Source organism: Beduini sp., assembly GCF_047239305.1.
Lineage (GTDB): Bacteria > Bacillota_I > Bacilli_A > Erysipelotrichales > Coprobacillaceae > Beduini.
Genome location: NZ_JBKTEM010000001.1, coordinates 57,672 through 519,044 on the forward strand (window position 1 = coordinate 57,672; position 461,373 = coordinate 519,044).

The window sequence follows — 461,373 nt, forward strand, 5'->3', positions numbered from 1 at the left end:
CCATTAGGGGATTATATGAGTGGAACAAACCATGTTCTGCCAACAAGCGGTACGGCTAAATTCTATTCTGCTTTAGGGGTATATGATTTTGTTAAATATTCGTCATACAGCCAATATCCAAGAAATATCTTAGATACTTTTAAAGAGGATGTGGTTGAATTTGCTCAATTAGAAGGCTTAGACGCTCACGCTAATTCAATTAAAGTCCGTTTTGAGGAGGAAGATTAAGATGGAAATGATTAAGATCGCCAGAAAGACGAATGAAACGGATATTATTGTAGAACTGAAACTGAATGGAGATGGAAAAAGTTCGATTCATTCGGGTATTGGATTTTTAGATCATATGTTGACTCTCTTTGCTTTTCATTCCGGTATGGATCTTAATTTGACCTGCCGGGGGGATTTAGAGGTAGACACGCATCATTCGATTGAAGATATCGGTATTACTTTAGGACAGGCAATGGATAAAGCCTTGGGAGAACGCAATGGAATTCAGCGATATGGCAATGTCTTCTTGCCGATGGATGAGGCTTTGGCACAAGTCACCTTAGATTTATGTCGACGCAGTTATTTGGTTTACCATTGTGAATTGCCGGTTGAAAGAGTCGGGACTTTTGAATGCGAGATGCTGGAAGAATTTCTGCGTGCATTTGCCTTTAATACCCAGATGACGCTGCATGTCAATTTGCTTTATGGAAAGAATGCCCATCATATGATCGAAGCGATTTTTAAAGGGATGGGGCAAGCACTCAAACAGGCGATTCAATTCACTCAGGATCAGCGCCCAATGTCAACGAAAGGACAATTATAGGTGAAGCATATGGTCATTATCATTGATTATCATGTCGGTAATTTAAAAAGTGTGTTAAATGGCTGCCGCCGAGCTGGAATAGAAGCTCAAATCAGCAGTGATAAGGAAACGATTAAGAATGCCAAAGCATTGATTTTGCCGGGAGTAGGGACATTTAAAGCGGCAATGGAGCATTTAAAGGAAACTGATCTCATTGATACCATTCAAGAATGTAAAGAAAAAGGAACCCCTATTTTAGGAATCTGCCTAGGAATGCAGATTCTGTTTGAAGAAGGAAATGAAGTAACACCAACAAAAGGTCTGGGATTTTTATCGGGGAAAGTATCCCCCATCGAATGTACGCTTAAAATTCCTCATATGGGATGGAATGAATTATATTTTGAAAATGAGCATCCTTTGCTGAAATATTTATCTGAAAAAGAAGATGTTTATTTTGTTCATTCTTTTCAAGCCTACTGTCCTACTTGTGAGGTTATCGCTTACGCGCGCTATAAAGAGGCGTATATTCCGGCAATTGTAGCAAAAAACAATGTGATGGGGTGTCAGTTTCATCCGGAAAAAAGCGGAGAAACAGGAAAGAAGATCTTAAAGGCATTTAAGGAGATGATTGCATGTTAATATTGCCGGCTATTGATTTAAAAGATGGAAAAGTAGTGCGTTTATTTAAAGGGGATTATCAAAAAGAAACGATCTATGCCTTAGATGCAGTGGAAATTGCTTCTTATTATGAAAAAATAGGCGCTGATTTCTTACATTTAGTTGATCTAAACGGAGCCAAAGAGGGCTGCCGCATCAATCAAAAGACAATTGCTTCTATTCGTGAACATACCCAGCTACCCATTGAACTAGGTGGCGGCATTCGTGACAAAGAGACGATTGCATTTTATTTAGAGAAATTAAAAATAGATCGTATCATTTTAGGAACGGTGGCACTGAAAAACAAACCGTTGCTAAAAGAAGCGCTCCAGCTTTACGGAGCAGAAAGGATTGTAGTAGGCGTAGATATTAAAGACGGCTGTGTCGCTACTGAAGGGTGGCTGGATACCAGCAAAGTCGATTATCTTACTTTTCTAAAAGAGCTGGAAGGTCTGCGAGTTCGTTATGTGGTGGTCACTGATATCAGTAAAGACGGAACTTTAAGCGGACCAAATTTTGAACTGTATGAGAAAATTCGGCAGGAAACTCAGCTGAAAGTGATTGTGTCCGGAGGCATTAGCTGCAAGGAAGATGTTTATCAAGTAAAAGACAATTACGGCTGTATCATTGGGAAAGCCTTTTATGATGGGAAAATAGATTTAGAGGAGGTCATTGCATGCTTAAAAAAAGAATCATTCCCTGTTTAGATATAAAAGATGGGAAAGTGGTCAAAGGCATTCATTTTAACGGATTAAAAGAAGTCGGAGATCCGGTTGAACTGGCACGTCATTATGATGAGCAAGGAGCAGATGAAATCGTTTTTTTGGATATTACCGCAACGTATGAGAATCGCGATACTATGTATGCACTAGTAGAAGAAGCTGCCGGATCCTTATCGATTCCTTTGGCAATTGGCGGCGGTGTCCGTCATTTAGATGATTTTAGAAAAGTACTGCTATGCGGAGCTGATAAAATTTCGATTAACTCTGCAGCTATTCGTGAGCCTGAACTGATTAATCAGGCGGCACGAGAATTTGGCAGTCAGTGCGTAGTTGTGGCTATTGACGCAAAGAAGAATAAACAAACGAATCGTTTTGAAGTGTATATCAAAGGCGGACGAGAAAATACCGGTATTGATCTTGTTGCTTGGGCAAAAGAATGCCAGCAAAGAGGAGCCGGTGAAATCCTTTTGACATCGATGGATAAAGATGGCACCCAATCCGGTTATGATATTGAAATGCTGCAGGCAGTATGTGTAGCAACTAGTATTCCGGTTATTGCCAGCGGGGGCTGTGGGGAAGTTGACGATATCATAGAGGTATTTAAAAAGACGGATTGTGATGCGGCACTGGTGGCTTCTTTATTCCATTATGGAATCAGTACAATCAGTGAAGTAAAAGAACGATTGAAAGAAAATAATATTCCAGTGAGGTAGAAAGATGAAACCAGATTTTAATAAAATGCCGCTGATTCCGGCAATCATACAGGATTATAAAACGGGTGAGGTGCTAATGCTGGCCTACGTGAATGAAGAAGCTTATGAAAAAATGTTGGAAAAAAATCAGACTTATTTTTATTCCCGCAGCCGTCAGACATTATGGCATAAAGGAGAAACATCAGGACATTTTCAAAATATTAAATACATAGCGTTGGACTGTGATCAGGATACTTTATTGATCCAGGTGGAACAGATCGGAAATGCTTGTCACACAGGTGCTTACAGTTGTTTTTTCAATGACATCCAAGGAGAAGTGGGACCAAGCACAATATTCCAATCCGTCTATGATCTGATTAAAGATCGTCAAGTCAATCCGATAGAAAATTCTTATACGAACTATCTTTTTGATCAAGGAACTGATAAAATATGTAAAAAGATTGGAGAAGAAGCCAGTGAAACCATCATTGCGGCAAAAAATGAGGATCGTGATGAACTGATTGGTGAAATAGATGATCTTTTGTATCATGTTTTTGTCCTGATGGCTAAAAAGAACATCTCTTTGCAGGATATTCAAAACAAATTGAAAGAGCGCCATCAGATCACGGGCAATAAAAAAACATTCCATCAAAAAGGAGAGTATTAATGAGAAAAATAGATTATCATATGCACACTTGCTTTTCTGCTGATAGTGAGGCAAACCCACAGCAGCATATCGAGCAGGCTATTAAAATGGGATTAGATGAAATCTGCTTTACAGATCATCAGGATTTTCATTATCCGGGAACCTCATTTGACGTAGATGTTGATCATTATTTGGAAACGATGCAGGATTTGAAAAAGACCTATCAGGATCAGCTGAAGATCAAGGTTGGGATCGAAATCGGATTAGACTGTCTTTATCAAGATGAAATTCAAACATTTATTGAAACACATCCTTTTGATTATGTGATTGGTTCAATCCATGCCATAAGAAATACTGAATTCTTTTTACCGGGAAAATTCTTTGACGGTAAAACAAAAGAAGAAGCACATCGTGAATTTTTTGAAGAAACACTGCGTTGTGTACAACAATTTGATGATTTTAACTGCTTAGGACATCTAGATTATATCGTTCGTTATGGTCCTTACGAAGATAAGTCGGTCAACCATGCCAGCTATCAGGATATTATCGATGAAATCTTTAAAACATTAATTAAAAAAGGAAAAGGAATTGAAGTGAATACATCCGGGTTTAAAGATTTAAAAACTTGTGGTTTTCCAAATTTTGAACAGGTGCAGCGCTATTATGATTTAGGCGGTCGGATCATTACGATCGGGACCGATTCACATACCAGTGATAGAGTAGGGGAGAATGTTGACAGAGTCGTAAAGGAACTTGAAAAGATCGGTTTCAAGGATGTTTCAACTTTCACAAAACGTGTGAAAGATTCGATTTAATTGTGCTATAATAAATAAAATAGCACTTTTTGTTTGAAGGGGGATATTATGCAATTCTTAATAAAAAAATGTATCAAAGATTATGAACAGGTAGATCGGCGAGAAGTGAGAGAGCGCTATGGAACATTTGTCAGCATTATTTCTATTATATGCAATATTGTCTTGGCTACTTCTAAATTAATCGTTGGAATATTTTCTAAAAGTATCTCCATTCAGGCTGATGCCTTAAACAACTATTCAGATGTGGGGAGCAATCTTGCCACCTTATTTGGCTTTAAGCTTGCAAGCAAGCACCCCGATACGGATCATCCCTACGGACATGGACGCATTGAATATATTTCCGGATTAATTATCTCGTTTTTAATTTTATTGGTGGCGTTGCAGTCATTGAAAGAATCCGTGATGAAAATTATTCATCCGGAAGTGATTCAATTCAGTTATATCGGGATAGCAGTACTGATTTTTTCGATGCTGGTGAAATTTTTGATGGCAAAAATGAATAAGACAATCGGTGAACGTATTCATTCGACTTCTTTAAAAGCTGCCAGTCAGGACAGCTATAATGATATGATCACTACTTTTGCAGCCATGATCGGGATGCTGGTCAGTCATTTTGCGTCATGGAATATTGATGGGTGGATCGGATTATTTGTATCCTTCATTGTATTAAAAGCGGGATATGACGTTTTTAAAGATACGGTCGGGCCATTGCTGGGACAGGCACCGGATAAAGAGTTGGTAGAAGGAATTGCCAATCTGGTGATGTCTTATCAAGGAATTTTAGGCATTCATGATTTTATGCTCCATGATTACGGCCCCGGAAGATCGTTTGTTACACTGCATGCAGAGATTGACTGCCATGATGATCTTTTAGAAATTCATGATGTGATTGATTTAGTCGAAAGGGAAATTCTAAGCCGCTTTAATGTACACGCTACCATTCACATGGATCCGGTGGATAGTACGAATGAAATGATCAATGAATTAAAAGAAAAAGTAATTCAGATCATTGAAAAAATTAATCCTGTCTATACGATCCATGATTTTCGCTTAGTCAGCGGACCGACGCATACGAATATTCTTTTTGATGTTGTTTTGCCACCGGAAGATGAAACGAATGTGATTGAATTGAAAGCGGAAATTGATCGGGAAGTGAAGCGATTGGATAAGAATTTCTTTAGTGTTGTTGAAGTGGATCGCGCTTATTATTGATGCTTATGTCATATTCCATAAATATTTGTCTAATTCTTCGGTTTGTGCTATTATTTAAATAGATATATTAAATAACGGAGGGACTATATGAAAACAAAAATGGAAATTCAATATCATGACAAAAATGTCGTCACAGCAGATATTGAAAAAGCAGTAAAAGAGGAACTGAAAGTTAAGGGGATAAAAATGAATACAATCGACACTTTGGATATATTCTATCAGCCAGAAACCGGTGTGATTTACTATTTGGCTAATTTAGCGGATGGGACCAACGCAAAAGGGGAAGTAGTGGAGATTTAGCTGTGAATAGAGGCGCTGCCTCTTTTTTTTGTCGACTTTTGTAAGCGCAAACATTTTTAGTTAAAAGCATTGGATTATTCCTAAAAGTACGCTATAATAGAAGCATGAAAGGTCAATCAGTTAGGGAGGAATGGAATATGACTTTGAACTATAAATTTGTGGTGACTGATCCGTTAGGGATGCACGCAAAATCTTTAACCGCTTTAGTAAATGAAGCAAGCAAGTTTGACAGCAACATCAAATTAATCTATGATGGGAAAGAGGCGAGCTTGAAATCGATCATGGGTGTGATGGCATTGGGGATTCCTACAAAGGCACACTTGGAAATCGTAGCCGAAGGGCAGGATGAGCCGGAAGTGATCGATAAGTTAAAAGAAATCATCAAAGATTTGCATATTGCCGAATAAACAAGTGATTAAAGTAGAAAAATAGGGGTGGATAAAACGATATGGGTTATCAGGAAAAATACAATCAATGGTTAAGTTTTGAAGGATTAGATGAAAGTATGAAAGCTAATCTGAAAGAAATGGATGAAAAAGAAAAAGAAGATGCGTTTTATACTAATCTTGAATTTGGTACTGCCGGGATGCGCGGCATCTTGGGAGCAGGAACCAATCGTTTAAATATTTATACAATTCGTAAAGCAAACGTTGGGTTTGCTAAATATGTATTGACCTTGCCAAATGGTAAAGAACGTGGAGTAGCAATTGGATATGACAATCGACATATGTCATATCGTTTTGCAATCGAATCAGCAAAAGTATTAGCCACTTATGGAATCAAATCTTATCTTTTTGAAAGTTTGCGTCCGACACCGGAATTATCTTTTGCGGTTCGTCATTTAGGATGTGCCGGGGGAATCATGATTACTGCCAGCCATAATCCAAAAGAATATAATGGATATAAAGTATATGATGATACCGGATGCCAGCTGATCCCTGAATGGGCAGATCAAGTGGTAGATTATGTCAATCAGGTTGAAGATGAATTAAATGTTGAAGTATGCAGTGATGAAGAAGCTTATCCATACATCACTTATATTGGTGAAGAAGTGGATGAAGCTTACTATAAGGAAGTTATGGCGATTGAAATCAATCCGGGAATGGATAAAAAAGATTTCAAAATCGTTTTCTCTCCTCAGCATGGAACTTCAAATATCCCTGTCAGAACATGTTTGGAAAGATTGGGATATGATCTGATTCCGGTATTGGCACAATGTGCTCCGGATCCTGATTTCACAAATACAAAATCACCGAATCCAGAAGTAGAGGCTTCTTATGAATTAGCGATTAAAAAGGCTAAAGAAGTTGATGCGGATGTAGTCGTGATCTGTGATCCTGATGGTGACCGTTTAGGTGTAGTCGCTAAGCATGAAGGAGAATATGTACTGATGAGCGGTAATCAGTCTGCAGCCGTTTATTTGGAGTATATTTTAAGTCAATTAAAAGAAAAAGGAACATTGCCGAAGAATGCGGTCATGTATAATACGATCGTTACATCTGATTTAGGTGAATTAGTAGCAAGAAGCTATGGCGTTGACGTTGAAAAGACATTGACCGGATTTAAATTTATCGGAGATAAGATCAGAAAATATGAAAAGACTGGGGAAAAACAATTTGTCTTCGGATACGAGGAAAGTTATGGCTGTGTCATCAAGGACTTTGTTCGTGATAAAGATGCCATTCAAGCAGTTTTAACTGCGGCTGAAGCTGGAAATTATTATAAAAAGCAAGGAAAAGATTTAGTTGATGTACTAAATGCTCTCTATGCAAAACATGGAACGTTCAAGGAAACTCAGATTGCTTTATCAAAAGCAGGAGTGGAAGGGGCTCAGCAGATCAAAGATATCATGGCAGGTTTAAGAGCCAATGCGCCAGTTGAGATTGCCGGATATAAAGTAGTCAGCGTAGAAGATTATGAAACAAGTATCAAAACAGCAGACGGTCAGGAAACGATCATTGATTTGCCAAAATCAAATGTTTTGAAATACTATCTGGAAGATGGATCTTGGATTGCGGCTAGACCAAGCGGAACAGAACCGAAATGTAAATTTTACTTCTCAATTAAAGGAAACAACCAGCAGGATGCATTGGATAAGACAAATGTTTTCCACAAAGCAATGATGGAAATGATTGGTGAAACAGAATATTAAAATGCACAAAACGGGTCTTAAGACTCGTTTTTATTTATTTTGAAAACGCTATCATTTTAGAGTGAAATATGTTGAGTTATTTGTTATAATAGGACTATAGTTAAAGGGGGAAATTTTATGCTAGATGAATTTTTGATTCAGCTGTTCTATGAAGGACAGTGCTTGGAAGCATATAAAGTATTTGGCGCCCATCTTTGTAAAGAAGATGACGTCAAAGGAGTACGTTTTACTGTTTATGCACCTAACGCTAAAAATGTATTTGTCGTTGGTGAATTTAATGAATGGCAGCAGACGCATCCTTTAAAGAAAATGGGGGATGGAGGAATCTATTCAGGATTCGTTCCAAAGGCAAAAGCAGGACAGCTTTATAAATATTTGCTGATCGGTCCAAACGGACAGCATCTTTATAAGGCGGATCCATATGCGTGTTACAGTGAAGTGCGTCCGGGGAATGCTTCACGTATTTATGATTTGGATCGTTTTCGCTGGGGCGATAAGCGCTGGAGGGCAAAACAGGATAAGCATTTTGAAAAGAATCTGAATATCTATGAAATGCATATCGGCTCTTGGAAAATGAAGAAAGATTATACGGATGAAGAGGACGGAGAATTTTATAATTATGAAGAGATTGCCGAAAAACTGATTCCATACATAAAAGAAATGGGATATACACATATCGAATTAATGCCATTGTCCGAATATCCATTTGACGGATCATGGGGATATCAGGTAACAGGATATTTCAGTGCAACCAGTCGTTATGGAACACCTAAGCAGCTGATGAGCTTCATCAATCAGTGTCATAAAGAAGGGATCGGAGTCATCATGGATTTTGTCCCAGTTCATTTTGTCAAGGATGCTCATGGCTTAGCGATGTTTGATGGTGGGTGTGTCTATGAATATCCGGATTTAAATCGCCGCTATACAGAATGGGACAGCGTTTATTTTGATTTAGGACGCGATGAAGTCCGCAGTTTTATGATGTCTGCCATCAATTTTTGGATTGAATATTATCATATTGACGGAATTCGTTTTGATGCCGTCAGCCATCTGATTTTCTGGAAAGGCAGCAAAGAGATGGGAACCAATGACGGAGCCATCGATTTTATGAAACGTATGACGTATAAAATCAATGAACGTCATCCTAATATATTACTGATTGCCGAGGATTCGTCTGATTACCCGAAAGTGACGCGTTCCAGTGTGGAAGGCGGTCTTGGTTTTGACTATAAATGGGATTTAGGCTGGATGAATGATACTTTGAAATATATGGCATTGGATCCTTATTTCAGACAGCATGAACATCATTTAATTACATTTTCGATGGCTTATTTTTATAGTGAAAATTACATATTGCCATTTTCTCATGATGAAGTGGTTCATTCTAAAAAAACGATTATTGATAAAATCTATGGTACCTATGAAGAAAAATTGGCACAGCTTAAAACTTTATATATTTATATGATGAGCCACCCCGGTAAGAAACTCAATTTCATGGGGAATGAACTGGCAGAATATAAAGAGTGGGATGAAAAGAAATCACTGGGATGGAATATCTTATCTTATCCGGTGCATGATTCTTTCCATGAATTTATCAAAAAAATAAATGAAGTGGTAAATAACTATCCGGCGTTGTATCAAAATGATTACTATCAAGAGGGTTTCGAGTGGATGGTTGTCGATGATAATAAACAAAGCGTGTTTGCTTATGAAAGAAAAACACTGGAGGGACAGCATTTATTGATTGTGCTTAACTTTACGCCAAATGCTCATGCCTCTTATTGCATACCGGTGACAAAACCGGGAAAATATAAGGAAATATTAAATAGTGATAAAGATATTTATTCCGGAAGCAATCAGGTGAATTCACGACAGTTAAAAGCGAAAAAAGGCATCGTGTTAGGAAAGCCTTATTCAATTGATGTGAAAATAGCTCCTTATGCTGGAATAATCTTTGAATGGAAAGAATAGTGAGGAAATAAAGATGTTTAAAAATAAAGAAGAATTTAAAGCTGAGTTTACAAAAAGAATTATTGAAGGCTATGGTCGCCCTTTAAAAGAAGCCCATATCACAGAAAAGTTTATGGTTTTGGAAAAATTGATCCGTGATCAGGCTGCTATTAACTGGGCTTTGACGAAAGAAGAAGTACAAACCAGTCAGCAAAAACAGATGACTTATTTTTCAATGGAGTTTTTGATTGGCAGACTGCTGGTCAATAATATGATGAATTTAGGTGTTTATGATATCGTTAAAGAGGGATTGGCAGATTTGGATATTAATATTCATGAACTGGAGGAGCTGGAATCTGATCCTGGTTTAGGAAACGGTGGATTGGGTCGTTTAGCAGCTTGTTTCATGGACTCTCTGGCTTCTTTATCAATGCCGGGGCATGGAAATACCTTACGCTATCAATATGGCTTATTTAAGCAGAAAATCGTCGATGGCTATCAAACTGAAATTCCTGACCAATGGATGTCAATCGGGAATATGTGGGAAATCAGAAAGCCGAAGCATGCTGTGGATGTTCGCTTTTGGGGAAAAGTCATTTGGGATGACAGTACCGGACGCTTTAAACATGTCGATGCGGAATGTATTCGTGCCGTTCCTTATGATATGCCTATTATCGGGAATGAAACGACAGTAACCAATACTTTGCGCTTATGGGACGCTGAAGTCAGCACGAATATCCCGACCAACAAAGATTTTCGTCAGTATTCTCAGGAAGTTAACGAAATCTGTCAGAACCTTTACCCTGATGATTCTACCTTGGCAGGACGCACCTTGCGTTTGAAACAACAGTATTTCTTTGTCTCTGCGGGGCTGCAGGCATTGATTAAATCACATCTAAGAACGTATAAAACTTTAGATAATTTCCATGAAAAGAATGTTATTCAGTTAAATGATACTCACCCTGTACTGGCAATTCCGGAATTGATGCGTCTGCTTATTGATGAACATGATTATGACTGGGAAGATGCATGGGAGATCGTTTCTCATACAATGGCTTATACTAACCATACAATTCTATCAGAAGCATTGGAAAAATGGCCAATTGATACTATGCGTGCCTTATTGCCGCGTGTGTATATGATGATTGAAGAAATCAATCGCCGCTTCATCGGCTATGTAAAGGAACATGTGACAAATCCGGATGAAGTGTTTGACCATGTACTAATTATCAAAGATGGACAGGTTCATATGGCACATTTGGCGATTGTCGGAAGCTTTAGTGTGAATGGTGTGGCAGGGTTGCATACAGATATTTTAATTCATCAGGAAATGAAGGCTTTTGCTGAGCTTTATCCAAATAAGTTTAATAATAAAACGAATGGAATTACCCATCGTCGCTGGCTTGCTTATGCCAATCCGCAGTTAAAAGAACTGCTGCATGATACGATTGGCGATCATTGGATCAAGGAGCCGGATGAATTAGAAAAATTAATGGCTTATGTCGATGATCCGGAGATTCAAAAACGTTTCATGCAGGTGAAACGTGATCGTAAAAAGATTTTAGCACGCTATATTCAAAAGAATAATGGCATTCATGTCAATGTCGAATCCATCTTTGACATACAGGTAAAGCGTCTGCATGCTTATAAGCGTCAGCTGCTAAATGTTTTACATATCATTTATCTATATCAGGAAATGAAGCGCAATCCGGAATTTAGAATCTATCCGCGTACTTTCATTTTCGGGGCAAAAGCAGCACCGGCTTATTTCTTCGCTAAAAAAGTAATTAAACTCATTAACAGTGTTGCAGAAGTCGTAAACAGTGATTCGGAAACTTCAGATTACCTGAAAGTAGTCTTCTTAGAAAACTATGGGGTAACTTTAGCTGAAATGATTATGCCGGCAGCGGATGTTTCAGAACAGATTTCAACGGCTGGAAAAGAAGCGAGTGGTACCGGAAACATGAAGTTTATGATGAATGGGGCTTTAACTTTAGGAACATTAGATGGTGCAAATGTGGAAATTCATGAACGTGTTGGTGATGAATACTGTGAAATTTTCGGACTTACAGCTAAAGAAGTGGATGCATTACGTCAATCCGGTCAGTATAATGCCTGGGATTATTACAATAATAATATAAAATTAAAATTTGTGGTGGATTCATTGGTAGATGGAAGCTGGAGTGCATCACGTGAAGAATTTAGAATTATATTTGAAGAATTAATGAATTACAATGATGAATACTTCCTGCTTGCTGATTTTGATTCTTATATCAAAGCACAGCAAGATGTCGAAAAGAGATATTTAGATAAATCCGCATGGGCAAAAATGTGCTTAATCAATATCGCAAAATCAGGATTCTTCTCATCTGATCGAACCATCAAGCAGTATGCAGATGAAATCTGGCATATTATGCCAGTTGAAAAATAAAATTATAGAATGGAGGACTCCTCCATTCTAAGTTTTTAATAATAGGAGGCAGTATGGAAAAATCACTGATCTTTATGAGTGCCTATTTGGAACGCTTTAATGTGATTCATGTTCATGTCGCAAAACAATACTATGGAGGAATCATTGAGCAGTTCTACTTGAAGAATATGCTTACTCAGGAATTATCTTCTACACGAATTGTTTATGATTATGAAGAAAATGATTGGCATGTCTATCAGCTGATGGTAGATAATTTATATTTAGGAACACCCTTTACCATTTTAAACAATCATGGGCTAAGCTGTGCCTTAGAAACAAGAGGAATTGTCAACGATCCGATGTTTGATCATCTTTTTGCTTATGATGGAGATGATTTAGGACCGGCATATACAATAGAAGAAACAACTTTTAAAGTATGGTCACCGACTTCTCATGCAGTTAAGCTGCAGTATCAGTTAAACGGTCAGATGGAAACCGTAGACATGGAAAGACAGACACAGGGGGTTTATACAGTGACGCTCAAAAAAGATATGGAAGGAGCGCGCTATACGTATTGGACGTGCAATGGGGATCAGTGCTTAAAGACAACGGATCCTTATGCTTATGCAAGCACAGCCAACGGGGTAGAAAGTGTTGTGGTAAATCCGAAAAAATTCCATAAAATCTTAAAAATGTCTTTTCCTTTAAAACAAAAGACTGATGCTGTTATCTACGAGGTCAGCGTGCGTGATTTTACTAGTTCTAAAACGATTAAAAGCAAGTATCGCCGTCAGTTTTTAGGAGTGGTGGAAAAAGGCTTGGTGACTAAAAATAATCAGATTGCTGGATTTGACTATTTAATTGATTTGGGAGTGACTCATGTTCAACTCATGCCCATTTTTGATTTTGCAACCATAGAAGAGACAAAGCCGGATTTATTTTATAATTGGGGCTATGATCCAAGCCAAATCAATGTACCAGAAGGAAGCTACTGCACCGATTTAGGCGATCCTTACAGCCGAATTAATGAGTGCATTGATATGGTTAATCGTCTGCATCTTTCAGGACTGAGGGTAACGATGGATATGGTGGTCAACCATGTTTATGACGTCAACAGTTCAAGCTTAGAGCGATTAGTCCCGTATTATTATTTTAGAAATGATGATTTCGGTCATATTTCCAATGGTTCTTATTGTTCCAATGATATCAACAGTGAATGCTTCATGGTCCGTAAATATATTGTTGACATGTGCAGACGTTGGCAGAAAATATACGGCATGGACGGGTTCCGTTTCGATTTAATGGGTATTTTAGATATTGAAACCATGAATACAATTCAGCGTGTCCTTAGCAGCAAAGATCCTAACTGCTTGATTTATGGAGAAGGCTGGAACATGAATACGATGCTTCCGGATGATCACAAAGCCATGCTAGATAATCAGGCACAGATGCCAAAAATCAGTTTTTTTAACGACCAATACAGAGATATATTAAAAGGCTCTACGTTTACCAATGATCATGTACGGTTAGGATATTTAAGCGGGAATACCGATCTGTTTGATGAAGCACAGGCAGTCATCAGTAATCAGCATAAATTTACTTTGCCGGAACAATCGATCAATTATGTGGAATGTCATGATAATGCAACGATGTATGATTATTTAAAAGAAACACTGGATGAAAATGAAGAAATACGCTTAAAAAGACAGAAACTCTTGAATACAGCAGTGATTCTTTCCCAAGGCATTCCTTTCCTTCATTGCGGGCAGGAGTTTGCCAGAAGCAAGATGGGGGTGCATAATTCATTTAATTCACCCGATAATATTAATCAGGTAGATTGGGAAAGAAAAGACGAAATGATCGATCAGGTTTATTATGTGAAAAATCTGCTGAAATTAAGACGAAAAAATAGTGGCTTTCGCTATACCACCAAAGAAGAAATTGAAAAAAATGTGAAGATCAGTCATTTAAGTAATGGTGTGATGATCTATACCGTTTATCAGACTAAAGGTGAGTTTAAGCAAATTAAGGTTATCTTTAATCCAAAGACAGAATCGACATATTATAATTTAAGTGCTAAAGATGAAGTGATTATCACTACAGAGAATGCGATTAAACAAGAATATTCTAATCTTTTAATCGAACCGGTTTCAGTCTATATTATTGCACAACGATAAAACTGCTGTGAGAGCAGTTTTTCTTTTAATAAGCAAAATGGCTTTTTAGAAAAAAAGATTTTTGATGATGAGAAATTCTTTTTGAAAGAAGTCTGATAACGACAAGAAACTACAAATTCAGAACTAAACACACGATAGAATAAAAGATGTGTGTGTATCCTAAAATTAACTTTTGCCTAATGTTATTTTAGATTTTGTAAAATTATTTATCCTATATTTACAAATTAGAATAAATAATATTTTGTAAAAAAATAATTACAAAAAAAACATAAAAAGGGTGTAAAAAGATACGCATTTGTAGTATTCTATAAGTATAGAAAGCGTTTACAATTTAAGGGGGTAAAAATAATGAGTAGAGAAGTAGTAGCTATGATTTTAGCGGGAGGAAGAGGAACCAGACTAGAGGCCTTGACCGCTAAAGTGGCTAAACCGGCAGTATATTTTGGTGGTAAATATCGTATTATCGATTTCCCATTAAGCAACTGTGCAAATTCAGGGATCGACATCGTTGGGGTGTTGACTCAATATGAATCTGTATTATTAGGTTCTTATGTAGGTTCAGGGATTAAATGGGGACTTGACGGAACCAACTCATCAGCGGCTATTCTGCCGGCACGTGAACGTGGTGAAGTAGGAGCAACTTGGTATGAAGGGACAGCCGATGCCATCTATCAAAACATCAGCTTTTTAGATCAGTACGATCCGGAATATGTATTGATTTTATCGGGAGACCATATTTATAAAATGGATTATGCTTTAATGTTGGAAGCACATAAAGCAAGAGAAGCTGACTGTACAATCGCCGTATTAAATGTCACCTTGGAAGAAGCAAGCCGTTTTGGAATTATGAATGCTCATAAGGATGGGACAATTTATGAATTTGAAGAAAAACCGGCAAAACCTAAATCTACTTTAGCTTCAATGGGGATTTATATCTTTACATATCAGGAATTAAAGAAATACCTGATTGAAGATGCTAAAGATGAAAACAGTAAACATGACTTTGGTATGAATATTATTCCTAACATGCTGAAGGATCAAAAGAAATTATATGCTTATGAGTTTGATGGGTATTGGAAAGATGTTGGAACAGTAGACAGCTTGTGGCAGGCAAACATGGATTTACTTGCAGATAAAGAATTAGATCTATACAATTTCAAGAAAGATTGGAAGATTTATACGAGTGATACAACCAGCCATCCGCAAATCATTGGCTCTGAAGGAAAGGTAACCAATTCCATGGTTACTCAGGGATGCATCGTTGATGGAGAAGTATCTGGTTCAGTTTTATTTGACAGCGTGCATATCGGAGTCGGAGCTAAAGTTGTGGATTCAGTATTAATGCCTGGTGTATTAATCGAAGAAGGGGCAGAAGTCTATAAAGCAATTGTTGATGAAGGGGTTGTGGTGGAAGCCAACGCAGTCATCAATAAAGAAGCAAAAAAAGTCGAACTTGTTTCGGTGAATAAATAGGCATAGGGGGTAAAAGAAAATGGCAAAAGTTATAGGACTCGTAAATTTACATTCAGACATTGATTTTAAAGGATTAACAGAACGACGCCCGGTTGCATCTGTGAGCTTTTTAGGACGTTATGGTGTCATCGATTTTGTTTTATCAAATCTTTCAAATTCAAATATCGATAATGTCGGAGTATTGATTAAAGAAAAACCAAGATCATTATTTAAACATATGGGACTTGGTAATTCTTGGAATTTCAACTCTAAATCTGGGGGGATTTCATTATTGTATAATGAACGCTATGCAAATAATCCTCACTATAATCATGATATTAATAATATGATCGAAAATATTGCTTTCCTGCAAAAAAGCAAGGCTGATTATGTTGTGATTGCTCCTGAACATATCATCACTACAATGAATTATCAGGATGTGATTGAAGAACATGAAAAAACAGGGGCAGAAATCACTATGGTCTATCAGCATATTAATAATGCAGATCAGGCTTTCATCGGTGAACACTGCTTAGATATTAAATCAAAACGTGTTGTAGAAGTAAAAGAAAACAAAGGGAATCGAAAAGAAAGAAATATTTCATTAGATACGTATGTCATTAATTTAAAAACATTGATGAAGCTGCTGAATAAGGCACAAAATATTAGTGCGTTCTTCAATCTAAGTGATACGTTAGCTTATTTATGCGATGAACGTGAAATTATGGCTTATGAATATAAAGGATATGCTCGATGCTTAAACTCTATTGAAGCTTATCATAAATATTCTTTAGAATTCTTAGACTTGGATATCTTCAGTCAAGTATTTAAATCAAATTGGCCTATTTATACAAATACAAATGATACACCGCCATCAAAATACAAAAAGAATGCGCAGGTTAAAAAATCATTTATTGCCAACGGAACAATCGTTGATGGTACTGTAGAAGCAAGTATTATCGGACGTAACGTTGAGATCGGTAAGGGTGCAGTCGTGAAAAACTGTATCTTATTGTCTGGTTGTAAAGTATCTGCGGGATCACACTTAGAAAACGTTATTTTGGATAAAGAAGCACGTGTAGAAAAGCATAAAGAATTAATTGGAGATAAAGATTCACCACTTTATGTTAAAGAAGGGGATGTTGTTTAATGCATATCTTGTTTGCAGCAAGTGAATGTACACCATTCATAAAATCAGGCGGGTTAGCAGATGTTTTAGGATCTTTACCACAGTCTTTGCAGAAACTAGGTCATGACTGTACGGTTGTATTGCCTAAATATGCAGATATGAAAGGAACAGAAGAGCTAGAATATGTGACTCATTATGATATATATATCAGCTGGCGTAAAAAGTATTGCGGGGTTTTTAAATGTGTCAAGGATAATGTGACTTACTACTTCATCGATAATGAAGAATACTATGGTCGTCCGGGACTGTACAGCTATGATGATGATTATGAAAGATTTGCTTTCTTTGACTATGCAGTCTTGGAATTAATTTCTCATCTGCAGTTGGAGGTCGATATCCTGCATCTTCATGATTGGCAGACAGCCATGATTGCTCCGTTATATCGTGAACGCTATGCAATGCATCCTTATTATGATGATATTAAAATCGTCTTCACAATTCACAATATTGCTTATCAGGGAAAAGCAGATCCGAGAATTATTAACTCAATCTTTGGATTGCCGGATTATCTTTATGAAAATGGGAATTTACGCAATGCAGATTGCTTCAATATGATGAAATCCGCTATTCTTTATAGTGATATCATCACTACGGTTTCTCCAACTTATGCAAAAGAGATTCTGACAGATGAATTTGGAGAAGATCTTCAATATATTCTTCGTATTCGCATGAATGATCTTTATGGAATATTAAACGGTATCGATTATGTCGTTAACGATCCGAAAACAGATCCAAATTTGATTCAGTCATTTGATGTTGATACTATTGAATTAAAGGCTAAAAATAAAGTAGCTTTGCAAAAAGAATTAGGTCTTGTTGAAGATCCGGATATTCCGTTAATCGGTGTTGTCACACGTTTGACTTGGCAAAAAGGAATTGATCTTATCATCAATCGCTTAGATGAAATGATGAAACGAGATTTACAGTTGGTGATTTTAGGAGCCGGAGACTATCAGTATGAACAGGCTTTTGAAAGTGTTGCGAAGAAATATCCAGATAAATTATCTGTTAATCTAAAATATGATTTTGGTTTGTCTTGCCGTATATATGGATCTTGTGATATGTTCTTGATGCCATCTTTATTTGAGCCATGCGGATTGTCGCAGATGATGTCTATGCGCTATGGAACGATTCCTATCGTTAGGGAAACCGGTGGGCTGAAAGACAGTGTTCAGCCGTATAATGAATATTTGATGACCGGAACCGGGTTTAGCTTTGCTCATTACAATGCCCATGAAATGATGGAAATCATAGATTATGCACTACAGGTTTATCAGCAAAAAGACCAGTGGAAACAGTTAGTAGAAAATGCTATGAATGAGAAGCTGGACTGGGAAAAGAGTGCTAAAACATATGAAAGATTGTTTAATGATCTTTTAAATCGTTAATAAATGACTCCAAAGCTTATGCTTTGGAGCTTTTTAAAAGGGAGGAAATAAAATGAACGTTGTATTTATATCACCCCACTTTCCAACATATTTTTATAATTTCTGTGATCGTTTGAAAAAAAGAGGCGTTCATGTACTGGGAATTGGAGATGAAGTTTATGATCACTTATCATCACAAACAAAAGCATCATTGACTGAGTATTACCGTGTAGATCATTTAGATGATTATGAAGCCGTATATCGTGCCTGCGGCTATTTTATCAGTAAATATGGAAGATTAGATTGGATTGAATCTGAAAATGAATATTGGCTGGAATTAGAAGCGACACTGCGCAGTGACTTTAATGTGAATACCGGAACCAAGATTGAGCATATGGGAGAAATGAAATATAAATCCAAGATGAAAGATGTTTATCAGCAAGCTGGGATTCCGATTGCCCGCTTTCAGTTGCTTTATCACCATGATGATGCTTATGCCTTTACTGATCGAGTAGGATATCCGATTGTCGTAAAGCCAGATAACGGTGTAGGAGCGAGTAAGACTTATAAACTGGAAAACAGAGAGGAACTTGATTACTTTCTATCTACAAAAGATGATGTGCTGTATATTATGGAAGAATTTGTAAATGGACATGTTGAAACATTTGATGGTATTACAGATTCCAATAAAAATATTCTGATCTGTTCTAGTCATGTGATGCTTCATTCGATTATGGATACTGTTAATTTTGAGACAGATATGGCATTCTTCTCACAATCTGTGGAAGATAATGATATTCGCCGGATCGGTGAAAGGGTGGTCAAAGCATTTGATACACGAAGCCGTTTCTTTCACTTTGAATTCTTTCGTTTAGATGGAGATAAGGAAGGATTAGGTAAGAAGGGAGATCTTATAGGATTAGAGGTCAATATGCGTGCACCAGGCGCTTATATGCCGGATATGATTAACTATGCTTATGATGAAGATGTTTACTCAATATGGGCAGATATGCTGGTATTTGATCGCTGTTTCACTGTACCTCAAAGAAAATACTATGTTGGCTATGCATCACGCCGTCATGGCATCGATTATGCCTACAGTCACGATGAAATCATAGCGATGATGAAAGATCAGCTGCTTTTAGAAACTGAAATTGCGCCCGCACTAGCCGCCGCCATGGGGAATCATGCTTATTTATTTAGAACCGCCGATCATTATCATTTAGAAGAATGGGTTCGTACAATTCTGCGTCGTAAAGATGGAACAGAATGGTATTAAAAGAACTTATAAAAATGAATCTCAAAGTTTGGACAGCCAAATCAAAGAGATTCATTTTATTTTGGTCGAAACAACCTATTAGTATAATTAATGTATGACAAGAAATATTTAAATCGAGAATATCTTGCTAAGCAGAAGCTGCAGCAATTCAAATCGGATAATAAAAAGATTTAAACGTATATAAAAAGGATCAATCTCTGCAGCATACAGAAATTAATCCCATTTGATGTCTGAATTAAATAATCTTGTCATTCAATCTATAATTAGTTTAATTATAAAGGAATTTCAGTTAATCTTCTAAATCAGCTCCATTAGAAGCGATCACTTTTTTATACCAGAAGAATGAATCTTTACGAATTCTTCTCATATCTTTTAAATCAAACTCATCACGGTTAACATAAATGAAACCATAACGTTTTGTACATCCTTGATGTGTAGAGATCAAGTCAATGGCAGACCATGGAGAATATCCCATTAAGTCCACACCATCTGTGATGGCTTCCTGACAAGCTTTGATATGTTCTCTTAAATAATCGATACGGTAATCATCATGGATTTTGTCACCTTCTTCTAATTTATCAGGAACACCACAGCCATTTTCAGTGATTAATAATGGCAAATGATATCTTTCCCATAATTGTCTTAAAGTAACACGTAATCCAACCGGATCAATTCCCATTCCTAAAGAAGTTTGTTTTTGGTTAGGGTTTTGTACATTCTGAGCAATACCCGGTTCTGTCATTAGACCAACCATGAATTCAGCTTGACTTCCTTTAGCTTTTTCAATAGCTGCTTTTGCTTCTTCTTCAGAAATATATTTTACGGTTCCGCCACCATAGTAGTTGAAAGCGATAAAGTCAGGTTTTCCGTTTGCCAATGTTTCAGCGTCTCCTTCTTCAAAAGTAGGCGCCCATCCACGTTGAGTCAAATATTCCATGAACGCTTCAGGATATTTACCAAACACAGCGGTATCTAAGTACATACGATTTCTTAATTGATCATAATCCATTGCTGCCAATGTATCTTCTGGTGAAGAAGTAGCAGGATAAATGCAAGTAATATTTGGTGCAGGCGCAATTTTACCGTCTTTTACTAACTCATGACAAGCAATCATAGCTCTTGCCTGTGCCAGCAGCATATGATGGTTAGCTTGGTATTTATCTTTTTCACTTGGGTAAGGGAAGAAGATAACCATCATGTTTTGCTCATTGATAGTTAACCAGTGTTTTACACGGTCCCCATAGTTTTCAAAGCATACACGAGTATATCTTTCATAATCAGCGATACATTGTCTTGATGCCCATCCGCCATATTTTTCTTGTAGGGCTAATGGTAAATCGAAGTGATATAAAGTAACGACCGGTGTAATATTATATTTTAGTAATTCATCGATCAAGTTGTTGTAGAATTCGATTCCTTTTGGATTCACTTTTCCATCGCCATCAGGAATAATCCTAGGCCAAGCAATAGAAAAACGGTATTCTTTAAATCCCATTTCTGCCATCAAAGCGACATCTTCTTTATAATGGTGATAATGATCACTCGCTACTTTAAAATCAGTAGTTCCTTCTGGAATAGGAGCTGTCTCTTGTGTTGATAACCCTTTTCCATCTTCATCATAAGCTCCTTCTACTTGATAAGCAGAAGTACTTGCTCCCCAAAGAAAATCTTTAGGGAAAGGTTTTAATTTTAAATGTTCCATATCTTTCCTCCTATATAACAGTATAATTATACAATAAAATGTAAACGTTTGCACATCTTTTGTTGCATTGTCATTATTTCTTTCTAAGATTATTTAAAAGTACTTTTCAAATTTAACTTTTATGCTATAATTATTTTATAAAAGCGCTTACACTTTTCTAAAATCAGTGCAGTAGGGAGAGAATAAAGTGAAAAGAAAGTTATTAATTGTGGCTTGTCTCTTGATTATGGTCGTCATAATCAGTGGATAGGCTTCCTGATCCTATTTCGATATGAAATAGGATTTTTACTTTTTATAAAGGGATTGACATTAAAGTTAACTTTAATATTATAATAAAATTGTATAGAAAGATACTGTCATATAAAGGAGAATTAATAATGAAAAAATCAAAAGTTTATTTTACTCGTCAGATTACACCGGAAGCCATGATCATGATGTATGAAGCGATGGGCGTTAAACTGACCGGAAAAGTAGCAGTCAAAGTACATTCCGGTGAAGTAGGTAATCAGAACTTTATTCGCCCTCAATTTATGAAACCGATCATTGACCATGTACAGGGAACAATCGTGGAATGTAATACGGCTTATGAAGGAAAGCGAAACACAACAAAGGAACATTGGGAAACCATGAAGCTTCATGGCTGGACAGATATTGCAGAGGTGGATATCATGGACGAAGAAGGGGAAATGGAGTTGCCGATCAAAAACGGATTTCATCTGAATGTGAACTATGTCGGGGAACATATAAAAAATTATGATTCTATGCTGGTATTAAGCCATTTTAAAGGACATCCAATGGGTGGTTTTGGCGGAGCTTTAAAAAATATTTCTATCGGAATTGCCTCATCTCATGGAAAGGCGCACATTCATGGTGCCGGCGTAGCGGCAAACATTTGGAGTGCAGATCATAATGAATTTTTAGAATCCATGGCAGACGCATCAGAATCGATCGTACACTACTTTAAAGAAAACATTGTCTATATCAATGTCATGTGCAATATGTCAGTAGACTGTGACTGCTGTGCGGAAGCAGAAGATCCTGCTATTGCAGATATCGGGATCTTATGTTCAACAGATCCTGTAGCTTTAGATCAGGCATGCCTAGATAGGGTTTATGCAAGCCAAGATCCCGGAAAACCTCATTTATTGGAACGTATCGAATCAAGAAATGGGGTGCATACAGTAGAAGCAGCAGCGGCATTAAATATTGGGAGCCGTGACTATGAGCTAATCGATTTATCAGATAAATAGTTAAAATAAAAATCTGCGGAATTATTTCCACAGATTTCTTTTATTTATCTAAAATAATGTTTGTCAAGTCTACAGGCTCAACGATTTTTCCGTCTTTATAAACACGCATGTTACCAGATGCAATTTCATCAATTAAGATGACTTCATCATTGTTGTAACCAAATTCAAATTTGATGTCATAAAGATCAAGACCTTTTTTCTTAAGATCATCTGCTACTAATTTTGTGATTCTTAATGTTTGATCTTTCATGCTTGCAAATTGTTCTTCACTCATGATTCCAAGAGCAGCAAGTCCTTCGCTAGTAATCAATGGATCTCCTCTGTCATCATCTTTTAATGTCGCTTCTACGTAACCACCTTCTAAAGGTGTTCCGTCTTTAATATAATCCCCATAACGACGAATGAAACTTCCTGTTGCAACCAAACGGCAAATAACTTCAAGACCTTTACCAAATACTTTTGCAGGAAGAACTTCCATTGTTGCTTCATCAATGTTTGCTCCCACATAGTGAGTCTTGATTCCGGCGTCTTTTAAGATTTCAAAGAAATGGATAGAAGTTTCTAAGTTTGCTTTACCAATTCCATCGATTGTTAATCCAACTGAGTTTTCACCCGGATCAAAGACACCGTCTTTACCAGTACAATCATCTTTGAATTTCAACATAACATTTCCGTTATCTAATTCATAAACATCTTTAGTTTTACCTTCATAGACTTTTTTCATAATTTTCCTCCGTGTTATTTTATTGATTCTTGAACGTTGTTATTATATCATTTTTTTGATGAAATTCTACATTTTTATGCAAATTTATATGATAAAAGATAATTTAGTAGCGATCGCTTACGAAAATCACGGTTTTAGCAGGTAACCTTGCGTTAATAGCGGATCTGTGTTTAAATAAAAGTAGATAAAAGGGAGGCAATCTGCATGTTAATAGATGAGATATTAAGAGCGAAGGCGGGCTTTTCTCCTTTAGAGGTCACTCTCGCCGATTATTTGCTGGAACATTCGCAAGATATAAAAAAACAAAGTGCCTCGCTATATTGCTGAAAAGTTGTTTACAGCTCCTTCAACCATTGTCCGTCTCTGTCAAAAAATCGGTTTTCAAGGCTACAATCAATTTAGAGAAGCCTATCTTCAAGAACAGGTCTATTTATCTAAACATTTTGATCACCTTGATCCTAATAATCCTTTTGACTTTCAAGATAAAAGCATGGTGATTGCCAATAAGATGGGGGCTTTATATCATGAGATTATTGAAGATGTTTTGGCATTGCTTGATCATGATCACCTCCAATCAGCTATTCGCCTTTTAGAGGAAGCCGATTTTATTTATATATTTTCATTAGGAGTACAGTTAGATATTGCATAGACATTTAAAGATAAGATGCTTAAAATCGGCAAAAATATCATTACTGAAGAAAAAGCCGATGAAATGTTTTATCGCAGCAAATACTGTGATAAAAAGAGTGTTTTCATGTTAATCTCTTATTCCGGGGAAACAGAAACATTACTAAGAATTGCCAAACAATTAAAAAAACGTTATATTCCTTTACTGGCAATAACGACCTATGGTGAAAATTCACTTTTCAATACGCTGATTTTATATTATATGTGTCCAGCCGTGAAAAGCTGATTGACAATTTAGGCAGCTTCAGCATGAATTTGAGCGTTTTGTTCCTATTAGATATCTTATATGCTAATCTGTTTAATGAAAATCGTGAAAATCATTATAAAAAACGAGTGGATGCTTCTAAATCCTTTGAACAATACCGAACAACATATAACAGTTTATTAAAAGACAAAAAGGAATAGGGGGAACAGTTTTTCTTATCTTTGATACTAAATAAATGCAAGATACTGATTTCGGTTTTATTTAAAGCGTGCGTAGATAGAAGCAGACATTAGGAGCGTAAAACGATAGATTAGCTGAAAGAATATGAAGTAATCTAAAAAAGAAAAGGAGAAATAATATGGATGAACTATTAATAAAAGAGTTAGTAAAGAATTATCAGAAAGCGATTCATACACAAAACAAAGAAGATTTTTACAGCTTATGGAGTAAAGATGAAGAAAACACATTAATTTCTATTACAAATAAGTTTATTGGGCTAGATACGATCTATCAGGATTTTTTAATAAACGGGATTCAGCGCAATTATTTAACAATTGATCTGATTGCGGAAAAGATCGACATACATTTTGTAACAAAAGAAATAGCCATTGTTGTTTTTCAATATCATACAGAATGTATAAGAAGAGAAGATCGAAGTCCTTATGGCATTCAGGGATTAGAAACACAGGTCGTTATCAAAAAAGAGAATGAATGGAAGCTGACTCATATTCATTATTCTAAATAAAAAAACAGGCGTTTGAAACGAACCCTTTTATTAGAAAAGCTGATAAATTGGGTTTGCTTCATTGCCTGTTTTAGTTTATATAAGATGATAACGTTCTAATAGTTCTTCAATAATCGTGCCTTGGAGTTCTTTTAATGCTTTGCGTCCGACAAATTTATATTTGAAAGGCAGAGAAATCTGATCTAATTTTTTTCCGTCCATCATTTTTGAAGTGGCATCTAACAGATCCCTCACGTCATAGCAAGATCCCCATACTTCCGGAACCCCACGGTCGATGTCAAGTAATGTATAGACTGCTTCCATTCCGGTTCTGACAGAATATTCTGTAGTGAAGATGGTATCTCGGATTGTTTCGGCAAATTGACCGATGAAAGCAAAGTTAACACTGCCATTTGGAACAACATTTGGACGATCGCCTTTTTCACGTGGCATAAAGAAAGCAGTAATATAAGGCATCATACATGGAATAGTGCTTGCTGAATGAGTGGCTAAATCTAAGATTTGATCTTCGGGAACTCCCATATGATAGAGCCATTCTTCACATATTTCAATACCTGTACATTCACGCATTGGCTTTTTTATAAAGTTTCCGGGGACATCTGTATAAAGTCCATAGATCCAGCCAACCAGCTGATCCTTGGGTTGAGCTTTAAAATGTGGCTGGCGATTGAATGTATAGCTCATGAGCCAGTTAGAATCTTTCACTGTGACAATCCCACCGGTAACGACTTTTCCTGAGAATGGGTCACGTTTACATATCTTTTCTAAATATGGCGGGATTTTGTCATCTAAAGTAGTAACTGTTGCTGATTCCCAGTTTGTTGCTTTGATATTGCCGCAGAATTTATCCGGATGACCAAAGTCAGGATGTTGTGCGGCAATCTTTTTCCATAATTGCCAGCATCCGCCGTCTCCCTCTTTAGTATTGCGGATTGGTGCATGGGTGTTATCTCCTAAAGTAGAGTTTTCTGTACAGCTGCCATTCGTGATAAAGAGTAAGTCATCTTCTGTCAAATCGATAGATTCCTCAATTCCTTGATGCAAACAGATAATACGTTTTGCCAGCTTTTTCGAACCATTAAATTCAAATTCAACATTCGTCACCTGAGTGTTGTAATGGAATTGTACATGATGCGCTTCCAGATACTTAATCATAGGTAAAATCAAGGATTCATATTGATTATACTTTGTAAATTTTAAAGCGCTGAAATCAGGCAGACCACCAATATGATGAATAAAACGTTGAATATATAATTTCATTTCCAAAGCACTGTGCCATGTTTCGAATGCAAACATGGTTTGCCAGTACAGCCAAAAATTAGATTTGAAAAATTCAGGGTGTAAAACATCTGTGATCGTTTTATTATAAAGCTGATCATCAGGAGTCATAAATAATTCCATAATGCTCATAGCCGCTTTATCGGATAAGGCAAATTTACCATCAGTATGAGCATCCTGACCACGATTGATAGTCGCACGCATCAATGAATAGTTAGGATCTTTTTTATTTAACCAGTAATATTCGTCTAAAACAGAAACACCTTCTGTTTCAATGGACGGAATTGAATGAAATAAATCCCATAAGCATTCAAAGTGATTCTCCATTTCACGACCGCCGCGAATAATAAATCCTTTTTCAAAATTGTAAATGCCATCACAGGCACCACCAGGTAAATCCATTTCTTCTAAGATATGAATGTGTTCGCCTTTCATCTGTCCATCTCTGATTAAAAAGCAAGCTGCGGACAAAGAAGCCAATCCGGAACCAATCAGATAGGCTGATTTTTTGTCAACTCCTTCTGGTTTTAATGGTCGAGCAAAAGCTTCGTAATTTCCGTTACTGTAATACATATAACATTCCTCCTTGTTGATATGCTTACATTATAGTTAGCTTATGGAATAAAAACGATGGACAGATAAAAGCCAATGGCTAAATTTTGACCATTGGCTTTCTATTGTCTAAATTTTGGACAAATCCCCATATTTGTCTATCGTTCTTCAAAACGCAGCAGTGCTTTATGAAAATCCCCTTCAATTAAGGTGGTTAAATCCTGAATGATGTCATTAGGATCCAGCTTCATATTTCCTTCAATCCATTCTAAGGCGAGACCTACAAAAGCATGTTTATAGAAGTCAGCGATAAACTCTTTGTGTTTTTGATCGACTTTCATGCCTTGTGCCTGTTCATTGACAACGTCGATTAGGAATTGATAAGTTGTTTGATTGAGAAAACGCATGAGGTCTTTTCGGCTTAAAGAATGGTAAGTATTTAAAATAAATGTTTTATTGTCTAAGGCATACTGAAACAAAGCTTGTACGCCATCTGCCCATGTTTCATATGTTTTATTATCAGCGATGACTTTTTCCATCTCGGTTTCATAAATCCAATCGATAAGATCATAGATATCCTGAAAATGATAATAGAACGTATGACGATTTACTTCACAGTCCTCAGTGATATCGGTAATCGTAATTTTGGATAGCGGCTTATGAATTAACAGTTTTTTTAATGAAGCCGCAAGGGCTCTCTTAGTTGTTTGTGACATTAAACTCATCTCTTTTCTTTTACTCTCTATTTATCATTTTAGCATATTTTATTGGTGATGTAATAAAAAGAAGTACAGCTTTTGCCATACTTCTCTACTTTAAATAACTTTAAACTGTTTCCATTTTCCCTGATAATATCTTTTAGCGATAAATGCTGACTTAATCGCCCAATCTCCTACCATTGCCAAAGCAATGCCGATAACCCCTAAATTCATCCAAATACCAAAGATGATAGATAGAATGACACGACATACGACTGTTGAAAAAATCGATGTGTACATCGTATATTTAACATCTCCGCAGGCACGTAATCCGTTCGATAAAGAAGAAGCAATCGGACATAATAATGCATTGAATACATTATGAATCAAACATAATATAATAATCATATAAATAGTATCACTGGATAGACTGTAAAGCTGAAGAATAAGCGGTGTTACTATAAAGAAAGCAACATTCCAAATGATCCCGCCAAGATAAGTGATTCGCAATAGCTTCTTCATATAGTAGTCTGCCGCCTCGATATCTCCTGCCCCCATACATTGACCAATTACGGTGATAAAAGCAGGTCCCATTGCCAAACAAAAGAGTGCTGCCATAGACCAAAAGCTTTGGGCTACCCCATTTGCCGCAATCTGGCTGGTTCCAAACATCGACACAATACTGCTGAGGGCTACTTTTGATAACTGGAATAACCCATTTTCAATACCGTTAGGAATCGCAATTTTTAAGATGCGTCGGATCATCTCCTGACTCCATCTAAAGATATCTTTTATGCGTACATAAATGGTATTGTTTTTATTTAATGAAATCACCAGTAAAATAACTGCGGCAATGACTCTGGAAATTAGTGAGGGATAAGCAACCCCAGCCACACCAGCATGGAGAACAAAAATCCCGATAAAGTTTCCAATAACATTAATCACGTTCATAATAATGGATACATACATAATCGTCTTTGTTTTAGACATACTTCTGAATAATCCTGCGCAGCTGTTGTAGATGGCTAACGCCGGAAAAGAAAACGCAGAAATAATCAAATACGTTAAGCAGGCTTGCATAACCTCATTTTCAACACGTCCAAAGAGCAAAGTCAAAAGCTCTCTGCGAAAAACAATAGCAACAACCATTAACACAACAGAAATCAATGTGGTGATCATCACTAACTGACTGGAAGCCAAAACACCGTTCTTTTTATCTTTATTACCTACATATTGACTGGCAACAACGGCACCGCCGGAAGCTAATGCTGTAAATACAAGAATAAAGACTGTGTTTAACTGATTGACTAGTGAAACACCCGAAACTGCAGCTTCACCGGCATAGCTGACCATTAAAGTATCGGCAATCCCAACAAGTAAGATCAGCAATTGTTCAATAATCAACGGAACGATCAGGTCACGCAGATTTCGGTTTGAAAATAATTGTCTTTCTTTCTCTAACTGTATCTTTGGTTCAATTAATTTTAACATATCTACACCTCAATTCTTTTTCATTGTACTTGCTGGAGTATACTCCAAGTCAATACCTAAATTTAAAAATATGTAAAATAAAAAAATATCTTGACTTGAAGTGAACTCTAAGGTGTAAGATGAAGCTAAATCCAAGAAGGATAGAATGAAAATAAGAATGTTTTCATAAGGTAAGACATCATAAAGCTATTAAGATTCGTATTATCTATCAAAATAATAACGTCCCAACACATTGAAGTGTATGAAGAGTTATAGACATAACTGTGGAAAGGACAATCATGAATCGATTAAAAAGGAATAAAATCGTATGGTGATCATCTAGGAATAAACAGATTTGTTATCCTAGACTTTTTGTGTTGTATTAAAACGAAAGCTTCAGTATAAGGAGGATATATGAAAAAATATTTAGAAGATATTTCTGCCTATTGGGATACCCGAGCTAAAGGATATTCCTTGGATAATCAGGCAGAATTGAAAAGTGAAAAAGCAGAGGAATGGCTTCAACTCATCGGTCGTTATGTTTTAATTAAGAAAGAATGGCGTGTGTTGGATTTAGGCTGTGGACCGGGATTCTTTTCGATCCTATTATCTAGGTTAGGATGTCAGGTCGTGGCTATTGATTATAGTGAACAGATGTTGAAGGAGGCTAAAAGCAATGCTGAAAAATATGGAGTGAACATTCTTTTTAAGAAGATGGATGCTCATCAGCTGATGTTTGAAGATCAGAGCTTTGATTTGATTATAACTCGAAATGTAACGTGGAATTTAGAACGCCCAATCACTGCTTATAAGGAAATGCTGCGAGTATTAAAACCTAACGGACATTTATTGAACTATGACGGAAATTATTACTATCATTATACTGACAAGGATTATGATCGAAAATCACATAGGGAACATCAGCATATGGAAGGAATTGATGTATCGAAGATAAATGACATTGCTAAGCATTTAGAACTCTCACAATATTTGCGCCCTTACTGGGATAAAGAAGTATTAAAAAAGTTGGGAGCAGCTTCAATAGAATGGGATATTTTAAATGAAGAGACAAATGCTTTAGGGAAGTCCATCGTCCGTAGTTTCATGATACACGTTATTAAATGATGAAAAACTATATTATTAAAAGACTGCTTTCACTGATCTTTGTATTATTGGGAGTGACCTTCTTAACATTTTTGATTACGGACCTTGCTCCTAGTGACAGTGCAGAAATGTATTATCTATCAAGAGGAATTACACCATCGAGTGAAACATTAGAAAATACCCGTAAAGAGATGGGATTAGATAAACCTGTGATTGAACGCTATGTTCATTGGCTGGACGAAGCAATGCACGGGGATCTTGGGGAATCCTATCATTATGGAAACAGTGTAATTGAACAAATGGGGCGAAAATTGCCAAATACATTGAAACTGGCGTTTTTATCATTAAGTATCGTTGTAGCGGTATCGATTCCTTCAGGGGTTCTTACAGCGGTCTATCAAAATAAAGGAATAGATTACTTCATTCGCTTTTTAACCTTTTTTAGTATTTCTATACCTAATTTCTGGTTAGGTTTGCTGTTGATTTATCTTTTTTCAGTAAAGCTAGGAATTTTTAATGTCATCAGCGGTACGGATCTTAAAGGGATGATTCTACCAATGATTACGTTAGCACTTCCTTTAATAGGAGCTTATATCCGGCAGATTCGAACAGCTGCCTTAGAGGAACTAAATAAAGACTATGTCGTTGGGGCATTGTCCAGAGGACTGAGTCAGGGGGAGATCATTTTCAAACATGTCTTACCGAATACCTTTTCTTCCATCGTGACATTGTTAGGACTATCGATTGGGCATTTGCTGGGAGGTGCTGCCATTGTAGAAACAATTTTTTCTTATCAGGGAATCGGCAGCATGATTGTAGAGGCTATTCGCGTTCGAGATTATCCGATTATACAAGGATATGTCGTTTGGATGGCACTTATTTATGTTTTTGTGAATCTCATTGTTGACCTGCTTTGCTTTATGATGGATCCTAAAATGCGGCTGAGTAAAGGAGAACAATGATGAAAAAAATAAGTAACTGGACAACAATAAAAATTATTCTGTTATCCTGTTTGGCAGGAGTGTTATTGTTGACCGCTGTTTTTGGTAAATATCTAGCGCCTTATGATCCGCTAGAAGTCAATTATGCATTATCTTTGCAGCCGCCTAGCAGTATACATTGGTTTGGAACCGATAAGTTGGGACGTGATATCCTTTCAAGAATACTATGCGGTGCCTTTTCTTCTTTTTCACTAACCTTTGTAATGCTGATCATTATTGTTTTGGTTGGCGTGACATTAGGGTTAATCGCCGGGTATAAAAATGGGCTGATTGATCATGCGATAATGCGTTTGGCAGATGTTTTACTGGCATTTCCTGATACTATTTTTGCTATTGCGGTTGCTGGTATATTAGGGGCTGGATTATTTCACACCGTATTTGCTTTAGCTTTAATCTGGTGGACGAAATATGCAAGGCTTACAAGAACACTGGTTTCGTCTATCATGCATCAAGATTTTATTGTTGCCGCCAAGCTATCAGGGGCTAAACCGCATAAGATCATCTGGGCTTATATATTGCCCAATGTATTTCCGCAAATTTTAATTCATGCCATCTTAGATATTGGAGCTATGATGATTTCTTTAGCCGGACTTAGCTTTTTAGGTTTAGCAAGTCAGCCCCCTTTGCCGGAATGGGGATACATGCTTTTTGAAAGCAAACAATTTATGCAGACAGCACCTTGGATGATGGTATATCCGGGGTTAGTCATATTGATCAGTGTGATCATCTTTAATTTATTGGGAGATAGTTTACGTGATAAACTGGATCCTAAACAATCTTAGGAGGAAAGTATGAAAAAAATCAAACATTGTTTATTCTGTTTATTGCTTAGTTTATCGCTGCTTGGATGTCAGGCGGATTCAAAATCGAATAATCCGCCTAATCATTTAAATGTAGCCATGTTTTGGATCAGCACATCATTAGATCCCACAAATGATTATGACGGCTGGGTATTAAGCCGTATTGGAGTAGGGGAAACTTTATTTCGTTTAAATGAAAAATTTGAAGCGGAGCCATGGCTGGCAGACAGCTATCAGCAGGTAGATGATACCACTTGGCAATTCCATATCCGCGAGGGCGTACAATTTTCTAACGGCAACACAGTTGATGGTGAATGTGTGAAAGCCTGTATAGAAAGAGCCTTTAAAAGAAATTCCCGTGCCAAAGATTACTTCGATTTAAGTCGGGTAGAAGCAACAGGGCAAAATGTCACTTTATATTTAAACACGGCAAGCGGAGCAGTCATTAATAATTTATGTGAACCCTTGTTTACCATTTATGATGCTTCAGAGAGTGAAGACAAAATACAGTCGACTCCTAGCTGCACCGGAGCGTTTGTGATCGATCAGTTTGTTCCGGAAACAACGATCGACAGTTCAGCTAATAAAAGCTACTGGGATGGTCAGGTTGGAGTAGAGACGGTACATTTTACTCAGGTAGCTGATTCTGATTCTCGTGTTTTGGCATTACAGTCAGGAGAAGTAGATCTGGCAACCACTATCGACTATTCAAATCTTTCTTTATTCAGTGATTCAACGAAATATACGGTATCACAGGTATTAGGACCACGATGCAATGTGGTATATATGAATAATCAATCAAAGTATTTATCGGATCAGACCTTGCGTCAAGCACTGTCTTATGCGATTGATCGTCAAAATATTGTAAAGCTAACTGGTGGTGAAGAAGCAACGGGGCTCTATTCAAGTGCCTTGCCTTATGGGAATGGCATTATTAACGCCTATGATTACAATCCTGCAGAAGCTAAACGATTACTTGATCAAGTAGGCTATATTGACAGCAATAGGGATGGTATTCGTGAAATGAATGGTCAAAATATTGTAATTGAATATTACGAAAGTGCCGATCATGGTTCAAGTGATGCCAGTATCATTGCTCAGTCAATTCAAAATGAAGCAAAAGAAATCGGCATCTCAATCCACATCAACCAAGTAGAGAATCTTTCAGATATAAAGGCTGCCGGTACTTTTGATATGTGTTCAGCAAATGATTCTACAGCGCCAACCGGTGATCCTGAAGTATTTTTACAGCTGCATTATCAAAGCGGTGCAGAGGGAAACATTGCCCGCTACAGCAATCCTGCCATCGATCAGCTGATAGCGACGTTAGCCGGGACATTTAGTATTGAAGAACGTCAAGCACTTTCTAAAGAGATTTCTGAAATTTTATTAGAAGATGCTGCAAGCTTATATGTTTCTTATCTTCCATTAAATACTGTTTCTTCTTCTAAAGTAGAAGGCGCTGATCAGCATCCGGTCGATTACTATATGGTGACAAAGGATATTCGTATCCGCAATGACTAATCTAATTGAATATAGGCACATTGATTTATACTATCAAAATCAGCTCGTTTTAAAAGATATTTGTCTAAATATCCCTAAAAACAAAACAATCGCGATAGTAGGACAGAGTGGATCAGGAAAATCTACACTGCTTAAATTAACGATGCAGTTGTTAGGGAAGGATGCTACCATTTCAAATGGTCATATCCTTTTTGATGGACAAGAGCTTTTATCATTGAATCACCGTTCATGGCAGAGTGTTCGCGGTAGGCAGATTGGAATGATTTTTCAAAATGCTAATCAATACTTTGATCCAAGAAAAAAGATTAAAGATCAATATATTGAGATTTTATCTAAACATTTCAAGATAGATAAAGATCAGGCTTTAGTAGCAGCGCATAAACAACTGCGACAAGTTTCCTTGACTGATCCCAAATCTGTCTTAGAGAAATATCCCTTTGAATTATCGGGGGGAATGGCTCAGCGTGTGGCGATTGCGATGGCATTAAGTTTGAAACCAAAATTGTTGTTAGCTGATGAACCCACCAGCGCTTTAGATGCGGTGAGCCAAAAGCAGATTTTAGAAGAATTTCGTTTAATCAAGGAAAAAGAAGAAATGACAATGATGATTGTCACTCACAATATGGCTGTAGCCAATTATTTAGCGGATTATATTGCGGTCATGTATCATGGTGAGATCGTTGAATTTGGTACGCATGATCAAATTATTTATGCCCCGCAGCATCTCTATACTCAGTTACTTTTAGAAGTTACAAGGAAGGAGGAAAAGTATCATGGATGAATGTCTTCTCTCTTTGAAAGATGTTTCTCAGGTTTATATAAATAATGGACAAGCAAATGAGGCTTTGAAACATATTGATTTAACTATTTACCAAGGAGAATGCTTAGGCATTGTCGGACAAAGCGGCTGCGGCAAAAGTACATTGGGAAAAATTATCTCATTGATCGATCAGCCTTCTGGGGGAGACGTATATTACAAAGGTAATAAAATCGAATTTCGTGATCGCCATATTTATCCTATCCGAAAAGATATTCAATATATTTTTCAAGATCCTATCAGTGCTTTTTCACCACGTATGAAAATAAAAAAATTTTTACTTGAACCTTATATTCATTTTGAACTTTGCCCTAAAAAAGAAGCGTCAGCTCAGATTGAATATTATTTAAAGCAAGTAGGGTTAGATTTAAGCTGTTTAAATAAATATCCTCATCAATTAAGTGGGGGACAACTGCAAAGAATCGTCATTGCAAGAACGTTATCTTTATCTCCTAAGCTAATCGTCTGTGATGAAATGACCAGTGCTTTAGATGTGATCGTACAAGATGAGGTTCTAACGTTAATGAAGCAATTACAGGTAGAAAATCAGCTGACCTTAGTGTTTATTTCTCACGATCTTTCGCTTGTTCAACGATTTTGTGATCGCACAATGGTTTTATTGGAGGGAGAACAAGTAACCTGCTTAAATAGCCAAGATTTTAGCACTTCAACCCATCCTTATATACAATTATTAAAAGATTCTCTACTTTAAAAATACACTTAATAAAAGTGTGTTTTTTATTTGAATAAGGTATCAGGAGAAATTTGTAAGATATTGCGTAAAGGTTATAATAAAACAATGCTGTGGGGGGGCTTCAGATGCAGAATCATTTAATAAAGAGATTTCATAATAAATATTTAATATATTAAAAGCTAAAAAGGTTTTATATCAATTTTAATAAGAGAAAAATTAAATACTATTAAATGATCATTTTCATAAAGAATCGTACGAGTGTTTCTTTCGTATCTAAAATGAAATGATTCATCGTTTCTTTATTAAAAGATGAGATAGGGGATTAGGAGCAATAAATGTATAAATTGATTTTATGCTTTTTTTGATTCTTAATTTCATAATATTACGTTTCTTAAGTACAAAAAAACTGCACACATCATCGTAGAATTTATCTAAATAACGTGTACAGTTATATTCACTTATATAATTTTAATTCGTTTAAATGATTAAAAAATTATAATTATTTACAAGCTTCTTCAATAGCTACAGCTACAGCAACAGTTGCTCCAACCATTGGGTTGTTACCCATACCGATTAATCCCATCATTTCTACGTGAGCAGGAACTGATGAAGAACCAGCGAATTGAGCATCTGAATGCATACGTCCCATAGTATCCGTCATACCATAAGAAGCAGGTCCAGCTCCCATATTATCTGGGTGTAATGTACGTCCAGTACCACCACCAGAAGCTACTGAGAAATATTTTTTACCTTGTTCGATACATTCTTTTTTATATGTACCAGCAACAGGATGTTGGAAACGAGTAGGGTTTGTAGAGTTACCAGTGATTGATACATCTACACCTTCACGATGCATGATTGCTACCCCTTCACGAACATCATCAGCACCATAGCAGTTTACTTTTGCTCTTGGTCCATCTGAGTAAGCAGTAGTAGAAAGAACTTTTACTTCTCCTGTGAAATAATCAAATTGAGTTTCTACATAAGTAAATCCATTGATTCTTGAGATGATTTTAGCAGCATCTTTACCTAAACCGTTTAAGATAACTCTTAATGGTTTAGTTCTAACTTTGTTAGCTTTTTCAGCGATCTTGATAGCTCCTTCAGCAGCAGCGAAAGATTCATGTCCGGCTAAGAAAGCGAAACATTCTGTGTTTTCATCTAATAACATTGAACCTAAGTTACCATGTCCTAAACCAACTTTACGATCATCAGCTACAGATCCTGGAATACAGAATGATTGTAACCCGATACCGATTGTTTTAGCAGCATCTACAGCTTTAGTATCACCGTTTTTGATTGCCATTGCTGCCCCTACAGTGTAAGCCCAACAAGCATTTTCAAAACAGATTGGCTGAGTTGATTTTACGATATCGTAAACATTAATTCCTTTTTCATCGCAGATAGCTTTTGCTTCTTCGATAGATTTGATATCAAATTTTGCTAATGCAGCGTTAATTTGATCAATTCTTCTTTCATAACTTTCAAATAATGCCATTGTTTGTACCCCCTATTATTCCTTTCTTGGATCGATGTACTTAGCAGCTTCTTCAAATCTACCGTAAGTTCCAGTAGCTTCAGCCATTGCTTCATTAGCATCTTTTCCAGCTTTAATCATATCCATCATTCTACCTAAGTTGATGAATTCATAACCGATGATTTCCCCATTAGCATCTAAAGCGATTTTGTTAATGTAACCTTCAGTTAATTCTAAGTATCTAGGTCCTTTTAATTTAGTTGCATAAGATGTACCTGTCATACTTCTTAAACCTTTACCTAAATCTTCAAGTCCGGCACCGATAGGTAATCCACCTTCTGAGAAAGCAGATTGAGTACGTCCATAAACGATTTGTAAGAATAATTCTCTCATTGCAGTATTGATAGCATCACAAACTAAGTCAGTGTTTAAACCTTCTAATAAAGTTTTACCAACTAAAGCTTCAGAAGCCATTGCTGCAGAGTGAGTCATCCCTGAACATCCGATTGTTTCGATCAATGCTTCTTCAATGATTCCTTCTTTAACATTTAAAGTTAATTTACAAGCCCCTTGCTGAGGTGCACACCAACCGATACCATGTGTTAAACCGCTGATGTCTTTAATTTCTTTTGAATATACCCATTTTCCTTCTTCTGGAATTGGAGCACATCCGTGTGAAGCGCCAATTTTAACACTGCACATTTGTTCTACTTCATGTGAATAAATCATGTTTTAATAAACTCCTTTCATTTGATTATGATTTCAATTTCCGTATGAATACAATAACTATTCATGCATCTTTAAGGCAACCGTAATTACCTAGACTTAGTATAAAGTAAAGAGACTTTAAAGTCAATTGCACTTTCAGTCATTTTTAGGTCAAATAAGATAAAATTCCTTATAAAAAATGGAAATCTACAATTACTTTTTAAATATCTAAAAAAGAAATTTTTAATATTTCTTAAGATTCTCTTAAAACCCGTTTTTTGTGTTTTTTTCATGTTAGGATATGGGCGGAGGGAAGATTATGAAAAAACGATTATCAATCATTATGACCATGATCGTGGCTGCCGCAAGCACGTTCAGTCCGATCCATGGTCAATCATCATCCTCACTAACGCCTTATAGTGATGGATTAGATGCCAAGAGCACAAGCTCTGCAAAATATGTGAATATAAGTGACAATTTATCAGGCTACATGCTTGCGACAAGTGAAGGATTGACCATTATCGGAAACGATCAGTTCAAAGTTACAACGAGTTATCCGGTAAAAGACTATGAGATCGTAAGCGATGTGAACAAGGGGGGACAAAACGATATCCTTGTTTATATGGATAGTCCTAATGGACAGGATAATGTCGCTTTAATCAGCAGTGAAGACTCTAAGGTTTTATTTTCTAAGAATTATCATCATTTAAATACAGAACAGGGAAAAGGACAATTTGAGGAAAATTCAAAAATTCTTCAGCTTTTATATAAAGATGAGTTCATCTATATTTTATATGATTATCATATTGTCTGTTTAGATTTAGAAGGTAACCAAATCTTTGATTATGAAGAAAAAGATAATATTTGGAAAATGATACCAGTCGGGGATAATGGACTTGCTTTTACTTGTCAAACCGGAGCAGTCAAAATGTTAGATCGTCAAACTGGGAAAGTACAGTGGTCAACACAGTTGACAGGAAAACTCCAAGTTCCAACAATGGATTCGTCACGTAACAGTGCCGTTCAATTAAATGCCTGGGATATTTATTTAGAAGATGACTTTCTTTATGTCACAACAGAGGATGGCATTTTAAATCAATTAAATATAGAAGACGGCAACACAGTGAACAGCAGTGATCTGGCCTTGATTGGCAATGATCAATTAATTCGCTTTTTATCAGCCAATGCCGGATATGACAGTCAGTATCGTCCTACGGTGTTTCCAAGTGGAATTACAACGAGCGGTTTTATGGGATATACAGTAGAACCGTTGAAAGATCAACAGTTATTAATTAGTGCATTTCTAGGAAATGAAAAGGCACAAACCGCTAAATCAGATAATGGAATGGGAATGATGGGCGGACAGTCTACTATTATGCCAGTCTTAGCTGTTTATGATCAGAAATCACAGCAGGTTAAACAAACCTATACACTTGACCAGTATAATTTAAAATCTTCTAATGCGGTGTTATCGACGTATAAAGATGAAGAAGTCTTAGTCGTTCCCAGCTATAGTAAAAAAGGTGAATTACTCATTAATATTTATTCACTGGAAAGTGGACAAATGGTAACACAAGAAAGTGTCAAAGCACCTTCAATTAAGGAAAAAGATGAAAAGATTAAACTTATTAAAACGGCAGATTGTTATTTGATTCAAAGTGAAGGAAATGTAACATTCTTTATTTCTAACGACTTTAACTCTATTGAATATGTAGGCAATTTATCCATGGCTTCAAAGATTGTAGATACAGATCATGGAATGTTGGTGAGTTATAGTAGCAGTGGATTAATTACTAAAATCAAGAAATTAAATCATGGTAATAAAGATGATGTTTTATTTACTTTTGATTTACCAGAGGAATTCATTGGAAATTCCAATGGGTTAGAAGCCCTTCATTATGATGAACAATCTCATCATTTATTAATGCTTGTCAATAAACGCAATAATCAAAATGCATTAGAAGCAAGCTATATTTTAATTATTAATACAGATGATGGGTCATTGCTTGTCAATGATTCGGTGGTTTTGGATAAAGGGACTGATGAAAATGGGAAAGCCTATATTCATTATGTGACCGGTGAGAATATTCGTTATTTTAAAGATATGAATAATGATGGAGTGAATGAGATTTTAGTTGATAATTATATCATCGATGGAAAATCGCTTACCTTGAAATCGTTTTTTTCTCCAACAGCAGATGAATCAGGGTTAACAATTGAAGTTGGAGATGTTAACGGAGATGGAGTAACAGACATCGCTTTGTTTGGAGAAACTCAGGCGAATCTTTATTATTCAAAAATTTCTGGTTATGATGTCTCTTATGTCAAATCAGGAATTAAATTAGACTACGCCAAAGAATTGCAAAATCATATTCAGGCTGCGCAAATGAAAGATTTAGATCATGATGGAATTAACGATATTATTATTAATGCTCGAAATACCTCAGGGTATCAGGTCTATCGTGTGCTTGATGGAAAAACACTGCAGACTAAATATGACTTAATGAAAGACGGGGTTTATAATTGGGGAGAATCATTTGAATTTTCAGGGGTCGACTATAATCAAGATGGTGTTGATGATATTATTTATAATACGCCCATTGGAGAGGTAGAGATTATCGATGGAAGCAACGGTGAGACGCTGAATTCACATCATATGTATCCTAAATATGGCGATCATTCATGGCAAGCCCCGATGGCACAAGAAGAGATGATTCCAATGAAGATAGATTCTGACAGCCACAAGGTTGCATTAGTAGAGGATCTGAACGGAGATGGAAAGAAAGAGGTTGCCTATTTATCTTCCGATACCGATGAGAATTATCGTGAAAATACATCCCTTAAATTTTTGGATGGAGCTAGTTTTGATGAAATGAAATCTATTCAAATTATGAATGGTATCCCCGATGATTATTCATTAATTGGGGTTGTCGGGACAAATAAAGTGATGTACAGTTCTGAAGGATTAATGCAGATTTACGATTATGAAAAAGAAATGCCGGTTGCCGGTTTTGCAACCACTGTTCAATACGCTAAAAATATAACGGATACACATTTGCTTATTTCAAACAGTGAAGGAGATCTGTACATGCTAGATGATGCTGTTGACTTTAGTCTAAGCGAAACTCCAACCACGATTAAAGGTGGATATATGACGCTGAAATGGCAGAGTGATCAAAGCGGTAAAATGACGATCTCAGACGGAAGTGAGACGGTGATGACGACGGCTTCTAATGAAGCAACGTTCCGTTTACTAGAAGGAGAGCATAGTTTAACCTTATCCTATAATGACGGTTATGGTAAAACAACGCATCAGACGATTCATGTAAATGTAGAAAAAGGACATGCTTTAAGCTATTTCTTCAATTTTGGTTTAGTGCTGGTACTAGGATTGATTGCTGGACTGTTGTTCTATCCTAAATATCGTTTGAATAAAAAGGCAGGTGTTAAACGTGGATAAAATTATAGAAATCTCACATTTAAATAAGAAGTTTGGTGATTTTACCGCAATTGATGATTTGTCATTTTCTTTAGAGAGTGGAAAAATCTATGGTATTATCGGTCCAAACGGAGCAGGGAAGTCAACCACAATGTCTTTATTAATGGGCTTAATTTACCCTACGATGGGAACAGGGATGGTTAAAGGTTTTCCTTTAGGTTCACAAGAAGCGAAGCAAATCATGGGCTATTCTCCGGAATTCCCGTCATTTTACAGTGATATGAACTGCTTAGAATATTTAGTTTATATGGGTACCTTATCGGGATTAACCTATGATGAAGCGATCGATCGTACAAAAGAATTAATAAAAGAATTTGATTTAGAAGCACACTTATTTAAAAAGGTAAATAAATTCTCGACAGGGATGAAGAAAAAAGTAGGCTTGATTCAAGCTATGATTCATGACCCGGAAATTCTGTTGTTAGATGAACCTACAGCTAATTTAGATCCAACCAGTCGTATGGAGATTATCGACACTTTAAAAAAGTTGGTTACGCAAAAGAAAATGACGGTTTTGATCAGTTCGCATGTACTGACCGAGTTGGAAATGATTATTGATCATGTCATCATGATTAATAAAGGAAGAATTGTACTGGACCAGCCATTGTCAGAGGTACAGGAAGTGTTTAATAAAGAGATCCTGCAGGTTAGCTGTTCGGATAATCAGCAGATGATGGACTATCTTACTAAGCAAGGATATGAATGTTCGTTGCTGAAAGAAAAGATCAGGATCAAAGCGGCAGATAAACAAGCATGTAAACAGAGCATTGTTGAATTTGTCTATCAAAATCATTTCACTTTAAATTTACTTCAGGAAGAGGCTGTGACTTTGGAAAATCTGTATAAACAATTAGTGGAGGGAGAACAAGATGAAACACATATTTAATAAAACCTATTCTAAAATGTTTAACTATGTCACGATGCCGATTGTTGTGGCGGCCAGTCTTTTTGCAGGCTATCTGCTTGCCGGAGACTATCTGGATGTCATGACAAGAACGCCTACATTTGTCTATTTGTCACAACGTTTAGCCGTGATGTACTGCATGCTGACATTTGTTTTAATCGCCGGGCTTTGTATTTGGATGATCGTTGCCAATACTTCATCAGGACTGTTCGCCAATGAACTGCATGAAGGAACGCTGCGTTTGCTTTTATCTAAACCTGTGAGCCGTTATGAACTGGTTGTTGGAAAAATCGGCGGCATGCTTGCCGGAGCAATGACTTATCTTGGTATTTCTTTGCTGATCGTACTGGGGATCTTTACTTTAAGAGCTCAGCCGGATCAGGATATTCTGATTTATTTATTAAAATATACGTTTGTTTTCTTGCTGTATGGGGCGTTTGTCATCTTAATTGCCGGTGCAATCGGAAGCTTTCTTTCTACCTGTTTTAAGAAAAAAGTACCCGCATTATTAATTCTAGCATTGATTGGTTTCTTAATCTTTGGTATCATTCCTATAGCGAGAACGATTACACAATCACTAGGTGTTTATGATAAAATGCATTTATATCTCTTTGATCTTAACTATCAGTTCGGCTTAATTTTTAATACATTTACACAATTAATAGGACAGCTATCTAGCTCGTCTGGTCAAATAGAAGTATATAATGTCTTTACGAATTTGTTTAAAAATATTCCTACCGATGTTGATGTCACATTAACCTCAGGAAGTCTGATGGTACTTAATAAAACATTAAACAATGTGATCGTTGTTGGAGGCTATGGACTATTAACCGTAGTGTTATATACATTATCATTTAGAAGAATGAAATTAAAAGATATATCATAGTATTTATAAGATAGGAGGTAATGCAATGAGTAAGCGTGCAGTAAAAAGGTTGTTACTGGTGATCGTTGTTTTTGGAATTATAATCGGCGGGAGCGCTTATTTGTTGCAGTCCGGTATCTTTATGAAACAAAAGAAATCCTTTGGGTTAACCGATCCGTTAGCCATTCAGTTGAATGAACTGTACCCGGATAATGAAAAAGTTCAAGAGATTATTTACAATCTGAAGAACTATCCGCGGGCTTTGGTATCGGTTCTTCTTGTCTATGAAGAAGAAATTGATTATGTTTATAATTATCCGAATCGACAGCATTTCGATGATATTGTGTTAACGGAGCAGGATTTTAAGAGGGAAGTTCCTTTATTTATTCAATGGGATTCTCGCTGGGGTTATGATTATTATGCTGATGAAATGATGGGACTGAATGCCTGTGGTCCCACTTCATTAGCGATGGTGATTTCCGCCCTTACAGGTAATCGTGACATTAATCCACGATCCGTTGCACAATTTGCATACGATAACGGTTATTATGTACAGGATGTGGGAACGATGTGGACATTGATGTCTGAAGGAGCCAGTGCCTTTGGTGTGCAAGGAACACAGCTGCCGGGCAATGCCCAAAGTATATTAAATGCTTTAAATCAAGGGCATTTAGTTATTTTAAGTGTTGGTCCGGGAGATTTTACACCCTCTGGACACTTTATCGTATTAACCGGGATTGATGAAAAAGGGCAGATCATTTTAAATGATCCGAACAGTCCTAAAAGAAGTGATTTGCACTGGGATATTCAGCGTTTGGTGGATCAGACTGCGGGTGCATGGGAGTTTACAAAATTATAAAAACTGTCATGAAAATGGCAGTTTTTTTGTTGCTGCCTAAGAATTGTGGGTTGGAAAGGATGGTGTTATAAGTTATAATTAGAGAAACGAAGGAGGGGGATCGATTGAAAAATGTATTAAGGTATGTAAGGAATCATCTTAAAAAAATATATTATTTAAGGGATCGATTTGTTCGAGTTATGTGTTGTTCTATGATAACAGCAATATTATTTATCGGTTTTATTTGGTATAAATGGAATCAATTTGGAAGTATGGATATAATATTATTTTTTTTAATAGTGGGTGGAACAATCTGTATAGGGATCATCATTGCCATGCTGTATAATCGACTGAATAGCAATATATGTAAGTGGATAAAATGCGGAAAGTTATTTTTATATCAGTTATTATTTTTCTTTAGCATAATGGTATTCCTTAGATATCAATCAATGCCTCTTGATGACCTATTATTCCAGTCAGTATTAGTGTTTTTTGAGTTGCTAATTTTGTTTAATGGAATAGCCGTGTTTTTTAAAGCTGTTGTGTACGGTTTAAGTATCAATAAAAAAACTCTGTCTGTAAACACAAAAAGAAACTTATCTTCCCATAAAGGAATTAAACTAGCAATTCTTGGTATTATTCTTATAGGTCATATCCTTTATATAGAAAAGGCATTTACTAATGAAGCTTTCTATATCAGTTTTATAGCATTCTTATTTATTTTTTGGATAGCCTTAGTCAGCTCTTATTTTCCTTATGATATGAATGTTTTAACTAAAGCAATATCTATTGAATTTTTAAATCTTGAGATGAAAGAGATTTTGCATGATAAAGTATACTTAAATGAATCCTATAATGAATTTAATGCTTATCGTATAATAAAGATTGATCTGAATAAAATGTTTCCTGAAGGGGCTTTGAATCAAGAAATAAAAATTATAAATCAGCCTTTTGTAAATGGTGAAGCGAATGCTCATTCTTTCGATAAAAGACCCTACTGTTATTTAGCGATAAGTGATAATGGGGTTGAAAGATTAGCTAGACTGCAGATTTTATTAATGTACCAAGATGAAAAAAATAATAAATCAAAAAAATTACTATTAAACCTATATATTAAATATGTCAATATTAAAGGTGAAATCATAGTGACAGATAAATTTGTTGACGGTTATAAAAAGGTTCTGTCTTCTAAAGTAAATCAAGATTTCGAATATTGGAAAAAGGGGAAATTTGATTTTAAGAAAATATATCAAAAATGTTATCAATATCCAAAGGGACTTGATTTGTTTCAGAATCAGTTGCTTTTGAAAAAAATCACAGAGAACAGAAAATGGGTACATCACGAAGGAAATTATGGTGTCGGAAAAACCAGCTTGGATGTCTTAACCGTTTCAAATACGGGATTCAAACCTGTGGTTGTATCCCCATGGGCAGAGAATTATGACCAGGATATATTGAGTTTGGTTTTTAAAAATGTAGCAGAAAGTTCAAATACATTATTTTATTTTCCTGATCGATCAGTTATAATGTTTTATTTTTTAGAATTAGTAACATTAGTACCAATATTTTATCTCATTCTCACTTATCTTAAAATTAATTTTATTTCAATATTTTTTGCCGACATGATAAAAAATTTGGATCAATTTCGTATCTATATTCCTCTTTGTATTGGAGGAGCAAGTTTATTTTTAGGAATAGCGACAGCAAGCTTCTTTTTACCTCATCTTATTTTACTGAGAAAGAACTCGACAAAGCTCTATCAAACCTTTTATCTTAAAGAAATTCGAAAAATGGTGCAGAGAGAAAGAATAGTACTGATCGTTGAAGATGTTGATCGTTTAAATAAAACGGCTTTAGAAGACACTGTCAGAACACTCAGTACCCTTAATGATATGTGTTATCATATGAAAAGGATAATTGGCATTATTTCCTATAGTAAACGTAATATTGCGTCACTGGTCAATGAGGGTGCGCATAATGATATTTTAGAGGATATGGAAAATAAAATTATTTATGAAGATATATTTAAAGATTATTCTAATCAAGAAACGATGAGAACCTATTTAAGAGAATCGATATCTTTTCTTATCTATCAAAATTATAAAAATGATAAATATAAAGACTATCATATTTTAAATGAATCGATTAATAGCATGTCATTTAAAAAATATAATTTAAGAGATATACACAAGTGCTTAGATGATCTTGCAGAAGAGATAAAATTAAGTGAACAGCAAATTATTAAAGTATTAAAAAAACACTTTGAAAAAGATGAAAAAAGCTTATATGAAAAATTAAAAGACAAGTTCTCAAACAAAAGAATCGGAATTTAAATATGTACCATGTTTTTTTAGAAAATAATCTTTCAGTTCATTAAGAGCTTGATCATAGAGTGTATCAAAACATTTTTTGTTGATTTTAAGAAGTCTATAAATGTTATGTTTTGGAATTTGTTTAATTACATAGAAGTAGATGAGTTGTTTTTGCAGAAAATTCAATTGATGAAATGCCCAACGAACATCATAATATAATTGTTTTCTACAAATTATTCGGTGAGGTGAGTCAAAATAGTAAGTACATTGATTTTCAAACATACGTATATGTTGTTGATATCTGATTTGTTTACGAAAATGATTCATTGCTATGTACTTAGCGAAACTAAATGCCCACGTTGTAGTTTTTGATTCATGTCTAAAGGTTAAGTATTTTAAGTCGCATTTATATAACGTTTCATTTATAATCTCATCAATATCAAATGAATGAACTTGGTAATAACGGGATAAATATTTTGGCAGTTTTTGATATAAGTAGTCCTTTATTTCTTTTAGTTGTTGATTTGTCATTCACTATCCCTCTCTGTTGTATATTTCTAAAAATAATCATTAATTTAAATATAACATATAAATATAAACTTTGAAACTATCAGTTTCTATTTAATGGGATATCTGTGGTAAGAATCCTTAATAAAGGAAAAAAATATCTAATATATATTAAGGCAGGTTGTTTTTGATGTGAGTTCTAATAAAGTAAAATTGTGTAGATGAGTAATCCCAATCAGAATAAAGTAGTGTATAGGTGAAATATTTATTTTAGATCGTACGAGAGTACGATTTTTGTTTGGTTATTATGTTAAAAGCACTGGCAGAATGGTACTATTATTTATCAAAGGGCTTACATTACTAAATTTTTGATTTAAAAGAAATATTATTGTGAAATAGCCCTAAATATGGTATAAATTAGATGAATGTTGTATTATCTTGTATATTTTTGAATGCATGGGTCAAGAGTCTCTACCTACACCCCATAAGTGTAGACTACAAGATTAAAAAAAGCATTATCTTTTTAATGCGTTTTTTAAGTTTTTAAAGGGGGGACGGGTATTTCCCCTTATTTAATTTCAAGGAAAGGGTGTCATGAATGAAAACTGATGTTGAAATTGCTCAAGAAGCGACAATGCTACCGATTAAAGAAGTAGCAAGTAAGATTGGCTTAGAAGAAGATGATTTAGAGCTTTATGGGAAGTATAAAGCGAAAATTTCACTAGAAACTATCAAGCGTTTAGAAAATGAAAAAGATGGAAAATTGATCTTAGTAACAGCGATCAATCCTACACCGGCTGGTGAAGGGAAAACAACGACCATGATCGGTCTTGGTCAAGCGATGAATAAGATTGGAAAAAATGCAATCGTGGCGATGCGTGAACCATCTTTAGGACCTTGCTTTGGTGTTAAAGGCGGAGCAGCAGGCGGTGGCTATGCTCAAGTAGTTCCGATGGAAGATATTAATCTTCATTTTACTGGAGATATCCATGCGATTACGGCAGCAAACAACTTAATCTCAGCGATGCTGGATAATTCTTTACAGCAAGGGAATCCATTAAATATTGATACACGTAGTATCGTATGGAAACGTGTGGTTGATTTAAATGATCGTGCTTTAAGACATACGGTATGTGGTTTAGGCGGAAAAACAAACGGAGTTCCAAGAGAAGACGGATTTGATATTACAGTAGCTTCAGAGGTAATGGCAATCCTTTGCTTAGCGAGTGACTTAGAAGACTTAAAGCAGCGTGCTGCAAGAATGATTGTCGCTTATAACTATGACGGTAATCCGGTCACTGTAGATGACTTGAAAGCAACCGGAGCGGTAACAATCTTACTAAAAGATGCAATCAAGCCAAATATGGTGCAGACATTGGATCATACACCAGTATTTGTTCATGGCGGACCTTTTGCCAATATCGCTCATGGATGTAACTCTGTAATGGCAACAAAACTAGCAATGAAACTAGGCGATTATGCGATTACAGAAGCTGGTTTCGGAGCAGACTTAGGAGCAGAAAAATTCTTTGATATCAAGTGTGCACAAACCGGATTAAAACCGGATGCCTGCGTGATTGTAGCGACTGTTCGTGCATTGAAGATGCATGGCGGTGTAGATAAAAAAGAATTAGGAACCGAAAACTTAGAAGCTTTGGCTTCAGGTATTGAAAACTTAGAAAAACACATTGAAAATGTTCATAAATTTGGAGTGCCGGCAATTGTGGCAATCAATGCTTTCCCAACAGATACGGAAGCAGAATTAAAGCTGTTAAATGAAAAATGCGAGAAAATGGGAGCAGAGGTTTCAATTTCCAAGGTTTGGGAATTAGGAGCGGACGGCGGAATCGATTTAGCAAATAAACTGATTACTTTGCTGGAAACGAAAACCTCTTCATTTAAACCATTGTATGATAAAGAAGCTTCTATTAAAGATAAAATCATGACCATCGCTAAAGAAGTTTACGGTGCCCAAGGCGTTATCTTCGATAGAAAAGCAAACTTAACGATTAAACGCTTAGAAAGATTGGGTTTAGCTAATTTACCAATCTGTATGGCAAAAACACAGTATTCATTATCAGACCAACCTACGCTTTTAGGGCGACCTAAAGGATTTACCGTTAAAATCAACGAAATTATTGTTTCTGCAGGAGCAGGATTTATCGTGGCGATTTCAGGAGATATCATGAGAATGCCGGGCTTGCCTAAAGTACCCGCAGCGTGCAATATGGATATTGACGAAAACGGAAAAATTGTTGGATTATTTTAAGAAGGAGATAAATATGAGAGTAGCAATTGTTATGGGTTCTGCCAGCGACCTGCCAAAAATGACTGACGCAATCGACTTTTTGAAAAGCTTTGGTGTAGAGGTAAGCGTTCGTGCATTATCTGCTCATCGCGCCCATGGAGCATTAAGCGAATTTTTAAAAGAAACAGAAACAGATGGAACAGAAGTGATTATTGCAGCTGCTGGAAAAGCAGCGCATTTACCTGGCGTGATTGCTTCACAAACGATCAAACCTGTTATTGGCGTGCCTATTAAAGGTTCTGCGTTAGATGGAATGGATGCATTATTATCGATCGTGCAAATGCCAGCAGGAATTCCTGTTGCTACAGTAGCGATTGACGGAAGTAAAAATGCTGCGATTTTAGCTTTACAGATTATGGCAGTTAAACATGATGACATTAAAGCTAAATTAAACAAACATCGTGAAGAGATGACAGCAGAAGCATTAAGCGCAAACGCTAAAATCATTGAACAATATAAATAGTGGAGATCGAAGGAGAAGTAAAACAATGGCACAACCATTATATGAAGGAAAAGCAAAACAAGTATTTGCCACAGATAAATCAGATGAGTATATTATTCATTACAAAGATGATGCAACTGCTGGAAACGGTGCGAAACATGATCAATTTGCTGGGAAAGGCGTATTAAACAATACAATTTCTTGTATTATTTATGAAATGCTGGAGGCTTCTGGCATCAAAACACACATGATTGAAAAAGTGAATGAACGTGATGTTCGTGTAAAAAAAGTAACGATTTTACCGCTAGAAGTTATCGTTAGAAATATTACTGCGGGATCCTTTTGCAAACGATTAGGTGTGGATGAAGGTATCGTGTTAGATGAGCCGATCTTTGAAATGAGTTATAAGAATGATGATTATGGTGATCCTTTGATCAATGACGATCATGCGGTAGCTTTAAAGCTAGCGACACGTGACGAAATTAACTTCTTAAGAGAAGAAACATTAAAAATTAATGCGATATTGAAGGAATTCTTCTTAAAATTTAATTTGAAACTTGTAGATTTCAAAATAGAATTCGGTAAGAGTGATGAGGGTGATATTTTATTAGCCGATGAAATCTCACCGGATACATGCCGTTTATGGGATGTGGAAACCAATCAAAAATATGATAAAGATGTTTTCAGACAGGATATCGGGGATTTGATTGAAACTTATAAAGCTGTTCTGGAAAGAATGCAGACTAAATAAAAGGAGATTACAGATGGATTACAAAAAAGCTGGAGTAGATATTGAAGCAGGCTATAAATCAGTAGAATTAATGAAAAAGCATATCAAGCAGACAATGAGACCGGAAGTATTAGGTGGAATTGGCGGATTTGCCGGAGCATTTGATTTAAGTGCGATTAAGAATATGGAAGAACCTGTTCTATTATCAGGAACAGATGGTTGTGGAACAAAAGTAAAACTAGCATTCATTTTAGACAAGCATGATACAATCGGAATCGATGCGGTGGCAATGTGTGTCAATGATATTGTTTGTTCTGGTGGAGAGCCGTTATTCTTCCTTGATTATATTGCTTGCGGAAAAAACTATCCGGAAAAGATTGCGACGATTGTAAGTGGTGTTGCCCAGGGATGTGTTCAGTCTGAATGTGCGCTTGTTGGAGGAGAAACTGCAGAACATCCGGGGTTAATGCCGGAGGATGATTATGATCTTGCGGGATTTGCGGTAGGTGTTGTTGATAAAAAAGATATTATCGATGGTCAAAATATAAAACCGGGAGATGTTTTAGTTGGGATTGCCTCTAGCGGGGTTCACAGCAACGGATTTTCATTAGTGCGTCAAGTGTTTGAAATGAGCAAGGAATCATTGAATACATATTATGATGAATTAGGAAAAACGTTGGGAGAGGCATTAATTGCACCGACTAGAATTTATGTAAAAGCACTTAAAAATGTTGGAAATGCTGGCATTAAAATTAAAGGATGCTCACATATTACAGGTGGCGGATTTGATGAAAATGTACCAAGAATGCTGCCTGATGGAATAAGAGCGGTCATTAAAAAAGACAGCTATGAAGTCCCTGCAATCTTTAAATTAATTGCGAAAAATGGAAATATTACTGAAGAAATGATGTATAACACATTCAACATGGGGCTAGGAATGATCATTGCCTTAGATCCAAATGATGTGGATGCAGCAATGAATGCTATTAAAGAAGCCGGGGATGAGTGTTATATTGTAGGAACTATTGAAGCAGGAGATAAGGGAGTTACTCTATGCTGAAAATAGCTGTCTTTGTATCAGGAGGCGGAACAAATTTGCAATCTCTTATTGATGCTACCCAAAACGGTAGCATCAATGGAGAAATTGTTTTAGTTGTTTCTAACCGAAAAAACGCTTATGGGTTAGAAAGAGCTAGAAATGCTTCCATCAAGGCTGAAACAATTAAAGATCAAGATGTATTAATTCAACGATTACAAGAAGAAAACGTTGAATTAATTGTTTTAGCGGGCTATTTAGCGATCATTCCAGAAAAATTAGTTCAGTTATATCCGAATCGTATTTTAAATATTCATCCATCTTTAATCCCTGCTTTTTGCGGGCCCGGATTCTATGGTATCCATGTTCATGAAGCAGTATTAAAAAGAGGGGTTAAAGTAAGTGGGGCAACCGTTCATTTTGTAAACGAAGAAGTAGATGGCGGACCTATCGTCATTCAAGAAGCCGTTGATATTGCGGACTTGGAAACGGCAGAAGACATTCAGCAAAGAGTATTAAAAATAGAACATCGTATCTTGCCAAAAGCAGTTCAGCTGTTTTGTGATGGAAAGATAATGGTAGAAAAAGGAAGGGCAAAAATCTTATGAAAAAAAGAGCGTTAATTAGTGTAACGGATAAAACCGGAATCGTTGAATTTGCTAGAGGATTAATAGATTTAGGTTATGAAGTCGTTTCTACTGGGGGAACTATGAAGCAGCTGTGTGCTGCGGGATTAGACTGTATTGCAATTGATGATGTGACAGGATTCCCAGAGATATTAGATGGTCGTGTAAAAACTTTGCATCCGATGGTTCATGGCGGATTGCTGTTTAGAAGAGATGATCCTCATCATGTTGAAACAGTAGAAAAAATGAATATTCAGCCAATTGATATCGTGTGTGTGAATTTATATCAGTTTGAAAAAGCATTAAAAGAAGGAAAACCAATGGAAGATATGATAGAAAATATTGATATCGGCGGACCTTCTATGATTCGATCTGCAGCTAAGAACTTCAAAGATGTTTTAATTGTGACAGATCCAGCGGATTATAATGAAGTACTAGAAGCGTTAAAGGATCAAAAAGATGACTATAATTTCAGATTAAATCTCGCTTACAAAGCCTTTAGTTTGACCGGAAGCTATGATGCGATGATCTCACGTTATTTTGCCGGAGTAGTCGGAGATGATTTCCCAGATATCTTAAATATTTCTTTAAAGAAAACAGAACATCTGCGTTATGGAGAAAATTCACAGCAAAGAGCGAATGCTTATGAAGATCCTTTTGTACAACATACTTTATTGGATTATGAACAATTAAACGGAAAAGAAATTTCATTCAATAACGTTAATGATTTATATGGAGCGGTGGCTTTAGTAAGAGAGTTTAAAGATCAGACAGTAACCGCAGCTATTAAGCACTCTACTCCTTGTGGGGTGGCGATTGCCGATACCGGATACGATTCTTATATAAAAGCTTATGAAGCGGATCCACAATCTATCTTCGGGGGAATTGTAGCCGTCAACTATAAAATTGATAAAGAAACAGCTTTGGAAATGAAAAAGACATTCCTTGAAATTGTCGCTGCACCGGATTTTGATGAAGAGGCTTTGGAAGTCTTAAAGAAGAAAAAGAATTTGCGTATCTTAAAATTAAAGAATTTAAATGCTCGTGAAGCTAAATATGATATTAAGTATTTAGAAGGAAAAGTGCTGGTTCAGGACATTAACGATAAAATGATTGAGGAAATCAAAGTAGTCACTAAAGCACAGCCGACACCGGCGCAGTTAAGCGATATGGAATTTGGTATGAAGGTAGTTAAATTTGTTAAATCAAATGCGATTTGCATCGTAAAAAACGGAGTAACGCTGGCGATTGGTGGGGGTCAGACTTCACGTGTTTGGGCATTGGAAAATGCAATACATAATAATCAGGATAAAGATTTCAATGGTGCCGTTTTAGCAAGTGATGCGTATTTCCCATTTGGAGACAGTGTGGAAACTGCACATAAGGCAGGTATCAGTGCTGTTATCCAACCTGGTGGAAGTATCCGAGATCAAGAATCAATCGATTATTGTGATGCCAATGAGATGCCAATGGTATTCACTGGATTAAGACACTTTAGACACTAGGAGGATTGTCATGAAGGTATTAATTATCGGTGGGGGTGGTCGTGAACATGCGATTGCCTACGCCCTTTCTAAAAGTAAAAGAGTAAGTGAAATTCATGCAATCCCTGGGAATCCGGGAATTGCTCAGATTGGAACGTGCCATCCTGGCAGTGTCACTGATATTGAAGGAATCAAGCAGTTTGTGAAAGACAATCATATTGATTTTACTGTTGTCGGTCCGGAAGATCCGCTGTGCTTAGGAATGGCAGATGAACTGGAAGCCATCGGCTGTCCGGTTTTTGGACCACAAAAAAAAGCCGCTCAGTTAGAAGGAAGCAAAGCTTTTTCAAAAGAGTTTATGATGAAACATCATATTCCGACTGCAGCTTATAAAGAAGTAAACAGTTATGATGAAGCCGTTTTAGCGTTGGATAACTTCAGCTATCCAGTTGTAATAAAGGCGGATGGTTTGGCTGCGGGTAAAGGTGTTGTTATCTGTGAAAACCATGAAGAAGCGATTCAAGCATTAAAAGATATTATGGAGACGAAAACTTTGGGTGAAGCCGGAAGTAAAGTCGTTATTGAAGAATTCTTAAAAGGATTTGAATGCTCTTTATTATGTTTTACAGACGGCGAAACAATTGTACCCATGGTAAGTGCCAAAGATCATAAACAGGTTTTTGATGGAAATAAAGGACCGAATACAGGCGGAATGGGAACTTTTTCACCAAATCCTTTCTTGCCAAAAGAAATAGAAGATACATTCCAAGAAAAAATCTTAGATCCTTTCATGAAAGGATTAAAAGCGGATCAAATGGATTATCGAGGGGTTGTTTTCATTGGTTTAATGATTGATGGTCAGGATGTTAAGGTTCTTGAATTCAACGTTCGTTTCGGTGATCCGGAAACACAATCAATCCTGCTTCGTTTAGAAACGGATATCTTGGATATCTTTGAAGCTGTTTCTAAAAGAAAATTAAAAACTGTGAATATTCAATGGAAAAAAGAATCAGCTGGATGTTTGGTTTTGGCTTCCGGGGGATATCCTGGCAGCTATGAAAAAGGAAAGTTAATTCAACATTTAGATGAAGTGGCAGAAGATATCATTATCTTCCATGCCGGAACTGCTTTTGATGATCAGCACCAAGTGGTTACAAATGGTGGACGTGTATTGAATATCTGTGCATTGGGAGCTTCATTAGAGGAAATTCGTGAAAAAGTATATGCTGCGGCAAAAGTCATCGATTTTGATGGTAAATATTACCGAAATGATATCGGTCTAATTTAAGAGGGGTCACGTATGAGCAAAGTATATCGCGTATATGTAGAAAAAAGAAAAGAAAACGCAGTGGAAGCAGAAGCTGCAAAGAACCAGTTAATTGAAGAATTAGGAATGAATCAAATTGAAAGCTTAAGCATTGTTCATCGCTATGATGTTCAGGGAGTAAGTGACGAAGTATTAAAGGAAGCTATTCCGACGATTTTATCTGAACCGATGGTAGATGACGTTTATTTGGAAGAATATGCAAGCGGAGATGCTAAAGTATTTGCGATTGAATTTTTACCGGGACAATACGATCAAAGAGCGGATTCAACAGAACAGTGCTTTGAAATCTTAACAGGAAGTGCTACTGTAAAAGTAAAATGTGCAAAATTATTTGTACTTCATGGTCAGTTAACAGATGAAGATATTAATAAAATTCAGGATTTCTTAATCAACCCAGTGGATCAGCGTTTAGCTTCATTAGAAAAATATGAAGATTTATCAGATCAAATGCCAGAAATCAAACCTGTTCCTGTATTGACAGGATTCAATCAGTTAGATGAAAATGGATTAAGAGATTTTGTCCGTGATCAGGGATTGGCAATGAACTATGATGATTTAAAGGTGACACAGGATTACTTTAAGTCAATTGATCGTGAACCTACTGAAACAGAAATCAAAGTGTTGGATACATACTGGTCTGATCACTGCCGTCATACGACATTTGGTACAATCATTACAGATTTAGATATTGAAAACGGAGCTTTCAAAGAAATTTTAGAACAAGATATTGAATCTTATAAAGCAAGCCGTCATTTAGTATATGGTATTGAAACAACAAGACCGTTAACATTAATGGATCTTGCCACTATTTCAATGAAGGAATTAAGAAAAACTGGATATTTGAATGATATGGAAGTATCGGAAGAAATTAATGCCTGCTCAGTGGAAATCACTGTTAAAACAAATGCCGGAGATGAACAATGGCTGTTAATGTTTAAAAATGAAACCCACAACCATCCAACTGAAATCGAACCTTTTGGTGGGGCAGCGACTTGTTTAGGCGGTGCTATCCGTGATCCATTATCAGGAAGAGCTTATGTGTATCAGTCAATGCGTATTACCGGTGCCGGTGATCCACGTAAGTCTATTGAAGAAACATTAAAAGGAAAACTGCCTCAAAGCAAGATTTGTCGTGAAGCTGCTCATGGCTTCTCATCTTATGGAAATCAAATCGGATTAACGACAGGCTTTGTTCATGAGATTTATGATGAAGGCTATGTCGCTAAACGTATGGAATTAGGTGCCGTCGTAGCGGCTGCGCCAAAACATCAGGTGATCCGTGATATTCCTCAAGCCGGACAAATTGTCTTATTGATTGGCGGACGTACTGGTCGTGATGGTGTTGGTGGAGCAACCGGATCATCAAAATCACATGATATTAAATCTATTGAAACTGCCGGTGCAGAAGTACAAAAAGGAAATCCGGTAGAAGAAAGAAAAATTCAGCGTTTATTTAGAAACGAAGAAGTAAGTAAACGTATTGTTCGTTGTAATGACTTTGGAGCCGGTGGTGTTTGTGTCGCTGTCGGAGAATTAGCACCGGGGTTAGATATTGAACTAGATAATGTATTAAAGAAATATGATGGTTTAACAGGAACTGAATTAGCTGTTTCTGAATCTCAGGAAAGAATGGCGATTGTGGTTGAACCAAGTGATGTAGAGTTTATCAAACAAGCCTGTGCAGATGAAAACTTAGAAGTCGTTCAAGTGGCAACAGTAACCAAAGAACCACGTTTAGTCATGCATCATATGGGACAGGTAATTGTAGATATCGAACGTGATTTCTTAGATGCGGCCGGAGCAAAACGCTATCAGGATGTGAAGATCACTTTACCTGATTTCAATTGTACGCCATTCCACTTAGCTACAGCAAAAGATTTCAAAACAACTGTAAAAGATGTTTTAGGCGATTTAGCTGTATGTTCTCAAAAAGGATTGGTAGAGCGTTTTGATTCTTCAATCGGAAATGCAACGGTATTATCTCCTTATGGCGGAAAAACTTATCGTACTGAAACCGAAGGAATGTGTGCATTAATCCCTGTGTTAGGAAAAGAAACCACAACAGCGTCTTTAATGACTTATGGATATGATCCAAAAATTTCTACATGGTCACCTTATCATGGTGCTGTCTATGCAGTAGTCGAATCTATCGCTAAAATTGTGGCAATGGGTGGCGATTATCATAAAATTCGTTTTAGTTTCCAAGAATATTTTGAAAAATTATTAGATGATCCGGTACGTTGGGGAAAACCAATGGCAGCTTTACTCGGTGCTTTTAAAGTTCAAAAAGAATTAAAACTGCCTTCAATCGGTGGAAAAGATTCGATGTCAGGATCATTTGAAGATATCCATGTACCGCCTACCTTAGTGTCTTTTGCGATTGTCTCTCAGGAAGTTCACAATGTCATCTCTCCTGAATTAAAAGGAAGTGGACATACATTAGTTGAGTTCATGCTGAAAAAAGATGAGTATCATTTATTTGATTATGCCCAATTGCAGGCTCAGTATGATGCTGTATATTCCTTGGTAAAAGCGGGTAAAGTATTAAGTGCCTATACTATAAAAGCAGGTGGATTGATCGAAGCAGTCAGCAAGATGGCGTTCGGTAATGAAATCGGGGTTGAATTTGCAGATACATTAACCATGGATGACTTAGTAGCCAACCATTATGGTCATATTGTTCTTGAAATCGAAGATATCAAAGATGTTGACGGTTTAGAAAATGTTCGTGTGATCGCTTCTACAAACGATTCAAAAGACTTAGCTTATAAAGGGGAAAGCATTGCTTTAGATGAAGCTTATCAGGCAAACAGTGAAACCCTAGAAAAAATCTATCCAACGACTCAGACTGCTGAAAGTGATGAAGTCATTGTGAAAGACTGCAATGAAAGAAGTACACTAAAGGCTAAAGTGATTGTGGATACACCAAAAGTTGTGATTCCAGTGTTCCCGGGAACAAACTGTGAATATGATTCAAAACGTGCTTTCGAAAAAGCAGGAGCAGAAGTAGAATTAGTATTAATCCGAAATAAAACAGAAAAAGATATTGCGAATTCTATCGATGATTTAGAAAAGGCAATTCAATCAGCAAATATTGTTATGCTGCCAGGAGGATTCTCTGCAGGTGATGAACCGGAAGGATCAGGTAAATTTATCGCCACAGTATTACGTAATCCTCGTTTAAAAGCAGCAATTACAGATTTATTGGAAAACCGTGATGGGTTAATGATCGGTATTTGTAATGGATTCCAGGCTTTGGTTAAATTAGGACTATTACCTTATGGTAAAATCTCTGATCTGACTAAGAATGATCCGACATTAACATTCAATACAATCGGTCGTCATTTATCACAAATGGTGACAACACGTATTTCTAGTGTTAAATCTCCATGGTTAGCGAATGTAGAAGTAGGGGATCAGCATATTATCCCGATTTCTCATGGAGAGGGACGTTTTGTAGGACCTAAAGAAGTAATCGAAGAGTTATTCGCAAACGGACAAGTCTTTACACAATACGTAGGACTAGATGGTCAGCCAACAATGGAATCTCCATATAACCCTAATGGTTCAATGGCAGCTATTGAAGGAATTGTCTCTATTGACGGACGTGTGATCGGTAAAATGGGACACAGTGAACGTCAGGGAGAAAACCGTTTCAAAAACATTTATGGTGAAATGGATCAAAAATTATTTGAAGCAGGTGTAAATTATTTTAAAGGCGGAAAATAGAATGGAAAAACAAGAATTTGAAAGTTTTACTCTTTGTCCATTAGACGGACGTTATTCAAAAATAAAAGACGCCCTAGGCGAATACTTTTCTGAATATGCATTAGTCAAGTATAGAGTTTTCGTTGAAATCCAATGGTTAAAATTCTTGATTGAAAATGTAGAATGTGAAGTGTTAAGTCGATTTGATCTTCAGGATCTTCCTAAGATCGAATCGATTACTAAAGAATTTAATTATGATTCTTTTAAACGTATTAAAGAAATTGAAAGTGTTACACGTCATGACGTTAAAGCAGTAGAATATTTCATTGATGAAAAAGTAAAAGCTTTTGGCTTTGATTACTTAGTGAGCTTTGTTCATATTGGCTGTACTTCAGAAGATATCAATAATACTTCTTATGCCTGCATGATTAAATATGGATTAAAAGAAGTATGGCTGCCTAAAGCTAAAGAATTTGCTGGCATCATCAATCAGTGGGCAATCGACCATAAAGAAGATGCGATGTTGGCTCATACTCATGGACAGCCGGCAACACCAACTACCATTGGGAAAGAATTTAAAGTATATGCTTACCGCTTTATGTCAAGTATTGAAAACATTGAAAACATCCAGGTTAAGGCAAAATTCAATGGGGCTACTGGAAATTACAGTGCTATCTTAACTGCTTTTCCACATTTAGACTGGCAAGTGCTGGCAAAGAAATTTGTGGAAGAGTATTTAGGATTAACCTTTAACCCGCTGACTACTCAAATAGAAAGTCATGATTATACCTGTCATATTTTAGACGGTATTCGTCATTTCAATAATGTACTGGCTGATTTCGATGTGGATATGTGGCTGTACATTTCTATGGAATACTTTAAACAAATCCCGGTAAAAGGGGAAGTGGGAAGCAGTACAATGCCTCATAAAGTAAATCCGATCCGTTTTGAAAACAGTGAAGCGAATGTCGATATGTCAAACAACATCTGTATGGCTTTATCGAATAAATTACCAAAATCACGTATGCAAAGAGACTTATCAGATTCTTCAAGCCAGCGTAATTTGGGATTAGCTTTCGGTTATTCTTTACAAGCGATCAATGAGACAAAAGACGGTTTGGAAAAATGTGTAGTTAATAAAGAAAAGCTTGCTTCTGATTTGAATGAAAAATGGGAGGTGCTAGCTGAACCTATTCAGACCATGCTTAGAAAATATGGAATTCCGGATGCTTACGATACCTTAAAGGAATTAACCCGCGGAAAGAATATTTCGAAAGAGGATATCATGAAATTTTCTGAAAGTTTGGAAATGCTGTCAGATGTTGATCGTCAGACATTGATTGATATGACCCCTGCAGCTTATATTGGTTTAGCGAATCTTTTAGCGGATATTCATTTAAAATAAAGAATAAAAATGATATAACTCATGTGGGTTATATCATTTTTTTATGTTGTTAAAAATAATGGATAGTGGCTTCTTCTTTTTGAGCGGTGCGGTGATATTTGACATTAGGATATCCTAATACCAACGCAGTAATAACTTTACCATGTTTTAATTGAAGCTGTTTACGAAGCTTTGACGAATATTTTACTGCCATCGCAAAAAAACCACTGTATAAAACTCCTAAGTCATGGGATTCTGCCATTAGTACCATATTACTGGCAGCAAGTGCTCCGTTTATTTGACTTTTAGAGATTACAAGTATGACTGCGGGTGCTTTCTTAAAGAAAAAATCATCATCAATTGGAACTTCTCTGGCTGTCTTGTTTATTAATTTGATCACTGGAAGAAGACGTTTAAATAAACGAACGGCAATCCTCTCAAAATCTTTTAGATTATCTTTTAAAACAATATAAGAAACATCCTGTGCATTGCTGCCTGTTGGAGTCAGGCGCCCGGCTTCAATGATTTGTCTGATGATTTCATCTGAAATCGGCTGATCTTTAAACTGACGGATAGTACGTCGTGTTTTTAAAGCCTGCATGAGCTGTTGCGAATCCACTGTAGTTTTTTCTTTAAATTCAATAGGTGGTTCATTAAAACCGGTCATTGAGACTGCTTTTTTGGGACAAATCGCTGTACAATGCCCGCATTTAATACATTGCTGCTGCTTTGTATGCGCTTTTTTATTGATGAGCGCAATATTATTGGCAGGACAATCTTTGATGCACTGACCACAGCCAATACATAGGTTTTTATCAATTTGAATAAGATGTTCTTTCAACATAGATGCTTCCTTTCTTTAATGGTTAGTCTTTTTTTATATAATAATGATAGCGATCTTTTGACTTTGATTTATACTCAATCGCTTTTATTGGGCATCCGCCAATACAAGCCATGCAATGGGTGCAGTTACCTTTCCAGATTGGCTTACCATTTTTTAAATCAATGTTGTTAAGGGGACATCTCTCCACACATTTATTGCAGGATACACATTGCTTCGAAACTTTAAATCCTTTATCACGAACAAGCAAAGGGTAATAGAGGAAATTAATAGGACCGCTGGACAGCTTGCCTTTAAATGAGGGAGAAATATTGTTAAAGGGTTCTCCTTTTGCGATTTGCTGTGCTGTCTTTTGAATACTTGGTTTTGCTCTTTCTAATATATCCTGACATTCAGAAGCTGTAGGGGTAGGGAACATAGCCAAATAATTTTCCGGCATGATGATTTCTGATAGTCCCATAAAATGCCATTTCTTTTCTTTACATATTTTTTTGGCGTATCTAATTGCATTGCCGCTGCTTCCGGCACAGGTGAGAACAAAATAGGCGGTTGTTTGATTTTTAAAACACATATCCTGAATCCAACGCTCTACAACTCTTGGCATTCGCCATGCATAAGTCGGGGTGACAAAGACCCATGGTTTATCAGATTCAAAGCAACCTCTTTTATTCGCTTTAAGATATTGATTTATTGAGACTAATTCATCATTGGTTACATCTGCTATTTTTTGAGCCACTAACTGACTATTCCCGGTTCCGCTAAAATAAAAAATCATCAGTATCTCTCCTTTTCTAATATTTCATCTGTAATCCCTTTTACTATAATTCCAAGATAAGCTTTTGCTTCCTCTTTAGGACATTCTTTCTTATCCAAATATTTCCATTCTAATAAGGTAAGAACCGCATCACTGTATACCTTTGCTGCCATCTCTTGGGGAACTTTATAACGATTCTGATTAGGACAGTTTTTAAATGCTTCCACCATGCTTGTGGTTAAATAAAAACGGAATTGATTAATTAAATATTGGCTTGATGGATTGTGTTCCAAGATGTCTTGAAGAACTTTTTGATATTGGTCAAGAAAATCGAAGCAGTTTTCCATCAATGTACAGATGTAGTTATGGGTGGTGAAGTCTTCAGGTATAGTTTGATCGATTTGTTTTTGAAAGACCATAAAGCAGTAGTGCAGTAAGTCATTTTTATCATCAAAATAGTTATAAAAAGTTGCTCGCGGAAGCATAGCGCCGTCACAAAGTTCTTGAATTGTAATTTCCTCAAAGGATTTTTCAGAAAGAAGTGTCAGCATTGCTTTTTGTAAAGCAGTTAATGTACGTGTAGCACCGATCGTTAATTTTTGATAGGGGTTATATTTCATCGTTAATATCTCCTTTTATTTCAAAGCTATTATATACTATTGTTTTAATTTAGACAAGTGTATAAATATGACTTGTTGTTTATCATTGAAATAAAAAAACAAGACAGTATCTTGATGTCTTGTTTAAGCGTCAAAATGGATAGAGTTCAGATAACTGTTTAGCGACATAAGCCTGCAAAGAACCATGTGGCTGCAAGTAAAAGTCACGCAGATGAACAGGATCATGGATCACTACTTTTTGTTGATCTAAACGATCAAATAACTGCTTCAATTCTTCAACGGTAAGATCCGGCTGGAGTTCGAAATACTGGGTTGTTGTCTGAATATTCAAATTTAAACGAAAGCGTGTACCGGCTGCAATATCAAACACTAGCACTCTTGTTTTACGCACTTCACTCAGCACTTCAATCGTGACTGTTACGACCTGTCCATAAGTAAAACATAATACTTCTTCACTATTGTCTTTGGAGTAGATCTGAATGCGATCTTCACCTAAAACCAGAATGCCCCCGTGATCCGGTCTCATTTTATCATCAATGATGTAATCATCACTAAATAATATTTTCATTTACATTCCCCCTTTATTTCATCATAGCAAGAATCTGCTTTTGATAGTATACCTTTCCTAAAAAAGAAAAGAAAAGCTAAGGATTAATGTCCTTTATGCTTTTCCTTTCTTTTTTGTTTTCTCAGCTGATATAACTGATCTTTTTGTAATTCTTTCATCTGTTTAGATACCTGTTTTCTTAGCTGCTGTGTTTTTTCATACTCAGCTTTCAGGATCTGCTGTGCTTTTGTTGCTGGAGTGGGTTGATTCATGAGCTTGCTGACGAGCCGTTGTCTCCTCTTAGGGTTGATTTTGGCCGTCTGAGTGATATTGTTGGAAGCGTGCTCAATGAAATGAAACTGATGAAAAGATTTTAAAAGCATCTGATAAATCTGTGGGTCAGTGGGTTCTTTTCCAAAGCGAATCTTGCAGATTTGTTGTATTCCATCAAAACGGATTTCATAGATACCAATCCAAAAAGGATCATCAAAAAAGACAGTTAATTGCGATTGAACAGACATAATTGTTCCTCCTTAAAGTTTATAAATAAGAAGGGACAACCAAGGAGGCAGGTTACTGATAGCTTCGCTACGTCTGGACTACCAACCAGACTGTGTTTTTATCTTACATAGTAATTATAATAAATATGAAGATTTAATCAAAGTATTTTTGTTTTTTATTTTGGATATTTATTTTTCTAATTTTACACATACATTAACACTAATACTTTTTAATAAATGGTGAATTTTCCCGGTAATATACAACAAATTAAAACCGACTTTAACAGCCGGCTTAGTATGTAGTATTTATTTTTGACATTCCTTCCACATCTTGCACTGGCAAATTCTTTTTCCGCCATCTCCTTGCTTTTCATCATAAGCAAAGGCATTCAGCTGCTCACATGGGAAAGCTTCACATTCACCGCAATGTTCGTATCCCCTTTTTTCACAGCACGATTTAATGATACATTCTTCACCCCAAAATGGCTTTTTGATATGAATACATCCAAAACATCCTACTTCTTCTTTATAATGACATTCATTACATAAAATTCCACATCTTGATTCTATCATCCTCTTATCCTCCCTATATTTTATTATATTTAGAATTTATAAAATTCATTGTAAAAATCGGACAAGTTTTCGATATACTCAGTAGGGGTTGTCTCACATATTTCTTTGAAAACATGATTAAAATGTGCCTGATCAAAATAAGAATAATCAAAAGTAAGATCAAGAAGATTTTTATGATTCATATCCTTAATGAGATGGTTAATAGTCACAATCTTTGAAAATTTTTTGACACTTAGACCAATATATTTATTAAAACAACGGTTAAGCTGACGTTCGCTTTTTCCTAATGTATGAGCAATATCTGAGGTGCGTTGTATGATATGCTGTGAATATATATGTTCAATTTGATCTAAGATAGGAGATTCAATAGGATGTTTTTTTATTTCCTGACATAAGAGTTTATCCATTAAATCGACAAGTTCATCAAAAGTAGTTATCTTTGATAGCTGTGTATGAATTAAATCATAGAGATTGTAATTTAAATTTTTGAGTTCATATTCCTGATCTACCATTTCCCGAATGGATTTGCCAAAGACTTGATAGAGTCCGCCTGGCAGGAATTCGACAAAGAAACGGCAGGGATAGGTATTGAGATCATTGGCAACACCGACGACTTTTGTGGTAGGTCCCCATACTTTAATCCTCCCTCTAGCAAAGTCAAACACAAAACAACCGCTGACATCCGGAATCAATTGTAAAGTAGGTTCATCAGAGACCGGTAATTCATAGTTGGGAAAAGTAATCGTGTAATGTGCCACTGCTTTTTTAAGCGGAGCGGCGGGTTTAATATATAGATGATGCTTTGTTTTATTGATATATTCACGTGTATAGCTGTCAACATGAAACTGCATGAAAGTCACTCCTTCTTCTTTCTATTATACTTGATTTGAAAATAAAAACCACATCAGAGACTCTAATGCAGTTAAATAAAAAAGTAAGAAATAATACCGGAAAGAAGTGCAATGCCACCGATAATTCTAGCTATTGTTATTGATTTTTGAATACCGGAACGACGAATCGTTGAAGCTTTAGTAAAAGGAAAGACAATGAAATCCAGACCTAAGAGGATTAGACTAATCGCTGTTCGATAAGGATGATTCCATAATAAGGCAATTCCAATAGTGATGAGAGCCACAACTGCAAAAACAGGCATGCCTTTTCTTTGTTTTTGGTAGTATTGCTCAGCTTTTTGCTGACATTCTTGACTGCAATAATCCTTTTGTGTATCTTTACCGCAATAGAGACATTTCATTTGAATTCCTCCCTTTATTATAACTAATATCTTAATGGTCAAAAGAAATAAAGTCAAATAGAAAAAATGTCTGAAACATCTCAGACATTTATTGTTTATATAATATGATACAGCTGCATGAAGTTATATAGAGCTCCTAAAAGATTAGAATCGTTATTGAACTTACACGCTTTGATTACAGGTTTAGCGAATTGATGTTCATGCTGAGACAACAGGTCCACATATTTTTGAACACCGGTTAAAAAGCTTGGCTGTTCACTGATACCTCCACCTAGTAAAATAATATCCGGATCGTAGGTATACTGGAAATTATAGGCTTGCATTGCAATGCTGTAGTACATATCTTCAATTGCTTCGATGCATTGTTCATCCCCAGCGGCTGCCCATTCGTAAATTTTTTCGCCAGGACATTCCTTAAAGTCTTTACCTTTCATTTTGCCAACACGTAATGATAAAGCCACCGCAGAGGCTTTTAATGCCCATAAATTCATGAACAATGGTTTCCCATCCAATAGATCTTGGCGTGTATAATCAACAATTAAGTTTGAAATTTCCCCAGCTACTAAGCGATTTCCACGATGAATCTTACGATCTTTAATAATCGCACCACCGATTCCGCTGCCAAAGACCATTACAATGGCATCCTGAACATCTTTTGCGTGACCAAGCCACACCTCTGCCAGTCCTGCTGATTTTCCATCATTTTCAACAGCGACTTTTATCCCGTCACAACGTTTAGAAAGTTCCTCGATGACGCATACTTTATCTAGGCAGGGAACACCTCCGCCTTTATAAACAATCCCTTTTTCAACGTCAACCGCACCCGGAACAGATAAAGCAATACCAGATAATCCCTCTTCTTTGTTTTCCTTATAGATGTTTTCAAGAATATCTAAAAATTGATCCTTGTCCTGACGATGTACTGTAGGTGTTTTTCCCTTTTTATAGAATTTCCCATTTTCATCAATGATGGCGAACTTAATAAATGAGCCACCTACATCTAAAACTAAAAATTTCATTTGTCTATCTCCTAACATTCAATCATTATGCTACTATCATAGCACTTTTTGAATGGAAATGCTTTCATAATTTGAATAAAAATTTTAAGCAATTTTCTTGCAAATATAAAATAAGTAAGATAAGATATAACCACACCCCTACCAGGGAGGGGCAGAAAGGAGTTTTATGAAAGAAAAATATCGTATTACAGGGATGACATGCAGTGCTTGTTCGTCTTTTGTTGAAAATAGTGTGAAAAAGATTGATGGGGTAGAGCATGTTGAAGTAAATCTATTGAGTCAGTCAATGAATGTAGATTATGATGAAACGAAAGTGGATCAAAATAAAATTATCAGTGCGGTGACCAGCGGCGGTTACGGTGCCGAGCCGGAAGGGAAAAAAGATTTAGTTCAAAAGACAGAGGTCAAAGATGAGTTAAAAGAAATGAAGCATCGCGTGATTTATTCATTTGTTTTTATGATCTTATTGATGTATGTATCAATGTCAGTGATGTTTACTTATCCGATTCCATCTTTCTTTGTAGGTCATGAGAATGCCTTGATTTTAGTATTGACACAGTTTTTATTAGTGCTGCCGATTGTCTATTTAAATCGTCAATATTTTATCAGGGGGTTCCGTTCTTTATTTAAAGGACATCCCAATATGGATACCTTGATAGCCATTGGATCAGGAGCATCGCTTGTTTACAGTTTGTTTGTTTTTTATGAGATGGCATTCGCTTATGGTCGTATGGATATGAATGCGATGAACAATCATTTTGTTCATGATCTTTATTTTGAATCTGCCGGAATGATTTTAACACTGATTACATTTGGGAAGTATTTGGAAGCACGTTCTAAACGTAAAACAACGGATGCAATATCCAAGCTGATTGATCTTAGTCCAAAACAGGCATTAGTTATTAAGGATGGTCAAGAAGTGATGGTACCGGTTGAGGAATTAATGATCGGCGATATCGTTTTAGTTAAACCGGGACAGAGTATTCCTAGTGATGGGATTGTTGTTGAAGGGTATAGTTATGTCGACGAGTCGATGCTGACTGGCGAAAGCATGCCGGTAGAAAAGCATGTTGATGATAAAGTGATTGGAGCCACTATGAATAAGCAAGGGGCATTCAAGTTTAAAGTGACAACCACTAATGAAAACTCCACTTTATCAAAGATTATTTCATTAGTCGAGGAAGCAAGTAATTCCAAAGCGCCGATGGCGAGTCTGGCAGATAAAGTATCTTCCATCTTTGTTCCAACCGTAATGGTGATTGCAGCAGTTGCTTTTGTTGTTTGGCTGCTTGTTGGAAAAACATTTAGCTTCTCCTTATCTATTGGAATTGCCGTTCTCGTTATTTCTTGTCCATGTGCATTAGGTTTAGCAACACCGGTCGCTATTATGGTCGGAACTGGAAAAGCAGCTGAAAATGGAATTTTGATTCGCAATGCGACTGGATTAGAAAATGCTCATAAAGTAGATCATATCGTGCTAGATAAAACAGGAACAATCACCGAAGGAAAACCAAGAATAAGTGATATTGTATCCGATCGATTAACTAAAAAAGAATTGCTGGCAATTGTGGCTGCTTTAGAAAAAACTTCAGAACATCCATTAGCCTTAGCGTTTAAAGAAGAGGGAGAAAAACTCGGGGTTACTGTTTTACCGGTGATAGATTTTGAAGCTAAAACCGGCTTTGGCATCACAGGCAATATTGAAGGCACTGCCTATTCAATAGGGAATATTCGTTTAATGGAACAATTAGGGATTCATGAAAATGCATATACAAAAAGAGCGGAAGCATTGGCGAAATCCGGAAAAACAGTTATGTATGTTGCTAAAGATGGAGAAGTGATCGGAATCACAGCGGTGTTTGATCATATTAAAGAAAGCAGTTATCATGCGATCGATGAACTTCATCGCTTAGGCATCAAGATCACAATGCTGACCGGGGACAACCGTTTGAGTGCCAATGCATTAAAAGACCAGCTGCACTTAGATGAAATTATCGCAGAAGCTATGCCGGAAGATAAAGAAAAGAAGATCAGGCAGCTTCAGGCAGAACATCATTTTGTAGCAATGGTCGGTGATGGAATCAACGATGCGCCGGCATTAAGCAGTGCTGATGTAGGGATTGCGATCGGTGCCGGTAGTGACATTGCTATTGATTCTGCTGATGTTATCTTAATGAAAAGTGATTTGAATGATGTTGTAACGACGATTGCTTTATCTAATAAAGTTGTCCGCAATATTAAACAGAATTTATTTTGGGCATTCTTCTATAATTGTATTGGTATTCCATTAGCAGCAGGGCTGCTTTATCCGATGTTCCAATTAAAACTAAATCCGATGTTTGGAGCACTGGCAATGAGCTTGTCTTCTGTCTGTGTGGTAACGAATGCTTTACGTTTAAGATTTTTTAAAGCAACAACTATCGAAAATAAAGAAAGAAAAGAGGAAATAAAGATGAAAAAAACAGTTTATATTGAAGGAATGATGTGTGCGCATTGTCAGTCTCGTGTAAAGGAAGCTTTAAATAATATTCCCGGTGTCACAGCAGACGTGGATTTAGATAATAAATTAGCGCGTATTGAATTAAGCACTGATATTAGTGACGGAAAAATTAAAGAAGCAGTAGAAGATGCAGGATATAAAGTAACAGGTATTGAATAATGAAAGGCGATCAAAAGAAAACCTTGCAGTATTTAAAGACAGCTCGTGGGCAGTTAGATGGCGTTATCAAAATGATTGAAGAGGATCGCTATTGTATCGATATCTCCAATCAGCTTCTAGCTATTGAATCCCTCGTTCAAAAAGCCAATCAAGAAGTATTGAAAGGGCATCTTCATCATTGTGTTAAAGAAGCGTTTGAAAGCGGTAAAGAAAATGAAAAGATTGATGAGATTGTGCAATTAATCTCCAAAATGACAAAATAGCTAATTCTTTAGCTATTTTTTCTTAAACTTTAATTTAAAATATAGTATAATCAAGTAAATAAGCATTAGGGGGTAGAAGAATGAAAAAATATATGAAGACAATCAAGCAAATCGTGTTTGTTGTGATCGTAGCGGCTATCTCTTTAACAATTGGATCTTTTATCGGTGGAAAACAGTCAAAACCGGAAATTACGTCAGATCTGATTACTCAGCAATTACGCTCAGCAAGTGAGTTAACGACTTTAGAATATTTATATACCAATATTGGCAAGTTTGAAAATAATATTGATTTTAATGGCTGGAATATCCCGTTAACGACAAAAGAGTTTGTTTTGTCTTATGATGGCGTTATTAAAGCTGGGATTGATTTAGAAGCGTTGGAAGTAAAAGTAGAAGGACAAAAGATTGTGGTAACATTGCCGCAGGCAACAATTACCAGCCATGTCATCGATGAAAAAAGCATTCAGCTGTTTAATGAATCAAAAAATATTTTTAATCAGATCAGTGTTCAGGACTATGTCGATTTTACGAAAGTTCTAAAAGAAGAAAAAGAATTGGATCTGGAAACAAAAGGATTATTGGAACAGGCACAGGAGAAATCAAAAGAAGTGCTTACAACCTTGATCGATACCTTGACGGATCATGAATATACAATAGAGTTTACAGCATAAAAATAGTACATAGGGGAGGGATTAGATGGATGTTTTAGCGATTAGAAAAAAAGCAAATGATATGTTTTATGGCTATTATCGTCTATTAGTCCCTGCTTTTTATATGATTAACTGTGTGACCTTACTTGCACAGTTATCCAGCAGCGGCTTTTTATCGTTAACGATTGAGTTTTTATTGGTCACTTTATCACACGGTTTTATTCATATGGCGTTAATGCTGGATCATGGAGAAGTAAAAGAATTTTCATTCAGTGATATTTTTATCGGCATTAAGCAGTTTGCTAAATACTTTCCTTCTTATATTGTTAGAAAAGTTATTTTAGTAGGAGCGATGCTGCTGATTATGGTTCCCGCATTTAGTATTCTATATCATATGGCAGGCGAGCAGTTTTATCGTGTTTTTGATCATTTGATCTATTTACTCTTTTCAAATAGTTTTCGTATTGATATGATCAGTTTTTTCTTAACTGATTATTTCTCTTGGTGGGTGCTTTTGTTTATTGGATTAGGTGTGATCGTTTATTTTTATCTGTCTGCTGTCTTTATTCTAGTTCCCTGCATTGTCGAAGATTATGATTATGCTTGGAATGAAGCCTTGATCAAATCAGCTAAAATGATGAGCGGGCATATAAAAGATTTCATCCGCCTAGTGCTGAGTTTTACACCTAATTATTTAGCTTACTTTGCTTCATCATTGTTAGTGATGTCAGTTTGTGGTTTTTTACCCATTGCCGGCACTTCGACTTATTTGGTCATCTCCATGCTGTTGATGATCACTTCGTATCAGATTCGTTTCTATCAGGCGATTTCTATCTTCTATTTAGAATTGCGCGATCAGACACGCGAACCAAATTCACATGAACTTTTCAAGATTTAGGGGAGAAAATATGGAAAAGATCGAACGTATTATTATAAAGGTGGGCAGTTCCTCATTATGTAATCATAATGGGGTTCTTGATTTAGAAAAGGTATTGCTGCTGGTTCAGCAGATAGCCTTGCTGAAAAAGAAAAATAAACAGGTTCTGTTAGTGACTTCCGGTGCGATTGCAGCTGGAATGGGAGTTGTAAAATTATCTGAAAAGCCAGAAGAAGTTGCTAAGAAGCAAGCTTTGGCTGCTATTGGCCAAACTCATTTAATGCATCATTATGAAGTGATTTTTAATATGTTTAAACTTAACTGTGCACAGGTATTATTGAATCATGATGATTTTAAAGAGGGGGAACGCTTGGAACATCTACGTCAGACTTTGCATGTCCTTTTTGAAATGGAAGTGATTCCGATCATTAATGAAAATGATGCTTTAGCTGTGGAAGAAATCAAGGTGGGGGATAATGATACGTTAGCTTCTTTACTGGTTCCGATCATGTCTGCCGACCTTTTGATTTTAATCAGTGATATTGACGGTTTATATGATAAGAACCCTAATCTTCATGCAGATGCAAAGCTTGTCTCAAAGGTGGAACATATCGATGAGGCGATCTTGCAGATGATAGAGGATAAGCAAACGGCTTTAGGAACCGGCGGGATGGCAACAAAAATAAAAGCGGCTCGCTATGCAACACAGAATCACTGTCATATGGTGATTATGAATGGACAGGATATTCACCGTCTGCATGAATTAGCAAATGGCATGTGTGTGGGAACTTGGTTTAAGGGGGAATAATATGGAACTAAAAGATCAGTTAAGAGAAGTGAAAACAGCTTCTAAAGAGTTGGCACTTTTGACAGAAGAAAAAAGAAATCAGATGTTAAAGAACATTGCTTGTTTATTGATCGAGCGAAAAGAGGAAATTCTAACAGCCAATCAAAAGGATATTGCGAATGCAGAAGAATTAAGCAAGGCAATGATCGAACGTTTGACATTGACTTGTGAGAAAATTGAAGCAATGGCAAAACAGGTAGAAATTGTGGTAAAGCAAAAAGATCCCTTGCATCGAGAACTAGAAAGCATACAACGTCCTAATGGATTATTGATAAAGAAAATGAGTATCCCTCTTGGTGTGATGGCAATCATCTATGAATCACGTCCCAATGTTACAATTGATGTTGCCTGCTTATGCATAAAAAGCGGAAATGCCTGTGTATTAAAAGGGGGAAAAGAAGCTCATCATACTAATCAGGTGTTGGTGGCTTTGATCCATGACGCAATGCGTGGGATTATAGATGAGCATGCGGTGATGCTGATTGATTCTTCAAGCCTTGTATTAGAATTAATCCAAAGCAATGGGCTTGTTGATGTGGCAGTTCCGCGCGGAGGCAAAGGATTGATTGATTTTGTAGTTAAGAATGCCACTGTGCCTGTTATTGAAACAGGAGCAGGCATCTGTCATCAGTATGTAGATAAGAAAGCAGATCTTGATCAGGCGGTGAAAGTAGCAGTTAATGCCAAAGCATCAAGGCCCTCTGTATGCAATGCCATTGAAACGCTGCTTGTTCATAAAGAAGTGGCAGAACCCTTTTTAACCGCTTTGAAGCAAGCCATGGAAGAGGTACATGTTGTCTTAAAAGGGGATGAACGTATTGCTCGATTTATTGATGTTGAACCGATTTGCACAGAAGATTATGCAACTGAATATAATGATTATATTCTTAATTTAAAGATTGTGGATTCCTTGGAGGAAGCAGTCGCTCATATTCAGCATTATTCTACCGGACATTCAGAAACAATTATGACTCAAGATGAAAGCCGCGCTCAATACTTTATTGACCATATTGATTCTGCTTGTGTCTATATCAATGCCTCAACTCGTTTTAGCGATGGCGGAGAGTTTGGCTTTGGCTTGGAATTAGGAATCAGTACCCAAAAGCTGCATGCTCGCGGACCGTTAGGCTTACAGCAGATGACGACCTATCGCTACGTTATTTTTGGTGATGGACAAATACGATAATAAGATGGACAAACCGATTTTTGGTTTGTTTTTTTGTCACCTATTATGAGTCAGAGAATAAGATAGAAGATAAGCTGTCAAAAAGGATCAAGCTTATATAAAAAAACTGTCATAAATGGGATACCGGATTGAATGATCACAAATAATTAACACATCGGTAAGAAACTGTTGTTTAGACAACAGCATTTATGATGTTTGATGGTAGTATAGGTAACGATTGTTGATTATGCTATAAGTAAGGATTTAGTGTAAAGAAATATAAGGATGAACGTAATATTTAAGAAATGCTAATCCTAAATAATAAAGAGGAACATAGAAGATAAAAAGATTTAGATAATAATGGTTGACATTAGTTAGTATACTAACTATAATAAGAATACAATAGTTAGTACAGCTAACATTTAGTATGACTAACTATTTAGGAGGTGACAGAGTGGAAGAAAATGGTTATATCACGACTTTACAGCAATTTGGTATGATGACGCATCAGTTGTTTCATAGTTTGACACGTCAAATGGCAAATCTTCCAGTATCGGCAGAAGCGCCGATTTTACTGCATGTCATAGAAAAGCATGGACCACTGACACAAAAGGATATCGCTCGAAGAATGCGCATTAAGCCGGCAACATTGACTGTTCGTTTACAACGATTAGAGAAGATGGAATATGTAAAACGCGAAACTGATGTGAACGATAAAAGAATCCAAAAGGTCAGTATAACCGATGATGGTGTACGCATTATCAAAGAGTGTTATGAAGCATTCGGCTATGTCGCAAAGCATGCATTTGATGGTTTTAGTGAGGAAGAAGTGAAAACATTTATTTTTTCGATACAGCGAATGAATGAAAACATTGAAAAAATTGATATGAAAGGAAAGGAATAAGGATGATAAAGTTAAGAAGATATTTGAAACCATTTATCGTATCGATCTTAATCGTAATCGGATTGCTTTATGTTCAGGCACAAACTGAATTGGCATTGCCGGATTATATGTCAAAGATTATCACGAATGGGATTCAAGCCGGGGGCTTCGAAGACGCTGTCATGGATGTATGTTCAAAGGACACCTATGATCTGATGAAGGTATTTATGTCAGAAGAAGATCAGAAAACATTAGATGAACATTACACATTGGTGGAAAGTCAGAACATCGATGAAGCAACCCTGAAAAAATATCCAGACGCTAAAGATAAAGACATTTATGTTTTAAATGATAAAGCTGACCGTACGGCCTTAAATCATATCATGGTAAAACCATTATTATTAGCGACCGGAATACAAACTTCAGAGCAGGCAGAACAAATGCTCGCTCAGCTGCCAGAAGGGATTACCATTGCACAGGCAATCGAAATGATGCCAAAAGAACAGCTGGCAGAAATGACTGATGGTATTGATGAAAAGTTTGATACATTAGGAGAATCATCAATGACCATTGCCGCAAGTAATGGTGTAAAGATGGAATATAAAACATTAGGCAGAGATACAGATGCCGTTCAAAATAACTATATTTTGAAAATCGGGGGTATGATGTTAGGGATTGCTTTATTAGGCTCTGCTGCAGCAATTACGGTAGGGTATTTCTCATCACGTATCGGTGCCGGAGTTTCCAGAAAATTAAGACAGGATGTCTTTAATAAAGTACAGCATTTCTCAACAACAGAATTCAATAAATTCTCTACAGCATCCCTGATTACACGTACGACCAACGATATTCAGCAGATTCAAATGGTTGTCGTTATGTGCTTGAGAGTTATTGTTTATTCACCAATTATTGGTTTTGGTGCCTTAATCAAAGTATTAAACAGCGCCAATTCAATGGCATGGATCATTGGTGTCGTTTTAGTCATTTTATTTGGTGTTATAATTACAACATTTATGATTGTCCTGCCAAAATTTACGATTGTACAAAAATTAGTCGATAAATTAAACTTAGTTATGAGAGAAAACTTATCGGGAATGTTAGTCATTCGTGCATTCGGAAATGAAAAACATGCCGAAGAACGTTTTGATGAAGCGAACAAAAATACTTGGAAAGTCAATTTATTTGTCAATCGTGTCATGAACACGGTAATGCCAATTATGATGTTGGTAATGAACTGTGTTTCTTTAGCGATTGTTTGGTTTGGTGCAAAGCAAATTGATTTAGGAACGTTAGCGATTGGTGATATGATGGCATTCATGCAATATTCAATGCAGATCATTATGTCATTCGTTATGATTTCAATGATTATGATTATGATTCCAAGAGCTGCTGTGGCGGCTAAACGTGTAAACGAAGTGTTAGAAATGGAGCCTTCTATTGAAGATCCTAAAGAACCTAAACGTTTTGATGAAAATAAAAAGGGATACGTTGAATTTAAAAATGTCAGCTTCTCTTATCCGGATGCAGCCGAACATGTTTTAAGCAATATCAGTTTTACTGCCAAACCGGGGGAAACGACAGCCTTTATCGGAAGTACCGGATCAGGGAAATCGACTTTAATTCAGCTGGTACCGCGTTTCTATGATGCGACTGAAGGAGAAGTACTGATTGATGGTATTAACGTAAAGGATGTCACTCAGCATGATTTGCGTGAGAAAATTGGTTTAGTTCCTCAAACAGGTGTTTTATTCTCTGGTACTATTGGTTCAAATATTCGTTATGGAAATCCAACCGCGACAGATGAAGAGCTAGATGTTATCAGTGATATTGCGCAGGCTACTGAATTCATTTCTTCAAAAGAAGAAAAATACGAAACGCCTATTGCTCAAGGCGGAACTAATGTTTCCGGCGGACAAAAACAACGTCTGTCTATTGCCAGAGCGATTGCGAAAAATCCGGAAATCTATATATTTGATGACAGTTTCTCTGCACTGGATTTCAAGACAGATGCAGCATTAAGAAAGGCTTTGAATGAACTTTGCCAAAAGACTAAGAGTACTGTACTATTAGTTGGACAAAGAATCAGCTCTATTATGCAGGCAGATCAGATTATCGTTTTAGATGAAGGAAAGGTTGCCGGAATCGGAACACATGATGAATTGATGAAGAACTGTTCAGTTTACCAAGAAATCGCCTTATCACAATTGTCAAAGGAGGAACTAGGTAATGAGTAATCAGCAAAAAAGTGCACCTCGTCGACCAATGGCAATGGGACCGGGAGGTCATGGCCGCGGATCAGGTGAAAAAGCAAAAAACTTTAAAGGGACGATGAAAAAATTATTAAATTATCTAAAACCCTTCTATCTTAAAATATTTATCGTTATTGTCTTTGCAGTAGGATCAACAGTCTTTGCGATTATCGGACCAAAGATTCTAGGGCAGGCAACTACAAAATTATCTGAAGGAATCATGGCGAAAGTCATGGGAACCGGAGGCATTGATTTTGATGCTATTTGGAATATTATTCTTTTATTAATAGCATTATATGCAATCAGTGCGATCTTCTCATATATTCAAGGATTTATCATGACAGGAGTCTCTCAGAGTATTTCCTACAATATGCGTAAAGAATTGTCAGAAAAAATGGATCGCATGCCATTAAAATATTTTGATACTAAAACACATGGGGAAGTATTAAGCCGTGTTACTAATGATATTGATACGATTGCTCAATCTTTGAACCAGAGTATGTCGCAGATCATTACTTCCATTGCAACCGTAGTCGGAATCTTCATCATGATGCTCAGCATCAGCTGGGAAATGACGTTGCTTGCCGTGATGGTATTGCCTATTTCCGCAGTCTTAATGGTGCAGATTACAAAAAGATCACAAAAGTACTTTAAGCAGCAGCAAGCCTACTTAGGAGATGTTAACGGACATATCGAAGAAATGTATGGCGGACATGATGTCGTAAAAGCATTTAACGGTGAAGAAGCCTCTATTGAAGAGTTTGCTGTGCATAACGGAAACTTATATAAATCAGCTTGGAAATCTCAATTCTTATCAAGCATGATGCATCCAATTACGAACTTTGTTGGGAATTTAGGGTATGTAGGTGTCTGTTTATTAGGAGGCTGGCTGGCAACTCAAGGTACGATTGCGATTGGGGATATTCAGGCATTTATCCAATATGTACGTTCATTCAATCAGCCAATCGGGCAAGTTGCTCAGATCATGAATGTTTTACAGTCTACTGCAGCTGCCGCTGAACGTGTCTTTGAATTCTTAGCTGAAGAAGAAATGACACCGGATACACCAAATCCAGTAGCTATAGTCGATCAAAATGGAGAAAGTACTATCAAAGGATCTGTTACATTTGCGAATGTTCATTTCGGATACTTTGAAGATAAGATCATCATTAATGATTTTAATATGCATATTCATTCCGGACAAAAAGTCGCTATTGTGGGACCTACCGGAGCCGGAAAAACAACTATCGTTAAGCTATTGATGCGATTCTATGAATTAAATTCCGGATCTATTATGATCGATGGACATGATATCAAGGAATATACACGTAAAGATTTAAGAAGTTTATTTGGTATGGTACTCCAAGATGCTTGGCTGTTTAACGGTACTATTAAAGAAAACTTGAAGTATGGTAAACAAGATGCCACTGATGAACAAGTGATTGAAGCAGCTAAAGTAGCAAATGTTGATCATTTTATCAGAACTTTGGATCATGGGTATGATACGGTCATTAATGAAGAATCAAACAACGTTTCACAAGGTCAAAAGCAGCTGCTGACGATTGCCAGAGCGTTCTTAACCGATCCGAAAATCTTAATTTTAGATGAAGCAACAAGTTCGGTAGATACGCGTACAGAAGTACTGATTCAAGAGGGAATGGATCGCTTGATGGAAGGCAGAACAAGCTTCGTTATTGCCCATCGTTTATCAACGATCAGAGATGCCGATGTCATCTTAGTAATGCGCGACGGCGATATTGTTGAGGTTGGAAATCATGAAGACTTATTGGCAAAAGATGGTTTCTATGCTTCACTCTATAATTCACAATTTGAAAACTGTGAGTAGTAAGAATGTCTTACTGCTCCTTTTTTATTGAATAAAATCAGAAATTTATGTATAATCATAATTTGTAAAGGTAAGGTGAGTTTATGATCAAAACATTAATCGGTGGGATCGCTGTAGGCGTTGCGAATATTATTCCGGGTGTCAGCGGCGGAACCATGATGGTGGTTTTAGGTATTTTTAATAAAGTTATGGATAGTATTTCTGACTTGGTATCAAAGGATAATAAAAAAAGAATGGAAGCGATCATTTTCTTAGCTCAAGTTTTAGTTGGGGCAGTGATTGGGCTGGTAGGCTTCGCTAAAGTTATTGAATTCTTATTCAATCATTATCCAACACAAACCATGTACTGGTTTATCGGACTTATTGCGTTTAGTATTCCATTATTCTTAAAATCAGAGATGAAAGGAGAAAGACTAAGCCTGCTTCCTTTTGTCATTGGTATTGGTATTATCTTTGGATTAGAATTCTTAAATCCTGGTAAAGGGGATGTGGCAGTCAATCCGGTACTCCCAGCGATTTCAATCGGTTTATGTATAAAAATGATCTTGATCGGTGCCATTGCCGGAGGTACGATGCTAATGCCGGGAGTCAGCGGGTCAATGGTGTTGCTGATCTTAGGAGAATATTATTTGTTTAAATCATATTTAGCTAATATTACGAGCTTTTCAATGGAAATTCTGATTCCTTTAGCGTTCATGGGAGTAGGGATCATCTTAGGTATTCTCATCAGTGCTAAATTATGTGGTTATTTTTTAAAAAAATATCATCGTGGGACATTAAGTCTGATTTTAGGGTTAATTGTAGCCTCTTCATTGGTGCTGATTCCTTTTTCAGCCGCTTATAATGTTACTGTGATTATCACTTCAGTAATCGCTTTGCTTTTAGGTGGTATTATGGTGATTGGTTTAGGAAAAATATCTTAGTAGCAGGATTGCTACTTTTTTTGATAGGAGGATTTATGAAGGTTGAAATTATCAATGTTGGGACAGAATTATTATTAGGAGAGATCGTCAATACCAACGCTGCAGAAATTCAAAAGGCTTGCCGTGAATTAGGGTTTTCTATTTTTTATCAGACGGTTGTGGGAGATAATCCTAAACGTTTTAAAGAATGTTTGGAAACTGCCTTTTTACGTGGGGCAGATATGGTCATCACGACAGGGGGTTTAGGTCCCACGGCAGATGATCTGACCAAGGAGCTTTCTGCTGAATATTTGGGATTGGATATGGAATTTAGGGAAGAAGAGGCGAAGAAGGTTTTTGATAAGTGCAGCTTTTTAATGGGGAGTGATCAGATCCCGGAAACCAATTATAAGCAGGCTTATTATCCTAAAGGTGCTTATATCTTAGAGAATGATGTGGGAACTGCAAATGGCTGTGTGATGAGTTGTGATCAAAAACGCATTGTCAATTTGCCGGGACCGCCTAAAGAAATGCGTTATGTTTTAAACCATGCTTTGCTTCCTTATCTGGAACGTTATCGTGAAGATAAGATTTATACGTATAATATCAATACAATGATGATTGGTGAGAGTGATATGGCTCAAAAGCTAAACGATATTGTAGAGGATCAAAAAGAAGTATCGATCGCTTTATATGCTTCCGAGGATCATTGTCGTGTTCGTTTAGCAGTGAGAGCTAAGAGTCAGACAGAGGCGGATCACTGTGTTGCCGGAGTTAAACATATTATTGAAGAACGCTTAAAGGACTATATTGTGGAAGAGTCAAGCTTAAATGAAGCGCTGTTTGCAATCATGCCTCCTTACTACATCGAATATAAAGATGATTTTCGTTTATCGGAAACCTTCCGTTTAGGTAAAAGCTATTCTGAATCTAAAGAGGCTATGAAATTAGAGATTGGAAAGAGAAAGCATCTATTAGGAGAGATTATTACAGTGGTGATTCATTATGGGGATGAAACTGAAACATTTGAAGTGGCTGCTTTAAAAGAAGCAACGCTTTCTTATGCCCGTATTGAATCTCGGATTGTCGCTAATATTTATCGTTTCTTAAAGAAAAAGACAAGATCTAAGGACTAAGTAGTCAGTTGATCTTGTATTAATTCGATAAATTTTAAGCAGGCAGGACTGAGGGTGCGACGCTTTAAATAAGCATAGCCAATATGGCGGGCTTTGATCGGCGGTTGAATAGCTATAGGATAAACCTCATGATTGTCTATAGCCTGACTTACAAATTCCTGTGTGACACAGGCGATTCCAAGATTACTGGTGACAAAGTCAATTAAAAGATCATGTGCACCTAATTCAATATTAGGGGTTAACAGCACTCCTTCTTTGGCAAAAACGTTATCCACATAGCGTCTGGAATTCGCTGTTGTTTCCAGCATAATTAAAGGAAGCTGGGCAAGTTCTTTGTAGGTATAGGTCTTTTGATTTGGATAATGTGAAACAAAAATGTCATGAATCTGCAGACAAGGTTTGACTTCAATTGTTTCTTCATGAATCGGCATGTTAAGAAAGCCGAGATCAATCTGACCGCTTTTTAATAGATCGATGGTTTCCATACTGGTACGATTGACAACTTTAATATTTACTCCCGGATATAATTCGTGAAACTGAGTAATATAAGGTAAGACAAAGTGCTTGCTCAAGGTATCACCGGCACCAATTGTAAGTTCACCTTCATTTAGGGTTTGGTAGTTCACCAGTTGATTTTCAGCACTGGTAATGATTGATAAAGCTTCGTTAATGTTTCGATAAAGAAGCATACCTTCATTAGTTAAGGTGACTCCTTTAGGGTGGCGGATAAATAATTGTGTCTGCAATTCTTTTTCTAAAGCATTGATTGCCTGAGAAACAGCGGATTGAGTAATATAAAGATTTCTTGAAGCAATGGAAAAAGACTGAGTAGCAGCAGCTTCATTAAAAATCTTGTATTGTTCTAATTTGATATTCATATTAGTACTCCTTATATCAAAAATAGTATTTATTAATTTTACTTATAGTTATAAGTATAATATAATGAATTTGTATTTTGGTCAAGCAATGAACGAAAGGATGAGTTATATGGCTGGAGTTGTAGTAGTAGGAAGTCAGTGGGGAGATGAAGGTAAAGGGAAAATTACCGATTATTTATCTCAGCAGGCGGATTATGTAGTACGTTATCAGGGAGGCAATAATGCCGGACATACGATTGAGTTTAATGGTAAAAAATTTGCTTTGAGATTGATTCCCTCTGGAATTTTCAATGCAAAAACGGTTGTGCTGGGAAACGGAATGGTCATTAATCCGAAAGCTTTATTAGAAGAAATGAAATATTTAAATGAAGCAGGAATCAATACAGATCATATTTTGATATCTGATCGTGCCCATTTAACTTTGCCTTATCATATTGAGATCGATGGAATTCAAGAAGAACGACGTGGAGCAAATAGTATTGGAACGACTAAAAAAGGAATCGGACCTACTTATGTGGATAAATATGCTCGTATCGGAATTCGTATCGGTGAGTTTATAAATGAAGAATTGTTTTTAAAAAGATTACAAGAAGTATTGCCGTTAAAGAAGCAGGAATTTCCGGAATTGAATTTTACAGTTGAAGAAATTTTTGAAGAATATAAAGAATATGCGAAGATCATTAAACCAATGGTAACTGATACTGGATTAGTATTAGATGAAGCTTTTCGTGAAGATAAAAAAGTATTGTTTGAAGGGGCTCAGGGAACCATGCTGGATATTGACTATGGAACATATCCTTTTGTAACTTCTTCTCATCCGGGGGCAAATGGAGTCTGTGAAGGTGCTGGGATTGGTCCAACACATATTCAGACTGCTATCGGCATTATTAAAGCCTATACAACAAGAGTAGGAGCGGGAGCATTCCCAACCGAAATTGATGGTGAGTTGGCTCATTTTATCCGTGAAGCCGGGCATGAGTATGGAACAGTGACAAAACGCCCAAGAAGAATCGGCTGGTTTGACGCAGTAGTGGTCAATCAATCAAGACGTATGAGCGGTTTAACTGGTGTCTCATTAATGCTTTTAGATGTACTGACTGGTTTAGAGACATTGAAGATTTGTACCGCTTACTCATTAGATGGAAAGGTGATTCATGCCCTGCCTTCTACCATTTCTGAATTAGAAAGAGTACAGCCGATCTATGAAGAGATGTCGGGCTGGAAAGAAGACATTACGCAGGTAAGAAGCTTTGAAGAACTGCCGGCAGCTTGTCAGAATTATTTAAGACGTATCGAAGAATTGATTCATTGTCCGATTCAGATTTTCTCAGTTGGACCGGATCGTCTGCAAACAATCATAATGAAAGAAGTATTTTAAGGAGGGACACGAGTGAAAAGAGAATTAGTTATCGTCATCGACTTTGGTGGACAATATAATCAGCTGATCGCCCGCCGCGTGCGTGAAAGCAATGTGTATTGTGAAATCTATTCCTATAAAGTGGATATTGAAAAGATTAAGTCAATGCATCCAAAAGGGATTATTTTAACTGGTGGACCGAATAGCTGCTATGAAGAGGATTCACCGACCTATTCAAAGGAATTATTTGAATTAGGTATTCCGGTGCTGGGATTATGTTATGGAGCGCAGTTGATGCAGCATGTTTTAGGTGGTAAAGTGGAACGTGCAAGCGTAAGAGAATATGGAAAATCAGAATTAACGGTAGATAATAGTTCAGTGCTGTTTTCTGATGTATCTAAAAACAGTGTTTGCTGGATGAGCCATTTTGATTATATTTCAAAAGTAGCGCCGGGATTTAGAATTACCGCAACGACACCGGATTGTCCTGTCGCAGCTTGTGAAGATGCGAAGCGTGGATTATATGCTATTCAGTTCCATCCGGAAGTGTTGCATACTCAGGAAGGCACTAAAATGCTTTCTAATTTCGTGTTGAATGTATGTGGCTGTCATGGTGATTGGCGCATGGATTCTTTTGTTGAAGAGGCGCTCAAAGAGATTAGGGAAAAAGTTGGCGATGGTAAGGTATTATGTGCGTTGTCTGGTGGTGTGGATTCATCAGTCGCAGCGGTTTTACTGTCAAAGGCAATCGGAAATCAACTGACTTGTGTGTTTGTTGATCATGGATTGCTTCGTAAGAATGAAGGGGATGAAGTTGAAGCGGTATTTGGTCCTGATGGAAATTATGAATTGAACTTCATTCGTGTGAATGCGCAGGAAAGATATTATCATAAGCTGGAGGGAATAACGGAACCTGAAGAAAAAAGAAAGATCATCGGAGAAGAGTTTATTCGCGTTTTTGAAGAGGAAGCGAAGAAAATCGGAACTGTGGATTTCTTAGTGCAGGGGACAATTTATCCTGATGTGGTAGAAAGCGGGTTAGGTGGAGAATCTGCCGTGATTAAATCGCATCATAATGTTGGTGGATTACCTGATTATGTGGATTTTAAAGAGATTATTGAACCGCTTCGCGATTTGTTTAAGGATGAAGTGCGTAAAGTGGGATTGGAATTGGGAATTCCTGAATACTTAGTGTTTAGACAGCCTTTCCCTGGACCGGGTCTTGGTATTCGTATTATTGGTGAAGTGACGAAAGAGAAAGTGAAGATCGTGCAGGAGGCGGATGCGATTTATCGTGAAGAGATCGCGAATGCAGGATTGGATCGTTCGATAGGTCAGTATTTTGCTGCTTTAACGAATATGCGTTCGGTAGGAGTGATGGGGGATGAAAGAACCTATGACTACGCTGTGGTTTTAAGAGCGGTGAATACGATTGATTTCATGACGGCAGAGGCGGCGGAGATTCCATTCGAAGTGCTGAATAAGGTCATGAGTAGAATTATTAATGAGGTTCGCGGGGTTAATAGGGTGATGTATGATATTACGTCTAAACCACCGGGGACGATTGAATTTGAATAAAGCATAGTATCAAGTGGTTTATGGGTGTCCTTTAATGGGTGCCTTTTTTATTTTTTGTTAAATGAGTAAATTTATATATGTTCTTTGTAGAAAAATAAATGATTTTCTATGCAAAGTTTAGTATATTTAAATATATTTTAATTGTCTTGTTAAATAAATTGTTTTGAAATTACTGTTAAATATTGTAGAATAATATAAAAAGAGGGAGATAATAATATTATGAGTGATGAAGTAGTTATTGAAAGTTTATCTGACTATATTAATAAAATAAAAATGATAAACAGTGAGTTTGAAGACGATGATGTTATTGTATATAGAGGAGAAAATCAGGTGTATCCAACGCCTTGTGTACCTAATTTATTTAGGCAAAATCGTACTAAAGAAAATTATTTTTTTGAGAAAAATCTTCTGGATGAGATGGTGGCTAATAAATTAACAGATGGTGAAAGTTATCTAATAAAGGCAGTAGATGCTCAACACGGAGGATTTCCTAGTAGATTGTTAGATGTTACATATGATTGTTTGGTTGCTTTATATTTTGCTATAACTCCTTCTTATAAGGAAAAAGAAAATATTGATGATGATAAAAATGGAGTTGTTTATGTATTTGATTTTGAAAATATGTATTGTCCCATAGCTACAAATGTAAAAGAACTATACGATGGTATTTTAGAGAGAAAAGAAGAATGGCTTTTTAAGGATACTTTATTTCAATATAATCATAAATTTGTGGATCATGTTTTAGCAAATAATAGAATAATAGCGCAGAAAGGAGCGGTTATATTATTTCAGGGTGATGGATTTTCACCAATACCTAAATATGGTTTTGAGAAAATTATAATCCCTTCTCATTTGAAAAGTACATTAAGAGAAGATTTGAAAAAGTTGTTTGGAATATATACTGGGTTTATTTATCCAGAAGGAGATAATAAAGTTGATGAAATAGTTAATAAAAGTATAAAATTTAATCCTGCTCCTTTTTCACGAAAAACAGAAATAGAATTAATATCTCATCATATAAAAAAATATATTGGATATAATATAGAACAGATAACTTCCCAAAAAGAAATAGATTCTTTTCGATTACAATCACAAGTTATAGAAGTAGAAAAAGAATTAAAAGAAATAAAAGATAGAATATTGAAACTTAATCACATTAGTAGTGATGAGAAAGAAGTTGTAGATAAATTAAAAAGCAATTTTGATATTCAAATTGATGAATTTGAACAAGCTATGCAATGTATTGATAACAATTTAACTATTGACATAGATTTTTTAAAATTCTAAAAAGGAGATAAGTATGGCTAGAAAAATAAATAATAATAATTGTGTAGAGTTAATTAATCAATTTTTAGAGGAAAAAGATTTTTTTAAGGAATACGATAATGATGAAATTCAAAAGATTAAAAATAATGTTAAAATGACACTTTATAAACAAAATTTTATTACATTAAAAGAACTAAATATGGAAAATTCAGATGATTTTGTTAATTTTTTTTATGTAAAAAATGGTCAAGAAATAGAAAGTCTAATTAGTGAGATCAGAAATCAAAATAATATAAATGATAAAGACCAATTCAATTTTTACTATATTGTTATAATTGTAGAAAATTATAAAATGAAATTAGAAGTTGAAAAATGGAAACAAGAAATTAGAAGGTTAATAAAAAAAGAATTTGAATGTAAAAGTGTAACAAGAGTTATTTACCAAATTATTCAGGATGTTCAAAATGTAAGCAAAGAATTTGATGTACGAATAGATAGTAGATTGTCTTCTATTACTGTACCATTTGATAATAATGTTCAAAATCTTAATTCAAAAAGCATATCTTCAAAAGTAAGTTCATATGTTTTTACAGCGAATCTTTACGATATTGCAAATATGTATAATTATATTGGTGATGTCTTATTTGATCAAAACGTTCGATATAAATTAAAGGACTCTTTTGATGTTGAAAAAAACATATTAAGCACTTTATCAAATAGTCCGGAAGATTTTTGGTATCTTAACAATGGTGTAACTATGATAGTATCTAGTAAAGATAATATTGATTTATTTAATCCTAATAAAGTTGTACTATCATTTAATAAGTTTGGTAATATTTCAATTATTAACGGAGCACAAACAATCTCAACGGCTGCAAATTATTTTTTTGATAATTCCAAATTAAAAGACGAATTAGATTATGCTAAAAAAAATGCAAAAGTATTATTGAGAGTTATGTATGTTAATGATCCAAATACAGATTGTAAAAATGATTTGAATAAAATTAGTGTTTCTTTAAATAGACAAAAGCCAATTTCTGTAGAAGATATAGCTTATACAAATGAAAGAATTTTTGAAATTAATCAACTATACAAGGATAATAGAGATCAATATCATTTTTATATTTCAAAAAGAGGAGAGGAAACAATTAAGAAATATGCTTATAGTATACCAACTCTTTTAAGAAATTATGTTGCTTATTATCAGCAAAAACCTGGGGATGCAAGATCAAAATCATCTAAGAATATTATTGATAGTGTATTGAATGATGAATTAAAATATGAAATAGATGAGGTAGAATTTAATAAGCGTTTCAAACCTATTAATTTTGTGGTTGGATTAGGTAGTTTATATGATAAATTTTCCAATAGTCATCAATATAATATTGAAAACAAAAATACAATTTTGAAAAACGGAAAATATTATTTTCTTTCTTTAGTGATGTATGCTTTGATTTTGAAAGATACTATACCACTTGATGGAAATCATTATGATTTTAGTGATTTTAAATATACTAATGATTCGCATAGTGATAATATAGATGAAATTATAGAGGTATATGTCGATGTTATAAACGAGTATTGCCAAAATACTGGATTAGATTCAAATGATTTTAAAAATCAAAAGTTATATATTGACATTAAAAACTATGAAGAAAATAAACGTTTATTTGATAAAATCAATGAATTTTTCAGTTAATATAAAATTAATAAATTACATATTTTTCATCTGGAAAATTGATGATATTGTTTAAAAGTATAAAAAAACAAATTTTAAAATAAGTGATAAATCTTAATTTAAGTAGGTTAGTAAAAACATATGAATTCAAAGAGTTTGAATAAGAAAAAACTATTAGTAGCTATTGATGCAGATAATTTCAATGATTATCTGTATTTTCTTTTATGACAATAGGCTTGGTTAAAAGAGCTTTTTTTGTATTTAAGTAAGTGTTTATATCTTTTATTTACCCAACTTATTTGTAAAAGTTTTTGATTATATCTTTTTCACTCTATTTGAAAGTAGTATTTTCTTGATATAACACCATTAATACAGAAAACTATAATGATTAGTGTTTGCTTAGAAATAAGATGTATAACTTGATAAGTAAAAGCAAATATCTATAATCAAATTAAAGAAGTTTATATTAGTATTTACGAATGAGTTGTGGTTATTTGTAATTTTTATAGAGTGAAGTTTTTATACAAGGGAGTATTAAAAAATGGTATAATCAAATTGCTAATATGCAAATGAAAAGTAAAATAGTATATAACAATTTTGAATGCTATAGATTTATTAATTATATTAAACGGAGGAATTGAAATGTCAAGTGCGGCACAGAGAGCAGAATTACAATCACAAATTTGGAAAATAGCAAATGAGGTTAGAGGATCCGTTGATGGATGGGACTTTAAACAATATGTATTGGGAACTCTTTTTTATCGTTTTATTAGTGAGAACTTTTCAAATTATATTGAAGGAGGGGACGATAGTATTAACTATGCAGAATTAGATGATAGCATTATAACAAAAGAGATCAAAGAAGATGCAATCAAAACAAAGGGATATTTTATATATCCAAGCCAATTATTTTCTAATATTGCAAAGGAAGCAAACACAAATGATAGTTTAAATACAGATTTAGCTGAAATATTTTCAGCAATAGAAAGTTCTGCAAATGGATACCCGTCTGAATCAGATATCAAAGGATTATTTGCTGATTTTGATACAACGAGCAATAGATTAGGAAATACAGTTAAAGATAAAAATAGTCGCTTAGCAGCTGTAATTAAAGGCGTTGAGAGGCTTAATTTTGGTAAGTTTGAAGATAATCAAATAGATTTGTTTGGGGATGCTTATGAATTTTTGATATCGAATTATGCTGCTAATGCAGGAAAGTCTGGAGGCGAATTTTTCACACCACAATGTGTATCTGAACTTATAGCAAAACTTGCAATACATGGTCAATCAACAATAAATAAAATATATGATCCAGCAGCAGGTTCTGGTTCACTTCTATTACAAGCAAAAAAACAGTTTGATGAGCATATTATTGAAGATGGGTTCTTTGGGCAAGAAATTAATCATACGACCTATAACCTTGCTCGTATGAATATGTTTTTGCATAATATAAACTATGATAAATTTAATATAGCGCTAGGGAACACTCTATTAGATCCACAATTTGGAAATGATAAGCCATTCGATGCAATTGTGTCAAATCCTCCTTATTCTATACCATGGATTGGTAGTGGCGATCCAACTCTTATCAATGATGAACGTTTTGCACCAGCAGGTATACTTGCACCAAAATCTAAAGCTGATTTTGCGTTTGTTCTTCATGCTTTAAGCTATCTTTCTAGTAAAGGACGAGCAGCAATTGTATGTTTCCCCGGTATCTTCTATCGTGGTGGTGCTGAACAAAAAATTAGAAAATATTTAGTTGATAATAACTTTGTAGAAACTGTTATCTCTCTTGCTCCTAATCTATTTTATGGTACTTCAATTGCTGTTAATATTTTAGTACTTTCAAAACATAAAACGGATACTAAAACTCAATTCATAGATGCAAGTGGTGAAGATTATTTCAAAAAAGAAACAAACAACAATGTTTTAACATCAGACCATATAAATGCTATCTTAGAACTGTTTGTTAATAAAAAAGATATAGAGCATGTTGCGATATCTGTAGATAAAGATAGAATATCAGCTGAAAATTATAATCTTTCTGTAAGTTCTTATGTAAAGCCTAAGGATACAAGAGAAGTAATTAATATAGTTGAATTAAATGCTAAAATTAAAAAAACAGTGGCAAACATAGATAGACTTCGTGCTGAGATTGATGAAATAATTGCAGAAATTGAGGTAGGATAAATGAGTAAATTAGAGCAGCTTATAGAAGAACTTTGTCCTAATGGGGTAGCGTATGATAAATTAGATTCGGTGTTAGATTATGAACAACCCGCAAAATATATCGTAAAAGACACTAATTATGATAATAGCTTTAAAACACCTGTCTTAACCGCTGGACAATCATTTATATTGGGGTACACAAGTGAAGTAAATGGAATATATATTGCGACAAAAGAAAATCCAACTATTATTTTTGATGATTTTACAACATCTTTTCACTGGGTAGATTTTAGCTTTAAAATCAAATCTTCTGCTATGAAAATGCTAAGGGTTAAACCGAAAAAAATTAAAGATGTATCATTCAGATATGTGTATCATTTTATGAAAAGTATTAAGTATGAGCCAGTCGATCACTCAAGACAGTGGATAGCAAAATATTCTACTTTTTTATTGCCTGTCCCCCCTCTCTCTGTGCAAGAGGAAATTGTCCGTATTTTGGACAATTTCACAGAGCTTACAGCAGAGCTTACAGCAGAGCTTACAGCAAGAAAAAAACAGTTTGAGTATTATAGGGATAGTGTTTTTGAATCTAATATTTTAGCTAACACTACTTTTTCTCCGCTTTCTGCAATTGCTGATGTTAGAGATGGGACTCACGACAGTCCCAAACCAGCAACTGAAGGAAAATTTTTGATCACATCAAAAAATGTGAAAAATGGCACGATAAATTTTGAAAATGCTTATTTGATAAGTTTGCAAGATTTTAATTCTATAAATCAGCGTAGCAAGGTTGATTTGTGGGATTTACTCTTCACGATGATAGGAACAGTTGGAGAAATTGGGCTGATTGAAAATGAACCAGATTTTGCAATAAAAAATGTCGGATTGATAAAAACTGGTGATGAAATAATTTCTCGGTTTTTAAAATATTATTTAACGACAAGCAAGGTCAAAAAATATGTCGAAAATAACAGAAGTAAAGGAAGTCAAGTTTTTCTTGCACTTGGAAAACTACGAAACCTTCCGATTCCAGTATTAGAAAAAGCAACTATGGAACACATCGTAGATATACTCGATCGTTTTGACACACTTTGCAATGATATTTCTAAAGGACTTCCTGCTGAAATTGAAGCTAGACAAAAACAATACGAATATTATAGAGATAAACTTTTAACGTTCAAAAATATAGATGCTGAGGAATAAATATGGGGAAAACTTTAAAAGAAATTGCGCAGCAATTAAAAAATAATAATAAGAAAGTCCAGTTAATTTATGCATTTAACGGAAACGGAAAGACAAGACTATCAAGAGAATTTAAAACACTTGTTTCTCCTAAGGTTGACATGGATCAAGAAGAAACAGATTTGAAAAACAAGAAAATCCTTTATTACAATGCGTTTACAGAAGATTTGTTTTACTGGGATAATGATCTGAAAGATGATGCTAAACCAAAACTTAAAATACATCCGAATGTTTTTACAAAGTGGGTTTTTGAAGATCAAGGACAAGATCGAAATGTTGTTAAATATTTTCAGCATTACACAGATGATAAATTGAATCCAAGTTTTAATTCTAAGTATACTATTAAGGATAACGACGAAAGAGAGAGAACTGTAGATGCTTTTACAGAAGTAATATTTTCATATAATCGTGGGAATAATTCAATTGCAGAGAATATTAAAATTTCTAAAGGTGAGGAAAGTTGTTTTATTTGGAGTGTTTTTTATGCATTACTTGAACAAGTTGTTAACGTACTAAATGTTGCAGAAGAAAGCGATAGAGAAACAAATCAATTTGACAACATTAAATATGTTTTTATTGATGATCCAGTAACTTCATTAGATGAAAATCATTTAATAGAACTTGCAGTAAACCTAGCAAGACTAATTAAGTCTAGTGATTTTGAACTTAACAATGTAAAATTCATTATTACTACGCATAATATCAACTTTTATAATATAATGTATAACGAAACAAAGCAAAAAGCTGGCTATATCCTAAGTAGACTAGAAGATAATACATTTGAATTAAATAAGGTACAAGGGGATTCCAATAGATGTCTTTCTTATCATTTATATTTAAAAAGTGAGTTAGAGACTGCTGTTGCAAATAATCAAGTTAAAAGACAACATTTCACCTATTTGAGAAACTTATATGAAAAAACTGCTAGCTTTTTAGGTTATACCGATTGGGGTGATTTGTTGCCAGGTGATAGGGATGTTTATTATAAACGCATTACTAATTTTACTAGCCATTCCACGATAGCTGGTGAGGTTATAGCTGAGCCTACACCACAGGAAAAACAAACAGTTAAGTTATTACTTGAGCACTTAATTAACACTTATAGCTTTTGGAAGGAGGAATAAAAATGTATGAATACAATCCTATTGCAGAAACAAAGAATTTTATAGTTCTCGATAAGTATGAAAAGTATTCACTTATACGAGAAGCAGCTGCAGTTTATCAAACAGAAGCATCTCTTGAAAAAGAATTTATCCAAGATTTAGTGAATCAAGGATATGAATATTTACCAGAGTTAACAACTCCTGCAGCAATGTTTAAAAATGTGCGTGTGCAGCTAGAAAGGCTTAATGACGTGGTGTTTAGTGATGAAGAGTGGGTAAGGTTCTGTGAAGAATACTTAGATAAACCAAGTGATAATCATATAGAGAAAACTCGAAAAATCCATAATGACTATATATATGATTTTGTGTTTGACGATGGGCACATAAAAAATATTTATCTTGTAAATAAAGAGGATATAGCAAAAAATAAAATGCAGGTTATTTCTCAATTTGAAATAACAGGAACCCAAGCGAATCGTTATGATGTTACTATTTTGGTGAATGGTCTTCCTTTGGTACAGGTAGAGCTTAAGAAACGCGGGGTTGCTATTAGAGAAGCGTTTAATCAAGTAAATAGATATAGCAAAGAAAGTTTTAACAGTGATAACTCACTATACAAATATTTACAAATTTGTGTAATTTCTAATGGTACGGATACTCGATATTTTGCAAATACGACGAAACGTGAAAAAAATAGTTTTGATTTTACAATGAATTGGGCAAAATCAGATAATTCATTGATTAAGGACCTTAAAGATTTTACAGCAACGTTTTTTCAAAAGAATACGATATTAAGAATTTTGTTACATTATTCTGTTTTTGATTCAAGTAATAATTTATTGGTCATGAGACCTTATCAAATAGCTGCTACTGAACGAATTATATGGAAAATTAAAAGTGCGTATGAGCTTAAAAAATGGAGTACTACTGAAAGTGGTGGATACATTTGGCATACAACAGGATCAGGAAAAACTTTAACTAGCTTTAAGGCTGCTCGTCTTGCCACAGAACTCAATTTTATAGACAAGGTGTTTTTTGTGGTAGATAGAAAAGATTTAGATTATCAAACTATGAAAGAATACCAAAGGTTTTCGCCAGATAGTGTAAATGGTTCAGAGAGTACTGCTGGACTTAAACGAAATATTGAAAAAGATGATAATAAAATTATTGTTACCACAATTCAAAAGTTGAACAATCTTATAAAAAGTGATGAAGATTTAGCGATTTATAATAAACAAGTAGTTTTTATTTTTGATGAAGCTCACCGTTCTCAATTTGGTGAAGCTCAAAAAAACATAAAGAAGAAGTTTAAAAAGTATTATCAATTTGGATTCACTGGTACGCCGATATTTCCTGAAAATGCATTAGGTGCAGAAACTACTGCTTCTGTATTTGGGAGGGAACTGCATTCTTATGTTATTACAGATGCGATTAGAGATGAAAAAGTTCTTAAATTCAAAGTAGATTATAATGATGTTCGCCCTAAATTTAAAACCATTGAGAGGGAGCAAGATGAGAAAAAACTATTAGCTGCAGAAACAAAAGAAGCACTTCTTCATCCTGAGAGAATAAAGGAAGTATCTCAATATATTTTAAATAATTTCAGATTAAAAACGCATCGTTCGCATATTGGGGCGAAGGGGTTTAATGCTATGTTTGCTGTTAGTGGTGTTGAAGCGGCAAAACTATATTATGAATGTCTTAATAATTTACAGAAAGACAGTGATAAGCCCTTAAAAATAGCGACTATATTTTCTTTTGCTGCCAATGAAGAACAAAGTGCAATTGGAGAAATTGTCGATGAGACATTCGAACCAACAGCACTGGATAGTAGTGCAAAAGAGTTTTTAACTTTGGCAATTAGTAATTATAATAAGATGTTTAAAACAACCTTTAGTGTAGATAGTAAAGAATTTCAAAATTACTATCGCGATCTTGCGAATCGTGTGAAAAAACAGGAAATTGATTTATTAATTGTAGTAGGAATGTTTTTAACAGGGTTTGATGCACCAACTCTAAATACACTATTTGTCGATAAGAATCTCCGTTTCCATGGTTTAATACAGGCATTTTCAAGGACAAATCGTATTTATGATTCAACAAAGACTTTTGGTAACATTGTGACTTTTAGAGACTTAGAACAAGCGACGATAGATGCGATTACACTTTTTGGAGACAAAAACACTAAAAACGTAGTACTTGAAAAAAGTTATAAAGAGTATATGGAAGGATTTACTGATATAGCTACAGGTGAGGCTTGTCGTGGTTATGTAGAAGTAGTAAAAGAGTTAACTTCAAGATTCCCGGATATTGAGCAAATAGTTACTGAAAAAGATAAAAAAGAATTCGTTAAATTATTTGGTGAGTATCTGCGTGTTGAAAATGTATTGCAAAACTATGATGAATTTACTAACTTAAAGGCATTGCAGTCTATTGATATAAATAATCCAAAAGAGTTGGAAGAATTTAAAGCTACTCATTATATTACTGATGAAGAGATAAAAGCCATGCAAGACATTCAAATTCCAAAAGAGAGGACTATTCAAGATTATCGTTCGGTATACAATGATATTCGAGATTGGCTACGTCGCGAAAAAGCTGGAAAAGAGAATGAAAATTTAAATATTGATTGGGACGATGTTATCTTTGAAGTTGATTTATTAAAATCTCAAGAAATTAATCTCGATTATATTTTGGAACTTATTTTTGAAAAACATAAGGCAGTAAAGGATAAAGAAGTCTTAGTTGAAGAAGCACGTCGTATCATTCGTTCTAGTACTGGAAATCGTGCAAAAGAAAGTTTGATTGTAGATTTTATGAATAAAACTGATTTAAATGAGATTCAAGATAAGGCAAGTATTATTGATGCATTCTTCTTGTTTGCTCAAAAAGAGCAAGCAAGAGAAGCAGAGGAATTAATTAATGAAGAAAATCTTAATGTAGAAGCAGCAAAGAGATATATCCTAGTTTCATTGAAGAGGGAATATGCCAGTGAAAATGGTACAGAATTAAATGAAATACTACCTAAAATGAGTCCGCTTAATCCAAAGTATTTAACAAAAAAACAAGCCGTATTTCAGAAAATATCTGCTTTTGTAGAAAAGTTTAAAGGTGTTGGCGGTAAATTATAGTTTGGAAAAGCAAATAAGTGAAAGAAATTAAAATATAGTAATATGAGTGGTTTGAGGAGTTCATAATAACTGAATACATTTTGAGTGCAAAAATTTTGATAGTTATATGAAGTGTCATTTAGGTGACACTTTTTATGTTATATTATGCAGTTTATATATTGAAGTGGAGACAGATTGGTTTTAGAAAATTTTTGCAATGATACTTTTATCTATTTTTTGCTTTTTAAGTTTTCATATTTAAATTAAACATATTTTTATTTTAGACTGTAAATAGATACGGAATGTTGGTATAATTTTATTAACGGCAGGTGATATTGTGTTTAAAATTATATTGGGAGGAAATGATTTAACGAATCAAATTAAGGATTGGAGTATCTATAAAGCAAATAATAATCAATTGATGGCATCCATAACATATAAGTCTGATAAAAAGTATCATAGACCTCTAAATGAATGGAAAATAGAGCCTTGCAAAAGGCATACAGGTGACTTATTATTGTACAATAAAATTAACAAGAGAGTACAAAATATTAAAGAGGCATTTGAAATTGGAAATAAGTATTATATTGTTAAATTTATTGAAAGTAATGAATGGTATATAATGCTGAAGTCTAACAATATACTCTCACAATCAACAAATATAAAAGATGGGGATATTTATAAATATTTTTTACAAGTAGCAGAAGAAAGAATTAAAGTTACTAAAGGTAAGAGAAACGAAGAAATAGCAAAAAATGTTTTAAATCAGTTTGATAAATTACTTCCGTATAATCAAACCTGTTTAAATGCATACTTGACTAAGAATGTAAGAAAAACAATCAATAAAGAGCATTTAATATTTCCGTTTGGAATTAATGAAACTCAAATGGATGCAGTAACTAATGCTTTTAAATCACAGATCAGTATTATTGAGGGACCACCAGGAACTGGTAAAACACAAACAATTCTAAATATTTTAGCAAATATAATAATCAATGGCGAAACATGCGCAATAGTATCAAATAATAATTCAGCTGTTAAAAATGTTTATGAAAAGTTAGAAAAAGTAAACTTAGATTTTTTAATAGCGAAATTAGGTAACTGGGAAAATAAAGATGATTTCTTTAAAGATATTAAATATAAAAAACCTGCACTTAATAGTAGTCCAATTCAGATTGATGAAATAACTGAAATTAAAAAAAATATAGAAAATTTACTATCAGCTAAAAATGATTTGGCTAGGCTTAATAGCGAAATTGAGGAGATAAAAATTGAAAAAGAATATCTTTTAAAATGGCAGCAAGATCATCCGGAAATAAAAATGATTGATATAAATAAATATCATTTATCCACAACAGAGATGGTTAATTTATTGGTCTATGTAAGAAGACTGTCAGATAAATTCTTATCTTTTATCGATAAATTCAATTTATTAATGAATTATAGAATAATTAGAAGCAAATTTTTGAATGATTTAGAGACTAGACAAAATTTTGTTTTTTCACTTCAATTTACTTATTATGACAAATTATTATATGAAAAAGATGAAGATTTAAAAAGAATTAAAGAGGTGCTTGATAAAGAAGATTATGAGTATGATCTAAAATCTTTAAAAGAAAAATCTATGGCTTTCTTATACGATTATATTATTAAAAAATTTCCAAACGATTGTCCAACTTTTAATATTGGTAATTATTATAAAGACTTCTCTAAGTTTTTAAACTATTTTCCTATAATAGGCAGTAGTACACATTCTTTAATGAATTCTATTGCAAGAGGCTATATATTAGATTACGTTATTATAGATGAAGCTTCACAGCAGGACATTATTCCTGGTATTTTATGTTTTGGTTGCGCAAAAAATATTATTATTGTCGGGGATAGAAAGCAATTACCACACATCCCAATAAAAACGAATGTAAAATGTCCTAATAGTTTATACGATTGCGAAAACTTGAGCCTTTTAGATTCATTAGATGAAATATTTAAAGATGAAGTTCCTAGAACTTTGTTAAAAGAACATTACAGATGCCATCCCAAAATAATTCAATTTTGTAATAAAGAATTTTATAATAATCAACTTATTCCTATGAAAAATGATAGAGGAGAAGATGCTTTATCACTCATTGTGACATCTCCAGGAAATCACATGCGCAATTTGTCAAATCTAAGAGAAATAGAATCCTATCTTAAAGTAAATGATGAAATATTTTCTGTTAAAGGTGAAAAAGGATTTATTGCGCCTTACAATGCACAAGTAAATCTTGCATGCGAAAAAATGCCAAAAGAGACAATTTGCAGTACTATACATAAATTTCAGGGCAGAGAATGTAATGAGATAGTATTTTCAACAGTGTTAGATAAGAAAAAGAGTAGTCAGCAAAATATTGATTTTGTAGATAATCCATCACTTATTAATGTTGCTGTATCAAGAGCAATCAATAAATTTACTTTGGTAACAGGGAACAATGTATTCCTTAAGAATAATAAACACTTAGCGGCTTTAATTCGTTATATAAAGTATTATGCAAATGAAGATCAAACTTATGATAGTCCCGTTATTTCCGCTTTCGATTTACTTTATACAGAATATGATAAATCTCTAGAAAAACTAAATTCAAAATTGAGAATGAAAGATTCTAAATTCAAATCAGAACAAATCATTGCGGCAATATTGCGAGATGTATTAAAAATGGAAGATTTTAACTTTTTGATTTTTCATATGCAGATTTATTTAAAGCAGCTAGTGTCTGTAAGTCGTATTAAATTTACATCAAGAGAAATAGAGTATATTCATAATAATGCGAGTTGTGATTTTGTAATCTATTATAAAATAGGTAAATCTCCATTTACTGTTATTGAAGTGGATGGAGGGTATCATAATCAATCTCCTCAAATAGAACGAGATCAATTGAAAAATAGTATATTAGAGAAAGCAGGCATTTCATTATTAAGGTTGCCAACAATAAGCAGTGAAGTTAGAGAAAAAATAATTTTACATTTTCACAATTTATTAAATAAATAGCCTACATTTTTATGTGAATTTTGTGAACAAATTAGAATTATCAGCAGATGCCTAATAATAGCTCATTTTCTTTATATATCAAAGATTAAGTATTGATGTTTTATTATTTAGCTCTATATATTATGAAAGGAAATAAATTGTACTTAGTATAAATGTTTCTATAATTATTTTAAAAATTAATTGTTGCATTTTGTCAGAAATCATTGAATTATGTGAATTGTTATTATAAGATTAATTTACTATAGTAATGAGAGGGGAAATGAGTTTTGTATATTGTAGACTTTATAAAGGTTGTTTTAGAAAAAAGGAATATACCTACTTTAATCTATTTATTGGTCAATGTAGGAATAATTGCTTTATTATCTATCAATACGTTTAATACAGGGTGGATTCAGGCTTTTGCCATTGCTTTAATAATTTATTTTATTTCGTTAGTCATTGCATTGAGTCCATTTGGGGAATGGATATTGCGATTACAAACAGGGTGCAAGAAAATAAGAAGAGAGGATTATAAAAGATTTATTAATCCAATATTTGAAGAAGTGTACGCCAAAGCAAAAAGTATGGATAAAACAATTCCGAATAATGTTAAATTGTTTATGTTAGATGATGATGGAGCTAATGCGTTTGCAACGGGTAGAAGAACAATCTGTATCACAAGAGGAATGTTAAATGCTCCCGTTGAGGAAATTAAAGCAGTATTAGGACATGAGTTCGGTCATTTAGCACATAAAGATACAGATTTAATTTTAGTAGTTTGTATTGGTAACTTTTTAATTACAACAATTTTTGTTTTAATAAGAATGTTTGCTCGAATAGTATCATTGATTTTTCAATTAACTGGAATATTTGTTGGGGAATTAGCCGTAAATTTAGGTGCTTTTTTAAGTGGGATTATTGTAGATTTCATATTAATTAGTTTAATGAAAATATGGACAAAGGTCGGAATGCTGCTTGTCATGAAATCTTCTCGAAGTAATGAATATGCAGCGGATGAGTTTTCTGCCAACCTTGGTTATGGAAAAGAATTGTGCATGTTTTTAGATCGCTTTGACAGTGCTGGATTTGATGGACTGTTTGCGACCTTAGTAAGCAGTCATCCTGCTAGTGATGACCGAATTGCTAAATTGCAATCGAAGGGAGTAGATTATTATCTCCAGAGATTATAATAGAGAAAGTGCACAATTAGTTTTAGAAATCTTACGAGAAGAGTATGAGAAAGAAAAACAAACCACTCAATCGTTGGATAACAAAGCGGGAATATTTTTGTCTGCATTGGTTGTTATTGAAACGCTTTGGATTCAAATTGTTCCAATTAAAGATGTTGTTATGCTTTTTAAACAATGCGAATACAGTAAACTAATTGTCCTGGGTATTTTATTAATAGTGTATTTCTATTGTTTAGTCTTAATATCATTTTATTGGTTAAATGTTTAATGCTCAGAAATTTTAGTGCAGTAAATATGGACAGTATTATTACAGAGAGTCGAAAAAATGTGAATTATAAAAAATCTATGGATGCGGTTGTGGACCATTATAATGTAATATTGCATGATAATATTCCGTTGAATCAAGAAAAGTCTGAATATTTAAAGAAGTCTATAAAAGTTTTTGGAATTTATAGCGTTTTAACTATTATTATATTGGTTATAATTATTGCTATTGTCTAGGAGAAAATATGATTAGAAACAGTAAAAAGAAAACAAAACCTAAAATTGATAAACCAAGAAAAACAACTTATGCTGAACTTAGCAATTGTAAGGTATATAATGATGTTTGGAAAACAAAAGAAGATAAAAAGAGTGATAAATAAGTTATTTATTTGGCTTTTTAGGAGACGTCCTAATAGCCTTTTTTATTTTAATCTTCAATCAAATCCTCTATAATAACCCCATTCCCCATAAATTTTCATTATTTAAGGATTTTTTAATAATTAATTTAATTAAATTATATAGTAAGGCTTTAGAAGAAAATATCTATATAAAGGAAGAAGATCAGCTTCATGCAATGCATCAAATCGGAGAAAAAGCAGCGGAAATTGAAAATTATGTAGAAGAGATTATTCGTTCTTCAAGGGAAGATATTTTAGATGTTCAGGTTGAAGTAGGAGAATTCTATTTGATGGATCTAATGAATCGTGTTTTAGCGGTTTATCAGGAACAGTGTGATTTGAGACAACTTAAATTAACTGTTCAAAAGTTTGATAATCGCTTGTTAAAAGGGGATATTGAGTGCAGTCAGGAGGTCTTTGAGAATCTTTTTGAAAATGTTTTTAAATATGGGGATGGCAGGCATATTGATATTTCTTTTTATGAAGAGGACTATTGTCAGCTTGTTCGCATTTTTAACACAGGAGAACCAGTTTGTGATAATGAATTTAATCATATTTTTGAAAGCTTCTTTAGAGGAAGCAATAGCCAAGGATTAAAAGGAAATGGCTTAGGTCTCTATATATGCCGTGAATACATGCGAAAAATGGATGGCGATATATTTGCGGAAAAGACAAAGGAAGGCATAGCTTTTATTCTTGTTTTTCGATAACAAGTAAAATGGATAGAAGGAGAAATTTATGAAAGAACAATTTGCTAAACCCGCTGTTGCAGCGATCATTGAAAGAACGATAGAAAATGAAACCTATATTCTGATGCAGGAACGGCAAAAGGAAAATGACTTGAATACGAACGGTCTTATTGAGATTGCTGCAGGTAAAATCAGAGAATATGAAAGCGTCTTTGATGCTTTAAAACGTGAAGTATACGAAGAAACCGGATTAACTGTCACAAAGATTATAGATCAGGAGCAGGCAGAGTATGCGATCAACCCAACCGCAAGCATCATGGGATTCACCCCATTTTATATCACTCAAAATCTTGACGGAATCTATTCATTGATCGTGATGACCTTTATTTGTGAAGGAGAAGGAGAACCAGTGAAAAATACTAATGAAACGATCAATATTCATTGGGTAAAGTTAGAAGAAGCTGCGTTACTATTAGAAAGATCTCCTGAAAAAATATTTCCGATGCACTTGCTATCATTAAAGAAATATATTCAATATAAAATAAAATCTTAATATACGAAGTCTCCTATAAAGAGATTTCTTTTTATTTTAAACAAGAAACCATCCATAACTCTTATCAAAATAAAATGGTGTCATTGCTCCTAACTAAATATAGTAATTTCAAATAATGGGCTTCTATGATAAAATAATAAAAAGGGACATATAACGACTAAAAATGCGAATTAAGCTACAATTGGGGATTTAGCTTCTTCTTATGTTATTTGTCATTGTCTTATACAAAATAATATTTTGGGTTATACAACATGGAAGAGAGGCATGTAGGATGTTGAACGATCATAATAAAAAGTCCACACATAACATTATCATTTTTTCTGCTATATGGATTGTTGCGATTGGAATTTTGATGTTCTCGCTTTATCAAAACCTTGGATATGCAAAAGTGATAAATTATAGTGGAGTTGTGCGTGGGGCTACGCAGCGTTTAATCAAAAAAGAATTAACGAATCATCCTGATGATGATATGATCGTTTATCTGGATGATCTGTTAGAAAACTTACATACCGGACAAGGATCTTTCAATCTGATTAAAATAGATGATGAAAATTATCAAAATCAAATTCAATCTATGATGATAAAATGGGAAGAAATTAAAACAGAAATTAAAAATATTCGTGCTGGAGAATCTCCTGATCGGCTTTTTAGTTTAAGTGAAAATTATTTTGAGGATGCAGACCGGATGGTGCATACTGTTGAAAAATATTCAAATCTTCAATTGAAACAACTCATTATTTTTTTCTTATTCTACCTAGTGCTTTCCATTGGCGCTTTTATTATTTGGTATCGATTTAAACAGGATGAATTAAATAAGGTTTTATATATTGACAGTTTATCTGGGATACCTAATTTGACGGCATTTGAATTGAATGTGGTGGCATATTTAGAAAAGAAACAAGATAAAGAATTAGTAGTGTTATGTTTTGATATTGATGACTTTAAATTTCTTAATACTTCCTATGGTTATTCTTTGGGGGATTCTTTAATTAAGATTATTGCCAAAGTTGTAAAAAAAGTAGCAGTTCAGCGAGATTGCTGTGCAAGAAGCGGAGCCGATAATTTTTATCTTTTAGCTGAAAATTGTAAAGATCTTTATGTACATATTGGTACACAGTTAATTGAAGCTATTCAAAAAGAGTGTGAGTTTGATATAGCGAGTGATATTTCTTTTAGTTTTGGCGGTTTTAAAATTCAAGGTGATATAGAAATCAGAGAGATCATTGATCGTGTTCATTTAGCTCATAAAAATGCCAAAAGTATGAAAAGTGATGCTATTGTTTGGTATGATCATACGCTGACAGTTCAGCTGTTAGAAGATAATATGAAAATTAAGCAAATGCATCGTGATTTGAAGGAGGAAAAGTTTTTGCTTTATCTTCAGCCTAAATTTGATGTTGCTACTCAGGAAATCATTGGTGCAGAGGCACTAGTTCGCTGGCAATTTTCTAAAGATGTCTTTTTATATCCGGATAGCTTTATTCCGTTATTTGAATTGACAGGAAATATCTTTGAGCTTGATTTTTATATGTTGGAAAAAACATGTGCCTATATCAAAACGCATCACTTAGAACAAAATGATTTTAAGGTATCCATCAACTTTTCCAGGGTAACCCTTTATCGAAAAAATTTTAGAGAACAGCTTTTTATCATATTGGATAAATATGACGTGAGACCGACAAGTTTAGAAATAGAAATTACCGAAAATTCCATCAACGGTCTTTCGGATCCGATTATTTATCTGCTGCAGGATTTACGTCAACAGGGATTCTTAATCTCAATTGACGATTTTGGGACAGGCTATTCATCGCTGAGCTTATTAAGTTCACTGCCGGTAGATATATTAAAAATTGATAAGGCATTCTTGTTAGATAAGCATAATGAAAAGAATATTCAGGACATCTTAGGTCTAATTATCAGTGTCGCACATTCTTTAAATATTAAAGTTATTTGTGAGGGGGTGGAGACACAGGAACAAGCGAGCTTGTTGAAAGCTCTTTCCTGTGATTATGGTCAGGGTTACTTGATTTCAAAACCTATCGATGAAAATGATTTTGAAAGTAAGTATCTTGCAAGAAAGGGACGGGCAGTAAGATGAGCGGTTAAAAAAAATTAAGTACCGTTATTTTAGATGATAATCGTATCTGCATAATAGGCAGGATTCTTTTTAATCCGACAGTACAATGCGAATTGCTTCATTATCTAATCGATTTGGAAAAGAATTTACTTCTTTTCATTGGTTCAGTGTGGGAAGTAGTTCCTAAAACTATTGAGGAAATGATTCAATATTCGATTCTAAGCACTTGACCGATCATACGAAAGAGATGACGATCGGTAACGCTGAGCTAGTAAAAAGGGTTTGAAATCGCTGAGATATGCAAAGTATGTGGGATCTGTTTGAAAAATATCCGTAGCACTGCATTAAAGCGGGAATTATGCGGATTATGCCGGGAAGTATTTCCGGCTAGGACGATACAAAACAGATAACCAAGCCCTTTAAATATTTATTAAAATAGGTATTGAATATAAAGCTAACTTTAATAATAAAATGTAAATGTATAGATAAAAAGCACAGAATGATGAATTCGATCTTTGAAGATGAATGAATTATAGTTATTTCATTTATCTATTGTAGTAAGGACTATATCAAAAGATGTGCTTTTTAATATATGGAAAGTATAAATAAGTTTTCATTATCTATTATTTTTTATATAATAGAGATGATAAAAAATAAAAAAGCAGGTTAATATAGATGAAAAAAACAATTATAGGAATTTTAGCACATGTAGATGCCGGGAAAACTACATTAACAGAAAGTATGCTTTTTCTTTCGGGAAAGCTGCGCGCACTTGGCAGAGTCGACCATAAAGATGCGTTTCTCGATTATGATCAGCAGGAAAGAGAACGAGGAATTACAATCTTTTCTAAACAGGCTGTTTTCAAATGGAAAGACACTGAATTTACACTCGTTGATACTCCCGGTCACGCAGACTTTTCGACAGAGATGGAAAGAACACTGCAAATTTTAGATTATGCTATTGTGGTTATCAGCGGGACGGATGGAGTACAGCATCACAGTGAAACAATTTGGGAATTGCTGGATCATTACCAGATTCCTACTTTTATCTTTGTCAATAAAATGGATTTAAATCAAACCGATAAAGATTTATTGATGAAAGAATTACAGAGCAAATTAAGTACCAACTGCATAGATTTTTCAGAAATAAACGATCAAACGATGGAACAAATTGCTTTAAGCGATGATCATTTATTGGAAGATTACCTGAATGGAACAGCTATCTCTTTAGAAGCCATTCAAAATCAGATTGAGAATCGCCGTATATTTCCTTGCTTCTTTGGCGCTGCTTTAAAATCAGAGAATATTGATCATTTACTAAATGGATTGGATCGTTATATTAAGACTCGGCATTATCCAAAAGAATTTGGGGCAAAGGTTTATAAAATTACAAGGGATGAACAAGGAAATCGTTTAACACATATGAAGATTACCGGAGGAAGTCTTAAAGTAAAAGCACGATTGTCAGAAGATGAAAAGGTCGACCAGATTAGAAAATATTCTGGGAATAAATATGAGACTTATGAAGAAGTTGGTGCCGGTGAAATCTGTACAGTAAAAGGCTTGAAGCAAATAGCGGTAGGTCAGGGATTAGGTATTGAAACAGCAGTGCAGACACCGATGCTAGCATCTTTCATGGATTATCGTATTCTACTGCCTAAAGAGTGTGATCCTTTTAAAATGCAAAAACAGCTGCAGGAGTTGGCTGATGAAGATCCGCAGCTGCATCTTCGCTATCAGGAGGCGACACAGGAAATCCGGATTCAACTAATGGGAACTATTCAAATTGAGATATTAAAAAATAGAATTAAAGAACGGTTTGATATTGATGTTGAATTTGATCAGGGACAAGTCTTATACAAAGAAACAATCTTAGAACCGGTTATTGGAGTAGGACACTTTGAACCATTAAGACACTATGCTGAAGTTCATCTTTTATTAGAACCGGGAGAACGAGACAGTGGTTTAGTATTTAAAACAAAATGCAAAGAGGATATTTTAGGACGTAATTGGCAGCGATTAATCTTGACGCATTTAAAAGAGAAGGAACATCTTGGTGTCCTTACCGGATCTCCTATCACGGATATGATCGTGACATTAATCAATGGACGTGCACATTTGAAGCATACCGAAGGCGGAGATTTCAGACAAGCCACCTATCGTGCTGTTCGTCAGGGGTTAAAATCAGGGAAATCTCAGCTGTTGGAACCTTATTATCAATTTAAAATGGAAATTGCGAATGAATATTTAAGTCGAGCAATCTTTGATATTGAAAAGATGAACGGGCAGTTTACTATTTTAGATTCGCAATCAGATAAAGTCATCTTGACAGGTTCAGCACCAGTTGCTTTAATGCAGAATTACCAAAGTGAACTCATTTCCTATACCAAGGGAACAGGACGCTTAACCTATGGATTGGATGGTTATCGTCCATGTCATAATCAGCAGGAAGTCATTGAGGCTTTCGCCTATGACAGTGAATCCGATATCGATAATCCGACCGGTTCTGTTTTTTGCGCTCATGGAGCTGGGTTTAACGTGAAATGGGATGAAGTACCTGAATTTCAGCATCTGAAAGATAACTATTTTAAACAACCTAAAGTGGTTCAGCAGGAAGCACCTAAATATCCAATTTCTCAAAATGAAGATCAAGAATTGGAAAGAATATTTACTAAAACTTACGGAGAAAGGAAAATCCGTTTATCCAGTAAGGAAACGTATGATCGAAATCGCATAAAACAAGAAAAAATCTATAAGGTATTACCGGAATGTTTATTGGTAGATGGCTATAATATTATTCATGCTTGGCCGGAATTAAAAGATCTGGCAGAACATAATTTGGGGGCAGCCCGATCAAAGCTAATGGATATTTTATGTAACTATCAAGGTTATAAGCAGTGCATGTTGATTTTGGTTTTTGATGCGTATAAAGTGAAAGGCAACATTGGCATCAGTGAACAGTATCATAATATTCATGTTGTTTATACAAAAGAAGCTCAGACGGCAGACGCTTACATAGAACGTGCGACTCATCAGATGATCCATGAATATAATGTTATCGTGGCAACTTCAGATGCTTTAGAGCAGTTAATCGTGGCAGGACATGGGAGTCGTCGTATTTCAGCGCGCGAATTAAAACTAGAGATAGCGCAATTAAATAAAGAGAAGTTAGAGGAATTTGAAAGAAAGCAGCCAAAACACCATCATTTTCCCCTTGAAGACGTTAAAAATATGAAATAAAAATGGGGAGGATAAAAAATGAATAAAGCTTGCTTTGAATGTGATCGAGTGCAAATGCTGAAAATTAGTCAGTTTTTAAATTTAAATAAGCAGACTCAAGAGAAACTGCTAGCAATGGCGGATACCGTATTGAAACAATGCGATATGTCAAAAACCAATCCGGAGATTATGGCAGGGATTTGGGAAGAAGTAATTCAAATTTTGGGAAATAAAGATCCTTATGAAAAGATCAAACAGTATTATAATGAGTTCATGATGGCAATGAGTGAAACGATTCGTCAAGAAATTTTAAGTGTCGAAGATCCTTTCGAATCTGCATTAAAGATTGCAATTACTGGCAATTTGATTGATTTTGCCGCAAAGCATACCTTTGATGAAAGCACAATAAAAAAACTTTTGAAAGACGCTGAAAAAACTCAATTAACAGTTGATGATTCAAATGAATTAAAGAAACAATTAAATACTGCACATACATTGCTTTATTTAGGCGATAACTGTGGGGAAATCGTTTTAGATAAATTATTTATAGAATTATTAAAGATACAATATCCTGCTTTAAAGGTTTATTATGGAGTACGAGGAAAACCAATCGTCAATGATGTCACTCTTAAAGACGCTACCGAAGTTAATATGGCAGAAGTGGCTGTCGTCATTTCTAATGGTGATGGATCACTGGGAACTGTACTGGAAAGAACCAGTGTAGAATTTCAATCTGTCTTTAATCAGGCTGATCTTATTTTATCTAAAGGTCAGGGAAATTATGAAGGTTTATTGGGAAATTCAAAAGAAAACCTATTCTTTATGTTTATGGCGAAGTGTGAATTAGTCGCAAAGCCGTTAGGAGTTCCACGTTTGGGTATTGTCTGTTTGAAAAATAGAAAACAATTAAAATGGGGAGAACAATCACATTGATCTTTTCTTTTTTTATGCTGACAGTAAATATTTCTGCTATTCAAATAATGAAAACAGCTTATAATAGGGATGCTGGAAGATTATAAGCAGACATATTTAATCTTTTTGATTTAGATCAGCTGCTGTTTTCGGTAAATGCAATGAAACGAGCAAAGAAGATTGATGTTTATACTTCTGCGGGGAATCTTCATTTTGCTGAAAACTTCCAGTTTCAAATGCAGGAAATCGGAATATAGATCAATGTACCTAAAGAGGAGTATATTCAGCGTTTAACGGCTTCTTACAGTAATGAACAGCATTTAGCTATTATAATATCGTTTGGTGGGAGAGGCTTGCTGGTAGAAAGAATTATTCGCTGTTTAAAAGAGAATCACACTCCTATTTTACTGATTTCCTCTACAGAAGATTTTGAAATTAAAAAAATGGCTGATTATCATTTATATTTATGTTCAACCGAAAATCACTATCATAAACTCTCGTCTTTCTCTACTCGTTTATCGCTACTGTATATACTGGATGTCTTATTTCTCTGCTTTTTTTCAAAAGATTATGAAACTAATTTAAGAAATAAGCTCACTTATTATCAGAAAATTCGTCGTTATGATTATTAGATGCCTGCAAAAGACAGGCATTTTTATTTACCGTTATTGACAAATCATTCTTATTGATATAAAATAACATATGTTATATAACAAATGATATTGAAAGGAGAATAAGAATGCCGCCACGTCCAAAGGTAAGTAAAGAAGATATAATTGATAAGGCTTATATCATTATTAAAGAGGAGGGAATTGAGCAGTTAAATGCGCGATCTTTAGCCAGTCAGCTGGGATGTTCCACTCAGCCTATCTTTAAGAATTTTAAAAATATGGAAGAATTGAAACAGAGTACAAAGAAAAAAATTGATGAACAGTATGATGCTTTTATCTTGAAACATATCGATTCCAACGATGCATTGTTTACCGTTGCTTCTGCTTATATTCACTTTGCCAGTGAAGAGAAGCATTTGTTTGGAGCTTTATTTGTTCATCCATTAATAGAAAGCAGAAACGTGAGTGAGGTGTTAACTTCCTCATGGAACTTAGAAACCATTGCAAATTGTCAAAAACAATATGCATTATCAAGAAAACAGGCAGAAGATTTATATCGTGATGTTCGTTTCTACAGTCATGGGATTGCTGCGCAGATCTATGCAGGAACGATCATTTTAAGTAAAGGAGAGATAGAAGAATTGGTCAGAAATGCGATCGACCGATTTAAATAAATGAACAATTTATATATATTAAAGAAGTATTTTAAATTAGTAAAAGTAAAAAAGAGATATACGTTTTATTTGATTATCACATCACTATTGGCTGATGGGCCCTATATGTTTACCTCTTTGTTATTCAGCTATGCGATTAAATTTTTAACTATTCAAAAAATGGATACAGTGATTTTCATTTTCGTTCTGTATTTTGCTTTAAAGATCATATCTAAGATTGCTAGAATCGCGAATTATCAGGCAGCAAAGCTTTATTATAATGAAAGCTATATGCAGCTGCAGGGTCAGGTCTTAGATAAAGTGAACGAACTTGAATATGACTATTTTACGAATGAGAGAAAGAGTCATCTTATTAATACGATTAATATTGATATTAAGGAACTTGCTGATTTTGGCACATGGCTTTCAAGATCACTGTTTCTGATTATTTCATTTTTAGTTTCAATCATTATTCTTTGGCAAATCAGTTTTGCTTTGATGATCTTTGGGGTTGTGATCAATGGAATCGTGATTTATATCCTGAATCGCTATAATGACCATTATGAAAAGATCATGTTTAAAGCAAAACAACAGACAGATAAAGAAGTAGGGTTCTTTTCTCAAATTATGAACGGGATGTCAGAAATCAAAATTTTTGATTTATTAGCTCAATTTAAACAGATGTATCATCGCTGCAACGAAGATTATCTGACTGAGCATAACCATATGATCAATAATAATATTATTAAAAATATCATCAGTCCGGCAATAACGATGCTGGCAGAGATTTTGTTAATGATATATTCTGTCTATTATTGTTTTAAAGGAATATTTGGCATCGAAACAGTACTGATTATTCAATCCTATTTTGGAAATTTGTTTGGCTCTTTGAGTGAACTCGTCACTATTTTGGGGGAGCTTCGTTTAAAAAAGGTCTCCATTGACCGTTACGCTCAATTTTTAGAGGAAGAAGTCCCGCTTCAAAATAAGCAGGATTGGCAGCCGTTAAAGGTGAAAGGAGAAGTGACACTAGAAGATGTTACCTTTTCCTATCATAAGCAAGTGAACATATCTCATTTAAATCTTACTTTTAAACCAGGAAAAATTACAGGCTTGATAGGAAGCAGCGGCAGTGGTAAGAGTACAATCATGAAATTGATTCTAGGATTTATTTGTCCAAATTCCGGAAAAGTAATGATTGATGATCAGAATTTGTCTGGAATCAACCGTTCTGTGCTATCTCAAATGGTAACCATGGTGAATCAAGATCCATTCATTTTTAACCTATCCATCTACGATAACCTTGCTTTAATCAATCCTGACCGGAAAAAAATAGAGGAAGTATGCAAAAAAGTGCATCTTTATGATTACATCATGTCTTTGCCACAGCAGTTTGATACGATTTTAAATGAGAATGCAACGGATTTATCAGGGGGACAAAAACAACGCTTAGCGATTGCCAGAGCCTTATTAAAAAACACGAAGATCATCTTGTTTGATGAGATCACCAGTGCGTTGGATGAACATCTTTCAGAAGATATATTGGGATTTTTAAAAGAAATTAAGCAAGATCATACGATCATTATGATCACTCATCGTTCAAAAGAATATCAGCTTTGTGATGAAATTATTGATTTGAATACGTTAAGCATATAAAAAGGGGTAACTGAAGATATCCCTTTCAGCCTATAAACTGTGAAAATCGTTCCTTTTCTTTTTCAAATAAGTCATTGAAATTAGGATCCGGTATAAACCCTTCCTCCCACCAAATTTGATCAATTGCAAAATGAGAGGTTGAACGATCAGGATCAAAGCGTCCGACAAAATGATCTTTGTATAAAATAGGTAAAACATAGTAGCCAAACTGGCGGTCTTTCACAGGCTTATACACTTCCCAACGGTATTCAAAATTAAATAACTCGTGAATCAGCTGGCGATCCCAAATCAAATTATCCAGTGGAGCGATGAAACGAACGAACGGTGATAGTCGTATCGGTGTTTTCAGCTGTTTTAAATGTTCAGTCGCAACATAATAATGATATTTGGAATCGCTGATGCGAAATTCTGTTAATTTCCCTTTTTCACATAATGAGCGGATAGCCACTTTGCGTGTAGTGCTGTTGGAAAGGTGGAGCCCCTGCCAGCCCGGACCGGAGCGATCCCAATAAAAGCCGATACTATTGATTCTTCTCAAAGTATACCATTCAATAAAAGAAAGATCGTCTTCAAAAGGATCTTCACATAATAAATAGGAAGATGGAATTAATTTTTCGATACAGTCATAGATTTTCATGGCACCATTGCGAGAATGGATGCCGAGATGTTCATGGGCATACAAATAGTCTAAAGCAATACTGGCAATTCGGCTATTTCCCCAGTCACTCTTATTTAATGCATTAAATGAAAGATCTTTTCCTGAACAGGGCGCCTTTTCTTTGAATTCATCAAAGACATCATCAATATATGTATATACTTCCTCTTGATGACGATACCGAATAGCAAGTTCATTATAATGGGCAAAGTGCTGACGAACGCGTTTGAAATAGGGGTATTGAGACATCGGATAAATGCAGACTTCCTTATCATAGCCATCGACCAAAAGCCGATCTTTATAAAGCAGCTGATCTAAAGTAGTGCGGTCGACATGGGAAAAACGGCTGAATAGGACAATCTCAGGATTTCGCCCTACGATATTCAAGGGATCATATTGAATGGAACCAACCTTTTGCAAATAGCGAAGAATACCACGATTATTTTTTCCATGCGTATTTAATTTATCTAGGCCATGATAGCGAATTAAAAAACGTCTCGCCTGTGTTTTGGATAATGTAAGCATAAATTCACCCGCCTTTTAAGCTCATTATACAAGATTCTTTCTTTTTTAGCGATCATTTACTGATAGAGATAGACTGTATTTTTCTTTTTTAGATAAAACAATTTCTATTTTTCGCTAGTGAGTAGTGCTTTTTCATAGAAAAAGTGATAAAATATGTCCAGATAAAAATAAAGGGGGATAAAGATGAAAATTAGAATTGGAATCGTTGGTTATGGAAACCTTGGTCGTGGAGTGGAAAGTGCCGTTACAAATAGTGACGATATGGAATTGGTAGGCGTATTTACTCGTCGTGATCCAAGTACTGTTCATACACATACTTCACTGCCTGTTTATAAAATGGAAGAAGCCTTCAATATGAAAGATAAGATCGATGTCATGATCCTGTGTGGGGGAAGTGCAAATGACCTGCCTGTTCAAACACCGCAATTTGCAGAATGCTTTAATGTGGTTGATAGTTTTGATACTCACGCTAAAATACCAGAACATTTTAATCGTGTGAATGAAGCTTGTAAAATCGGGCAAACCATCGCTGTCATTTCAGCTGGCTGGGATCCTGGAATGTTTTCACTAAACCGTTTATACGGGCAGGCAATCCTGCCTCATGGAGCCGATTATACATTTTGGGGAAAAGGAGTCAGTCAAGGTCACTCTGATGCGATCCGTAGAATCGATGGAGTAAAGGATGCCCGTCAATATACAATTCCAGTAGAAGCAGCATTGGAAAGCGTTCGTGATGGACAGAACCCTACCCTAACAACAAGACAAAAACATACACGTGAATGTTTTGTGGTAGCTAAAGAAGGGGCAGATCTAGTAAAGATTGAAGAAACAATCAAGACAATGCCTAACTACTTTGCCGATTATGATACAACAGTGCATTTTATCAGTGAAGATGAACTGCAAAGAGATCATCAGGGAATTCCTCATGGCGGTGTTGTATTTAGAAGCGGAACTACCGGATTCGATCAGGAAAATAAGCATGTGATCGAATATCGTTTAAAATTAGATTCTAATCCTGAGTTTACTTCAAGTGTATTAGTAGCCTATGCCAGAGCGGCATATAGAATGCACCAAGAGGGGATGAATGGCTGCAAAACCGTATTGGATATTGCACCCGCTTATTTACACCCTGCTGATGGAGAAGAATTACGTAAAAATTTATTATAATAAATGAAGCATAGAAATCATGGCTGTTTCTGTGCTTTTTCTTTTGATGAAATCTGATTAAATAATTGTTATGAAATAAGCACTATAAGGATGGAGTAAATGGATTAGATATTTAAAATTAAATGTTTTGTTTAGAATAAATAAACTTAACAGTGATGTTGACAGGTTCGGTACGTTTCACTGTAAGATGATTTTATAAATGGAATTGATAGTCTTTTTAAAGATAAACGGACTATATTGATATTATTAAGGAGGAGAACAATGAGTGGAGAAACAATGTTAGAATTAGAATATTTACTGCGTGTTTTGATAGCTGCTGTCTGTGGTTGCTTGATTGGATATGAACGCAATAACCGCAATAAGGAAGCTGGAATCAGAACCCATATGATTGTTGCTTTTGGATCAGCTTTGATTATGGTTATTTCCAAATATGCTTTCTTTGATATGCCGGGACAAGCCGATGTTTCTCGTATTGCTGCACAGGTAGTAAGCGGAATTGGTTTTCTAGGTGCCGGAATTATTTTTGTTCGTAATGAAACGGTCAACGGTCTGACGACTGCGGCGGGCGTTTGGGCAACCGCAGGTATTGGGATGTGCATCGGAAGCGGAATGTACGTTTTAGGTATTGCTGCCACAATTGGCATGCTGTTGATTCAAATTATATCACATACACGTTTATTTTATCGTCATATGAATGAACATAGCTATTTGGAAGTAGACGTGGATCAAGTCGATTCTATCTCTAAATTAAATACTTTATTTGAAACAAACAAGATTCCAATTTATTCAATGAGTGTGGATAAGCAAAAGGATCAGTCAATTCATATAAAATTAGAGATTGAATATCCTAAAACAAGAGATAAAAAAGATTTGCTCACTTTACTTAGTCAGCAGTCTTTCATATTAAAATGTCAGTATTAACAGTACAATTAAATCCGGTAATATCGGATTTTTTTGTTAAAACAGAAGGAATAGAGGAAGAAAATTGACAATTTTCTACTTTATTTTTCAAGACTAATTTACATTGCGGGCAGGGTATATTATAATACGTCTGTATGTAATAATTTAAATTTAGAAGGGGCGTTATTATGGAAAGAAAAGTTGGAACCGTTTCAAGAGGGATTCGTTGCCCGATTATCAGAGAAGGAGACGATTTAGCTAAAGTCGTTGTTGACAGTGTATTGGATGCTGCTAAGAGCGAAGGCTTCGAACTAAGAGATCGTGATGTTATTTCAATCACAGAATCAATCGTCGCAAGATCACAGGGAAACTATGCTTCAGTAGAGGCTATTGCAAGTGATGTGAAAGCTAAATTAGGTGGAGAAACGATTGGAGTTATTCTTCCAATATTATCTCGTAACCGTTTTGCCATCTGTTTAAGAGGAATTGCAATGGGCGCAAAAAAAGTAGTATTGATGTTAAGCTATCCAAGTGATGAAGTTGGAAATCAGCTAGTAAGTTTGGATGCTTTAGATGAAGCGGGAGTCAATCCTTACAGCGATGTTTTAACTTTAGAAAAGTATCGTGAATTATTTGGTGAGAATGCACATGAATTTACAGGTGTTGATTATGTAGCTTATTATGCAGATTTAATTAAGGAAGCCGGAGCGGAAGTAGAAATCATTTTTGCTAACCAGGCTAAGACCATTTTAAATTATGCCGATCATATCCTAACTTGTGATATTCATACCAGAGCACGTACAAAACGCATTTTAAAAGCAGCCGGAGCAAAAGTGGTTTGCGGATTAGATGATATTCTGACAAACAGTGTGAACGGCAGCGGATATAACAGTAAGTATGGTTTATTAGGATCGAATAAATCAACAGAAGATACAATTAAATTATTCCCAAGAGAATGTCAGGATTTAGTTGAAGACATTCAGCAAATTATTTTAGATAAAACTGGAAAGCATATTGAAGTAATGGTGTATGGAGATGGGGCGTTCAAAGATCCTCAAGGGAAAATTTGGGAATTAGCTGATCCATGTGTTTCACCTGCCTTTACTAAAGGATTAGTTGGAACTCCAAATGAATTGAAATTAAAATATTTAGCAGATAATGATTTTAAAGACTTGACTGGTGAAGAATTACGTGACGCTATTGCGAGCAGTATTAAAGAAAAAGATGATAATTTAGTAGGAAATATGGCTTCACAAGGAACAACACCAAGACAATTAACAGACTTGATTGGTTCATTGTGCGACTTGACAAGTGGTTCTGGAGATAAAGGAACACCGGTTGTTTTAGTTCAAGGATATTTTGACAATTATGCAAATTAAGGAGAATAAGATGAAACAAGATATGATCGTAATATTAGACTTAGGAAGTCATCAAAATACTACTATAGCTCGTGAAATTCGTGCTTTAGGTGTATATAGCGAAATCAAACCTCATGATATTACTGTAGATGAGTTAAAAGCCTTAAGCAACGTTAAAGGAATTATCATCAGCGGTGGTGAAAATAATGTGATTGATGGAGAAAAAATCGATGTTGTCAGTGATTTATATACGGCTGGATATCCAATTATTGCTTTTGACCATGAACTAGCAAAAGTGGAAAATAAAGCATATCCAAAAGATGAAGCAGAATTAAGAGCTGTTTTAAAATCATTTGTGTTTGATGAATGTCATGCGGAAGCTAACTGGAATATGAAAAACTTCATCAATGATCAAATTGAATTAATCAAAAAACAAGTCGGAGATAAAAAAGTGCTGTTGGCTTTATCTGGTGGGGTAGATTCATCAGTTGTTGCAGCATTATTAATTAAAGCAATCGGTCAGCAGTTAGTTTGTGTTCATGTTAATCATGGATTGATGCGTAAAAATGAATCGGAAAGTGTTGTGGAAGTATTTAAAAATCAGCTGCATGCTAATCTTGTTTATGTAGATGCCAGTGAACGTTTCTTAACTAAATTGAAAGATGTAGATGATCCTGAACAAAAACGTAAAATTATTGGGGCTGAATTTATCCGTGTGTTTGAAGAGGAAGCAAGAAAATTAGATGGGATTGAGTTCTTGGCTCAAGGAACAATCTACCCAGATATTATCGAAAGTGGAACTAAGACTGCTAAGACAATTAAGTCACATCATAATGTTGGTGGATTGCCTGAAGACTTGCAGTTCTCTTTAGTTGAACCTCTATATCAATTATTTAAAGATGAAGTTCGTGCTTGCGGTGTGGAATTGGGATTACCATATGAAATGGTGTACAGACAGCCGTTCCCTGGTCCAGGGCTTGGAGTTCGTTGTTTAGGAGCGATTACTAAAGATCGTTTGGAAGCTGTCAGAGAATCTGATGCTATTTTGAGAGAGGAATTCGCTAAAGCAGGATTGGATAAAAAAGTATGGCAATATTTTACAGTCGTTCCTGATTTTAAATCTGTAGGAGTTAAAAACAATGAACGCTGTTTTGAATATCCGGTGATCATTCGTGCTGTGAATACAATTGACGCTATGACGGCAACGATTGAACAAATTGACTGGGCAATCTTAATGAAGATTACGGATCGTATATTGGCAGAGGTAAAGAATGTAAATCGTGTGTGCTATGATATGTCACCGAAGCCGTGTGCGACGATTGAGTGGGAATAAATAGGTAACTCAAAAATAGCCGATAAATAAAGGATATTTTGAATATTAAAAAGAAAATGACCTTAAATTGACCTTAAAAAGTCAAAGAATGAGTCATTTTTTTGCTTTTATGTAAAAAGAATCGCCTAATATGGCGATTCAAGGTGCACTCAGTATGTACCCAAAATAACTGATTACTATTTCATTAATTTGGACATTAGCTGTTCATTGTTTAATTTACAGAAATTAGGATTGTTTTTCAGTTTCTCTCTAACATTGTAATCTTTAGTGAATTTAATGATTTCCAAAGACGAATAACCAAGATTCCTAAGATGGTTTTTTAAGCGTAGATAAGGCCATTCAGTATATCTACCAATATTTATATAATGTGTTGCTTCCTTCCTACTATCAATATTCCAGAATTTGCTTAAAAGATCATATATTTCGTTTTCAGTTTTACCAATATCAGATAAAGTTATTACAACATTTATGACATCATTTTCTCTTTGTAAAGCTTCTGCATTTTTATGTTCTTCCTTAATATAGTTCTCTAATATTTCTAATCCTAATTTTCCAATTTGCATTCCTGCATTCTCTAACATATTAATGAGTTGTTCAATTGACATATACAATCTCCTTTTATTATAGTTACTTTTTATCTAGCTATTCTTTTCTTGGCAATGGATTTGCGAAGTGTTTAGAATATTCTGGATATTTTAACATCCAATCAATGAACTGTTCTTTTGTAATATCACCTTTTTGAAATGCTTCATATTCATCACACCAATCACTTAGACTTTTAGTAAGTGAATCTGTAGACAAGTTTTTATCAACTTCTAAATAAACTTTATCCTCAATTTTTACAGGATGTAGTCCGTATGTAAAATAATATTCAAATAAATTAAAAATCGCACCATAGTTAGTAGAAATATCTGGATTATCTAATGCATATTCATTTACATTTAAAATATTTGACAATCCTTCCACGATATCCTTTCGTGGTTTTTTAGTATCTGATTCATATTGTGACATTCTAATGTCTGCTTGTCTTTCTGGAATATGTAATTTGATTCCTACTTCTTTCATAGTCATTTTTCTATGGTTGCGAATTCGTTTTAATCGTTGTCCAAATGACATAACAAAACCTCCTTTTTATTATTATAGCATGGGAATAAGCAATGTAAAGAAAATGCTAAACTAAAAAGATTAAAAATTTACCTAAAAAAATTAAGAAAATATTGACTTAATCTACAAAGATTAGTATTATAGTATTGCACTAATCTAAAATGATTAAGTTGGAGGTGACGGATATGAGTAGTACAAGTTTATTTATTAAGGCAGCGGAGATAGCAGATGTGATGGGAAAATCTAAATCATATGGTTATAAAGTTGTCCGAGAATTAAACAAAGAGTTATCCGAAAAAGGATATATGATCGTAGAAGGTCAAACAAACCGACAATACTTCTATGAAAGATTTTATGGATTACTACAAGTGAAAGGAGATAGTGAAAATGCCAGTGTATCAAAATGAAAAGAATCAAACATGGTTTGTTAAATGTTATTACAAAGATTGGCAAGGAGTGAATAGGCCACATACAAAGCGTGGATTTAAAAAGAAATCTGATGCTCAAAACTATGAACGTGAATTTAAGTTAAAGAAAGCACATTCAACAGACATGAAATTTGATGAGTTTATTGAGATTTATGAAAGAGATTGTTTAGCTAGGCTTAAACTCAACACAAATCTTACTAAAAAGTATTTAATTGAAGATAAGATTCTTCCTTATTTCAAATTAAAGAAGTTAAATGAAATTAAACCAGCCGATGTAATCGAGTGGCAAAACACATTGTTAGCGTATAGAAATGCAGAGGGAGAAAGCTACAGTCCAACTTATTTAAAAACAATTCATAATCAATTAAGTGCAATCTTTAACTACGCGTGTAGATATTATAACTTACCAGATAATCCTGCAAGAAAAGCAGGGAATATGGGGAAGGAGAGAACGAAGGAGATGAAATTTTGGACAAAGGAAGAATATTTGAAATTTTCAGAAACTGTAATGGATAAGACAATAATTTATGTTGCTTTTGAAATCTTATATTGGTGTGGAATTCGATTAGGTGAGTTACTTGCATTAACTCCTGCTGATTTTGCTTTTGAAACCGATACTTTATCAATTACGAAATCATATCAAAGATTGCAAGGGAATGATTATATAACAGAACCCAAAACTAAAAAAAGTGTTCGTAAAATAAAAATGCCTCACTTTTTATCAGAAGAAGTTGAAAACTATATTCAAGCCCTTTACAAAATTGATAAGAATGAACGTATCTTTCAATTAACAAAATCAAAACTTCATCACGAAATGAGCAGAGGATGCAAGTTATCTGGAGTAAAACGCATTCGACTTCATGATTTAAGACATTCCCATGTATCTTTACTTATTGAATTAGGATTTACTCCACTTGCTATTGCAGAACGTGTAGGACATGAAAGTATTGATATTACTTACCGATATGCTCATTTGTTTCCAACTAAAGGAGCAGAAATTGCGAATAAATTAGATGCAGAAAAAGAGGAGGCAATGTCATATGTCAGCAAGAAATAATGATCGACAAGGAAGATTTCGTTGTAAAACAATAGGGTATCGTATTTCTCCTGAGGAATACGAAGTATTACAGAGAAAAATAAAATTGAGTGGAATGACAAAGCAAGATTATATGATTCATTGTATGGGAAATCAAAATATTACAATTTATGGCAGTCCATATGTATATCGTTCTTTGAAAATTGAATTAAACCATTTTATTGAACTGTTTCAAAATATGCAACAGTTGAATGAACTGCCATTAGATGAGCTAGAAATATTAGAATATATGTTGAATATTGTTATTCATATAAGAAATAAAAAAGAAGCACTCATTAAAGTAGAAATGGAGCCACGCCAATGAATCCAACTTTAAACTCTGCTTTAATGTATGCTCATCTTAATTTTAAAGTGTTTCCACTAAAAGTCAATTCTAAAAACGGACAAGTCTTGAAATCTTGGCTGAAAGAAGCGACTACAGATATAGAAAAGATACAAAACTGGTTTTCTAATACCGACTATAATGTCGGTGTTAGAACTGGTGATGGGTTAGTGGTAATAGATATTGACAATAAGAACGATAAAAATGGAATTAAAAGTATCAAACCATTTCTAAAAGATTTTCCAAAAACCAAAATAGTAAAGACAGCAAATAATGGTTGGCATATGTATTATAAAGTTGATAGGCAAATTCCAAACAAAACAAATTTATATGAGGGTATTGATGTTCGTGGTGAACGTGGATATGTTGTTGGGATTGGAAGTGTGATTGATGGTAATTCTTATTTTGTTTCATTAGATGATCCTATTGCTGATGCAAATAATGCAGTATATAAATTTTTGGAAGGGAATAAAATTTCAACTGCTAATAAATTGGAAATTGAAAATATTATTGAGCAAGGTAAAAGAAATGATATCTTATTTCGATTAGGGTGTTCTTTGCAAAGCAAAGGTGTTAGTGATGAAATGATTAAGAAGTGTCTAATAAATGAAAATATTAAACGATGTAAACCACCACTTTTGGATAAAGAAGTGAATACTATTATTCAGAGTGTTATAAATCGCTATGACAAGCCTAAATATGAAAAAGATAATGAATATCAAGTAACTTGGAAAAGTGCTTTACAAATGAGTCAATCGCCTAAGGTGGAATGTACAGATGTTATTGAATCTCTATTACCAATTGGAGTTACTTTATTAGCAGCACCATCGAAAATGGGGAAGACATTTCTATGTATGCAAATGGCGAACGCTATCGCAAAAGGAAGTGAGTTTCTTGACTTTAAATGCAAGAAAAGAAATGTATATTATATTGCTTTAGAGGATCCAGAAAACAATCAAATTGATCGATTGAAAAATACGATTAATGAAGTGGCAGAGGGTTATGATATTGAACTCACACAACCATATCAATTAGATTTTAATTTAGAACAGAAGATTATCAACTATAAACACTTTCATCCAAATCTTGGAGTAGTTATTATTGATACCTTTGAAAAAATACGAACAAATGCAGATAGAACTTATACAATTGAATATAAAGAGTAACTGAATATCACGAGCTTGGATTGAAATACAATGTTGCGATTGTCTTGGTCATGCATACTGTTAAAAATATTAATTACAATAATGTCTTTGGCAATATTAGTGGCTCGGCAGGTACACTTGCAGCAGCTGATGGGTTAATGGTCTTATTAAGAAATCAATTAAATCGAAATATAAAAACGCTTTATGTTGATGGCAAAGGTATTCCAGCAGATATTATTCAAACTAAGCAAGATAAAACAATGACTTATTTAGGAATTGAAAGTGATAATGACAACATCGATATTGATCCAGATTTATTAAGCATCATTCACTATGTAATTGAGAATGGAAAGTATATAGGTGCGTGTGAAAAGTTGGCAGTAGAATCAGGAGTAACAAATTGTAATGGAAAACATATTCGCACTTTACTAGATAATCATAAGCAACTATTAGAACAATATTATATTCGTTATAATGTACCACCAAGATCATCATATTCTCGCAAAGTAGAATTGATATTCTATGGAGAAGATACTCTTGAGAATGACGTAAATGACGAATGTGACGAAACGACGCAAAAATGGGTCTAGGGTATTATGACGTAAAGGGGGTAGTGCTAAAAATGTGTCATTGCGTCATTTGCGTCATATCTTTTAAATAAATATACGAGTATAAAAGGACTTAAAATAAGAGAGCATTGTATTAGCAAGCAACGTATTTAGGGGCCTAAATACAAAATTTAGGGATAACCCTAAGACCCAGTGAAAGGAGTGACGAAGTTATGAAGCGTACAAAAGAAATCAAAATTCGCTTTACGAATGACGAATTATCGTCATTGAATGCATATGTTTCTAAGGCAGGATATACCAGCCGAGAGAAATATATGAGAACAGTTTTATTAGATAAAGTTCCAAGAGAACAACCTAACATTGACTATCAAAAACTCATCAATGAGTTTAATGCAATAGGAAATAATTTAAATCAATTAGTTAAATTAGCATATTATCAACCACTAATCGAACAAGAAACTTTATCGTTATTAGCACAGTTAAAGACACTCATTACAACAACAGAAACGGCAGTAAGAGGTAAAAGTTAATGGCAACAACAGGTATGTGGGCAGTGAAAAGTCGATTGGATCATCTTGTTGGTTATGTATCTGATCCATTAAAAACAGTTATTCAATATACAACAGATAGTGGTAAAACATTAGACAGGGAGTATGTAAGTTGTCTTAATTGTTCGCAGATTGATCCCAAAAGTAGTATGGAAAATACTAAAAAATTGTTTAATGATGAAAGCAAAATCTTAGTATTTCATGGGTTCCAATCGTTTGAAGAAGATGAAATTGATGCAGACTTAGCTCATCAAATTGGAGTAGAATTTGCTGAAAAGATGTGGGGAGAACGTTTTGAAATTATCGTTACAACGCATTTAAATACTGATAATATTCATAATCATTTCTTACTTAATTCTACTTCATTTGTCGATGGAAAGCGATATTGTAATACTTATAAAGACCTATACAGAATGAGAAATATCTCTGATGAATTATGTAGAGAACATGGACTTTCTGTCATTGAACAAAGAAAAAATGTAAGTAAATCGCGAAGAAGTTACTTCAAGACAAAAACAATAAGAGAGTTAGTTAAAGAAGATGTTGACGAGGCATTGAACATCTGTTTTACAAAATCACAGTTTCTTAATGAATTGGAATTACTAGGATATAAAGTTGAAATTAAAGGAAATAATATCTCTGTACTTCATCCGTTAGCACAAAAACATGTACGTTTAAAGTCCTTAGGAAGTAATTATACGAATGAAAAGATCATTGAACGAATGCTTGATACTGAGCCAAAACGATATAGTGCCTTTCCGATGTATGATCAATTAGGATTTGATATTCGACCATATTATGAAAAATATAAGCAAAGAAAACTAACAGGCTTGCAACGATTATTTCTTCATTATCAGTATGTATTAAAGATTATTCCAAAAGACCATAGTACAAGACCAAATCAAAAATATTCAAAAGAGTATATTGAAGCAATAAAAGAGATAGATTCTTTTTCAAGACAAACGATTATAATTTGTAAAAACAATATAGAAACATTAGATGATTTATATCAGTTTGTGGATAAAACTAAAGATGAATTATCTCAGTTAGAAAAGTTAAGACAGAAATATCGCAATAAAATTCGTTATACAACAGATGAAAATGAAGTTAAAGAATTAAAAGAAAAAGCAAAATCATTATCACCAGAAATTGCGAAATTAAGAAAACAGTTAGTAGATTGTGAAACGATTGAAGAACGTTCAACACATATATCTAAGTTTATAGATGAGAAAGAAAATAGGAGGACAAGAGATTATGAAAGAAATTAAATATGTAGAAATTGATGGAGTATTATATCCAGATTTGAGATTGACACCACAAAAACAAGTTCATTTATCACGCTTTGGAAGAATGAAATTAAAACATCTAAAGGAACATAGACAAGTACAGTATACTAATTTATTTATGAGTGGAGAACTTAATAATTATCTTCAAGAGTTAGATGATGAAATGAAAGAATTATATAATCGTTTGATTGAACAATATAAGGTTGAGTGGAACATTACTGAAGAATTAAAAGAAAAGGATCAAATGAAATGGGTACAAGAGTTGAATAATATAAGAGTTACAGTTGAAGAATATTTGATCAATGAAATCATGAATATGTGAATCAAAATATTATGGAAAAAGACTTTAATTAAAAAAAAGAAGGAGAAATAATTATGACTTTATATGAAGAATTTAAAGAGAAATATCTAAGGGACGAACTTATTGATTTTTTTATTGAAAAAAGGAAGTTCATACTAGAGAATAAAAAGAAAGATTATTTAAATTATCTAATTAAGGAAGGTTTATTGGAAGAAGACATTATCAACGTAGCTAAAATGTCATTAGACTTTTTTGAGTTAATAGCACAAACAATACTGATTCATGATAGGGAAATTTTTAAAGTTTATTCAAATTTAGACAAAAAACAAAGATCAATGTTACTTAGTGAAATCAATAATAAGCTGTGTTGTATGGTGTTAAATCAAGTAACATATAATGTTGAGTTAAAGTATTAGTAAAGCTAGAGAAAAGTTTCATTAGTAAAATCGAATTTAATTACAATAAGAATATAGATAAAATTTTTACCCTAACTTAAATAGGGTTTAAATTTTATCTTCATTTCTAGTTAGATATTATTGGAAAAAATGATGAAACAATATATGTGTTTGTTGGTATAGTTTTTGATTTTATATAATGAAATTATTAATCAAAATTTGGAAATAGTTTTAAATGTTTTGCAATAAATTCAAATGATAGATAAATGTTTCGTATATTTAATTATTAAGGTATCTAACTAAATATGATATTTAGAAATGAGATAAAAATTGAAAAAAAGTTCATTAAATGTTAAAATGATAAAACTAGAACTAGTGGAGGATAATGCTGTCTATTTCATATAACAAGCCTTGGAAATTAAAGATAGATAAAAATATGAATAAGGCTAAACTGCATAAAGAAGTAGGGATATCTTCAAATGCAATGGCAAAACTAAATAAGAATAAGTCAGTACAGTTAGACATTTTTGCAAGAATATGCGAGAAACTTTACTGTGATATTGGAGATAGATATAGAGGAGTTTATTCCAGATGAAAAAAAGTAGAAAGAGTGAGTTAAAATTGAACGATGATATAAGAATTATTCAATATTTAGGAAGTAAACTTCAAATATTGGATGATATTTCAAAGGAAATAGATAATCTAATTTGTGGCGAAGGCATTGTATGTGACTTATTTGCGGGATCTGGAACTGTTTCATATAAGTTGTCCCAAAAATATACTGTTTATGCAAATGATATTCAAGAATATTCGAAAGTAATAACAAAGGTTTTATTGCATACTGAAGTTAGTGATATAAATGAAAAAATTGACATCAATTGTATATATGAATCAATTTACTATAAACAAAATAAGATTTTTCTTCAGGATTTGTTTAGTGATGCATTAAGATATGAACAAAAAATTTTGGATAGTACAGATTATGAAGGTTTAGCAGAGTTATGTGAATTAAACTTGTATTATGATGGATCAGAATTAGCAAGTAAACAAATACCAAGAGCAAAAGAAATTTTTGGGGACGCATATGATTGTTTTTCATCAGATTTCGTGCAACAGATGAAAAATAGATCTGACGTTTATGCATTATTTACTTTGTATTACTTAAATAGTTATTTTTCACTTTATCAATGCATAGAAATAGATTCTATTAAATTTGCAATAGATAAGTTGTTAGAAGATGGAGTTTTAAGTGAGTATATATCAAATTTATTTCTTGCATGCTTAATTCATGCAGTTTCCGAGATAGTTAGCAGTGTAGGTAAAAATTTTGCACAGCCAATAAAGGTTGTTAATAAAAATGGAGAGATTAAAACTTTTGCAATAAAAAGATGTATGAAGGACAGAAAGATGGATTTAAAACCTCACTTAGTAGATATCTTCTTAAGATTAAAGAAATTAGATTTTCATAAGAATTCTAATATGGTTTTTTGTGAGAATTCGTTAAATGCTTTGCTATTAGATGAAATGAAAAATGTTGATGTTTTTTATTTAGATCCTCCGTATACAATTGATCACTATTCAAGGTTTTATCATGTTTTAGAAACATTAGTTAAATATGATTATCCAGAATTAGAAAAGAAAAAACTTAATGGAAGATTAAGGATTATGAATGGTCGATATAGAGATGACAGATTCCAATCAAATTTCTGTATTTTATCTAAGAGCTATTCCGAATTTGAGTTGATGATAAAAAGAATACATTCGTTAGGGGCAAGTATAGTATTAAGTTATTCAGATGATGATTCAGAAAAAGATACTCGAAAACGGGTTGTATCTAAAAATGAACTTGTAGAAATCCTCAGTAAATATTATGAAATAGTTAACGTAAAAACACTTAATCATAGATATCGAAAGTTAAGTGCAAAAGACGATAACAGAAAGGAAATGAATAATAGCGAATTGCTAATTATTTGTAAATAAATTATGGATAAATATATTGGAAATAAAAAAGCTATTCTTGAGGGAATAGAAAAATTCTTGATAGCAAAAAACATTGAATCAGGTTTGTTTATTGATGTTTTTTCAGGTACTACAAATGTTGGACAATATTTCAAGCAACGAGGATATTCAATTATTAGCAATGATATAAATGATTTCTCATATGTTTTTGGAAAAGTATATATTCAGAATAATGAGTTCCCTAAGTATACCAACATTATAAAGGAAATTATGGAAAAAGGATTTATTATTGATGAAAATGAGATTGAAACATCAACGGAGTATATAAAAAATAAGTTAGATGGTGAGAAAATATTTAGTAATGGATATTTCGAAAAAGTTAAGTATGGAAGTAATGTCCGTCCGCTGTTGATTGTATTACAATACCTAAATTCGTTATCGATTGAAGATTTATCACCTGAAGAACTTCTATTTTATAATTATTATACAGTTTATGGAGTTAATTCAGCTTATAAAAGTTCTAGAGGAACTGAAGGAAAACGTAATTATTTTACTGCAGATAATGCAAAAAAAATTGGGCGGATTATTGAAACTATAAAGAGATGGTACTTATCGAGTTTGATATCAGAAATGGAATTTTATATTCTTCTTTGTGCATTAATTGAGGAAGTAACGCTTAATGCAAATGTAAATGGAACATTTCATGATTTTAACAGAAGTAAACTTTTTCCAAATGCGTTAACTCCTCTAAAATTGAAACCAATGATGTTAAATATTAGTGAAAATGCAATTGCGGATTATTGTATCTGTAAGGAAGATTCAAATAAATTATTCAAAGAAGAAAATTTCAATGCTTTGATAAATAAATATAAGGAATCCGTGTTATATATAGATCCACCATACAATTTTAGACAATATTCAGCTTATTATCATATGTTAAATTTTATAGCTATTTATCACACAATAGATAATCCTATAGAATATGCAAATGGCTTCAATTATGTTCGTGGTCAAAATATGAAAAATAATTTTAATTCGCAGTATTGTTATAAAGATAAGTTCATCGATGCTTTAGAGGATTTAATTACAAATATTAAATCAAAACACATTGTGATTAGTTATTATGATGAAAATAATCATTGGAATCATGGGAAAAAAGTTATTTCTATGGATGGGAGAAAAGAAATAGTTAATATGTTTTCTCGTATTGAAAATATTGCTACATATGATGAAGAGGCTTTTACAATTCCAAGAGTTAACTATCAAAGCAGAAGTGGTGAACATAAAAAACAGATAGATGAATTAATTTTTTATGCAAGGAGGTAATAAATATGTGGATAGATACTGATGATTTAAAATTATTAAATATAGTATTTGAGCCGGAAAATTTAATACCAAGGAATAGAAAGGGAAATTATAAACTCAGACATATTTCCTTCTTTTCTACAAATATGAAGGCGATTACTAATGTTTGTAAAAAATTAGAAGAAATAATAATGCATGGTACTCCAAATCATCAATTTACTGAAGTATTACGAAAGATGGGGTTAATCAATAATAAGTTGGAAATCACAAAATATGGAGTAATGTTACTTCAGATTATGTATTTTGATAATAATAGAATTATTAATGAGATACATAAAGCAACTGCTATCGATGATCTTCCAGAGGATATCCCTTTCATTGTCGAGTTCTTTCTGTTTTGTGTAGTACAAAAATGTTTGTCCAATAAGGAAGAATGTGAAAAAGCAGGGATTGTGTATGATGATTTAGCATCAGAAATAATTGATAACTTGAATTATTTTTTTTCAAATATAATTGATACTTTAAAAGAACCAACTAATAAGAATTCAAATGTGAATAACTTGTTTGATTTTTCCAATAATGATTTTTATTACACATTACAAGGATTTAATTTTTCTGGTTTTGAAATTAAAAGGTTATTCAGATTATCACCAGTTGACATGGAAAAGGCATGGAAGGCGTATTTTAAGGTCTTAAGTACATATGATAAACAGAATCGGTCATTGCTTAGTTCTGATGAACAAAGATATTATGATTATGCAAAGTATTATGATGCTGTAGTTCAAAAGGATGTACGAAATCGAGTAAAATTTTCAATTTTTAACTACATTTTATTAAGCTCTATAAAAGGTCAGAGAAAAAAAATTAAAATTGTTAAAAATGCAGATTATGATTGTATCATGCCATATACTTTTATTGAAGAAAAATACGAAGAATATAAGCTTCGAGATGTTTACAATCTAGTTTTTTATGAAAATGATAGTAAATATATTACAAAGATAATAAAGCCACTTAAAGTCGGTAGTAGTGCCATAACAAGTATTACTTCTACAGGAATATTTAATATACCTGAGGTGGTGTTGAGAAGTCAAAATATAAATATCTGGGATGAAATAATATTTACAGATGATAAATTTACAGATATTTATCTTCCCAATATATATAAAGTTTGTGATATAGAAAAAATGGGAGCAAACCTTAATGTTCGTGTTGAACTAAAAAACGTAATTAATATGAATAAATCTCAAGAAATATTAGATAAGTTGAAGGAGGAGTAGTATGGCAAACTTAGACAAAATTGAAGAATATAATAATGGAACTTTGTTTCCAGATAATTATGAGGATACTTATTTAGCTACTAAACATGTGCAAAATTATCCGTTAGAAATTATGGATGATATCGTCGGAAAATTAAAGCAAGAAGTTGCTAATGCAGAATTATATTTTGACGATGATGATATGCTTAAAGAAATCGCAACAGGATTGATTCGAGGTAATATCATATTACAAGGTCCTCCTGGAACAGGAAAAACTACATTAGCAGCAATTATTTGTAGAGTATTCAATGTAAAGCATGAGGTTATAACAGCTGTTTCAGATTGGACAACTTATGATACAATTGGAGGACTTCAACCATCAGTAGATGATGAAGGAAATGAAGTTATAACTGGAAAGAATGGAAGGATTGTAGAGAGTATTATTGAATGTTGTAATACGGTACTTGCGAAAGAAAAGTATACGGGGTTAGAGCAGGCTTCTTGGTTAGTAGTGGATGAATTAAACCGTAGTGAAATTGATAAGGTTTTTGGTGACTTGTTTACAGTCTTCGGTAGTGATGATATTGATAAGAGAAAAATGCCTCTATGGTTTGAAAATGACCCTAATAAAAAAACACTTTATGTGCCTAGACGCTATAGAATTATTGGATTAATGAATAATTTTGATAAAAATTATGTTTTTGATCTGTCACATGGATTAGCCAGAAGATTCACTATTATTAGTGTTTTACCTCCAAAGGAAGAAAAATTCGACCAAGAAATTCAAAGTTGTAAAGATATAATCGCAAAGCATTTACCTGAAAAAATTAATACAATTGGTACATTAAAATTAGATGAAACTCTTATTAAATTGTTATTTGCAGATGATGTATTTCAGTCAAGTGAAAAGATATTATTGGATTTCTTAAAATTGATAAGATATCAAACAAATGCTGGACTAGGATTGTTGTTTGGAACAGCACAGATTATAGATTTGTATGAAAATATCGTAATACAAATGATACTGGATAACTATCTTTCAATGGTATCAGATAAAAATAATAAGATGCATAGAATTATTGATGCAGCTGTAAATGATAGAATTGTACCTCAAATTGATGGTGTAGATTATCTTAAGCTTAAAAAGTTTAATGAAATTACTAATGGTGATTCGAAATATGAATGGTTTGTAAAAACAAAGTATGCTTTAGAGACTTTAGGATAAGGTAACAACAATGGAAAAGAATCAATTTACAGAATCACAATTGATTTTCCTTTATAATAATCCGAAGTTTATTGATTTTATTTCCAGCTATTTTTCAAGTTATGGAACGGCAAGTACATTATTATTTGCCGGAGTAAGTGCAGAAAATCAAGATATAAATTGGAAAATCTATATTCGAATTCTTTTAGCAAATATAAGTGTTATTACTGAAGCACTAGAGAGGATGGAAAAATCTATTTCTTTTTCTTATGAGGAAAGAAGGATAATTTCTGCAGGAGGAATTAAAGGAAGATTACTTGTTGATGAGTATGTAAAGAATAAAACAATGGTTAGGATGCCTAAAGAATATTCTTGTGTGGTTAAAGAAAAATCACATAAAACGCCTGAAAATGAGTATATTTGTTTTATACTAAATTCTATCATTGAGCGTTTGATAGACTTATTAAATCGTATGGATAGCTATTCCACGGGAATAGAATCAGAGGTCAAATTATTACAAAATTATTTAGATTATTTTATTTCATTACAGAATAAATTTCCATTTAATTCTTTTTCTACTGAGAAAAAATATCGAAGCACGTTTTCAAGGGATAAATTAAATTTAATATACACAAGATTAGTAAAGGGAAAAATTAAAAACGCCTATTCTTATGAACGTATTTTTGCATGGTATGATAAATTCATAACTAGTGGCTTTGTATGGATTGATAGAGAAAATATAAAGATGCTTATATACGATGAGCAGTTTTCTAATAAGCTTTTTGAGATATGGTGTTTGTATAAAATTATAGCAAAATTTCAATCGGACTTTGAAATGAGCATGGTTGATAAAAACGAACTAAAGGTAGGGCTTACTAATTATGTATGTAGACTAAAGTCAATAGATGGAAACTATGTAGAAATTTACTATCAAAAAGGAAGCGGACTATATTGGGACGAACAATATAATAATAACTGGCGCTATGTAAATTCTTCTAAATATTTAAATGGTATTCCTGATATTTCTGTTAAATATATAGGTGATGAGGAAAATTTGACTTTAATTGATTTAAAAAATAGAGTTCGAAAAGGTGGGGATAATTCTGAAGAAATATACAAGGTTATAGGATATTTTGCTAATTTTAACTCGTATTTGAATTCTAAGTATAATACAAAGCATAAAAATCAAGCTGTATTAATTTTTAGAAATGATAGACAGTCCTTTCATGAAGAATTAGAAAGCGAAACAAATGAATCTATTCTTGCATTATCTGTTGGTGTAAAAGAGAGTGAAGAACTCTGTGAAAATCAATTCAAAGAAATTTGTAGATATATATTGGATATGCAAGGAATATCGGGTACAAAGTCCGAAACTATATCTGATTGTAATAAAAATATAGATGATTATTATAATGATTTAAATACTGCACTTCAAAATAATGATGATACAGTGGACGATATTATGTATCAGATTGAAAGTTCAAACCATGCGATTATATCTAATATGTTTTCAACAGGTGAACTTAAAACAGTTCTTGAACAAAAAAAACGTCAGCTAAAGGAAGATCATTTCCCGCATATATGGGATTATATAAGTAATGATACAATCGAAACATTAGCTATGGCTGAATGCCTGTTTAAGGGACTGATGGAATGTGATGGTGCAGACTACGCACCAATCTGTTTAGAATATTGTCGAGCTTTAGAAATCCAATTAAATGAGTTGATATTCACTCCTTTTAAGAATACACATGATGTTACTAGGCTTGCACATAAAAATAGGAATTATAAAAAGTTAAATAATGATAGAGATCTGACTTTGGGTGAATGTATATATATTTTGCGTAAATGCAAAGCTAGTGCTTATGCAACAACAGAATTATATGATTTTGTTAAGAACAATGTAGCTTGTTATGATGATTTTCTTGATATTGGGCTCAACTTTTTGGAAGGTATAAACATCGATGTAAGAAGAAAAGCAGCTCATACTACATTGATGAGTTATAACGAGTTATTGAATGCACGCCAAAGAATAATGGGTATAGGCAATATCAATTTATTATATATTTTATTAGATAAGCGATAAAATATTTTATTTGTTCTTTATTAAAATTAAAAATATTGACCCTAAATTGACCTCATTATAATTAGAAATATAAGTTTTATAAGGAATTTATGCATTAAGAGAACTAGAACTTATATCTTAATTTAAAAAGGTTAGAGAATTTATATGAATTCGACGAGTGGGAATAAAGTATTTGTATAATATGGCAATTTATCTATATGATGGATTGTCATTTTTTAATTCACGGACAAAATAATGCTAAATCTTATTTATGCTGTATTTTACTAATGAAGAATTCTTGAATCTAATATCTCCCTTTTTTATAAAAGCATATCAAATAATAGTTTGTTGATACTAAAAAAAGAAAGCTTTATACTTGATTGTAATGGAGGATGATTATGAATATCTATGAACAGCAAGGAATTTTATTTGTATATCTCTGTGGTATAGAAAATAAAGAGACAAGTAGGATAGAAGTAAGAGAAGTTAATAGTATGAAATATGTTTTTCAAGAATTTGCAGAAGAAATATTAAATGTTAGATCAGAAATCAACGAAATAATAGATGATGAAACGGTATTAGAATTATTTTGTGTAGTGGGCAGTTATGATCACGTTGATCATGTAAATAAAATATTTTGTGAATCTATTACGCAATTTTTTGAAAAAATATTAATGGAAGAATTTAATCAGTTTGATAAATTACAAGAGATAGATGCAATAGAAAATGAAGAAATATTAAAAACATTTATATTCTTATATTTGAAACATTTGTTAAAAGAAGAAGGAATACGATATCCAGTGAACTTTTTTAATAAACATGAGGAAATGAAATCTTTTTGCTTTTATTCAAATAATACTCATGATGATAATCGGTCTTTATTAGCAGAGACTATTTACGATTTTTGGTTTAAAAATGCTAAACCAAGACTATTTGGCAAACAGATAATTACAGAAGGATTCATGTTAGATGATCTAAACGGACGCAGAATTATATCTCATTTATCAGATAACGAAACTGGAGAAACGTATTTATTATTAGAAGGAGGATTAAAACTCTATCTAAGATCTGAATATCCGTATTATAGAGAAAAATTAGGATATACCAATTTAGATATTTTATCAATAGGAGATATAGATACAATTATGAGCAATCCCATTTATGTCTTTAATAAATTATTTCAGCCATATGAGTTATATGAAGATTGGCAAAAAGTTTTAAATTATGTCATGGCTGTTTCTGCTATAGAATGGAAAGTTAGTGATATCAAAAAAGTACATGAAAAATTCATGCGATTTATGGAGAAGGAAATTTGTCAAACCGAATTTGTTAATACAAGTAAAACAATGATAAGTCAGAGCGATTATTATCATGTATATCAGCTAAATATACAACGAATACGCGATTATTTCTCAGGAAAGGAGGAAGTGGGGATTTCTAAAGATTATGTACAATTATTAACAACTAGATATGTTTTTTTACCTGCTATAATAGCATTGATTAAACAAACTTTTCCTAAGCTTATTTTATTTGAAAATCCTAGAAAATTTGATGTTTTAGAGTATAAACAATTACTTGAAAAACTGGACTGTGATAATGCTAATGATAAAGGTAAATCATTAGAAAATGTTGCAGAATATCTTGTTAATTGTTCAAGTAATATACAGGTGATGGGAAAGAGATTAAGAACTTCCCGCGAAGAAATAGATTTAAGTTGTTGTAACATTTCTTTAAAATATGAAGTTTGGAAATTAGGCGCCTTAATATTAATAGAATGTAAAAATTGGGGGAAAAAGGTTGGAGTAGAAGTGCTCAGAGAAATTGCTTATATTATGTCTTATAAAGGGAATGCAACTACTATTTTATTTGCTAGTAATGGAATAACAATTAATGCAAAAAATGAAATTTTAAATTACGCAATGTCTGGAAAATATATTTTATGCATTAATAAAAATGAATTAAAAGCGATAGATAGTAATCATAGCTTTGAAGAACTAATTAATAGAAAATATAATTTGTTGGCTTCTCAGATTGAAAATTCCATAGAATTATTAGCTGTCTAGTAATAAGAGAATTATGAATTAATAATTATGATATTAGCTATTGCAATAATAAATTTGAAAATGTTGATTTTTGTCTAGATAAGGTTTAGAAATGAGTATGTTTTGTAGAGTAAGAATAGCGAAAATTATAGGGAACAACTATATATGTGAGGTTAGATTAAATATTGAACTTGATGAGAGTATCTTTTAAAACGTTTAAAAGACCAATTAAATCAGTTATTTTTTTGTATGAGTGTGGAAATTGTCTGATAATGTTTTGAACAGACTCTTTCTATTAGATAATGATTAGGTACCTTTGTTATCTATTGATTTTTGTAAATGGTAACAAGAATAGTAAAAGTTATTAAATAAATGATCATATAAAAATATTTATCATATATTCTCTATTTGATTTAATTCTTTAATATTTGTCGGAGGTAAATGAAAATTATATACTTTGTACTTCTTTCTAAAAATGATGACTTTGATGTCTTAGGATTCTCTTAGGAATTCAACAATGAAACATTAATAAAATATTAAAATATAAATAGCTCCAGTTTTGTATGATATATGCGAACAGGAGCTTTTTTATTTTCCGAGTTTAGAGAGGAGAAGATATCATTATGAAATCTAATAACGAACCTAAGGTGGGAATCGATCTAGGCACGACAAGACTGACTGTCTTTGGCTGTGAACCCGCTGAAATTGAACTGTTTCAAAGATTATCTCCACACTTTAGAGTTACACCGGTGCTGATTGATTTAAACATAACGGAAGATACCGTAGTGCTGGCAAAAGGAAGCCAATGTATTAGCGTAGGACATAAAGCTGTGCTTTCGAGAAATACGATAGCGGCAATAAAAAAGGTTGGGGTAAAATGTATCATTACTCGAAGCGTTGGCTATAACCATATTGATTTAAACGCAGCTAAAGAGATGGATATTATCGTAGAAAACACATTATACTCACCGGGAAGTGTTGCTGATTATACGTTAATGCTGATCCTGATGGCTCTTAGAGGAGCAAAATCAACAATAGTCAATGTAGAAAAATCTGATTTTCGGTTAAGCACTCTGCGTGGTAAAGAATTGCGAGATTTAACTGTAGGTGTGATTGGTAATGGTCAAATCGGTAAAGCCGTTATTGAACGTCTGCGTGGTTTTGGGTGCAAAGTGCTCGCTTGTGACAAAGAAACAATGGATTCTTCCTTTGGCGAAATTCTAAAAAACAGTGATATTTTAACTCTCCATTTACCATTGGATGAAACGAACCATCATTTGATCGGTTATTCAGAGATCGAACAGATGAAAAAAGGTGCATTTCTAATCAATACAGCAAGAGGTGGACTGATTGATACTAAAGCTTTGATTGAAGCTTTACAAAAAGGAAAGTTAGCTGGAGCTGCGTTGGATGTTTTAGAAGGAGAAGAGGGCATCTTTTATACAGACTGCACCAATAAAGGATTTGAAAATTCTTACTTATCTCAACTTAAACAGATGCCTAATGTGATGATTACACCCCATACCGCATATTATACGGATCAGGCTTTATACGATATAGTTGAACACACATTAATGAGTTGTGAAAAATTTGAAAGGAAGTATATAAAATGAAAAAATTAAAAGTTGCTATTCTATTTGGAGGAATTTCAGAGGAACATGATATTTCAATAAAGTCTGCAATGGAAGTTGCGGCAAATATGAATAATGAAAAATATGAGCCAAAATATATAGGAATCACCCGATCAGGGGTATGGAAACTATGCGATAAAGTAACAAAAGATTGGGAAAAACACACGGACTGTCCGGTCATGATATCTTCAAATAAGGCGATCCGTGGGATGCTTGTTGTGCGCAACAACAAGTGCCAGATTCAACCGATTGATGTCATTATACCTGTCCTTCATGGCAAAATGGGGGAAGACGGATCTGTACAGGGACTTTTAGAATTATCCGGTATTCCTTATGTGGGGTGCGGTATTCAAGCATCTGCCGTCTGTCTGGATAAATCTTTGACTTATCTCGTCATGTGGAACAGTGGATTTAAAACACCTAAATTTAAAATCTTGAATAAAAATGAGACGTTAAGTGGTGAAGAACTAAACTATCCTGTTTTTGTAAAGCCGGCACGCTCAGGATCATCTTTTGGCATTACAAAAGTATGTCACAAAGAAGAGCTTCTTAATGCCATTAAAGAAGCAAGAAGATATGATGAAAAAGTTTTGATTGAGCAAGCGGTTATCGGTATGGAAGTAGGCTGTGCAGTATTAGGTAATGGAGCTGATCTAATAGTTGGGGAAGTTGATCAAATCAAACTCTCCCATGGATTCTTTCGTATTCATCAAGAAAAAACACCGGAAACCGGTTCTGAAAATTCAACGTTTATTGTTCCGGCAGAGGTTCCTAAAAAGAAACGAGAAGAAATCAAGCAAACAGCTAAAGCTATTTACCAAAGCTTAGGATGCAGCGGACTTGCACGAATTGATATGTTTTTACAGGAAGATGGACAGATTATACTCAATGAGGTCAACACCATGCCGGGACTCACTTCCTATAGTCGCTATCCCCGTATGATGCGTGCGGCAAACATAGAATTTGAGGAACTCATTGATCGCTGGATTATGCTGGCATTAGATAGGAGGAAATAATATGATAGAAGGTTTTGTATTTTTAGATGAAGTTTTGGAGGATGTCCGTTGGGATGCAAAATATGCTACATGGGATAATTTTACTGGGAAACCGGTAACCGGATATGAAATCAATAGAATTGTCGGAACAAAAGAATTAGCTGCAGCACTGCTTCAAGCAAAAAAGATTGCTGCACGTCTTGGCTATGGTTTACTGCTTTGGGATGGGTATCGTCCTCAGTGTGCGGTTGACAGCTTCTTAAAATGGGCAAAGCAGCCAGAAGACGGATATACAAAAAAGAAGCATTATCCCAAAATAGCACGAAACGAATTAATTACAAAAGGTTATGTTGCCACTCATTCTAGTCATAGTCGCGGAAGCGCAATCGATCTTACTTTGTTTGATCTGCATACGGGAGAACTTTTGCCGATGGGAAGTGATTTTGATTATATGGATACGCGTTCTCACTGGAATTCTTGTGATATTACCGAGGAGGAGATGGAAAATCGTAAGACTTTATGTGCCATTATGGAATCCTGTGGATTTAAGCGTTACGAATATGAATGGTGGCACTATGTTTTAAAAAATGAACCTTATCCAAACACTTACTTTGATTTTTCTTTGACAAACAGTCTCAAAGAAGTGGTATAAATAGTTATATTGTAAAGGAGTCTGCCACTATAAAAAAATGAATTTATTACATGGGAACATTTGCTTTGATGAAAATATTTATTACTGCATATGAAATGTTTTAGAAGATTTGGCAACTGATCTGATTGGATTGGCTGTCTTTTTTCAATGTCCTTCTTACATATAATAGTATTATCGGCATTTTCTTTGTTGTTGTTAGTAGTGTAATTCTTATCGGAATTAATAAGTGATAAAAATAAAAAAAGACTTACACAAGAAATTAAAAACTGTTATGATAAATGACGTTGAGAGGGTTTATTCGTGTAAAAGAAGAATTAATCTCAATAAATGCTATACAAAAGAAATTTTGTATAGTGTAAGTATGAACGAAACGCAGTGAGGATGGTACACGTTGGTGGAAATTGTAGCGAGTTTACAGTTTCCGCCTTTTTGCTGTCTAGGGCAAAGGAGGAAGAAAAATGCCAGAAAATAAGAGAGAAAGTTTGATTTATACAGTGATGATGTGTTTTGTGATGGTGCTATGGATGAGTTTCTATAATATCACAATGCATATGGGGACATTTAATATTGAAGCAATAAAAGCCGGGTGGATAGGTTTTCCCTTCGCATATATTGTGGCTATATGTTTGGATTGGTTTGTAGTATCTGATTTTGCTAAAAGAATTGCTTTCAACTATTTAATTAAACCGGATTATTCGCCATTAAAAAAGATAATAGCGATCTCTATTAGTATTGTGGTTCCTATGGTTATCACAATGTCTTTATTCGGTGGGATTGAAGCTTGCTTAAATACTGGGAATTGGCGATCACTTTTCATGATTTGGGTAATGAATATACCTAAAAACTTTATTATGGCACTGCCATTTCAATTAATTATTGCCGGACCGTTGGTTAGGAAAATATTCCGTTCTGTCTTTCCAAAAGGAACGATATTAGCTTGATGAAAGGATAGAGAATGTAGGAATATCTTTAAAACAATATTTTAACTGTATCAATAAGGAGAATTCCAGAATAAAAGGAACTCCTTTTTATTTTTCACTCTCTATATTACAAATCTGTAAGGTAGGATGAATCCCTTTAATTGTTTCATTAAACCCGATATAATAAAATGGAATAGAGAAAGGGAGGTGTCAGGATGGATAATATTTTGATTATGGTTGTTGAAGATGATGAAATATTAGCGAATGAAATAAAAGCTTTTCTGAGAAAATGGGGATATAAAGCTGAAAATGCAGTGGATTTCTCCAATATAATTGCGGATTATTCCCGGCTCCATCCTCATTTAATTCTTTTGGATATTAATTTGCCTTATTATGATGGGTTTTACTGGTGTACTAAAATAAGAGAAATGTCCGATATTCCTATTATTTATATCAGCAGCCGCAGCGATGACAGCGATAAAATCAGAGCGATTGTTCAAGGCGGGGATGATTACGTGGGAAAGCCGTTTAACCTGCATGTTTTAAAAGCAAAGATTGAAGCGATCATCAGAAGAACCTATCAGTATAAGGTCAAAGATAAGATTTATCTTGATCCGAATACTTGTTTTGATACACAGACGGCTGTTCTTTATTATCAGAATCAAGAAGTAGATTTGACGAAATCAGAAAAAAAGATACTCTCTAAAATGTTTAGCTGTAAAGGTGAGATTGTAAGCCGAGAAGAGCTTATGATGGAACTATGGAATACGGAGGAATATGTAACTGATGGCACCTTAACGACAATGATCAGCCGATTAAGAAGTAAGCTGAAATCTTATTGTCATAGTGAAATCATCAAGACAAAGAAAGGCTATGGGTATTATATTGAATGAAGTATATAGATAATCATAAACGTGAATTTATATTAAGTCTTATCCTGCTTTTATCTTTTAATCTCTACTTTATCTTTTTAGTTCCCAATACCAGCATAAACTATCTTCTTTATTTGGATTTTTTAATTGGCATCATCTATGGAAGCTTTATTGGGATAGATGCTTATCTATTTGTAAAAAGAGAAAAGAAAAAACAAGAATTACTTAAATCCAATGAGCTTGTTTGCTGGGAGTTTTCCGATCTAAACGATTCGGAACTTATCGAGCATGATATTCATGTCTTACAGGGACAGCTTCATGATCAGATTATATTAAATGATAATCTGCAGGACTATATTACAAAATGGTGTCATGAAGTGAAACTGCCGCTTTCAGCGAGTTTGCTGATGCTTGAAAAGATAGAAAATCCAGCAGTCAAGAAACCACTGAAGGACCAGCTTGAAAAAATCAATCAGCAATTAAACAGTGCCCTTGTAGGCTGTAAAGTTCAAAGCAACATCTATGATTTACAAGTGAAACCAAATAATCTTTCAGAATGTGTTAAAACCTCCATTAAAAATAATCAGTTCTTTCTCATTCAAAATCATTTTAACCTTGATATTGATGTTAAAGAAAGCCAAGTATATACAGATAAAGAGTGGATTGTTTTTGTAATAGATCAACTGATCAGTAATGCGATTAAATATGCGAAGGAACCTCCCATTTTGAAGATTTGGAGCGAAGAAAATGAGAACTCCATCTTTTTATATATTGAAGATCATGGTGAAGGAATCAGCAAAGAAGATATCCGCCGAATCTATGAAAAAGGATATACCGGCATTAATCGACATAATGGAAAATACAAGTCTACCGGAATGGGACTTTACATGACACATTTGATTATAGAAAAGTTAGGTCATCAGATTGAGGCTGCAAGCAAAGAAGGGGAATATACTCGTTTTAAAATCACATTTCAAGATAACCGTGATTATTTCAATCTTTAATGTTACAGAAAATGTAAGATTAGAGAGTGTTTGTAATGAAGATGTAAGGATTTCATTTCACTCCTTTTTTATAATGAAAGTGTTAGGAGGAAAGAAATATGAATGAGAAAAAAGTAGTAGAAATCAAGAACCTTGTTAAAAATTTTGGGGTTAGAGGATTTCAGACACGGGTATTGAAAGGAATCGATTTAACGATCTATCAAAATGACTTTATCGCAATTATGGGACCGAGTGGATCCGGAAAATCAACGTTGCTTAATATATTATCGACGATTGATAAAGCCACACAGGGATCTGTCTTCATAGATGGAAAAGATATTTCCAAAATTAACAATAAAGAGTTGTCGAAAATACGAAGAGACAAGATTGGTTTTGTTTTCCAAGATTATAACTTACTTGATACAATGACACTTCAGGACAATATAGTGCTGCCTCTATCGTTAAATGGGGTAGCTAGCAAAGTCTGTTTAGAAAAAAGTCAAAGATTGGCGAATATGTTTGGATTAAGTGCGCATCTAACTAAATATCCCTATCAATTGTCAGGTGGGCAAAAACAAAGAGGAGCAACCTGCCGTGCACTGATCACGGAACCGGAAATTATTTTTGCTGATGAGCCAACTGGGGCTTTGGATTCTAAATCGAGTCATGATCTGCTGGAATGTTTAAAACTTGTTAACGATCAGGGACAGGCAACGATTCTAATGGTAACCCATGATGCTTTCAGTGCGTCTTATGCAAAGGATGTTTACATTTTAAATGATGGAACGATCAAATGTAAATTAAGTAAAGGCGCAGATCGTAAAGAGTTTTATGACCGCATTATTGAAATGCAGGCTTCTATGGGAAGTGATTTCTCATGAGTATGTTGAAACTAGCTGTTCATAACTTTAAAACCAGCTTTAAAAGCTATCTATCTTTAATTGTATCTTTAGCCTTTGCCATATTAATCTTTTATAATTTTCAAAATATCTTATCTTCCGGAGTTCTGACATCCTTAGGAGAATCCAACACTCGCAATATTGAAATCATCATTCAAGTCATCACCTTTGTATTGAGCTGTTTTATCTTATTCTTTGTCTGGTATTCAACCAATGTCTTTTTAACCAAAAGAAAAAAGGAGATTGGGATCTATATTTTTATGGGGCTTTCCAATCAAAAGATCGGTAAGCTGTATATCATTGAAACAACGATGATTGGTCTCGTTGCTTTAGGTTTAGGAATTGGATTTGGAGTGCTGACCACTCAGCTTTTTCAGATGATCATGATGGCTATTTCAGATATTTCAGTGGAATTGGTATTTAGCTTTTCTCTGCAGGCTGTTTTATATGCAACGATAGTGTATGCTGTTATCTATTTCATCTTTATCTTAAAAGGGTATATTAATATCGTTCGAAGCAGTGTTTTAGATATGGTTTCTGCAAACAAACAGAATGAATATGTAAAAACGAAGTCTTGGATATTATTCTTGAAATCAATCTTAGGAGTTATCATTACAGGAATAGGCTATTATCTAGCAATTAAAGAGGGCGGAATAGAAGTCATGAGTAATGTGCTTTCCGCAGTGGTATTCGTTGTTGTAGGTGTATATCTGTTATTTGGTGGGCTGATACCTTTAATTTGTCAAAAACTAGCTGACCATAAGAATTTTCTTTATAGAAAAGAAAGAAATTTATGGTTAAACAATATAATCTTTAGAATTAAAAAGAATTATCGTACGTATGCGATGGTCAGTATCCTAATGTTATGTTCAGTGACAGCCTTAGCTACCGGCTTTGCCATGAAGAACCGTTATGAAGGCATCGTTCATTTTAGAAACACATATACATTTCAGATTTTGAGTTCTCAACCCGGATTAAAAGAAGAATACAAAGAAGTAATAGAAAAAGAAAGTGGTATTGCCTATAGTTCAGAAGTTGCTTTATTACAGTTAGACAGTGGTGTTGTTGAATCGTTGTATCAAAATCAGTATTATGGGATCTTATCTTATTCTCAAGTTCAGCAGCTAGCTAAAGACAGCGGATTGGAGTTTGCGTTTGAGGAGCTTAAAGAGGATGAATATATTAGTGTTTCACAGCTTCATTTGATGTCCTTTATCACAGACAACACGTTAGTCACAACAACAATCAACGGGAAAGAGTATAGGGAAGTTGAAGAAACATCCATTCCCTATTTAGGGTATTTTCAAGAAAAATTGGATTTATATATGGTCAGTGATTCACAGTATCAAGAACTCTTGCCGCTAGGAACTCTCATGCACTGCTATAACTATAAACTAAGTGACATGAATCATTTTGAAAGTACTCAAGATACATTGAAGAATTATGGCAATTACGATGGCTTAGTGACATTGGATCCAAACAGCAATGAAATCGAATGGATTAAAGTGCTGTATTCATTATGTGTATTTATGTTCATGGTCTTTGTTTTAGCCAGCGGCAGTATCTTATTCATGAAACTGTACAACGATGCCTATGATGAAAAAGAGCGCTATCAGATTCTTCATAAGATCGGAATTAGTAAGAAAACACTAAAAAAGGCTATTATTAATGAGCTGCGATTTGCTTATTTGGTTCCATTATTCGTCATGAGTATTTCTTCTTATTTTTCAGTGCATTCCCTTGCGAAGCTGATGCAGACAGAATTGTTGAGTGTCAATCTTACCAGTGTTCTGTTTATCTATCTTTTCATCTATATTTGTTATCGTTTATCTGTTTCTATTTACCAAAAAAATGTGGGTATTAAATAAAAACAAGTAATAAAAAATGAAGGTCACAAACACTGTGATTTACCTTCATTTTTACTTACTTAAACATTTTTTCTTTATTGAAGTACCAGTCAATGGCATCTAAGACACCGCCTTCATCATTAGAAGCAATCGTATAATCAGCAACTTCTTTGATTACCGGTTTTGCATTTCCCATAGCAAAGCTGTAGTTTGCCATTTTCAGCATCTCGTAATCATTGCCACTATCACCAAAAGCCATTACTTCTCCTTCTGGAGTATTCCAAGCCTCTAATAAAAACTGAATGCCATGGGCTTTATCGATTCCCGGAATAATGAGATCAATGCCAAAATGTCCGCAGTCCACAGGTGTCATAATATGCCCGATGCTTTCTTTTAACTCATTTAAAATTTGTTCAAAGTTATCTTCGTCACAGCTTAAAAACACTTTAAAAATTGTGTCATCAAAATGATCGAAATTCTTTACTCGCTGTAATCTTGGATAATAGAAATTCAAGCGGTTGAAGTAATCGTCTTCTACAGATTCATTGATATAAGCACTGTTTTTTCCGCAGATAATCTTTTTTATAGAAGGATACTGATTAATGGCTTCAATTACCTTTCTAACATCATTATCTTCTAACTTAGCGACAAATAGCTCCTGATCCTGATCGACAATAAAAGCTCCGTTTTCTGCGATAAAAGTTAATTCTTTTTGTATTTCCGGAAAGAAGGAACAAAGCTGATAATATTGATTGCCGCTTGCTACTACAAAACGAATGCCTTCTTCTTTCATCTTTGTATATTGTTTCATAAACCTTTCTTTATCGTACCGATTATCATGGGTTAAAAAGGTTCCATCCATATCCACTGCAATTATTTTAATACTCATTATTCGTTCTCCTTTTTTAATTTATAGCGTGATTTGTCTATACAGAGGTGATTTAACCCCATAAAAGTAAATTCGTCCATATTTTCAATAAATTCAAAATTAGGCTGATGAATCGGAGGAATATAATCATTAATTCTCTGCTTGAAATCGGATTCGCTGACACATGGGGTATATAAAACCATATGTGAGGGATTTATGATGCTGATAACGCTGGCAGCTTGTTTCACTAATAAAACCAAGGGATTTTCTTTTAATAATAATTCTTGTTCTTTTAGTGTCCCATTAGGCAAATAGCCAAGTTCACCGGCAAAGTGGGTAGCACCGTAAACAATTGCCCGATTTACATATAAACTGCAGCCGCTGTGATGATTATCCGGCTGATAAATAAAGGCAATCGATTCTTTATTTATAGAATGTAAGTAGATATAACCCAGCATTGCCGTGTTGACGTCATTCTCAATGGTGACTTGAAGGTTCATGGCTGATTCAATTTTGTCTTTAAGCTGACAATTCTCCAATTCTTCAATATCGCTTTTACTTACCTTACCCTGATCTGCGATCGCTGGTACAGATAGGCTGAGGTATGAAAAATCAAAATGTTTTTTCATTTCTTCAATAATCCATAAAAGCTTCTCAATAGGCAAAGAATCGAATTGATACTTTTTTTCATAAACAATGACATAATCTAAATCAACAATCCGAACACTAACATTTATTTGCTGATGGATATTTTGTAAAGACATAAGTCCAAACAACATATACTGTCCACAGATTTGATAACGTTTCGCTTTGCGTCCGCCTGTGGACTCTTCGTCTTCTATTCGTACAATATATGTTGATTCCAGTAATTCTTTTAAAATATTGGTTACAGTCGCTAAAGATAAACGGGTAGCATTGGCGATCTCTGTTTTAGTTGCCGTTTTATTTTCGATAAAATAATCCTTTACACATTGAATGCTGAGATTCTTTTCTCCTTTCGATTTGTACATAGTCATCTCCTTTCGTCAACAGTTAACGTATGTTTATGATTTTATTGTATCGTAAAAAATAAAAAAGGGAAAACTATTTCAAAATAAGAAAATTGTCGGCATTATTTAAAGTAAGATTGCAGTAGAACTCAAATCTATGTATAATGATAATGGCAACTATAGAAGGGGTTGATTCTGTCCGGCGCACTTGATATTGCATAATCGGTAATATAAGTGGAACGTGGAAAACACTAAAATAATCAAAAATGCATATAAAAAAGCCTGGTATTAGGTTTTATTTATTATGCTTAAGATGATTATTTAAGGGATTCCACAGACAGCATAAAAAGTAAGTAGCTGTGGGATTCCCACAGTTTTTTTAATGCAGATAGTTGCCAATAAAAGAAAGGACAGAATAGATAATGAAACAATTAAAACAATATGAAAAGAAACCAAAGCTTTATGAAAAAAGCACACAGAAATTTTGGGATGATCCTTATATTTCTAAAGGGATGCTTGAAGCCCATTTAAATCCGGATATGGAAGCGGCAACCCGCAAGGAGAAATTTGTAATCAATTCAGTAAATTGGATAGACGAGCGTGTTCCCTCAAAAAAATATCCGAAATTATTAGATTTAGGCTGTGGACCGGGAATCTATGCGGAATTATTCAGTAATAAAGGATATCAGGTCACTGGCTTTGATCTATCCAAGCGTTCTATTGATTACGCTAAAACTCGTGCTAAGGAAAAGAAACGAGATATTCTATACGTAGAAGGAAATTATATCAGTGATGATTTTGGCAGGGGTTATGATTTAATTACCATGATTTACTGTGATTTTGGAGTATTATCTTCGGATGACCGTAAAGCTTTACTGAAAAAGGTTTATGCCGGTCTTAACGATGGAGGATATTTTCTTTTTGATGTATTCACGATTGAAAAATATCGTGGGAAAAAGGAATACAAGGAGTGGAGCGTTGAAGAAGAGGGATTTTGGCGTGAGAAAACCAGCCTAATCTTAAAGTCATTTTATCGTTATGAAGAGGAAACTACCTTTTTAGAACAATATATTATCATCGATGAATCGGGAATAGAATGCTATAACATCTGGGAACATGTTTTCACTTTAGATGAGATTAAGCAGGATTTACAAGTTGCTGGGTTCCATGATATTAGTATTTATGGCGATGTAGCTGGGAAGCCCTATGATAAAAATGGACAGACCATCTGTCTAATAGCAAAAAAATAGTTTGAAAGGGATAAACAGAATGATGTTTATCTTTTTTTAATAACTAATTTCATTTATGAAAGAAGATACATAGAAAATAACAATAAAAGAAATTAGTAAGCAAAAGAATAATGATTATACTAGAAAAATTTTTCTATATATAGAAATCTGAGTAATGGACAGGGATGTTGTTAAAATGGATAATCAGAAAAAATAAAGATGGATTAATTAAAGCTAACTAGTTTGAAAAAAGATTGAAAATGACATATCAAAAACCTAATGTATAGAAGCCACTTAGATAAGGAGGGTGAGGAATGATGATAAAATAGCTTTCATATGCAGACGAATAAATGTATAAATAAGTCCAGTCCTTTTTGATTTAATGAATTATGCTATAATAAAGGTAAAGGTTGGGGGGACGAGAATGGAAAATATACTGACATATTTAAAATGGCGTGGGGATCTGTCGTTCAGCGAAAAAACATTGAATGAGGCAGATAGTCTGATCTTTGCGCTTTTAAGCTATATTGAGTGGGAAGATATTATAGGCGAGACTGCCGTTTCATTGCAAGAGGCATGCCGCGATTATTGTGAAAGATATGATCAGAAGCATTTTAATAAGACGTATAGCTTTTCACCGTCACTTTCAGAATTGATTCGTATTCTTCCTAATATCACCCGTTATCAAGATGTGAAATTGAGCCATTATCGGGTGTTTAATGATAAGCAAGAAGAAGTTCAGTTTGGTGCAATATGTATTGAACTTCCGCAAAATATGGTCTATGTTTCGTATCGTGGCACTGATATTTCCATCTTAGGCTGGAAAGAGGATTTTAATATGACTTATCAGGATGTCATACCGTCTCAAACTATGGCAGTAAGTTATTTAAAGGAAATTGGAAAGGCACTGTTTAAACAGAAGAAACGGTGGCAGTTTAAGAGAAAAACTCCTCCTTTACTATATATTGGCGGACATTCTAAAGGCGGAAATTTAGCCATCTATGCCGCCATCTGCTGTAATGAACTTTCTCCTTGGATAAAGGGTGTTTATAGTTTTGATGGTCCGGGCTTTCGCAAAACTTTTTATGAACAACATGATCCTTCTTTTATATTTGATCGCCTGCATCATTATATTCCTGAATCCTCTATCTTTGGGCGTTTGCTGGAACATCGAGAACCGGCAAGAATCATTAAAGCCTACGGTACCGGATTAATCCAGCATGACGCTTTCTATTGGAAAGTGGATACAGATCATTTTGTTTATGCAGATACACTTAGCAAAGAAAGTGATCAGATCAAACTGTATTTAGATCAGGTGCTGATGAATAAATCTGATGAAGAAAAGAAAACATTTATAATGCTTCTTTATAAAATGCTGGACGAAATGAAAGTCGAAAGTATTAACGATTTTACGGCAGTCGGATTTAGGCAATGGCTTCGCGGTATTAAAGAATTAAGCAATATGAGTAAAGAAGAATATAAAATGTTTTATGAACTATTAAAACTAGCATTTATGCAGTCAAGATCGCTTTTATATGATCGAATCAAACGCTAAAAGTCCTCAGTCGAGGACTTTTAGTTATTTAAGTAAAATGTTGATACGTATCTTTGATGTCCTTTTCATATTGCGTTTTATCCTCGACACAGTAATAGTAAAATTATCAAGAAAAGAAAATAATGAAATTTGTCTAAATATTGTTGAATTTCTGTAATTTACAGTGATTCTTGGTATAATGAAAAAAAGGGGAGGCGATTCCATGATTCAAGAAAGAGTATTTGCAAAAGGATATTGCTTCGCGAAGATTTTTATCTTCTTTTTAATCGGCTGTATAGTGGGGACTTATTATGAAGAATTATTGTTCTTTATAAAATTTGGTCAAACAACATCTCGACAAGGATTGATCTATGGTCCTTTTAGTCCTATTTATGGAGTGGGGGTGGCTGTTTTTGTTGTTTTCTTAGGAAAGCATAATGATAAAAGAAGCATCGTTAAAACATTGCTTTATGCCTCATTGATTGGTGGGACTACAGAATTTGTGACGAGCTGGATTGCCGAAGTATTCTTTGGGGTGGAGTTTTGGAACTATACCGGTTACTTTTTAAATATTGCCGGCAGAACTACTCTTCCTTTTATGCTGGGGTGGGGAATTGGCGGAACCGTATTGATGAAGCTGATTTATCCATTCGTATCAAAGTGGGTTGAAAAAATTCCTTATGCCTTAGCACGACCGATTTATTATACAGTGCTGATTTTTATTCTTTTAGATATTATAGTGACCTATACAGCTTTTGCCCGTATGGCATTAAGAGATCAGGGCAAGCCGCCATACAGTTTTATCGGAGAGTTCATGGATGACTGGTATGATGATACCTTTATGTATCAAAAATTTCCTGTCATGCGTCCGCAGTCTAATTTAGAATAAAATGATTCAGCTTTTGGCTAAATCTATCTAAATGGTAAATAATAGGTATATAACTTGCAAATAAAAATGAATAATGTATACTTATTGTTAATTTAAACTAACTTATTTTGGGAGGGATTTTATGGAAACAATCGTGGGGATTTTGATTCCCTTTTTAGGAACGACATTAGGAGCAGGCTGTGTCTTCTTTATGAAAGGCGCTATACATCCAAAAATACAAAAAATGCTGTTAGGGTTTGCTTCCGGGGTTATGGTGGCAGCTTCGATTTGGTCATTATTAATTCCGGCAATGGATATGTCAGATGGGATGGGAAAATTAGCTTTTATACCGGCAGCTGTGGGATTTCTTTTAGGGATCTTGTTTTTGCTTGTTTTAGATGCGACCATTCCCCATCTTCATTTAAATGATGACGAACCGGAAGGAAGAAAAAGCAACATTACTAAAACAATGATGCTGGTGTTAGCTGTAACACTTCATAATATACCAGAAGGAATGGCAGTCGGAGTTGTTTTTGCCGGCGTTGCGAGTGGTTCACAGAATATAACGATGGCGGGGGCGATCGCCTTAGCAATTGGAATCGCTATTCAGAACTTTCCTGAAGGAGCTATTATTTCGATGCCGTTAAAAAGTGAAGGATTGACAAAAGGGAAAGCATTCACCTATGGAACTTTATCAGGAATTGTAGAGCCGATTGCGGCTGTAATAACGATTTTATTATCTTCTTTCATTGTACCGATTTTACCTTACTTGTTGTCATTTGCGGCAGGAGCTATGATTTATGTAGTGGTAGAAGAATTAATTCCTGAATCTTCAGAAGGTGAACATTCTAATATTGGAACGATTGGTTTTGCTGTTGGCTTTGTGATTATGATGGTATTGGATGTTGCGTTAGGATAGGAGGGCATGGATGAAAAATCGTCTCAGGATGACATGGAAAGCTATGCAGATGGAGCGACGTGAGCATAAAAGTTCTTTTTGGGTTTATTTAATTTTAAGAGCGATGGTTGTGGTTGTCATGATCCTTCAATTCTTCAACCGGAATTATGAAAATGTATTCTTTTGTTTGCTGACGTTATTTTTACTGATTATCCCTAGTTTTATTCAGGTGGAATTCAGAATAGAAATACCAACGACATTAGAAATCATTATTCTGCTATTTATCTTCGCGGCAGAAATTCTAGGAGAAATCCATGCTTTTTATGTAAAAATCCCATTATGGGATACTTTGCTTCATACAATGAACGGTTTCTTAGCCGCCGCGATTGGATTTTCCTTGGTGGATATTTTAAATCGTAATAAACGTTTAGAATTTCATTTATCCCCCTTGTTTATGGTACTGGTGGCTTTTTGTTTCTCGATGACAATTGGGGTGGTCTGGGAATTTTTTGAATTCTTTATGGATTCATTCTTCAATATGGATATGCAGAAAGATACAGTGATTCACGCTATCCATTCAGTGATGTTGGATCCGACTATGAGCAATCGGGTCTATACGATTTCTTCTATCAATGAAGTATGGATTAATGGCAATGCACTGCTTGTAAACGGCTATATTGATATTGGGTTGATTGATACAATGATGGACTTGATTGTTAACTTTGTCGGTGCGTTTATTTTTTCTGTTTTTGGTTTCTTTTATTTAAAGAAAAGAGGGAAGGGAACATTTGTTAAAAGGTTTATTCCCAGAATTAAAGATAAATCTAAGGATTATCTCCTTAAACTTAGAAAAGAAGCTGAGAAATAGGCTTCTTTTTCATTTTATACGCCTTGTAATTTAGGGTTAGACGTGGTATTTTATTTAGTAAGCAAATAGAAAAGTGGGGGAGAAATATGGCTAAAATAGCGAAATTTGGTGGATCATCACTAGCAGATGCCAACCAGTTTAAAAAGGTCTATGAGATTATTAAAAGTGATCCTGACCGAATGTTTGTTGTACCTTCAGCACCGGGAAAAAGATTTAAAGAAGATACGAAAGTGACAGATCTTTTATATCAGGCTTACTATGCAAAAGAAGAAAACGAGTTTAAAAAGGTCTTTAAACAGATCAAACAGCGTTATCAGGATATTATCAATGATTTAAATTTAGATTTTAGTTTAGAAGAAGAATTTAGAACGATAGAAGCTGATTTTAAGGCTCAGATTGGAATTGATTATGCAGCTAGCCGCGGGGAGTATTTAAATGGATTGCTTTTAGCTCATTATCTGAACTATCCGTTTATTGATGCAGCAGACGTTATCTTTATTGATGAATATGGAAACTATGATGCGAAGCTGACTGATCCGGTTTTATCGCAAACATTAAATGAGTGTGGCTGTGCGGTTATTCCCGGATTTTACGGAACTTTGAATGATGGATCGAAGCAAATCAAAACCTTTTCTCGTGGTGGATCAGATGTAACAGGATCAATCGTTGCCAAAAATGCGCATGTCACTCTGTACGAAAACTGGACAGATGTTTCCGGATTTATGATTGCCGATCCACGCATTATTAAAGATCCTGAATCGATCGAAACGATTACTTACCGAGAATTAAGAGAGTTATCTTATATGGGAGCGAGCGTTCTTCATGAAAATTCTATTTTTCCTATTCGTGATGAGGGAATACCGATTCATATATTAAATACGAATCATCCACATGATAAAGGAACTTTAATTGTGGAAAGCACCTGTCATAAGCCGAATCATATTATTACTGGAATTGCCGGAAAAAAAGGCTTTGCAACCATCATGATTGAAAAAGAGATGATGAACGGTGAAATTGGTTTCAGCCGTAAAGTGCTGCAGGTGTTAGAAGAAAATCAGGTTTCTTTAGAACATATGCCTTCAGGCATTGATACGATGACTTTGATTGTTCATACCGATGACTTTTTAGAAAAGGAACAGGATATCCTAGCGGGCATTCACCGAGCTGTTCATCCGGATTCGATTGAATTAGATTCGAACCTTGCCTTGATCGCTGTGGTAGGACGTGGGATGAAAGATGGTCGTGGAACCGCTGCTCGTATTTTTGAAGCACTAGCCAGAGCCAATATCAATGTTAAAATGATCGATCAGGGATCATCTGAATTGAATGTCATCGTGGGGGTAAAAAACGTTCACTTTGAAGAAGCAATTAAAGCGATATATGAGATGTTTATTGAAAGAGAAGCTTAGTCTTTTCTTTTTTCTTACCAAAATGTAAGATAAATGTAAGGATATATTTGGGATATCTTAAACTTAACGTGATACAATAGACTTGTAATAAGGGAAGAGGTGACCCATATGAAATATATAAAAAGATTTCTGATGCTGCTTATCGTCATCGTTTTAGTAATCGGTGGTTACTATGTTTATTTAGGGTATCAGATGTATGATAAAGCAAAAAAAGAAAAACCGTTTGATGAGATGGTCGAAACAATTAAAAGCAATCAAAACTATACCTCACTGGATCAACTGCCTTCTATTTATTTAGATGCGGTCATTGCGGTTGAGGATCATCGTTTTTATGAACATGGCGGAATCGATGTCTTAGCGATTGGCCGTGCAATCGGGAATGATATTATCTCTCTTTCTTTTAAAGAAGGCGGGAGCACAATCACTCAGCAGCTCGCTAAAAATCTTTACTTTACGCAAGAAAAAAAGATTGAAAGGAAAATTGCTGAGGTATTCATGGCCTTTGATATCGAAAAGACGTGCGATAAAGATGAAATATTAGAGTTATATTTAAATACGATTTATTTTGGTGATGGCTATTATTGTGTGAAAGATGCTAGTCTTGGCTATTTTGATAAACTGCCAAGTGAAATGAATGAATATGAAGCAACACTTTTAGCGGGAATTCCCAACGCGCCATCTGCCTATTCTCCGACTAACTCGACAGTATTAGCGTCGCAAAGACAGCGCCAAGTGCTTGAAAGAATGGTAAAATGCAATTATTTAGACCAGGAAGAAGCAGATAAGATTGCCGCTTTAGGAAGTGTTGAACAAATCGACCGTATTGATTAACCATTAAAAAATGCTATAATGGAGATAACAAAAGCGGAGGAAAACGCAGTGAAAAAAGTGGTGGGTTCAATTATTCTGATTTTAGTCATACTTATTATCGGATTAGTGATTTGGATAAATGTGAGTCCTATGCCGGCTGTTTATCTTTTAAGACGACAGATGGGGGAGGCATCAATTTCTTATCCGGAAGATGAAAAGGAACGAAAAAGTCGGGTAGTTGTAGAAAATAATCTTGTTTATGAATCAAATGATCGGCACAATACTTATGATCTTTATATGCCAAAGGATATTAAAGAGAAGGTACCGGTAGTGATTTGGATTCATGGCGGAGCATTTGTAGCCGGAAGTGCGACCGGGGTGGAAAACTGGGGCTACATGTTAGCCAGTGAAGGCATTGCAGTGGTAAGCATGGATTATCAATGGGCACCGGAAATACGCTATCCCGGACAGGCTAGACAAGTTCAAGAATGTATCATGACTTTGCAAAGGAGGGTAGCAGAGGGGTTGGCCATTGATTTAGAACAAGTCATTTTAGCGGGAGATTCAGCAGGAGCACATATAGCTGCCCAAAGTGCTTTGATTAATACTAACCTTGAATTTGCTGATGCGATAGGATTGCAGTCAGCTTTAAAACCGGGAGATATTAAAGCGATGCTTTTATACTGCGGACCATATGATGTCGAAAAGATGCTGAATATAGAGGATAAAGCACTTAATTTCTTTGCTTCACGCATTGGCTGGAGCTTATTTGGAAGTAAAAACTGGAAAGAAAATCCTTTACTGGAAACGACGGTAATTAAGAATTATCTGACTAAAGATTTTCCCAGCAGTTTTGTGACAGATGGAAATAACGGCTCATTTGAAAGTCAAGGAAAAGAATTGGTAGAGAAAATGAATACTTTAAATATCGAAAATCATGCTTTATTCTTTGATAAAGAGATAGTTGAAACCAATCATGAATATCAAACCGATCTTCTATCCAAAGAAGGTTGGCAATGCTATGAAGAGACGGTACAATTCTTAAAAGGACAACAGCTTATAAAATAAAAAAGCGATAATGACATGAAATTATCATGCCGCTATCGCTTTTTCTAATTCTTGTATAGCTTGATTAATACGTTTTAAAGTTTCTTCTTTCCCTAGAATGTGAGCAATCTCTACCGCTCCACCGGGAGTAAATGATTTATAGGTTAAGGCAACACGTACAGGCCACATAATGCGACCGTTCTTTACTTCATGTTCCTGTGCTAATTGAACAAATAAATTCATTAACACTTCATCATCGTCATAGTGATCGATCTCTGCTAAAGCTGTACGTACCCATTTCAATGCTTCCAATGAATTTTCAGGATTCGTTTTCATCTTTTTACTTGTATAAAGTTCTATGTTGAAAGGGTGTGCCTGATCGATAAAGTCAACAGCTTCGTAAATATCTTCCAGCATCACAACACGGGGCTGCAGAACTTTGCTTAATTCCATTAGATCGACCTTTGATGTAATGGCTTTTTGATAATAAGGCAAGGCATATTCATGAAAGGTTTCAATATCCATATTACGTAGATACATACCATTCATCCATTTTAATTTTTCAATATCAAAAATAGCCGGAGATTTACTGATGCGATCTACCGAAAAAGCATCGATTAATTCATTTAATGTAAAAATTTCCTCTTCACCATGAGGCGCCCATCCAAGTAAAGCAATGTAATTCAAGATTGCTTCTTTTAAAAAACCTTTATCTATCAAATCCTGATAAGATGCATCGCCGTTTCGTTTACTAAGTTTATGCTGTTCGTCTTTCATTACTGGAGGAACATGAATGTAGGTAGGAATGTCCCACCCAAATGACTGATAAATCAAATTGTATTTAGGTGTGCTGGACAAATATTCATTTCCTCTGACGACATGGGTAATGCCCATTAAATGATCATCAACGATATTGGCAAAATTGTATGTAGGATAGCCATCACTTTTTAACAGAACCCCTTCGTCCAACGTGGCATTTTCTACTTCAATATGACCGTATACTTCATCTTCAAACGAAGTAATCCCGGTTGCAGGAATAGTTTGACGAATCGTATAAGTTTCTCCATTGGCGATTCTTTTACGTGCTTCTTCGACTGAAAGAGCGTGACAGGGATCATCATATTTAAAAACCTGTCCTTCACTGCTTTGTTCACGCATTTTTTGTATATCTTCTTCATGACAAAAACAATAATGTGCTCCGCCTAATTCGACTAAACGATCGGCATACTCTTTATAGAGTGAAAGTCGTTGTGATTGAATATACGGTCCACAGTCACCAGGCTTATCAGGACCTTCATCATAATGTAATCCGGTATCTTCTAAAACATGGTAAATCATGTCAATGGCACCTTCAACTTCACGAGCCTGATCGGTATCCTCAATACGTAATATGAAATCTCCGTTATCATGTTTAGCGATTAGATATTCATAAAGTGCGGTTCTTAAGTTTCCAATATGCATATATCCGGTTGGACTTGGAGCAAAACGAGTACGAACTTTTTTCATTTTTTTATATTTCCCTCTTTTCTTTTTGTTCATTTTGCGTTATAATAAATTTCGTTGATTGGGGTGTCGCCAAGCGGTAAGGCTCTAGACTCTGACTCTAGCATGCGGAAGTTCGAATCTTTCCACCCCAGCCATTTAACTACTGACGCTGATTGAAATTATCTTGATTTCATCAGTGTTTTTTAATTTAGTGAACTACCTGAAATAGTTTTTGACAGGTTTTTGACAGGTTTTGGTGATAAGTCTACAGTGCTAAACACATCCGACATTGTTTTTTCTACTATGTCTTTTTTTATGTTTGTATAAACTCCTAAGGTTGTCTCTATCTTTTTGTGACGTAATATTTCTTGTGCAATCTTTGGGTTTATATCAGCTTCACATAGACGTGTTGCCATACTATGTCTTAGTTGATGAAAATGAATATGGACTCCATGCTTTTTAGAATAGTAATGCATATTAGTAGAAATCGCATTAGGAGAAATATAGTTTCCATCGGAACTTAATAGAATAGGGTAGGCATGGTGTCTTAAATAATCAGATAAAATGACTTTTAATTGTGGGACAATAGGAATTGTACCAGTTGATTTAGTTGTTTTTGTTGAAGATATATACAATTCTTTTTTTTCATGATCGTAGATTAATGTTTTGTTTATATGCATTACACTATTTACTAAATCAATATCCTTTACATCTAATGCGAAAATTTCACCTTTTCTCATTCCGGTATAGTAACCAATCCACAAAGCTAAAATTAATTGCTTTTTATTTTTATTATTGCCGTTGCTGAGATAATCAATGTAATCAAGTAAAGCATTTTCATCTATTGCTTCTATTACACTCGCATCATTCTCCCCGAGGTTTATTTTTATTTTACGTTCTTTAGGAATTAATTCATTTTCATAGGCATATAATAGCAAGTTGTTAATTAGCTGTAATAGTATTTCTTTTGATCCTCTTTTTTGAGTTGTAAATGTATCGAATTTTTTTTGACAAATAATATTGTCTAAACGATTAATTTTCATTTCACCAAAATATGGACCGATCCAATTTTTATAACGATCTTTGTATTTGAGTAAAGTATTTCGACTGATTCTTGCTGTTTTTTGATAAATTTCCCATACTTGGTCAACACTTATTTCATTAATATTTATAAGTTTACCATCTGTAATTAATTCTGATCGTTTTAAAATCTCGTGATTTTCGGCTGATTTTTTAGTAGCGAATCCCCCCTTGACATAACTTCCTGTTATACCGTATTTATCTTTGTAATCAAAATAAACTTGGTATGTATAACCGCTTTTTGCCTTTTTACTAGGTCTTTTTCTAACTGCCATAAATAATCGCTCCTTTTCATATAAAATGTAATGTGATATAATAGGAGCAAGCAGAAGTGTACTTATTTTTGCTTACTCCAAAAACATGTGCCAAATGTTTGAGAGGTTGCCTTCGCTCTAGTGCCAATAGAGCGGGGCATTTTTTCTTTTAATGAACATTATATAGAATACTATTTCTATTAATATCTATTTTCATGCAACAAAAATGCAGAAATCGGCTGAAAACGCTCGAATGCAACTAAATTAGAAAAAACTATCGAATGATTAGATTTGTATAAGTTTGTAATTCACAGCAAATTAATTGTTTAAAACAGTAAACTAACAATTCTTTTATTCGTAAAAATATTTAAAAATAATTTGTAGAAAAAAGAAGTATTTCTGTAATTACTCTAGTATATATAAGTAGGCAGCGAAGCGGTACAAAATAATTTGTGCTATATTAATAGTACAGAAACGTTCCTGTTGCATACTTGAATACCTGGGGAGGGATATGTGATGAATGATGATGAAGTACATAATATTGAGGAAATTTGTAAAGGTTTAGGCGCAGATATAATAAGTGATTTACTGTGTCTTATCGATTTTATTTTGCAAGAATAAAGAATACATCATTTTTCTTGTAAATATTTAGGGGTCGCCCTTACTCTAAATACTAAAGGGTAAGGGTATTTTTACAATTTCCATCTATGACCGCAATTCATGCATACACAATAAACTTGTTTACTAGTAACTGCTCCAATTGCACCTGCGAGTGGATTTATAGCTAATCCTACTACACCACGTTTTATACTTAATTTTTTGTTTGTGGTTGTAAGGGTTGTGCTTCCACATTTTGGACAACAAGCAACACGATTTTTTTTATTTTCCTTTATTACCTGTCTTTTTGTCATTGGCTTTTCAACATAGGTTGTATGAGTTGGTGTCCTTGTCTGAATAGGGGGTTGGCGATAAGTTTGTTTTGGTTTTGGGGATTGTAATTGTTTAAGTTCCTCAATAAGTTTTTTCTTTTCTAAGTCTTCTTTCATTTTTTTTAGTTCTTCAAGACTCATTGATTCTAAATCTATTGTACTATTAACCGTTTCAAATGTTTGTTGATTAGAATATAAATCAGAGTAAATTTGGTCGTAATTACTAATAAGTTTGTCATAAACAGCTTTTGCTTGAACTAATCCTAAACCTGTTTTTTCTCTTATTGCTTTTATTGTAGCAACAGCTAGTTTATTGTTTTCTAGATAAGCTTCTATAGCTATTTTAAGTAATTCGTTTTCTTCTGTTTTGTTACTCTCATTTGTATCTTCTACAATTGTATTAGTATCGGTGATTATAGATAAAGTTGATTGATTATTATGTTTCCGCATATTTACATCTATATCAAACCAATCTTTATTTTTTATTCTAACGGTTTGAATTATGTTCTCATTATTCTTGTGAATCATTTTAATCATACCTTCATCCATTAGGTTTATGTTGTAATACGTAATTTTTTTGTTATCAGCCAATACAGTTTGAACAATTTTATTTAAAGATACTTCTAAGGCATAAATACCTATAGGAGAGATGCCGCAATCTAAACAAATAAGTTGTTCTTGATCAAGTGAACAATCTATGATTAAGTATGTGTGTTTGTCTTGGCTCTCTTCTGTGAAAGACTTATTTATGCGACACAATGGAATAATAAAATATTCTTTATTTTCTGCTATGAAGTAAAAGTTATTCTCATCTATAAAAGATAAACAACATTTTCTAACGCTCATACAGGATTTTAATTTGGATGTATTTACATAACAATTAATATTCATTTTCTTACAAACTGAATTGATGTGTGTTACTGCTATACTATTTATATGTGGTGTTTCATAATAATAGCTTTTGTCAATTATTTTCATAATAATCCTCCATTCATTTTGTACTATTCCTTTATCAAATTCTCTAATCTAGTTTTCAATAACTTTAGCTGATCTTTATCAAGTGCTGTTATTCTTTCAACAATATTACGGGTTAGGGGGTCTTTTAACAGTTTATATAAGTTCCCTTTTTGCAAAGCATTAATATAACCTATAGCATAAGAATAGCTTATATCTAATGCATCAAGGATATTTAATGCACTTTCTGCTGATATTGAACTTCCTATTTCCTCAAAAAGTAAATAATCTTCCAATGATATCCCGGCTTTTTTTGCAACCTCTTCTTCAAATAGCTTTTGTTCAATTCTAATGTTTTTACATAATATTGATAATATATTCAGCGATGCCTCACTATGTTTTATTAATTTACTTAACATATTAATTTGTTTGGTCGTTTTAGACTCTACAGAACGCTTTGTATCCCATCCCATTAGGTATGCAGGGGTTACATTTAATATTGGTGCTAATGTTTCAATAACGTCTAAAGGGATTTTTTTTGTGGTCCCAGTTGCATACCTTTGTAATGCTGATTTTGATATATTACTTCTTTTTTCTAATTCAGCATAGGAATATCCACTATCTTGGATAGCTTGTAGTAACCGCTTAGTTATTTTTTCAGTTTCGCTCATAATCTCACCCACTTTTCAAATTTATTATATTATTTATATCCCAATTTTGCAACGATATTTGTTAAATAGTTATTTTAAATAACAAATAAGTTACATTTTAATGTTGACTTATCCCTAAAATGGGATATAATGTAATTGTCCCATAAATGGGATAGAAAGGAGGAGAACATGAATAAAAAATTATTTAAAGCTAAACTTGTTGAAAAAGGAATTACTCAGAAGGAATTAGCAAAAGCAAGAGGATGTACACTAAATACAATTAATAGGATAGTCAATGGTCATATAAAAATGAGCACGGAAGATGCAGTTTTCTTTTGTAATATTCTTGGAATTGCGAATGATGAAGAAAAGTGCAAAATTTTTTTAAACAGTTCATCCCAAAAAAGGGATGAAGAAAATATTTTATAAATTATTGGAAGGAAATTTATGAACGAGTTATTCAAAGTCAATTATGATGCTGATCGAATTACTTTATCAGCACGAGAATTACATGAGTTTTTAGAAGTATCAACAAGATACAATGATTGGTTTAAAAGAATGTGTGAGTATGGTTTTACTGATTTGGTAGATTATAGAGCTATTACTCAAAAAAGAGTAACAGCTCAAAATAATGAAACAACTTACATTGATCATGAAATCACATTAGATATGGCAAAAGAGATTGCCATGATACAACGCAATGAGAAAGGTAAACTAGCTAGACAATATTTTATTGAGATTGAAAAACAATGGAATAGTCCGGAGCGTATCATTGCACGAGGTCTTATCGAGAGTCAAAAAATGATTACTAATCTTAATCAAAAATTGTTAGAGCAAAAGCCAAAGGTAGAGTTTTACGATGATGTTGCTGGGTCTAAAGATGCAATTGAAATGGCAGAAGCTGCAAAAGTTTTAGGTATTAAAGGGATGGGAAGAAATAATTTGTTTCAGTTCCTTAGAGATATTGGAATTCTTCAGCCGAACAATCAACCATATCAAACGTATGTGGATAGAGGCTATTTCAGAGTAATTGAACAAAAATATACCAAGCCAAATGGTGAAACAAATATTAATATCAAAACGCTTATCTATCAAAAGGGATTAGATTTCATCAGAAAGAAAATTAAGGAGGACAGTAAATGGCAAGAGAATATCTAACAGATGAAGAAGTTGAGTATGAAATTGAGCGGTTAACAAATTCACGAGAAGTCAAACTTGCAAGGTTAGAACAACGATTAAAATATCTGAGAAGGCAACGCTTGTACACTTTAAGGCATTTAGAAAAACGTGGAAAAAAATTAATTGAAGAAGGTATAACGGCTGATTTATTGAGGACACAATCTAAATGTTTAGAAGAAGAGTTGTAGAAGGAACAATAAAATGAACCATTAGATGAAACGGATCAACAAAGAGCGCTTGATATTGTTACTACTTTTTCTTTAGGTGCTTAATGTAAGGGTAAGGCTAAAGATTTCCAAGCAAAACAAAATTTATATTTTATAATCTACAACATTTATTTTCTCTAAGGGGTTTATCTCTGTATATGAAAAGACGTGCAAGCTATGTTTACTTTTGTCGGTGCAATAGTTATTGATTGTGCAATTACTTTCTTCTCAATCGGTGGAGCAGTTGAAATATCAGAATGGTCGTTAACACCGACATTTATCACACTGCTGTTCTCATTTGTGATTGTATAGTTCGGTATTGATTGACTATAAAACCTTTTAACTAGTTTTGAAACCTCTGCAAGAAACTCCATAAGTGGTTGTAAAGTTTCAATGATTGAAGCGGAAATTCTAGTAATTGGCTCTAGTGCATTTCTAACCTCTATAAGGGATTTTGACATATTTTCAAGCGCTTCTGTATTGAAATATTCATTATTATCCATAGGTTCACCTCCCTTCCATTTCTAATTATACATGAGGTAAACCACTTTGAGAAAATAAATAAAGTAAGATTATAAAAATATAAATTGCAGAGCAGAAAGGAGTAATTATATGAATGAATTACAAATCATTGAGTATCAAAATCAAAGAGTTTTATTAACAAGTCAGTTAGCTGAATGCTATAAAACGGATTCAAAAGTTATTCATAAAAACTTTGAAAGAAATAAAGAGAGATTTAAAGAAGGCAAACATTATTATTTATTAAACGGCATTGAATTGAGTGAATTTAAAACGACACGTCAATTTGACGGTTCGTTAAAAAGAGTCAATCAACTTTACCTTTGGACCGAACGTGGAGCTTTCTTACATGCTAAATCTCTAAACACTGATAAAGCATGGGAAGTTTATGACAGCTTAGTAGAACATTACTTTAAATCAAGAGAAGCAAAACCTAGTATGTTGCCAACAAATTATAAAGAAGCCTTATTGGAATTAGTAGCCCAAGTAGAAGAAAATGAAAAGTTAGAACTAGAAAATAAGGAACTTAAACCAAAGGCACAATTTGCTGATGCAGTATCTACAAGTGAGAATTCCTGTTTAGTTGGAGAACTAGCAAAAATTATTAAAGCAAATGGCTATGATATCGGTCAAAAGCGTTTGTTTGAATGGTTAAGAGAAAATGGTTACTTAATGCGTAAAGGTGAAGCATATAATCAGCCAACGCAGAAATCAATGGATTTAGGATTGATGAAAATAAAAAAGGGAGTTCGTCAAAATCCCGATGGATCTTCTATCACCACTGTAACAACAAAAATAACTGGTAAAGGTCAGATTTACTTTGTTAACAAATTTATGAAGCTTAAAGAAAGGAGAAACTTCATTGAGTAATGTAATAAATATCTCTATAAACCCAGAGGAAATCAAAAAAGTCATATTAGAAAATATTATGTCAACATTCATACCTGTGGATATAAGTTCATCTAAAAATGAATTAGGAAATATCAATTCTGAAGAAGCTTGTAAGTTACTAGACATTGGTAGTAAAGCATTAACTAATTTGATAGATTCAGGGATTTTAAAACCTATACAGATGGGAAATGGTTTCAAATTCTCGTTATGGCAAATTAAAGAATTTCAAAGAGACTATGCAGGATATAGATTAGTTTCTTATATAGATTGTGTTAATGCAAGAAAAGAAGTGGAAAACAAAAAGAACGCATTGGCATTGCGTTCTCAAAAATAAATACAATTAAATTTTAACTTAAATGTTACGAAGTGTCAAATTTACTTTGAGAGGAGAAGAAAATGAAAGAAGAAATAGCAGTAATAAAAGCTGTAATTACATCCAAAAACGATAACAACTATTATTCTCATATGGAGATAAAAGGTACTGAACGAGATATTTTAAATCTTTTATCAGATATCACAGGGAAATTAATCATTAGTGGGGTAGATTTTGAACATATAATGACTGCTTTTTGATCAGGAATATTAGAAAAAGCAAATGGAGCCAAGGAAGGTGATTAAAAGATGAATTTAGCCATATTCTTGACCATCTGCTTGCTAGTGATGCCGATGGTAATCAGCCAAATAAACTTTAGGAGAATTAAACTACATGTTGTATTTATTTACAGGAATTGCGTTAGAAAGCTTTGTTCTACTCGCTTTGTTAAACATAAAAGAATTAGAAAAACTAGCAAATATTATGATCGTTACGCTCATTATAGTGGCGATCGTGTTAGGGGTTAGCACAGTATACAGAGGATACTAAGGAGGATTTATCCATGAAATTAAAATATTTGATAAGAGGACATGTAGGTGATCGTAGCGTGGAGATACGAAAAGGTGAAAAAACGCTGTCTTGGGGTGGTAAAGGTTTAACACATATTCTTCATAAATATCAAAGAAACTGGCTAGATATGGAAGTCAAAAACACAACTAAAAGCAGCACAGGGATGACTATTATTAATCTTAAATAAGAAATAAAAAGAGAGGAAACAGAATGAGTAAAAAAGAGTGGGAATTGGAAGATAATGAAGAAGTATTTGAATACAAAGGATTTAAGTGTGAAGTTATACGTCATCCTGCACTTGGAAGCCTAGTCGGATATGTTTTTATTCCTAAAGGGCATAGGTGTTTTGGTAAAGACTATGACGATTTATGTGATATTGAATGCCATGGAGGATTAACATATTCAAAAACACAAGAGGAATTTACAAAAGTCGGTTTTGACTGTGCGCATTATACGGATTATGTACCTTACATTCCTTTTCACTTTGGAGATGAAGTCTATCGTAATATGACTTATGTAAAAAAGGAGTGTATGAAAATTGTGGATCAGTTGGTGACATTATGAACAAGAACTTTAAAGAAGGACAATTAGTCGCATATGCACCCACAGATCAAAACGGGTTAGTCTATAAGGTACAAATTGGAAAAGTAAAACGTATGAATGCGGATAATACGGCGGTATTTGTCTATTATCACGCTAGTAGCACTGCATCACATACACCTGTACAACATGTTTATCCAATAGAAAATAGTAGTTATATCACTATCACAGATACATTTAACAGTTTAGATTAATTCCATTTGGCACATGGAATGGGAGATAAATATGAGGAAAAGAAAATTTATATTTGATGACCAGTTTGATCCACCGGAAGATGAACCGATTATTGGAAATCTAATTTACTGTGATGGGTGTGGCAAGCCAATCATGGTAGGAGAAGAGTATATAGAAATTAAAAACGGATACGGACGCTACTGTATGGAGTGTTGCAAAATGGAGGTACACGAAAATGAATAAGAATGAATTAGTAGTAGAAATCATGAATTTGTGTGATGAAAATGAGAGATTAAAAAATGAATTGCAGATCATAAAAAATGATTATCTATTAAATCAGAAAGTTATTGAGAAGCAACCATCAAGAATGATTTATGAGATTATCAAATTTGGTGAAAGTCGAATGTTGACGGAGTGTATATATATTTATAGAAAAGAAAATTATGAGATTGTGGATATGTCATATGAAGATTGGTTAGATGAAAACTTATGCAGAAATAATATTCCTAAATCAATCTCACGAGCTGAATTTGAAGAATATTTCAACGATCAACTACATGAAATGTATGAAAAAGAAAAGGATGCTGCTATAAGAGAAGCTAAAGGCATTGAAAATGTGGAGGATGAATAATGGATGAAAGTATATTCAACACACTTAATAAAGTTGATGTTAGCGATAAGATTGAACGTAAAAATGGATTAAGTTATTTGTCATGGGCTTATGCGTGGGGAGAAGTAAAAAAGCTATATCCGTATGCGACTTATACAATCTATGAAAGGGATTCACAGTTTGGGCCGGTCAACTATTTTACTGATGGTAAAACCTGCTGGGTAAAAACAGGTGTAAAAATTGGGGAATTAGAACATATTGAGGAACTTCCAATCATGGATTATAAGAACAAATCAATTTTATTAACTAATGTGACTTCATTTGATGTAAATAAAGCTATTCAAAGAAGTTTAACAAAAGCTTTAGCAAGACATGGGCTAGGTTTATATATCTATGCTGGTGAAGACTTACCGGAAGATAGTGAAACATCAAAGAAGAAATCTGAAGTAGAAGAACAACAAAATGATAAAAATAGCATTCAACAGTTACTTAAGCAACACCAAAAGTTAGTCAATACTATGGATGAAAAGGAAATTGACTTTAGAGAAAAATTAGAACCACTTATTTTTAAAAATACAGGATTAACCACTCAAAACATTACGGAACTGGATGACGAATCTTTAAAAAATTTATGCGCTTTTTATAAGGCACTTATTAATAAATTTGATAGTCAACAGGCAGGTAAATAAGATGAACAGTAAAAATATTAAAAAGGTGTTACGAAAAAAACTGAATGACTGGATTTCATGTATTGAAGATAAAGATATTGCAAAAGTCATCAAAAAAAATGCCATCATCACAGGGGGTGCCATTGTCTCGTTATTGAATGGGGAACCAGCAAATGATTTTGACGTTTACTTTAAAACGAAGGAAGCGTGTGAAGCAGTCGCAAAGTATTATGCTGCTCAATGGAATGATTCTCATAAACAAGGACCAAAAGTTGAAGTCCTAGATGGAGAGAAGCAGTTTGTAGATGGAAAAATAGAATTGGTAAATAACGGAAGAATTACTTGTTTTATCAGAAGCGCAGGGATTGCTATCGAAGAAGGCGAATCTGCTATTGATGATGACAGTGAGCCGGTAGAAGCAATGGATGATCAGTTTGTGGAGGAAACTATCAGTGAAGAAAAACCAAAATATAGACCACGCTATTTTTCAACAAATGCCATTTCACTATCTGACAAGATACAATTGGTTATTCGATTCTATGGATCTGTAGAAGAAATACATGAGAATTACGATTTTGTCCATTGCACCTGTAGTTATGATTTTAAAAACGATGCTATAAATCTACCTAATGAGGCATTGGAATGTATCTTAAATAAGGAATTGAGGTATATAGGAAGTAAATATCCGCTTTGCTCCATTATTAGAACTAGAAAGTTCATTAGTCGAGGGTGGCATATCAATGCAGGGCAATACGTAAAAATGGCGTTGCAACTAGATGACTTAAACCTTAAGGATTTTAATACTTTTAAAGATCAGTTGGTAGGGGTTGATAGTGCTTACTTTGCCAACGCCATTGAACAAATTGAAAAAAAGAAAGAAAATGAACCCGATTTTGAATTAGATAATACGTATCTATTTACAGTAATCAACAGGATATTCTAGGAGGAAAAAAGATGAATTTTAATGTAGATATTATTAATAAAACCGTTATTGATGGATTAGTAATTTCTAATCTGATCGAATTAGAAAATGCAAATGAATTAGCTAAATATTGTAATGATCAAATTAAAGATAAAAAGAATGAATTTAAGTCCATTAAGGAAGAGGCGGCAAAGAAGCATAAAGCTATTGTTGCGGCTGAAAAGGAGGAACTAAAGCCTTTTGAAGAAGCTAAAAAAATTATTGCAAATGCAATTAAAGCGTACATGCTAGCAGAAGAACATAAGAAAAAAGAATTAGAAATGCAGAAAGAAAGAGAAGAAAAGGAATTTGTTATTTCATTAATTGATGAGGAAGATTTAAAACAAACAAAGTTAACAGGTGGCACACATCTGAGAAAGGTTTGGAAAGCTAGAGTAGTGGATGAAAAAGCTGTTCCAATAAATTTTGAACATCTTCAAATTAGACCTATCAATCAATCAATCATTAACGATCTTGCAAAGATATATAAAGGGCAGATTAAGATTCCCGGTATTGAATTTTATGAAGATTCCACAGTTGCTATTAGGGGAGGCACTAAACAATGATAAATCGAGTAGTATTGGTGGGACGTATGACAAGAGATCCGGAACTTAGAAGGACTTCTTCCGGTGCAGCTGTAACAAGCTTCTCACTTGCAATCAATCGTAATTATCAAAGTGCTAGTGGAGAACAACAGACGGATTTTATTAATTGTGTTGTATGGAATAAAGTAGCGGAAAACGTTGAACGTTATTGTTCAAAAGGTTCTTTAGTAGGGATAGAAGGAAGAATCCAATCACGACAATATGACGCACAAGATGGTACAAAACGTACAGTTGTTGAAGTCGTATGCGATTCTGTTCAGTTCTTAGAAACAAAAAATAATAACACACAACCAGTAGCGAATGGACCAATCAAACGTAGTGATCTTGATGTCAATAATTCATTTGATCTCTTAGATGATGATATCCAGTTTTGAAACAACTTGTAAAAGTGCTTAAACAAGCGGATGTAAGGGGAAAGAAACAATTCTTAATAGAATGTCAAGGATTTGTAGAAAGCCCCTTAGACACCGCTAAAATATATGAATTAGACATCAAAGAATACAAAGGGAAACGAACACTTAATCAAAATTCATACTTTTGGGTATTTGTTAAAGAAATTGCTGATAAAGAAAACGGAGGTTACTCGACCACGCAAATGAGAGAAGATTTGTATTGTAATTTATTAGTCATGGCGGGAGCGAAGTTTGATTTTATTCTTGCAACTGAAGAAGCTGTGAAAGAATTAAAAAAGAGATTTAGAGCGGTTAAAAAAGTTGCAGAGACGAAAGTAGAAGGAATACCCTTTATACAATACCAAGTGTTTTTTGGATCATCTACTTTTAACACAAAGGAAATGAGCCATTTAATAGATGTCACATTGGATTATGCGAACGAAATCGGCATAGCTACAGATTACTGGAGAGAGATCCTAAAATGAGCAAATCCATATTGCAGACTAAAAAAGAGTGTTGGTGTTGCCATACAACCATAGGACTTCATGAACACCATGTATTATTCGGGAGTGCCAATAGAAAGAAAGCAGAACAAGATGGATTGAAAGTTTACCTTTGCGGAAGACACCATAATTTAAGTTGTGAGGGCGTTCACTGCGGTAATAAGGAATTGGACTTAAAACTAAAGAAAATCGCTCAAATGGAGTATTTAAAGGCTCATACAATTAGCGAGTGGATGAATAGATATCATAAAAATTATTTGTAGGAGGAATAACGATGGGATTTACAAAAAAAGATTTAAAAAGTGGCATGACTGTTGAATTAAGAAATGGAAGAAAATATTTATTTATTGCGGACTATAAAACTAAAAACTATGGACATGGGATTCTTGCTAGAGAAGGTGGCGGTTTTCAATCAATATCTAGTTATTGTCAAGATTTGACTTGTGTATATGGCGATGAGGACTACGATATCATGAGAGTTTATGAACCATTAACGGATTCGGGTATTTTAACCGAAAATAAAAAATTGATTTATGATCGTGAAGATGAAAATAAGAAAATTGAAACGTTGAAAAAGGCATTAGCTGTAATAAAAGAAGAATGCCAGCATCATATAACTTGTGATGGATGTACATTTTATAAATCATCAAATAGTTCTTGCTGCGTATTTAAATCAGTATGTATTGAAAACATTACTTTAGGAGGAAATTAAAAATGTTAAAAGAGTTAGCAGATAAAATTGAAGAATTAGTGAATGGTCAAGTGAAACCGGAGTTTGTAGAACATGAGGGATTAGAATACATTAAAACAAAAGACGGATTTCATTTAAATAGATATCCGGAACCTAGAGGCGTTTCTTTATATTCGTTAACCGGATTGACAGAAATGGTAAAGACAACCGTTAAGGAAGAAGTAGGAAATATCAAATTACCATTATTAATTAATGTAGATAGAAATGATGTAAAAGTATTGACAACTTTAGATCGCTACAACAATAGATCAGTGTTGTTTGATTGTAGTCCAACAGTACCAAGAATAGATTTTGGATGTGAAATGGGGGTTGAACGATTTATTGTTTTATTAAGCACAGCGTTTGTAGATACCGAGAATACAAGAAAATTAATTGGTGCTGTTTCTCAACTATCCGTTGTAGAAGAAATTAAATTAGAAGATGATGGGGTTACTCAAACAGTGACAGCAAAACAAGGATCATCTTTATCCAAACAATATCAATTGCAGCCTATTGTTAATTTAAAGCCGATTAGAACATATTCAGAAATCGAACAAGTAGAATCAAAGTATTTGCTTCGTGTAAGCAAAAATGGGCAAATTCGCTTGTTAGAAGCTGATGGTGGACAATGGATTATGCAAGCACAGCAACGTATTGTGGAATACCTAAAGTCAAATTTAGAAGAATTAATAAAAGATAATAAAGTAGTCATTGTTGGATAGGGGGAGCCGGAATGAGCGAGGTTGTAAGTAAATTTAGAAATATACTTGAAATTGATAATGCAAGTATCTTAAAAAATATCGATATGGAATTAGAAAGAGTTATGTTGAATATCAACGATATCAATACAGATGAAAAAAAGCGTGAGATTACTATTAAGTTAGAAATTACCCCATTAAAAGATAGAAAACGAGTTTATGTGAAAGCAAACGTTGCAAGCAAACTAAGACCTGCAAAACAAACAGAAGTGACATTATTTAACGTAAAAGAAGAATCAGAAAACGGTGTAGTAGTGAATGTATTGCAAGAAATCACGAACGCTCCAGTAGGTCAAATTAATATTGATGGCGATATCCAAGAGGCACCAGCACCGATTAAGATTGGAATCTTAGGGGTTGAGTAGATTGGCAAACAAGAGAATGTTTAATATAAAAGTTGTAGATAGTGACGCATTTTTAGATATGCCACTATCTACGCAATGTCTATACTTTCATTTAAATATGCGAGCAGATGATGATGGTTTTGTAGGAAATCCAAAGAGAATAAAATCATTGATTGGTGCAAGTGATGATGATTTAAAATTGTTGATTGCGAAACGATTTTTGTTGGTTTTCGAGGATGGCGTTATTGTCATAAAGCATTGGAAGTTGCACAATACAATTCGCAATGATAGGTATATACAAACGGTCTATACAGATGAATTAAAGATGTTAAATATGAAAGATAACAAGGTATATACATTAGAATCACAAGCACAAAAAACGGATGGAAACCAAATGGAAACCAAATGGCAACCAATGGTTTCCACAGATATAGATATAGGTTTAGATTTAGATAAAGAATATATATGTGCAAATAATAGTGCAAATGCACCAATTGAAAGTGCAGATGCAACTCCATTTGATCCTAAAATGCACTTTGAAGAATTTTGGAATCTGTATCCTAAGAAAGTGAACAAGAAAAAAGCAAAAGATAAATTCTGCAAGATCTGTAAAAATGAAGAAACATTTAAATCAATTATAGATGGTTTAAATATTCAAATTAAATCGAAAAATTGGTTAAAAGAGAATGGACAATATATCCCACATCCTACTACATGGCTAAATGGTGAAAGATGGCTGGATGAAATCTCAGGCAAAGAAGTTATACAAACAGTTACTTATGAAGAAATGAGAGAGAATGACCCATTCTTTGAAGATACCATTTAACGAAGAAATGGAAAGAGCCTTGTTAGGTAGTGTATTAATCGATTATAAGAATACAATTAATGAATTGGTAGATGTAGATGAATCTATTTTCTATATCGATAATCATAAGGAAATCTTTAAATCGATGCTATTGCTATCTAACAATGGCAATCCTATAGACATTAAAACTGTCTATGATCAATTAATCAAAAATACAAACAATAAAGTAACTGTAGATTATTTACTTCATTTAGCCGAAGAAACACCCACAGCAGCACATGCAAAATACTATTACGATCAGTTAACTAAATTAAGCACACTTAGAAAAATGGCAGAATTATGTCAGACGACTTATAAACAAATCCTTACCGGTGATGTTCAAGATTTAAACGATCTGTTAATGGGGAATATGAAGACACTTTCTGAACTGTCAGAAAACGGTCAAAAGAGCGAGTTTAAGAGTTTTTATGACTTAGCTAAGGAAAATATAAAGGAACAGGAAAACATAGCTAGGACTGGAAAAACTGACAGAGTCAAGACATTATTTCCTTCGCTAGATAAATTGACCGGAGGATTTAAGGGAGGAGACCTAATTATTATCGGTGCAAGACCGAGTGTAGGAAAAACAGCCTTCGCATTAAATCTAGCTTTGAAGATGGGGAAAGGAAGTCAAAAGGCTGTCCCAGTATTCTCTGTTGAAATGCGAAGTGATTCTATTTGCTATCGCATGATGGCAGTGATTAGTGGCATTAACAATAATGATTTTAAGTCGGGTGTAGCTTTTGAAAATGAACCGAAGAAGGTATATGCGATTACTTCACTAGCACAAAAATATAACGTCTATGTGAATGATAAAAGTGCAATCAAGGTTTCACAAATGAAAGCAACTCTAATTAAATTTATGAAAGATCACTCAATTCAAGCTATTGTCATTGATTACCTTCAACTACTCAAAGGAAGTAGAAAGTTTACGAATAAAAATGAAGAAGTAAGTGAAATATCAAGAGACTTAAAATTGCTCGCTAGAGAGTTAGATGTCCCGGTTATAGTCTTATCCCAATTATCTCGAAACATTGAGCAGAGGGAAGATAAACGACCAAGAATGAGCGATTTAAGGGATAGCGGAAGTGTGGAACAAGACGCCGATGTGATTATGATGCTTTGGCGTGAGGATTATCAGAATTTTCAATACACTAGCGATATAAGCAACATCAATATTGATGTAGTGAAGTGTCGTGATGGAAGTATTGGATCATTTAAATTAGCTTTTGATAAACCGCATAGCTGGTTTAGTGAGATTACAAAGAAAGATATTAGACAATAAGGGGAATAAGAGTGGAAAAAGAAATTAAAGAAGGAGAATACATTATCTTTTTAAAAACATCTAAAAATACAGTTGCACAGGTTATGTTAACAAAAGATCAGAATATAATCATTTCTTCATTAATCAGTAGCTTATGCGATGGAAAGGTGAAAATCGCTGATGAAATACCAGTGGTTTATGATGTGTGATGATTTTCGCTATTGATCCAGGGAATGAATATTCAGCATATGTCTTACTAAATAATGATTTGTCCGTTATAGAAAAGGGCAAGGTGCTTAATCATGAATTAATAGAAGTTATCAATCGTTTATTTTACCTAGAGGCTAAAGAGGGATATTTATCTTCAAATATAGAACATGTTGCTATTGAAATGATAGCGAGTTATGGAATGGCTGTTGGTAAAACTGTATTTGATACGTGTGTATGGATTGGAAGATTTTATCAAGCAATATATGAGCAATCGAATATTAAACCCACTTTTATTTATCGTAAGGATGAAAAAATGCTTATTTGTGGGAACATGAAAGCAAAGGATTCAAATATTAGACAAGCATTAATAGATCGATTTGCAAAACATGATTTTAAGAATGGAAAAGGAACTAAAAAGAATCCGGATTGGTTCTATGGATTCAAAGCAGACGTATGGGCAGCATATGCCGTAGCAGTGACTTATCATGATTTAAGAGAGAGTGATGAAAGTGAACAATATAAAAGTAATTCAAGCATTAAAAAAACTATCTCAATGGGATAGTGAAGTTTATAAACCGTCAATTGAAGAATTAGAACGATTAAAGAATGAGAATGATTATTTAACACTAGAGAATAAGCGAATGCGAGAAATGAATCTAAAACTGTTAAAGCAAAGACAGCAATTGAAAAAGAATATTAGACGATAGGACGCCAATAATATTCTTGTAAAAGGAGGTTAACAAACCATGTTAAATAAAAAAGAAATTGAGTTTTTAAAAGTCTTTGATGATGATATTTGCATTACTAAAGATATAAACGGTAGGGTATTTCTAACTAAGGACAGACCAGTGTTAGACGAAACATTAGGAGAATGGCATAAAGCAGATTTTATAGAATTAGAGCCGGAGTATTTTAAGAATTTAAGTTGGAAACGTGCTTATTTTTCAAAACAATTATTAGCGGAGGCAGGACAATAGTCCGCCTTTGCTATAAAGGGGGAGTTGAATGGAAAAACAAAATAATTGGTTAGAGGAACATAAAAACAGCATAGTCCTAGGGGATTCATATGAATTAATAAAGAAAATTCCCAATAATAGCATCGACTGTATTTATACCGATATTCCATATAAATATGTTAATGTCGGTAAAGGTGAAAGCGATCTTTCGAAACGTATGGGAAAGAAAAAAATGGAATTAAAAGAAAACGGATTAGAAGATGGAGTGGATTATTCAATTTTAAATGAATTTATTCGAGTAATGAAAAAGATTAATGTATTCATATGGTGTTCAAAATTGCAAATTTTAGATATTATCAATTTTTTTGATGATGTGGGTTGCCGATTTGAAATATTAGTGTGGTGCAAGTCTAACCCAAGTCCAACTACTAATAATGTTTGGCTACCGGATATTGAGTATTGTCTATATTTTAGGGAAAAAGGGGTTCCTTTAAATGAGGGGTATGAATTAAAAAGTAAATACTTTATTTCTCCAATTAATAAATCCGATAAAGAATTATACAAGCACCCAACTATAAAACCTCTTAAACAAGTAGAACAACATTTAAAACACGTACTAAAAGCCGGGCAAATCGTATTAGATCCATTTTGTGGATCAGGGACAACATGCGAAGCAGCTAAAGTAAATGGATTTAATTTTATAGGAATAGAAAACAATAAAAAGTGGCATAAAATCGCTGTTGACCGCATTAATGGCATTACTGCAGACGGACAAACAAGTATTTTCACAGACTTTGAGGAATTAACAAAATGACCATAGAAGAATGAGCTTAATAAAACGAAAAGTCCTTATCGTAAAAGAGATTTAGAAAAGTGTTTGAAGAGATTAAAACAAAAGGAGAAAAAGAATGAATAAATTAATGGATTATGAAGTGGATTTTTTAAAAAGATTCGATGAAGGTAAAACAACAGAGGATGATGTCAAAAATATTGCACGGCAAGAGTTTGGTGATGAAATCGAACGTGTGTATGGCGAACCAAGACGTTGGTCGAGATGGTGTACTATTTATTTTCAAGTTGGTGATAGATACTTTGAAACTGGATTTGATGAAGGGCTAACTGAAATGCAAGAAGATGAATTCTATGACGCAAAGATTATTGAAGTAAGACCTGTTGTAACAACTAAAACAATTACAGTAACAGAATATGTAGTTGTTTAGAGAGGGAAAAGAGAATGAATAAATATCAAGAGGCATTAGATTTGCTCGCAATACAAACCGATAAGGAAATTATTTATCAAGACGAAATAAACCATTATGTTAATACCTTGCAAGAACTAATTGATAAAGCAACACCAACTAAACCATATTACAAAGAAGCAGATGAACCGCTTTGCGCGTATTGTCATAATCCACTGGACGCTGAAGAACATTGTGAAATTTGCGATCAGCGAATAGATTGGAGTTTTGAATGATAGAGCCTGAAAGAAAAATATTATGTATTAAAAATTATAGAGATTGGGGAGGCAAAAAAGAATGAATAGTCAAATCGAAGAAATAAAAGAACAAATTGAAGGAGCGTTTGGAGATGCGGTCGGTGTAAAAGAGGTTTGCGAAATATATGCCGAATTATTCCACTGCATAAAAATACAAATGGAATTTGTTATAGATACCTTGTTGGAGGATTAAGATGAGAGCCGTACCTATAGAACTAAAGGAGGCTAATAATTTTGTAGCCGAATTACACAGACACCACCCACCTGTTTATCGAGATAAGTTTAGGCTAGCGTGCATAGCGGAAGACGGACACATATGCGGAGTTATACAAGTTGCAAGGCCAGTAGCAAGACATCTTGATGACGGAAAAACTCTCGAGGTAGTTAGGTGCTGTACTGACGGTACGTATAATGCTTGTAGCTTCCTTTATTCACGAATGACAAGGATTGCGAAGGAAATGGGATACAAGAAAATTATTACTTATATTTTGGATAGCGAAACAGGAGCCAGCTTAAAGGCTGCAGGATGGCATAAAGAAGCTGATATAAAAGGTCATTCGTGGAATTGTAAGAGTCGACCAAGATGCACGAAAGCTCCAACCTGTAACAAACAGCGTTGGTGCAGATATTTGAATGCGGAGGATTAAAAAGTGGATTTAAACACAGTATTAAAACATGTAACACGCATCGCAAAGGAAAAAATAGAAAACGGCGAGAAAGCAACAAACCAAGCCTGTAAAAGACAGTAAACAATTAGAGGAAATTCTCTATTACTTACTTCAAAAACGTGACAGAGCCGAAAAAAAAGGCAGAAAGAAAGATACTGGCAATATGATCGTAATTATATGTTAGTTCTTGTTGGATTCAATACCGCATTCCGGGCAGAGGATCTGTTGCAACTACGCGTTAAAGATTTAATCTATGGTCACATTCAGATAAAAGAGAATAAGACAGGTAAGTCGCAAATGTTTAATCTTAACAAAAAGTTGTTAGATGAAATAAGAGGGTATGTCGATCGTAATAGCTTCACGGACTACGACTATATGTTTCCTTCTCAAAGATCGGACGGTGTATGCAAAGCAATATCTAGGCAACAGGCAGACCGGATCATAAAAGACATAAAAAGAGCTTTACATATCAATTACACTTTCGGTATGCACAGTTTAAGAAAGACATTTGGTTATCGATATTATACAGAACATAAAGATGTATTGACAATAATGCGCTTATATAATCACAATCATCGCGATTATGGCAACCTTTGTATTTAAGATTATGAAAGGATGATTAAATAAATGTATATTAATGAATTTTGGTGTGGAGTTATTTTCGCTGTATTAGTTGAAATAGCTACAATAATTACAATGGTTGTTGTAGCAGCAAAGAAAGGAAGAATAAAATGATTAAAATTTTAAAAATGCTTATGGATCAACAAAAAGAACTTGATACATATATTTTCAAAAATAGAGGAATTAAAAGTTATAATGAGAATATTGAAAAAAATATTAAAATTGCTTTATTTGTTGAATTAGGTGAACTTATGAATGAAGTTCCAACAAACTTTAAACATTGGAAGAAAGACTGCAAAGATGATAGAGAAAAAGCAATTGTAGAATATGTAGATTGTTTACACTTTTCATTATCTCTTGCATACCATTATCAAGTACCAATTAGCTTCGTTTATCATGATTATGATAATGTTGGAAAACTTGCTGATATATATGAAATAGATTATTTATTAATGGAAATTGTAATTAGTTCTAATAATGTAAGAGGGTTACATGCTTTATTTTTGTTAGGAAACAAATTAGGATTCTCATGGGATGAAATATACTGCGCTTATAATAATAAAAATAAAATAAATTATGAACGGCAAAAGAACAATTATTAAAATTCCTGATTATATATACCAAGCACTAAGAACATATGGAAATGCTAGTATTTCTTTAAAATTATTTAAGCGTAAAGATGAATTGTTAAAATTGTTAAAACGTGATGGGTTTGATTGTAAGATTAGAGTTAGCGAGACATATAAAACGGATGTAGGAAATAAAAAAACAGTATATTATATTTTGGAGGTAAACAATGGATCAGAAAGAAGCTAAATCAAATGTCAAAGTTAAATTAACTAAAGTTAAAACATTAAGTATTGATTGTGATGTTCAGGAAGACCGATATAATACTGCTAAAGCTGATTTAGAGCAAGTGAGATCCATTCAGTTCGGAGAACAAATAAAATCAACTGCAATGCAAGGGAAGGAACTCATAGCATTGCAGTTAGAAAGAAAGGACAAGGAAGAATTAAAACTAATTGAGATAAGAAAAGATTTGTCAAACGCAAAGGAAGAATTAAAAAATTATCTTAGAAATATTGATGACGGATTTAAGTACCGTGTCATGTTTAATCGTTATGTATTGTTATATTCTTATAAAGAAATAGCTAAGAAGCTAGATGTTTCATTGCCAACGGTTAAAAACTCTATAAATAGATCAATAAATAAACTTATTGAAATTGAATTAAGTCCAAAACAAAATGAAACCAATTGAAACTAAAAGAGACAGCAATATACCTAAATAAACAAACAAAATGTGATATCATTATAATGTGAAATGAGGTAATAAGAAGATGTGTATTTTATAATAAGCCATAAAATATAAGCTGATTCTATTACAAATAACGAGAGAGACCTAAGGGTCTTTTTTGCTGTATATAAAAATGACATTAGAATAAATATCACAGTTACCAAGAATCTTTAGCATATGAACGTATGAGGAACTTTATTTAGTTTGGGAGATTACAAACGATATTTTAAACTGACATCTTATGAAATCAAGATATGATGAAGCGTTAGAATATGTTGATGATTGGAGACCATCGATTAACTTAGAAAAATAGATAAGAATTTGTAATAATCAGATTGAGTTTGAGAACCTTTAATGGTTCTTTTTATATGGTAAAAGTATTAAATTCATTCTTAATTTATACATTAAATGTATAGGGGTACACCTACTTATGAAGTGGGAATGCTATGAATGAAATAGGTTAAAAAATATCAGTAAAGGAGGTAAAATTAATGGCGAAATATGATCCATATGAACTAGCACATATGACGAATGAACAAAGAGTCGAATGGGGAGAAGAAAGACGTAATGAAGCCTTAATGGACTTCCTAAATGGTATGACTTATGAACAAATAGCTAAGAAATATGAAGTTGATAAACGAACCGTACAAACATGGAATAAGAAGTATTGGGGGAGTATTCCTAAAACGGAAGCAAAGCAATATAAACCGTTAATAGAGAAAGATCAAACCCAACGCATTAAAACAAGAATGTTATTAGAAAAGTTATCTAAGCTAAGAGGAGTTATGCACACCGGAAGACCACGAATTAATTCCGCAGAGGAATTTAACATGGCTTTTACTGAATACATTGAACTATGTTATCAAGGTGGAATGAATCCAACCATAAATGGATTAGCTACTTTTATAGGGATTACTAAGAACACCTTATCATCTTGGGAAAATGGACAATTAGGCAATGAAATAGCCTATGAAGTTAGATTAGCACACCAATTCATAGAGGAATTTGACGATGCTAAAGCACAAGATGGAGAAGTAAGAGATGCAGTATATATATGGCGTTCTAAGAACTATCACGGCATGGTAGATAAGGTAGAAACAACAATCCATACCACTCATGAAGAAGATCGTTCCATTGAAGAAATAACTAGACGTTTAGACTCAATGAATCAAGTAACTATTGATGCCGATTACACAGAGAAGTAACATCACTTAAAATCTGTCAAATTAAGCCATATAAAAGCATTTATAAATGAATAGGTATTTATACCAAATATCGAATTATGTATGACAGCAAAAGAAAATGAACCTATTTTTATCAATCTATCAACAAATATATAACAAGTAAATAGTAACAAAGTATAAATAACGTATTATAATGATTAACAACTAGTATAGTAACTCTTTAAAAATAGTTAATATGTAGTGTTTAGCTGAATTGGTTACATTGTTTGATTAAATTCAAAGAAAATAAAGAGGGAAGTCACTACAACTAGAACGATTTAGAGATAAAAATCATCAAATTCAATTCATATTTTTTAACTGTTAATTTTTTCAAAAAATCATTAAATTTAGAGAAATAACAACTAAAAATGTGAATGGTATTAAATATTACGCGGTTATATAGAAGTGCTTAGTGAAAATACAAATAATTAATTAAAAGCAAGATGGATCTATAAATATAAATTTCTAAAAGTAAAAATTTGACGGAGTGATTAAGTGAAATTTGATGAGTAATTTTTATTTTTTGATTAGAAGTGGAGACTAAATCTGTTTCCTTTCAAAGAATAAAAAAAAGCATCAATACAGGTGCTGGAAATAGTATTATTTGGGTACAAAAAAAGAGAGGGTGAACCTCTCTAACGTTTGTTAGCTGATGTATTGAAGCCAGCTATAAATGCCCATATCCAAGCAATAGGTGCGGCTATTAACATAATTGCTAATTTACACATGTAATACGGAATACCGAACATTATCAAGAATAGAAGTTTTAACATATCGATTACCTCCAGTAAACTAATTTAATTATAAGCTTTATTTAATATTAGGACAATATCAAGTATCATCTATAGTACATAGAAAGCAACTTTTTAATTATCAAACAAAAAATATCATTATGCGATATGTAATATCTTTCAAGTAGTATAATAGAGTAATTCATTGTAGCTTCTCCTTTCTGCTACCTGACACTCAATGTTTATGAGTGTCAACGCTTAGGGCTTAAAGCCTTTTTATACTCGCCCTAACGAGTGTGTGTGGGTACTGCTACTGATCTAGTGGATCTTAGCAGCCTGTCCATCATTATTAATACCCCGCTTCTAATAGTTTTAAAGCTTCTTTTAAAGCCTCTTTTTTATAATCTTCGTCAGTGTAATCATCTAAGTAGTTTTCTAATACATAAGCTTTAAAATCGTTGTTGTCTCTTGCTTCATCTAACAGAGCATAAATATTAGTGCTTTGTAAATTGTTATAACCGTCAAACCTTATAAACTCATCGGCCCAATTTACATTGCCAAATTGAGTGGCTCTTGCAGCTTCATATGGATTTGTGAAATGTTCATCGAAAAACTCTTCGCAAAATTTATAAATAGCATTATTACTATCACATTCGTTTAAATAATTTCCATACAAGCTAATTACTTCATTATCACACAATGAGTAAAGGTAACCATTAACTATGATATCTAATACTCCCTCGTTATAATTAACAAATCCATTACATTCATAGGCTGTTAATTGAAAGCCTAATTCTTTAACGTTCATCGTATTCATTTTCTTTCCTTCTTTCTAGCTTTATAGCTGACTAGATAACTAAAGGTCATCTAGTTTCGTCTTAATTTGCAAAGACTCATCAGAGCTATTTAAAGTTGTATCAATAGGTAATTGATTAATCGTCTATTACATTAATGTTTCTAATATTTCTAGCGCTTTTTTCCCTTTTTCAACTTTCGATAATGTATATGGGTTGCTACTGTGTTCGTTTCTCTTGATGTATTTTTTTATTTTGTTCGCTGAACCTAGTCCCTCAATGGCTGCTTTTTTAATAATGTCTATTTTAGATTGTTCTAGTTTGATTGCTCTAAGTGTGTTGGTATCTACTCCATACATTCCTATACCTTCTATATTTAATAATGAACATAGTAGTAGATAACCATCATTCATGGGGACATTCCAAACAACGTGTCCGTATGGTATTTTTTTAACTACTTCAAACTCATGTTGCCCGATAATTATTTTTTTCATTTTATAAACTCCTTTTCTTTATGCTGATCTGTTGTTGATATTTAAATACGAATACTTTATAATTGGTAGTGGGAGCGGTGAACTCCCACTATAGAACCTATCTAATAGATTCTATGTACTGTTTAAGGCTGTTACCGTGTGAGGGTTTCAAGCCTTTTTTAATACACAAAACAACATACAATTTAAATTGTTCTTTCATGGGTATCCTCCTTTCTATATATTTGCAATCACTTAATAATGATTACACTTATATTATACACTAATTAATGATTAAGTAAATAGTTTTATACATTAAATAATGATTTAACTTAAATTGAATATGAATGTGTAAAAAACACTTGTTTAATACACATTATTATAAGTAAAATATAGGTACCCCCACACTTTATAGGAAGATCCACCAGTATGTAGTCACCCCCATTAGCATCCTAAAAAAATAAAATACATTATTTAATGATTGACATAAATCATTATTTAGTGTATTGTTGTCTTAGATAAAGAAATGAGGGAACAATATGAATATAAAAGAAACATTGACTAAATTAATAAAGGATAATAATTTATCTCATGCATCACTTGCTAAGAAGATGGGATATAAAAGCCCTTCAAGTATTGGGAATGTTGTAATAAGAAATGAAATGAAGGCAGGAATGTTGATTGATATATGTAATGAGTTAGGCTATGAAATTGTTATAAAACCTAAATATGGTGATAACAAAGCTGAGAGAACGATAATTTTAGATGAATCTACCGATGTTATTGATAATAGAGGAAAATTTGAAAGAGGGTGAATCTGAATGATCTATGGTTATGCAAGAGTATCAACTAATGGTCAGTCGTTAAGCAGACAGCTAGATTCAATCAACCAATATAAGAAAGTGGATCGTTTGTTTACAGATAAGAAGTCAGGAAAGAATTTTGAAAGAAAAGGGTATCAAGAATTAAAAGAGAATGTAAAAAAGGGCGATGAAGTTATCGTTCATGCCCTAGATAGATTTGGAAGAAATAAAGATTTAATTAAAGAAGAATTTACATGGTTCAAGAATAAAGGAGTAATTATCAGAATATTGAATATGCCAACAACACTTATTGAGATAGAAGGTCAAGAATGGGTAGTGGAGATGATTAATAATATTATTTTAGAAGTGTTGGCTAGCTTTGCTCAAAACGAACGTGAGGAATTAATCACTAGAGTTAAAGAAGGAATGGAAGCTGCAAAAAAACGTGGTGTCAAGTTTGGACGCCCTAAGCTTTCGATAACAAGCGATTTATTCAAACAGTATCAAGAACTCGTAGAAAGTAAAAAGATGTCTGCATCGCAAGCTAGCAAGGAATTAGGTATATCTCGTAGGAGTTGGTATAATTTGGTTGATGAAAATATGAGAGGTAATATATGAGTTTAGAAGCGGATTTAAAAAAAGTTCTTAAAAGAAATGTCTTAGCAAATAAATTTATTAAAATTTTGAATAGTAAAGAAAATAATGAAATTAAATTACAAAAAATAAATAAATTTATGCAAGAACATTATAATAATAAAAAACTATATAGATTTCGTGTTGATAATGATTATAATTTAGATTATCTTCAAAATGATAAGCTTTGGTTGTCAAATTTAAATGAATTAAACGATATATTTGAAGGGGAAATATTTTTAGGAAAGAATTATAATTATGATTTACTAAAGAAAGAAATTATCAAACAATTTCCAATGTTTAATGAAAATGAATTAAAAAATGAATATTTAGATAAAGTAATACGTGAACAATTTAAGGCTATGTTTTATATCGCTTGCTTTACAGAAGATTTATATAATTTCAATATGTGGGCTAACTATGCGAATGGTTTTAAAGGCTTTTGTTTAGAATATGATTTTAATGAACTCATGCTTTATATGAATTTATTAAATAAAGATAGTAATGAGTTTACATTTTATCCTGTTGTATATAAAAATATAAAAGAGTTTAAAAGTTGTAACTGTTTTAGTGATGAAATTTTTAATAGACTTATTGAGAAACCAAGTGAGTTTTCATTTGAATATGAATGGAGACTAATTAATGGGGTTGGTTTAGAAGATGAAAATAATTTGGGGAAAGGAATTATATTCATTAAACCTACTTCGATTTACATCGGTTCTAAGATGACTAAAGAATATAAAGAGAAGGTATTAAAAGTATGCAAAAAAAATGAGATTGAAGCATATAAAATGGTTCTTGAAAAAAATATCAAAAAAATAGATTTTAAGAAGTTGGCGCTTGAATAGCGCTTTTTTTATATAGATAAGCGGAGGTTAACATATGTTTGAAATTATAATTCAATGAGATTTGTTGGAATATTTATATTTGTGATACTTATGATAAAAACTTAAATATGATAGAAGGTGAGCAAGAGACACAAAATCTTGGTCTTACAAACTTTATTAACGGAACAATTCATATTGATAAAAATTTATCTGCAAGTATTTTTAAAAAAATATTGATTCATGAAATGGTACATGCATGTTTATTTAGTTATGGGCATTTTAACGAGAACTATAGCCAAGAAGAATTATGCGATATAGTTGCTTTTTTAGGACCCGTGATATTTGAAAAAGCAAGTAATGTTTTAGGATTTTTTAAGGATAAAAATTAATTTTTATAGCCTTGATAAGAATTCTAAGTGAACTATCATAAAACCAGTAACAAAAATAACACTTAATGAAGTGCTAGTTAGTAATTAAGGGAATAATGTTATGGCTGCTTTTGGGTAGCATAAATGTATTGCATTAAGCAGACATACCTTTAATTAGACCACAATAGTGAGTTTATAGCTCATCTAGCAGAGAGTAGAAAGAGATTTCCAAAACGTCATTACATATGGCGTTTTTGCTTTAAAGGAGATGATAACTATTAAAATTGAAACTATTATAAAGAGATTAGAGAAGCGTGGATTTGATGATCCAACAGATGTAAACGATTATCTAGTAGCATTAAAAAGACTGGAGCAAGAGAATTTAACAAAAGATCAAAAATATTACCCAACATCTCATGAAAAAAATAAACAATTGAAGTTTGAGTGCTTAAAAAGAATTAATGATAAAAAAATTAGTGCTGAAATAAGAGTTAAATTTTTAGAGTTGTATAAAAAGGCATTAAAATTTGATTCATTAATTGATTTTGATAGTTATTTGCTTTATTTGGAATTTGAAAGAGAACCACATGAGCGGTTTTATCAGCCTAGAAGAAATATCTTCTTAAAGCACGGAGTTATACAAGCTTTTCAAGATTTGGAAGATGATACATTAGACATTTTAACATTATCACTTCCTCCCGGGGTGGGTAAGTCAACACTAGGAATAATGTTTTTATCTTGGATTATGGGGAAATATCCAAACGATTGCAATTTGGCTTCAGCACATAGTGATAAATTAACAAGATCCTTTTATGATGGTGCATTAACTGTAATCAATGATCCTGATTATTTATGGCATGATATATTTGGCGATGTTGTATTGCAAGGCACAAATTCAAAAGATGAAACTATTAACCTAAACAAGCCTAATCGTTTTAAAACTTTGACTTGTCGAAGTATAGATGGGTCGTTAACGGGGGCAACAAGATGTTCGCGTTATTTATACGCAGACGACTTGGTCAGTGGTATTGAAGAGGCTATGTCAAAGCAACGTATGGATAGCCTTTGGAGTAAATATGGTAACGATTTGAAGTCTCGTAAAAAACAAAAATGTAAAGAAATACATATCGCTACACGTTGGAGTATTTATGATCCAATTGGAAGATTACAATTAATTCATGAAAATAACCAAAAAGCAAGGTTTATTAATATCCCTGCTTTAGATGAATGTGATAACTCTAATTTTGAGTATGACTATGGAGTCGGATTTGACACTGCTTACTTTGAAGATATGAAGGAAACCATGGACGACGCTTCATTTAGAGCTTTGTATATGGGTGAACCTGTAGAACGTGAAGGACAGTTGTATAAAATTGAAGAACTCAAAAGATATTATGAATTACCCATTGACGAACCGGATGCAATTTTATGTTTAAGCGATACAGCAAATAGTGGTACGGACTACACGTGTATGTTAATTGGCTATAAATATGCTGATGATATTTATATACATGATATTGTTTATGATAATGCTCCACCAACATATGTAAAACCACAACTAGTTAACGCTATTTTAAGAAATGATGTACAACAAGGGCAGTTTGAATCTAACAACGCTGGAGGGAATATCTGTGATGATGTTCAAAAGGAAGTAAAAGAGCGGGGAGGTCGCTGTAAACTGACTAAAAAATATACTACAACAAATAAGGAAACAAGAATTATCACCAATTCAGACTTTGTTAAATCAAATTTCTATTTTAGAGATAAATCGACTTATAAAAATGGCGATCAATACGCAAAATTTATTACTGATATTTGTAGTTATACTATGGCAGGTAGAAACCCACATGATGATGGTGTAGATGCGCTGGCAATGTTTGCCTTATATATAAATAAAAGTAATTATTATAAACCTGAAATATTTAAAAGACCCATATAAGGAGGTATGACTATTGGATGAAAAGAAGACTTTATTTGGAAGAAAAAAAATAAGATATCCAAAGAAAGTAATAAATAAACAAAATGTACAAGAAATTTTAGATTATATTATTCCTATTTATGAAAAAAATAGGGATGATATGTGTTATTTGCTTAATTATTATAGAGGAAACCAACCTATTAATCATCGTGTAAAGGAAGTTAGACCTGAAATAAATAATAAGATAGTAACAAATCACGCTTACGAAATTATATCTTTTAAAGTAGGATATACTTTCGGAGAACAGATTCAATATATTAAAAAATCTAAAGATGGTCCAACAGGAGAAATCAAGGAAGATGGCGCGATTTCTGCTCTTAATGAATTAATGGCATATGATGGTAAAAGTGTAAAGGATAGACGATTAGCTGAATGGATGTACATTTGTGGAACTGGTTATAGAATGATATTTCCTACACAGCCCGGCGAACTTAACCCATTTGAAACAGAAATAGTTAACCCGTTAGAATGTTTTGTTTGTTATGATACAGGATTTGGCGAAAAGCCTTGGCTTTGTGGTAAAAAAACTGAATTTAATGGTTTAACGACATGGACCATTTATACTGACAATCAATGTTTTGAGATTGAGAATAGTCTCATTAATTTGGAAACAGGAATCTCTAAAACAGAACGTAAGATTAAAGAAAAAAAGCACATTATGGGATATCTTCCGATTATTGAATATCCACTTAACCCATCTAGGCTTGGTGCATTTGAAATAGTCATTGATTTATTAGATGCGTTAAATAATTCAGTATCTAATAGAATGGATGGCGTTGAACAATTTATTCAAAGTTTCATGAAATTTGTTAATGTTGATATAGATGAGACGGATTTTAAAACAATGAAAGAATTAGGTGCGATAAAGATATTTTCAAGGGAAGGTTTACAAGCTGATGTTGGAATTATTACTAGCGCACTCGATCAATCACAAACACAAGTGCTTGTTGATGATATATATCAGACAATTTTACAAATTTGTGGTGTACCTGATAGACAGGCTAGTGCTGGTGGAAACACAGGACAGGCTCTAATTATCGGACAAGGTTGGGCTAATGCAGAATCAAGAGCAAAGGCTGATGAAGAGAGTTTTAAAGAAGCAGAAATCCAATTTTTAAAAGTTGTTAGTAATATTCTGTCAATGACATCTACTGTAGATGATTCGCTTAAACACATTAATCTTAGAGAAATGGAAATCAAGTTTAACCGAAACAGAACAGATAACATATTAACGAAGACACAAGCATTAATGAATCAGTTGCAAAGTGGTGTTCACCCTCGTGTTGCATTGCAAACAAGTGGATTATACAGTGATCCTGAAGAAGTCTATGTGACATCTAAAGAATATATGGATAAAAAATGGTTATATAATGCAAGCAGTAATGCCTTAAAAGATAAAAGTGAAGGAAGCTTTGTAAACACTCATGAGTAAGTTTACATCAAGAATAAGAATTAGAGGGGATCCAAAATGTTGTCATAAGTTATATGAAGTTAAAAGTAAAATTCATACAGATTACGATACAGGAATTAAGGTAAAGAAAATAACTTATAAATGTCTGTGTTGTGATTTTGAAAAAGAAGATAAGTATATATTTGTTAAATAACACTAGGGAGTGTTTTTTATTTTGTTCCTTTGTCGTGGAACTAAAACAAGACTATGTACTCAATCCTAAGAGGGATAACAAACGGGATATCCAAAGAGCGATGCTACCGCCTAAAAAGCAAAGGAGAATAAAATGAAAAAAGAAGATTTAATCGCTATGGGATTAACAGAAGAACAGGCTGATAAAGTATTAGCTGAAAATGGAAAATCTATTAATAAATTAAAAACACAATTAGCTAATAAGGATATTGAGATTAATGAATTAAAAGATAAAGCTGACGAGCTAGATACTATTAAGCAATCTCAATTGACGGATGAACAAAAACTACAAGAAGCATTAAACGCAGCAAAGGAAAATGAAATTAAGTTTAAAATGCAATTGTCAAAATTAGAAGCCGAGAAAATCCTAGTTAATGCTGGTCTTAAAGAAGATGATTATAAAGATTTTATTGATAATGTAATTAATGAAGATCTAGACATCACAAGAAATATTGCACATGGATTTGCTAATGTTATTAGTGCGAAAATTGAAGCTACAGAAGCACAAGTTAAAGAAAATATTTTGAAAGATATGCCTAGACCACCTGCAGGTAATGAAGATGAAGCAGATGAAACAACAGCATTTGTAAAAGAATTAGTACACACATCAAAAGAAGCAGATACTAGCGTATTCGAATAATTAGGAGGAAAATATGAAATTTAAAAAAGAAACATTTGGATCTTCAAAAGAGATTCTTTTGAACGATGATTATGCTGCTATTAAAGTAGTTGTTGATGATAGCGGCGTTGAAATAGATAGCGATGGTAAAAAGATTATTAAAGCTGGGACTCCGTATCCAAAAGATGATGCAACAGCACAAGGTATTTTGCTTTATGATACCGATGTAACCTACGGTAAGCGACCTACAGCTCTGTTAGTTAGAGGGATGGTAGACGTTAAAAAAATTACCTTACCAACGGAAGCAGCAAGAAAAGCAATGCCACAAATAAAATTTAGCGGGAAAGAATATCCAACGGCATAATAGGAGGGAAATATGAACGTATTAGATTTAATTAAACCAACAGTATTAAGTTCTGTGTGGACAGAATCACAAACAAATAAAGTTTCATTTTTAGGTGCAGGATTACTATTTCCGTATACTAAAAAAGAAACTTTGGATATTTCATGGATCAAAGGTCATAAGGGTGTACATGCTGTGTTAAAAGCGAGTGCCTATGATGCTAAAGCAACATTTAGAGATCGTATTGGAATTGAAAAAGTAACAACGGAATTACCGTATTTTAAAGAAGCGTATAAATTAAAAGAAAAAGATATCATGGATATTCATCGAGCAGTTACGAATAATGATCCATATTTGAAAGATGCCGTTTCTCGTATTTATGAAGATGAAATCAATTTAGTACAATCTGCTTATGTGAATGCTGAACGTATGGCAATGCAATTATTATCAACCGATAATGGGAATGTTAAGATTGTAATGGGTGGCGATGATACAGATTATGAATATAATTATGATCCTGATGGTGCATGGAAAGCAACAAACTATACAGAATTAAAAACAACGGCTCTATGGACAGCTTTTGATACTGCAACACCTATCAGTGACTTAGAAGCAGCTATAGAGAAAGTACAAACAGAAACAGGAACAGTTGTAACAAAAATTGTGATGAACACAAAAACATTCAATTTATTACTTAAATGTAAAGAAATTAAAGATCGAATTTTAGCACAAAATGCAACTGCTAATATTTATTTAACAAAAAAAGTAGTTAAAAACTTTATTCAAGAAGAATTAAATATCTCTATCATCTTGTATGATAAAAAATTCAAAGATGAAGAAGGGAATACAAAAGATTATTATCCTGAAGGGTATGTAACGTTATTACCGGATGGGGCATTAGGCAATGTTATCTTCGCTCCAACACCTGAAGAAATTGAGGGGGGAGAGGGATTCAAATTAATTGATGGTCATATTGCTTGTCGTGTAATCAAGGAATCAGGAGATCCGATTGGCGTTAAAACTGTAATTGCTGAAACAGTGTTGCCAAGTTATGAACGTATGGATGAAGTTGCTGTTTTAAAGGTGAAATAATGTGAAAGCAACGCACACAATTAAAATTGGAGATAAATATTATTATGCCGGTGAAGAACTTCCTGAAAAGGAAGATGAAATGCCAAAAAGAAAAAAGACAACTAAGTCCACAGAAAAGAAAGAATAGGAGTGATCCTATTGGATACGCAATTAGAAAAATTAAAAAAACAGTTACCGGAGATTGAAGGAAGCCAAGATGATGAGCTACTTTTATCTCTTTTAGAATCATCAAAAGATATTATTTTAGAAAATAGATTTCCCTACAAAAAATATCCTGAGAAACTTGAACAAAGGTATTTAGGATTGCAAATTAGAATTGCTAAAGAATTGTATTCAAAAATGGGTGCTGAGGGAGAAAAATCACACTCAGAAGCAGGAGTGAATCGTTCATGGTCTAGTGCAGATGTATCCGTTGAACTAATTAGTTTGATTATTCCTTATGTTGGAACGATATGATATATATTGCACTGAATGCTTGAAAAAAGGACATACAAAGCGAATAGGAAGATATGCCAAAGGAACACAAGGAGTTCTTTTTTTGTGGTGTAAATCGTGCAAAAAAGAGGTTATAGTGAAGATTGGAGGAAATAGCAATGCGGTCAATCGTTAGAGGTAAGAAAAAAATATTCTATTCACTTTATGGTAAGGGAGAAGCATACGATGAATTTGGTAATAAGGTGAAGGGCTACTCACCTATTAAAGAAATCAAAATGCAAATTTCAAGCGATAAAGGTTCTACAGAAAATCAAGCATTCGGTAAAGATTTAGATTATGATAGAGAGATGATTATTCATGATATTAATTGCCAAATTGATGAATACACAAAGCTATGGATAGAAAGTGATCATTTAACCGATGAATGCGATTATGAAGTAAAAGCCGTGGCTAAATCGATTAATTGCATTCGTTATGCTATTAAAAAAATTAAGGCAAATAATGAAAGTAAAAATAAAACTTAGTCAAGAATCTATCGATGAAGCAAGAAAAAAAATAAATGATTACAATACTGCACTTAAAAGAAAAACTACAGATTTAATAAGCAGGTTGGGTGATGAAGGCTATAGTTGTGTTGCTAAGCGTTTACAAGAAATACATTGGACAGGAGAACTTGCCAGTAGCTTAAGCTATACACTAAACGGCAATACCGCAATTATTAGTGTAGACAGTGAACACGCTATTTTTGTAGAGTTTGGTACCGGTGTTGTCGGTTCTAAGAATGGACATCCATCAATTGATGGATTCAATTATTCTTATGCCACAGGTCAATGTATTGGGTGGTATAACGTAAATGGGCAGGTTAAGTTTGGATGGTATTACTATAATCCGGAATTGGATAGATTAGTGTTTACTGAAGGAATGGAAGCTAGACCATTTATGTATGAATCATCATTGGAATTAAGATATGAAAAAATGAATCGAATTGTAAAGGAGATATTTAATGATAGATCATGAAAATAAAGTGTTTGAATTAGTTTCAGAAAAATTAAGAGAAACTTACGAAGATATTTATATCACTCAAAGAACATCTGAAAATATACCATTGCAATTTCCTTGTGTTTATATCATTCAAAAAGGAACGAGTGTAAATACAATGTTTTCAACATTTGATCAACGTGAAAATGTAGCCATTGAGAATTATCAGTTTGAAGTATTTAGTAATCTAAATATTGGTAGGGAAAAACAAACAAAAGAAATAGTTTCACATATTAATGATGTCATGGATTCGTTAGGGTATTATCGTAGCTTTAATGAATCCATTTCAAATTCAGATTCAAGTATATCTCGAAGAATAGTAAGATTTACAAAAAACAATTCAATTTAACAGGAGGGAATAAAATGGGAATTGCATTAAGTACTGCAGGAGTAAACGTTGGATATGCAGTAGAAACAACAAAAGGAACTAGACCAACAACAGGTTATTCATATGTTCCGGATATTAAGGAAACACCTGAATTAAATCCGGAACCAAATACATTAGATTCTACAACGTTATCAGAACTAGAATATAAGACTTATATTAAAGGTTTAAAAGATTTAGGTGGAGCATTATCTTTCACAGCAAACTTCACAGAGGATTTAATGACTGAATGGGATAAATTAGTCGTAGCTTATAAAGCGGCTAAAGCTGATGGTAAATCAGTATGGTTTGTAATTGAACATCCTGAATTAGAAAAAGCAGCATTTTTTACAGGAGAACCAAGCGAAATGGGATTACCATCAACTAGCGTGGATTCAATTTTAGAGACAAGTGTATATGTTACACCTACAGGAGCTCCAATTTGGGAAGCGAAACCAACGATATCACAATCTTAATATATAAGGAGAAATGAAAATGGCAAAGAGAATTCAATTTGAATATAAAGAAAAAAGTTATACTTTACAGTTTACAAGATCCGTAGTTGAAAAAATGGAAGAAGATGGTTTTGATGTTACAGAAGTGCAGAGTAAACCAGTAACAATGATTCCTAAGTTATTTAGATATTCATTTTTAGCTAAACAACATGATGTCGATCCTAATTTGACAGATGAGATTCTATCTAATTTAGAAGATAAAAGCGGATTGATCGAACAATTAAGTGTAATGTATTTAGAAACGGTAAATACATTGTTTGGTGAACCATCAAAAAACGCAATCAAGTGGAAGAAACTGAATTAAATACTTCCACTAATAAAAATATAAGATTAACGGAGACATTTTATAAAATGTTTCCTTTTTATTTATCTATTGGTATGAATTATGACCAATATTGGAATGATGATGTTTGTTTAACAAAATATTATCGTGAAGCAGATAAGCTAAATCAAGAACGTATAAACCAAGAAAAATGGTTGCAAGGGCTTTACTTCTATGATGCGATAAGCACCTCACTTTTTAACATGTGGGGAAGAAGTAAAGGGAAACAACCGAAAAATTATGCAGAAAAGCCATACGACTTTAATCACTCTATAAGCGAAGAAGAGAAGAAAAAGGTTGAAAGTGAGAAAGCAAAAGTATGGTTAATGAATTTTGTTAATTCATTTAAATAGAGCCTTGAGCCTTTAAAACTAAAGAGCAAGGGGGTGAAATTATGTCAAATGAATTAAATATAGATAAGCTAAGTATAGAAATATCAGCTGATAGTAATAAAGCAAATAAAAGTATTGATGAATTGAGTGATTCCCTAACTCATCTAAGTAGAGTGACTGGTAAAGGGATCGTAGGGTTAGATAAAATAAGAAATCAACTATCTAATTTGAATAATATTTCAAAAAACGTTAAGGCAGAACACTTTAATAGTATTGCAAAGGCGTTTGGTTCGTTAGCAAATTCTCTGAATGGGATAACAAGTATCGATGGCGCAGTAGCGAAAACAATTAATACGTTTTCAAGAATAGGAAAAGCAACAGAGTCTCTAAACAACGTTAACTTTACAGACTTTAGTAATAAAACAGCCCAATTAACAAATGCAATGCTTCCATTACAAAATGTGGGTAAAATAAACATAGGTCAAAACATTTCTCAACTTAATAGAGTACCTGAAATGATTTCATCATTAGCTAATGTTGATACAGCTTCACTTTATTCAAAAATGAGTGGAATTTCAAAAGCTATGGCACCTTTGCAACAGATTAGTAAAACTAACCTTAGTCAGAATGTGAATGCTCTAGCAAAATTGAAATTAACATTGTCATCATTAAATAGTTCGGAGATTAATTTTTCAAATCTAGCTAGTCAAACGCAACAATTAGCAAGTGCTATGGAGCCTTTACAACAGATTGGTAAAACTAACCTCGGACAAAATATTACTCAACTTATGAAGTTAAAGGACCTATCTGCAAGCTTAGATGGAGTAGATTTTAGTAAACTATCTGTTCAAATAAAAAATATTGCTGTAGCGTTACAACCATTAGCTGATGTAACAATAAAAATGAATGGATTGTTTTCCGTTCTACCAAGGCTTTTGAATAAATCTAGCGCCGGATTTGCAAATTACAATTCTAACGCAAAAAAAGCAAGTACAATCAATTCAAAATTTAATCTATCTTTAGGATCGGTTTTTAATGGACTGAAAAGAAGTATAAGCGGATTAAGAGGGACATTTCTAGCGATCACTTTGGTTGCGGGAGGAATCGGGAACTTATTTGAGGAAAGTTCACAATATATTGAAAATTTAAACTTATTTAATGTTGCAATGGGTTCAGCAACAGACAGTGCTATGCAATTTGCTCAACAGGTTCAAAATGCTATGGGAATAGATATGGGTGAATGGATGAAATATCAAGGTTCATTTAATATGCTAATCTCAGGTTTTGGAGTAGCAAGTGATAAAGCACAAATTATGTCACAGAACTTAACACAATTAGCGTATGATTATAGTTCTTTAATGAATGTTAGTGTTGAGTCAGCATTTGATAAATTAAACTCAGCAATGAGTGGACAAATCAAAGGGCTAAAAGAATTTGGTAACAATGTATCTGTTGCAATGGTAAAAGAAACAGGTCTTAAATATGGACTTGATGGTGCTGTAGCATCATGGGATCAAAATACACAAGCCATTATGCGCTACATAACCATTATGGAGAATGCAGCTAATGTTGATGTGTTTAACGATATGGCTAGAACATTAGTTACTCCCGCTAACGCAGTTCGTGTTTTAACCCAGCAATTTACAATGTTAAAACGTGCAGTAGGCAATATTGCAAGTGTATTTATCTCTAAACTCATTCCATATGTACAGGTATTTATTCAATTATTAACAAAATTAGCTAATTTTGTAGCAGGGCTATTTGGTTTTAAACTTCCTGAAATTGATTATAGTGGTCTTGCCGGTGGTGGCGCTGATGCAGAGGATGCATTAGATAATGTCGGTGACAGTGCTTCCGGGGCCACTGATAAAGTTAAAGAACTTAAAAAGCAATTAATGGGATTTGATGAACTTAATATTCTAAATTCACCTGATAATTCAAAAGATAGCTCAGGATCAAACGGTTCAGGTGGCGGAGGAAGTATTGGAGATATTGAATTACCTCAATATGACTTCTTAAAAGGGTTAGAAAATAGCACAAATGAAATGTTAGATAAGCTAGAAGCTAGATTGAAGGAATTGTTTAAACCTGTTAGTGATAGTTGGAATGTTTATGGTGTAAGAGTCGTAGATAGTCTTAAATACCAGTTTAATGAAATAAAAGCATTGGTTGGTTCGATTGGTAAAAGTTTTAACGATGTATGGCAAAATGGCACTGGTTATGAAACAATAAGCCATTTATTAAATATTATCGCAGATTTAAATTATTCAGTAGGAAATCTCGCTAGTCAATTTAAAATAGCGTGGGAAACTGCTGGGGTAGGAAGCCAAATTGTTCAAAATCTTTGGGATATATTAAACATTGGATTAAGTTATTTAGAAGATATGTCAAGAGAAACGGAACGATGGACAAAGAAATTGAATTTTGTTCCTGCGTTAAAAAGCGTTTCCAACTTATCTGATGCATTTAAGGATCTATCTTCAGTTGTAATGTCTAATCTGTCAAAAGCGTATAAAAACATTTTATTACCATTCGCAAAATGGAGCATTGAAAGAGGGGTTCCTTTAGTAGTAGATATGTTAGCTGCTTCAATAAGATTATTAAGCACTATCCTTAGTAAATTTTCAGCTGGATTAAGATCTCTTGAAGGATTATATAACATCGGCAGCAAGATAGCTAAATTAGGATTTGAAGGAACTATTATATTAATAACAAAAGCAGTAGATGGGCTAAATGCTATCTGTAATACATTCGGACCGGTTCTCAGTGGCGTAACTGTCGCTTTAGGTGCGTTCTTTGTAGCATGGAAAATAGATACAATACTAAATGCTACAGGAAAATTAGGAATCCTTACAAAAGCGTTCCAAGAACTTTATATAGTTATTTCAGAAATTAAATTAAATGGATTTTCGAGTGCATTTAATCTAGTACTTAATCAAATAACTGATGGGAATAAAGCTGTATCATCATTTACTAGTGTTTATACAAGGATGAATAACGCACTATTGAATACACAAATCTTTACCGTTATTGGTGGGGCATTGTCTACACTTGCTATGAAATTAGAAACTGCTGCTGCATCTACTGGATTGATGGCTACAGCTGCGGGATTGTTAAGTAAAGCACTAGCTTTCTTAGCTGCTAATCCATTAGTCATTGTCGGTATCGCCTTAGCTGGTATTGTAACTGCATTAACATTATTTAGTAGTAAGACAAAAGATGCTAAGGATAGTACAGAACGATTTGTTGAAGCAGAAAAGAGTAAAAAAGATGCGCTTGATGAAACAACCAAATCTTTATTAGAAAGTACTGAACAAACTAAAAAGAATGCCGAAGCTGCAAAAGGGCAGTGGGATACAGCTTTAGTTTATGTAAGTCAACTTGAAAAATTGACTGGTGAAGATGGTGTTGTAAGTAATATTAAACAAGCACAATATTATGTGGATCAATTAAATGGAATTCTTCCTGAAAGTGTTAGTCTTACAGAAGATGGGCATTTAGCTTGGACAGAAAGTAATGAGGCAGTAAAGGAAAATATTGAGCTTTTAAAGCAAAAAGCTTTAGTAGAAGCATATGAAGAAGACTATATCAATAGTATGCGTCAACGTTCAAAGGTACAAGCTGAATTAACATCTGCTCAAAATGCTTATAAACAAGCACAACTTGAAGCTAATCAAGCGCAACAAGAATACAACGATATTATTGCTAAAGGAGAAATACCTACAGAAAATCTTAAACAGCGTTTAACTGATACAAGCGCAAGATTGGAAGCCACAAAAGGAACATTAGAATCAGCGAATAATGCATGGGTTGCAAATCAAGAGGGCATCAATAATTATGAAGCAGAATTAAAGGCATTAGACGGTACAGTAGAATCTACAGTTGTAAAGATTAAAGAAGAATATGGTATTTTAGATGCTGATCATCGTATGACAATGGAGTCTTTAGCTATGGGGTTGCAAGACTTAGATGATAAACTTGATGAATCAGGAACACGTTATCAAGAAATGAGCAATATTGAAAGAGAAGCGAGTAGAGTAGCCAGAGAACAGATTTTAGATGATTTAGCTCAAAAATCAGATGCCTATGATTACTCATATGATGAAATGATTAAGGCATTAGAAGAAAAAGGTATCTATCTAAATACTACTGAAAGGAAACAATTAGAAGAAAACATTAAGAATGCAAAGGCTGCTTGGGAACAAAAACAATTAGATCAAATTGATAGTAATTATAATTCGCTAGTTGAAAATGAAACTTATGGAGTCAAACTACTTAATGCATCTGAAGGAAATCTTTCAAAATATGTTCAAGTATTTAAAGAAAAAGGGGATGCCTCAGGTGCTGGTCTAATTAGTGATTTAGCTAAAGCTGTTGAAGAAAATGGCGGTAAGGTAGATAAAAATATAACCACTATTTTAGACAATATTAAGAAGAAAGCAGAAGAACTGGAACCGGGTGTAACTGTAAAAACAGAGGCTGATGAAACATCTATATCAAACGCAAAAAGCGCCATAGAAACATCTTTCGGTGGGATACGCTTTGGTATTAGCTCTGAACTTGAAGCTGTTGGTGGTAAAGTCACAGGACATTTGGGATTGTTCAAATATGCATCCGGTGGTATGCCTGACATGGGAGAAATATTCGTTGCTCGTGAAGCAGGACCGGAACTTGTCGGAAAAATTAACGGCAAAACATCTGTTGCGAATAACTCACAAATCATTGAGGGTATTGAAGGTGGAGTATTTAGTGGCGTTGCTAGAGCCATGCAAATGTTCAGCGGGCATAGTGGAAATAAAACCATTACTGTTATAAGTCAAATTGATGGTAAGGTTGTAGCAAAAACAGTATTTGATGAACACAACAAAGAAGTTATTCAAACAGGGGAAAGCCCTTTACTTATTTAGGAGGGATATTTAATGGATATTCTTAAAATTAATGGGGTAGCTATTAAAGCCCCTTCTACATTAGAATATCAACGCTATGCGATTGATTCAGAAGACGGATCCGGAAGAAATCAAGATGGAGAAATGGTTAGAGACTGCATAGGAGTTAAAACTAAACTTGTATGTACTTTTCCGCCTATGAGAGATGATGAAATCAGCAATTTATTAAAAGCTGTAGAACCTTTATTTTTTGAAATAGAGTATCCTGATGCATATATAGGAGGGCGTAGAACGATGACTGCATATGTCGGTGATCGGACTATGCCTTTATATATTTATGATAAGATAACTAATTCATGGATTTGGCAGGGATTAAGTATGAACTTTATAGAGAAATAGGTGATTAGATGGCATATAGTAAAGATTATGAAAAAGACACCCGTGAAATTAGCATAAAACTTGTTTTAGATGGAAAAAATGTTAATCCAAAATTATTGGTCAAAGCTCAGATAAACGAGGTGTTTAATCAGTCTGAAAATATAACATTTGGTAATTTCTGTACGAACAGTTTTAATGCAGAACTTTTCAGCGATCCCAATGTTAAATTTGCAGAGAAATCGAAGGTCGAATTATTTTCTGTTTTAGATAATATTGAAACTCCATTAGGTATATTTTATGTATCAGAAATTACAGATAGCAAAAAGAAATTAAATGTTAGTGGTTATGATATTTCTGCATTTATGTTGAATGATTATGCTCCAACAATTCAATTTCCAAATACTATAGAAAATGTCGTTAAAGATATATGTAATCAGTGTAATGTCACTTTAGATTTTACATTTCCAAATATACAGGTGGAAGGGTATCCGGGAAATACACAATGTAAAGTGATGATAGGGTATTTAGCAGGATTAATGGGTATGAATGCATATATAAATCCGTTAGGCAGACTTACATTTAAATGGTATACCGAAACAGATATAAAGATATTTAGAAAAATACAGTTTTTAAATGGGTATAAACAAATTGCGGATAAAGTAATCATAAACTCAATCACTTGTACAGTAGGAGATACTCAAATTTCGAGCGGTGAAGGAATGGGGATAAGTATAGAAAATCCCTTGATGAATCAAAGCCTGTTAGACAGTATATTAAACAAAATAAAAATACTTACTTATACGCCATGTACTATAGAATTCAGAGGTAATCCCACGATTGATGTAGGTTCAATTGTTTTAGTAGAAACGGATAAAGGGGTTTATATAAAAGCAATAGTATCAAAAAGAGATACTACAATAGGTGGAGGTATGAAGTCTACCATTACTTCAATCGCTAATAATCAAATTATTTCTGCTATATCAAAAAGTCCAATTGAAATAAAACTTAAAAAGCTTTATAACACTTTACAAGAAGGTTTTAAAGAAAGTACCGAAACGATATTAGGTCATAATGGCGGTAATTTCGTTGTTGATTTAGATAGTAATGGTAAACCGACTGGTTGGACCATTATGGATACACTGGCATTAAACGAAACTACTCATTTATGGAAAATGACAATGGGAGGTTTTGGATATTCATCAAACGGTGGGAAAACATTTGAAAAAATAGCTATTGATATGAATGGTAATATTAATGCATTTGCTATACGAGTAGGAATAATTCAAGGCGACTTTTTCGATATTGATCTAAATACAGGTACATTAAAAATGGGGTTACGTAACCAGCAAGGAGAAATTGATAATCCTGATTTTTACATTGATCACAATGGGGTAGTAATATTCAATGCTATAAAAGAATTAGAAAAGAAGATAGAAGCCATTGAAACAAATACCGTTAGTGCAAGCATAAGTGCTTCTAATAATGCCACTTTGAATGTGAAGAATACGTTTGTTACACTCAAAGCTAAAGTTGTGTTAGATGGTAAAGACATTACGACTGATCTAACCGAACTAAGTTTTATTTGGCATCGCGTGAGTGGAAATAAAGACCAAGACACAGAATGGGATCAAAACCACAGCACAGGCTCTAAGGAGTTAAATATAGGCTATAATGATGTGGATCTATACGCGAACTTCTATTGTGTGGTGACAACAACTTATGGAGTGTTTGTCAGTAATTATTTAGCCGTCACGGACGAAACGGACGTTTCTAATTTACAAGTTTATATAAGCGCTAATCAGCCCACATATCAGGAATACAATGGATCCAGCTATAGTCCTGATTGGACTACCAGTGGGAACCTTATTTTAACTCCGGTGATATTGGATAATTTCTTAAATGTCCCTTTATCCGATTGTACGATTACCTGGAAAAAGACCACCGGAGAGCTTGATCCTGACGAAGTGGTGACCGATGGCATTCTAACCGTATCTAGTAATAAACTAAATGCAGACGTAAAAAATGTGACGTATGTATGTGACATTCAATACCATTATTCGTCCTTAAGTAAGACAATAACGTTTAGCGGTTGCAAGGATCAGGAAGAGACGACCATTGGAGATATAACGTATTACACATGGGTTTACTTCGCTGATAATTCCAATGGTGATGGTATCAGCAAGACCAGTGCCGGGAAGTCTTATATCGGTGTTGCTAATATGCAGACTGAGAAAGAACCGCCGTACACGACAAATGAAGAGGGACAAAAGATTTATACGGACTTGTCTGCTTTTGTATGGACTAAGATGATTGATTTTAACACGGTTTTAAAACAACCGGGTGAGCCGAATGACATAACAGTTTTATGGCTAGATACAACCACTGGACAGTTAAAGAAGTATTATCAGTTCTTGCAGGCGTGGGCACCTATCGACAATGAAACATCTATCCGAGATAATGCAGAAAATGTATTTGTGACGACAGAAAAAAGTAACAATGCTAATTTCACGGTCCTTAGCAATAGTATTGCTGCTACAGTGAAAAGCGTAGAGAAAGTGAGCAGCGATCTAGGAAGTCAACTGGAAGAACTCAGCACCAAACAGGAACAAACGGATTCATCTGTAAATACTACCATTACTAAAGTAACAGAGCTAACGGACAGTATAACGGGATTAGTCACGAAGGAAGAATTTCATACCTATTTTAAATTTCAAGAAGACGGCTTGCATATCAGTAAATCACAGGGGAGTTTTGAGATGGTTCTAAGTGATACAGAGCTTGCTTTTTATGAAGGGGGAACACGTGTGGCCTACATCAGCAATAAACGTCTTTATATCGAGCAGGTTGTGGTTGTGCAAAGTCTACAGGTAGGTGACTATCTATTGCGATACGATAATGATGTCGGCTTTATTATTCAGTAAGGAAAGGAGATAATAAAATGAGTTATTGGCTAAGTCAAGCGGTCTATAGTATAGGTCAAAGCACCACAGAGAACTACACGAATGTACGTGTGGATCTTTACTTTGACCGTGACAGCGGGAGTGCATGGAATAACTACACGACTTATGGATACATTATCGTTGATGGTCAGCGTCAAGATTTTAGTGTTGGGTCCTATGGAACAGCAAGCAGAATCTTATTAGCGACTCGAGATTTTAGGGTTTACCATAATGGTGATGGAACGAAAACGGTTAATTATAGCTGTTATTTTAATGCAGATAACAGTCCTTATGTTGGCGCGTTAAGTAGCAGCGGGTCCTATACTTGTCCTACGATTCCAAGAGCGGCACCGATTACAAATGTTAGTTATTCTAATATTTATAGTTCTTTTTATGCGAGCTTTACTTCATATTCAAGCAGCTTTAATTATAAGCTAAGAGTTTCGATCCCGAACGTTGTAGCCCTTGAAACATACAGCAATTATACTAGCGGGGCGACAAAGACATTAAGTGTGGAGAAACAAAAATATCTAGTCGATTATCTGAATAAAAATGGAAAGACAAGTGCGAGCTTAGGGTTTGTCATTGAAACCTATTCCGGATCAACCAAGATAGGGGAGTCATCGGAGGTTACACGAACTTTCGTAAAACCTACAACCTCCGATATTACAAGCTTTTCGGTCAGTAATATTGATAGCAACGTAAAATTTACGCTTGCTAAGAAAGACTATTGGGCATATTACGGTTACAGTTTAACAATCAAATATGGCAGCTTAGTGCTGTACAGTGGGGGTTATAACAGTAGCATTACAGTAAGTGACAGCAGTAAAATGAGTCAGCTCTACACGGCTATGAAAAATGTAAGTAGTGGGACTTTTACAGCCACTCTAACAAGCACGTATGGTGGGTATAACATTGGACTATATACAAAGAATGCAACAGGAACATTAATTAATATTGCTCCCGTCTTTAGTTCTAGTTTTGGTGTGTTTGATGGGGAGCAGCGCGTAACAAACGTTACCGGAAATAATCAGATCATTGTACAAACGCTATCCACAATCGTATTTATCATTCCTCAGATTAGCTTGAAAAAAAACGCTGTAGCTTCTAGTTTGAAACTTACTTTTAATGGCAGAAACTATGATGTCCCGATTGGTAAAGATACATCGCAGTATGTAATAGGAACCATAGCAACATCGGGAACTTACCAAGCTACTTTAACTGCGACGGATAGCCGTGGGAAAACAGTCAGTAGTACAATAAACGTGGTAGTAACACCTTATAGTAAGCCAAGTGTTAGCTGGGACTATTACAGAGCCAACGCAGATGGCACAAAGAACTTATTAGGAGGAACCTATATTTATGTTAAACCAACCTTTAGCGTAGCCAAAGTGGCTGGGAATGCAGTTAATGGCACATTACTAAAGATTGGCGGTACTTCTGTTAGCAGTAGCTTCGTATCAGGGACCGGGGTCAACTATGGATCAGCATATGCGATTAATAATAGTTATGCGTTAGAGATCTTCATAACGGATAAACTGGGAGAAACCACTAAATTAACTGGAACTATTACAGCAGCGGAACTTCCTTTTAACATCACGAAGGATAAAACCGGCGTAGGAATTGGTACGGTTGCAGTAAAAAATCAAATTACTTTAGGAAAGAAGACACAAGCTCAACAGGAGATTTTTTCAACAGGATCATTTAATAAAGGGAGTTGGAACGCTCCTAAAAGTGGAGTCATTACTCAAATCATTGATAGCAGTGGTAGTCAGCATAGTGTTATTGTTGGGAAAGACAGCTCAGGCAATCGGCATTATGGATTAGATTTTTATGATAATACATCTAGTCGGAGAATGAGGTTATATTCGGGATCGGATTATTTAGAGGTAGGAAGTACAACCAGTATTAATGGGGATAAAATTTTAACCTTAAATAAGGCTTTCCCAGTTAATTCTATTTACCTTACTTATACCAATATAAATCCTGGAACATTTCTAGGCGGAACGTGGTCATTGATTGGACAGAATCGTTATATCGTTGGGGCAGGTAGCAGCTACTCAGGTGGGGCAACTGGCGGAAGTTCGTCAACAGGCGGAACCGCTTTAACTGTAGCACAGATACCTAATCATGACCATGTACTGAGCATGGCGACCATGAATAAAGTAGATGGGAGCTTTGGTTTTTCAAATGCCAGTAGGGGATACGCTGATAGAGCAGTTGCGATATGGGATACAAGTAGTATTTCAACTCGGAATACGGGTGGTGGCGCTCAACATTACCATAGTTTCACACCGAATTACATTGCTTTATATATTTGGAGGAGGACAGCGTGATGCATAAATTAATTATTAATAAAACAGAATTAGATTTAATCGGTCAAGAAGATTATCAAGTGGATAACCTTCTTTTTTTAGAATTTACAACTGAGTTAGGTTTGGAAGAGGTCAATGATCTTTTTTCTAATACTAATAATTTATTAGAGATATTGGTACGATTAGACGAGGCAGAACGTATTTATAAAAACTTCTGTGTATATAAGCAGCTGCAATATAGTATGGGGGAAGATCCAATCTATAGGATAACTTTAGAACAAAATGATCACCTTGCAGATGCCTTAACACAGATCACAGAGTTGCAAATGGCATTAGTAGAAATCTATGAAATGACAGGAGGAAAATGACATGGCAATAATTTACGTACAATTAATCATTAAGGGCAAAAAAACTTTCAATGAAGTTCCTGTAAGACTACAGGATAAAGTAAAAGGAATTTTAGCTGATTTAGAATTAGAAGAATTAGCCCAATAGAGGAGGATATGATGACAACAAAAGGCAGTAATTTAATTATTCAAGAGCATAAACAAAATATTCTTTCAGCATTTAATCACGCTTTACAAGACGTACCTGTTTATGTATTGGAATTGATCGCAAACGATTTATTACATGATATTACAGTGGCTAAAGAGCAAGCAATACAAAAAGAGCAACAAGAATATCAAGAAGCAATGCAAAAAGAATTTGATGCAAATCAGGATCCGGAATAATTAATGGATCCTTTTATTTTAGAAAAGGAATGAGGGAAATGAAAAGAATGGATAAAGTAAAGATGTTTTTAGGCGCCGCATGTAGTGCCTTTTTTAGTTTCTTTGGCTTATTGGCTATCCCAATTCTACTGTTGATAGGATGTAACTTGATCGATTGGTTTACTGGGTTAGGAGCAAGTTACAGCAAAGGCAATAAAATAACAAGCCAAAAGAGCTTTTTAGGTATAGTTAAAAAGGTAAGTATGTACGTTCTTATTTTTGTTGGGTATGCCGGAGATGTACTGGTAGTTTATATTAGTACCAATATGAATCTAGGCATTAATATACCTCCGGTTATAAGTTGTTTTGTAGCAGTATGGCTGGTGCTAAACGAACTAATTAGCATTACTGAAAATTGCGAAGATATAGGGGTTACCATTCCATTTTTAGCGCCTATTATTAAATTAATTAAAGGGAAAGTAGAAGATACCATTCAAACAGAAGAAAGTGAGGAAAAATAATATGAGTTTATATGGAATTGATATTGCAAGTTGGCAAAGCGACTTGGATTTAAGTCAAATAGCTTTCGATTTTGCTGTCGTTAAGGCAACAGAGGGAACAGGATATATTAATCCTTATTGCGACAAACACGTTCAGCAAGCCTTAAATTTAGGTAGAAAAGTAGGCTTCTACCACTACGCACAAAATGCACAAAACACAGCTAGCCAAGAAGCAGAGTTCTTTATTAATAACTGTAAAGGCTATTTTGGTAAGGGTATTCCGGTATTAGATTGGGAAGAACAAACAGCGGACGTAAGTTGGGCTTTGGAATGGCTGCAGATCGTAGAACAGCAAACAGGCGTAAAGCCTTTAATCTATATGTCTGAAAGTGTAGTGAATCGCTATGACTGGTCCGCTGTAGCAAATGCCGGTTATGGCTTATGGGTAGCAAAGTATAAAGGATATGATCCTATTTATAATTATGATATGACTAATGTTGGCGCAGAACCAAAAGTTAACTACTGGCCGTTTTATGCGATGTGGCAATTTACATCATCAGGGTGCTTAGACGGCTATAACGGTAAGCTAGATTGCAATGTTTTCTATGGCGATTTAGATGCTTGGGATAAATATGCAGGAGTGACAAGCAACGTTGTGAGTCAGCCAGCAGAACCAGTACCAGCGCCACAACCAACCTTAAAGCACCACGTAGGAGAATATGTTTATTTTGGGAGTTGTTATGCTTCGTCTACCGCAAAAGTGGGTTGGTCGCCTAATGGTGAAGCCCTAGTGCCGGATATTGGAGAGGGGACGATCACCGCTATTTACCCGGGAACCAATAACCCTTATCTGATTAACGATGGCATGTGCTTTGTGAATGACGGTGATATTGCAGAGAATACAGAAAATCCGGATCAACAATATGTCGTACAATCCGGAGATACACTTTGGAATATTGCTGGGGAAGCGCTTGGAGATCCTACACGCTATATAGATATTAAAGGTTGGAATGGTTTGACTGATGATGTAATATATCCGGGACAAGTCCTAGTTATTAAGAGGTAACATTATATGGATAACTTACCTGAAGTAATACTTGTTAGTAATGCGAAATGTATAGACGGTACACCAGTTAGTTTTGATTGCTTTTTAAAAGCTGTTTGTATCACTGAAATGAAAAACCACACTTGTGTAATAAAGTGTGGCGATTGGGAGCAAGAGATTAATTTAGATCAAATAAGAGAATATGTATAAAGTAAAAACCCTAGGTCTAATTTGGACTTAGGGTATTTTTTATTTATTTAAATGTGAATAACTATGTGAATAAATAAACCGATTTTTTATTGAATTGCGAAGCACTTATACAAGTGATATAATACTAATTACATGAAAAAATAAACTAGGGAGGGCATAGTAGTGAAAATTTGGGTCTATATTGATGAATCCGGATCTATTCATAAAAATAGTAATACTAATTACTTTGCTATTGGTGGCTATTTTGCATATGGGGATGAATTCGCTCATACACGCATTATGAATAAGTATAAAAAAATAAATAAAAAGCATAAGAAAAATAGAAAAATGAGTATGTCGGAAGAGCTAAAAACGAGAAATATGACTTTGAATGAGAAACTAGAACTTATAACACATATTCAAAAAATAGATAATTTTATAGGATGTGCAATTTTGTTTGATAAAAGTCATATGCGAAAGCAAATAGCTCAATCCAATATATTTTTTAATTATGGTGTTAAAATCCTTTTTAAGGATACCATACTTCCTCTCCTCCCAGAAGATGAGACATATGAGTTTATATTGAGTATTGATAATAGAAATATATCTGTGGGTCAGTTAAATGATTTAGAAAAATTTTTAAATACTGAATTTTGCTATTTTGATTATAGCTTTTCTATTAAATATTATGATTCTGCTAGTCATTATGGCATTCAGCTTGCTGATTTAATAGTTAACACAATGTATATGAGATCAAAAGATAGATCTTTTGTAGAGCCTATTCTTAATACGTTGGATACATCAAAGTTTAGATTGAATATCTTTCCTGGAAAAATATATTGCGGTAGAGCGACTAAGTTGTCTATGGAAAAATCAAGTGAGTTGACAAAAGTAGGATAATTTGTTAACATATTTATAGAGTAAGACCTAGGAGTGGTAGCTAAATGCTAAACGTGCTGTTTGTACGTTGCCCCCTAGGCCTCTTTTATTTATAATATTATTCTTAATAAGTTCTATAAAGAGTTAATAAAAAATCCCCCATATAAATTGGGAGACCGCTGATAGGTTCACGTAGAATTCTCTATCGCTATAGTTTAATTTTACCATATTATGCATTATAGTGCTCAACAATTTTTTGTTTATACACACTCATATCTTTACAAATAATACGTTTAAGATTAACATTGTTCTTAAATATAGTAGGAGGTAAAAATATGAGTTTTAAGTGTAAATGTGGAGAGATTGTATCTACATACGATGTATTCTATGAAGAAAGCGGAAGATTTAAGGCATATTCTTATAAATGCCCGATTTGTGGATGCTGCCAAATAGTAATTCATTATTTAGATGGTCAGGTTAAAATAATAAACGGTTTCTTAAAGAAATAATGCCATTTGCACATATTCATGTTATTATACTATTAGTAATGTGTAGGGAGAATGTGGATATGGAATCAGAAAAATTAAAAGAGATTGTATTTTTAAATCTTATATCCTCTTATGGGGATTATGTTAAAGCAATCAAGGAAGATCAAACAAATGTAGAGGTAATGGAATACTGCGAGGGGATTATATTGGGTCAATTAAAATTGGCTTTAGATTTAAGACTAATAGTACAAGATGATTTAAGTAATGTTTATCGAACAATAGTGGAATATAAAAATAAGATCATTCACATGAATTGAACGATCTTATTTTTCTTTTAATGTGTAATTTTCTATTATCTTTCCGTTAACTGTTTTAAAAGAGAACTTACAGTTACCGCAATAAAAGAGTTGATGGACTGTTCCACCTTTATTTATTCTCTAAATATGTACCATGTTTTGTGATTGTTTTTCCACATTTAGGACACTTTGCCTTTTCTTCCATACCTATTCACCTCAAAGAGTATTATAGCACTATGTATAACTTAATAGATTTAACAAGTTACTATAAGAAGTTATATAGCTTGCTGTATAATTCCTAATAATGTACACATAACTAACAATATAGGAGTGTGATGAATATGCCAATAGCACATAAAAGTGCAATAAGTGTTGGAATGTTATATATACCTGTGAGTTTATATAAAACAACTCGAGATACTGGGATAAGTTTTAACCAGTTATGTAAAGGAGAAGACGGGCAACATCAAAGAATTAAATATCAAAAAATATGTCCTAGTTGCAATAAAGAAATAAAGTCATCGGACATTATTAAGGGTTATGAATACGAAAAAGGCAAATATGTTACGATTTCAAATGATGAACTTGAGCGAATCAAGACAAAAAAAGACAAGACTATCCATATAATTTATTTTACGAAACTTAGCGAGATTGATCCAATCCTTTTTGACAAAGACTACTATCTTGCCCCCGAAGCTGGTGGAGAAAAAGCCTATGAATTATTAAGACAAGCTTTGTTATCCACTAAGAAAGCAGCTATTGCAAAAACAGTATTGGGAAGTAAGGAAGAATTAGTGGTATTATATCCTACTAAAAATTCAATAATCGCTAAAATGATCTTTTTTCAAGAAGAAATACAACCTGTGCCAAATATATCTAAAGTGCAGTTAGATAAGAAAGAACTAGAAATGGCTAAAAGTCTAATATCAAACATGACTGAAACTTTCAATCATGATGAGTTTGTTGATGAATATCAAGCAAAATTAAGAGAAGCTATTCAGACAAAGATAAATGGACAGGAAATTGTGACTGCCGGAAACGAGCAACAAACAACCGCTATAGATTTAATGACCGCATTACAACAAACCTTAGAAATGGCTAATAACCATTCAATACCATCATAGTATGGACATTTTTAAAAACAGAGAAGCTAGAGCCATGTTGATTGCAAACTTGGAAGCTCCTTTTGATAGTCCAGATTACTTATATGAATTAAAATTCGATGGAATTCGCTGTCTTGCTTATATCACAAAAGACAGTGTAGACTTGCGAAATAAAAGGAATAAAGATATAACTGCCTTATTCCCAGAACTAAATGAAATTTATTGTCAAGTCAATAGTCGATGTATATTAGATGGCGAAATCGTTGTTATCAAAGGCAATAAGCCCGATTTTTTTGAAGTCCAAAAAAGAACCATAATGACAAACCCATTTAAAATTAAATTACAAGCTGACAGGTTGCCAGCATCCTTTGTTGCATACGATATTATTTTGTTGGATAACAAGCTTCTAATAGACAAAGGATTAGAAGAAAGAAAAGAATTAATCAACAAAACAATCTATGAGAATGAACGAATTGCAATATCAAAAGTTTTTGATAATGGAGTAGCATTATTTGAATTATGTAAAAGTCAAGGTTTAGAGGGTGTTGTAGCTAAGCGCAAGGGAAGTAAATACTTTTTTGGTAAGTTGAGTAAAGATTGGATAAAGTTTAAAGTGTTAGAAGATAAGGATTATGTTATCTGTGGTTATATACAAAAACCTAATAATATGACCAGTATAATAATCGGACAGTACAACAATAAGAAAGAATTAATATATAAAGGACATGTAACACTTGGTAGTAGTTTAAGAGCGCTTAATCAACATAAATATACAATTATAGATCATCCACCATTTAACACACCCGTGCCCACTGGAAATGAATATGCCGTATGGTTAAAACCAGAACTAGTATGTATTGTAGAATACATGCCTAGTAATAAAGATGGATTAAGACAGCCAGTTTTTAAAGGAATAAGAGACGATAAATCTCCAAAAGATTGTTTAATAGATTAAAAGCAAGTTTAGTACTGGTCAGAACTCCTTTCTAGGTATGAAAAAATAGCTAATCGTATAGACTAGCTTTTTTTTTATATGTGGAGACATAAAGTTATCAAACTGAAACTTATAGTTTACCTTCGTAAAATATTATCGTTCACTAAATTATTTATAAAAATATGTATCAAACAATGTTGCATAATACCCCAAATTCTCCCAAATATTACCCCCTTCGCATTCCCATGTTATTTCAATAGTATTAGCTCCGGTTAGATCGATTTCAAAAACTTGTAAGTAGGTATCAACTTCCACTGGATTAGAAATAAATTTTCTTTGTCCATCAACAATTATCGTTATGGTTGATGACTTTCTATAATTATCAAATTTTATCTCTTTTGGGCAGGCAATTGTTCCTTTTATAAGAGAAAATTTTCCGTCTAAAAAATAAGTAACTGTCCCCCTGCTTAATGAGAAACTATATAAATATGTATTGTTGAATTTATCTTCTTTGTATTTATTTATGAGTGTTTTATCTTCTACTCCATTTGCCGTATTCTTCAATTGAGGAAATTCAGAAATAGGAATAGGTCTATAATATTCATACTTTTTCAACTCTTGCAACAATATGTTTTCCCCTGGATAATTTTTAATAGCATCTTTCAGAACTAAAATAGCATTTTCATACCCTTCGCTATTAAAAACCACTTGAGCTTGCTTTATAATGTTATTAAGAAAGTTTTCTTTTTCTTGTGTACTATTTTGTGTAATAATTTGTTCCGGTGATTCTCCTTCAGCTCTTTTTATATTTCTAATATTATTATTTTTATCTATTTCTTCTATTTTTCTAGGGACTTTCTCTGTACCAACCTTTTCCTCAGGAAGAAAGTACTTTTCAAATATACTTGGCACATCCAATAAAAAGAAAGATACAAAAGACATTATTGTAACAATTAATGTAACTACTTTATGTTTCTGTTGTTTATCCATATTCATTTTACCCCTTTAATTATCCTATATAATCAGCATTTAACCTCATATGGATTAAAGCCGGCATTACTGCAGGTATTATGACATACCCATTATTCCTCCTTTATGTATTCTAATCTTTTTCAAGCGTAACAGTTTCTAAACATGACTGTCAAGTTCTTTTAGTATGTTATTTTTCAACTAAGCTAGTTAATATGGAACGCTAAATATAAAAAAGGACTGGATTAACTGACCAGTGGTTAATTTAATAAAGAAAACTCTGCATTATGCAGAGTCGGCTTCCTATTATATCTTTTTTGACATGTTTTTGACATGATTGTGAACATATTGAAAACATATTGAGTTGATATTCTTAACTATAATTTGTTTTAAAGGTAAAAGTAGAACGTTTATCACAATATATTTAATTAATATTCTAAAATTTGTTTGATATTCATTCCACCCCAGCCATTTAAAAGCAGAACACTGATGACATTCATCAGTGTTTTTTTGTTGTCATTTAATCGACAGTCACTTCAAAAGTGAAATGATCACGATCAATAGAATAATTATTTGAAGAACCTTCACCTACTAATTTGAATGAACTTTGATCAATTGCTTTAAATGTGATAATTCCAGAAGAAGTAACACTTGGTAAAATCTCGCTGTTAATTTCCGGATAATCCGCATTGTAATTTGACGATTCTTCATACTGGGTTCCGTTTTGAACAATTTTTTGATTAAAGCTATAGAAGTTATAAGATTCATCAGACTGATTACTGACCGTCATATAAAGACGTGTTTCAGCTTTGGCAAATTGGACTTTCTCTATAGAGATTGTCACACCGTCAACATTGCTGCTGTACGTTTGATTGACTGCCACTTCTTTAAGTGTTGGTGAAACTGCAGTGATATAATCAATCTTTTCGATCTCTTCAGCAACGATGGAAGGTGCAATAACAACACCGCCTAACATATTTTCTCCTCTGTATTTCCCATTAACATATCCTGTAATACGGACATAATCTCCGGAAGCTAAATCTTCATTTCCGGTTTTACGAACGGCAACAACCGTATTGTTTTGAATTTTAACAGGATCCTGCCACATTTGGAAAGCAATGATATCATCGTCTGCTTCCGGAGTAGAAAATATTTCTCCGGTCAGTGTAACATACTTGTGCTTAAACTTTTTTGGAGTTGTGTATAAATCAATGATTTGTGATTCATCAATAAACTCTTTTTCTTTTGGGGCTGCCTTTTCCGATGATCCACATCCAGATAATGTAATGGTCAGCAGTACTGCCATCATCATTTTTTGAACTTCATTTCTTTTCCTCCCTAATATAATGTATATAAACATAAGGCAATCATGTTTACACCCGTTTGAGTCAGTCACCATTTCCTTCAAATAGATGACCTTCTCCTTATATATAAATCTATTTCTTACATTATACTATATTCTTTTAATAGGAGAAATGATTTGTTAAAAAAACCAATCTTTTCTGATTGGCTTACAACAACTATAAATGGTAGCCTGTAGGGGGCTCGAACCCCTGCATGCTGGAATGAGAATCCAGTGTGTTAACCGCTTCACCAACAGGCCATCGTTCTTACATATTATAGCACTAAAAAAGAAAATGTGATAGATAAAATTAAAAAAATTCCATCGCTTCTATTTTCTGAAAATAATCTCTGTTATAATGATATTAGAATAGATGAAGGAGGGACATTATGAAATACGAAATTATAGGAGGACAATTGCCTGTTGTCAGCTGTACCCTGAATCAAGGGGATAGTATTTTTACAGAATCCGGTGGAATGTGCTGGATGGATGATGCATTTGATATGGAAAGTAATACGCGTGGGGGATTATTAAAGGGATTAGGACGTGCTATGAGCGGTGAATCCATCTTTATGACAACCTATCATTGTAAAAAGGATGCATCCACAATTGCTTTTGGATCATCATTTCCAGGCTGTATCATGCCAGTTGATTTGCCGGCTGGGAAACGCTTGATTTTGCAAAAGACTGCATTTTTGGCAGCTGAAAACACTGTCACTTTAGAAGCACACCTGAATAAGAAAGTCAGCACCGGACTTTTTGGTGGAGAAGGATTTGTTCTGCAAAGGATCATCGGTCCCGGAATGGCTTTTTTGGAAATTGACGGTGACGTCGTTGAAAAGACATTAGCACCAGGAGAAACAATTAAAGTTGATCAAGGTTATATTGCCGCTTTTGAAGATACAGTAAAATATGAAATAACGACTGTAAAAGGATTAAAAAATAAGTTCCTATCAGGAGAAGGATTCTTTTTAGCGACATTAACCGGTCCCGGTAAAGTCTGGCTGCAGACAATGCCATTTAATGTTTTAGCGGGAAGAATTATTGATTTAGTACCAAAACGTTAGAAGCGCCTATTTAATTAGGCGTTTTTTTATTGATAAAATAAGGAATATAAAAGATATTGTAAAAAAAATGTAGGTAAGATCAAGCATAATCGTTATTTCCTTTCATAGATATAACTAGGAGGGTTAGACAATGGATTATAGAAAAACGATTAAAGAAATCTACGAAGAATATAAAGTAGATCCAAAGCTAGGACTAACGTCTAAGCAAGTCAAAGAACGTATCGAATTGTATGGTCAAAACATTTTAGAAAAAGAAAAAAAGAAAAGTCTAATCAAAATGTTTGTAGAACAATTCAAAGATCCAATGGTGGTTATATTGATCGTTGGTGCTGTGATGTCTCTTGTATTAGGGGAATTAATTGATGCTTCGATTATTTTATTCGTGCTTATTTTAAATGCGTTTATAGGAGTGTTTCAAGAATCTAAAGCAGAAAAGTCATTGGAAGCTCTGGAAAAATTAAATTCACCGATCGTTCAGGTATTAAGAGACGGACATGTCGGCAGTATTGATTATCAAGATTTAACTATCGGAGATCTTGTTTTTTTAAGTTCGGGATCTTTTGTACCGGCAGATTTAAGATTGGTCGAATGCGAACAGCTGGAAATTGATGAATCTATGCTGACGGGGGAAAATGAACCGGTAAAAAAACAGGCAGAATTTGTCAGCTATCAGGAACTGCCGATCATGGAACAAAAAAACATGGCATTTATGTCAACCTATGTCACGAAAGGAAAAGCAGTGGGACTGGTTACTGCCATTGCTAAGCAGAGTGAAGTAGGGCATATTGCTAAACTGTTAACCGATCAAAAAACAGAAAGCAGTCCTTTGCAAATTAAGCTGGCACAATTATCAAAACTATTGGGAATTCTAACTGTTGGATTATGTGGTCTGATGTTTGTCATTGGACTTATTCAAGGAAAGAATTTATTTGATATGCTGCTTTTAGCGATTTCTTTAGCGGTTGCAGCTATTCCTGAGGGACTGCCGGCAATCGTCAGCATTACCTTAGCTTTCAGTGTCCAGGCAATGTCGAAGCACCATGCAATCGTACGTAAATTAGGAGGTGTTGAAACATTAGGGTCAGTGAGTGTCATTTGCAGCGATAAGACCGGTACATTGACACAAAATCGAATGAGTGTAGTAGGCACTTATCCGAGTAACGTTCCTGCTCATATGTATGAATGTATGAGCCTATGTCATGATGTCAGCTTTGGTGATGACCGTATGTTTGGTGATCCGATGGAACTGGCTTTAGTGACCTTTGCAATGAAGGCAAACTATGATCCTATCGCCATGAAAAAAGAGTATCACAAAATTTCTGAAGTCCCTTTTGAAAGTAAAACGAAAAAAATGCAGGTGACCTATCAAATGGGAAGCAGGCGCTATCTGTTTGAAAAAGGTGCCATTGATGTTTTATTAAAGGAATGTCAGAGTGAATATCGGGATGGACGCATAGAACCATTATCATCGATTCGCAAAGAGACGTTGCAAAAAGAAGCTAATAACTTAGCGAATCAGGCTTTGCGTGTACTCGCTTTTGCTTATAAAGAAGGTAATGGATTAAATAATGAACCTTTGATTTTCTTAGGCTATGTCGGATTGATGGATCCACCAAGAAAAGGGGTAAAAGAAGCCATTGAAACCTGTCATAAAGCATCGATTAAAATAGCCATGATTACCGGGGATCATCCTAATACTGCTTTAGCGATAGCAAAACAGCTGAATATTACACAAAATCCAAATTCTGTATTAACCGGAAACGAGATTGAGAAAATGGGGGATGAGGAATTAAAGCGACAAGTAAAAACGCATCAGATTTTTGCCCGTGTATCTCCAACTCATAAAGTAAGAATTGTGGAAGCCTATCAGCGTAATGGTGAGGTTGTTTCGATGAGTGGTGATGGAGTCAATGATGCTCCGGCACTGAAAAAGGCAGATGTTGGGATTGCGATGGGAGAAAGCGGAAGCGATGTCGCCAAGCAAGCCAGTGATCTAGTGCTGACCGATGATCATTTTGCCAGTATCGTATCGGCAATAGAAGAAGGTCGTAATATCTATCTTAATATTAAAAAAGCGATTTTATATTTGTTGTCATGTAATATTGGAGAGATGATGGCATTGATTTTATCCGTAATCTTGATGCCTCATACCAATGCTTTAATGTCCGCTGTTCAGATTTTATGGGTAAACCTTGTTACAGATGCTCTGCCTGCTTTGGCATACAGTTTAGAGCCTGAAGATCCTTATATTATGAATGAAGTGCCAAGAAAAAAAGATGAATCTGTCTTTAGTCATGGCGGGGGAATCTTCACCTTAATGAATGGACTTCTAATCGGAACGATCACGTTAGTTGCCTATCGCTATGGATTGAATATTTCTCATGCTTATGGTCAGACAATGGCATTTATGGTTTTATCTATTTCACAGTTAATTCATGCATTAAATTTAAGAAGCATGAACCATTCGATTTTTAAGATTGGTATCTTTAAAAATAAATATTTACTGGCAACCTGTGTGTTAAGTATTGCTTTACAGATCAGTGTTACGATTTTCCCTTTCTTCAAGATCTTACTTAAAACGGTGAGCTTGTCAATGAATGCATGGATAATTATTTTCTTACTTTCTTCTTTAACCTTAGTTTTAAATGAAATCAGTAAATTGTTTTACAAAGAAGAAAACTAATTGCGAAGCAGCTGAAGAATTGTTATGATAGAGATAGTTGCAGGGAGGGCTAACATGATAATTCGATCAGCAAAAATAGAGGATTTAGAAGAGATTGCCGATATTGAAAACTGCTGTTTTCCTAAGGCAGAAGCTGCGTCTAAAGAGGCTTTGAAGGAACGTATTGAAGCTTTTAAAGACTGTTTCTTTGTCGCAGAGACAGAAGAAAAAATAGTAGGCTTTATCAATGGCTGTATCAGTAATGAGGATACGATTCAAGATGAAGCTTACGAAAGCATCTGCTATCATGATCCATCTGGAAAATATCAAATGGTCTTTGGCTTAGATGTCCTGCCAGACTACCGGCATCAAGGTATTGCACAGCAGCTGATGTATTATTTTATCAAGACTGCAAAGAACCGCGGACAGCTTGGCATTGTTCTAACATGTAAGGAACATCTTATCGGTTTTTATGAACAGTTTGGCTTTGTGAATGAAGGAAAATCAGCTTCTACACATGGTTCTGTCACTTGGTATGATATGCGTTTATTATTTTAGCACCTGTCAGGCAGGTGCATTTTTTATTGAAATGACTTTATAGAAAGCATGTGTTAAAATAGAAGCGAATAAATATAACACACTCAGGATTATAATAAAAAGAGCCATATGGCTCTTAAAACAAGAATTATAATTGCGTTTCTTTGCCAGAATATTCTTGATAAACCTTTTGTACTTTTTCAGGGGTTTGCTTTTCAAGCTTGTACCATCCTTTTGAGTACATTAAATCAAAAACTTCTCTTTGAGAACAGTAGGTTTCTTTTTGAATTTCGATCAGTTTTTTCTGTAATTCTAAATGTGAACATTCAATAATGAAAGTGGTGTAGTCACTTAAAAGTGATTTTAAAGATAATAGAACATCATCGATTTTATCATAGTCATTAAAAGCATTTTCATTAGGAAGAATTGGCTGTTTTGGTGGGTTTAAATTATCCATTTAGACACTCCAATAATTTTGAATAATGTGTTTTTAACATACTATGTAATCGATCTAATGTCATTTGAATATCTTTGTCCTCTACACTTTCTTTATAACTTTTCACTTTTTTAGATAATACCAGAATAGTATTTAACTGATCGTCGAAAGAACCGCTGTCTTTAGTTGAAATCATTTTTGGTGGCTGGTTCATTATAATTCCTCCTTCATTATTAGTATGGTTGAAGGAAGCTGTCTTATTTATATTTTTTAAAATTTAATATATGATCACAGTAAAGGAGAAAGGATGAAATTAGTTAGAGATAAAATTCCGGAAATTATTGCCGGTCAAAACAAAAAAGCAGTCATATCAGTGATGAATGATGAAGAATATTATCAAGCTTTATTAATGAAACTGTCAGAAGAAACCCATGAATTTTTAGTGGATCAAAACGAAGAAGAACTTTGTGATATTTTGGAAGTGGTGTATGCATTAGCGGAAACAATGAATGTTTCAATTACTCAGCTAGAGCAGGTACGTAAAGAAAAAAAGGAAAGAAACGGTGCGTTTAAAAAGCGTTTAAGATTAGAAAGGATTATGGGAAGCAGCGATGAATAAACCGAAAATGATTTTGTTTGATTATGGTCAAACATTAGTAGCGGAAAAACAATTTAATGGAGTGAGAGGAACTCAGGCAGTCTTAAAACATGCTGTAAAAAACAGATATAATCTATCTGCCGAAGAACTTCAGGCAAGAGCCACAGATATTAATAGGGAATTAGGACGCTTTAGTTCACTCGATACCATGATAGCGGAAGTACATAACCACTTTTATCAAAATTATTTTTATAAAGCCAATGGTATTGAGTTGTCTTTATCAAACAGTGAGATAGAGACATTATTCTGGGATCAGGCAGCTGAAGGAAAGCCAACAGAAGGTATTCAAGAATTCTTAAATTATTTACAAAAGCATCATATTCGTACCGGTGTTATCAGCAATATTGCTTATAGTCAGGAAGCTTTAGAAAAGCGTATATCTCGATTAATCCATCACCCGTTCGAGTTTATTTTAGCGACAAGTGAATATGTATTTCGCAAGCCTAATCCGCGTATATTTGATTTGGCATTGGAAATAGCCGAGCTTTCTCCAAAAGAAGTATGGTATTGCGGAGATCATCCTTATTATGATGTCATTGGTGCAAAAAATGCTTCGTTGCAGCCTGTTCTATATCAAGGTGCTACTAAAAATAACTATGAAAATGAAGAAGGAACAATCATCATTCAGCGCTGGCAAGAACTGCAGGAACTATTAGAATCTTTGAATGAATAAAGGAGATGACTAAGATGATAAGAAAACATATTTATTTTAGCGGATATGTTCAAGGCGTTGGCTTTCGCTATACAGTCATTCAACTGGCAAGACGCTTTCATCTTACCGGCTGGGTTAAAAATTTATATGATGGCAGAGTGGAAATGGAAGTTCAAGGAAAGAACGAGGAATACGAATGTCTGATGCAAGCTGTTAAAAATCAATTTGAAATCACTCAGATACAAATAAAAGATTGTGAAATAAGACTAACTGAAAACGAATTTGATTTAAAATGGTAAAGAAAAAAGCGCTCTTATTGAAGCGCTATTGAGGATTAAAAGAATCATTTAATTCTTTAACCGTATTTACTAAATTACCACTGATTATATTTTGCAGATCTTGATTATCATCGACTACCCATTTTTCGCTTTCATCTTGATGCAGGCTTAATGTGAGCGTTGTTGTAAAATCCTTTTCTGCCGTATTGAATCCATCGATAAACATTTTCTGAACTTCCTGACTGATCGTTTCTTGATCAGTGCCAGAAAGAGATTCATTTAATGAATAGGCAAAAGCAGATGGAAACGTGGCTTTAAAGGCTTTGCCAAAATCGTAAGCTGTAAAGGTAACATCAACGGTAGCAGTGGTATCTGTAATTTTTTCATTGGTAATCGTAAAAGAAAAATCACTAAGTTTCTTTATCAAATCATTTGGGATAGTAAAACCGCTTGTTCCGGTAAATTGATCCAAGACTTCCTGACTGGCTTCGTTTACTTTTTCTTTTGCCTCTTTCAAATAAGTCTGTGCTGCTGTTGTAGGTGTATCTTTTTTAGGGGAACAGCCTGTCCATAACCCTAAACATAATAAACATATAAGTAACTTCTTCATATTTTTTCCTCTCAATCTTTATACTTTTATTCTAATAAAATCTATGCGATAGTTCAATCTTTATTGAAACAAGAAAGGAAAATACATGGAAATAAAATTAATAACGGAGCATAAAGAAGATTATTTTGAATGGCTCTTGTTGGCGGATGAACAAAAAGAATTAGTTGAAGCTTATTTATATCAGGGTGATATGTGGGCATTGGAGGAGGAGGGTGTTAAAACAGTAAGTATTGTGATTTTTAAGGATAGGCAGACATGCGAACTCAAAAATTTAGTGACACTGCCATCCCATCAAGGACATGGCTATGGTAATAAAATGATACAATTTCTCTTTTCATATTATCATTCCAGCTATCAATATATGGAAGTAGGCACTGGGGATAGTCCTAAAACAATTCCTTTTTATGAAAAATGCGGGTTTAAGCGAGATCACATTATACCAAATTTCTTTTTAGATCACTATGATCATCCCATTATAGAAGACGGAGTGCTTTTAAAAGATATGATCTATTTAAAAAAGGAACTATAAATAAAGTTCCTTTTAGTTATTAGCAAAATCTTTTCCAAACTGAAGACAACGAGAATCCTTTTCTTCAGGTTCTCCTTTAATGATGAGACTGCCAGAAAGAACAGCTGAACTTTGAGAAATGATCTCTTCAAATTTTCTCATCCATTCACCGTCTCCCCATCCGTATGAACCAAATAAAGCAACCTTTTTATCTGCCAATTGTGCTTTGATCTCTTCTAAAAATGGCAGAAATGTTGTTCCTTCAAGCTGTTCTTTACTCGTTGCCGGACAACCCAGCATAATCTTTTTAAATCCATTTATATGTGGTGTTGTTTCTTTTAAATCGATTAACGTGACAGTGTTATTTGTTTCAATAATACCATTGCGAATTTCCTCTGCCATTTTTTTAGTGTTCCCGGTACCAGACCAATATACGATTAAAATATTTTCCATATTAAGACCTCCTTATAAGTTAGTGTTCACTAACTGAGGATAGTCTATCAAATTCATGCAATCCGGTCAAAGAAGATGCTTCATTATTTTTTAATAATGGCATAGATGAAGTTTCGATATAAATTTAAATAAGAATAAAGGTAAGCCCCTAGAATATGGAATGGGGTAAAATGGTGTGGATAGTGAGAAGGCATCATTGCAAAATTCATTTTAGCCTCTTTCGCAAAGCGATTCGCTTTTCTAAGCTGCCAAGGGGACGTGATAATCAAAGCGCTGGTCAAACAATGCTGCTTCATGATCTGCTTTGCATATTGAATATTTCCATAGGTATTACGGGCTTTGGTCTCTAGTAGAAGCTGATTTTCTTTGATGCCATGCTTTAAAGCATAGGTTTTCATCACTTCAGCCTCGAGATATTCGTTTTTAACGGCACTTCCGCTTACTATTATTTTTTTAAAGGTACCTTGGTGATATAGCTGAATGGCAGTATCCATTCTCGATTGTAAAATTGGGTGAATTGTTCCGTCTTTTTTAGCCGGATAGCCTAATACAATACAAACATCGTAAGATAAATGACCTTTGTTTTTATGAATGGGTCCAAAATAAAAAAATGGTAATAAAAAGAGTAAAGCAAGAATAATGATAATAAACATAGAATCCCTCCAGTTGTATTATAAAGCATTTATTTACCAAAAGATACATTGAATCTAAGTCAGAGGAATGTTATTCTAATAGTAGGAAAGAAAGAGGGGGAAGAATGAAAACATGGATGAAAGGAAATAGAAAATACTGTTGGGCGGCTTATTTTTTACTATTGTTAGGGTTGAGTTGGAGTACGAATCGTTTGATGCCTAGCTGGATGTTTAGTTTAGAGCATTGGTTGAAAGAAGCCGTGAATGTAATCCCATTTAAAACTATGATATACTATTTTAATAGTTTATGGGATGGTTCACTCAATGTTAATATTCCAATTCGTTTTTTTATCATGAATATCTTTATTGGAATATCAATGGGAGTACTTATTGCAATTTTAAATCGTAAAGCATCATTGGTTCAGATGATGACGTTCAGCTGTATATTTTTTCTGATTTTTGAAGTAACTGCTCTTTTGTTGAGAATCGGAATCTTTGATGTTGATTCTATTTTGATCAGAACAGCTGCAGCAGTTGGAATGTACCAGATGATTCAGAGATATGTTTTGACGAATAAGAAAATGATAGGAGTTTAACGATAAAAGTAGTATCTCATATATACTATTTCGCTTAAAATAGTATTTGAAATTTAGGATTTACATAATATGAAAAGAAAAATAAGGCAAATCCATTTAAATTCTTGCATTGGTGGTATATAATGTAAGTGTAGAAAGAGGAAGGGAAAGGAGATGAGAAATATGAAACAGTCATTGAGTCTTATAGCGATGGGTTTATATGGGGCTGCGCTAGTTGGACAAGTTATGTTGTCTGAGGAACGAATAAATATTTTCCAAGGCAAAATAGAAGTGCCATTAGAAATAATGTGTAAATTTGATTTGAAAAACGTATTTCCGTCTCGTTTCGTTCCGATGGTTGAAATGACTGCAGGTGACGAAGAATTACCGAAAGCATTTCGATTGAATCGGAAGACTAGACCCCCTAACATATGTTGGGCTCAATAAGAGCCAAATCCATCTTATGAATGGAGAGATTCACTGTAGACTTATAATTAAGTGCATACAACCCTCCCTTCAAGTAAAAAGGATATAGCTAAATTCAGCTATATTCCTTTTTATTTATTCCTGTCCGGCAAACCGTGCAATGATTAAACCAATGATGAAGGTAATCGCACTGGTCAAAAGAATAGGAAGATTTAAATTAGTAAGATTGATTCCCATTAAAATAGCAATCGGTGAAGCAATGACTAAACCTAAGATAGCGCAGTACGTATGGGATTCATAATTTTTTAATAAAATTTCAATAATTTTCGCTATCAAGAAAATACCGATTACAACGCCTAAGCCAAAGGGAACTAAGATCATTGAACTTTGTATAAGCTGATCGAAGTTTAAGGCAACCAAAGCCTTAATAAATAGATTGATATGGCTGATTATGGGGTTATAATAGCCGATAATCATCAGCATCATTGAACCGCTGACCCCCGGGATAACCATGGTTGCTGATGCTACAGCGCCAATCAAAAAGAGTTTGATTATTTCCAGCAATGAGATTTGAATCGTCACATCTTTAGTGCCTTGTCCGCCTAACAACTGCATTCCAATAATTAAAGCAAAAAACAAGATAAAGATCAAACTGTGAGAAAAATCCGGTTTTTTGATTTTGATGCGTTTAGTAATGATAGGCAGTCCACCTAAAATCAACCCTATAAAGCATAGATTAGTTTGGATAGGGAAATGAAGAAACAAATATTCAATGACAAACGACAAACAAACAATTCCGATTCCGGCTCCTAAAATATAAGGAAACAGAGTCCGAATGCTTTTTTTCATATCTGAGAATAAATGGGTGATAGAATATATGATATCATCATAAATACCCATGGATACTGCCATCGTTCCGCCACTGACTCCGGGAATGATATTTGCAATACCAATGAGAATCCCGCGAAGAATTTCATTTAATAATTTCATGTCTTACTCCTTTCGTTTCTCGACTATTCTATCACAATGAAAGTTTAAAAAATGTAAATAAAAGAAATCTTAACAACTTATTTATACAGCGTGTTTTTTAGAGAAAGTAATTTTGAAGATATCACATTTGGACATATTTTAATAACGAATGCTACTGGTTTATAAGAGAGGGCATGCTATAATGGTAGAAAGAGTACAGGAATGCAGAGGAGAAAATTATGCCAATATTATTTCATGAAACATCTCAGACTTTTCATTTATATAATAAACACGTAAGCTATATATTTAAAGTGTTAAAAAACGGACATTTGGGACAGCTTTATTATGGGAAACACATTCGTGATCGTGAAAGTTTCGATCATTTATTAGAAATGCAGGCACGTTCTATGGCAGTGTGTCGTTTTGAGGGAGATCTATGTTTTTCACTCGAACATTTAAAACAGGAGTATCCTGCTTATGGAAGCGGAGATATGCGTCATCCGGCAATGGATATTGTTCAGGAAAATGGCAGTCGAATTATTGATTTTACTTATCAAACTTATGAGTTAGTGAAGGGAAAACCTAAATTGCCGGGACTGCCTGCTACCTATGTAGAAGATGAAAGCGAAGCGACAACACTGCTTGTTACAATGTATGATACAGTGATGGAGACAGAGCTGGTTTTAAGCTATACGATCTATGAAACGTTGCCGGCCATCTGCCGCAACGCTCGCTTTATACACCGTGGTCAGGCTCCAATTTCATTAGAAACAGCTATGAGTATGAATTTAGATTTACCGGATAAAGAGTATGAAATGATCGAATTGACCGGTGCTTGGTCAAGAGAACGCAGTGTCAGAGAAAGAAGACTGGAACACGGGATTCAATCTATCTATTCGATGCGTGGAAACTCAAGCAATAACTTTAATCCGTTTATTGCTTTAAAACGTTTTGATGCGACAGAATTTAATGGAGAAGTGTTGGGATTCAGCTTTGTCTACAGTGGTAATTTCTTAGCGCAGGTAGAAGTGGATACTTATGATGTAACAAGGATCAGCATGGGACTTCACCCACATTGTTTTAGCTGGGCACTAAGTCAGGGAGAATCCTTTCAAACACCAGAAGCGGTAATGGTATATTCGGATCAAGGGTTAAACAGGATGAGTCAGGTTTATCATGAACTTTATCAAAAGCGACTGGCAAGAGGAAAATATCGTGATCTGGTGAGACCGATCTTAGTGAACAACTGGGAAGGAACATATTTTGATTTTGATGAAGGTAAGATCGTTTCAATGGCACAAACGGCGAAAAAGCTTGGGATTGAGCTCTTTGTGCTAGATGATGGCTGGTTTGGTAAGCGTAATGATGACACAACCGGGTTAGGCGACTGGTATCCGAATCTAAATAAACTGCCTAACGGGATTAAAGGATTAAGTGAAAAAATAGAGGCATTGGGACTGCAGTTTGGTTTATGGATTGAACCGGAAATGGTCAGTCATGATTCTGATCTCTATCGTCAGCACCCGGAATGGACATTAGCAACCCCGCATCGTCCTTCCAGTCATGGACGCAATCAATACATTTTAGATTTCTCAAATGATGAAGTAGTAGACGCTATTTATGAAATGCTGCATAAAGTGATCTCGGAATCTTCTATCACTTATATTAAATGGGACATGAACCGCTGTATGAGTGAAGTATATTCCACAGCTAAAGACGCAAAAGATCAAGGAAAAGTTATGCATCAGTATATCTTAGGTGTCTATCGCTTATATGAACAATTGACAACAGAATTTCCGAGTATTTTATTTGAGTCTTGTTCTTCCGGAGGAGCCCGTTTTGATCCGGGAATGCTGTATTATGCACCGCAATGCTGGGCAAGCGATGACAGTGATGCGATTGAACGTTTAAAGATCCAATATGGGACATCCATTGTTTATCCGCTTTCAAGTATTGGTGCACACGTATCGGCTATTCCAAATCATCAGGTTTATCGTTCAACCCCGATTGAAACGCGTGCCAATGTGGCTTATTTTGGAACATTCGGCTATGAACTCGATTTAAATCAGTTAGATCAGGAAACCTTAGATAAGATAGTCAAACAAGTAGAATTCATGAAAGAATATCGTGAACTCATTCAGTTTGGAACATTTTATCGTTTGAAGAGTCCGTTTGAAACAAAGATAACCGCTTGGATGGTTGTATCCAAAGATCAAAATACAGCTTTAGTCGGTTATTACAAGCCATTGCAGGAGGTCAACGTTGCCTATGAAAGACTGCCGCTTTGCGGATTAGCTCCGGATAAAGAATATCATGTCTCTGTGCATGATATAGACTGCTATGGCGATGAACTGATGAATGTTGGGCTTATTACATCGGATATACCACCGCAATCAATCAATGAGATTCATGATGGCAGTCATGGTGATTACAGCTCAAGAATTTATATTATTAAAGCGAAATAAGTGTTCTTAGAAGAGCACTTTTTTCTATGGCAAAATGAATACATGCTATATATGGAAAGATTTTTAAGCTTTAGTGTTATAAATAATCTTGCCAGTAATCAATAGAATTTATAGAAAATGACGATCATAGGAAAATAGAAAGAGGATGTAACTTGACTTTCTAAAATGGAGTGGTAAAGTTTTTGTAAAGGCTATTTGAAAGGAGTCAGACAATGTTAGAATATAAATATGATACTCAGCTTTTGATTGAAGGAAAAAATCTTGATGAAGATATGATCAATGATTATTTTATCACTCATTTTGCCGGAGACTGCTTGCTGGCAGTAGGCGATGACGAACTGATTAAAATTCATTTTCATACCAATGAGCCTTGGAAAGTATTGGAATATTGTACAACCTTAGGAGAAATCTATGATATTGTGATTGAAGATATGGATCGTCAGTCAAGAGGATTGAAAGGATAAAACATGTGTCAAAGCACATGTTTTTATTTGTGTGAAAAGACTGGTATTCATGTAATTGGCTGTCGATATGGTAAATTAACACCGATGCGTCATAATTTTATTGGTATTAATCCTTTGGAACAGATTCTTAGTTTGAAAGTCATAACAGCTTTTACTTCTCATGTGTATATATTGGATATTTTGTTTGCTTATCTGCTTTATAAAAACTTACAATAAACGTGAGATGGTACTTTGTATATTGTATTTTTCTAATGAAGAACTTAAAAAATAAAGCAATGTCCTTATATAAAGTAATAGATTATTTTATTCAAGGAATCTTGGTAACATTTTAGCTATAAAAAACGGATACAAACTTACTGCTTGTATCCGTCCGAAAAATTTTATTTAATCAAGATTTGCCCCGATTTAAGCTGATTGGATTTTCGATATTGACTTGGAGATGAATCATATGTATGATGAAAAGCTTTGGAAAAAGCTAACTGGTTGGCATAACCGCAAGAATAAGCAATTTGGTTGATCGGAAGATCAGTATCTACGAGCAGATCTCGAGCTCTATTCATACGATATTGAAGTAAAAAACTTTGTGGTGTTGTTTTCAAATGCTTTTTAAAAAGGGCACTTAAATAACTGCGGTTTAATGATAAATAGTCCGCAAGATTCTGAACACTGATTTTATTTTGATAGTTGTTTTGAATAAACTGAATAGCCTTTACTATATAGATATTATTGCTTTTAATAGTATCTTTTTTATTAAAGTACGGCTGATTTTGGGATAAATATGAAAAAAACAAATAAAGCTGTCCCTGAATGAACAGTTCATTGCTGTAGCTCATTTGGTGATGGGTAATCATAGATTCAACACATGACTTAATTTCTTTATCCAATCGACAAGCAATAACATGCTCAATAGAAGAAAAACCACACTGCCGACAGTAATATTCAGCTTTATCTCCATCAAAGCCAATCCATAGATAAGTCCAAGGATCCTTTTCATCAGCATGATAAAATGTCGTATCATCAGGATAGATTAAAAAAGCCTGACCAGCTTCAACAGAATAGATTTTATCATGAACGTGATAATATCCTTTTCCGTTCAAACAATAATGAATCAGATAGTGACTGCGAATCGCAGGTCCGTAAGCATAATTGGCACTGCATTCTTGAATGCCGCAGAACTTCACATTGATTTCATTGAAGGTATCATTTTTTAATTCAAGATAAGAATACATCTCCTTCACCTCTTCACCATTATATCAAAATCTCATTCATAAAGTATAGTGATTTAAAAATGATGGGAATAATGATAGAATAGAAATGAGGTGATCGTAATGTGCGGACAGTTTTATATCATGCTTCATGGTAAGAAACAGACTATCTATCCAAATGATCCATATAAAATCATGATTTATGATCAAAATCAGTTTACTTATCAAAAAGCAAATTGGGGATTTAAAATCAATAAGCGCTCAATTATTAATGCCAGAAGTGAAACATTGCTGACAAAACCTACTTTTATAGAGTTAAAGCACTGCCTGATTATGGCAAATGGATATTATGAATGGGATGCGGCAAAAATGAAAACAGATATTCATTTGAAAGACCATAGCTATTTATATATGGCGGGATTATATCGTTATCAAAAAGACCGCTATGAATATACCATTGTCACAACCAAAGCGAATGCTAGTGTCGATCAGATTCATGACCGCATGCCTTTGATTCTTACGAAAGAAGAAGCGGAATGCTGGGTGCGAGAACAGGAGACTGAACAATTACTTAACGTTATTCCGCCATCTTTGCAGTATGAGCAGGAAATGAGCCAAATTCATTTAGATGTATAGGAGCAAATATATGAAAACATTAGTTATTGGATCCACCGTCTGTGATGTAGTAATCGAAGTTGAACGCATGCCTAAAATTGGTGAAGATGAAAACATCAGACAGCAAAGCCTGCACATTGGTGGTTGTGCCTTTAATGTGAGCAGAATGCTGGCTTTGTTTCAAAGTGCCTATGTTTTATTTACACCAGTGGGGCAAGGTGTCTATGGAGATTTTGTGCGTCAGTATTTTAAACAGGAAAAAATTCCTATCTTATTGGAACCGGCACGTTCAAATGGCTGCTGCTACTGTATCGTCGATCAAAGCGGAGAACGTACTTTTATCTGTGAGCATGGGGCAGAGTATTTTTTTGAAGAAGAATGGTTTGATCGTATTGATACTAAAGATTTTCAGTTTGTTTATATTTGCGGATTGGAAATTGAAGAAACTTCAGGAGATCAGATTATTTCATTTTTAGAGAAGAATCCGCATCTTACTATTTTCTTTGCGCCGGGACCGAGAATCTGCAAGATTGCAAAAGAAAAGATGCAGCGTTTACTGGCATTGCATCCAATTCTTCACTTAAACAAAAGTGAAATTCTCTCTTTCAGTAATCAAAATAGCTTGGAAAAAGCAGTTGAAGAGACTTATTTATTAAATCAAAATACTATTATTGTGACATTGGGAGCAGAGGGGACTTACTATAAAGATGATACAGAAAGCTGTTTTATCCCTACGAAACAGGTGGAACCTGTCGATACGATTGGAGCAGGAGATGGACATATCGGAACGGTTATTGCCTGTCTTAGCCATTCCCTGCCTTTAAAACAAGCGATTCAAGTCGCTAATAGAGTTTCGGGTAAAATCGTTCAAAAAAAAGGAGCGACATTAACCAAGAAAGAATTTGCAGAACTGCATCTAATATAAAAATTGAGCAAAGCAGCTCAATTTTTCTTTACGCTTTATTATGCTGTTATTTAGTCTGCATAACCAAATCCAAAAGATGAATCCTATTTCCTCCACCTAATTTAATTCCTCTTAAACATGAGTTGTGGCAGCATACTGCTAGATTATCTTTATATAGTGCGACTTGTTCTTCCATGAACTGCTTCTGCAATTCTAAAGGTAGGCGAGAGAGTTTACAGTTATCGTATTGATTCCATAAATCTTTCAGCTTATTGTTTTTTGGTTCATAATGCAGTAAACCGCAGAAATCGGCATTTTCTTTTTTGTTATCCAATTCAATGATTTGAATATTCATTTTTATCATAATGCTTCTTACGGCATTATAAGCTTTAGGGTTCTGTGCATCTCTAAAACAATCTTGCAGAACCATTTTTTCTCCTTTGAAATCGGGAAAAATAAAGTTTGAATCCTGATCGATAAATTCCCAAATACTCATTCTTTGAATAGTCGGTTCTTTTCTTTGAATTTCTTCATTGCAGGCTTGACAAACAGTTAGTGCAGTAAAGTCTTTTAATGAGGATAAATCTTCGATTCGACAACATTTTGTATGATTGATGTTGAAGCCTTGTTTCAAGTAGGCTTTTACCTTTTTTTTCTGTAGCAGGGGAGGCTTTCATAAAATTACAGCTTGGATAGTAGATATACATATGCTTCATCTCCTTTACACACTTGATTATATTCAAACTTCGATATTGTTCAATCCAATCAGGAGGACTTTAAACAATGTTTCGTTATTTTAAGAGCATATACCCAGATTTCAGCAACAGTGTTTGAATAAACATTGGTGTAAATAAAAAACTGGATCACAGTGATCCAGTTTAAATGTTTTTTAGTAGAATGACTTGTTTAATTGATTAATGTTGAAAATTTAACTAAAATCAAGTAATTCATTTGCATAATAACAAGCTTCTTTGTATGATTCTATTTTTATTAAATATTTAATTAATAATTTTGTCAAAAACTTATAGCTACCATAAAATTCCGTGCTTTTTTCTGACTTCTGAAATTCTTTTAAATAATCAATGATTTCATTGTAGTTTTGTTTTAATAATTTATCTATCAAAATCAAATAGTTAGCGGCACTTTGATGGAAGAAAATAGCCTTTTTTCCGTTTTCAATCCATTCTTTGCATTTTTCTTTATTTCCTAATTGAAGATAAGAATAAGCATACAAATATGCTGCATTATTGCTGATTTCTTCTCTGTCGATTTCATCAAGTGTAGTGATAACTGCGTTGTAATCTTTCATATACATGATGACAGTAGATAAATACTCTAAAATGTTTGTTTGAACTTTGTCGTTTAAAGCTCTTGCACCCTCTAAGCATTTAGTATAAACATCTTTTGCTGTTTTATAATTTCCTAGTGAACTTAGCACTTTAGCGAAAGTCATTTGATTATATAAATATCTTACATAATTATTAGTTTCTAATAATAATTTTTTTGCTTTATAACAGAACTCCATTGCTTGATCAAGCTTGCCATCAGTTGTATATACAAGTGATGCTATATAATAATTCATTACAACTACATTAGTATCACTTGGATTAGTATTTTTTAATAAATATTCAATCTGTTTTTTTGCTATTGAATTTTGATTACAATAACGATGTAGCACTGCACTAAATTGCATATAATAATGAACTTCAAAACCTGTTTGTGATTCGCAATCATTATAAGAAGCATTGAGGTATTCATCTAATGCAATACTTTCTTTTCTAAATTTTCTTATCGTTACAATATTACTAAATATAATAATCAATAGTTTTTTGTAATTTTTAAGACCCATAAATTTTTCTGTGTAATTGAGAAGGAAAGCAATAAGCTCTTGTTTCTTTTTTTCCATGAAAAAAACATGGTAATAATAATAGTCTTTAAAAGCCTTGTCAAGAATCTTTTCCGTTTCTATTTCAGTGAACTCAATTATTGCTTTTCCTGTGTCTGAGTATAAAAAATTATAGTTAGCCGAATGGACATCTTTATGTATTAACGATGTTTTAAGATCATTGCTAATAATATATTTTTTTATATCTTCCATTAAATAGGTGGATCTCCTTCAATAATTGGTGTCACTTCATACATGCATCCACTTTTAGTCTCAGGATTATAACCGCAGTTTTCGTCATGACTGTGTTGATATCCGGTAATGGAACAAATTGTTAATGCAATCATTAAGCATGTTACTCTTTTTAAAATTTTCTTCATAAATATCCTCCTTTCACTTATTATCTTATCTAATTTTTATTGTCTTGTATACTGTATAAAAAGGTGTAATTTTCTAGTATGTTGCATATTTTTCTAATGTCTGTCATCAAAACGATAAATATTCTTTTATTGTTAAGTAATAATATAAAAAGAGTTTAGTAAATAAATGGATTTAAATCCTTTATCTTCTTAAACTCTTTTGTTAAACTATATTTTTTTGCATGCTTTTATGATTTAAATATTAGGTTTATTTTTAATTGAGACTTTATGAGAATATAAAATTGTAAATATACAATATTGTAAGGCTGAAAAAGCGATCCAAATATAATCGAAATTATATAAGCAGTAATGAATAACTCCAAAAATAATATCAATGATTAAGATATCAGATAAAGTATAGAAAGCTCCTTCTTGCCAACACCATTTTATAATTTGAAATGAATTTAATTGAGTATAATGGTTTACAACAAATAGGGGAAGAAATCTCAATCTATATGAAATATAATAGCCGGGGATTATAAACATTAAGGCTCCGAATCCAATAGTGATAAGCTGTATAAAAGAACAACATACCGCTTTTTTCCAAAACAAGAAAGGACGCTCTATTGACATGGTTTCTTTATAGCAATAATTATAAATATAAACATTTAACGGATTCACTATGAAAATGTAGATGAATATAAAGATTATAAGTAAATGGGTATCTTTCCACCAAGGATAAATTGGATTGGGATTAAAAGGCTGAGAAGTATTACTGTTACTTAGAAATCTGACGGAATTGAATAATAAATAGGATACAAAGCACATGAGTACGGCTTTAAAATAAATACTATATATTTGGTGTGCTTTGTTCCTTATTATTTTTAAAGTACTAAAATACATTAAAATCTAATTCCAGCTAATGTAATGGCATCATTTTGAAAATTTACAAAAGAAAGTATAGTTCCTATTACATCATTTGTAAAAATTGAATACCATATTGCACCAGCTGTTGCTAAAAAGTCAGATTTTCTATCTGCTGTAGTGTATATATATCCACAATATCCACTTACAGAACTAATGTTTGATGATACTTTACATTGTATACTAAAACTTCCAGAAGTAACATAACCTCTTGTTCCTGAAACATCTACACCAACTGGGAAAGAAAACATACATGCACCTTTTTCTCTACTGACACTTGTTGCACTTCTTGAAGTTGTATATTTAGAAGAACCAATATAATAATTATAGTCTATAGTACTACTATAACTATTTGGCGCAGCTGGAGTAGTGCTACTTCCACCGATGTAAGGAGCTGATGTTATTCCATAATTATTATTAACATAGAGATATCCAACATATGTGCCCACATATTCAAAGGATGCGTATACATTATAAAATGAGTAACTTCCGTAATTACTAATTGAATAATTGGCAGAACTATAAATTGTTGGTACGGCAGCTCTAGTCATAGAATCAGAACCATCATAATTTTCTATTGCATATAATTGATCACCAGTATAGCCCATAGATATTAATTCGGGTTCACTTTTTTCTTTTAATTTAAAAATGGAATCTTTTAAGTCGTAAATCGCTTTAATAGTATTCAACTGCTCTTCGTTTAGCATAGAAAATGTATCCATATCTTTTGAAGCATTTGTGACTTGTTTTAATAGAGAATCATAAACATTCTCTTTAGTATTATAAAGTTGACCATTTTCTATATATACTGGTTTAATAATTTCTTCTGCGTGAATAGGTGTCATTATTAACCCGATTGTCATACACATGCTCATTGTAACAACTAAAAATCTTTTTAAAGTTTTCATAATTTAATCTCCTTTTCGTATTCAAAAATGAGACTTCACATTTCTGCTACTAGGAATTATTAAAATCGCTTATTATGTGCATTGGTGATACACCTCCCAGTCTTATTAATATTTCTTTGAATCTATTTATATGTTAACATAGTTTCTTGTTATTTTGTTAATTTCTAAATAGAATGCAACGGTTTTTTGAAAAAACATTTAAATGAAAATAGTTTCTATATCAGGTGAACAAAAAATAGATAGCCCAGATTAAACCGGGCTATCTATTTTTCATATATATTATTAAAATTCTCAATTACCTTGCCATTCACAACTTTAAAAGTATTGGTGTGAGTAGACATGTTGATTTGAATGTTGACCATATATGAAGTTTTATCGATGGTTTTGAAGATATTCAAAGATGTATCATCAGAAAGTTAAAAGATAAACGATACCTTAAAAAAAGGAGGCTAAGTTGCGATATTAAACTTACTGCTAAGAAATTCCTTTTTTAAAGAAGATAGGATATAAGCAAAACAAAATATCCCTGATGGTTTTCATAAAGTATCTAATATCAAAAAACAATGATATTATCAATATAAAATGAAAAACCGAGTCGGGATTACTCGGTTTCTCTTTGCCTTATGATTACAAATTATTATATATATTTTAAGTTTAGGGAAATTAATTGAAAAAACTATTTTGTCTGCTTATTAAGTATTGACTATCCTCCTTTCTATGATTACAGTATAGCAAGAAATGTTGGTTATAATATGTCAGCAATATGGAAAAATTCACATAATTAGATGATGAAAAAAGCTGCCATTGGCAGCCTTCGTTATTTATTAAATACAAGTATTACTTTAAATAAATCACCATCGACACTTACTTGGCAGGTTCCACCTTGAAGTTCGGTAAATGTTTTGGTAATGGCTAAGCCTAAGCCAGAACCTTCACTGTGACGTGAGCTGTCACCTTGAACAAATCGTTCTAATAATTCATTGGCTTCAATACGTATTTCATGTTTACTGATATTCTTTAACGTGATTTCAACTTTATCTTGGGTGTCGATCACATCAATATAAACACGGGTATTTTCCATAGCGTATTTGGATATATTAACCAGTAAATTAGTAATAATACGATAGGTTTTCTGACTGTCCAGTTTCAAAATTGATTTTTCCTGATTAGAGGTAAATTTCAATTGTAAGCCTTGTTTTTCAAAGAGATGATCGTATTCTAAGATCGTCTGTTTAATCAGTGAGATAATATCAATTTCCATTAAATTTAAGGTGATATTTCCTGATGATGCTTTGCTGACTTCAAATAGATCGTTGATAAGATTTTTTAAACGTAAAGCATTGCGATCAATAACAGCAATGTATTCTTTTTTCTTATTGTTATCAAGTTGATCATCTTTGAGTAGATCGGCATACGTCACTATTGATGTTAATGGGGTTTTTAAATCGTGGGAAACGCTGGTAATTAGTTTGGTTTTCATTTTTTCTGAACGAATCTCACTTTCAACGGCATTTTTAAAATCATCACGAATAATATCCATTGAGTCTTTATAAGAATTGAATACCCCTAAATCTGTATTTGTTGTCTTATCAAATTTTCCGAAAGCAATTGAAGAGGTAACCTCTAATAATGACTGATAGTCATTTTTAACTTGATTGGCAACATTAATCATAATGATAAACAGTAAAACACAGTAGATGATCAGTCCAATGACGCCCATCCACATTGGCAGAATGATGATTGCAAAAGCGTTGACAATTACAACTTTAAATAATGTCAGATTATATTTTTCAGCTAAATCGAATTGTTTCATATTATCAAATACAAAATTGGCAACTTGGGCTGTTAAACTTCTTTCTTTTATATAAAGTAAAGGTGGATACTGCAAGAAATATTTAAAGACTAAGACATCCATGAGGAAGATAAACGCTAGAATGGCATAAAGCATGACACTCAATGGATTGTTGTAGAAAAAGTTGCTTGCAATATAACGCGATGAGAAGGTCAGAAAGCCTAATGAGACAATGACCAATATTTCTAATGGAATATCAATGATATTCTGATAGAAAGAAAACTGTCTTAATTTCTTTAACGGTAAACATAATCCTAAAACAGCTAAAACAACAAAACTAAATAATACGGCATTCATGTGATAAGAATAATCTTTATAGAGATATACATTACTATTGTAAGCAACAAGCGATGAAAGATCGGCTGATTTCTCTACCACGAATGTAAATACACGATTCTTTAAAAGTTCAATCGTTTCCTGAGTACCGGTATAATTGGATTGGAAATTATTGCGTATCAGATTTGTATAGGCACTTTTGATTGGAACATTTAAAGATGAAGAAGTTTCGATTGAAATTTCACCTTCCTCATTAAATGTAATTCTGTATACATCACCGCTGGCATTCATTGAAAGATCACCAGAATTAGAATACGTAGAATTGTCTGTAAGATCCAGCATATGATATTTTAAAAATGAATAGTCATATTGAAGATTATCATTTGCTGAGATAATAAAATTATCCATCTGATTAAGCAGATAAGTACTTAAATTCTGCCCGTATAATTGACGTAAATTATGTTCGCTTGGAGCATTAAGATCATAACGGTTATTATAATCAATCGCATAACAGAAACGAAGTAAATCCAATTCAAACGTATAACTCTGTAAATAATCCTTACGAACTTGAATGTTATTGTCCTGCTGTGTATAGCTGTAGCTTTGCACACTGTTCAGGTTGTCATATTGCATAATACCAATACAGCTTGCGATGATCAGGATGAAGGGGAGAAGGAAAACAATGATCGATTTTTTCTTCATAGTATCGTCTCCTTATTGTTTTTCAATTTTATAGCCAATTCCCCATACCACTTTAATATATCGTGGATTCTTAGGATCGATTTCAATCTTTTCTCTTAAATTACGGATGTGAACCATTACGGTATCACTATTGATTGCAATATCATTCCAAACTTTTTCATAAATGGTGTCTGTATCAAAAACGATACCCGGGTTGGACATAAATAAATCTAAGATTTTAAACTCGATAGGTGTCAATTTAGTAAGCTGTCCGTCTACGAAAACTTCCTTTGTGTCTTCATTTAATTCTAAGCCGCCAATGATTTTAACGTTTTCACTGACTACATTTTGACTTTTCATATAGCGCTGATAACGTCGTAAATGAGAATTTACACGTGCCAGTAATTCCATAGGAACAAAAGGTTTTGTCATGTAATCATCAGCTCCCATGTTCAGACCTGTAATTTTATCAATGTCCTCCGATTTAGCGGACAACATGATGACAGGCAGATCATGAGTTTCTCTTAGTTTTAACACCATTGAAATTCCATCCATAACGGGCATCATAATATCAATGATGGCTAAGTGTACGACATTTTGTTCTAAAACATCTAGTCCTTCCTGACCGTTTCCGGCAATTAGAACATGATATCCTTGGTTTTTTAAATAGATTGCGATGGCATTCGCAATTTCCTGCTCGTCTTCAACAACGAGAATCGTTTGGTTATTCATTTTTTTCCCTCACTTATTTTTTCCTGACACCTATAGTATAGGTCAGTTTTATTAATATTCTTTGTAGTAATTATTAAAGATTCTCTTAAGATTTATTGCTGACACTCTTTAAAACAAGGGCAATCAACCAAGTGATCATTTACCATGCCGATAGACTGCATATAAGAATAAATAATCGTTTCTCCCACAAATTTAAATCCGCGTTTTTTAAGATCTTTGCTTATTTCCTTTGATAAAGGGGTAAAAGCGGGGACTTCCTCTAAAGTTGTCCAATGGTTAATAATAGGTTGATGATTGCAGAACTGCCAGATATATGTATCAAAACTGCCGAATTCTTTTTGAACTTCTATAAAAGCTTTGGCATTTGTTATAAGGGCATCAATTTTTCGTCGATTTTTAATCATTGCCGGGTGTACTAAAAGCTCTGCTTTTTTAGAATCGTCATATTCAGCAATTAATTTATAGTCAAAATGATCCAATGCCTCTTGAAGTCCGTCCCATCGTTCTAATATTAACCGCCAGCTTAAGCCGGCTTGCAGTCCCTCTAAAATCAGCATTTCAAATAAAGTATGGTCATCGTGATGCAATCGACACCAATGGTGATCGTGGTATTTTATTTCTTCAGGTGTTTTTGCCCATCCACATCGTTTCATTCTATCACTCCTTTAGTTAATATTATATAGGAAAAACTCTGATAAGCAATCAGTTCATCTTAATTAGGGAGATTATTAACCGATTGTAGATACACATGTGGGCAAAGATGGAATTATGTTATCTGTATAATTGGATTCAGTTTTCATCTAAGAATAACTTCTTCAAAGCGTGGGAGCAGTCAAAAAAAGAAAACGTTGTTAAGATATTTTTATAAGTATTAAATATGGGATGTGAATTTGTTTATTTGACATAAAAGCTAAATTAAGATAGAAGTAGGGGATGAGTAGTTTGATTATAATCCAATAATAAACATACCCAAATCTCTGAAAATAATATATAATATCCAAAGAGGTGATGATAAATGCCATTAGCAGATAAATTGAGACCGGAAACGATAGATGACATTGTGGGACAAAGCCATCTTTTAGGAGAAGGAAGACCCCTAAGAAAGATCATTGAATCAAGGCAGATTCCTAATCTGATTTTTTTTGGTCCACCGGGAGTAGGTAAGACAACAGTAGCAAAGATGATCGCAAAATACAGTGATAAGCAGTATTATAAATTGAATGGGACAACTGCATCTTTGGCAGATATCAAAGCCATTATGGCGGAATCAGAGAGTGTTTATGCTACTCAGGGCATTATTCTCTATTTGGATGAGATACAGTATTTGAATAAAAAACAGCAGCAGTCTTTATTAGAGTATATCGAAGTTGGAAAAATCACGCTGATTGCTTCGACGACCGAAAATCCTTATTTTTATGTGTACAATGCGCTGCTTAGCCGTAGTGCTGTTTTTGAATTTAAATCTGTCAGCGCAGATGAACTATTGCCGGCAATTGATCGTGCCTATCATCATTTAGAACAGGAAAATGATGTTCGTTTTAATATAGAAGAGGATGTAAAATTATATATTGCGAAAACAAGCGGGGGTGATGTAAGAAAAGCTTTAAACTCAGTTGAGTTGTCTTATTTTGCCTGTCGAGGTGAAGATCGGGAAATCCTTATTACTAAGGAAGTAGTGGCACAGCTTGTTCAGCATACCGGTATGAACTTTGATAAAGACGGGGATCAGCATTATGATTTATTGTCGGGACTGCAAAAGTCGATTCGCGGAAGTGATGAAAATGCCGCATTGTTTTATTTAGCGAAGCTGCTAAATGGCGGGGATTTGCTTTCTCCTTGCCGCCGTTTGCTGGTTATTGCAACGGAGGATATCGGAATGGCCTATCCGCAGGCGATTACGATAGTGAAGGCGTGTGTCGATAGTGCTGTTCAATTAGGACTGCCGGAAGCACAGATACCTTTAGCACAGGCGGTCGTTGTTTTGGCAACTGCTCCAAAATCAAATTCTGCTTACAGTGCTATTGCGATGGCGATGCAGGATGTAAGCAGTGGAAAAGGAAGTCGTCTGCCACGATGTATACAAAATGTGCACTATGATGGATTAGGAGAACAAAAGGGACAGAATTATATTTATCCTCATGATTATGTAAACGATTATGTTCATCAAGTTTATATGCCGGAAGATTTAGTAGGACACGTTTATTATCAGCCGTCAAGCAATAAGCATGAACAGCAGATCGCTCAATATTGGAAACAAGTAAAAAGTCAGAAGGATCGAAAAAAATAATGAAAGCAGTTATTACCGGAGCGAGCAGTGGCTTAGGTGCTGCTTTTGCCAGATGGCTGTCGCTGCGGCAGTATACGGTTGTTTTAATCGCACGTCATGAAGAAGATTTACTGCGTTTACAGGCAAAATTACCTAACAAAAGTGAAATTATCGTTGCCGATCTTACGGACAAGACAGATATTTCTAAAGTCTGTGCTTATTTGCAAGTGGAGAAAGTGGATCTGCTCATTAATAATGCAGGGATAGGATGCTATGGAGAATTTTGGAAAATACCGGTCGATCAGGAAAAGACAATGATGGAATTAAATATGCTGGCACCTGCACTTTTAATGAAAAGCTATATTGCGTATCAAAAAACAGGACGAATTTTGAATGTGGCATCTATTGCCGCCAAGCAGACAGACCCCCTGATGGCAGGATATGGGGCTTCTAAAGCATTTTTATTGATGCTGTCTAAAAGCATAAATGTAGAATTGGCTTATTCTTCTAAGGATATCTTGATCCAAACCTGTCTGCCGGGATCTTTCATCTCTGATTTTGATAAACGGGCTAATATTATGCATTCTTTAGCTAAAGAGGGAAGCGATGATATTGCTGGAAAAATCATGCGGGATGTCTTTAAGAATAAAAAAATAATTGTTCCCGGAACAAAAAATAAAGGGGCATATTATTTAGGGAGAATCATTCCTGAAAGAATAATGAATAAAATCGAATATAAGTTGCAGAAGAGCAAGGAATAATAGGGATATCCTACAAAAAGGATTTGCATTTTATGAATAGGTGTAGTATAGTTTAATTGTCGGAAGACATTAGATTATTGAAAGGTTTAAGGTATTATTGAAAATGGCAACAGGAAAAGTTAAAATGTTTAACAAAGAAAAGGGATTTGGATTCATTATCATGGATGGTGGAGACAAAGATGTATTTTTCCATTATTCTCAAATCGTACAAGATGGGTTTAAAACTGTAGACGAAGGTCAAGAAGTTGAATTCGAACTTGTTGAGGGAGATAAGGGATTACAAGCTCGCAACGTAGTTAAATTATAATTAACGAAAAGAAGGGTGTAAGAGAAATCTTACATCTTTTTTTGTTTGTTTTCATTTTTTTTCGTCTTTTTTAACATTGTATCGTTATATAGAGTGAAGGAGGTTATCAATGAGTTCTAAAATAATAAAACGACTTATTCAAAAAGAGGACCATACATTAGATTCAATGATTCGTGACTGTTATCCTAAAATATATGGATATGTGTATCGTCGTGTAATGGATGAAGCTTTAGCTAAAGATTTGACTCAGGAAACTTTCTATCATTTTTTTGAACATTTTTATCAATATCAGGATCAAGGAAAGCTATTGAATTATTTATATAGAATTGCTCAGCATCTTCTCTATGATTATTTCAAATCAAAAAAAGTAGTGCTAAGTGAATTAGATGAGTCATTAATCAGTGATCCTGCTTATGACACGCAAGCTATTCTAAAACGTCAGGAAGAAGGCATTATTTTAAGAAAATGGATTGAGCAGCTGCCTTTTCATCTGCAAGATATCGTCTATCTGCGTTATTATGAGAAAATGAAATTTAAAGATATTTCAAAAATTACCGGGATTCATATCTCGACACTGAAGTCACAAGCAAAATTGGCTGTAGAATTGTTAGAAAAAATGGCTAAAAAGGAGGGCTGGAAATGAAAAAAACAAAGATAATGTTAGAAAAAATTGAAATTCCCCCAATCTCAGAGAAAGATTTAATAGAGACTATTGAGCATTCCAAACAAATTTTAAACAACATTCAAGTAGTAAAAAAGGAAAGAAATATAAGAGAGGTTATCAAACGCGTAATCTTTTTATATGGTTGGAAAAGTATCTGTTTACAAGGGTTTTTATCTCTCATGATTCTTATATTAGGCTGGATTATGATGCCGAGTGCTGCCAGAATGTTTTCAATGGCATTGTTATGGATGGGGGGGATCATGATGTCGATTGCGGTATCAGCAGAACTGATTCGTTCTGATATTTACCAAATGTCAGAATTGGAAAGAACATGCGAATATTCCCCTCAGCGCTTACTGATCTGGAAGATGGGATTATTAAGTTTTATTTCTCTTGTCGGACTGATTTTAGTAGCTTGGATGATGGCAAGTAAAACGAACATAAACTTTTATACCTTGCTTTGCGGCGGGTGCATTCCTTTTTTTGTATTAACCGGTTTAATACTGCAGCTACGTTATCATGAAAATCTATTAGCTAATTTTGTATTGCTTTATATCTCTACGATTGGTGTGCTGATAGCAGTTGAAATAAATTATTCAAATCAGATTCTGCATTTTTTAGATACTTTTGGCATCATCCTGTTAGTGATTTCTTTTATTTATTGTTTTATGAGTTCTCTAAATGCAAATAAATGGAGGTATGGAAAATGAAAAATCTAATAAGGAGAGAACTGAAAAAGTTTTTACACCCATTGCCTCATCGTATTATTATTGTATTTTTACTGATCCTGCCGATCTTTCTGCTTTTGGTATTTCAGTATAGTGATCAGCATAGTAAAGTGCTTTTTGATGGAAAATGGGTGTCTTTAGCTGAAGGAAAGCAATTTGCTGATGAAATCCGAAAGGATTTAGTCGGAACAATCGATGAAGGCTGGCTATCAAAGGCAGAAACAATGCTTAATGATGCCGCAGAAAGCGATTTAACGCAAACGGATATGAAATATCAAACTATATCTAATGCGTACTGGCTGGGAGAATATACCTATAATAATTTTGAAGCAAATAAACACAACATTACAACTCCGGATATTATAAAAGCTGATTTAGAAAGAAATTTACCGATCTATGGACCCTATGAAGGCTGGCTCATGCGCATGGAAGCTTTTAAATATTGTGCGATGATATATATCATCAGCTGTTTATATTTGTTTAGTGATTTATTTAATCAAGAAGATGCTGTCGGAATCATGGATATGCTGAAAAGTTCACGGATGGGCAGAAGACCATTAGCCTTGGCTAAAATTACTGTTGCGGTGATGATGGGACTGGCAGTCGGGGGACTGATGTATGGCGTATTGGCAGTGAGCAGCGCCTTTATGCTTAATTTACAGGGAAGTGATACAACCGTCATGATGTTTGAAGGGGCATTTCAAATCTACAATTTCACTAAAATTAATCAACAGGCTTTCTTATTGATGATGTACGGTGGGTTAATCTGTACAATCATCGCAAGCTTTTTATCAACGGTTATGAAAAAACCATTTGCCAGTTTAGCGGGAAGCATTCTCTTTTATGTCGGTCCCAGCTTAATCACAATTCACTTTTTTAACACAACATGGAATGTTTTGTTTCCATCAAGCTTTTTAAATTTTCAATCGTTAAATCAGCTGATGCGTTTTTCATGGGTGCAGATAAATACCCAGTTCTATCACCGTACAAGTGCGATTGCACTGATTTGGGGAGTGATGCTTCTTTTACTTATTGCCGGGACTTTCTATATTCATTGTAGAAATAAAAAGAACTATATTATAAAAGGATGGAGATAATCAATGAAACTTAAATTAGAAAATATAACCAAACAATATGGACGTACACTCGCTGTTGATCATTTAAATGCGACGTTATCTCCCGGAATTATTGGATTGCTGGGAGCAAATGGAAGTGGTAAAACTACGTTGCTGCGAATTATTGTCGGAGTCTTGATGCAGGATGAGGGCAATGTCTATTTTGGCGATATTAACATTGAAAATAAAAAAGAGGAATATCTTTCACAAATAGGCTATATGCCACAGCATTTAGGTATGTATCCAACGTTTAGAGTAGATGAATTTCTGCATTATATGGGAGCAATCAAAGGATTAACCAAAGCTTATACAGAAAAAAGAATTAATGAACTTTTACCAAAGCTGCATTTAGAAAATGAAAGAAAGAAGAAAGTAAAGGCATTGTCTGGAGGAATGCGTCAGCGTTTAGGCATTGCTCAGGCTTTATTAAATGATCCGGCATTTTTAATCTTAGATGAGCCGACAGCAGGGTTAGATCCAAAAGAAAGAAATCAGTTTTCGAGATTATTATCTGAGTTATCAAGAGAAAAAATTATTTTGCTTTCTACACATATCGTCAGTGATGTCGAAGCTATTGCAGATAAAATTATGATCATGAAAAAAGGCAGTGTCTTAGCTTATGATACTCCGCAGATCTTACTGAATACTATTGAAGGCATGGTCAAGGAATGCCTTGTCACAGCTGAACAGTTAAAACAATGGCAGTCTCAGTATGTAATCTGTTCACAAAAAACAAGAGCAGACGGCATTATGGTTCGTTATATTGATAAAGAAAACAAAGGAGCAGGAAACATTGTTGAAGCAACACTAAATGATTTATATTTATATTTTTTTGAGGAGGAAAACGAATGAGACTCTTTCTATATGAATGTAAGAAGATAATATGTTCTAAAATTAATTTTCTGGTATTGATTATTTTTTGTTTGATTTCTGTTTGGACATTCAATGTCAACGTTAAAAATGATGCTCCTTCGATTATCCAGTTGGATTATTATGATCAAGGGGAGTTAATGAGCAAAAAAGAAGTGTTAAAAGAAATTGCTTTAGCTAAACAGCAATGGACAGGAGCAATGGATGAATCTTGGTGGGAAAGACTGCAGCAAGCCTTTATTGAAAGCGAAATGCGCAGCAATGAAAAGCTGTTTGATGTAGAAAAAATGAATCAGCTTTATGGTCCGGACTGGAATTTAGACTATGCATTACATCGCCAAGATTATACAATGGCGACAGAGAGTGAAGCAAAAGAAGGGAAAAAACAGCTGATCTTAAGAGAAACATCTCTCCCATCAACAAAAGAAGACATTGCGAAAGATGTTGCATGGGATATTTATATGAACTATGCGGAAATCGTTTTAAAAAATAAACCATGGAACAGCGAAGATGGGACATATGGAGTGATGTACAGTGGATTAAGCGGCGAAGAGACACCAGCACCGGTTTATTCTTCTACAAAACTTAGCAAAGCGGAAATTTTAATGCTGAAAGAAAAGATGAATTCGATTGATACCTTCTATTATGGGGATACAAAAAGCTGGGGAAGTTTGCTTAGCACTTTAGGGGTTTCGGGGATTTTACTAATGATTTGGGTTTTACTGATCTCAACAGATGTAGTGAATAAAGAAAGAAAAAATCAAATGCTGGAAATACAGCGCACCTGTGTAAACGGCAAATCACGCCTGATTATTTCTAAAATGGGAGCCGTTCTTGTCAGCTGTATCATTGGATTTATAGTGATGATTGGCGGGGTTTCTCTCTATGCTTTATTGACAGGGGGAATCGGTGATGCCTCCGTCAGTGTTATCGAGGATATCTTTATGGTCTCTATCTTTAATTTTGGTCAGGCTTATATTATTGGGGTGATGTGCATCCTACTTGGTGCTTTAGCAACAGCGATGATTGGCTGTCTTATATCGACTTTTATTAAATCCACCTATCGCTCTTTGGCACTGACAGTGATTGTCATGTATATTGTACCTACTTTATTCAATATTTTTGGGAATATTAAGAATCTGATACCTGTCAATTTTATGAGCATCAGCAATGTCTCGGTAAGAAATTTTACGACGATGTTTTTAGGAAAGCCATATTATTTGTATCAGCTATTGCCAATGATTTGGATTCCAATCTGTATTCTTATTGTTGTTATTGTTAGATTCAAATATAATTCAAAGTCATATCCTATTGTTTAATGCTCGTTAAATTCCTTTATAATGAATTGAAAAATGAATAGGGGATACAAAAAAGGAGTCATTTTGAAGTGAACCTCGGCTAAAGATAGCTTTAGAGATTCATTATAAAAAGAAGACTCCTTTTTAGGTTGATTGTTTATTGAATCAATGATTTTATTTTAGAATTTTTAGACAAAGCTAAATAAAGCACTGTCGCAATAATGACAGAAGTTACTGCATTAAATAGTGTAACACCGCCCATCCATGTGGCTAGAATCTTAGCCGCACTGGCATCAGCTCCTAATAAGAAACGATTATATAAAAATGAAACAATCGGTTCAAAGATCACATTAAATCCCATTCCGGCAGAGGCGGCAATGATTGTCCATTTTAAAGTATAAGATTTGTCGCTGCTTTTAGAAAGCTTGGCAATCTTATGAGCAACCAAACCGGTAATTAAACCGATACAAAGCTTTAAAATAAATGTTTTTGGTGCGGACATGATATAGAGTGGATTAAACAAGTCTCCTAATGTCATGCCGACAGCTCCGGCTAATCCGCCATAAAATCCCCCTAGCAATAAAGCTCCCAGAACGCAGAATGCATTGCCGAAATGAATCGCCACAGCTCCGGTTGGCAGTGGAATATCAATCTTTAGATATTGAAAGCCAATATAGCAAAGTGCAGCCATTAATGCTGTTAACGATAATCGAAGTACTGAATTTGATTTCATACTATTTCCCCCTTAATGAATGTATGCTATAATTAAAGCACTAAATTGTGTATATTAAAATACACAAAAATAATAAAATTAAAGGGGACAGATATGAGCAAATATGAATCTTTATATAAACGTTTGCGACAGGATATCTTAGATGGAAAGTATCACTATCAAGAAAAGCTGCCATCTATTAGAGAGCTGGAAAAGAATACCGGCTTGTCACGAACGACCATCGAGGCAGCTTATGGACAGCTGTTAGTGGAGGGATATATCCTTTCACGTCATAAAAGCGGCTATTTTGTAGATGTAGATCTCAAACAAAAACAGGAGATGAACATCTTGAAACAGCCTCATATACCTAGTTTAAGAGTACATTATGAGTATGACTTCAGTGGTGGGGCGGTGGATCCCTCGTCTTTCAATATGGAATTATGGAAGAAATACATCCGTCAAGCTTTACAAGAGCAGGAAAGTTTGTATGAATACGGACAGCAGCAGGGGGAACTGGTATTAAGACAGGCATTATGCCGCTATACATCGATGTATCGCGGTGTTCATGCAGGGGAGGAGCAGATGATCATCGGCTCTGGTTTTCAGTCCTTGCTGACGATTCTTTGCGGTCTGTTAAAGAATGTGAAACGAGTAGGAATGCCAAGAAGCGGCTTTTTGCATGCACAAATGATTTTCAGTGATTTTAATATTGAGACTATTATGCTAGAAGAAGATGAAGACGGTATTGTGATGGAATCTTTGCATCATGTTGATATTGACTTTCTTTACTTAAACACCTCTTCTGCCGGACAAAAGGCAGGCGCATTGCCCATCTCACGTCGTCTGCAGATTATTGAATATGCCAAAAATCATTCTATTTTTATTATAGAAGATGATCATAACGGGGAGCTGCGTTACAGTGCAAAGCCTGTTCCCGCCATGCAGGAACAAGATCCGGAACATATTATCTATATTGGATCATTCTCTAAGCTGATGGTTCCTTCTTTGCGTATTGCCTATATGGTCTTACCCCTTTCTTTATTAGATAAATATAATATAAAAAGAGATTTTTATCATCAGAATGTATCTAAGCTCGAGCAGATTGCCTTAGCTTATTTTATTGAAGAAGGACAGCTGATCCGCCAGTTAAAAAGACTTCGCCGCTTATACAGTAAAAAAAGCCGTATATTAATCGATAGTCTGAATCTTTATTTTAACCATCCTCAGCTGCAGCTCGAAGAGACCGCTTTACGTGTACGCATTACTTTTTGTCAGCCGATAGATACAGAACTTATTTTGAAGAAAGCACATGAGAAAGGAATTGACATGCAATTTCAGCAGCAACAGTGTCTTTTATCCTTTTCCAGCATATCCTTAGACAAGATAGAAGAGGGGATCAGACGATTATCTAAGGTATTCTAATTGTTATTTGTCTGTAAAAATGAAAAAAACGGAGATCGCGCTTTAATAAACTGTGAGTCTCCATTTTTTAATATTTTTATTTTTCTAAATGAGCAGTGCTTAAATATTGAGGGATTCCATCTTGATAAGAAAGATAGACTTCTCCGAGAATAAGCGGATATAAATACTGATAAAGTTTATCGGTAATATCATTTCCGGCTTCATTGATCCACTCTACCGGGACTTTCTTTTCATAGTTTGCAGCAGTTAAGACATCAATGGCCCCGATTTCAATTTCATAATCCTTTTGATTTTTACGGTTAAAGATCATCATTTTTCCGGTTTCTCCGCGCAGTGCATGAAGAACAGCTTCTTTTCCGATCAAGAAAGATTCGTCATTGTCGCATTTGCTGGCAATATGCATGGCACAGCGCTGCAAAACATTTAATTCGATACTTCTTACCTTGCAGTGGAAAGCTTGGAAAGCGATTGTTTCCAGTACTTTTGCCGTACCGGAATGGATAATATGTCCAAACGCATCCTTTTTCGTATAGCGTGAATCCTGATCCAGATAATTACCGTCTTTGTCACGAATTCCTTCAGAAACAGCAATAACAACCCCACGCTTATGTTTAAATACTTCAGCAATAGCTTCAATAAATTTTTCTTTATCGAAAGTTACTTCCGGTAAGTAGATCAGGTCCGGAGCAGTGTTATAATCGTTTCTTGCCAAAGCCGCAGCGGCAGTCAGCCAACCGGCATTACGTCCCATGATTTCGACGATCGTGATCGATTCTAATTGATAGATCATACTGTCATGAGCAATTTCCAACATCGAAGTTGCTACATATTTAGCTGCTGAACCGAATCCAGGTGTATGGTCAGTTCCCATTAAATCATTATCGATGGTTTTAGGGATCCCGATGATCTTTATATCTTTTTTCATCATATTTGCATAACCCGATAACTTTAATACGGTATCCATAGAGTCATTTCCACCGATATAAAAGAAATCTGTGATTTCTAAACGTTCAAAAATATCGAATACTTCTTTATAGACATTTGGATCTTCATCATAATTAGGCAGCTTATAGCGGCAGCTTCCTAAAAACATTGCCGGGGTATGACGCAGCTGTTCAAGTTTTTCTGCTGTCTCAAACTCTTTTTTTAGGTCTAAATATTGAAGTGCCAATAGTCCCTTGATGCCATTTACTGCACCATATATATTATCAAATTGTTCTGATTCCAGACATTGAGCGATTACCCCTGCCAAAGAAGCATTGATCGCTGCCGTAGGGCCTCCGGACTGCCCGACTAAACAATTACGTTTTTTCATAGATACCTCCAAAAAATTCACCTTTATTATCTTATCATAAATTGTCCTTTTTTGTCTAATATAAATTAAAAAAGAGCCGATTGGCTCTTGATTATTTATTTTGGTTTGGTACTGAATCTTTTAAGACAACATCGTGTGCACCACCTTCAACGATACTTGTTGAAGAGACTAAAGTTATCTTTGCATTCTGCTGTAAGTCAAGAATAGAAAGAGCTCCACAGTTGCACATTGTAGATTTAATCTTATTCAATGATAAAGCTACATTGTCTTTTAAGCTTCCTGCATAAGGAACATAAGAATCAACACCTTCTTCAAATGAAAGCTTAGAATCTCCTCCCATGTCATAACGCTGCCAGTTACGGGCACGAGCACTTCCTTCTCCCCAGTATTCTTTCATGTATTGTCCATTGATGACTACTTTATTTGTTGGTGATTCATCAAATCTTGAGAAATAACGACCTAACATGATAAAGTCAGCTCCCATGGCTAAAGCCAAAGTCATATGGTAATCATGAACGATACCACCATCACTGCATATTGGGATATAAATACCTGTTTCTTCATAATATTCATCTCTTGCCTGTGCAACTTCGATCGTAGCAGTTGCCTGTCCGCGACCGATTCCTTTTTGTTCACGAGTGATACAGATTGAACCGCCGCCGATTCCTACTTTAATAAAGTCGGCTCCGGCCTCCGCTAAGAAACGGAATCCATCACGATCTACAACATTTCCGGCACCCACTTTTACGTTTTCACCATAATGTTCTCTGATCCATTCAATTGTAATTTTCTGCCATTCTGTAAATCCTTCTGATGAATCGATACATAAAACGTCAGCACCGGCTTCGATTAAAGCAGGAACACGTTCAGCGTAATCTCTTGTGTTGATTCCGGCACCTACGACATAGCGCTTAGATTCATCAAGTAATTCATTTGGATTATCTTTAGCTGATTCATAATCTTTTCTGAATACAAAATACAGTAGCTGCTGATTTTCATTAATGATTGGCAATGCATTTAATTTGTTATCCCAAATCATGTCATTTGCTTCTTTTAAGGTAACACCTTCTTTAGCGTAAACTAATTTATTAAATGGTGTCATGAATTCTTTTACTTTTGTAGATGGTTCCATTCTTGTTACACGATAATCTCTCCCTGTAACAATCCCCAATAATTTACCATCTGCAGTTCCGTTATCGGTAACTGCCATAGTAGAGTGACCTGTTTTTTCTTTTAATTTAATCACGTCTTGTAAAGTTGCTTCAGGTGAAATGTTAGAATCACTTTTAACAAAACCTGCTTTGTAATCTTTTACGCGTTTTACCATTGCGGCTTCATTTTCAATCGTTTGAGAACCATAGATAAATGAAACACCACCTTCTCTTGCTAAAGCAACTGCCATTGTATCGTTCGATACAGACTGCATGATTGCGGATACAAGAGGAATATTCATTGTAATTGCTGGTTCTTCTCCCTTTTTATATTTCACTAGCGGTGTTCTTAAAGACACATTCTTTGTCTGACACTCAGCTGATGAATAACCAGGAACTAATAAATACTCGTTAAAAGTGTGTGAAGGTTCACTGTAAAAAAATGCCATGTTTTTATCTCCTTTTTCTTTGATTAATGTTTTAAAAATTATACAGATTATAACGAAAAGTGTCAAGAGAATTGTCGAATTATTTTGTATTAATATAAAAACATTTTTATTGATAAAATGGGAATAATTGAATGCATTTTAATAAATTGAAAATTATAGAATTCTGTTGAAAAATAGTCTATAATAGATACGTGAAATATTTGATTGATTTTATCTTATCTTATAAAAAGAGATAATTATTGACACAACAATTTTAGTGGTGTAAGATGTTGTGTAGACAAAAAATAAGATTTAACGTAATTATAAACGGAGGTTTTTATGAAAAAATTGATTTTAGTAACTTCTCCACCAGCAAGCGGAAAAACATTTGTATCTAAACAGTTATCTAAAGCATTAAAGAATATTGTGTATTTAGATAAAGATACATTGATTCCACTTTCTCATCAGGTGTTTAGAGTAGCACATGAAGAAGAAAACCGCAGTTCAGAATTCTTTGAAGAATGGATTCGTAATCCTGAATACGAAGTTATTGTGGATTTAGCTTTAGAAGCATTGGATTATGCTGAGACAGTATTAATCAATGCACCGTTCACTCGTGAAATTCGTGATCAAAAATGGATGGATCAGATGATGGAAAAGTTAGCGAAAAAGGGTGCCAAATTATCTATTATTTGGGTACACACAGATGTTGAAACATGTCGTCAGCGTATGATCGACCGTAATTCTGATCGTGATACTTGGAAATTGGCGCATTGGGATGAATATATTGCAGGACGTGATTTCTCAATTCCTAATTTATTCCCGGATCCAAATTGTAATGGAGAGCTTATTGTTTTTGAAAATTCTTCTGATGAAGAGTTTAAAGCATCTCTTGAATCTGTTTCAAAATATCTAATGGAGAAATAATAGACTCAACTTTGGTTGAGTTTTTTTATTAGAAAGGAGCTTTATTATGCCGAGTTTAGTTTTAGAAGGAGGAACTTTTCGTCCGATCTTTTCTGCCGGAGCCATGGATGCTTTATTAGATTTAGGATTGGAGTTTGATTATGTCATCGGGGTTTCAGCTGGGATTTGCAACGGGTTCTCCTATGTATCAAAACAAAAGAAAAGAAATTTGGAAGTGGTTCGTCAGTTTCGTCATGACAAGCGCTATATGGGGAAACGTCATTATTTGAAAGAACACTCGCTGTTTGGGATTGATTTTATTTATAATCAGATTCCTAATACCTTGATTCCCTTTGACTATAAAACCTTTATGGAAAATCCTTGTCAGATAAGAGTAGGGGTAACGAATGTAGAATCAGGAAAGTGTGAGTATTTAGATGGGAAAATGACGGATAAGACAAATGTAATGCTTCAGGCTACCTGCGCAATTCCTTTTGTATTTCCGGCTATAAAAATAGGCAAGAATAAATATTATGATGGTGGATTAAGTGACCCTATTCCTATAAAAAAGGCTATCAAGGATGGCAATAGAAAACATCTGATTCTGCTTACGCGAACGAAAGAATATCGCAAGGAATTAAATAAATCAACAAAAATGGCAGCTAAGGCAATTCGGCATATCTATCCTAAGTTGGAAACAATTTTATTGAATCGTCATCTTTTATATAACGATACAGTTGCTTTTTGTGATAAACTAGAAGCAGAGGGGAGTGCTGTTGTATTGCGCCCCAGCTATGAACTGGATTCCATGGAAAAGGATATCGAGCAGTTAAATAAAAATTATGAAGCAGGGTATCAGTTAGTTATGGAAAATCAGGAACGGATCAGACAGTTATTTGATGAAGAGGAGGAGTAACATGGAACTATCTGAATGTATTGAAAACAGAAGAAGTATTCGCCGTTATTTAGATAAGCCGGTGGATCGTGAGATAATCAAAGCCTTAATTAAGGCGGCAAGTGATGCACCATCTTGGAAAAATTCTCAGGTGTCTCGCTATTATGTTGTGGATCGTCCGGAAACTAAAAAAGCATTTCTACCTTGTTTGGCTGAGTTTAATCAAAAGAATGTTAAAGATGCACCTGTCATCATTGTTTCTACAGTTGTGAAAAACCGCAGCGGTTTTGAACGTGATGGCAGCTATACAACACATCTAAAAGATGGGTTTCAGTATTTTGACAATGGTCTGCAAGTTGAAAATCTGTGTTTAAAAGCTTATGATCTTGGTTTAGGAACATTGATTATGGGAATCTACGATCATGAAGCTATCCGCACATTCTTTGCGATACCGGATAATGAAGAAGTAGTTGCCGTGATTGGCGTCGGGTACGCAGATATTGCACCGGAGCAGCCAATGCGCAAGGGCATTGATGAAATTGTACATTTTAAAGAATAAAACCAAGCTTTGAGGCTTGGCTTTTTTATTCATCTATTCTTTTTAATCGACAGTTTTTAAGCTGCACATATTGTCCCTCTTCTAAAGTAATAGGATCATTTAATGTACTTCCATAGCGTTTTTCAATCGGAGAATCACGATAATAACTGTCTTTGTAAACATTTACCTGATTAGAGTAGTTATTGCTGTTTTTAGGAATGATCTGGTACTCTCCAGCAGGAAAATGAAGCCCAACTTTAAATATCCCATTCGTGGTTAGCGTTACGGAAGGATTGGCATCTATAGAATAAAAATAATCTGAACCGGTGTAATGGATATATTCCCCTTCCTTTACACTGATTACCAGTGTTCGATTCGTATACAGTGTCTCTTTATTGAGTGTTGTGCTGTAATCCTTCGGTCCTGATTTGACATTAAAACTGCTGTTGAAATTATAGAAAACGATATATTCTCCAGCCGGAATATCTGTTCCAACTTTATAAACTCCACTGCCATAGCGATTTTCAATCAGTCGTTTTTGATAAACCTCATACTCCTGAACCTGCGGCTCCATTTCAGCTAGGCGCTTTGACCATTCCTCATATTCGTTTAAATATTGAGGAACATTCATTTTCTCTACATGGCTTTTTGCCATGTTGTAGTGGCGCTGTGTCGGCTCATTTTCAAGGACTGTAAACTCATTATTGACAAAAGTGATATATTCGTTTCTGAGTTTCGATTCATGATCGACTATAAAATTCTCTGCTTCTAAATCTAAAGCTGCAAAAAGCTGTTCATACTCTGATGCATTGATCCTGTTTTGCTGAGTAAAATGCAATCCTTTCATTGCTTTTTTTAAGGCTTTTGTCGTTATCTTCAATTGCTCACTATTCGTATCTTTTGTGGAAGTAATCAACACAACATTACCGATTTGAGCGGTATTATAATGATATTTATAGAGAATATCACTTGCGACGTAGTCCCCGTAGGACTCTGTTGTATAGATTTCTGAACTGTGTGTACGAAGTGATTCTAAATATTTTATCCTTAATTCTGCTGCCTCTTTATTTTTATATACTTCGATACGTCCGTAATGCTGATCGATGTATCTAAAAGTAGTATAGGACAACGGATAATAGCGCCATAATGTATCAGGCGGATTAAGATTAATATCTACAACCGAATTGTTAACATCACCGATCGCATTTTTAAAATCTGAATCTTTAAGCATTCTTTCAACAATCATTTTTGCCTCACAGTTGACCAAGTCCAGCTTATTAAGAAAGAAACCGGAAGCTGCAATCACCCCAATAATGACTGCAATTAAATAGATAAGTTTAGAATATTGTTTCATAAGTGTATTTAGTATTTTCATTTTATCCCCACCGTACTTTCATTATACCATTTATTTTCAATTCTGAATAATAAAAATCCAAGGAACGCTTGGATTTTTGTAGAGGATAGTCTTCTATAAGTAGAAAAGAATAATCCCCATGACAATAATGATATTGCCTAATAGCTTCCGCTTTGTTATTTTCTCATTTAAAAAGAAATAACTTAAAATCATGACAATAAAATAACCGATAGATTCAATGATCGGTCCTTCTTTATAATGAAGTCCGGAAAAGGCGAAAATCGTTAAGACTGTAGAAATAATCATTAAACTATAGCCGAAAATGACATAAGGATTTAAATATTCTTTTATTAATGAATCATGATGATGATAAGTGCTTTTTTTAAGGAAAATTTGAGATATACTAGCGACAATAACGCTAACGATCAGTATCAGGTGATATATGTTCATCAAGATTGACTAGGATGATGCCGCAAATAGCAACACCGATTCCGACAATATTCATTATTGTAATGTTTTCCTTAAAAATAAATAAAGCAAAGATCACTGACCAAAGCAATCCGGTTGCTCGGTTGGCGTAAGCAATCGAGAGATCAAAATGTTTGATGACCTGCTGCCAAAGAATCGCGTAAATACCTAAAATAAGAATTTCAATTCCATAGAATAAAATGAATTTAGGAGAGAGAAAAGCTTCATTAGAAGCAAATTTGGCACAGACGCTGGATAAAGAATAGATGATAATCACGAGCTGCAATATGATAATGTTTTTAAATTTTGGTTTTGTTTTCATGTGTAAGTATTCCTTTTAACTGATCTTTTTGATCACATTTTAAAATAAAGTAACCATGACGACTGCCGCTGTCAACAATATTTAAACTGGGATGAGCATCAAGATATATTTTTTCGATCCATTGCGGATTCGTTTTTTTGATATCATCAAGTAATTTTATGTCTTCATCCCCGAATATAAAATGAATCAATGCAACTTTAGGTTCTTGTATTTTCTGTATTTTTGGTCGAATGCCTAAAGCGATGTCCAACACATAGCGGACAAAGTTATAACCGGTGGAAATCTGTACCAAGTGACTGCCGATACAGTCACCGCCCATGCGTGCGCCGATTTCAATGATTCGCATTCCTTCATTCGTTAAACGAAACTCTCCATGAATGGCACTGTTTTGAATGTTCAGCGCTCTAAATGCCGCTATTAGCGCTGAAGAGATCACCTGCTGTGTTTTTTCATCAAGATCGCTTGGCTGTAAATGCGCTGTTTCAATGAAGTGCGGGGCACCGGTTGTGTATTTTTTAGTGAAGGCTAAAATATGATATTCGCCTTGATAAGCAAAAGCCTCCACACTGTATTCTGGTCCATCAATATATTCTTCAATTATGGCTTTTTTTTCAAAGCTGTAGTCCATTGCCTGCGTGATGCACTCAGATAGTTGATCGGGATTTTCTACTTTAAATATTCCACGGCTGCCAGAGCGATCGGTTGGTTTAACGATCACCGGGAAAGGAAAATCGATAGTTTCCTCTTTATCTGCAACGACTTTAAAAGAAGGGGTTGGAAGTCCGGCTTTTTTTAAAGTTTGACGCATTGCATATTTATTGGTCGTGTTTTTGACACACTCCTTGTCATTGCAAGGCAATGACAGTCTTCTTGAAAGTTCATTGACTGTAACAGCGGCAAGATCGGAAGCAATCGAACAGACAGCATCCGGTTTTATTTTCAGACAGACTTCATAAATCTGATCGATTTCTACGATACTGATCGGATAAAAGTAATCAGCTTCCTTTTCTCCGACATCACCGCATTCCCACGCAAAGACGTGAGTGATGTAGCCTTGTTTCTTAGCTTCTAAAATTAGGGGCAGCTGAAAATCATTTGCCCCTATGATGACGATATTTTTCATGTTATTGATAGAATTCCTTGATCGCGTTGATGACGCTGCTGATCTCATCATCGGTAATATTATAGAAAAGCGGTAGTCTTAATAGACGCTCACTTTCTTTTGTAGTGTATTCATCAGCCCCATGGAAACAGCCGAATTTCTGCCCTGCCGGAGAACTATGTAATGGCACATAATGGAATACGGCTTGGATTCCCTTTTCTTTTAAGTGAGTGATTAATGCGCTTCGCTGTGCAAGGTCCTTGGTTTTGATATAAAACATATGGGCATTATGTGTACATTCATTAGGAACATAGGGAAGCTCAATATGTCCGGCTTCTGCTAACAGAGCTAAGCCATCATAGTACTTATGCCAAGTGCTTAAACGATGATTATTGATCGTGTCAGCGGCTTCTAACTGCGCCCAAAGGTAGGCGGCATTTAAATCGCTTGGCAAATAAGATGAACCGTAGTCAACCCAAGTATATTTATCTACTTGCCCACGGAAGAATTTCGAACGGTTTGTCCCTTTTTCACGACTGATTTCAGCTTTTTCTTTGTATTGATCGTCATTAAAAAGAATAGCTCCGCCTTCGCCCATACTGTAATTTTTCGTTTCGTGAAAACTATAGCAGCCAAAATCACCGATTGTTCCTAATGCTTTCCCTTTATAATAAGCAGTTACTCCCTGGGCGGCATCTTCGACTACTAAAAGATGATGTTTTTTCGCAATCGCCATAATGGCATCCATTTCACAGCTGACCCCTGCATAATGAACAGGCACAATCGCTTTTGTTTTATCGGTAATTGCAGCTTCGATTTTTGTTTCATCAATATTCATCGTATCCGGACGAATGTCCACAAATACAATTTTAGCGCCTCTTAATACAAATGCATCGGCAGTCGAAACAAACGTATATGAAGGCATGATGACTTCGTCTCCTGGCTGAATGTTACAAAGAATAGCAGCCATTTCCAAAGCATGTGTGCATGAAGTGGTTAATAAGACATTATTGATATTAAAACGCTTTTTCATCCACTCACTGCAAAGCTGAGTGAATTTTCCGTCACCGCAGATCTTATGCAGATCGACAGCTTCCTTGATATAATCCAATTCTTTTCCGACGTATGGCGGACGGTTAAAATCTAGCATATTATTTTCTCCCCCTAGTAGTAATATGGAATGATGATGAAAAATAAACTGTACATCAGTGTAAAGATACACGTACTACTCATTATTATAACATAGTGCTTTTTCCATTTGAAACGTTCTAGTAAATATTGTGTTCCCAATACAATAAAGTAAGCTAACGGAATAATCATCGGCATACTGTAGCGCCCCTGCGGCTGAAAATCATTGAAATAGGAATAATAAAGATTTAAGAAATTCGGAATGATTAAAGCAATAAGCATTCCCCAGTTAAACAAGCTTTTTATAAATTCTTTAGAAAATAAGATCTCTTTGATCTTATAGAAGCAGCCGATCATTCCCACACAAATAACAATTCCCCAAATAGGATAGAACCACAATGGCGGGAAAATCATCATACCGCCAAAACGTGCGATGAATGAAGTTAAAAAGATCAGCAGCCATTGCTTTGATATCAGCATTTCCCATAATGACATGTTGAGATTGCTGGGGGAAGCTATGAGAGAGGGCTTAAATTGATCGGCAGCATATAATTCTGCATAATAATTGCTGGTGCTCATGCCGATAAAATCTCCGTCATATAAAAGATAGTTGCGAATAAACCACCACCCCGCTAAAAGTAAAGCGAGAGTAGAAATATAGAGACCTTTGATCATCAATGGTTTAAACCATTGCTTTGGATGAAAATGAATCATTGAACCAATAAAAATGAAGATACTCACTAAAATAAAGCCATAAGCATTATAGTAGGAAAGCGCACAGACAGCCAAACCGACCGCTAACAAGGTACAGCTTCGATAGGACCATTGATCTTTGAATCCGCTTAACCAGGCATAAACGATGAATGCACAGCTAAATAAAGCCAAGCCGTCATTATTAACATAGGTAAAGATAAAGGCAAACTGCGGCAGACAGCCGACAAATATGATAAACAGCCATTGCCATCGCTCCTCTTTAAAAAGGATTCGTCCGATTTTTATTGTCAGATAAATGGTTCCAACCGCTAAAACAACATTCATCATTCTGGCACCCAGCCAAAGATAATGTGCGTTAGAAGTGAATAAAGAAACGATCTTCATTGGAATTGCACACAGCATATACGCTAAAATGGGGGTGAATGCATAGGATTGTCCCCATGTCCAATTCATGATTTCCGGATCTGCTCCATGCGGAAGCGATCCATGATTTAATATATATTGACATATTGAATAACGCATACTTTCATCCGGTCCGGCATTCACAGGCTGAATCATTGCCCAAAGACCGTAAAACAAAAATATACAGATTAAAAAATAGTAGTGTTTTTTCTCTAAACGATTTTCCATAACTTCCTCCAATGGTTAAATAATAGCATTTATGAGGGATTTCTACAAGTTTACCCTTTAAATAATTCGGATTAAATGATATGATTGATAACTGGTGATAAATATGAAAAAAATATCAATAATTGTACCGGTTTATTATAATGAAGATAATCTTTTGCCGCTTTATGCGGATCTAAAAGAAAAGGTGCTGGATCCACTTCAGCATCGTTATCATTATGAAATTGTAATGGTGGACGACGGTTCTAAAGACCGTTCGTTTGAAGTAATGAATAATCTTTCCAGTATCGATGAACATATCAAAATCTATAAACTCTCTCGTAATTTTGGTGAACATTCTGCTTTGTTAGCAGGATTGAATGTATGTACCGGTGATTTAGCGGTCCGAAAAGCGGCAGATTTACAAGAACCTAGTGAAATGATTTTGGATATGCTTAAAGAGTATGAAAAAGGAAATTCGGTTATACTGGCAGTCAGAGAAGGACGGGAAGAATCAGAGGGACAAAAATTCTTTTCCAATCTTTATGCTTATCTGATGCGTAAATTTGCTTTATCCAATATGCCAAAAGGTGGATTTGACTCGTTTATGATCGATCGTCAAGTCATTGATACCTTGATTCAAATGAATGAAAAAAACACCTCACTGATGGCACAAGTGCTGTGGTGTGGATTTCCTACCAGCAAAATCGGCTATGTACGTAAAAAACGTGAAATCGGAACTTCAAAATGGACTTTATCAAAGAAAATCAAACTAGTTTTAGATTCACTGCTAGGGTTTTCCTATTTTCCGATTCGTTGTATTCTAATGATCGGAGCAGCCAGCTTTGTGATATCGTTTATCTGGTCAATCGTACTGATCGTTCAGAGATTAATGAATATCATTACGGTAGAAGGTTACACGACGATCATTATATTAATTTTATTTGCTTTTAGTATCATCATGGGTTCTTTAGGTATTTTAGGAGAATATATTTGGCGTATGTTTGATGCAACCCGTAATCGTCCGCCGTTTATCTTTGATCATCGTACTAAAGAAGAAATGACAAAATCTAAATAATACATAAAAATCATGGGAATGAATGCCCATGATTTTTTAAGTACGCTTTCTTATGATAAGGATGGCGATCCAGTAAATGGCAATAATGCTCAGCATGACTGCAAACTGATCCAATGGTCCGGTCGCCATTTTAGCGGCAATGAGACAAAAGGTAATACCAATCACATAATCATATAATGTGAGATGCTTTATTTCTTTATTGCCCCATAACTTAACAGTAATGCATAATACAATAATGGAACTGACAGCCATCACGATCGTTTCTAAAATCATCCTCTTCACCTCAAAACAAGTATTGCCATTTCTATAATTAGTAAACAAATGTTTAGTATATTTTCCATAATAAACAATATATTCATCATATAAACAGTATGTTGTACAGCCTGGCTATCCACTTTATCAGTAAATTTCTATACAATAATAAAAGAGGAGTGGAACTATGGATGAATTATCTCGTAAGTTATCTAATTATGTAAGAGAAACAAGATTGGATAAGAATCTTACTGTAACCAATGTCGTCAATAACTGTTCGTTAAGTCGTTCTTATATTAATATGATTGAATCAGGCAGAAATCCTAAAACGAATAAGCCGATTATTCCAACTTTGGAAACAGTCGAGCAATTATGTAAAGGTTTAGGCGTATCAAAAATTGAATTTCTTACTAAAGTGGGTTTTATTGATACCCGCGATGATGACCCTTTGCTGAATTATAATATGACTTTAGAAGAATTAATTACATATAAAACCGCTGTATCCAATATCGCTTTCGATCAATTGTCATTTGATGAAAGAGAACATATTCTAACAGCGGTCGATGAATTTATTAATTTTCAGATCTTTAAAATTCTAAACAGGAATAAATAGCTTTTAACACTTTAACGTGGGCAGTTGAAATCGGCAGTTTGTCGATTTCTTTTTTACTATATAAGTTTTTACTGTCTGAGTTCAGTCTGAACAGATAAACATGCATATACCATGTGCGATGAGAAAAGACATGCTTGATATCTTTGATATGATCGATAACGTCAATCTCTAATCCAGTATCTTCTTTAAATGCTTCGATGAAGGTATAAGGACTTTCAACGGCATACTGCGGACAGCCGTATAAATTTGCGAGCAAGCCATCGGGACCGTTTTTAATCAGATACAGCTGATCCTGATAGTAAATACCACCGATAATATAATGAATATCCTGATTGTTTTTCTTTTTTATATTAATAGGCAAAACATCTTGGCGATGCTGTTGCTGGGCAAGACAGTGGCTGCAGATCGGGCATTTTTCACAAGCAGGATTTTTTGGGCGGCAGATCGTTGCCCCTAAATCCATGATAGCTTGATTAAAATCACCAGCATTAACACCTTTTACTAATTCATCACCGATGGCTTGAATCTGCTTCATCGTTTTAGGCAGGGCAATATTGTCTTCCATATTATATAAACGGCTGATGATACGTAAACCATTGCCATCTAATGCAAAGACGTTCAGATCAAAAGCAATGGATCCGACAGCGTTAGCGGTATAGGGACCTACCCCCTTTAAGGCAAGCAGCTTTTCTATATCGCCGATCATTTTCCCCTGATATTCTTCCACGATCATTTTAGCGGAAGCCTGCAAATTGCGGGCTCTGGAATAATAGCCTAAGCCTTCCCAGTATTTATATACTTCTTCCAAAGGGGCAGAGGCAAGATCTATTGGGGTTTTAAATCGATTAGTAAAACGTAAATAATAAGGAATGACCGTATCGACTTGGGTCTGCTGAAGCATGATCTCGCTGATCCAAATAAAATAGGGGTTTTTGGTGCGCCGCCAGGGAAGATCACGTTTGTTTTGATCGTACCAGGCTAATAAGTCTAAAGCTATGCTCATAAATTTCTCCATTTTCTTTAATCTTTATCATATTCGTAACTCTTGGTGAATATCATATATCACAATCGTTAAAAATGCAAAAATAATGATGATATGAATGGAAAAAAACACTAAAAAATGGTATAAATAAAGTAAGGGGAGTGATAACATGAAATTAATTATTGGTATCATTAATAAAGAAGATGCAGCTTCTACAACAAAAGCATTAAATGCTGCCGGATATTATGTTACAAAATTAGCGGCAACCGGGGGATTTCTAAAAAGGGGAAATATTACGATTTTAATCGGTACAGATGAAGAAAAAGTACCTGCCGCTTTGGAAATCATTGACCAGAATGCGAAAAAGCGCTTGGAAAAAGAAAATGCTGCTTCAGCTAAGGCATTGGAAGAACCTCGTGATAAAACTGCGATGGAAGGGGTTATCGGCGGAGCCACAGTGTTTGTAGTAGAAGTCGATCGATTCGAGAAAATTTAGATGCTTCGGCATCTATTTTTATTTTGTTTGACAATGTCGAAATTTGAAATTATAGTTAAATAAGAATGGAAAAGAGGTGTCTCATGAATAAAAAAATAATCTTTGCTTTTATCCCTGTCATCTGTCTGTTTGCGGCGATCGTGTTTTTAAAAAATGATCCGGTTGTCCATCCTTTAAAAGAGACAGCCACTAAAGCAGAAACAACACAGCGGGAGGTAACAGCGTCCATTACAGGGGATCTGCTGTTTGAGGGTCCCTTGTATGAATGGATGGATAACTATCAGTTTGGAAACTATTTTGATCAGGTAAAACCCTATTTAAAAGGAGATCTGATCATTGGTAATCAAGAAGTTTTGGTTGGTGGTGATGAGTTAGGGATCAGCGGCTGGGGATACTCCTTTAATGCCCCTTATACGATCGGGGAACAATTGCCGAGTTTAGGTTTTAATGTGCTGACATTAGCGAATAATCATGAAAATGACCGTGGGTTACAAGGCATTATAAATACTCGTCAGTTATTTGATAAGATGAATATGTTTACTAGCGGTATGTATCTTTCACAAGAAGAAAGAAATCAGACACCGGTTATTGAAAAGAACGGGGTTCGCTTTGGCGTACTGGCTTATACATATTCTACAAATACTTATGTAGGATCAGATTACGATTATGCTATTCCTTATTTTTTGGATGCGAATTTACAGTTTACAGATGAATATAAAGAAATTTTAAAACATGATGTTGAAGCCGCTAAAGCGGTCAGCGATGTGGTGATTGTGGCGATGCATTGGGGAACAGAATTCACTTATGAACTGACATCTGCCCAGCGGACTGCTGCGGAATATTTAAATGAATTAGGTGTCGATCTGATTATTGGCAATCATTCTCATTGCTTGCAGCCAATGGAGTATTTAACCAGTTCGATAGGACATCAGACATTCGTGATCTACTCATTGGGAAATTTTGTTTCTGCAGATGTTGTGGTTGACCGTTCCAGTGAACTTTTTAAAAACATGTATCAGGTTGGTGGGATTGTCAATTTAACGATTCATCATGACATGGCAACCAAGGAAACGACAATAGAAAATGTCGAACTAACCCCGGTTGTCAATCAATATGAAAATGATTACCAGAATTTTAGGTTAATCCCTTTCAATCAATATAATGAAACTCTCGCAAGTCAGCATTACCGCCGTCAGTACAGTGACTTATTTACATATGAAGAGATCAGACAGCAGATTGATCAGCTTTATGATGAAAGTATCACCATCAATTAAGGAGACAACATGAATAAAGTGTGTATATTTGATTTAGATGGGACATTAATCGATTCCCTTAAAGATTTAGCGACGGCTGGAAATTATTTAATGGAGCAGCTTGGCTATCCGACACATCCGATCGATGCCTATAAATTGTTTGTTGGCAGTGGAATTAAGAACCTGATTCTTCGGGCAGTACCGGAAAGGTCTTTAGATGAAGCGCAATTAAATAAAGCGATGGAACTTTATATGACTTATTACAGTCAGCATTGCAGTGTGTTCACAACGATTTATCCACATATAATAGAAGTCTTAGATGAATTAAAAATAATGGGATATCAACTGGCAGTGGTAACCAATAAGCCGGATGTTATCGCTAAAAAGATTGTTGAAGATTTATTTGGTGATCGTTTTGCCTTTGTGTTTGGGCAGGTTGAGCATATTCCAGTGAAGCCTGATCCGACTTTAGTGGAACGAGTTCTAAAAAAGACAGGGGCATTAAAAGAGAACGCTTATTATATTGGGGACAGCGATGTGGATATCTTTACGGCAAAAAATGCGGGAATTGCTTCCATCGGCTGTCTTTGGGGGAACCGTACTAAAGCAGAATTGAAACAAGCCGGAGCAAAGTTTTTGGCTAAAGATACCAAAGAAATAATGGATATAATCAGAGGTGAAGAAAATGATCGTAGTGAGTCAATGTCTGTTAGGGGATAACTGCAAATATAATGGCGGGAACAATTACAGTCAAAAGGTCATAGACTATCTGAAAAATAAAGAATATATAGCAGTATGTCCTGAACAGTTAGGTGGTTTGCCCACTCCAAGAACGCCATGTGAATGTTGCGGCAAACGCATTATAAATAAAGATGGGGAAGATAAGACTCAGGCATTTATTGATGGGGCAGAGCGATGTTTAAAGCTCATTGAAGATAAAGAGATTGAATGTGCTATTTTGCAGCCGAGAAGTCCTAGCTGCGGCAAAGGAAAAATCTATGATGGTTCATTTACGGGAACTTTGACTGTGGGAAACGGAGTCTTTGCTCAGATGTTGTTAGAGCGGGGAATCATCGTTAAACATGAGGATGAGCTTGACTAATTTTAGGTTGAATAAAGTTAAAAATATGGGATAATGGAAGAGACGAATGGAGAGTGACAGAATGAGTGACGTATATCAAGAAGCATTAAAATTACATGAAGCAGCAAAAGGTAAATTAGAAGTCGGGTTAAAAGTCTCTTTAGATAAGAAAGAAGATCTATCATTAGCGTATACACCGGGAGTTGCACAGCCTTGCCGTGAGATCGCAAAAAACCCCGATGAGGCTTACAAATATACATGGAAATCTAACAGTGTAGCAGTTGTAACAGATGGAACAGCGGTATTAGGTTTAGGGGATATCGGACCTACCGCAGCCTTGCCGGTAATGGAAGGAAAATCAATCCTATTCAAGAAATTTGGAAATGTGGACGCTGTTCCTATTTGTTTGGATACGAAAGATCCTAAAGAGATCATTCAGATCGTAAAAAGTATTGCCCCTGGATTTGGCGGAATCAATTTAGAAGATATCAGTGCACCAAGATGTGTGGAAATAGAAAGAACTTTGATTGAAGAACTGGATATTCCGGTATTCCATGATGACCAGCATGGGACTGCAATCGTAGTAACTGCAGGACTGATCAATGCTTTAAAAGTCGTTAATAAAAAAGCAGAAGAGATTACCGTAGTGGTCAGCGGAACCGGTGCTGCCGGAAGCTCTATTATTAAAATGATTAAGCAGTTAGGGGTTAAAGAAATTTATGGCTTTAATATTAACGGGATTGTATTAAAGGAAGATCAGAAACACTATGATTTCCTGACAAAAGAGTTAGCAGAGATCACAAACTCTCAAAATAAACGTATGACAATGGCAGAAGCCTTAAAAGAAGCGGATGTTTTCATCGGTGTTTCTGCGCCTAAAATATTAACTAAAGAAATGGCTGCCGGAATGAAAAAAGATGCGATTGTTTTTGCAATGGCAAATCCGGAACCGGAAATAATGTATGATGATGCGATTGCTGCCGGTGTCCGCGTGATGGGAACGGGACGTTCTGATTTCCCTAATCAGATCAATAATGTTTTAGCGTTCCCGGGATTGTTCAGAGGTGCATTAGATGTTCGAGCTAAAAAAATCAATGAGGAAATGAAATTAGCGGCTTCGATGGGGCTGGCATCATTAGTTAGTGAAGAGGAATTGTCAGAAACCTATATCATTCCTGAAGCAATGGATCCGCGTGTTGCAAAAGTGGTGGCAAAAGCAGTATCGGAAGCTGCCGTACGTACACATGTCGCAAGAACGGAATAATCTTCTGTTCTTTTTTAATGTGTATATGATTTGCATTTAAAGCATGCATTCGATATAATACCAAAGGCTTTAATGAAAGGTGATTGGATGGAAAAAAATTATGATGTTATTATAGTTGGTGCTGGTCCAGCTGGAATTATGGCAAGCTATGAATTGTATTTAAAACAACCAGAATTAAAAGTGTTATTAGTGGATAAAGGACAGGATGTGATGTATCGCCGCTGTCCGATTAAGGAAAAGAAAATTAAATCTTGTCCGGTGATTAAAGATAATGAACCGGGATGTCTGCCTGCCTGCTCAATTACTGCCGGATTTGGCGGAGCAGGGGCATACAGTGATGGAAAATTTAATATAACCAGTGAATTTGGCGGATGGCTGACCGATTATATGAATGATGATGAGGTCATCAAAGCGATTGAATATGTAGATCAGTTATATTTAAAACATGGTGCAACAAAAGAAATAACCGATCCGACAACTCAAAAAGTAAAAGAGATTGAACATCGCGGATATGCGGTGGGCTTGAAATTGCTACGTGCGCAGGTGCGTCATTTAGGAACAGAAGAAAATCTGAAAATCATGACTGCAATGTCTAATGAGTTAAAAGAACATATTGATATTATGTTTAAAACAGCAGTGAAAGATATTATTGTTGAAGAAGGTCAGGCAAAAGGAATTGAACTCACAAACGGTGAAAAGATTTATTCTAAAAAAGTGGTTGTTGCTCCGGGTCGCGACGGATCTGCCTGGCTGACAAAATGCTTAAAACAGCATGGTGTTGAGCTTTACAATAATCAGGTAGATATCGGGGTTCGTGTGGAAACAAGCAATATCGTGATGGAAGAAATCAACAAGAATCTTTATGAAGGAAAATTTGTCTATAATACATCAGTCGGAACAAGGGTCAGAACCTTCTGCTCCAATCCTTCCGGACATGTTGTTATTGAAAATCATTCGGGAACTATGCTGGCAAACGGACATGCCTATCATGATCCGGCTTTAGGCAGCGGCAATACTAATTTTGCGCTGTTAGTTTCTCATACATTCTCAGAACCGTTTAATCAGCCAAATGAATTTGCCAATGCAATCGGTCAATTGGCAAACAAATTGTCAAACGGAAGCATTATCGTACAAAAATACGGAGATATTAAAAAAGGGCGCCGTACAACAGAAAAACGTTTAAAAGAGGGGTATACGATACCGACTTTAAAAGAAGCGGTGCCGGGAGATCTTGGCTTAGTCCTGCCTTATAATACCATGAAATCAATTATTGAAATGATTGAAGTATTGGATCATGTGACTCCGGGAATTGCCAATGAGCATACCTTATTATATGGAGTAGAAGCAAAATTCTATTCTGCTCGTCCAAAAGTAAGAGAAGGTTTCGAAAGTGAAATTGATAACTTATATGTTGCCGGAGACGGGGCTGGTCTGACTAGAGGGTTAGCACAGGCAGGAGCAAACGGTGTGATTGTTTCTCGTCATATTATTCAACAATTAAAGAAATAAAAATGACCCCTGGTTTTTACTAGGGGTCTATGTATTAGTAATTGTTTTTTTGTAATCGTCTGATAAATGCAGGATAGTCATAGAAACAATAATTGAGATCGACATCACCGGCAATGCCATGCACTTTTCCATAACAGGTATATTGCCACATTCCATAATCACCATCATATACATTTTGTAAACTATAGTTAGCGATCCAAAGATCATAGTTTTTTAAACGTTCCATATCTAATTGATTAATATGATCGGGGTTGGTATAGATGCCAACATAGTAACCGGCTTTTTCAACTGTCTGTAAAAATGTTAGAACAATTTCTGTAAGCTGATCTTTTGTTAAATCATCTTGACATTCATCTTCAATATCATAATAGACTGGATATTGAAATTGGATGCCTTTGATTTGCGATAAGAAAAATTCAGCTTCTTTTTTTGCTTCCTCAGGTGTTGTGGCGTAGCTGTAGTGATAAGCACCGATGGCGATGCCATGCTTTTGAGCCTGATCGATATTTTCTTTGAATGTTTTATCGGTATGATCACCGGTATCATTCCATGCATAACTGGCACGGATGATGGCAAAATCAACACTGCTGTCAGCAACAGCCTTCCAATCGATCGTTCCCTGATGCTCACTGACATCAATGCCTAATCGAAACGTTTCTAAACCTGTATTTTTAGGGTTATAGATCGGGGTCATTATTTCTTTATTGGTAAAATTAAGTTTAGGGATAAAGAAGATAGCAAGAAGGATAATAATGACTAAAACTCCCATTGCGATTTTCTCGTTATATTTAAATTTCCGCATATTTTCCTCCTGTTAAGATTATAACACGTTTATCATATGAGTTGAACTATAAAACCGGATTTGATAAAATTACTTAAGTAACTTAAGTATTGGAGGCGATGGTTTGCTTAAAAAAGAAAGTGTGCGTTTCTTAGAGTCTTTGAGACGTTTTAAAAATTTAGATCCATTAAAAGAGCTGCTGCCAATTTCTCAGCGTGATTTTATGGTATTAATGATTGTACAGGAATACTGTGATAAAAATGAAGCAGTGCGACCGGGACAGCTGGCACAATGCTTGGATTTGAGTCTGCCGGCAACTTCGGATATGCTGAAAAGACAATGTGACAAGGGCTTGATTATCAAGAAAACTGATCCATTGGATCGCCGCTCTTACATTGTTGAACTCAGTAAACAGGGAAAGCAGATTTATATAGAGGGGCAGGAGATTCTTACCCGATTTTTAGAAACAATTATTGAACGTTACGGAAAAGAAAACATGGATCGTTTGTTATTGGTAATGGATGATATCTACCAATTAATGGCAGTGACGAAAAAGGAAATGTTGGAGGAAAAAGATGCTTGAATTAAAAAATATAACTAAAAAATATAAGATAGGCGATGTTGAAACTGTTGCTTTAGATGATATCAGTGTCTCTTTTAGAAAAGAGGAGTTTGTTGCGATTTTAGGAACCAGCGGTTCAGGAAAAACGACTTGTCTGAATATTATCGGTGGTTTGGATCGCTATGATTCCGGTGATCTGATCATTAAAGGAAAACATACAACGGACTTCAAGGAAAGAGATTGGGATGCTTATCGTAATAATTCGATAGGCTTTGTGTTTCAAAGCTATAATTTAATTTCCCATTTATCGATTGTTGCCAATGTTGAAATGGGAATGACGCTAAGTGGGGTATCTGCCGCTAAAAAACATGAAAAAGCCTTAGAGTGTTTGGAAAAAGTCGGTCTGAAAGAACATCTTCATAAAAAGCCGAACCAGTTGTCAGGCGGACAGATGCAGCGTGTGGCGATTGCCAGAGCGTTGGCGAATGATCCGGAAATTTTATTGTGTGATGAACCGACCGGAGCCTTGGATTCTAAAACCAGTGTCCAGATCATGGACTTAATTAAAGAAATTGCTAAAGACAAGCTTGTCATCATGGTCACTCATAATCCTGATTTAGCGCATGACTATGCCAATCGTATCGTTGAATTTAGAGACGGACGTATCATCAGTGACAGCAATCCTTATCAAAATGATGATGCTCAGGAAGCGTTTGTGTTAAATAAAACCAGCATGTCTTTTATTACGGCACTGCGTTTATCATTCAATAATATTAAAACAAAGCTGGGAAGAACATTCTTAACTTCTTTTGCTTCTAGTATTGGGATTATTGGAATTGCTGTGATTTTAAGTTTATCAGTCGGGTTCCAAGTACAGATCGATAATTATCAGGAAGATGCCTTGGCAGAATTCCCGATCATTATTTCTAAGCAGGCTGTCAGCATGGATCCGGAAACGATTCAAAAGCATATGAATGAGATGTCTTCTACTCAATACAGTGAGGAAAACCAAGTGTTTGCTTATGATTCCTCTGCGAATTCCATTATGCACGAGAATCGCTTTAGTCAAGATTATTTGGAGTATATAAAAAATATAGATCCTACTATTTGCGACAGTATCGGCTATACACGTATTGTCGGCATGAATTTAGTGCGTGATATTGACGGAACTAAAAAAATGGTTAGTATTTCTGGAAACAGTTCAAATCAGGGAAGCTCAGGGTTATCTACATTTCCGGTGGCATCGGACGGAAATATCAATACTTTCCTAGAAAAAAACTATGATGTATTAGCCGGAAATCTGCCGGAAGATAAATTTGATATGGTCTTAGTTGTCAATGAAAAAAATCAAGTAGAACTTTCTACTTTAACTTCTCTTGGATTTGAAGCAGTGGATAAAGAAGGAATCGATTTTGATAAAATTGTTGGAACAGAGATGAAGTTAGTTAATAATGATGATTTCTATACAACAACACCGTTTCAATCTTATATGCCATCAAATGATTATCAGATGATGTATGATTCTAAGGAATCTCAGACAGTAAAAATCAGTGCGGTGATCCGTGCTAAGGAGGATGCTAATGTTGCGATTCTAAATCCGGGCATTGCCTACAGTGATTCATTATCTCAGTATGTCATTGATCAGGCCGAAGGATCAAAAATCGTCGAAGCTCAAAAAGCAGTGGATTATAACATATTGACATTAGAAGCGATGGACGAAGCAGCTAAAGAACAGATGATGGCTTATTTAGGTGGAGATGCTACTCCTTACCTCATCACGTTGTATCCGACAGATTTTGAAAATAAAGATAAGATTGTTGAGTATCTGGATACGTATAATGATGGATTAGAAAACCGTGATGATATTGTGGTATATACCGATCTTGCGGCTACAATTTCCTCTTTAACAGGGGGCATCATGGGTGGAATCACGATGGTGCTGGTTGCTTTCGCCGGAACTTCATTGATTGTAAGTTTAATCATGATCTGTATTATTACGTATACGTCTGTATTAGAAAGAACAAAGGAAATCGGAATCTTGAAAGCCTTGGGGGCACGTAAGAAAGACATCACACGTGTATTTGACGCGGAAACATGTATCCTAGGAGTTTTTTCTGGAACCTTGGGAATTATCATTGCCTATTTACTCACGTTCCCAATTAATGCAGTTATTTATAGTGTGACTGAATTAAGCAACGTGGCTTCTTTAAAAAGGGAACATGCTGTTATTTTAATTCTGATAAGTACGATATTAACGATGGCAGGCGGACATATTCCGGCACGTATGGCTTCTAAGAAAGACGCAGTCGAAGCGTTGAGAACAGAATAGTAAAAGTGGGGAGGAAAAGAAATGAATATTGCTTTAATTGCTCATGATCAAAAGAAATCAGAGATGATTGAATTTGTTAAAAGATATGAAAAGAAATTAATGAAACATGAATTGTTTGGCACGGGAACGACAGGTAAAAAAATTATGGAAAACACTTCTTTAGCGGTTCATCGATTTTTATCCGGACCCTATGGCGGTGACCAGCAGATCGGGGCTAAAATCGCAACCGGAGAAATGGATTTGGTTATCTTTTTCAGGGATCCATTAACGGCACAGCCGCATGAACCGGATGTATCTGCTTTAATGCGTCTATGTGATGTTCATAATATACCATTAGCTTCCAATAAAGCAGCAGCCATAATGATGATGGAGGCGCTCGATGAATAATCGGGCGTTTTCTTTTAAAACATCTCGACAAAAGTGAACGATGCTTTTAAAATAAAGGAATGAGGTGATAGTATGAAAGTAGCAGTAGCCATTGATTCGTTTAAGGGGAGTTTAAGCTCTTATCAGGCGGCAAAAGCAATTGAAGAGGGGGTTCATGCAGTAAATCCGGATGCTGATGTGGTGATTCAGGCAGTGGCGGATGGCGGAGAAGGGACCGTTGATGCGTTAATTGAAGGAATGAATGGAAAGAAAATAAATGTTTGTGTTCATGATCCGCTTTTTAGAGAACATGAGACATATTACGGCGTGATCAATCAAACGGCTGTGATGGAAATGGCAAGTGCTTCCGGATTGCCGTTGCTTACGTTAGAAGAGCGCAATCCTTTATTGACGACAACATTTGGCGTAGGTGAGATGATCATGGATGCTATTGAGCGAGGCTATCGTCATTTTATTGTCGGTATTGGCGGAAGCGGAACGAATGATGGGGGAATCGGCATGCTGATGGCAATGGGCTATCGCTTTTTAGATGAAGAGGCACAGCCAATTCGTTTAGGAGCGCAGGATCTTGATAAAATAGCTGAAATTGATGATCGCTTGGTTGATTCACGAATCAAAGAATGCCGTTTTGAGATTGCCTGTGATGTGTCTAATCCTTTATGTGGGGAAAATGGAGCAAGTGCAGTTTACGGACCGCAAAAAGGAGCCGATGCTTTCATGATTCAAAAGATGGATGCCGGGCTTGCTCATTTTGCGGCAGTTACCAAAGCATATAATAAGACGGACTATCAAGAGGTTTCAGGAACCGGAGCGGCTGGCGGATTAGGCTTTGCTTTTTTGAGTTATCTTCATTCAAAGCTGGTTAGCGGAATAGATTTAGTTTTGACATTTGTTCAGCTTGAGGATAAACTTAAAGATGCAGATTATGTTTTTACGGGTGAAGGGCGAATGGATGGTCAGACCTTGATGAATAAGACACCAATTGGAGTGGCAAGACTGGCTAAGAAACACGGGTGCAAGGTCATTGCTTTAGCTGGACAGATCAACGAAGAGGCTTATCTATTGAATGATCATGGGATCGATGCTATGTTTTCTGTTGTTCCCGGAGTTGTTGAATTGGAGTATGCCATGAAACAAGAAAATGCTTATCGCCATTTGAAAAATACCGTAATACAAATACTGAGATTGGAGAATATAAAATGAAAATAGTCATTATTGAACCATTGGGAATTGAAAAAGAAAGCGTTGAAAAGATCAGTCAAGAAAATTTATCGGAACATGAAATTATTTATTATGATACAAGAGTCACTGATGAAGTAACTTTAATTGAACGAGCAAAGGAAGCAGAGATTTTAGTTGTAGCGAATTTACCGTTAAATCGTAATGTTTTATCTGCTTGTCCTCACTTGAAATTAATTTCCGTTGCCTTTACCGGAATTGATCATCTTGATGTCAATTACTGTAAAGAAAAGAATATTATGATCTGCAACAGTGTAGGATATTCCACCGTGGCAGTTGCTGAAGAAGTGTTCGGCATGATTATCGGTCTGTATCGTCAATTGCTTGCAAGTGATGAAAGAACCCGTCATCAGCAGACTAAAGAAGGGCTGAGCTTATTGGAAATGGCAGGTAAAACAATAGGGGTTGTAGGAGCCGGAGAGATCGGACAGCGAGTGATGAAAATTGCTTTTGCATTTGACTTAAAAGTACTATGCTATAGCCGTACAAAGCGAATGATTCAAGGGGTAGAATTTGTTGATTTAGATACACTGATGAAAGAAAGTGATATCATTACACTACATATTCCATCAACACCGGCAACATATCATTTAATTGATGCAGACAAGATTGCATTAATGAAAAAAGAGGCGGTTTTGATTAATACCGCCCGTGGAACTATCGTCGATAGCGAAGCTTTGGCAGCGGCACTGAATAATAATAAGATTGCCGGAGCCGGAATCGATGTCTTTGAGATGGAACCGCCAATTCCGGTGGAACATCCGTTGTTGAATGCGAAAAATACCATATTGGCACCACATATTGGCTTTGCGACAAAGGAAGCTTTAGTAAAACGAGCATATGTCGTATTTGAAAATATAAAAAAATATCTTGCAGGAGATCCGCAAAATATTTGTTAGGATTTTTTATCAAAGCGAGTTTGACATTTAGGGCATGTGATTGTGATTAATCCATGTCCTTTTGGCACTCTGACGGTTTGAGAACAATTCGGGCATTTAAAATAACGATGCGTTTTCTTGTCTGCTTGTCGGTTTGCCCATTTCAACATCTTGATCTGATATGGATACAGCATCTGGGCAAATTTAATATTCTCCTGGCGGCGCTTATAAACCTGTTTGGAGAAAGTTCGATATAAAATATAAATTAATAGAACCCAAACAAGAATGGATAAAATGGTTGTCTTAAAAAAGAGGAGGTTGGATAGAGAGATAAGCAGCACAATAAAAAGTAAAAATTGACTTAACTGGTCGGGACCGTTTCGTCCTTTCAAAAGATTTTTCATACATAACCTTCTTTCTTATCATGATATTCTACAAGGGATAAATGAATTGAAAGTGAACTTTCTTTATTATTGACGATAAAATAAAATTTATATATTGATATGTTCAAAAAATAAAGATATGATTAAAAAAGATAGGAAAAATAAAAAAAGGGGGAGTGTAAATGAGAACAAAAGAACAAAATATTGACTTGATTAAACGGCTTTCAAATGCGAATGGGGTATCCGGATTTGAAGATGAAGTAGCTCAGATCGGGCGAATTGAAAGCGAAAGCTTTTGTGAAGTCAAGGAAGACTCTTTGCGTAATTTATATATGACATTAAAGGGCAATACGGGTAAAAAGCCGAAAGTTTGGTTGGATGCCCACAGTGATGAGCTGGGATTTATTGTACAAGCTATTAAGCCTAATGGAACCATGACATTTTTGCCGTTAGGAGGTTGGTCACCTAATAACGTTCCAGCTAGTAAAGTCCGTGTTCAAAATGCAGAAGGAGACTATTTAAGCGGTGTTGTTGCCGCTAAGCCGGTGCATTTTATGAGTCAGGCAGAAAAAAGTGCCTCTTTGAATATTGAAAATATGGTGATTGATCTAGGAGCTGTTTCTGCTGAAGACTTAAAGGAAAATTTCAAAATCAGAATGGCAGCACCGGTGGTGCCTGACGTTGAGTGTACTTATGATGAAAAACGTGATTTATTTATTGGAAAAGCATTTGACTGCCGTATTGGCTGTGCGGCGGTATTGGAATCTTTAAATCAATTAAAAGAAGAAAAATTAGATGTCGATGTGGTAGCGACATTGTCCGTACAAGAAGAAGTAGGAGAAAGAGGCGTGCATGCGGCCGTTCAAAACATTGATGCAGATATTGCGATTATTTTTGAAGGTTGTCCGGCTGATGATACTTTTTATGAGCCATATATGATTCAGACTGCAATGAAAAAGGGACCGATGCTGAGACATTTCGACCGTTCAATGATTACGAACCCAAGATTTATGCGTTATACATTGGATATGTGCGAAGAAAAACAGATTCCGGTTCAGGAATCTGTAAGAAGTGGCGGCGGAACGAATGCCAAATATATTCATATGTCACGTTATGGCGTGCCAACCATAGTAGTTGGTGTACCGGTTCGCTATATTCATTCTCATCATGGTATTTGTGCTTATGAAGATTATTTGAATTCTGTGAAACTGGCAGTGGAATTAGTAAAGCAGCTAAATAGTGATCTGATTGGTCAGTTTTAAACGAGATATCCTGAGGGTATCTTTTTTTTAGAAATTGATTTTAAAGATCTGTCCTTCTCTTACAAATAAACCGTTATCGCTTTTTGTTTTATAAGCGCCGATTTTTTGTCCTAGACGCAAATAAAAAGGAAAAGCTTTGGCGTGTGATGATTTTAAATACATAGTATTCTTGTCGAAATCTTGATAGTAGGGAAAAATGATCTCTTTAAGCCATTTTGTACCTAACCCATGTCCTTTTTCACAGATGTGAAAATAGTTTAAAATGATGCTTTGGCTAGGGTTTTCAATGAGTCCTTTTTGATCCAATAGAATTTCTGAATTGAGCTGTCCGTGACTGATTAAAGCGATACCGATGCATTGCTCATGTTTATAGAGAACGTGAAAATCTAAAGTGACTTTCGGTAAAGCGGATAATTGATGAATTTTTTGATTGCAGTGATACACTTCATCGTAATCATCGTAGTGATGAATGAACTTATCATTTAAATTCATGATTATCGGGCTTAAATATTCGCCTTTAAATGTATGGTGTAATTCAAAACGATATTCTTCTTCTTTTCTAAGTAGCATAATGACCTCCTAAATGGTATAATATGAAAATGATATGGGGGTAATGATATGGAAAAATACATGGAGAACTTTAAACTGATCGAATGTCCGGATCAGCCTTATAAATTGTTTTTGATTTTGCTGTTTTGTCATTCAAAGGTGAATCAGAGACAAATGATCGTCGAACGGCTCAATGATATGCATTATGAAGGAGAGATCCTTGTTGATAATCTAATGCAGGTTGGAGTAGAAGGGTTGAGATTTTATAAAACCAGTTTTAAAGAAGATTTTCTTGATGCCGGCTTTCCGGTGAAAATCCCGCTTGATTCTCCTTATCGAAAACTGACATGCGATTTTTTAAGAGAGAATAATTTGGTAGTAGGATCTAATTTATCCCAACGCAAGATTGACGCTATTAACAATGGAGAAAACATTTAATCTATTCTATTCAAAAAACCTGAATTTATTTCAGGTTTTTATATTAATCGATGTTTTTTGAAGCTGTTGAAGATTCCGCCTTCATCATGAGTATCTGTCACTTCATCGGCAATGTCTTTCAGACCGGGTTTCGCATTACCCATGGCAATTCCGATTTGACAGTATTCCAGCATTTCCGCATCATTCATTCCATCACCCATTGCGATCGTGTCTTTTTGATCAAGTCCTAAATGTTCCAGCAGAGCTTCAATTGCAGTCGCTTTATGAACACCGGGAACGGCTAGTTCACCGCTGTCTGGCCCAAACATTGGAACTGTGCAAGGGATAACGTTGAATTCTCCCGCAAATTCCTCTTTGATTGTATCAAAAGGGACATCTGACTGTAGAAAACAAGCCTTGTTGACATCACTGCGATATAAGGATTCCCCTTGAATCATGGCTTCAATAAAATGATTAGGATTTTCATCTCGCTTGCGTCTTGCTTCTTCATCGTGATCGACATCTCCGTACATCATCATTTCAAGATGGTGAACTAAATTTTCACTGGCGTAAAGTCCGCCGTTTGATTCTAAATAAAAGTCAACATGATGCTCATTGAAAAAATCAACTAAATGACGAACATCAGCATCGCTCACACGTTTATGATACAGCATCTCATCCCCAACAGAGACGAATCCTCCGCCGGCACCAATCACACCATCGAAACCAACTTCCATAATGAAATCATAAAGTTCGGCTTGAGAACGACCCGTGCATAAATAAACCAAATGACCGTTTTTTCTAGCCGCTCTAACGGCATCACGGGCAGAATCCGGAACAAATCCCTCATCATTACATAATGTACCATCTACATCTAAAAAAACTATTTTCTTTTCCATACTTACCTTCCTTTTAATTATTGGTTAGATTATAGCATAGAAAAAAGAGTGATCGTATTTTTTTCAAAAAACAAAAAACCGTCAAAAGACGGTTTAGCGTTATTTATTTTTTGAATGCGTTATATGCTTCAACCGCTTTATCCACGATTTTATCGGCTTCGATTGAAGAATATTCATATTCTTTCAAAGTAACGACAGCACATTTACCATCTGCTAATGCTTGCACTTCGTCTAATTTATATCCATATTGAGGTCCAAGTACTAAAACGTCAGAAGAATTAACGGCGTCAGTAATGTTCATTGATGAACTAGATGAGATTTCGCAATCCACTTTCTTTTCAGCAGCTTTTCTTTTAAGAACATCTACCAATAAATTTGAAGATACACCTGTTGCACAAACTAATTTAATTTTAATCATATAAAATTCCTCCTCTTTCGTACAAACACATATTAAGCCTATTTCTAAATTTTGTCAATTAAATTTGTATTAAATTTTTATAAATATTTTCTGAAAGCGTTTAAATTAATGCTTTTCTTTTAATTTAAAAAATGGTAGCATTTACATTAATCCTAAAAATGAATATAAAATTAGTATGTGAAATTAATTGTAAAAAGTTCACTATATTTAATGATATTTTTTCTGATTTATGAGATAATAATTTTTGGGGGTGAAAGTGTGAAAAAATGGACTTCAAATTTTTTGGCGTTAATATGTTTTGGCTCATTGATAGCTTTTGCACTTCCGTTGGGATTTTCTAATCTCTTTTTAGGGACCGCTGCTGTCAGTTTCCTTTTACTGGGAGCCGTCCAATATTTCAGCAAGAAAAAATCATTAAGCGATAAAAAGAAAATGCAGCGTCAACTAGATGAAAAGGCACTTGCTTATTTTAGTGAACATGATGAACTGGTATTGAACGAAAATGTAACAATCCGCAGTGATCAGGCAAACGGGTTCAATACATTAGATGTATATTACCAAAATGAAAAATTATGTAAGGTAAGTGAATTTAAAAGTTCTTTCCCAGATACGTATGATTATTTTAAGTATGTGATTTATACGAATGAAGTGGTGGAAACTGAGCCGGAAAATGAAGAGGAAGAAGATTCAACGGTGAACTTAAAGAAATTTATGCGTCAGATTGATGATTTGAATACTTCTATTACAAATACAAAGATTACGGAAGATTTATATCATACTTCAGCAATGATTAAATTTATTGACCAGATTTTAGATCAGTATCCTGAAAAGGAATCGAAAGTATCTAAGCTTGATTATTATTATTTGCCGACATTGGTTTCAATTTTAAAAAACTATGTGCGTCTGTCAGATACAAATAAAATGGATCCTGATTTTAATGAGGTAGAATCTCAGCTGATGAAAACAATTTATTTGGTTAATCAGGCCTTGGAGACGATGTCTGCAACGCTTTGTGACGATGAAATCTTGGATTTATCAAGTGATATGTCGGTATTGGAAACAATGCTTAAAAAAGATGGATTAGTTAAAGAAGGAACGATTGATGAACTTAAAGTAGGTGAAAACAATGCCGAGAGATAGAGATAAAAATAATAATCATGATCTTATCAATGATTTAGTAGAATTGGCGGATCAGACCATTTCAACAGTAAAAGACAATGTTGATGAATCTTTGAAAAAGAGTGGTTACGATAATATGGGAGAACTGCTTTCTGATGGGATTGACCGAGCTTTTGGAAAACGTAAGCCGGAAAAGCCTTATTCCACACATTCACACAATGTCATTACGACGCGTTTTGACTATATGAAACAAGTAATGAGCAACATTCAGTATGGGCGTCGCTATCGTGGGTATTATCGCGATGGCTATGAAAATGTGATCACCACGTATTTACAGGAATTAGAAACCTATAAAGATGATTTAGAATTTTTTGAATCGAGCATTCGTCATGAATTAAGCAAGGTCGCAAAAAATGTACGTAACTCACGTAATAAATATCGTGAAGGACAAAAAGATGCTTTGGAGTATATTTTAAGTGAGCTGCAGTATTCGAAGTCACAAATTATGCGTAAGATTCAAAGAGAATTAGTAAAAAAATAATGAAGATGTGGGGAGCAGAATGCGCTCACATTTTTAATTAATAAAAAATCACATAAAATAACCGGAGTTGTTTTATATAATGAAAAAGCGGTAAGGTAGGTGAAGTCATGTTTAAATTTAAGAAAAAGCAGCAATTTAGCGGAACATATTACTTTCAGGGGAGAAATGATGAGAAAGTAAGAGAACGTAAAAAAAGAGAGCAGAGTACGTTTGCGAGAATGATAGGACTGATGGGGTTGATCGTTGTTGCGATTGTTGTGATTGCCGTCAGACTGATTTTTATTCAGGTTCATCAAGGAGATTACTATGCGGCAAAGCTAGTAACCTATCAGGTTCAGTCGAAGACGCAGGATGTGCCAAGAGGACAGATCTATGACCGCAATGGTACGCTTTTGGTAGGAAGTGAAGCGACTAATGTCATTATGTATTATGCGCCAAAAGGAATCAAAGAGGAAGAAGAAAGAGCAATGGCAAAGATCATTGCCGATCGTTTTCAAATAGATTTATCGAAGCTGACGCTGAGAGATAAGCAGGATATGCTGATTCGTGATTTTGATAAAGAGACGAAAACGGTTGTTACCGAAGAAGAATGGGCAGCTTATAAAGCAGGTACTTTAAGCGATACGGATATTTATAATATGAAAATTGACCGTATTAGTGAAGACATGATCAATCAGTATTACAGCTCTGGTGAACTGACGCTTGAAGAGGCATATGTTTATACCTTAATGAATAAGGATATCAATGGCGGCAATGTTGTGGTGGAGAATGTCTCAGCTGAAGATATCGCTTTTATTGGTGAACGTCAAAATATATTAAGAGGATTTACATACAGTCATGACTATACACGTGTTTATCCTTATGGGAGTACAATGAAAAGTTTGTTTGGAAATGTTTCAAGCAAGACACAGGGGATTCCCAAAGATGAATCAGATACTCTGTTAGCTTTAGGTTATCAGATGAATTCACGTGTCGGAACTTCGGGACTAGAAAAGCAATACGAAAGTCTGCTTGGCGGAAGCGGAGCTACGTATAACTTGACATATGATGAAGAAACCGGTGATCCGATTTTAAGTCAGTTGAGTCAAGGTGAAAAAGGTTATAACTTAAAATTAGCGATCGATTGGGAATTACAGGAATATATCAATAATATCTTGGAGACTCAGCTGCGTTCGATTGCTTATGCCAGTGGAAATCAATATATGGATCGTCTTTATGTCGTGTTGATGGACCCTAATAACGGGGATATCGTGGCAATGTGCGGAAAGGCATTGGATCGGGAAACAGGTGAAATCTATGATTTTGCGGATGGGGCTTATTTAGAAGCCTTTGCGATTGGGTCCTCTTCAAAGGGAGCGACTGTCTATACCGGATTTAAGTACGGGCTGTATACGGCGGGAGAACAGCTGTATGATGAACCTATTTATATTCAGGGAACAGCGCCGAAAGCATCATGGACGAAAGCGGCAATGGGAAACTTAAACGAAGTGGAGGCATTGGCTAAATCTTCCAATGTTTTCATGTTTAAAATTGCGATGCGTTTGGCAGAAGCCAATTATGTGCCTTATCAGCCGTTATATATTAACTATGAAGCTTTCGATAAGATCAAGCGTTCTTTTGGAGAATTAGGACTGGGTGTGAAAACCGGAATTGATGTACCGAATGAAGAAAGAGGTTATCAAGGCGGAGATCGTGAACCTGAAGCAGGAAATATTCTTGATGCTTCGATCGGTCAGTATTACACTTATACGCCGATCCAAATGGCACAGTATGTTTCAACGATTGCTAACGGCGGGCGACGCATGAAGCCAAGACTGGTGACGGAAGCTTATACAAATGTAAACGGTGATGATGTCACAGTATATACGAATAATGTCGAAGTGCTTGATGATGTATCGGATGAGAAAACGGCGTTTGAACGAATTCAGGCTGGATTTTATGCCGGAGTGAATGGTGATGGAATTTTAACCGGACTTAGAAAAACGGACTACGTTCTGGCAGCAAAATCAGGAACTGCCGAAGTGTTTGATGAAACAGGAACCGATTATCCTAACCAGGCTTTGATCGCTTATGCGCCTTATGAGAACCCGCGTTTGACCTATGCGTGCATTGCGCCTAGAGAGGGCGGTAACTCAAAAACTTGTCAAAGTATCGTAGGACAGATTTTTGATAAATATTTTGAAAAATATGGATTATCACAATAACTTTTTAATTCCTGATTAAATTGATGGTTTGTTAAAAAAAGTATGGTAATTCACAAATAATTGTGTTATTATGTAATACGAAATTAGTTTGGGTATGGAGGTGTGAGAATGAGAGATAACATTATTTATAAATGTACAGAATGTGGAGAAGAAAACTATATCGGTACAAAAAACAAAAGAAATCACCCGGATCGTATGGAAGTTAAAAAATACTGTTCAAGATGTAATAAAAAAACGACTCATAAAGAGAAAAAATAGTTTAAAGAATATAGAGAGTGTCATGGGCACTCTTTTTTCTTTTTATATATTCTATGGTTTAAGAAGATTGACATTTTTATGGTGGATTTAAGAAAGCAGGGGAGTACAATAAAAAAACAGTAATGTTCTTTATCGTTTATAAACTATGATTTGGATGCAGAACAACAGATTTGTTGTATGCGATGAATATCAGCAATACGTTTGCCTTTAGTTATATCATTTATAAATTAAATAAAAAGTGAAGATGTGTTATAATAAACGGAGAAAGAAAAGAGGGATGAGATGAAAATAAAAAGATTAGTGGTCAGTTCGTTTCAAACGAATTGCTATGTGCTATATGATAATTTTCAGGCAGTTATCATTGATCCGGGGGACCAAGCAAAAAAGATCAAGAATTTTATTAATGAAAATGAATTAGATGTCCTTGCAATTTTATTGACGCATGGGCATTGTGACCATATCGGGGCAATAGATGCTTTGTATCAGGCGTTTGCTTGTCCCATTTATCTGCATCATGAAGATCATGTGTATTTAAAAGAGCCTAAATATAATCTGTCAACGATGATGGGAAATCCTCTCATAATTCAAGCACCTGTTTTAGATTGTGAGGAGATAATGCAAATCGGTCCGTTTAAAGTGAGATGGCATCATTTACCGGGACATACACCGGGATCGAGCATGATTGAACTGACGGATCAGAAGATTATCTTTAGCGGAGATGTCTTATTTAACGGTTCTATCGGACGTTTTGATTTCCCGTTATCCAGTCATCATGATACTGTTTTATCAATGAAGAAGTTAAAAGAGTTTAATGATGATGCCAGAGTTTTCCCCGGACATGGGGAAGAAACGAGCATTAAAAACGAACAGCAGCATAATCCTTATCTAAAATAAAATGGCAAGCAGCTAGATGCTCTTGCCATTTTTTTCTTTTATAATAGGAATCTGTACTTCGGTCAGCCAGTCTTCTTCACGTTCTTTATTCCAAATCCCGTCGATCACATTTTCGCGTGGATTTCCGGCTAAAAGATAGCCGTTCTTATCGATCCACTGTGCAGCGTAGGCATAAGCAAGCCCGATATCTTTATAGCTGCCCTGATGTAAAACAGAAACAACAGTTATCGGTTCAAGCTTTTTGAAGACAACGCCTTCTGGTGCTGTTCCAAAACGATCTACAGCTTCACAAAACTCAACGTAACGGTCATATTCTTTGTACTCACCATCTAAATAACTAATGAAGCAGTATGCTGGGAAGGTACATTGAATCTCCGGATTTAAGCGAGTGACTTCTGCACCTAATGGGGGAATAACATCGAAGTAATCGTGATAACTGTTTAAATGCATCTTTTTAGAATAGACGATAAGCTCGGGGATTTCTTTGATGATAGCTTTATATTGCAAAAGATGCTCATCTAATTGCTGTGAACACAGAAAATCAATACGAGCAATCTTTTCTGTCAGTCGTTCTTTTTCTTTTTGCATTTCAGACTTATGTTTTTCTAAAATATCCTCTTCATTTTGCCCTAATAAGATTAATTTGATTTCATTAATTGACAAGCCAATCTGACGATAAGCAGTCAGACTGTGAATTTGAATAAGCTGCTGTGTCGTATAAAAGCGATAGCTGCTTTCAGGATCGATATATTCCGGTTTTAATAAATCCATTTCATCATAATAGCGCAAGGTCTTGATTGAGACCTTGCTCATTTTAGAAAATTCTCCTATGCGATACATCAATATGTCCTCCTATTCCCATTTAAATGTTTTAATCGATAAAATAATGCTGATCACAGCAACAACAAATAAAATAATAAATGGTCCAACTGTATTATTAGGGTGTGATGATAGCGAATACCCCTTAATAAGTTTGATTCCTTGCGTTAATGGTAAAACGTTGGCGATCGATTGCAGCCATTTCGGAAAGATTTCAAAAGGAACTGTCGCTCCAGATAGAAATAACATCGGAAAATAAAACAGCGTACAGGCTAAATTGACAGATTTAGTTGTACGGCATAAACTTGCAATCAGCATCCCTAAACCATAAAGCGCAAACATAGTCACCATAAAAGACAGTACCAGCATACCAACACTTCCATTAATCTCATAACCCCAGCCCAGTTTTAGAATAGCATAAATGGCAATGGCAGAGATAATTGAAATAAAGGCATTGATTGCAGCCTGTACCAATAATATCATACTTGGACGTACGGGCGTTACAAAAAAGTGCTTTAGAATTTTTTTATCACGATAATCGGACAGACATAACGGGATTCCCATTAGGGCAGTGGCACAGATACCTACGGTAATCAATGAACCGAAAGTTCCCTGAAGATAGGTGTATCCATTAGCTGTCATACTATTGCCGCCAATGGCAGCGATAAGAACTGCGATTCCAATCGGCATGATCACACCAAAAAAGATTAAGTCAATGCTGCGAAATGCCAAAAGGGCTTCAATTTTTAAATAAGTCAAATATTTTTTCATAATAGAACCTCCTCACCCATATACCATAAAAATGCTTTTTCTAAATTATCATAAGGACTCTTTTCAATTACTTCTTTCACTGTGCCGCTGATCAATTCCTTTCCCTCTTTTAATAAGAGGATACGGTCACATAAGGTTTCTACTTCATCCATATAATGCGAAGTCAAGATCAAACTCTTTTTGTTCTTTTTTAGTTCAAGCAAATATTTCCAAATTTCTCTTCTTGCAACAACGTCCAGTCCGGTAGTTAACTCATCTAAGAAAATAAGTTCAGGTTCGTGCATAACCGCAAGCACAATAGAAAGCTTTTGCTTTTCCCCTCCGGATAAGCTTTCGACCATTTGATTCTTCTTATCCAAGAGACCAAAATCAGATAATAATCGGTCTTCATCGATATCTTTTTGATAAAGCACAGCACGTTCCTGACATAGTTCATGCACTTTAATTTTTGACTGATAGGCAGAATGCTGGAGCTGTACCCCGATTTTTTCAAATAAGTGCTGTTCTCTTTTTATCATATTGTGATCAAAGAGGAATACTTGACCCTGATTTGCTTTTTTAAGACCCAGCATCGTTTCGATCAATGTTGTTTTTCCGGCACCGTTGTGTCCTAAAATACCCAGACATTCGCCTTCCTCAACACAAAAAGATACATGGTCCAGCACGGTTTTATTTCCGTATTTCTTGGTAATTTCATTTACTTTTGTAATGATCATGATGATTCTCCTTTCGTTTGTGACATCATCATAAAGTCTCCTTTTAGGGGAGAGTCAAGTGTTTTATTTCAAAAATAAAAATAATAAAGCTGATGGGAGTATGTCACTAAAAAAGATAGATCGGTTGACCTATCTTTTACATTATAAAATGATTGAATTTTGTTTCATTGTGATTTTATTGATGAAAATTTATTTTATCTGTCTGCTGATACAAGGCTTTTCTTTTCAATCCGTTTGCCTTAGCGCGAGGATACCAGACAAACATAGAGGCATTCATCTTCCAAAGGAATCTTGGATAATTAGGGGAGATAAAAAGATCTTGTCCGCTTTGGGCGGATTTAATATTTTGGGATAGTATGGAAAGGGCGTGTCCGAGATTCTTATTAGGTCCATGTCCTAAAGGGACAGAAGATATATACGGAAGCATTTCACCAGCACCGGTACCTATCGCCTGTCCCCAAGTCAAATGAGTCTGCTGGCACCAGATTTTTATTTGTTCGATGGCTAAGTGATTTTGCTTTCCTTCATAAAAGCCGTTGTTTATGATGCAGTAAACCATTGGTTTTCTCTTTGTAAAATCTTGCTTTGCTAATTCGATGAGCATTCTTAAAAGGTGAGAGGGAATACTGTCTACATATAAAGGAAAGGCAAAGATAAGGGCATCACTGTCCGCAATATCAGCAAGCTGGCAATCACTTAATAGTTCTTTGTGAATGCGGTAGATATGAATGTCATTTCCATTGAGCTGAGGTGTTAAATAATCAATCAAGAGTGCAGAAGTGCTTTTACTTATTTTAGGACTGCCGTTAATGATGCTGATTTTCATTATAAGATCACCTCTTTTGCCAGCAGATGTATTGAATCAAAAAATGAAACTTTATATTGAGTACTATTAAAATTAATGCTGTTGGATTTCACCAAGCTTTGTGCTACTGATTTTTCTTGTGAGCTTATGGATTTACCATAGAAATAAACAGAAAGCTGATATTTATTTTGATAACGGGGCTGATGATGTGTTTCCCCATCTATTGTATTGAAGAAGGGGAGTACATAAGAAATACTGCGGTCAACGATATTTTTTATAAAAGGACTGTATCCGCCGTAAACGCATTGACTGATAATGATTACTTTATCTGCCTGAGATAAAACAGCCCCTGTATGCTCATAGCCGTCTTTTATAATGCATGTACCGGGAGTCTTAATCCAGCAGCCAAAGCAGCCGATGCAGGGTTTGATTTTTCCGTTATCAAAGATAATGTGAATATCTTTATTCAAATTGGGAAAAAGGGTTTGAAACTGCTCATTTTTAAGATCATGTATAATGACTTTCATGATTGGTCCTCCTTTAAGAAGATGGGGGAAAAAGCACTGGCTTTAATGATATCTTCAATCTTTGATTCCAGATCATAGTCAAATTCAACATTTGGCATTGTCATGATTGCAGAGAGTCCATGCACGAATGCCCACATGGCAATCACACTGTCCTGAATTGTCTCATTTGACATTCCTGTCTTTTTAAAGGATTGGACAGCTGCTTTTTTCAGTATTTCCAGCGGCGGTATCTCATTTTTATTGATGGTTTCTAAGGATAGAGATATTTTCATGTTTTTTCTGGAAAATAAGAAATCATAATACAGTGGGTGATGGTAAAAAAATAAAACATATGTTTTTCCCAGCTTTGGCAATAATTCAGAGGTATCCTGATATTGCTGTGCGGTTTTTTCCAATGCCTGCGTAAAAGTATCCATAATATGCTTTTGGATAGCTCCGATAAATTCATCTTTACTGCTGAAATGAGCATAGGGAGCAGCGTTGCTGACGTGGCAAAGTGCCGCTACTTTTCGCAAAGATAATTTATCTTCACCTTCCTTGCTGATAAATTCCAGTCCTGTTTCAATCAGCAAACGGCGCAAATCGCCATGATGATAGGGTTTGTTTTCCATAGCTTTCCTCCAATCTTATCACTGCTTAGATTTTAACATACTATCTTTACACTGTAAAGATATAAATGTAATAAAAAGATGACTTAGTTTTTAAGCCATCTGAATTCATTTATAACTCTAATTCGATATGATAGATTTTTCCCCATAAATGAATCTGATAAAGATAGGCAATCAGCTGAGGTCCCATCATTAATTGACCAAACCATGGATAAGAAAATGAAGCCCCTTTTGTTTCAATCAGATCATTTAATTTTTCTTTATCAAACAGTTTATAAAGAATGCTGCCTTGATCTTCCAGACTTTCTTTTAAAAGCTGACAGACAAGTTCTGTATAGACTGGAGAATGTGTTTTAGGATATGGATTTTTCTTTCGTTCCAAGATTTCTTTAGGCAGTTCATTTTTAAAGGCGTCACGGAGCAAGGCTTTTTCTTTGCCTTCTTCATAAAGATAATTCCATGGCACATTGTAAACATATTCGATCAGTTTCGCATTGGCAAAAGGAACACGGCATTCAATGGAAGCCTGCATCGTTTGAGAATCACTGCGGGTTAGTAGGGTTTGCATAAACCATTCCACACATAAATAAATCATGCGTCGCTTGCGTTTATCTTCCTCCTCTTCATTGATCTCGTCAATTTCACCGACTGTATTGTCATAAGCCTGTTGGATATATTCTTTAAATGGCAGCTTCTTGATATCTTCATGGAACAGCTCGATACGTTTGTCTTGATCTAATAGCCAAGGAAAGTTTTCCTTATTGTATAATTCTTCTTTATAGAACCAAGGATAGCCGCCGAATATTTCATCTGCACATTCTCCTGATAAGACAACTTTGTGGTTAGAGCCGATATGACGAGAGAAACAGAAGAAACTGCTGTCAATGTCTGCCATTCCCGGCATGTCACGGGCAATTAATGAGGTTTCCAAATGTTTAACTAATTCTTTTTGCGTTAAAATTACATTGAAATGAACAGTATGATAACGATCACTGACTAATTTGATAAAATCATCATCCTGACTGGTCTGATAGTCATAAGCTTTAAAATATTTGCTTTGATCTTCATACGTAATTGAATACGTGGCAAGACTAGGAAGATAACTTGCGGCAATAGCACTGATAATACTGGAATCGACACCGCCGGAAAGCATCGAAGAAATCTCGACATCACTTAATAATTGTTGAGTGATGGAATGAATCAATAATTTTCTGACTTTTTGTCTCGTGGTATCATAATCATCTGTATGTTTCGTTGATTTTAGCTTAAAATAGCGTTTAATCATCAAATGATTGTTTTTATAGATAAAATAATGTCCCGGGCGCAAAGACTCAATGCCTTTATAAACGGTTTTACCGGGACTAAGTGATGGTCCTAGCCCAAGCAGCTCTAAGACACCGGTACGATCTACAACCGCCTTGTTTTTATAGATCAGTATCGCTTTTATTTCTGATGCAAAGACCAACTCATCTTCATCATAACTAAAATAAAGCGGTTTAACTCCTAATTGATCACGGCAGCCAAATAACTGATCATCACTGTAGATTACAAAGCTGAAAATTCCTTCAAAGCGTTTGACGCATTCAGGACCATATTCAATATAAGAGACCAAAGCGACTTCGGTATCACTGGAAGTGGCAAACTGATATCCTTTATCAATCAGATCTTCCTTTAATTCCTTCATATTATAAAGTTCACCGTTATAGACAATACAATATTCCTGATCATGATACGTATATTTTAGTGGCTGATGTCCACTGTGTAAATCAATAATAGAAAGACGACGGTGACCGAGCAATGCATTTTCATAGATTTCGATCCCTGCATCATCGGGTCCGCGATGGCTTAATACTTGACACATTTTTTTAATTGTCTCTGTATTCAGCTGCAAATCTTTTGTAAAACTAGATATTCCAACAATTCCACACATTTTTTTTCACCTCTATAAACTATATTGTAGAATTCAATAAATATGACAATTATTTCAAAACCGTTTATTTGGAGTTTAACGTGTATGGAATGTCTTGTTATTTCTTCATCTCTTATATAATAGAGGTGTAAAGAAAAGGAGCGATACTTATGAAAAGATTAGATTATAAAACAAGCAGAATGGTCGATTTTCACCAGTTATATGCATTTTTAAATACATTTATTGCAACCTGTCAAAATGATAGGATTAAGACCTTATTTTATGTGTCCGAATCTATGGAACAATTGCAGCTCAATATTCAGGATGATGTTCAGGCTTGCGAATTTTTCTTTAAAAAGTTAAAGTGCTGTGCAGATCAGGCAGATCATTATATTGAACTTGAGAAATTTGTCATTTATATGGATCTTTTGTTTGGAATGCATTATACTCCTTTCAATCAGTATAAAAAGAATCTGCTGAATGTGATAATAAGACATATCGATCATTATTTTACATCGGATGAATACTGTGTCATTCGTCATCTGATTCCTTTTGAGCAGTACCCATTAGAGGAAATTGTGGAAGTGTGTCAGTCTCATATTGATCAAAATAATGAAGCAAATCGATATTTTACTTGCGAAATTTATTTAATTGAAGGACAATATAAACAAGCTTTAAGTCTGGTCGATGAAAATGAATTTAGAGGGATTCTTATGGATTATCAAGAAGATCTTCTTCGCTATAAACGCAGGAACACTTGGCAGCAGTTATGGAAACCAAGTGAATTCGTTCGTTACCAGCAGCGCTATGCATAATGGGAGGTAAAATGAATGGATCGTCGGGTTTGGTATGTGCTGAAAATACTTTTAAAATCAAATGAAACCTATACGATGGCAAGTCGGATTCAAGAGATGCTGTCTGTGGAGTATGATATTCATTGTGATATTAAAACGATTTATGCCGATATAAATAAGATCAATGGATTCATGGAAGAAATATTTAGTATTTCTTCTTATATTCAGGTGAAAAGAAAGCGCGGATATTTTATTGAAAAGGGAATTTTACCTGATGCTCAGCTGCGTTTTATCTATGATGCCATTTATTCAAGCGGAGCATTATCTAAAGAGGAAGGGGAGGCACTGTTTAAAGAGATCACAGCCCTGTCACCTAAATCGCAAATCGATCGTTTGCACATTGAGAAAATGAATTCACAAAATAAACCTTTGTTTATTAAAATGAATGTTATTTTGCAGGCGATTAATGAACAAAAGACAATCATTTTTGAATATGTTCGTTATACGATCGATCAAAACGGAAAAGTACTTGCCGTTAAAAGTGAAAATGGGAACTATGAAAAAGATGTGAGCGGACATACTTATTTTGTTTCTCCTTATGAGGTGATGATGCATTCGGGACACTATTATCTATTAGCCTATAATGATATCCGCCAAGAACAATTATCGATCTATCGTATTGACCGAATGGACTTGGTGCGAACAACTAAAATGAAATTTGTGGATATCCGTGAGATGTGGGATATGAAGCAATTAGAACGTCAGGCGATTAATATGTTTTTCTCTAATGAAGTGATTGATTTAAAGTTTTTATTTGATAAGGAGATTTTTCGAAGCGTTGTCGATCAGTTTAGTGATCAGCTGATTGTGAAATCGGATGTATCTGGCAAATATGTGGGAGAAGTAAAAGAAGTGACATTGAGTGATGGGTTGATCGGATGGATTATGATGCTGGGCAGCCGGATTACTATTTTAGAACCATCCAGTCTTAAAACAAAAGTGATCCAGCGTTTAAAGGAATCTTTAGCTCATTATCATTAAAGCAAGAAATGTGAAGCAAACGGCTTTTAGTTTCATTATAATGACATTGAGGTGAGAGAATGAAAACGAATAAAGAAAAAGCTGAAATCATTTTTCAATACATTGAAGATCATTTAGATGAAAATTTAAGCTTGGATATTTTAGCGCAGATTGTCGGGTATTCAAAATACCATTTACATCGCATGTTGTCAGAACTGTTGGAAATGCCGCTTCATCTTTATATTCAAAAAAGAAGATTAAGCAATGCTGCTTATGAATTGGTACATAATAAAAAAGAGATTGCTCAAATTGCCTTAACAGCCGGTTATTCTTCTCAGCAGGCTTTTCATACGGCATTTAAGAAAAGCTATAAGAAAACACCGGATGTTTATCGGCAGCAGCAAAAATTCTATCCGCTGATTCTTCCTTATGATATAGAAAAAGCAGATCAAGAGAATGAGCTGCATCGTATCGCTCATATTCAAATAGTTAAAAACAGAGGATTTAAATGTATCGGGTATACATGCAGCACATCGCTGGGCTTTTTTATGATAGGGAGGACTTGGCGCAAACTGCATCGTCATAAACATTTGATGGGTAACCGCACAAATCTTGATTTTTTAATTGGAATCAATGATTACAGTCATTATAAAATGGAAGCAGATCATTTATCCTTTGACTATTATGCAATGGCAGAAGTGGCAGATTTTAGTTCTATTCCTCGAGGTATGGTAAGTAAGACTTTGCCGACAAGCGATTATGCCGTTTTTTATTTGAGAGGAAAAAACGAAGAGAGTGTTCAGCCGTTAATTGAGGCAATCTATAGAGAATGGCTTTTAAATACGGATTACGAATTAAATGATGAACTGCAGTTTGATTTTATTTGTTATGGGGAAAAGCTAGATGAGAATAAAGAAAGTCAAATCGAAATCTGGCTTCCAATCAAAAGGCACTGAGATGCAAGGCAGATAAAATACAATATGCTAGAATACATGTAGAAAGGCAGGAGATAAAAATATGTATGCATGGGAAGCCATTCAACAGAGTATTGAGTATATTGAAAATCATGATGATCAAGCATTGAGTGTGGAGGATTTAGCTAAAATTGCAAATTTATCCCCTTATTATTATCAGCGATTATTTTATCGTTTGGTTCATAAGCGAGTAGGGGAGTATCTAAAGCTAAGACGATTGGCAAAAGCTGCGGATCAGTTAAAGAACAGTCAGGATACTATTTTAAAAATAGCATTGGATCATGGCTTTTTAGATCATAGTCATTTTACAAATGCTTTTAAGGCAACTTACAAAGTGACCCCGAATGAATATCGTAAAAGCAGTGTACAGCTAGATCATTTCTTAAAGCCGGATTTAATCTTGAATTATACAATGATTGAAGAAAATGTTCCTTTGATTGTGGAGGACATGGTATTAACGATTCGTAAAGATAAAGTTACACAAGGTATTGAGCTTATCGGCAAAAGGAAAAAAGCGCCAATTAAAGAATTGGGAAAACCTAAGATCAATTCACTAGTTGAACTATGGGAATTCAACGATGAAAAAAATCCGCCATCAGTGGGGATTGATGTTTTAACTTTAACACCCGATCCGGAATATTTTGATTATTTTGTCGGATTTGAAGCTAATGATCAGCTTACAGGAGACAGGCAAATTATTCCGAGAGGGGAATATATTGTATGCAGCTATGAAGCGGAAGACTTTGAACAATTGGTTAATGTTTATTTATATAAAGCCAGCCAATATCTTTATGACACCTGGTTAAAAGAAAAAGAAATAGAAACGGATCCGATTTTGATTCAGAAATATTTTCATCCTTATACAAAGAACTGCTTTATTGAACTGTGGGCAAAAGTAAAAGAGGATCATGGTGTATCATTGGGATAAGCGGGATGCGACTTATAAACCGGTATTAGAAGAGGTTGCTGCATATATTAAAAATCCGTTGTTCAAAGAGCTTTGTGATCATTTTGAAGAAGTGTATCATTGCTTCCCACAATTTCATTACAGTCGTTGTTCAATGGCAATGGGGTGGAATCTGAAATTTAAGAAGTCATCTAAAAATATCTGCACTCTTTATCCGCAGAGGGGGTATTTCGATGTACTGATTGTGATTGGAAAAAAAGAAAAGGAAGCGTTTGAAAAATTGCTTCCTAACTTATCCTATTCTTTTCAAAGGGTATACACTGAAACAGGAGAAATGATGGGACAAAGATGGCTAATGCTGAGCATCGAGGATTTGTGTCAGCTTGAGGATTTGAAAAAGTGTATTTTGGTGAGAGCAAAATAAATTCATTATAACTTTAGCAACTTTCCTTTTTCGACTTTTATTCTATGGTAAGCTATATTTAGGTGATAAGGATGAAGTTAAAGTGTCAATGCGGCTATAAAATTAAACAAGAACATGGCCATCAGGAGGATATTAAATCAGGAATAAAAGCCTTCTTTTTTAAATGCCATCAATGCGGGAATTGCTATACGTTGGTCCGCTATTTGAATGGAAATGAAGAAACCTTGAAAGGATATTGGGTTATTAAAGAATTACTTAAGTAGGAATATCTGCAGATATTCCTATTTTATTTATACATAAGTATTTTGATATGAGAAAGAGCCATCATAGTCTGGATAATCAAACTGTGAGGCTCGCCTTTATTGGAATTACAGAAGACCCATTTCGATCATTTTAAGACCGATATCTACAGAGTTGTAAGCAGCACCTTTCATTAGCTGATCAGCAACTACCCACATGCTTAATGCGTGGTCATTGTCTAAATCTTTTCTGACACGTCCGACATATACTTTTTCAGAACCGATATGATCAATCGCCATTGGGTAAATTTGATTAGCAATGTCATCTACTAATTCAACACCGGTAGAATGAGCAAGCAAGTCAAACGCTTTTTCAATATCGATTGGTTTTTTAGTTTCGATATAAACGCTCTCGCTATGACCGCGCAGTACCGGAACACGCACACAAGTAGCATTGACTTTAATATCTTTATGGTAAATTTTCTTTGTTTCATTGACCATTTTCATCTCTTCTTTAGAAAAAGCGTTGTCTAAATCGAATTTATCGATTTGCGGAATACAATTATAAGCGATCTGGTAATGTTTTTTATCACTGGCACATGGCAATGTATCAGCAACAACCGGTTCGTTATCGATAATTGCTTTTGTTTGACTGTTTAATTCACGCATTCCGGCAACCCCGGCACCTGAAACTGCCTGATAAGTAGAAACAATAATTCTTTCAATATCAAATTCCTCATCTAAACGTTTTAAGGCGCTGACCATTTGAATAGTGGAACAATTTGGATTGGCAATAATCCCTTTATGCCATTTTAAATCTTCGCTGTTACATTCAGGAACAACTAATGGAACATTTGGATCCATCCTGAAATGGCTGGTGTTATCGATATTGACACACCCAGCTTTTACTGCATAAGGCACAAACTTTTCGGAAATGCTTCCACCTGCTGACCAAAAAGCTACTTCAATGCCTTCAAAACTGTTTTCGGTTAATTCTTCTACAACGAAGCTCAGACCATCTTGTTCGATGGTTTTGCCGGCAGAACGGGCAGAGGCTAAAAGCTTAATACTTTCAAATGGAAAGTTATATTGGATGACACATCTTAACATTTCACGACCGACAGCTCCTGTCGCTCCCACAATCGCAACTTTATATTTCTTCATTTTATATTTCCCCCTTAGTTTTCATTTCCTAAAAAAGCTTCATGCAGTACAACTTGCGCACGATTCACATCATCACGATCAATAAAGCATGAGATATTGATTTCTGAGCAAGATGTCATTTCTACTGGTATATCATTTTTAATCAAAGTATTGTAAACTTTATGGAACATTCCCTGATTATTTTTGATGCCAATCCCAATGACAGATACCTTTCCGATGTTGCCGCGAACAATAGTGCGCTGTGCTTTTAACGGCTGTTTGAGTTCATTGCAGATATCAATCACCTTTGGTAAGTCTTCATCTCTGATAATAAGAGAGATATCCATTTTTCCGCCGCCGACTAATGCCTGATTAAATACATTTACGTTAACTCCTTCTTCTGCTATCCTTTGAAAGAACTTAGCTGATGAATTGTTTGTTCCGTCAACGCCGACTAAAGTGACACGAGCTTCATTTTGAGAACCGGTAATCCCGGAAATAGTAAGTTTATTAAGGCTTTTCTTCATGATTTCTTCATCTCCTATCACATAAGTTCCTTTATATTGTTCAAATGATGAACGGGCATGGATTCGAATGTTGTGGCTGGCGGCTAACTGAACGCAGCGATGATTCAGCACCTTTGCACCGTTGCAGGCTAATTCTAACATTTCTGCATAACTGATATAATTAAGTTTTAAGGCATCGGGAACGATACGTGGATCAGCAGTATAGATACCGTTGACATCAGAATAGATCTCAACTTCACTGGCTTCGACTGCGATTCCGACAGCCACCGCTGATAAATCACTTCCGCCGCGACCGAGTGTCGTAATTTTACCTTCTTCATTTCTCCCTTGGAAGCCAGGACAAATCACAACATCCACTTCTTTTAGTTTTTCTAAGATCATTTCTCCATCTACTTCAATAATGCTGGCATTTTGATAATCACGATCTGTCAGGATTCCGAGTTCCTGATTGCTGATAGTAGCTGTGGTAATGCCATTTTTTTCAAGTTCGGCTTTAATAACTAAAGTCGCAATGGTTTCACCTAAACTGGTTAAGCGATCGAGTTCTTCACTATCTAAATGTTCTTTATTGACGATGGAAAGCAGTGTATCGGTTGCATAGGGATCATCAAATCGTCCCATTGCAGATACGACTGCAACGACTTTATGACCGGCTTTTACATCACGGATAATATTCTTGTACATACGTTCACGTGATTCAAACGAACGTGTTGATGTACCTCCATACTTTTGGACAATGATATTCATTTTTAACCCCTCACTTTAAATGATGAATATTTTTCATTTTTAAGCAGTGCTTGCAATTGTTCGATTTCGATTTCTTTAGTGATGTAAATATGTACATTTTTTTCACTGTAATAATATTCATAGTCGATATCGACGGCATGGTCTAAACGAAGATAATATTTGCTTTTTGTGATAGGGTAAATGTTTTCAATAGTTTTATTGCTATATTGCCAATTATAAGATTGACTTACTTTGATGATATCGCCAACGACAGCAGATGCAGTGACATAACGCCCGGCACCTTTTCCGTAAAATAATACATTCTCTACATAGTCACAATTGAATTCTACTACATTGTATGCTCCCATGACATTCGCGACCATATCATTTTTACTAACTAAAGTAGGGGAAACATCAACAAAATATTTATCATTTTCTTTTTTAGCGCGGGCAATCAGCTTGATGCGGTATCCCATTTTTTTTGCGTAATCCATATCCAGTTTGGTGACATTGCGGATTCCCTGAGGTTTTAAACGTTCAAAGTCAACGAACCCATCAAATGCGTTGTTCGCTAAAATGGCGATCTTGTGTGCGGCATCAATCCCATCGATGTCTAAACTTGGATCAGCTTCTAAGTACCCTAAGCCATCGGCAATTGTTAGTGCTTCTTCAAAATCTAAGTTATCTGTCTCCATTAAGGATAAGATAAAGTTCGTTGTTCCATTTAAAATACCAGTAATTTCCTGAATGTTGTTGGCTACTAAGGATTCGTACTGCGGTGTTACCACCGGAATTCCTCCGCCCACTGCGGCTTCATAAAAGACATGAACATTGTTTTTATTGGCAGCTAATAAAATTTCTTTGCCATCATGAGCAATCAACGCTTTATTTGCCGTTACAACATGTTTTCCTTTTTCGATTGCTTCCATAATAATAGCTTTAGCGATTGTGGTTCCGCCGATCAATTCTACGACAACATCCACTTCCGGATCATTTAAGACATCCTTGTAATCACGAGTAAATAAAACTCCCTCCGGTAAATCTCTTTCTTCCATTGCACATCCGTACTTTACGACTACCTCTTGATTTAGATAGTTGGAAAGACGTTCTTTTTCCATACATAGAATGTCTACGACACCGTATCCTACAGTTCCCAGACCAATCACGCCTATGATCATCTATTTCCCTCCTTAGATAATAAAAAAATGCTTCAGCAAATGAAGCATCTCCTTTTAGAAGTAAGTGTCAAAAATGTACATCATTTTGCCATGGTGATTAACAAATTTTTAGTTTGAAATGCACATGGTCATCATTTTATACATATGATTGACTCCTTTCCCTCTATAATTGTTCAAATAATACCACTAAACCAAATAACTGTCAACTTTATTTTATCCTAATTTTAGACAAAAAATCTTTTTGTTTTCATAAATATCTGGGTTGTACGAAAAAACAGACAATGAGAGTGTTTTCATGTATGTTTTGGTCTTTATTTCTTAGAAAGTAAGTCTTCTTTTTTATTAATCATAAATTTGTTTTTAAGAGTTTCTATTATATGAAAAATAATCTCTTGTTTTTTTAAGTTCTATTTGACTTTACTATAGGATTAAATTAGAATGATTTATAAATATGAGAGTGGGGGATACAATGAGCAAGGCATTAACTTATGTAAGTACGAGAAATAAACAAGAACCGATCGATTTTTATACGGCAATATTACAGGGAATCGCAAATGACGGCGGATTGCTGGTACCTAATTTTGATTTACCGCAGCTTTCTTTGAAAGAACTGATGGCGTTAGATTATCCTGAGTTAGCTTCAACTGTTTTAAAATGTTTTGTACCAAAGGATGGACATGTCTTAATAGAAGAAGCATGTCAAGCCGCATATGGTGGAAGCTTGTTTCCTAAGGAAGTAGTACCGGTTAAAAAAGCCGGTGATCTTTATATAGCGGAATTATTTCAAGGTCCGACTGCAGCGTTTAAAGATATGGCTTTGACATTGCTGCCACATTTGATGACTCTTTCTTTGAAAGTAAAGAAGGAAAAGCGTGATGTGATGATCTTAGCTGCAACTTCCGGAGATACCGGTAAAGCCGCTTTAGAGGGGTTTAAAGATGTGCAGGGGACAAGTATTAAAGTATTTTACCCAAGTGACGGTGTATCCGCTATTCAAAAACAGCAGATGATCACCCAGGAAGGAAAAAATGTAGAGGTCATTGGTATTGATGGCAACTTTGATGATGCTCAAACCGCAGTAAAACAGGCATTCAATGATGCTTCTGTAAAAGAAGTGAGTCAGGCTCATCAGATATTCTTATCCTCAGCCAATTCAATTAATATCGGCAGATTGCTGCCGCAGATTGTGTATTATTTCTATACGTATCTAAGCTTAGTGAAAAAACAAGAGATTAAATTGCATGATGAGGTTGATTTTTGTATTCCAAGCGGGAATTTCGGAAATGCTTTAGCTGGTTTTATCGCAAAGAAAATGGGACTTCCGGTTCATAAATTTATTTGTTCTTCCAATAAAAATAATATTCTGACAGACTTCTTTACATCTGGTCGTTATGATGCAAACCGTGAGTTTTATAAGACGAACGCACCGGCAATGGATATCTTGATTTCCAGCAATCTGGAACGCTTAGTTTGGTTTTTAAGTGATCAAAACGGGGACATGGTTAATCGTTATATGACAAATTTAAAAGAAAATGGCATTTATGAAGTAGATGCAGCTATTTTCGATCAAACGAAAGAACATTTTGCTGCCGGATTTGCCAGTGAAACAGAAGTGCTGCAAGCAATTAATGATATGTATGAGCAGACCGGATATTTATTGGATACCCATACAGCGACAGGCTATCATGTGATCAAGAACTATCGTCAAGAATCCGCAGATTCGCTTCCTGTCATTTTGCTGGCAACCGCTTCACCATATAAATTCCCTGAGGCTGTGTATAAAGCAGTAAGTCAAAATGAGGCAGATGAATATGATGCCATTAAAAAGCTACATGATCTCACTCAAATTGAGATTCCTGCACCGTTAATAGATTTGGATCAGCGAGATATACGTTTTAAAGAAGTGATTAAAAAAGAAAGTATTGTTGATTTTGTTAAAGAAAAGATCATGCAGAAATAGGAGGCTAATATGAAAGTAAGAGTAAAAGTGCCGGCAACCAGCGCCAATTTAGGACCGGGATTTGATGTTTCCGGATTAGCGTTAACGATTTATAATGAGTTTGTTTTTGAATTGATTGAAAAAGGCATTGAAATTACCGGCTGTCCTGAACAGTTCTGCAATGAAGATAATATGACTTATCAGGCATTTAGAATGGCGGCAAAACGCTGCGGCTTAGATTATCAAGGGGTTCGCATTGATTGTCAGGGCGATGTCCCTTATACAAGAGGATTAGGGAGCAGTTCTACCTGTATCGTAGCGGGAATCGTCGGGGCTTATGCGTTTATGGATCGCTGCGAAGAAAGAAAAGAAATCCTTAATTTAGCGACGATGATCGAAGGACATCCTGATAACGTTGCACCTGCCATTTATGGCGGAATGACGGTTTCGGTCATGGAGGAAGAGGATGTAGTGACACTGAGTATTCCTATTAAGCATGACTATCGTTTTGTTGCTTTGATTCCGCCGTTTACTTTGTCCACAGAAAAATCAAGAAGTATTCTTCCAACGGAAATCTCTCGTAAAGACGCTATTAAAAATGTATCTCACTTAGCCTTACTAGTTGCATCATTAATCAATGGCTTTGATGACGGACTTAAAACCGGATTTAAAGATCATTTACATCAGCCTTATCGAGGACATCTGATTGAAAATTATTTTGATATCATGGCAGAATTAAAAAATGATCCGGATGTTTTAGGTTCTTATTTGAGTGGTGCCGGACCGACAATCATGGCAGTCATTCGTGCGGAAGATAAGATGGGCGTAGTCCGCATCAAAGAACGATTAGGTGCTTTGATTCAAGGCTGGGAAGTGAGAAAGCTAGAATTAGACATGAGAGGCTATATTGCCGATTACGAATAAGCATGAAAGTGCTTATTTTTGTTTTTTATAAAGGATAATTTTGGTATAATAGAAAAGAAAAGAGGGATAATGATGAGACAATCAGAAATGAAAGTAACTCTCCCATATAATGTTGAAATGATATGGAATACAATAACGAACAATCTTGACAGTTCGTGGCGCAGTGATCTCTCTCATATTGAGATCATTGATGAGACACATTTTATTGAACATACTAAAGAGGGGTTTTCTACAGAGTTTGAGATCACCGATAAAATATTTTGTCAGTTTTACGCTTTTACTATGTCTAATAAAAACTTTCAGGGGAAGTGGAGCGGGAAACTGATCAAGGTCAATGAAAATGAAACAAAAATGATATTTTTAGAACAGATTACATTTAAAAATAAAATAATGGAACTCATTTCTTATTTAGGAATGAATCTGAAAAAGATACAGGAACAGTATTTTAAGGATTTAGAAAATGCATTAGCGAAGCAGCAGGAGATTTAAGAGAATTTTATACAAGAATGATCTTTTATATCCTTTGGCTTCAATAATGTTTATAAAAAGCTGAAATAGAATTTAAATGGAGTTAAAAAATGAATAATCAGAATATAAGAAGTGCCATGCTTTATGGCGAGGATTACGATCAGCACTTGCAAAAGAAAACCGTTTGTATTTTTGGTGTTGGCGGAGTAGGTGGCTTTGTCTGTGAGGGCTTGGCAAGAATAGGCGTAGGTCATTTAATTTTGGTTGACCACGATGAAGTCTCTTTATCTAATTTGAACCGTCAGATCATTGCGACACATGACACAATCGGAAAAGCCAAAGTAGAGGTTATGAAAGAGCGTATTCTTTCAATTAATCCGCAAATTAAAGTAGATATCTATAAAGAATTTTATTTAAAAGATAAGGCGCTTGAGGCCATTTATGAAAAAGCGGACTATGTGGTCGATGCGATTGATACGGTTTCAGCAAAGCTTGCTTTGATTATGACCTGTCAGGAAAAAGGCATACCGATTATTTCTTCCATGGGAACAGGAAATAAAACCGACCCGCAGTATTTAACGGTTTGTGATATTTATGAGACCAGTATCGATCCTTTGGCTAGAGTCATGCGTCGTGAACTTAAAAAAAGAGGAGTTACTCATTGTCAGGTCGTCTATTCGGATGAACCGCCAATCACTCCCTTAATCAAGGAAGTCAGTGAAAACGGCAAGGTCACGCCGGGAAGCTCACCGTTTGTACCCAGCAGTGCAGGTCTGCTGATTGCCAGTGTAGTAACAAAAGAATTATTAAATTCATTTTAATTAAAGTAGGGATTGTTTATAATAGAAGCTAAGAAGGGGGCAAAAAAATGGAACATGTAACAGCTATACCAAGTGAAGAAGATTTTGAAAGATGCTTGAAGATCGTGAGTGATACGATGCGTGTTGACGGCAAATCATTATCTCCATTAGAACTTAAACTATTGACAAAAGATATCATGGATACCTCTGTCATGATCGGCGGCGATTATTCGACAGAATGCATACGTGATCTTTTGCTTAACTATATTAAAGAAGATTTTTATCCGCGCTTTTTAACCATTCATGCCGAAGAATTAAGGGGGGAATAGTCATGGAAGTTTATTGCGAAGTACAAACAGAAGAAGGGGTTCTTCGAGGGATGCTGAATCGTCCGAGTCAGAAAAAATATCCTTTAGTTGTGATGCTGCATGGCTTTACAGCAAACCGCAACGGACCTCGTTTTGCTTTTGTGCGTTTAGCACGTTTATTGGAAAAACAAGGGATCGGCAGCATTCGCTTTGATTTTTTAGGAAGTGGTGAAAGCGATCTTGATTTTGAAGAAATGACCTATATGGCAGAATGCAAGCAGGTCATTCATATTTTAGAAGAAGTAAAGAAATTAGAAGATGTCAGTGAAATTTATTTGCTAGGACACAGTATGGGCGGAGCCATCGCCGGAAACATTGCCGCTTTATTCCCTGACCTAATTAAAAAATGCTGCTTATGGGCGCCTGCTTTTTGTATGCCGGCTTTAATAGGTTATATGAAGCAGTCCGGAGAAGTAACTGAAATTGAAGAAGATGTTTATGACTGCAAGGGATTGCGTTTATCTTCGAAGTTTGTGGATGAAATTATGAATCTTGATCTGCTTTTACATTTGGAAGATTATCAAAATCCTTTAATGATCATTCATGGAAACAAAGACGAAGCTGTACCGTTTGAAAGCTCAAAAGCATATTTGAATCAGTATCAGCGTGAAGATATTCAGTTTGTAGAGATTTTAGACGGCAGTCATAATTATGAAGTTTACCGTGAAATTTCGGTGGTATTAGAAAATACGGTAAGATTTTTTGCGGAATAAGCCTGATTGAATTTAGGTCATCATATAAAAAGAGGGGATAGCCGATGAATAGAAAACTGATCCGTGATTATATAGAAACACATAAATCAACCTATCAATCAAAATATAAATATCACAGCAGTTATCAGAAAACGAAAAATATATATAAGTTTCATTATTATATGCGAGATGCTCAGCTTCAGCAGATCAATATCTTCTTTGAAATTAAATTGGGAGAACAAATATCTGTCAATTTTGCGGAGAATTTGCATGAGTATGAACAAATTGCTTTAACGATAGAAGCATTGGAAGTTTTAGAACGCTATATCGGTCAGGAAACAAAATTAGATTGTGATAAAATTAAGGGTTATATTGCGCAAAACGATCGTTCATTAGATATTACGAATCAGGATATTGTCAATATCTTGAACTATTTGGAATATCATCAGGGAACATCTCAAAAGACCATTGATTTATTCTATGAGATTTATCTACCTTATTTAGAAAGACTGATTCAAGATTATGAATACAAGCAGCTTATTCAATCTGTCAATATGATCTGTGATGAAATATTGTACGAACATTTTTGGTCGGGCATCAATGTGAACTATATGGATCAGGAATATTATCTTCATCTTTATTATTTCAGAAAGATATTTGAATTATGTCTGCCTCATATTGAAATGATCTTTTTAAAGGCAAGAGATGAAATTGAAGAATTGACCGTTCGTTTGTTTGAATATGATCGCTTTACGTTTTGCATGATTAGTGTTTTAGATGATATTGAATGCAATAAATATATTATTGACGCTTTGTTTAGCACCTTGAGTGTTCGCTTTAAGCTGATTAAAGAGGATGCTGAGGGTGGCAATCTAGCCTATTCTTATTTATATAGCTTTTATAAAGAAGATAAGAAGCTGCAGGAAGAAACAAGAGAAATTATTTTTGAACATATTGTAAATGATATTTTGACCATCGATAATCATGATATGCAGATTGCATTAGGAAATTATATGCTGAAAACGGGCGGCTATGAGATTTTGATTTGTTTGTTTAAAAAAGATCATAACTCTTTCATTTTCCGCTGCTTCCCTTTAGAAGAAGTGCCGGAATGTCTGTATGCCGATGTTCGTGAAGAACTAATCAGTGCCTTGAAATATTATGCGGATCTTATGAATAAACCGGAATATCGTTTGGGTTCACTTGAACAGATCATGAACATCAATCGATTGCTGATGGAAAACTTTAAGGAGGATATTTATGGCGGTTAATAAAAAAGCGGCAATTGCGACATCGTTAGGAGCCTTGGCTTTAGCTTCCGGCTATGCCATCTATCATGCTTCTAAAGCGATGAGTGATGTGCTGATGAAACGACAGGATCGTCCGAATAAACATTTCACAGGTCTTGATGAAGCAAATCTGATACAGATTAAAAACCGTGATGGAGAAACCCTAAACGGCTACTATTTTGATTTGCAGGCTCCTAATACCATGCTGATGCTGCATCCTTATGGATTAGATGCTATGGACATGGTCAGCTATGTTGGTTTCTTTAAGACTAAACTAAACTGTAATTTTTTACTGGTGGATGTATACGGTCATGGCGGAAGTGACGGTGAGATTTATCGTCTGGGTGGAAAAGATCAAGATGATTTGATCGACTGGCTGCGCTATTTAGACCAGCATTTTGATGGTAATATATTATTGTTTGGCAAGGAAATGGGGGCTAACATCATTCTCAATGCTTCTGGCAAGCTACAGGAATTTGAACAGATCAAAGCGATCATTTCTGATGGGGCATATGCCAATGTAAAAGATATTTTAAGCTATCGTATGCAGCGAGACTACTATATTTTTCATTTCCCGTTTGTGATACTGATGCGCTATATCATTAAAAGAAAATATGGGATTGACATCAATCAGCTAGACAGCGTGGAATTAGTCAAACACAATCAGATTCCAACGATGTTTATACATACCAAAAAAGATTGTTTTGTTCCATTAAAACAAGTTTTTCCGCTTTACAATGCAGCTCGATGCAAAAAAGAACTGTTTGTATTAAAAGATGAAGAAAGTTTGTTTCAATTAGATAATACAGATGGAAATGATTATTTAGCCGTTTTAGATGCGTTTATTAAAGAATATCTTGATTGATATTCTTTGGTGATAAAAAAGGAGGTAAACTATGTATTTTAGTAAAAGCAAAGGATTCCCTAAAGATTTCTTATGGGGAAGTGCATCTGCCGCTTATCAGGTAGAAGGCGCATGGAATGAAGATGGCAAAGGAATTTCAAACTGGGATAAATTTGTCCGCATTCCGGGAAAAACATTTAAAGCGACAACCGGAGATGTCGCCGTTGATCATTACCATCGCTATAAAGAAGATGTAAAATTAATGGCGGAAATGGGATTGAAGGCCTATCGTTTCTCTATTGCTTGGCCACGTATTTATCCTAATGGAAAAGGTGAAGTGAACGAAGCCGGTATCAAATTCTACAGTGATTTGATCGATGAATGTATCAAGTATGGTATTGAACCAATGGTGACGATTTATCACTGGGATTTACCACAGGCATTGGTAGATGAATACGATGGCTGGGAAAATCGTCAGATTGTTGATGACTATGTTAACTATGCAGTCACTTTGTTTGAAAGATTTGGCGATCGTGTAAAATACTGGATCACGATGAATGAACAAAATGTTTTTACCAGTTTAGGATGGCTGACTGCAATGCACCCGCCAGGGAAAACACAGGATATGAAAATGTTCTTCCAAGTGAATCACCATGCCAATATGGCACACGCTAAAACAGTATTGAAGTTCCATGAAATGGGACATCACGGGATGATCGGTGCAAGCTATGCGTTTGGACCTAGCTATGCTTTAGACTGCCGTCCGGAAAATGCTATGGCAAAAGCAGATTATGATGATCTTCAAGTCTATTGGTGGATGGATATTTATGCATATGGACGTTATCCAAAAGCAGCGATGGCATTCTTAAAGAGCATTAACTGCGCTCCTTTGATGGAAGATGGGGATGAAGCAATCCTGAAAGAAGCAGCAACTCATTTTGATTTCATGGGCGTTAACTATTATCAAACGGCTGTAGTGGAATATAATCCGATTGATGGAGTAGGTCTTTCAACTAAAATGAATAATACCGGTAAAAAAGGAACAGCCAAGGAAAGTGGTATTCCGGGATTATTTAAAAACGTTAAAAATCCGTATCTGCCAACAACAGACTGGGATTGGACAATTGACCCAATGGGATTAAGAATGTGCTGTCGTACCATTACCAGCCGTTATGATCTACCAATCGTGATTTCTGAAAATGGATTAGGCGCTTTTGATAAATTAGAAGACGGTAAGATCCATGATGATTATCGTATCGCTTATTTAAAAGCCCATATCGAAGAGTTGAAGAAAGCCTGCGATGACGGCTGTGAAGTTCTCTCTTACTGCACATGGTCATTTACAGACTTGTTAAGCTGGCTGAATGGCTATCAGAAACGTTATGGTTTCATCTATGTTGACCGTGAAGAAGAAGAGGGAGCAACTATGAACCGTTATAAAAAAGATTCTTACTTCTGGTATAAGCAAGTGATCGAAACAAACGGAGAAGAGTTATAATAAATAAAGGAGAAATCTTGAAGGTTTCTCTTTTTTCTTGCTTTATAAACAAAAGCTATGCTATACTTATCTAAGAGTTAGAATCAACTAACACAAAAGGACGCAAGTCCTTAAAACATTGATCAAAAAGTTAGAAGGTTATAACAATTAGGAGGAGACTATGAATCATAGAATATTACGTATTATGTGTTTAGGACTAGGTATTTTATTTTTAGTGATTGGATGTATCGGTGTTGTTTTGCCTGTCTTGCCAACCACGCCATTTTTACTGCTGGCTTCTTTTTTCTTTGCAAGGGGATCTGATAAGTTTCATCAATGGCTGATTCATACGAAGCTTTATCAAAATCATATTCATGAATTTGTCACAACCAAGGCGATGACTTTAAAAACAAAACTAACAATATTATTGCCGGCTTCATCCATGATGATTCTTGCAATCTTTATCTGTCCGGTGATCTACGGACAACTATTTATTGTTTTTTTAATCTTCTTTAAGTATTATTATTTCTTTTTTAGAATCAAAACAATTACACCACAGCTGGAGGGAGAATCATGAACATAGAAGCAAAAAGGGAAAAGGAAAAAGAATTGATCAAAACTTTGATAAACCTTTATTATGCACATCATGAAAATCTAAGTGAGCATCAAGATTTATTGGAGTATGCGATAAGAAAAATTGATCGCTGTCCTAAAATGGAGACAAAGAGCTTTTGCAGTCAATGTGAGATTCATTGCTACGATACCAAAAGAAGAGAATTGATTCGACAAGTTATGCGTTACAGCGGACCGAGGATGCTGTTTAAGCGTCCGATACTTGTTTTAAAGCATTTTTACTATCAGAAATTAGGAGGTCAACATGATTAATAAACGATTAATGACATTGTTGGAGGGGAATCTATCCCCCATTAAAAAGACAGTGTTTTTCCAATGGCTAGGCTTGCTTGCCAATATCGTCTTTAATGCAGCGATTGCTTATGCTTTGGCAACTGCTTACAAGCAGCAATTAACATTGGCTAAACTGAGTGTTGTGGCCATGGTTATTGCAGTGATGATAAGTCTGCGATTTTATTGGAGTCAAAAAGCGATAATGGCAGGACATAGTGCTTCTTTAGGGATTAAAAAAACATTGCGTGAAAAAATTTATAATAAAATTTTAGAGTTAGGGATGCACTATACAGATTTCTTTCCAACCAGCAAAGTCGTTCAGATGAGTATGGAAGGGGTAGAACAACTGGAAATCTATTTCAGTAAATATTTACCGCAGCTTTTTTACAGCCTGCTATCACCGATTACTTTATTTATTCTGTTTTCTTTTATCAGCTTAAAAACAGCTCTTTTACTTCTAATCTGTGTACCGCTGATTCCAATATCAATTGTAGCTGTACAGAAATTTGCGAAAAAACTGCTGTCACGCTATTGGGGATCGTATATGCAGTTAGGCGATAGCTTTTTAGAAAATTTAAGAGGATTAACAACATTAAAAGCCTATCAGGCAGATGAGAGAAAAACAAAACAGATAGATGAGGAAGCAGAAACATTCCGTAAAGTGACAATGAAAGTCTTAACAATGCAGCTGAATTCAATTTCGGTGATGGATTTCATTGCTTTTGGAGGCGCTGCTTTAGGCATTATCCTCGCTGTTTTTGAATTCCGCAACGGTCGTATTTCTTTAATGGGGATGCTGCTGATCATTTTGTTATCCTCTGAATTCTTTATTCCCTTGCGTCTGCTTGGCTCATTTTTCCATATTGCAATGAACGGGATGAGTGCCAGTGACAATATTTTTAAGATCTTAGATCATCCATTAGAAAAAATTGGAGAACTTGAACTTCGTCTTAAGGAGAATATTGAAATTAAAGCAGAGCATGTTTCATTTGGTTATAACGAAGAAAAGGAAGTGCTGAAAGATTTAAGTTTTAAGATTCCTGCTCATTCATTTGTCAGCTTTGCCGGGATTTCGGGTAGTGGAAAAAGTACGATTGCGAATATTTTAGCCGGACATCATCAGCACTATCAAGGCAGCATTCAGCTTAATGGAAAGGAGCTATCCAACATTAATCAAAAAAATCTTATGGCGAACGTTACTGTCGTTAATAATGATGGCTATCTATTTGCCGGAGATATCACTTATAATCTGCAGATGGGGAATACAGCAATTACCCAAGAACAGATGTGGGCAGCATTGCATGAAGTGAAATTGGACAGCTTTATAAAAGAGCATGGTGGGTTAAGCATGCCGATACTGGAAAAAGGAAGCAATCTTTCCGGCGGACAGCGACAAAGACTGATTTTAGCGAGAGCCTTACTTAAAGATTCGCCGATTTATATTTTTGATGAAGCGACATCTAATATTGATATTGAAAGTGAAAACGCCATTATTAAAGTGATTGAAAATTTAAGAAAACATAAAACAGTGATCATGATTTCCCATCGTTTAGATAATGCCGTTCATGCAGATCAAATCTACATGCTAAAAGAGGGAGAGATCATCGAACAAGATACCCATGCAGGCTTATATCAGTTAGACGGAGAATATGCACGTGTATATAAACAGCAGGAAGAACTGCTGAATGTTTTAGGAAAGGAGACAACTCATGAATAGGGGTGCTTTAACGATCATGAAAAAATTAATCGGCTTGGTCTTTCCTTTATTACATATCATGTTAATTGCCATTTTGTTTGGTGTTATTGGTTATCTGTGTGCCATCTTTATTACTGTTCTAGCGGCTATGGCAGTTCTAAAAGGAATGGGGCTTGCTGTTGCTCTATCTTTTGAACATATTTTAATTCTGATTGGACTGTGTGCTTTATTTAGAGGAATTCTGCGTTACATTGAACAGGCTTCTAACCATTATATTGCCTTTAAACTCTTAGCTTTGATCAGACATCAGGTATTCATGAAATTAAGAACTCTAGCGCCGGCAAAACTTGAAGGAAGAAACAGTGGTGATTTGGTTTCATTGATTACCAGTGATATCGAATTATTAGAAGTGTTCTATGCTCATACAATTTCTCCGATCATGATTGCTATTTTAGTTTCAGTCATTATGATTGGCTTTATCGGGCAGTATCATTTGCTTTTAGGAATCGCTGCGGCGACAGCCTATTTAACAGTCGGAGTATTCTTGCCTATTCATTTTGGAAAAAAAGGAAGAGAAGCAGGACAGAACTATCGTGACCGCTACGGTAAAATGAATGGTTTTATTTTAGACAGCTTACAGGGAATCAAAGAAAGTATTCAGTATAATCACGGACAGTACCGTTTGGCAGAAATGAATAAGGGTATGAAAAATATTGAACAGGATCAGACATGCTTAAAAAAACTGGAAGCAAAAAGCTATGCGACGAGTGACATTTGTGTGCTGCTTTTTTCAACGATTATGATGGTCAGCGGCATCTTGCTGTATCAAGGTAATGCTATTTCCTTTGGGGGACTTGTGGTGTGCAGTATTGCCATGATGTCTTCCTTTGGTCCGGTAGTCGCTTTAAGCAATCTGTCAAATAATCTGCATCATACTTTAGCAAGCGGTAATCGTTTGCTGGAATTGCTTGAAGAAGAACCGAGAATAAAAGAAATTACGGGAGAGAAGCCGATTCAATACGGAGAAATGAAGATTGAACATGTCTCTTTTGGTTATGATAATGAAATGATTATCGAAGATGCGGACCTCATTTTGCCTAAAAACAAAATTATTGGGATTCATGGTAAAAGCGGCAGCGGAAAATCCACTTTGCTTAAACTGATGATGCGTTTCTTTGAGCCGCATAGCGGTCAGATTGTTTTAAACGGACGTTCTTTAAATCATATCAATACGCATGATTTACGTGATATAGAAGCCTATGTCATTCAGGAAACTTATCTATTCAATGATACATTAGCTAATAATATTGCCTTAGCTAATCCTGATGCAACGCTAGAAGAAATCAAACTGGCGGCAAAAAAGGCCTCGATCGATGAATTCATTGAATCTTTGCCGGAAGGTTATATGACGAAAGCGGGGGAATTAGGAAATCAATTATCGGAAGGGCAAAAACAGCGGATCGGCATTGCCAGAGCCTTTCTTCATCAGGCTGACATTATTTTACTGGATGAGCCTACTAGCAATTTGGATAGTTTAAATGAGGCAGTCATCTTGAAATCTTTGAAAGAAGAGAGTGAAGGAAAAACCATCGTTTTAGTTTCACACCGTAATTCGACAATGAATATCGCCGATGAGGTGTATGAAATGAACGCCGGACACACACTTTTGCTTTAAGATAATCTCTGTTTTCCTTCACACAATCTTACCATATTTTTCAGATATACTTGAACAGTATCTGAAAGGAATGAAAATATGGAAAAACAAAACAAACGCTTTCCGAAATTAACGATTTTATTTTATGTTTTAGCCATTCTTACATTTATTTACAGTATCTTTAGTATTTACAAATCGTATGAATATGTAAATGCTCTTGTAAAGGCAGGACAATTAACGATCAGCAGCAGTATTGGGGATGTTATTCAATACTTTGTAGATAATAGCTCGGCTTATATTTTCTATGGATTCGGGTTTGGTGCATTTGGGTATCTGATTTATTTATTAAAAAATAAAGAAGCGGAAACGGACATACCTGCTGCCGCAGAAGAATTTGCTTCGATTGATGAGGAAGAAGACCTTTTAGAAGATGAAGAAGCAGATCTGACTATTGAAGCAGTGACTGAAGAAACTGACGAATAGTCAGTTTTTTACTTTCAACAAACAATAGTTATTCTTTAAAATAAAATTGAAATAATGTATAATAGTCTAAAAGCGGGGTGACTGTGATGCAGGAAGTCGATATTATCTATAATCTATTATCTTTTATAAATACATCTAATCGGGAGGATATGAATTACACTATTGCCCTGACTGTTTTACAAAACTTAAATAAGGTACCTAGCTGCAGTGTGAATGAGCTGGCGGATATGTGTTATACTTCTATTGCGACAATCAGTCGTTTCTGTAAATATTTCGGCTGTGAATCATTTATTCAGTTTAAGCAGGAGATTCGTGATGGGCTAGTCAAAGCGAAAGCTGAGCTGTGTTTTGATCCGACTGAAAAAGAAGCGCTGCTTAAAGAGCCGCAGCAATTAGTCAAGAAAGTTTATGATCTTACGATTCAGTCCTTGATGATGAATGTTAATATGAATATTCATGAAGTGGATCGCATCTGTTCTAAAATCTACGAAGCAAAAAAGGTGCATTTTTTTGGCTATCAGTTCTCAAAAGTAGTAGCAAGTGATATTCAAATGAAATTCATGAAGTTAGGAAAATTCATTTATTCCTTCAATAGCCGCGGCGAAGAAGATTTAAAATATCGTGTCGTAGATAAAGACAGTTTAACGATTATTCTTTCCGTGTCGGCAAACAGTGATCAAATCAAAGAGATGATCCAAAGCTTACGAGAGAAGGGGGCTGCTTTGCTTTTGATTACCTGCAACCGGGAATCACCGGTGTTAGATAGCGTGGATGAATATTATTTTGTGGATGGATTAGAAAGTGATTTTACTGATTCATCATTATCGGGGAGCATTAATTTTTTAACGGCTTTAAATGTTGTATATATACGTTATGGAATGCTTTATCAAAAAAACGGGTAGCCGTTTTTTTGTTTTCCTAAGCTATTTCATTTCTTTTAGTAAAATAAGATGAAGTTTCCACTTATAGCTTGAAAATGGGGTTAAGAAACATAAATTAAAAAGTTTCATGTTCTGGTAAACGTTTTCAAATTTTGCAAAAAGATACCAATTTTTCTGTAATACGGTATACTCCTATTGTGGACGGGGATCCAGATAATAATTAGGAGGAAGATAAATGGAAAAGAAACCTGTAAAAATCGTTACAATTGGTGGAGGAAGTAGTTATACTCCAGAACTAATGGAAGGATTTATCAAACGTTACGATGAGTTACCAATCAAAGAAATTTGGTTAGTAGACTGTGAAGCTGGTAAAGAAAAATTAGAAATCGTTGGTGCAATGGCGCAACGTATGTGGGATGCAACTCCATATGGTGTTAAAGTTCATTTAACTTTAGATAGAAGAGAAGCTTTAAAAGATGCTGATTTCGTAACTACACAATTCCGTGTTGGTTTATTAGATGCACGTATCAAAGATGAAAGAATCCCATTCTCTCATGGTATGTTAGGTCAAGAAACTAATGGTGCCGGAGGTATGTTCAAAGCATTCAGAACTATTCCTGTCATCTTAGGAATCGTTGAAGATATGAAAGAATTATGCCCTAATGCATGGTTAATCAACTTCACTAATCCATCTGGAATGATCACTGAAGCAGTTATCAAACACGGTGGATGGAAAAAATGTATCGGATTATGTAACGTACCAGTAGGTGCTTTATTAAGCGAACCACCAATGTTCGGATTAACTGAAAGAGAATGTATCCATCAATTCGCTGGTTTAAACCATTTCCATTGGCATAAAGTAACTGATGCTCAAGGTAATGATTTAACTGACAAAATTATTGACAATATGTACAAAGATGTTGAAGATGGAACACCTGCAAACATCCATGATGTTAAATTCTTAAAAGATCATTTAAAACAAGTTCAAGTTATTCCTTGTGGATACCATAGATATTACTATATGCATGATGAAATGTTAAAACATGGTATTGAAGAATTCAACACAATCGGTACTCGTGCTCAACAAGTAAAAGTAACTGAAGCTGAATTATTCGAATTATACAAAGATCCTAACTTAAACTACAAACCAGAACAATTAACTAAACGTGGTGGAACTCACTACTCAGATGCAGCTTGTGAATGTATCAACTCTATCTACAATGATAAGAGAACTCACATGGTTGTAAGTACACAAAACAATGGTGCAATCACTGATTTACCATACGATTCTATCGTAGAAGTTTCAGCAATCATCTCTGGTAAAGGAGCTATGCCTTTAACTTGGGGTAAATTTAATCCATCTGAAAGAGGTTGGGTACAAATCATGAAAGCTATGGAAGAATGTGTTATCGAAGCTGCAATCACTGGTAACTATGGTTTAGCTTTAGCTGCATTCGAAATGAATCCACAAGTAGAACATGGTGCAATCGCTAAAACTGTACTAGATGAATTATTAGTAGCTCATGAAAAATATTTACCACAATTCGCAGATAAAATTGCTGAATTAAAAGCAGCTGGTGTTGCTTCAAAAGATCCAGTAGTTATGGATTTAATGGTAAACGGACACTAATATAATGACTAAACCTTGCTTAGGCAAGGTTTTCTTTTATCATAAACAGCAAATCAAGGTTGTCTTTTTTTCGCTACTTATGGTATTATAAAATGAAGGTGGTGGTAGCAGTGACAATTAAAGAAGTAAGTGAAAGATTCGGACTTTCCAGTGATACTTTGCGTTACTATGAAAAAATAGGATTGCTTGATCCGGTTGAAAGAAACAGCAGTGGAATCAGAAATTATCAGGAGAAAGATTTGGCACGCATTCAGTTTTTAAAATGTATGCGTATTTCCGGTTTGAGCATTGAGATGCTGAAAAAGTATATTCATCTCTTCCACGAAGGCGATCAGACCATTGCTCAGCGTAAAATGATTTTGGAGCAGCAGCGCCATGAACTGCAAAGCAAGATGCAGGAATTGCAGGATTCATTGGATCATTTAGATCATAAGATAGAGACATATGAAACAAATTTAGTGCGATTAGAAAAAGAGATGGCATTAAAAAATTAAATGAGGATAGGTTTTATGCCTATCTTTTTGTTTTAATGCTATAATGAAACAAAAGGGGGAGATTAGATGATCATAAAAAAAGAGGTGCTGATTACACCGTTTCAATTACCTCGCTTACTGCATATTTATTTACCGAAACATTATGAAGAAAGTGATGAAAGCTATCCGGTAATGTATATGTATGACGGACATAATCTCTTCCATGACGAAGATGCTACTTATGGAAAGTCATGGAGGATGGAAGAATATCTGGATTATATGGAAACGAAATTGATTGTTGTAGGGATTGAATGCAATCATGAAGGCAATGAGCGTTTAAATGAGTTTTGTCCTTTTGATGTTGATCATCATCATTTTGGAAAGATTACAGGTAAAGGAGAAGTGTTCATGGATTGGGTTGTAGAGGAACTAAAGCCAATGATAGATTCGATGTATCGGACTCTTAGAGATCGTGAGCATACGGCAATCGGCGGAAGTTCAATGGGCGGCTTGATGGCACTGTATTCGGTAGCTAAATACAATGATTATTTTTCAAAGGCGGCGAGTTTATCTCCGGCGGTAAGTTTTTGCTATAAAAAGACAAAGGAAATGATCAGTCACTATCCGATTGATCCTAAAACTTGGGTATATATTGATTGGGGAAGTGATGAATCAAGAAATAAGCAGCTGTTAACTTATGCTACCAGCCGCAATCTTGAAATCGCTCATCTTTTTGATGTTCAGGGAGCTTCTGTGTATCCGCGTATCATCATTAATGGTAAGCATAATGAGGAGACTTGGGAACAGCAGGTTCCGATCTTTATTGATTATTTATTTGGCAAATAAAAAAACATCCGCAGATGTTTTTTTTGTTTTTATAGTTATTTAATGATGATACCTTCAGTTGGTCCGCCTGCTGCATTGGATTCATCAGTATCGATATGCATTGCTGTTGCATAACTAGGGCTGACACGGCAAACAACATCTCCAAAAGTAAGGGATCTTCCGTTTGTTTCCACTTGTACACTAACGATTTGTTTGTCGGCAACACCGAATTTTTCAGCGTCTTCAACAGTTAAGTGGATATGTCTTTTAGCGGCGATAACACCGAAAGGAATTTCGATTTCACCTTTAGGTCCGACTAATTTACATCCTTGAGTTCCTTCTAAATCTCCTGATTCACGAACTTCTGCTTTTAACCCGATTGAACGTGCATCTGTCAATGAAATTTCTACTTGTGTATGATCTCTGACAGGTCCCAAAATACTTACTCTTTGCATTTCGCCTTTAGGTCCGACAATAGTTAATCTTTCTTCACAAGCAAATTGCCCCGGCTGAGAAAGTTCTTTCTTTTTTGTTAATTCATATCCTTCTCCAAACAAAGCCGCTAATGCTTTTTTGCATACATGAATATGACGTGCTGAAGTTTCTACAATAATTTTTTCTGCCATAAAATATCTCTCCTTTATACAATCTTATTTTACACTATTTCGCATGATGTTCAATCCTTTTGCATTAAATTATGAAAACTTTTTTATAATCCTGCGAAAAAATTATTGATGTTAAAATTTTAACAAGTTTCGGCATATTTTTACAGTTTTCTAATTTTTATTTTTTCTTATGTAACTAGGATAATAGGCTCAAATTTGTTATAATAATAGTAAGAGGTGGGGATAATGGACAATTTATTTGACATGATAACATTACCAAGCATCATTACTTTTTTACGGTTTGGTTTAGATTTATTTTTAGTTTGGATTTTATTTTACTATTTGATCAGCATCGTTCGTAAAAACTTACGTACGTTACAGATATTTAAAGGAATTTTAATTATTTTGATCGTGAAGTTATTAACGACAGCTCTGAATTTAAAAACATTAGGCTATTTAGTGGATACGGTGTTAATGTGGGGAGCAGTGGCACTGTTTATTATCTTTCAGCCTGAAATTCGTGCAACTTTGGAAAAGATTGGGAAAGCAAATCTGTCAGCACCGGTCCGCAGTACAATGGATACCGCCAAGAAGCATTATATCTTGGATGAAGTGACACGGGCACTACAATTCTTTTCAACTAATCGGGTGGGTGCATTGATCTCTTTTGAATTGAATCAGTCTTTGGAAGATTACATTGCGGCAGGAACTCAGATTCATGCGGATATCAGTTATGAACTGATTTTAACTATCTTCTATGAAGGAACTGCACTGCATGATGGCGGAATGATTATTCAAGGTGATAAAATTGCGTGTGCAAGTGCTTTTTTTGAACCGACAAATCGTGAACTGAGTCCGATATATGGGGCACGTCATCGTGCGGCTTTAGGACTTAGCGAAGTCAGTGATGCCTTGACGATCATTGTTTCTGAAGAAACAGGAAATGTGTCTTTTGCTAAAAACGGAGAATTGATTCGTATTCCATTAGTGGAACTTTGGGATCGCTTAGCTAAGGAGTTAGGCTGGGAAGATACGATAAAGGAGGGAAAATAAAATGGCAGATGAGAAAAAAGATAAGAAAACATCCGAAGGCTCAACTGACTTTTTCCTTAACTTTATGAAAAAGCGACGTGAACAGGAACCTAAAAAAGAAGAACCGCAAGAAAAAGAAAAGCGAGTTCCTCTAAAAAACAGTGTTTTGGATAGTGTTTATGCGATCATTGATGCCATCAATCATGTGATTGAAGGGATCTTAATGGACGATCGAAAATCTAAGTGGCTTTCGCTCGTCATGGCGGCGATTCTGTTTATCACAGTGAATGGGTCTTCCATTACGGCAACGACAGAGCGTACAGTAGAAGATGTTCCGGTAAGCATCATAAATCTTGATGAGAATTATGCGGTAACCGGAGTGCCGGATAAAGTAACACTGAAATTAACCGGGAATGTAGTGAATCTGCAGTCTGCGGTTTATAAGGGCGATTATTCTGCTTATATTGACTTAAATGGCTACAGTGAAGGAACGTACACCATGGATATTAAAGTTAAAGGTCTTTCGGGCGGCATTACGGCAGTGGTCTCTCCGGGCAGTGCAAGTGTAACTTTATCCCCTAAGGAATCACGTGTCTTCGCATTAAGCTATAAATACATTAATGAAGATCAAAAAGATGCGAAGTATGTTTTAGAACCACCTGTGTTATCAAAATCAGAAGTGACGGTAACATCAGGACGAGAAACTTTAGATGCAATCAAATATGTACAGGCAGTCATTGATGTTAAGCAAGTGAATGCTTCCTTTACTCAAAAGGCAACGGTAAAAGCATTTGATGAGTATAATAATGAATTGCAGGTAGATGTAGAGCCGGCAACTGTGGATGTGAGTGTCAGCGTGACTTCTTCAAGTCAGCAGGTACCAGTCAAAGTGAATCGAGTAGGTACGATGGATGACAGTTTAGCGATTGCTTCCATTACCCCGTCTGTTACGACGGCAATGATCTATGGTGCAAAAGAAAATTTAGAAAACGTAAAAGCGATTTATGCTTCTGTTGATGTCTCACAAATTTATGAAAATAAAGAAGTATATGGGGTACCGATCGAGTTGCCTTCTGGAGTCAACAGTGCTTCGATTGATACGATTAATGTCAGCATTGTGGTAGAAAACCGAATCAGTAAAACGATAAATGATGCTGAAATCAAAGTGTTAAACAATACAGCTAATCGAAAAGTCGATTTCAACAGCGTTATTACAGTCAGTGTTTCCGGTGCTGCTTCAAAGATTTATGCTTTGGATAGCTCTGTAATTCAGGCAACAATTGATATTAATGGGCTGGAACCGGGAGAATATGAAATTCCGGTGACCTTGAAATCAACCGATTCCTTGTTAGATGTTAAGTTATTAAGTGAAGAAAAAGTAAAAGTGAAAATAGAGTAGTGGAAACTACTCTATTTAGTTTCACATATTTCCACACATTATTACAATAATGTGCTTATATGTTTTTAATAAAGTATAAATGAGGTGATAATATGAAATACCGTATCAATATTATAGATGATGAAAAACAACTAAATGATTTAGTGAGAACCTACTTGGAAAAAGAAGGGTTTTATGTTTATTCTTTTTATACTTATGATGAAGCTTTATTACATATTGAAGATGATGTGCATTTATGGATTGTTGACATCATGCTGGATAAAGAAAGCGGATTTGAACTGCTGAATCAAATCAAAGCTGTAAAGCCGGATATGCCGATTGTTTTCATGTCGGCAAGAGATCAGGAATTAGATCGCATTATTGGTTTGGAAAAAGGTTGTGATGAATATATCACAAAGCCGTTTGCCCCTAAGGAAATGGTATTAAGAGTACATAATATTTTGAAACGTGTCTATAAAAATAATCCGTTCTTAATTTCCATAGATGGCTATTTAATTGATGAGGTTAAGCGTAAGGTGCTAAAAGACGAAGAAGAAATTGATCTAACGACAAAAGAGTATGATCTGCTGCTGTTCTTCTTAAAGAATCGTTCGCTGGCAATTTCGCGTGAACAAATCTTGTCAAAAGTATGGGAAGAATTCTATTTTGGCAGTGATCGTGTTGTGGACGATACGCTAAGAAGATTAAGAAAGAAAATGCCAAACTTAAATATCAAAACTATTTACGGCTTTGGTTATCGTTTAGATTAATGAGTAAGCGTTTAACTTTGCTTCAGCAGTTAGGATTATTAGTTATGGGGATCTTACTGCTGATTATTTTTGTAGTGTCCCCGCTGATTAACCGCAATCTAAATAATTTAGTAAGCAGTCAGATGTTTGAAACTATTCAAGCGAACCAGCTGGATTATTTAAAGGATTACTATAATCCGTATGATAAAGGAAAAGAAAAACAGGTCTATCATATCACCCGAAGAATCGTGAATGATGCGATTCAGTGGGAAGCTATTCCCCCATTAACAGTAATGACAACACGTGATATGGTTCAGGAATTATTTTCTAAAAACGTGGCAGAGCAGACAGAAACAATCGAGAATTATATTGCTGAATATCATGGTCAGAAAATTTATTATACCATTACTAAATTAGCCGATGACGGAAGCTATATCATCTCATTTGTTTATAATGATTATTCGACAGAACTGCTGAACTCCATCAAAAATGAATTAGTTTATGTTCAGTATATTGTATTATTTATTGTAGCTTTGATCATGACGATTTGGGTATTCACTTTTATTAAGCCGCTGCAGAAGATAAAAAATTATATTGAAACGATTAAACGTGGTGAAAAGGGAATTTTGGATATCGAACGAAATGATGAAATCGGTCAAGTATCTATGGCATTAGTGGATATGAAAAATGAATTGGATCAGCAGGAAAAACTGAAAGAGGAATTCATGCATAATATCTCACATGATTTAAAAACACCGATTGCAGTTATTAAAAGTTATGCGGAAAGTATGAAGGATGATATATATCCTTATGGTACTAAAGAATCATCATTGGACGTTATTTTAGAAAACACAGAACGATTGGAAAATAAAGTGCAGTCTTTCCTATATTTGAATCGATTGGATTATATAAATCAGGATGAACTGATCTTAGATGATGTGAATATGAATGAATTGATCGGCAAGATTAAATCTCAATTAGATGTCAGTGATGAAATCATCACAGTGATTGAAAATACAGAAGCCCTGATTTTTAAAGGGCAAGAAGAACACTGGCGCAATGTGCTGGAAAATATCATTGAGAATGCCAAACGCTATTATCAGCATCAAATCATTATTACGATTGATGAATTCAGTATCTCGATCTTTAATGATGGACCGACAATCAATCAAAAACTGCTGAAAGAAATATTTAAGCCTTATTCAAAAGGAGAGAAAGGTAACTTTGGACTCGGGCTGTCGATCGTTAAAAAAGTAGTGGATATGTATGGATATGCAATTCAAGTAGAAAATATGGAAAATGGGGTTACTTTTAAAATTACAAATAGATAATGATTTGAATTATCTATTTTTTTTATGAATTTGTTTTAAAGAAATGACATCTTTGGTATAATAAGACAATGAATGGAGAGTTGATTATGTCATTGGAAAGAATAAAGGAACTAACAAAATTATTAAACCAAGCAGGTTATGAATACTATGTTTTAGATAATCCTACGATCAGTGATCAGGAATATGATCGCTTGATGCAGGAATTGATGGCATTAGAAGAAAAGTATCCGGAGTATCTGTCTCCGACTTCTCCCTCACAGCGAGTAGGGGGTGTGGTTTTAGATTCATTTAAAAAAATTACACATACAAAAAGCATGCTGTCATTAGGCAATGTTTTTTCAAAAGAAGAATTAATTAGCTTTGATCAGCGAATTCAAGAGGCACTTCAAAAATCAGTGGAGTATGTTTGTGAACTTAAAATAGATGGATTAGCTGTTTCTTTAGTATATAAAAATGGTGAGTTGGATTATGGAGCAACACGAGGTGACGGAACAACCGGGGAAGATATTACGCATAACGTAAAGACGGTGAAATCGATTCCTTTAACGATTCCTTATACTGGAGATTTAGAAGTGCGTGGAGAAATCTTCATGCCTAAGAAATCGTTTGACGAATTAAATGAATTACGTAAAAAAGACGGGGTAGAACTCTTTGCTAATCCACGTAATGCCGCTGCTGGAAGTGTGCGTCAGCTAGATTCTGCTATTGCGGCACAGCGTAAACTGGATGCTTTTTTATACATGGTTCCGGATGCTTTGGATTATGATTGTGTTACACATTATGATTCCTTGCAATGGATTGCTTCATTAGGATTTAAGACGAATCCGCATACCCGTATTTGTCAAAATATTGAGGAAGTTTGGGCATATATTCAAGAGTTCAGCGCTAAGCGCAGTGAATTGCCTTATGAAATTGATGGAATTGTTATTAAAGTAAATGATATTGAATTGCAAAATCAGTTAGGATATACTGTAAAAGTTCCTAAATGGGCAACGGCTTATAAATTTCCCGCAGAAGAAGTGATCACTAAATTAAAAGATATTGTTTTTACTGTAGGACGAACAGGACAGATTACACCAAATGCAGTTCTTGAACCAGTTCGTGTAGCAGGAAGTCTTGTTCAGCGTGCATCGTTACATAATGAAGATAATGTCGTATCCAAAGATATTCGCATCGGTGATTATGTGGTCGTAAGAAAAGCCGGAGATGTTATACCGGAAGTTGTTCGTCCGGTGATTGAACGCCGGGATGGCAGTGAAAAGAAATTTGAGATGACAAAAGTTTGTCCAAAATGCGGAGAACCTGTTTCTCGTGAAGAAGATCAAGCGGCGTATTTCTGTCACAATCCACATTGTGATTCAAAGAAGATTGAAAAGATCATTCATTTTGTCAGCCGTGATGCCATGAATATTGACGGACTCGGTGAAAAGATAGTTGAACAGTTCTATAATCAGGGCTTTATCAAAAACATCGAAGAAATCTATTATTTAAAAGACCATGTCAATGAAATTATCGAATTAGATGGTTTTGGACAAAAATCAATGGATAATCTTGTTGAAGCGATTGAAAAAAGCAAAGCGAATTCATTAGAAAAACTGCTGTTTGGTTTAGGAATCCGCGGTGTTGGAGCGAAAATGGCAGAAGTGTTAGCGGCACGCTTTAAAACAATGGAAGCATTGATGGAAGCAAAATATGTTGAACTCATCAATATTAATGATGTTGGAGAGACCATTTGTGAAGCTATCTTAGACTATTTCAGAGAAGAAGATAACAAGGTCTTGATTCATCGGTTAAAAGAACTGGGCTTAAATATGACTTATTTAAAAGAAACAAACTTTAGAGAAGATACCCCTTTCTCTAATAAAACGGTGGTTGTGACCGGTACGTTAGAAAAATACAATCGAAATGAGATCAAAGAACTTTTAAAACAGCTAGGGGCTAATGTTACAAACAGCATTTCTAAAAAGACAGACTTCTTAGTCTGCGGTAAAGATGCCGGAAGCAAGTTAGAAAAGGCTGAAAAAATTGGCGTTCGAGTGATTATGGAAGAGGAATTTGAAAGGATGGTGTCAGAATGAAGAAAAGTATAATTTGTTTATTGGTACTTAGTTTTTGTTTAACGGGCTGTAAGAAAGTAAAAGATACCATCAATAAAGAAACAAGTGCAGAAAGTGCAGTGGCCAATTCATTTGATAATACCTACTATAATACGATCAATACGAATGGCAGTGCGATCCGAGAAACGGTTTATAACGATCTTTCCAGCAACCAGAATGATTATAATACAATTGGGAGAGGACTTCAGATCCTTTCCCTGGATTATTTTTCAAATAAAGATCATTATTTGAAAGAAGGAAGCCATATTTCGGCAGATGATTATAGCAATCTATTGGGAAGAAGCGAGTATTCTATTCAGATCCCAAAAGGGGAAACTGTCGATGGCGTCACTGATCCGGCTATCTTTGAGTCAATTGTGCAGCAGGAATACGTTAAAAAGAACGGTGATCAGTATACTTTGTCGGGAATTTCCATAGCGATTGCGGTATCACCGGATGCAGAAGTTAATGGTGTGACAAAAGAGTTTGCTCAGGAAAACATTATTCGCTATTCTAAAGAAGCCATTACGAAAACCTATAACTATTTTGCCAGTCAGTATGAAGATTTAGCGAATGTGCCGATCTTAGTCAGTGTCTATCAATTGGCAAAGGCAACTGATGCAACAAGCGGTAAATTTATATTAAGCAGCTATTGTCAGGGCGGTGCTGGTGATATTAAAAATGTAGATATGGAAACGGTCGTATTTACCAGTGATCGTGCCAAGGAAATCGATAATGCTTTATCAAGTCAGTTTGTATTATTTAAAGAAAAAATAAAAAATGCAGCGATCGATGCAACCGGAGTGGTTGGATACGCAACTTATTTAAATGGAAAAATTATCAGTATGCGCATTGAATTTAGATTAAACACAAAGACTTTTACAGAAACCAATGCTTTAATGAATGTGGCGGCGAGTGAAATGGACAGCTGCTTTACAACGGAGTTTGATATAACCGGCATTGTCTATGCGCAAAATCAATTACAGGGCTTTATCTTGAAAAAAGCAGGAGAAAAAGCATATAGTCATACAATTTATTAGAGAGGATTTTGAATATGAACGAAACAGAAGAAATGTTGAAAGCATTAGGATTAAAAACAATGTTTGCGATCAGTGATGAAGAAATGCCAGCATTAGTAAAAGAATACGAAGTATTTATGAGCCATGTGGAGGTATTGGATAAGATTGATACAAGCGAAGTTGATATCATGGCTTTCCCTTATGAGATTGAAACCTCTTTTTTAAGAGAAGATGTACCAAATCATGTGATCAGTATTGAAGATGCTTTGAAAAATGCACCGAGTGTTGAAGATCATCAAATAAAAATGCCAAAGGTGGTGGGATAATGTACGGACTAACAATTACACAGCTGCATGAAATGCTAAAGAATAAAGAAATAGATATTAAAGCGTATTATGAACAGCTTTTTAATGACAGTCAAAAGGTTCAACAGCGTTTGAATGCCTTTGTTACCATTACTAAAGAAGAAGCTTTGGCAAAACTGGATGGTTTTGAGTTTGATGAAAATAACTGGTTAAGCGGGATTCCCTTTGTCGCTAAAGATAACTATTCTACTTTAGGAATCAAGACAACAGCATCAAGCCGTATGTTAGAACATTATGTGCCTATCTATAATGCGCATGTGATTGACTTGTTGAATGAAAAAAAATGTATCATGATCGGAAAGGCAAGCATGGATGAACTGGCAATGGGCGGAACGAATAAATCGGCTTTGACCGGACCGGTAGGCAATCCTTATGACGCAAGTCGTATTGCCGGAGGATCTTCTGGAGGAAGTGCGGCAATTGTAGGAAGTGGGTTAGTTCCGTTTGCCTTAGGAAGCGATACTGGAGATTCCATCCGCAAACCTGCGGGGTACTGCGGTGTCATCGGATTCAAACCGACATGGGGAAGGATTTCACGTTATGGCGTTATTCCTTATGCTTCTAGTTTAGATCATGTTGGAGCCTTTACCCGTACCGTTGAAGATATGGCGATTGTTATAGAAGCAATGAGTGGCAGAGACGATCGTGACATGACTTCTTCAACTCGTCCGGTAGAAGCGTATTACGATCATCTCACAAGCGATATTCAGGATAAAAAAATGGCAGTAATTAAAAATATATATGATCAAATATCAAACAGTGAAATTAAAGAAAATTTTGATCACATGATCGATTTATATAGAAAAATGGGATGTACAGTTGACTTTGTAGAGTATGACGAAACTTTATTGAAAGCGATGCTACCAACTTATACGATCATCGCTAATTCTGAGGCAACCAGCAACCATGCTTGTTTGGATGGTGTGAAGTATGGTACAAGAGTTGAGGCTGCCACTCCCGATGAAGTGATGATTGCTTCACGTACCAACGGCTTTGGAGCCCATATTAAGCGTCGATTTATTTTAGGGAATTTAGCCTTAGCTACTCAGAATCAAGAAAAAATGTTTAGAAAAGCACAGCGAGTAAGACGCTTGATTGTTGAAGAACTAAATCGAATTTATGATCAGTATGATTTGATTTTAGGACCTACTGCGGGACATGTGGCAGCTAAAATCAATGAGGAAGAAACAGATCGTCTGACAGACGAATATCTGATCTTAGAAAATCATTTGGTTTTAGGTAACTTTGCGGGAACACCAAGTCTGACTCTGCCATGTGGATTTGTTGATGGAATGCCGATCGGTATCAATATCATGGGTAAATTGTTTGAAGAACAAACCGTTCTTAATGCCGCTTATGCATTAGAAAAAGAATTGGGATTGAAAAATAAATATGCAAAGGGGGAAGCATAATGAATTTTGAAGTCATCATCGGATTAGAAGTCCATTGCGAATTAACGACACAATCAAAGATGTTTTCTGGTTCACCTGTCACCTTTGGACAAGCACCGAATACAAAAGTAAATGAAGTCGATTTAGGGATGACGGGAACAATGCCGGTCTTAAATAAAACTGGAGTCGAATATGCTGTTCGTGTTTGTCATGCCTTAAATATGGAAATTGATGAACTGCTTCGATTTGACCGTAAAAATTATTACTATTCTGACTTACCGAAAGGATTTCAGATTACACAGGATCGCTTCCCAATTGGGCGTAATGGAACAATGGAAATTGAAGCTGACGGCAAAAAGAAGACGATTGAAATCGAACGCTTACATATGGAAGAAGATACTGCAAAGCAATTGCATTTTGATGACCATACACTGATCGATTACAACCGCTCAGGGATTCCTTTAATCGAAATTGTAACTAAACCTAATATTCGCAGTGGTAAGGAAGCTGCGGCTTATTTGGAAAAATTACGTTCTATTTTCCTTTATACAAAAGTAAGTGACGCAAAAATGGAAGAAGGATCAATGCGTTGTGATGTCAATGTGTCTATCCGCCCATTTGGAAGTGATAAATTCGGTACACGTACGGAAATTAAAAACTTAAATTCTATTTCCAATGTACAAAAAGCGATTGAGTTTGAAGTCAGCAGACAAGAAAAAATTCTGCTTCAAGGCGGGAAAGTTTTGCAAGAGACACGCCGCTACGATGAAGGCTTGAAAGAAACTGTCTTGATGCGTTCAAAAGGAGATGCTGTAGACTATAAATATTACGCAGAGCCTAATATTCTGCCAATTCGTTTGGATCATCAATGGGTGTTGGATATTAAAGAAGCCTTGCCGGAGATGCCGGAAGCACGTATTTTGCGCTACACGGAAAAATATCAGCTGCCTAAAAAAGACGCTAAAATCTTAGTGGCAACAAAAGAAATTTCAGATTATTATGATGAAGCTATTCAATTTACCAAGGAATGGAAATTAGTCTGCAACTGGCTGTTAGGAGAAACGATGGCTTATTTAAATAAGTCCAACATGACTATTGAAGAAATTAAGATGACGCCTAAATCTTTAGCCGAAATGGTAAATTACGTTGTCGATGAAACGATTTCTAGCAAACAGGCGAAGAAAGTATTTGATTTAATGATGGAGACAGGTAAGGAGCCGGAAACAATCATCGAAGAAAATCATATGAAACAGATTTCTTCTGTAGATGAGATCAGAAAGATCGTTTGTGATGTACTGGATAAAAATCCTCAGTCAATCGAGGACTATAAGAACGGAAAAGATCGTGCTGTCGGATTTCTAGTTGGACAAATCATGAAAGTGACTGGCGGACAGGCAAATCCGGGTGTAACTAATAAGGTATTGATCGAAGAATTAAAGGCGAGATAACAACTTTTCTATACTTATTGAGAAAATTTTGATACAATATCGTTAAGAGGGTGAAAAAATGAGTGATAGTAATAAAAAACAACTTCGACATGCCAGATCAGAGGATTCAAAGCGTGTAGATGACAATACATCAGCACCAAGAAGAAGACGTACAAAAGAAAGTAAAGGAAAACGCAAGTTCAAGCCGATTTATATTATTCCGATTGTTTTTGTTGTTTGCTGTTTAGGATTTGCTTACTATATGTTTAGTTCTTTGAATACAAAAGGACCGGTTTATGGTCAGCGTTGTTCAAGCGGTATGACATTGGATCTTTCTAAGATGACTGAAGCACAAGAAAAAATCAGTCAGACAGAAGGATTGTCTTCAATTAAAATCAGTACGGATTGTCTTATCATTAAAATGGAATTCAAATTTAATGATGATGTTGCATTGGAAGATGCTAAACAAATGGTTATTGATGCAACTCACGTTTTTGATGATACCATGGGGTATCCTAAGAATTCAGAAGAAGATGCTTATTCTAAAATGCTGTCGGTAGATGGAGACAGACGTCAGTATGATTTAGAAATCGTTTTATATGGTGGTCAGGAAGGATTCCCGGCTTATGGAACGAAGCAGTATCGAAATAACGAGATTACCTTTACAGATGCGAATGCTAAAGATCAAGCTTTGGCGGATAGTATTGTAGCAGGACAAAATAACGAATAAACGAGCATTGCTCGTTTTTTTAAAGGAGAATAAATGAAAAAAAATGATTATTTTGAAGCCGAATGTGTCGATTTAACACATGAGGGACAAGGAGTAGTAAAAGTAAACGGGATTCCTTATTTTGTTAAAGGGATGCTGATTGGTGAAACTGGGAAACTTAAAGTGATTAAACAGCTAAAAAACTATGGGATTGCTCGTTTGATCGAATTGAATGCTGTATCTAAGGATCGTGTGAAGCCACGCTGTCTTGTATATAAGCAATGTGGTGGCTGCCATCTTCAGCATTTATCAAAAGAAGCACAGCAGCGCTTTAAGCAGAAGCGTGTTCAAGATGTTATGCAGCGAATAGGGAAAGTAGACTGTGAAGTAGCACAAACACTTGTTCAAGAAGATCCTTGGTTTTACCGCAATAAAGTGCAAATGCCAGTCGGTTATGTTAATGGGCAATTAGAAACAGGATTTTATAAGCAGCATTCCAATGACATTATTCCGACTAAAGAATGTTTTATTCAAAACCATGCATCAAATCGATTGGTTAATCGTGTGAAAGAATTGATGATAGAGTATAGAATTGAACCCTATGATAAATTGACAGGAAAAGGGATGGTACGTCACATTCTGACGAAATACGGATTTAAAACAGACCAGCTGATGCTTGTTTTGATTACCAACAAAGAACAGTTTAAACATAAACAGGTTTTTATTGATGTTCTAACGAAAGAATTTCCTAATTTAAAAACGATTATTCAAAACATTAATTCACGTCGTGATAATGTTATTTTAGGTGAAAAAGAGAATATTTGGTTTGGAAAAGGCTATATTCAGGATGTATTAAATGGATTAACATTTAATATATCATCGAAATCGTTTTATCAAATCAATCCGCCGCAAGTGGAAGTTCTTTACAATAAAGCGATTGAACTGGCAGATCTGCAGCCAACTGATACGGTTATTGATGCTTATTGCGGAATCGGTACAATCTCTTTATGCATGGCAAAGTCAGCAAAAAAAGTCATTGGTGTTGAAATTGTTGAACAGGCGATTGCTGACGCTAAAAAGAATGCAGAAATCAATCATATCGATAATGTAGAATTTTTAGTTGCGGATGCTGCCGAATATATGACTAAACTAGCGGATGAAGGGGTACATATCGATGTTGTGATGGTGGACCCGCCTAGAAAAGGCTGTTCTACCGTATTTTTAGATGCTGTGGTCAAATTAGATCCTCGTAAATTAGTGTATATCTCATGTGATCCTTCTACTCAGGCACGTGATATTGCCTATTTAACTCAATTTGGTTATCAAGTGAAAGGACCCTGTCAGCCAGTTGACCTATTTGCTCAAACTTATGGGATCGAAAATATTGTACAGCTTTCAAAATAATACTTTAAGATAATGGATTGCATTAAAGTGCTTCATTATCTTTTTATTTTATAAATATAGTAAATGAGATATACTAATTAAAAAGAGAACAGAATAGATAAACAGATGTATACAGCTGAGCAGATTTCTTTGTTTTGCAGAATTCATATTAATACCAAGAAAGCATTGCCGATTCTTTCCGGTGAAAAAAGCACTAACAAGCTTTATCGATGCTAGAGACATTGGAGAATTTACTGCAAAGATTCAAACGGTCCCGCAGAAGTATTTAAATCAAGCATATTCCATTACAGTACCTAAAGCAATGGAATACGATGAAGTATCAACACTATTAAGTGATTTGCTTGGAAGAAAGATTTATTATGCCAATCCTAGCCCGAGATTCGTTAAAAAGTATTGGATTGAAATTCGAAAATTGGATAAAGAATATGCGGCGGTTATGGGAATGCTTTATAGGAATACACGTTTGGACAACGCTAAAAAGGTAACACGTACCTTTGAAAAGGTTATGAATAAAAAGCTAAGAGCTTTTCAAGAGTTTGCAATGGGGAATAGAGAAGCTTGGTTGAATGAATAATCAGAAACTGAATTTTTTGCGGTGTTTATTTGAAAGTTTTGGATATGTTGGTCAGTTTTATCAATAGGATGAAACCATATAAGTTTAGTTGGAAATTTATTCAAAATTAAACGACTATTAAGAAATTTACAGAAATAGCGCAAACTGATTAAATCAAAAAATATGAATTGTAATTTAATTAAAAGGTTAAAGGTTTGTTTTTTAACATATCACTTCATCTGAAAATATATTATTTAGACAGTTTATTTTAAAATTGAAGGTTCACTCTAAAATATACTTTTTCAATATAATAAAAACTTGTCTGCTAACGAAATCGAAGTATCTATTCGATTTCATTTACAAACAAGGGATCTTATCAGGCTATAACTTATTATTTTGCTGTAAATAGCGTGCCAATTCAAACATAGCATGGGTATCTAATAAACCACCTGTTACGACTTTCCCGTTAAGTTCTGGCTTTTTTTCGGCACTGGAAAGAATGATAGCTTTCATCATGGCTGTGGAAATATGGGGGTAATAAGATTTCAGCAAGGCTGCGGCGCCAGCAACATGAGGAGCTGCCATGGAAGTCCCATTTTTAGGCGTATATTCCCCCTCTAAGCCAAGGCTTAAAATATTAGTTCCCGGAGCTCCGATATCAACACTTTTAATGCCAAAATTGGAAAAATCGGCTAAGGCATCTTCGGGGTCTGTTGCTGCCACGGCAATGATATTATCACTTTCATAAGCGGCGGGATAAACAGGATCAAGATCATTATTAGTCCCATCATTGCCGGCTGATGCAATAAACAGTCCATCATATTCATCAATGGCCTGTTTCAATGCATAGGAATATCGACGGCCCCCCCAGCTTGCATTCAGGATTGGAATATTAAAATAATTAGAAAAATCAATAGCGGCAATTGCAGAAGCAGTGTCTAGTCCAAATTTCATGGAAACGACTTCTACATCCCAGCACACACCGGTTATTCCGATATGATTGTTACCTACTGCTCCCACTGTTCCAGCTACATGGGTTCCATGTCCGTTGGTATCCAAAGAATTCAAATTATCTTCAGCAAAGTTCCAGCCGTTTTCTATTTTTCTGTTTTCCGATACCCACATATTCGCCTTGATATCTGGGTGATGATTGTCAATGCCGCTGTCTATAATCCCGACCGCTACGGATCTATTTCCGGTCGTATAATTCCATGCCAATGGAGTTTTAATTTTCTTAATACCCCAAAGCTGATTAAATAATGGATCGTTTGAAACAACATGCAGTTCTTCTATATAATCCGGTTCTGCATATTCGATATACGGATTGGCAGATAATTTCTCAACAGCATCCAGCACCGCCACTTTATCTTTGTTTTTTAGATAAATTAAAAGTATATCTCCAGCGCTGCTGTTTTTCATATTCTTTTTGGAATGAAAGATCACTTCTACTTTTTCATAATCGATTCCATTCAATAGATTTCCAATATTATGTTCTAAAGAGAGGGAAGGATCAAGATTCTTATCTAATGCAGCCACTACCTTTCCAGCTTCATAACGGTCGCTATTTTCATTATACATATCGATTCTCCTTTACTTGTGCTAATGATAATGTATGCAGGTAAAGCCGATAATGTGACATGGTTTAAAAACGGATAGAAAAAAGATAGCCGACCACTATCTATAATGCCATTTCATATTCTTTTTGTTGTTTTATCCAATACTCGCGGTCTTGAGCCGATAGAGCGCGAATAATGCGGCAAGGGTTTCCAGCAGCGATAACGTTTGCAGGGATATTTTTAGTTACCACAGATCCTGATCCGATAATGGTTCCTTTTCCGATTTCAACCCCGGGATTAATGACAACACTGCCACCGATCCAAACATCATCACCGATTACAACAGGCAAGGCATATTCTAATCCTGATTTTCTGACTTCTTTATCGATAGGGTGAGAAGCGGTATAGATAGATACTCTAGGACCGATCATAACATTGTTCCCTAAGGTAATACGATTTAAATCTAAGAAAATACAGTCGAAGTTAATGAAACAATCATCACCGACAGATATATTTGACCCATGGCTACAGTAAAAAGGCGGTTTTACATAGAGACCTGTTCCGGCAGAACCGAATAATTCGCGAATAAGCTGTTCACGCTTTTCATTTTCATCCGGGGTTGTTTGATTGAACAGATAACTTAGACGCCGACCATGCTGTTTCATCTGACCGATTTCTTCTCCCTCGCTCCTATATAATTTTCCAGCTAATAAACGCTCTTTATTATTTACCATACATTCCTCTTTCTTTTATGAAATATCCTTATCTTTTAAACTTTTTACAAGGTTGATCTCTTGTGGGTATTTCCTTTATTGCCTGTTTCAAACTGTCACTTCATTTATAATAGACACGGACATATCTTTTTGTCAAGTTAGCATGAATGTAAAATGGATTTTTAACTTATGAAGAAAGATGAAACACATAGAAATTAACAGGGCGTTTTCTAGTGTGATACATTCATGGAAGTTAGAATCAGGGTAAATTTGAAAATCGACAATATTCGCGGAGGCTTCTGCTGAGACTAAAAAACGTATATGATTTTACATCGCCTTTTTTAACCTATATAATGTAATAAAGTAATGTTAAAATGATTTGACAAGATGACGAATCGATTTGATAGTCAAAATGGGGTTTATTTGCTTATAATACAAGTAGAAAGGGGAGGGTATGGTGTTTGGAGATAAATTAATAGAGTTAAGAAAAAGCAGAGGATTATCGCAGGAAAAAGTGGCAGAGCACTTATCTGTGACAAGACAAACGATTTCCAACTGGGAAACGAATCAAGCGATGCCGACAATCGATAAGGCAAAGGATTTATCCAAACTATTTAAGATTAGTTTAGATGAACTGTTAGAGAATGACATTTCTTCTATTATGATGGATCGTATGAGCAATGTTGAAAAACTAGCCAGTATGCTCATAAAAATTATTAAAGGATTTGGTGTAGTTTTAATCGTCTTACTGATCCTATGTATTTTATCAATCATCTTTTCTTATGGCAGTTTTAGAAATGCAAATCATAAATCTGTCCAGTCGGATAAGGGTGAAATTGTTGATATAGGAGGAGGCTTAGAATGAAAGACGTAAAAAAATGGGGGATTTATCTGATATGTCCGATCAGCTGTTTTTATATATTACCGATGCTTATCCGAGATACCGGATCTGCTATGTTTATCTTATTAGGTGCAGTCCCGATTTTATGTTTTGCCAACGGACTGTATTATGGGGTAAAAGAAAATAAAGCCGTGATGTATTCACTTCTTGTAGGCATTTTGTTTTTACCAACCATCTATTTGTTTTATAATTCCTCAGCAATTGTTTATACGGTTATATTTGCTCTATTATCTTTTGCAGGGGCAATGATTGGAAAGGGTATCCGATGGCAAAAAAGATGAGCGAAAAAGAAAAGATGATCCGTGGGCTGGATTATTCTCCCCTTGATCCACGGCTGATCTGGGAGCGCAACAGGACAAGCCGACTTTTAAAGCGATACAATCAAAGCACTTTTCATGAAATCAATATGCGGCATCATTTATTAAAAAAGTTGATCCATACAACAGGTAATTTTTGGGTGAAACCGCCATTTTATTGTGATTATGGCTATAATATTTATTTTGGGAAAGAGGTCCTGCTGAATTATGGCTGTGTCTTGTTAGATGTCTGTCCGATTTATATCGGTGATCATACATTGATAGGACCTTATACCCAAATCTATACAGCATGTCACTCTTTAGATCCGCAGAAAAGAAAAAAATCCATCGAATATGGAAAACCGGTTGTGATTGGTCAAAATGTTTGGATTGGTGGTGGCTGTATTATCTTGCCAGGAGTGTCAATCGGTGATAACAGTGTCATTGGGGCAGGAAGTGTTGTCACTAAGGATATTGAATCAAATGTCATTGCAGTCGGCAATCCCTGCAAAGTAATAAAAAAGAACGAGGCACAGGCGTGTCGTTCTTATGAATAGGTTTTGCAAGTCTCAATAAAGGCTTGCATTTTTTTATCAATGGTTTTATTTTTATGGGCACAAATTGAAAATTTTCTTTCTAAGATGATATTGCTGACATTGATGATCTGCAGCAATCCTTGCTGTAACTCATTTTCCACAAGCTTCACCGGTACAAGGGCAATTCCGTGATCGTTTAATACAGCCTGCTTCACAGCTTCCCAGCTGTGACATTGCCAAGTCGGATGTATCGTAAAATTCTGATCCTTCAAACAGCTTTCTAATTGTTCACGTGTTCCGCTGCCTTCCTCTCGGTCGATGAGATCCAATGCCTTTAAATCCTCCAAAACAAAATTGCTTTTGCCTTTTAAACCTTCATAATGGCTGGAAGCAACGAAAATCAGCTGATCATTGATGACAGGCTCCACTAAAATATCAGGATGTTCAATCGTGCCTTCAATCAATGCAATATCTAGTTTATTATTTAAGATCATTTCTTCAATTATATGGCTGTTATCAACATAAACTTGCAGCTGTAAACCGGGATTTTCCTGCTTTAACTTTTTTAGCATCGGTGCAAAGATAGTGCCGCCGATTGTCAGAGTAGCCCCAATGCGCAAAGGGAATTGATTGATATCAGAAAAGATATGATCGATTTCATCGAAAGACTCAAGAATCTGATTGGCTTTTTCCAATAAAATCTTTCCTTCATCACTGATTAAAAGTGTTTTAGAGTAACGTTCAAACAGCTTAACACCATAGAAATTTTCAATTTCCTGAATTTTTTGGGAGATCGTTGGCTGAGAAATATAAAGCGCTTTCGCAGCTTTTGACATTGATTTTGTTTCGGCTACGGTCTTAAAGATAAATAAATGTCTTCTGGTTATCATAAATTCCTCCTGCGTTATTGAAAAAATCAATAGATGTTATTTGTTTTTGCTATTACTATAATAACATAGATAGTGATATAATTGTTAATGTAAATATGAATTTAAGCTAGGAGGAAAAATAATGGGATATAAAGTCGTTTTTGAACAAGCGAATGATATCTTGGCTGAGTTGTCTAAGGAGTATGACATCTATGCACCAAAGAGATTTAGTAAACAAGGAAGATATTCAGATACGGATATTATTCGTTATGACTTAATTAACAAGGTAGAGGATATCGTATTCGATGAAAAATCAGATTACCCTGCAAAAGAAGTGATTACTCCAATCACGCAGTCATTATTCTATTTTACTGAAGATGAATATCGTGAAAGCAAAACAAAGAATAAACCGATTTTAATTTTCATGCGTCCATGTGACATCAATGCTATGGAACATCAAAATCAGATTTATTTAAAAAATGGGGGATTTGAAGACTTTTATTACAAACGTGTTCAAGACAGAGTGAAAATCGTTTTAATGGAATGTACTAGCGGTTGGGATACATGTTTTTGTGTCAGCATGAATGCCAATAAAAGTGATCATTACAGCTTAGCTGTTCGTCATCAAGAAGGAGAATTGATGATCGAAGTAAAAGATGAGACTTTTGCACCTTATTTTGCTGATGCTAAAGAAGAAGCATTTAATGTAGAATTCATTGAAAAGAATCAGATTGAAGTGACAATTCCTGAAATCAAGGATAAAGCCACCCTGAATGCATTGAAAAAACATCCAATGTGGCAGGAATTCAATAAACGTTGTATTTCTTGTGGAGCATGCACAATTGCATGTTCAACTTGTACTTGCTTTACGACAACAGACATTATTTATAATGAAAATGCGAATGTAGGAGAAAGAAAAAGAACTTCTGCATCTTGCCAAATTGAGGGATTTAGTGATATGGCCGGAGGACATTCTTTCCGTCCGACAACCGGAGATCGTATGCGTTATAAGATCTTACATAAATTCCATGATTATAAAGCACGTTTTAAAGATTATCATATGTGTGTAGGCTGCGGACGTTGTACATCAAGATGTCCGGAATGCATTTCTGTTACTGCAACAGTTAAGAAAATGGCAAATGCTATTGAAGAAATTGAAGCAAAAGGAGAGGAATAATGAATAATCCAGTTAAACCAGTACCTTGTAAAATTATTGATGTTAAAAAAGAAAGTGCTTTAGAATATACATTCAGAGTTGAAAGTGACATTAAACCGGATCATGGACAATTCTTACAATTATCTATTCCTAAAATCGGTGAAGCCCCTATCTCAGTGTCTGCTCATGGAGATGGATGGATGGACTTTACGATTCGTTCTGTTGGGAAAGTGACAGATGAAATTTTCAATAAAGGAGCAGGGGATACTTTATTCCTGCGTGGTCCTTATGGAAAAGGATGGCCTTTAGATCAAGAATTCAAAGGAAAACATTTAGTCGTTATTACCGGAGGAACAGGATTAGCCCCTGTAAGAAGTATGCTGAATACTTGTTTTGAAAATGATGGTTACGTAAAGAGTTTAAGCCTTATTTCAGGATTTAAAAATGAAGAAGGTATTATCTTTAAAGAAGAACTTAAAAAATGGAAAGAAAAGTTTACAACTTACTATACCTTAGACAAAGACCAAATCGATGGATGGAATGTTGGATTTGTTACTGATTTAGTAAAGGAAATCCCATTTGACAGCTTTGATGGAAATTATGCTGTCGTTATCGTGGGACCACCGATGATGATGAAATTCACCGCTGAAAAAGCAATGAGCTTAGGCGTGCCAACAGAAAAAATCTGGGTATCTTTCGAAAGAAAAATGTCTTGTGCCATTGGTAAATGCGGACATTGCCGTATCGATGAAACATATGTTTGTTTAGATGGACCAGTATTTAATTACACGACAGCGAAAGACTTATTGGATTAGGAGGACGAACAATGAATCACGATATTGATATAAAAAAATTAAGAATCAATTGCTTTAGACAATCAAAAGTACCTGGTGAATTCATGCTGCAAATGCGTGTTCCCGGATCAATGATCGAAGCAAAATATCTTCAGGTCGTTCAAGATATTGCCAGCAAATGGGGAAATGGCACTTTCCATATCGGAATGCGTCAGACTTTGAATATGCCTGGAATCAAATATGAAAATATTGAAGAAGTAAATAAATACATTCGTGGATATATCCATGATATTGAAATTGAAATGTGTGATGTTGATATGGAAGATACTGATGCTGGGTATCCAACAATCGGAGCTCGTAATATTATGAGCTGTATTGGGAATTCACATTGTATCAAAGCAAATGCCAACACATATAAATTAGCAAGAAAAATTGAAAAAATCGTATTCCCTAGCCATTACCATATTAAAGTGGCAGTCTCAGGATGTCCGAATGACTGTGGTAAAGGACATTTTAATGACTTTGGAATAATGGGTGTTGCTAAAATGGAATACCATCCTGAAAGATGTATTGGCTGCGGAGCATGTGTCAAAGCATGTGAACATCATGCTACTCGTGTACTGTCTTTAAATAAAGATGGTAAAGTAGACAAAGATACCTGCTGCTGCGTTGGCTGTGGTGAATGTACAATCGCATGTCCGACAAGCGCATGGACACGTAAAGAAACCAAATTCTATCGTGTGACATTAGGTGGGCGTACAGGTAAACAATTTCCACGTATGGGAAAACTGTTCTTAAACTGGATCACAGAAGATGCTCTTTTGCAAGTGTTTGGAAATTGGCATAAGTTCTCTGCTTGGGTAATGGATAATAAACCTGAATATATTCATGGTGGACATTTAATTGATATCTCAGGATATGCAAAATTTAAAGAAATCATCTTAGATGGTGTTGAATTAAATCCGGAATGTTTAGTAGCTGAAGAATTATATTGGACAGAAAGTGAACAGCGTGCAAATATTCACTTGAAACCAATCGAACAACATAAAAAAGCAGGACCACAAAATTAAAACCACGATTATCGTGGTTTTTTATCGGTTATGCAATTAGCAGTCATTGGTGTAAGTCATAAACAACTCTCTTTGGAAGAACGAGGGGTGTTTAGCTTTACAGATACTAAACAATTAGAGTTTTCAGGCTTACTGCTGAACGAAGGCATTGAACAGTGTGTCATTTTGTCTACTTGTAATCGCAGCGAAGTCTATGTCATGTATGAACAGGATATCGATTTTTTGAAATCGCTTTATTTAAATTATTTTAATCAGCCGCAGTCTTCCTGTTATTTAAAAAAAGGTAAGGAAGCACTGCGTCATCTATTAAAGGTGACATGCGGATTAGAATCCATGCTGGTGAGAGAAGATCAAATTTTAGGTCAAGTAAAACGAGCGTTGGAATTTTCTAAAAGTATGCAGCTGGGTGGAAAAGAGATTTATTTTCTTTTTCAAGAAACCATCAATTTCGTTAAGAAAATAAAAACAGAATATGTTCAGCCGTCTTTATCTCTCACTCATTTAGCGATTGCAGAATTAAATGAGCAATTCGATCTTAGTAATAGGAAGATTTTAATCTGTGGGGCAGGAGAAATATCACGATCATTTGTTCCGTATTTGTATAAAGATAATACACTTATCTTTGCTAATCGCACGAGATCGAATTTAGATGATTTATTAAAAGAATTTCCTGATATCCAAATTATCCCTTTTGAAAATCGAAAAGATGTTCTATCTGAAATTGATATTTTAATTAGTGCAACAGCGAGCCCGCACGTTATTTTTGATGCAAAGGATTTAGATCCGTATCCTATTTATGCGGTTGATTTAGCCTTACCTAAAGATATTGATAGGAATACAGTCGTGCCTTGTATTGATTTAGAAAGCTTAGAAGAGAGAATTCATATGAATAATCAGCTGCGTACTCAAGATGAACAGAAAATACTGGATGCGATTGAAGAAATGATTACTCATTTAAGCGATAAACTCGATAGTATTAAAAATGATTATATGATACAATCTTTACAGAAAAAAAGTTTGGAAATAGCGGATCATACGTATCAGCTTTTATCTCGAAAGTTATCGCTCTCAAAGAAAGATGAATATGTTTTAGAAAAAACATTGCGTGCGGCTTTTATGCAGGTGATGAAAGAACCGATTCATTTCATAAAAAACGGACAGATTGATGATGTCGCTATTATCCATAAATTATTTGATATAAAAGAGGATATTAAATGAAAATAACAATTGGAAGCCGTGGTTCGGCATTGGCATTAAAACAGACAGAATTAGTGATTGAGCAGTTAAAAATGGCATATCCAAATCATGATTATGAAATCAAAGTCATTCATACAAAAGGTGATAAGATTTTGGATGTTGCTTTGGATAAAATGAATGATAAAGGAATATTTGTAAAAGAGATAGAAAAAGAATTGATGGAGGGAACAATTGATCTAGCTGTACATAGTCTAAAGGATATGCCAAGCTTACAGCCAGAAGGACTTGTCTATACAAAAACCTTGGCAGCAAGCGATCCTCGTGACTGCCTGGTTTTAAAATCGGCGGATTCATTAGAAAGTTTGGCACTAGGAGCAGTTATTGCGACAGGCAGCAAACGTCGCCGCTATCAGCTCAAACAGATACGTCCGGATTTGAAATTCGTAGATATCCGTGGGAATATCAACACTCGTCTTAAAAAACTTGAGGAGCAGGATATTGATGGTTTAGTGCTTGCAAGTGCCGGGTTGCTGCGCTTGCAGCTGGATAATAGGATCAGTCAATATTTAGAGGAAACAATCATGGTACCCGCCTGTGGTCAGGGAATCTTGGCTATCCAAGCTAAAGAGAATAGTCCGCTCATTGATATGATTAATGCAATCAGCGATGAAGAAGCGAACCAGCGTTTAAAATGGGAACGTCTGTTTTTAAGTGAGGTAGAAGGAAGCTGTCATATCCCTGTTGGCGGTTACGCTAAATTAGAAGGGGAAGAGCTTCATTTTCATGCTTTGCTGGGCAATGAAGAAGGAACTGTTTTACTAAAAGAAGAGATTGTTTGCAAGAGCTGTGAAGCAGAAGATAAAATCAGAGCTTTAGCAAAACAAATGAAGGAGAAAATCTAATGGCAGGCAAAGTTTACTTAGTCGGCGGCGGACCAGGCGCTTTAGATCTTTACACATTAAAAGCCATGGAATGCATTCAAGAAGCAGACTGTTTAGTGTATGATCGTTTGATCGATCCGCAGATTTTAACCTATACAAAAAAAGAATGCGAATGTATTTATGTAGGAAAAGCGGCGAATCAGCACACTTTGCCACAGGATCAGATCAATCAGCTTTTAGTGGAAAAAGCACAGCAATATCAAAATGTAGTCCGTTTAAAAGGCGGCGATGTCTATGTATTTGGTCGTGGTGGAGAAGAAGCGCTTATATTACAAGAAAAAGGTATTGATTTTGAGGTTGTACCGGGACTTTCTTCTTCCATTGCCGGATTGTGCTATGCCGGTATTCCGATTACGCATCGAGGACTTGCTTCAGGTTTTGAAGTAGTTACAGCACACCATAAAAATGATACTGAATATGAATGGAATTATCATGAGTTTTTAAATGATCATAAAACCTATGTCTTTATGATGGGGTTATCTGAATTAGAACGGATTACTAAGGGGTTATTACAGGCTGGGAAAGCACCGTCAACACCGATGGCGTTGATCTCGAATGCCACTTTGCCTAATCAAAAGACTTGTTATGGACAGTTAAATACCATTGTGGATTTATTTAAACAAAGTGATCTGACTTCACCGATGCTGATCGTGATGGGAAAAACAGTGGAACTGCATGATCGTTTGAATTTCTTTTCTCAGGGGAGTTTATCTCAAAAGCGTATTCTGGTTACTGCACTATCTAACGAAACGCAAAGCTTATCCCGCTATTTTAAATCAGAAGGAGCGGTAGTCACTCAGCTGCAGGTAGGAGAGATTTGTTTGCTGGACTTTGAAATCAATTTTGACTGGGAAAATAAATTGATTGTGTTTACCAGCCGCAATGGAATTCGTGGATTTTTTGGCGGACTCTATCAAAAAGGGGTGGATTTACGTCAGCTGGCTTTTGTACGATTTGCCTGCATTGGGCAAAAATGTGCTCAAGAACTTGCAACTTATGGTTTTACGAGCGATATTGTATGTGATCAGGCAAACAGCGAAGATTTTAACCCGTTGTTAAGAAAAGAAATTTTGGAAAAGGAAACAATGCTTGTCGTCTGTGGCAGGGGAAGCTGTGCGATTGAAGCGCTTCATGAGGAAGACATATATCTGCCAGTTTATGAAAATAAAGAAATAGATTTAGAAATTTCAAATGATACTTATGATGCTGCTTGTTTCAGCAGTGCATCAGCAGTGCTGCGAACAGCTAAATCAAATATTCAGTTTAAAACAGCGGTTTCCATAGGGAAAATGACAACGAAAGCAATTCGTTCATTGTATCCGGATGTCCAAGTGATTGAGGCAGGGACCGCAAGTTATGAAGGCATGATAGAAGCAGTAAAGGAGAATAAACATGTTTTATAGAGGAAGAAGACTAAGAGAAAATAAAACATCAAGAGCACTGATGAGGGAGCATCATTTACGTCTTGATCAATTGATTTACCCGATTTTTGTTGTTTCTGGTGAGAATATTAAAGAAGAAATTTCATCTTTGGAAGGTGTATATCGTTATTCGGTTGATCGATTGAGAGAAATCATTGAAGAAATGCAGTACTATGGGATCAATGCATGTATCTTATTTGGAATCCCGGAGCACAAAGATGTTTTAGCGAGTGATGCCTATGATGATCAGGGGATTATCCAGCAGGCAGTACGTCAAATTAAACAGATTGCCCCCGATATGTTTGTCATCGGAGATGTGTGTATGTGTGAATATACCGATCATGGGCATTGCGGTATTTTAAATGAGGCAGGACAGGTGCTAAACGATGAAACATTAGCTTACCTTGCCAAAATCAGTGTCAGCTACGCAAAAAACGGGATGGATATGGTAGCTCCCAGTGCTATGATGGATGGTCAGATCCTAGCTATTCGTGAAGCTTTAGATGAACATGGATTTAAACATATTCCGATCATGGGTTATAGCGCTAAATATGCATCAAATTATTATGGTCCATTCAGAGAAGCAGCCAACAGTGCCCCTTCTTTTGGAAATCGTGCGGGGTATCAGATGGATGCTGCCAATTCAAAAGAGGCCATGCGAGAAATTGCGGCAGACATCGAAGAAGGAGCTGACATCATCATGGTAAAACCGGCACTTGCTTTTTTAGACATCGTAAAGGAAGCTCAGCTGACTTATGATATGCCGATTTGTGCGTATAATGTCAGTGGTGAATATGCCATGCTGAAATCCGCAGTTAAGTTGGGTCTGATGAAAGAAGAAGTAATTGAAGAATCCCTGTTAGCGATCAAAAGAGCGGGAGCCGATATGATTATTACTTACTTTGCTTTGGAATTAGCTAAAAAATGGAAGGGTGAGCCACATGTCTAATCGTGAATTGTTTAATGAAGCCTGTCAGTATATTCCCGGAGGTGTCAATTCTCCTGTACGCGCTTTTAAATCTGTTGACGGAATCCCGGTATTTGCGAAAAAAGGAAACGGCAGTCATTTAACAGATGAAGAAGGCAATGAATACATCGATTATATCTGCTCATGGGGTCCTTTAATTTTAGGACATGGACATCCTGTGATAAAAAATGCAATTATTGAAGCAAGCGCATTTGGAACCAGTTTTGGACTGCCTACCCAGTTAGAGGTAGAAATGGCTAAATTGGTCGTAGAAAGCTATTCGGGAATCGATCAAGTAAGAATGGTGAATTCCGGTACCGAAGCAACAATGAGTGCCTTACGTGTCGCTCGCGGATATACAAACCGCAGTAAAATCATAAAATTCGAAGGGAATTACCATGGGCATAGCGACGGTTTACTGGTAAAGGCGGGATCAGGCGCATTGACCTTTAATATGCCGACCAGTCCGGGCATTCCAGAAGAAATTATCTCTCAAACACTGGTATGTACATATAACGATCTTTCTTCTGTAGAAAAATGCATTGCTGAATATCCGAAAGATATTGCTGCCATTATTCTTGAACCTATTGCTGCTAATATGGGAATCGTTCCGGCAAATGCAGAATTTTTAAAAGGATTAAGAAAACTTTGCGATCAGCATCAGATTGTTTTAATTTTTGATGAAGTCATCACCGGCTTCAGAGTCTCATATCATAGCTGTCCTGAATATTTAGGTGTCATTCCGGATATGGTCTGCTTCGGAAAAATTATTGGCGGGGGACTGCCGGTCGGAGCATATGGCGGAAGAAAGGATATCATGGAAATGGTTTCACCAAGCGGACCGGTTTATCAGGCTGGAACTTTATCCGGTAATCCTTTAGCAATGCGTGTGGGTTTGGCTCAGTTAACCTATTTAAAAGAGCACATGGAAGTATATGAACATCTTGAAAGCTCTGCTCAATATTTAGAAAACGGAATCCTTAAAATTCTAAACAAATTGAGCTTATCATATCAGCTGCATCGTCAGAAAAGCTTATTGACATTATTTTTTACCACTCAGCCGATTCAGGGATATGCAGATGTTCAAACATGTGATACTGCAATGTACGCACTGTTTTTTAAAGAAATGCTGGCTCAGGGCATCTTGATTGCGCCCAGTCAATTTGAAGCATGGTTCATTAGTGATGCACACACAAAAGAAGATTTAGATAAAACTTTAGATGCTGTTTACAATGCATTGGTAAAATGCCATGATTCCTTATCTGATTGATTTTGCTGATAAAACAGTCATTATTGTTGGCGGGGGAAAAGTGGCATATCGTAAAATCCAAGATTTTGTAAGTGAAAAAGCTAACATTAAGGTGATTGCCCCCCAAATCATTGAAGATATACAGAATTTGCCATGTGAATGCCATATCCGAAATTATCAGTCAAAAGATTTAGATGGGGCTTTCCTTGTCTATGCGGCAACGGATAACCGTGTGTTAAATGAGCAGATCATGAAAGAAGCCAATGCCAGACATCTTCTTTGTGCCAGTGCAACAACGGATCATGCTAATCTGAGAAGTATGAAAAAAGTGGAAACTCAAGAGTTAATCTTAGGCGTGTCTACAAAACACACCTATCCTGCTTTTGCGGAATCATTGACAGGGAAATTGAAAGTGTTTGATGAACCTTTGATGCTTCTTTGTCGAATAAGGAAGTTTGTTTTAGAAAATAACTTAGTTTCCAAAGAACTTCGAGCTTTATTTTTCAAAAATTTACTATTATTCAGCAACGATGAATTAGAGATTATCGATTTTTTGATGAGACAGCCATCGATGCTTTTGCTTATATTTAGTGGTCTGTTAGAAAAAGAAAGCTGGGAATTTGCAAAAATATGTCAGGCAATGCCTATATCTTATCGTGATGAGTTTTATCTCACGAAAATAAAAACATTATTAATGATGAAAGTGAACTGGCAGATTCAGCCGATGGTCCTGTCATATGGCAGAATTTATGAAAGAATCAGTGAAAGTGTTATGCCTTATTTGACTAATGAGCCTTTATTTACAAATGATCATCTTCTTTCTTTTATCTACAAGGAATATAAAAAATCACGTTTATTCATCATTCATCCTAGAGGTAATTCAGATTTAAAAAAACTTCTTAGCAGCTTTGGGGAAGTGATCGAATTTCAAGAGAACCTCTCTTTAAAGTCTTATGACGAAATTATTCCATTCATCTTATCAGAAGGTTATCACTATAAACATGATATTGAGACGTTAACTATCAATCCGAACTATTTAATGCCGGTTTTGCTTAAACAAGAAAAGTACAGAGAGTTATTAGCTAACAAAATCAAGCAGCGCTTTATATAATATGAGCACAAGGCGTGCTCTTTTTCTATACAATTTAAATGATTTTGTTTATACTTAAAGGAGTAAGCGAGGGGATTAATTTGAAAAATAAAATTGTGACCTATTTTCAGGCGTGGGTAAATAATGATATCAGCTGTATGGACCAACTTTTTAACGATGAAACTTATTATAGTGAATGCTATGGACCTGAATATCATGGAATTGATGAATTAAAAGTATGGTTTAAAGACTGGCATCAGCATGGACGTGTCTTAGAGTGGAAAATCAAAGATATGTGGCAGTTAGGGAACAAATGGATGGTAGAATGGCATTTTGAATGTATCTATGAATGCAAAACAGATGATTTCGATGGAGTTAGTTTGATTTGTTTTAATGATGATAATAAAATTGTCTCTTTAAAAGAGTTTGAATCAAAAGCTCAGCACTATCACCCATACTCAATCAAATGAAGACGAAAAAAGAAATGTATAAACAGCCTTTAGACCCGCATTTAATGGATGACTTAATAATTGATTGTCAAAGCTGCAGCGGCATATGCTGCATTGCATTGTATTTTTCTAAAATAGATGGTTTTCCTCAGGATAAGAAAGCAGGTGTACCTTGTCTTCACCTGTGTCAAGATGGTTTGTGTGCCATTCATTCGGAGCTAACAAAAAGAAGATTAACCGGCTGTATCCAATATGATTGCCTTGGTGCAGGACAAATTGTGACACAGTCGCTTTATCCGAAAACAATGTGGCAGGATCATCCGGATCAAAAAGAACAGCTCTTTTCTGATTTTGTGAAAGTGTTTCAATTACAGCAAATACGTTGGTACTTACTGCAATGCACCTGTTTAAATGGAATGGAAGACTTGTTGTCTGATCTTACTCAGTTGTTGATGGAGATTGAATCTGCATTTATTAATCAGGAATGTTTGAAAAATTGTTCGCTGTCAAATATGCATCAACGAGCGAATATAATTTTAAAAGAAGTGAGTCGCCGTTTCAGTCATCAGTGGTCAGAACGACCGAAGAAACCGATGTTTTCTAAAAAGTTGGATCATCAGCAGTTTATTGAAACAGATTTCACTATGAGTTTACTGATTGGCAGTGATTTTAAGAAAAGTCAGTTGACACGTGTTAACTTTTTAGGAGCAGATCTTCGACAAGTTGATTTCAGCGGAGCGGATCTTTATGAATGTCTCTTTTTAACTCAGGGACAAATCAATGCCGCCATCGGGGATCAGAAAACGAAATTGCCTCCTTATTTAAAAAGACCGGATTCTTGGAAATAAAAAAATGGTGTACATAGAGATGTACATCACTTTTTAATTGCTCCCACCTACAACGGTAACATTGAATTTAATGGTAGCTATTCCGGCAGCTGCAATCGTCGGAATCGTATAAGAGATAATCTGAGAGTTAACAGTAGGGGTTGCCTTTGTTCCGTTGACAGTGAATGAATCGGCAACATAAGTGGCGCCGGCAGCGATTGTATCGCTAAAAGCAATACTGGAAATATCACTCAATGAGACATTGGTAATTGTAATTGTATATAATAGCGTATCACCGATTTTTGCTGTTAGTTTATCAACCGCTTTTAAGATTGTCGGAGGTAATAAAAGTAGAGTGCTGACAGCATTGCTGTTGATTGTTTGTCCCCCATACACTATATTTGCTGTGTTTTGAATCGAATTGATAATTGCCATGCGTAACCTCCTTTCTACATTCTATCTTATGAAAGAAAATAAAGTCCGGTTATAATGTTTATCTTGATTATATAATAATTGAATAAATAACCAAAATCATATTAAGCTAAAGTAAAGACAGGAGGGCGCTATGAATCCAATTCAACACTACATATCAGGGTTTGATCAAGCTAGGCAGGAAGTGCTGCTGCCGATTTATACAATAATTAAAGACAATGTTCCGGCAGATACAACAGAGAAAATAAGCTGGGGAATGCCTACTTTTCAGTTGAATGGAAACCTCGTTCATTTTGCGATGAATAAACAGCATTTAGGCTTCTATCCGGGTGAAAGTGGGGTAGCTTTTTATTTGAAACAGCCTGTTCAGCCTTTTAAACATTCTAAAGGGGCGATACAATTTCCTTTAAATGAACCTTTGCCTAAAGATTTGATTATTGAGATCGTGAACTATCGTGTAAAAGAAAATTTGAATAAATAAAAGCTGCTCTAGTTTAGAGGCGGCTTTTTTGCTGAAAACAGTTTTATTCCTTCATACCAGAAAACAGAGATCGCTCCAATAAATAAAGATAAGAGCAGCTGTGGTAAAGATAATGGCACTAATTTAAAAAACAAATGAAGTGGTGTATAAAGAATAATACACAGCATGATTAATGTGATTCCCATCGATATACGAATAACACGATCTTGAAATAAACTTTTTATCGAATGAACCACTAAGCCTTGGTTGGAACTGTTTACTAAAACAAGGAAAATATTCGCAAAGACAAGAATAGACATACCCATTGTACGAGCTAAAAACGGATCATTATTGAAAATGAAATAAAGATAGTAGGTACCAAAAGAAGCGATAAACATCATCAGTCCCTGCAGAATACTTTTAAATAAGAGACTCCGGCTTAAAAGAGGAGTGTTTGTATTGCGTGGAGAACGTTTCATAATGGTATCCTCTTTAGGAAGTCGTTCTAATACGATGGAACAAGTGGGATCGATGATCAGTTCCATTAATACGATATGAATCGGAAGTAAAAGCAAAGCATCCGGTGATATTTTTAATAATGGCGCAAGTAATGAGGATAAAGCAATGGGAATGTGAATAGTAAAAATATAATTAATCGCTTTTTTTATATTGTCATAAATGCGACGCCCGTCTTCAACAGTATCTAAGATCGTAGAAAAATTATCATCCAATAAAATGAGGTCGGCAGCTTCACGGGAGACTTCGCTTCCACGTTTTCCCATTGCAATTCCGATATCAGCACTTTTTAAAGCTGGTGCATCATTAACTCCGTCACCGGTCATGGCAACGACTTCTCCGTTTGCCTTGAGAGCTTGAACAATTCGCATTTTGTGGTTTGGGATAACGCGTGAAAATATATTGACGTGAGTGACTGCTTTTTGCAGTTCTTCATCGGAAAGCAGATCGATCTGTTCACCGGTCATGATTTTGCCATTTTGATCCATCCCAATCTGATTGGCGATACCTCTTGCGGTAATCCCGTTATCTCCAGTGATCATGATTATTCGGATTCCTGCCTGATAGCAGCGTTGAATTTCTTTTGAAATAAAGGGACGTGGAGGATCAATGAATGCAATCAGTCCCAAAAAATCTAACTTGCAATCTTCAATCCGCTTTGGTATCTGAGATACATTTTCTAATCTTTGCTGTCCGACAGCTAATACGCGCAAACCACGAGCAGACAAAGATTCCATTTTTATATGGATATCCTGTTTTTGCTTTTCATCTAAACAAGAGATCGATAGAATGCTTTCGGGCGATCCTTTAGCGGCAATCAGCAATTCATTTTCTTTTTGCCAAATATGTCCCATCATTTTTGTTTCATTGGTAAAAGTAAATTCATCGATTAATTGACCTTTAAACAGGATATCTTTTGTGAGTCCGTGAAGCTGACAATAATCTAAGATAGCTATTTCCATCGGATCGTATGTCATTTCTTCACAAGCTGCTCCTAGTGTTTCCAAAAATTCCTGAGTTAAATGATAGAAAGGACAGATTTCCTGTACAGCCATTTGATTTTGTGTCAGTGTACCGGTTTTATCTACACATAAAACAGAAACGGCACCTAGTGTTTCTACAGATGGCAGCCGCTTGACTAATGAATGCTTTTTAGCCAGCCGCCATGCTCCCATTGATAAGAATACAGTCAGTACAACAGGGAATTCTTCTGGAATCAAAGCCATGGCTAATGTAATGCCTGAAAGAAAACTTTTAATCAGACGATCCATGAAAGCGTACTCCGATACATTCAGCCAAGTCAACAGACTCACTAATAAAAAGGAACCTAATGCAATATAGGTACAGCCTTTTATCAACTGCTTCGTTTGTTTTTGCAAGGGCGTGGGTTCGATGACAGTTTCAGAAATTGTTTTGCCGATCTTTCCGTACTCTGTCAAGTTACCAATCTTTTCCACTTGAACATAGCCGCTGCCTTGAGTAACCATGGTGCCGGCGTAGCAGTAATCCTTTCTCCAGTAAGAATCACTTTTGTGATTTTCATTCACGGTTTTCCAAACAGTCTCTGCTTCTCCTGTAAGCGTCGATTCATTGACACATAGATCATGACTGCTTAATAGAACACCATCGGCAGGGATCAACGTTCCTTCATAAAGAATCATTACATCTCCGGGAACTAAATCAACACTTTCAATACTGCATTCCTGATTGTCACGCATGACCTGAATTCGCGGTGTAGATAAATCTTTTAGGGCTTTTAGAGTTTGATCAGTTTTCCATTCCTGTAAAAGATCAATGCTGATCATGGCTGAAACAAAGATCAGCATAACACTGCCATCACGTGGTTCTCCTAAAACAAAATAAATCGTAGCCGTAATCAGAAGCAACAAAAACATCGGTTCACAAAGAACGCTTATAAGTTTCTTAAAGAAACTTGGGTTTGATGTCGATACTAATTCATTTTTACCAAATAATTGCTGAAGCTCTTTCGCTTCTTTTGAAGTCAATCCTAATTTTCCTGTACTTTTTGTCATATAAGTTACCTCCCATGTACAAGATAGCTCTATATGGCACTCACATTCTTTTAATCGTTCCGTTAAGTAAAAAAGCATTTACGGAACATACGTCTGTCCCGCAAATGCTCATAAGAGATCTGCTGCTATCTTCGATAGCCCGGCTACCGTTAAATGGCGCCTGATCAGTTTGTACTGTAGGGATGATGCAGTGCAAATAGATGATACTTAATATAATCTATGCTATCTTATTAAAAGAGTACCGGGGTTATGTCAGGAAAGATAAATATTATAAAGTGTTGTCAGCATTGTGAAAAATAAGACTAGGTTAAAAGCTATCTTTACTGTATGGCTAGATAGCCGATGATGGAGCTTGGACCCGAGCAGTCCGCCGATAATACCGCCGGGGATCATATAAAGCAGCATACTTAAGTCGTAGCTTAGTAAATCATGATTCAAAAAGACATTGAAAATCTTAGAAGCTTGCGAAAATAAAATAAGGATTAAGGAATTAATTGAGGCATCTTTAGCTGTCAATGCAAAAAATAAAGTCAGTGCCATAATATTGATCGGACCGCCGCCAATCCCCAGTAGTGTCGATATGAAGCCTAAACTTAATCCAATTAGAAGAATAAAGGCACGGTTCTTAATGTGAAATTGATACTTCTTATTGAAATAATTGATATAAAGCAGAACAATCGCCAGCAGTGCTAATAATAAAACGTTTTGTAGTTGTTTTACCTGCTGTGGGTAACTGGCATATTCAAGGGCTTTAGTAAATAAAGAATCTCCCAGCATCGCACCGACAATCGATCCGATAACTAACAGCGACGTCATACTTTGATCAAAAACTGTTTTAGCCTGATAGTGACGCATCGTAGAAGCAACCGCCATTGATAATACAGTAAAAGAGGAAAGGAGATTGATTGTTGTAATGTCATAGTGACCGATAGCATCTAAGATCGGTTTTATGATGACACCGCCTCCCAAGCCGGATAATGCACCAATGATAGAAGCAATTAAAGCAATGAATAAATAAAGCACTCTGACCATCTCCTTATATAATATAAGTGTTTACGAAGCGCTGTGATTTATGCATCAGATGAAATAAATCCATATAAAACAATACCAATTAAAATCAATTTATTGTATGATGAGATAGACAGAACGACCTGTTAATATCGGTTTAAGGAGAATAAACATGACAGAAAAAGAAAAAGCAAAGCTAGGCATGCTGTATGATGCGAATTATGACAAGGAACTCATTGAAGAAAGTATCACATGTCGTGATCTTTGTTATGAATATAATCAGTTAAAACCATCTTTATTTGAAGAAAGAGATACATTGATCCGCAGAATACTTAATCAGGCAGGTGAGAATCTTGTGATTCATTCTCCCTTTAAATGTGATTATGGATATAATATTACGGTAGGGAAAAACTTTTACGCCAATTATTACTGTACAATCTTAGATGGAGCAGAGGTTACTTTTGGCAATAACGTATTTATTGCTCCCTTTTGTGGCTTCTATACGGCAGGACATCCGTTTAATATTGAAGAACGTAATAAAGGATTAGAATATGCTTATCCTATCAAAGTTGGGAATGATGTTTGGATCGGTGCTAATGTGACAGTGCTTCCGGGAGTAACGATTGGTGATGATGTTGTGATTGGTGCCGGCAGTGTGGTAAATAAGGATATCCCCAGTGGGGTACTGGCAGCCGGAAATCCCTGTAAAGTCATTCGTCCCATAACAGATGAAGACCGCAATAAATATAAATAGCGACTGATTATGAACAATCAGTCTCTTTTTTATTAGGATATGCTATACTGACACAACGATAAAGAAGAGGAAAAAGCTAAATATATCTAGGAAAATAAGGATATCTATACTAGTTTTGCCTATCGAGATCATGTATATATGATATAATATAACTATAAAAGAGCAGAAAGTGAGGAGATCATGATGCAGTGTCCATATTGCCAGCAGGTCCTTATCAAAGGGCATATACAAACACGTGGAGAAGTTATTAAATGGCTGCCTGCTGAAAAAGAAATGCCGCTTTTAGAAAGTCGCTGGAATATAAAAGACGGCGAAATTGCATTAGGACATTATCATTTTTTAACGGGTGATGATGTTGAAGCCTACTGCTGTTTAAACTGTCATAAAATTATTATCGATTACAAGTAAAGGAGGTATATAATGGGAAACGGAGTATTTATTTGTGCATAGCAAAAGCTATTGCACGTTATGAATTTTAATATCGCAATAGCTTTTGCTTTACTAAAATCTAATTTTAGGAGGCACATAATGAGCTATCAAAATGCGAAGGATATTTTGCCAAAGGAAATAGTGACACAAATACAACAATATATACAAGGGGAAACAATCTATATCCCTAAAAAAACAAAAAATAAAAAAGGGTGGGGTGAAAACACCGATACTCTGCGGATCCTAACGATACGCAATCAGCAAATTTATGCGGAATATCAAAGGGGATTGTCAATCTTCCAGCTTTCTCAAAAATATTTTTTAGTTGAACGCAGCATACAGAGAATTATTCTGCAGGAAAAACGAAAGTCGCTGCTTTAAAGATTCGGAACAGAAACAATTGAGAATCAAGAATGTCATTTTGTCGTTCTTTTAGTCTCGCTATAATGGAGTTAGAAATAGCAGAAAGGAATGATGAAAATGGCATTTTTTAATTATTTGGGTAAAAATGTTTACTATGAAGAAACAGGTAGCGGGAAACCGTTGATATTACTGCATGGCAACAGTGTTTCATCAAAGATGTTTACAGGAATCATTGATTTATATAAACAGGATTTCAAAGTGATTCTTATTGACTTTTTGGGTCATGGGAATTCGGAGCGGTTAGAAAAATTTCCTACAGATTTCTGGTACGATGAAGCGATGCAGGTGATCGAATTAATAAATTGCAGGCAATATGACAAGGTCAATATTATTGGTACAAGCGGCGGAGCGCTAGCGGCATTAAATGTTGCGTTGAAACGTCCTGATTTAGTTGATAAGGTCATTGCGGACAGTTTTGAAGGAGAGGAGTCTCTTGAAGCATGGACACAATCTTTGTATACAGAAAGAGAGTCTGCAAAAGGACAGGAAAAAGTATGTATGCTTTGGGAATATTGTCATGGAAAAGATTGGGAAAGTGTGGTCGATCAAGATACTGAAGTGATTCTTCGTCATGCCAAAGAGATAAAACAATTCTTTCATCAGGATTTATCTTCTCTTACTTTACCGATTATGTTAACAGTGAGTCTGAAAGATGATGAATATATTAATCGAATGAATATTGAAAAGGTTTATAAACAATTAGCTTTTAAGATTCCAAACAGCCAACTGCATTTATTTCCTAGTGGCGGGCATCCGGCGATGCTTACTAATGCGGAGATTTTCTTTGAAACAGCTAAAAGGTTTATAAAAAGTTAAAAACAGAGACTAGTCTTTGTTTTAAAGGAATTAAATAAGAATATAATATTTAGTCATTGTTTCTTTAACACTATCTTGTATAATGAAAGTACAAGTATCGGATAAAATAGAGGAGGAGATAATCATGCCTTATAAAACCCAATATGAGTTTGATCTGCCTAAAGGATATGTTGATCAAAATGGGGAACTTCATCGTCATGGAATTATGCGATTAGCGACAGCAAAAGATGAATTAGATGCAATGCGTGATCCAAAAGTAAGATTGAACCCAGCGTATACATCCATAATTACACTATCTAAAGTGATTGTTCAATTAGGGACGTTAGATTATGTTTCAACGGAAATCATTGAAAACTTGTTTGTTTCCGATCTGAATTTTTTACAGAATCTGTATACGACGATTAATCAAAATGAAGATCTGGTAATCCAGGTAACTTGTCCGCACTGTGGTAAAACATTTACGGAGCATATAGTTTTTACGGATAACTAGCAGGGAAATATCTCTGCTTTTTAATTTATGATGGATTCTAATCCTTCTCGGTTCAGGATCATTATTTTTTTATATGAAAGCAAAACCCAGTGGTTCTCCTGAAATTCATTTAAAATTTTAGTGACGGTTACGCGGTTTAAACCAACGCACTCTCCGATTTCTTCATGACTATAGCACAATTCATTTTGTCGAATACCTTTATCTTCATTAGTAAAACGAGTTTGCTCTAAAAGGAAAATAGCGACTTTTTGATAACGGTCATAAAAATAAGAACGATCCAGCAACGTGGAAAGATGTTGACAGGTTTCGGACAGAAGCTGAAATAACAGCTTGGTTAACTCTGGTGATAAAGCAAGGTAGGGGAGCATGGCTTCAAGCGAACAGGAAATCAACTCAACATCACTTACGGCACTTACGGAAACTGGGCGGGTGGCTTCCTGAATAAAGGAGGAATCACCGAAGATACGTCCTTTTTCTACGATTTCGATCGTCATTTCACGTCCATCTTTAAATAAAGAATAGACACGGACACGTCCTTTAGTAATCAGATAAAGATCGGTAGCTTGGTCTTCTTGCATGTAGATAATAGAATTTTGATGATAAAAGCGTTTTTGTCCGACTTGCTCAAAATAGGTGAATAATGATTCGGGAATTTTTATTTTTTTCATATTTCTCCTCTTTTCTATTCATATTGTAGCATAGACTACATTCTTAGGAAAGAAAGTGTGCTATTTTTTCTTCGGGGTGAGATAATGAAAGAAAAAATAAAAGCGTTTGGAATGATTGTTTTTGGGAATTTACTGTTAGCTTTTGCGTTAAGTACATTAGTTATTGAAAATAATATTATTGCCGGCGGTGTTACCGGTATTGGGATTGTTTTCAATCATTTTACAGCTATTGATATATCTGTAGTTGTGGCTATTATCAATGTTATTTTATTTGCGATTGGTTTTTTATTTGTAGGAAAAGCATTTGTAATGAAAACACTTATTTCAAGCATCGTTTTTCCAATCTTTTTAAACTTTTTTGAAAATACGGCTGTTTTACATCATTATTGTACTGATCCTTTGTTAGCGAGTGTATTAGGTGGAAGCTTTATAGGGATGGGGGTCGGCTTGGTAATAAAAGCTGGGGCATCAACGGGCGGTTTAGATGTAATTTCAGTGATTCTAAACAATAAGTTTAAGATTCCGGTTTTTATTACTTTAAATTTGTTTGATCTCATGGTGTTGTCTTCACAGATTAGTTTTTCAGATACAATGAAAATTCTTTATGGGATCGTCGTCATTGTTATGACTACATACATGGTGGATAAAACACTCACCAGTGGGAAAAACATGGTTCAGGTATCCATTATCAGCGATCAGTATGAAGAAATAAAGCAGGCTATTTTAACTCAAATAGATGCCGGAGTTACTTTGCTGCATAGTGAAAATGGCTATTCAGGATCACAGACAAAGATGGTCGTCAGTGTTATTTCCACAAAGAAATTAGAGAATTTAAAATCTGTCGTTTTACAATTAGACCAAAAGGCATTCATTACAGTTTCATCTGTTCATGAGGTGTCCGGAAGAGGATTTACACAGGCTCGATTCGATTAAAACAGCATGGTTTGCTGTTTTTCTTTTAGATACATTTCCTTTTTTCTATATTTGAGGTATAATAGTATCATTCGTATGGATAAATAATGAGATTATTATTTATCATTCAATAATTTGGGGGTGGAAAGATGGCGAAAATAAAAAGACAGGACTGGTATTCAATACCGAACTTACTTAGTTATCTTCGTATTATTCTGGTCCCCCTTTTTGTTTGGGTCTATTATCAAGCAGAGACAATCAATGACTATTATTGTGCTGCAGGAATCATTGTTGTATCAGGATTGACGGATTTTTTTGACGGGAAGATTGCCCGACGCTTCAACATGATCACGGAAATAGGAAAATTCATTGATCCGGTTGCGGATAAGCTGACGCAATGTGCATTGATCTTTTGCTTTGCGACACGTTATTCATTAATGTGGTTCTTAGTCGCAATTTTCATAGTCAAAGAAAGTTTCATGGCGATTGCCGGAATGTTGATGCTGCGAGAGCATAAAAAGCTGGATGGAGCGATGTGGTATGGCAAAGTTTCAACATTTGTCTTTTATGTTGTGATGATCATTTTATTGCTTTGGCCAATGATTCCTATTTCTTATGCGAATATTCTTATCGTTATTTGCAGTGTGTTTTTAACGTATTCGTTTATAATGTATGCTGTTTTATATTATAAAATGTGGAAAGGAATGGTTTAATGAAATTAACGGATATTCAATGGATCGATACATATTGCATGGAAAAGCGCGGAACAACGAAAGCATTCAAAGAAGAATGGGGCTGGATGCGTTATTTTGTAGAAGGAAAGCCTTATGCAATAATTGGATTTCGTGATAATAAAGAAGTATTATTGACAGTCAGAACAGATACAGCGTATAGTGAGATGCTGCAGCAAGAATTTCAGGCTGTTGTGCCGGGGTATTACTGCAATAAACTGATTTATACGACAGTTTGGTTTGATGTTGATGAAATTCCTGAAAAAGATCGTCATCAAAGCGGAGAGGAAATATATCCTAACCGTCAATTGATGCAGGAAATGATTGATAAATCTTATCTGATTCAAGTTAGTAAGCTGCCTAAAAAGAAACAACAGCTGCTTCTTGAAAAGTAAAAAAAGGATTACTAGAATCCTTTTTTAATTTATCTCAAAATAGTGAGATAAATAAATATAAAGTGACAATAGAAAGACGATGCTTCCGGCACCAATCAAGAGCCATTGAATCGCTATATAATCAGCAATGGGACCAAAGATGATCATTCCCATTGGCAAGGCACAAGAAGTTGAAATTTGCATTAAACTAAAGATACGACCATGCATAGAGGAATCTACCTTTTCTTGGATAGTGACCGTAATCGGCGCATTATAGCAAGGCGATGTAATCCCGATCATCATATTTAAAAGCAGGTAGAGTAAGAAGTAGGGGGCTAACCCTAATGCCATCATGATTATTCCATACATTGCTCCGGCTAAAAGTGTCGTATTAATCTTCTTTTTAAAACCACCCCATGTGGTAATCAATAACCCACCAATCACCATTCCTAAGCTGTAGGTCATTTCACTGGCTGTCAGACGCCATACCTGAGAACCAAACGTACGGCTGACCATGAGCGGAGTTAAAAAGGCAGAGGGACTGATTAAAAATAAAATCACTATCTGAAAGATCAGTAAACGCTTAATAAAGCGATTTTCTTTTAAATAAATAAAACCTTCTTTTATTTCTTTGAGATAAGAATTATCAATCTTATCTACTCTTTGATAGCTTTGAATACTTATAGTTAACGTAATTCCGATTCCAATTATGGCAGTGATGATATCAATAAATAAAGTAGCTTCCAATGAAATAATTGATAAGACAGCACCGCTCACTGCCGGTGATATAAACATCATTAAAGAAGAAAGTGTACTATTGATTCCGTTTATTCGCATCAAGTGTTCATTGGGAACTATTTGAGGAATAATGGCATTGACTGCCGGTGTTTGTATTCCGGTACCAAAAGAACGGACAATCAGTACAATAAATAAAAGCCAAATAAATTTAAAGCCGCTTAGAAAAGACAGGGCTAAGATCAGTGTCATGACGGCAATCATCAGATCGGAAAGAATGATCATTTTTTTGCGATCGTAGCGATCAATCCAAACCCCAGCAAAAAGAGAAATGATCACTTGCGGCAGGAAACCACAGACAGTAGCAATGGTCAGCATGACTCCGGATGAAGTAGATATTGTAATATACCAGATAATACTATATTGAACGATGGAAGAACCCAATAAAGAAATTGTTTGAGCAGTGAGAAAACGAAAAATATTCTTTTTCCAATTTTTATAATTATTCATGTTAAAAACCTCGTTTCTATTCTAGTTAAAAGCAGAAAAGAATTACTTTTCTGCAAATTATATCAGGGAATAGAATCATCGCTAAAAGCATATTGAAATTCATCATAAAAAGAGTGTAGTACCTACACTTTTTTTGTTATTGATGATGAACAGCAGATCATTATCTTTTAAGCTCTGTACAATGTTTCATCTTTCCCTTTGTACAGAGCTATTCGTCTTCTCATTTTATCAGTTAATATAAAACTCATGTATATCACTCCTATAGATATAGGAATTTTAGCATTATCTTCTTATCTTGTCAATTTACTAAACTGTTTTACCGATGATTTGGGCAATATCGCGTACTTGTTTGATGACAGCTTCAAATTTCTCTGGCTTCAATGACTGTGGTCCATCACATAATGCTTTTTCCGGATTGTTGTGGACTTCAATCATTAAACCATCTGCTCCCGCTGCTACTGCCGCTCTTGCCATGGGTTCAACTAACCACCATTTCCCTCCGGCATGACTTGGATCAATGATAATCGGTAAATGCGTCAGTTTCTTTACTACCGGGATCGCTTGTAAATCCAAGGTATTTCTTGTATATGATTCAAAGGTTCGGATTCCTCTTTCACATAAAATGACATTAGGATTTCCAGCTGCCATGATGTATTCGGCTGACATAATCCATTCTTCAAAGGTAGCAGATAATCCTCTCTTTAATAAGATCGGTCTTTTTGTCTTTCCTAATTGTTTCAATAAATCGAAGTTCTGCATGTTTCTTGCACCAATTTGAATCAAGTCTACTTTTTCATCGAATTCCTCTAAATGATCGGCTGACATTAATTCGGAAACGATCGGCATTCCCACTTCTTTTCCCGCTTTATACAGGATATCCAATCCGCTTGATCCCATTCCTTGGAACGCATATGGACTGGTACGAGGCTTGAAAGCACCGCCGCGAAGCATATTGGCACCGGCTGCTTTTGCCGCTCTGGCAATCTCGATAACTTGTTCTTCTGATTCAATGGAACAAGGACCGGCAATCACTGCTAAATGGTCACCGCCTACTTTAACCCCTGAGACATCAATGATAGAATCATCAGGGTGGAAAGCACGGTTTGCTTTCTTATAAGGTTCAGAAACTTTCATCACTCTTTCAACGGCTTCATCGACTTCCAAACTTCTTGGATCAATCTGAGTTGTATCACCGACTAAACCAATAATCGTTGTTTCTACTCCTTGTGATAAGTATGGATCTAATCCTTTAGAACGGACTATGCTTTGAATTCTTTCAATATCCTCTCGTTTTGTTTTTGGTTTTAATACGATAATCATAATATTTTCTCCTCTCATTTTCACATATATAAAAAACTCTCATCCTATAAAAGGACGAGAGCTTTGCTTCGTGTTACCACCTTTGTTTATAAATACCTCACGATATTTATCTCATCAAGTACGCTAAATAACTTAGTTCATACTCTAACACGATAACGGGTGTACCCGGCTGCGCCTACTCGTTTCAGCGTTCTACTCCAAGATGTATTCAATAGTTCTTTTGCCTTCTTTTTCACCAGCCAAGAAGTCTCTATGCCTAAAAGAAATATCTACTCTTTCTCTTCACTGTATTTATATATGTCTATGTGTATAATATAAGGTTGAGCAGGCGAAATGTCAATGATTTACAAAAAACTTTTTGAATTCTTTACTAACTCCTTTAATTGCGCTAATATATAGATTATATGATGATCGGTAGGGAGGAATAGGCATGTTTAACACTGTAGAAGAAGTATATGAGTTCATTGATAGTCAAAAAGATCGTGTATATGCATTAGATAACTTTAAGCAATACATGGAAAAAATGGGGAATCCACAATTAAAGATTCCTTGTATTCATATTGGCGGGACAAACGGAAAAGGAAGCACCACTAACTTTATCCGCAGTGTTCTTCAGGAACAAGGCTATACAGTGGGAACTTTTACCTCACCTTTTTTAGAGAAGCCACAGGATCAGATCCGTATCAATGATCGATTTATTGAAGATCATTTCATGGTCACTTTAGCGAATCGCTATATGGATGACTGGATGAAAGCGGAAATCTCTAAATTTGAAATTGAAGTGTTTATTGCGATTTCTTATTTTATCGAAAATCATATTGATTATGCGATTTTTGAAGTAGGATTAGGGGGAGAATTGGATGCCACCAATATCGTGACACCGCTTGTTGCTGTCAATACGAATATTGGTTTGGATCATGTTGCTTTTTTAGGGGATACTTATGAACAGATTGCCCGTACTAAAGCGGGGATTGTTAAATTTGGAATTGATTATATAACCGGCGAGCAAAAAGAAGAATGTTTACATGTTTTTGAAGCTGTCTGTCAGAAAAATCATTCTCAGCTGATTCAGGTAAGACCAATAAAAGCAATAAAGCAAGATTCCTTTGTTTCGTTTGAGTTTGCTCATCTTCCGATACAGTTAAGCACTATGGCTTCATATCAGGTAAAAAATGCGGCATTAGCTTTGGAAGTGCTGTTTTATTTAAGAACGCAAAAAGGTGTGCGAATCAGTGATGAAGTGATGATTAGAGGAATGAAAAAAGCAGCTTGGAAAGGTCGCTTTGAAGTAATGCGTGAAAAACCATTGGTGATTATTGATGGGGCGCATAATAATGACGGCATTGAAGCTTTCATTGACTCTGCTAAGCGTTTCAAAGATATTAAAGTTATTTTTACGGCATTGAAAGATAAATCCACTCATGAAATGATGGAGCTTCTTTTAACATTGACGAATGATATTGTTGTCACTGAATTTGAATTTTACCGCAGTCAGACAGCAAAGAAGCTGGCAGAAGATTTTCCCGTTCAGATTGATGAAGACTGGCACCATGCTGTTGATGAAGGGTTAAAGCATCAAGGCACTTTACTCATTACCGGATCTTTATATTTCATTACTCGCGTAAGAAAATATTTATTAGAGAAAGGGGAGTCTACTGGTTCATAAGAACCTAGATTGAAAAGAATGTACGGTATGCAAATATCGGAATTAACGCCTGTGGAGTAGCAACACGGTGAAGCAGGAAGCGACACATTTTTTCAAAGTAGCAAAAAATGTATGTTTGTACAAATTATAGTGTTTATTATTTTACTGGTAATTGGATTTTTTGTTTTTAAAACAGATCCGTTTAAGGCGGATACTAAAAAAATCAGCTTAGCAGCAATCTTTGTTGTATTGGCTGTTGTGCTGAAACGTTTTTCACTGATGATTCCATTATTTGGATTTCCCAGTCTGCAAGTTGGCTTTGAAACCCTGCCTTTAGTTATTGGCGGTATGCTTTTGGGCCCTAGCTATGCTTTTTTAATTGGACTGGCTGTGGATGTGATTGGTCTGGTTATTGCCCCGAATGGTTTTCCGTTTTTAGGCTTTACATTGAATTCTGTTCTAAGACCGTTGATTCCAGCAATATGGATGAAACATCAGCGTCATTTTAGTGAAAAACAGATTATCTATGGTCTTTATGCTGGAATGCTGGTTCTATCAATCGGAGCGTCTGTTTATGTTTGTACGCTCAACAGCATAACGGTCTCAAAAGAGATCATAATGATCACATCATCAATTAAAATCGGAACTGTACTTCTTTGTGTAGGTGTCAGTCTTCTGATGATACTAATATGTCAATATCTTCGAAAAAAACTCGATGCTGTGTCGCAGACAGATTTATTGAACTGGATGGTCATCGTTGTTGTTTTAGAAGTTTTTATAAATTTTCTGTTAACGCCGTTTTGGCTGCAAACCATGTATGGCATTCCGTGGATCGCTTCTTTATTGATTCGTATATTAAAAGCCTGCATCATGGTTCCTCTCAGCATCTTTATCGGCTATAGCTGCTATGAGATGATCAAACGGATCGTGAAATAGATTCTTTCAGAGATATAAAAATATCTCTGATTTTTTTCTTGTTTATGATATGATGTTAGAAGTAAAGGGGAATGAAGCATGAAAAAATATGGGATCTTGGCATTGATCATCTGCAGTGCTTTACTGTTTGGATGTGAGAAGAAGCCGAAGCTTGTTTTGAAGCAGAATTTGTTTACCTATGAATTAGGGGAACAGATTCCAAAAGAGTTAGAAACCTATTTAGATGTAGAAAAATTAGATGAAAAACAAATCAAAGAGACTACTTTGGCGTTGTCGATTCCTGAAGACCGCTATGTTACCAAAGGAGATAAGACCTATGTAATGACAGGAAGCTATGAAGGAACGATCACTTATTTAAAAGAAACTGTACATTTTACCGTGGAAATCAAAGATACAACCGCACCACAACTAAGTGGGTTAAGCAGTGTTGAGATTCCGCTAGGAACATCACTGGATTACAGTCCTTATTTTAATACACAGGATCTCAATGAATTAGAACCGATCATTTTTGATGAGAGTCAAATCGACTATCAGACTGAAGGAACTTACATGCTTAAAGTGATAAGCAAAGACGTTGCACAAAATGAAACGGTCTTGGAAGTACCGGTGACATGTATCTTCGTTAACGATAATCAGGAAGCAAGTTCTGAGATCATCAGCAATGAAGATGGTTCTCAACATTATGTGACTCATGTGACAGATAGGAAACGGTCAATTTTAATGGATGTTCCTTATTATAATCAGTTTGCTTTAGGAGCACCGGTAGGCTGCGAATCGGTATCCTTATATATGGCGCTGCGTTATAAAGGATATGTCTCAGATATGGATTGTGTATCTTTTATTTCGACAACACCACAATCTCCTGATAATAATCCGCATCATGGGTTTGTAGGTACCGTTTTTGATCAGCACCGCTACGATATTTTACCGGCTATTTTCCCAAGCGCTTTTACACCTTGGGCAAATCAGTATGGTAAGGCGTTGGATATCAGCGGTACGGGTACAGAGGGCGTGATTAATCAGCTGTTGGCAGGAAATCCGGTTGTGATATGGGCAACTGCCTATTTTAAACCGATTGAGTGGCAGCAGTTTGACTGGGGCAATGGCTTTAGAAATACGCATACCGTATGTCTGACGGGAGTAGATGAAGATTTAGGAGTCATTTATTATAATGATCCGGTAACTAGAAAAAATGAGACAGTCGATATTGCGACTTTCAGTGCCATCTATGAGGTGCAGAATTTCGGTGTCGCTATTTTATAAGAGTTGACAAAAAGGAAGAAGTTCTATAAAATGATAAAAACAATGAAAAAGAATAGTAGAAACAAACCCTCAGAGAATTAGCCATGGCTGAAAGCTAATACTTGTTTTGAACCTGCTTTTGAGTTGCTTCGGCCGGAGGAAACTCCGTTATCAATGAAGTGATAAAATTAGGTGGTACCGCGATTATTCGCCCTATGTGGGGCGGATTTTTTTATTAAATGGAGGAAAGAAAAATGAGAATGTCTAAAATGTTAATGCCGACACTTAGAGAAGTAAGTGGTGATGTTGAAATTGAAAGCCATCGTTTGATGCTGAAAGCCGGGCTGATCAGAAAGATGGCATCAGGAGTTTATAATTACTTGCCGTTGGGTTTAAAAGCCTTACGCCAGATCGAACAGATCATTCGTGATGAAATGAATGATGCCGGGGCTCAGGAAATCCTGACTTCTGCTTTGATTCCCAGTGAGCTTTGGGAAGAATCCGGTCGCTATCAGGCTTATGGTCCGGAATTGATGCGATTAAAAGATAGAAATAATCATGAATTTTGTTTAGGACCTACTCATGAAGAAGTCTTTACTGCCATAGCCAGACAGGAAATTAAATCTTATAAGCAGCTGCCAATGAATCTATATCAGATTCAAACGAAATATCGCGATGAAATCAGACCGCGTTATGGCATGATGCGTTCACGAGAGTTTTTAATGAAAGATGCCTACAGTTTTGATAAGGATCAGGCAGGGTTAGATCACTCTTTTCAGGTTATGAAAGAGACCTATCAGCGGATCTTTGAACGATGCGGTCTTAAAGCCATCGGTGTAGAAGCTGATTCTGGAAGTATCGGGGGAAGCAATTCGATGGAATTCATGGTGCCTTCTGTGGTAGGGGAAGATGATATTGTCCATTGTCCTAATTGCCATTATACAGCTAATATTGAAAAAGCAGTCTCGTATCTAGAAACTGAAGCAATGACGAACCCATTAGAATTGCAGGAAGTAGCAACTCCTAATGTGCATACGATTGAAGAAGTAGCCGCTTTTTTTAATACTGATTTCAAAAAAACGGTCAAAACGTTAATTTATACCGCCGATCAGCAAACCATCGCTGTGATGATTAGAGGAGACAGAGAAGTTAATGACACTAAAGTAAAGAATTATTTGAATTTAACAGAAGACATTGTTTTAGCTGATGAAATAACAGTACAAGCTTGTACACATGCCAAAATAGGATTCGCAGGACCAATCGGGCTTGAAGCCGATCATTTATTGGTTGATGCGGAAGTGCCTGGCATTGAAAATATGATCACAGGAGCCAATAAGGATGACTGCCATTATCAAAATGTCAACTATCACCGAGATTTTGAAGGAGTGGTCGGAGACTTCCGTTTAGTTCAGGCAAATGATCATTGCCCCCATTGTCAAGCTCCGTTAGAAATTTCAAGAGGAACGGAAGTTGGACATATTTTTAAACTGGGAACCAAATACTCAGAAGCGATGAATGCTCAGTTTTTAGATGAAAACGGGAAATCTCAGCCACTTGTTATGGGGTGCTATGGCATTGGAGTCAGTCGAGTACTTGCTTCAGTCATTGAACAGCATCATGATGATAAAGGGATTATCTGGCCTAAAAGTGTAGCCCCTTACCAAGTGACGATTCTGATCATGAACATGAAAGATGAGCAGCAAATCAAGACTGCGGAAAGTCTGTATGCTCAGCTTAAAAAAGCACATGCAGAGGTTTTATTGGATGACCGTAATGAACGTGCCGGGGTTAAATTTAATGATGCCGATTTACTGGGAATTCCATTAAGAATTACCGTAGGAAAAAGTATTGCCGAGCATCAAGTCGAAATAAAGGCACGTCATGAACAGGATACCCATTATATTGATATCGATGATGTCCTTCACTACTGTTTAAACGACGAAAATGACATGTCAGCTGCCTAATCTGATAACACTTAGTCGTATTGGGTTAAGTCTTCTGTTGTTAGGACTGTGTGACCACCACTTCCTCTTTTTGAGTTTTTATGGCTTATGTGTTTTAAGCGATCTGCTGGATGGCTATTTAGCCCGTAAATTAAAATGCACAACCTTATTAGGAGCACGATTAGACAGTTTAGCTGATTTCCTCTTTCTAACAACAAACATCTATCTTGTTGTGTTTCAATGGAAGATCACGTTTCCCTTTTATATCGTCATCATCATTACTTTTTGTTTTGTTATTCGTCTATTCAACTTTATTTATACGTATCTTAAATTTTATCAATGGAATATGATGCATACGTATTTAAATAAAATCACTGGCTTTTTATTAGCTTTTTTCATTCCTATCTATCTGTTAAGTGGTACAGTAATAGACGGAGTGATGTTATTGGGAAGCTGTTTTGCGGTTGCAGCGTCCATAGAAGAAGCACTCATTCTCAAAAAGCAAAAGCTCTATTTAGTTAATCAAAAAAGTATTCGCGAATAACTTAATTTGTTGTATAATAAAGACTTAGGTGGTGAAAGAATGGAAAGATTTAAAACGCCTTCAGCGAGTATGCTGATTCTAGGAAGATGGAATCACGGAAAATTAGAAATATTATTACAGAAAAGACAAAATACGGGGTATATGGATGGATACTATGATTTTGCAGCCAGCGGGCATATTGAAAAAAATGAATCTGCAAAAACAGCGATGATCCGAGAAGCTAAAGAGGAATTAGGTATTGAAATTGCAGAAGAAGAGCTGCAGTTCAGCTCGATCGTTCATAAAAAGTTAGTGAGTGATGAATCCGGCTATTTTAACTTTTATTTTTATGCCGAAAAATATCAGGGAATTCCTTGTGTCAATGAACCGGAAAAATGTTCGGAAATAAAATGGTTCGCGATTGATGCACTGCCGGAAAATTTGATTGATGATCGAAAACAGGCAATCGAGAATCATCTCAATAGTATTTATTATAATGAATATGGATTTACCAAGGAGAAGTAATATGGAAGAAAGAATTCGTTTAAGAAAATTAACGGCTGATGATTTAGATCATCTTTATGCTTTATATCATAACGAGAATATAGCGAAATATATGCGTCATGGCAAACATAAATCCATTGATGAAACAAAAAAGCTGTTAGCTATGTATTTGAATGATGAAAATTATGCGTATGCCATTATCCATAAAGAAGAAGGGGCATTTATCGGCTATATCAGTTTGACTCTTATTGATTCACAAAAGGCAAGCTATAGCTTATCTGTCATGAGCTATGAAAAATACTGGAATGGCGGCTATAGCAGTGAAGCATTGAAAATGCTGATCAAAACAGCAAAAGCATTCCCCATAAAAGAGATTGTTTCTTATATTTGCAAAGAAAATATCGGTTCATGCAAAGTAATGGAAAAGTGTGGCTTCACTCTACATTTTATGATTGATGAAGAAAGTACACAGCCGGTCTGTGTTTATCACTATCAGTTTTAAGCATCTCAGGATGCTTTTTATTTAACCGATAATCAAATAGATAGAGTACATAATAAAATTATGGTATAATTTTAGTGAGGTGTTAAAATGGAAAATAGTCGAATTATCTTTATGGGAACCGCTACCTTTTCACAGGCGGTTTTGGAAAAATTAATTGAAAAGAAGTATAATATAGTGCTTGTTGTTACTCAGCCTGATAGAAAAGTAGGAAGAAAAAAAGAAGTCAAAATGCCGGAAGTTAAAGAAGTGGCGTTGGCACATGGAATTCCTGTTTTTCAGCCGAATCGCATTAAAGAGGATTATCAGCTGATTATCGATGAGAAAGCAGATTTGATTATTACGGCAGCTTATGGGCAGCTTATTCCGCAGGTGGTTTTAGATGCGCCAAGATTAGGCTGTGTCAATGTTCATGCGTCACTGCTTCCAAAATATCGTGGAGGTGCTCCGGTTCATCAGGCCATCATTGATGGGAATGATCATACCGGTGTAACGATTATGTACATGGTAAAAAAGATGGATGCCGGAGATATGATCGCTTCAAAAAAAGAACCGATTTATAGTGAAGATACGGTCGGCAGCTTGTATGAACGTTTAAGTCATGTTGGGGCTGAATTGCTGATGGAAGTGCTGCCTTCAATTTTGGATGGCACGAATCCACACATTCAACAAGATGAATCACAAGTCACATATGCACCAATCATTAAACACGAACAGGAGCATGTTGATTTTATGACCACAGCTTTTTTAGTGGATTGTAAGATTCGCGGGTTAAATCCATGGCCGGGAGCATATACGACGTATCAAGGTAAAACAGTGAAACTTTGGGCTGGGAAAACGCATGTTTGTGAAAATGCAATGAAGCATCATGGGCATGAGAAAAATGGAACAATCGTTAAATTGTTTAAAGATGCTATTGGGGTTAAGGTAGAAGACGGTGTTTATCTTCTGACAGAAATACAGTTAGAAGGAAAAAGAAAAATGCTGGTTAAAGATTTAATGAACGGACATCATCCTTTTATAGTAGGTGAATGTTTTGAATAATAAAGAAAGGGGAAATCGAAGATGCGAATGGTCGATTTAATCAATAAAAAGAGATTAGGCGAAAAGCTAACCAAAGCAGAAATCGATTTTATCATAAAAGGCTATTGTGATGAATCTATTCCTGATTATCAAATGAGTGCCTTTTTAATGGCTGTCTGCTTTCAGGGTTTAGATGAGGAGGAACTGTATTATCTTACCGAGGCGATGATTCACAGCGGGGAAGTCATTGATTTAAGCAGCATCAGCGGAATCAAAGTGGATAAGCATTCTACTGGCGGAGTAGGTGATAAAACGTCCCTCGTCTTAGGACCGCTAGTTGCAAGCTGTAATGCCAAAGTCGCTAAAATGTCCGGACGTGGATTAGGACATACAGGCGGAACGCTTGACAAACTGGAATCTATTCCGGGATTTACAATAGAGGTCAGCATTGAAGATTTTCATCGTCAAGTAGAAGAAATCGGTTTGGCAATCGTTGGTCAAAATCAAGATTTAGTAGTCGCTGATAAAAAGATGTATGCCCTGCGTGATGTAACGGGGACAGTTGAATCAATCGGACTGATTGCTTCTTCTATCATGTCTAAAAAACTAGCCAGTGGAGCAGATACGATTTTATTAGACGTTAAATATGGTAAAGGGGCATTCATGAAGAATGTCAGTGATGCAGAAAAATTAGCACGCTGCATGATTAAGATTGGAGAATCCTTTCATAAAAATACGAAAGCCATGATTTCCAATATGAATGAACCTTTGGGAAATGCTATTGGAAATAGTTTAGAAGTGATGGAAGCTATCCAATGTCTAAATGGGCAGGGACCTTCGGACTTATTGGAACTATGTTTAAACGCCGGGAGCCATATGCTTGTTCAGGCGGGGATTACAGACACTGTTGAAGAAGGAAAAGAAAAATTACAGGAACAAATTAAAAACGGGCAGGCACTAAATAAACTAAAGGAAATGGTGGCTTATCAGCATGGGGATACAAGCTATATTGATGATCCTCAAAAATTTTTGTTGGCACCCTATAAGATTGCTGTTGCCAGTCCTAAAAGCGGGTATGTTCAAGAAATGGATTCGCTTATTTTAGGAGAAGTCTGTATGATGCTTGGCGGCGGACGAAAAACAAAAGCAGATACTATTGACCATGGAGTAGGGTTAGTGTTGAATAAAAAAACAGGAGATGCTGTAGAACTCGGTGAGCCATTACTTTATATGTATTCAAATCATAAAGATATTTTAGAATTAGAGGATATGGTAATAAAGAGTTATGTGATCTCTTCTGAAAAAACAGAAAGACCAATATTGATTGAGCAGGTGATTTAATTGACGCTTTATGATGTAATTGATTTATTTTTATATGCTGCGATGATCTTTGATCTGGGTTGGAAAACTTTTAAGATGAATCGTATTAAAAAGAAAATGCCAAAGTGGAAACGTTATTATTCTTTCTCTAACACTAAAAAAATACTGTATATCGCCATTGTTACTGCCAATGTGGTGTATGTGGCTTACAGGCTTTACTGCATGGTAGCTTTGAATATCTACACATTTAATGCGGCAGCGGTTGTCTTGCCGGTTGCGCTTTATTATGTGATTTTGGATTATACAATCGGGGGCATCTATTTTAACCGAAAATCGGTTTATTATAAACAAAATCTCATTAATTTTGGGGAGATTATTCGCTCGTTCAGAGATCATGAAGAGGGGTATTATGAATATACCATTACTTTTAAAGAAAAAGACAGTGGTGAAAGAGAACTGAGCATCCGTATTAAAGATGAAGAAAAGGCTTATCCTTTATTAATGAGCATTCCCTTTGAAGAGTTAGATCGTTAAACAGTCTCAGGACTGTTTTTCTTTTATGTAAAATCATAAATTTTATAAAAAGTTATGCTATAATGTCATCAGACAAGGGAGGTCATAAGATGAATGTGTTAGATCATAATCAACCTATTTTAAAATATTTTGAGGAAATCAGCCGAATTCCTCATGGTTCTTATCATGAACAGCAGTTAAGTGATTATTTAGTTCAGTTTGCTTTAAAACATCAGCTTGAATATAAGCAGGATGATATGGGGAATGTCATCATGTATAAGCAAGGAACACAGGGCTATGAAGATCATCCATCAGTCATGCTGCAGGGGCATATCGATATGGTCTGTGAGAAAAACAACGACTGTGAACATGATTTTGATCACGATCCTTTACAACTCTATGTAGAAGACGGCTGGCTGAAAGCAAAGGGAACAACATTGGGCGCAGATGATGGTTATGCCGTCAGCTACATGCTGGCAGTATTGGAAAGTAAAACGATCGTACATCCGCCATTAGTGTGTGTGTTTACAGTTCAAGAAGAAGTGGGATTGTTTGGAGCCAGCCATTTAAAAGCTGAGGATTTACCGGTTAAACGTATGATTGGAATGGATACTGGCGGAGAAGTAGTCACTTGCGTATCTTCATCAGGTGGACGTCGCACAATCGTTACTAAGCCATTAAATAAAGTGATTAATACCAATAATACATTTGAATTGGCCGTAGGTGGACTTTTAGGCGGGCATTCAGGTGGGAATATTAATAAAGAACGTGGAAATGCAAATAAATTAGCGTTCCGAATGCTGCAAAATCTAAATGTTCAGTTTCCTATTGGTTTAGTAGATGTTACAGGGGGATTGAAGGAAAATGCGATTCCTCGTGAATGTGTCATCACGTTTACTTGCGATACATCAATTAAGATGATGGATAAAATTTTCAAAGAAACTGAAAAACAGATAAAGACAGAACTTGAATTCAGTGATCCCGAATTTCATTTTACTTTAAAACAACTTTCAAAAACGGCGGAGTACTGCTATGACGAAAATAGTTCAAAAGAAGCGATAGCCTTAGTGTATTTACTTCCTAACGGATTCAAAGCGAAAAGCATGGTTATCGAAGGCTTAACAACGGTTTCTTTGAATCTAGGTGTTTTAGCTATTGACGAAGACGCTTTGAAATGCTACTTTTCGATTCGCAGTCCTATAAAGAGCGCTAAAGAAGAACTCTCTCATGAAATTGAAGTGTTATCGACAATATTAGGTGCTCAAGTTGAAAATATGGCTGACTATCCTGGATGGAATTATGAAGAAAAATCAGAAATGCGTGCCATCTTCAAGGAAGTTGTCAAAGAAGAATTAAATGCAGAAATGGTAACTTTAGCTAGTCACGGCGGTTTGGAAACAGGAATTTTAAAAGGGTTGATACCAGAACTTGATATTGTGACAATGGGACCACACTGTGAAGGAGCACATACTCCAGACGAAAAAATGAATATTGCATCATTTGAAAAAATGTTTGAAGTTTTAAAAGCATTATTAAAGAAATTATAGGAGGAATGTATGTATTATCAAAAATTGAGTATACCTGTAGATCAACATCATGTTGATGTATTATATTACAAAGCGAAAAGTGCAAATCGTCCGGTAATATTCGAAATGCATGGCGGTGGCTTCATGTTCGGCAGTGCTACCAGTGATGCCATCATGTGTCATCGTCTGCGCAATGAATTAGATGTTAATGTTGTTTCTATTGAGTATACATTAACAACAAAAGCACCTTATCCAACACAGCTAAATGAAGTTTACGAAACAATGCTTCACTTTTATCAGCGTGCCAATGAATATCAGATCAATCCGGATAAATTGATGACATTGGGGCACAGCGCCGGAGCCAATCTAGCAACGACAGTATGTATGAAAGCTAATGAAACCAAAGCGTTTAAGGTATGTCTGCAAGTCATGAATTATCCTTATTTGGATTTAGTAAGTGATTCATATGAAAAAGAACAGTTATCCGGATCAATCGGACCTAAGTTCATGGAAATGTTTAAGGAAAGATATGCCGGGGATCAGGATCCTTCATCTCCGTTCATTTCTCCGATCAAGGCAAGTGATGAGCAGCTGCAGCAGATGCCGCCGGCAGTAATCGTACTTGCTGAATATGACGGGCTTAAACATGAAGGCTTAGCATATGCCAATCAATTGATTAAGAACTGTGTGGAAACACATGTGAAAACAGTGAAGAAAGCACCGCATGCCTTTATGGAGAAATATTTCAGTGCTTCTCGTGTCGTGAGGACGAAATACAAAGAGGAACAGGCATTTGTTTGGATTAAAGGACATTTACAGTATTATATGAATAGAGAATTTTAAAAAGGGCGTTTTGCCCTTTTTAATGTTGAAAATGATGGTTGTAGAACTGATATAAAATATACATGACATAGAAAAAAGCTGCAACATTTAATAAAGTAGGATGAAAGATACTTAAACATTGGGTAATAAAAGGATCGATAATATTGACTAATAATATCCCTAAGATACCCCAAATTAAAGAATAGAACATACAAATACGGTTTGAAAAACGCTGATTAAAAACAGTATAATCCCAGATTTGGATTTGAGCATCATATTGTAAAAAGAAATGAGTTAAATATTCGATGAATGTACAAGCGATCATTGAATAAAAAAATAAATCAAAATTATTATGAGCAAAGGGAGCAATTCCTAAGATGATGAGTGCACCAAAACCATAAAGAGGAATAAACGGTCCTTTCAGCAAACCAGAAAAGTAGATTTCTTTTTTATAAATGGATACATAGATGGATTCCATCCAGAAACCAAGAAATGTATAAATAGCGAATTTTACCATAATGACCTCCTATCATTATTTTTATGAAATTTCCTGTTTTTTATGCGTAAAATAATGCTATAATGAGAGCGGAGGTATATATATTATGGGACTATTAGGAATTTCAATTTATCCTGAACATTCTACTTTGGAAAAGGATAAGGCGTATTTAGAGCTAGCAGCAAAATACGGGTTTAAACGTGTGTTTACTTGCCTGTTGTCTGTAGATAAGCCAAAAGAAGAAGTGAAAAATGAATTTAAAGAATTGATTGGATGTGCAAACGATTTAGGAATGGAAGTCATTGTTGATGTTGCACCTAGCGTATTTGATAAGCTAGACATAACTTATGATGATTTATCTTTCTTTAAAGAAATCGGGGCTGCCGGATTCCGTTTAGACGAAGGATTCAACGGAGCAGTAGAAGCGCGTATGACGTATAATCCGGAAGGGTTGAAAATCGAACTGAATGCCGGTGATACAACCTACTATATCGATCAAATCATGGCAAACCTGCCGGATGTTTCTAAATTGATCTCTTGTCATAATTTCTATCCGCAAAGATATACGGGAGTGGGAGAAGCGAGACTAAGAGAATCAAGCATGAAAATGAAAAAATACGGAATTAAAGTGGCAGCTTTTGTTTCTAGCCAAGCAGAAAACACATATGGACCTTGGGATGTTTATGAAGGATTATGTACATTAGAAGCGCATCGTGATTTGCCAATCGATGCTCAGGCAAGACATTTATTTGCGACCGGATACATTGATGATGTGATTATTGCCAATGCCTATGCAACGGAAGAAGAATTAAAATCATTAAGTGAAATCGATCAAAAGAAATTGACTTTAGGTATTGTCTTAAACGAAGGATTGTGTGATACTGAAAAAACAATCATTTTTGATTACCCTAATAATGTTAGAGGGGATATGTCAGAATACATGGCGCGTTCAACAATGCCACGTGTTGTTTACAAAGATGAATCTATTAAGCCTCATCATAACACAACCGATTTAAAACGTGGAGATGTCGTTATTTTAAATGATCTTTACGGTCATTATAAAGGCGAACTGCATATTATTCTGCAGGATATGCCAGCCGATGAAAGAAAGAATATTGTAGGACATATTCCGGAATACGAAATGTGTATGATGCAGTTTGTTCAGCCAAGAGTTAAATTTAAATTTAAAGAAGTAAAAGAATAAAGATCATAGCAGTAAAATCATAAAAGCAGGTACGCTTAAAAAGACAAGACCGTCTTTCTAAGTGCAACTGCTTTTATTTTTCTATAGTTTATCTGCATAAATAATTGTTTGTTTTTCGAGGATGATCAAGGTGATAAAGCGTTGCCAGATCATCAAAATGATGCATGCAAAAATTGATGAACGATGCCTTAAACGTGTTAGAGTGGTTTGATAGTGACATCAGTTTAAAAGGATCGTCTATATTTACGTGTTTATTCTTTAAATATTCATATAATTCGAGGATAAAAGCATCAGTATGTATCTCAATATGGATTTCTAATGTATGTGTATAGAGGATCAGGTCAACTAAATAATAGAAATTAGGGAAGGGCAGGGGACTTGCGCTCTTTAAGCGACTGCACAATGAAAGCTCTATTTTGTTTAAATCTTGGTAGTGAAGATTCATAAAATTTGATGTTGGATTGGCGCAAAGACAAATGTAATCCTTTTGAAAGTAGGTATAATAACTAGGATAGCTGTTTTCTTAAAAAGTCCTAATCCCACGCTTTGCTTCTTATTTGTACTGTTAATAAACACAGATTCACTCATATATATTTTTTTTCATTTATTTCCCCTCCAAAGCAGTCCTTCTTTCTTTAATCATAATCCTATTTTAAATTATCACAACACTATTATTAATATTATTTAAAATATTTTTATTTTGTGTTATAATGATTATAGAAAGATAAATAAAGGTCTTTAAAAATAGGAGGGGTCGTTATGGTAAATTATCTAGCGGGCTGTTGGCAGTGGATTTTGTTTATTGGTATTGTGGTGACGGTGGTGCTCTGTATCGTTAATGAACGTCGTGTCCAACAATTATATCCTAATCTGCAGGAAGAACTAAAAAACAGCACCTATCAATTAATGAATGTGCGTTTAACCGATCATTATTTAGTTGTTGGGGACTTGCGTAAAAAAGTGATTCCTTATGAGGATATTGATTTTTGTGAAGAAGTGGTGGGCGATCTGTTCTTCAGCAGTGCGGGAAAAGCAATCTTACTGCATTTGAAAAATGGAAAAACGGAACAGATTGCTAAAATCACAAGACATTACTATAGAGAAGAGTATCCAGAACTTCAAAATAGAATTAAACGTCATATACACATTCCGGCAAATGTTTGACCATTTATTTATCTGAAAAAAACGGCTTGGCCATTAAACCAAGTCGTTTTTATTTGAAAAGAAGACTGCCGATACGAACGATTGTACTGCCTTCCTCTAAAGCGATTGGATAGTCATTAGACATCCCCATCGATAATTCAACCATCTCCGGATGGCTTTTTTGTATTGATATTTGAAGATCTTTTAACGAGTGAAAAACAGGACGTGTCGCTTCGGGAGCTGTGTGAGGTGCCATTGTCATAAATCCGATAGGATGAACATTGGGGAGATTATTTTTAATATAAGAAATAACTTCTTCAATCTCTTGTGCATTAAAGCCATGTTTTGTTTCCTCATGAGAAATGTTGACCTGCAAAAGAACATCCATTGTTTTATGAAGTTTTTTGGCTTGTTTATTAATTTCGTCTAATAAACGAATAGTATCTACCGAGTGAATCAGTTCCACTTTATCGATAATGTATTTTACTTTATTAGGCTGTAATGTACCAATAAAATGCCAATGAATCGGTAAATCTTGCAAAGCCTCCTGCTTGCTTAAAAAATCCTGTACCTTATTTTCACCAAAGCAATAAACTTTTGCCGCATATAATTTACGCAAATCTGAAATATCGGCATATTTTGTGGCAGCAACCAATGTTTGATGGTTAAGCTGTGATTGGATCTGTTTAATTGCGTTTATATTGACTGTCATATGTTCCTCCTATGAATATTGAGCCTGATACAATGAGGCATAGAATTGATTTAATGCTATTAATTCATCATGAGTTCCTTGTTCAATGATGTTTCCTTCTTGCACAACCAGGATCAAATCAGCATTTTGAATTGTCGATAAACGGTGGGCAATGACAAAGCATGTTTTTCCTTCCATCAAAGACAGCATGGCAGCTTGAATCTGACGTTCGGTACGTGTATCAACATTGGATGTCGCTTCATCTAAAATTAAAATTTTACTGTCTAAAAGCATAGCGCGGGCAATTGTCAGCAGCTGCTTTTGCCCTTTTGATATATTGACACCATCGTTTGATAAGATTGTATCATATCCATTAGGTAATTGAGTAATAAAAGTGTGAATATGCGCGGCTTTAGCAACGTTCATGACTTCCTCTAAGGTGGCATTGTCTTTTCCATAAGCAATATTTTCAAAAATACTGCCTTCAAACAGCCATGTATCCTGTAGCACCATAGAAAAACTCTTGCGCAGACTCTCTCGAGTCAGGGACTGGATATTTTGTCCGTCAATCAAAATTTCCCCGCTTAACGGATCATAAAAACGCATCAGCAAATTGATAATTGTAGTTTTCCCAGCTCCGGTTGGACCAACGATTGCGATGGTTTGTCCTGGTTTCGCTTCAAAACTAACTTTTTTAAGGATAGGGCGATCTTTTGTGTAGCCAAAATCGACTTGATGAAAGGCAACGGCTCCCTGAACGTTTTCTAGTGCAATGGCATCCTTACAGTCTTCTAGCTCCGGAGCCTCGTCAATAAGCTTGAATACACGTTCTCCTGCCGCTAAAGCAGACTGCAGCTCAGCTACAATGTTCGCTGCTTCATTAATGGGACCAGAGAATTTTCTGGAATATAATACAAAGGACGTGATGTCTCCTAAAGAAAGATGCTGCATTAAAAATAAGATAGCCCCAAACACACTGATTAAAGATAAAGAAAGATTATTGACAAAATTGACAGTTGGACCTACCATGCTGCCATAATATTCTGCACGATAATATGCCGTTACAGCATTTTCATTCTGTTCATCAAAACGTCGGATCATGTTATGTTCCTGATGATATGCCGTGATCGTTTTTTGTCCGGAAACCATTTCTTCAACAAAACCATTTAATTCTCCTAATGCCATAGAACGCTTAGAAAACATCGGTCTGGTTTTGCCTGTCATATATTTAGTAAGCACAATAGAGAGCGGTACAGTGACGCAGAATACCAAAAGTAAAGTAGGAGAGATCGCAATCATCATGCTCAATGATCCGATGACAGTGATTAAACTGGCAACAATTTGAATTAGATCATTGGATAATGAAGTATTGATTGTATCAATGTCATAGGATATTTTAGAAATAATATCTCCTGTAGCGTGGGTATCAAAATAACCGATTGGTAATTTCATCAACTGATTGAATACATCTCTTCGCATCTGATAAACGACTTTTTGAGATATTTTGACCATTAAAATAGATAATATATAAGAAAAAATTGAGGAAAGGACATAGAAGATCACCATGATAAAACAGTAATAAAATACCGTTTGAAAGTCCACCATCCCTTTGCCAAATTCGACGGAATCAACCGCTTTCCCTGACAGCATGGGACCTAATAAAGCCAGCACATTGCTGATAATGGCTAAAATAACAGCGAGCAGGATCATCCATTTAAAATGAAGCAGATATTGACTCAGCTTTTTTAATACATATTTTGTGTTTTTAGGTTTTTGCAGTACCTTTTGATTTGCGGATTTAGGAGCATTAAACTTCATAAATCTGACCTCCCATCTGTGAAACGGCTAACTCACGATAGACATCACAGTGCTGCATTAAATAGGCATGATTTCCCTGTGCGAGAATCTTTCCTTCTTCAAGTACGAGGATATGATCCAGCTGCATGATTGAACTCACCCTCTGAGCTATCATAATTAGTGTCGTTTCAGGATAATTTTTCACAATCGCCTGACGAAGCAAGGCATCAGTTTTATAATCAAGAGCGCTGGATGCATCATCTAAGACTAAAATTTCCGGATGTCCGGCTAAAGCGCGGCTAATCAATATTCTTTGTTTTTGTCCGCCGCTTAGATTTGCACCTTTTGCTTCAAGATGAGTATCGTACTGCTCATTCAAGTTTTCAATAAATTCAGAAGCCATTCCATTTTGAGCAGCAAAGCTGATCAGCTCATTATTTAAAGTGCGTCCAAAGCGAATATTTTCAGAGACACTATCACTAAAAATGGTATCATTTTGAAAAGTAACACCAAACATTTCTCTCAATGTTTTTTCATCGATAGCTTGAATGTTTTTCCCATTAATTAAAATATTGCCTGAGTTCACATCGTAAAAACGCATTAATAATTGTATAATAGTCGACTTTCCGGCTCCTGTTGCACCTATAATTCCCAAGCTTTGATTTTTCTTTAAATGAAAATCAATATCTTTTAACACAAGCTCTTTTTTATTGAAAGAAAAATCAACATGATTGAACTCAATAAAGTAATCGCTGTCTTGTACAGGTATATCTTTTATTTGAAGATCTTTTGTCTTTAATAAAACTTCTTCGATACGATCTGCAGAAGCACTTGCTTTAGAATAAATGATAAATAAACGGGTAATATTCATCATCGCTGTCAGAATAATTGTGAAATAACTTAGAAATGCTACAATTTTACCAGGTTCACTAATACCTGCATTGACTCTTTGGGCACCGACGATAATAATAAAAACTAATCCTACGTTTAAAAGAATATTCATGATTGGATTGATCAGAGCCATTGTATAATTTGCCTTCGTTTCCTGATCTACTACGGTTTGATTTGTTTTTTCAAAACGTTTCTTTTCATAGTTAATTTTAGATAATGCCTTGATAACACGAATACCGGTTACATTCTCACGAACCACTTTGACTAACTGATCAATATAGCGCTGTAAAGATGAAAACATGGGTACACCTTTTCTTGATACTAAGTAGACGGTCAAGCCGATGAATGGAAGTGTCGCCACAAGGATCATGCATAAAACCGGTTCTAGTGTCATTGTGATTACCACACCGCCCAAGATTAAAATAGGAGCGCGAACGCCTAAACGCTGAATCATTCCAACCATTTGATGCATGTTGTAGGTGTCGGTTGTTAAACGTGACACAAGTGACGGAATGGTTAATTCATCCAGCTGTTTACTGGAAAGATCTGTTACTTTTACATATAAGTCATGGCGCACATCGCGGGTAAAATCACGTGCTACTCCGGAGGCTTTGCGGTTGGCAAATATATTTGCCCATAAAGCCAAGATAGAACAAACGATCATAATTGCTCCCCAAACAAAGATCATTTGTATGTTTTTTAACGGAATGACATCATCGATCACATAAGCCAAGATCCATGGCAAAAGCAAATCCATGATAGTACCAAAAAATTTGATGACAAACCCGTACCCCATCCTTAAAAGATAGGGGCGGATATAATTTGTCATTGTTCTCACAATAACCCCTCCCTTACATATTTCATTTTTAGTATAGCAGTCCATATGGGATTATTCAATCCTTTTATTAAGGTACCATACAAAATATAAAATAAGAAAAATAGCGAAATCCTTGGAATAGTAAAGTATAAGGGGAGGAGGAAAATGGAAGAACTGTTAGAAAAGATTTTGCTGTCAGCATTAAAGATGAATGTAACGGATATTCATCTAAATAAAATGCAAAACAAAACAATTGTTCAATTCAGACAGCAAGGAAAATTATGTCCTTTTAGGGAATATGAGCAGTCTGTTGGAAGAAATTTAATTAATTATATAAAATTTTTAGGAAACATTGATTTAAATTATCTCTTAACTCCACATACAGGACAGTTTGAATATTATTTGAATCAAAAAAACTATTCATTTCGAGTCAGCAGCATTCCTACAATGCACAGTGAAAACATTGTTATTCGTGTACTGCATCACGGGCGATTATTGGATATAAAAGAGTTGTCTTTGCATTCGAAGGCACGACATACCTTGGAACATATCACAACATTAAAAAGCGGCTTGGTGATTGTATGCGGTCCTACCGGGGAAGGAAAATCAACTACACTGCATGCTTTGCTGCATCGTATTTTTGAAAAAGGAAGGGTACATATTATTACGATGGAAGATCCCATTGAAATTGTGGAGCCAACTTTTGTTCAAATACAAATGAATTTAGATGCTGGTATTAATTTTGACAATTCTCTTAAACAGATTTTACGTCATGATCCGGATGTCGTCATGATCGGTGAAATTCGTGATGAATCCTCGGCAGCTTTGGCGGTTCGCTGTGCCTTGACAGGCTGTTTAGTATTGTCTACACTGCATTCAAAGAACTGTTTGGGAGCCCTCCATCGTCTTAAAAACTTAGGAGTAAGCGATTTGGATTTAAGGGATACTTTGCAATATGTGATGTCTCAGCGTCTGATTTATTCTAAGCAAAAGGCATTTTCTATCTATGAATGGATTGATGCTATTACTATCCAGCAGGTTTTATCCAGACAAGAAATCATATATAAAGATTTCATTGCCCATATTAAAGCATCGATTGAGGCAGGGGAGACAAGAATTGAAGATTATGAAAACAGTGAATTTAAATCAACGTTATTTGATGATTGAAACATTGTCTCAGTTTGTTAAGCAGCAATATCCCTTGAATGAAGCTTTGCTGATGTGTTATCAGCTATTTAAGGAGCCTTCACTTTTAAAACTGCTTAATGAATTAAAACAAGGAAAGGCAATTGAAGAAAAAACTGATCTTTTGTATGATGATATTCTTTTTAAGGAGTTTTTCACCTTTTATTTGTATCGGGATACCTTAGATCAGGCACTTATAAAGGCAATTGATCTATGCAGACAAAAAGACGCTTTAAAACAAGAAATCATAAAAGCTTTTATTTATCCAACTCTTTTGCTAGGGGGAGTCATCAGTTTTTCGTTTATTGCGGTCTTTTATTTGCAGCCGCAGTTTAAGCAGTTCTTTTCTTCATTTGATATCCAATTTAGTCCTATTCAGCAATGGTTAATGCAGCTTCTTTTTGCCTTTCCTTTTCTTGTATGCGTTATTTTCATTGCGGCAGGGGGAATTGTTGTATGGTTCATCAAACAATTAAACGGTGGAAATTTTAAAGAATTAGAAAAATGGTTTCATTACTGGCCATTTGGCATTGTGTTAAAAAAATACTTTTCTATTAAATTTTGTCTTTATTATAAAGAATTTTTATATCTTGGGTACGACTTGCATACGATTCTTGATATGATTTCTCAAAGAATAAAAGATTTACATTTGCAGATGATGGCATTTGAGCTTATTGAAAAAGTAAAAACTGGAACAGAACTGACAGAAATTATAGAATCCTTTCTATATTTCGATTCCTATTTTAAGCTAGTCTTTATGTTGTCCTTATCTCGACATTCACCATATTCGCTACTTGATCAGTATTATGAAACTAGTGTCCTGCTAATAAAGACAACGGTGCACAAAGTTATCCAAGGGGCATTGCCTATTTTGTATGGATTTATAGGGCTTTATATTGTAGGAATCTACAGTGGGATGATCCTTCCCATGATGAATATGCTAGATAAAATATAAGGGGGAATAAAAATGAAAAAAGGATTTACACTTATTGAATCTTTATTTGTGATCGCTGTCATGATGATTGTTTTGCTGGTTGTCATTCCTAATGTGACCAGTAAAAATAAGGTAGTCAAAGATAAAGGCTGCGAAGCACTTTTAGAAGTGGTCAATTCTCAGGCTTTACTTTATGAATTGAATACGGGGGAATTTCCTGGATCGATCGATGTATTAATTGATGGAAGCGGAACTTATTTAAATGAAAACCAGCGCACCTGTCCAAATGGAAAGGCGATTTATTTAAGTAACGGACAAGCCTATGTCAGCTAAGTCCGGGTTCACGATGATTGAATCTTTATTTAGTTTAAGCATTATCGTGATGATGTTATTCCTTGCTCTACCCAACATGCATTACTCAGGAAATTTTATTGAAACACAGGATCAATGGCGACAGAAGATTTATCATACTCAATTACAGGCAATGTTATCTAAGACACGAATAGAATTAGAAGCAACAGGCGTGACCTTTAATGCATTAGGGCATATTAATCATGCGACAACAATTGTTCTGGAGGGACATAAATGTGTTTTTCAGTTAGGCAGCGGAAGGTTTTATTTTGAATAGGGGATTCACAATGATTGAAACATTGTTTGCTTTTTCACTTTTCTCTTTAGTGGCAGTTAGCTTAATTCAAGGCATAGTTTTAATAAAAAAAGGAATGAGTGAATCAATAGGCAGCTATCAAGAAAAAATAGACGTCATAGAAAACGGACTGGAACAGCTTTTTTTGCCAGTGGATGATGTAGAATGGGCAATCACTCAGGTTTTACCTTAATTGAAACCTTGTTTTCATTAATGACAGCCAGCATCGTCTTGACACTCTGTTTTACAGGAATGTCTTTGTTACATCAAATTAAGCCCATTGAAAAGCCGATGACAGATAAGGAAATCATGTTTAAACAGCTGCAAAATGAATTAATGCTGGCAAAGGATATTTCAACCGATCATGAGCAGCTTCGATATTATAAAGATGAGCAATGGTTTACACTTTCGCTTGATCAAAATCGCTTAGTAAAAAAAGATGGCTATGAAATCTACTTATATGATGTTGACCGGCTCTGTTTTGAAGTTAGAGATTATATTTATCTTACTGTCTATCAGGGTGAAAAAGCAGATCGAAGAATCATAGGAGTATATTATGATAGTGAATAAAAATGGCTTTGTATTAAAAAATGTTTTATTTTTGCTGCTGGTTTTAAGTGGTATTACGTTTTCTTTTGCGCACTATTATCAACTGAACCTAAACATTCTTCGGCAAAGTTTATTACTGGAAAAACAAAAAGCAGCTGAGCTTATTCTTTATTCGTATTTCATGTCACATCTTCATACAAATGAAAGCCAAACGATAGAAAATTCAAACGTTCAGATTACTTATACAATTTCTGCTGCAGATGACCGTTCAGTTTTAAACAGCAGAATCTGTTTTGATGCATGTTATAGATGGGAGCTGGAGTATGATTTAGAAAATAAATGTATGATCAGCAGTGAATATATACCATAATTAGAAAAAAGAACAAGAAATTATGGAAGGCTGCTATAATGGGAAGACAAGAGTGAGGGAGAAATGATGATTTTAGAAACAGAACGTTTGTATTTAAGGGAAATGACACGTGAAGATGAAAAGGATTTATCGGAGATGTTGCAAGATCCAAAAGTGATGTATGCTTATGAACATGAGTTTAGTGACACGGATGTTCAGATCTGGCTGGATCGCCAGCTTGCCCGCTATCATAAAGACGGTTTTGGATTATGGGCAATCATTCTAAAAGAGACAAATGAGATGATCGGGCAGGCAGGACTAACCCTTCAAAAATGTATGAAGGAAGAAGTGCTGGAAATCGGTTATCTGCTTAAAAAGCGATTTATGCATCATGGTTATGCCAAAGAGGCGGCAGAAGGATGTAAACGTTATGCGTTTAATCTGCTGAATGCAGTAAAAGTCCATTCCATTATAAAAGCGGATAATGTTTCATCAATAAAAGTTGCTAAAGCGATTGGGATGCATAAAGAAAAAGAATTTATGGCACAATACTACAATGGGGATCAGCTGCATTATCTTTTTACGATACAAAAATAATTTAATGCTTTAAACCAATAAATTTGGTCATAATAACATTGGGTGATATGATGTATCTATTTTATCTTTCAATCTACAGTTATTTGATTTGGCTGTTGTTTTTTACAATCGATTATTTCTTTTTACCAATTCAATTTGCATATGAGATGCATTGGCTGCAGTTCCTTATTTTTATCGTGATTGGATTAATTCTTAGCTATCTTTTCACACAACTTTTAAAGACGCTGAAATGCAATCGCTATTTATTAAGTATACTCATGGCTATTCTCATCTTATTTGTACAATGGCTAAGTGGTTTCTTTATTTTAGATCCTTTTTCGGCATTTACCTTTCTTTTAACAAACTTTTTATATTCTTTTATCATATTATCTTCACTAAATCAAAAAAATTTGATATAATCAATCAATGTTGAGGGAAACCTTAAATTATTTAGTAAAGGAGAGAGTATAAAATGATTAATGTCGGTGATTTAAGACCAGGTATGACTTTCCAATATGAAGGAAATTTATTTGTTGTACTTGAAGCAAGCCATAATAAAACAGCTCGTTCTGCTGCAAACGTTAGAGTAAAAATGAAAAATATGCGTACGGGTTCTACCACTGAAACAACTTTTGGTGGTAATGAAAAAGTTGCAAAAGCGCATATTGATAAAAATAAAATGCAATACTTATATGACACAGGATCTGAATTAGTATTCATGGATAATGCAACTTATGAACAAATCGAAATTCCTGCTGCCAATTTAGAATGGGAAATCAATTTTCTAAAACCGAGTGATGAAGTCGAAGTGACAAGCTTTGAAGGAGAAGTGTTGGGATTATCATTGCCAATCAATGTTCCTTTCCAAATCACAGAAACTGAACCAGCTGTCAAAGGCGATACTGCTACTGGAGCGACTAAAAATGCTACAATTGAAACTGGTTTCCAAATTAAAGTTCCTTTATTTATCAGTGAAGGCGAAATGGTTATTGTAAGTACAGTAGACGGAAAATACCAAGGTAGAGCATAAGAACTTCAAAAATGAAGTTCTTTTTTCATATTCTCAAACTTTCTACATATATTGTATTGTCATACATAGAAAGGAGAATATTATGAACAAGCAAGCGTTAACTTTTTTATCCCTATTCAGTCTTATCTTGATGTTATCTGTGTATTATATCTTGCTTCCACCAATTGAAAATACATTACCTGTCAGTGAACCGGTAGAACAGGAACAAGAGCAGGAAAACAAAGAAGCGGATTTTGATTCAATGAAGTCTGACCTGGATGAACGTCATAACTCTGAAGTAGCAGGATATAACGCTATTATCGCATCAACAGATAGCAATATCGACCAAGTGAGTGAAGCGTTAGAAAATATTGATATGGTCAATGTAAACAAAGAATTAGAGAAAACACTTTCTAAACAAGTAAAAGATATGGGATATAATGATGCATTTGTTGAGATTAACAACAAGGTCATCAAAGTCACGATAAAAAAAGAAAATGGTGAAGCTGGCGAAGTTGCTAAAATTATTAATGCTATTTATGCTTCAACAAACAATAGTTATTTAGTGGAAGTAAAATTTATTGCTTAGATTCCTTGTAATTTAACTTGGTTTTTTATACAATAGAGTTAAGTAGTAAAGGAGAATGATCGATATGGCTCAAAGTATTTATTATAGTAATCCAGCAAACGAAAAATTAGGTAAAATCTGTATCGGTTTACCGGTATTTAACCTTATTGCAGAAAAATCAATTGATGAAATTGAAGGTGTCCATGTAAGTGGAAAAAATGGTATTTTAAGTGAACTTGACGGCACCGATTTAACAATGACAATCAACACTAAAATTTCATACGGAATTTTGGCAAGCAAAGCTTCAAAGGAGATTCAGGAGCGGGTAACACGTGCGATCTTTGATATGAGCAATGTTTCACCAAAAGCAATTAATGTTAATGTGATCGGGATTGAATTTTAACCAGTTTAAAAACTGGTTTTTTTTGTTATCTTATGATATTATATTAAATTGTATAAATACATATTGGAGGATTTTAGGAATGGCTAAAACACGTCGTCAAATAGCTAGAGAAACAGCAATGATTGCAATTTATCAATATTTGCTTGTAGATCATAGTTTAGAAGAGATTGAAACATATATATCAGAAAATAAAACAATCATGGAAGATGAAGCAACGTACACTTTTTGCAAGACGCTGATTGATACAACTTTATTAAATTTAGATCAGTATCGCAATGAAATTTCAAAGCATCTGAAAAAAGGATGGACATGGGAACGTTTAAGTAAGATGGAACAGGCAATTCTTCTAGTAGCAACATCTGAAATGTTGGATTCTGATCTAGCTAAAGGGGTTATCATTAATGAAGCTATTTTAATAGCGAAAACTTATTGTGATGAAGAGTCATATAAGTATATTAATGGTGTACTGCACTCACTGATTTAATGGAACAGCGTTATTTAACAGTCAGTGCCTTAAATAATTATTTAAAAGCAAAATTAGATCAGGATGTACATCTGCAAAAAATATTTCTGCAAGGGGAAATTTCTAACTTAAAATTACATAGTTCAGGGCATTATTATTTTACCTTAAAAGATGAAAAATCAAGAATTAATGCTGTGATGTTTTCAAGTTATGTTCAAAAGTTGAAGATTCGTTTAGAAAACGGAATGAAAGTATTGATTGTCGGCAGTATTTCTGTATATGTGGCAGCCGGTAATTTTCAGCTGTATGTTTATCATGTGGAGCTAGATGGCATAGGAAATCTCTATATTCAATTTGAACAGTTAAAAAAGAAATTATATAATGAAGGATTGTTTGATGATACACACAAGAAAACAATTCCTGTGTATCCAGAAGAAATAGGAATTATCACCGCTTACCCAAGTGCGGCTTTAGAAGATATTTTGCGTACTGTGCATAATCGGTTCCCACTAGTTAAAATCAAACTGTTTCCAACATTGGTTCAGGGAGAAACTGCCTATCTAAATATCATTGATTGTTTAAAGCAAGCAGATTCCATGAAACTGGATGTTCTTATCTTAGCTCGTGGAGGAGGTTCTTTGGAAGATTTGTGGAATTTTAATAATGAAGAATTAGTACGAACCGTTTATATGTGTCAAACTCCACTGATCAGCGGGGTAGGACATGAAGTAGATACGACATTGGTGGATTATGTAGCGGATCTGCGTGCGGCAACGCCAACGGCGGCGGCAACGGCAGCGGTTCCCGATTTAAATGAATTACTGATGCAAAATGATGCGACAATGGATTATCTTCAAACATTGATGATGCACCAGTTAGAAAATACGAAAACAAAACTAAGTCATCTCAGTCAGCACCCATGTTTAAAAGAACCGCAAAGAATGATCGCTAAGCAACAAGAAAAAGCAGCGATGCATGCCATCTTTTTAAAACAGCAGATGACATTAATTTTAAGGCAATACCGCTATCTGCTCAGTCAGCAGGATCAAAAAATTCTGCCGATGACACAGCAGTTTATTCAAAAGCAATATTACACGATTGAACAGCAGACTCAGCAGATGCAATATGCCTTAGTGCAGAAAATGAATACAAAAAAACAAAACTTTAGGCAGCTTTTAGAACAATTACAGCTGTTAAGTCCGTTAAATATTTTAAAAAGAGGCTATGCCATTGTTGAAACGAATGGGCATGTCATTGATAGCATTCAGCAAGTTAAAGCGAATGATGAAATTGCCATACGTTTAAGTGATGGCACGATTAAAGCCACTGTAAAGGAGTAAGAGTATGGCAGAGATTACATTAGAAGAAGCAATGAAACGATTAGATGAAATCGTAAAAATATTAGAGAAGAATGAAGAACCTTTAGAAGAATCTATTAAGTTGTTTCAAGAGGGAATGGATCTCTCTAAATTATGCAATGATAAACTGACACATTTTGAAAAACAAGTCGTAGAAATTATTGGTAGTAAAGAAAGTCAGGATTAAACCGATGGAAAAAATGAAAAAACAAATAGATAACTATTTGGCTCATGCTTTAGATTCACTAAAAGATGGACCGGTTAAAGAAGCAATGTATTATTCTTTGTTAGCACCGGGAAAACGTTTGCGACCTATTTTGTTTTTAAAAGTGCTGCAAGCCTATGGCATTGATTATTCAGCTTACATAGATATTGCCTGCAGTGTTGAAATGGTGCATACCTATTCTTTAATTCATGATGATTTGCCAGCAATGGATGATGACGATCTGCGTCGCGGTCGAAAAACCTGCCATAAGCAGTTTGATGAAGCTACTGCTATTTTAGCGGGAGATGCATTATTAACGCAAGCTTTCAGTATTCTAAGCCAAGCTAATATAGGAGACAATAAAAAAATACATTGCATTCAAATTTTAGCTGAAGCAAGCGGACAAGATGGGATGATTTACGGACAACAAGAAGATCTCCGCTTTGAAAATAAGCAGGCAACGATAGAAGAACTTATCAATATTCATACCCATAAGACAGGCAAACTGATCACAGCGCCTTTATTGATGGCTGCAGAAATCGTTGCTCCTATACAGAAGGATGTTTTTCTTGAATTAGGAGAGACGATTGGCTTGGCTTATCAGATTCAAGATGATATTTTAGATGTGACCGGTGATGAAGCTGTTATTGGTAAAAAAGTAGGCAGTGACATCGAAAATAATAAATCAACGTATGTTTCATTATTAGGACTAGAAGCATCGCAAGAATTAGTGAAAGACTATTTTAAAAAGGCATTGGAGTGCATTTACAAATTAAAAATTAACCATGGCATTATGATTGAAGTCGTTCAGGCTATTTTGAAAAGGGTGAAATAATGGACATTTCAAAGATTAAAGATCCTCATTTTTTAAAGAATTTAACTACCGAACAGCTAGAAAGCTTAGCCGGTGATATTCGCCACTTTATCATTAACAGTGTCGCTAAAACTGGGGGGCATCTTTCAAGTAATTTAGGCATCATTGAATTGACGATCGCTTTGCATTATGTTTTTGATGCACCGGAAGATAAGATTTTCTTTGATGTTGGACATCAAAGCTATACACATAAAATTTTAACGGGCAGAGCCGATCGCTTTGATACATTAAGACAGTTAGGTGGGTTATCCGGATTTCAAAAATGCTGTGAAAGCGAATATGATGCATGGGAAGCAGGTCATTCCTCAACCGCTTTATCAGCAGCAGTAGGAATGGCAATGGCACGTGATTTAGATGAAGAACAATATGAAATTATTCCCGTTATCGGAGATGCTGCAATGGTTGGGGGAGCTTCTTTAGAAGCATTGAATCATTTAGGTTCTACCCATTCTAAAGTGATTATTATATTAAATGACAATCAGATGTCTATTTCAAAAAATGTGGGCGGAGTTAACAACTTTCTTTCTGAATTACGTACGTCAATGGCATATAATAAAGCTAAACAGGAATATAAAGAAATGCTGTCACACATTCCTTTAGGAAAACCGTTATATAAAGTATCTTCTGCAGTAAAAGAATCGATCAAAAAGAATTTGATTGATGATACGATTTTTACTGAATTTGGTGTAGATTATTTAGGACCGATCGATGGTCATGATTTTAAAGATCTGATTCGCGCACTGAATAAAGCCAAGGATTCTTCCGGAAGTATCGTTGTTCATGTGCTGACTAAAAAAGGGAAAGGTTATCCATTCGCTGAAAATGATGTTGAAGGGAAGTGGCATGGCATCAGTCCTTTTGATATTACAACCGGGGAAAGCTTGAAAAAAGCAAAAGAAAATGAAGTAAGCTGGTCAGAAATTGTATCCGAACAGGTTTATAAAGCAATGGCTTTTGATCAAGAAATAGTCGCTATTACTCCGGCTATGATCTCCGGTTCAAGAATGGAGAAAATATTCCGTGATTATCCAAAGCGTTCCTTTGATGTAGGTATTGCGGAACAGCATGCCGTCACTTTCGCCTGTGGTCTTGCGAAAGCGGGTAAAAAACCATTTATCTCTGTTTATTCCTCTTTTCTGCAACGTGCTTATGATCAAATCAATCATGATGCTGCCAGAATGAAACTGCCTTTGTTGATTTCAGTAGATCGCGCCGGATTTGTAGGAGAAGACGGAGAAACTCATCATGGAGTTTTTGACATTGGTTTTTTAATGGCTGTCCCTAATCTAGTTATTTTTACACCAAGCAATGCACAAGAAGCGAAAGAATTTATCAATACCGCTTTTCATTTATCAGATCGTCCATATATTATCCGTATATCAAAGCAAATGACAAAAAATCAGGATGTATTAGTTAATCATTATTTGAAAATCGGAACATGGACCACTCCTTTATCACAAGATAATGCGAAAGTGGCAGTTTTGACTTATGATGATAAAGTTCAAAGAGTAATCCAGCATATTAAAGCGAATAATTATAATGTAGATGTGATTAATGCACGTTTCTTAAAACCGATGGATGAAGCAATGCTGCAAAGAATTGCGCAAAAGTATGAACATTTAATTATTTATGAAACAGATATGAAGAATGCTTCTTTAGGGCTTTATATCAATGAATATTTTAATGATCATCATTTGGTGATAGATACAGTACATTTAGCGATTGATGATCACTATACGCCGCAAGGAAAGATTGACCAATTGCTTGAATTAGAGAATCTGGATATGAAAAACTTAGATATCCATTTAAAGAAGGTATTATAATGAAAAAAGAACGAATAGATGTATTATTAGTAGAAAAGGGATTCTTTGATTCGCGTGAAAAAGCTAAGCGAGCAGTGATGGCGGGGATCGTTTATGATGATCATGACCGAATTGATAAACCGGGAACTAAAATTGACATCGAATCTAATCTATATGTCAAAGGACAAAAACTTAAATATGTATCGCGCGGCGGTTTAAAACTGGAAAAAGCAATTGAAGTGTACCAGCTGGATTTAAAAGACAAGATTATGCTGGATATTGGCTCTTCTACAGGAGGATTTAGTGATTGCGGACTTCAAAATGGCATTAAACTGGTCTATGCGTTAGATGTAGGGACAAATCAGCTGGTATGGCAATTACGAAACGATCCCCGTGTTGTTGTGATGGAACAGACTAACTTTCGTTATGTGGAGATTGAACGTTTTGAATTTGGTCGACCGGATTTTTGTTCCATTGATGTTTCCTTTATTTCTTTAAAGCATATTTTCCCAAAACTGTCTGAAATTATAAAGGAAGATGGACAAGTTGTTGCTTTGATCAAGCCACAGTTTGAGGCTGGCAAGGAGCAAGTTGGTAAAAAAGGAATTATCAAGGACCCGGCGGTTCATCTTGATGTATTAGAAAAAGTTTTAGGCTATGCGAATGAAGAAGGATTTAAAATGACAGGACTTACGTATTCACCAATCACAGGTGGACAGGGAAATGTGGAATTTCTAGCTTTATTTGAAAAGGGCGAGCAAACAGAAAAATTTAATTTTAAAGAAGTGGTGACAGAGGCGTCAGATTATTTTGGAAAGTAGGTGAACTTAAATGATCCAGGAATTATTGATCAAAAACTTTGCGATTATTGCTGAAAGCAGAATTACATTTAATGATGGAATGACTGTTTTAACGGGAGAAACCGGGGCAGGTAAATCCATTATTATTGATGCAATCGGACAGTTGTTGGGCGATCGTGCCAACACTGCATTTATTAAAAATGGCGAAGAAAAAGCTTTTATTGAAGCTATATTGGACATCTCTAATAATGATGCTGTTTTAAGCGTGCTGAAAGAGGCAAATATTGATAATGAAGATGATAACTTATATGTATCAAAAGAATTGCTGAGCAATGGAAAAAGTATTTGTAAGATTAATTATCGTACAGTTCCGGCTTCATTGCTGAAACAGATCGTTCCTTTAGCGATTGATATTCATTCTCAGTTTGATAATACAGAGTTGTTGAACAATAAGCATTACCTTGACATTTTAGATCATTACTGCGGTGGCGGTTTATACTCCCTTTTAGAACAATATAAAAAAAGTTTTCAGGCTTATTGTGATACTTTGTCTAAAAAGAAAAGCTTAGAAAACGAAGAAGAGAATTATGAGCAGATGGACTTCTATCAAAGTCAGCTGGATGAAATCAATCAATTTGATTTTGAAAACGAATCGGTAGAAGAATTGGAAAAAGAAAAACTACAGCTGCAAAACTTTGAGAAAGTACAAAAAAGCATTAATGTCTTTCGTCAGTATATTCAGCAGGATGAAGGTGCTTTATCTAAGTTTTATTTGGGAATCAAGGCATTGGATGATATTGCAGATCTTGAAGAGTTTGAAGCACTGTATAACGAATTGTATGATTTATATTACAAAAGCGAAGATGTTTCCGAAAAAATCATGGATACCTATTATGCGTTGGATTTTGATGAATATCGTTTTAACGAAGTTCAGGATCTGTTGTTTACGATACAGCGATTAAAGAGAAAATATGGTCCGTCTGTAGAAATGGTCTTAGAAAAAAAGAAAGAAATAGAAGATAAAATTCAATTTTTGAATAATCGTGAACAAGTTTTGTCAGAATTGGATAAACTCATTTTAGAACAAAAGGAAAAATGTATAAAACTTGCGGATAAACTACACACTATTAGAGAAAAAGCGGCAAAAGATATCTCTAAGAAAATAACGCAGGAACTACACTTGCTGTATATGGAGCATGCCCGTTTTGAAGTGCAGGTACAAGTTGGTGAATTATCAAAAAGCGGTCACGATAAGATTGAATTTATGATTACGACGAATTTAGGACAGCCGATGCATCCCGTTTCTGAAGTGGCTTCCGGCGGTGAATTATCGCGTATTATGCTGGCTTTAAAAACGATCTTACTCGATCAGACTTCCATTTCAACAATCATTTTTGATGAAGTGGATACGGGCGTCAGCGGAAAAGTTGCCTATGCGATCGGACAAAAAATGAAGCGAATCGCTAAAAACAAGCAGGTGCTTTGTATTACACATTTACCGCAAGTTGCGAGCTTTGCCGATTGTCATCTGTATGTTTCTAAATACATTCAAAATAAAGATACTAAAACAAAAGTATCAGTGTTAAATCGGGAAGAACGTATCGAAGAAATCGCTAAAATGCTTTCAGGGGATATGATTAGTCAAGAAGCCTTAAAACAGGCACAAACGCTTTTAGCACAAGTTGCAGCTTTATAGCATGAAGCTGCTTTTTTATTCCATAATAACATTGTAGCTTTGCTACAGAGGATGATGAGCTTGGTTAAAAAGTTGTTAAAGTTTGCAATTGTACTCTCCATGCTTTGTTTGACAACCATTTCCGCTTTTGCTGCCACAGTGATCTGTGGTGGAGATTCTGTTGGGATTGCGCTGGCATATGACGGCGTGCTAGTCACAGGCACCTATGATTATGCAGTTGATTCTCAGACAGTCAATCCGGTGAATAACGATATCCATCCCGGAGATTTGATTACCCATATCAATGGGAATAAAGTCGAAAATATTTCTTTATTAGCCAATGAAATTCAAACTGCTATCGAAAGCAACAAATCAACAGTCCTCTCGATCACTCGAAACAATGAATCGCTACAAAGAACATTGAATGTAAACTACGACCAAGCGACTGGGACATTTAAGACGGGTTTATATGTGAAAGATTCTACAATTGGAATTGGCACAATGACCTATTATGATCCTCAAAATCACACATTTGCATCTTTAGGGCATTCTTTAAGTGATCAAGATTTTGATTTGCAGTTTGCTAAAGGGACCGTCTTTGAATCTTATGTAAAAGATGTTGTTAAAAACAGCTCTTCTAAAACAGGTGAAAAAATCGCTGTGGTGGAAGATGATAAGGTTCTAGGAGAAGTGGTCTACAATAACGAAATAGGGGTCTATGGCTATTATTATGGGACGATGGACGGTGAGACGATGGAAACAGCGTCAATCAGTGAAACAACACTTGGAACTGCCTATTTATTGACCGTTATTGATGGTCAAAATGTACAGAAGGTAGAAATCGAGATTACTGAATTAAAGCCGCAGGCGGAAGCTGGACAAAAAGGAATATGCTTTAAAGTCACAGATCCGTCATTCTTAGAAAAAACAAATGGTGTTATTCAGGGAATGAGCGGTTCTCCAATCTTACAAAACGGCAAGATTATCGGAGCAGTATCTCATGTAAACGGGAAAGATCAAAAAGTTGGATATGGTGTCTACATCGAATGGATGCTTCAGGTCAGTGATCAGATGAAGCAATAATAAAGGGCAGAAAATGCCCTTTATTATTTATTATTCCAACAAGAAGTGACAAAGCAAAGATGAATTTGTCGAAATAATACATGTATGCAATACATTTTTAAAGATTATTGAAATATTTTAAAAATTTTACAAAGAAAATATTTATTTTACTCGAAAAAGGATATATACTAGACCTTGCCGATAGTTTAGGAACTCTAAATAGGAGAAACTAAAATGAATACGATTAAAACACTCATTGCACAAGACAACGTTGCATTAACTGAACAAATCATTTCAAAATTTTCTGAAACTAAGATTTTGAATTTGATCGACACAGCCGCTAATGGAAATGAATGTTTGGACAAGTTAAACAGAAAACATTATGATTTATTAATCATCGATTTAATGCTTTCTGGTATTGATGGGCTTGTCGTCTTAAAAGAGTATTTTACTTCAAAGAATTATAATCCAAATATAAAAATTGTCTGCTTATCAGACTTTATGTCTGACATGATGTCACAAATGCTGAACGCATATAACGTCCATTATTGTTTTAGAAAACCATTGGATTTAAATTATTTTGTTAAATCTATCAATGAAATTGTAAATTTTCAAAACGATGACTTGTCACGTCTAGGCAATGACGAATTGGAAAAGTATCAAAAAGTAAAACTGGAAAATGAAATCACAGAAATCTTACATGAAGTAGGCATTCCAGCTCATATTAAAGGCTATATGTATCTTCGTTCTTCTATTATGGAAACTTATTACAATCCAGATATTTTAGGACAGGTAACAAAAGTTTTATATCCTGATATTGCCAGAATGTATAACACTACTTCTTCAAGAGTAGAAAGAGCTATCCGCCACGCAATCGAGGTAGCATGGAATAGGGGGAATACTGATGCAATTGATGAAATCTTCGGATATACAGTATCAGCAACTAAATCTAAGCCAACTAATTCAGAGTTTATTGCAATGATCTCAGATAAATTAAGATTGGCACATAAAACAAAAACAACTGCAGTAGGAATGAATCGTTTTCAATAATGCCGATTATCTTCCATATTGATCTTAATTCATTCTATGCAAGCTGCGAAATTGCAAGAAATCCTTCACTTGCCGATAAGCCTGTCGTGATTGCCGGAAATTCACGTCGTGGAGTGATCACGACAGCGTCCTATAGCGCAAGAAAATATGGAGTTCATTCTGCAATGCCCTTATTCCAAGCTCAAAAGCTTTGTAAACATCTTGTGATTTTACCAGTGGATATGAATTACTATAAATCAATATCGGAACAGTTCTTTAAAATTATTGCTCATTATACATCGGAATTTGAAATAGCAAGTATTGATGAATGCTATGTAGATGTAACAGATATCGTATACGAGTATGAAAATGCGATCGAATTGGCTAGTCAGATTCAAAAACAGGTGATGGATACATTACATATTGGCTGTTCGATCGGTATTTCTCATAATCGTTTTTTATCTAAAATGGGAAGTGATTTAAAAAAACCGAATGGTATTACGGTACTTACCAAAACGAATATTCAGTCTTTTCTATGGCCGTTGCCGGTAGGGACAATCCATGGCATCGGTAAAAAGACCGCTGTAAAATTAAATCAACATGGGATTATCACGATCGGTGATTTTGCCAGTAAAGAAAACTATGACATTATTAAGCAATATTTAGGAAAGAATGCACTGCTTTTTTATAATCGTGCTAACGGAAATGATGCCGTTAAATTAAACAGTGCTCACAATCAGCTGCAGTCCGTTGGAAATTCTACCACTTTAGAAAAAGACACTAGTGATGTTGATGTCATTAAAGAACATTTGAAACGGTTGTCAATGCAGGTTTCACAGCGGGCAAAAAAACGTGATTTAATTTCTAATAATGTAACGATTACTTTAAAATATACGCGCGAACTCAGCATTAATCGAACCTATCGCCTAGAAACCGCAACCAATGATTTTGATATTATCTATGAGACGGCTTTGCTTTTGTTTGATCTTAACTATGATGATCAGCCGATTCGTTTAGCAGGAGTCAGTTTAAGCAACGTCATCGCTCGAAAAGATTATTCAAAACAGCTTTCTCTTTTTAATTACGAGGAAGAAAAAATTGAAGACTCCAAAACCGATGAAGTGATTCGTTCGATTCAACAGCAGCTGCCAAATTCGGTTAAGCTGACAAAAGCCTCAAAATTGTTAAGTCAGACAAATCATCAAAAAAAATATATCGATGAAGAATAAAAAAACATGCGTATTCATACTATAAATTGAGGTGATACTATGAATACAGCAATATCGAAGCATTTTAACCATTACCAGTATATTTATCTTTTTATGATAATTTTATTTGGCGGTGGTTTTTTTCTTGGTCTGACAATGAAACTTTTACATCAGCCAATGATCCTTTTTCAAACCACGTACATTAACCATTTAATCACTTTAGATAATATTAAAAATTATATGTATCTAATCCTATTTATTTATATTTTACTTATTTTTAATTCCCTGCATGTCTTAGGTGTCATTACTTTTGGTGCCTTTATCTTTCTGTACGGCATACATAACGGTGTCTATTTATATAGTTTATGTTCGCAGTTTCAGCATGTTTTTGGCTTTATTATAGATTTAGTTTTTCTTTTGATGCAGTGGGGAAGTGTAGCTGTTTTACTTGTAGGCTGCATCGAAATTGCCATCAATATTTTTGCGGTCACATTTGTTTTTAAAGAAGCCATCCGCCCCTCTGAAATTCTGCATCAGTATTTAAACTACGGATTTATTTCGATTTTTATCTTTTTCATCAGCATCATATTTAAAACATATATGATGAAGCTATAGCAATAATCAAAAAATTATTAGCATAATAGTTGGTCGAACATTTAAACAATGCTATAATTTAAAATGGTGATAACATGAAGTATAGCATTGATGAAGCAATCAGCGAATATAAGCAGTATATTCGAATTGAAAAGGGATTATCCAATCAAAGTGTTGCTTCTTATATGACGGAACTGAAAAAGTTTAGGGAATATTTTATTAAAAAGAAAGAAATCAGGGAAATCAGCAAGAACGATATATTGGATTATTTCAGTTATTTAAACGAGCAGGCTTTAAAAAAAAGAACGATTTCACATAATGCTTCAACGCTGAATAATTTTTTTAAATTTTGCATGCGTGAAGGGATTTTGGAGATTGATCCGATGGTCAGTATAAAATTTCCAAAGTTAGATAAAGATCTTCCGGTTGTATTAAACGAGCAGGAAGTAGAAGATCTGATGAATGTCGCTTATGCTAAGGCAAGAGAAAATGCGTTGTATTATCGTGATTTTTGCATGTTGGAATTGATGTATGCCGCTGGGCTCAGAATCAGTGAATTAGTCAATTTAACAATCAACGATTTGCATTTAACAATGAATCTTATTCGTTGTTTTGGGAAGGGATCAAAAGAGAGAATGGTTCCGATTGCCGATTATATGATTGAGATACTCAATGAATATATGCAGGATTATCGTCCTTTGTTAATGAAAGGTCATGATTCAAACTATTTATTCCTAAACTACAAGGGACAGTCGCTTTCACGTCAGTCATTTTGGAAAATGATTAAACAAAATGCGTTGCAGGCAAATATTAAAAAGAATATTACGCCCCATACACTAAGGCATAGTTTTGCCACCCATCTGTTAAATCATGGCGCGGATTTGCGTTCTATTCAAGAGATGTTAGGACATTCCAACATCTCAACTACCACCATCTATACTCATGTTACAAATCAAAAAATGATCGATGAATATAAAAAATTTCATCCCCGCAGTAAGCAACAGGAGGAAAAGGAAAATGTATAAGTATAAACGGATATTTACAATTGTATTGGATTCACTGGGGATAGGAAACGCAAAAGATGCTGAATCTTATGGGGATCAGGGAACGAACACATTAAAACATATTTGTGATCAATATCCGCAGATCGAAGTTCCTAACCTTGAAGGATTAGGACTGGGTGAATTAGGTGACTTTAACGGGATTTATAAATTACCTGGATATTTTGGGACTGTTGGTAAATTAAACGAGATAAGCAATGGCAAAGATACTATGACCGGTCATTATGAATTGATGGGATTAAAAGTGGAAAAGCCATTTAAAACCTTTACGGAAACAGGATTTCCTGAAGCTTTTATTAAAGAATTTGAAGAAAAAACAGGTTATAAAACGATTGGTAATATTGCTGCCAGCGGAACTGAAATCATAGACTTGTTTGGTGAACAACAAATTAAAAACAAAGAACTGATTGTCTATACATCTGCGGATTCCGTATTTCAGATTGCCGCTCACGAAAAATACATTGGGCTAGATGAATTATATCGCTGCTGTAAAATTGCTCGTGAATTGCTTTTAAAGGATGAATGGAAGGTTGGGCGTGTTATTGCAAGACCGTTTATCGGAGAGAAAAAAGGAGAGTTCCAGCGTACATCCAATCGCCATGATTGGGCTTTAGAACCTTTTGATCGTACGGTTTTAAATATTTTGAAAGATAATGGGCTGGATGTTATCGCCATTGGAAAAATCAATGATATTTTCTGCGGTCAGGGCGTTACTAAAGCGATTATGACAAAAAGCAATGAAGATGGCATGGATAAGACAATTGCCCTTGCACAAACTGATTTTACAGGTTTGGCGTTTATCAATTTAGTTGATTTTGATTCTCTATACGGTCATCGTCGTGATCCAATTGGTTATGGAAAAGCCTTAGAGAGATTTGATCAGCAGCTAAATGATCTTATGTATCAGCTAAACGAAGATGATCTGCTGATTATCACAGCGGATCATGGTAATGACCCTACATTCAAAGGCAGTGATCATACACGTGAACAAGTGCCGTTAATACTTTATTCAAAGAAATTAAAAGGAAATCAGAATCTTGGAGATTTAGATAGCTTTGCCACAGTAGGTGCGACTATTGCAGATAACTTTAATTGTCAGCTGCCGCTCATTGGAAATTCCATCTTAAATCTATTATAAAAAGACTTTTACAAGTCTTTTTTTCTAATCTTTAATTTTATAGTCAATGCAGACACGTGATTCACGTAGTGGCGCTATATATTGTCCAAAGGCAACATGACTTGGATGAACCTGGTATTGATTTAAATCCTCCATCGTTTGGAAGGTTGAAACGAGGATATAATCATAATTATCCTTTACAGCTTGTTCATCGTTAAAATAAACATCTAATGAAACAACCTGTTTAATTTCATCTTTTAGCTTCAGCATTCTTTCTTTTGCTTCTAAAAGGTTTTCTTGCTTGCTTTTTCCATTGGCTTCTTCTTTAAATTTAAACATTACAATATGCTGTATCATCATCAATTCCTCCTTTAAACATTATAACACAGCTTGAAACCAGACGAAAACCTCTTTATAATAGATATTAGGTTGAATGAAGGAGAATAAAAAATGTCTACAGATCCTAAAAAATTAGTAAAAACCATTCTATTGACTTACTTGCTGGCTTCTGTCATATTGGCTTCCGGTTATACTTGCAGGGGAGTGCCGATACTAATTATCACTTTTTCAGCAATAAGTGTGTTGCTTTATGGAAGTGCTGTATTGGCACTGCATCAAAACTATAAAAAATACAAGATATCCATGTATCGTTTTTTAGAAGGAATTGGAATTATCTTTTGTTTATTTGCTGTTATAATGGCAGTAATGAACCTATAAGAAAGGCCTAGGGTAATATATAGATATAACCTTAGGCTTTTTATGTTTTTGCGGAATATAAGCAAAATATAGTATTTCTTTTCAGAACGTATTTATTTATATATTTTGGTTAACATAATATGCATTATCGGAAGTTGTATATATTGTTAAAAAAGGAAAAGGCGAGTTAATGTAATACGATTACAATGCCTTTTCACTTCTTTGTTAAAGGGTTTCACTGATAAATAATGTGGTTCCTGATCTTTCTATTTCATCCTTCAATGTATTATCTTGATATCGAACAGCCATATTCGCCAAAGCTTTTTCATTATCAGCTAATTCAATATTGTCAGCCATTCTTATCTCAATCTGTTTTGCTTCACACAATAAATAATTAAGAACAGCTTTTAATCCTTCCGGATCATCTATAATGGATTCATGAATTAAGATCACATCATCAGATTTTTCATATACTATATATCCTATGCACTTTTCATTTTGATAAAGCGTTAGGATACAATGGTTCTCATTTTGATGATATGGTATAAAATAATTTTCATAGTAAGCTTCATCACGAATGCGATAGCCATTATAATGCTCAGTAAAGTGTTGGTATGCTCCCAGTAAGGTTGTTGCTCCCACCTCTTCTTTAAAATTGTATACAGACTCGTTAATATTGGCAAACGGCTTTTTGATGATCGCTATCTTATGATAATAAGCTTCCATAAAGCCAAAAGAACGGTAAACATCCCAATTATAGGCTTGCAGGATCAACAAGCGATCCTCTTTATGATCTTCCAGTGCTTTTTCCATCATCGTTCGCATAAACCCGTTGCCTCTGAAGTTTCGTTTCGTACAAACACCGACAATAAAGTGTGTTTCAATCTCCTTATCCCCTACTTTTAAAGTCATTGGTTTCATCTGCATCGCTGCCAATATCTGGCCATAGCATTCTATTGCGTATGTATTTTTGGGATCATATAAATTACTGAAATAAAAGGCTGTCGAATTTTCATCCTCATCAGCAAAAGAATCCAACCATAATTGCTTAATCTGTGATGTATACTGATTACCAGGACGAATCAGTTTTGTCTGATTTAGACCAATCGCATATTTAACAAGACGATATAAAGGATGCAGATCCATCTTTGCCTTTCTTAATTCCGGAAGACCTAGATCATCTTCACGGTTAATAAAATGATATTCTAAATGCTCATTTAAGAAATGCTTCAGTACAGCCACATATAAACCACGAATACTGCGATTCGCCTTTTCTACATGAATCTGCAGTGTATCTTCATATAGTTTTGACGCTAATGTGAACGCTTCGATCTTACCATCAATATAAAGACACCCGCCAAGTAGATTTAACTCATCATAATGCGCTAATAATCCTTCAATTCCGTTGATTTCTGCTTCAATATCCTCTTTTCGATCATGGGTATCTTTCCATTGATTTAAAAAGCTGAGAACATCTTCTTTCATAGTGTTTTGATATGAAAGAAACTCAAAGCGTCCCTCATATTCTTTCACAAAGGCATTATAATGATTGCGTCTTTTCTGCATTTTCTTTCCTTTTAAAGTAGCGTGCATGGATACATCATAAACATAATCCCCAGCATTTTCTTCTAATCGCCATATAAAAGTGTTTTTAGGATAATATTTCTTTAGCAATTCCACAAATGGATCCACTGCTGCTTCCACAACAAAATCCACTCCATGCTGCTTTGAATACGCTAACATAAAATCCACTGCCTCTTTAAAATAAGCTTCATCACATAAAGGCATCATCCATCTCACTCGGTCATGATAGAGCCAGTAGCCGACAAAAAAATGTTCATGAATTTCATAGTAAAGTTCATAAACATCTTTCCACATCAATAATGTGACGATGTTGCAGTTATATTCATTATAGCCATACTGATCGATGTATGACCGAATTTCTTCAATATCATTATAGTCTATTTTCTTCATAAATTTCTCCTGTTACGACAATATTATACCACACTCGATGATTATTAAAATTAAAATGCACAAAAAAGGCATTAGAGTGTCTCTAATACCTTTTTATTGACCATATATTGAATAAACTGAGTTGCTGTACGTCCGGAAAAACCACCATTGCGAATTTCCCAAATCATAGCCTGCGCATGCAGTTCTTCCTGATCCATCTCTAAATGATATTTTTTGGCCAATGTATCGACAATATTTAAGAATTCATCCTTAGCCGGATGAGAATATAAAATAGTGATTCCAAAACGATTAACCAATGAAAGTTTTTCCTGCATAGCGTCATTCAAATTAACTTCATCTACATTTTGTCGTTCAGACCAGCTTTGCTTGATTAGGTGACGGCGATTGCTTGTTGCATAAATAATAATGTTATTTGGCTTTTCTTCCAAACCACCTTCAATAACGCTTTTTAAATATTTATATTCAGTTTCAAAATCTTCAAAAGATAAGTCATCCATATAAATAATGAATTTGTAATGACGATTTTGCAAAGTATGAATGATCTCCGGCAAAAACTGAAACTGATGCTTATAGACCTCGACAATTCTCAAGCCATCTTGATAAAAGTCATTTAAGATCGCTTTAATACTGGTTGACTTACCAGTTCCGCTATCTCCATACAATAATACATTATTTGCTTTTTCGCCTAATAAAAACGCTTTTGTATTTGCAATCAGTTTTTCTTTTTGACTGCTGTAGCCAACAATATCACTCAACGTATAGCTCTCTACATGACTGATTGGAATGATTTTATGCTGATCATAGCGAAAGGCCTTATTTAAGCCATAGAAGCCTACTCCGTAAGTAGAATAGTGTTCCTTTAAAACATCATAAAACGCTTCTATAGAGGATGTATTAGCTAAATGATCGCAAAGTTCAGACAATAAGTGATGCACTTGCGGATCCATCATGTGTTTTTTGATTTTATAGTCTTTAAACATCGGCTGATATAGCGGATTCAGACAAGAAAAATCATAATGAAACAAGTGATAAATGATAGAAAGGTCAGATAAAACAATAGCTTTTAAAGAAGCATCAATTTCTTCTTTTCTTTCCAGTGCCAGTGTAAAGGAGTTTTCATGATAAGCTAGCAGCAGTGTAATATATACCTGAAACAGCTGTCCGTCAATCGCATATGTTTCTTTTACCTTTAGCAGTTGGTGAAAAAGATCGATCTCATATTGATCCGGTTCCTTTTGCCACGCTAAAAAAGCAGAAAGCGGTTCTTCAATGATACATTCTACTTTTAACGGACGATATAAGATAAGCTGATTTAAATTCATTGATTTCACCTTAATTCTTAAAACTATGAATTGGTGCCGGTACTCTGCCGCCACGGTTTACAAATTTAGAACAGTCGTATTCGTTGACTTTCATGATTGGTGCATAGCCTAACAATCCACCAAATACCGCTTCTTCCCCAACATCTTTTCCAATGACAGGAATGATTCTTACCGCAGTTGTTTTCTGGTTAATCATCCCAATGGCCATTTCATCTGCGATAATTCCGGAAATGGTACTGTCTGTTGTTTTACCCGGAATAGCGATCATATCCAATCCAACTGAACAAACACATGTCATCGCTTCTAGTTTTTCAAGGGTCAACGCACCCACCCTTGCAGCATCGATCATTGCTTGATCTTCACTGACCGGAATAAATGCTCCGCTTAATCCACCAACATAAGAAGATGCCATGACACCGCCTTTTTTAACTTGATCGTTTAAAATCGCTAATGCAGCTGTTGTTCCAGGTGCACCAACCGATTCTAACCCCATTTCTTCTAAAATTTCAGCAATACTGTCTCCTACAGCCGGTGTAGGCGCTAAAGAAAGGTCGATAATACCAAAGGGTACATCTAATTTTTTAGAAGCTTCCTGTGCCACTAATTGACCGACACGGGTAATTTTGAATGCTGTTTTCTTTATGGTTTCACATAACTCACCAAAATCTTTGCCGCGTGCCTGTTCGATTGCCTTTTTAACAACACCCGGACCGCTGACTCCGACATTGATGATGCAGTCTGCTTCTGTTACCCCATGAAAAGCCCCTGCCATGAACGGATTGTCATCGGGAGCATTACATAAAATAACCAGTTTTGCGCATCCCAAAGAATCTTCTTCTTTTGTCAGTTCTGCTGTATCTTTAATAATCTTTCCACATAATTTAATCGCATCCATGTTCAATCCTGTTTTGGTAGATCCAACCACTACTGAACTGCAAACTGAATCCGTCACTGCCATTGCTTCAGGAATCGATTCAATCAGTAATTTTTCAGCCGGTGACATCCCTTTTGATACGACAGCTGTATATCCACCGATAAAATTGACACGCGTAGCTTTCGCCGCTTCATCCAATGCTTTCGCAATTTTCACAAAGTCCTGTGTTGAATGACAGCTACTGCTGCCAACAAATCCGATTGGGGTTATAGAAATTCTTTTATTGACGATTGGCACACCAAATTTCTTTTCAATTTCTTCTCCGACAGAAACTAAATTCTGTGCCTTTGTCGTGATTTTACGATAGATATTTTCACATACCTTATCAATATCACTGTCCATGCAATCTAACAAGCTTATCCCCATTGTAATCGTTCTTACATCCAAATTTTCCTGTTCGATCATTTTATTGGTTTCATTTACTTCAAACGTATTAATCATCCTAGACCTCCGTTAAATACGATGCATCTTATTAAAGATGTTTTCATGTTGTAATTTAATATTGACTCCGATTTCTTTTCCTAACGTATCCAGTTCATCAGCCACATTTCCAAAAGTTTCTTCAACTTTTGAAGCATCGACGATCATCATCATATTAAAATAATCCTGTACGATGGTCTGTGAGATATCTAAAATGTTCATTTCATGTTTCGCTAGAAAAGTACATACTTTTGCGATAATTCCTACTTGATCTTTTCCTACTACGGTAATGACTGCTTTGTTCATATACATCCTCCTTGTTATATCTGTTAGCATTATAACAAAATACGATTTAAAATACTACCTGTGATTCTATAAAAAAACCGGTAAAAAGAAGACTTTTACCGGTTTTGGCAATTATAATCGCAAGATCTTTTTTACTTTATCTAAGACTGCTCGGCCGTTCATGGTGCCGTAATCTACCATATCAATCATTTGGATGGGAATTGATCGTCTTATCGTCTCTTGAATGTGATGTTTTTCAAAGCGTTCTTGGGGTGATAAGAGAATGACATCGGCTTTATCACACCATGAGTTCAAGTCTTCTTTTAACACAGGGTGAATCGTAATTTCAATGCCATCGTCCCTGGCGGCTGCTTCCATATTATGTATCAACATATTAGGGGCTTCGGGACATTCGATGATAATCGTCTTCATTGCCAGCTCCTCCTTTTATCTACTTATATCATACAATGTGTGATTATTTATGTAAACCCTTCCACTTGTTTTTGTCAAGATATTTGCTTAAAAAAACATTCTGCTTATATTTATATATACCGCTTTCAAAAAGGCGTGACAAATGAGTGAAAATGTGCTTTAATATATATGTAAATTAATTATATAGGAGGAACTTACAATGGTAAGAATTATGTTAGCATGTGCAGCTGGTATGTCAACTAGTTTATTAGTAACTAAAATGCAAACAGCAGCTAAAGAAGAAGGAGTAGAAGCAGAAATCTGGGCAGTACCAGAAGCAGACGTTGAAAAAAACGTTGGTAAATTTGACGTATGTTTATTAGGACCTCAAGTACGTTTCAAATTAAAAGCTATTCAAAAAATCGCTGATGGTAAATGGCCAGTAGATGTTATCGAAATGACAGCTTATGGTACTATGAACGGTAAAAAAGTATTTGACTTTGCTATGGATACTTACAACAAATTCTATAACAAATAATAAACTATTAAAATAAAAGACGGGGGCTTTCCTCCGTTTTTTATTACTTGAAAAATGAAAAAAATATTAGTAGTAAGTGATACTCATATGGATAATGATACTTTTTCTTCAATCACTGCTCGTCATCGTGACTGTGATTATTTTGTTCACTGCGGAGATTCGTCTCTGCCGTATAATGCTCCTTTATTAAACGGCTATATCACTGTGATTGGCAATCATGATGATGATCCTCATTATGATCAAAATCGTTTTTTTAAAGTAGAAGATCAGCGAATATTCGTTACCCATGGGCATCTCTATGATGTTTATCTAAGTTACGACAAGTTGTATCACAAAGCAAAGCAAATGAACTGTACTCTCGTCTTGCATGGTCATACTCATATTCCCCATCTGCAGACGATTCATGGCATTACCTTTATCAACCCGGGCAGCGTGATGTTTAACCGTTCTCACTACGGCTATGGCACGTATGCGATCGTATTTATTGATCATGCTCGGATATTTGTTCACTTTTATCATCACGAAACCCATCAGATCGTTGATGACATTGTCCTGCAAGACGGGGAAGAAATGCTGAAGGAATTTGGTTTCAGCCATGATTTAACATTTTAAAAGCACCTCCTAAGAGGTGCAATTTTTATTAAACAACGTCTTTCATATTTTCAATCGCCTGTACTCTTCGAATATTGTTTAGTGAAATCAATACCAAAACTGCAACTAACAGGATATCAAAAATCATGATTGATACAATTAATGTTAATAAGATGTTTTGTCCTAATTGGAAAGCAGCAGACAGCTTCAGTTTTGATTCTAGTATACAGATTGGAATAAAGATCGCTGTAACTAAAGCAGAAGCATTGATATACCCTTCCAAATACTCAAAGACAAAGAGTTTGTAAAGCTGGTACGAGGTCATTCCGACTGACTTCATAATGCTGATGTCTCCGCGTTTTAAATGCACATTTCCTACAAGGACATTGTTGATATTTAAAACTGAAATGACAAATAACAAGAAGAATAACGGATACAGCAGGGATTCAATCATAAAGGAAACTACTTTGTTTTCCTGTGCTCTCAATAAAACATTATCATAAGTGTACGTATCCTTAGCTCCGGAATCGGAAATGGCATTATCAATTGCCAGTGTCGCTTTTGTCACTGTTGCTTTATTGCTTAAAACAATCTTTGCTGCTTCTTTGACAGTAAAGTATTGTTGGTACTTGATACCATAATCAGAGGACATGGCGACAATACGCGGATACTCATCATAATCACAATAGAGACCTTCTGCACCTTCATCGACCAATGCAATAGCGGCTACATTTTCGTAGAGTGTTTCTAATGATTCTGTCATATATAAACGGTCCCCTACTTTGAGCTGATCAAATAAGCCCTCCGCTACTTTTGAATCCTTTCTTAATACAACGACCATGCCGCCGTTATCTAAATCATCTAATGATCCGGCTACAACATAAGGTTTCAATTTATCTAGCTGATGATGATCTAAAAGCAAGGTAGCCGTTTGAATCTGACCATACATAATACCGTTTTCATCTGTGTTTTCTACGTAACTTACACGTGCATTGCTTTTATAAGTTTTAAAATTATCCTGATTGATCGCATCTACCGGATATTGAATGTACGGACCTAAAACCTGACGTTTAATATCCATTGACTCCGGAATCAATTCACGATCATCGATAGCCTGATATAATTCGTCATAAATTTCAAGGTTGATCGGTGTTGCTGTATTCATAGGAATAGAGTTCTCGATCGAAAAGTCGTAATTAACAGAAGCTGTTTCATTTTTATATGAGAAGTTGCTTAGAAATACGGCAAAGAAAATAACCGTAGTGAGAATAAGCAAGGCAAAAGATTGAAAAATATTCCGAGTTTGCTTTTTTAAACGTCCATTATAAATCAAAAACATTTTCCAAGAAAAACTTTTTGACATATAGCTTTGACGCTGACGAGGCGGATCATAATTGTAAGCTACATCTTTCAAGTCATCGATCGCACTAGAGTGAATGTAACGGCTATAAGAATGATGTCCTAAAATCAGCATTAACCCAAATCCGATTAGGAATGATGAAATCAATGTATATGGGTTCATAATCATTGACCAATCAAACGGCAGAGCTAATTGTTTAATAAACATCTTTAATACAAAATAAGAAACTAAAACACCAAACACAATTCCTAAAAATGCGCCTAGCAGCCCTAATGCCGACAATTCAATCTTTAATAAATGATTAATATCTTTAGGAGTTGCCCCGATAGATTTTAATAAACCAAACTCTTTGCGACGATCTTTATCGGTAATAATAAAGACGTTTTTCAAAGAGATGACTGACATCATGACAGCAATAAGAACAATAGCTGCAAACATGACTAAAAGCGTCGTCGTATCTTTTAAGTAGTTTTTCACAGTGTCATAAGAAATCGCAGAATTATTCATCTGAATTTCTTGAGTATCGGTATGAAAAATCTCACTGATCATCGTTAAAGAGTCAGCTCGCTGTACCTGATCATCGCGAATAATTACATTGCGGTTAGTGCTGGTATTATTATCCATTACATAAACCGGAGCAGCTGAAGCTGTCAGCTGAGCAAATAATTCAGTCGCTTCATATACACCAACCACTTTATAAGTTGCAGTTTTGCTCGAAGGCTGATTAAACACATTATTGTCCACTTGATAAATGCCATTGGAAGCAGTATTCGTTTCGATCAGATCCAATGATAATGTATCCCCTACTTTTAATCCCAACTGGTTAGGAACAACGATTTCATCATTAGCATTCGGCAGAGTACCTGTTTCGATGATAATTGGCAAAGGAGATTCTTCTTCAAGCGGTGTTAACTGATGAAGCGCTAATGCCTGTTCCTGATACGTTGAATATGTATTCAAATCATAATCATAGGTAGTCTGATGACGCGTTAACGGTTCACCTACATTACTATTAAGAATGTAATGATATTCTCCTGTCGTTTCTTTGTTAGGAATCTTAGTTAAAGAAAAGACATTTGTAAACAGGGTTAAAGAAGTAAAGATAATCGCAACACTTAAAGAGATTGCAATCAAACTTAGTAGTGTACGTTGTTTTTTCTTCACAATATTGATAAGAGCTAATTTATTAATATATTTACTTACCTTCATGATAGAACGTCGGTTCCTTTTCTTCGATTGCCTTCATCAGCATTTTTTTACGTTTTGTAGTCATCCATCTTGCATTGTCAAAAGTATCCACAAATTGAAGCAATTCTTCTTTTGTTGAAATGGATTTAACGACTTTATTCTTTTTCATGTTTTTAAATTCAATACATCTAGCTCTTGCAAAAACATCCATTCCTTCTAAGAATAAATCAAAGTACACTTTCATGACATCTTCCACTTTTTCATCTATTTTATCATCCGTTGTCTTTAAATCTTCATTATAAATAAAGAAAAGTGTACGAAGCATTTCATTATAATCAATAACAAAGTTTCCGGTTTTCATATCCCATTTTTCATATTCTTCATCGATATGTACCGAAAACTCCATATTATCTAATTTTTCCTGTGCACGTTTAAAAATTTCATCTTTATCTAAACGTTTAATTGAAGTTTCTTCAATCGGACTGTCTTCTCCTTCGGTTTGGAAGTCCTTAATGATATGTCCATCCTGAATCTCTAAAACACGATCTGCATAACGGGCTAAGTTCAAATCATGTGTAATCATTACGATGGTTTGGTTATATTTTTTAGAAGCTAACACTAAGAATTCCATGATCTCTTTTGCTAACTTACTATTTAAGTTTCCGGTTGGCTCATCAGCTAATATAATACTTGGCTTGTGAATCAGGGCTCTTGCGATCGCGACACGCTGCTGTTCCCCACCTGACATTTTACTTGGATAGAAATCTAATCGATCTTTAATCCCCAATAATTCCACTAATTCATTGAAATATTGACGATCCACTTTTTTCTCATCCAGCATCAGCGGCAGTTCGATATTTTCTCTTGCAGTCAACACCGGAACTAAGTTGAAGAACTGATAAATGATCCCTACTTCTCTTCTTCTAAAGATCGCTAAGCCTTCCTGATCGAGTTTTGTTACATCCTTACCGTTAATGAAAATTTCTCCGGTAGTAACGGTATCTACCCCAGCCATCATATGCATCAAAGTGGATTTACCTGAACCAGATGTTCCAATGATACAAACAAATTCTCCTCTCTCAATAGAAAAAGAAGAATTTTTTAGGGCTTCTACCTTAATATCGCCAGAACCATAGGTTTTACTGACGTTTTTAACATTAATTACTGCCATATTATCCTCCTAATATAATAAAAATACACTTTAATATTGTAACCCTTTTCAGGTGAAATTGCAATTTATTGTATATAAAAATAATCCAGTTTATTCAGCTGGATTATTGCCTTCAGTGGCTTTTTCTTCGTTTCTTTTTCTCTTGTATTCAATGATAAACATTACTTCTTTTAAATCTTCATCAGGCAGTTCTGTTAACAAACGTGCAATATTAGCGATATTATAATAATCATATTTTTTACCGCTCATGATTTCTTCTACACTACGTCCGTAAAGGTTAGATAGAATCTTTAATTCCCCGACAGTGACGTCGCGTTTACCATTTTCAATATCTGAAATGGCTGAATGGGGAACGTTCAAATAAGAAGCAACCTCTTTTTGAGTTAAATGCTTAAAGTTTCTATATACTTTTAATCTTTTCGCTAATGCCATATCAATAGCCATATTCTCACCTCGATTTTAAGAATATCATAAATCGTTGTCAATTTCAATTTAGAAATATTAAAAATATAAAATATTTTTCCCTTGGTTATATTTACGATATTTGCAACTTGTTGGAAATACCTATTTTATGTTTAAGGAAAAGCATATTCTATTTAGCAATTTTCAACATTATTTGACTTCTTTATTATTGAAATATCCTAACGTGTAATCTTTATTTCCGTGCCAGTAGCTTTGACTCTTATCTGCGATGATATGCTGATAATCCTCAATGACACGCTGTACTTCAATTTGCGTTTCAATTGTCATTTTTAAAACGATAAAATCTACCTGCAATTCAGAAAGCTCATCCACGTACTGAATCTTCGCATTATATAGATGCATGCGGCATTCTTCATCCATTATAATAGGAAACTGTTCATTTTTCCTATCTATTAAATAGTATTGACCAATTTTGCAGCGATTACACCCTTTTTTTTGACAACCATAATGCTGTTGTGAAATCGGACAATATTTAGTGACCATAGTTTCTAATCGTCCATAGGCAACATATCCGATTTTTTGCTGACAGTCACAAAGCTGGTTGATCTGCATTTCACTCATTTCTACCGACAAGACAACATCTCTGTTTTTAATCAAGTCATGATTCAAGGAATAGCTGTTCGTGATATTTAAACTGCTGTCCAAAATCACCTCTTTTTCCAAAAAGTAATGCAAAGCTCCGATATCGCCCACCATTATTTTATTAAACAGTGGATATAAAGAGGACTCTCTAATCTGCTTCAAGTGCTTATCATCAATGATTCTTGAGATATACGGAATTAACGTTACCTCTGCTTGTTGGCATAAAGAATATGCTTCTTTTAATGATGTAACAAAAGGATAATAGATAATTTTCGCTCCTGAATTTATCGCTGCATTGCATTGTTCCAAGGTTTGAACATGGATATGGATTTCTTTGATAGAGCGTTCAGATGCCGCTGTCTCCTTAGGTTTAAAAACTTTAGATTGACGCTGATGGGTTAATCTTGCTTTATCCAAGGCTTCAATACCATTACGTCGCAGTTCGTTTAATTCTTTGATTGCAAATTGAACTCCTTCCGGCAAATTAACAATGACTTTTTCTGCTGTATAAACAGTATTTCCTAATTTAGATAATTGCTGTTGTATTCTTTCTAAAGATAAAGCACTGTTCATTGCTTTTTCAACGATTGCCGTAGACTGTACTGTTACTTGATGTTTTTTAGATGTCAGTGTCAACGCCAAAGGTTCCCCTATTTTTCCTGATAATTGAAGTGTGATCGGACTTTTAACCTTTTTTTCACTGTATTCTTTTTGCAGTTTTTGAATCAATTGCGCTGAAGAAGTTTTGAAAACGTTCGTTCCTTCTTTTATTTTAACGTTAAATTCCACTGCAATTTCATCCTGTGGTTTCCCTTGGTTTACCAGACGATCACGATAATACATCTTATTAACGACTCTTCCGCTGTCTTCAAATCCGAAGCGAATGCCATCACCTTGTGCCAATGGCTGATTCAATTTTATATATACCAGTTGCTCTTTGCGGTCATACTGAGTGACTTCACCGATCTCAACACCAAAGTTGCCTGGGAAAATATCGGTGATTAGGTTACTTTCATGATAAGCATGTCCCAAAGAGAAACCGCGGTTGAACATTTGAAACATTTCCGCCCTGTCTTCTTGTACATCGCCAACAGAATGCGTTTTTAACCACTGGTCAATAGCGTGACGATAGCTTTTCACAACTGCCGCCACATATTCAGGGCGCTTCATTCTTCCCTCAATTTTAAAGGAGGTAACACCAGCATCAATATAATCCCCAATGTTTTCTATCACGCAAATATCCTTTGCGGAAAGCAAATAATGAGGAGCATAGTCTAAGGATTTATCTTCTAATTTTAATTTATAAGGCAAGCGGCAAGGCTGCGCGCATTTCCCTCTGTTACCACTTCTTTTGCCAATCAAGCTTGACATCAGACATTGTCCCGAATAGCACATACACAAAGCTCCATGGACGAATACTTCGATATCAATTTGTGTATGCTGGGCGATATCACGGATTTCTTCAATCGTATTTTCACGAGCTAATACTACACGTTCTACACCTTGCTTTGCCATCGCTTCAACACCTGACAGCTGATGAATACTGGTTTGGGTAGAAGCGTGAATTTCAAAATCAGGGTATAATTTCTTTACTTCTGCATTCAAGCCAAGATCTTGAATGATCAAAGCATCGACATTCATCAAATATAAACGATCAACGTATGCCATCAATTCCTTGAATTCTTCATCATAAAACAAGGTATTGACCGTAACATAAATTTTAACATTGCGTAAATGGGCATATTCAATCGCTTCTTGTAGTTCTTCGTCATTAAAATTAGTCGCATAGGCACGTGCATTAAACATTGTTCCACCTAAGTAAACGGCATTGGCACCGCTGTTTACTGCTGCCTTTAGTGATTCTAAATTCCCTGCCGGTGCTAATAATTCTATATTTTTCATAGTTTTCCCACTAGTGAGCAACACATCTTAGCAGATGCTGCACTTGCGATTTGTAAATATTCATCGAATTGCATCCCACTGTTTCCTTTTCCAAAGATATCACTTAATGATCGGGTAATAATAAATGGCACATCATAAATCGTACAGACTTGAGCTATCGCGGCTGCTTCCATTTCCGCACATAGTGCTTTTGGAAAATGCTGTTTTATATTTTCTACTTGTGTTTTTTGAGCGACAAACATATCGCCTGACACAATTAAGCCAGTATGAGCGGCAACATGATTCTCATTAAGAACCTGCTTAGTTATTTCAATTAACTGGGGATCTGCCTCAAAAAAGCGTGGGCTGCCAGCCATCTGTCCATACTCATAATTAAACGCAGTAACATCGACATCGTGATACCCAACCTTTGAAGAAATCACAACATCTCCAACTGTTTGATCCAAAGATAAACCTCCGGCACTGCCAATATTGATTAGTTGCTTAGGATGATAGTTTTCAAAAAGCAATGTTGCGGATACGGCAGCGTTCACTTTTCCTATTCCGCCTTGCACAATGACACAATCTTTTCTTGCAATCTTTCCAATATGATATTTATAGTTTAGCTTTTCCTGTGTTTCTGTCACATCCATCCGTTCTAAAATGGCTTGTACTTCTTCTTTCATTGCCCCGATTATTCCAATCATTTTGTTTCCTCCATTATTTTTTCACGACAAAGATAACACGGTCATCCTGCTCGTTATATTCTTTAAAATCACTGTAATAGTGAATAGTTTTAAATCCTGCCTTTTCTAAAAGATCTATGTAAGTTTCAACAGGATAGGTTTGCTGTTCATGGCGCTCATCCACACGATCATGATTTTCCTGATCGATGATTTGAACATGATGGCGGATTTTACCTTCGGAAATCTTATGAACCGTCCATTTAAAATAAAAATCATCATCTTCTGCTTCTTCTGTATAATCTTCGAATGTTACATTGATTTTATGCATGCTGTGAACATCAAAAATAAATGTTCCCTCAGCTTTTAAAGCATTCCAGACGTTCTTAAACACCTTTAAAACTTTATTGGGAGTAAGTATGTAATTTAAAGAATCACACATACACAAGATCAAATCCACCGGTTCATTGATCATAAAATCACACATATCAATTTTTCCAAGCATTAAATCAACATTCGCCTCAGCAGCATTCATTTTCGCCACTTCCAGCATCTGCTTAGATAAATCTGTCGCATAAACGGTTTTATTTAGTTTAGAAAGTTCAATTGCCATGATTCCGGTCCCGCACCCAAGCTCTAAAACAGTTTCAAAAACAGCGTTGTTCATAATAAAATGAAGATATCCAGAATAGAAATCTTCATCCATTAAGCTATCATAATAATAGGCAAATTTCTGATAACTCATTACAGGTATTTCTCCACACCGATGCGCGGCATATCGCCCCATAATTTTTCTAAGTTATAAGCGCCTCTTTCATTTTCTTCGAAGATATGAACAACAATATCTCCATAGTCCATTAAAATCCATTTACTGTCACGTAATCCTTCGATGCGTTTCACTGTGCATCCTGCTTTTTCCATTTCTTCTTCCACGTTATCACGAAGTGCCTGCATTAAACGTTCATTTGATCCTGTACATAAAACAAATGTATCAAAGATTGGACTTGCATCACGCATATCGATTGCGACAATATTTTTCGCCTGTTTATCACTTAATGCTTTTACTATAATTTCAATTTTATCCATGAGTACCCTCCTCTACATATTTCTTGTATATTTCAAAAAATACTTTATCTATTTTTCTATTTTTCTTCTTTGAAAATTCATAAAAATCTTTTAAAGCATATCGGAATCCTTCCACAATATCCTGATTACACAGCATTCTTTCTTTAGAAGCATCAAAATCACGGGTTGGTTCATATTTGTCAGCACAATACACACACATATCCAGCAAACTCATATCTACAGAACCGGTGGTATGATTCTTGATTGCCTGTAAGATGTCTGCATCATCTACCAAATATTTTTCTTTCGCTAAAAAAGCAGATAACCACTGATGCCATACCGGAACACTGGCTCCTAAATGTTCAGGATAGTAATGGCTCATCAGCACTTTCATTTCATCCATTGGCATCTCTTTAGCGATATCATGCAATAATCCGGCAATATACGCTTTATTACTGTCTACATTATTGTTTGAAGCAAATTCACGTGCTGTGTCCGCTACACTCAATGAATGTATATAACGCTTTTTAGACATTAATGGTCGAATCAATGTTTTAGTATAAATGGAATGCATCATCATATAATGCAGGACTTTAGGATCTAAAGCAGATATATCTCCGTTTTTGATTGCGGTAGATGATACATCTGTTGCTTCTACCTCTAATTCAATCATCTTGTATTTTCCAATATTGGAATGCTTTTGATACCCCAGTCTTTCAATGACAACTAAAGTTGCTTGTGTGTTAATCTTATCTGCCTGATACCACTTTTCAAACTGTTCCGCTTGATCATAGCCAATAATGAAATAAAAGTCATGATTATACATGCGGTTAAGTTTTACTAACGTATCATACGTATAAGATTTTTCGCTTACATCCGCATGCAGCTCGATGTCGCATATTTTCATGTATGGATAATCCTCAGTCGCTAAACGAATCATTTCCATGCGTTCCTCATTGCTTGCCACGATTTCTTTAGTAAAAGGATTATTCAATACCGGAATAAACCATACTTCATCTAATTCTAACTGCTGATAGGCTGCTTTGGCATTGCGAATATGTCCGTTATGAATCGGGTCAAACGTTCCGCCCAGCAAACCGATTTTAGCCATTAGACCTTAATATTCCCATCTTTATTATATAAATATAAAACAATGGTTCTTCCAATAATTTGTGCAACTTCTGCCTTTGTATACTCACTGATTTTCAAGGCTACCACACGAATATCTTCATCACATGATTCCAACAGCTTCACCTTGATTAGTTCATGCTTAATCAACGCCTGTTCGATTCCTTCAAGCATATTAGTGCTTACACCTTCTTTTCCTACTTGATAAATAGGATTTAAATGATGCGCTAGTTTTCTTAATTCTCTTTTTTGTTTTCCTGTTAACATATAAATTCCTTTCTATATTAATGCTTCTCTTATAAAGACACCGATACCTTTAGGCGCACGGATCACAACTTGTGTGTGCGGTTCGATTCGAATCCATCCCAGCCCGGAAATCACAACATCGGATTTTTTATCTAAAGATGTCAGTGTATAGGCTGCCATCTCCTGAATCGTTTTAATTTCATCAATCTCCGGTGTTAAAGTCATATGGCGATCATAAAGTCGATCTGCATTTTCTAATTTGGTACGATGAATCTTCAATGTTTTTGGCATAAAGCAGATAAACGATTGACTTTCTCCGCTGACATAGTCCATTCTTGCCAATGCTCCAAAGTATAATGTCTGCTGACTGTTCAACTGATAGCTCACAGGTCTCAGCTCACTTTTTGGTAAAATCACTTTCAGCAGTTCCGGTTTTACTAAATGTGCCATCTGATGTTTATTGACAATTCCCGGTGTATCATATAAAGAAGAAGTTTCATCAAACGGAATCTCAATTAGATCTAATGTAGTTCCCGGAAACTCGCTTGTCGTGATCAGTAATTCATTTGTATTTTCTGTATAATGTTTTAACAGAGAGTTGATAAAGGTTGATTTTCCAACATTTGTAACTCCTACTACATAAACATCTCGTTGCTGACGATATTCCTCGATACACTCCAAAATTTCATCCAATTGATAATTCTTAATGGCACTCGTTAAAAAAACTTCTTTAGGCTTGATATTATATTCTTTTAACTGTCTTTGCACCCAATGCTTAATTTTTGTATCTTTCACCGATTTAGGCAGTATATCACGCTTATTTCCAATCACAATCACATCGTTCATTCCAATATGACGAATAAAGCCATCGATCATACTTCCATTAAAATCAAATAAATCAATGATATAGACAACCAAACAGTCTTTTTCACCAATCGTCTGTAAGATGCTTAAAAAATCGTCATTAGTTAAAGTGGTGGACTGAAGTTCATGGTAATTTTTCATGCGAAAACAGCGTTTGCATAAAACATGATCTTGAGACAAAGCATTTTTAGGAACAAATCCGATTTGATGTTCGTTCTCAGTTTGAATGATCGCTCCGCAGCCGTAACATCGTATTTCTTTTTCCATAGAACTCTCCTTTCGCTCTTGGTTTTACACTTTATTGTACACTATTTTGTCAGTAAAATAAAGAAATTCATGATTATTTATTCTTTTTGACAGATTTTTGAATATCTTTTAAGGAGGTGTTCGAAATATGTTGTATTATATTATGCTTTTATTGCAAAACCCGCTTTTTCTAGGCTATATTAAAACCAATATCTTTTTAAGTCCATTAAGCAAAGATGACGAAGAAAAATACATCGAGCAATGGGTTCAGGGAGATCGTAATGCCCGTGATAAACTCATCGAGCATAACCTGCGTTTGGTAGCGCATATCGCAAAAAAATATGAGAGCTCAAATGTATTGCAAGAGGATTTGATCAGCATTGGCACTATCGGTTTAATTAAGGCTGTGGATTCTTATTCTAATCACCATCAGACAAAGCTTGCCACTTATGCTTCACGCTGTATTGAAAATGAAATTCTAATGTTTTTACGCTACAACAAGAAAACACGTTTAGATGTCTCTATAAACGAAGCCATCGGCAAGGATAAGGATGACGGTGAAATTGCATTAATCGATGTCATCCCAATGGTACAGCCAGAAATCATCGATACGATTCATTTAAGCGATCAAATCAAGCAATTACTTGGCTATTTAGATATTTTAAGTGAACGTGAACGTGAAATCATTGAACTGCGCTATGGATTAAATCTAAAAAAAGCACTGACTCAAAAAGAAATCGCAAAGCAATATAAAATATCCCGTTCTTATGTATCTCGTATCGAAAAAAGAGCGTTAACGAAACTATTAAAATGTTTCATCGAAGATGAAGAAGAAAAGAAAAAAGGGAATCAATGAGTTCCCTTTTATTCGTCTTCACTTAAAATTTCATCAATCGTCATTTTTTTAAACTTCTTTGGTTTATCTTCATCATAAAAATGAACTTCTGGCAATTCGACAGATTCTGTTTTATCTTTAACCGGCACTTCGGCTTGTGCATCAAACAGATTCGGTTCATCTAAACGAATCACTTTCTTTTCTGCTTTAGGCTTTATTGCCGTTTCACTTTTTTGCGCAATAATCACATCATCCACTAACCCCATTAAAATGGTATCTACGCCTTCGATTGTTGAGGCGAAACGAGTATCGATCGTAGTGGTATTAAAGTGTTTTGCTTCGAATGAATGATGAACAAAGGCACTATCAATAATATGGAGCGACTGCTGATCATTCACTGTGAAGGCGGAAACAATACGCTGTTCGTTGGATTTTACTTTTTTCACGATCAAAACGCCGCGGCTGGTTCGATTAGATGCCGGGATATCTAACAAACGAATTTTCTTGATATAACCTTTTTCACTCAGAAGAATCAGGCAGTCTTTTGATGTTGGTGAGAAAGCACTAATGCCTACCACACGATCCCCAACGGCATTAATCCCTTTAATCCCCGCTGCTTTGATTCCTAATACACTGATCAGCTCTTCACTGTACAACGCTGCATAGCCTTTTTCAGAAACGAGGATCAAGCCTTCTTCTCCTGTCGATAAAGCTACATCAGCCAATTCATCTTCGCCTTTTAGATTCATACACTTAATCGGTCTTGAATAACGAGTGACTTCAAATTCTTTTAAAGCCGTACGCTTTACTTGTCCGTTGGCACTTGCTAAACAGATATAATGAGGCAAATCAAACGATTTCACCAATACACTCTTAATGATTTTTTCGTCATTGTTGACTTTAATCATATAGCTGATATGTTTTCCTACATCTTTCCATTTAAATTCTTCTAATTCATGGATGGGAATATATAAATAATTTCCTTTATTTGTAAACAGCAGCAATTTATCAATGGTATTCGCCGCAAATACATTGACCAGTACATCGTCTTCTTTCTTTCCGAAAACTGTCTTTTCACTGGCTTTATATGAACGTGGCGATATTCTTTTTACATAACCGTCACGAGTAACCGTAATGTAAATATCTTCAGGTATAATCAAATCTTCTTTATTGACCGTAATATCTTTTACGTGATCCTGAATAACCGTTAAACGAGGGACTTTATATTTTGATTTTGTTTCTTTTAATTCACTGATAATAACTCGGCGCAGTTCTTTTGGATCATTAAGAATTTTATTAAGTTCAATAATCAGCGCTTCAATTTCATCGTGCTCTTTTTGCAATGCAACAATATCGGTATTTGTTAAACGATATAATTGGAGCATAACAATTGCTTCTGCCTGTTTTTCAGTAAATTCATATTTTTCTATTAAATTATGTTTTGCATCCCCTTTATCCTTAGAAGCACGAATTGTTTTGACAACGTCATCTAAGATTGAGATTGCTTTAATCAAACCATCAATGATATGCTGACGTGTCTGAGCTTTATTTAAATCAAAGATACTGCGACGTGTCACTACATCAATCTGATGTTCAATATAAGAATCCAATATTTCGATTAATCCCATCAACGTCGGACGTTTATTCTTGATTGCAACTACATTGTAGTTATAGTTTTTCTGCAAGTCGGTATTTTTATAAAGATAATTCAAGACATTTTGAACGTTAGCATCTTTTTTTACTTCAACAACCACACGCAGCCCTGTACGATCGGATTCATCTCTTACTTCTAAAATTCCGTCAATGTTTTTATTCAAGCGAATTTCATCGATTTTACGTACTAAATCTGCTTTATTGACTTCATAAGGAATTTCATCAACTACGATGACATTCATATTCTTTTCTTCCTGTATTTCTACCTTTGAGCGAACCACTACTTTACCGCGTCCGGTTTTAAAGGCATTTATAATCCCTTCTTTTCCTTCAACGATCGCTCCGGTTGGAAAATCCGGACCTTTGATGAATTGCATTAAATCTTCCAAGCTGCAGCTAGGATGTTTAATGCGATACACAGTGGCATCGATCACTTCCTCAAAATTATGCGGAGGAATATCAGTTGCATACCCGGCAGAAATTCCGGTGGCACCATTAACGAGGATGTTAGGATATTTAGCCGGTAATACGGTAGGCTCATATTCCGTATCATCAAAGTTTAGTGCCATAGTCACAGTTTCTTTATCCAAACCGGCTAATAATTCCAACGCAATCGGCGATAAACGTGCTTCTGTATAACGCATAGCGGCGGCAGGGTCATTATCGATCGATCCGTTATTCCCTTGCATATCCACTAAAGGAACACGCATTTTCCAATCCTGAGATAAACGCACCATCGCATCATATACAGATGTATCTCCATGTGGATGATAATTCCCGATAACGTTCCCTACTGTCTTAGCAGATTTACGATAAGGCTTTAAATGTGTATTCCCTTCTTTAAACATCGCATATAAGATACGACGCTGAACGGGTTTCAATCCATCACGAACATCTGGCAGAGCACGATCTTGAATAATATATTTTGAGTAACGTCCAAATCTTTCGCCCATGATTTCTTCAAGGGGCATTAATATTTTTTTATCTGACATGATCATATCTCCACTTCTAGTCTAGGATAAATGAATCTTCCAGTGAGAACTGTACATTCTCCTCGATCCATTCACGTCTTGGCTCTACTTTATCCCCCATCAGCACCGATACACGACGATCGGCAATTGCCGCATCTTCGATGGTCACTTGTATCAAGGTTCGTGTTTCCGGATTCATAGTGGTTTCCCAAAGCTGATCCGCATTCATTTCCCCAAGTCCTTTATAGCGCTGAACATTGTAGCCACGTCCGACCTTTTTCTTGGCTTCTTCTAATTCTTCTTCATTCCATGCATACTCAATGACATTCTTCTTCCCTTCTTTTCTTGCTACTTTATAAAGCGGCGGCAAAGCGATAAATACTTTTCCAGCTTGAATCAATCCGCGCATATAACGATAGAAGAACGTCAAGAGCAATACCTGGATATGGGCTCCATCGGTATCGGCATCGGTCATGATAACCACTTTTCCATAATTGGAATCATCCGCATCAAAGTCCTGTCCTACTCCGGCACCCACAGTATTAATAATGGTAGAAATTTCTTCGTTCTTTAAAATATCCTGCATACTTGCTTTTTCTGTGTTGATAACCTTACCACGCAAAGGCAGAATCGCCTGGTATTTTCGGTCACGCCCTTGTTTTGCTGACCCTCCGGCTGAATCTCCTTCGACTAAATAAAGCTCTTTTTTCTTTTTGTCTTTTGACTGAGCAGGGGCTAATTTCCCGCTCAGTATTCTTTCTTGTTTATTCCCCTTGCCTTTACGAGCATCTTCTCTGGCTTTACGTGCTGCTTCACGCACCTGAGAGGCTTTGATCATCTTTTTAACTAATAGATCCGCCACCTCTTTATTTTCCTCTAAAAAGAAACTCAGTTTTTCTCCCACCAAAGAATCGACAGCATTACGTGCTTCCGGGGTCCCCAGCTTTTCTTTTGTCTGTCCTTCAAATTGAAGCAGCTGTTCGGGTATCTTAACAGAAATAACAGCTGTTAATCCTTCACGAACATCGTTTCCTTCAAGGTTTTTATCTTTTTCTTTTAACAGACTATATTTACGTGCATATTCATTGAACACACGGGTTAAAGCGGTACGAAACCCAGTTTCATGTGTTCCCCCGTCACTGGTTCTTACCAAGTTAACAAAACTGATTGTGTTTTCCTGATAACTGTCAGTAAACTGCAGCGAGCATTCTGTTTCAATCTCGTTCACAACACCTTCAATGTTGATCATCGGATGGAGTACATTTTTTTGATCATTCATGTAATCGACAAATTCTTCTAAACCTTTATCATATTTAAACGTATCTGATTTCCCCGTACGTTCATCATACAATTCCATTTGAATACCTTTTAATAAAAAAGCACTCTCTCTCATTCTTTCTGAAATCGTTGTATAGTTAAATTCAATGGTTGAAAAGATGGTATCATCCGGCATAAACTGAATAGTTGATCCGGTTTGAGTACTTTTTCCAATGACTTTCAAATCAGAAATCACGGTTCCGCCGTTTTCAAAACGCTGAAAATACTTTTTACCGTCACGACAAATTGTAATCTCCAGCCATTTCGACAAGGCATTGACGACACTAGCCCCAACACCATGCAGTCCCCCGGACGTTTTATATCCGCCATCGCCTGAGAATTTTCCTCCGGCATGCAGAATCGTTAAAATGACCTCAGTTGTATTTCTACCACTGGCATGTTTCCCAACAGGATAACCGCGGCCATGATCTTCTACTTTAATACTGTTATCTTTACCGATGGTGACAATGACTTTATCACCATAACCGGATAAAGCTTCATCAATGGCATTATCGACAATTTCCCAAACGAGATGATGCAATCCTCGTCCATCCGTTGATCCGATGTACATCCCCGGTCTTTTTCGGACCGCTTCCAACCCTTCTAGGATTTGAATGCTCGAATCATCATATGTATTAGTTACCTTTTTACTCATCAGTAATGACTTCCTTTCTTTAGAAACATTATGTTAATTATACCTTAACCCTTTTATTTTTCAAATATATTCGGTATAATATTTGCGGGAGTGATAAAATGAATATTCAAACAATCATCACAATGATTTTATCTTATTTGTATGGTTCTATTCCCTTTGCTTTAGTAATTGGAATTGTTTTTTATCATACAGACATACGAAAATTTGGTTCAGGCAATCCCGGCGGATCGAATGCCGGACGTGTCCTTGGAGCAAAAGCCGGACTAATCTGCATTATTCTTGATATTTCCAAATGTTTCGTTGTTGTAGAACTGACTAAGCTGTTGACCAATACGTTTGACTTACCGCCTTATGCGATTTATTTATCGGCATTGGCTTGTGTTATTGGTCATTGTTATTCTGTCTTTATGAAATTCAAGGGCGGAAAAGCCGTATCTGTTTTCTTTGGATACATACTGGCCACAAACTTTATTGTGTTTGCTATCGTGGGTATCTTCTTTTTAGCGGTATTAAAAATAACCAAATATGTTTCTTTGGCTTCTATCAGCTGTGCCTTAGTGATGATGGCAATCACACCATTCTTCCACTACGGTCCGGTAGGACTAAGTGTGAATGCCGTGATCGTTCTATTGCTGATTTATAAGCATCGTGCCAATATCACAAGACTAAGAAATAAGACTGAAAATAAAATCACTTGGATGTAGAGGCGGAGCCTCTATTTTTTTGTATACGATATTGTTTTCGCTTCATCTAAATGGGTATCAATTGCCTCTTTTAAAAGTTGATAGCGATGATCTTTTAATGAAACGATCGTAAGTGCACCGCCGCGAATAATTGATTGATTCAAAGTTGTAAGTTCTTTAATGGGAACCTCTTTGATAATGCTCATTAAAATCACATACAGCATTCCATGAATTGCCATAAAAATATGATGCTCCCCTTTTAATGAGTGCAGATCCTCTAAAAAAGAATGCAGTCGCGCATAAACCTCTGCATAGCTTTCTCCATGAGGGATTCGATCAAATGCTTCCGGATGATTCCAAAGGGCATCATAATCTTTTAAATCAAGCAGTTCACTTACATAACGTCCTTCATAATCACCAAAGCTCATTTCTTTTAAACGTTCATCTGTTAGGATTGAACGATTCGGGAAGACAAGACAAGCCGTCTGATAAGCACGTGTCAATGGACTCGAATAAATTGTATCAATAGGATACTGCTTCATTAATTCAGCTAAAGCTTCTGCATCTTTTATCCCCTGAGCGGTCAATGCAGAATCGCCGTGACCTTGCAGACGCCCCTCTTCATTCCATTGTGTCATGCCATGACGGGTTATATATAAATAGATCATTCTTACAACAAAAAAATAAGAGGAACCTCTTATTTATATTGCGAATTCATTGATTTCATGATTCTTTTGATCTGTGCTTCTGTTGGTTTTCTTCCCATTTCCATAAACATTGCACGGATCATCTTTTCATTGATAGGAGGGTTCTTTTGAAGCTGCTTCTTGAAATAATATCTTGCCCCAAAGAAACCTACAATCAGCCCAACAACAACACAAAGAATTTGGATAAATAGATCACTCATTTGTTGACACCTCCATAAATTACTTATCTAGTATAACATAATTTGAATCACATTGCAAAATGATATTCTTCATTATATGGAACTTTGTCGAACAGCGCAAATAAATCCCATGATCGTATACTTTCATTAAAGAAGAAGCGCCTGTAATACGATTTCTTATGTAGTGTGTACCCAAATAATATGTATAGTCATTTCGTTCCTTAAAAAAGTCTTTGAGAATACTGTCGATTTCCTGATGGTCCAAGAATACTAGTTGATGCTGCCCTTTAGAAAACAGATCATGATTCCTTCTCGCCATTTTATGAATTGCTTTGGGATATTTATAGGCATAAACAAGAAATTCGTTATTTACTTTATAAATATAATACTCTTCCATCTTTCATCACCCACATTTATTTTAGAGGATTCAAAACGAAAAAAAAGGCGAATTACCGCCTTTTTTATTATTTTATTAGTTTATAGATATTTTCTTTTACTTTCTCTACGGTAAAGCCATAGTTAGCAATGACATCTTTTGCCGGTGCTGATGCACCGAAGGTATCAATTCCCATGCTGATGCCATCAAGCCCAACATATTTACCCCAGCCAAAAGTCGCTCCCATTTCAACAGATAAGCGTTTTCTCATCGAACTTGGTAAAATGCTTTCTTTATAATCCGCTGACTGGCGATCGAAAAGATCCATTGACGGCATAGAAATAACACGAACATCTATTCCTTCTTCCATCAATTCATTTTTAGCTTCCATCGCTAAATTTACTTCTGAACCGGTTGCGATAATGATCGCATCCATCTGATTTTCTTCTTTTCCAACAATATAAGCCCCATGACGAACGCCTTCATATCCGGTGTTGTCCATTGTCGTTAAATTTTGTCTTGTTAGAAGAAGGGCTGTCGGACGGTCTTTTGTTTCCAATGCCTGACGCCATGCCCCAGCCATTTCATTCGCATCACAAGGACGAATAACCTGCATATTGACCATCGCACGCAGCATTGCCATTTGTTCAATCGGCTGATGAGTAGGTCCATCTTCGCCAACAGCGATACTGTCATGAGATAAAGCCAAAATAATTGGCAATCCCATTAAAGTCGACATTCTTAATCCGGCTTTTAAATAATCACTAAATACCATGAACGCACCTGAAGCCACTCTTAATCCGGTATGCAGTGTCATCCCATTCATAATCGTAACCATGGCAAATTCGCGGATACCATAATATACGTTACGTCCGTCATAGTTTCCGGGCAGGAATGGTTTTTCATAGCTGATATTTGATTTAGTTGATCCCGACAAATCCGCAGCACCCGCCATAAATGAGTGATATTCTTTTGCGAAAGCATCAATCACCTGTGAAGAAGTGTTACGTGTCGCATCGCTGTGCCCTACTTCATAAGTCGGTAAAATGCTGTCATAATCTAATTCATAGTCATCAGAAACTGCCATCATAAACTCTTTGTAAAGCTCAGGATATTCATTTTGATATTCTTTTAGCATTTTATCCCATTTTTTGTTTTTATTAAGACCACGTTTAGCTACATTTTTATGGAAATCTGCATAGACTTCTTCTGGCACAAAGAAATCATCATGATCAAAACCATAAGCCAATTTTGTATTGCGCCCATCTTCAGCTCCTAAAGGATTTCCATGAACTTTGCTTGTTCCTTGATTTTTAGATCCATATCCGATTACGGTATGATTAATAATCAAGGTAGGTTTATACACATTGTTTTTAGCTTTTTTAATAGCTTTAGAAAGACTGCCAAGATCATTTCCGTCTTTGACTTCCAATACCTCAAATCCACAAGACTCAAAACGTTTTTTTACATTTTCAGAGAATGACAAATCCAACGGACCATCTAAAGTCACCTTGTTTGCATCATATATGATAACTAATTTTCCTAATGAATAATGTCCTGCTAATGAACACGCTTCATAAGTCACGCCTTCTTCCATGTCACCGTCTCCGCACAGTACATAAGTGTAATGATCACAGATATCATATCCCGGCTTATTAAACTTTGTTGACAAGGCTTTTTCTGCCATCGCCATTCCGACTGCCATTGGAATCCCTTGACCTAACGGTCCTGAACTGGCATCAATTCCCGGTGTCATCTTGTATTCAGGATGTCCCGGTGTTTTGGATTCCCATTGTCTAAATGATTTTAAATCATCCATTGTAAGATCAAATCCAGATAAATGCAGTAAACTATACAATAATGCACAAGCATGTCCAGACGCTAAAACAAAACGATCACGGTTAAACCATTCCGGATTCTTTGGATTGGTAGTGAACGTTTTAGTAAATAACGTATATAAGGCGGGTGCCGACCCAATGACCATTCCAGGATGTCCCGAATTGGCTTTATTGATCATGTCGATACCAAGAGAACGAATCGTTGCAACCGATAAATCAGATATTTCCATTAAGCTAATCCTCCGTTAATAAAATTGCTATATCAACATTATTATACACAATTCGAGTCAAAAGTATATTATTTTTTTATCATCAGATAAAAAAGTTATCTTTAAACAAAAAAAGACCCTAGTGGGTCGTCCCTGAATTCTTCATCTTTTCTTCTTTAATTTTTTCCGGTGTAATGTCATTTCCTTTTGCATCCACCACTTTCACAGAAGTCAGCTGCTGTTTAAATCCAGCTCTGAAGATTTGCAGATATTCCTGATACAATACTTGCTGTTCTGCTTTTTCTTTCTCTGTCAGTCCTTCTGTTTTTTTCTTTCTTGCAAGAAAGTTGATTTTTGCAATCAGTTCGTCCATTTCCATCTATATATCTCCTTTACAATAAGGTTTCAAGCAAAATAAGCGCCTAGGGGTGTTTAGATTATCCCTGGTTCATACAGGTGGGCATCTTAGCATTTAAATTAGGATCCCTAATCATTGAAAAGGTATTCAACACATTAAATGCAAATCAGATTCCCTTATCTAACATGTAGGAAATTTATTTTCCCCTAGGCAATATTATTATAGCATAGTTTAGTTGTCTGTAAACCTCTTTTATCCATAAAAAAATTATGTTGAATTCATCAAAGTTTTTTAAACTTAACCGCTGTACAAACCCTAATCCCAGCTTTTTTCGACCCTTTATTCCATCAATTCAGTCAATGATTTAACATGCCTTTACAATAACATCAATCTAAAAAACTTATTACTATTAGCTTTACCAAACAAGGCTAAGCTTAGATTATGCTTTTATAAAAAGTTTCTATTTTATGAATTCAATTGTATTTTCAGACCATACGCCAATTATTACAGTTCCATTTCTCAATATGATATGCATGGTATAGATTCATTTCGTAAAATCAACAAAATTATCTGAACACAATTCGTATTAAAAAGCTATTTTCATGAGTTCAGCAGTAATTAAAAAAGATCATTTTCATCAAGAAAACGATCTTCAGTCAAATTCATAACGCTTTATCATAAGTAGTTTAGTTACCTGCTTTTTGCGGAACAATAATATGCACTGTCTTTGTATCTGCCACAAAATAATCTCTCATCTTCAACACATCAGAAAGTGTAATACTGCTAATGATATCAATGATTTCAAAAGAAAATATTCCTTCGAAATAATAACGGCTAAACGTATTAGCAATGGTTTCAGGGGAGTTAAAACTGTTAATGAAAATCCCAATCGACTTCTTCTTTACTCTTTCAAACGTAGCTTGATCGATATCAAATTCATTTAAATGGTCAAACAGTTGAAACAGGTATTGTTTTAATTCTTCCGGCTTCGTTGTATCTCCGCCTACTTGGATAAAAGAATAATCTCTTTCTTGAGTAAAGCCCGCACCAAAAGAATCGTTGATTAGTCCGGTATTCTGCATTTCCTCATAGATCGGGCTGCTTTTTGAAAATAAGATATCCAAAAGTATATTCATGCTTAATTCTTTAATCAGCTTGTCTTTTCCATTTTGAGGTATATCATTTATTTTAATTCCCATCATTATTTTTGGCATAACCACGTCCATTTTTAGCATTTCTTCTTTTTTATAGACAGTGGTCGGTTCTTCTATTTTTGCACGAACAATCTCCTGAGCAGGAGCAAATTGTTTTTTTGCCTGATTTTGACGGATCAAATCCATCATTTTTTCAGGATCCAAATTCCCTACTACAAAAAGCATCATATTACTTGGATGATAAAAAGTTTCATAGCATTCTTTGAGCATCTCTACCGTCGTTGCATTGACCGTTTCAATTGTGCCGGCAATATCCACCTTGACAGGGTGACGATGATATAAAGAACTGATAGAACCGAAATAATTACGCCAATCAGGATCATCATCATACATCGAAATTTCCTGACCGATAATTCCTTTTTCTTTTTCAACGCTCTCTTTTGTTAAGTGCAGTGACTGTACAAAATCAAGCAGCAGCTCAACACATTCATCAATGCGATCAGCGCTGGAAAAAAGATAAGCAGTGCGGGAACTGGAAGTAAAGGCATTGGTGCTTGCACCTAATAAAGAAAACTTATCGCCGGCATCTCCATCTTCCATATCAAACATTTTATGTTCAAGAAAATGGGCAATTCCGTCCTGAGTTTTAATCATCTCTGATTGTCCCAATGGTACAAACTGTGTATCAATTGCACCAAAACGAGTCGAAAACAGACCATAAGTCTTACTGAATCCATATTTAGGCAGTAAGTAGACATTTAAGCCGTTATCCATTTTTTCATGATACAGCGTTTCTTTGATCGTCTCATAATATAGTTTTTCCATAGCCTACTCCTTTCCTTCTAACATATAGATCGTATCTAGCTTCACTTTTTTGCTCACTCGAATAATATCTTCTAAAGTCACTGCATTTAAACGATCAATATATTGTTGATTGGTTTCTTCTTTATGTGTAATATCTCGGTTATAGCGCAGCGCAATGATATTTAATGCTTCATCATCCGATTTCTTTAATGAATTTTCTAACATCACTTTTGTAATATCTAATAATTCCTGACTGACTTCTCCACGTTGGAACTTTTCCAATTCATTTTGAATCAGTTTTACAGTTTGGTTATAATTTTTAGTTTCGATTCCGGCATTGACCAGCATAATCCCATTGAAAGCGTCATAGCTTGAACTCACATAATAGCATAAGCTGTGTTCTTCACGTACGACTTTAAATAATTGAGAATGGGCAAAACCGCCAAACATTCCATTAAATAAAGTAAATGCATAATGATCAGGACTGGTAAAATCAGTATCAATTGTATAGCCCATGTTTAATTTTGCCTGAACAATATCCTGTTTTTCTTTTACAACTAGTACTTCGGTCTTATCCGACGTAAATATAGTGCTTGTTGCAATACCCTTCTGTCTTTTAGGCAATTTGAAATTTTTAGAGAATAAGTCCTCAAAACTTTCATCAATATCCCCTACAACATAAATATCAAATACATCGTTTTTCAAACATTGCAGATAATAATTATATAACGCTTCATTTGTGATCCCATCAATTTCATCTTCGTAGCCGAAAGTACTGATGCCTAACGGCTGATTCTTCCCCATTTCTTCAAATAAACGTTCTAAAGAGTAGGAATACTTGTCATCTTTTAACGCCTGCAGACGCCATTTAAATTCTTTTTTCTTTTGATTGAATGTTACTTCATCAAAACAACCGTCTTTTGCATTAGGTGAAAATAAAACATCATGAAACAATTCAATTTGTTTTGTCAAAAGATGTTCATCTTCCTTTAAATATTGTGAATCAATGCAGACGCTGGCAATCTGGATCACATGAGCCAGCCCTTTTGTTCCAATCGAGCTTGAAAAGCGAGCACCGTAGAGTTCCTCTAAGTAAGATGAAAAGCGTGCCACAGAAGGCAGTTTTTCCGTCCCACCTGTAAACATAAAGCTTAACAAGCTTCTTAATGTCGTAGTTTCTCTGGTTAATGGAGCCGCCATTTTCAAAATGATCGTTACATTTTTAAATTTATTTATGGGAATCAGATGCAAACGATACCCGTCATACTCTATTACATTTTTCATTTCAACACCTCTTCCATTATTGTAAGTATCTAAGTTTTTATTATACTCTCTTTTTTAAAAAAAGAAACTGTAATAAAAAAGAATAGCTCTTGTCTATTCTTCTTCCTGATATCCACGGATCAACACTTCTCTTGGTTTTGAACCAATTTGCGGACCAATCACTCCATCGTTTTCCAATTGATCGATTAAGCGAGCAGCTTTATTGTAACCAATTCTAAATTGACGCTGCAATAATGAAGCACTGGCTTTTTGAGCCGAGATAACAAACTCTCTTGCCATTTCGTATTCTTCATCTTCTTGATCGTCATAACTGCTGCCATTATTGACGGCTACTTTTAAATTTGTATACTTTTCATCATATTCTGCTGTCATTTGCTTTGTCACATGATAAACGATATTGCTGACTTCTTCATCCGAAACAAAGGCTCCCTGTACACGTGTCGGATGACTGACTCCCATCGGAGAAAACAGCATATCTCCTTTTCCTAAAAGCTTTTCTGCACCCGTTGTATCTAAAATGGTGCGTGAATCAATGCTTGAAGAAACAGCAAAGGCGATTCTTGAAGGAATATTTGCTTTGATAACTCCGGTGATAACATCTGTCGAAGGACGCTGTGTCGCAACAATTAAATGAATACCGGCTGCACGTGCCATCTGCGAAATACGCATGATGCAGTCTTCTACTTCTTTGCTGGCAACCATCATCAGATCTGCCACCTCATCTAAAATAACAACGATAAACGGCAGAATTTCTGTTTTTTCTTCATCTTCTTTGAGCTGATTGTTTTTCTCTTTAGCAAAGGCATTATACCCGGCAATGTTTCTTACATTATGACGAGCAAACAAATCATAGCGACGTTCCATTTCTTCCACGATCATACGCAAGGCTACCGCTGCCTTTTTAGGATCTGTGACAACAGGGGCTAATAGATGGGCAATACCATTATAATTCGTTAATTCCACCTTTTTCGGATCGACTAATAATAATTTCACCTCATCCGGACGTGCTCGCATCAAAATGCTGCAAATGATCGCATTGACACAGACAGATTTCCCAGATCCTGTCGCTCCGGCAATTAAAAGATGGGGCATTTTATTTAATTCAGCATAGATAGAATTTCCTGTAACATCTTTCCCTAATGGAACCAATAGTTTACTGTCATTATATTTTTGCGGAATATCCGTAAACACTTCTCTAAACGTGACTGTATTTGATTCTAAATTTGGAATTTCTACCCCGACCGCTGATTTTCCTGGAATCGGTGCTTCAATACGAATATCCTTAGCTGCCAGTGCCATTTTAATGTCATCTTGCAATTGCAAAATTTTATTCACTCTTGTTCCCGTTTCCAAAGTAAGCTCATACTTAGTCACCGAAGGTCCTATGAAAATATTCTTAACAGAAGCATTTACGCCAAATTGCTTTAAAACGACAATGAGTTTAGAAGCATTATCAGTAGCATTTTGACTTGCCATTTTATTGTTTCGCTTATTTGCCGCTCCTTTCAACAAGGATAAAGGCGGATAACGGTAATGATCTAAGCTTTTAGTTGTTGTGCTGCCGTTATGAATGACTGGCGGTTCTGTCTTTTTTTGTTCTGGAACAATGGTTTCTTTTGCCACAGGGGCTTCAATTGGTTCCGGAATCTGACTGACACGAATAATTTCAAGCGGTTCTTCCTCTTCATCATTCATTAATGGTTTAGGGATTTTTTTATCAGCAAACACTTTTTCCGGAAAGAAAGGACTTTTTTTCTTTTCTTTTTTTCTTTCCTTAGTTGTTTGAATCATTTGCTGGTAATGTTTCACTTGCTTATTTTTAAACTGATCGACTTTTTTACGATGGCGCAGATAGATACGTCCGCCCAATAAAGCAAGTCCAACTGCAATCAATAAGCCACTGGCAATCAAAGATCCGATATAATCAAACAACATGCTGAAACAACCGTAAATCAGGGCTCCGATCAAACCGCCGCGAATGATAGTATCCTGACTGAAAAACAAATTGATAACATCCGTTCCCTTAATCGCATGATCACTAGGAATGGATGCCAATGTCAGCATCGCCAGTAAAATCAGATAAACTCCTACTGCTTCCGGAGAAGCAAATTTAGGAAATTTTAAATTCACAAAAAAGTATCCGCAAGCAATCAGCAGCAGACCATAAACAATCCCTGCAAAATTGCCAAAAAAATAGACAAAAACATAATCCATATAAACGCCGACAATTCCTAGCTTCAAACAAGATACGATCAATAGGAATGCCGCTAGAATGGTTAGGATTCGATATTGTAATTGTTCACTGAAAAAAGATTCATCTTCTTTTTTCTTTCTTTTCTTTGTTGTTGCCATATCATCCCTCCACTTTGTCATTATAGCAAATCCACACCTCTAATGAAAGAAAAAAAGCAAGGAGTCCTTGCTTATATTTCAATCACGATTGGCAAAATAACAGGTTTTTTGCCAGTTTGCTTCACAATATATTTGTAAGCTTTATCTTTGATCATTTGACGGATATCCGCGACATCTACATCCCTGTTTGTCTGATTTTCAATCATTGTGTCTTCAGCAATCTTTAAGATTCCTTTGACGACATGTTCTGAATCCTTCAAATAAACAAAGCCACGTGTCTGTACATCGGTATTAGCAGCAATTTCACGCTTATCGTTTATTGTCATCCCAATAATCACAACCCCGTCATTTGACAGCTGAATACGATCATCAATGACTTTCATTCCGACATCACCGACACCGATTCCATCAATCATGACATCTTCAATTTCATAATATTCACGTGCATGCTGTAGCTGTCCGTCTTTAAACGTGATTTCTTCCCCATTATCCATGATAATAACATTTTCTTCCGGCAGACCGCTTTCTTTAGCGACAGCCGCATTAGCGATAAAATGCTGATACTCTCCACGAATCGGAATATAGTATTTCGGATGGAAAATCTGTAACATGACTTTTAAGTCTTCGATAGATGCATGCATGCTTGATAAATCTTTGTTTTTAAAGATATAGATTTTAGCATCAGTTTTATACAATTCATTTTGTGCTTTCGTCGCAATTTTTTCAGTTCCGGGCACTACCGGTGAAACAACGATAAAAGTATCTTTTTCATTGATTTTCAGCATTTCATCCCCGCCATCAATAATATCTGAGATATCATGATAGATACGAGTTGGACGTCCTGTCAGCAAAACCACTAACTGGTCATCAATATCAGGTCTGCCGATCTGAGATTTAAAGGCGATATTTTCTTTAGGAATTTCAATGACTGCCTTTTTCAGCTGATTACCCATACGCACGATGGAGTTGGTATTATCATATTTATCACGTCCGTAGAAAACGATCTTACGATTATATCTTTTTGTTAACTCAATGATTTCTTTCGTTCTAAAGATGTTTTGAGCATAAGAGGCGACGATGATTCTTCCGGTTGCATCTTCAAAAATTGGATCAATTTTATCTTTGATCTTGTGTTTAGGCGATGTATACCCTGGTTTTTGAGCATAGCTGGATTCACACAGCAACGCTAAAACACCTTTGCTGCCAATCTCCATCATGGTTTGAATATCCGTTTTAAATCCGCTTGGTGCTCCAAAATCGATGATGAATTCACCGGCATGAACGATATATCCTTCCGAAGTTTCAAAAGCTATTCCAATCGATCCCGGAATAGAATGTGTCACCGGGAAGAATTTAATATGCACTCCCGCAACATCAATATCACTTTTTCTTCTGACACGCACGATATCTGCCGTAATGCGTGTACGATTTAATCGATTATGCTGTTCGATCATTTCCACAATTAAGTCGGCAGTTAATGTTGGTGCATAAACCTTTACTGTAATTTGTTCTAACAAATAAGGCAAAGCTGCCATCGTATCATCATGACCATGTGTGATAAAGATTCCGGCAATCTGATCTTTTCTTTCTTTTAGGTAATCAAAGCTTGGAATTATGATATCGACCCCTAATTTTTCAGATTCCGGAAATCTAAATCCTGCATCAATAATAAATAATTTCTCATTTATATTAATGACATACATATTCTTTCCCATTTCCGCTTGGCCACCCAGCGGCAGGATTTTCACTACATCATTCATTTATTATATTCACTCCTTATAAAATTTTTGTCACATATATTTTATTATACATGAAATAAGAAGGAATTAAAACGAATTTACAAATTATTCACCAAACGTTTCAGTTTTTTCTCCGTTTCTTTACTTACCGGACACATTGGCAGACGCAAAACATTTTCAATATAGCCCTGAATCGACAGCATATACTTGATCGGACCCGGGGAAGCTTCAATAAAAACATACTGGGCAAAATTCTTAATAAAATCATCCTGCAATTCCAAATTCATCTGATATTCATAGTCTTTCATAAACTGTTCAAGCTTAGGGTAGATCATATGACTGATGACGGAAATAACACCGTCCATTCCATGATCCAGCCCTTCTTTTAATGTCCCATCTTCTCCGCTTAAAATCAAAAAATGGGGATACTCCGCTTTTATTTGTGTGACCATCTCAAAATTTTGACTGGCATGTTTCAAGCCAATCAGATTCTGATGTTTCTTTAAGAGTTGAAGCATCGTCTCTGCTTTAATCTCCACTCCGCAGCGGCTTGGTACATTATAGATAATAATATTTTTATCTGTACTGCTAAGCAGCAAATCAAAGTGTTTAAACAGTCCTACTTGTGACGGCTTATTATAATAAGGTACTACAACCATTAAAGCATCTACATCTTTATTTTCAAAATATTTTAATTGTTTCAGTACTTCTGCTGTATCATTTCCGGAAATCCCCATAATGATCGAGCAGTCTTTTGCATGGCGAATCACAAAATCTAATATCTGTTCTTTTTCTGACAAACTTAAAGTAGGCGCTTCGGCTGTGGTTCCACAGACAACGAAGCCCCTTTCTCCTTCACGAATCAATTTAGCGATAACATTTTCCAATCCGTTAAAATCAATCTGACCTTGCTGGTCAAATGGTGTGATCAGTGCCGTATAAATAGCTTTCATTTAAAATGAAATAATAACAGGCTGATATTGTTCGTTATTTAATGCGCTGATGCAAGTTGGCACTAACTGGTTTGGATCGCACACCATGCTGTTTGGTTTTTTAACCGGGTCATCTTGACCAAATGGAATAAAGAAGATATGTTTCGTGTTCATCAGTTTCATAATATTGGTTCCGCTGTTCCCTAATGCATCATTGGTAAAAATTCCTAATACGACTGGATGCAGATTTCTTAATGTTGCTTTAATCGCCATGACTAAAGCATTATCGCACAAGCCGTTGGCAAGTTTTGCCATAGTATTCGCACTGCAAGGCAAAACGACAATCAGATCTAACGGATCTTTTGGTCCGAATTGTTCCGCTTCCTGAATTGTTGTCACAATTTTATGACCGGTGATTTCCTCCATTTGCTCTCTGACATCTTTCGCATCCATAAAACGACTGTCTTCTTCATAGACCATGCCGCTCATGATGCAGTATAGATCGGCTCCGGTTTCTTTTAAAGCACGAATCGCTTTTAGTGATGCTTCCAGTGAACAAAAAGATCCACTCATTCCGATTCCGATTTTCTTTCCTGCTAACATTCTGTTCCCCTCCTATAAATAAAATCAGCGATCATCTTACCTGCTTCCTTATAACCGTACTGGCTAGGCAAACCCGGCAAAATATAATCGTGCAAATGACTGGCACACTCATGATGGTAGCCATATGGGAAAGAAGAAATATCAAATAGATAGATTGATTTATCTAAGTTCTTTACAGTGTCTTCCTGCATTGCTTCGTGGGGTGCGGTATTCACGATGATATCGATCGGTCGTTTCAGCAAGTCATCTTCACTGATGATCTCAAAGCCGTCCTTAAGTGCCGCTTCGATGGCATCCGGATCTTTTTCAATCACTAAAATAGCGGACTGCAATGCCGATAATTTGTTGGCAATACTCTTTCCGCAATGTCCGTAACCGATGACGCATGTTGTTGAATTTTCTAAAGTATATGGTCTTTTTTGGATAATTTCACTGATGGTGCCTTCTGCTGTTAAGACAGCATTTTTATTGATAATCTCTTCTTCTTTCATCAAGGTGATTAAAGAAAAATGATATTTTTCCTGCAGTTTATTTAATACCGAGTTGTTTTTTCCTGTATAAATAATCGTCTTAGGATCCAGCTTTTCAAAAAATGTTTCATCTAAGTGGCAGTAATAGCCATGGCTGGTTCCTTTCAAGGATTCATTCAATCCGTTAAATCCAAGCAATACAAAATCTAATTCTTTTGCCCATGTCAGCGTTTCATACAGTGTACAGCCTTTTTTAATTAATTCCATTTCTGTATACGATAAACGCTGATCATCATTCAATATATAACCTTTCATTTTATTCCCCCTTTCATCTATTTATATGCGTCGATAAAGGGCATGTGCATTTAAAATTGCAGACACTGCCTTAATAAACAGCCTATAAGCTCTAATAAATATGGATGTATTTCGTACAAGTAATATTTGACTTTTTCAGAGTTCATTACTCCGTTTTCATGAATGCGATACAACATTGAAATGAAGATCGCCGGATCTGTTTCTTCTGCTCCGATTTTTATTTCATACATAAATAAAAAATCTTTATCTTCTTTGATAATTTCTAAGTCGGCAAACACCTTCAATGTTTGGATATCGGTAATATTTTGCTGTAAATGTGCATTTAATGCGGTTAATGTAATGTTTTCTTTCATAATCTCCTCCATTAATACATAGACAAAAGATTAAGAAAAAATACTAAAAAAAGATCACGCTATTTTTCAAGCATGATCTCTAAAATTTCGTGATCGGTGACTTTCATTCCTTCTTTTCCGATTCTGCCGATCGCCTGGATCGTATTTTCAATCGATTCTTTTAAAATGCCGTCACACGTATTATAAGCACAGTTTTTCATTGCCAGATAATGTGCCATCATCGCGGCATCAATCGCCGTAGCAATCTTTACTGCACAAGATGCCTTCGCCCCATCACAAACGATTCCCGGAATATTTGCCAGTGTATTGCGGATGGTCATATCGATTTGTGCCAATGTTCCGCCGGATAAATAAGTGATCCCTGCCCCGCTGGCACAGCCTGCACAGACTGCACCGCAAAATGCAGATAAACGCCCGATCCCCGTTTTTTGATGAATCGTCACTAAGTTAGAAAATACTAAACCACGATATAACTGTTCTGCACTCATTTGATGATACTGAGCATACACAATAATCGGAACTGAAGAAGTAATCCCTTGATTTCCACTCCCCGAATTTGTGACAACAGGCAGTGAACAGCCTGACATACGGGCTTCAGAAGCTGATGCAGTATATGCCTTCATCAATGTTAAGACATCTTTATCTGGATAGTTTTCCATCAGCATCTTCCCGATGCCTACGCCATATCCACCTTTTAATCCCTCTTTTGCAATTGCCATATTATATGAAATCTGCTTATCAAGCATTTCCTGAACATCTTCAATCTTTACCGTATTCGCAAATTCAAAGATACCACATATATTTAAAACCGAACGATCTGCCAGTACTCCTAAATATTTGCTTTCTTCCTGCTTTGTTTCAAATAATACTTCTTTATCCTTAGTGATTTTAGTGATATTCGTATGTGTATCTTTAATTTCCACAAACGCTTCGTGTTCCCCCGCTGTCGCAAACACCTGTATATGTAAAGGAGTCAAAGATTCCAGCAGCTCTACTTTGCAGTAATCTGTATTCAGCAGTTGTTTTGCTTTGCTGATCTGCTCCTTGTTTACCGTATTGATAACCTCTAAACGTTTTGAAGCATCTCCTGCCAGTACTCCGATAATTGCACTTGCTTCAATCCCTACTAAATGCCCGGTATTTGGCACAGTCACACACTTTGCATTTTTAACGATATTCCCACTGCATCTAACAACCAGACGTGTTGGCAGCTGTCCCAGTATATCTTTTGCTTTTGCGCAGGCATAGGCAATCGCAATCGGTTCTGTACATCCCATTGCCGGAACAAGTTCCTCTTTTAATATTTGAATATATTCTTGATAGTTTTCTTGCATAATCCTTCTCCTTTATTAGACATTCTACCTAATCTAAACTATACATTCAACCCTATTTAAACGTTTCACTATTTTTAATTTATGAAAAAAACGTTTTATCCAAACTTTCTATATTAGACTAATCTTTATATGGGGGAATTATTATGAAACTAAGTCAATTTTTTTCTGTAAGATCACATGTATCGAAAGACGAAATACAAGGTGAAATCCCCAGCGATAAAGAAATTTATAAAAAGACCTTAGGTGTTGCCTGGCCTTCTACGCTGGAAGCCGTTTTGATTTCGCTCATTTCTTCTGTCGACATGATTATGGTGGGGTCCATCGGTGCAGATGCTATTGCATCTGTCGGGATTACTAATCAGCCGAAGTTTATTATTTTAGCGGTGATCTTGTCTTTGAATGTTGGGGTTACCGTTGTTGTTTCGCGAAGAAAAGGCGAGCAGGATAAAGAGGCAGCAAACCGCTGTCTGAGACAAGCTCTGATGATCTGTATCGGTGCCGCTTTAGTTCTGTCCATTGCTGGCATCATCTGGGCAAAAGATATCCTCTATCTTGCCGGAGCAAATGATGAATATGTCGATATGGCAGCAACTTACTTTAAACTCATTATGGTTGGGAATATTTTTTACAGTATGTCCTTAACGATCAATGCCGCACAAAAGGGGTGTGGAAATACCAAGATTTCCATGAGGACAAACCTAACCGCAAACGTCGTCAATTTGATTTTTAACTTCTTGCTTATCAACGGGATTGGTTTTTTCCCTAAGCTGGGAGTAGCCGGTGCTGCCATTGCGACCTCATTAGGGAATATAGTAGCTTGTGTCATGTCATTTATGTCACTGCGTCATCAAGATGAGTTTCTGCATTTTTCTTCGCATCAGAGCTGGCGTTTTGATAAGAAAACACTGCATGACCTTTACTTTATCACCTCTTCTTCTTTCGTTGAACAAGTCTTTATGCGTATTGGTTTCTTCCTTTATTCAAAGACTGTGGCTACATTGGGAACCATTGCTTTTGCTACTCATCAGGTCTGTATGAACATCATTAATCTCTCTTTCTCATTTGGAGACGGACTTTCTGTTGCGACTTCTTCTTTAGTCGGTCAAAGCTTGGGAGCAAAACGAAAAGATATGGCAAAAATATACAGCACGTCCACGCAAAAGCTTGGGAAAGTCGCTGCTGTTTTGGTAGGTACCTTTCTGATTGTCTGCCGCTATCAAATTTTAGGACTATTTACCAATGATCCGATCATTATTCAAACGGGTGGCAACATTGTCTTTATCATCGTCTTAACTGTTGTCTTCCAGATCACTCAGGTGATTACTTTTGGTTGTCTGCGAAGTGCCGGTGACGTTAAATTTACTGCGATGATTTCTTTAATCAGTGTCACAGCAGTGCGTCCGGTCTTAACCTATTTATTAGCGTTCCCATTAGGACTGGGATTGATTGGAGCATGGCTGTCTCTTTTCTTAGATCAGCTGATTCGTTATTTTGCTTCCCGAATGCGCTATCGAAAAGGAAATTGGGTTAATCTTAAAGTTTAAGGTGCTTAGCACCTTTTTATTATATGAAACATTCAGTTGTACCCTGCTTTGCTTTTATGATAAAATCAGGGAAGAAATCAAGTCTTCATTAGGAGGATCTTATGCTAATCACAATAAAAAACTTAAACAAACGCCATGCTGACCGACACATCTTAAAAGATGCTCAGATGATCATTAATGATCAAGATAAGATCGGGATCATCGGCAAAAACGGTGCCGGTAAATCAACGTTATTAAAAATCATTGCCGGAATTGAACAGATGGACAGCGGCGATTATATTACTGGCGGAAATATAAAGATCAGTTATTTAAAACAAATGCCTGATTTTCTTGATGGTCAAACATGCTTCAGCTTTATCAGCAGTCAATTAAAAGAAAAAGACAAAGTCAATGACTATGAAATCAAAGCAATTTTATCTAAATTAGGCATCCATGACTATGATCAGCAGATCACCCAATTATCCGGCGGACAGAAAAAACGTGTTGCTTTAGCACTTGCTTTGCTTTTGCCTAGTGATCTTTTGCTTTTAGATGAACCAACGAACCATTTAGACCAAGATATGATCTTATGGCTGGAAAAATATTTAATAAAATATACAGGTGCCATCGCCATGGTTACTCATGACCGTTATTTTTTAGAGCGTGTCTGCAATAAAATGATCGAGATCGATCGTTGCGGCTTATTTACTTATCAAGCCAACTATTCTGCCTATCTCGAACAAAAGGAACTGACTCAGGCACAACAGATTGCCAGCGACCATAAACGTCAGCAGTTTTTGAAAAAAGAACTCGAATGGGTGCGCGCCGGTGTACAGGCACGTTCTACCAAAAGCAAAAGCAGATTGGATCGTTTTGAAAAATTATCACAGGTTGCTTCTGTTTCACAGGATAAGGAATTTGATCTTTCTTCCATTGCCAGCCGTCTTGGCTCTAAAACTATCGAACTAAAAGATATTACTTATCAATTAGATAACCGTTTGCTAATCGATCATTTTTCTTATTTATTTTTACGTCATGACCGCGTTGGCATCATCGGTGCCAATGGTATTGGCAAATCTACCCTGCTGAATATTATCGCTCAAATTAAGCAGCCGACTGCCGGCGAAGTAATTTTAGGCGATACGATCAACATCGGCTATTTTTCGCAGGAGATTCAAGGCATCGATGAAAGCAAGCGAGTGATCGATATCATTCGTGACTATGCCGAACATTTTCAAACCAGTGAAGGTCAATTAAGCGCCACCCAGCTTTTAGAACAATTCTTATTTGAAAAAGAAAAGCAATATACAGTTGTAAATCGTCTTTCCGGCGGAGAGAAACGACGCTTATTTCTGCTGACTGTTTTACTTAAACAACCAAATGTTCTGATCTTAGACGAACCGACCAACGATTTTGATATTCCTACATTAAATGTACTGGAGGATTTTCTGGATCAGTTCAGCGGGATTGTCATCACCGTCAGCCATGACCGTTACTTTTTAGATCGTGTCGTTGACCAAATTTTCGCTTTTGAAAAAGATGGTATAATTCAGCGTTATATGGGTGGATTCAGTGATTACTTAGAAAAAAAGACAATTCAGCAGGAAACCTTAAAAGAAACAAAAAAGAAAATCGTAAAAAAAGTCAGCACCGTTAAAATGACATATCAGGAAAAGAAAGAATTTGAGTCTATTGAAACAGAAATCAGCAATTTAGAAAATCAATTAGCTGAAATCGAAAAGGAAATGAATGATTTTCATGAAGATTACACCAAAATAATAGAACTCACTAAAAAACAGGAAATGCTTGAAAATACCCTCGAAGAAAAAATGGAACGCTGGGAATATTTGAGTGAATTAAACGAAAAAGTGATGCAGGCACATTAGCTCATCACTTTTATTGTTACTAAAGCAGAAAGATTATAAATATATCCTTATTATTTAGTATAATGTAGATAAGGAAGGTGAATCAAATGAAAAAATCACTTTTTAAATCTATTATCATTTTCTGTTTAGTACTCCTTACAGCAATTTATGGCATGAGTGTTTACGCAGTCACAATGCAAAAAAATGCTCATCGAAATGACAACGAACTGATTATTTTTGATCAGACTGCAGACTATATTCAAGCCTTATCTCAAAATGTCTCTGATGAAATATTAGATTCAAAAATTGAAACTGCTTTCTCGGATACTTCTTTGCATTTTGGCAAACTCATCCAATATGTTCCCACCTCATCTCATTACAGTCTCCAACTTTGCTTTTATATTCAGTTTGAAAATGATCCCGATACTCAAACTCCTATCAAAATCATAAGTGTTGATTACGCTGAAGTAGAATTTGAGGATGCTCAGTCAACAAAGTCGTATCATGGCAGTCTCTATTACAATTTAGAATCTAACAGCGTTCTCTTTTGGGATTTAAACGGAGATATTTACAATAATGGCAGTACCTCTTATAAAATCGAACCCAGAAATCCTGAGTCTGCCATTATTCAATATGTAATTGATGGCTTATATGAGCATGATACCTACATTCATGATTCCGGTCGATTGCGTTTAGATGATTCTTCCATTACGCTAAACCCTTAATTACTAACTAATTAAAAAACGATGCTGTATTATTACGTGCATCGTTTTTTATATTATCTTACCGTTAAACGGGTTAAAATAAACAATCTCATTATAAAAATTAACTGCGGCATATTTACCGTCTGTTATCCTTAGCCCGATATAAGCGTTATTCATATTTTTAATAACCCCACTCGATTCGCGTTTTTTTATTTTCCACAGTTCTTGTCCTTCGTGATTCAAACAATAAATATTACAATGAGTCTGAACATCTAAATCAAATCCTAACAATACAAAAATATAAGATTTACTCATCATAACATTATAGATTTTGTTTGGAAACTGAATTTCTTTTCCATTGAGTTGAAGACAGTTGTTCTGATAGGTCATTTCCCTTCACGCTCCTATTCTTATATAAGAATACATTATAAAATATGCAAAAATATAGAATAAATACTAAAGATTCTCGAAAGGTTTAAAATTCTCCTTAATTTTCATTCGAAAAAGCACCAAAATCAGAAACATTTCTCCCCTATCCGTTATTTTCAAGTATAATAAAGGTAAGGAAGGTGATGTTTTATGAAAAAGAAACATTTCAAACATAGTTTGATTGTTATTATAATAATCATCGTTGGTTTCATTTGTTTGGCTGCTTATTTTAGAATAAAACAGCTGCAGCCTGATCCTAACTATACTGAATTCATTGCCTATAACAATCATTCAGAATATATTGAGACCATCACGCAAGATTCCAGTATTCCGACAGATATTTTAAACGAGATGGTCGAACGTGCCAATAATGACTCCACTAGCCACTATGGATTGTTGGTTCATCATTTGCAAGTGACCTCGAAATATACTGTCCGTCTTTATTTTTTCATTCAGTATAAACCCGACGAGAATCCACAAAAGTCACCTAAAATCACCAAGCTTGAATATGCAAATATCAATCGTCAAGATGACAGACACCTTAAACAGTTTGAAGGGAAATTGTCTTATAACTTGGAACCTTACCAGTCAAATCTACTGAGAATTAGAAGGAAAATTTATGAATGGTGACACCACAGCAGAAAACAGATTATACTGGGATGTCAGTTGGACTAACATTGAAAATGCCCAGAATAATGAAGACACCACCGAGAATACCCTCTTTTTGGACAAGGGTGGAACTACCATCGAATATACCGCAAATGATGAAAGCACCTATTATCACTATTTAAATAAAGAGGGCTGTATTAATTTTCAAAAGTTATCTGTCATGCAATAAGTGTGAGTGTTACTGTTTGTTTTCGCTGTTCCAAAATGTTTCTAATTGTTTTGAAATATGGTCAACAGACGTTTTTTGAAGATGTTTCCATTCACGTGGAAACATTTTTGTATACTCTTTTGATGCATAGCGTTCATCCAGCAGTAAAATGACTCCGCGATCCTGATTTGTTCGAATCACCCGCCCGGCTGCCTGAAGTACTTTGTTCATTCCGGGATATTTATAAGCATAATCATAGCCGTCTTTTTCAAAATAGCTTTTAATCAAATCTCTTTCCAATCCTAGCTGCGGCAGCCCTACTCCGACAATGATTGTTCCGATCAGCTGCTCGCCTTTGAAATCAATCCCTTCTGAAAACATACCTCCCAGAACTGTGAAAAATACCTGTGAACGGTCTTTTACTGTTTTAAAATGATCAAGAAATATGTTTTTATCTTCTAAGCTCATCTGTCCTTCTTGTTTATACACATAAACCTCATTATTTGGCATAAACCGCTGATACACTTGGTTTAAATATTCATATGAGGAAAAGAAAATCAGATAATTTCCTGTTTTTCCCTTTGCCAGCTCAGAGATGTACCGACAGATTTTATCATAAGAATAGATGCGTTGGCGATATTTTGCTTGAACATCATTTCCCACTAAAACTAAACGATTCTGACTGTCAAACGGAGAATCATAATATAATTTAAAATCATCTTTTTTACCCCCAAGTATACGGTAAAAATATTGAATTGGAAGCAAGGTGGCACTAAAGAAGATCACTGCTTGTACCTGACTATAGTAATCACTAAGCAAGCTGCTTGGATCCATACAGTATATTTTCAGCATGACATCGCCATCATCAATAGCATAAGTGACATAGGATTCACGATACAATTCATAGATTTTCATAAAAGCCACGCATTCAAAATACAAATCCAATATTTCTTGCTCTTGTTCCCCATTTTCGGATAGATACTTTTGCATTGCCCATAGAAAACCTTCAACACGTTTAGCTATTTCTAGTGGCGGCTGATAATCTACGATATAAGGTCTGTCAACCAGATCGTTTTTTAATTGAAGCATGGCTTCATCTAAAGCAATCAAAGCTTTATAAGCATTCTTTGAACGATTTGACATTAATGTTTTTACTTGACGAATATGAGAGTGAAACAATGCTTTTGAATACATATCTCTTGAACGATCAACTAAATTATGTGCTTCATCAACCAGCATTGTCAGTTTACTTTCCGGATAGAAGGCACGCTGTAAATTGACTCTGGGATCAAAAGCATAATTATAATCCAGAATTGAGAAATCACTGAACAAGAATAAATCTAAAGAAAATTCAAAGGGACAAACTTCATGTTTTAAAGCAAACTCTTGGATATTTTCTTTATCATAAGTATTGGCATGAGCCATAATATCGAGCATTGCCTGATTTACCCGATCATAATGATTCTTAGCATAGGGACAATAATCCGGATGACAATGGCGTTCTTCGAGAAAACACATTTGATCTTTTGCCGTAATGATCACCGTTCTTAAAATCAGTCCGTTTTTTTCAAGATGGCTTAGTGTCTCTTTGGCAACAGTGCGGGTAATCGCTTTAGCTGTCAGATACATAATCTTGTTAGTATGCCCATGATGCAATGCTCTCAGAGCCGGAAACACCGTTCCCAATGTTTTCCCCAGTCCGGTTGCCGCATGGATAAAGAGCTTCTGTTTATTTTTAATCGTATAATAGACTGCATTCATCATTTCCTGCTGACCGTTTCGATAATGATCGTAAGGAAAAGCTAAGGTTTTTAAGGATTGATCGCGAATTTGCTTGAAATCATAATAGAGTTTAACGAATGCATGATACTGCCCGACAATTGAAAAAAAGATCGATTCAATCTGATCAAATAAAAAATGCTCCTTTAATATTTTCTGATCTTTATTATTCACATCATAATACGTCAGCTGACAATCTATTTCCTTTAAATCATTTTGAACACAATAGATATAGGCATAACACATCAATTGATGAAAATGGCGCTGATTGACATGATCGAGATCTAAATCATCTAATGGATACGTCACAGATTTAATTTCATCAATGCAGACTTCATCCTCTAAAATAATCAGTCCATCCATCCTGCCTTGAAGAATATATAAAAACCCTTCATACTCAAATTCATAATTCAGTGCTACTTCAGCATGATAAGATTCCCCTTGCTGTTTTTGAATAAGCTGATGGATGCGAGTCCCTTCCACCGCTCGGTTGTTCGCTGAAATTTCTGTAATGATATGTCCGCTGCGACTGATGAACTCTACCATTTCCCGAATTGAACATCTTACTGTTTCCATGCATCCACCTCTTTTCTCCATTATACATATTTTTCCTTTTAAAATCTATGTGCTTGTGAGAATATTCAATTTATGGTAGGATACCACTAGGAGATGAGGATATGGACAAGAAATTTGATGACCTTCTCAACAGTGTATTTGGGACGAAAAAAACATTGGAAAAAATGGAAAAAGAACATAAAAAAAGTGGAGATTTAGTCAGTGAGCTAGAACAGATGAGTAAACAGATGGATCAGCTGATCAAAGAAAATAGCCGCCAGATGATGAAAAATACCAGCAAACAAATGGATAAGCTGCAAAAGAATTTAAAAGAAGATATGTTAGAAGAAACGCCAAAAGAGATTGATTTTAGTGATCTTGAAATAAAGCTTAAGGAAATCATGATCGGTCAAGATCGCTTTATCCATCAGCTTGTCATTGCTTTTAAAAGAGCGAAAGTCGCCGGAAATCGAATTGGAAAGATTAAGAATAATATTTTAGTTTTAGGAAAACAAGGAACGGGAAAGCAGTTAGTATTAGATAAATCAAATGAACTGCTTTATCTTTTAGGAGAAGTAAAAAGCAAGAATCTTCATATCATGGATTTGTCTCTTTACCCCTCACAAGGAGAAGAAAAGCTCTTTTTGCAAGATCTCTTTGCCCTTCTTTCTAAAAGCGACAGTATTTTAGTTTTCTTAAATTTTGAGCAATGCTTTACAGGATATCTATCAATGATTACTCAATTATTAAAAACGGGGAAAATCACATTAAATAAACGCTATATTTTAAATAATCATCAATTAGTAGAAAGCACCAATGTGCTGTCAAGTGATTCAATTGGCAGCTTGGAAGCGAACCAGCAATATTTGGTTTTCGTCTCTGATCAGTCTTTAAGTCAGCTGACTGCAAAGCTTGGGACTAAATTTATTCAATTATTTGGTGATATATGTGAAACGAATGCTTTTAGTGAAGAAGAAGTGGTCGAAATCACTGCACAGCAGCAAGCTGCTTTTATTCAGCGCTGTCTAAATCAATTGCAGATTGATGTCAATGTCGATCCTAAATTGGAGAATACCGTATTAAAAAAATATGACTCCCAGCAAGGGATCGAGTCAATACAATATCAATACGATAAATTGTATCAGGGATTAGTAGAATTGAAGCTTCAGGAAACACGTTCGATTGAAAAAGTCACTATACAGAGCGATATGTCTGTTTTAGTTGATGAAATCGTTTATCCACTAGATCACCTTTTACCTAACCAAAGTAATTTAGAGTTGCAGCAGGTTATTGATGAGCTTGATACAATCATCGGTTTAAAAGAAATCAAAGAATATATTCTTTCTTTAAAAGATCATTATGAAATCATGAAGCTAAGAGAACAAAGTGGTTTTAAAACATCGGACATTTCTAAGCATATGATCTTTACCGGAAATCCCGGGACCGGAAAAACCACGATTGCCCGCATCGTTTCAAGATATTTAAAAGCGATCGGTATTTTAGAAAGCGGTCAATTAGTAGAAGTCAGTCGCGGTGATTTAGTTGGACGTTATGTCGGTCATACCGCACCGCTTACCAAACAGGTTGTTGAATCGGCGCTTGGTGGTGTCTTGTTCATTGATGAGGCTTACTCATTATACCGCGGAAAAGAAGATTCTTTTGGTTTAGAAGCGATTGATACGCTAGTAAAATGTATGGAAGACTACCGTGAGCAGCTAATTGTCATATTAGCCGGCTATACAAAAGAAATGAGTGAATTTTTGGAAGCCAATTCCGGATTAAAATCACGTTTTCCAAATATTATTGAGTTTCCGGATTACACTGCTCAGGAACTGTTGGATATTACCTTGAATATTGCGACTTCAAAAGATTATCAGATTGATGAAGAATGTCTGTTGCCACTGCTTAATTATTATGAAGAAAAACAAAAGACCGATTCACAAAGAAGCGGAAACGGTCGTATGGCACGAAATTTAATTGAGCAAGCCATGATCAATCAAGCCAAGCGTCTGATCGTCGAAAAGGAAGCTCCCATTAATCAGTTGAAATTATCTGACTTTGATTTCGTTAAATAATATTTCTTAGGACTAGATCCGTTATTCCCGGATTTAGTCCTATTTCTATTTTAATGACCTTAGGATGATGGCGATACGTCTGTCGAACCATTCTTCTTAAAGCATCCCCTTGATGAAAACCGTGAATGATGCGTAAACGATACACGTTCGTTTTCGCTTTTTTTAGTTGTGAATCAATAAGTGTCTTTGCCTGATATTGATTCATACCATGTATATCGATTTCTATAATGCCGCCATTCATTTTTCATCACCCTATTCATTATAGCATCATTCGCAATGTTGTTTAAGCATCGCGATACTTTTTTTCAAATCATAATCTCCCATATTTAATAATAGAATCATTTGGTCTTCGTTTTCTTCCATAATTCTCATTTTAAATACTGTCGGTAATTGTTTTAGAAATTTATCAAAATTAGATTTTGATATTCCAATACTGATTGAATAGATCGCATAAATATCAAAATCAAATTCTTCCATACTTAAAGTCAACATTTTTCCGGATGTTATTTTGCCGGTAGTGAAATCGACTGCTTCTGAATGCAGTGTATAAGTAACCTCTTCTTCATTTAGTATAAACAATAAATCCTGCAGCAACAGGCTGGGAATATTGCGGTCAACCAGGATCTTCTCTTTAAATTCAATTAGGCTTCCAGCAAAACTGATAACTCCATCCAAGGCATAGTGCGGATAGTTTAATGAAGAAAAGTGAGTAAAGCCGATGTTGTAGCAATGCGGTAATAAAGTTGTTTCATTTTGATCTAAGTTTATAATATTAATCTCTTTCATAGTTCCCTCCATTTATCTAATACATTATATGAAGGAGAATAGAAAAAATTTAAGATTTATTGTATTTCAATATAAAAAATCGCCTTGCAAGACCAAGGCGATTTTTTTAAATAAGTTTTTTATGTTTCCACTTGCCGCTTTTCCAACGCCAAATAAAACACAGCGATCTAAAGCACCAGTCTAAAATCATAGCGATCCATACTCCCATGACTCCCATATGGAAAACATAAGCTAAGACTAAACAGGCACAGATTCTAAATGCCCACATTGAAAAAATAGAAATAGACATTGTAAATTTTGCATCGTTTGCCGCACGGAAGACATTTGGCAATGTAAATGCGATTGGCCAAACTAAGATTGCAAAAACTGTATGTAACACTAATAATTCAAAAGCCGTTGCCGTTGTTTCCGGTGACAGACTGTATAATCCTAAAATTGGTTTACATAAAGCCAAAATCACAACATTTAAGGCTAACATCGAAATAAAGGTAATCTTCATTAGATACTTAGAGTAATGCTCTGCCTGTTTATAATCTTCTGCACCGACACATTGTCCGACAACAGTTACAATAGCTAGTCCCATCGCTGCACCGGGAATGATTTCTAATCCGGCAATGTTGTTGGCAACTGCATTAGCGGCAATCGCTACCGTACCAAATGAAGCCACGACTCCGGCAACTAAGATTTTACCAATCTGGAACATTCCGTTTTCCAAACCGTTAGGCACTCCGATTTTCAAAATCGTTTTAATCATACCAAAATCAAATTTGAAATGAAAATACTGACGGACATTGATCATTAAGGATTCATTTCTGAGCATCCATAGCATCGTCATTGAACCAACTACACGAGAAAATAAGGTTGCTACCGCCGCTCCTAAAACACCCATGTTGAAAACAAAAATTAAAATCGCATTTCCAATAATATTCAGCATGTTCATAATGACTGAGTTATACATGGAAATTTTAGAGTTCCCCATAGATCTAAATAATGCTGCACCGGCATTGTATAGGGCAATAAACGGATAAGAAATAGCAGAGACTGTAAAGTAAATCTGCGCATTACTCATCACTTCCCCATCTATATTAAAGATCAAAGCTAATAACGGACCTTTCACCAGCAAGCAGACAATCATTACGATTAGTGCTAGCGCACCGGTTACAAACACTAACTGCTTGGCTGCCTTATTGGCATTATCATGATCCTTTTTACCTAAATATTGACTTGCAACAACGGCTCCCCCTGTCGCAAGGGCTGAAAATATATTAATTAATAAAATATTAATCGTATCGACTAGCGATATTCCTGAAACCGCTGCTTCTCCACAAGAAGATACCATCATAGTATCCGCCATCCCGATCGTCATGGCGAGTACCTGTTCGATGATCAGCGGAAAAATTAATCTTTTTAAATCTTGCTTACTAAACATATCTTTTCCCCCTAAACATGTAAAAATTATACGCTCATTTATTTTTTAATCAACAAGAAATGTTAAGATTTTGTTAAATTCGATAAAATATTCTTTTGATATCGTCATGAGGCAAAATAATACAATACTATTTTCGATAGATAACATAAAAAGCTTTCGGAAGTATTCGCTGCTAGATTACAAAAGCAGGGATTGAGTATATAATAATAGTATAGAAAACAGTGAGGCATAAGAAGCTGCCTTGCTTAGCTGATGTTCTACATCATATAGGAGGAATGAATTATGTTCATATTATGGTTTCTGCTGGTTCTTTTTGGTATCATGACGATTGTTTTTTTACTTGGCAAAGGTGGCTTTTTAATTGCCGGCTATAACACTGCCAGTGCTGAAGAAAAGACACAGTATGATGAAAAGAAATTAAATCAGGTGTTTGGCATTGGCTCTGCCATCATAACTCTCTTGCTGCTTTTAAGTATCTTCTTTGAAGAGGCGGCGATGAAAATATTGCCCGTCGGAATTGTTTTGGTTGTTATTGCTTTATTGATCGCAAGTAACACAATCTGTAAAAATAAAGATGTGACAGCTCTCTCGACTTCTAAACAAAATTCGAAAGCTTCAACAATTGCCTCTATTGTAATAACAGCAATTGTCTGTGCTGCTGTCCTAATCATGCTTTTTACCGGCAGCATCACGATCAAGGTGAATGATCAATCATTGATTGCAGATGCTTCATTTACTTCATCTACCACCGTTCAATTTCAAGACATTGAAGAAATCGATTACGTGAGCAATATCCCTCTAGGCAAACGTACAAATGGTGTTGGCAGCGCTAAACTTCAGGCCGGACATTTTAGAAATGACTTATATGGTGATTACATGCTTTACTCTTATGCTGACTGTCATGATTATATTGTTCTTAAAACAAAACAGGGATTCGTTGTCATCAACGCAAAGAATATTCAGGATACAAAGCAGCTTTACTCTAATTTACAAAACGAGCTCTCTAAATAGAAAGAATCCTACTAAAATGAAGCACCCCAAATTGGCGGTAATTCAAAAGTGTAGGACTTTTTGTTATGAATAATTATTTCCCATATGCTCTAACGAGGATGTCCTTAAATCTTCTGGAACCGCCATCGTATAAGCTCCCATTCCCATCGTGACTAATTTGTAGTAAGGGTGTGTATTCGTTGGTGGCACAACCATGATATATAAGTGAATATCCGGAGATACGATTTCATGAAACACTTCATCATATCCACCTAAAGCTTTTTCGATATAAGCTTCATATTCGTTTAACTCTTCTTCCAAATAATTATAAATAACGATCTGCTGCTTTTTCCTTCTAAATTTATCTCCCCCCCCATCTTCACCCCTCCTGTTTTAATGTTTATATTTTTAGTATAAAGTATCGATGCGCTTTAGACAAGTACTGCATAGATATTCGTTTCAAACAATAAAGTCACCCTTGATAAATTAACTTCCGCTAATTCTTTCATGCTTCATTCACTTATATCTATATTTTACTTGCGGATTCAGTTCCAGATTCATTTAGACTTTTATAAATAAAAACAACTAGAAGCTAGTTGTTGTAAAAGTCGTGAATATCAATAATATTTTGCGGCGGAACACGATACCCGGTTTTTAACTGACACCATAATTCTACATGTTCATTTAAAGCAATGACATCCATTGCATAATAAACCAGCTGTAAGAGAACATCTTCTCTATTTTGAGAAGGCGCTAAGCTCGCTAAATCGAAATTGCTTAAATCTTCAGTAAACTTAATTAAGTATGTTTGATGATCAATATCCCAGTAAGACAACAAATCATCATCATTATAAATTTCTGCCAGTAACGTCAGAATCTCCGGACGAATTTGGTTTTTAGCTGAATAATAGCCGAAATCTCCCACTCGTAAATAGACATGAGTAGACAGATCATCATAGATTTTTTCTTTTAATCGCTGAAATTTTGGTTCTTCCAAAGACTCTCGCTTTCCATGATAGCTGATTTTCTTATCTAAAAGCTCGAATACAACCTGATGTTCTTTTAAATAAGTCGTTAAACTGTTTTGAGTAGATAATACGGCATATAAATTAGATAACCCATGCTGCTTGATAAAGGCACATTGATCATCGTTGGAGGTCACATGCATCCCCACTAACTGCACAGCATCAAAAGGCAGTGTGCTATGATCAACATTTAATGTTTCAAGTAATTTAGCCGCATCATAATCATGAATATGATGTTCCATATATCGATTGATCTCTTCAATATCCTTATGAAGGAATGTCGCTAAACTTTCTAAGGCTTTTGATTTATTCGTAATGTCAAATATTGTCATATTATCCTCCCTTTCGCATGTCTCTATTATAACTTTTATTCGTTTAATTGTATAGATGAGATATGCTATAATATTAAAAAAGGAGTTTACTTATGCAAGACATCGATAAAATCATTGCTTTACAAAAAGAATATTTTCAATCTCAGGCAACGAAGTCTTATCTTTTTAGAAAAAAACAGTTAGAGACTTTGTATAAAGCCATTTTTGAGAATACCGAAAAAATTGAAGAAGCTTTATATCAGGATTTAGGAAAACCCGCATTCGAAGCATACTCTACCGAAATAGGCTTTGTCCTAAACAGCATCACTTATACGCTTAAACACTTAAAAAGATGGATGAAGCCTAAAAAACATATACCTCCTGTTTTTTTATTTGGCAGTTATGATACAGTCACCTATGTACCTTACGGAATCAGCTTGATTATCGGTCCCTTTAACTATCCGTTCCAACTTGTGATTGAGCCCTTGATCGGAGCAATTGCGGCGGGAAACACCTGTATTGTAAAGCCTTCTGAAAATACCCCTCATACAGCAAATTTATTGGCAAAACTGCTTCAAGAAAATTTTGAAGAACGCTATATCACCTGTATTAACGGAGATAAAGAAGTGACGATTGCTTTGACACACAGCCCTATTCAGCATATTTTCTTTACCGGAAGCATTCCAGTTGGAAAAAGCATCATGAAAGCTGCCGGCGACCGTCTGATTCCAGTCACATTAGAATTAGGCGGGAAAAGTCCGGTAGTGATCGATGAAACTGCTGATGTGGAAGATGCTGCCAAAAAAATCGTATGGGGAAAAGCGTTGAATGCCGGACAGACCTGTATTGCTCCTGACTACCTTATTATTCACGAAAGTCAAAAAGAAGCTTTTATTGATGCATGGTCAGTTTATGCCAGTATGTTTAAGGAACATATGGCCAAAATCGTTAACCTGCACCATTTTGAACGTCTGATTCAACCTCTAAGCACTTCAATCATTTACAGTGGCGGAGCCTATGATAAAGTGCATTTACAGATTGAACTGACACTTGTGGATGGAAATAAATCAGCCTATATGGAAGAAGAAATTTTCGGTCCCATTTTACCTATGCTGACGTACCGGGATTTTTCTGAAATTGTTCCTAAGATTGAAAAGCATCCTAATCCCTTAGCCTTTTATATTTTTTCTAAGGATCCGCAGCATATTCATGATCTGCAATGCCGCATTGCATTTGGCGGCGGGTGTGTCAATGATACAATCAACCATCTCATCTCACACAAGGTTCCTTTTGGCGGAGTCGGAACTTCCGGAATCGGGCAGTATCACGGTAAAGACAGTTTTATCACGTTTTCTCATAAGCAGACCATTCACCATCGCTTCCTAAAAAAGGATATTGTCTCTTTATATCCGCCCTATTCTAAAAAATTATATCAGCTAGTCAAAAAAATTATGAGATGACCTCAGTAAATGAGATCATCTTTTTATTATTCACACTAGACAAGCTCTGTTATAAAAATATATTAAAAACAAGCTTTCGCTTGTTAGTCTTTATACACCATATTTGGAAATACCTGTTCTAAAAATTCATCGGGATACACACTGTCACAATAGCGCCCAATTATCGAATATGGCGGAATATTGCTCCGTCTTAAATTTTGTCTAACTACTGCCGCTAAAGATATCGCCATATCAAATACTAAAAAAATCGATAAAATCAGAGTCAGTGATTTTCCCAAAGAATAGGGGATCTTCTCAATCCAGCTTGATAAAGGAGGATAAATATAATAAACGAAGATTAAAGAAAGCAAGCCCCAAAACAGCATGAAAGGCAAGGTAGTTCTTCCATTGATGTTTAAGAAATGATGGGAATAATCCCATGATGTGCTGCCAACAACTTTTTCCTGCAAAAAGCTCAGCAGATATTCAAAGCCACCGCCAATCAACGCCCCATGAAATAAAGTAATATACCATTTTTTAGGTTTACGGCTCAAACAGACCACCATTAACAATAAGCCAATCGCATAAACCGGATTAAAAGGACCGTAGATCACTCCTTGACGGGCAACCCATTCAACTCTGCCGTATTTAATCAGCACTTTTATAAAATGAAGAATTTCTTCATAATAAGTTCCTGCAATACCGCCAATTAAAAAAACAAAGAAAAGTTTATCATAACAAAACCCCTGTGCAAAAATCTTTTCCGTTTTTTCCTTTTGCTTCCTCATACTATTTTCCATAAGTGTTTCCCCTATTCTTATTGACAAATATCGACATCTAATATTGCCTTGATTATAACATCATTGTTACGTTAATACAACTATTACCAAGATATGCCTATTAAGCAAAAAGATTCTAAGTATTCTTAGAATCTACTTTTGACGATGGGCTTTTTTCCATGCTTCTATTTGTTTTAAACGTTCACTCACTTTACTTTCTGTTCCCTGCATTGTAGGCTGATAATAATGGCGATCCAACAGCTTTTCAGGCAGACAATCCATATTAGTGATCTTTTCTTTAGTATCATGAGCATATTGGTACCCTTTCCCATATTCAAGATCTGCCATGAGCTTTGTTGGAGCGTTACGAATTATCAAAGGTACTGGTTCAGCCAATGTTGTCAAAGCATCCTTTTTTGCCATTTCATAAGCCTTGTATAAAGCGTTTGATTTAGGAGCTAAAGACAGATAGGTGACTGCATGCGTTAAATTTACATTACATTCCGGCATTCCATTAAAATGACAAGCTTGGTAGCAGGCAACCGTTATCTCTAAAGCCCGGCTATCTGCCATGCCGATATCTTCACTGGCAAAACGGATTAATCGCCTTGCTACATAGAGGGGATCCTCTCCCGCTTCCAGCATTCGGCTTAACCAATAAATAGCTGCATTCACATCACTGTTGCGCATGGATTTATGTAAAGCAGAAATAATATTATAATGTTCTTCTCCATTTTTATCATAAAGCAATGATTTTTGATTAATGCACTGTTCTACGCTTTTTTCATGGATTATTAAATGATCGTCTTTCTTTTCGGCATTTAAAACAAGCATTTCCAGAGTATTTAAAGAAACACGAGCATCCCCATTAGCAAACCCGGCAATCATATTCAAAATAGCATCAGTTACTTCAATTACTGTATTTCCATATCCTTTGGGACTTTTCAGAGCTTGTTTTAATAACTCCACCAAATCTTTTGTTGTCAATGATTTTAACACGAAAACTTTACAACGGGATAATAACGCAGAGTTTACTTCAAATGAGGGGTTTTCTGTCGTTGCCCCAATTAATATAATGCTTCCTTTTTCAACAAACGGCAAAAAGGCATCTTGCTGTGCTTTATTAAAGCGATGAATTTCATCAACAAATACAATAGTTTTTCTGCCGTACATGCGTTCTTTATCCGCTTCTGCCATCACTTGCTTGATTTCTTTAATACCGCTTGTGACTGCACTAAAATCAATAAACCGAGCTTCTGTTTTATGAGCTATGATTCTAGCCAGTGTTGTTTTCCCCACCCCCGGCGGTCCCCAAAAGATCATCGAAGGAACTTTGTCATTCTCAATCAAGCGATAGAGAATACCATCTTTGTTTAAAAGATGTTTTTGTCCTACATATTCTTCTAATGTATCCGGTCGTAATCGTGCTGCCAAGGGTTCATCATCTAATAATCTATCCATCATCGTTCACCTCTTGTTTCATTTTAGCATGATTTTACCTTGTTTTTCCATCCTTAGACATAAAAATGGTCAATTCTCTTTTATTGACCATATAATCATTAACGTTTATAGTTTTTAACTGCTCGCAACGGAATACTCATTCTTTCCGCTATCTCTTCATCACTTAGTCCCATAGCAACAAATCGCTGGCATACTGTTTTCATATTTTCACCGACCTCTATGATATGTCCATCCGGATCATAGAAGCGAATAACCCGCTGTCCCCAATCACATTCCATTAGCGGATGTACATAGTGAATTCCATCCATTCCCTGAAGCTTTTCCAAGCAGTCATCAAACTGATCTTCTTCAAAATAAATTTCTGTATCCTTTCCCTGATAAGTGACTTCCTGATTGATGAAACCTTTCCAGCTTTCTTCCGTCTGCAATGCTAAGCCGCCGCTTAATACAACATGCTCACCTAAATCTACCAATGCTCGCAGTCCAATCACCTTTGTATAAAAAGCTTTTGCTTTTTCCATATCTTTCACTACTAACATGCATGTTTTCATTTTCATCCTTCATCCCTGCTTTCTTTTCTTATTTAAAGTTTAAACCCTACAGTATATGTAGAGTCAAATCTTTTTTACAGGAATCATCAATTCCGTTACAAATTCATCAATATTAGATGTCAATGAATGGTCTACCAAATAATTTTCAATGGCTGCTCCATTGATTTCATATCCATTTAGCTTCATCCAATCCAGCATCTCTTTGTAGGTTTGCGGTTCTTTTTCATAAGCACCGTGATGGAGTGCCGATACTACCCATTCTCCGCCAAATTCACGAATATTGGCGTCCTGCGAATCTTCATGCTGTATTTCCACCGCAACTTCAATGTCAGCGTTGCGAAAGTCATACTGTCGGTAATCATCATAATAAATCGCTTTAATCGGACCCGAGGGCAGTAAGCTTTTCTTTTTTAAGAGATGATTCAATTCAGCAAAACGGAGCATAAAATCTTGTGGGGTGCCGCCTGCCCTTTTGCGAATGAATAAAATCGTTCTCTTTGTTAGAAATTTTAGGTGAACATCCATTGGCGCATTGACATATTGAATAATTTCCAGTTCCTTATTCAAACGTTCTTCTAACTGAATTAAACGCTGAATCGTTTGATGAACCTCTTCTCTTTTTTTAATAATTGTCTCCGCACTAAAAGAAATGGAATGTGTACCCAGCTTTTCCTTTATTTCTTTAAGTGAATAACCTTCAATTTTAAACTGACTTATGATATTGATTAGCAGTAGCTGATGCGATGTATAATAGCGATAGTTAGTTTCTTCATCTTTTTTCTCAGGCTTCAAAAGATCAACAGCATCATAGTAATGCAATGTTCGAATTGGAATTCCGCAAATCTTCGATACTTCTCCGATCGTATAATATTCTTTTTCCATAAAGTTAACCCATCCTTATATTCTGTTGGAAAATCATCAACGACATTCCGTATAAAAGCATAATATGAAGAGGGTAAAACAAATAAAAAGCATATTTTAATGATAAGCCCCTTTGATGATTGTATAAAGCAACTGGAATCATCGCTAAAAAAGCTGGTAATTCCGTAATCGAAAGCAGACACAGAATTGCACAAGCAAGTCCTACAGATAATACCGGCTTTTCACGAAAGAAATAGATGATGACGATACATAATATCCCATAAATACTGTAATCTCCGCCAATCGCAGCAACACCACCACAAGCTAAAAGTGTAATAAGTAAATATCCTATAAAGCGAATAAAATTTGTCTTTCCTTTTTCTTTTATCCAGTCAAATCCATACATCGCTAAAACACCAATCAATAACGTAAAGAATACATTTTGATACCGTATATTCCATCCGCCAAAGAAAGCATAATCAAACGGAATCTCAGACAATAGAGCAAGGATGCCTAGATTGCGCATGTATTTAAGTTTGCTGTGCGTATAATAAAAGCCTTCCACTAATAAAAAACAAAACAGCGGAAAAGCGATGCGCCCAATGCTCCGCAACACGAAGTCTATCACCAGTAGGCTTTCATTGATTTCACCAATGCCCAACTGCATCGGCAGATAAAGTTTTCTTTCTACTAAAATTGCACCTATATGATCGATCAGCATGAACACACAAGCTATCATTTTAATAGAACTGTTACTTATCGCTATTGTTTTTTGTGACATTTTCTCCTCCTGAATGTGTAAAATGAAAGATATCGAACCCAGTGATCCGATATCATTGTTCTATCCGCTTACTCCCAAATACTCCTCAAGGGTCGTTTGACTATTGTATATTTCTGTTGCTGCATCGATCCCCACATAGCGAACATGCCATGGTTCATACATATATCCTGTAATTGCTTCTTTTCCTTCTGGATAACGAATGATAAACCCGTACTCATGAGCATGGGCAGCCAGCCATTTTCCTTCCGGTGTTGTTCCGTAATTATCATCCACTGCACCGATATCAAAACATAACCCGGTTTGATGTTCAGAAAATCCTGGTCGTGCCGAATAACGATCCGCCGCTTCTTGACCATCTGTTTCTACATAGGCATTATATAGCCCCACCTGATAATCATAGCTGCGCCATCCGCTGATTAGAGGAATATCATAGCCTGCAGCATTGGCTCCCGCTTGTAAAGTTTCCAAAGCAGTAGATGCTTCTTCATTGTATCCGCCAAAATCAGCTGGAATTCCATATTTTTTATTGACGATCAAAATACCGTTAATGTAAGTCGGTTCGATATTGCCATTGCTGCCGTTTGTCATCTGATCACTCTCCACAACTTTTAACGTATACGAAGCAGTTGCATGATTCCCATTTTGATCAACTGCCTCCACATTAACTGTATATTCTCCGACTTTCGTTAGATCAGCGTTGCTGCTTGCTGTATAATAATTGACTTCATCCTTACTCGGATCTGCTTTAAACGGCAGTGCCCCATCTACAGCATCACTGGCAGATTCCACATTCGCAGCAAAATCATAGCTTTGACCTACCGAAATCTCAACCGTTTCCTGACGCATTGTAATCTGTGGATTTTGGGTATCCTTAATTTCTACTGTATACTCCACTTTTTTCTCTTTATCTTTGGATTTTAAAACAAATTCAATCTTTTGAGGTCCCACTTTCAAGGTATCAATTTCAGGATAGATCACTTCATCTGCGTTAAACGAAGCAACTAAAGATTCTGCTTTAACATCTGCTGTTCCATATTCAATCGTTGTCTTATTTTCCTTAAATTCTATGGATAAAGCCGGCTTTTTATTCAGGATAATAAAAAATGCAGCGGCAATAAAAAGGAGAATAACAACAATTAAAGCTATCCATGCCTGTGGTCGCACCTTTCTTTTTTTCATGTGACTCACTCCTTTATTTCATATTCCATTTTATTCTAGCATAATTCCTCAATAATAGACAGATATTATTCAAGCGGAATTTCTAATATTTCTTTAATCCTTTCAGCGATCTTCGGCATTCGTTCCGCTTCAAACTGCGGATACATCTTAAACCAGCGCATATTCAATGGAGAGGGATGCGGCAAGATAAAAGTCGGCTTTCCATTGAGCCAGTGATCTTCAAAAATCATCTTTGTAAAATTCTCTTTTGGAAAAAAGTAATGTGCTGCATAACGTCCAATTAGGATATAGATTTCATTTTCTACACAAGCCATTTCTTTTGCCAGCCATTTATCCGCACAATGTTTCGGCGGTTTCTGGTCTCCCCCGTTTTTTGCTTTGCCGGGGTAGCAATGAGCGATGGAAGTAATATAAAAACAGGCTGGATCATAAAATACATCATCACTGATCTGATACCATTGCTCACGCAGACGTTTTCCGCTAGGATCATTAAAAGGACGCAAGGTTTCATGAACTAACTTTGAAGGTGCCTGAGAAATTTGCATGATCTTGGCTTCCTTTTTACCAAAAGCAATCGGATGAGGGAAATAGCCAAACCGTTCCTCGCAGTCATGACAGGCACGAATTTCTTTTTGTAGTTTTTCTAATAGATCATATGACATAAAATCAACCTTTCTCTTCCTATTCTAGCATGTTCCTTAAAGGACGTACACTTTTCTTATAATAAAAAACTTCGGAAATCCGAAGTTATGGTGCCAAATAATCATTTAAAGAAGTATCACTGAAAAATGTATTGGCATTATATAAAAACAACATATCTGTGATCCCTTCATCTTGAATCAACTGGTTGACATCCCCAAAATAATAGCGAGGGTCAATCATAATAACCTTTTCATAATAAGGGGCTAAAAATGGAACAAAGGCATTTGCATAAGAATCTTTAAATATGAGTAATCGCTGTTCTGATTCAGAATCCGTGGCAATATCGACTCGGGCAAAATTTCCGCCCATGAACACTGCGTATTGATCCTTTGCAGTTAATTTACTTTCATCATAAAAACTGATAGTCTTCTTTTTTTCTTCAACATAAGATATGGTGTAATTCGTCTGATCATCACCAACATATATTTGAATTTGATCCGGTTGACTTACCGGATAGCCACTTTTACTTGCAAGCGTACCGATAAAATCATCACTAATATAATAATTGGTGTACTCAGGCAAAGTAAATCCATTTTGTGATGCAAAAGCCTGCCAAACATAATAAGCATTCAAGCTGGTCCAATGGTGGTCAGTACGATAATAAAGATATTCTTTTGCATGTTCCTTTAATAGTTCTGTCAGATCCGGGGCATAATCTACATTTAATCCTTCTAAAAAGTTTTGAAGGATCACTGTCTGATCTATTGGCTTCGCTTGTGAAGGCAGGTTATCTTTTTGTAAAGAGATGGCATTCGGTACCAACAGCATCGATGTATTTAAATCTTGATGTCCGTCTAAAAACGTTTGCAGACGCTCTTTAAGCTGTTCAATCTGTTCGTTTGAAAAGGGAGTAAAATCTTCAAACATCTGATTTTTCTTACCAATGTAAACATTATGAAAATAGCGTTTACCTGACCAATAATCCAGTTTTGTCTTCAATGTCACGAAGGTGTTGCGAAAGGGAAACTGATCAGAAAGATAGCGATCTTGATTGGACTGAAAATTTCCGCCTATATAATCCTCACTGTTCAATGTCGGTCTTGTCTGCAGGACACGGTTCTCCGATTCTGAAAAAGTTTTCTGCTTACCTAAATAAATAGCCAACGGACAAAGAAGTAAAATTAGAGTGATAATAATAATGATGGATTGTTTAGATTTCATCTTTTTTCCTCCTTTATCCTAGAATGCAGCATATAAGAATGACTGATAGGTTGAATTTAACAAGGCTGCAATACATAGAAACAACAGCAGCACTAAAATAGCGGTACAAATCCAATGTCCCTGCGGATCATGATGAATGCGCTGATAAATCTTGCCCGGCAAAGGAAATATGAAGATAGCTCCCAATAGTAAGATTATTCCATAATTTTGAATCAACCAAAGTGTATGATGCAAAGCAAAGCCCTCTGCTCCAAACATTGCTCCCAAATAATGGATTGCCTGCTGAATCGTCGGACTAAAGAAGAACACCCAGCCAATCATCACTAAAAAGAACGTAGAGAGCCATTTCAGCCAGTGAGGCAATCTTAGTTTGGAAATGCCATATTTCTCAATAATCAGCAATAAACCATAATAAAATCCCCAAAAAATATAGGTCCAGCTGGCACCGTGCCATAAACCAGTTGTCATCCAAACAACTAAAATATTAAGAATATGCCTTGGCACAGGAACACGGTTTCCTCCAAGCGGAATATAGATATAATCTCTGAACCACTGACTTAGTGAAATATGCCAGCGACGCCAAAAATCAGAAATACTTTTAGCAATATAAGGGTAATTAAAGTTTTCCATCAACTCAAAGCCGGCAATCTTCGCCAATCCCAACGCCATGTCCGTATAACCGCTAAAATCAAAATAGATCTGCAATGTAAAAGCGGCAACAGCGATCCACACTGTATAAAAGCTTATTGTTCCTTCCGCAATCGCCAATCCGTAAAGAACACTTAGACTATCTGCCAGCAGCACTTTTTTAGAAAGCCCAATAACAAAACGTTCAATCCCTTCGCTTGCTTTAGGAAAGCTGACTTTTCGATGATAAATCTGATGAAAAAAGGGTTCGAAGCGTTCAATCGGTCCCATTAATAACTTAGGAAAGAAGGATACGTATAGCGCATATTCAAAAAAGCCATTCATTGGTCGATTTTCGTCTTTATAGTAATCGAATAACACAGATAAGACACTAAATGTGATAAATGATATTCCTATTGGCAATGGGATCGGTTCAAATTGAATTTTAAAATGAAACATACTGCCAATAGTATTTAAAATAAAGCCATAATATTTAAAATAAAACAATAGAAATACATTGACTAAAACACCTTGTATAAGAAGGGATTTTCTTCTTTTCCCGGTTCTTTTATTCATGAAGCTAAGTAAAGCGAAATTATAAATCATTAAAAGAATTAATAAGAAAAAATGGTGTGGATCTCCCCAAGAGTAAAAGAATAAACTGACAAAAAGCAGTATCCAATTACTTTTTTTAACAGATAAAAATAATGAAGAAAGAATAAATAAAGGCAAAACCATAAATAAAAATGTGAAACTTGTAAATGACATTTAGATTCCCTTTGCTAGGTCTTTCCAAATCATTTCAGCATTTGGGCTGATGATTAAAACTACATAGCCTTTTTTATCACGAATACGGCTTTCTTTTAATAATGCAGTTTGATCCGGACCATAGCCTTCGAATACTTTTATTCTTTTTTCAATTCTTTTTTCCATTGCCTTTTTTACTTCTTCTCTTTGAGAGCTGTTTTTTACTTTCACTACCATTATTTCATTCACTTCTGTCGACTCTTTTGATTCATAAAGCAAAATGCCGTCATAATCGTCACTACGCAGTCCATAATCCTGATTCACACTGCGTGAAGACGCTAAAGATATATTTTCTGATTCCACATATGAATCAAGAGACGGCTGTACTTGATCGATTGCTACGGAACTGATTTTATAGCGAAAAGGATAAGCAAGCATTAATACCGCAGCAACTATTAAAAACAAACTGAATAAACGATCTTTTCTCATGCTCTCCTCCTATAAATCGGCTTCATCTGCCATATAACTTAACCATTTAGGGAAATAAGAATATCCCGGATGGATGCCATCTGCCTGATACTGTTCCATATCATTAGGATCCACCAAGAATCCCGGATCAATAAACTTAATCTCTAAACGTTCGCACATTGTTTTTAATGCCTCATTAAATTCTAAATAACGATGGTTGTATTCGTTGACACTTTGTCCTTTGCTTGTCAGCGGAGTAATGGCAATCACATAAAGATCGGTTGCCGGCAGGGATTCCTTCAAATCATTAATCATCCCTTCATAAGCGGTAATCCAGCCATCGATATTTCCACGAAAAGCAGGCATATCATTTAAACCATACTGCAAGAATAAGGTTTGCGGGCTCAATCCTTTTACAACAGCGATATCTTCTTCATTATTGCCTACAGTTCGCCCTCTCTTGCTAACGACTTGATTTGGATTCAACAGCTGATAGTCTAAAAGCGCCATCGCCATTGAATCCCCCATTATAATCGCATTTTCGTAGATTTGCTTAAAATTGAGATCTTCTCTTTTATTTGCTCGTTTACGTTTCTGAGCATTGGAAATGCTTGTTTCTACAGTGGCTAAATCGCGTTGAGACATCTCTGTCAGCACTTCTTTTCCTAACGCAACTTCATCGGGATATGTTATTTTCTTAGGTGAAAAAGCAAAAGCTGCGGCAATAATGACAATCACAGCTAAAATAATGACGCTTCCTTTTTTCATATTCCTCACCCTTTCTTAACAAACCATTTATAGAGTATCATATTCTTTAATTCTAGCCAACCTATATTCTTAAAAATGTCGTTTTTTACCGAACTGTAACCTCGCTCTCAATGATGAAAAAAGATATCCCAAGATATCTTTATTTATGAATAGATTTTAAAGAAGCATGTGACTTTAGCTTACGTCTTCTAAAGATCATTTTAAAATCACGCCAACAAAACGGAATCAGCGGATAAAGATAGCTCTCTTTAGATATAGTTTTACTATGATAAAGAATCCATCCCATGATCACCAATCCTATCCATAAGCCCCATTTGGGGAGTATTGCAATCAAGATCAACAACATGACACGCATAAACTTTATTCCATAACCCAGTTCATAGCTTGGCTGTGTAAAGTTCGCTAATGCGACAAATGCCATATATAAGATAACTTCTGGTGCAAACCAGCCGGCTTCAACTGCAAAATCACCTAAAATCAATGCCCCGATAATACTAAAGGAGCTGCTTAAAGAACTAGGGGTATTGAGTGATGCCAGTTTTAATGCATCGATCCCAAACTCCAACATCAAAAGCTGAATAATGATAGGAATATTGTGGACATTGCCGATTAGTGTAAACCGCAAAAAAGCAGGTGTCAGACTTGGATTCATATTAAAATAATACCATATCGGGCTCGCCAATAAAGTCACAATAAAAACACCGATGCGAATAATACGCAGATACGTTCCGGTTAATGGTGGTAAGTAATAATCCTGCGCTTCCTGAACAAAGTCAAAGAAATATGTAGGCAGGATCATAACGCTGGGAGAATTATCGATAATGACGATAATTTTTCCTTCCAGCACATTACTGCTGGCAGTATCCGGACGTTCCGTATAGCGCACTTTAGGAAAAGGACTGTACCATTTCCCCGGCACCAATGCCTCCGCTAAACTTTCCTGTGCCATTGTCAAAGCTTCTACCTTAACATCTGTCAGCTGCTTTTTGATGTTGTCTAACATTTCCGGTTTAACGATTCCATCCATATAGCATAATACAATATCGGTTTTGCTTCGGGTTCCGACACTGGTATATTCCATTCTTAATCGAGGATCCCGAATACGCCGACGGATCAAGGCTGTATTAAACACCAATGTTTCCACAAAACCATCTCTCGATCCTCTTAAAACTCGATCATCTTCCGGCTCCTGCATACCGCGCGTCGGATAGGTTCTTGCATCAATCAATATCCCTTGAGAAAAGCCTTCTACAAGCAATACGATTGTCCCCGATAAAATTGCCTGCACCATCGCTTCAATCTCTTCATTGATTTCTACTTCAACATAGGGAATAAGCTGAGCAGAAAATTGTTCAGCTGTCTTGAGCTGATCCATTTTAATCGTAGTTCCCATTAGAAACTGCATAATTCGTTCAATAATATCATCTTTAACATAGCCATCTATAAAATAAAAAGAAAGTTCTTTTTTTTGAATGGTCAATGTTCGCTTTACAATATCAAAGTTAATCTTTACATCTAAAATTCGATCTAATTCACTAACACATTGCTGATAATTTTTTTTATCCATTATATCACCTATTATTAAGATTGACTTATTTAGGTAAAAGTATACAAAAAGCAGGATCAATAATCTCCTGCTTTCTATTTTCTATTTTTTTGTATCCACTGATAAGCAAAGTCCGTTATGGACTGCATTTCTAACAGACGTGCTTCTCCCTGTCCTACATTTCCAATTTGAACCGAATGGCTTTTTTCATAATCTTCACCAATTTTGTCAAAATCTTCATCGTCATAATCAATTTCACAAAACCTAACCCATGTCGCTTCTCCATCTTGCATCACACTGGCACCGGTATCTACCCACTTAGGATTCTTTAACCATGTTTCTCCTAGATGCATACAAGTACAATTACCATAACCAACGCCTAATAATAAAACTTTTGCATTTTTTTCATATAGTCTGTATAACGGTGACTCTTTTCCAAATCCCGGAGTTAATTGATGAGGTTCTAATAAAAGCTGTGCTTTGGGACCACGTGCCGTAAATGAAACCTGAGGATGATCAGAGCGCAGCGTACCAGGATAATGCCGGAACAGATCGGCAATTTTTCCCATCTGTCTTGTTGGAGTCAAAATCGGATCAAAGGGCGGCATATGCTTTTTGATTCGTTCAACCCATTCTTTTGGAACCGGTGGTGCCTGCCAATTCTTAGGATCGGAATTTTCACCGCTAAAACTCGGCATTACCAATGTTCCTTCTTCCCCGACTGCTTCAATCAGTGCTTCTACTACCGTGACTTCTCTGCCAATAACCCAGCCTAATTTTGAAAGAGATGAATGCACAAGCAAACAATCTCCGGTTTGAACTCCCAATGCTTTTAAATCTTTAACTAACTCCTCTTTTGTATATGCCTTTTTACTTTTTTCTATAATTGAATATTCACGCATCTTTCATCCTCCTTTCTTCAATTCTAACAAATTCGATTTCTAATTCATAGTGGTACTTTCATAAAAAACAAGGAGACGACATAGGCGTGATCTCATCTTATTTTTAATTAAATTGAAATAATGATAACAGTATTTTTTATAAGAATCGCTGATAAATAAAGAATTGTTCTAGTTCTTCGAGATTATCCAATATTCCTTTTCTAATAGTGTTCTTCATCATTCTCCTGTTGTCTTAAGATAAACTGCAAGGTTTGTGCTGTAAAGTTTTCTCGACATGTCATAAAATCTTTCTTGCCAAATGTCCATGACTGACTATCAGTGAGCGGATGAACATCGGAAGCCATTAAGATGACAGTTCCCTTTTTATTATAATAGTGACATACCGTTAAAAAAGCGGAGGCCTCCATATCAACACCGACACAGCCTTGTGTACGCCAGTAGGCTTCCTTTTTAAATGTCTGACGATAGATGGCATCTGTTGTGACAGTAGGCATTAAATAAGTGACATGAAGTGCTTTAAAATAGTGATAGGCTTGACGTTGCTTAGACATATCGGCTTCCACAAAATCAATATCCGATACGTAATGTCGTGAGGTGCCTTCCTCGCTCAAAACCCGAGTTGGAATCACAATATCTCCTACTTTAATCATGCCATCAAACACGCCACATAGTCCCAATAAATAAAACTGCTCAACACCTAATGCTACAAGAACTTCTATTGTATCGGCAATCATCGGACTTCCGGCACCACCATGAAGAAAACAAACATCTTCATAGCCTTCGATCATATAGACTTCTCCACCGGATAAAAAACGTGGCAGTTTCTTTAACCATATTTTCGCATGATGATTTGACTTCAAAAAATCCAATCCATATCCATAGCAAAATACGACAGCTTGTTTAGGAAAAGCCGGGACTGGTTGTCCATGCTGCACATCATGAATTTGATCTAAAGCGGTTATGACAGAACGACTGTTGTCTTTTTCTAATATAAAATTCATTTTATTTCACTTCCCCATTTAAAGTTTCATAAACTGTACGTTGAAGTTCTTTTACTTCCGGACTATTTGGATTCTCAACATCCTGTTCAAATTTATCCATTGAATATGCCCAATAGAATCCTCCGCCATACCCGTTTTCCTTAACCCAGTTCATTTTCTCCTGAGCAATTTTAGGAGAGGCGTCTACATAACCGTCCCATTCTTTATAGTAAGGAACTAGATAGGGACCTCCTTCATTATAGAAAGGAATTCCTAAATTTAATTTAGCACGATGTTCGGGGGTATCACCCACTTTATGAATATGCTTTTTCATATTATCTTTTACATAAGACATGGGAGCCTGACTTTCGCCGCTTCCGGAATCAAAGTCATAACACATAACATTCATATAATCGAGTACTTCCAATCCTTCTTCATCCACCCAAGGGATACCAGAAGCGATCGTCAGCAGTTTATGAGTATCAGGATAGCGCTCATCTAGTTTGGCACGAAATTCTTTCAATAAGGCAAGCCCATCTTTTTCACAAGTTGGACATGATGCGATTGTGCCCCAACCGCCGTTATTTGGATATTCCCAGTCTAAATCAATTCCATCCAAATGAAATTCATCAATTAGATCCATGCAGCTTTCAATAAATTCATTTCGTCCTTTTGGTGTCTGCGCCATATAACAAAAGCCATCCGAATCCCAGCCCCCGATGGAAAGCAGCACATTAAGCTCAGGCTTTTGTTCTTTCAAAGCAACTAAAGCATGAAGATAAGGTTCTCCGTTCACTTTAGATTTCATCTCTTCAATCCAGCCATTTACTGTTGCCTTATAATGATAATTTCCATCACCGGGATCTTTGTAAGCTTCTTTTGATGCCACGCTGCCACTCATTAATGGACATCCGTCATAACCCGGATCATACTGATAGGCTTCAATCATCCCAAAAGCGAAATTGATATGCGTAACATAGCGTGTGTCCACTGCCGATGTTATGGTTTCTCCCTCCTCACCAATCCAACGCCAATTTTCTGATGCCGGCACCGTTACATAGGCAATCGTACGGTAATCTCCTTCTTTGACTAGTGATTCTTGTTGTTTGGGTACTGAACAGCCACAAAGCATAACTACTATCAAAAGTAAAAACAGAATTTGCTTTTTCATTCAACTCCTCCTTTTAATGTATCTCTTTATTTTCATAATACATCTTAAAGCCTCCTTTAGGTCAATACCATTTAAACAAAAAAGATTTCAGGGAAACCCGAAATCTCATATTATTCTTTACCGCTCCAGCAATATGTACATAGTTTGCATGGTTCAAGACCAATCGATTCGATCAAATCATCCAAGCGGTGATATTTTAATGAAGTAAACTTCAAACGTTTACAGATTTCATCCAACATTGCCTGATACTTAGGATGATCCGGATCTGCATATTGCAGCAATACCTCTTCAGTGACATTATCTGTCCCTTCTAAATCACACACTACTCTTCTAGTGATCAGATCCATCTCTGAATTTGAACGAGAGAAATTTAAATACTTGCAACCAAACAGCAATGGCGGACATGCCGGTCTGACATGCACTTCTTTTGCCCCACTCTGATATAAAAATTCTGTTGTTTCTCTTAACTGTGTCCCACGTACAATAGAATCATCGATCAGCAATAAACTTTTACCTTTGATTAGCTCCTGCACCGGAATCAATTTCATCTTAGCAATCAGATTTCTCTGCCCTTGACTTTGGGGCATAAACGAGCGTGGCCAAGTCGGTGTATATTTAATAAAAGGTCTTGCAAAAGGGATTCCTGAACGATTCGCATAGCCTACCGCATGAGCAATACCCGAATCGGGAACACCGGCGACACTATCCGGTTTTGCATCATCACGTCCCGCTAAAAGATCACCACAGCGGTTTCTCATCACCTCAACATTGATTCCTTCATAGGTAGAAGTCGGATAACCGTAATATACCCATAAAAATGAACATATTTTCATTTTATCTGCCGGCGCCTGTTCCTGCTTAATTTCATTTTCACTCATGAATATGATTTCTCCGGGACCGAGATCCTTTTCATGATGATAGCCTAAATTCAAGAAAGCCGAACTTTCAAAAGTGACACAATGGGCATCTTCTTTTGTTCCAATAATGACAGGGGTTCTTCCGAATTTATCACGAGCACAATAAATTCCATCCGGTGTCATGATCAAAATACTCATTGATCCTTTCACAACCTCTTGAACATGTTTGATTCCATCAACGATCGTATCTTTTTGATTAATGATCGCCGCTACCATTTCTGTAGGATTGATAACTCCCCCACTCATTTCTAAAAAGTGCGTTGTTCCATAAGCAAAACAATTTTCTTTTAATTCTTCTAAATTATTGATACGTCCAACCGTGGTGATGGCAAATGATCCTAAATGAGAATTTACCAATAACGGTTGAGCTTCATTATCTGAAATACAGCCAATTCCAATCTTTCCAACAAATTCATCCACATCTTTGTCAAATTTTGTTCTGAAGGGTGAATTTTCAATATTATGAATAGAACGGTTAAACCCATTCGGTCCATATACAGCCATCCCCCCTCTGCGGGTTCCTAAATGTGAATGATAATCTACTCCAAAAAATAAGTCCATGACACAATCGTTTTTTGATGCTACGCCAAAAAATCCACTCATCTCGATAACCTTCTCCTTTAACCATAGTTTACTTATCTATTTTAGATGATTTTTCGACATAAGTCTACATTTTGTTTCCAACAAATGCCATAACTTATAAAAGAAAGCGAAATCATTTTATACATTCTCCTTTCTTTTGCCGCTGTTTATCATGAAATAAACAAATTTATTTCACCTTTTGACATAAAATCACCAAAATGAAAGATTAAAGTATATATAAGTTTGCTATGATTCTATGAACTCAATAGAAAGAAAAAATACATAATGTGCATGAGAGAAAATTAAGACCGGAAATCTATTTTATTAAACACTATCTTTGCTTATTTCATATTTTTTGACAGTATCAATATAAGAACTCATACTGCCTAAGCAGTCTTAAACAACATTTTCTTTCGTTCTTTAAAATGGAATGTATTTCATAATATAGGATTTAAAAAACTATATCATCACGTTTATCCCTTTTATAATCAAACACTGCTCAATCTTTATTAACTTTTCTTAACAAAAAAAGATCATTCTTTTTTAGAGTGATCCCAATATTTGAAAAGATGCTTCTTTTTATTATGAATTAAAATAATGAATTTTCGCATGAACTTCGTCATCGATATTCAAAACCGCATAGCTTGGTCCCTTTTTACCAATACAACGCCAAAGCGCGCCGGGATTAATCAGCAATACCTCATCTAAATACTCTTTTCTAGGCACATGAGTATGCCCGAAACAGACTACATCGGCATTGCATGCCTTTGCTCTCTTTACCAGCTGCTGATCTCTTTTAGCAGAAGGATATTGATGTCCATGAACAACAAGGAGTCTATGCTTTCCTATATCCAATATTAACTGCTCGGGATAACTATTTGCTTCATCATTATTTCCTAAAACAACCCTAAACTGAGGATAATCTTTCTGATTCAACAAGAAATCACCACAGTGAATGAAATAGTCTGCAGTTGAGTAACGTTTTAAAATTTCATCCAAATAAGCTGTTCTTCCATGAGAATCACTGACGACAACCACGACCATTCTTTTCACCCCAGTTTTTTATTTCTGTTTATAACGGTTTATATCCCGACAGCTCAACATTACTGCTTCTCTTCCTTTCCATCTCACACAAGTGGCATCAACATCCACCCATACTTTAAAAGTGGGTATATAAATTTCATCATTTTGACTTTTCTTACTTTCAAAAAGGCGTTTCAGCGGACAAAACGGACATGGTGACGTTCGTTCCATAAATATATGATAACAGCGCATACCAATCTTTGCTTGCTGACAGTACTCTTTTGTTTTCTTGTTTAAAAATAAAATTTTATATGATTTAGGATCAATCACATAGATCCATGAATTTTGGTTATTTAATAAATCCAACAAACCGGTTGATTCTTGTTTCAAGATAGATTCCGCTCTATTTTTTAGTAAAAATACACTTAAAATTTCAGATATAAACACTAGCGCTTCAATTTGATCCTGTGTCCAATAGCGGTTTTGACGGCATTCATCAAAACCCACATAACCCTTGAACTCACCATTATCCATTACTGCACATTGAAGCATAGATTTAATTCCCTGTTTTGCGACAAGATTATAATGATATTCAGGAAGCTGATGAATATCTGCACAATAAAAGATCCCATCCTCATTAAAATTATCCATATAATTTCTGCCAAGCTCATCTCTGTAAGAAACATGCTTCAAATAGTCAATCTGTGGTTCAATACCACTATTACACCATTCAAATGTAT

The 461,373-nt window shown here is 35.2% G+C and carries 474 protein-coding genes, 2 tRNA genes, 1 pseudogene, 2 riboswitches and 2 other annotated features (2 of these 481 running past the window's edge); of the genes and pseudogenes, 333 read left to right on the top strand and 144 right to left on the bottom strand.

Annotated features, from left to right (window positions below; all coding sequences use genetic code 11):
• From hisD to ACLRVU_RS00405, 18 genes are all read left to right on the top strand, one after another.
• Positions 1-228, top strand: the 3' end of a protein-coding gene (gene hisD, locus ACLRVU_RS00320) for a histidinol dehydrogenase (protein ID WP_412890174.1). The gene continues 1,074 nt to the left of window position 1, outside the view; only the last 228 of its 1,302 coding nucleotides appear in the window; the start codon falls outside the window, past its left edge; it ends in the stop codon at positions 226-228.
• Position 229: 1 nt separating this feature from the next.
• Complete coding sequence (gene hisB, locus ACLRVU_RS00325; RefSeq protein WP_412890175.1) at positions 230-811, top strand: imidazoleglycerol-phosphate dehydratase HisB; 582 nt, start codon at positions 230-232, stop codon at positions 809-811.
• Positions 812-820: 9 nt separating this feature from the next.
• A complete protein-coding gene (hisH, locus tag ACLRVU_RS00330; protein ID WP_412890176.1) occupies positions 821-1,429 on the top strand; it encodes an imidazole glycerol phosphate synthase subunit HisH in 609 nt (202 codons plus the stop codon).
• Complete coding sequence (hisA, locus tag ACLRVU_RS00335; protein ID WP_412890177.1) at positions 1,423-2,154, top strand: 1-(5-phosphoribosyl)-5-[(5-phosphoribosylamino)methylideneamino]imidazole-4-carboxamide isomerase; 732 nt, start codon at positions 1,423-1,425, stop codon at positions 2,152-2,154. Before hisH ends, hisA begins: the two co-directional genes overlap by 7 nt.
• The gene (gene hisF, locus ACLRVU_RS00340) at positions 2,124-2,882 is read left to right on the top strand and encodes an imidazole glycerol phosphate synthase subunit HisF (protein ID WP_412890178.1); all 759 of its coding nucleotides are present in this window, start codon (positions 2,124-2,126) and stop codon (positions 2,880-2,882) included. Before hisA ends, hisF begins: the two co-directional genes overlap by 31 nt.
• A gap of 4 nt (positions 2,883-2,886) precedes the next feature.
• Positions 2,887-3,528 carry a bifunctional phosphoribosyl-AMP cyclohydrolase/phosphoribosyl-ATP diphosphatase HisIE gene (gene hisIE / locus ACLRVU_RS00345; RefSeq protein WP_412890179.1) on the top strand — a complete coding sequence of 214 codons (642 nt, stop codon included), beginning with the start codon at positions 2,887-2,889 and terminating at the stop codon, positions 3,526-3,528.
• Positions 3,528-4,322 (top strand): histidinol-phosphatase HisJ family protein, encoded by a 795-nt coding sequence (locus ACLRVU_RS00350; RefSeq protein WP_412890180.1) that lies wholly within the window; start codon positions 3,528-3,530, stop codon positions 4,320-4,322. Before hisIE ends, ACLRVU_RS00350 begins: the two co-directional genes overlap by 1 nt.
• A gap of 48 nt (positions 4,323-4,370) precedes the next feature.
• Positions 4,371-5,534, top strand: a complete 1,164-nt coding sequence (locus ACLRVU_RS00355) for a cation diffusion facilitator family transporter (RefSeq protein ID WP_412096725.1) — start codon at positions 4,371-4,373, stop codon at positions 5,532-5,534.
• Between the two features lie 87 nt (positions 5,535-5,621).
• Entirely contained in the window at positions 5,622-5,834 is a 213-nt protein-coding gene (locus tag ACLRVU_RS00360) for a DUF6465 family protein (protein WP_412890181.1), read from the top strand.
• A 137-nt stretch (positions 5,835-5,971) separates the two neighbouring features.
• Positions 5,972-6,241, top strand: coding sequence for an HPr family phosphocarrier protein (locus ACLRVU_RS00365; RefSeq protein ID WP_147552819.1), 270 nt, complete (start codon positions 5,972-5,974; stop codon positions 6,239-6,241).
• A 41-nt stretch (positions 6,242-6,282) separates the two neighbouring features.
• Positions 6,283-7,986, top strand: a complete 1,704-nt coding sequence (locus tag ACLRVU_RS00370) for a phospho-sugar mutase (protein WP_412890182.1) — start codon at positions 6,283-6,285, stop codon at positions 7,984-7,986.
• Positions 7,987-8,103: 117 nt separating this feature from the next.
• Entirely contained in the window at positions 8,104-9,957 is a 1,854-nt protein-coding gene (glgB, locus tag ACLRVU_RS00375; RefSeq protein WP_412890183.1) for a 1,4-alpha-glucan branching protein GlgB, read from the top strand.
• A gap of 13 nt (positions 9,958-9,970) precedes the next feature.
• Complete coding sequence (locus ACLRVU_RS00380; protein ID WP_412890184.1) at positions 9,971-12,367, top strand: glycogen/starch/alpha-glucan phosphorylase; 2,397 nt, start codon at positions 9,971-9,973, stop codon at positions 12,365-12,367.
• 53 nt (positions 12,368-12,420) lie between these two features.
• Entirely contained in the window at positions 12,421-14,523 is a 2,103-nt protein-coding gene (pulA, locus tag ACLRVU_RS00385; protein ID WP_412890185.1) for a type I pullulanase, read from the top strand.
• Between the two features lie 348 nt (positions 14,524-14,871).
• The gene (locus ACLRVU_RS00390) at positions 14,872-15,996 is read left to right on the top strand and encodes a glucose-1-phosphate adenylyltransferase (RefSeq protein WP_412890186.1); all 1,125 of its coding nucleotides are present in this window, start codon (positions 14,872-14,874) and stop codon (positions 15,994-15,996) included.
• 19 nt (positions 15,997-16,015) lie between these two features.
• Positions 16,016-17,125, top strand: a complete 1,110-nt coding sequence (gene glgD, locus ACLRVU_RS00395; protein ID WP_412890187.1) for a glucose-1-phosphate adenylyltransferase subunit GlgD — start codon at positions 16,016-16,018, stop codon at positions 17,123-17,125.
• Positions 17,125-18,552, top strand: a complete 1,428-nt coding sequence (glgA, locus tag ACLRVU_RS00400) for a glycogen synthase GlgA (RefSeq protein WP_412890188.1) — start codon at positions 17,125-17,127, stop codon at positions 18,550-18,552. Before glgD ends, glgA begins: the two co-directional genes overlap by 1 nt.
• 52 nt (positions 18,553-18,604) lie before the next feature.
• The gene (locus tag ACLRVU_RS00405; protein WP_412890189.1) at positions 18,605-19,810 is read left to right on the top strand and encodes an ATP-grasp domain-containing protein; all 1,206 of its coding nucleotides are present in this window, start codon (positions 18,605-18,607) and stop codon (positions 19,808-19,810) included.
• 289 nt (positions 19,811-20,099) lie between these two features.
• On the opposite strand, the gene ACLRVU_RS00410 is transcribed toward ACLRVU_RS00405, so the two are convergent.
• Positions 20,100-21,512 (bottom strand): glycoside hydrolase family 1 protein, encoded by a 1,413-nt coding sequence (locus ACLRVU_RS00410; RefSeq protein WP_147552840.1) that lies wholly within the window; start codon positions 21,510-21,512, stop codon positions 20,100-20,102.
• A gap of 377 nt (positions 21,513-21,889) precedes the next feature.
• Between ACLRVU_RS00410 and ACLRVU_RS00415 the strand changes: the two genes are divergently transcribed.
• A complete protein-coding gene (locus ACLRVU_RS00415; RefSeq protein WP_412890190.1) occupies positions 21,890-22,762 on the top strand; it encodes a DUF362 domain-containing protein in 873 nt (290 codons plus the stop codon).
• A 40-nt stretch (positions 22,763-22,802) separates the two neighbouring features.
• Here the strand turns inward: ACLRVU_RS00415 and ACLRVU_RS00420 are convergent, their stop codons facing one another.
• Positions 22,803-23,486: a phosphoribosylaminoimidazolesuccinocarboxamide synthase gene (locus ACLRVU_RS00420; protein ID WP_147552845.1), complete on the bottom strand. Its 684-nt coding sequence runs from the start codon at positions 23,484-23,486 to the stop codon at positions 22,803-22,805.
• A 307-nt stretch (positions 23,487-23,793) separates the two neighbouring features.
• Between ACLRVU_RS00420 and ACLRVU_RS00425 the strand changes: the two genes are divergently transcribed.
• The 4 genes from ACLRVU_RS00425 (at position 23,794) to ACLRVU_RS00440 (ending at position 25,123) form a co-directional block, all read left to right on the top strand.
• Positions 23,794-24,135, top strand: coding sequence for a MurR/RpiR family transcriptional regulator (locus tag ACLRVU_RS00425; protein WP_412890191.1), 342 nt, complete (start codon positions 23,794-23,796; stop codon positions 24,133-24,135).
• A 15-nt stretch (positions 24,136-24,150) separates the two neighbouring features.
• Positions 24,151-24,399 carry an SIS domain-containing protein gene (locus tag ACLRVU_RS00430; RefSeq protein WP_412890192.1) on the top strand — a complete coding sequence of 83 codons (249 nt, stop codon included), beginning with the start codon at positions 24,151-24,153 and terminating at the stop codon, positions 24,397-24,399.
• 23 nt (positions 24,400-24,422) lie between these two features.
• Positions 24,423-24,578, top strand: a complete 156-nt coding sequence (locus tag ACLRVU_RS00435; RefSeq protein ID WP_412890193.1) for a hypothetical protein — start codon at positions 24,423-24,425, stop codon at positions 24,576-24,578.
• 158 nt (positions 24,579-24,736) lie between these two features.
• A complete protein-coding gene (locus ACLRVU_RS00440; protein ID WP_412890194.1) occupies positions 24,737-25,123 on the top strand; it encodes a nuclear transport factor 2 family protein in 387 nt (128 codons plus the stop codon).
• 75 nt (positions 25,124-25,198) lie between these two features.
• Here the strand turns inward: ACLRVU_RS00440 and ACLRVU_RS00445 are convergent, their stop codons facing one another.
• The 3 genes from ACLRVU_RS00445 to ACLRVU_RS00455 all read right to left on the bottom strand — a co-directional run bounded on the left by ACLRVU_RS00445 (position 25,199) and on the right by ACLRVU_RS00455 (position 29,142).
• Positions 25,199-26,974 carry an oleate hydratase gene (locus tag ACLRVU_RS00445; RefSeq protein ID WP_412890195.1) on the bottom strand — a complete coding sequence of 592 codons (1,776 nt, stop codon included), beginning with the start codon at positions 26,972-26,974 and terminating at the stop codon, positions 25,199-25,201.
• A gap of 137 nt (positions 26,975-27,111) precedes the next feature.
• Positions 27,112-27,669, bottom strand: a complete 558-nt coding sequence (locus ACLRVU_RS00450; RefSeq protein ID WP_412890196.1) for a TetR/AcrR family transcriptional regulator — start codon at positions 27,667-27,669, stop codon at positions 27,112-27,114.
• A 99-nt stretch (positions 27,670-27,768) separates the two neighbouring features.
• Complete coding sequence (locus tag ACLRVU_RS00455) at positions 27,769-29,142, bottom strand: MATE family efflux transporter (RefSeq protein WP_412890197.1); 1,374 nt, start codon at positions 29,140-29,142, stop codon at positions 27,769-27,771.
• A gap of 393 nt (positions 29,143-29,535) precedes the next feature.
• Here ACLRVU_RS00455 and ACLRVU_RS00460 point away from each other — a divergent pair, with 393 nt between their 5' ends.
• Genes ACLRVU_RS00460 through ACLRVU_RS00485 form a run of 6 tightly spaced genes read left to right on the top strand, consistent with a single transcriptional unit; the run spans position 29,536 to position 35,079 of the window.
• On the top strand, positions 29,536-30,246 hold the full coding sequence (locus ACLRVU_RS00460) for a class I SAM-dependent methyltransferase (RefSeq protein ID WP_412890198.1): 711 nt from the start codon (positions 29,536-29,538) through the stop codon (positions 30,244-30,246).
• The gene (gene nikB, locus ACLRVU_RS00465) at positions 30,246-31,187 is read left to right on the top strand and encodes a nickel ABC transporter permease (protein WP_412890199.1); all 942 of its coding nucleotides are present in this window, start codon (positions 30,246-30,248) and stop codon (positions 31,185-31,187) included. The genes ACLRVU_RS00460 and nikB overlap by 1 nt, the downstream gene beginning before the upstream one ends.
• The gene (gene nikC / locus ACLRVU_RS00470) at positions 31,187-32,008 is read left to right on the top strand and encodes a nickel transporter permease (protein WP_412890200.1); all 822 of its coding nucleotides are present in this window, start codon (positions 31,187-31,189) and stop codon (positions 32,006-32,008) included. Before nikB ends, nikC begins: the two co-directional genes overlap by 1 nt.
• 9 nt (positions 32,009-32,017) lie before the next feature.
• On the top strand, positions 32,018-33,550 hold the full coding sequence (locus ACLRVU_RS00475; protein ID WP_412890201.1) for an ABC transporter substrate-binding protein: 1,533 nt from the start codon (positions 32,018-32,020) through the stop codon (positions 33,548-33,550).
• Positions 33,543-34,331, top strand: coding sequence for an ABC transporter ATP-binding protein (locus ACLRVU_RS00480; RefSeq protein WP_412890202.1), 789 nt, complete (start codon positions 33,543-33,545; stop codon positions 34,329-34,331). The genes ACLRVU_RS00475 and ACLRVU_RS00480 overlap by 8 nt, the downstream gene beginning before the upstream one ends.
• The gene (locus tag ACLRVU_RS00485; RefSeq protein ID WP_412890203.1) at positions 34,324-35,079 is read left to right on the top strand and encodes an ABC transporter ATP-binding protein; all 756 of its coding nucleotides are present in this window, start codon (positions 34,324-34,326) and stop codon (positions 35,077-35,079) included. Before ACLRVU_RS00480 ends, ACLRVU_RS00485 begins: the two co-directional genes overlap by 8 nt.
• A 481-nt stretch (positions 35,080-35,560) precedes the next feature.
• Here the strand turns inward: ACLRVU_RS00485 and ACLRVU_RS00490 are convergent, their stop codons facing one another.
• Positions 35,561-36,559, bottom strand: coding sequence for a GGGtGRT protein (locus tag ACLRVU_RS00490; protein WP_147552880.1), 999 nt, complete (start codon positions 36,557-36,559; stop codon positions 35,561-35,563).
• Positions 36,560-36,574: 15 nt separating this feature from the next.
• Positions 36,575-37,267, bottom strand: a complete 693-nt coding sequence (locus ACLRVU_RS00495; protein ID WP_147552883.1) for a hypothetical protein — start codon at positions 37,265-37,267, stop codon at positions 36,575-36,577.
• A 298-nt stretch (positions 37,268-37,565) separates the two neighbouring features.
• On the opposite strand from ACLRVU_RS00495, the gene ACLRVU_RS00500 reads away from it, so the two are divergent.
• The 5 genes from ACLRVU_RS00500 to ACLRVU_RS00520 all read left to right on the top strand — a co-directional run bounded on the left by ACLRVU_RS00500 (position 37,566) and on the right by ACLRVU_RS00520 (position 45,685).
• Complete coding sequence (locus ACLRVU_RS00500) at positions 37,566-40,706, top strand: FG-GAP repeat domain-containing protein (protein ID WP_412890204.1); 3,141 nt, start codon at positions 37,566-37,568, stop codon at positions 40,704-40,706.
• Positions 40,699-41,631 (top strand): ABC transporter ATP-binding protein, encoded by a 933-nt coding sequence (locus ACLRVU_RS00505; RefSeq protein WP_412890205.1) that lies wholly within the window; start codon positions 40,699-40,701, stop codon positions 41,629-41,631. The genes ACLRVU_RS00500 and ACLRVU_RS00505 overlap by 8 nt, the downstream gene beginning before the upstream one ends.
• On the top strand, positions 41,615-42,535 hold the full coding sequence (locus ACLRVU_RS00510; protein ID WP_412890206.1) for an ABC transporter permease: 921 nt from the start codon (positions 41,615-41,617) through the stop codon (positions 42,533-42,535). Before ACLRVU_RS00505 ends, ACLRVU_RS00510 begins: the two co-directional genes overlap by 17 nt.
• Positions 42,536-42,560: 25 nt before the next feature.
• Positions 42,561-43,373, top strand: a complete 813-nt coding sequence (locus ACLRVU_RS00515; protein WP_412890207.1) for a C39 family peptidase — start codon at positions 42,561-42,563, stop codon at positions 43,371-43,373.
• Positions 43,374-43,477: 104 nt separating this feature from the next.
• Positions 43,478-45,685, top strand: coding sequence for a hypothetical protein (locus ACLRVU_RS00520; RefSeq protein ID WP_412890208.1), 2,208 nt, complete (start codon positions 43,478-43,480; stop codon positions 45,683-45,685).
• Here the strand turns inward: ACLRVU_RS00520 and ACLRVU_RS00525 are convergent.
• Positions 45,662-46,195, bottom strand: coding sequence for an RNA polymerase sigma factor (locus ACLRVU_RS00525; protein ID WP_412890209.1), 534 nt, complete (start codon positions 46,193-46,195; stop codon positions 45,662-45,664). The genes ACLRVU_RS00520 and ACLRVU_RS00525 overlap by 24 nt on opposite strands.
• Positions 46,196-46,589: 394 nt before the next feature.
• A riboswitch (purine riboswitch) is annotated at positions 46,590-46,689 on the top strand.
• An 80-nt stretch (positions 46,690-46,769) separates the two neighbouring features.
• Here ACLRVU_RS00525 and ACLRVU_RS00530 point away from each other — a divergent pair.
• Genes ACLRVU_RS00530 through purB form a run of 9 tightly spaced genes read left to right on the top strand, consistent with a single transcriptional unit; the run spans position 46,770 to position 59,237 of the window.
• On the top strand, positions 46,770-48,440 hold the full coding sequence (locus ACLRVU_RS00530) for a formate--tetrahydrofolate ligase (RefSeq protein WP_412890210.1): 1,671 nt from the start codon (positions 46,770-46,772) through the stop codon (positions 48,438-48,440).
• A 13-nt stretch (positions 48,441-48,453) separates the two neighbouring features.
• The gene (gene purE / locus ACLRVU_RS00535) at positions 48,454-48,942 is read left to right on the top strand and encodes a 5-(carboxyamino)imidazole ribonucleotide mutase (RefSeq protein WP_412890211.1); all 489 of its coding nucleotides are present in this window, start codon (positions 48,454-48,456) and stop codon (positions 48,940-48,942) included.
• A 25-nt stretch (positions 48,943-48,967) separates the two neighbouring features.
• Positions 48,968-49,672 carry a phosphoribosylaminoimidazolesuccinocarboxamide synthase gene (gene purC / locus ACLRVU_RS00540; protein WP_147552901.1) on the top strand — a complete coding sequence of 235 codons (705 nt, stop codon included), beginning with the start codon at positions 48,968-48,970 and terminating at the stop codon, positions 49,670-49,672.
• 13 nt (positions 49,673-49,685) lie between these two features.
• Positions 49,686-50,711 carry a phosphoribosylformylglycinamidine cyclo-ligase gene (purM, locus tag ACLRVU_RS00545; protein ID WP_412890212.1) on the top strand — a complete coding sequence of 342 codons (1,026 nt, stop codon included), beginning with the start codon at positions 49,686-49,688 and terminating at the stop codon, positions 50,709-50,711.
• A complete protein-coding gene (purN, locus tag ACLRVU_RS00550) occupies positions 50,705-51,295 on the top strand; it encodes a phosphoribosylglycinamide formyltransferase (protein ID WP_147552906.1) in 591 nt (196 codons plus the stop codon). Before purM ends, purN begins: the two co-directional genes overlap by 7 nt.
• Positions 51,292-52,818 (top strand): bifunctional phosphoribosylaminoimidazolecarboxamide formyltransferase/IMP cyclohydrolase, encoded by a 1,527-nt coding sequence (gene purH / locus ACLRVU_RS00555; RefSeq protein WP_412890213.1) that lies wholly within the window; start codon positions 51,292-51,294, stop codon positions 52,816-52,818. The genes purN and purH overlap by 4 nt, the downstream gene beginning before the upstream one ends.
• Before the next feature lie 10 nt (positions 52,819-52,828).
• Entirely contained in the window at positions 52,829-54,085 is a 1,257-nt protein-coding gene (gene purD / locus ACLRVU_RS00560) for a phosphoribosylamine--glycine ligase (protein WP_412890214.1), read from the top strand.
• Between the two features lie 12 nt (positions 54,086-54,097).
• On the top strand, positions 54,098-57,853 hold the full coding sequence (locus tag ACLRVU_RS00565; protein ID WP_412890215.1) for a phosphoribosylformylglycinamidine synthase: 3,756 nt from the start codon (positions 54,098-54,100) through the stop codon (positions 57,851-57,853).
• 1 nt (position 57,854) lies between these two features.
• A complete protein-coding gene (purB, locus tag ACLRVU_RS00570; RefSeq protein WP_412890216.1) occupies positions 57,855-59,237 on the top strand; it encodes an adenylosuccinate lyase in 1,383 nt (460 codons plus the stop codon).
• A gap of 49 nt (positions 59,238-59,286) precedes the next feature.
• On the opposite strand, the gene ACLRVU_RS00575 is transcribed toward purB, so the two are convergent.
• The 9 genes from ACLRVU_RS00575 to ACLRVU_RS00615 all read right to left on the bottom strand — a co-directional run bounded on the left by ACLRVU_RS00575 (position 59,287) and on the right by ACLRVU_RS00615 (position 65,322).
• On the bottom strand, positions 59,287-60,060 hold the full coding sequence (locus ACLRVU_RS00575) for a nitroreductase family protein (protein WP_412890217.1): 774 nt from the start codon (positions 60,058-60,060) through the stop codon (positions 59,287-59,289).
• A gap of 22 nt (positions 60,061-60,082) precedes the next feature.
• Positions 60,083-60,832 (bottom strand): EFR1 family ferrodoxin, encoded by a 750-nt coding sequence (locus tag ACLRVU_RS00580; protein WP_412890218.1) that lies wholly within the window; start codon positions 60,830-60,832, stop codon positions 60,083-60,085.
• Complete coding sequence (locus ACLRVU_RS00585; RefSeq protein ID WP_412890219.1) at positions 60,832-61,431, bottom strand: TetR/AcrR family transcriptional regulator; 600 nt, start codon at positions 61,429-61,431, stop codon at positions 60,832-60,834. The genes ACLRVU_RS00580 and ACLRVU_RS00585 overlap by 1 nt, the downstream gene beginning before the upstream one ends.
• Positions 61,432-61,561: 130 nt before the next feature.
• Entirely contained in the window at positions 61,562-61,999 is a 438-nt protein-coding gene (locus ACLRVU_RS00590) for a hypothetical protein (RefSeq protein ID WP_412890220.1), read from the bottom strand.
• An 83-nt stretch (positions 62,000-62,082) separates the two neighbouring features.
• A complete protein-coding gene (locus ACLRVU_RS00595; protein WP_412890221.1) occupies positions 62,083-62,499 on the bottom strand; it encodes a YjdF family protein in 417 nt (138 codons plus the stop codon).
• 285 nt (positions 62,500-62,784) lie between these two features.
• Positions 62,785-63,051, bottom strand: a complete 267-nt coding sequence (locus ACLRVU_RS00600) for a DUF3795 domain-containing protein (RefSeq protein WP_412890222.1) — start codon at positions 63,049-63,051, stop codon at positions 62,785-62,787.
• Between the two features lie 29 nt (positions 63,052-63,080).
• The gene (locus tag ACLRVU_RS00605; RefSeq protein WP_412890223.1) at positions 63,081-63,902 is read right to left on the bottom strand and encodes a helix-turn-helix domain-containing protein; all 822 of its coding nucleotides are present in this window, start codon (positions 63,900-63,902) and stop codon (positions 63,081-63,083) included.
• A 71-nt stretch (positions 63,903-63,973) separates the two neighbouring features.
• Positions 63,974-64,303 carry a DUF2116 family Zn-ribbon domain-containing protein gene (locus ACLRVU_RS00610; RefSeq protein WP_412890224.1) on the bottom strand — a complete coding sequence of 110 codons (330 nt, stop codon included), beginning with the start codon at positions 64,301-64,303 and terminating at the stop codon, positions 63,974-63,976.
• 95 nt (positions 64,304-64,398) lie between these two features.
• Positions 64,399-65,322: an ROK family protein gene (locus ACLRVU_RS00615; protein WP_412890225.1), complete on the bottom strand. Its 924-nt coding sequence runs from the start codon at positions 65,320-65,322 to the stop codon at positions 64,399-64,401.
• Positions 65,323-65,488: 166 nt separating this feature from the next.
• On the opposite strand from ACLRVU_RS00615, the gene ACLRVU_RS00620 reads away from it, so the two are divergent.
• The 11 genes from ACLRVU_RS00620 to ACLRVU_RS00670 all read left to right on the top strand — a co-directional run bounded on the left by ACLRVU_RS00620 (position 65,489) and on the right by ACLRVU_RS00670 (position 78,799).
• On the top strand, positions 65,489-67,981 hold the full coding sequence (locus ACLRVU_RS00620) for a heavy metal translocating P-type ATPase (RefSeq protein ID WP_412890226.1): 2,493 nt from the start codon (positions 65,489-65,491) through the stop codon (positions 67,979-67,981).
• Positions 67,981-68,244: a metal-sensing transcriptional repressor gene (locus ACLRVU_RS00625; RefSeq protein ID WP_412890227.1), complete on the top strand. Its 264-nt coding sequence runs from the start codon at positions 67,981-67,983 to the stop codon at positions 68,242-68,244. Before ACLRVU_RS00620 ends, ACLRVU_RS00625 begins: the two co-directional genes overlap by 1 nt.
• 80 nt (positions 68,245-68,324) lie before the next feature.
• Entirely contained in the window at positions 68,325-68,915 is a 591-nt protein-coding gene (locus ACLRVU_RS00630) for a DUF4230 domain-containing protein (RefSeq protein ID WP_412890228.1), read from the top strand.
• 25 nt (positions 68,916-68,940) lie between these two features.
• Positions 68,941-69,792: a hypothetical protein gene (locus ACLRVU_RS00635; RefSeq protein ID WP_412890229.1), complete on the top strand. Its 852-nt coding sequence runs from the start codon at positions 68,941-68,943 to the stop codon at positions 69,790-69,792.
• 10 nt (positions 69,793-69,802) lie between these two features.
• On the top strand, positions 69,803-70,579 hold the full coding sequence (gene proB, locus ACLRVU_RS00640) for a glutamate 5-kinase (RefSeq protein WP_412890230.1): 777 nt from the start codon (positions 69,803-69,805) through the stop codon (positions 70,577-70,579).
• Between the two features lies 1 nt (position 70,580).
• Entirely contained in the window at positions 70,581-71,804 is a 1,224-nt protein-coding gene (locus tag ACLRVU_RS00645; protein WP_412890231.1) for a glutamate-5-semialdehyde dehydrogenase, read from the top strand.
• A gap of 433 nt (positions 71,805-72,237) precedes the next feature.
• Positions 72,238-72,687, top strand: a complete 450-nt coding sequence (locus tag ACLRVU_RS00650; protein ID WP_412890232.1) for a MarR family winged helix-turn-helix transcriptional regulator — start codon at positions 72,238-72,240, stop codon at positions 72,685-72,687.
• Positions 72,688-72,689: 2 nt separating this feature from the next.
• On the top strand, positions 72,690-74,900 hold the full coding sequence (locus ACLRVU_RS00655; RefSeq protein ID WP_412890233.1) for an ABC transporter ATP-binding protein: 2,211 nt from the start codon (positions 72,690-72,692) through the stop codon (positions 74,898-74,900).
• Positions 74,893-76,761, top strand: coding sequence for an ABC transporter ATP-binding protein (locus ACLRVU_RS00660; RefSeq protein ID WP_147552957.1), 1,869 nt, complete (start codon positions 74,893-74,895; stop codon positions 76,759-76,761). The genes ACLRVU_RS00655 and ACLRVU_RS00660 overlap by 8 nt, the downstream gene beginning before the upstream one ends.
• Before the next feature lie 83 nt (positions 76,762-76,844).
• Entirely contained in the window at positions 76,845-77,684 is an 840-nt protein-coding gene (locus ACLRVU_RS00665) for a DUF368 domain-containing protein (protein ID WP_412890234.1), read from the top strand.
• Positions 77,685-77,719: 35 nt separating this feature from the next.
• Positions 77,720-78,799, top strand: a complete 1,080-nt coding sequence (locus tag ACLRVU_RS00670; protein ID WP_412890235.1) for a competence/damage-inducible protein A — start codon at positions 77,720-77,722, stop codon at positions 78,797-78,799.
• Here the strand turns inward: ACLRVU_RS00670 and ACLRVU_RS00675 are convergent.
• Complete coding sequence (locus ACLRVU_RS00675) at positions 78,796-79,677, bottom strand: LysR family transcriptional regulator (protein ID WP_412890236.1); 882 nt, start codon at positions 79,675-79,677, stop codon at positions 78,796-78,798. The two genes, ACLRVU_RS00670 and ACLRVU_RS00675, sit on opposite strands and share 4 nt — an antisense overlap.
• A gap of 109 nt (positions 79,678-79,786) precedes the next feature.
• Here ACLRVU_RS00675 and ACLRVU_RS00680 point away from each other — a divergent pair, with 109 nt between their 5' ends.
• The 19 genes from ACLRVU_RS00680 (at position 79,787) to ACLRVU_RS00770 (ending at position 108,409) form a co-directional block, all read left to right on the top strand.
• Positions 79,787-81,055 (top strand): adenylosuccinate synthase, encoded by a 1,269-nt coding sequence (locus ACLRVU_RS00680; RefSeq protein WP_412890237.1) that lies wholly within the window; start codon positions 79,787-79,789, stop codon positions 81,053-81,055.
• A gap of 12 nt (positions 81,056-81,067) precedes the next feature.
• Positions 81,068-82,612 (top strand): glutamine-hydrolyzing GMP synthase, encoded by a 1,545-nt coding sequence (guaA, locus tag ACLRVU_RS00685; RefSeq protein ID WP_412890238.1) that lies wholly within the window; start codon positions 81,068-81,070, stop codon positions 82,610-82,612.
• A gap of 219 nt (positions 82,613-82,831) precedes the next feature.
• On the top strand, positions 82,832-83,899 hold the full coding sequence (locus ACLRVU_RS00690) for an FRG domain-containing protein (RefSeq protein ID WP_412890239.1): 1,068 nt from the start codon (positions 82,832-82,834) through the stop codon (positions 83,897-83,899).
• A 13-nt stretch (positions 83,900-83,912) separates the two neighbouring features.
• Positions 83,913-85,577 (top strand): AIPR family protein, encoded by a 1,665-nt coding sequence (locus ACLRVU_RS00695; protein ID WP_412890240.1) that lies wholly within the window; start codon positions 83,913-83,915, stop codon positions 85,575-85,577.
• Between the two features lie 621 nt (positions 85,578-86,198).
• On the top strand, positions 86,199-87,749 hold the full coding sequence (locus tag ACLRVU_RS00700; protein WP_412890241.1) for a type I restriction-modification system subunit M: 1,551 nt from the start codon (positions 86,199-86,201) through the stop codon (positions 87,747-87,749).
• A complete protein-coding gene (locus tag ACLRVU_RS00705) occupies positions 87,750-88,931 on the top strand; it encodes a restriction endonuclease subunit S (protein ID WP_412890242.1) in 1,182 nt (393 codons plus the stop codon).
• 2 nt (positions 88,932-88,933) lie between these two features.
• Positions 88,934-90,094, top strand: a complete 1,161-nt coding sequence (locus tag ACLRVU_RS00710) for an anticodon nuclease (RefSeq protein WP_412890243.1) — start codon at positions 88,934-88,936, stop codon at positions 90,092-90,094.
• A gap of 2 nt (positions 90,095-90,096) precedes the next feature.
• On the top strand, positions 90,097-93,204 hold the full coding sequence (locus ACLRVU_RS00715; protein ID WP_412890244.1) for a type I restriction endonuclease subunit R: 3,108 nt from the start codon (positions 90,097-90,099) through the stop codon (positions 93,202-93,204).
• Positions 93,205-93,520: 316 nt separating this feature from the next.
• Positions 93,521-96,208, top strand: a complete 2,688-nt coding sequence (locus ACLRVU_RS00720) for an AAA domain-containing protein (protein WP_412890245.1) — start codon at positions 93,521-93,523, stop codon at positions 96,206-96,208.
• 266 nt (positions 96,209-96,474) lie between these two features.
• On the top strand, positions 96,475-97,377 hold the full coding sequence (locus ACLRVU_RS00725) for a M48 family metalloprotease (protein ID WP_412890246.1): 903 nt from the start codon (positions 96,475-96,477) through the stop codon (positions 97,375-97,377).
• Between the two features lie 509 nt (positions 97,378-97,886).
• Entirely contained in the window at positions 97,887-98,021 is a 135-nt protein-coding gene (locus ACLRVU_RS00730; protein ID WP_412890247.1) for a hypothetical protein, read from the top strand.
• A gap of 194 nt (positions 98,022-98,215) precedes the next feature.
• Complete coding sequence (locus ACLRVU_RS00735) at positions 98,216-98,749, top strand: sensor histidine kinase (protein ID WP_412890248.1); 534 nt, start codon at positions 98,216-98,218, stop codon at positions 98,747-98,749.
• Positions 98,750-98,777: 28 nt separating this feature from the next.
• Positions 98,778-99,281, top strand: coding sequence for an NUDIX hydrolase (locus ACLRVU_RS00740; protein ID WP_412890249.1), 504 nt, complete (start codon positions 98,778-98,780; stop codon positions 99,279-99,281).
• Between the two features lie 271 nt (positions 99,282-99,552).
• Positions 99,553-101,379, top strand: a complete 1,827-nt coding sequence (locus ACLRVU_RS00745) for an EAL domain-containing protein (protein WP_412890250.1) — start codon at positions 99,553-99,555, stop codon at positions 101,377-101,379.
• A gap of 654 nt (positions 101,380-102,033) precedes the next feature.
• Complete coding sequence (locus tag ACLRVU_RS00750; RefSeq protein ID WP_412890251.1) at positions 102,034-104,598, top strand: NYN domain-containing protein; 2,565 nt, start codon at positions 102,034-102,036, stop codon at positions 104,596-104,598.
• Positions 104,599-104,616: 18 nt separating this feature from the next.
• Positions 104,617-105,510 (top strand): damage-control phosphatase ARMT1 family protein, encoded by an 894-nt coding sequence (locus ACLRVU_RS00755; RefSeq protein ID WP_412890252.1) that lies wholly within the window; start codon positions 104,617-104,619, stop codon positions 105,508-105,510.
• Between the two features lie 260 nt (positions 105,511-105,770).
• Positions 105,771-106,121: a MurR/RpiR family transcriptional regulator gene (locus tag ACLRVU_RS00760; protein ID WP_412890762.1), complete on the top strand. Its 351-nt coding sequence runs from the start codon at positions 105,771-105,773 to the stop codon at positions 106,119-106,121.
• A 107-nt stretch (positions 106,122-106,228) separates the two neighbouring features.
• Positions 106,229-106,774, top strand: coding sequence for a TetR/AcrR family transcriptional regulator (locus tag ACLRVU_RS00765; protein WP_412890253.1), 546 nt, complete (start codon positions 106,229-106,231; stop codon positions 106,772-106,774).
• Entirely contained in the window at positions 106,775-108,409 is a 1,635-nt protein-coding gene (locus ACLRVU_RS00770; protein WP_412890254.1) for an ABC transporter ATP-binding protein, read from the top strand.
• A gap of 25 nt (positions 108,410-108,434) precedes the next feature.
• Here ACLRVU_RS00770 and ACLRVU_RS00775 read toward each other — a convergent pair whose 3' ends face one another.
• The gene (locus tag ACLRVU_RS00775) at positions 108,435-109,589 is read right to left on the bottom strand and encodes a DNA glycosylase AlkZ-like family protein (protein ID WP_412890255.1); all 1,155 of its coding nucleotides are present in this window, start codon (positions 109,587-109,589) and stop codon (positions 108,435-108,437) included.
• Positions 109,590-109,772: 183 nt separating this feature from the next.
• Between ACLRVU_RS00775 and ACLRVU_RS00780 the strand changes: the two genes are divergently transcribed.
• The 4 genes from ACLRVU_RS00780 to guaA (ACLRVU_RS00795) all read left to right on the top strand — a co-directional run bounded on the left by ACLRVU_RS00780 (position 109,773) and on the right by guaA (ACLRVU_RS00795) (position 114,347).
• Positions 109,773-110,756, top strand: coding sequence for a diaminopimelate dehydrogenase (locus ACLRVU_RS00780; protein ID WP_412890256.1), 984 nt, complete (start codon positions 109,773-109,775; stop codon positions 110,754-110,756).
• A 261-nt stretch (positions 110,757-111,017) separates the two neighbouring features.
• On the top strand, positions 111,018-111,677 hold the full coding sequence (locus tag ACLRVU_RS00785) for an MgtC/SapB family protein (RefSeq protein ID WP_412890257.1): 660 nt from the start codon (positions 111,018-111,020) through the stop codon (positions 111,675-111,677).
• Between the two features lie 167 nt (positions 111,678-111,844).
• The gene (locus ACLRVU_RS00790) at positions 111,845-113,035 is read left to right on the top strand and encodes a coenzyme F420-0:L-glutamate ligase (RefSeq protein WP_412890258.1); all 1,191 of its coding nucleotides are present in this window, start codon (positions 111,845-111,847) and stop codon (positions 113,033-113,035) included.
• A gap of 10 nt (positions 113,036-113,045) precedes the next feature.
• Positions 113,046-114,347 (top strand): glutamine-hydrolyzing GMP synthase, encoded by a 1,302-nt coding sequence (guaA, locus tag ACLRVU_RS00795; protein WP_412890259.1) that lies wholly within the window; start codon positions 113,046-113,048, stop codon positions 114,345-114,347.
• 176 nt (positions 114,348-114,523) lie between these two features.
• Here the strand turns inward: guaA (ACLRVU_RS00795) and ACLRVU_RS00800 are convergent, their stop codons facing one another.
• Both ACLRVU_RS00800 and ACLRVU_RS00805 read right to left on the bottom strand, forming a co-directional pair.
• The gene (locus tag ACLRVU_RS00800) at positions 114,524-114,952 is read right to left on the bottom strand and encodes a hypothetical protein (protein ID WP_412890260.1); all 429 of its coding nucleotides are present in this window, start codon (positions 114,950-114,952) and stop codon (positions 114,524-114,526) included.
• A 37-nt stretch (positions 114,953-114,989) separates the two neighbouring features.
• Positions 114,990-115,463, bottom strand: a complete 474-nt coding sequence (locus ACLRVU_RS00805) for a helix-turn-helix domain-containing protein (protein ID WP_412890261.1) — start codon at positions 115,461-115,463, stop codon at positions 114,990-114,992.
• A gap of 173 nt (positions 115,464-115,636) precedes the next feature.
• Here ACLRVU_RS00805 and ACLRVU_RS00810 point away from each other — a divergent pair, with 173 nt between their 5' ends.
• The 24 genes from ACLRVU_RS00810 to ACLRVU_RS00925 all read left to right on the top strand — a co-directional run bounded on the left by ACLRVU_RS00810 (position 115,637) and on the right by ACLRVU_RS00925 (position 140,192).
• Positions 115,637-115,858: a DNA-binding protein gene (locus ACLRVU_RS00810; RefSeq protein WP_412890262.1), complete on the top strand. Its 222-nt coding sequence runs from the start codon at positions 115,637-115,639 to the stop codon at positions 115,856-115,858.
• Positions 115,839-116,936 (top strand): tyrosine-type recombinase/integrase, encoded by a 1,098-nt coding sequence (locus ACLRVU_RS00815; protein WP_412890263.1) that lies wholly within the window; start codon positions 115,839-115,841, stop codon positions 116,934-116,936. The genes ACLRVU_RS00810 and ACLRVU_RS00815 overlap by 20 nt, the downstream gene beginning before the upstream one ends.
• Entirely contained in the window at positions 116,920-117,279 is a 360-nt protein-coding gene (locus ACLRVU_RS00820; RefSeq protein WP_412890264.1) for a plasmid mobilization protein, read from the top strand. The genes ACLRVU_RS00815 and ACLRVU_RS00820 overlap by 17 nt, the downstream gene beginning before the upstream one ends.
• Positions 117,276-118,463, top strand: a complete 1,188-nt coding sequence (locus tag ACLRVU_RS00825) for a bifunctional DNA primase/polymerase (RefSeq protein WP_412890265.1) — start codon at positions 117,276-117,278, stop codon at positions 118,461-118,463. The genes ACLRVU_RS00820 and ACLRVU_RS00825 overlap by 4 nt, the downstream gene beginning before the upstream one ends.
• Before the next feature lie 20 nt (positions 118,464-118,483).
• Positions 118,484-119,032 (top strand): hypothetical protein, encoded by a 549-nt coding sequence (locus tag ACLRVU_RS00830; protein WP_412890266.1) that lies wholly within the window; start codon positions 118,484-118,486, stop codon positions 119,030-119,032.
• 191 nt (positions 119,033-119,223) lie between these two features.
• Positions 119,224-119,541, top strand: a complete 318-nt coding sequence (locus tag ACLRVU_RS00835; protein ID WP_412890267.1) for a plasmid mobilization protein — start codon at positions 119,224-119,226, stop codon at positions 119,539-119,541.
• The gene (locus ACLRVU_RS00840) at positions 119,541-120,827 is read left to right on the top strand and encodes a relaxase/mobilization nuclease domain-containing protein (protein WP_412890268.1); all 1,287 of its coding nucleotides are present in this window, start codon (positions 119,541-119,543) and stop codon (positions 120,825-120,827) included. Before ACLRVU_RS00835 ends, ACLRVU_RS00840 begins: the two co-directional genes overlap by 1 nt.
• Positions 120,814-121,167 carry a TnpV protein gene (locus tag ACLRVU_RS00845; protein WP_412890269.1) on the top strand — a complete coding sequence of 118 codons (354 nt, stop codon included), beginning with the start codon at positions 120,814-120,816 and terminating at the stop codon, positions 121,165-121,167. The genes ACLRVU_RS00840 and ACLRVU_RS00845 overlap by 14 nt, the downstream gene beginning before the upstream one ends.
• A gap of 53 nt (positions 121,168-121,220) precedes the next feature.
• On the top strand, positions 121,221-121,562 hold the full coding sequence (locus ACLRVU_RS00850) for a hypothetical protein (protein WP_412890270.1): 342 nt from the start codon (positions 121,221-121,223) through the stop codon (positions 121,560-121,562).
• 364 nt (positions 121,563-121,926) lie between these two features.
• Positions 121,927-122,136 carry a helix-turn-helix domain-containing protein gene (locus tag ACLRVU_RS00855; protein WP_412890271.1) on the top strand — a complete coding sequence of 70 codons (210 nt, stop codon included), beginning with the start codon at positions 121,927-121,929 and terminating at the stop codon, positions 122,134-122,136.
• Positions 122,133-123,521, top strand: a complete 1,389-nt coding sequence (locus ACLRVU_RS00860) for a DNA adenine methylase (RefSeq protein WP_412890272.1) — start codon at positions 122,133-122,135, stop codon at positions 123,519-123,521. The genes ACLRVU_RS00855 and ACLRVU_RS00860 overlap by 4 nt, the downstream gene beginning before the upstream one ends.
• Positions 123,522-123,524: 3 nt before the next feature.
• Positions 123,525-124,826: a DNA adenine methylase gene (locus tag ACLRVU_RS00865; protein ID WP_412890273.1), complete on the top strand. Its 1,302-nt coding sequence runs from the start codon at positions 123,525-123,527 to the stop codon at positions 124,824-124,826.
• A 5-nt stretch (positions 124,827-124,831) separates the two neighbouring features.
• Positions 124,832-126,082: a hypothetical protein gene (locus tag ACLRVU_RS00870; RefSeq protein WP_412890274.1), complete on the top strand. Its 1,251-nt coding sequence runs from the start codon at positions 124,832-124,834 to the stop codon at positions 126,080-126,082.
• Position 126,083: 1 nt separating this feature from the next.
• A complete protein-coding gene (locus tag ACLRVU_RS00875) occupies positions 126,084-127,286 on the top strand; it encodes an AAA family ATPase (RefSeq protein WP_412890275.1) in 1,203 nt (400 codons plus the stop codon).
• Between the two features lie 10 nt (positions 127,287-127,296).
• Positions 127,297-129,351 carry a hypothetical protein gene (locus ACLRVU_RS00880; RefSeq protein WP_412890276.1) on the top strand — a complete coding sequence of 685 codons (2,055 nt, stop codon included), beginning with the start codon at positions 127,297-127,299 and terminating at the stop codon, positions 129,349-129,351.
• 377 nt (positions 129,352-129,728) lie between these two features.
• Positions 129,729-131,393, top strand: coding sequence for a restriction endonuclease (locus ACLRVU_RS00885; protein WP_412890277.1), 1,665 nt, complete (start codon positions 129,729-129,731; stop codon positions 131,391-131,393).
• Positions 131,394-131,995: 602 nt separating this feature from the next.
• Positions 131,996-132,985 (top strand): NAD(P)-dependent oxidoreductase, encoded by a 990-nt coding sequence (locus ACLRVU_RS00890; protein ID WP_412890278.1) that lies wholly within the window; start codon positions 131,996-131,998, stop codon positions 132,983-132,985.
• Positions 132,982-134,019 (top strand): D-alanine--(R)-lactate ligase, encoded by a 1,038-nt coding sequence (vanA, locus tag ACLRVU_RS00895; protein WP_412890279.1) that lies wholly within the window; start codon positions 132,982-132,984, stop codon positions 134,017-134,019. The genes ACLRVU_RS00890 and vanA overlap by 4 nt, the downstream gene beginning before the upstream one ends.
• A gap of 1 nt (position 134,020) precedes the next feature.
• The gene (gene vanX / locus ACLRVU_RS00900) at positions 134,021-134,650 is read left to right on the top strand and encodes a D-Ala-D-Ala dipeptidase VanX (protein ID WP_412890280.1); all 630 of its coding nucleotides are present in this window, start codon (positions 134,021-134,023) and stop codon (positions 134,648-134,650) included.
• A 458-nt stretch (positions 134,651-135,108) separates the two neighbouring features.
• Complete coding sequence (locus tag ACLRVU_RS00905; protein ID WP_412890281.1) at positions 135,109-135,591, top strand: DUF2798 domain-containing protein; 483 nt, start codon at positions 135,109-135,111, stop codon at positions 135,589-135,591.
• A 194-nt stretch (positions 135,592-135,785) separates the two neighbouring features.
• Positions 135,786-136,463 carry a response regulator transcription factor gene (locus ACLRVU_RS00910; protein ID WP_412890282.1) on the top strand — a complete coding sequence of 226 codons (678 nt, stop codon included), beginning with the start codon at positions 135,786-135,788 and terminating at the stop codon, positions 136,461-136,463.
• Positions 136,460-137,446, top strand: coding sequence for an ATP-binding protein (locus tag ACLRVU_RS00915; RefSeq protein WP_412890283.1), 987 nt, complete (start codon positions 136,460-136,462; stop codon positions 137,444-137,446). Before ACLRVU_RS00910 ends, ACLRVU_RS00915 begins: the two co-directional genes overlap by 4 nt.
• Before the next feature lie 98 nt (positions 137,447-137,544).
• Positions 137,545-138,306, top strand: coding sequence for an ABC transporter ATP-binding protein (locus ACLRVU_RS00920; RefSeq protein WP_412890284.1), 762 nt, complete (start codon positions 137,545-137,547; stop codon positions 138,304-138,306).
• Positions 138,303-140,192, top strand: a complete 1,890-nt coding sequence (locus ACLRVU_RS00925) for an FtsX-like permease family protein (RefSeq protein WP_412890285.1) — start codon at positions 138,303-138,305, stop codon at positions 140,190-140,192. Before ACLRVU_RS00920 ends, ACLRVU_RS00925 begins: the two co-directional genes overlap by 4 nt.
• A gap of 55 nt (positions 140,193-140,247) precedes the next feature.
• On the opposite strand, the gene ACLRVU_RS00930 is transcribed toward ACLRVU_RS00925, so the two are convergent.
• On the bottom strand, positions 140,248-141,060 hold the full coding sequence (locus tag ACLRVU_RS00930) for a Cof-type HAD-IIB family hydrolase (RefSeq protein ID WP_412890286.1): 813 nt from the start codon (positions 141,058-141,060) through the stop codon (positions 140,248-140,250).
• Positions 141,060-142,049, bottom strand: coding sequence for an ROK family protein (locus ACLRVU_RS00935; protein ID WP_412890287.1), 990 nt, complete (start codon positions 142,047-142,049; stop codon positions 141,060-141,062). The genes ACLRVU_RS00930 and ACLRVU_RS00935 overlap by 1 nt, the downstream gene beginning before the upstream one ends.
• A 401-nt stretch (positions 142,050-142,450) precedes the next feature.
• Here ACLRVU_RS00935 and ACLRVU_RS00940 point away from each other — a divergent pair, with 401 nt between their 5' ends.
• The 8 genes from ACLRVU_RS00940 to ACLRVU_RS00975 all read left to right on the top strand — a co-directional run bounded on the left by ACLRVU_RS00940 (position 142,451) and on the right by ACLRVU_RS00975 (position 150,712).
• A complete protein-coding gene (locus ACLRVU_RS00940) occupies positions 142,451-143,278 on the top strand; it encodes a class I SAM-dependent methyltransferase (protein WP_412890288.1) in 828 nt (275 codons plus the stop codon).
• 403 nt (positions 143,279-143,681) lie between these two features.
• Complete coding sequence (locus ACLRVU_RS00945; protein ID WP_412890289.1) at positions 143,682-144,812, top strand: Mbeg1-like protein; 1,131 nt, start codon at positions 143,682-143,684, stop codon at positions 144,810-144,812.
• Positions 144,813-145,014: 202 nt separating this feature from the next.
• On the top strand, positions 145,015-145,680 hold the full coding sequence (locus ACLRVU_RS00950; protein WP_412890290.1) for a putative ABC transporter permease: 666 nt from the start codon (positions 145,015-145,017) through the stop codon (positions 145,678-145,680).
• Positions 145,681-145,801: 121 nt separating this feature from the next.
• Entirely contained in the window at positions 145,802-146,578 is a 777-nt protein-coding gene (locus ACLRVU_RS00955; protein ID WP_412890291.1) for a ZIP family metal transporter, read from the top strand.
• Between the two features lie 10 nt (positions 146,579-146,588).
• Positions 146,589-147,425: a hypothetical protein gene (locus tag ACLRVU_RS00960; RefSeq protein WP_412890292.1), complete on the top strand. Its 837-nt coding sequence runs from the start codon at positions 146,589-146,591 to the stop codon at positions 147,423-147,425.
• Positions 147,426-147,511: 86 nt separating this feature from the next.
• Positions 147,512-148,834, top strand: a complete 1,323-nt coding sequence (locus ACLRVU_RS00965; RefSeq protein ID WP_412890293.1) for an aspartate kinase — start codon at positions 147,512-147,514, stop codon at positions 148,832-148,834.
• A gap of 108 nt (positions 148,835-148,942) precedes the next feature.
• Positions 148,943-149,665 carry a transglycosylase domain-containing protein gene (locus ACLRVU_RS00970; protein ID WP_412890294.1) on the top strand — a complete coding sequence of 241 codons (723 nt, stop codon included), beginning with the start codon at positions 148,943-148,945 and terminating at the stop codon, positions 149,663-149,665.
• Positions 149,666-149,713: 48 nt separating this feature from the next.
• Entirely contained in the window at positions 149,714-150,712 is a 999-nt protein-coding gene (locus tag ACLRVU_RS00975) for an alpha/beta hydrolase (RefSeq protein WP_412890295.1), read from the top strand.
• 24 nt (positions 150,713-150,736) lie between these two features.
• On the opposite strand, the gene gltX is transcribed toward ACLRVU_RS00975, so the two are convergent.
• Positions 150,737-152,197: a glutamate--tRNA ligase gene (gene gltX / locus ACLRVU_RS00980; protein ID WP_412890296.1), complete on the bottom strand. Its 1,461-nt coding sequence runs from the start codon at positions 152,195-152,197 to the stop codon at positions 150,737-150,739.
• A 59-nt stretch (positions 152,198-152,256) separates the two neighbouring features.
• Between gltX and ACLRVU_RS00985 the strand changes: the two genes are divergently transcribed.
• A tRNA-Gln gene (locus ACLRVU_RS00985) sits at positions 152,257-152,331 on the top strand.
• 48 nt (positions 152,332-152,379) lie between these two features.
• Here ACLRVU_RS00985 and ACLRVU_RS00990 read toward each other — a convergent pair.
• From ACLRVU_RS00990 to ACLRVU_RS01000, 3 genes are all read right to left on the bottom strand, one after another.
• Positions 152,380-153,531, bottom strand: coding sequence for a tyrosine-type recombinase/integrase (locus tag ACLRVU_RS00990; protein ID WP_412890297.1), 1,152 nt, complete (start codon positions 153,529-153,531; stop codon positions 152,380-152,382).
• A 671-nt stretch (positions 153,532-154,202) separates the two neighbouring features.
• Positions 154,203-155,417, bottom strand: a complete 1,215-nt coding sequence (locus ACLRVU_RS00995) for a hypothetical protein (protein ID WP_412890298.1) — start codon at positions 155,415-155,417, stop codon at positions 154,203-154,205.
• Positions 155,418-155,440: 23 nt separating this feature from the next.
• The gene (locus ACLRVU_RS01000) at positions 155,441-156,064 is read right to left on the bottom strand and encodes a helix-turn-helix domain-containing protein (RefSeq protein ID WP_412890299.1); all 624 of its coding nucleotides are present in this window, start codon (positions 156,062-156,064) and stop codon (positions 155,441-155,443) included.
• 168 nt (positions 156,065-156,232) lie between these two features.
• Here ACLRVU_RS01000 and ACLRVU_RS01005 point away from each other — a divergent pair, with 168 nt between their 5' ends.
• From ACLRVU_RS01005 to ACLRVU_RS01015, 3 genes are read left to right on the top strand one after another with little or no spacing between them, the layout of a single operon-like run.
• Positions 156,233-156,472: a helix-turn-helix transcriptional regulator gene (locus ACLRVU_RS01005; RefSeq protein WP_412890300.1), complete on the top strand. Its 240-nt coding sequence runs from the start codon at positions 156,233-156,235 to the stop codon at positions 156,470-156,472.
• 18 nt (positions 156,473-156,490) lie between these two features.
• Positions 156,491-157,201, top strand: a complete 711-nt coding sequence (locus tag ACLRVU_RS01010; RefSeq protein WP_412890301.1) for a phage antirepressor KilAC domain-containing protein — start codon at positions 156,491-156,493, stop codon at positions 157,199-157,201.
• Positions 157,183-157,410 carry a hypothetical protein gene (locus tag ACLRVU_RS01015; protein WP_412890302.1) on the top strand — a complete coding sequence of 76 codons (228 nt, stop codon included), beginning with the start codon at positions 157,183-157,185 and terminating at the stop codon, positions 157,408-157,410. The genes ACLRVU_RS01010 and ACLRVU_RS01015 overlap by 19 nt, the downstream gene beginning before the upstream one ends.
• 164 nt (positions 157,411-157,574) lie before the next feature.
• On the opposite strand, the gene ACLRVU_RS01020 is transcribed toward ACLRVU_RS01015, so the two are convergent.
• Entirely contained in the window at positions 157,575-157,931 is a 357-nt protein-coding gene (locus ACLRVU_RS01020) for a hypothetical protein (protein ID WP_412890303.1), read from the bottom strand.
• 109 nt (positions 157,932-158,040) lie between these two features.
• Here ACLRVU_RS01020 and ACLRVU_RS01025 point away from each other — a divergent pair, with 109 nt between their 5' ends.
• The 32 genes from ACLRVU_RS01025 to ACLRVU_RS01180 all read left to right on the top strand — a co-directional run bounded on the left by ACLRVU_RS01025 (position 158,041) and on the right by ACLRVU_RS01180 (position 174,623).
• Positions 158,041-158,817: a phage antirepressor KilAC domain-containing protein gene (locus tag ACLRVU_RS01025; protein WP_412890304.1), complete on the top strand. Its 777-nt coding sequence runs from the start codon at positions 158,041-158,043 to the stop codon at positions 158,815-158,817.
• Positions 158,810-159,172 carry a helix-turn-helix domain-containing protein gene (locus ACLRVU_RS01030; RefSeq protein WP_412890305.1) on the top strand — a complete coding sequence of 121 codons (363 nt, stop codon included), beginning with the start codon at positions 158,810-158,812 and terminating at the stop codon, positions 159,170-159,172. The genes ACLRVU_RS01025 and ACLRVU_RS01030 overlap by 8 nt, the downstream gene beginning before the upstream one ends.
• Positions 159,173-159,234: 62 nt before the next feature.
• Positions 159,235-159,411 (top strand): hypothetical protein, encoded by a 177-nt coding sequence (locus ACLRVU_RS01035; RefSeq protein WP_412890306.1) that lies wholly within the window; start codon positions 159,235-159,237, stop codon positions 159,409-159,411.
• 133 nt (positions 159,412-159,544) lie between these two features.
• Positions 159,545-159,700 (top strand): hypothetical protein, encoded by a 156-nt coding sequence (locus ACLRVU_RS01040; protein WP_412890307.1) that lies wholly within the window; start codon positions 159,545-159,547, stop codon positions 159,698-159,700.
• Between the two features lie 13 nt (positions 159,701-159,713).
• Positions 159,714-159,908: a hypothetical protein gene (locus ACLRVU_RS01045; RefSeq protein ID WP_412890308.1), complete on the top strand. Its 195-nt coding sequence runs from the start codon at positions 159,714-159,716 to the stop codon at positions 159,906-159,908.
• A 23-nt stretch (positions 159,909-159,931) separates the two neighbouring features.
• A complete protein-coding gene (locus tag ACLRVU_RS01050) occupies positions 159,932-160,285 on the top strand; it encodes a hypothetical protein (RefSeq protein WP_412890309.1) in 354 nt (117 codons plus the stop codon).
• Entirely contained in the window at positions 160,282-160,515 is a 234-nt protein-coding gene (locus ACLRVU_RS01055) for a hypothetical protein (protein WP_412890310.1), read from the top strand. Before ACLRVU_RS01050 ends, ACLRVU_RS01055 begins: the two co-directional genes overlap by 4 nt.
• A 31-nt stretch (positions 160,516-160,546) precedes the next feature.
• Positions 160,547-160,738: a hypothetical protein gene (locus ACLRVU_RS01060; protein ID WP_412890311.1), complete on the top strand. Its 192-nt coding sequence runs from the start codon at positions 160,547-160,549 to the stop codon at positions 160,736-160,738.
• Entirely contained in the window at positions 160,731-161,126 is a 396-nt protein-coding gene (locus tag ACLRVU_RS01065; protein ID WP_412890312.1) for a hypothetical protein, read from the top strand. Before ACLRVU_RS01060 ends, ACLRVU_RS01065 begins: the two co-directional genes overlap by 8 nt.
• Entirely contained in the window at positions 161,126-161,794 is a 669-nt protein-coding gene (locus ACLRVU_RS01070) for a DUF1071 domain-containing protein (RefSeq protein ID WP_412890313.1), read from the top strand. Before ACLRVU_RS01065 ends, ACLRVU_RS01070 begins: the two co-directional genes overlap by 1 nt.
• Position 161,795: 1 nt before the next feature.
• Positions 161,796-162,716, top strand: a complete 921-nt coding sequence (locus tag ACLRVU_RS01075; protein WP_412890314.1) for a hypothetical protein — start codon at positions 161,796-161,798, stop codon at positions 162,714-162,716.
• An 11-nt stretch (positions 162,717-162,727) separates the two neighbouring features.
• Positions 162,728-163,300: a hypothetical protein gene (locus ACLRVU_RS01080; RefSeq protein WP_412890315.1), complete on the top strand. Its 573-nt coding sequence runs from the start codon at positions 162,728-162,730 to the stop codon at positions 163,298-163,300.
• Complete coding sequence (locus ACLRVU_RS01085; protein WP_412890316.1) at positions 163,297-163,713, top strand: single-stranded DNA-binding protein; 417 nt, start codon at positions 163,297-163,299, stop codon at positions 163,711-163,713. Before ACLRVU_RS01080 ends, ACLRVU_RS01085 begins: the two co-directional genes overlap by 4 nt.
• On the top strand, positions 163,710-164,216 hold the full coding sequence (locus ACLRVU_RS01090) for a hypothetical protein (RefSeq protein ID WP_412890317.1): 507 nt from the start codon (positions 163,710-163,712) through the stop codon (positions 164,214-164,216). The genes ACLRVU_RS01085 and ACLRVU_RS01090 overlap by 4 nt, the downstream gene beginning before the upstream one ends.
• On the top strand, positions 164,213-164,497 hold the full coding sequence (locus ACLRVU_RS01095) for a hypothetical protein (protein ID WP_412890318.1): 285 nt from the start codon (positions 164,213-164,215) through the stop codon (positions 164,495-164,497). Before ACLRVU_RS01090 ends, ACLRVU_RS01095 begins: the two co-directional genes overlap by 4 nt.
• 11 nt (positions 164,498-164,508) lie before the next feature.
• A complete protein-coding gene (locus ACLRVU_RS01100; protein ID WP_412890319.1) occupies positions 164,509-164,946 on the top strand; it encodes a hypothetical protein in 438 nt (145 codons plus the stop codon).
• 2 nt (positions 164,947-164,948) lie between these two features.
• A complete protein-coding gene (locus tag ACLRVU_RS01105; protein ID WP_412890320.1) occupies positions 164,949-165,686 on the top strand; it encodes a hypothetical protein in 738 nt (245 codons plus the stop codon).
• An 11-nt stretch (positions 165,687-165,697) separates the two neighbouring features.
• The gene (locus ACLRVU_RS01110; RefSeq protein ID WP_412890321.1) at positions 165,698-166,087 is read left to right on the top strand and encodes a hypothetical protein; all 390 of its coding nucleotides are present in this window, start codon (positions 165,698-165,700) and stop codon (positions 166,085-166,087) included.
• Between the two features lies 1 nt (position 166,088).
• Positions 166,089-166,892, top strand: a complete 804-nt coding sequence (locus ACLRVU_RS01115) for a hypothetical protein (RefSeq protein WP_412890322.1) — start codon at positions 166,089-166,091, stop codon at positions 166,890-166,892.
• A complete protein-coding gene (gene dnaB, locus ACLRVU_RS01120) occupies positions 166,864-168,195 on the top strand; it encodes a replicative DNA helicase (RefSeq protein ID WP_412890323.1) in 1,332 nt (443 codons plus the stop codon). Before ACLRVU_RS01115 ends, dnaB begins: the two co-directional genes overlap by 29 nt.
• An 11-nt stretch (positions 168,196-168,206) precedes the next feature.
• A complete protein-coding gene (locus ACLRVU_RS01125; protein ID WP_412890324.1) occupies positions 168,207-168,383 on the top strand; it encodes a hypothetical protein in 177 nt (58 codons plus the stop codon).
• Positions 168,383-168,946, top strand: coding sequence for a hypothetical protein (locus tag ACLRVU_RS01130; RefSeq protein WP_412890325.1), 564 nt, complete (start codon positions 168,383-168,385; stop codon positions 168,944-168,946). The genes ACLRVU_RS01125 and ACLRVU_RS01130 overlap by 1 nt, the downstream gene beginning before the upstream one ends.
• Before the next feature lie 184 nt (positions 168,947-169,130).
• Positions 169,131-169,361 (top strand): hypothetical protein, encoded by a 231-nt coding sequence (locus ACLRVU_RS01135; RefSeq protein WP_412890326.1) that lies wholly within the window; start codon positions 169,131-169,133, stop codon positions 169,359-169,361.
• A gap of 28 nt (positions 169,362-169,389) precedes the next feature.
• On the top strand, positions 169,390-170,154 hold the full coding sequence (locus ACLRVU_RS01140) for a DNA-methyltransferase (RefSeq protein WP_412890327.1): 765 nt from the start codon (positions 169,390-169,392) through the stop codon (positions 170,152-170,154).
• 94 nt (positions 170,155-170,248) lie between these two features.
• A complete protein-coding gene (locus ACLRVU_RS01145; protein WP_412890328.1) occupies positions 170,249-170,560 on the top strand; it encodes a hypothetical protein in 312 nt (103 codons plus the stop codon).
• Positions 170,561-170,601: 41 nt separating this feature from the next.
• Positions 170,602-170,814, top strand: a complete 213-nt coding sequence (locus tag ACLRVU_RS01150; protein ID WP_412890329.1) for a hypothetical protein — start codon at positions 170,602-170,604, stop codon at positions 170,812-170,814.
• Between the two features lie 61 nt (positions 170,815-170,875).
• Entirely contained in the window at positions 170,876-171,028 is a 153-nt protein-coding gene (locus tag ACLRVU_RS01155) for a hypothetical protein (RefSeq protein WP_412890330.1), read from the top strand.
• Position 171,029: 1 nt separating this feature from the next.
• Positions 171,030-171,482, top strand: coding sequence for an XF1762 family protein (locus ACLRVU_RS01160; RefSeq protein ID WP_412890331.1), 453 nt, complete (start codon positions 171,030-171,032; stop codon positions 171,480-171,482).
• A gap of 198 nt (positions 171,483-171,680) precedes the next feature.
• The gene (locus tag ACLRVU_RS01165; protein ID WP_412890332.1) at positions 171,681-172,106 is read left to right on the top strand and encodes a tyrosine-type recombinase/integrase; all 426 of its coding nucleotides are present in this window, start codon (positions 171,681-171,683) and stop codon (positions 172,104-172,106) included.
• A gap of 128 nt (positions 172,107-172,234) precedes the next feature.
• Positions 172,235-172,726: a dUTP diphosphatase gene (locus ACLRVU_RS01170; RefSeq protein WP_412890333.1), complete on the top strand. Its 492-nt coding sequence runs from the start codon at positions 172,235-172,237 to the stop codon at positions 172,724-172,726.
• A 194-nt stretch (positions 172,727-172,920) separates the two neighbouring features.
• Positions 172,921-173,382: a sigma factor-like helix-turn-helix DNA-binding protein gene (locus ACLRVU_RS01175; protein ID WP_412890334.1), complete on the top strand. Its 462-nt coding sequence runs from the start codon at positions 172,921-172,923 to the stop codon at positions 173,380-173,382.
• A 527-nt stretch (positions 173,383-173,909) separates the two neighbouring features.
• Positions 173,910-174,623, top strand: coding sequence for a terminase small subunit (locus ACLRVU_RS01180; RefSeq protein WP_412890335.1), 714 nt, complete (start codon positions 173,910-173,912; stop codon positions 174,621-174,623).
• A 1,098-nt stretch (positions 174,624-175,721) separates the two neighbouring features.
• On the opposite strand, the gene ACLRVU_RS01185 is transcribed toward ACLRVU_RS01180, so the two are convergent.
• Together ACLRVU_RS01185 and ACLRVU_RS01190 are read right to left on the bottom strand one after the other, a co-directional pair.
• Positions 175,722-176,189, bottom strand: coding sequence for a hypothetical protein (locus tag ACLRVU_RS01185; protein WP_412890336.1), 468 nt, complete (start codon positions 176,187-176,189; stop codon positions 175,722-175,724).
• Between the two features lie 126 nt (positions 176,190-176,315).
• A complete protein-coding gene (locus ACLRVU_RS01190) occupies positions 176,316-176,660 on the bottom strand; it encodes a hypothetical protein (protein WP_412890337.1) in 345 nt (114 codons plus the stop codon).
• Between the two features lie 515 nt (positions 176,661-177,175).
• Between ACLRVU_RS01190 and ACLRVU_RS01195 the strand changes: the two genes are divergently transcribed.
• From ACLRVU_RS01195 to ACLRVU_RS01350, 32 genes are all read left to right on the top strand, one after another.
• Positions 177,176-177,451 carry a hypothetical protein gene (locus tag ACLRVU_RS01195; protein WP_412890338.1) on the top strand — a complete coding sequence of 92 codons (276 nt, stop codon included), beginning with the start codon at positions 177,176-177,178 and terminating at the stop codon, positions 177,449-177,451.
• Positions 177,452-177,457: 6 nt separating this feature from the next.
• Positions 177,458-178,057 carry a recombinase family protein gene (locus tag ACLRVU_RS01200; protein ID WP_412890339.1) on the top strand — a complete coding sequence of 200 codons (600 nt, stop codon included), beginning with the start codon at positions 177,458-177,460 and terminating at the stop codon, positions 178,055-178,057.
• On the top strand, positions 178,054-178,920 hold the full coding sequence (locus ACLRVU_RS01205; RefSeq protein WP_412890340.1) for a DUF2971 domain-containing protein: 867 nt from the start codon (positions 178,054-178,056) through the stop codon (positions 178,918-178,920). The genes ACLRVU_RS01200 and ACLRVU_RS01205 overlap by 4 nt, the downstream gene beginning before the upstream one ends.
• A gap of 107 nt (positions 178,921-179,027) precedes the next feature.
• The gene (locus ACLRVU_RS01210) at positions 179,028-179,288 is read left to right on the top strand and encodes a hypothetical protein (protein WP_412890341.1); all 261 of its coding nucleotides are present in this window, start codon (positions 179,028-179,030) and stop codon (positions 179,286-179,288) included.
• Between the two features lie 247 nt (positions 179,289-179,535).
• Complete coding sequence (gene terL / locus ACLRVU_RS01215) at positions 179,536-181,206, top strand: phage terminase large subunit (protein ID WP_412890342.1); 1,671 nt, start codon at positions 179,536-179,538, stop codon at positions 181,204-181,206.
• Between the two features lie 13 nt (positions 181,207-181,219).
• Positions 181,220-182,677: a phage portal protein gene (locus tag ACLRVU_RS01220; protein WP_412890343.1), complete on the top strand. Its 1,458-nt coding sequence runs from the start codon at positions 181,220-181,222 to the stop codon at positions 182,675-182,677.
• 304 nt (positions 182,678-182,981) lie between these two features.
• Positions 182,982-183,527, top strand: a complete 546-nt coding sequence (locus ACLRVU_RS01225; RefSeq protein WP_412890344.1) for a hypothetical protein — start codon at positions 182,982-182,984, stop codon at positions 183,525-183,527.
• Between the two features lie 13 nt (positions 183,528-183,540).
• Positions 183,541-183,870, top strand: a complete 330-nt coding sequence (locus ACLRVU_RS01230; protein ID WP_412890345.1) for a hypothetical protein — start codon at positions 183,541-183,543, stop codon at positions 183,868-183,870.
• Between the two features lie 12 nt (positions 183,871-183,882).
• On the top strand, positions 183,883-184,941 hold the full coding sequence (locus ACLRVU_RS01235; protein ID WP_412890346.1) for a major capsid protein: 1,059 nt from the start codon (positions 183,883-183,885) through the stop codon (positions 184,939-184,941).
• 1 nt (position 184,942) lies between these two features.
• The gene (locus ACLRVU_RS01240) at positions 184,943-185,068 is read left to right on the top strand and encodes a hypothetical protein (RefSeq protein WP_412890347.1); all 126 of its coding nucleotides are present in this window, start codon (positions 184,943-184,945) and stop codon (positions 185,066-185,068) included.
• Between the two features lie 11 nt (positions 185,069-185,079).
• Complete coding sequence (locus ACLRVU_RS01245; RefSeq protein WP_412890348.1) at positions 185,080-185,397, top strand: phage head-tail connector protein; 318 nt, start codon at positions 185,080-185,082, stop codon at positions 185,395-185,397.
• A 137-nt stretch (positions 185,398-185,534) separates the two neighbouring features.
• Positions 185,535-185,900, top strand: coding sequence for a hypothetical protein (locus tag ACLRVU_RS01250; RefSeq protein ID WP_412890349.1), 366 nt, complete (start codon positions 185,535-185,537; stop codon positions 185,898-185,900).
• The gene (locus ACLRVU_RS01255; protein WP_412890350.1) at positions 185,878-186,393 is read left to right on the top strand and encodes a hypothetical protein; all 516 of its coding nucleotides are present in this window, start codon (positions 185,878-185,880) and stop codon (positions 186,391-186,393) included. The genes ACLRVU_RS01250 and ACLRVU_RS01255 overlap by 23 nt, the downstream gene beginning before the upstream one ends.
• Positions 186,380-186,763, top strand: a complete 384-nt coding sequence (locus tag ACLRVU_RS01260) for a hypothetical protein (RefSeq protein ID WP_412890351.1) — start codon at positions 186,380-186,382, stop codon at positions 186,761-186,763. Before ACLRVU_RS01255 ends, ACLRVU_RS01260 begins: the two co-directional genes overlap by 14 nt.
• A 14-nt stretch (positions 186,764-186,777) precedes the next feature.
• Positions 186,778-187,254 carry a hypothetical protein gene (locus tag ACLRVU_RS01265; RefSeq protein ID WP_412890352.1) on the top strand — a complete coding sequence of 159 codons (477 nt, stop codon included), beginning with the start codon at positions 186,778-186,780 and terminating at the stop codon, positions 187,252-187,254.
• 19 nt (positions 187,255-187,273) lie between these two features.
• Positions 187,274-187,597 carry a DUF5055 domain-containing protein gene (locus tag ACLRVU_RS01270; RefSeq protein WP_412890353.1) on the top strand — a complete coding sequence of 108 codons (324 nt, stop codon included), beginning with the start codon at positions 187,274-187,276 and terminating at the stop codon, positions 187,595-187,597.
• Positions 187,579-187,968, top strand: a complete 390-nt coding sequence (locus ACLRVU_RS01275) for a hypothetical protein (protein WP_412890354.1) — start codon at positions 187,579-187,581, stop codon at positions 187,966-187,968. The genes ACLRVU_RS01270 and ACLRVU_RS01275 overlap by 19 nt, the downstream gene beginning before the upstream one ends.
• A gap of 41 nt (positions 187,969-188,009) precedes the next feature.
• Positions 188,010-192,854: a hypothetical protein gene (locus tag ACLRVU_RS01280; RefSeq protein WP_412890355.1), complete on the top strand. Its 4,845-nt coding sequence runs from the start codon at positions 188,010-188,012 to the stop codon at positions 192,852-192,854.
• A gap of 12 nt (positions 192,855-192,866) precedes the next feature.
• Positions 192,867-193,232, top strand: coding sequence for a DUF6711 family protein (locus tag ACLRVU_RS01285; protein ID WP_412890356.1), 366 nt, complete (start codon positions 192,867-192,869; stop codon positions 193,230-193,232).
• 8 nt (positions 193,233-193,240) lie between these two features.
• Positions 193,241-196,132, top strand: a complete 2,892-nt coding sequence (locus ACLRVU_RS01290; RefSeq protein WP_412890357.1) for a hypothetical protein — start codon at positions 193,241-193,243, stop codon at positions 196,130-196,132.
• 17 nt (positions 196,133-196,149) lie between these two features.
• Positions 196,150-198,486: a phage baseplate protein gene (locus ACLRVU_RS01295; RefSeq protein ID WP_412890358.1), complete on the top strand. Its 2,337-nt coding sequence runs from the start codon at positions 196,150-196,152 to the stop codon at positions 198,484-198,486.
• A complete protein-coding gene (locus tag ACLRVU_RS01300; RefSeq protein WP_412890359.1) occupies positions 198,486-198,833 on the top strand; it encodes a hypothetical protein in 348 nt (115 codons plus the stop codon). The genes ACLRVU_RS01295 and ACLRVU_RS01300 overlap by 1 nt, the downstream gene beginning before the upstream one ends.
• 1 nt (position 198,834) lies before the next feature.
• Positions 198,835-198,960, top strand: a complete 126-nt coding sequence (locus ACLRVU_RS01305; protein ID WP_412890360.1) for a CD1375 family protein — start codon at positions 198,835-198,837, stop codon at positions 198,958-198,960.
• An 11-nt stretch (positions 198,961-198,971) separates the two neighbouring features.
• Positions 198,972-199,196: a hypothetical protein gene (locus tag ACLRVU_RS01310; RefSeq protein ID WP_412890361.1), complete on the top strand. Its 225-nt coding sequence runs from the start codon at positions 198,972-198,974 to the stop codon at positions 199,194-199,196.
• Between the two features lie 38 nt (positions 199,197-199,234).
• Positions 199,235-199,696: a phage holin family protein gene (locus ACLRVU_RS01315; RefSeq protein ID WP_412890362.1), complete on the top strand. Its 462-nt coding sequence runs from the start codon at positions 199,235-199,237 to the stop codon at positions 199,694-199,696.
• Between the two features lies 1 nt (position 199,697).
• On the top strand, positions 199,698-200,741 hold the full coding sequence (locus tag ACLRVU_RS01320; protein WP_412890363.1) for a GH25 family lysozyme: 1,044 nt from the start codon (positions 199,698-199,700) through the stop codon (positions 200,739-200,741).
• A gap of 6 nt (positions 200,742-200,747) precedes the next feature.
• On the top strand, positions 200,748-200,930 hold the full coding sequence (locus ACLRVU_RS01325; protein WP_412890364.1) for a hypothetical protein: 183 nt from the start codon (positions 200,748-200,750) through the stop codon (positions 200,928-200,930).
• 162 nt (positions 200,931-201,092) lie between these two features.
• Positions 201,093-201,809, top strand: coding sequence for a DUF3800 domain-containing protein (locus tag ACLRVU_RS01330; RefSeq protein WP_412890365.1), 717 nt, complete (start codon positions 201,093-201,095; stop codon positions 201,807-201,809).
• A gap of 314 nt (positions 201,810-202,123) precedes the next feature.
• Positions 202,124-202,297, top strand: coding sequence for a hypothetical protein (locus ACLRVU_RS01335; RefSeq protein WP_412890366.1), 174 nt, complete (start codon positions 202,124-202,126; stop codon positions 202,295-202,297).
• A 59-nt stretch (positions 202,298-202,356) separates the two neighbouring features.
• Positions 202,357-202,593 carry a hypothetical protein gene (locus ACLRVU_RS01340; RefSeq protein WP_412890367.1) on the top strand — a complete coding sequence of 79 codons (237 nt, stop codon included), beginning with the start codon at positions 202,357-202,359 and terminating at the stop codon, positions 202,591-202,593.
• Between the two features lie 320 nt (positions 202,594-202,913).
• On the top strand, positions 202,914-203,696 hold the full coding sequence (locus ACLRVU_RS01345; protein ID WP_412890368.1) for a Ku protein: 783 nt from the start codon (positions 202,914-202,916) through the stop codon (positions 203,694-203,696).
• A gap of 34 nt (positions 203,697-203,730) precedes the next feature.
• On the top strand, positions 203,731-204,630 hold the full coding sequence (locus tag ACLRVU_RS01350; RefSeq protein WP_412890369.1) for a DNA ligase: 900 nt from the start codon (positions 203,731-203,733) through the stop codon (positions 204,628-204,630).
• A 147-nt stretch (positions 204,631-204,777) separates the two neighbouring features.
• Here ACLRVU_RS01350 and ACLRVU_RS01355 read toward each other — a convergent pair whose 3' ends face one another.
• From ACLRVU_RS01355 to ACLRVU_RS01365, 3 genes are all read right to left on the bottom strand, one after another.
• Positions 204,778-205,599, bottom strand: coding sequence for a hypothetical protein (locus ACLRVU_RS01355; protein WP_412890370.1), 822 nt, complete (start codon positions 205,597-205,599; stop codon positions 204,778-204,780).
• Positions 205,600-206,098: 499 nt separating this feature from the next.
• Complete coding sequence (locus ACLRVU_RS01360; RefSeq protein WP_412890371.1) at positions 206,099-206,890, bottom strand: hypothetical protein; 792 nt, start codon at positions 206,888-206,890, stop codon at positions 206,099-206,101.
• 215 nt (positions 206,891-207,105) lie between these two features.
• Positions 207,106-207,181: transfer RNA gene (locus ACLRVU_RS01365), tRNA-Glu, on the bottom strand.
• Positions 207,182-207,309: 128 nt separating this feature from the next.
• On the opposite strand from ACLRVU_RS01365, the gene ACLRVU_RS01370 reads away from it, so the two are divergent.
• From ACLRVU_RS01370 to ACLRVU_RS01380, 3 genes are all read left to right on the top strand, one after another.
• A complete protein-coding gene (locus tag ACLRVU_RS01370; RefSeq protein WP_147553092.1) occupies positions 207,310-207,987 on the top strand; it encodes a TIGR00266 family protein in 678 nt (225 codons plus the stop codon).
• A gap of 130 nt (positions 207,988-208,117) precedes the next feature.
• On the top strand, positions 208,118-210,670 hold the full coding sequence (locus ACLRVU_RS01375; RefSeq protein WP_412890372.1) for a calcium-translocating P-type ATPase, PMCA-type: 2,553 nt from the start codon (positions 208,118-208,120) through the stop codon (positions 210,668-210,670).
• Positions 210,671-210,724: 54 nt separating this feature from the next.
• Entirely contained in the window at positions 210,725-211,207 is a 483-nt protein-coding gene (locus ACLRVU_RS01380) for a GNAT family N-acetyltransferase (protein WP_412890373.1), read from the top strand.
• Between the two features lie 127 nt (positions 211,208-211,334).
• On the opposite strand, the gene ACLRVU_RS01385 is transcribed toward ACLRVU_RS01380, so the two are convergent.
• Positions 211,335-211,643: a spore coat protein gene (locus ACLRVU_RS01385; RefSeq protein ID WP_147553098.1), complete on the bottom strand. Its 309-nt coding sequence runs from the start codon at positions 211,641-211,643 to the stop codon at positions 211,335-211,337.
• Positions 211,636-211,836, bottom strand: coding sequence for a hypothetical protein (locus ACLRVU_RS01390; protein ID WP_041139460.1), 201 nt, complete (start codon positions 211,834-211,836; stop codon positions 211,636-211,638). The genes ACLRVU_RS01385 and ACLRVU_RS01390 overlap by 8 nt, the downstream gene beginning before the upstream one ends.
• Positions 211,837-211,929: 93 nt before the next feature.
• Between ACLRVU_RS01390 and ACLRVU_RS01395 the strand changes: the two genes are divergently transcribed.
• The 3 genes from ACLRVU_RS01395 to ACLRVU_RS01405 are packed head-to-tail and all read left to right on the top strand — an operon-like array spanning position 211,930 to position 213,231.
• Positions 211,930-212,241 (top strand): nucleoside triphosphate pyrophosphohydrolase, encoded by a 312-nt coding sequence (locus ACLRVU_RS01395; protein WP_412890374.1) that lies wholly within the window; start codon positions 211,930-211,932, stop codon positions 212,239-212,241.
• A complete protein-coding gene (locus tag ACLRVU_RS01400) occupies positions 212,234-212,953 on the top strand; it encodes an HAD family hydrolase (RefSeq protein ID WP_412890375.1) in 720 nt (239 codons plus the stop codon). Before ACLRVU_RS01395 ends, ACLRVU_RS01400 begins: the two co-directional genes overlap by 8 nt.
• Positions 212,954-212,967: 14 nt before the next feature.
• Entirely contained in the window at positions 212,968-213,231 is a 264-nt protein-coding gene (locus ACLRVU_RS01405) for an acylphosphatase (RefSeq protein ID WP_412890376.1), read from the top strand.
• A 25-nt stretch (positions 213,232-213,256) separates the two neighbouring features.
• Here ACLRVU_RS01405 and ACLRVU_RS01410 read toward each other — a convergent pair whose 3' ends face one another.
• Positions 213,257-213,820 carry a hypothetical protein gene (locus tag ACLRVU_RS01410; RefSeq protein WP_412890377.1) on the bottom strand — a complete coding sequence of 188 codons (564 nt, stop codon included), beginning with the start codon at positions 213,818-213,820 and terminating at the stop codon, positions 213,257-213,259.
• An 85-nt stretch (positions 213,821-213,905) separates the two neighbouring features.
• Here ACLRVU_RS01410 and ACLRVU_RS01415 point away from each other — a divergent pair, with 85 nt between their 5' ends.
• Complete coding sequence (locus tag ACLRVU_RS01415) at positions 213,906-214,349, top strand: GNAT family N-acetyltransferase (protein WP_412890378.1); 444 nt, start codon at positions 213,906-213,908, stop codon at positions 214,347-214,349.
• A gap of 12 nt (positions 214,350-214,361) precedes the next feature.
• On the opposite strand, the gene ACLRVU_RS01420 is transcribed toward ACLRVU_RS01415, so the two are convergent.
• Entirely contained in the window at positions 214,362-214,781 is a 420-nt protein-coding gene (locus ACLRVU_RS01420; protein WP_412890379.1) for a flavodoxin domain-containing protein, read from the bottom strand.
• Positions 214,782-214,864: 83 nt separating this feature from the next.
• Entirely contained in the window at positions 214,865-215,434 is a 570-nt protein-coding gene (locus ACLRVU_RS01425) for a YdcF family protein (protein WP_412890380.1), read from the bottom strand.
• A 104-nt stretch (positions 215,435-215,538) separates the two neighbouring features.
• Between ACLRVU_RS01425 and ACLRVU_RS01430 the strand changes: the two genes are divergently transcribed.
• A complete protein-coding gene (locus tag ACLRVU_RS01430) occupies positions 215,539-216,009 on the top strand; it encodes a VanZ family protein (RefSeq protein WP_412890381.1) in 471 nt (156 codons plus the stop codon).
• 162 nt (positions 216,010-216,171) lie between these two features.
• On the top strand, positions 216,172-216,435 hold the full coding sequence (locus ACLRVU_RS01435; protein WP_412890382.1) for a hypothetical protein: 264 nt from the start codon (positions 216,172-216,174) through the stop codon (positions 216,433-216,435).
• A 114-nt stretch (positions 216,436-216,549) separates the two neighbouring features.
• Here ACLRVU_RS01435 and ACLRVU_RS01440 read toward each other — a convergent pair whose 3' ends face one another.
• Entirely contained in the window at positions 216,550-217,404 is an 855-nt protein-coding gene (locus tag ACLRVU_RS01440; RefSeq protein ID WP_412890383.1) for a DUF368 domain-containing protein, read from the bottom strand.
• 218 nt (positions 217,405-217,622) lie between these two features.
• On the opposite strand from ACLRVU_RS01440, the gene ACLRVU_RS01445 reads away from it, so the two are divergent.
• From ACLRVU_RS01445 to ACLRVU_RS01455, 3 genes are all read left to right on the top strand, one after another.
• Positions 217,623-219,848 carry an alpha-galactosidase gene (locus ACLRVU_RS01445; protein WP_412890384.1) on the top strand — a complete coding sequence of 742 codons (2,226 nt, stop codon included), beginning with the start codon at positions 217,623-217,625 and terminating at the stop codon, positions 219,846-219,848.
• 212 nt (positions 219,849-220,060) lie between these two features.
• The gene (locus ACLRVU_RS01450; RefSeq protein WP_412890385.1) at positions 220,061-220,312 is read left to right on the top strand and encodes a kinase to dihydroxyacetone kinase; all 252 of its coding nucleotides are present in this window, start codon (positions 220,061-220,063) and stop codon (positions 220,310-220,312) included.
• Between the two features lie 3 nt (positions 220,313-220,315).
• Positions 220,316-220,528, top strand: coding sequence for a hypothetical protein (locus ACLRVU_RS01455; RefSeq protein WP_412890386.1), 213 nt, complete (start codon positions 220,316-220,318; stop codon positions 220,526-220,528).
• Positions 220,529-220,692: 164 nt separating this feature from the next.
• On the opposite strand, the gene ACLRVU_RS01460 is transcribed toward ACLRVU_RS01455, so the two are convergent.
• A complete protein-coding gene (locus ACLRVU_RS01460) occupies positions 220,693-221,541 on the bottom strand; it encodes an AraC family transcriptional regulator (RefSeq protein ID WP_412890387.1) in 849 nt (282 codons plus the stop codon).
• A 99-nt stretch (positions 221,542-221,640) separates the two neighbouring features.
• Between ACLRVU_RS01460 and ACLRVU_RS01465 the strand changes: the two genes are divergently transcribed.
• Both ACLRVU_RS01465 and ACLRVU_RS01470 read left to right on the top strand, forming a co-directional pair.
• Positions 221,641-222,153 (top strand): SOS response-associated peptidase, encoded by a 513-nt coding sequence (locus ACLRVU_RS01465; protein ID WP_412890388.1) that lies wholly within the window; start codon positions 221,641-221,643, stop codon positions 222,151-222,153.
• 10 nt (positions 222,154-222,163) lie between these two features.
• Positions 222,164-223,057: a carbohydrate kinase family protein gene (locus ACLRVU_RS01470; protein WP_412890389.1), complete on the top strand. Its 894-nt coding sequence runs from the start codon at positions 222,164-222,166 to the stop codon at positions 223,055-223,057.
• Between the two features lie 46 nt (positions 223,058-223,103).
• Here ACLRVU_RS01470 and ACLRVU_RS01475 read toward each other — a convergent pair whose 3' ends face one another.
• The 7 genes from ACLRVU_RS01475 to ACLRVU_RS01505 all read right to left on the bottom strand — a co-directional run bounded on the left by ACLRVU_RS01475 (position 223,104) and on the right by ACLRVU_RS01505 (position 231,306).
• A complete protein-coding gene (locus ACLRVU_RS01475) occupies positions 223,104-223,670 on the bottom strand; it encodes a hypothetical protein (protein WP_412890390.1) in 567 nt (188 codons plus the stop codon).
• 294 nt (positions 223,671-223,964) lie between these two features.
• Complete coding sequence (locus tag ACLRVU_RS01480) at positions 223,965-225,134, bottom strand: hypothetical protein (protein ID WP_412890391.1); 1,170 nt, start codon at positions 225,132-225,134, stop codon at positions 223,965-223,967.
• Positions 225,134-225,301: a hypothetical protein gene (locus ACLRVU_RS01485; protein ID WP_412890392.1), complete on the bottom strand. Its 168-nt coding sequence runs from the start codon at positions 225,299-225,301 to the stop codon at positions 225,134-225,136. The genes ACLRVU_RS01480 and ACLRVU_RS01485 overlap by 1 nt, the downstream gene beginning before the upstream one ends.
• A gap of 881 nt (positions 225,302-226,182) precedes the next feature.
• Positions 226,183-227,112: a hypothetical protein gene (locus ACLRVU_RS01490; protein ID WP_412890393.1), complete on the bottom strand. Its 930-nt coding sequence runs from the start codon at positions 227,110-227,112 to the stop codon at positions 226,183-226,185.
• An 817-nt stretch (positions 227,113-227,929) separates the two neighbouring features.
• A complete protein-coding gene (locus ACLRVU_RS01495; RefSeq protein WP_412890394.1) occupies positions 227,930-229,942 on the bottom strand; it encodes a sensor histidine kinase in 2,013 nt (670 codons plus the stop codon).
• A 12-nt stretch (positions 229,943-229,954) separates the two neighbouring features.
• Positions 229,955-230,653 (bottom strand): response regulator transcription factor, encoded by a 699-nt coding sequence (locus tag ACLRVU_RS01500; protein ID WP_147553145.1) that lies wholly within the window; start codon positions 230,651-230,653, stop codon positions 229,955-229,957.
• 92 nt (positions 230,654-230,745) lie between these two features.
• A complete protein-coding gene (locus ACLRVU_RS01505; RefSeq protein WP_147553147.1) occupies positions 230,746-231,306 on the bottom strand; it encodes a DNA-3-methyladenine glycosylase I in 561 nt (186 codons plus the stop codon).
• Positions 231,307-231,668: 362 nt separating this feature from the next.
• On the opposite strand from ACLRVU_RS01505, the gene ACLRVU_RS01510 reads away from it, so the two are divergent.
• The 8 genes from ACLRVU_RS01510 to ACLRVU_RS01545 all read left to right on the top strand — a co-directional run bounded on the left by ACLRVU_RS01510 (position 231,669) and on the right by ACLRVU_RS01545 (position 238,683).
• Complete coding sequence (locus tag ACLRVU_RS01510) at positions 231,669-232,940, top strand: replication-associated recombination protein A (RefSeq protein WP_412890395.1); 1,272 nt, start codon at positions 231,669-231,671, stop codon at positions 232,938-232,940.
• Positions 232,940-233,680 (top strand): SDR family NAD(P)-dependent oxidoreductase, encoded by a 741-nt coding sequence (locus ACLRVU_RS01515; RefSeq protein WP_412890396.1) that lies wholly within the window; start codon positions 232,940-232,942, stop codon positions 233,678-233,680. Before ACLRVU_RS01510 ends, ACLRVU_RS01515 begins: the two co-directional genes overlap by 1 nt.
• Positions 233,681-233,783: 103 nt before the next feature.
• Complete coding sequence (locus ACLRVU_RS01520) at positions 233,784-233,987, top strand: cold-shock protein (protein WP_147553152.1); 204 nt, start codon at positions 233,784-233,786, stop codon at positions 233,985-233,987.
• A 109-nt stretch (positions 233,988-234,096) separates the two neighbouring features.
• Complete coding sequence (locus ACLRVU_RS01525; RefSeq protein ID WP_412890397.1) at positions 234,097-234,630, top strand: RNA polymerase sigma factor; 534 nt, start codon at positions 234,097-234,099, stop codon at positions 234,628-234,630.
• The gene (locus tag ACLRVU_RS01530) at positions 234,627-235,361 is read left to right on the top strand and encodes a hypothetical protein (RefSeq protein ID WP_412890398.1); all 735 of its coding nucleotides are present in this window, start codon (positions 234,627-234,629) and stop codon (positions 235,359-235,361) included. The genes ACLRVU_RS01525 and ACLRVU_RS01530 overlap by 4 nt, the downstream gene beginning before the upstream one ends.
• Positions 235,358-236,476, top strand: coding sequence for a hypothetical protein (locus ACLRVU_RS01535; protein ID WP_412890399.1), 1,119 nt, complete (start codon positions 235,358-235,360; stop codon positions 236,474-236,476). Before ACLRVU_RS01530 ends, ACLRVU_RS01535 begins: the two co-directional genes overlap by 4 nt.
• A 3-nt stretch (positions 236,477-236,479) precedes the next feature.
• Entirely contained in the window at positions 236,480-237,346 is an 867-nt protein-coding gene (locus ACLRVU_RS01540; protein ID WP_412890400.1) for an ABC transporter ATP-binding protein, read from the top strand.
• The gene (locus tag ACLRVU_RS01545; protein WP_412890401.1) at positions 237,343-238,683 is read left to right on the top strand and encodes an ABC transporter permease subunit; all 1,341 of its coding nucleotides are present in this window, start codon (positions 237,343-237,345) and stop codon (positions 238,681-238,683) included. The genes ACLRVU_RS01540 and ACLRVU_RS01545 overlap by 4 nt, the downstream gene beginning before the upstream one ends.
• A 136-nt stretch (positions 238,684-238,819) precedes the next feature.
• Here the strand turns inward: ACLRVU_RS01545 and ACLRVU_RS01550 are convergent, their stop codons facing one another.
• On the bottom strand, positions 238,820-239,395 hold the full coding sequence (locus ACLRVU_RS01550; RefSeq protein ID WP_412890402.1) for an ECF transporter S component: 576 nt from the start codon (positions 239,393-239,395) through the stop codon (positions 238,820-238,822).
• Positions 239,396-239,488: 93 nt separating this feature from the next.
• On the opposite strand from ACLRVU_RS01550, the gene ACLRVU_RS01555 reads away from it, so the two are divergent.
• Positions 239,489-240,796 (top strand): PLP-dependent aminotransferase family protein, encoded by a 1,308-nt coding sequence (locus ACLRVU_RS01555; protein WP_412890403.1) that lies wholly within the window; start codon positions 239,489-239,491, stop codon positions 240,794-240,796.
• Between the two features lie 76 nt (positions 240,797-240,872).
• Here ACLRVU_RS01555 and ACLRVU_RS01560 read toward each other — a convergent pair whose 3' ends face one another.
• Both ACLRVU_RS01560 and ACLRVU_RS01565 read right to left on the bottom strand, forming a co-directional pair.
• Entirely contained in the window at positions 240,873-242,111 is a 1,239-nt protein-coding gene (locus tag ACLRVU_RS01560; protein ID WP_412890404.1) for a 6-phosphofructokinase, read from the bottom strand.
• A 91-nt stretch (positions 242,112-242,202) separates the two neighbouring features.
• A complete protein-coding gene (locus ACLRVU_RS01565; protein WP_147553172.1) occupies positions 242,203-243,711 on the bottom strand; it encodes an IMP dehydrogenase in 1,509 nt (502 codons plus the stop codon).
• A gap of 318 nt (positions 243,712-244,029) precedes the next feature.
• Here ACLRVU_RS01565 and ACLRVU_RS01570 point away from each other — a divergent pair, with 318 nt between their 5' ends.
• The 3 genes from ACLRVU_RS01570 to ACLRVU_RS01580 are packed head-to-tail and all read left to right on the top strand — an operon-like array spanning position 244,030 to position 246,050.
• Entirely contained in the window at positions 244,030-244,617 is a 588-nt protein-coding gene (locus ACLRVU_RS01570; RefSeq protein WP_147553174.1) for an ATP-binding protein, read from the top strand.
• Positions 244,618-244,663: 46 nt separating this feature from the next.
• Positions 244,664-245,512 carry a patatin-like phospholipase family protein gene (locus tag ACLRVU_RS01575; RefSeq protein ID WP_412890405.1) on the top strand — a complete coding sequence of 283 codons (849 nt, stop codon included), beginning with the start codon at positions 244,664-244,666 and terminating at the stop codon, positions 245,510-245,512.
• A 1-nt stretch (position 245,513) separates the two neighbouring features.
• On the top strand, positions 245,514-246,050 hold the full coding sequence (locus tag ACLRVU_RS01580; RefSeq protein WP_412890406.1) for a nitroreductase family protein: 537 nt from the start codon (positions 245,514-245,516) through the stop codon (positions 246,048-246,050).
• Positions 246,051-246,075: 25 nt separating this feature from the next.
• Here ACLRVU_RS01580 and ACLRVU_RS01585 read toward each other — a convergent pair whose 3' ends face one another.
• The 6 genes from ACLRVU_RS01585 to ACLRVU_RS01610 all read right to left on the bottom strand — a co-directional run bounded on the left by ACLRVU_RS01585 (position 246,076) and on the right by ACLRVU_RS01610 (position 251,747).
• The gene (locus ACLRVU_RS01585) at positions 246,076-247,404 is read right to left on the bottom strand and encodes a hypothetical protein (protein WP_412890407.1); all 1,329 of its coding nucleotides are present in this window, start codon (positions 247,402-247,404) and stop codon (positions 246,076-246,078) included.
• Between the two features lie 93 nt (positions 247,405-247,497).
• Positions 247,498-247,833: an EamA family transporter gene (locus tag ACLRVU_RS01590; RefSeq protein ID WP_412890408.1), complete on the bottom strand. Its 336-nt coding sequence runs from the start codon at positions 247,831-247,833 to the stop codon at positions 247,498-247,500.
• Complete coding sequence (locus ACLRVU_RS01595) at positions 247,802-248,173, bottom strand: transporter (protein ID WP_412890409.1); 372 nt, start codon at positions 248,171-248,173, stop codon at positions 247,802-247,804. The genes ACLRVU_RS01590 and ACLRVU_RS01595 overlap by 32 nt, the downstream gene beginning before the upstream one ends.
• Positions 248,151-249,296: an ATP-grasp domain-containing protein gene (locus ACLRVU_RS01600; protein WP_412890410.1), complete on the bottom strand. Its 1,146-nt coding sequence runs from the start codon at positions 249,294-249,296 to the stop codon at positions 248,151-248,153. Before ACLRVU_RS01600 ends, ACLRVU_RS01595 begins: the two co-directional genes overlap by 23 nt.
• Before the next feature lies 1 nt (position 249,297).
• Positions 249,298-250,425, bottom strand: coding sequence for a dTDP-4-amino-4,6-dideoxygalactose transaminase (rffA, locus tag ACLRVU_RS01605; RefSeq protein WP_412890411.1), 1,128 nt, complete (start codon positions 250,423-250,425; stop codon positions 249,298-249,300).
• A gap of 14 nt (positions 250,426-250,439) precedes the next feature.
• A complete protein-coding gene (locus tag ACLRVU_RS01610; RefSeq protein WP_412890412.1) occupies positions 250,440-251,747 on the bottom strand; it encodes an ArnT family glycosyltransferase in 1,308 nt (435 codons plus the stop codon).
• 103 nt (positions 251,748-251,850) lie between these two features.
• Between ACLRVU_RS01610 and ACLRVU_RS01615 the strand changes: the two genes are divergently transcribed.
• Positions 251,851-252,801, top strand: coding sequence for a glycosyltransferase family 2 protein (locus ACLRVU_RS01615; protein WP_412890413.1), 951 nt, complete (start codon positions 251,851-251,853; stop codon positions 252,799-252,801).
• A 36-nt stretch (positions 252,802-252,837) separates the two neighbouring features.
• Here ACLRVU_RS01615 and ACLRVU_RS01620 read toward each other — a convergent pair whose 3' ends face one another.
• A complete protein-coding gene (locus ACLRVU_RS01620; RefSeq protein WP_412890414.1) occupies positions 252,838-253,074 on the bottom strand; it encodes a hypothetical protein in 237 nt (78 codons plus the stop codon).
• Positions 253,075-253,240: 166 nt separating this feature from the next.
• Between ACLRVU_RS01620 and ACLRVU_RS01625 the strand changes: the two genes are divergently transcribed.
• Complete coding sequence (locus tag ACLRVU_RS01625) at positions 253,241-253,666, top strand: helix-turn-helix domain-containing protein (RefSeq protein ID WP_147548497.1); 426 nt, start codon at positions 253,241-253,243, stop codon at positions 253,664-253,666.
• On the opposite strand, the gene mutY is transcribed toward ACLRVU_RS01625, so the two are convergent.
• Positions 253,641-254,669, bottom strand: coding sequence for an A/G-specific adenine glycosylase (gene mutY, locus ACLRVU_RS01630; protein ID WP_412890415.1), 1,029 nt, complete (start codon positions 254,667-254,669; stop codon positions 253,641-253,643). The two genes, ACLRVU_RS01625 and mutY, sit on opposite strands and share 26 nt — an antisense overlap.
• Positions 254,670-254,817: 148 nt before the next feature.
• Between mutY and ACLRVU_RS01635 the strand changes: the two genes are divergently transcribed.
• From ACLRVU_RS01635 to ACLRVU_RS01660, 6 genes are all read left to right on the top strand, one after another.
• Entirely contained in the window at positions 254,818-255,144 is a 327-nt protein-coding gene (locus ACLRVU_RS01635) for a cyclic-di-AMP receptor (RefSeq protein ID WP_147548501.1), read from the top strand.
• Positions 255,145-255,227: 83 nt separating this feature from the next.
• A complete protein-coding gene (locus ACLRVU_RS01640; RefSeq protein WP_412890416.1) occupies positions 255,228-256,418 on the top strand; it encodes a CapA family protein in 1,191 nt (396 codons plus the stop codon).
• A gap of 9 nt (positions 256,419-256,427) precedes the next feature.
• Positions 256,428-257,117: an HAD family hydrolase gene (locus tag ACLRVU_RS01645; protein ID WP_412890417.1), complete on the top strand. Its 690-nt coding sequence runs from the start codon at positions 256,428-256,430 to the stop codon at positions 257,115-257,117.
• Entirely contained in the window at positions 257,083-257,499 is a 417-nt protein-coding gene (locus tag ACLRVU_RS01650; protein WP_412890418.1) for a DUF523 domain-containing protein, read from the top strand. The genes ACLRVU_RS01645 and ACLRVU_RS01650 overlap by 35 nt, the downstream gene beginning before the upstream one ends.
• A gap of 61 nt (positions 257,500-257,560) precedes the next feature.
• Positions 257,561-258,742 carry an NAD(P)-dependent malic enzyme gene (locus ACLRVU_RS01655; protein WP_412890419.1) on the top strand — a complete coding sequence of 394 codons (1,182 nt, stop codon included), beginning with the start codon at positions 257,561-257,563 and terminating at the stop codon, positions 258,740-258,742.
• Positions 258,743-258,829: 87 nt separating this feature from the next.
• Positions 258,830-260,251 (top strand): NAD(P)/FAD-dependent oxidoreductase, encoded by a 1,422-nt coding sequence (locus tag ACLRVU_RS01660; protein WP_412890420.1) that lies wholly within the window; start codon positions 258,830-258,832, stop codon positions 260,249-260,251.
• Positions 260,252-260,285: 34 nt separating this feature from the next.
• Here ACLRVU_RS01660 and ACLRVU_RS01665 read toward each other — a convergent pair whose 3' ends face one another.
• A complete protein-coding gene (locus ACLRVU_RS01665; RefSeq protein ID WP_412890421.1) occupies positions 260,286-261,053 on the bottom strand; it encodes a glycoside hydrolase family 25 protein in 768 nt (255 codons plus the stop codon).
• A 103-nt stretch (positions 261,054-261,156) separates the two neighbouring features.
• Here ACLRVU_RS01665 and ACLRVU_RS01670 point away from each other — a divergent pair, with 103 nt between their 5' ends.
• The 5 genes from ACLRVU_RS01670 to ACLRVU_RS01690 all read left to right on the top strand — a co-directional run bounded on the left by ACLRVU_RS01670 (position 261,157) and on the right by ACLRVU_RS01690 (position 266,448).
• Positions 261,157-261,615: a MarR family winged helix-turn-helix transcriptional regulator gene (locus ACLRVU_RS01670; RefSeq protein WP_412890422.1), complete on the top strand. Its 459-nt coding sequence runs from the start codon at positions 261,157-261,159 to the stop codon at positions 261,613-261,615.
• Positions 261,608-263,923, top strand: a complete 2,316-nt coding sequence (locus ACLRVU_RS01675) for an ATP-binding cassette domain-containing protein (RefSeq protein WP_412890423.1) — start codon at positions 261,608-261,610, stop codon at positions 263,921-263,923. Before ACLRVU_RS01670 ends, ACLRVU_RS01675 begins: the two co-directional genes overlap by 8 nt.
• Positions 263,924-263,944: 21 nt before the next feature.
• Positions 263,945-264,310, top strand: a complete 366-nt coding sequence (locus ACLRVU_RS01680) for a methylglyoxal synthase (RefSeq protein WP_147548518.1) — start codon at positions 263,945-263,947, stop codon at positions 264,308-264,310.
• 72 nt (positions 264,311-264,382) lie between these two features.
• Positions 264,383-265,513 (top strand): glycerate kinase, encoded by a 1,131-nt coding sequence (locus ACLRVU_RS01685; protein WP_412890424.1) that lies wholly within the window; start codon positions 264,383-264,385, stop codon positions 265,511-265,513.
• Positions 265,510-266,448: an NAD(P)-dependent oxidoreductase gene (locus tag ACLRVU_RS01690; protein WP_412890425.1), complete on the top strand. Its 939-nt coding sequence runs from the start codon at positions 265,510-265,512 to the stop codon at positions 266,446-266,448. Before ACLRVU_RS01685 ends, ACLRVU_RS01690 begins: the two co-directional genes overlap by 4 nt.
• On the opposite strand, the gene ACLRVU_RS01695 is transcribed toward ACLRVU_RS01690, so the two are convergent.
• Entirely contained in the window at positions 266,445-266,831 is a 387-nt protein-coding gene (locus ACLRVU_RS01695; RefSeq protein WP_412890426.1) for a BRcat domain-containing protein, read from the bottom strand. The two genes, ACLRVU_RS01690 and ACLRVU_RS01695, sit on opposite strands and share 4 nt — an antisense overlap.
• A 161-nt stretch (positions 266,832-266,992) precedes the next feature.
• Here ACLRVU_RS01695 and ACLRVU_RS01700 point away from each other — a divergent pair, with 161 nt between their 5' ends.
• Positions 266,993-268,072, top strand: coding sequence for a M42 family metallopeptidase (locus ACLRVU_RS01700; protein ID WP_412890427.1), 1,080 nt, complete (start codon positions 266,993-266,995; stop codon positions 268,070-268,072).
• Between the two features lie 27 nt (positions 268,073-268,099).
• Here the strand turns inward: ACLRVU_RS01700 and ACLRVU_RS01705 are convergent, their stop codons facing one another.
• Positions 268,100-268,642, bottom strand: coding sequence for a hypothetical protein (locus ACLRVU_RS01705; protein WP_412890428.1), 543 nt, complete (start codon positions 268,640-268,642; stop codon positions 268,100-268,102).
• Between the two features lie 48 nt (positions 268,643-268,690).
• Between ACLRVU_RS01705 and ACLRVU_RS01710 the strand changes: the two genes are divergently transcribed.
• Entirely contained in the window at positions 268,691-269,059 is a 369-nt protein-coding gene (locus tag ACLRVU_RS01710; RefSeq protein ID WP_041139405.1) for a type II toxin-antitoxin system RnlB family antitoxin, read from the top strand.
• A gap of 38 nt (positions 269,060-269,097) precedes the next feature.
• On the opposite strand, the gene ACLRVU_RS01715 is transcribed toward ACLRVU_RS01710, so the two are convergent.
• Together ACLRVU_RS01715 and ACLRVU_RS01720 are read right to left on the bottom strand one after the other, a co-directional pair.
• Positions 269,098-269,937 carry a Cof-type HAD-IIB family hydrolase gene (locus ACLRVU_RS01715; protein ID WP_412890429.1) on the bottom strand — a complete coding sequence of 280 codons (840 nt, stop codon included), beginning with the start codon at positions 269,935-269,937 and terminating at the stop codon, positions 269,098-269,100.
• A gap of 103 nt (positions 269,938-270,040) precedes the next feature.
• A complete protein-coding gene (locus ACLRVU_RS01720; RefSeq protein ID WP_147548531.1) occupies positions 270,041-270,355 on the bottom strand; it encodes a hypothetical protein in 315 nt (104 codons plus the stop codon).
• Positions 270,356-270,613: 258 nt separating this feature from the next.
• On the opposite strand from ACLRVU_RS01720, the gene ACLRVU_RS01725 reads away from it, so the two are divergent.
• From ACLRVU_RS01725 to ACLRVU_RS01745, 5 genes are all read left to right on the top strand, one after another.
• Positions 270,614-271,495: a 5-bromo-4-chloroindolyl phosphate hydrolysis family protein gene (locus ACLRVU_RS01725; RefSeq protein ID WP_412890430.1), complete on the top strand. Its 882-nt coding sequence runs from the start codon at positions 270,614-270,616 to the stop codon at positions 271,493-271,495.
• Positions 271,482-272,015 (top strand): hypothetical protein, encoded by a 534-nt coding sequence (locus ACLRVU_RS01730; protein ID WP_147548535.1) that lies wholly within the window; start codon positions 271,482-271,484, stop codon positions 272,013-272,015. Before ACLRVU_RS01725 ends, ACLRVU_RS01730 begins: the two co-directional genes overlap by 14 nt.
• Before the next feature lie 107 nt (positions 272,016-272,122).
• Positions 272,123-274,219 carry a penicillin-binding transpeptidase domain-containing protein gene (locus tag ACLRVU_RS01735; RefSeq protein WP_412890431.1) on the top strand — a complete coding sequence of 699 codons (2,097 nt, stop codon included), beginning with the start codon at positions 272,123-272,125 and terminating at the stop codon, positions 274,217-274,219.
• A gap of 108 nt (positions 274,220-274,327) precedes the next feature.
• Entirely contained in the window at positions 274,328-274,477 is a 150-nt protein-coding gene (rpmG, locus tag ACLRVU_RS01740; protein WP_041139399.1) for a 50S ribosomal protein L33, read from the top strand.
• A gap of 282 nt (positions 274,478-274,759) precedes the next feature.
• On the top strand, positions 274,760-275,371 hold the full coding sequence (locus tag ACLRVU_RS01745; protein WP_412890432.1) for an MBL fold metallo-hydrolase: 612 nt from the start codon (positions 274,760-274,762) through the stop codon (positions 275,369-275,371).
• A 12-nt stretch (positions 275,372-275,383) separates the two neighbouring features.
• Here ACLRVU_RS01745 and ACLRVU_RS01750 read toward each other — a convergent pair whose 3' ends face one another.
• The 7 genes from ACLRVU_RS01750 to asnB form a co-directional block, all read right to left on the bottom strand.
• Positions 275,384-276,211 carry a MerR family transcriptional regulator gene (locus ACLRVU_RS01750; protein ID WP_412890433.1) on the bottom strand — a complete coding sequence of 276 codons (828 nt, stop codon included), beginning with the start codon at positions 276,209-276,211 and terminating at the stop codon, positions 275,384-275,386.
• A gap of 12 nt (positions 276,212-276,223) precedes the next feature.
• Positions 276,224-276,961, bottom strand: a complete 738-nt coding sequence (locus ACLRVU_RS01755) for an ABC transporter permease (protein ID WP_412890434.1) — start codon at positions 276,959-276,961, stop codon at positions 276,224-276,226.
• On the bottom strand, positions 276,958-277,677 hold the full coding sequence (locus ACLRVU_RS01760; protein WP_412890435.1) for an ABC transporter ATP-binding protein: 720 nt from the start codon (positions 277,675-277,677) through the stop codon (positions 276,958-276,960). Before ACLRVU_RS01760 ends, ACLRVU_RS01755 begins: the two co-directional genes overlap by 4 nt.
• Before the next feature lie 175 nt (positions 277,678-277,852).
• Complete coding sequence (locus ACLRVU_RS01765) at positions 277,853-278,503, bottom strand: hypothetical protein (RefSeq protein ID WP_412890436.1); 651 nt, start codon at positions 278,501-278,503, stop codon at positions 277,853-277,855.
• Positions 278,503-279,009 carry a flavodoxin family protein gene (locus tag ACLRVU_RS01770; RefSeq protein ID WP_412890437.1) on the bottom strand — a complete coding sequence of 169 codons (507 nt, stop codon included), beginning with the start codon at positions 279,007-279,009 and terminating at the stop codon, positions 278,503-278,505. Before ACLRVU_RS01770 ends, ACLRVU_RS01765 begins: the two co-directional genes overlap by 1 nt.
• Positions 279,006-279,620: a TetR/AcrR family transcriptional regulator gene (locus ACLRVU_RS01775; protein WP_412890438.1), complete on the bottom strand. Its 615-nt coding sequence runs from the start codon at positions 279,618-279,620 to the stop codon at positions 279,006-279,008. The genes ACLRVU_RS01770 and ACLRVU_RS01775 overlap by 4 nt, the downstream gene beginning before the upstream one ends.
• A gap of 109 nt (positions 279,621-279,729) precedes the next feature.
• A complete protein-coding gene (asnB, locus tag ACLRVU_RS01780; RefSeq protein ID WP_412890439.1) occupies positions 279,730-281,547 on the bottom strand; it encodes an asparagine synthase (glutamine-hydrolyzing) in 1,818 nt (605 codons plus the stop codon).
• 149 nt (positions 281,548-281,696) lie between these two features.
• Between asnB and ACLRVU_RS01785 the strand changes: the two genes are divergently transcribed.
• The 6 genes from ACLRVU_RS01785 to ACLRVU_RS01810 all read left to right on the top strand — a co-directional run bounded on the left by ACLRVU_RS01785 (position 281,697) and on the right by ACLRVU_RS01810 (position 285,908).
• Positions 281,697-282,341 (top strand): hypothetical protein, encoded by a 645-nt coding sequence (locus ACLRVU_RS01785; RefSeq protein ID WP_412890440.1) that lies wholly within the window; start codon positions 281,697-281,699, stop codon positions 282,339-282,341.
• 15 nt (positions 282,342-282,356) lie between these two features.
• Positions 282,357-283,361 carry a helix-turn-helix transcriptional regulator gene (locus tag ACLRVU_RS01790; protein ID WP_412890441.1) on the top strand — a complete coding sequence of 335 codons (1,005 nt, stop codon included), beginning with the start codon at positions 282,357-282,359 and terminating at the stop codon, positions 283,359-283,361.
• A 59-nt stretch (positions 283,362-283,420) separates the two neighbouring features.
• Entirely contained in the window at positions 283,421-284,296 is an 876-nt protein-coding gene (locus ACLRVU_RS01795; protein ID WP_412890442.1) for a helix-turn-helix domain-containing protein, read from the top strand.
• 61 nt (positions 284,297-284,357) lie between these two features.
• Positions 284,358-285,242, top strand: a complete 885-nt coding sequence (locus tag ACLRVU_RS01800; RefSeq protein ID WP_412890443.1) for a helix-turn-helix domain-containing protein — start codon at positions 284,358-284,360, stop codon at positions 285,240-285,242.
• Positions 285,226-285,645, top strand: coding sequence for a DUF3788 domain-containing protein (locus ACLRVU_RS01805; RefSeq protein ID WP_412890444.1), 420 nt, complete (start codon positions 285,226-285,228; stop codon positions 285,643-285,645). Before ACLRVU_RS01800 ends, ACLRVU_RS01805 begins: the two co-directional genes overlap by 17 nt.
• A 71-nt stretch (positions 285,646-285,716) precedes the next feature.
• Positions 285,717-285,908: a hypothetical protein gene (locus ACLRVU_RS01810; RefSeq protein ID WP_412890445.1), complete on the top strand. Its 192-nt coding sequence runs from the start codon at positions 285,717-285,719 to the stop codon at positions 285,906-285,908.
• 105 nt (positions 285,909-286,013) lie between these two features.
• On the opposite strand, the gene ACLRVU_RS01815 is transcribed toward ACLRVU_RS01810, so the two are convergent.
• Genes ACLRVU_RS01815 through ACLRVU_RS01825 form a run of 3 tightly spaced genes read right to left on the bottom strand, consistent with a single transcriptional unit; the run spans position 286,014 to position 289,458 of the window.
• A complete protein-coding gene (locus ACLRVU_RS01815) occupies positions 286,014-287,048 on the bottom strand; it encodes an aspartate-semialdehyde dehydrogenase (RefSeq protein WP_412890446.1) in 1,035 nt (344 codons plus the stop codon).
• A gap of 14 nt (positions 287,049-287,062) precedes the next feature.
• On the bottom strand, positions 287,063-288,301 hold the full coding sequence (locus ACLRVU_RS01820; protein WP_412890447.1) for an aspartate kinase: 1,239 nt from the start codon (positions 288,299-288,301) through the stop codon (positions 287,063-287,065).
• A gap of 2 nt (positions 288,302-288,303) precedes the next feature.
• Complete coding sequence (locus tag ACLRVU_RS01825; RefSeq protein WP_147548566.1) at positions 288,304-289,458, bottom strand: homoserine dehydrogenase; 1,155 nt, start codon at positions 289,456-289,458, stop codon at positions 288,304-288,306.
• A 469-nt stretch (positions 289,459-289,927) separates the two neighbouring features.
• Here ACLRVU_RS01825 and thrC point away from each other — a divergent pair, with 469 nt between their 5' ends.
• The 18 genes from thrC to ACLRVU_RS01915 all read left to right on the top strand — a co-directional run bounded on the left by thrC (position 289,928) and on the right by ACLRVU_RS01915 (position 306,828).
• Positions 289,928-291,418 carry a threonine synthase gene (gene thrC, locus ACLRVU_RS01830; RefSeq protein WP_412890448.1) on the top strand — a complete coding sequence of 497 codons (1,491 nt, stop codon included), beginning with the start codon at positions 289,928-289,930 and terminating at the stop codon, positions 291,416-291,418.
• Between the two features lie 9 nt (positions 291,419-291,427).
• Entirely contained in the window at positions 291,428-292,321 is an 894-nt protein-coding gene (gene thrB, locus ACLRVU_RS01835; protein ID WP_147548570.1) for a homoserine kinase, read from the top strand.
• A 72-nt stretch (positions 292,322-292,393) separates the two neighbouring features.
• Positions 292,394-292,810, top strand: coding sequence for a hypothetical protein (locus ACLRVU_RS01840; protein WP_412890449.1), 417 nt, complete (start codon positions 292,394-292,396; stop codon positions 292,808-292,810).
• A gap of 89 nt (positions 292,811-292,899) precedes the next feature.
• Positions 292,900-293,610, top strand: a complete 711-nt coding sequence (locus ACLRVU_RS01845; protein WP_412890450.1) for a ThiF family adenylyltransferase — start codon at positions 292,900-292,902, stop codon at positions 293,608-293,610.
• Positions 293,611-293,657: 47 nt separating this feature from the next.
• Positions 293,658-293,918: a hypothetical protein gene (locus tag ACLRVU_RS01850; protein ID WP_147548576.1), complete on the top strand. Its 261-nt coding sequence runs from the start codon at positions 293,658-293,660 to the stop codon at positions 293,916-293,918.
• 2 nt (positions 293,919-293,920) lie between these two features.
• Positions 293,921-294,670, top strand: a complete 750-nt coding sequence (locus ACLRVU_RS01855) for an alpha/beta hydrolase family protein (RefSeq protein ID WP_412890451.1) — start codon at positions 293,921-293,923, stop codon at positions 294,668-294,670.
• 44 nt (positions 294,671-294,714) lie between these two features.
• Positions 294,715-295,920, top strand: coding sequence for a hypothetical protein (locus tag ACLRVU_RS01860; protein ID WP_412890452.1), 1,206 nt, complete (start codon positions 294,715-294,717; stop codon positions 295,918-295,920).
• A complete protein-coding gene (locus ACLRVU_RS01865; protein WP_412890453.1) occupies positions 295,910-296,803 on the top strand; it encodes an alpha/beta hydrolase in 894 nt (297 codons plus the stop codon). The genes ACLRVU_RS01860 and ACLRVU_RS01865 overlap by 11 nt, the downstream gene beginning before the upstream one ends.
• Before the next feature lie 31 nt (positions 296,804-296,834).
• Positions 296,835-298,280 (top strand): glycoside hydrolase family 1 protein, encoded by a 1,446-nt coding sequence (locus ACLRVU_RS01870; protein WP_412890454.1) that lies wholly within the window; start codon positions 296,835-296,837, stop codon positions 298,278-298,280.
• Between the two features lie 160 nt (positions 298,281-298,440).
• Positions 298,441-298,836 (top strand): YbaN family protein, encoded by a 396-nt coding sequence (locus ACLRVU_RS01875; RefSeq protein WP_147548586.1) that lies wholly within the window; start codon positions 298,441-298,443, stop codon positions 298,834-298,836.
• Positions 298,833-299,144 (top strand): nitrous oxide-stimulated promoter family protein, encoded by a 312-nt coding sequence (locus ACLRVU_RS01880; RefSeq protein ID WP_412890455.1) that lies wholly within the window; start codon positions 298,833-298,835, stop codon positions 299,142-299,144. The genes ACLRVU_RS01875 and ACLRVU_RS01880 overlap by 4 nt, the downstream gene beginning before the upstream one ends.
• Positions 299,137-300,882 (top strand): ABC transporter ATP-binding protein/permease, encoded by a 1,746-nt coding sequence (locus tag ACLRVU_RS01885; protein ID WP_412890456.1) that lies wholly within the window; start codon positions 299,137-299,139, stop codon positions 300,880-300,882. The genes ACLRVU_RS01880 and ACLRVU_RS01885 overlap by 8 nt, the downstream gene beginning before the upstream one ends.
• Positions 300,875-302,536, top strand: a complete 1,662-nt coding sequence (locus ACLRVU_RS01890; protein ID WP_412890457.1) for an amino acid ABC transporter ATP-binding/permease protein — start codon at positions 300,875-300,877, stop codon at positions 302,534-302,536. Before ACLRVU_RS01885 ends, ACLRVU_RS01890 begins: the two co-directional genes overlap by 8 nt.
• A gap of 78 nt (positions 302,537-302,614) precedes the next feature.
• Complete coding sequence (locus tag ACLRVU_RS01895; RefSeq protein WP_412890458.1) at positions 302,615-302,998, top strand: hypothetical protein; 384 nt, start codon at positions 302,615-302,617, stop codon at positions 302,996-302,998.
• Between the two features lie 149 nt (positions 302,999-303,147).
• Positions 303,148-303,900 (top strand): MurR/RpiR family transcriptional regulator, encoded by a 753-nt coding sequence (locus ACLRVU_RS01900; protein WP_412890459.1) that lies wholly within the window; start codon positions 303,148-303,150, stop codon positions 303,898-303,900.
• Between the two features lie 214 nt (positions 303,901-304,114).
• On the top strand, positions 304,115-305,509 hold the full coding sequence (locus ACLRVU_RS01905; RefSeq protein WP_412890460.1) for a 6-phospho-beta-glucosidase: 1,395 nt from the start codon (positions 304,115-304,117) through the stop codon (positions 305,507-305,509).
• A 110-nt stretch (positions 305,510-305,619) separates the two neighbouring features.
• The gene (locus ACLRVU_RS01910; protein ID WP_147548600.1) at positions 305,620-306,003 is read left to right on the top strand and encodes a MerR family transcriptional regulator; all 384 of its coding nucleotides are present in this window, start codon (positions 305,620-305,622) and stop codon (positions 306,001-306,003) included.
• Positions 306,004-306,069: 66 nt separating this feature from the next.
• A complete protein-coding gene (locus tag ACLRVU_RS01915; RefSeq protein ID WP_412890461.1) occupies positions 306,070-306,828 on the top strand; it encodes an alpha/beta hydrolase in 759 nt (252 codons plus the stop codon).
• Positions 306,829-306,863: 35 nt separating this feature from the next.
• On the opposite strand, the gene pduL is transcribed toward ACLRVU_RS01915, so the two are convergent.
• Positions 306,864-307,433 carry a phosphate propanoyltransferase gene (gene pduL / locus ACLRVU_RS01920; protein ID WP_041139363.1) on the bottom strand — a complete coding sequence of 190 codons (570 nt, stop codon included), beginning with the start codon at positions 307,431-307,433 and terminating at the stop codon, positions 306,864-306,866.
• A 225-nt stretch (positions 307,434-307,658) separates the two neighbouring features.
• On the opposite strand from pduL, the gene cdaA reads away from it, so the two are divergent.
• The 12 genes from cdaA (at position 307,659) to ACLRVU_RS01980 (ending at position 320,887) form a co-directional block, all read left to right on the top strand.
• A complete protein-coding gene (gene cdaA, locus ACLRVU_RS01925; protein WP_147548604.1) occupies positions 307,659-308,465 on the top strand; it encodes a diadenylate cyclase CdaA in 807 nt (268 codons plus the stop codon).
• A 1-nt stretch (position 308,466) separates the two neighbouring features.
• Positions 308,467-309,843 (top strand): YbbR-like domain-containing protein, encoded by a 1,377-nt coding sequence (locus ACLRVU_RS01930; RefSeq protein ID WP_412890462.1) that lies wholly within the window; start codon positions 308,467-308,469, stop codon positions 309,841-309,843.
• 92 nt (positions 309,844-309,935) lie between these two features.
• The gene (locus tag ACLRVU_RS01935; RefSeq protein WP_147548608.1) at positions 309,936-310,592 is read left to right on the top strand and encodes a response regulator transcription factor; all 657 of its coding nucleotides are present in this window, start codon (positions 309,936-309,938) and stop codon (positions 310,590-310,592) included.
• Positions 310,592-311,902, top strand: a complete 1,311-nt coding sequence (locus tag ACLRVU_RS01940) for an ATP-binding protein (RefSeq protein WP_412890463.1) — start codon at positions 310,592-310,594, stop codon at positions 311,900-311,902. The genes ACLRVU_RS01935 and ACLRVU_RS01940 overlap by 1 nt, the downstream gene beginning before the upstream one ends.
• 86 nt (positions 311,903-311,988) lie before the next feature.
• Positions 311,989-313,980: an NAD-dependent DNA ligase LigA gene (ligA, locus tag ACLRVU_RS01945; protein ID WP_412890464.1), complete on the top strand. Its 1,992-nt coding sequence runs from the start codon at positions 311,989-311,991 to the stop codon at positions 313,978-313,980.
• Positions 313,977-315,038: a CamS family sex pheromone protein gene (locus ACLRVU_RS01950; RefSeq protein WP_412890465.1), complete on the top strand. Its 1,062-nt coding sequence runs from the start codon at positions 313,977-313,979 to the stop codon at positions 315,036-315,038. Before ligA ends, ACLRVU_RS01950 begins: the two co-directional genes overlap by 4 nt.
• A gap of 14 nt (positions 315,039-315,052) precedes the next feature.
• On the top strand, positions 315,053-315,343 hold the full coding sequence (gatC, locus tag ACLRVU_RS01955; RefSeq protein WP_412890466.1) for an Asp-tRNA(Asn)/Glu-tRNA(Gln) amidotransferase subunit GatC: 291 nt from the start codon (positions 315,053-315,055) through the stop codon (positions 315,341-315,343).
• Positions 315,343-316,794: an Asp-tRNA(Asn)/Glu-tRNA(Gln) amidotransferase subunit GatA gene (gene gatA / locus ACLRVU_RS01960; protein WP_412890467.1), complete on the top strand. Its 1,452-nt coding sequence runs from the start codon at positions 315,343-315,345 to the stop codon at positions 316,792-316,794. The genes gatC and gatA overlap by 1 nt, the downstream gene beginning before the upstream one ends.
• Positions 316,794-318,221 carry an Asp-tRNA(Asn)/Glu-tRNA(Gln) amidotransferase subunit GatB gene (gatB, locus tag ACLRVU_RS01965; protein ID WP_412890468.1) on the top strand — a complete coding sequence of 476 codons (1,428 nt, stop codon included), beginning with the start codon at positions 316,794-316,796 and terminating at the stop codon, positions 318,219-318,221. Before gatA ends, gatB begins: the two co-directional genes overlap by 1 nt.
• Positions 318,222-318,279: 58 nt before the next feature.
• Complete coding sequence (locus ACLRVU_RS01970) at positions 318,280-318,930, top strand: hypothetical protein (RefSeq protein WP_412890469.1); 651 nt, start codon at positions 318,280-318,282, stop codon at positions 318,928-318,930.
• Positions 318,931-318,963: 33 nt separating this feature from the next.
• On the top strand, positions 318,964-320,313 hold the full coding sequence (rlmD, locus tag ACLRVU_RS01975) for a 23S rRNA (uracil(1939)-C(5))-methyltransferase RlmD (RefSeq protein WP_412890470.1): 1,350 nt from the start codon (positions 318,964-318,966) through the stop codon (positions 320,311-320,313).
• Positions 320,314-320,494: 181 nt separating this feature from the next.
• A complete protein-coding gene (locus ACLRVU_RS01980) occupies positions 320,495-320,887 on the top strand; it encodes a hypothetical protein (RefSeq protein WP_412890471.1) in 393 nt (130 codons plus the stop codon).
• A 360-nt stretch (positions 320,888-321,247) separates the two neighbouring features.
• Here ACLRVU_RS01980 and ACLRVU_RS01985 read toward each other — a convergent pair whose 3' ends face one another.
• Positions 321,248-322,444, bottom strand: coding sequence for a S8 family peptidase (locus ACLRVU_RS01985; protein WP_412890472.1), 1,197 nt, complete (start codon positions 322,442-322,444; stop codon positions 321,248-321,250).
• Positions 322,445-322,544: 100 nt separating this feature from the next.
• On the bottom strand, positions 322,545-323,156 hold the full coding sequence (locus ACLRVU_RS01990) for a sugar O-acetyltransferase (RefSeq protein ID WP_412890473.1): 612 nt from the start codon (positions 323,154-323,156) through the stop codon (positions 322,545-322,547).
• Positions 323,157-323,592: 436 nt separating this feature from the next.
• Between ACLRVU_RS01990 and ACLRVU_RS01995 the strand changes: the two genes are divergently transcribed.
• Genes ACLRVU_RS01995 through ACLRVU_RS02005 form a run of 3 tightly spaced genes read left to right on the top strand, consistent with a single transcriptional unit; the run spans position 323,593 to position 324,889 of the window.
• Positions 323,593-324,000, top strand: coding sequence for a helix-turn-helix transcriptional regulator (locus ACLRVU_RS01995; RefSeq protein WP_412890474.1), 408 nt, complete (start codon positions 323,593-323,595; stop codon positions 323,998-324,000).
• A complete protein-coding gene (locus tag ACLRVU_RS02000; RefSeq protein ID WP_412890475.1) occupies positions 323,997-324,317 on the top strand; it encodes a hypothetical protein in 321 nt (106 codons plus the stop codon). Before ACLRVU_RS01995 ends, ACLRVU_RS02000 begins: the two co-directional genes overlap by 4 nt.
• On the top strand, positions 324,302-324,889 hold the full coding sequence (locus ACLRVU_RS02005) for a sugar O-acetyltransferase (RefSeq protein WP_412890476.1): 588 nt from the start codon (positions 324,302-324,304) through the stop codon (positions 324,887-324,889). The genes ACLRVU_RS02000 and ACLRVU_RS02005 overlap by 16 nt, the downstream gene beginning before the upstream one ends.
• On the opposite strand, the gene ACLRVU_RS02010 is transcribed toward ACLRVU_RS02005, so the two are convergent.
• The gene (locus ACLRVU_RS02010) at positions 324,880-325,758 is read right to left on the bottom strand and encodes a LysR substrate-binding domain-containing protein (RefSeq protein WP_147548647.1); all 879 of its coding nucleotides are present in this window, start codon (positions 325,756-325,758) and stop codon (positions 324,880-324,882) included. The two genes, ACLRVU_RS02005 and ACLRVU_RS02010, sit on opposite strands and share 10 nt — an antisense overlap.
• 121 nt (positions 325,759-325,879) lie before the next feature.
• On the opposite strand from ACLRVU_RS02010, the gene asrA reads away from it, so the two are divergent.
• The 11 genes from asrA (at position 325,880) to ACLRVU_RS02065 (ending at position 336,919) form a co-directional block, all read left to right on the top strand.
• Positions 325,880-326,914 (top strand): anaerobic sulfite reductase subunit AsrA, encoded by a 1,035-nt coding sequence (gene asrA, locus ACLRVU_RS02015; RefSeq protein ID WP_147548649.1) that lies wholly within the window; start codon positions 325,880-325,882, stop codon positions 326,912-326,914.
• Entirely contained in the window at positions 326,914-327,708 is a 795-nt protein-coding gene (asrB, locus tag ACLRVU_RS02020; RefSeq protein ID WP_412890477.1) for an anaerobic sulfite reductase subunit AsrB, read from the top strand. Before asrA ends, asrB begins: the two co-directional genes overlap by 1 nt.
• An 11-nt stretch (positions 327,709-327,719) precedes the next feature.
• Positions 327,720-328,757, top strand: coding sequence for a sulfite reductase subunit C (asrC, locus tag ACLRVU_RS02025; protein WP_041139341.1), 1,038 nt, complete (start codon positions 327,720-327,722; stop codon positions 328,755-328,757).
• 30 nt (positions 328,758-328,787) lie between these two features.
• Positions 328,788-329,975: a glutamyl-tRNA reductase gene (locus ACLRVU_RS02030; protein WP_412890478.1), complete on the top strand. Its 1,188-nt coding sequence runs from the start codon at positions 328,788-328,790 to the stop codon at positions 329,973-329,975.
• Positions 329,972-330,856 carry a hydroxymethylbilane synthase gene (gene hemC / locus ACLRVU_RS02035; RefSeq protein ID WP_412890479.1) on the top strand — a complete coding sequence of 295 codons (885 nt, stop codon included), beginning with the start codon at positions 329,972-329,974 and terminating at the stop codon, positions 330,854-330,856. The genes ACLRVU_RS02030 and hemC overlap by 4 nt, the downstream gene beginning before the upstream one ends.
• The gene (gene cobA, locus ACLRVU_RS02040) at positions 330,856-332,298 is read left to right on the top strand and encodes a uroporphyrinogen-III C-methyltransferase (RefSeq protein WP_412890480.1); all 1,443 of its coding nucleotides are present in this window, start codon (positions 330,856-330,858) and stop codon (positions 332,296-332,298) included. The genes hemC and cobA overlap by 1 nt, the downstream gene beginning before the upstream one ends.
• Positions 332,288-333,265, top strand: a complete 978-nt coding sequence (gene hemB, locus ACLRVU_RS02045) for a porphobilinogen synthase (protein ID WP_412890481.1) — start codon at positions 332,288-332,290, stop codon at positions 333,263-333,265. Before cobA ends, hemB begins: the two co-directional genes overlap by 11 nt.
• Positions 333,249-334,553 carry a glutamate-1-semialdehyde 2,1-aminomutase gene (gene hemL / locus ACLRVU_RS02050; protein ID WP_412096662.1) on the top strand — a complete coding sequence of 435 codons (1,305 nt, stop codon included), beginning with the start codon at positions 333,249-333,251 and terminating at the stop codon, positions 334,551-334,553. Before hemB ends, hemL begins: the two co-directional genes overlap by 17 nt.
• Positions 334,534-335,643, top strand: a complete 1,110-nt coding sequence (locus tag ACLRVU_RS02055) for an NAD(P)-dependent oxidoreductase (RefSeq protein WP_147548665.1) — start codon at positions 334,534-334,536, stop codon at positions 335,641-335,643. The genes hemL and ACLRVU_RS02055 overlap by 20 nt, the downstream gene beginning before the upstream one ends.
• An 80-nt stretch (positions 335,644-335,723) precedes the next feature.
• Positions 335,724-336,092, top strand: a complete 369-nt coding sequence (locus ACLRVU_RS02060) for a nuclear transport factor 2 family protein (protein WP_412096663.1) — start codon at positions 335,724-335,726, stop codon at positions 336,090-336,092.
• Positions 336,093-336,106: 14 nt separating this feature from the next.
• Positions 336,107-336,919, top strand: a complete 813-nt coding sequence (locus ACLRVU_RS02065; RefSeq protein ID WP_412842629.1) for a pentapeptide repeat-containing protein — start codon at positions 336,107-336,109, stop codon at positions 336,917-336,919.
• 33 nt (positions 336,920-336,952) lie between these two features.
• On the opposite strand, the gene ACLRVU_RS02070 is transcribed toward ACLRVU_RS02065, so the two are convergent.
• Positions 336,953-337,333: a DUF11 domain-containing protein gene (locus ACLRVU_RS02070; protein ID WP_147548669.1), complete on the bottom strand. Its 381-nt coding sequence runs from the start codon at positions 337,331-337,333 to the stop codon at positions 336,953-336,955.
• A 130-nt stretch (positions 337,334-337,463) separates the two neighbouring features.
• Here ACLRVU_RS02070 and ACLRVU_RS02075 point away from each other — a divergent pair, with 130 nt between their 5' ends.
• A complete protein-coding gene (locus ACLRVU_RS02075; RefSeq protein ID WP_412890482.1) occupies positions 337,464-337,811 on the top strand; it encodes an iron chaperone in 348 nt (115 codons plus the stop codon).
• 8 nt (positions 337,812-337,819) lie between these two features.
• Here the strand turns inward: ACLRVU_RS02075 and ACLRVU_RS02080 are convergent, their stop codons facing one another.
• Together ACLRVU_RS02080 and ACLRVU_RS02085 are read right to left on the bottom strand one after the other, a co-directional pair.
• Positions 337,820-340,339, bottom strand: coding sequence for a cation-translocating P-type ATPase (locus ACLRVU_RS02080; RefSeq protein ID WP_412890483.1), 2,520 nt, complete (start codon positions 340,337-340,339; stop codon positions 337,820-337,822).
• A gap of 91 nt (positions 340,340-340,430) precedes the next feature.
• A riboswitch (NiCo riboswitch) is annotated at positions 340,431-340,517 on the bottom strand.
• 74 nt (positions 340,518-340,591) lie between these two features.
• A complete protein-coding gene (locus tag ACLRVU_RS02085) occupies positions 340,592-341,362 on the bottom strand; it encodes a sulfite exporter TauE/SafE family protein (RefSeq protein WP_412890484.1) in 771 nt (256 codons plus the stop codon).
• Between the two features lie 157 nt (positions 341,363-341,519).
• Between ACLRVU_RS02085 and ACLRVU_RS02090 the strand changes: the two genes are divergently transcribed.
• From ACLRVU_RS02090 to ACLRVU_RS02110, 5 genes are all read left to right on the top strand, one after another.
• The gene (locus ACLRVU_RS02090; protein ID WP_412890485.1) at positions 341,520-342,101 is read left to right on the top strand and encodes a sugar O-acetyltransferase; all 582 of its coding nucleotides are present in this window, start codon (positions 341,520-341,522) and stop codon (positions 342,099-342,101) included.
• A gap of 183 nt (positions 342,102-342,284) precedes the next feature.
• Positions 342,285-342,509 carry a PF20097 family protein gene (locus ACLRVU_RS02095; protein WP_412890486.1) on the top strand — a complete coding sequence of 75 codons (225 nt, stop codon included), beginning with the start codon at positions 342,285-342,287 and terminating at the stop codon, positions 342,507-342,509.
• 60 nt (positions 342,510-342,569) lie between these two features.
• On the top strand, positions 342,570-342,911 hold the full coding sequence (locus ACLRVU_RS02100) for a CD3324 family protein (protein ID WP_412890487.1): 342 nt from the start codon (positions 342,570-342,572) through the stop codon (positions 342,909-342,911).
• Positions 342,912-343,010: 99 nt separating this feature from the next.
• Positions 343,011-343,769, top strand: a complete 759-nt coding sequence (locus ACLRVU_RS02105) for an alpha/beta fold hydrolase (protein ID WP_412890488.1) — start codon at positions 343,011-343,013, stop codon at positions 343,767-343,769.
• Positions 343,770-343,893: 124 nt separating this feature from the next.
• Positions 343,894-344,259 (top strand): phage tail assembly protein, encoded by a 366-nt coding sequence (locus ACLRVU_RS02110; RefSeq protein ID WP_412890489.1) that lies wholly within the window; start codon positions 343,894-343,896, stop codon positions 344,257-344,259.
• A 20-nt stretch (positions 344,260-344,279) separates the two neighbouring features.
• Here ACLRVU_RS02110 and ACLRVU_RS02115 read toward each other — a convergent pair whose 3' ends face one another.
• The gene (locus tag ACLRVU_RS02115; protein WP_412890490.1) at positions 344,280-344,927 is read right to left on the bottom strand and encodes a Crp/Fnr family transcriptional regulator; all 648 of its coding nucleotides are present in this window, start codon (positions 344,925-344,927) and stop codon (positions 344,280-344,282) included.
• An 84-nt stretch (positions 344,928-345,011) separates the two neighbouring features.
• Between ACLRVU_RS02115 and ACLRVU_RS02120 the strand changes: the two genes are divergently transcribed.
• The 3 genes from ACLRVU_RS02120 to ACLRVU_RS02130 all read left to right on the top strand — a co-directional run bounded on the left by ACLRVU_RS02120 (position 345,012) and on the right by ACLRVU_RS02130 (position 346,965).
• Complete coding sequence (locus tag ACLRVU_RS02120; RefSeq protein ID WP_412890491.1) at positions 345,012-345,860, top strand: YitT family protein; 849 nt, start codon at positions 345,012-345,014, stop codon at positions 345,858-345,860.
• Between the two features lie 128 nt (positions 345,861-345,988).
• Positions 345,989-346,552 carry a CDP-alcohol phosphatidyltransferase family protein gene (locus ACLRVU_RS02125; protein WP_412890492.1) on the top strand — a complete coding sequence of 188 codons (564 nt, stop codon included), beginning with the start codon at positions 345,989-345,991 and terminating at the stop codon, positions 346,550-346,552.
• Entirely contained in the window at positions 346,552-346,965 is a 414-nt protein-coding gene (locus tag ACLRVU_RS02130) for an MmcQ/YjbR family DNA-binding protein (RefSeq protein WP_412890493.1), read from the top strand. Before ACLRVU_RS02125 ends, ACLRVU_RS02130 begins: the two co-directional genes overlap by 1 nt.
• Before the next feature lie 24 nt (positions 346,966-346,989).
• On the opposite strand, the gene ACLRVU_RS02135 is transcribed toward ACLRVU_RS02130, so the two are convergent.
• Both ACLRVU_RS02135 and aroF read right to left on the bottom strand, forming a co-directional pair.
• On the bottom strand, positions 346,990-348,189 hold the full coding sequence (locus tag ACLRVU_RS02135; protein ID WP_412890494.1) for an MFS transporter: 1,200 nt from the start codon (positions 348,187-348,189) through the stop codon (positions 346,990-346,992).
• Positions 348,190-348,495: 306 nt separating this feature from the next.
• Entirely contained in the window at positions 348,496-349,509 is a 1,014-nt protein-coding gene (gene aroF, locus ACLRVU_RS02140; RefSeq protein ID WP_412890495.1) for a 3-deoxy-7-phosphoheptulonate synthase, read from the bottom strand.
• A 47-nt stretch (positions 349,510-349,556) separates the two neighbouring features.
• Positions 349,557-349,804: a binding site (T-box leader), on the bottom strand.
• A 135-nt stretch (positions 349,805-349,939) separates the two neighbouring features.
• On the opposite strand from aroF, the gene ACLRVU_RS02145 reads away from it, so the two are divergent.
• The 12 genes from ACLRVU_RS02145 (at position 349,940) to ACLRVU_RS02200 (ending at position 362,026) form a co-directional block, all read left to right on the top strand.
• Entirely contained in the window at positions 349,940-351,175 is a 1,236-nt protein-coding gene (locus ACLRVU_RS02145) for a bifunctional folylpolyglutamate synthase/dihydrofolate synthase (protein ID WP_412890496.1), read from the top strand.
• Positions 351,176-351,286: 111 nt separating this feature from the next.
• Positions 351,287-352,090 carry a folate family ECF transporter S component gene (locus tag ACLRVU_RS02150; RefSeq protein WP_412890497.1) on the top strand — a complete coding sequence of 268 codons (804 nt, stop codon included), beginning with the start codon at positions 351,287-351,289 and terminating at the stop codon, positions 352,088-352,090.
• Positions 352,091-352,168: 78 nt separating this feature from the next.
• Positions 352,169-353,353 carry a C39 family peptidase gene (locus tag ACLRVU_RS02155; RefSeq protein WP_412890498.1) on the top strand — a complete coding sequence of 395 codons (1,185 nt, stop codon included), beginning with the start codon at positions 352,169-352,171 and terminating at the stop codon, positions 353,351-353,353.
• 33 nt (positions 353,354-353,386) lie between these two features.
• Positions 353,387-353,551 (top strand) — a binding site (T-box leader).
• A 35-nt stretch (positions 353,552-353,586) separates the two neighbouring features.
• Positions 353,587-355,296, top strand: a complete 1,710-nt coding sequence (locus ACLRVU_RS02160) for a proline--tRNA ligase (RefSeq protein ID WP_147548698.1) — start codon at positions 353,587-353,589, stop codon at positions 355,294-355,296.
• Complete coding sequence (locus ACLRVU_RS02165; RefSeq protein ID WP_147548700.1) at positions 355,277-355,819, top strand: CDP-alcohol phosphatidyltransferase family protein; 543 nt, start codon at positions 355,277-355,279, stop codon at positions 355,817-355,819. Before ACLRVU_RS02160 ends, ACLRVU_RS02165 begins: the two co-directional genes overlap by 20 nt.
• Positions 355,820-355,858: 39 nt before the next feature.
• The gene (locus ACLRVU_RS02170) at positions 355,859-356,323 is read left to right on the top strand and encodes an NUDIX domain-containing protein (protein ID WP_147548702.1); all 465 of its coding nucleotides are present in this window, start codon (positions 355,859-355,861) and stop codon (positions 356,321-356,323) included.
• 1 nt (position 356,324) lies between these two features.
• Positions 356,325-356,804: a GNAT family N-acetyltransferase gene (locus tag ACLRVU_RS02175; protein ID WP_412096665.1), complete on the top strand. Its 480-nt coding sequence runs from the start codon at positions 356,325-356,327 to the stop codon at positions 356,802-356,804.
• A gap of 87 nt (positions 356,805-356,891) precedes the next feature.
• Complete coding sequence (gene fmt, locus ACLRVU_RS02180) at positions 356,892-357,845, top strand: methionyl-tRNA formyltransferase (RefSeq protein ID WP_147548706.1); 954 nt, start codon at positions 356,892-356,894, stop codon at positions 357,843-357,845.
• 21 nt (positions 357,846-357,866) lie between these two features.
• Positions 357,867-359,165, top strand: a complete 1,299-nt coding sequence (locus tag ACLRVU_RS02185) for a pyrimidine-nucleoside phosphorylase (RefSeq protein ID WP_147548708.1) — start codon at positions 357,867-357,869, stop codon at positions 359,163-359,165.
• Positions 359,166-359,678: a hypothetical protein gene (locus ACLRVU_RS02190; RefSeq protein WP_147548711.1), complete on the top strand. Its 513-nt coding sequence runs from the start codon at positions 359,166-359,168 to the stop codon at positions 359,676-359,678. It begins immediately after the preceding gene.
• An 89-nt stretch (positions 359,679-359,767) separates the two neighbouring features.
• The gene (gene pepD, locus ACLRVU_RS02195; protein WP_412890499.1) at positions 359,768-361,204 is read left to right on the top strand and encodes a beta-Ala-His dipeptidase; all 1,437 of its coding nucleotides are present in this window, start codon (positions 359,768-359,770) and stop codon (positions 361,202-361,204) included.
• A 9-nt stretch (positions 361,205-361,213) separates the two neighbouring features.
• Positions 361,214-362,026: an alpha/beta hydrolase gene (locus ACLRVU_RS02200; protein ID WP_412890500.1), complete on the top strand. Its 813-nt coding sequence runs from the start codon at positions 361,214-361,216 to the stop codon at positions 362,024-362,026.
• A gap of 19 nt (positions 362,027-362,045) precedes the next feature.
• Here ACLRVU_RS02200 and ACLRVU_RS02205 read toward each other — a convergent pair whose 3' ends face one another.
• Entirely contained in the window at positions 362,046-362,522 is a 477-nt protein-coding gene (locus ACLRVU_RS02205) for a putative ABC transporter permease (protein WP_412890501.1), read from the bottom strand.
• An 85-nt stretch (positions 362,523-362,607) separates the two neighbouring features.
• Between ACLRVU_RS02205 and ACLRVU_RS02210 the strand changes: the two genes are divergently transcribed.
• On the top strand, positions 362,608-363,705 hold the full coding sequence (locus ACLRVU_RS02210; protein ID WP_412890502.1) for a DUF871 domain-containing protein: 1,098 nt from the start codon (positions 362,608-362,610) through the stop codon (positions 363,703-363,705).
• A 759-nt stretch (positions 363,706-364,464) separates the two neighbouring features.
• A complete protein-coding gene (locus ACLRVU_RS02215; RefSeq protein WP_412890503.1) occupies positions 364,465-364,869 on the top strand; it encodes a hypothetical protein in 405 nt (134 codons plus the stop codon).
• Positions 364,870-364,918: 49 nt separating this feature from the next.
• Here ACLRVU_RS02215 and ACLRVU_RS02220 read toward each other — a convergent pair whose 3' ends face one another.
• From ACLRVU_RS02220 to ACLRVU_RS02230, 3 genes are read right to left on the bottom strand one after another with little or no spacing between them, the layout of a single operon-like run.
• Entirely contained in the window at positions 364,919-365,560 is a 642-nt protein-coding gene (locus ACLRVU_RS02220; protein ID WP_147548724.1) for a YggS family pyridoxal phosphate-dependent enzyme, read from the bottom strand.
• Positions 365,561-365,569: 9 nt separating this feature from the next.
• Positions 365,570-367,357, bottom strand: coding sequence for an ABC transporter ATP-binding protein (locus tag ACLRVU_RS02225; RefSeq protein ID WP_147548726.1), 1,788 nt, complete (start codon positions 367,355-367,357; stop codon positions 365,570-365,572).
• A complete protein-coding gene (locus tag ACLRVU_RS02230) occupies positions 367,347-369,056 on the bottom strand; it encodes an ABC transporter ATP-binding protein (protein ID WP_412890763.1) in 1,710 nt (569 codons plus the stop codon). Before ACLRVU_RS02230 ends, ACLRVU_RS02225 begins: the two co-directional genes overlap by 11 nt.
• Positions 369,057-369,209: 153 nt before the next feature.
• Between ACLRVU_RS02230 and ACLRVU_RS02235 the strand changes: the two genes are divergently transcribed.
• The 24 genes from ACLRVU_RS02235 (at position 369,210) to ACLRVU_RS02350 (ending at position 388,532) form a co-directional block, all read left to right on the top strand.
• Positions 369,210-370,211 carry an ATPase, T2SS/T4P/T4SS family gene (locus ACLRVU_RS02235; RefSeq protein ID WP_412890504.1) on the top strand — a complete coding sequence of 334 codons (1,002 nt, stop codon included), beginning with the start codon at positions 369,210-369,212 and terminating at the stop codon, positions 370,209-370,211.
• The gene (locus tag ACLRVU_RS02240; protein WP_412890505.1) at positions 370,162-371,184 is read left to right on the top strand and encodes a hypothetical protein; all 1,023 of its coding nucleotides are present in this window, start codon (positions 370,162-370,164) and stop codon (positions 371,182-371,184) included. The genes ACLRVU_RS02235 and ACLRVU_RS02240 overlap by 50 nt, the downstream gene beginning before the upstream one ends.
• 12 nt (positions 371,185-371,196) lie before the next feature.
• On the top strand, positions 371,197-371,496 hold the full coding sequence (gene comGC, locus ACLRVU_RS02245; protein ID WP_147548733.1) for a competence type IV pilus major pilin ComGC: 300 nt from the start codon (positions 371,197-371,199) through the stop codon (positions 371,494-371,496).
• The gene (locus ACLRVU_RS02250) at positions 371,486-371,791 is read left to right on the top strand and encodes a prepilin-type N-terminal cleavage/methylation domain-containing protein (RefSeq protein ID WP_412890506.1); all 306 of its coding nucleotides are present in this window, start codon (positions 371,486-371,488) and stop codon (positions 371,789-371,791) included. The genes comGC and ACLRVU_RS02250 overlap by 11 nt, the downstream gene beginning before the upstream one ends.
• A 10-nt stretch (positions 371,792-371,801) precedes the next feature.
• On the top strand, positions 371,802-372,002 hold the full coding sequence (locus ACLRVU_RS02255; RefSeq protein ID WP_412890507.1) for a hypothetical protein: 201 nt from the start codon (positions 371,802-371,804) through the stop codon (positions 372,000-372,002).
• The gene (locus ACLRVU_RS02260; protein WP_412890508.1) at positions 371,975-372,379 is read left to right on the top strand and encodes a competence type IV pilus minor pilin ComGF; all 405 of its coding nucleotides are present in this window, start codon (positions 371,975-371,977) and stop codon (positions 372,377-372,379) included. Before ACLRVU_RS02255 ends, ACLRVU_RS02260 begins: the two co-directional genes overlap by 28 nt.
• The gene (locus tag ACLRVU_RS02265; RefSeq protein WP_412890509.1) at positions 372,366-372,728 is read left to right on the top strand and encodes a hypothetical protein; all 363 of its coding nucleotides are present in this window, start codon (positions 372,366-372,368) and stop codon (positions 372,726-372,728) included. The genes ACLRVU_RS02260 and ACLRVU_RS02265 overlap by 14 nt, the downstream gene beginning before the upstream one ends.
• A 63-nt stretch (positions 372,729-372,791) precedes the next feature.
• On the top strand, positions 372,792-373,304 hold the full coding sequence (locus ACLRVU_RS02270; protein WP_412890510.1) for a GNAT family N-acetyltransferase: 513 nt from the start codon (positions 372,792-372,794) through the stop codon (positions 373,302-373,304).
• Between the two features lie 451 nt (positions 373,305-373,755).
• Positions 373,756-374,313 carry an elongation factor P gene (gene efp / locus ACLRVU_RS02275; protein WP_147548743.1) on the top strand — a complete coding sequence of 186 codons (558 nt, stop codon included), beginning with the start codon at positions 373,756-373,758 and terminating at the stop codon, positions 374,311-374,313.
• Positions 374,314-374,395: 82 nt separating this feature from the next.
• Positions 374,396-374,881 (top strand): SpoIIIAH-like family protein, encoded by a 486-nt coding sequence (locus ACLRVU_RS02280; RefSeq protein ID WP_147549271.1) that lies wholly within the window; start codon positions 374,396-374,398, stop codon positions 374,879-374,881.
• 64 nt (positions 374,882-374,945) lie between these two features.
• Positions 374,946-375,263: an Asp23/Gls24 family envelope stress response protein gene (locus ACLRVU_RS02285; protein ID WP_412096668.1), complete on the top strand. Its 318-nt coding sequence runs from the start codon at positions 374,946-374,948 to the stop codon at positions 375,261-375,263.
• A 79-nt stretch (positions 375,264-375,342) separates the two neighbouring features.
• The gene (gene nusB, locus ACLRVU_RS02290; RefSeq protein WP_147548747.1) at positions 375,343-375,747 is read left to right on the top strand and encodes a transcription antitermination factor NusB; all 405 of its coding nucleotides are present in this window, start codon (positions 375,343-375,345) and stop codon (positions 375,745-375,747) included.
• Positions 375,747-377,066 (top strand): exodeoxyribonuclease VII large subunit, encoded by a 1,320-nt coding sequence (xseA, locus tag ACLRVU_RS02295; RefSeq protein ID WP_147548749.1) that lies wholly within the window; start codon positions 375,747-375,749, stop codon positions 377,064-377,066. Before nusB ends, xseA begins: the two co-directional genes overlap by 1 nt.
• A gap of 4 nt (positions 377,067-377,070) precedes the next feature.
• Positions 377,071-377,271: an exodeoxyribonuclease VII small subunit gene (xseB, locus tag ACLRVU_RS02300; RefSeq protein WP_147548751.1), complete on the top strand. Its 201-nt coding sequence runs from the start codon at positions 377,071-377,073 to the stop codon at positions 377,269-377,271.
• Between the two features lie 4 nt (positions 377,272-377,275).
• The gene (locus tag ACLRVU_RS02305) at positions 377,276-378,124 is read left to right on the top strand and encodes a polyprenyl synthetase family protein (RefSeq protein WP_412890511.1); all 849 of its coding nucleotides are present in this window, start codon (positions 377,276-377,278) and stop codon (positions 378,122-378,124) included.
• Positions 378,124-379,986 carry a 1-deoxy-D-xylulose-5-phosphate synthase gene (dxs, locus tag ACLRVU_RS02310; protein WP_412890512.1) on the top strand — a complete coding sequence of 621 codons (1,863 nt, stop codon included), beginning with the start codon at positions 378,124-378,126 and terminating at the stop codon, positions 379,984-379,986. The genes ACLRVU_RS02305 and dxs overlap by 1 nt, the downstream gene beginning before the upstream one ends.
• On the top strand, positions 379,986-380,786 hold the full coding sequence (locus ACLRVU_RS02315) for a TlyA family RNA methyltransferase (protein WP_412890513.1): 801 nt from the start codon (positions 379,986-379,988) through the stop codon (positions 380,784-380,786). The genes dxs and ACLRVU_RS02315 overlap by 1 nt, the downstream gene beginning before the upstream one ends.
• 10 nt (positions 380,787-380,796) lie before the next feature.
• Positions 380,797-382,461, top strand: a complete 1,665-nt coding sequence (gene recN / locus ACLRVU_RS02320; RefSeq protein ID WP_412890514.1) for a DNA repair protein RecN — start codon at positions 380,797-380,799, stop codon at positions 382,459-382,461.
• Positions 382,462-382,521: 60 nt separating this feature from the next.
• The gene (locus tag ACLRVU_RS02325; protein ID WP_412890515.1) at positions 382,522-383,523 is read left to right on the top strand and encodes a SpoIVB peptidase S55 domain-containing protein; all 1,002 of its coding nucleotides are present in this window, start codon (positions 382,522-382,524) and stop codon (positions 383,521-383,523) included.
• A gap of 213 nt (positions 383,524-383,736) precedes the next feature.
• Positions 383,737-384,552, top strand: coding sequence for a sporulation transcription factor Spo0A (gene spo0A / locus ACLRVU_RS02330; protein WP_041139286.1), 816 nt, complete (start codon positions 383,737-383,739; stop codon positions 384,550-384,552).
• On the top strand, positions 384,552-385,760 hold the full coding sequence (locus ACLRVU_RS02335; RefSeq protein WP_412890516.1) for a DNA polymerase IV: 1,209 nt from the start codon (positions 384,552-384,554) through the stop codon (positions 385,758-385,760). The genes spo0A and ACLRVU_RS02335 overlap by 1 nt, the downstream gene beginning before the upstream one ends.
• A 39-nt stretch (positions 385,761-385,799) precedes the next feature.
• Positions 385,800-386,354: a hypothetical protein gene (locus tag ACLRVU_RS02340; RefSeq protein ID WP_412890517.1), complete on the top strand. Its 555-nt coding sequence runs from the start codon at positions 385,800-385,802 to the stop codon at positions 386,352-386,354.
• Between the two features lie 74 nt (positions 386,355-386,428).
• Entirely contained in the window at positions 386,429-387,358 is a 930-nt protein-coding gene (gene xerD, locus ACLRVU_RS02345) for a site-specific tyrosine recombinase XerD (protein ID WP_412890518.1), read from the top strand.
• Positions 387,351-388,532 (top strand): phosphopentomutase, encoded by a 1,182-nt coding sequence (locus ACLRVU_RS02350; RefSeq protein WP_412890519.1) that lies wholly within the window; start codon positions 387,351-387,353, stop codon positions 388,530-388,532. The genes xerD and ACLRVU_RS02350 overlap by 8 nt, the downstream gene beginning before the upstream one ends.
• Positions 388,533-388,556: 24 nt before the next feature.
• On the opposite strand, the gene ACLRVU_RS02355 is transcribed toward ACLRVU_RS02350, so the two are convergent.
• Entirely contained in the window at positions 388,557-388,871 is a 315-nt protein-coding gene (locus ACLRVU_RS02355) for a Dabb family protein (RefSeq protein ID WP_412890520.1), read from the bottom strand.
• 90 nt (positions 388,872-388,961) lie between these two features.
• Here ACLRVU_RS02355 and ACLRVU_RS02360 point away from each other — a divergent pair, with 90 nt between their 5' ends.
• Positions 388,962-389,228, top strand: coding sequence for a hypothetical protein (locus ACLRVU_RS02360; protein ID WP_412890521.1), 267 nt, complete (start codon positions 388,962-388,964; stop codon positions 389,226-389,228).
• Between the two features lie 204 nt (positions 389,229-389,432).
• Here the strand turns inward: ACLRVU_RS02360 and ACLRVU_RS02365 are convergent, their stop codons facing one another.
• The 5 genes from ACLRVU_RS02365 to ACLRVU_RS02385 all read right to left on the bottom strand — a co-directional run bounded on the left by ACLRVU_RS02365 (position 389,433) and on the right by ACLRVU_RS02385 (position 394,574).
• Entirely contained in the window at positions 389,433-391,181 is a 1,749-nt protein-coding gene (locus tag ACLRVU_RS02365; protein WP_147548773.1) for a GNAT family N-acetyltransferase, read from the bottom strand.
• Between the two features lie 71 nt (positions 391,182-391,252).
• Complete coding sequence (locus ACLRVU_RS02370; RefSeq protein ID WP_147548775.1) at positions 391,253-392,503, bottom strand: ATP-binding protein; 1,251 nt, start codon at positions 392,501-392,503, stop codon at positions 391,253-391,255.
• Between the two features lie 10 nt (positions 392,504-392,513).
• Positions 392,514-393,878: a PFL family protein gene (locus ACLRVU_RS02375; RefSeq protein WP_147548777.1), complete on the bottom strand. Its 1,365-nt coding sequence runs from the start codon at positions 393,876-393,878 to the stop codon at positions 392,514-392,516.
• 12 nt (positions 393,879-393,890) lie between these two features.
• Positions 393,891-394,163: an ACT domain-containing protein gene (locus ACLRVU_RS02380; RefSeq protein WP_147548779.1), complete on the bottom strand. Its 273-nt coding sequence runs from the start codon at positions 394,161-394,163 to the stop codon at positions 393,891-393,893.
• Positions 394,164-394,274: 111 nt separating this feature from the next.
• A complete protein-coding gene (locus tag ACLRVU_RS02385; protein ID WP_412890522.1) occupies positions 394,275-394,574 on the bottom strand; it encodes a PTS sugar transporter subunit IIB in 300 nt (99 codons plus the stop codon).
• 199 nt (positions 394,575-394,773) lie between these two features.
• Between ACLRVU_RS02385 and ACLRVU_RS02390 the strand changes: the two genes are divergently transcribed.
• Both ACLRVU_RS02390 and ACLRVU_RS02395 read left to right on the top strand, forming a co-directional pair.
• The gene (locus ACLRVU_RS02390) at positions 394,774-395,091 is read left to right on the top strand and encodes a PTS sugar transporter subunit IIB (RefSeq protein ID WP_147548783.1); all 318 of its coding nucleotides are present in this window, start codon (positions 394,774-394,776) and stop codon (positions 395,089-395,091) included.
• A 54-nt stretch (positions 395,092-395,145) separates the two neighbouring features.
• Positions 395,146-395,703: a YfcE family phosphodiesterase gene (locus tag ACLRVU_RS02395; RefSeq protein ID WP_412890523.1), complete on the top strand. Its 558-nt coding sequence runs from the start codon at positions 395,146-395,148 to the stop codon at positions 395,701-395,703.
• Between the two features lie 28 nt (positions 395,704-395,731).
• On the opposite strand, the gene ACLRVU_RS02400 is transcribed toward ACLRVU_RS02395, so the two are convergent.
• The 10 genes and pseudogenes from ACLRVU_RS02400 to yqeH all read right to left on the bottom strand — a co-directional run bounded on the left by ACLRVU_RS02400 (position 395,732) and on the right by yqeH (position 406,600).
• Positions 395,732-398,251, bottom strand: coding sequence for an FtsX-like permease family protein (locus ACLRVU_RS02400; RefSeq protein ID WP_412890524.1), 2,520 nt, complete (start codon positions 398,249-398,251; stop codon positions 395,732-395,734).
• Between the two features lie 481 nt (positions 398,252-398,732).
• Positions 398,733-399,401: pseudogene (locus tag ACLRVU_RS02405) on the bottom strand (ABC transporter ATP-binding protein); the annotation flags it as partial.
• Between the two features lie 90 nt (positions 399,402-399,491).
• Positions 399,492-399,845, bottom strand: coding sequence for a helix-turn-helix domain-containing protein (locus ACLRVU_RS02410; RefSeq protein WP_147548791.1), 354 nt, complete (start codon positions 399,843-399,845; stop codon positions 399,492-399,494).
• A 168-nt stretch (positions 399,846-400,013) separates the two neighbouring features.
• Complete coding sequence (locus tag ACLRVU_RS02415; RefSeq protein ID WP_412890525.1) at positions 400,014-402,368, bottom strand: DUF3656 domain-containing U32 family peptidase; 2,355 nt, start codon at positions 402,366-402,368, stop codon at positions 400,014-400,016.
• Complete coding sequence (locus ACLRVU_RS02420) at positions 402,365-403,054, bottom strand: 5'-methylthioadenosine/adenosylhomocysteine nucleosidase (RefSeq protein ID WP_412890526.1); 690 nt, start codon at positions 403,052-403,054, stop codon at positions 402,365-402,367. Before ACLRVU_RS02420 ends, ACLRVU_RS02415 begins: the two co-directional genes overlap by 4 nt.
• A 13-nt stretch (positions 403,055-403,067) precedes the next feature.
• Positions 403,068-403,775, bottom strand: a complete 708-nt coding sequence (locus ACLRVU_RS02425; protein ID WP_412890527.1) for a class I SAM-dependent DNA methyltransferase — start codon at positions 403,773-403,775, stop codon at positions 403,068-403,070.
• Entirely contained in the window at positions 403,775-404,116 is a 342-nt protein-coding gene (gene rsfS / locus ACLRVU_RS02430) for a ribosome silencing factor (protein WP_412890528.1), read from the bottom strand. The genes ACLRVU_RS02425 and rsfS overlap by 1 nt, the downstream gene beginning before the upstream one ends.
• Positions 404,109-405,206, bottom strand: a complete 1,098-nt coding sequence (locus tag ACLRVU_RS02435; RefSeq protein ID WP_412890529.1) for a nicotinate-nucleotide adenylyltransferase — start codon at positions 405,204-405,206, stop codon at positions 404,109-404,111. Before ACLRVU_RS02435 ends, rsfS begins: the two co-directional genes overlap by 8 nt.
• Positions 405,206-405,490 carry a ribosome assembly RNA-binding protein YhbY gene (gene yhbY / locus ACLRVU_RS02440; protein WP_147548803.1) on the bottom strand — a complete coding sequence of 95 codons (285 nt, stop codon included), beginning with the start codon at positions 405,488-405,490 and terminating at the stop codon, positions 405,206-405,208. The genes ACLRVU_RS02435 and yhbY overlap by 1 nt, the downstream gene beginning before the upstream one ends.
• Before the next feature lie 12 nt (positions 405,491-405,502).
• Entirely contained in the window at positions 405,503-406,600 is a 1,098-nt protein-coding gene (gene yqeH / locus ACLRVU_RS02445) for a ribosome biogenesis GTPase YqeH (RefSeq protein ID WP_412890530.1), read from the bottom strand.
• A gap of 127 nt (positions 406,601-406,727) precedes the next feature.
• On the opposite strand from yqeH, the gene sigK reads away from it, so the two are divergent.
• Positions 406,728-407,435, top strand: coding sequence for an RNA polymerase sporulation sigma factor SigK (sigK, locus tag ACLRVU_RS02450; RefSeq protein ID WP_412890531.1), 708 nt, complete (start codon positions 406,728-406,730; stop codon positions 407,433-407,435).
• Between the two features lie 8 nt (positions 407,436-407,443).
• Here the strand turns inward: sigK and parC are convergent, their stop codons facing one another.
• Together parC and parE are read right to left on the bottom strand one after the other, a co-directional pair.
• Complete coding sequence (gene parC / locus ACLRVU_RS02455; RefSeq protein WP_412890532.1) at positions 407,444-410,059, bottom strand: DNA topoisomerase IV subunit A; 2,616 nt, start codon at positions 410,057-410,059, stop codon at positions 407,444-407,446.
• 16 nt (positions 410,060-410,075) lie between these two features.
• Positions 410,076-412,010: a DNA topoisomerase IV subunit B gene (parE, locus tag ACLRVU_RS02460; protein WP_147548811.1), complete on the bottom strand. Its 1,935-nt coding sequence runs from the start codon at positions 412,008-412,010 to the stop codon at positions 410,076-410,078.
• A 98-nt stretch (positions 412,011-412,108) separates the two neighbouring features.
• Between parE and plsY the strand changes: the two genes are divergently transcribed.
• Entirely contained in the window at positions 412,109-412,714 is a 606-nt protein-coding gene (gene plsY / locus ACLRVU_RS02465; protein ID WP_147548813.1) for a glycerol-3-phosphate 1-O-acyltransferase PlsY, read from the top strand.
• A gap of 11 nt (positions 412,715-412,725) precedes the next feature.
• On the opposite strand, the gene ACLRVU_RS02470 is transcribed toward plsY, so the two are convergent.
• From ACLRVU_RS02470 to ACLRVU_RS02535, 14 genes are all read right to left on the bottom strand, one after another.
• Positions 412,726-413,361, bottom strand: coding sequence for a histidine phosphatase family protein (locus tag ACLRVU_RS02470; protein ID WP_147548815.1), 636 nt, complete (start codon positions 413,359-413,361; stop codon positions 412,726-412,728).
• 29 nt (positions 413,362-413,390) lie between these two features.
• A complete protein-coding gene (locus ACLRVU_RS02475) occupies positions 413,391-413,600 on the bottom strand; it encodes a YneF family protein (protein WP_041139262.1) in 210 nt (69 codons plus the stop codon).
• Between the two features lie 19 nt (positions 413,601-413,619).
• Positions 413,620-413,976 carry a sporulation inhibitor of replication protein SirA gene (locus tag ACLRVU_RS02480; RefSeq protein ID WP_147548817.1) on the bottom strand — a complete coding sequence of 119 codons (357 nt, stop codon included), beginning with the start codon at positions 413,974-413,976 and terminating at the stop codon, positions 413,620-413,622.
• Positions 413,977-414,043: 67 nt separating this feature from the next.
• On the bottom strand, positions 414,044-416,023 hold the full coding sequence (gene tkt, locus ACLRVU_RS02485) for a transketolase (protein ID WP_147548819.1): 1,980 nt from the start codon (positions 416,021-416,023) through the stop codon (positions 414,044-414,046).
• A gap of 118 nt (positions 416,024-416,141) precedes the next feature.
• Complete coding sequence (locus tag ACLRVU_RS02490; protein ID WP_412890533.1) at positions 416,142-416,381, bottom strand: DUF896 domain-containing protein; 240 nt, start codon at positions 416,379-416,381, stop codon at positions 416,142-416,144.
• A 665-nt stretch (positions 416,382-417,046) separates the two neighbouring features.
• The gene (yfmH, locus tag ACLRVU_RS02495; protein WP_412890534.1) at positions 417,047-418,339 is read right to left on the bottom strand and encodes an EF-P 5-aminopentanol modification-associated protein YfmH; all 1,293 of its coding nucleotides are present in this window, start codon (positions 418,337-418,339) and stop codon (positions 417,047-417,049) included.
• Between the two features lie 3 nt (positions 418,340-418,342).
• Positions 418,343-419,602: an EF-P 5-aminopentanol modification-associated protein YfmF gene (gene yfmF / locus ACLRVU_RS02500; protein WP_412890535.1), complete on the bottom strand. Its 1,260-nt coding sequence runs from the start codon at positions 419,600-419,602 to the stop codon at positions 418,343-418,345.
• 93 nt (positions 419,603-419,695) lie between these two features.
• Positions 419,696-421,954 carry a DNA translocase FtsK gene (locus ACLRVU_RS02505; protein WP_412890536.1) on the bottom strand — a complete coding sequence of 753 codons (2,259 nt, stop codon included), beginning with the start codon at positions 421,952-421,954 and terminating at the stop codon, positions 419,696-419,698.
• Between the two features lie 71 nt (positions 421,955-422,025).
• Positions 422,026-423,714, bottom strand: coding sequence for a ribonuclease J (locus tag ACLRVU_RS02510; RefSeq protein ID WP_412890537.1), 1,689 nt, complete (start codon positions 423,712-423,714; stop codon positions 422,026-422,028).
• A 77-nt stretch (positions 423,715-423,791) separates the two neighbouring features.
• Positions 423,792-424,646, bottom strand: coding sequence for a 4-hydroxy-tetrahydrodipicolinate synthase (dapA, locus tag ACLRVU_RS02515; protein WP_412890538.1), 855 nt, complete (start codon positions 424,644-424,646; stop codon positions 423,792-423,794).
• Positions 424,647-425,228: a dipicolinate synthase subunit B gene (locus tag ACLRVU_RS02520; RefSeq protein ID WP_412890539.1), complete on the bottom strand. Its 582-nt coding sequence runs from the start codon at positions 425,226-425,228 to the stop codon at positions 424,647-424,649.
• Positions 425,222-426,013 carry an NAD-binding protein gene (locus tag ACLRVU_RS02525; protein WP_412890540.1) on the bottom strand — a complete coding sequence of 264 codons (792 nt, stop codon included), beginning with the start codon at positions 426,011-426,013 and terminating at the stop codon, positions 425,222-425,224. Before ACLRVU_RS02525 ends, ACLRVU_RS02520 begins: the two co-directional genes overlap by 7 nt.
• 50 nt (positions 426,014-426,063) lie before the next feature.
• Positions 426,064-426,366, bottom strand: coding sequence for a hypothetical protein (locus tag ACLRVU_RS02530; protein WP_412890541.1), 303 nt, complete (start codon positions 426,364-426,366; stop codon positions 426,064-426,066).
• A 59-nt stretch (positions 426,367-426,425) separates the two neighbouring features.
• Complete coding sequence (locus ACLRVU_RS02535) at positions 426,426-427,700, bottom strand: serine dehydratase subunit alpha family protein (protein ID WP_412890542.1); 1,275 nt, start codon at positions 427,698-427,700, stop codon at positions 426,426-426,428.
• 143 nt (positions 427,701-427,843) lie between these two features.
• Here ACLRVU_RS02535 and ACLRVU_RS02540 point away from each other — a divergent pair, with 143 nt between their 5' ends.
• The 3 genes from ACLRVU_RS02540 (at position 427,844) to ACLRVU_RS02550 (ending at position 431,813) form a co-directional block, all read left to right on the top strand.
• Positions 427,844-429,244 carry an MATE family efflux transporter gene (locus ACLRVU_RS02540; protein ID WP_412890543.1) on the top strand — a complete coding sequence of 467 codons (1,401 nt, stop codon included), beginning with the start codon at positions 427,844-427,846 and terminating at the stop codon, positions 429,242-429,244.
• A 101-nt stretch (positions 429,245-429,345) separates the two neighbouring features.
• Positions 429,346-431,109, top strand: a complete 1,764-nt coding sequence (locus ACLRVU_RS02545; protein WP_412890544.1) for an ABC-F family ATP-binding cassette domain-containing protein — start codon at positions 429,346-429,348, stop codon at positions 431,107-431,109.
• A gap of 86 nt (positions 431,110-431,195) precedes the next feature.
• Positions 431,196-431,813, top strand: a complete 618-nt coding sequence (locus ACLRVU_RS02550; RefSeq protein WP_412890545.1) for a hypothetical protein — start codon at positions 431,196-431,198, stop codon at positions 431,811-431,813.
• A 48-nt stretch (positions 431,814-431,861) separates the two neighbouring features.
• On the opposite strand, the gene ACLRVU_RS02555 is transcribed toward ACLRVU_RS02550, so the two are convergent.
• Positions 431,862-432,182: a hypothetical protein gene (locus tag ACLRVU_RS02555; protein ID WP_412890546.1), complete on the bottom strand. Its 321-nt coding sequence runs from the start codon at positions 432,180-432,182 to the stop codon at positions 431,862-431,864.
• Positions 432,183-432,371: 189 nt separating this feature from the next.
• Between ACLRVU_RS02555 and ACLRVU_RS02560 the strand changes: the two genes are divergently transcribed.
• Both ACLRVU_RS02560 and ACLRVU_RS02565 read left to right on the top strand, forming a co-directional pair.
• The gene (locus tag ACLRVU_RS02560; RefSeq protein ID WP_412890547.1) at positions 432,372-432,851 is read left to right on the top strand and encodes a hypothetical protein; all 480 of its coding nucleotides are present in this window, start codon (positions 432,372-432,374) and stop codon (positions 432,849-432,851) included.
• A complete protein-coding gene (locus tag ACLRVU_RS02565) occupies positions 432,841-433,059 on the top strand; it encodes a hypothetical protein (protein ID WP_412890548.1) in 219 nt (72 codons plus the stop codon). Before ACLRVU_RS02560 ends, ACLRVU_RS02565 begins: the two co-directional genes overlap by 11 nt.
• A 9-nt stretch (positions 433,060-433,068) precedes the next feature.
• On the opposite strand, the gene ACLRVU_RS02570 is transcribed toward ACLRVU_RS02565, so the two are convergent.
• Positions 433,069-435,393, bottom strand: a complete 2,325-nt coding sequence (locus ACLRVU_RS02570) for an ATP-dependent DNA helicase (RefSeq protein ID WP_412890549.1) — start codon at positions 435,391-435,393, stop codon at positions 433,069-433,071.
• Positions 435,394-435,494: 101 nt separating this feature from the next.
• Between ACLRVU_RS02570 and ACLRVU_RS02575 the strand changes: the two genes are divergently transcribed.
• Complete coding sequence (locus ACLRVU_RS02575) at positions 435,495-437,447, top strand: AAA family ATPase (protein ID WP_412890550.1); 1,953 nt, start codon at positions 435,495-435,497, stop codon at positions 437,445-437,447.
• Here ACLRVU_RS02575 and ACLRVU_RS02580 read toward each other — a convergent pair.
• The 3 genes from ACLRVU_RS02580 to ACLRVU_RS02590 all read right to left on the bottom strand — a co-directional run bounded on the left by ACLRVU_RS02580 (position 437,440) and on the right by ACLRVU_RS02590 (position 439,662).
• Positions 437,440-437,688 carry a Smr/MutS family protein gene (locus tag ACLRVU_RS02580; protein ID WP_147548857.1) on the bottom strand — a complete coding sequence of 83 codons (249 nt, stop codon included), beginning with the start codon at positions 437,686-437,688 and terminating at the stop codon, positions 437,440-437,442. The genes ACLRVU_RS02575 and ACLRVU_RS02580 overlap by 8 nt on opposite strands.
• Before the next feature lie 26 nt (positions 437,689-437,714).
• Positions 437,715-438,233, bottom strand: coding sequence for a hypothetical protein (locus ACLRVU_RS02585; protein WP_412890551.1), 519 nt, complete (start codon positions 438,231-438,233; stop codon positions 437,715-437,717).
• Positions 438,234-438,339: 106 nt separating this feature from the next.
• Positions 438,340-439,662, bottom strand: coding sequence for an MATE family efflux transporter (locus tag ACLRVU_RS02590; protein ID WP_412890552.1), 1,323 nt, complete (start codon positions 439,660-439,662; stop codon positions 438,340-438,342).
• A gap of 282 nt (positions 439,663-439,944) precedes the next feature.
• Between ACLRVU_RS02590 and ACLRVU_RS02595 the strand changes: the two genes are divergently transcribed.
• Complete coding sequence (locus ACLRVU_RS02595; RefSeq protein WP_412890553.1) at positions 439,945-440,673, top strand: DUF3784 domain-containing protein; 729 nt, start codon at positions 439,945-439,947, stop codon at positions 440,671-440,673.
• Positions 440,674-440,736: 63 nt separating this feature from the next.
• Here the strand turns inward: ACLRVU_RS02595 and ACLRVU_RS02600 are convergent, their stop codons facing one another.
• On the bottom strand, positions 440,737-440,973 hold the full coding sequence (locus ACLRVU_RS02600) for a hypothetical protein (protein ID WP_412890554.1): 237 nt from the start codon (positions 440,971-440,973) through the stop codon (positions 440,737-440,739).
• Positions 440,974-441,244: 271 nt separating this feature from the next.
• Positions 441,245-442,009, bottom strand: a complete 765-nt coding sequence (locus ACLRVU_RS02605) for a hypothetical protein (protein WP_412890555.1) — start codon at positions 442,007-442,009, stop codon at positions 441,245-441,247.
• A 92-nt stretch (positions 442,010-442,101) separates the two neighbouring features.
• On the opposite strand from ACLRVU_RS02605, the gene ACLRVU_RS02610 reads away from it, so the two are divergent.
• Complete coding sequence (locus tag ACLRVU_RS02610; RefSeq protein WP_412890556.1) at positions 442,102-443,448, top strand: aldehyde dehydrogenase family protein; 1,347 nt, start codon at positions 442,102-442,104, stop codon at positions 443,446-443,448.
• An 83-nt stretch (positions 443,449-443,531) separates the two neighbouring features.
• On the opposite strand, the gene ACLRVU_RS02615 is transcribed toward ACLRVU_RS02610, so the two are convergent.
• The 18 genes from ACLRVU_RS02615 to ACLRVU_RS02700 form a co-directional block, all read right to left on the bottom strand.
• Positions 443,532-444,227: a putative ABC transporter permease gene (locus ACLRVU_RS02615; RefSeq protein WP_412890557.1), complete on the bottom strand. Its 696-nt coding sequence runs from the start codon at positions 444,225-444,227 to the stop codon at positions 443,532-443,534.
• A gap of 132 nt (positions 444,228-444,359) precedes the next feature.
• Positions 444,360-445,667, bottom strand: coding sequence for a replication-associated recombination protein A (locus ACLRVU_RS02620; RefSeq protein ID WP_412890558.1), 1,308 nt, complete (start codon positions 445,665-445,667; stop codon positions 444,360-444,362).
• 98 nt (positions 445,668-445,765) lie between these two features.
• The gene (locus ACLRVU_RS02625; RefSeq protein WP_412890559.1) at positions 445,766-446,224 is read right to left on the bottom strand and encodes a VOC family protein; all 459 of its coding nucleotides are present in this window, start codon (positions 446,222-446,224) and stop codon (positions 445,766-445,768) included.
• Positions 446,225-446,281: 57 nt separating this feature from the next.
• Complete coding sequence (locus ACLRVU_RS02630) at positions 446,282-447,100, bottom strand: MerR family transcriptional regulator (RefSeq protein WP_412890560.1); 819 nt, start codon at positions 447,098-447,100, stop codon at positions 446,282-446,284.
• 4 nt (positions 447,101-447,104) lie between these two features.
• The gene (locus tag ACLRVU_RS02635; RefSeq protein ID WP_412890561.1) at positions 447,105-447,860 is read right to left on the bottom strand and encodes a TraX family protein; all 756 of its coding nucleotides are present in this window, start codon (positions 447,858-447,860) and stop codon (positions 447,105-447,107) included.
• 60 nt (positions 447,861-447,920) lie between these two features.
• Entirely contained in the window at positions 447,921-449,039 is a 1,119-nt protein-coding gene (locus tag ACLRVU_RS02640; protein ID WP_412890562.1) for a D-alanyl-D-alanine carboxypeptidase family protein, read from the bottom strand.
• 65 nt (positions 449,040-449,104) lie between these two features.
• On the bottom strand, positions 449,105-449,701 hold the full coding sequence (locus tag ACLRVU_RS02645) for a uracil-DNA glycosylase family protein (protein ID WP_412890563.1): 597 nt from the start codon (positions 449,699-449,701) through the stop codon (positions 449,105-449,107).
• Positions 449,702-449,786: 85 nt separating this feature from the next.
• Positions 449,787-450,902, bottom strand: a complete 1,116-nt coding sequence (locus ACLRVU_RS02650; protein WP_412890564.1) for a DHHW family protein — start codon at positions 450,900-450,902, stop codon at positions 449,787-449,789.
• 18 nt (positions 450,903-450,920) lie between these two features.
• A complete protein-coding gene (locus tag ACLRVU_RS02655; RefSeq protein WP_412890565.1) occupies positions 450,921-452,297 on the bottom strand; it encodes an MBOAT family O-acyltransferase in 1,377 nt (458 codons plus the stop codon).
• The gene (locus ACLRVU_RS02660) at positions 452,298-452,765 is read right to left on the bottom strand and encodes a DUF4358 domain-containing protein (RefSeq protein WP_412890566.1); all 468 of its coding nucleotides are present in this window, start codon (positions 452,763-452,765) and stop codon (positions 452,298-452,300) included.
• Between the two features lie 9 nt (positions 452,766-452,774).
• Positions 452,775-453,512 carry an SGNH/GDSL hydrolase family protein gene (locus tag ACLRVU_RS02665; protein ID WP_412890567.1) on the bottom strand — a complete coding sequence of 246 codons (738 nt, stop codon included), beginning with the start codon at positions 453,510-453,512 and terminating at the stop codon, positions 452,775-452,777.
• A 139-nt stretch (positions 453,513-453,651) separates the two neighbouring features.
• Complete coding sequence (locus ACLRVU_RS02670; protein ID WP_412890568.1) at positions 453,652-455,079, bottom strand: spore germination protein; 1,428 nt, start codon at positions 455,077-455,079, stop codon at positions 453,652-453,654.
• A gap of 74 nt (positions 455,080-455,153) precedes the next feature.
• The gene (locus tag ACLRVU_RS02675) at positions 455,154-455,960 is read right to left on the bottom strand and encodes an aminoglycoside N(3)-acetyltransferase (protein WP_412890569.1); all 807 of its coding nucleotides are present in this window, start codon (positions 455,958-455,960) and stop codon (positions 455,154-455,156) included.
• A gap of 200 nt (positions 455,961-456,160) precedes the next feature.
• Positions 456,161-456,961: a nucleoside phosphorylase gene (locus ACLRVU_RS02680; RefSeq protein WP_412890570.1), complete on the bottom strand. Its 801-nt coding sequence runs from the start codon at positions 456,959-456,961 to the stop codon at positions 456,161-456,163.
• A 1-nt stretch (position 456,962) separates the two neighbouring features.
• A complete protein-coding gene (locus ACLRVU_RS02685) occupies positions 456,963-458,111 on the bottom strand; it encodes a glycosyl hydrolase family 18 protein (protein WP_412890571.1) in 1,149 nt (382 codons plus the stop codon).
• A 110-nt stretch (positions 458,112-458,221) separates the two neighbouring features.
• Positions 458,222-459,631: an amidophosphoribosyltransferase gene (locus tag ACLRVU_RS02690; RefSeq protein ID WP_412890572.1), complete on the bottom strand. Its 1,410-nt coding sequence runs from the start codon at positions 459,629-459,631 to the stop codon at positions 458,222-458,224.
• Positions 459,632-460,192: 561 nt separating this feature from the next.
• Positions 460,193-460,654, bottom strand: coding sequence for a metallophosphoesterase family protein (locus ACLRVU_RS02695; RefSeq protein ID WP_412890573.1), 462 nt, complete (start codon positions 460,652-460,654; stop codon positions 460,193-460,195).
• A gap of 18 nt (positions 460,655-460,672) precedes the next feature.
• Positions 460,673-461,373, bottom strand: partial view of a diguanylate cyclase domain-containing protein gene (locus ACLRVU_RS02700; RefSeq protein ID WP_412890574.1) — the end only. 2,005 nt of this gene lie beyond the right edge of the window; the window shows 701 of its 2,706 coding nt (coding positions 2,006-2,706); the start codon falls outside the window, past its right edge; it ends in the stop codon at positions 460,673-460,675.

What these genes read in the sequence shown, in the direction of transcription:
- hisB (WP_412890175.1), top strand. Translation starts at nt 230, where the DNA reads ATGGAAATGATTAAGATCGCCAGAAAGACGAATGAAACGGATATTATT.
- hisH (WP_412890176.1), top strand. Translation starts at nt 821, where the DNA reads ATGGTCATTATCATTGATTATCATGTCGGTAATTTAAAAAGTGTGTTA.
- hisA (WP_412890177.1), top strand. Translation starts at nt 1,423, where the DNA reads ATGTTAATATTGCCGGCTATTGATTTAAAAGATGGAAAAGTAGTGCGT.
- hisF (WP_412890178.1), top strand. Translation starts at nt 2,124, where the DNA reads ATGCTTAAAAAAAGAATCATTCCCTGTTTAGATATAAAAGATGGGAAA.
- hisIE (WP_412890179.1), top strand. Translation starts at nt 2,887, where the DNA reads ATGAAACCAGATTTTAATAAAATGCCGCTGATTCCGGCAATCATACAG.
- ACLRVU_RS00350 (WP_412890180.1), top strand. Translation starts at nt 3,528, where the DNA reads ATGAGAAAAATAGATTATCATATGCACACTTGCTTTTCTGCTGATAGT.
- ACLRVU_RS00355 (WP_412096725.1), top strand. Translation starts at nt 4,371, where the DNA reads ATGCAATTCTTAATAAAAAAATGTATCAAAGATTATGAACAGGTAGAT.
- ACLRVU_RS00360 (WP_412890181.1), top strand. Translation starts at nt 5,622, where the DNA reads ATGAAAACAAAAATGGAAATTCAATATCATGACAAAAATGTCGTCACA.
- ACLRVU_RS00365 (WP_147552819.1), top strand. Translation starts at nt 5,972, where the DNA reads ATGACTTTGAACTATAAATTTGTGGTGACTGATCCGTTAGGGATGCAC.
- ACLRVU_RS00370 (WP_412890182.1), top strand. Translation starts at nt 6,283, where the DNA reads ATGGGTTATCAGGAAAAATACAATCAATGGTTAAGTTTTGAAGGATTA.
- glgB (WP_412890183.1), top strand. Translation starts at nt 8,104, where the DNA reads ATGCTAGATGAATTTTTGATTCAGCTGTTCTATGAAGGACAGTGCTTG.
- ACLRVU_RS00380 (WP_412890184.1), top strand. Translation starts at nt 9,971, where the DNA reads ATGTTTAAAAATAAAGAAGAATTTAAAGCTGAGTTTACAAAAAGAATT.
- pulA (WP_412890185.1), top strand. Translation starts at nt 12,421, where the DNA reads ATGGAAAAATCACTGATCTTTATGAGTGCCTATTTGGAACGCTTTAAT.
- ACLRVU_RS00390 (WP_412890186.1), top strand. Translation starts at nt 14,872, where the DNA reads ATGAGTAGAGAAGTAGTAGCTATGATTTTAGCGGGAGGAAGAGGAACC.
- glgD (WP_412890187.1), top strand. Translation starts at nt 16,016, where the DNA reads ATGGCAAAAGTTATAGGACTCGTAAATTTACATTCAGACATTGATTTT.
- glgA (WP_412890188.1), top strand. Translation starts at nt 17,125, where the DNA reads ATGCATATCTTGTTTGCAGCAAGTGAATGTACACCATTCATAAAATCA.
- ACLRVU_RS00405 (WP_412890189.1), top strand. Translation starts at nt 18,605, where the DNA reads ATGAACGTTGTATTTATATCACCCCACTTTCCAACATATTTTTATAAT.
- ACLRVU_RS00410 (WP_147552840.1), bottom strand. Translation starts at nt 21,512, where the DNA reads ATGGAACATTTAAAATTAAAACCTTTCCCTAAAGATTTTCTTTGGGGA.
- ACLRVU_RS00415 (WP_412890190.1), top strand. Translation starts at nt 21,890, where the DNA reads ATGAAAAAATCAAAAGTTTATTTTACTCGTCAGATTACACCGGAAGCC.
- ACLRVU_RS00420 (WP_147552845.1), bottom strand. Translation starts at nt 23,486, where the DNA reads ATGAAAAAAGTCTATGAAGGTAAAACTAAAGATGTTTATGAATTAGAT.
- ACLRVU_RS00430 (WP_412890192.1), top strand. Translation starts at nt 24,151, where the DNA reads ATGCTTAAAATCGGCAAAAATATCATTACTGAAGAAAAAGCCGATGAA.
- ACLRVU_RS00435 (WP_412890193.1), top strand. Translation starts at nt 24,423, where the DNA reads ATGAATTTGAGCGTTTTGTTCCTATTAGATATCTTATATGCTAATCTG.
- ACLRVU_RS00440 (WP_412890194.1), top strand. Translation starts at nt 24,737, where the DNA reads ATGGATGAACTATTAATAAAAGAGTTAGTAAAGAATTATCAGAAAGCG.
- ACLRVU_RS00445 (WP_412890195.1), bottom strand. Translation starts at nt 26,974, where the DNA reads ATGTATTACAGTAACGGAAATTACGAAGCTTTTGCTCGACCATTAAAA.
- ACLRVU_RS00450 (WP_412890196.1), bottom strand. Translation starts at nt 27,669, where the DNA reads ATGTCACAAACAACTAAGAGAGCCCTTGCGGCTTCATTAAAAAAACTG.
- ACLRVU_RS00455 (WP_412890197.1), bottom strand. Translation starts at nt 29,142, where the DNA reads ATGTTAAAATTAATTGAACCAAAGATACAGTTAGAGAAAGAAAGACAA.
- ACLRVU_RS00460 (WP_412890198.1), top strand. Translation starts at nt 29,536, where the DNA reads ATGAAAAAATATTTAGAAGATATTTCTGCCTATTGGGATACCCGAGCT.
- nikB (WP_412890199.1), top strand. Translation starts at nt 30,246, where the DNA reads ATGAAAAACTATATTATTAAAAGACTGCTTTCACTGATCTTTGTATTA.
- nikC (WP_412890200.1), top strand. Translation starts at nt 31,187, where the DNA reads ATGAAAAAAATAAGTAACTGGACAACAATAAAAATTATTCTGTTATCC.
- ACLRVU_RS00475 (WP_412890201.1), top strand. Translation starts at nt 32,018, where the DNA reads ATGAAAAAAATCAAACATTGTTTATTCTGTTTATTGCTTAGTTTATCG.
- ACLRVU_RS00480 (WP_412890202.1), top strand. Translation starts at nt 33,543, where the DNA reads ATGACTAATCTAATTGAATATAGGCACATTGATTTATACTATCAAAAT.
- ACLRVU_RS00485 (WP_412890203.1), top strand. Translation starts at nt 34,324, where the DNA reads ATGGATGAATGTCTTCTCTCTTTGAAAGATGTTTCTCAGGTTTATATA.
- ACLRVU_RS00490 (WP_147552880.1), bottom strand. Translation starts at nt 36,559, where the DNA reads ATGGCATTATTTGAAAGTTATGAAAGAAGAATTGATCAAATTAACGCT.
- ACLRVU_RS00495 (WP_147552883.1), bottom strand. Translation starts at nt 37,267, where the DNA reads ATGATTTATTCACATGAAGTAGAACAAATGTGCAGTGTTAAAATTGGC.
- ACLRVU_RS00500 (WP_412890204.1), top strand. Translation starts at nt 37,566, where the DNA reads ATGAAAAAACGATTATCAATCATTATGACCATGATCGTGGCTGCCGCA.
- ACLRVU_RS00510 (WP_412890206.1), top strand. Translation starts at nt 41,615, where the DNA reads ATGAAACACATATTTAATAAAACCTATTCTAAAATGTTTAACTATGTC.
- ACLRVU_RS00515 (WP_412890207.1), top strand. Translation starts at nt 42,561, where the DNA reads ATGAGTAAGCGTGCAGTAAAAAGGTTGTTACTGGTGATCGTTGTTTTT.
- ACLRVU_RS00525 (WP_412890209.1), bottom strand. Translation starts at nt 46,195, where the DNA reads ATGACAAATCAACAACTAAAAGAAATAAAGGACTACTTATATCAAAAA.
- ACLRVU_RS00530 (WP_412890210.1), top strand. Translation starts at nt 46,770, where the DNA reads ATGAAAACTGATGTTGAAATTGCTCAAGAAGCGACAATGCTACCGATT.
- purE (WP_412890211.1), top strand. Translation starts at nt 48,454, where the DNA reads ATGAGAGTAGCAATTGTTATGGGTTCTGCCAGCGACCTGCCAAAAATG.
- purC (WP_147552901.1), top strand. Translation starts at nt 48,968, where the DNA reads ATGGCACAACCATTATATGAAGGAAAAGCAAAACAAGTATTTGCCACA.
- purM (WP_412890212.1), top strand. Translation starts at nt 49,686, where the DNA reads ATGGATTACAAAAAAGCTGGAGTAGATATTGAAGCAGGCTATAAATCA.
- purN (WP_147552906.1), top strand. Translation starts at nt 50,705, where the DNA reads ATGCTGAAAATAGCTGTCTTTGTATCAGGAGGCGGAACAAATTTGCAA.
- purH (WP_412890213.1), top strand. Translation starts at nt 51,292, where the DNA reads ATGAAAAAAAGAGCGTTAATTAGTGTAACGGATAAAACCGGAATCGTT.
- purD (WP_412890214.1), top strand. Translation starts at nt 52,829, where the DNA reads ATGAAGGTATTAATTATCGGTGGGGGTGGTCGTGAACATGCGATTGCC.
- ACLRVU_RS00565 (WP_412890215.1), top strand. Translation starts at nt 54,098, where the DNA reads ATGAGCAAAGTATATCGCGTATATGTAGAAAAAAGAAAAGAAAACGCA.
- purB (WP_412890216.1), top strand. Translation starts at nt 57,855, where the DNA reads ATGGAAAAACAAGAATTTGAAAGTTTTACTCTTTGTCCATTAGACGGA.
- ACLRVU_RS00575 (WP_412890217.1), bottom strand. Translation starts at nt 60,060, where the DNA reads ATGTTGAAAGAACATCTTATTCAAATTGATAAAAACCTATGTATTGGC.
- ACLRVU_RS00580 (WP_412890218.1), bottom strand. Translation starts at nt 60,832, where the DNA reads ATGATTTTTTATTTTAGCGGAACCGGGAATAGTCAGTTAGTGGCTCAA.
- ACLRVU_RS00585 (WP_412890219.1), bottom strand. Translation starts at nt 61,431, where the DNA reads ATGAAATATAACCCCTATCAAAAATTAACGATCGGTGCTACACGTACA.
- ACLRVU_RS00590 (WP_412890220.1), bottom strand. Translation starts at nt 61,999, where the DNA reads ATGAAAATATTATTTAGTGATGATTACATCATTGATGATAAAATGAGA.
- ACLRVU_RS00595 (WP_412890221.1), bottom strand. Translation starts at nt 62,499, where the DNA reads ATGTCTGTTCAATCGCAATTAACTGTCTTTTTTGATGATCCTTTTTGG.
- ACLRVU_RS00600 (WP_412890222.1), bottom strand. Translation starts at nt 63,051, where the DNA reads ATGATAGAATCAAGATGTGGAATTTTATGTAATGAATGTCATTATAAA.
- ACLRVU_RS00605 (WP_412890223.1), bottom strand. Translation starts at nt 63,902, where the DNA reads ATGCAGTTTCATGTTGACAGCTATACACGTGAATATATCAATAAAACA.
- ACLRVU_RS00610 (WP_412890224.1), bottom strand. Translation starts at nt 64,303, where the DNA reads ATGAAATGTCTCTATTGCGGTAAAGATACACAAAAGGATTATTGCAGT.
- ACLRVU_RS00615 (WP_412890225.1), bottom strand. Translation starts at nt 65,322, where the DNA reads ATGAAATTTTTAGTTTTAGATGTAGGTGGCTCATTTATTAAGTTCGCC.
- ACLRVU_RS00620 (WP_412890226.1), top strand. Translation starts at nt 65,489, where the DNA reads ATGAAAGAAAAATATCGTATTACAGGGATGACATGCAGTGCTTGTTCG.
- ACLRVU_RS00625 (WP_412890227.1), top strand. Translation starts at nt 67,981, where the DNA reads ATGAAAGGCGATCAAAAGAAAACCTTGCAGTATTTAAAGACAGCTCGT.
- ACLRVU_RS00630 (WP_412890228.1), top strand. Translation starts at nt 68,325, where the DNA reads ATGAAAAAATATATGAAGACAATCAAGCAAATCGTGTTTGTTGTGATC.
- ACLRVU_RS00635 (WP_412890229.1), top strand. Translation starts at nt 68,941, where the DNA reads ATGGATGTTTTAGCGATTAGAAAAAAAGCAAATGATATGTTTTATGGC.
- proB (WP_412890230.1), top strand. Translation starts at nt 69,803, where the DNA reads ATGGAAAAGATCGAACGTATTATTATAAAGGTGGGCAGTTCCTCATTA.
- ACLRVU_RS00645 (WP_412890231.1), top strand. Translation starts at nt 70,581, where the DNA reads ATGGAACTAAAAGATCAGTTAAGAGAAGTGAAAACAGCTTCTAAAGAG.
- ACLRVU_RS00655 (WP_412890233.1), top strand. Translation starts at nt 72,690, where the DNA reads ATGATAAAGTTAAGAAGATATTTGAAACCATTTATCGTATCGATCTTA.
- ACLRVU_RS00660 (WP_147552957.1), top strand. Translation starts at nt 74,893, where the DNA reads ATGAGTAATCAGCAAAAAAGTGCACCTCGTCGACCAATGGCAATGGGA.
- ACLRVU_RS00665 (WP_412890234.1), top strand. Translation starts at nt 76,845, where the DNA reads ATGATCAAAACATTAATCGGTGGGATCGCTGTAGGCGTTGCGAATATT.
- ACLRVU_RS00670 (WP_412890235.1), top strand. Translation starts at nt 77,720, where the DNA reads ATGAAGGTTGAAATTATCAATGTTGGGACAGAATTATTATTAGGAGAG.
- ACLRVU_RS00675 (WP_412890236.1), bottom strand. Translation starts at nt 79,677, where the DNA reads ATGAATATCAAATTAGAACAATACAAGATTTTTAATGAAGCTGCTGCT.
- ACLRVU_RS00680 (WP_412890237.1), top strand. Translation starts at nt 79,787, where the DNA reads ATGGCTGGAGTTGTAGTAGTAGGAAGTCAGTGGGGAGATGAAGGTAAA.
- ACLRVU_RS00690 (WP_412890239.1), top strand. Translation starts at nt 82,832, where the DNA reads ATGAGTGATGAAGTAGTTATTGAAAGTTTATCTGACTATATTAATAAA.
- ACLRVU_RS00695 (WP_412890240.1), top strand. Translation starts at nt 83,913, where the DNA reads ATGGCTAGAAAAATAAATAATAATAATTGTGTAGAGTTAATTAATCAA.
- ACLRVU_RS00700 (WP_412890241.1), top strand. Translation starts at nt 86,199, where the DNA reads ATGTCAAGTGCGGCACAGAGAGCAGAATTACAATCACAAATTTGGAAA.
- ACLRVU_RS00705 (WP_412890242.1), top strand. Translation starts at nt 87,750, where the DNA reads ATGAGTAAATTAGAGCAGCTTATAGAAGAACTTTGTCCTAATGGGGTA.
- ACLRVU_RS00710 (WP_412890243.1), top strand. Translation starts at nt 88,934, where the DNA reads ATGGGGAAAACTTTAAAAGAAATTGCGCAGCAATTAAAAAATAATAAT.
- ACLRVU_RS00715 (WP_412890244.1), top strand. Translation starts at nt 90,097, where the DNA reads ATGTATGAATACAATCCTATTGCAGAAACAAAGAATTTTATAGTTCTC.
- ACLRVU_RS00730 (WP_412890247.1), top strand. Translation starts at nt 97,887, where the DNA reads ATGATTAGAAACAGTAAAAAGAAAACAAAACCTAAAATTGATAAACCA.
- ACLRVU_RS00735 (WP_412890248.1), top strand. Translation starts at nt 98,216, where the DNA reads ATGCATCAAATCGGAGAAAAAGCAGCGGAAATTGAAAATTATGTAGAA.
- ACLRVU_RS00740 (WP_412890249.1), top strand. Translation starts at nt 98,778, where the DNA reads ATGAAAGAACAATTTGCTAAACCCGCTGTTGCAGCGATCATTGAAAGA.
- ACLRVU_RS00745 (WP_412890250.1), top strand. Translation starts at nt 99,553, where the DNA reads ATGTTGAACGATCATAATAAAAAGTCCACACATAACATTATCATTTTT.
- ACLRVU_RS00750 (WP_412890251.1), top strand. Translation starts at nt 102,034, where the DNA reads ATGAAAAAAACAATTATAGGAATTTTAGCACATGTAGATGCCGGGAAA.
- ACLRVU_RS00755 (WP_412890252.1), top strand. Translation starts at nt 104,617, where the DNA reads ATGAATAAAGCTTGCTTTGAATGTGATCGAGTGCAAATGCTGAAAATT.
- ACLRVU_RS00765 (WP_412890253.1), top strand. Translation starts at nt 106,229, where the DNA reads ATGCCGCCACGTCCAAAGGTAAGTAAAGAAGATATAATTGATAAGGCT.
- ACLRVU_RS00770 (WP_412890254.1), top strand. Translation starts at nt 106,775, where the DNA reads ATGAACAATTTATATATATTAAAGAAGTATTTTAAATTAGTAAAAGTA.
- ACLRVU_RS00775 (WP_412890255.1), bottom strand. Translation starts at nt 109,589, where the DNA reads ATGCTTACATTATCCAAAACACAGGCGAGACGTTTTTTAATTCGCTAT.
- ACLRVU_RS00780 (WP_412890256.1), top strand. Translation starts at nt 109,773, where the DNA reads ATGAAAATTAGAATTGGAATCGTTGGTTATGGAAACCTTGGTCGTGGA.
- ACLRVU_RS00785 (WP_412890257.1), top strand. Translation starts at nt 111,018, where the DNA reads ATGAGTGGAGAAACAATGTTAGAATTAGAATATTTACTGCGTGTTTTG.
- ACLRVU_RS00790 (WP_412890258.1), top strand. Translation starts at nt 111,845, where the DNA reads ATGGAAAGAAAAGTTGGAACCGTTTCAAGAGGGATTCGTTGCCCGATT.
- guaA (WP_412890259.1), top strand. Translation starts at nt 113,046, where the DNA reads ATGAAACAAGATATGATCGTAATATTAGACTTAGGAAGTCATCAAAAT.
- ACLRVU_RS00800 (WP_412890260.1), bottom strand. Translation starts at nt 114,952, where the DNA reads ATGTCAATTGAACAACTCATTAATATGTTAGAGAATGCAGGAATGCAA.
- ACLRVU_RS00805 (WP_412890261.1), bottom strand. Translation starts at nt 115,463, where the DNA reads ATGTCATTTGGACAACGATTAAAACGAATTCGCAACCATAGAAAAATG.
- ACLRVU_RS00810 (WP_412890262.1), top strand. Translation starts at nt 115,637, where the DNA reads ATGAGTAGTACAAGTTTATTTATTAAGGCAGCGGAGATAGCAGATGTG.
- ACLRVU_RS00815 (WP_412890263.1), top strand. Translation starts at nt 115,839, where the DNA reads ATGCCAGTGTATCAAAATGAAAAGAATCAAACATGGTTTGTTAAATGT.
- ACLRVU_RS00820 (WP_412890264.1), top strand. Translation starts at nt 116,920, where the DNA reads ATGTCAGCAAGAAATAATGATCGACAAGGAAGATTTCGTTGTAAAACA.
- ACLRVU_RS00825 (WP_412890265.1), top strand. Translation starts at nt 117,276, where the DNA reads ATGAATCCAACTTTAAACTCTGCTTTAATGTATGCTCATCTTAATTTT.
- ACLRVU_RS00835 (WP_412890267.1), top strand. Translation starts at nt 119,224, where the DNA reads ATGAAGCGTACAAAAGAAATCAAAATTCGCTTTACGAATGACGAATTA.
- ACLRVU_RS00840 (WP_412890268.1), top strand. Translation starts at nt 119,541, where the DNA reads ATGGCAACAACAGGTATGTGGGCAGTGAAAAGTCGATTGGATCATCTT.
- ACLRVU_RS00845 (WP_412890269.1), top strand. Translation starts at nt 120,814, where the DNA reads ATGAAAGAAATTAAATATGTAGAAATTGATGGAGTATTATATCCAGAT.
- ACLRVU_RS00850 (WP_412890270.1), top strand. Translation starts at nt 121,221, where the DNA reads ATGACTTTATATGAAGAATTTAAAGAGAAATATCTAAGGGACGAACTT.
- ACLRVU_RS00855 (WP_412890271.1), top strand. Translation starts at nt 121,927, where the DNA reads ATGCTGTCTATTTCATATAACAAGCCTTGGAAATTAAAGATAGATAAA.
- ACLRVU_RS00860 (WP_412890272.1), top strand. Translation starts at nt 122,133, where the DNA reads ATGAAAAAAAGTAGAAAGAGTGAGTTAAAATTGAACGATGATATAAGA.
- ACLRVU_RS00865 (WP_412890273.1), top strand. Translation starts at nt 123,525, where the DNA reads ATGGATAAATATATTGGAAATAAAAAAGCTATTCTTGAGGGAATAGAA.
- ACLRVU_RS00870 (WP_412890274.1), top strand. Translation starts at nt 124,832, where the DNA reads ATGTGGATAGATACTGATGATTTAAAATTATTAAATATAGTATTTGAG.
- ACLRVU_RS00875 (WP_412890275.1), top strand. Translation starts at nt 126,084, where the DNA reads ATGGCAAACTTAGACAAAATTGAAGAATATAATAATGGAACTTTGTTT.
- ACLRVU_RS00880 (WP_412890276.1), top strand. Translation starts at nt 127,297, where the DNA reads ATGGAAAAGAATCAATTTACAGAATCACAATTGATTTTCCTTTATAAT.
- ACLRVU_RS00885 (WP_412890277.1), top strand. Translation starts at nt 129,729, where the DNA reads ATGAATATCTATGAACAGCAAGGAATTTTATTTGTATATCTCTGTGGT.
- ACLRVU_RS00890 (WP_412890278.1), top strand. Translation starts at nt 131,996, where the DNA reads ATGAAATCTAATAACGAACCTAAGGTGGGAATCGATCTAGGCACGACA.
- vanA (WP_412890279.1), top strand. Translation starts at nt 132,982, where the DNA reads ATGAAAAAATTAAAAGTTGCTATTCTATTTGGAGGAATTTCAGAGGAA.
- vanX (WP_412890280.1), top strand. Translation starts at nt 134,021, where the DNA reads ATGATAGAAGGTTTTGTATTTTTAGATGAAGTTTTGGAGGATGTCCGT.
- ACLRVU_RS00905 (WP_412890281.1), top strand. Translation starts at nt 135,109, where the DNA reads ATGCCAGAAAATAAGAGAGAAAGTTTGATTTATACAGTGATGATGTGT.
- ACLRVU_RS00910 (WP_412890282.1), top strand. Translation starts at nt 135,786, where the DNA reads ATGGATAATATTTTGATTATGGTTGTTGAAGATGATGAAATATTAGCG.
- ACLRVU_RS00915 (WP_412890283.1), top strand. Translation starts at nt 136,460, where the DNA reads ATGAAGTATATAGATAATCATAAACGTGAATTTATATTAAGTCTTATC.
- ACLRVU_RS00920 (WP_412890284.1), top strand. Translation starts at nt 137,545, where the DNA reads ATGAATGAGAAAAAAGTAGTAGAAATCAAGAACCTTGTTAAAAATTTT.
- ACLRVU_RS00925 (WP_412890285.1), top strand. Translation starts at nt 138,303, where the DNA reads ATGAGTATGTTGAAACTAGCTGTTCATAACTTTAAAACCAGCTTTAAA.
- ACLRVU_RS00930 (WP_412890286.1), bottom strand. Translation starts at nt 141,060, where the DNA reads ATGAGTATTAAAATAATTGCAGTGGATATGGATGGAACCTTTTTAACC.
- ACLRVU_RS00935 (WP_412890287.1), bottom strand. Translation starts at nt 142,049, where the DNA reads ATGTACAAATCGAAAGGAGAAAAGAATCTCAGCATTCAATGTGTAAAG.
- ACLRVU_RS00940 (WP_412890288.1), top strand. Translation starts at nt 142,451, where the DNA reads ATGAAACAATTAAAACAATATGAAAAGAAACCAAAGCTTTATGAAAAA.
- ACLRVU_RS00945 (WP_412890289.1), top strand. Translation starts at nt 143,682, where the DNA reads ATGGAAAATATACTGACATATTTAAAATGGCGTGGGGATCTGTCGTTC.
- ACLRVU_RS00950 (WP_412890290.1), top strand. Translation starts at nt 145,015, where the DNA reads ATGATTCAAGAAAGAGTATTTGCAAAAGGATATTGCTTCGCGAAGATT.
- ACLRVU_RS00955 (WP_412890291.1), top strand. Translation starts at nt 145,802, where the DNA reads ATGGAAACAATCGTGGGGATTTTGATTCCCTTTTTAGGAACGACATTA.
- ACLRVU_RS00960 (WP_412890292.1), top strand. Translation starts at nt 146,589, where the DNA reads ATGAAAAATCGTCTCAGGATGACATGGAAAGCTATGCAGATGGAGCGA.
- ACLRVU_RS00965 (WP_412890293.1), top strand. Translation starts at nt 147,512, where the DNA reads ATGGCTAAAATAGCGAAATTTGGTGGATCATCACTAGCAGATGCCAAC.
- ACLRVU_RS00970 (WP_412890294.1), top strand. Translation starts at nt 148,943, where the DNA reads ATGAAATATATAAAAAGATTTCTGATGCTGCTTATCGTCATCGTTTTA.
- gltX (WP_412890296.1), bottom strand. Translation starts at nt 152,197, where the DNA reads ATGAAAAAAGTTCGTACTCGTTTTGCTCCAAGTCCAACCGGATATATG.
- ACLRVU_RS00990 (WP_412890297.1), bottom strand. Translation starts at nt 153,531, where the DNA reads ATGGCAGTTAGAAAAAGACCTAGTAAAAAGGCAAAAAGCGGTTATACA.
- ACLRVU_RS00995 (WP_412890298.1), bottom strand. Translation starts at nt 155,417, where the DNA reads ATGAAAATAATTGACAAAAGCTATTATTATGAAACACCACATATAAAT.
- ACLRVU_RS01000 (WP_412890299.1), bottom strand. Translation starts at nt 156,064, where the DNA reads ATGAGCGAAACTGAAAAAATAACTAAGCGGTTACTACAAGCTATCCAA.
- ACLRVU_RS01005 (WP_412890300.1), top strand. Translation starts at nt 156,233, where the DNA reads ATGAATAAAAAATTATTTAAAGCTAAACTTGTTGAAAAAGGAATTACT.
- ACLRVU_RS01010 (WP_412890301.1), top strand. Translation starts at nt 156,491, where the DNA reads ATGAACGAGTTATTCAAAGTCAATTATGATGCTGATCGAATTACTTTA.
- ACLRVU_RS01015 (WP_412890302.1), top strand. Translation starts at nt 157,183, where the DNA reads ATGGCAAGAGAATATCTAACAGATGAAGAAGTTGAGTATGAAATTGAG.
- ACLRVU_RS01020 (WP_412890303.1), bottom strand. Translation starts at nt 157,931, where the DNA reads ATGGATAATAATGAATATTTCAATACAGAAGCGCTTGAAAATATGTCA.
- ACLRVU_RS01025 (WP_412890304.1), top strand. Translation starts at nt 158,041, where the DNA reads ATGAATGAATTACAAATCATTGAGTATCAAAATCAAAGAGTTTTATTA.
- ACLRVU_RS01035 (WP_412890306.1), top strand. Translation starts at nt 159,235, where the DNA reads ATGAAAGAAGAAATAGCAGTAATAAAAGCTGTAATTACATCCAAAAAC.
- ACLRVU_RS01040 (WP_412890307.1), top strand. Translation starts at nt 159,545, where the DNA reads ATGTTGTATTTATTTACAGGAATTGCGTTAGAAAGCTTTGTTCTACTC.
- ACLRVU_RS01045 (WP_412890308.1), top strand. Translation starts at nt 159,714, where the DNA reads ATGAAATTAAAATATTTGATAAGAGGACATGTAGGTGATCGTAGCGTG.
- ACLRVU_RS01050 (WP_412890309.1), top strand. Translation starts at nt 159,932, where the DNA reads ATGAGTAAAAAAGAGTGGGAATTGGAAGATAATGAAGAAGTATTTGAA.
- ACLRVU_RS01055 (WP_412890310.1), top strand. Translation starts at nt 160,282, where the DNA reads ATGAACAAGAACTTTAAAGAAGGACAATTAGTCGCATATGCACCCACA.
- ACLRVU_RS01060 (WP_412890311.1), top strand. Translation starts at nt 160,547, where the DNA reads ATGAGGAAAAGAAAATTTATATTTGATGACCAGTTTGATCCACCGGAA.
- ACLRVU_RS01065 (WP_412890312.1), top strand. Translation starts at nt 160,731, where the DNA reads ATGAATAAGAATGAATTAGTAGTAGAAATCATGAATTTGTGTGATGAA.
- ACLRVU_RS01070 (WP_412890313.1), top strand. Translation starts at nt 161,126, where the DNA reads ATGGATGAAAGTATATTCAACACACTTAATAAAGTTGATGTTAGCGAT.
- ACLRVU_RS01075 (WP_412890314.1), top strand. Translation starts at nt 161,796, where the DNA reads ATGAACAGTAAAAATATTAAAAAGGTGTTACGAAAAAAACTGAATGAC.
- ACLRVU_RS01080 (WP_412890315.1), top strand. Translation starts at nt 162,728, where the DNA reads ATGAATTTTAATGTAGATATTATTAATAAAACCGTTATTGATGGATTA.
- ACLRVU_RS01085 (WP_412890316.1), top strand. Translation starts at nt 163,297, where the DNA reads ATGATAAATCGAGTAGTATTGGTGGGACGTATGACAAGAGATCCGGAA.
- ACLRVU_RS01095 (WP_412890318.1), top strand. Translation starts at nt 164,213, where the DNA reads ATGAGCAAATCCATATTGCAGACTAAAAAAGAGTGTTGGTGTTGCCAT.
- ACLRVU_RS01100 (WP_412890319.1), top strand. Translation starts at nt 164,509, where the DNA reads ATGGGATTTACAAAAAAAGATTTAAAAAGTGGCATGACTGTTGAATTA.
- ACLRVU_RS01105 (WP_412890320.1), top strand. Translation starts at nt 164,949, where the DNA reads ATGTTAAAAGAGTTAGCAGATAAAATTGAAGAATTAGTGAATGGTCAA.
- ACLRVU_RS01110 (WP_412890321.1), top strand. Translation starts at nt 165,698, where the DNA reads ATGAGCGAGGTTGTAAGTAAATTTAGAAATATACTTGAAATTGATAAT.
- dnaB (WP_412890323.1), top strand. Translation starts at nt 166,864, where the DNA reads ATGACCCATTCTTTGAAGATACCATTTAACGAAGAAATGGAAAGAGCC.
- ACLRVU_RS01130 (WP_412890325.1), top strand. Translation starts at nt 168,383, where the DNA reads ATGATTTTCGCTATTGATCCAGGGAATGAATATTCAGCATATGTCTTA.
- ACLRVU_RS01135 (WP_412890326.1), top strand. Translation starts at nt 169,131, where the DNA reads ATGTTAAATAAAAAAGAAATTGAGTTTTTAAAAGTCTTTGATGATGAT.
- ACLRVU_RS01140 (WP_412890327.1), top strand. Translation starts at nt 169,390, where the DNA reads ATGGAAAAACAAAATAATTGGTTAGAGGAACATAAAAACAGCATAGTC.
- ACLRVU_RS01145 (WP_412890328.1), top strand. Translation starts at nt 170,249, where the DNA reads ATGAATAAATTAATGGATTATGAAGTGGATTTTTTAAAAAGATTCGAT.
- ACLRVU_RS01155 (WP_412890330.1), top strand. Translation starts at nt 170,876, where the DNA reads ATGAATAGTCAAATCGAAGAAATAAAAGAACAAATTGAAGGAGCGTTT.
- ACLRVU_RS01160 (WP_412890331.1), top strand. Translation starts at nt 171,030, where the DNA reads ATGAGAGCCGTACCTATAGAACTAAAGGAGGCTAATAATTTTGTAGCC.
- ACLRVU_RS01165 (WP_412890332.1), top strand. Translation starts at nt 171,681, where the DNA reads ATGTTAGTTCTTGTTGGATTCAATACCGCATTCCGGGCAGAGGATCTG.
- ACLRVU_RS01170 (WP_412890333.1), top strand. Translation starts at nt 172,235, where the DNA reads ATGATTAAAATTTTAAAAATGCTTATGGATCAACAAAAAGAACTTGAT.
- ACLRVU_RS01175 (WP_412890334.1), top strand. Translation starts at nt 172,921, where the DNA reads ATGGATCAGAAAGAAGCTAAATCAAATGTCAAAGTTAAATTAACTAAA.
- ACLRVU_RS01180 (WP_412890335.1), top strand. Translation starts at nt 173,910, where the DNA reads ATGGCGAAATATGATCCATATGAACTAGCACATATGACGAATGAACAA.
- ACLRVU_RS01185 (WP_412890336.1), bottom strand. Translation starts at nt 176,189, where the DNA reads ATGAATACGATGAACGTTAAAGAATTAGGCTTTCAATTAACAGCCTAT.
- ACLRVU_RS01190 (WP_412890337.1), bottom strand. Translation starts at nt 176,660, where the DNA reads ATGAAAAAAATAATTATCGGGCAACATGAGTTTGAAGTAGTTAAAAAA.
- ACLRVU_RS01195 (WP_412890338.1), top strand. Translation starts at nt 177,176, where the DNA reads ATGAATATAAAAGAAACATTGACTAAATTAATAAAGGATAATAATTTA.
- ACLRVU_RS01200 (WP_412890339.1), top strand. Translation starts at nt 177,458, where the DNA reads ATGATCTATGGTTATGCAAGAGTATCAACTAATGGTCAGTCGTTAAGC.
- ACLRVU_RS01205 (WP_412890340.1), top strand. Translation starts at nt 178,054, where the DNA reads ATGAGTTTAGAAGCGGATTTAAAAAAAGTTCTTAAAAGAAATGTCTTA.
- ACLRVU_RS01210 (WP_412890341.1), top strand. Translation starts at nt 179,028, where the DNA reads ATGATAGAAGGTGAGCAAGAGACACAAAATCTTGGTCTTACAAACTTT.
- terL (WP_412890342.1), top strand. Translation starts at nt 179,536, where the DNA reads ATGATAACTATTAAAATTGAAACTATTATAAAGAGATTAGAGAAGCGT.
- ACLRVU_RS01225 (WP_412890344.1), top strand. Translation starts at nt 182,982, where the DNA reads ATGAAAAAAGAAGATTTAATCGCTATGGGATTAACAGAAGAACAGGCT.
- ACLRVU_RS01230 (WP_412890345.1), top strand. Translation starts at nt 183,541, where the DNA reads ATGAAATTTAAAAAAGAAACATTTGGATCTTCAAAAGAGATTCTTTTG.
- ACLRVU_RS01235 (WP_412890346.1), top strand. Translation starts at nt 183,883, where the DNA reads ATGAACGTATTAGATTTAATTAAACCAACAGTATTAAGTTCTGTGTGG.
- ACLRVU_RS01250 (WP_412890349.1), top strand. Translation starts at nt 185,535, where the DNA reads ATGCGGTCAATCGTTAGAGGTAAGAAAAAAATATTCTATTCACTTTAT.
- ACLRVU_RS01255 (WP_412890350.1), top strand. Translation starts at nt 185,878, where the DNA reads ATGAAAGTAAAAATAAAACTTAGTCAAGAATCTATCGATGAAGCAAGA.
- ACLRVU_RS01260 (WP_412890351.1), top strand. Translation starts at nt 186,380, where the DNA reads ATGATAGATCATGAAAATAAAGTGTTTGAATTAGTTTCAGAAAAATTA.
- ACLRVU_RS01265 (WP_412890352.1), top strand. Translation starts at nt 186,778, where the DNA reads ATGGGAATTGCATTAAGTACTGCAGGAGTAAACGTTGGATATGCAGTA.
- ACLRVU_RS01270 (WP_412890353.1), top strand. Translation starts at nt 187,274, where the DNA reads ATGGCAAAGAGAATTCAATTTGAATATAAAGAAAAAAGTTATACTTTA.
- ACLRVU_RS01280 (WP_412890355.1), top strand. Translation starts at nt 188,010, where the DNA reads ATGTCAAATGAATTAAATATAGATAAGCTAAGTATAGAAATATCAGCT.
- ACLRVU_RS01285 (WP_412890356.1), top strand. Translation starts at nt 192,867, where the DNA reads ATGGATATTCTTAAAATTAATGGGGTAGCTATTAAAGCCCCTTCTACA.
- ACLRVU_RS01290 (WP_412890357.1), top strand. Translation starts at nt 193,241, where the DNA reads ATGGCATATAGTAAAGATTATGAAAAAGACACCCGTGAAATTAGCATA.
- ACLRVU_RS01295 (WP_412890358.1), top strand. Translation starts at nt 196,150, where the DNA reads ATGAGTTATTGGCTAAGTCAAGCGGTCTATAGTATAGGTCAAAGCACC.
- ACLRVU_RS01300 (WP_412890359.1), top strand. Translation starts at nt 198,486, where the DNA reads ATGCATAAATTAATTATTAATAAAACAGAATTAGATTTAATCGGTCAA.
- ACLRVU_RS01305 (WP_412890360.1), top strand. Translation starts at nt 198,835, where the DNA reads ATGGCAATAATTTACGTACAATTAATCATTAAGGGCAAAAAAACTTTC.
- ACLRVU_RS01310 (WP_412890361.1), top strand. Translation starts at nt 198,972, where the DNA reads ATGACAACAAAAGGCAGTAATTTAATTATTCAAGAGCATAAACAAAAT.
- ACLRVU_RS01315 (WP_412890362.1), top strand. Translation starts at nt 199,235, where the DNA reads ATGAAAAGAATGGATAAAGTAAAGATGTTTTTAGGCGCCGCATGTAGT.
- ACLRVU_RS01320 (WP_412890363.1), top strand. Translation starts at nt 199,698, where the DNA reads ATGAGTTTATATGGAATTGATATTGCAAGTTGGCAAAGCGACTTGGAT.
- ACLRVU_RS01325 (WP_412890364.1), top strand. Translation starts at nt 200,748, where the DNA reads ATGGATAACTTACCTGAAGTAATACTTGTTAGTAATGCGAAATGTATA.
- ACLRVU_RS01335 (WP_412890366.1), top strand. Translation starts at nt 202,124, where the DNA reads ATGAGTTTTAAGTGTAAATGTGGAGAGATTGTATCTACATACGATGTA.
- ACLRVU_RS01340 (WP_412890367.1), top strand. Translation starts at nt 202,357, where the DNA reads ATGGAATCAGAAAAATTAAAAGAGATTGTATTTTTAAATCTTATATCC.
- ACLRVU_RS01345 (WP_412890368.1), top strand. Translation starts at nt 202,914, where the DNA reads ATGCCAATAGCACATAAAAGTGCAATAAGTGTTGGAATGTTATATATA.
- ACLRVU_RS01350 (WP_412890369.1), top strand. Translation starts at nt 203,731, where the DNA reads ATGTTGATTGCAAACTTGGAAGCTCCTTTTGATAGTCCAGATTACTTA.
- ACLRVU_RS01355 (WP_412890370.1), bottom strand. Translation starts at nt 205,599, where the DNA reads ATGGATAAACAACAGAAACATAAAGTAGTTACATTAATTGTTACAATA.
- ACLRVU_RS01360 (WP_412890371.1), bottom strand. Translation starts at nt 206,890, where the DNA reads ATGATGATGGCAGTACTGCTGACCATTACATTATCTGGATGTGGATCA.
- ACLRVU_RS01370 (WP_147553092.1), top strand. Translation starts at nt 207,310, where the DNA reads ATGAAATACGAAATTATAGGAGGACAATTGCCTGTTGTCAGCTGTACC.
- ACLRVU_RS01375 (WP_412890372.1), top strand. Translation starts at nt 208,118, where the DNA reads ATGGATTATAGAAAAACGATTAAAGAAATCTACGAAGAATATAAAGTA.
- ACLRVU_RS01380 (WP_412890373.1), top strand. Translation starts at nt 210,725, where the DNA reads ATGATAATTCGATCAGCAAAAATAGAGGATTTAGAAGAGATTGCCGAT.
- ACLRVU_RS01385 (WP_147553098.1), bottom strand. Translation starts at nt 211,643, where the DNA reads ATGGATAATTTAAACCCACCAAAACAGCCAATTCTTCCTAATGAAAAT.
- ACLRVU_RS01390 (WP_041139460.1), bottom strand. Translation starts at nt 211,836, where the DNA reads ATGAACCAGCCACCAAAAATGATTTCAACTAAAGACAGCGGTTCTTTC.
- ACLRVU_RS01395 (WP_412890374.1), top strand. Translation starts at nt 211,930, where the DNA reads ATGAAATTAGTTAGAGATAAAATTCCGGAAATTATTGCCGGTCAAAAC.
- ACLRVU_RS01400 (WP_412890375.1), top strand. Translation starts at nt 212,234, where the DNA reads ATGAATAAACCGAAAATGATTTTGTTTGATTATGGTCAAACATTAGTA.
- ACLRVU_RS01405 (WP_412890376.1), top strand. Translation starts at nt 212,968, where the DNA reads ATGATAAGAAAACATATTTATTTTAGCGGATATGTTCAAGGCGTTGGC.
- ACLRVU_RS01410 (WP_412890377.1), bottom strand. Translation starts at nt 213,820, where the DNA reads ATGAAGAAGTTACTTATATGTTTATTATGTTTAGGGTTATGGACAGGC.
- ACLRVU_RS01415 (WP_412890378.1), top strand. Translation starts at nt 213,906, where the DNA reads ATGGAAATAAAATTAATAACGGAGCATAAAGAAGATTATTTTGAATGG.
- ACLRVU_RS01420 (WP_412890379.1), bottom strand. Translation starts at nt 214,781, where the DNA reads ATGGAAAATATTTTAATCGTATATTGGTCTGGTACCGGGAACACTAAA.
- ACLRVU_RS01425 (WP_412890380.1), bottom strand. Translation starts at nt 215,434, where the DNA reads ATGTTTATTATCATTATTCTTGCTTTACTCTTTTTATTACCATTTTTT.
- ACLRVU_RS01430 (WP_412890381.1), top strand. Translation starts at nt 215,539, where the DNA reads ATGAAAACATGGATGAAAGGAAATAGAAAATACTGTTGGGCGGCTTAT.
- ACLRVU_RS01435 (WP_412890382.1), top strand. Translation starts at nt 216,172, where the DNA reads ATGAAACAGTCATTGAGTCTTATAGCGATGGGTTTATATGGGGCTGCG.
- ACLRVU_RS01440 (WP_412890383.1), bottom strand. Translation starts at nt 217,404, where the DNA reads ATGAAATTATTAAATGAAATTCTTCGCGGGATTCTCATTGGTATTGCA.
- ACLRVU_RS01445 (WP_412890384.1), top strand. Translation starts at nt 217,623, where the DNA reads ATGCCAATATTATTTCATGAAACATCTCAGACTTTTCATTTATATAAT.
- ACLRVU_RS01450 (WP_412890385.1), top strand. Translation starts at nt 220,061, where the DNA reads ATGTTAGAATATAAATATGATACTCAGCTTTTGATTGAAGGAAAAAAT.
- ACLRVU_RS01455 (WP_412890386.1), top strand. Translation starts at nt 220,316, where the DNA reads ATGTGTCAAAGCACATGTTTTTATTTGTGTGAAAAGACTGGTATTCAT.
- ACLRVU_RS01460 (WP_412890387.1), bottom strand. Translation starts at nt 221,541, where the DNA reads ATGTATTCTTATCTTGAATTAAAAAATGATACCTTCAATGAAATCAAT.
- ACLRVU_RS01465 (WP_412890388.1), top strand. Translation starts at nt 221,641, where the DNA reads ATGTGCGGACAGTTTTATATCATGCTTCATGGTAAGAAACAGACTATC.
- ACLRVU_RS01470 (WP_412890389.1), top strand. Translation starts at nt 222,164, where the DNA reads ATGAAAACATTAGTTATTGGATCCACCGTCTGTGATGTAGTAATCGAA.
- ACLRVU_RS01480 (WP_412890391.1), bottom strand. Translation starts at nt 225,134, where the DNA reads ATGGAAGATATAAAAAAATATATTATTAGCAATGATCTTAAAACATCG.
- ACLRVU_RS01485 (WP_412890392.1), bottom strand. Translation starts at nt 225,301, where the DNA reads ATGAAGAAAATTTTAAAAAGAGTAACATGCTTAATGATTGCATTAACA.
- ACLRVU_RS01490 (WP_412890393.1), bottom strand. Translation starts at nt 227,112, where the DNA reads ATGAAAACTTTAAAAAGATTTTTAGTTGTTACAATGAGCATGTGTATG.
- ACLRVU_RS01495 (WP_412890394.1), bottom strand. Translation starts at nt 229,942, where the DNA reads ATGAAGAAAAAATCGATCATTGTTTTCCTTCTCCCCTTCATCCTGATC.
- ACLRVU_RS01500 (WP_147553145.1), bottom strand. Translation starts at nt 230,653, where the DNA reads ATGAATAACCAAACGATTCTCGTTGTTGAAGACGAGCAGGAAATTGCG.
- ACLRVU_RS01505 (WP_147553147.1), bottom strand. Translation starts at nt 231,306, where the DNA reads ATGAAACGATGTGGATGGGCAAAAACACCTGAAGAAATAAAATACCAC.
- ACLRVU_RS01510 (WP_412890395.1), top strand. Translation starts at nt 231,669, where the DNA reads ATGCCATTAGCAGATAAATTGAGACCGGAAACGATAGATGACATTGTG.
- ACLRVU_RS01515 (WP_412890396.1), top strand. Translation starts at nt 232,940, where the DNA reads ATGAAAGCAGTTATTACCGGAGCGAGCAGTGGCTTAGGTGCTGCTTTT.
- ACLRVU_RS01520 (WP_147553152.1), top strand. Translation starts at nt 233,784, where the DNA reads ATGGCAACAGGAAAAGTTAAAATGTTTAACAAAGAAAAGGGATTTGGA.
- ACLRVU_RS01525 (WP_412890397.1), top strand. Translation starts at nt 234,097, where the DNA reads ATGAGTTCTAAAATAATAAAACGACTTATTCAAAAAGAGGACCATACA.
- ACLRVU_RS01530 (WP_412890398.1), top strand. Translation starts at nt 234,627, where the DNA reads ATGAAAAAAACAAAGATAATGTTAGAAAAAATTGAAATTCCCCCAATC.
- ACLRVU_RS01535 (WP_412890399.1), top strand. Translation starts at nt 235,358, where the DNA reads ATGAAAAATCTAATAAGGAGAGAACTGAAAAAGTTTTTACACCCATTG.
- ACLRVU_RS01540 (WP_412890400.1), top strand. Translation starts at nt 236,480, where the DNA reads ATGAAACTTAAATTAGAAAATATAACCAAACAATATGGACGTACACTC.
- ACLRVU_RS01545 (WP_412890401.1), top strand. Translation starts at nt 237,343, where the DNA reads ATGAGACTCTTTCTATATGAATGTAAGAAGATAATATGTTCTAAAATT.
- ACLRVU_RS01550 (WP_412890402.1), bottom strand. Translation starts at nt 239,395, where the DNA reads ATGAAATCAAATTCAGTACTTCGATTATCGTTAACAGCATTAATGGCT.
- ACLRVU_RS01555 (WP_412890403.1), top strand. Translation starts at nt 239,489, where the DNA reads ATGAGCAAATATGAATCTTTATATAAACGTTTGCGACAGGATATCTTA.
- ACLRVU_RS01560 (WP_412890404.1), bottom strand. Translation starts at nt 242,111, where the DNA reads ATGAAAAAACGTAATTGTTTAGTCGGGCAGTCCGGAGGCCCTACGGCA.
- ACLRVU_RS01565 (WP_147553172.1), bottom strand. Translation starts at nt 243,711, where the DNA reads ATGGCATTTTTTTACAGTGAACCTTCACACACTTTTAACGAGTATTTA.
- ACLRVU_RS01570 (WP_147553174.1), top strand. Translation starts at nt 244,030, where the DNA reads ATGAAAAAATTGATTTTAGTAACTTCTCCACCAGCAAGCGGAAAAACA.
- ACLRVU_RS01575 (WP_412890405.1), top strand. Translation starts at nt 244,664, where the DNA reads ATGCCGAGTTTAGTTTTAGAAGGAGGAACTTTTCGTCCGATCTTTTCT.
- ACLRVU_RS01580 (WP_412890406.1), top strand. Translation starts at nt 245,514, where the DNA reads ATGGAACTATCTGAATGTATTGAAAACAGAAGAAGTATTCGCCGTTAT.
- ACLRVU_RS01585 (WP_412890407.1), bottom strand. Translation starts at nt 247,404, where the DNA reads ATGAAAATACTAAATACACTTATGAAACAATATTCTAAACTTATCTAT.
- ACLRVU_RS01590 (WP_412890408.1), bottom strand. Translation starts at nt 247,833, where the DNA reads ATGAACATATATCACCTGATACTGATCGTTAGCGTTATTGTCGCTAGT.
- ACLRVU_RS01595 (WP_412890409.1), bottom strand. Translation starts at nt 248,173, where the DNA reads ATGAAAACAAAACCAAAATTTAAAAACATTATCATATTGCAGCTCGTG.
- ACLRVU_RS01600 (WP_412890410.1), bottom strand. Translation starts at nt 249,296, where the DNA reads ATGAAAAATATCGTCATCATAGGGGCAAATGATTTTCAGCTGCCCCTA.
- rffA (WP_412890411.1), bottom strand. Translation starts at nt 250,425, where the DNA reads ATGCTAGATTTTAACCGTCCGCCATACGTCGGAAAAGAATTGGATTAT.
- ACLRVU_RS01610 (WP_412890412.1), bottom strand. Translation starts at nt 251,747, where the DNA reads ATGGAAAATCGTTTAGAGAAAAAACACTACTATTTTTTAATCTGTATA.
- ACLRVU_RS01615 (WP_412890413.1), top strand. Translation starts at nt 251,851, where the DNA reads ATGAAAAAAATATCAATAATTGTACCGGTTTATTATAATGAAGATAAT.
- ACLRVU_RS01620 (WP_412890414.1), bottom strand. Translation starts at nt 253,074, where the DNA reads ATGATTTTAGAAACGATCGTGATGGCTGTCAGTTCCATTATTGTATTA.
- ACLRVU_RS01625 (WP_147548497.1), top strand. Translation starts at nt 253,241, where the DNA reads ATGGATGAATTATCTCGTAAGTTATCTAATTATGTAAGAGAAACAAGA.
- mutY (WP_412890415.1), bottom strand. Translation starts at nt 254,669, where the DNA reads ATGAGCATAGCTTTAGACTTATTAGCCTGGTACGATCAAAACAAACGT.
- ACLRVU_RS01635 (WP_147548501.1), top strand. Translation starts at nt 254,818, where the DNA reads ATGAAATTAATTATTGGTATCATTAATAAAGAAGATGCAGCTTCTACA.
- ACLRVU_RS01640 (WP_412890416.1), top strand. Translation starts at nt 255,228, where the DNA reads ATGAATAAAAAAATAATCTTTGCTTTTATCCCTGTCATCTGTCTGTTT.
- ACLRVU_RS01645 (WP_412890417.1), top strand. Translation starts at nt 256,428, where the DNA reads ATGAATAAAGTGTGTATATTTGATTTAGATGGGACATTAATCGATTCC.
- ACLRVU_RS01650 (WP_412890418.1), top strand. Translation starts at nt 257,083, where the DNA reads ATGATCGTAGTGAGTCAATGTCTGTTAGGGGATAACTGCAAATATAAT.
- ACLRVU_RS01655 (WP_412890419.1), top strand. Translation starts at nt 257,561, where the DNA reads ATGAGTGACGTATATCAAGAAGCATTAAAATTACATGAAGCAGCAAAA.
- ACLRVU_RS01660 (WP_412890420.1), top strand. Translation starts at nt 258,830, where the DNA reads ATGGAAAAAAATTATGATGTTATTATAGTTGGTGCTGGTCCAGCTGGA.
- ACLRVU_RS01665 (WP_412890421.1), bottom strand. Translation starts at nt 261,053, where the DNA reads ATGCGGAAATTTAAATATAACGAGAAAATCGCAATGGGAGTTTTAGTC.
- ACLRVU_RS01675 (WP_412890423.1), top strand. Translation starts at nt 261,608, where the DNA reads ATGCTTGAATTAAAAAATATAACTAAAAAATATAAGATAGGCGATGTT.
- ACLRVU_RS01680 (WP_147548518.1), top strand. Translation starts at nt 263,945, where the DNA reads ATGAATATTGCTTTAATTGCTCATGATCAAAAGAAATCAGAGATGATT.
- ACLRVU_RS01685 (WP_412890424.1), top strand. Translation starts at nt 264,383, where the DNA reads ATGAAAGTAGCAGTAGCCATTGATTCGTTTAAGGGGAGTTTAAGCTCT.
- ACLRVU_RS01690 (WP_412890425.1), top strand. Translation starts at nt 265,510, where the DNA reads ATGAAAATAGTCATTATTGAACCATTGGGAATTGAAAAAGAAAGCGTT.
- ACLRVU_RS01695 (WP_412890426.1), bottom strand. Translation starts at nt 266,831, where the DNA reads ATGAAAAATCTTTTGAAAGGACGAAACGGTCCCGACCAGTTAAGTCAA.
- ACLRVU_RS01700 (WP_412890427.1), top strand. Translation starts at nt 266,993, where the DNA reads ATGAGAACAAAAGAACAAAATATTGACTTGATTAAACGGCTTTCAAAT.
- ACLRVU_RS01705 (WP_412890428.1), bottom strand. Translation starts at nt 268,642, where the DNA reads ATGCTACTTAGAAAAGAAGAAGAATATCGTTTTGAATTACACCATACA.
- ACLRVU_RS01710 (WP_041139405.1), top strand. Translation starts at nt 268,691, where the DNA reads ATGGAAAAATACATGGAGAACTTTAAACTGATCGAATGTCCGGATCAG.
- ACLRVU_RS01715 (WP_412890429.1), bottom strand. Translation starts at nt 269,937, where the DNA reads ATGGAAAAGAAAATAGTTTTTTTAGATGTAGATGGTACATTATGTAAT.
- ACLRVU_RS01720 (WP_147548531.1), bottom strand. Translation starts at nt 270,355, where the DNA reads ATGATTAAAATTAAATTAGTTTGTGCAACAGGTGTATCTTCAAATTTA.
- ACLRVU_RS01730 (WP_147548535.1), top strand. Translation starts at nt 271,482, where the DNA reads ATGCCGAGAGATAGAGATAAAAATAATAATCATGATCTTATCAATGAT.
- ACLRVU_RS01735 (WP_412890431.1), top strand. Translation starts at nt 272,123, where the DNA reads ATGTTTAAATTTAAGAAAAAGCAGCAATTTAGCGGAACATATTACTTT.
- rpmG (WP_041139399.1), top strand. Translation starts at nt 274,328, where the DNA reads ATGAGAGATAACATTATTTATAAATGTACAGAATGTGGAGAAGAAAAC.
- ACLRVU_RS01745 (WP_412890432.1), top strand. Translation starts at nt 274,760, where the DNA reads ATGAAAATAAAAAGATTAGTGGTCAGTTCGTTTCAAACGAATTGCTAT.
- ACLRVU_RS01750 (WP_412890433.1), bottom strand. Translation starts at nt 276,211, where the DNA reads ATGTATCGCATAGGAGAATTTTCTAAAATGAGCAAGGTCTCAATCAAG.
- ACLRVU_RS01755 (WP_412890434.1), bottom strand. Translation starts at nt 276,961, where the DNA reads ATGAAAAAATATTTGACTTATTTAAAAATTGAAGCCCTTTTGGCATTT.
- ACLRVU_RS01760 (WP_412890435.1), bottom strand. Translation starts at nt 277,677, where the DNA reads ATGATCATTACAAAAGTAAATGAAATTACCAAGAAATACGGAAATAAA.
- ACLRVU_RS01765 (WP_412890436.1), bottom strand. Translation starts at nt 278,503, where the DNA reads ATGAAAATCAGCATCATTAACGGCAGTCCTAAAATAAGTAAAAGCACT.
- ACLRVU_RS01770 (WP_412890437.1), bottom strand. Translation starts at nt 279,009, where the DNA reads ATGAAAGTCATTATACATGATCTTAAAAATGAGCAGTTTCAAACCCTT.
- ACLRVU_RS01775 (WP_412890438.1), bottom strand. Translation starts at nt 279,620, where the DNA reads ATGGAAAACAAACCCTATCATCATGGCGATTTGCGCCGTTTGCTGATT.
- asnB (WP_412890439.1), bottom strand. Translation starts at nt 281,547, where the DNA reads ATGTGTGGAATTGTTGGAATATCTAGTTTTACAAAAGATTTGCAGCTG.
- ACLRVU_RS01785 (WP_412890440.1), top strand. Translation starts at nt 281,697, where the DNA reads ATGAAAAGATTAGATTATAAAACAAGCAGAATGGTCGATTTTCACCAG.
- ACLRVU_RS01790 (WP_412890441.1), top strand. Translation starts at nt 282,357, where the DNA reads ATGGATCGTCGGGTTTGGTATGTGCTGAAAATACTTTTAAAATCAAAT.
- ACLRVU_RS01795 (WP_412890442.1), top strand. Translation starts at nt 283,421, where the DNA reads ATGAAAACGAATAAAGAAAAAGCTGAAATCATTTTTCAATACATTGAA.
- ACLRVU_RS01800 (WP_412890443.1), top strand. Translation starts at nt 284,358, where the DNA reads ATGTATGCATGGGAAGCCATTCAACAGAGTATTGAGTATATTGAAAAT.
- ACLRVU_RS01810 (WP_412890445.1), top strand. Translation starts at nt 285,717, where the DNA reads ATGAAGTTAAAGTGTCAATGCGGCTATAAAATTAAACAAGAACATGGC.
- ACLRVU_RS01815 (WP_412890446.1), bottom strand. Translation starts at nt 287,048, where the DNA reads ATGAAGAAATATAAAGTTGCGATTGTGGGAGCGACAGGAGCTGTCGGT.
- ACLRVU_RS01820 (WP_412890447.1), bottom strand. Translation starts at nt 288,301, where the DNA reads ATGAATATCATTGTCCAAAAGTATGGAGGTACATCAACACGTTCGTTT.
- ACLRVU_RS01825 (WP_147548566.1), bottom strand. Translation starts at nt 289,458, where the DNA reads ATGATCATAGGCGTGATTGGTCTGGGAACTGTAGGATACGGTGTCGTA.
- thrC (WP_412890448.1), top strand. Translation starts at nt 289,928, where the DNA reads ATGAGCAAGGCATTAACTTATGTAAGTACGAGAAATAAACAAGAACCG.
- thrB (WP_147548570.1), top strand. Translation starts at nt 291,428, where the DNA reads ATGAAAGTAAGAGTAAAAGTGCCGGCAACCAGCGCCAATTTAGGACCG.
- ACLRVU_RS01840 (WP_412890449.1), top strand. Translation starts at nt 292,394, where the DNA reads ATGAGACAATCAGAAATGAAAGTAACTCTCCCATATAATGTTGAAATG.
- ACLRVU_RS01845 (WP_412890450.1), top strand. Translation starts at nt 292,900, where the DNA reads ATGAATAATCAGAATATAAGAAGTGCCATGCTTTATGGCGAGGATTAC.
- ACLRVU_RS01850 (WP_147548576.1), top strand. Translation starts at nt 293,658, where the DNA reads ATGGAACATGTAACAGCTATACCAAGTGAAGAAGATTTTGAAAGATGC.
- ACLRVU_RS01855 (WP_412890451.1), top strand. Translation starts at nt 293,921, where the DNA reads ATGGAAGTTTATTGCGAAGTACAAACAGAAGAAGGGGTTCTTCGAGGG.
- ACLRVU_RS01860 (WP_412890452.1), top strand. Translation starts at nt 294,715, where the DNA reads ATGAATAGAAAACTGATCCGTGATTATATAGAAACACATAAATCAACC.
- ACLRVU_RS01865 (WP_412890453.1), top strand. Translation starts at nt 295,910, where the DNA reads ATGGCGGTTAATAAAAAAGCGGCAATTGCGACATCGTTAGGAGCCTTG.
- ACLRVU_RS01870 (WP_412890454.1), top strand. Translation starts at nt 296,835, where the DNA reads ATGTATTTTAGTAAAAGCAAAGGATTCCCTAAAGATTTCTTATGGGGA.
- ACLRVU_RS01875 (WP_147548586.1), top strand. Translation starts at nt 298,441, where the DNA reads ATGAATCATAGAATATTACGTATTATGTGTTTAGGACTAGGTATTTTA.
- ACLRVU_RS01880 (WP_412890455.1), top strand. Translation starts at nt 298,833, where the DNA reads ATGAACATAGAAGCAAAAAGGGAAAAGGAAAAAGAATTGATCAAAACT.
- ACLRVU_RS01885 (WP_412890456.1), top strand. Translation starts at nt 299,137, where the DNA reads ATGATTAATAAACGATTAATGACATTGTTGGAGGGGAATCTATCCCCC.
- ACLRVU_RS01890 (WP_412890457.1), top strand. Translation starts at nt 300,875, where the DNA reads ATGAATAGGGGTGCTTTAACGATCATGAAAAAATTAATCGGCTTGGTC.
- ACLRVU_RS01895 (WP_412890458.1), top strand. Translation starts at nt 302,615, where the DNA reads ATGGAAAAACAAAACAAACGCTTTCCGAAATTAACGATTTTATTTTAT.
- ACLRVU_RS01900 (WP_412890459.1), top strand. Translation starts at nt 303,148, where the DNA reads ATGAATTACACTATTGCCCTGACTGTTTTACAAAACTTAAATAAGGTA.
- ACLRVU_RS01905 (WP_412890460.1), top strand. Translation starts at nt 304,115, where the DNA reads ATGGAAAAGAAACCTGTAAAAATCGTTACAATTGGTGGAGGAAGTAGT.
- ACLRVU_RS01915 (WP_412890461.1), top strand. Translation starts at nt 306,070, where the DNA reads ATGATCATAAAAAAAGAGGTGCTGATTACACCGTTTCAATTACCTCGC.
- pduL (WP_041139363.1), bottom strand. Translation starts at nt 307,433, where the DNA reads ATGGCAGAAAAAATTATTGTAGAAACTTCAGCACGTCATATTCATGTA.
- cdaA (WP_147548604.1), top strand. Translation starts at nt 307,659, where the DNA reads ATGGACAATTTATTTGACATGATAACATTACCAAGCATCATTACTTTT.
- ACLRVU_RS01930 (WP_412890462.1), top strand. Translation starts at nt 308,467, where the DNA reads ATGGCAGATGAGAAAAAAGATAAGAAAACATCCGAAGGCTCAACTGAC.
- ACLRVU_RS01935 (WP_147548608.1), top strand. Translation starts at nt 309,936, where the DNA reads ATGAAATACCGTATCAATATTATAGATGATGAAAAACAACTAAATGAT.
- ACLRVU_RS01940 (WP_412890463.1), top strand. Translation starts at nt 310,592, where the DNA reads ATGAGTAAGCGTTTAACTTTGCTTCAGCAGTTAGGATTATTAGTTATG.
- ligA (WP_412890464.1), top strand. Translation starts at nt 311,989, where the DNA reads ATGTCATTGGAAAGAATAAAGGAACTAACAAAATTATTAAACCAAGCA.
- ACLRVU_RS01950 (WP_412890465.1), top strand. Translation starts at nt 313,977, where the DNA reads ATGAAGAAAAGTATAATTTGTTTATTGGTACTTAGTTTTTGTTTAACG.
- gatC (WP_412890466.1), top strand. Translation starts at nt 315,053, where the DNA reads ATGAACGAAACAGAAGAAATGTTGAAAGCATTAGGATTAAAAACAATG.
- gatA (WP_412890467.1), top strand. Translation starts at nt 315,343, where the DNA reads ATGTACGGACTAACAATTACACAGCTGCATGAAATGCTAAAGAATAAA.
- gatB (WP_412890468.1), top strand. Translation starts at nt 316,794, where the DNA reads ATGAATTTTGAAGTCATCATCGGATTAGAAGTCCATTGCGAATTAACG.
- ACLRVU_RS01970 (WP_412890469.1), top strand. Translation starts at nt 318,280, where the DNA reads ATGAGTGATAGTAATAAAAAACAACTTCGACATGCCAGATCAGAGGAT.
- rlmD (WP_412890470.1), top strand. Translation starts at nt 318,964, where the DNA reads ATGAAAAAAAATGATTATTTTGAAGCCGAATGTGTCGATTTAACACAT.
- ACLRVU_RS01985 (WP_412890472.1), bottom strand. Translation starts at nt 322,444, where the DNA reads ATGTATAATGAAAATAGCGACCGTTATGAAGCTGGAAAGGTAGTGGCT.
- ACLRVU_RS01990 (WP_412890473.1), bottom strand. Translation starts at nt 323,156, where the DNA reads ATGGTAAATAATAAAGAGCGTTTATTAGCTGGAAAATTATATAGGAGC.
- ACLRVU_RS02000 (WP_412890475.1), top strand. Translation starts at nt 323,997, where the DNA reads ATGAAAGACGTAAAAAAATGGGGGATTTATCTGATATGTCCGATCAGC.
- ACLRVU_RS02005 (WP_412890476.1), top strand. Translation starts at nt 324,302, where the DNA reads ATGGCAAAAAAGATGAGCGAAAAAGAAAAGATGATCCGTGGGCTGGAT.
- ACLRVU_RS02010 (WP_147548647.1), bottom strand. Translation starts at nt 325,758, where the DNA reads ATGATAACCAGAAGACATTTATTTATCTTTAAGACCGTAGCCGAAACA.
- asrA (WP_147548649.1), top strand. Translation starts at nt 325,880, where the DNA reads ATGGGATATAAAGTCGTTTTTGAACAAGCGAATGATATCTTGGCTGAG.
- asrB (WP_412890477.1), top strand. Translation starts at nt 326,914, where the DNA reads ATGAATAATCCAGTTAAACCAGTACCTTGTAAAATTATTGATGTTAAA.
- asrC (WP_041139341.1), top strand. Translation starts at nt 327,720, where the DNA reads ATGAATCACGATATTGATATAAAAAAATTAAGAATCAATTGCTTTAGA.
- ACLRVU_RS02030 (WP_412890478.1), top strand. Translation starts at nt 328,788, where the DNA reads ATGCAATTAGCAGTCATTGGTGTAAGTCATAAACAACTCTCTTTGGAA.
- hemC (WP_412890479.1), top strand. Translation starts at nt 329,972, where the DNA reads ATGAAAATAACAATTGGAAGCCGTGGTTCGGCATTGGCATTAAAACAG.
- cobA (WP_412890480.1), top strand. Translation starts at nt 330,856, where the DNA reads ATGGCAGGCAAAGTTTACTTAGTCGGCGGCGGACCAGGCGCTTTAGAT.
- hemB (WP_412890481.1), top strand. Translation starts at nt 332,288, where the DNA reads ATGTTTTATAGAGGAAGAAGACTAAGAGAAAATAAAACATCAAGAGCA.
- ACLRVU_RS02055 (WP_147548665.1), top strand. Translation starts at nt 334,534, where the DNA reads ATGATTCCTTATCTGATTGATTTTGCTGATAAAACAGTCATTATTGTT.
- ACLRVU_RS02065 (WP_412842629.1), top strand. Translation starts at nt 336,107, where the DNA reads ATGTATAAACAGCCTTTAGACCCGCATTTAATGGATGACTTAATAATT.
- ACLRVU_RS02070 (WP_147548669.1), bottom strand. Translation starts at nt 337,333, where the DNA reads ATGGCAATTATCAATTCGATTCAAAACACAGCAAATATAGTGTATGGG.
- ACLRVU_RS02075 (WP_412890482.1), top strand. Translation starts at nt 337,464, where the DNA reads ATGAATCCAATTCAACACTACATATCAGGGTTTGATCAAGCTAGGCAG.
- ACLRVU_RS02080 (WP_412890483.1), bottom strand. Translation starts at nt 340,339, where the DNA reads ATGACAAAAAGTACAGGAAAATTAGGATTGACTTCAAAAGAAGCGAAA.
- ACLRVU_RS02090 (WP_412890485.1), top strand. Translation starts at nt 341,520, where the DNA reads ATGACAGAAAAAGAAAAAGCAAAGCTAGGCATGCTGTATGATGCGAAT.
- ACLRVU_RS02095 (WP_412890486.1), top strand. Translation starts at nt 342,285, where the DNA reads ATGCAGTGTCCATATTGCCAGCAGGTCCTTATCAAAGGGCATATACAA.
- ACLRVU_RS02100 (WP_412890487.1), top strand. Translation starts at nt 342,570, where the DNA reads ATGAATTTTAATATCGCAATAGCTTTTGCTTTACTAAAATCTAATTTT.
- ACLRVU_RS02105 (WP_412890488.1), top strand. Translation starts at nt 343,011, where the DNA reads ATGGCATTTTTTAATTATTTGGGTAAAAATGTTTACTATGAAGAAACA.
- ACLRVU_RS02110 (WP_412890489.1), top strand. Translation starts at nt 343,894, where the DNA reads ATGCCTTATAAAACCCAATATGAGTTTGATCTGCCTAAAGGATATGTT.
- ACLRVU_RS02115 (WP_412890490.1), bottom strand. Translation starts at nt 344,927, where the DNA reads ATGAAAAAAATAAAAATTCCCGAATCATTATTCACCTATTTTGAGCAA.
- ACLRVU_RS02120 (WP_412890491.1), top strand. Translation starts at nt 345,012, where the DNA reads ATGAAAGAAAAAATAAAAGCGTTTGGAATGATTGTTTTTGGGAATTTA.
- ACLRVU_RS02125 (WP_412890492.1), top strand. Translation starts at nt 345,989, where the DNA reads ATGGCGAAAATAAAAAGACAGGACTGGTATTCAATACCGAACTTACTT.
- ACLRVU_RS02130 (WP_412890493.1), top strand. Translation starts at nt 346,552, where the DNA reads ATGAAATTAACGGATATTCAATGGATCGATACATATTGCATGGAAAAG.
- ACLRVU_RS02135 (WP_412890494.1), bottom strand. Translation starts at nt 348,189, where the DNA reads ATGAATAATTATAAAAATTGGAAAAAGAATATTTTTCGTTTTCTCACT.
- aroF (WP_412890495.1), bottom strand. Translation starts at nt 349,509, where the DNA reads ATGATTATCGTATTAAAACCAAAAACAAAACGAGAGGATATTGAAAGA.
- ACLRVU_RS02145 (WP_412890496.1), top strand. Translation starts at nt 349,940, where the DNA reads ATGTTTAACACTGTAGAAGAAGTATATGAGTTCATTGATAGTCAAAAA.
- ACLRVU_RS02150 (WP_412890497.1), top strand. Translation starts at nt 351,287, where the DNA reads ATGTTTGTACAAATTATAGTGTTTATTATTTTACTGGTAATTGGATTT.
- ACLRVU_RS02155 (WP_412890498.1), top strand. Translation starts at nt 352,169, where the DNA reads ATGAAAAAATATGGGATCTTGGCATTGATCATCTGCAGTGCTTTACTG.
- ACLRVU_RS02160 (WP_147548698.1), top strand. Translation starts at nt 353,587, where the DNA reads ATGAGAATGTCTAAAATGTTAATGCCGACACTTAGAGAAGTAAGTGGT.
- ACLRVU_RS02165 (WP_147548700.1), top strand. Translation starts at nt 355,277, where the DNA reads ATGACATGTCAGCTGCCTAATCTGATAACACTTAGTCGTATTGGGTTA.
- ACLRVU_RS02170 (WP_147548702.1), top strand. Translation starts at nt 355,859, where the DNA reads ATGGAAAGATTTAAAACGCCTTCAGCGAGTATGCTGATTCTAGGAAGA.
- ACLRVU_RS02175 (WP_412096665.1), top strand. Translation starts at nt 356,325, where the DNA reads ATGGAAGAAAGAATTCGTTTAAGAAAATTAACGGCTGATGATTTAGAT.
- fmt (WP_147548706.1), top strand. Translation starts at nt 356,892, where the DNA reads ATGGAAAATAGTCGAATTATCTTTATGGGAACCGCTACCTTTTCACAG.
- ACLRVU_RS02185 (WP_147548708.1), top strand. Translation starts at nt 357,867, where the DNA reads ATGCGAATGGTCGATTTAATCAATAAAAAGAGATTAGGCGAAAAGCTA.
- pepD (WP_412890499.1), top strand. Translation starts at nt 359,768, where the DNA reads ATGAATGTGTTAGATCATAATCAACCTATTTTAAAATATTTTGAGGAA.
- ACLRVU_RS02200 (WP_412890500.1), top strand. Translation starts at nt 361,214, where the DNA reads ATGTATTATCAAAAATTGAGTATACCTGTAGATCAACATCATGTTGAT.
- ACLRVU_RS02205 (WP_412890501.1), bottom strand. Translation starts at nt 362,522, where the DNA reads ATGGTAAAATTCGCTATTTATACATTTCTTGGTTTCTGGATGGAATCC.
- ACLRVU_RS02210 (WP_412890502.1), top strand. Translation starts at nt 362,608, where the DNA reads ATGGGACTATTAGGAATTTCAATTTATCCTGAACATTCTACTTTGGAA.
- ACLRVU_RS02215 (WP_412890503.1), top strand. Translation starts at nt 364,465, where the DNA reads ATGGTAAATTATCTAGCGGGCTGTTGGCAGTGGATTTTGTTTATTGGT.
- ACLRVU_RS02220 (WP_147548724.1), bottom strand. Translation starts at nt 365,560, where the DNA reads ATGACAGTCAATATAAACGCAATTAAACAGATCCAATCACAGCTTAAC.
- ACLRVU_RS02225 (WP_147548726.1), bottom strand. Translation starts at nt 367,357, where the DNA reads ATGAAGTTTAATGCTCCTAAATCCGCAAATCAAAAGGTACTGCAAAAA.
- ACLRVU_RS02230 (WP_412890763.1), bottom strand. Translation starts at nt 369,056, where the DNA reads ATGACAAATTATATCCGCCCCTATCTTTTAAGGATGGGGTACGGGTTT.
- ACLRVU_RS02235 (WP_412890504.1), top strand. Translation starts at nt 369,210, where the DNA reads ATGGAAGAACTGTTAGAAAAGATTTTGCTGTCAGCATTAAAGATGAAT.
- comGC (WP_147548733.1), top strand. Translation starts at nt 371,197, where the DNA reads ATGAAAAAAGGATTTACACTTATTGAATCTTTATTTGTGATCGCTGTC.
- ACLRVU_RS02250 (WP_412890506.1), top strand. Translation starts at nt 371,486, where the DNA reads ATGTCAGCTAAGTCCGGGTTCACGATGATTGAATCTTTATTTAGTTTA.
- ACLRVU_RS02255 (WP_412890507.1), top strand. Translation starts at nt 371,802, where the DNA reads ATGATTGAAACATTGTTTGCTTTTTCACTTTTCTCTTTAGTGGCAGTT.
- ACLRVU_RS02260 (WP_412890508.1), top strand. Translation starts at nt 371,975, where the DNA reads ATGGGCAATCACTCAGGTTTTACCTTAATTGAAACCTTGTTTTCATTA.
- ACLRVU_RS02265 (WP_412890509.1), top strand. Translation starts at nt 372,366, where the DNA reads ATGATAGTGAATAAAAATGGCTTTGTATTAAAAAATGTTTTATTTTTG.
- ACLRVU_RS02270 (WP_412890510.1), top strand. Translation starts at nt 372,792, where the DNA reads ATGATGATTTTAGAAACAGAACGTTTGTATTTAAGGGAAATGACACGT.
- efp (WP_147548743.1), top strand. Translation starts at nt 373,756, where the DNA reads ATGATTAATGTCGGTGATTTAAGACCAGGTATGACTTTCCAATATGAA.
- ACLRVU_RS02280 (WP_147549271.1), top strand. Translation starts at nt 374,396, where the DNA reads ATGAACAAGCAAGCGTTAACTTTTTTATCCCTATTCAGTCTTATCTTG.
- ACLRVU_RS02285 (WP_412096668.1), top strand. Translation starts at nt 374,946, where the DNA reads ATGGCTCAAAGTATTTATTATAGTAATCCAGCAAACGAAAAATTAGGT.
- nusB (WP_147548747.1), top strand. Translation starts at nt 375,343, where the DNA reads ATGGCTAAAACACGTCGTCAAATAGCTAGAGAAACAGCAATGATTGCA.
- xseA (WP_147548749.1), top strand. Translation starts at nt 375,747, where the DNA reads ATGGAACAGCGTTATTTAACAGTCAGTGCCTTAAATAATTATTTAAAA.
- xseB (WP_147548751.1), top strand. Translation starts at nt 377,071, where the DNA reads ATGGCAGAGATTACATTAGAAGAAGCAATGAAACGATTAGATGAAATC.
- ACLRVU_RS02305 (WP_412890511.1), top strand. Translation starts at nt 377,276, where the DNA reads ATGGAAAAAATGAAAAAACAAATAGATAACTATTTGGCTCATGCTTTA.
- dxs (WP_412890512.1), top strand. Translation starts at nt 378,124, where the DNA reads ATGGACATTTCAAAGATTAAAGATCCTCATTTTTTAAAGAATTTAACT.
- ACLRVU_RS02315 (WP_412890513.1), top strand. Translation starts at nt 379,986, where the DNA reads ATGAAAAAAGAACGAATAGATGTATTATTAGTAGAAAAGGGATTCTTT.
- recN (WP_412890514.1), top strand. Translation starts at nt 380,797, where the DNA reads ATGATCCAGGAATTATTGATCAAAAACTTTGCGATTATTGCTGAAAGC.
- spo0A (WP_041139286.1), top strand. Translation starts at nt 383,737, where the DNA reads ATGAATACGATTAAAACACTCATTGCACAAGACAACGTTGCATTAACT.
- ACLRVU_RS02335 (WP_412890516.1), top strand. Translation starts at nt 384,552, where the DNA reads ATGCCGATTATCTTCCATATTGATCTTAATTCATTCTATGCAAGCTGC.
- ACLRVU_RS02340 (WP_412890517.1), top strand. Translation starts at nt 385,800, where the DNA reads ATGAATACAGCAATATCGAAGCATTTTAACCATTACCAGTATATTTAT.
- xerD (WP_412890518.1), top strand. Translation starts at nt 386,429, where the DNA reads ATGAAGTATAGCATTGATGAAGCAATCAGCGAATATAAGCAGTATATT.
- ACLRVU_RS02350 (WP_412890519.1), top strand. Translation starts at nt 387,351, where the DNA reads ATGTATAAGTATAAACGGATATTTACAATTGTATTGGATTCACTGGGG.
- ACLRVU_RS02355 (WP_412890520.1), bottom strand. Translation starts at nt 388,871, where the DNA reads ATGATGATACAGCATATTGTAATGTTTAAATTTAAAGAAGAAGCCAAT.
- ACLRVU_RS02360 (WP_412890521.1), top strand. Translation starts at nt 388,962, where the DNA reads ATGTCTACAGATCCTAAAAAATTAGTAAAAACCATTCTATTGACTTAC.
- ACLRVU_RS02365 (WP_147548773.1), bottom strand. Translation starts at nt 391,181, where the DNA reads ATGAAGAAAATAGACTATAATGATATTGAAGAAATTCGGTCATACATC.
- ACLRVU_RS02370 (WP_147548775.1), bottom strand. Translation starts at nt 392,503, where the DNA reads ATGAATTTAAATCAGCTTATCTTATATCGTCCGTTAAAAGTAGAATGT.
- ACLRVU_RS02375 (WP_147548777.1), bottom strand. Translation starts at nt 393,878, where the DNA reads ATGATTAATACGTTTGAAGTAAATGAAACCAATAAAATGATCGAACAG.
- ACLRVU_RS02380 (WP_147548779.1), bottom strand. Translation starts at nt 394,163, where the DNA reads ATGAACAAAGCAGTCATTACCGTAGTAGGAAAAGATCAAGTAGGAATT.
- ACLRVU_RS02385 (WP_412890522.1), bottom strand. Translation starts at nt 394,574, where the DNA reads ATGAAGACGATTATCATCGAATGTCCCGAAGCCCCTAATATGTTGATA.
- ACLRVU_RS02390 (WP_147548783.1), top strand. Translation starts at nt 394,774, where the DNA reads ATGGTAAGAATTATGTTAGCATGTGCAGCTGGTATGTCAACTAGTTTA.
- ACLRVU_RS02395 (WP_412890523.1), top strand. Translation starts at nt 395,146, where the DNA reads ATGAAAAAAATATTAGTAGTAAGTGATACTCATATGGATAATGATACT.
- ACLRVU_RS02400 (WP_412890524.1), bottom strand. Translation starts at nt 398,251, where the DNA reads ATGAAGGTAAGTAAATATATTAATAAATTAGCTCTTATCAATATTGTG.
- ACLRVU_RS02410 (WP_147548791.1), bottom strand. Translation starts at nt 399,845, where the DNA reads ATGGCTATTGATATGGCATTAGCGAAAAGATTAAAAGTATATAGAAAC.
- ACLRVU_RS02415 (WP_412890525.1), bottom strand. Translation starts at nt 402,368, where the DNA reads ATGAAAAATATAGAATTATTAGCACCGGCAGGGAATTTAGAATCACTA.
- ACLRVU_RS02420 (WP_412890526.1), bottom strand. Translation starts at nt 403,054, where the DNA reads ATGATTGGAATAATCGGGGCAATGAAAGAAGAAGTACAAGCCATTTTA.
- ACLRVU_RS02425 (WP_412890527.1), bottom strand. Translation starts at nt 403,775, where the DNA reads ATGAGTTATCAGAAATTTGCCTATTATTATGATAGCTTAATGGATGAA.
- rsfS (WP_412890528.1), bottom strand. Translation starts at nt 404,116, where the DNA reads ATGGATAAAATTGAAATTATAGTAAAAGCATTAAGTGATAAACAGGCG.
- ACLRVU_RS02435 (WP_412890529.1), bottom strand. Translation starts at nt 405,206, where the DNA reads ATGGCTAAAATCGGTTTGCTGGGCGGAACGTTTGACCCGATTCATAAC.
- yhbY (WP_147548803.1), bottom strand. Translation starts at nt 405,490, where the DNA reads ATGTTAACAGGAAAACAAAAAAGAGAATTAAGAAAACTAGCGCATCAT.
- yqeH (WP_412890530.1), bottom strand. Translation starts at nt 406,600, where the DNA reads ATGGAAAAAGAAATACGATGTTACGGCTGCGGAGCGATCATTCAAACT.
- sigK (WP_412890531.1), top strand. Translation starts at nt 406,728, where the DNA reads ATGTTGTATTATATTATGCTTTTATTGCAAAACCCGCTTTTTCTAGGC.
- parC (WP_412890532.1), bottom strand. Translation starts at nt 410,059, where the DNA reads ATGTCAGATAAAAAAATATTAATGCCCCTTGAAGAAATCATGGGCGAA.
- parE (WP_147548811.1), bottom strand. Translation starts at nt 412,010, where the DNA reads ATGAGTAAAAAGGTAACTAATACATATGATGATTCGAGCATTCAAATC.
- plsY (WP_147548813.1), top strand. Translation starts at nt 412,109, where the DNA reads ATGAATATTCAAACAATCATCACAATGATTTTATCTTATTTGTATGGT.
- ACLRVU_RS02470 (WP_147548815.1), bottom strand. Translation starts at nt 413,361, where the DNA reads ATGATCTATTTATATATAACCCGTCATGGCATGACACAATGGAATGAA.
- ACLRVU_RS02475 (WP_041139262.1), bottom strand. Translation starts at nt 413,600, where the DNA reads ATGAGTGATCTATTTATCCAAATTCTTTGTGTTGTTGTTGGGCTGATT.
- ACLRVU_RS02480 (WP_147548817.1), bottom strand. Translation starts at nt 413,976, where the DNA reads ATGGAAGAGTATTATATTTATAAAGTAAATAACGAATTTCTTGTTTAT.
- tkt (WP_147548819.1), bottom strand. Translation starts at nt 416,023, where the DNA reads ATGGAAATATCTGATTTATCGGTTGCAACGATTCGTTCTCTTGGTATC.
- ACLRVU_RS02490 (WP_412890533.1), bottom strand. Translation starts at nt 416,381, where the DNA reads ATGGAAATGGACGAACTGATTGCAAAAATCAACTTTCTTGCAAGAAAG.
- yfmH (WP_412890534.1), bottom strand. Translation starts at nt 418,339, where the DNA reads ATGGAAAAACTATATTATGAGACGATCAAAGAAACGCTGTATCATGAA.
- yfmF (WP_412890535.1), bottom strand. Translation starts at nt 419,602, where the DNA reads ATGAAAAATGTAATAGAGTATGACGGGTATCGTTTGCATCTGATTCCC.
- ACLRVU_RS02505 (WP_412890536.1), bottom strand. Translation starts at nt 421,954, where the DNA reads ATGGCAACAACAAAGAAAAGAAAGAAAAAAGAAGATGAATCTTTTTTC.
- ACLRVU_RS02510 (WP_412890537.1), bottom strand. Translation starts at nt 423,714, where the DNA reads ATGAATGATGTAGTGAAAATCCTGCCGCTGGGTGGCCAAGCGGAAATG.
- dapA (WP_412890538.1), bottom strand. Translation starts at nt 424,646, where the DNA reads ATGAAAGCTATTTATACGGCACTGATCACACCATTTGACCAGCAAGGT.
- ACLRVU_RS02520 (WP_412890539.1), bottom strand. Translation starts at nt 425,228, where the DNA reads ATGTTAGCAGGAAAGAAAATCGGAATCGGAATGAGTGGATCTTTTTGT.
- ACLRVU_RS02525 (WP_412890540.1), bottom strand. Translation starts at nt 426,013, where the DNA reads ATGAAAGGTTATATATTGAATGATGATCAGCGTTTATCGTATACAGAA.
- ACLRVU_RS02530 (WP_412890541.1), bottom strand. Translation starts at nt 426,366, where the DNA reads ATGAAAGAAAACATTACATTAACCGCATTAAATGCACATTTACAGCAA.
- ACLRVU_RS02535 (WP_412890542.1), bottom strand. Translation starts at nt 427,700, where the DNA reads ATGCAAGAAAACTATCAAGAATATATTCAAATATTAAAAGAGGAACTT.
- ACLRVU_RS02540 (WP_412890543.1), top strand. Translation starts at nt 427,844, where the DNA reads ATGAAACTAAGTCAATTTTTTTCTGTAAGATCACATGTATCGAAAGAC.
- ACLRVU_RS02545 (WP_412890544.1), top strand. Translation starts at nt 429,346, where the DNA reads ATGCTAATCACAATAAAAAACTTAAACAAACGCCATGCTGACCGACAC.
- ACLRVU_RS02550 (WP_412890545.1), top strand. Translation starts at nt 431,196, where the DNA reads ATGAAAAAATCACTTTTTAAATCTATTATCATTTTCTGTTTAGTACTC.
- ACLRVU_RS02555 (WP_412890546.1), bottom strand. Translation starts at nt 432,182, where the DNA reads ATGACCTATCAGAACAACTGTCTTCAACTCAATGGAAAAGAAATTCAG.
- ACLRVU_RS02560 (WP_412890547.1), top strand. Translation starts at nt 432,372, where the DNA reads ATGAAAAAGAAACATTTCAAACATAGTTTGATTGTTATTATAATAATC.
- ACLRVU_RS02565 (WP_412890548.1), top strand. Translation starts at nt 432,841, where the DNA reads ATGAATGGTGACACCACAGCAGAAAACAGATTATACTGGGATGTCAGT.
- ACLRVU_RS02570 (WP_412890549.1), bottom strand. Translation starts at nt 435,393, where the DNA reads ATGGAAACAGTAAGATGTTCAATTCGGGAAATGGTAGAGTTCATCAGT.
- ACLRVU_RS02575 (WP_412890550.1), top strand. Translation starts at nt 435,495, where the DNA reads ATGGACAAGAAATTTGATGACCTTCTCAACAGTGTATTTGGGACGAAA.
- ACLRVU_RS02580 (WP_147548857.1), bottom strand. Translation starts at nt 437,688, where the DNA reads ATGAATGGCGGCATTATAGAAATCGATATACATGGTATGAATCAATAT.
- ACLRVU_RS02585 (WP_412890551.1), bottom strand. Translation starts at nt 438,233, where the DNA reads ATGAAAGAGATTAATATTATAAACTTAGATCAAAATGAAACAACTTTA.
- ACLRVU_RS02590 (WP_412890552.1), bottom strand. Translation starts at nt 439,662, where the DNA reads ATGTTTAGTAAGCAAGATTTAAAAAGATTAATTTTTCCGCTGATCATC.
- ACLRVU_RS02595 (WP_412890553.1), top strand. Translation starts at nt 439,945, where the DNA reads ATGTTCATATTATGGTTTCTGCTGGTTCTTTTTGGTATCATGACGATT.
- ACLRVU_RS02605 (WP_412890555.1), bottom strand. Translation starts at nt 442,009, where the DNA reads ATGACAATATTTGACATTACGAATAAATCAAAAGCCTTAGAAAGTTTA.
- ACLRVU_RS02610 (WP_412890556.1), top strand. Translation starts at nt 442,102, where the DNA reads ATGCAAGACATCGATAAAATCATTGCTTTACAAAAAGAATATTTTCAA.
- ACLRVU_RS02615 (WP_412890557.1), bottom strand. Translation starts at nt 444,227, where the DNA reads ATGGAAAATAGTATGAGGAAGCAAAAGGAAAAAACGGAAAAGATTTTT.
- ACLRVU_RS02620 (WP_412890558.1), bottom strand. Translation starts at nt 445,667, where the DNA reads ATGGATAGATTATTAGATGATGAACCCTTGGCAGCACGATTACGACCG.
- ACLRVU_RS02625 (WP_412890559.1), bottom strand. Translation starts at nt 446,224, where the DNA reads ATGAAAATGAAAACATGCATGTTAGTAGTGAAAGATATGGAAAAAGCA.
- ACLRVU_RS02630 (WP_412890560.1), bottom strand. Translation starts at nt 447,100, where the DNA reads ATGGAAAAAGAATATTATACGATCGGAGAAGTATCGAAGATTTGCGGA.
- ACLRVU_RS02635 (WP_412890561.1), bottom strand. Translation starts at nt 447,860, where the DNA reads ATGTCACAAAAAACAATAGCGATAAGTAACAGTTCTATTAAAATGATA.
- ACLRVU_RS02640 (WP_412890562.1), bottom strand. Translation starts at nt 449,039, where the DNA reads ATGAAAAAAAGAAAGGTGCGACCACAGGCATGGATAGCTTTAATTGTT.
- ACLRVU_RS02645 (WP_412890563.1), bottom strand. Translation starts at nt 449,701, where the DNA reads ATGTCATATGATCTATTAGAAAAACTACAAAAAGAAATTCGTGCCTGT.
- ACLRVU_RS02650 (WP_412890564.1), bottom strand. Translation starts at nt 450,902, where the DNA reads ATGAAATCTAAACAATCCATCATTATTATTATCACTCTAATTTTACTT.
- ACLRVU_RS02655 (WP_412890565.1), bottom strand. Translation starts at nt 452,297, where the DNA reads ATGTCATTTACAAGTTTCACATTTTTATTTATGGTTTTGCCTTTATTT.
- ACLRVU_RS02660 (WP_412890566.1), bottom strand. Translation starts at nt 452,765, where the DNA reads ATGAGAAAAGATCGTTTATTCAGTTTGTTTTTAATAGTTGCTGCGGTA.
- ACLRVU_RS02665 (WP_412890567.1), bottom strand. Translation starts at nt 453,512, where the DNA reads ATGAAAAAAGGAAGCGTCATTATTTTAGCTGTGATTGTCATTATTGCC.
- ACLRVU_RS02670 (WP_412890568.1), bottom strand. Translation starts at nt 455,079, where the DNA reads ATGGATAAAAAAAATTATCAGCAATGTGTTAGTGAATTAGATCGAATT.
- ACLRVU_RS02675 (WP_412890569.1), bottom strand. Translation starts at nt 455,960, where the DNA reads ATGCGTGAATATTCAATTATAGAAAAAAGTAAAAAGGCATATACAAAA.
- ACLRVU_RS02680 (WP_412890570.1), bottom strand. Translation starts at nt 456,961, where the DNA reads ATGAATTTTATATTAGAAAAAGACAACAGTCGTTCTGTCATAACCGCT.
- ACLRVU_RS02685 (WP_412890571.1), bottom strand. Translation starts at nt 458,111, where the DNA reads ATGAAAAAGCAAATTCTGTTTTTACTTTTGATAGTAGTTATGCTTTGT.
- ACLRVU_RS02690 (WP_412890572.1), bottom strand. Translation starts at nt 459,631, where the DNA reads ATGAGTGGATTTTTTGGCGTAGCATCAAAAAACGATTGTGTCATGGAC.
- ACLRVU_RS02695 (WP_412890573.1), bottom strand. Translation starts at nt 460,654, where the DNA reads ATGGTCGTGGTTGTCGTCAGTGATTCTCATGGAAGAACAGCTTATTTG.